359 protein-coding genes, 5 tRNA genes, 1 other RNA gene, 2 pseudogenes and 1 riboswitch (1 of these 368 only partly in view) are annotated in these 461,373 nt (G+C 57.9%); of the genes and pseudogenes, 179 read left to right on the top strand and 188 right to left on the bottom strand.

Features of this window, described 5'->3' with window-relative positions; genetic code table 11:
* Positions 1-257 precede the first annotated feature (257 nt).
* The 10 genes from BLU78_RS00005 to BLU78_RS00050 form a co-directional block, all read right to left on the bottom strand.
* Positions 258-2,123: a S41 family peptidase gene (locus BLU78_RS00005; RefSeq protein ID WP_010258466.1), complete on the bottom strand. Its 1,866-nt coding sequence runs from the start codon at positions 2,121-2,123 to the stop codon at positions 258-260.
* A 105-nt stretch (positions 2,124-2,228) separates the two neighbouring features.
* The gene (locus BLU78_RS00010) at positions 2,229-4,829 is read right to left on the bottom strand and encodes a PL29 family lyase N-terminal domain-containing protein (RefSeq protein ID WP_176791111.1); all 2,601 of its coding nucleotides are present in this window, start codon (positions 4,827-4,829) and stop codon (positions 2,229-2,231) included.
* Between the two features lie 68 nt (positions 4,830-4,897).
* On the bottom strand, positions 4,898-7,231 hold the full coding sequence (locus BLU78_RS00015) for a hypothetical protein (protein WP_010258472.1): 2,334 nt from the start codon (positions 7,229-7,231) through the stop codon (positions 4,898-4,900).
* Positions 7,232-7,261: 30 nt separating this feature from the next.
* Positions 7,262-8,341, bottom strand: a complete 1,080-nt coding sequence (locus BLU78_RS00020; RefSeq protein WP_010258475.1) for an Omp28-related outer membrane protein — start codon at positions 8,339-8,341, stop codon at positions 7,262-7,264.
* 6 nt (positions 8,342-8,347) lie between these two features.
* Positions 8,348-9,463: an Omp28-related outer membrane protein gene (locus BLU78_RS00025; RefSeq protein ID WP_010258477.1), complete on the bottom strand. Its 1,116-nt coding sequence runs from the start codon at positions 9,461-9,463 to the stop codon at positions 8,348-8,350.
* 4 nt (positions 9,464-9,467) lie between these two features.
* A complete protein-coding gene (locus BLU78_RS00030; RefSeq protein ID WP_010258479.1) occupies positions 9,468-10,571 on the bottom strand; it encodes a lipoprotein in 1,104 nt (367 codons plus the stop codon).
* Between the two features lie 16 nt (positions 10,572-10,587).
* Complete coding sequence (locus BLU78_RS00035; RefSeq protein WP_010258481.1) at positions 10,588-12,213, bottom strand: DUF6029 family protein; 1,626 nt, start codon at positions 12,211-12,213, stop codon at positions 10,588-10,590.
* A gap of 21 nt (positions 12,214-12,234) precedes the next feature.
* Positions 12,235-12,729, bottom strand: a complete 495-nt coding sequence (locus tag BLU78_RS00040; protein WP_010258483.1) for a peroxiredoxin family protein — start codon at positions 12,727-12,729, stop codon at positions 12,235-12,237.
* A gap of 101 nt (positions 12,730-12,830) precedes the next feature.
* On the bottom strand, positions 12,831-14,399 hold the full coding sequence (locus BLU78_RS00045) for a RagB/SusD family nutrient uptake outer membrane protein (protein ID WP_010258485.1): 1,569 nt from the start codon (positions 14,397-14,399) through the stop codon (positions 12,831-12,833).
* Between the two features lie 27 nt (positions 14,400-14,426).
* Positions 14,427-17,330, bottom strand: a complete 2,904-nt coding sequence (locus BLU78_RS00050) for a SusC/RagA family TonB-linked outer membrane protein (RefSeq protein WP_026020532.1) — start codon at positions 17,328-17,330, stop codon at positions 14,427-14,429.
* A gap of 392 nt (positions 17,331-17,722) precedes the next feature.
* Between BLU78_RS00050 and BLU78_RS00055 the strand changes: the two genes are divergently transcribed.
* The 6 genes from BLU78_RS00055 to BLU78_RS00080 all read left to right on the top strand — a co-directional run bounded on the left by BLU78_RS00055 (position 17,723) and on the right by BLU78_RS00080 (position 24,021).
* On the top strand, positions 17,723-19,042 hold the full coding sequence (locus BLU78_RS00055) for a hypothetical protein (RefSeq protein ID WP_010258489.1): 1,320 nt from the start codon (positions 17,723-17,725) through the stop codon (positions 19,040-19,042).
* Positions 19,043-19,047: 5 nt separating this feature from the next.
* Entirely contained in the window at positions 19,048-19,752 is a 705-nt protein-coding gene (gene rsmI / locus BLU78_RS00060) for a 16S rRNA (cytidine(1402)-2'-O)-methyltransferase (RefSeq protein ID WP_010258492.1), read from the top strand.
* Positions 19,753-19,773: 21 nt separating this feature from the next.
* Positions 19,774-21,159, top strand: a complete 1,386-nt coding sequence (locus BLU78_RS00065) for a TIGR00341 family protein (RefSeq protein ID WP_010258495.1) — start codon at positions 19,774-19,776, stop codon at positions 21,157-21,159.
* Positions 21,160-21,172: 13 nt separating this feature from the next.
* Positions 21,173-22,090 (top strand): lysophospholipid acyltransferase family protein, encoded by a 918-nt coding sequence (locus tag BLU78_RS00070; RefSeq protein WP_010258499.1) that lies wholly within the window; start codon positions 21,173-21,175, stop codon positions 22,088-22,090.
* Entirely contained in the window at positions 22,077-23,093 is a 1,017-nt protein-coding gene (locus BLU78_RS00075) for a glycosyltransferase family 2 protein (RefSeq protein WP_026020533.1), read from the top strand. Before BLU78_RS00070 ends, BLU78_RS00075 begins: the two co-directional genes overlap by 14 nt.
* Before the next feature lie 61 nt (positions 23,094-23,154).
* Positions 23,155-24,021 (top strand): AraC family transcriptional regulator, encoded by an 867-nt coding sequence (locus BLU78_RS00080; protein WP_010258506.1) that lies wholly within the window; start codon positions 23,155-23,157, stop codon positions 24,019-24,021.
* A gap of 93 nt (positions 24,022-24,114) precedes the next feature.
* Here the strand turns inward: BLU78_RS00080 and BLU78_RS00085 are convergent, their stop codons facing one another.
* Both BLU78_RS00085 and BLU78_RS00090 read right to left on the bottom strand, forming a co-directional pair.
* Positions 24,115-25,791, bottom strand: a complete 1,677-nt coding sequence (locus tag BLU78_RS00085; protein ID WP_010258509.1) for a glutamine--tRNA ligase/YqeY domain fusion protein — start codon at positions 25,789-25,791, stop codon at positions 24,115-24,117.
* Positions 25,792-25,799: 8 nt separating this feature from the next.
* Positions 25,800-26,897, bottom strand: coding sequence for a hypothetical protein (locus BLU78_RS00090; protein WP_026020534.1), 1,098 nt, complete (start codon positions 26,895-26,897; stop codon positions 25,800-25,802).
* Positions 26,898-26,987: 90 nt separating this feature from the next.
* Between BLU78_RS00090 and BLU78_RS00095 the strand changes: the two genes are divergently transcribed.
* Positions 26,988-27,524: an RNA methyltransferase gene (locus BLU78_RS00095; RefSeq protein WP_010258518.1), complete on the top strand. Its 537-nt coding sequence runs from the start codon at positions 26,988-26,990 to the stop codon at positions 27,522-27,524.
* Positions 27,525-27,896: 372 nt separating this feature from the next.
* Positions 27,897-28,712, top strand: a complete 816-nt coding sequence (gene panB, locus BLU78_RS00100; protein ID WP_026020535.1) for a 3-methyl-2-oxobutanoate hydroxymethyltransferase — start codon at positions 27,897-27,899, stop codon at positions 28,710-28,712.
* A gap of 69 nt (positions 28,713-28,781) precedes the next feature.
* Here panB and BLU78_RS00105 read toward each other — a convergent pair whose 3' ends face one another.
* The 6 genes from BLU78_RS00105 to BLU78_RS00130 all read right to left on the bottom strand — a co-directional run bounded on the left by BLU78_RS00105 (position 28,782) and on the right by BLU78_RS00130 (position 38,673).
* Entirely contained in the window at positions 28,782-29,183 is a 402-nt protein-coding gene (locus tag BLU78_RS00105) for an HmuY family protein (RefSeq protein WP_227901055.1), read from the bottom strand.
* Positions 29,184-29,197: 14 nt separating this feature from the next.
* Positions 29,198-30,739, bottom strand: coding sequence for a thiol protease (locus tag BLU78_RS00110; protein ID WP_010258529.1), 1,542 nt, complete (start codon positions 30,737-30,739; stop codon positions 29,198-29,200).
* Positions 30,739-32,919, bottom strand: coding sequence for a HEAT repeat domain-containing protein (locus BLU78_RS00115; RefSeq protein ID WP_010258533.1), 2,181 nt, complete (start codon positions 32,917-32,919; stop codon positions 30,739-30,741). The genes BLU78_RS00110 and BLU78_RS00115 overlap by 1 nt, the downstream gene beginning before the upstream one ends.
* 23 nt (positions 32,920-32,942) lie before the next feature.
* Complete coding sequence (locus BLU78_RS00120; RefSeq protein ID WP_229096482.1) at positions 32,943-34,505, bottom strand: DUF6850 family outer membrane beta-barrel protein; 1,563 nt, start codon at positions 34,503-34,505, stop codon at positions 32,943-32,945.
* Positions 34,506-34,598: 93 nt separating this feature from the next.
* Positions 34,599-35,795, bottom strand: coding sequence for a DUF4876 domain-containing protein (locus BLU78_RS00125; RefSeq protein ID WP_044106053.1), 1,197 nt, complete (start codon positions 35,793-35,795; stop codon positions 34,599-34,601).
* A 40-nt stretch (positions 35,796-35,835) separates the two neighbouring features.
* Entirely contained in the window at positions 35,836-38,673 is a 2,838-nt protein-coding gene (locus BLU78_RS00130) for a TonB-dependent receptor (protein WP_010258544.1), read from the bottom strand.
* A 276-nt stretch (positions 38,674-38,949) separates the two neighbouring features.
* On the opposite strand from BLU78_RS00130, the gene guaB reads away from it, so the two are divergent.
* From guaB to BLU78_RS00145, 3 genes are all read left to right on the top strand, one after another.
* Positions 38,950-40,428: an IMP dehydrogenase gene (gene guaB, locus BLU78_RS00135; RefSeq protein WP_010258547.1), complete on the top strand. Its 1,479-nt coding sequence runs from the start codon at positions 38,950-38,952 to the stop codon at positions 40,426-40,428.
* 13 nt (positions 40,429-40,441) lie between these two features.
* Entirely contained in the window at positions 40,442-41,971 is a 1,530-nt protein-coding gene (gene guaA / locus BLU78_RS00140; protein ID WP_010258550.1) for a glutamine-hydrolyzing GMP synthase, read from the top strand.
* Positions 41,972-42,233: 262 nt separating this feature from the next.
* Complete coding sequence (locus BLU78_RS00145; RefSeq protein WP_010258554.1) at positions 42,234-42,728, top strand: 3'-5' exonuclease; 495 nt, start codon at positions 42,234-42,236, stop codon at positions 42,726-42,728.
* Positions 42,729-42,769: 41 nt separating this feature from the next.
* Here the strand turns inward: BLU78_RS00145 and BLU78_RS00150 are convergent, their stop codons facing one another.
* Positions 42,770-44,029 (bottom strand): porin, encoded by a 1,260-nt coding sequence (locus BLU78_RS00150; protein WP_026020536.1) that lies wholly within the window; start codon positions 44,027-44,029, stop codon positions 42,770-42,772.
* 369 nt (positions 44,030-44,398) lie between these two features.
* Between BLU78_RS00150 and BLU78_RS00155 the strand changes: the two genes are divergently transcribed.
* From BLU78_RS00155 to BLU78_RS00170, 4 genes are all read left to right on the top strand, one after another.
* Complete coding sequence (locus BLU78_RS00155; protein ID WP_026020537.1) at positions 44,399-44,845, top strand: cold-shock protein; 447 nt, start codon at positions 44,399-44,401, stop codon at positions 44,843-44,845.
* 35 nt (positions 44,846-44,880) lie between these two features.
* Complete coding sequence (locus BLU78_RS00160; RefSeq protein WP_010258564.1) at positions 44,881-45,198, top strand: RNA recognition motif domain-containing protein; 318 nt, start codon at positions 44,881-44,883, stop codon at positions 45,196-45,198.
* Positions 45,199-45,369: 171 nt separating this feature from the next.
* A complete protein-coding gene (locus BLU78_RS00165) occupies positions 45,370-46,629 on the top strand; it encodes a putative DNA modification/repair radical SAM protein (RefSeq protein ID WP_026020538.1) in 1,260 nt (419 codons plus the stop codon).
* Between the two features lie 5 nt (positions 46,630-46,634).
* The gene (locus tag BLU78_RS00170; protein ID WP_020693625.1) at positions 46,635-47,396 is read left to right on the top strand and encodes a TIGR03915 family putative DNA repair protein; all 762 of its coding nucleotides are present in this window, start codon (positions 46,635-46,637) and stop codon (positions 47,394-47,396) included.
* Between the two features lie 16 nt (positions 47,397-47,412).
* Here the strand turns inward: BLU78_RS00170 and BLU78_RS00175 are convergent, their stop codons facing one another.
* Both BLU78_RS00175 and BLU78_RS00180 read right to left on the bottom strand, forming a co-directional pair.
* On the bottom strand, positions 47,413-47,976 hold the full coding sequence (locus tag BLU78_RS00175; RefSeq protein WP_052306677.1) for a hypothetical protein: 564 nt from the start codon (positions 47,974-47,976) through the stop codon (positions 47,413-47,415).
* A 51-nt stretch (positions 47,977-48,027) separates the two neighbouring features.
* Positions 48,028-48,119 (bottom strand) — tRNA-Ser (locus BLU78_RS00180).
* 230 nt (positions 48,120-48,349) lie between these two features.
* Here BLU78_RS00180 and BLU78_RS00185 point away from each other — a divergent pair.
* From BLU78_RS00185 to BLU78_RS00235, 11 genes are all read left to right on the top strand, one after another.
* A complete protein-coding gene (locus BLU78_RS00185) occupies positions 48,350-49,525 on the top strand; it encodes a DUF4861 family protein (protein ID WP_010258581.1) in 1,176 nt (391 codons plus the stop codon).
* A 187-nt stretch (positions 49,526-49,712) separates the two neighbouring features.
* Positions 49,713-51,158 (top strand): Fe-S cluster assembly protein SufB, encoded by a 1,446-nt coding sequence (sufB, locus tag BLU78_RS00190; protein ID WP_010258584.1) that lies wholly within the window; start codon positions 49,713-49,715, stop codon positions 51,156-51,158.
* Positions 51,159-51,165: 7 nt separating this feature from the next.
* Positions 51,166-51,738 (top strand): flavodoxin family protein, encoded by a 573-nt coding sequence (locus BLU78_RS00195; RefSeq protein WP_010258587.1) that lies wholly within the window; start codon positions 51,166-51,168, stop codon positions 51,736-51,738.
* Complete coding sequence (gene sufC / locus BLU78_RS00200; protein ID WP_010258590.1) at positions 51,732-52,484, top strand: Fe-S cluster assembly ATPase SufC; 753 nt, start codon at positions 51,732-51,734, stop codon at positions 52,482-52,484. Before BLU78_RS00195 ends, sufC begins: the two co-directional genes overlap by 7 nt.
* Positions 52,484-53,305 carry a SufD family Fe-S cluster assembly protein gene (locus BLU78_RS00205; RefSeq protein WP_010258595.1) on the top strand — a complete coding sequence of 274 codons (822 nt, stop codon included), beginning with the start codon at positions 52,484-52,486 and terminating at the stop codon, positions 53,303-53,305. The genes sufC and BLU78_RS00205 overlap by 1 nt, the downstream gene beginning before the upstream one ends.
* Before the next feature lie 2 nt (positions 53,306-53,307).
* Complete coding sequence (locus tag BLU78_RS00210) at positions 53,308-54,528, top strand: SufS family cysteine desulfurase (RefSeq protein WP_026020539.1); 1,221 nt, start codon at positions 53,308-53,310, stop codon at positions 54,526-54,528.
* A 166-nt stretch (positions 54,529-54,694) separates the two neighbouring features.
* Positions 54,695-55,381 carry a dTMP kinase gene (locus BLU78_RS00215; protein ID WP_010258603.1) on the top strand — a complete coding sequence of 229 codons (687 nt, stop codon included), beginning with the start codon at positions 54,695-54,697 and terminating at the stop codon, positions 55,379-55,381.
* A complete protein-coding gene (locus BLU78_RS00220) occupies positions 55,378-56,484 on the top strand; it encodes a BT_3928 family protein (RefSeq protein ID WP_010258606.1) in 1,107 nt (368 codons plus the stop codon). The genes BLU78_RS00215 and BLU78_RS00220 overlap by 4 nt, the downstream gene beginning before the upstream one ends.
* Positions 56,485-56,620: 136 nt before the next feature.
* Positions 56,621-57,649 (top strand): efflux RND transporter periplasmic adaptor subunit, encoded by a 1,029-nt coding sequence (locus BLU78_RS00225; protein WP_044106059.1) that lies wholly within the window; start codon positions 56,621-56,623, stop codon positions 57,647-57,649.
* A gap of 7 nt (positions 57,650-57,656) precedes the next feature.
* Positions 57,657-60,689, top strand: coding sequence for an efflux RND transporter permease subunit (locus BLU78_RS00230; protein ID WP_010258612.1), 3,033 nt, complete (start codon positions 57,657-57,659; stop codon positions 60,687-60,689).
* Positions 60,686-61,924: a TolC family protein gene (locus tag BLU78_RS00235; protein ID WP_010258613.1), complete on the top strand. Its 1,239-nt coding sequence runs from the start codon at positions 60,686-60,688 to the stop codon at positions 61,922-61,924. The genes BLU78_RS00230 and BLU78_RS00235 overlap by 4 nt, the downstream gene beginning before the upstream one ends.
* A gap of 48 nt (positions 61,925-61,972) precedes the next feature.
* On the opposite strand, the gene BLU78_RS00240 is transcribed toward BLU78_RS00235, so the two are convergent.
* The gene (locus BLU78_RS00240; RefSeq protein ID WP_026020540.1) at positions 61,973-62,380 is read right to left on the bottom strand and encodes an OsmC family protein; all 408 of its coding nucleotides are present in this window, start codon (positions 62,378-62,380) and stop codon (positions 61,973-61,975) included.
* 111 nt (positions 62,381-62,491) lie between these two features.
* Between BLU78_RS00240 and BLU78_RS00245 the strand changes: the two genes are divergently transcribed.
* From BLU78_RS00245 to BLU78_RS00255, 3 genes are all read left to right on the top strand, one after another.
* Positions 62,492-65,470, top strand: a complete 2,979-nt coding sequence (locus tag BLU78_RS00245) for a tetratricopeptide repeat protein (protein WP_026020541.1) — start codon at positions 62,492-62,494, stop codon at positions 65,468-65,470.
* Positions 65,471-65,472: 2 nt separating this feature from the next.
* Entirely contained in the window at positions 65,473-67,197 is a 1,725-nt protein-coding gene (locus BLU78_RS00250) for a hypothetical protein (RefSeq protein ID WP_010258629.1), read from the top strand.
* A 169-nt stretch (positions 67,198-67,366) separates the two neighbouring features.
* On the top strand, positions 67,367-68,104 hold the full coding sequence (locus BLU78_RS00255; protein ID WP_026020542.1) for a Fe-Mn family superoxide dismutase: 738 nt from the start codon (positions 67,367-67,369) through the stop codon (positions 68,102-68,104).
* Positions 68,105-68,162: 58 nt separating this feature from the next.
* On the opposite strand, the gene BLU78_RS00260 is transcribed toward BLU78_RS00255, so the two are convergent.
* Positions 68,163-68,438, bottom strand: coding sequence for a putative quinol monooxygenase (locus BLU78_RS00260; protein ID WP_010258636.1), 276 nt, complete (start codon positions 68,436-68,438; stop codon positions 68,163-68,165).
* A 77-nt stretch (positions 68,439-68,515) separates the two neighbouring features.
* Here BLU78_RS00260 and BLU78_RS00265 point away from each other — a divergent pair, with 77 nt between their 5' ends.
* The gene (locus BLU78_RS00265) at positions 68,516-69,337 is read left to right on the top strand and encodes an NYN domain-containing protein (RefSeq protein ID WP_010258638.1); all 822 of its coding nucleotides are present in this window, start codon (positions 68,516-68,518) and stop codon (positions 69,335-69,337) included.
* A gap of 17 nt (positions 69,338-69,354) precedes the next feature.
* On the opposite strand, the gene BLU78_RS00270 is transcribed toward BLU78_RS00265, so the two are convergent.
* Together BLU78_RS00270 and ffs are read right to left on the bottom strand one after the other, a co-directional pair.
* Positions 69,355-70,296, bottom strand: coding sequence for an NAD(P)H-dependent flavin oxidoreductase (locus BLU78_RS00270; protein WP_010258641.1), 942 nt, complete (start codon positions 70,294-70,296; stop codon positions 69,355-69,357).
* Between the two features lie 124 nt (positions 70,297-70,420).
* Positions 70,421-70,518, bottom strand: an RNA gene (gene ffs, locus BLU78_RS00275) — signal recognition particle sRNA small type.
* A gap of 49 nt (positions 70,519-70,567) precedes the next feature.
* On the opposite strand from ffs, the gene mltG reads away from it, so the two are divergent.
* From mltG to BLU78_RS00325, 10 genes are all read left to right on the top strand, one after another.
* Entirely contained in the window at positions 70,568-71,581 is a 1,014-nt protein-coding gene (gene mltG / locus BLU78_RS00280; RefSeq protein WP_026020543.1) for an endolytic transglycosylase MltG, read from the top strand.
* A gap of 40 nt (positions 71,582-71,621) precedes the next feature.
* Positions 71,622-72,224, top strand: a complete 603-nt coding sequence (locus BLU78_RS00285; RefSeq protein ID WP_010258647.1) for an L-threonylcarbamoyladenylate synthase — start codon at positions 71,622-71,624, stop codon at positions 72,222-72,224.
* An 18-nt stretch (positions 72,225-72,242) separates the two neighbouring features.
* A complete protein-coding gene (locus tag BLU78_RS00290; RefSeq protein WP_010258651.1) occupies positions 72,243-72,821 on the top strand; it encodes a DUF4199 domain-containing protein in 579 nt (192 codons plus the stop codon).
* 9 nt (positions 72,822-72,830) lie between these two features.
* Positions 72,831-73,787 carry a glycosyltransferase family 2 protein gene (locus BLU78_RS00295; protein ID WP_010258655.1) on the top strand — a complete coding sequence of 319 codons (957 nt, stop codon included), beginning with the start codon at positions 72,831-72,833 and terminating at the stop codon, positions 73,785-73,787.
* Positions 73,788-74,255, top strand: coding sequence for a DUF4293 domain-containing protein (locus BLU78_RS00300; protein WP_010258660.1), 468 nt, complete (start codon positions 73,788-73,790; stop codon positions 74,253-74,255).
* Between the two features lie 247 nt (positions 74,256-74,502).
* On the top strand, positions 74,503-76,944 hold the full coding sequence (locus BLU78_RS00305) for a DUF5689 domain-containing protein (protein WP_044106061.1): 2,442 nt from the start codon (positions 74,503-74,505) through the stop codon (positions 76,942-76,944).
* Between the two features lie 137 nt (positions 76,945-77,081).
* Positions 77,082-78,293 (top strand): DNA/RNA non-specific endonuclease, encoded by a 1,212-nt coding sequence (locus BLU78_RS00310; protein ID WP_020692660.1) that lies wholly within the window; start codon positions 77,082-77,084, stop codon positions 78,291-78,293.
* Positions 78,294-78,317: 24 nt separating this feature from the next.
* Positions 78,318-79,352 carry an endonuclease/exonuclease/phosphatase family protein gene (locus BLU78_RS00315; protein WP_010258669.1) on the top strand — a complete coding sequence of 345 codons (1,035 nt, stop codon included), beginning with the start codon at positions 78,318-78,320 and terminating at the stop codon, positions 79,350-79,352.
* An 18-nt stretch (positions 79,353-79,370) separates the two neighbouring features.
* Positions 79,371-82,217, top strand: a complete 2,847-nt coding sequence (locus tag BLU78_RS00320) for a TonB-dependent receptor (RefSeq protein ID WP_026020547.1) — start codon at positions 79,371-79,373, stop codon at positions 82,215-82,217.
* A gap of 18 nt (positions 82,218-82,235) precedes the next feature.
* Entirely contained in the window at positions 82,236-83,450 is a 1,215-nt protein-coding gene (locus BLU78_RS00325) for a DUF5689 domain-containing protein (RefSeq protein ID WP_010258677.1), read from the top strand.
* A gap of 76 nt (positions 83,451-83,526) precedes the next feature.
* On the opposite strand, the gene BLU78_RS00330 is transcribed toward BLU78_RS00325, so the two are convergent.
* From BLU78_RS00330 to BLU78_RS00345, 4 genes are all read right to left on the bottom strand, one after another.
* Complete coding sequence (locus BLU78_RS00330) at positions 83,527-85,590, bottom strand: LTA synthase family protein (RefSeq protein WP_010258681.1); 2,064 nt, start codon at positions 85,588-85,590, stop codon at positions 83,527-83,529.
* 108 nt (positions 85,591-85,698) lie between these two features.
* A complete protein-coding gene (locus BLU78_RS00335; protein WP_026020548.1) occupies positions 85,699-88,509 on the bottom strand; it encodes a M16 family metallopeptidase in 2,811 nt (936 codons plus the stop codon).
* A 41-nt stretch (positions 88,510-88,550) separates the two neighbouring features.
* On the bottom strand, positions 88,551-88,769 hold the full coding sequence (locus tag BLU78_RS00340; RefSeq protein WP_010258688.1) for a helix-turn-helix domain-containing protein: 219 nt from the start codon (positions 88,767-88,769) through the stop codon (positions 88,551-88,553).
* A 54-nt stretch (positions 88,770-88,823) separates the two neighbouring features.
* Positions 88,824-89,537: a DUF2975 domain-containing protein gene (locus tag BLU78_RS00345; protein WP_010258691.1), complete on the bottom strand. Its 714-nt coding sequence runs from the start codon at positions 89,535-89,537 to the stop codon at positions 88,824-88,826.
* A gap of 343 nt (positions 89,538-89,880) precedes the next feature.
* Between BLU78_RS00345 and BLU78_RS00350 the strand changes: the two genes are divergently transcribed.
* A complete protein-coding gene (locus BLU78_RS00350; protein ID WP_010258694.1) occupies positions 89,881-90,873 on the top strand; it encodes a fimbrillin family protein in 993 nt (330 codons plus the stop codon).
* Positions 90,874-90,945: 72 nt separating this feature from the next.
* Here BLU78_RS00350 and BLU78_RS00355 read toward each other — a convergent pair whose 3' ends face one another.
* Complete coding sequence (locus tag BLU78_RS00355; protein ID WP_010258697.1) at positions 90,946-91,557, bottom strand: hypothetical protein; 612 nt, start codon at positions 91,555-91,557, stop codon at positions 90,946-90,948.
* A gap of 87 nt (positions 91,558-91,644) precedes the next feature.
* Here BLU78_RS00355 and BLU78_RS00360 point away from each other — a divergent pair, with 87 nt between their 5' ends.
* The 3 genes from BLU78_RS00360 to BLU78_RS00370 all read left to right on the top strand — a co-directional run bounded on the left by BLU78_RS00360 (position 91,645) and on the right by BLU78_RS00370 (position 94,506).
* Positions 91,645-92,376, top strand: a complete 732-nt coding sequence (locus BLU78_RS00360; protein ID WP_010258701.1) for an acyl-[acyl-carrier-protein] thioesterase — start codon at positions 91,645-91,647, stop codon at positions 92,374-92,376.
* A gap of 72 nt (positions 92,377-92,448) precedes the next feature.
* A complete protein-coding gene (locus BLU78_RS00365; RefSeq protein WP_010258704.1) occupies positions 92,449-92,991 on the top strand; it encodes a ferritin-like domain-containing protein in 543 nt (180 codons plus the stop codon).
* 369 nt (positions 92,992-93,360) lie between these two features.
* Positions 93,361-94,506 carry a glycosyltransferase gene (locus tag BLU78_RS00370; protein ID WP_010258707.1) on the top strand — a complete coding sequence of 382 codons (1,146 nt, stop codon included), beginning with the start codon at positions 93,361-93,363 and terminating at the stop codon, positions 94,504-94,506.
* A 67-nt stretch (positions 94,507-94,573) separates the two neighbouring features.
* Here the strand turns inward: BLU78_RS00370 and BLU78_RS00375 are convergent, their stop codons facing one another.
* From BLU78_RS00375 to era, 3 genes are read right to left on the bottom strand one after another with little or no spacing between them, the layout of a single operon-like run.
* Positions 94,574-95,962, bottom strand: coding sequence for an MFS transporter (locus BLU78_RS00375; RefSeq protein WP_026020549.1), 1,389 nt, complete (start codon positions 95,960-95,962; stop codon positions 94,574-94,576).
* Between the two features lie 16 nt (positions 95,963-95,978).
* Complete coding sequence (locus tag BLU78_RS00380; RefSeq protein WP_010258712.1) at positions 95,979-97,967, bottom strand: tetratricopeptide repeat protein; 1,989 nt, start codon at positions 97,965-97,967, stop codon at positions 95,979-95,981.
* Positions 97,968-98,013: 46 nt separating this feature from the next.
* Complete coding sequence (era, locus tag BLU78_RS00385) at positions 98,014-98,895, bottom strand: GTPase Era (RefSeq protein WP_010258716.1); 882 nt, start codon at positions 98,893-98,895, stop codon at positions 98,014-98,016.
* Between the two features lie 351 nt (positions 98,896-99,246).
* Between era and BLU78_RS00390 the strand changes: the two genes are divergently transcribed.
* A complete protein-coding gene (locus BLU78_RS00390; protein WP_010258718.1) occupies positions 99,247-99,444 on the top strand; it encodes a hypothetical protein in 198 nt (65 codons plus the stop codon).
* A 73-nt stretch (positions 99,445-99,517) separates the two neighbouring features.
* On the opposite strand, the gene ffh is transcribed toward BLU78_RS00390, so the two are convergent.
* Together ffh and BLU78_RS00400 are read right to left on the bottom strand one after the other, a co-directional pair.
* Positions 99,518-100,849: a signal recognition particle protein gene (ffh, locus tag BLU78_RS00395; RefSeq protein ID WP_010258723.1), complete on the bottom strand. Its 1,332-nt coding sequence runs from the start codon at positions 100,847-100,849 to the stop codon at positions 99,518-99,520.
* Between the two features lie 73 nt (positions 100,850-100,922).
* Positions 100,923-101,501 (bottom strand): DUF4294 domain-containing protein, encoded by a 579-nt coding sequence (locus BLU78_RS00400; RefSeq protein ID WP_026020550.1) that lies wholly within the window; start codon positions 101,499-101,501, stop codon positions 100,923-100,925.
* A 71-nt stretch (positions 101,502-101,572) separates the two neighbouring features.
* On the opposite strand from BLU78_RS00400, the gene BLU78_RS00405 reads away from it, so the two are divergent.
* Positions 101,573-101,947: a thioesterase family protein gene (locus tag BLU78_RS00405; RefSeq protein ID WP_010258729.1), complete on the top strand. Its 375-nt coding sequence runs from the start codon at positions 101,573-101,575 to the stop codon at positions 101,945-101,947.
* Between the two features lie 2 nt (positions 101,948-101,949).
* Positions 101,950-102,777, top strand: coding sequence for a VanW family protein (locus BLU78_RS00410; protein WP_010258737.1), 828 nt, complete (start codon positions 101,950-101,952; stop codon positions 102,775-102,777).
* A 36-nt stretch (positions 102,778-102,813) separates the two neighbouring features.
* On the opposite strand, the gene nhaD is transcribed toward BLU78_RS00410, so the two are convergent.
* Positions 102,814-104,160: a sodium:proton antiporter NhaD gene (gene nhaD, locus BLU78_RS00415; protein WP_026020551.1), complete on the bottom strand. Its 1,347-nt coding sequence runs from the start codon at positions 104,158-104,160 to the stop codon at positions 102,814-102,816.
* A gap of 144 nt (positions 104,161-104,304) precedes the next feature.
* Here nhaD and BLU78_RS00420 point away from each other — a divergent pair.
* Positions 104,305-104,375, top strand: a tRNA-Gln gene (locus BLU78_RS00420).
* 47 nt (positions 104,376-104,422) lie between these two features.
* Here the strand turns inward: BLU78_RS00420 and BLU78_RS00425 are convergent.
* From BLU78_RS00425 to BLU78_RS00445, 5 genes are all read right to left on the bottom strand, one after another.
* Positions 104,423-104,674: a GlsB/YeaQ/YmgE family stress response membrane protein gene (locus tag BLU78_RS00425; RefSeq protein ID WP_010258742.1), complete on the bottom strand. Its 252-nt coding sequence runs from the start codon at positions 104,672-104,674 to the stop codon at positions 104,423-104,425.
* 52 nt (positions 104,675-104,726) lie between these two features.
* Positions 104,727-104,975, bottom strand: coding sequence for a TIGR03905 family TSCPD domain-containing protein (locus tag BLU78_RS00430; RefSeq protein ID WP_010258744.1), 249 nt, complete (start codon positions 104,973-104,975; stop codon positions 104,727-104,729).
* A gap of 72 nt (positions 104,976-105,047) precedes the next feature.
* Complete coding sequence (yajC, locus tag BLU78_RS00435; protein WP_010258748.1) at positions 105,048-105,368, bottom strand: preprotein translocase subunit YajC; 321 nt, start codon at positions 105,366-105,368, stop codon at positions 105,048-105,050.
* A 164-nt stretch (positions 105,369-105,532) separates the two neighbouring features.
* On the bottom strand, positions 105,533-105,946 hold the full coding sequence (locus BLU78_RS00440; RefSeq protein ID WP_010258751.1) for a DUF1573 domain-containing protein: 414 nt from the start codon (positions 105,944-105,946) through the stop codon (positions 105,533-105,535).
* A 13-nt stretch (positions 105,947-105,959) separates the two neighbouring features.
* Positions 105,960-106,898 carry a transcription antitermination protein NusB gene (locus BLU78_RS00445; RefSeq protein WP_010258754.1) on the bottom strand — a complete coding sequence of 313 codons (939 nt, stop codon included), beginning with the start codon at positions 106,896-106,898 and terminating at the stop codon, positions 105,960-105,962.
* A 92-nt stretch (positions 106,899-106,990) separates the two neighbouring features.
* Here BLU78_RS00445 and BLU78_RS00450 point away from each other — a divergent pair, with 92 nt between their 5' ends.
* The 4 genes from BLU78_RS00450 to BLU78_RS00465 all read left to right on the top strand — a co-directional run bounded on the left by BLU78_RS00450 (position 106,991) and on the right by BLU78_RS00465 (position 109,715).
* On the top strand, positions 106,991-108,262 hold the full coding sequence (locus tag BLU78_RS00450) for a BaiN/RdsA family NAD(P)/FAD-dependent oxidoreductase (protein ID WP_010258757.1): 1,272 nt from the start codon (positions 106,991-106,993) through the stop codon (positions 108,260-108,262).
* 5 nt (positions 108,263-108,267) lie between these two features.
* Entirely contained in the window at positions 108,268-108,780 is a 513-nt protein-coding gene (locus BLU78_RS00455) for a hypothetical protein (RefSeq protein WP_010258759.1), read from the top strand.
* The gene (locus BLU78_RS00460) at positions 108,777-109,331 is read left to right on the top strand and encodes a cob(I)yrinic acid a,c-diamide adenosyltransferase (RefSeq protein WP_010258761.1); all 555 of its coding nucleotides are present in this window, start codon (positions 108,777-108,779) and stop codon (positions 109,329-109,331) included. Before BLU78_RS00455 ends, BLU78_RS00460 begins: the two co-directional genes overlap by 4 nt.
* A gap of 162 nt (positions 109,332-109,493) precedes the next feature.
* Complete coding sequence (locus BLU78_RS00465; RefSeq protein ID WP_019150042.1) at positions 109,494-109,715, top strand: DUF2795 domain-containing protein; 222 nt, start codon at positions 109,494-109,496, stop codon at positions 109,713-109,715.
* A 285-nt stretch (positions 109,716-110,000) separates the two neighbouring features.
* Here the strand turns inward: BLU78_RS00465 and BLU78_RS13910 are convergent, their stop codons facing one another.
* Positions 110,001-110,813, bottom strand: coding sequence for a WD40/YVTN/BNR-like repeat-containing protein (locus BLU78_RS13910; protein ID WP_143029330.1), 813 nt, complete (start codon positions 110,811-110,813; stop codon positions 110,001-110,003).
* A gap of 417 nt (positions 110,814-111,230) precedes the next feature.
* Positions 111,231-112,151, bottom strand: a complete 921-nt coding sequence (locus tag BLU78_RS00470) for an IS1595 family transposase (protein WP_010258770.1) — start codon at positions 112,149-112,151, stop codon at positions 111,231-111,233.
* Between the two features lie 297 nt (positions 112,152-112,448).
* Between BLU78_RS00470 and BLU78_RS00475 the strand changes: the two genes are divergently transcribed.
* A complete protein-coding gene (locus tag BLU78_RS00475) occupies positions 112,449-115,649 on the top strand; it encodes a sacsin N-terminal ATP-binding-like domain-containing protein (protein ID WP_044106097.1) in 3,201 nt (1,066 codons plus the stop codon).
* Positions 115,650-115,889: 240 nt separating this feature from the next.
* On the opposite strand, the gene BLU78_RS00480 is transcribed toward BLU78_RS00475, so the two are convergent.
* Positions 115,890-116,654, bottom strand: a complete 765-nt coding sequence (locus tag BLU78_RS00480) for a class I SAM-dependent methyltransferase (protein WP_010258777.1) — start codon at positions 116,652-116,654, stop codon at positions 115,890-115,892.
* Entirely contained in the window at positions 116,641-117,489 is an 849-nt protein-coding gene (locus BLU78_RS00485) for a CvfB family protein (protein WP_010258780.1), read from the bottom strand. The genes BLU78_RS00480 and BLU78_RS00485 overlap by 14 nt, the downstream gene beginning before the upstream one ends.
* A 169-nt stretch (positions 117,490-117,658) precedes the next feature.
* On the opposite strand from BLU78_RS00485, the gene BLU78_RS00490 reads away from it, so the two are divergent.
* From BLU78_RS00490 to BLU78_RS00510, 5 genes are all read left to right on the top strand, one after another.
* Positions 117,659-119,440 (top strand): CocE/NonD family hydrolase, encoded by a 1,782-nt coding sequence (locus BLU78_RS00490; protein ID WP_010258783.1) that lies wholly within the window; start codon positions 117,659-117,661, stop codon positions 119,438-119,440.
* A gap of 5 nt (positions 119,441-119,445) precedes the next feature.
* Entirely contained in the window at positions 119,446-120,210 is a 765-nt protein-coding gene (locus BLU78_RS00495) for an amidohydrolase (protein ID WP_010258787.1), read from the top strand.
* A 110-nt stretch (positions 120,211-120,320) separates the two neighbouring features.
* Positions 120,321-123,137, top strand: coding sequence for an excinuclease ABC subunit UvrA (gene uvrA / locus BLU78_RS00500; protein WP_010258791.1), 2,817 nt, complete (start codon positions 120,321-120,323; stop codon positions 123,135-123,137).
* 52 nt (positions 123,138-123,189) lie between these two features.
* Positions 123,190-123,732 (top strand): DUF4251 domain-containing protein, encoded by a 543-nt coding sequence (locus BLU78_RS00505; protein ID WP_010258796.1) that lies wholly within the window; start codon positions 123,190-123,192, stop codon positions 123,730-123,732.
* A 2-nt stretch (positions 123,733-123,734) separates the two neighbouring features.
* A complete protein-coding gene (locus BLU78_RS00510) occupies positions 123,735-124,379 on the top strand; it encodes a hypothetical protein (RefSeq protein ID WP_010258800.1) in 645 nt (214 codons plus the stop codon).
* 49 nt (positions 124,380-124,428) lie between these two features.
* Here the strand turns inward: BLU78_RS00510 and ispF are convergent, their stop codons facing one another.
* On the bottom strand, positions 124,429-124,908 hold the full coding sequence (ispF, locus tag BLU78_RS00515) for a 2-C-methyl-D-erythritol 2,4-cyclodiphosphate synthase (protein WP_010258802.1): 480 nt from the start codon (positions 124,906-124,908) through the stop codon (positions 124,429-124,431).
* A gap of 66 nt (positions 124,909-124,974) precedes the next feature.
* Here ispF and BLU78_RS00520 point away from each other — a divergent pair, with 66 nt between their 5' ends.
* The 28 genes from BLU78_RS00520 (at position 124,975) to obgE (ending at position 173,560) form a co-directional block, all read left to right on the top strand.
* Positions 124,975-126,426, top strand: coding sequence for an aminoacyl-histidine dipeptidase (locus tag BLU78_RS00520; protein WP_010258805.1), 1,452 nt, complete (start codon positions 124,975-124,977; stop codon positions 126,424-126,426).
* 140 nt (positions 126,427-126,566) lie between these two features.
* Positions 126,567-130,538 carry a hybrid sensor histidine kinase/response regulator transcription factor gene (locus tag BLU78_RS00525; RefSeq protein WP_010258806.1) on the top strand — a complete coding sequence of 1,324 codons (3,972 nt, stop codon included), beginning with the start codon at positions 126,567-126,569 and terminating at the stop codon, positions 130,536-130,538.
* 327 nt (positions 130,539-130,865) lie between these two features.
* Positions 130,866-133,880 (top strand): SusC/RagA family TonB-linked outer membrane protein, encoded by a 3,015-nt coding sequence (locus tag BLU78_RS00530; protein WP_026020555.1) that lies wholly within the window; start codon positions 130,866-130,868, stop codon positions 133,878-133,880.
* 13 nt (positions 133,881-133,893) lie between these two features.
* Positions 133,894-135,588, top strand: coding sequence for a RagB/SusD family nutrient uptake outer membrane protein (locus BLU78_RS00535; RefSeq protein ID WP_044106066.1), 1,695 nt, complete (start codon positions 133,894-133,896; stop codon positions 135,586-135,588).
* A gap of 101 nt (positions 135,589-135,689) precedes the next feature.
* A complete protein-coding gene (locus tag BLU78_RS00540) occupies positions 135,690-136,949 on the top strand; it encodes a SusE domain-containing protein (RefSeq protein ID WP_010258811.1) in 1,260 nt (419 codons plus the stop codon).
* 111 nt (positions 136,950-137,060) lie between these two features.
* Positions 137,061-138,632, top strand: a complete 1,572-nt coding sequence (locus BLU78_RS00545; protein WP_010258813.1) for a hypothetical protein — start codon at positions 137,061-137,063, stop codon at positions 138,630-138,632.
* A 13-nt stretch (positions 138,633-138,645) separates the two neighbouring features.
* The gene (locus tag BLU78_RS00550) at positions 138,646-140,517 is read left to right on the top strand and encodes an FAD-dependent oxidoreductase (RefSeq protein WP_026020557.1); all 1,872 of its coding nucleotides are present in this window, start codon (positions 138,646-138,648) and stop codon (positions 140,515-140,517) included.
* A 31-nt stretch (positions 140,518-140,548) separates the two neighbouring features.
* The gene (locus BLU78_RS00555; protein ID WP_026020558.1) at positions 140,549-142,618 is read left to right on the top strand and encodes an alpha-galactosidase; all 2,070 of its coding nucleotides are present in this window, start codon (positions 140,549-140,551) and stop codon (positions 142,616-142,618) included.
* Between the two features lie 21 nt (positions 142,619-142,639).
* Positions 142,640-144,424, top strand: a complete 1,785-nt coding sequence (locus BLU78_RS00560; protein ID WP_026020559.1) for a glycoside hydrolase family 2 protein — start codon at positions 142,640-142,642, stop codon at positions 144,422-144,424.
* Positions 144,425-144,435: 11 nt separating this feature from the next.
* Positions 144,436-145,623, top strand: coding sequence for a glycoside hydrolase family 88 protein (locus BLU78_RS00565; RefSeq protein ID WP_026020560.1), 1,188 nt, complete (start codon positions 144,436-144,438; stop codon positions 145,621-145,623).
* Positions 145,620-146,882 (top strand): alpha/beta hydrolase, encoded by a 1,263-nt coding sequence (locus BLU78_RS00570; RefSeq protein WP_010258827.1) that lies wholly within the window; start codon positions 145,620-145,622, stop codon positions 146,880-146,882. Before BLU78_RS00565 ends, BLU78_RS00570 begins: the two co-directional genes overlap by 4 nt.
* A 21-nt stretch (positions 146,883-146,903) precedes the next feature.
* Positions 146,904-149,621 (top strand): sugar-binding domain-containing protein, encoded by a 2,718-nt coding sequence (locus BLU78_RS00575; protein WP_010258828.1) that lies wholly within the window; start codon positions 146,904-146,906, stop codon positions 149,619-149,621.
* A 12-nt stretch (positions 149,622-149,633) separates the two neighbouring features.
* Positions 149,634-150,407 carry a beta-galactosidase gene (locus tag BLU78_RS00580; RefSeq protein ID WP_010258832.1) on the top strand — a complete coding sequence of 258 codons (774 nt, stop codon included), beginning with the start codon at positions 149,634-149,636 and terminating at the stop codon, positions 150,405-150,407.
* Between the two features lie 26 nt (positions 150,408-150,433).
* The gene (locus BLU78_RS00585; RefSeq protein ID WP_010258834.1) at positions 150,434-152,638 is read left to right on the top strand and encodes a glycoside hydrolase family 3 N-terminal domain-containing protein; all 2,205 of its coding nucleotides are present in this window, start codon (positions 150,434-150,436) and stop codon (positions 152,636-152,638) included.
* 291 nt (positions 152,639-152,929) lie between these two features.
* Positions 152,930-155,353 carry a TonB-dependent receptor gene (locus BLU78_RS00590; protein WP_010258838.1) on the top strand — a complete coding sequence of 808 codons (2,424 nt, stop codon included), beginning with the start codon at positions 152,930-152,932 and terminating at the stop codon, positions 155,351-155,353.
* 90 nt (positions 155,354-155,443) lie between these two features.
* A complete protein-coding gene (ald, locus tag BLU78_RS00595; protein ID WP_010259158.1) occupies positions 155,444-156,550 on the top strand; it encodes an alanine dehydrogenase in 1,107 nt (368 codons plus the stop codon).
* A 384-nt stretch (positions 156,551-156,934) separates the two neighbouring features.
* Positions 156,935-157,072, top strand: coding sequence for a hypothetical protein (locus BLU78_RS14055; protein WP_020692623.1), 138 nt, complete (start codon positions 156,935-156,937; stop codon positions 157,070-157,072).
* Between the two features lie 239 nt (positions 157,073-157,311).
* A complete protein-coding gene (locus tag BLU78_RS00600) occupies positions 157,312-158,385 on the top strand; it encodes a hypothetical protein (RefSeq protein ID WP_010259161.1) in 1,074 nt (357 codons plus the stop codon).
* A gap of 33 nt (positions 158,386-158,418) precedes the next feature.
* A complete protein-coding gene (locus BLU78_RS00605; protein ID WP_010259164.1) occupies positions 158,419-160,194 on the top strand; it encodes a hypothetical protein in 1,776 nt (591 codons plus the stop codon).
* A gap of 97 nt (positions 160,195-160,291) precedes the next feature.
* Positions 160,292-163,411: a SusC/RagA family TonB-linked outer membrane protein gene (locus BLU78_RS00610; protein WP_026020561.1), complete on the top strand. Its 3,120-nt coding sequence runs from the start codon at positions 160,292-160,294 to the stop codon at positions 163,409-163,411.
* Between the two features lie 6 nt (positions 163,412-163,417).
* Positions 163,418-165,061: a RagB/SusD family nutrient uptake outer membrane protein gene (locus BLU78_RS00615; RefSeq protein ID WP_010259168.1), complete on the top strand. Its 1,644-nt coding sequence runs from the start codon at positions 163,418-163,420 to the stop codon at positions 165,059-165,061.
* 13 nt (positions 165,062-165,074) lie between these two features.
* On the top strand, positions 165,075-165,980 hold the full coding sequence (locus BLU78_RS00620; RefSeq protein ID WP_010259170.1) for a hypothetical protein: 906 nt from the start codon (positions 165,075-165,077) through the stop codon (positions 165,978-165,980).
* 168 nt (positions 165,981-166,148) lie between these two features.
* Positions 166,149-167,669: a 2-isopropylmalate synthase gene (locus tag BLU78_RS00625; RefSeq protein ID WP_026020562.1), complete on the top strand. Its 1,521-nt coding sequence runs from the start codon at positions 166,149-166,151 to the stop codon at positions 167,667-167,669.
* A 1-nt stretch (position 167,670) separates the two neighbouring features.
* The gene (gene leuC / locus BLU78_RS00630; protein ID WP_010259174.1) at positions 167,671-169,047 is read left to right on the top strand and encodes a 3-isopropylmalate dehydratase large subunit; all 1,377 of its coding nucleotides are present in this window, start codon (positions 167,671-167,673) and stop codon (positions 169,045-169,047) included.
* 12 nt (positions 169,048-169,059) lie between these two features.
* The gene (leuD, locus tag BLU78_RS00635) at positions 169,060-169,653 is read left to right on the top strand and encodes a 3-isopropylmalate dehydratase small subunit (protein WP_010259177.1); all 594 of its coding nucleotides are present in this window, start codon (positions 169,060-169,062) and stop codon (positions 169,651-169,653) included.
* Between the two features lie 9 nt (positions 169,654-169,662).
* Positions 169,663-171,204: an alpha-isopropylmalate synthase regulatory domain-containing protein gene (locus tag BLU78_RS00640; protein ID WP_010259180.1), complete on the top strand. Its 1,542-nt coding sequence runs from the start codon at positions 169,663-169,665 to the stop codon at positions 171,202-171,204.
* Positions 171,194-172,255, top strand: a complete 1,062-nt coding sequence (gene leuB, locus BLU78_RS00645; RefSeq protein WP_010259183.1) for a 3-isopropylmalate dehydrogenase — start codon at positions 171,194-171,196, stop codon at positions 172,253-172,255. Before BLU78_RS00640 ends, leuB begins: the two co-directional genes overlap by 11 nt.
* A gap of 291 nt (positions 172,256-172,546) precedes the next feature.
* A complete protein-coding gene (gene obgE / locus BLU78_RS00650; RefSeq protein WP_010259185.1) occupies positions 172,547-173,560 on the top strand; it encodes a GTPase ObgE in 1,014 nt (337 codons plus the stop codon).
* On the opposite strand, the gene BLU78_RS00655 is transcribed toward obgE, so the two are convergent.
* The 3 genes from BLU78_RS00655 to serB are packed head-to-tail and all read right to left on the bottom strand — an operon-like array spanning position 173,490 to position 176,367.
* The gene (locus BLU78_RS00655) at positions 173,490-174,389 is read right to left on the bottom strand and encodes a DUF5689 domain-containing protein (protein ID WP_026020563.1); all 900 of its coding nucleotides are present in this window, start codon (positions 174,387-174,389) and stop codon (positions 173,490-173,492) included. The two genes, obgE and BLU78_RS00655, sit on opposite strands and share 71 nt — an antisense overlap.
* The gene (locus BLU78_RS00660) at positions 174,367-175,137 is read right to left on the bottom strand and encodes a DUF5689 domain-containing protein (RefSeq protein WP_010259189.1); all 771 of its coding nucleotides are present in this window, start codon (positions 175,135-175,137) and stop codon (positions 174,367-174,369) included. The genes BLU78_RS00655 and BLU78_RS00660 overlap by 23 nt, the downstream gene beginning before the upstream one ends.
* 6 nt (positions 175,138-175,143) lie before the next feature.
* Complete coding sequence (gene serB, locus BLU78_RS00665; RefSeq protein WP_010259191.1) at positions 175,144-176,367, bottom strand: phosphoserine phosphatase SerB; 1,224 nt, start codon at positions 176,365-176,367, stop codon at positions 175,144-175,146.
* 110 nt (positions 176,368-176,477) lie between these two features.
* Between serB and BLU78_RS00670 the strand changes: the two genes are divergently transcribed.
* From BLU78_RS00670 to BLU78_RS00685, 4 genes are read left to right on the top strand one after another with little or no spacing between them, the layout of a single operon-like run.
* The gene (locus tag BLU78_RS00670; RefSeq protein WP_010259192.1) at positions 176,478-177,389 is read left to right on the top strand and encodes a mechanosensitive ion channel family protein; all 912 of its coding nucleotides are present in this window, start codon (positions 176,478-176,480) and stop codon (positions 177,387-177,389) included.
* Positions 177,390-177,392: 3 nt separating this feature from the next.
* Entirely contained in the window at positions 177,393-177,821 is a 429-nt protein-coding gene (locus tag BLU78_RS00675; RefSeq protein WP_010259194.1) for a hypothetical protein, read from the top strand.
* A 22-nt stretch (positions 177,822-177,843) separates the two neighbouring features.
* Positions 177,844-178,260: a DUF5606 family protein gene (locus BLU78_RS00680; protein ID WP_010259198.1), complete on the top strand. Its 417-nt coding sequence runs from the start codon at positions 177,844-177,846 to the stop codon at positions 178,258-178,260.
* A gap of 16 nt (positions 178,261-178,276) precedes the next feature.
* The gene (locus BLU78_RS00685; protein WP_020692613.1) at positions 178,277-178,765 is read left to right on the top strand and encodes a methylglyoxal synthase; all 489 of its coding nucleotides are present in this window, start codon (positions 178,277-178,279) and stop codon (positions 178,763-178,765) included.
* Positions 178,766-178,818: 53 nt separating this feature from the next.
* Here BLU78_RS00685 and BLU78_RS00690 read toward each other — a convergent pair whose 3' ends face one another.
* The 8 genes from BLU78_RS00690 to BLU78_RS00725 all read right to left on the bottom strand — a co-directional run bounded on the left by BLU78_RS00690 (position 178,819) and on the right by BLU78_RS00725 (position 190,655).
* Complete coding sequence (locus BLU78_RS00690; protein ID WP_010259205.1) at positions 178,819-180,327, bottom strand: calcineurin-like phosphoesterase C-terminal domain-containing protein; 1,509 nt, start codon at positions 180,325-180,327, stop codon at positions 178,819-178,821.
* Between the two features lie 60 nt (positions 180,328-180,387).
* The gene (locus BLU78_RS00695) at positions 180,388-181,410 is read right to left on the bottom strand and encodes an acyl carrier protein (protein ID WP_010259207.1); all 1,023 of its coding nucleotides are present in this window, start codon (positions 181,408-181,410) and stop codon (positions 180,388-180,390) included.
* 36 nt (positions 181,411-181,446) lie between these two features.
* Complete coding sequence (locus tag BLU78_RS00700; RefSeq protein ID WP_026020564.1) at positions 181,447-182,931, bottom strand: hypothetical protein; 1,485 nt, start codon at positions 182,929-182,931, stop codon at positions 181,447-181,449.
* Positions 182,932-182,958: 27 nt separating this feature from the next.
* Positions 182,959-183,432, bottom strand: a complete 474-nt coding sequence (locus BLU78_RS00705; protein WP_010259211.1) for a hypothetical protein — start codon at positions 183,430-183,432, stop codon at positions 182,959-182,961.
* Positions 183,433-183,457: 25 nt separating this feature from the next.
* Positions 183,458-184,948 (bottom strand): RagB/SusD family nutrient uptake outer membrane protein, encoded by a 1,491-nt coding sequence (locus BLU78_RS00710; RefSeq protein ID WP_026020566.1) that lies wholly within the window; start codon positions 184,946-184,948, stop codon positions 183,458-183,460.
* 11 nt (positions 184,949-184,959) lie between these two features.
* Entirely contained in the window at positions 184,960-188,043 is a 3,084-nt protein-coding gene (locus BLU78_RS00715) for a SusC/RagA family TonB-linked outer membrane protein (RefSeq protein ID WP_074711957.1), read from the bottom strand.
* A 315-nt stretch (positions 188,044-188,358) separates the two neighbouring features.
* The gene (gene dusB / locus BLU78_RS00720) at positions 188,359-189,381 is read right to left on the bottom strand and encodes a tRNA dihydrouridine synthase DusB (protein ID WP_020692605.1); all 1,023 of its coding nucleotides are present in this window, start codon (positions 189,379-189,381) and stop codon (positions 188,359-188,361) included.
* Complete coding sequence (locus BLU78_RS00725; RefSeq protein WP_010259223.1) at positions 189,378-190,655, bottom strand: hemolysin family protein; 1,278 nt, start codon at positions 190,653-190,655, stop codon at positions 189,378-189,380. Before BLU78_RS00725 ends, dusB begins: the two co-directional genes overlap by 4 nt.
* A 115-nt stretch (positions 190,656-190,770) precedes the next feature.
* Between BLU78_RS00725 and argS the strand changes: the two genes are divergently transcribed.
* From argS to BLU78_RS00785, 12 genes are all read left to right on the top strand, one after another.
* On the top strand, positions 190,771-192,552 hold the full coding sequence (argS, locus tag BLU78_RS00730; RefSeq protein WP_010259225.1) for an arginine--tRNA ligase: 1,782 nt from the start codon (positions 190,771-190,773) through the stop codon (positions 192,550-192,552).
* A gap of 399 nt (positions 192,553-192,951) precedes the next feature.
* Positions 192,952-194,505, top strand: coding sequence for a DUF4886 domain-containing protein (locus BLU78_RS00735; protein ID WP_020692603.1), 1,554 nt, complete (start codon positions 192,952-192,954; stop codon positions 194,503-194,505).
* A gap of 85 nt (positions 194,506-194,590) precedes the next feature.
* Positions 194,591-195,592 (top strand): hypothetical protein, encoded by a 1,002-nt coding sequence (locus BLU78_RS00740; RefSeq protein WP_231290701.1) that lies wholly within the window; start codon positions 194,591-194,593, stop codon positions 195,590-195,592.
* A 144-nt stretch (positions 195,593-195,736) separates the two neighbouring features.
* Positions 195,737-196,024, top strand: coding sequence for a hypothetical protein (locus tag BLU78_RS00745; RefSeq protein ID WP_010259231.1), 288 nt, complete (start codon positions 195,737-195,739; stop codon positions 196,022-196,024).
* A gap of 162 nt (positions 196,025-196,186) precedes the next feature.
* On the top strand, positions 196,187-197,839 hold the full coding sequence (locus BLU78_RS00750) for a DUF6377 domain-containing protein (RefSeq protein WP_010259233.1): 1,653 nt from the start codon (positions 196,187-196,189) through the stop codon (positions 197,837-197,839).
* 247 nt (positions 197,840-198,086) lie between these two features.
* Complete coding sequence (locus tag BLU78_RS00755; RefSeq protein WP_010259236.1) at positions 198,087-201,107, top strand: SusC/RagA family TonB-linked outer membrane protein; 3,021 nt, start codon at positions 198,087-198,089, stop codon at positions 201,105-201,107.
* 12 nt (positions 201,108-201,119) lie between these two features.
* Positions 201,120-202,985, top strand: coding sequence for a RagB/SusD family nutrient uptake outer membrane protein (locus tag BLU78_RS00760; protein ID WP_010259238.1), 1,866 nt, complete (start codon positions 201,120-201,122; stop codon positions 202,983-202,985).
* Positions 202,986-202,995: 10 nt separating this feature from the next.
* Entirely contained in the window at positions 202,996-204,111 is a 1,116-nt protein-coding gene (locus tag BLU78_RS00765) for a SusE domain-containing protein (protein WP_010259241.1), read from the top strand.
* Positions 204,112-204,129: 18 nt separating this feature from the next.
* Positions 204,130-206,343 carry a SusE domain-containing protein gene (locus BLU78_RS00770; RefSeq protein WP_044106074.1) on the top strand — a complete coding sequence of 738 codons (2,214 nt, stop codon included), beginning with the start codon at positions 204,130-204,132 and terminating at the stop codon, positions 206,341-206,343.
* 17 nt (positions 206,344-206,360) lie between these two features.
* Positions 206,361-208,109: an alpha-galactosidase gene (locus BLU78_RS00775; protein ID WP_176791112.1), complete on the top strand. Its 1,749-nt coding sequence runs from the start codon at positions 206,361-206,363 to the stop codon at positions 208,107-208,109.
* A gap of 5 nt (positions 208,110-208,114) precedes the next feature.
* Positions 208,115-210,136 (top strand): kojibiose hydrolase, encoded by a 2,022-nt coding sequence (locus BLU78_RS00780; RefSeq protein WP_010259247.1) that lies wholly within the window; start codon positions 208,115-208,117, stop codon positions 210,134-210,136.
* Between the two features lie 5 nt (positions 210,137-210,141).
* A complete protein-coding gene (locus BLU78_RS00785) occupies positions 210,142-212,307 on the top strand; it encodes a glycoside hydrolase family 97 protein (protein WP_010259249.1) in 2,166 nt (721 codons plus the stop codon).
* Between the two features lie 140 nt (positions 212,308-212,447).
* Here the strand turns inward: BLU78_RS00785 and BLU78_RS00790 are convergent, their stop codons facing one another.
* From BLU78_RS00790 to dnaA, 14 genes are all read right to left on the bottom strand, one after another.
* The gene (locus tag BLU78_RS00790) at positions 212,448-213,227 is read right to left on the bottom strand and encodes a metal ABC transporter ATP-binding protein (protein ID WP_010259251.1); all 780 of its coding nucleotides are present in this window, start codon (positions 213,225-213,227) and stop codon (positions 212,448-212,450) included.
* Positions 213,224-214,075, bottom strand: coding sequence for a metal ABC transporter solute-binding protein, Zn/Mn family (locus BLU78_RS00795; RefSeq protein ID WP_026020568.1), 852 nt, complete (start codon positions 214,073-214,075; stop codon positions 213,224-213,226). Before BLU78_RS00795 ends, BLU78_RS00790 begins: the two co-directional genes overlap by 4 nt.
* Positions 214,076-214,382: 307 nt before the next feature.
* On the bottom strand, positions 214,383-214,856 hold the full coding sequence (locus BLU78_RS00800; RefSeq protein ID WP_010259256.1) for a helix-turn-helix domain-containing protein: 474 nt from the start codon (positions 214,854-214,856) through the stop codon (positions 214,383-214,385).
* Between the two features lie 661 nt (positions 214,857-215,517).
* Positions 215,518-215,904 carry an HIT family protein gene (locus tag BLU78_RS00805; protein WP_010259258.1) on the bottom strand — a complete coding sequence of 129 codons (387 nt, stop codon included), beginning with the start codon at positions 215,902-215,904 and terminating at the stop codon, positions 215,518-215,520.
* A 106-nt stretch (positions 215,905-216,010) separates the two neighbouring features.
* Positions 216,011-216,463: a hypothetical protein gene (locus BLU78_RS00810; RefSeq protein WP_010259259.1), complete on the bottom strand. Its 453-nt coding sequence runs from the start codon at positions 216,461-216,463 to the stop codon at positions 216,011-216,013.
* 4 nt (positions 216,464-216,467) lie between these two features.
* A complete protein-coding gene (locus tag BLU78_RS00815) occupies positions 216,468-218,687 on the bottom strand; it encodes a RelA/SpoT family protein (RefSeq protein ID WP_010259261.1) in 2,220 nt (739 codons plus the stop codon).
* Positions 218,688-218,690: 3 nt separating this feature from the next.
* The gene (gene recA, locus BLU78_RS00820; protein ID WP_010259262.1) at positions 218,691-219,704 is read right to left on the bottom strand and encodes a recombinase RecA; all 1,014 of its coding nucleotides are present in this window, start codon (positions 219,702-219,704) and stop codon (positions 218,691-218,693) included.
* A gap of 16 nt (positions 219,705-219,720) precedes the next feature.
* Positions 219,721-220,185 carry a thioredoxin-dependent thiol peroxidase gene (gene bcp, locus BLU78_RS00825; RefSeq protein ID WP_010259264.1) on the bottom strand — a complete coding sequence of 155 codons (465 nt, stop codon included), beginning with the start codon at positions 220,183-220,185 and terminating at the stop codon, positions 219,721-219,723.
* An 84-nt stretch (positions 220,186-220,269) separates the two neighbouring features.
* Positions 220,270-220,482, bottom strand: a complete 213-nt coding sequence (locus tag BLU78_RS00830) for a hypothetical protein (RefSeq protein ID WP_010259265.1) — start codon at positions 220,480-220,482, stop codon at positions 220,270-220,272.
* Positions 220,483-220,595: 113 nt separating this feature from the next.
* Positions 220,596-221,447, bottom strand: coding sequence for a GNAT family N-acetyltransferase (locus BLU78_RS00835; protein WP_010259266.1), 852 nt, complete (start codon positions 221,445-221,447; stop codon positions 220,596-220,598).
* 10 nt (positions 221,448-221,457) lie between these two features.
* On the bottom strand, positions 221,458-221,982 hold the full coding sequence (locus BLU78_RS00840; RefSeq protein WP_010259267.1) for a cupin domain-containing protein: 525 nt from the start codon (positions 221,980-221,982) through the stop codon (positions 221,458-221,460).
* A gap of 40 nt (positions 221,983-222,022) precedes the next feature.
* Positions 222,023-222,925, bottom strand: coding sequence for a helix-turn-helix transcriptional regulator (locus tag BLU78_RS00845; protein ID WP_020692588.1), 903 nt, complete (start codon positions 222,923-222,925; stop codon positions 222,023-222,025).
* 1 nt (position 222,926) lies between these two features.
* On the bottom strand, positions 222,927-223,442 hold the full coding sequence (locus tag BLU78_RS00850; RefSeq protein WP_020692587.1) for an STM3941 family protein: 516 nt from the start codon (positions 223,440-223,442) through the stop codon (positions 222,927-222,929).
* Between the two features lie 122 nt (positions 223,443-223,564).
* Positions 223,565-224,977: a chromosomal replication initiator protein DnaA gene (gene dnaA / locus BLU78_RS00855; protein WP_010259270.1), complete on the bottom strand. Its 1,413-nt coding sequence runs from the start codon at positions 224,975-224,977 to the stop codon at positions 223,565-223,567.
* 227 nt (positions 224,978-225,204) lie between these two features.
* On the opposite strand from dnaA, the gene BLU78_RS00860 reads away from it, so the two are divergent.
* Positions 225,205-226,947, top strand: coding sequence for a phospho-sugar mutase (locus BLU78_RS00860; RefSeq protein WP_010259272.1), 1,743 nt, complete (start codon positions 225,205-225,207; stop codon positions 226,945-226,947).
* Positions 226,948-227,007: 60 nt separating this feature from the next.
* On the opposite strand, the gene BLU78_RS00865 is transcribed toward BLU78_RS00860, so the two are convergent.
* The 7 genes from BLU78_RS00865 to BLU78_RS00895 all read right to left on the bottom strand — a co-directional run bounded on the left by BLU78_RS00865 (position 227,008) and on the right by BLU78_RS00895 (position 239,642).
* Positions 227,008-229,227 carry a calcineurin-like phosphoesterase C-terminal domain-containing protein gene (locus BLU78_RS00865; RefSeq protein WP_010259273.1) on the bottom strand — a complete coding sequence of 740 codons (2,220 nt, stop codon included), beginning with the start codon at positions 229,225-229,227 and terminating at the stop codon, positions 227,008-227,010.
* A gap of 3 nt (positions 229,228-229,230) precedes the next feature.
* Complete coding sequence (locus BLU78_RS00870) at positions 229,231-231,762, bottom strand: alpha-N-acetylglucosaminidase (protein ID WP_026020569.1); 2,532 nt, start codon at positions 231,760-231,762, stop codon at positions 229,231-229,233.
* A complete protein-coding gene (locus BLU78_RS00875) occupies positions 231,759-232,868 on the bottom strand; it encodes an acyltransferase family protein (protein WP_010259277.1) in 1,110 nt (369 codons plus the stop codon). Before BLU78_RS00875 ends, BLU78_RS00870 begins: the two co-directional genes overlap by 4 nt.
* A 22-nt stretch (positions 232,869-232,890) precedes the next feature.
* Entirely contained in the window at positions 232,891-234,582 is a 1,692-nt protein-coding gene (locus BLU78_RS00880) for a RagB/SusD family nutrient uptake outer membrane protein (protein ID WP_010259280.1), read from the bottom strand.
* 19 nt (positions 234,583-234,601) lie between these two features.
* On the bottom strand, positions 234,602-237,778 hold the full coding sequence (locus tag BLU78_RS00885; RefSeq protein ID WP_010259282.1) for a SusC/RagA family TonB-linked outer membrane protein: 3,177 nt from the start codon (positions 237,776-237,778) through the stop codon (positions 234,602-234,604).
* A gap of 176 nt (positions 237,779-237,954) precedes the next feature.
* A complete protein-coding gene (locus tag BLU78_RS00890) occupies positions 237,955-238,953 on the bottom strand; it encodes a FecR family protein (RefSeq protein ID WP_020692578.1) in 999 nt (332 codons plus the stop codon).
* Between the two features lie 98 nt (positions 238,954-239,051).
* Positions 239,052-239,642, bottom strand: coding sequence for an RNA polymerase sigma factor (locus tag BLU78_RS00895; protein WP_010259286.1), 591 nt, complete (start codon positions 239,640-239,642; stop codon positions 239,052-239,054).
* A gap of 262 nt (positions 239,643-239,904) precedes the next feature.
* Here BLU78_RS00895 and BLU78_RS00900 point away from each other — a divergent pair, with 262 nt between their 5' ends.
* Complete coding sequence (locus BLU78_RS00900) at positions 239,905-242,646, top strand: hypothetical protein (RefSeq protein ID WP_010259288.1); 2,742 nt, start codon at positions 239,905-239,907, stop codon at positions 242,644-242,646.
* A 69-nt stretch (positions 242,647-242,715) separates the two neighbouring features.
* Here BLU78_RS00900 and BLU78_RS00905 read toward each other — a convergent pair whose 3' ends face one another.
* From BLU78_RS00905 to dapB, 8 genes are all read right to left on the bottom strand, one after another.
* A complete protein-coding gene (locus BLU78_RS00905) occupies positions 242,716-243,036 on the bottom strand; it encodes a nucleotide pyrophosphohydrolase (protein WP_010259290.1) in 321 nt (106 codons plus the stop codon).
* 1 nt (position 243,037) lies between these two features.
* Positions 243,038-243,685 carry an O-methyltransferase gene (locus tag BLU78_RS00910; RefSeq protein WP_010259292.1) on the bottom strand — a complete coding sequence of 216 codons (648 nt, stop codon included), beginning with the start codon at positions 243,683-243,685 and terminating at the stop codon, positions 243,038-243,040.
* Positions 243,685-244,284, bottom strand: a complete 600-nt coding sequence (locus BLU78_RS00915) for a DJ-1/PfpI family protein (RefSeq protein WP_010259295.1) — start codon at positions 244,282-244,284, stop codon at positions 243,685-243,687. Before BLU78_RS00915 ends, BLU78_RS00910 begins: the two co-directional genes overlap by 1 nt.
* A gap of 1 nt (position 244,285) precedes the next feature.
* Complete coding sequence (locus BLU78_RS00920) at positions 244,286-245,500, bottom strand: M16 family metallopeptidase (protein ID WP_010259298.1); 1,215 nt, start codon at positions 245,498-245,500, stop codon at positions 244,286-244,288.
* A gap of 9 nt (positions 245,501-245,509) precedes the next feature.
* Entirely contained in the window at positions 245,510-248,296 is a 2,787-nt protein-coding gene (gene uvrA, locus BLU78_RS00925) for an excinuclease ABC subunit UvrA (protein ID WP_010259300.1), read from the bottom strand.
* Between the two features lie 174 nt (positions 248,297-248,470).
* Positions 248,471-249,082 (bottom strand): IMPACT family protein, encoded by a 612-nt coding sequence (locus tag BLU78_RS00930; protein WP_010259302.1) that lies wholly within the window; start codon positions 249,080-249,082, stop codon positions 248,471-248,473.
* A 2-nt stretch (positions 249,083-249,084) separates the two neighbouring features.
* Positions 249,085-250,437 (bottom strand): signal peptidase I, encoded by a 1,353-nt coding sequence (gene lepB / locus BLU78_RS00935; protein ID WP_010259303.1) that lies wholly within the window; start codon positions 250,435-250,437, stop codon positions 249,085-249,087.
* 19 nt (positions 250,438-250,456) lie between these two features.
* Positions 250,457-251,212 (bottom strand): 4-hydroxy-tetrahydrodipicolinate reductase, encoded by a 756-nt coding sequence (gene dapB / locus BLU78_RS00940; RefSeq protein WP_010259305.1) that lies wholly within the window; start codon positions 251,210-251,212, stop codon positions 250,457-250,459.
* Positions 251,213-251,393: 181 nt separating this feature from the next.
* Between dapB and truA the strand changes: the two genes are divergently transcribed.
* Positions 251,394-252,173, top strand: coding sequence for a tRNA pseudouridine(38-40) synthase TruA (truA, locus tag BLU78_RS00945; RefSeq protein ID WP_010259307.1), 780 nt, complete (start codon positions 251,394-251,396; stop codon positions 252,171-252,173).
* The gene (locus BLU78_RS00950) at positions 252,170-252,358 is read left to right on the top strand and encodes a hypothetical protein (protein ID WP_026020571.1); all 189 of its coding nucleotides are present in this window, start codon (positions 252,170-252,172) and stop codon (positions 252,356-252,358) included. The genes truA and BLU78_RS00950 overlap by 4 nt, the downstream gene beginning before the upstream one ends.
* A 57-nt stretch (positions 252,359-252,415) precedes the next feature.
* On the opposite strand, the gene lpdA is transcribed toward BLU78_RS00950, so the two are convergent.
* Together lpdA and BLU78_RS00960 are read right to left on the bottom strand one after the other, a co-directional pair.
* Positions 252,416-253,792 carry a dihydrolipoyl dehydrogenase gene (gene lpdA, locus BLU78_RS00955; protein WP_010259312.1) on the bottom strand — a complete coding sequence of 459 codons (1,377 nt, stop codon included), beginning with the start codon at positions 253,790-253,792 and terminating at the stop codon, positions 252,416-252,418.
* Positions 253,792-255,486 carry a C69 family dipeptidase gene (locus BLU78_RS00960; RefSeq protein WP_010259315.1) on the bottom strand — a complete coding sequence of 565 codons (1,695 nt, stop codon included), beginning with the start codon at positions 255,484-255,486 and terminating at the stop codon, positions 253,792-253,794. The genes lpdA and BLU78_RS00960 overlap by 1 nt, the downstream gene beginning before the upstream one ends.
* 226 nt (positions 255,487-255,712) lie before the next feature.
* On the opposite strand from BLU78_RS00960, the gene BLU78_RS00965 reads away from it, so the two are divergent.
* The 3 genes from BLU78_RS00965 to proC all read left to right on the top strand — a co-directional run bounded on the left by BLU78_RS00965 (position 255,713) and on the right by proC (position 258,530).
* Entirely contained in the window at positions 255,713-256,936 is a 1,224-nt protein-coding gene (locus BLU78_RS00965; protein ID WP_010259316.1) for a WD40-like domain containing protein, read from the top strand.
* Between the two features lie 71 nt (positions 256,937-257,007).
* Complete coding sequence (locus BLU78_RS00970) at positions 257,008-257,685, top strand: YggS family pyridoxal phosphate-dependent enzyme (RefSeq protein ID WP_010259318.1); 678 nt, start codon at positions 257,008-257,010, stop codon at positions 257,683-257,685.
* A gap of 59 nt (positions 257,686-257,744) precedes the next feature.
* Positions 257,745-258,530 carry a pyrroline-5-carboxylate reductase gene (proC, locus tag BLU78_RS00975; protein WP_010259322.1) on the top strand — a complete coding sequence of 262 codons (786 nt, stop codon included), beginning with the start codon at positions 257,745-257,747 and terminating at the stop codon, positions 258,528-258,530.
* Between the two features lie 176 nt (positions 258,531-258,706).
* On the opposite strand, the gene BLU78_RS00980 is transcribed toward proC, so the two are convergent.
* The 7 genes from BLU78_RS00980 to BLU78_RS01010 are packed head-to-tail and all read right to left on the bottom strand — an operon-like array spanning position 258,707 to position 264,515.
* Positions 258,707-259,486 carry a glycosyltransferase family 32 protein gene (locus tag BLU78_RS00980; RefSeq protein ID WP_074711959.1) on the bottom strand — a complete coding sequence of 260 codons (780 nt, stop codon included), beginning with the start codon at positions 259,484-259,486 and terminating at the stop codon, positions 258,707-258,709.
* Between the two features lie 30 nt (positions 259,487-259,516).
* A complete protein-coding gene (locus BLU78_RS00985; RefSeq protein WP_010259324.1) occupies positions 259,517-260,719 on the bottom strand; it encodes a M23 family metallopeptidase in 1,203 nt (400 codons plus the stop codon).
* A gap of 6 nt (positions 260,720-260,725) precedes the next feature.
* Positions 260,726-261,298 (bottom strand): DUF3109 family protein, encoded by a 573-nt coding sequence (locus BLU78_RS00990; RefSeq protein ID WP_010259326.1) that lies wholly within the window; start codon positions 261,296-261,298, stop codon positions 260,726-260,728.
* Entirely contained in the window at positions 261,295-262,278 is a 984-nt protein-coding gene (locus tag BLU78_RS00995; RefSeq protein ID WP_010259328.1) for a D-alanine--D-alanine ligase, read from the bottom strand. Before BLU78_RS00995 ends, BLU78_RS00990 begins: the two co-directional genes overlap by 4 nt.
* Position 262,279: 1 nt before the next feature.
* Positions 262,280-263,089 (bottom strand): nicotinate-nicotinamide nucleotide adenylyltransferase, encoded by an 810-nt coding sequence (locus tag BLU78_RS01000; RefSeq protein WP_010259330.1) that lies wholly within the window; start codon positions 263,087-263,089, stop codon positions 262,280-262,282.
* 1 nt (position 263,090) lies between these two features.
* Positions 263,091-263,654 (bottom strand): guanylate kinase, encoded by a 564-nt coding sequence (gmk, locus tag BLU78_RS01005; protein WP_010259333.1) that lies wholly within the window; start codon positions 263,652-263,654, stop codon positions 263,091-263,093.
* A complete protein-coding gene (locus tag BLU78_RS01010; protein ID WP_010259334.1) occupies positions 263,655-264,515 on the bottom strand; it encodes a YicC/YloC family endoribonuclease in 861 nt (286 codons plus the stop codon).
* Between the two features lie 194 nt (positions 264,516-264,709).
* Between BLU78_RS01010 and serC the strand changes: the two genes are divergently transcribed.
* From serC to BLU78_RS01025, 3 genes are all read left to right on the top strand, one after another.
* Positions 264,710-265,783: a 3-phosphoserine/phosphohydroxythreonine transaminase gene (gene serC / locus BLU78_RS01015; RefSeq protein WP_010259336.1), complete on the top strand. Its 1,074-nt coding sequence runs from the start codon at positions 264,710-264,712 to the stop codon at positions 265,781-265,783.
* An 81-nt stretch (positions 265,784-265,864) separates the two neighbouring features.
* Positions 265,865-266,788: a 3-phosphoglycerate dehydrogenase gene (locus BLU78_RS01020; protein WP_010259338.1), complete on the top strand. Its 924-nt coding sequence runs from the start codon at positions 265,865-265,867 to the stop codon at positions 266,786-266,788.
* 66 nt (positions 266,789-266,854) lie between these two features.
* Positions 266,855-268,102 carry a DUF1015 domain-containing protein gene (locus BLU78_RS01025; RefSeq protein ID WP_010259340.1) on the top strand — a complete coding sequence of 416 codons (1,248 nt, stop codon included), beginning with the start codon at positions 266,855-266,857 and terminating at the stop codon, positions 268,100-268,102.
* Between the two features lie 51 nt (positions 268,103-268,153).
* Here BLU78_RS01025 and BLU78_RS14060 read toward each other — a convergent pair whose 3' ends face one another.
* The gene (locus BLU78_RS14060; protein ID WP_020692566.1) at positions 268,154-268,321 is read right to left on the bottom strand and encodes a hypothetical protein; all 168 of its coding nucleotides are present in this window, start codon (positions 268,319-268,321) and stop codon (positions 268,154-268,156) included.
* 192 nt (positions 268,322-268,513) lie between these two features.
* Between BLU78_RS14060 and BLU78_RS01030 the strand changes: the two genes are divergently transcribed.
* The 5 genes from BLU78_RS01030 to BLU78_RS01050 all read left to right on the top strand — a co-directional run bounded on the left by BLU78_RS01030 (position 268,514) and on the right by BLU78_RS01050 (position 272,085).
* Entirely contained in the window at positions 268,514-268,741 is a 228-nt protein-coding gene (locus BLU78_RS01030; protein ID WP_010259342.1) for a 4Fe-4S dicluster domain-containing protein, read from the top strand.
* Positions 268,742-268,744: 3 nt separating this feature from the next.
* On the top strand, positions 268,745-269,839 hold the full coding sequence (locus BLU78_RS01035; RefSeq protein ID WP_010259344.1) for a 3-methyl-2-oxobutanoate dehydrogenase subunit VorB: 1,095 nt from the start codon (positions 268,745-268,747) through the stop codon (positions 269,837-269,839).
* 6 nt (positions 269,840-269,845) lie between these two features.
* Positions 269,846-270,613 (top strand): thiamine pyrophosphate-dependent enzyme, encoded by a 768-nt coding sequence (locus BLU78_RS01040; RefSeq protein WP_010259345.1) that lies wholly within the window; start codon positions 269,846-269,848, stop codon positions 270,611-270,613.
* Between the two features lie 4 nt (positions 270,614-270,617).
* Positions 270,618-271,163 carry a 2-oxoacid:acceptor oxidoreductase family protein gene (locus BLU78_RS01045; protein WP_010259348.1) on the top strand — a complete coding sequence of 182 codons (546 nt, stop codon included), beginning with the start codon at positions 270,618-270,620 and terminating at the stop codon, positions 271,161-271,163.
* Positions 271,164-271,398: 235 nt separating this feature from the next.
* Positions 271,399-272,085: a peroxiredoxin gene (locus tag BLU78_RS01050; protein ID WP_010259350.1), complete on the top strand. Its 687-nt coding sequence runs from the start codon at positions 271,399-271,401 to the stop codon at positions 272,083-272,085.
* 58 nt (positions 272,086-272,143) lie between these two features.
* Here BLU78_RS01050 and BLU78_RS01055 read toward each other — a convergent pair whose 3' ends face one another.
* The 5 genes from BLU78_RS01055 to BLU78_RS01075 all read right to left on the bottom strand — a co-directional run bounded on the left by BLU78_RS01055 (position 272,144) and on the right by BLU78_RS01075 (position 278,472).
* Positions 272,144-273,838, bottom strand: a complete 1,695-nt coding sequence (locus BLU78_RS01055; RefSeq protein ID WP_010259352.1) for an LTA synthase family protein — start codon at positions 273,836-273,838, stop codon at positions 272,144-272,146.
* Between the two features lie 128 nt (positions 273,839-273,966).
* Positions 273,967-274,938: a methionyl-tRNA formyltransferase gene (gene fmt, locus BLU78_RS01060; RefSeq protein WP_010259354.1), complete on the bottom strand. Its 972-nt coding sequence runs from the start codon at positions 274,936-274,938 to the stop codon at positions 273,967-273,969.
* Between the two features lie 3 nt (positions 274,939-274,941).
* Positions 274,942-276,165 carry a bifunctional 3,4-dihydroxy-2-butanone-4-phosphate synthase/GTP cyclohydrolase II gene (locus BLU78_RS01065; protein WP_010259356.1) on the bottom strand — a complete coding sequence of 408 codons (1,224 nt, stop codon included), beginning with the start codon at positions 276,163-276,165 and terminating at the stop codon, positions 274,942-274,944.
* The gene (locus tag BLU78_RS01070; protein ID WP_010259358.1) at positions 276,140-277,642 is read right to left on the bottom strand and encodes an LptF/LptG family permease; all 1,503 of its coding nucleotides are present in this window, start codon (positions 277,640-277,642) and stop codon (positions 276,140-276,142) included. The genes BLU78_RS01065 and BLU78_RS01070 overlap by 26 nt, the downstream gene beginning before the upstream one ends.
* Positions 277,639-278,472, bottom strand: a complete 834-nt coding sequence (locus tag BLU78_RS01075; protein ID WP_010259360.1) for a metal ABC transporter permease — start codon at positions 278,470-278,472, stop codon at positions 277,639-277,641. Before BLU78_RS01075 ends, BLU78_RS01070 begins: the two co-directional genes overlap by 4 nt.
* Before the next feature lie 169 nt (positions 278,473-278,641).
* Here BLU78_RS01075 and mtaB point away from each other — a divergent pair, with 169 nt between their 5' ends.
* The 8 genes and pseudogenes from mtaB (at position 278,642) to BLU78_RS14175 (ending at position 286,957) form a co-directional block, all read left to right on the top strand.
* Positions 278,642-279,940, top strand: coding sequence for a tRNA (N(6)-L-threonylcarbamoyladenosine(37)-C(2))-methylthiotransferase MtaB (gene mtaB / locus BLU78_RS01080; RefSeq protein ID WP_026020574.1), 1,299 nt, complete (start codon positions 278,642-278,644; stop codon positions 279,938-279,940).
* 104 nt (positions 279,941-280,044) lie between these two features.
* A complete protein-coding gene (locus tag BLU78_RS01085) occupies positions 280,045-280,839 on the top strand; it encodes a hypothetical protein (RefSeq protein ID WP_010259366.1) in 795 nt (264 codons plus the stop codon).
* A gap of 4 nt (positions 280,840-280,843) precedes the next feature.
* Positions 280,844-282,289: a TrkH family potassium uptake protein gene (locus BLU78_RS01090; RefSeq protein ID WP_026020575.1), complete on the top strand. Its 1,446-nt coding sequence runs from the start codon at positions 280,844-280,846 to the stop codon at positions 282,287-282,289.
* Between the two features lie 8 nt (positions 282,290-282,297).
* Complete coding sequence (locus tag BLU78_RS01095) at positions 282,298-283,845, top strand: hypothetical protein (protein WP_010259371.1); 1,548 nt, start codon at positions 282,298-282,300, stop codon at positions 283,843-283,845.
* A gap of 42 nt (positions 283,846-283,887) precedes the next feature.
* A complete protein-coding gene (locus BLU78_RS01100; protein WP_010259374.1) occupies positions 283,888-284,358 on the top strand; it encodes an NfeD family protein in 471 nt (156 codons plus the stop codon).
* 9 nt (positions 284,359-284,367) lie between these two features.
* Positions 284,368-285,339 (top strand): flotillin-like protein FloA, encoded by a 972-nt coding sequence (gene floA, locus BLU78_RS01105; RefSeq protein WP_010259376.1) that lies wholly within the window; start codon positions 284,368-284,370, stop codon positions 285,337-285,339.
* 67 nt (positions 285,340-285,406) lie between these two features.
* A pseudogene (locus BLU78_RS14170) lies at positions 285,407-286,207 on the top strand (alpha/beta hydrolase); the annotation flags it as partial.
* A 42-nt stretch (positions 286,208-286,249) separates the two neighbouring features.
* Entirely contained in the window at positions 286,250-286,957 is a 708-nt protein-coding gene (locus BLU78_RS14175; RefSeq protein WP_231290717.1) for an SGNH/GDSL hydrolase family protein, read from the top strand.
* Positions 286,958-286,993: 36 nt separating this feature from the next.
* On the opposite strand, the gene BLU78_RS01120 is transcribed toward BLU78_RS14175, so the two are convergent.
* Positions 286,994-287,761, bottom strand: coding sequence for a CDGSH iron-sulfur domain-containing protein (locus BLU78_RS01120; RefSeq protein ID WP_010259380.1), 768 nt, complete (start codon positions 287,759-287,761; stop codon positions 286,994-286,996).
* 233 nt (positions 287,762-287,994) lie between these two features.
* Here BLU78_RS01120 and BLU78_RS01125 point away from each other — a divergent pair, with 233 nt between their 5' ends.
* From BLU78_RS01125 to BLU78_RS01135, 3 genes are all read left to right on the top strand, one after another.
* Positions 287,995-289,455 carry a hypothetical protein gene (locus BLU78_RS01125; RefSeq protein WP_044106115.1) on the top strand — a complete coding sequence of 487 codons (1,461 nt, stop codon included), beginning with the start codon at positions 287,995-287,997 and terminating at the stop codon, positions 289,453-289,455.
* A gap of 100 nt (positions 289,456-289,555) precedes the next feature.
* Entirely contained in the window at positions 289,556-290,758 is a 1,203-nt protein-coding gene (locus BLU78_RS01130) for an MFS transporter (RefSeq protein WP_010259385.1), read from the top strand.
* 72 nt (positions 290,759-290,830) lie between these two features.
* Positions 290,831-292,132, top strand: a complete 1,302-nt coding sequence (locus BLU78_RS01135) for a fimbrillin family protein (RefSeq protein ID WP_010259387.1) — start codon at positions 290,831-290,833, stop codon at positions 292,130-292,132.
* Between the two features lie 42 nt (positions 292,133-292,174).
* Here BLU78_RS01135 and BLU78_RS01140 read toward each other — a convergent pair whose 3' ends face one another.
* From BLU78_RS01140 to BLU78_RS01150, 3 genes are read right to left on the bottom strand one after another with little or no spacing between them, the layout of a single operon-like run.
* Positions 292,175-293,383 (bottom strand): homoserine dehydrogenase, encoded by a 1,209-nt coding sequence (locus BLU78_RS01140; protein WP_010259389.1) that lies wholly within the window; start codon positions 293,381-293,383, stop codon positions 292,175-292,177.
* Between the two features lie 13 nt (positions 293,384-293,396).
* Positions 293,397-294,410: a homoserine O-acetyltransferase family protein gene (locus BLU78_RS01145; protein ID WP_010259391.1), complete on the bottom strand. Its 1,014-nt coding sequence runs from the start codon at positions 294,408-294,410 to the stop codon at positions 293,397-293,399.
* Positions 294,410-295,696 (bottom strand): O-acetylhomoserine aminocarboxypropyltransferase/cysteine synthase family protein, encoded by a 1,287-nt coding sequence (locus tag BLU78_RS01150; protein WP_010259393.1) that lies wholly within the window; start codon positions 295,694-295,696, stop codon positions 294,410-294,412. Before BLU78_RS01150 ends, BLU78_RS01145 begins: the two co-directional genes overlap by 1 nt.
* Before the next feature lie 394 nt (positions 295,697-296,090).
* Here BLU78_RS01150 and BLU78_RS01155 point away from each other — a divergent pair, with 394 nt between their 5' ends.
* Positions 296,091-298,472 carry an LruC domain-containing protein gene (locus tag BLU78_RS01155; protein WP_010259395.1) on the top strand — a complete coding sequence of 794 codons (2,382 nt, stop codon included), beginning with the start codon at positions 296,091-296,093 and terminating at the stop codon, positions 298,470-298,472.
* 124 nt (positions 298,473-298,596) lie between these two features.
* On the opposite strand, the gene BLU78_RS01160 is transcribed toward BLU78_RS01155, so the two are convergent.
* The 4 genes from BLU78_RS01160 to BLU78_RS01175 are packed head-to-tail and all read right to left on the bottom strand — an operon-like array spanning position 298,597 to position 304,901.
* Positions 298,597-299,175 (bottom strand): TetR/AcrR family transcriptional regulator, encoded by a 579-nt coding sequence (locus BLU78_RS01160; RefSeq protein WP_010259398.1) that lies wholly within the window; start codon positions 299,173-299,175, stop codon positions 298,597-298,599.
* Positions 299,175-300,539 (bottom strand): TolC family protein, encoded by a 1,365-nt coding sequence (locus BLU78_RS01165; RefSeq protein ID WP_010259400.1) that lies wholly within the window; start codon positions 300,537-300,539, stop codon positions 299,175-299,177. Before BLU78_RS01165 ends, BLU78_RS01160 begins: the two co-directional genes overlap by 1 nt.
* 3 nt (positions 300,540-300,542) lie before the next feature.
* A complete protein-coding gene (locus tag BLU78_RS01170; RefSeq protein ID WP_010259403.1) occupies positions 300,543-303,725 on the bottom strand; it encodes an efflux RND transporter permease subunit in 3,183 nt (1,060 codons plus the stop codon).
* A 3-nt stretch (positions 303,726-303,728) separates the two neighbouring features.
* Positions 303,729-304,901 (bottom strand): efflux RND transporter periplasmic adaptor subunit, encoded by a 1,173-nt coding sequence (locus tag BLU78_RS01175; RefSeq protein ID WP_026020577.1) that lies wholly within the window; start codon positions 304,899-304,901, stop codon positions 303,729-303,731.
* Between the two features lie 169 nt (positions 304,902-305,070).
* Between BLU78_RS01175 and BLU78_RS01180 the strand changes: the two genes are divergently transcribed.
* The 12 genes from BLU78_RS01180 (at position 305,071) to BLU78_RS01235 (ending at position 318,457) form a co-directional block, all read left to right on the top strand.
* The gene (locus BLU78_RS01180; protein WP_010259407.1) at positions 305,071-305,919 is read left to right on the top strand and encodes an AraC family transcriptional regulator; all 849 of its coding nucleotides are present in this window, start codon (positions 305,071-305,073) and stop codon (positions 305,917-305,919) included.
* A gap of 92 nt (positions 305,920-306,011) precedes the next feature.
* Entirely contained in the window at positions 306,012-307,064 is a 1,053-nt protein-coding gene (locus tag BLU78_RS01185; RefSeq protein ID WP_010259410.1) for a class I fructose-bisphosphate aldolase, read from the top strand.
* A gap of 13 nt (positions 307,065-307,077) precedes the next feature.
* Positions 307,078-308,097, top strand: a complete 1,020-nt coding sequence (locus tag BLU78_RS01190) for a 2-hydroxyacid dehydrogenase (protein WP_010259412.1) — start codon at positions 307,078-307,080, stop codon at positions 308,095-308,097.
* Positions 308,098-308,099: 2 nt separating this feature from the next.
* A complete protein-coding gene (gene gpmA / locus BLU78_RS01195; RefSeq protein ID WP_010259415.1) occupies positions 308,100-308,846 on the top strand; it encodes a 2,3-diphosphoglycerate-dependent phosphoglycerate mutase in 747 nt (248 codons plus the stop codon).
* A gap of 234 nt (positions 308,847-309,080) precedes the next feature.
* The gene (locus BLU78_RS01200) at positions 309,081-310,838 is read left to right on the top strand and encodes a 1-deoxy-D-xylulose-5-phosphate synthase (protein ID WP_010259418.1); all 1,758 of its coding nucleotides are present in this window, start codon (positions 309,081-309,083) and stop codon (positions 310,836-310,838) included.
* A gap of 87 nt (positions 310,839-310,925) precedes the next feature.
* Positions 310,926-312,071, top strand: a complete 1,146-nt coding sequence (locus BLU78_RS01205; RefSeq protein WP_010259421.1) for a cupin domain-containing carboxymuconolactone decarboxylase family protein — start codon at positions 310,926-310,928, stop codon at positions 312,069-312,071.
* Positions 312,072-312,084: 13 nt separating this feature from the next.
* Positions 312,085-312,927 carry an aldo/keto reductase gene (locus BLU78_RS01210; RefSeq protein ID WP_010259423.1) on the top strand — a complete coding sequence of 281 codons (843 nt, stop codon included), beginning with the start codon at positions 312,085-312,087 and terminating at the stop codon, positions 312,925-312,927.
* A 5-nt stretch (positions 312,928-312,932) separates the two neighbouring features.
* The gene (locus BLU78_RS01215; RefSeq protein ID WP_026020579.1) at positions 312,933-313,472 is read left to right on the top strand and encodes a flavodoxin family protein; all 540 of its coding nucleotides are present in this window, start codon (positions 312,933-312,935) and stop codon (positions 313,470-313,472) included.
* A 27-nt stretch (positions 313,473-313,499) separates the two neighbouring features.
* Positions 313,500-314,981 (top strand): 4Fe-4S binding protein, encoded by a 1,482-nt coding sequence (locus BLU78_RS01220; RefSeq protein ID WP_010259428.1) that lies wholly within the window; start codon positions 313,500-313,502, stop codon positions 314,979-314,981.
* 12 nt (positions 314,982-314,993) lie between these two features.
* Positions 314,994-316,376: an aldo/keto reductase gene (locus tag BLU78_RS01225; RefSeq protein ID WP_010259430.1), complete on the top strand. Its 1,383-nt coding sequence runs from the start codon at positions 314,994-314,996 to the stop codon at positions 316,374-316,376.
* A 102-nt stretch (positions 316,377-316,478) separates the two neighbouring features.
* On the top strand, positions 316,479-317,843 hold the full coding sequence (locus BLU78_RS01230; protein ID WP_026020580.1) for an MATE family efflux transporter: 1,365 nt from the start codon (positions 316,479-316,481) through the stop codon (positions 317,841-317,843).
* Positions 317,844-317,878: 35 nt separating this feature from the next.
* Positions 317,879-318,457 (top strand): Crp/Fnr family transcriptional regulator, encoded by a 579-nt coding sequence (locus BLU78_RS01235; protein WP_010259433.1) that lies wholly within the window; start codon positions 317,879-317,881, stop codon positions 318,455-318,457.
* A gap of 8 nt (positions 318,458-318,465) precedes the next feature.
* Here BLU78_RS01235 and BLU78_RS01240 read toward each other — a convergent pair whose 3' ends face one another.
* From BLU78_RS01240 to BLU78_RS01250, 3 genes are read right to left on the bottom strand one after another with little or no spacing between them, the layout of a single operon-like run.
* On the bottom strand, positions 318,466-319,863 hold the full coding sequence (locus BLU78_RS01240; protein WP_010259435.1) for an efflux transporter outer membrane subunit: 1,398 nt from the start codon (positions 319,861-319,863) through the stop codon (positions 318,466-318,468).
* Positions 319,860-322,958, bottom strand: coding sequence for an efflux RND transporter permease subunit (locus tag BLU78_RS01245; protein WP_010259437.1), 3,099 nt, complete (start codon positions 322,956-322,958; stop codon positions 319,860-319,862). Before BLU78_RS01245 ends, BLU78_RS01240 begins: the two co-directional genes overlap by 4 nt.
* Positions 322,959-322,964: 6 nt before the next feature.
* A complete protein-coding gene (locus tag BLU78_RS01250; protein WP_010259440.1) occupies positions 322,965-324,230 on the bottom strand; it encodes an efflux RND transporter periplasmic adaptor subunit in 1,266 nt (421 codons plus the stop codon).
* Between the two features lie 243 nt (positions 324,231-324,473).
* On the opposite strand from BLU78_RS01250, the gene BLU78_RS01255 reads away from it, so the two are divergent.
* Positions 324,474-325,550 (top strand): MBL fold metallo-hydrolase, encoded by a 1,077-nt coding sequence (locus BLU78_RS01255; protein ID WP_026020581.1) that lies wholly within the window; start codon positions 324,474-324,476, stop codon positions 325,548-325,550.
* Positions 325,551-325,588: 38 nt separating this feature from the next.
* On the opposite strand, the gene BLU78_RS01260 is transcribed toward BLU78_RS01255, so the two are convergent.
* From BLU78_RS01260 to BLU78_RS01465, 42 genes are all read right to left on the bottom strand, one after another.
* Positions 325,589-327,295, bottom strand: coding sequence for a sensor histidine kinase (locus BLU78_RS01260; RefSeq protein WP_010259445.1), 1,707 nt, complete (start codon positions 327,293-327,295; stop codon positions 325,589-325,591).
* A 3-nt stretch (positions 327,296-327,298) separates the two neighbouring features.
* Positions 327,299-328,420, bottom strand: a complete 1,122-nt coding sequence (locus tag BLU78_RS01265; protein ID WP_010259447.1) for a histidine kinase — start codon at positions 328,418-328,420, stop codon at positions 327,299-327,301.
* Between the two features lie 2 nt (positions 328,421-328,422).
* Positions 328,423-329,160, bottom strand: coding sequence for a hypothetical protein (locus BLU78_RS01270; protein WP_231290707.1), 738 nt, complete (start codon positions 329,158-329,160; stop codon positions 328,423-328,425).
* A 22-nt stretch (positions 329,161-329,182) separates the two neighbouring features.
* A complete protein-coding gene (locus BLU78_RS01275; protein ID WP_026020582.1) occupies positions 329,183-329,752 on the bottom strand; it encodes a K(+)-transporting ATPase subunit C in 570 nt (189 codons plus the stop codon).
* 15 nt (positions 329,753-329,767) lie between these two features.
* The gene (gene kdpB / locus BLU78_RS01280) at positions 329,768-331,810 is read right to left on the bottom strand and encodes a potassium-transporting ATPase subunit KdpB (protein ID WP_010259453.1); all 2,043 of its coding nucleotides are present in this window, start codon (positions 331,808-331,810) and stop codon (positions 329,768-329,770) included.
* 13 nt (positions 331,811-331,823) lie between these two features.
* Complete coding sequence (gene kdpA, locus BLU78_RS01285) at positions 331,824-333,515, bottom strand: potassium-transporting ATPase subunit KdpA (RefSeq protein ID WP_010259455.1); 1,692 nt, start codon at positions 333,513-333,515, stop codon at positions 331,824-331,826.
* 4 nt (positions 333,516-333,519) lie between these two features.
* On the bottom strand, positions 333,520-333,633 hold the full coding sequence (locus BLU78_RS01290) for a potassium-transporting ATPase subunit F (RefSeq protein WP_081504080.1): 114 nt from the start codon (positions 333,631-333,633) through the stop codon (positions 333,520-333,522).
* A gap of 358 nt (positions 333,634-333,991) precedes the next feature.
* Complete coding sequence (locus BLU78_RS01295; RefSeq protein WP_010259456.1) at positions 333,992-335,326, bottom strand: sigma-54-dependent transcriptional regulator; 1,335 nt, start codon at positions 335,324-335,326, stop codon at positions 333,992-333,994.
* A 240-nt stretch (positions 335,327-335,566) separates the two neighbouring features.
* On the bottom strand, positions 335,567-337,789 hold the full coding sequence (locus BLU78_RS01300; RefSeq protein ID WP_010259459.1) for a glycoside hydrolase family 3 N-terminal domain-containing protein: 2,223 nt from the start codon (positions 337,787-337,789) through the stop codon (positions 335,567-335,569).
* A 357-nt stretch (positions 337,790-338,146) separates the two neighbouring features.
* A complete protein-coding gene (locus BLU78_RS01305) occupies positions 338,147-339,088 on the bottom strand; it encodes a GDP-L-fucose synthase family protein (protein ID WP_010259462.1) in 942 nt (313 codons plus the stop codon).
* 7 nt (positions 339,089-339,095) lie between these two features.
* A complete protein-coding gene (gene gmd, locus BLU78_RS01310; protein ID WP_044106092.1) occupies positions 339,096-340,184 on the bottom strand; it encodes a GDP-mannose 4,6-dehydratase in 1,089 nt (362 codons plus the stop codon).
* A 156-nt stretch (positions 340,185-340,340) separates the two neighbouring features.
* Positions 340,341-341,090 carry a WecB/TagA/CpsF family glycosyltransferase gene (locus tag BLU78_RS01315; RefSeq protein ID WP_010259466.1) on the bottom strand — a complete coding sequence of 250 codons (750 nt, stop codon included), beginning with the start codon at positions 341,088-341,090 and terminating at the stop codon, positions 340,341-340,343.
* Positions 341,091-341,112: 22 nt separating this feature from the next.
* Positions 341,113-342,288 (bottom strand): glycosyltransferase family 4 protein, encoded by a 1,176-nt coding sequence (locus BLU78_RS01320; RefSeq protein WP_010259468.1) that lies wholly within the window; start codon positions 342,286-342,288, stop codon positions 341,113-341,115.
* Between the two features lie 53 nt (positions 342,289-342,341).
* Positions 342,342-342,764, bottom strand: a complete 423-nt coding sequence (locus tag BLU78_RS01325) for an ATP-grasp fold amidoligase family protein (protein WP_083355380.1) — start codon at positions 342,762-342,764, stop codon at positions 342,342-342,344.
* Complete coding sequence (locus tag BLU78_RS01330; RefSeq protein WP_074711963.1) at positions 342,760-343,653, bottom strand: ATP-grasp fold amidoligase family protein; 894 nt, start codon at positions 343,651-343,653, stop codon at positions 342,760-342,762. The genes BLU78_RS01325 and BLU78_RS01330 overlap by 5 nt, the downstream gene beginning before the upstream one ends.
* Positions 343,637-344,839 carry a glycosyltransferase family 4 protein gene (locus BLU78_RS01335; protein WP_010259471.1) on the bottom strand — a complete coding sequence of 401 codons (1,203 nt, stop codon included), beginning with the start codon at positions 344,837-344,839 and terminating at the stop codon, positions 343,637-343,639. The genes BLU78_RS01330 and BLU78_RS01335 overlap by 17 nt, the downstream gene beginning before the upstream one ends.
* On the bottom strand, positions 344,826-345,755 hold the full coding sequence (locus tag BLU78_RS01340) for an O-antigen ligase family protein (protein WP_155836571.1): 930 nt from the start codon (positions 345,753-345,755) through the stop codon (positions 344,826-344,828). Before BLU78_RS01340 ends, BLU78_RS01335 begins: the two co-directional genes overlap by 14 nt.
* A 287-nt stretch (positions 345,756-346,042) precedes the next feature.
* Positions 346,043-346,939: an SGNH/GDSL hydrolase family protein gene (locus BLU78_RS01345; protein WP_010259475.1), complete on the bottom strand. Its 897-nt coding sequence runs from the start codon at positions 346,937-346,939 to the stop codon at positions 346,043-346,045.
* A 5-nt stretch (positions 346,940-346,944) separates the two neighbouring features.
* Positions 346,945-348,354: an MBOAT family O-acyltransferase gene (locus tag BLU78_RS01350; RefSeq protein ID WP_010259477.1), complete on the bottom strand. Its 1,410-nt coding sequence runs from the start codon at positions 348,352-348,354 to the stop codon at positions 346,945-346,947.
* A 10-nt stretch (positions 348,355-348,364) separates the two neighbouring features.
* Entirely contained in the window at positions 348,365-349,315 is a 951-nt protein-coding gene (locus tag BLU78_RS01355; RefSeq protein ID WP_074711965.1) for a glycosyltransferase family 2 protein, read from the bottom strand.
* Positions 349,312-349,902 carry a serine acetyltransferase gene (locus BLU78_RS14280; RefSeq protein WP_074711967.1) on the bottom strand — a complete coding sequence of 197 codons (591 nt, stop codon included), beginning with the start codon at positions 349,900-349,902 and terminating at the stop codon, positions 349,312-349,314. Before BLU78_RS14280 ends, BLU78_RS01355 begins: the two co-directional genes overlap by 4 nt.
* Before the next feature lie 19 nt (positions 349,903-349,921).
* Positions 349,922-351,043: a sugar-transfer associated ATP-grasp domain-containing protein gene (locus tag BLU78_RS01365; protein WP_244886490.1), complete on the bottom strand. Its 1,122-nt coding sequence runs from the start codon at positions 351,041-351,043 to the stop codon at positions 349,922-349,924.
* Between the two features lie 23 nt (positions 351,044-351,066).
* Positions 351,067-351,915 carry a glycosyltransferase family protein gene (locus BLU78_RS01370; protein ID WP_020692517.1) on the bottom strand — a complete coding sequence of 283 codons (849 nt, stop codon included), beginning with the start codon at positions 351,913-351,915 and terminating at the stop codon, positions 351,067-351,069.
* On the bottom strand, positions 351,803-352,954 hold the full coding sequence (locus BLU78_RS01375) for an acyltransferase family protein (protein ID WP_010259488.1): 1,152 nt from the start codon (positions 352,952-352,954) through the stop codon (positions 351,803-351,805). The genes BLU78_RS01370 and BLU78_RS01375 overlap by 113 nt, the downstream gene beginning before the upstream one ends.
* Entirely contained in the window at positions 352,951-353,934 is a 984-nt protein-coding gene (locus BLU78_RS01380) for a glycosyltransferase family 2 protein (protein ID WP_010259490.1), read from the bottom strand. Before BLU78_RS01380 ends, BLU78_RS01375 begins: the two co-directional genes overlap by 4 nt.
* The gene (locus BLU78_RS01385; protein WP_010259492.1) at positions 353,921-354,955 is read right to left on the bottom strand and encodes an acyltransferase family protein; all 1,035 of its coding nucleotides are present in this window, start codon (positions 354,953-354,955) and stop codon (positions 353,921-353,923) included. The genes BLU78_RS01380 and BLU78_RS01385 overlap by 14 nt, the downstream gene beginning before the upstream one ends.
* Positions 354,956-355,043: 88 nt before the next feature.
* Complete coding sequence (locus tag BLU78_RS01390; RefSeq protein WP_010259494.1) at positions 355,044-355,586, bottom strand: CatB-related O-acetyltransferase; 543 nt, start codon at positions 355,584-355,586, stop codon at positions 355,044-355,046.
* Positions 355,583-357,055: an oligosaccharide flippase family protein gene (locus BLU78_RS01395; RefSeq protein ID WP_010259497.1), complete on the bottom strand. Its 1,473-nt coding sequence runs from the start codon at positions 357,053-357,055 to the stop codon at positions 355,583-355,585. The genes BLU78_RS01390 and BLU78_RS01395 overlap by 4 nt, the downstream gene beginning before the upstream one ends.
* A gap of 20 nt (positions 357,056-357,075) precedes the next feature.
* Entirely contained in the window at positions 357,076-358,164 is a 1,089-nt protein-coding gene (locus BLU78_RS01400; protein WP_010259499.1) for an NAD-dependent epimerase/dehydratase family protein, read from the bottom strand.
* Between the two features lie 39 nt (positions 358,165-358,203).
* Complete coding sequence (locus BLU78_RS01405) at positions 358,204-359,460, bottom strand: nucleotide sugar dehydrogenase (RefSeq protein WP_010259501.1); 1,257 nt, start codon at positions 359,458-359,460, stop codon at positions 358,204-358,206.
* Positions 359,461-359,513: 53 nt separating this feature from the next.
* Positions 359,514-360,665, bottom strand: coding sequence for a dTDP-glucose 4,6-dehydratase (gene rfbB, locus BLU78_RS01410; protein ID WP_010259503.1), 1,152 nt, complete (start codon positions 360,663-360,665; stop codon positions 359,514-359,516).
* A gap of 1 nt (position 360,666) precedes the next feature.
* A complete protein-coding gene (gene rfbD / locus BLU78_RS01415; protein WP_010259505.1) occupies positions 360,667-361,578 on the bottom strand; it encodes a dTDP-4-dehydrorhamnose reductase in 912 nt (303 codons plus the stop codon).
* Complete coding sequence (rfbC, locus tag BLU78_RS01420; RefSeq protein WP_010259507.1) at positions 361,575-362,159, bottom strand: dTDP-4-dehydrorhamnose 3,5-epimerase; 585 nt, start codon at positions 362,157-362,159, stop codon at positions 361,575-361,577. Before rfbC ends, rfbD begins: the two co-directional genes overlap by 4 nt.
* Before the next feature lie 3 nt (positions 362,160-362,162).
* A complete protein-coding gene (gene rfbA / locus BLU78_RS01425) occupies positions 362,163-363,068 on the bottom strand; it encodes a glucose-1-phosphate thymidylyltransferase RfbA (RefSeq protein ID WP_010259510.1) in 906 nt (301 codons plus the stop codon).
* Entirely contained in the window at positions 363,065-363,784 is a 720-nt protein-coding gene (locus BLU78_RS01430) for a tyrosine-protein phosphatase (protein ID WP_010259513.1), read from the bottom strand. The genes rfbA and BLU78_RS01430 overlap by 4 nt, the downstream gene beginning before the upstream one ends.
* The gene (locus tag BLU78_RS01435; protein WP_026020584.1) at positions 363,785-366,211 is read right to left on the bottom strand and encodes a GumC family protein; all 2,427 of its coding nucleotides are present in this window, start codon (positions 366,209-366,211) and stop codon (positions 363,785-363,787) included. It abuts the gene before it with no gap.
* 13 nt (positions 366,212-366,224) lie between these two features.
* Complete coding sequence (locus BLU78_RS01440; RefSeq protein WP_026020585.1) at positions 366,225-367,022, bottom strand: polysaccharide biosynthesis/export family protein; 798 nt, start codon at positions 367,020-367,022, stop codon at positions 366,225-366,227.
* A gap of 38 nt (positions 367,023-367,060) precedes the next feature.
* Positions 367,061-368,227 (bottom strand): MraY family glycosyltransferase, encoded by a 1,167-nt coding sequence (locus tag BLU78_RS01445; RefSeq protein ID WP_010259519.1) that lies wholly within the window; start codon positions 368,225-368,227, stop codon positions 367,061-367,063.
* A gap of 47 nt (positions 368,228-368,274) precedes the next feature.
* Complete coding sequence (locus tag BLU78_RS01450) at positions 368,275-368,616, bottom strand: hypothetical protein (protein ID WP_231290711.1); 342 nt, start codon at positions 368,614-368,616, stop codon at positions 368,275-368,277.
* 103 nt (positions 368,617-368,719) lie between these two features.
* A complete protein-coding gene (gene nusG, locus BLU78_RS01455) occupies positions 368,720-369,820 on the bottom strand; it encodes a transcription termination/antitermination protein NusG (RefSeq protein WP_026020587.1) in 1,101 nt (366 codons plus the stop codon).
* A 949-nt stretch (positions 369,821-370,769) separates the two neighbouring features.
* Positions 370,770-370,842 (bottom strand) — tRNA-Gly (locus tag BLU78_RS01460).
* Positions 370,843-370,952: 110 nt separating this feature from the next.
* A complete protein-coding gene (locus BLU78_RS01465) occupies positions 370,953-371,555 on the bottom strand; it encodes a nitroreductase family protein (protein WP_010259549.1) in 603 nt (200 codons plus the stop codon).
* A 96-nt stretch (positions 371,556-371,651) separates the two neighbouring features.
* On the opposite strand from BLU78_RS01465, the gene BLU78_RS01470 reads away from it, so the two are divergent.
* From BLU78_RS01470 to BLU78_RS01485, 4 genes are all read left to right on the top strand, one after another.
* Entirely contained in the window at positions 371,652-372,638 is a 987-nt protein-coding gene (locus tag BLU78_RS01470) for an acyl-CoA reductase (protein WP_026020588.1), read from the top strand.
* A 46-nt stretch (positions 372,639-372,684) separates the two neighbouring features.
* Positions 372,685-373,197: an IS1096 element passenger TnpR family protein gene (locus BLU78_RS01475; RefSeq protein WP_010259553.1), complete on the top strand. Its 513-nt coding sequence runs from the start codon at positions 372,685-372,687 to the stop codon at positions 373,195-373,197.
* Positions 373,187-374,086 carry a tRNA (adenosine(37)-N6)-dimethylallyltransferase MiaA gene (gene miaA, locus BLU78_RS01480; RefSeq protein WP_020692505.1) on the top strand — a complete coding sequence of 300 codons (900 nt, stop codon included), beginning with the start codon at positions 373,187-373,189 and terminating at the stop codon, positions 374,084-374,086. The genes BLU78_RS01475 and miaA overlap by 11 nt, the downstream gene beginning before the upstream one ends.
* Before the next feature lie 103 nt (positions 374,087-374,189).
* A tRNA-Leu gene (locus BLU78_RS01485) sits at positions 374,190-374,275 on the top strand.
* A gap of 41 nt (positions 374,276-374,316) precedes the next feature.
* On the opposite strand, the gene BLU78_RS01490 is transcribed toward BLU78_RS01485, so the two are convergent.
* The 5 genes from BLU78_RS01490 to BLU78_RS01510 form a co-directional block, all read right to left on the bottom strand.
* Complete coding sequence (locus BLU78_RS01490; RefSeq protein ID WP_010259557.1) at positions 374,317-374,880, bottom strand: DapH/DapD/GlmU-related protein; 564 nt, start codon at positions 374,878-374,880, stop codon at positions 374,317-374,319.
* Between the two features lie 8 nt (positions 374,881-374,888).
* On the bottom strand, positions 374,889-375,860 hold the full coding sequence (locus BLU78_RS01495) for an alpha/beta hydrolase (protein ID WP_010259559.1): 972 nt from the start codon (positions 375,858-375,860) through the stop codon (positions 374,889-374,891).
* Between the two features lie 205 nt (positions 375,861-376,065).
* On the bottom strand, positions 376,066-378,147 hold the full coding sequence (locus BLU78_RS01500; RefSeq protein WP_010259562.1) for a TonB-dependent receptor: 2,082 nt from the start codon (positions 378,145-378,147) through the stop codon (positions 376,066-376,068).
* Positions 378,148-378,156: 9 nt separating this feature from the next.
* The gene (locus tag BLU78_RS01505; protein WP_026020590.1) at positions 378,157-379,224 is read right to left on the bottom strand and encodes a YncE family protein; all 1,068 of its coding nucleotides are present in this window, start codon (positions 379,222-379,224) and stop codon (positions 378,157-378,159) included.
* Positions 379,225-379,261: 37 nt separating this feature from the next.
* The gene (locus BLU78_RS01510; RefSeq protein ID WP_010259566.1) at positions 379,262-379,834 is read right to left on the bottom strand and encodes a DUF2284 domain-containing protein; all 573 of its coding nucleotides are present in this window, start codon (positions 379,832-379,834) and stop codon (positions 379,262-379,264) included.
* A gap of 181 nt (positions 379,835-380,015) precedes the next feature.
* On the opposite strand from BLU78_RS01510, the gene BLU78_RS01515 reads away from it, so the two are divergent.
* Entirely contained in the window at positions 380,016-380,381 is a 366-nt protein-coding gene (locus tag BLU78_RS01515) for a hypothetical protein (RefSeq protein WP_010259568.1), read from the top strand.
* 142 nt (positions 380,382-380,523) lie between these two features.
* On the opposite strand, the gene BLU78_RS01520 is transcribed toward BLU78_RS01515, so the two are convergent.
* From BLU78_RS01520 to BLU78_RS01540, 5 genes are all read right to left on the bottom strand, one after another.
* A complete protein-coding gene (locus tag BLU78_RS01520; RefSeq protein ID WP_010259570.1) occupies positions 380,524-380,994 on the bottom strand; it encodes a radical SAM family protein in 471 nt (156 codons plus the stop codon).
* 1 nt (position 380,995) lies between these two features.
* Positions 380,996-383,089: an anaerobic ribonucleoside-triphosphate reductase gene (gene nrdD, locus BLU78_RS01525; RefSeq protein ID WP_010259572.1), complete on the bottom strand. Its 2,094-nt coding sequence runs from the start codon at positions 383,087-383,089 to the stop codon at positions 380,996-380,998.
* A 143-nt stretch (positions 383,090-383,232) separates the two neighbouring features.
* A riboswitch (cobalamin riboswitch) is annotated at positions 383,233-383,429 on the bottom strand.
* 189 nt (positions 383,430-383,618) lie between these two features.
* A complete protein-coding gene (locus BLU78_RS01530; protein WP_010259574.1) occupies positions 383,619-384,389 on the bottom strand; it encodes a S1/P1 nuclease in 771 nt (256 codons plus the stop codon).
* Between the two features lie 26 nt (positions 384,390-384,415).
* On the bottom strand, positions 384,416-386,044 hold the full coding sequence (gene rho / locus BLU78_RS01535; protein ID WP_010259578.1) for a transcription termination factor Rho: 1,629 nt from the start codon (positions 386,042-386,044) through the stop codon (positions 384,416-384,418).
* A 313-nt stretch (positions 386,045-386,357) separates the two neighbouring features.
* Entirely contained in the window at positions 386,358-387,254 is an 897-nt protein-coding gene (locus tag BLU78_RS01540) for a helix-turn-helix domain-containing protein (RefSeq protein ID WP_010259581.1), read from the bottom strand.
* Positions 387,255-387,445: 191 nt separating this feature from the next.
* On the opposite strand from BLU78_RS01540, the gene BLU78_RS01545 reads away from it, so the two are divergent.
* Positions 387,446-387,982 (top strand): flavodoxin, encoded by a 537-nt coding sequence (locus tag BLU78_RS01545; RefSeq protein ID WP_010259584.1) that lies wholly within the window; start codon positions 387,446-387,448, stop codon positions 387,980-387,982.
* 82 nt (positions 387,983-388,064) lie between these two features.
* On the opposite strand, the gene BLU78_RS01550 is transcribed toward BLU78_RS01545, so the two are convergent.
* From BLU78_RS01550 to BLU78_RS01580, 7 genes are all read right to left on the bottom strand, one after another.
* Entirely contained in the window at positions 388,065-388,808 is a 744-nt protein-coding gene (locus BLU78_RS01550; RefSeq protein ID WP_010259587.1) for an MIP/aquaporin family protein, read from the bottom strand.
* Positions 388,809-388,811: 3 nt separating this feature from the next.
* Positions 388,812-390,305 carry a glycerol kinase GlpK gene (gene glpK / locus BLU78_RS01555; RefSeq protein WP_010259588.1) on the bottom strand — a complete coding sequence of 498 codons (1,494 nt, stop codon included), beginning with the start codon at positions 390,303-390,305 and terminating at the stop codon, positions 388,812-388,814.
* 289 nt (positions 390,306-390,594) lie between these two features.
* Entirely contained in the window at positions 390,595-393,204 is a 2,610-nt protein-coding gene (locus BLU78_RS01560; protein ID WP_010259590.1) for a hypothetical protein, read from the bottom strand.
* Positions 393,205-393,221: 17 nt separating this feature from the next.
* A complete protein-coding gene (locus tag BLU78_RS01565) occupies positions 393,222-394,832 on the bottom strand; it encodes a RagB/SusD family nutrient uptake outer membrane protein (RefSeq protein WP_010259592.1) in 1,611 nt (536 codons plus the stop codon).
* Between the two features lie 12 nt (positions 394,833-394,844).
* Positions 394,845-397,760: a SusC/RagA family TonB-linked outer membrane protein gene (locus BLU78_RS01570; protein WP_143029331.1), complete on the bottom strand. Its 2,916-nt coding sequence runs from the start codon at positions 397,758-397,760 to the stop codon at positions 394,845-394,847.
* Between the two features lie 113 nt (positions 397,761-397,873).
* Complete coding sequence (locus BLU78_RS01575; protein WP_026020592.1) at positions 397,874-401,872, bottom strand: hybrid sensor histidine kinase/response regulator transcription factor; 3,999 nt, start codon at positions 401,870-401,872, stop codon at positions 397,874-397,876.
* Positions 401,873-401,916: 44 nt separating this feature from the next.
* Positions 401,917-403,971, bottom strand: a complete 2,055-nt coding sequence (locus tag BLU78_RS01580; RefSeq protein WP_026020593.1) for a beta-L-arabinofuranosidase domain-containing protein — start codon at positions 403,969-403,971, stop codon at positions 401,917-401,919.
* A gap of 202 nt (positions 403,972-404,173) precedes the next feature.
* Here BLU78_RS01580 and fsa point away from each other — a divergent pair, with 202 nt between their 5' ends.
* Positions 404,174-404,830 carry a fructose-6-phosphate aldolase gene (gene fsa, locus BLU78_RS01585; RefSeq protein ID WP_010259599.1) on the top strand — a complete coding sequence of 219 codons (657 nt, stop codon included), beginning with the start codon at positions 404,174-404,176 and terminating at the stop codon, positions 404,828-404,830.
* Positions 404,830-405,870 carry an alcohol dehydrogenase gene (locus BLU78_RS01590; RefSeq protein ID WP_010259602.1) on the top strand — a complete coding sequence of 347 codons (1,041 nt, stop codon included), beginning with the start codon at positions 404,830-404,832 and terminating at the stop codon, positions 405,868-405,870. The genes fsa and BLU78_RS01590 overlap by 1 nt, the downstream gene beginning before the upstream one ends.
* A 34-nt stretch (positions 405,871-405,904) precedes the next feature.
* On the opposite strand, the gene BLU78_RS01595 is transcribed toward BLU78_RS01590, so the two are convergent.
* The 3 genes from BLU78_RS01595 to lepA form a co-directional block, all read right to left on the bottom strand.
* Positions 405,905-405,980: transfer RNA gene (locus BLU78_RS01595), tRNA-Gly, on the bottom strand.
* A 65-nt stretch (positions 405,981-406,045) separates the two neighbouring features.
* On the bottom strand, positions 406,046-407,953 hold the full coding sequence (locus BLU78_RS01600) for an AMP-dependent synthetase/ligase (protein WP_010259604.1): 1,908 nt from the start codon (positions 407,951-407,953) through the stop codon (positions 406,046-406,048).
* A gap of 4 nt (positions 407,954-407,957) precedes the next feature.
* Positions 407,958-409,748 carry a translation elongation factor 4 gene (gene lepA, locus BLU78_RS01605; protein ID WP_010259607.1) on the bottom strand — a complete coding sequence of 597 codons (1,791 nt, stop codon included), beginning with the start codon at positions 409,746-409,748 and terminating at the stop codon, positions 407,958-407,960.
* Between the two features lie 130 nt (positions 409,749-409,878).
* Between lepA and lysA the strand changes: the two genes are divergently transcribed.
* From lysA to BLU78_RS14380, 3 genes and pseudogenes are all read left to right on the top strand, one after another.
* Positions 409,879-411,045 (top strand): diaminopimelate decarboxylase, encoded by a 1,167-nt coding sequence (gene lysA, locus BLU78_RS01610; protein WP_026020594.1) that lies wholly within the window; start codon positions 409,879-409,881, stop codon positions 411,043-411,045.
* Positions 411,046-411,087: 42 nt separating this feature from the next.
* Positions 411,088-411,993, top strand: a complete 906-nt coding sequence (locus BLU78_RS01615) for a DMT family transporter (RefSeq protein WP_010259610.1) — start codon at positions 411,088-411,090, stop codon at positions 411,991-411,993.
* Positions 411,994-412,145: 152 nt separating this feature from the next.
* Positions 412,146-412,277: pseudogene (locus BLU78_RS14380) on the top strand (YdeI/OmpD-associated family protein); the annotation flags it as partial.
* Positions 412,278-412,323: 46 nt separating this feature from the next.
* Here BLU78_RS14380 and BLU78_RS01625 read toward each other — a convergent pair.
* Complete coding sequence (locus tag BLU78_RS01625) at positions 412,324-413,685, bottom strand: TrpB-like pyridoxal phosphate-dependent enzyme (protein ID WP_010259613.1); 1,362 nt, start codon at positions 413,683-413,685, stop codon at positions 412,324-412,326.
* A 335-nt stretch (positions 413,686-414,020) separates the two neighbouring features.
* On the opposite strand from BLU78_RS01625, the gene pheT reads away from it, so the two are divergent.
* Entirely contained in the window at positions 414,021-416,486 is a 2,466-nt protein-coding gene (gene pheT / locus BLU78_RS01630; protein ID WP_010259617.1) for a phenylalanine--tRNA ligase subunit beta, read from the top strand.
* A 69-nt stretch (positions 416,487-416,555) separates the two neighbouring features.
* Complete coding sequence (locus tag BLU78_RS01635; RefSeq protein ID WP_044106158.1) at positions 416,556-417,200, top strand: lysoplasmalogenase family protein; 645 nt, start codon at positions 416,556-416,558, stop codon at positions 417,198-417,200.
* On the opposite strand, the gene BLU78_RS01640 is transcribed toward BLU78_RS01635, so the two are convergent.
* Positions 417,163-419,322 (bottom strand): beta-N-acetylhexosaminidase, encoded by a 2,160-nt coding sequence (locus BLU78_RS01640; protein ID WP_010259620.1) that lies wholly within the window; start codon positions 419,320-419,322, stop codon positions 417,163-417,165. The two genes, BLU78_RS01635 and BLU78_RS01640, sit on opposite strands and share 38 nt — an antisense overlap.
* 72 nt (positions 419,323-419,394) lie before the next feature.
* Between BLU78_RS01640 and mazG the strand changes: the two genes are divergently transcribed.
* The 6 genes from mazG (at position 419,395) to BLU78_RS01670 (ending at position 426,580) form a co-directional block, all read left to right on the top strand.
* A complete protein-coding gene (gene mazG, locus BLU78_RS01645; protein WP_010259622.1) occupies positions 419,395-420,171 on the top strand; it encodes a nucleoside triphosphate pyrophosphohydrolase in 777 nt (258 codons plus the stop codon).
* A 16-nt stretch (positions 420,172-420,187) separates the two neighbouring features.
* A complete protein-coding gene (locus BLU78_RS01650; protein ID WP_010259624.1) occupies positions 420,188-420,721 on the top strand; it encodes a gamma carbonic anhydrase family protein in 534 nt (177 codons plus the stop codon).
* A 10-nt stretch (positions 420,722-420,731) separates the two neighbouring features.
* Complete coding sequence (locus BLU78_RS01655) at positions 420,732-422,039, top strand: histidine kinase (protein WP_010259626.1); 1,308 nt, start codon at positions 420,732-420,734, stop codon at positions 422,037-422,039.
* Complete coding sequence (locus BLU78_RS01660) at positions 422,036-422,797, top strand: LytR/AlgR family response regulator transcription factor (RefSeq protein WP_010259628.1); 762 nt, start codon at positions 422,036-422,038, stop codon at positions 422,795-422,797. The genes BLU78_RS01655 and BLU78_RS01660 overlap by 4 nt, the downstream gene beginning before the upstream one ends.
* Positions 422,798-422,938: 141 nt before the next feature.
* A complete protein-coding gene (locus BLU78_RS01665) occupies positions 422,939-423,397 on the top strand; it encodes a DUF4890 domain-containing protein (RefSeq protein ID WP_074711973.1) in 459 nt (152 codons plus the stop codon).
* Between the two features lie 204 nt (positions 423,398-423,601).
* On the top strand, positions 423,602-426,580 hold the full coding sequence (locus BLU78_RS01670; RefSeq protein WP_010259647.1) for an outer membrane beta-barrel protein: 2,979 nt from the start codon (positions 423,602-423,604) through the stop codon (positions 426,578-426,580).
* Positions 426,581-426,625: 45 nt separating this feature from the next.
* Here the strand turns inward: BLU78_RS01670 and BLU78_RS01675 are convergent, their stop codons facing one another.
* Positions 426,626-427,255: a nitroreductase family protein gene (locus tag BLU78_RS01675; RefSeq protein WP_010259649.1), complete on the bottom strand. Its 630-nt coding sequence runs from the start codon at positions 427,253-427,255 to the stop codon at positions 426,626-426,628.
* 116 nt (positions 427,256-427,371) lie between these two features.
* Here BLU78_RS01675 and BLU78_RS01680 point away from each other — a divergent pair, with 116 nt between their 5' ends.
* The gene (locus BLU78_RS01680; protein WP_010259651.1) at positions 427,372-428,268 is read left to right on the top strand and encodes a helix-turn-helix transcriptional regulator; all 897 of its coding nucleotides are present in this window, start codon (positions 427,372-427,374) and stop codon (positions 428,266-428,268) included.
* Here BLU78_RS01680 and BLU78_RS01685 read toward each other — a convergent pair whose 3' ends face one another.
* From BLU78_RS01685 to BLU78_RS01710, 6 genes are all read right to left on the bottom strand, one after another.
* Complete coding sequence (locus BLU78_RS01685) at positions 428,269-429,498, bottom strand: ABC transporter permease (RefSeq protein ID WP_010259654.1); 1,230 nt, start codon at positions 429,496-429,498, stop codon at positions 428,269-428,271. It lies immediately after the preceding gene.
* 1 nt (position 429,499) lies between these two features.
* Positions 429,500-430,678, bottom strand: a complete 1,179-nt coding sequence (locus BLU78_RS01690) for an ABC transporter permease (RefSeq protein ID WP_010259657.1) — start codon at positions 430,676-430,678, stop codon at positions 429,500-429,502.
* 3 nt (positions 430,679-430,681) lie between these two features.
* On the bottom strand, positions 430,682-431,671 hold the full coding sequence (locus tag BLU78_RS01695; RefSeq protein WP_010259660.1) for an HlyD family secretion protein: 990 nt from the start codon (positions 431,669-431,671) through the stop codon (positions 430,682-430,684).
* 84 nt (positions 431,672-431,755) lie between these two features.
* The gene (locus tag BLU78_RS01700) at positions 431,756-433,207 is read right to left on the bottom strand and encodes a TolC family protein (protein ID WP_229096408.1); all 1,452 of its coding nucleotides are present in this window, start codon (positions 433,205-433,207) and stop codon (positions 431,756-431,758) included.
* 110 nt (positions 433,208-433,317) lie between these two features.
* A complete protein-coding gene (locus BLU78_RS01705; protein WP_026020596.1) occupies positions 433,318-434,394 on the bottom strand; it encodes a dihydrofolate reductase family protein in 1,077 nt (358 codons plus the stop codon).
* Positions 434,385-435,542 carry a metallophosphoesterase gene (locus BLU78_RS01710; RefSeq protein WP_010259668.1) on the bottom strand — a complete coding sequence of 386 codons (1,158 nt, stop codon included), beginning with the start codon at positions 435,540-435,542 and terminating at the stop codon, positions 434,385-434,387. The genes BLU78_RS01705 and BLU78_RS01710 overlap by 10 nt, the downstream gene beginning before the upstream one ends.
* A gap of 294 nt (positions 435,543-435,836) precedes the next feature.
* Between BLU78_RS01710 and BLU78_RS01715 the strand changes: the two genes are divergently transcribed.
* The 3 genes from BLU78_RS01715 to BLU78_RS01725 all read left to right on the top strand — a co-directional run bounded on the left by BLU78_RS01715 (position 435,837) and on the right by BLU78_RS01725 (position 438,904).
* A complete protein-coding gene (locus tag BLU78_RS01715) occupies positions 435,837-437,192 on the top strand; it encodes a DcaP family trimeric outer membrane transporter (protein ID WP_026020597.1) in 1,356 nt (451 codons plus the stop codon).
* A 212-nt stretch (positions 437,193-437,404) separates the two neighbouring features.
* Entirely contained in the window at positions 437,405-438,583 is a 1,179-nt protein-coding gene (locus BLU78_RS01720) for a mechanosensitive ion channel family protein (protein ID WP_010259672.1), read from the top strand.
* Between the two features lie 15 nt (positions 438,584-438,598).
* Positions 438,599-438,904 (top strand): DUF4491 family protein, encoded by a 306-nt coding sequence (locus BLU78_RS01725; protein ID WP_010259676.1) that lies wholly within the window; start codon positions 438,599-438,601, stop codon positions 438,902-438,904.
* On the opposite strand, the gene BLU78_RS01730 is transcribed toward BLU78_RS01725, so the two are convergent.
* Positions 438,905-439,819 (bottom strand): DMT family transporter, encoded by a 915-nt coding sequence (locus BLU78_RS01730; RefSeq protein WP_010259678.1) that lies wholly within the window; start codon positions 439,817-439,819, stop codon positions 438,905-438,907.
* A gap of 37 nt (positions 439,820-439,856) precedes the next feature.
* Between BLU78_RS01730 and BLU78_RS01735 the strand changes: the two genes are divergently transcribed.
* From BLU78_RS01735 to BLU78_RS01780, 10 genes are all read left to right on the top strand, one after another.
* Positions 439,857-440,939, top strand: a complete 1,083-nt coding sequence (locus BLU78_RS01735; protein WP_218129490.1) for a CapA family protein — start codon at positions 439,857-439,859, stop codon at positions 440,937-440,939.
* Positions 440,940-441,050: 111 nt separating this feature from the next.
* The gene (gene rbr, locus BLU78_RS01740) at positions 441,051-441,629 is read left to right on the top strand and encodes a rubrerythrin (protein ID WP_010259681.1); all 579 of its coding nucleotides are present in this window, start codon (positions 441,051-441,053) and stop codon (positions 441,627-441,629) included.
* Between the two features lie 389 nt (positions 441,630-442,018).
* Positions 442,019-443,005, top strand: a complete 987-nt coding sequence (locus BLU78_RS01745; RefSeq protein ID WP_231290720.1) for a glycosyltransferase — start codon at positions 442,019-442,021, stop codon at positions 443,003-443,005.
* 147 nt (positions 443,006-443,152) lie between these two features.
* Positions 443,153-444,826: an energy-dependent translational throttle protein EttA gene (gene ettA / locus BLU78_RS01750; RefSeq protein WP_010259685.1), complete on the top strand. Its 1,674-nt coding sequence runs from the start codon at positions 443,153-443,155 to the stop codon at positions 444,824-444,826.
* Positions 444,827-444,831: 5 nt separating this feature from the next.
* Positions 444,832-446,175 carry a histidine--tRNA ligase gene (gene hisS / locus BLU78_RS01755; protein ID WP_010259687.1) on the top strand — a complete coding sequence of 448 codons (1,344 nt, stop codon included), beginning with the start codon at positions 444,832-444,834 and terminating at the stop codon, positions 446,173-446,175.
* A 36-nt stretch (positions 446,176-446,211) separates the two neighbouring features.
* Positions 446,212-447,783: a S41 family peptidase gene (locus BLU78_RS01760; RefSeq protein ID WP_010259689.1), complete on the top strand. Its 1,572-nt coding sequence runs from the start codon at positions 446,212-446,214 to the stop codon at positions 447,781-447,783.
* 101 nt (positions 447,784-447,884) lie between these two features.
* Complete coding sequence (locus BLU78_RS01765; protein WP_010259692.1) at positions 447,885-448,181, top strand: DUF3276 family protein; 297 nt, start codon at positions 447,885-447,887, stop codon at positions 448,179-448,181.
* A 190-nt stretch (positions 448,182-448,371) separates the two neighbouring features.
* Positions 448,372-449,313, top strand: coding sequence for a polyprenyl-phosphate transporter (locus tag BLU78_RS01770; protein WP_010259695.1), 942 nt, complete (start codon positions 448,372-448,374; stop codon positions 449,311-449,313).
* Positions 449,314-449,316: 3 nt separating this feature from the next.
* Entirely contained in the window at positions 449,317-450,054 is a 738-nt protein-coding gene (locus BLU78_RS01775) for a shikimate dehydrogenase family protein (RefSeq protein WP_010259697.1), read from the top strand.
* Positions 450,055-450,085: 31 nt separating this feature from the next.
* Positions 450,086-450,826: an energy transducer TonB gene (locus BLU78_RS01780; protein WP_231290722.1), complete on the top strand. Its 741-nt coding sequence runs from the start codon at positions 450,086-450,088 to the stop codon at positions 450,824-450,826.
* A gap of 86 nt (positions 450,827-450,912) precedes the next feature.
* Here BLU78_RS01780 and BLU78_RS01785 read toward each other — a convergent pair whose 3' ends face one another.
* Entirely contained in the window at positions 450,913-451,122 is a 210-nt protein-coding gene (locus BLU78_RS01785) for a putative signal transducing protein (protein ID WP_010259701.1), read from the bottom strand.
* 122 nt (positions 451,123-451,244) lie between these two features.
* Between BLU78_RS01785 and dnaE the strand changes: the two genes are divergently transcribed.
* The 3 genes from dnaE to BLU78_RS01800 are packed head-to-tail and all read left to right on the top strand — an operon-like array spanning position 451,245 to position 456,403.
* On the top strand, positions 451,245-455,054 hold the full coding sequence (gene dnaE / locus BLU78_RS01790; protein WP_010259702.1) for a DNA polymerase III subunit alpha: 3,810 nt from the start codon (positions 451,245-451,247) through the stop codon (positions 455,052-455,054).
* 39 nt (positions 455,055-455,093) lie between these two features.
* Positions 455,094-455,408, top strand: coding sequence for a thioredoxin (gene trxA, locus BLU78_RS01795; protein WP_010259704.1), 315 nt, complete (start codon positions 455,094-455,096; stop codon positions 455,406-455,408).
* A 2-nt stretch (positions 455,409-455,410) separates the two neighbouring features.
* Positions 455,411-456,403, top strand: coding sequence for an aldose 1-epimerase (locus BLU78_RS01800; RefSeq protein ID WP_010259706.1), 993 nt, complete (start codon positions 455,411-455,413; stop codon positions 456,401-456,403).
* A gap of 51 nt (positions 456,404-456,454) precedes the next feature.
* Here the strand turns inward: BLU78_RS01800 and BLU78_RS01805 are convergent, their stop codons facing one another.
* Positions 456,455-456,982: a nitroreductase family protein gene (locus BLU78_RS01805; protein ID WP_010259709.1), complete on the bottom strand. Its 528-nt coding sequence runs from the start codon at positions 456,980-456,982 to the stop codon at positions 456,455-456,457.
* 234 nt (positions 456,983-457,216) lie between these two features.
* Here BLU78_RS01805 and htpG point away from each other — a divergent pair, with 234 nt between their 5' ends.
* A complete protein-coding gene (gene htpG, locus BLU78_RS01810) occupies positions 457,217-459,277 on the top strand; it encodes a molecular chaperone HtpG (RefSeq protein ID WP_010259711.1) in 2,061 nt (686 codons plus the stop codon).
* A 116-nt stretch (positions 459,278-459,393) separates the two neighbouring features.
* Here the strand turns inward: htpG and BLU78_RS01815 are convergent, their stop codons facing one another.
* Together BLU78_RS01815 and BLU78_RS01820 are read right to left on the bottom strand one after the other, a co-directional pair.
* The gene (locus tag BLU78_RS01815; protein WP_010259714.1) at positions 459,394-461,034 is read right to left on the bottom strand and encodes an ABC-F family ATP-binding cassette domain-containing protein; all 1,641 of its coding nucleotides are present in this window, start codon (positions 461,032-461,034) and stop codon (positions 459,394-459,396) included.
* Between the two features lie 161 nt (positions 461,035-461,195).
* Positions 461,196-461,373: the 3' portion of an acyl-CoA thioesterase gene (locus BLU78_RS01820; protein ID WP_010259716.1), read on the bottom strand. It continues 233 nt past the right edge of the window; only the last 178 of its 411 coding nucleotides appear in the window; the start codon falls outside the window, past its right edge; it ends in the stop codon at positions 461,196-461,198.

The following is a 461,373-nucleotide window of genomic DNA, read 5'->3' on the forward strand; positions in this document are numbered from 1 at the left end:
TACATGTGATAGGGTTGTGGAATCGACGCTTCGAGCACGATGCGGTAGGCGTTGTCCCCGAGGGGCTCCACCGTGCTTTTCCAGGCGGCGTTCTGGGCCATGCTGCCGACAGCCGTGCCCAGCGAGACGACCGTCAGCAGTAAAATACGGGTTGCTTTGTTCATAGCGATTTGAATTTCTTCAATGATTTTAGAAAAAGAAGCCTGCTCGTTGCGGGCAGGCTTCTCCTTGCATGATCCGGAGAGTGAGAAGTCTGCTTACTTCTCCTCCGCCGTGGTGCCGTAGATGATGTTTCCGAAACGTCCCATCTTCAGTTTGATAGGGGCGTTCGGCAGTATCTCCATGCCGGGGGCGCCGCTCCGCGTTTTGCCGTAAGCGGCTGCCGATGCTGATACGTTGAAGTCGGGATCGGTTCCCTTGGTGATGTTCTCAATGGCCCAGATCAGGGCGGGATCGGCTCCGGTGAGGTTGCCCCATTCCGTCGGACCGTAAGGGAACATCGAGTCGATGTCGTCGTTCCAGTCCGCGTTCTGGTTGTTCACCATCTTGTCTGCTGCGAATCCGTCGGCGTAGTCGCCGAAATCCTTGGCGTTCTTCACGTAGAATGTGATGGGGGCGAATTCGAACCTGCGTCCGTCGTATACGAGCTGGCTGGTCACCATGCCGACGTTCTTGCCTTCCGTGCGGCTGCCGTAGGTGGTTACCGGGAAGTCGATGCCTTTCAGTGAGTTGATGACGATCTCGGAGGCCGATGCTGTGTTCTCGGAACCGATGACGTACAGCCGGTTGAGTCCCAGGTCGGCGCCCTGGCCCAGTCCGTCGGACTGCGCAGGATTGCCGTAACCGAACGACCAGGTTTCATGCGATCCGTCGACGAAGGTCATTTTGGCGAAGATGTCGTCGTAGTGCGCTTTTCCGACGATGGAACTCATCAGGTAGCGGCACTGGGCCACCGATCCGCCGGGATTGTAGCGCAGGTCGAGGATCAGGTCTTTGATTCCCATCGAGACGAAGCTTTTGAGCTGCTGTTCGAGAATCTCCTGACCCGAGATGTCGAAGCTTTCCAATACCAGATAGCCGATGTTGATGTCTCCCGCGTCGTTCAGGAATTGGCCGGCGAAGATGACCGGATTGTAGGTGTAGCTTCCGGCCGTCACGGTCGTATTGTATTCCACCAGCGTCACTCCGTCGTCCTTGTAGCGGGCGTAGGTGATTTTGTACGTGCCGCTCGTCGAGGTGTAGAGTTCCACCTGATACTTGTAGTAGTTGGAACTGTTCAGCCGGATTCCGTTGACGCCGACTATCATGTCTCCGCGGCGCAGTCCCGCTTTGGCGGCCGGCGATTCGAGGTAGACGTAACCCAGCGAGAGGCAGTTTTCTTTCGTCTGGCTGTTGTACACCATGGCGAGCGACGGTCCCATACCCAGACCGACGGTGGTCGTAGCCCGGGTGACGGGCTCCGAGGCGGCAACGGCGCGTGCGCCGCCGGTCTGCTGAATGTTGGAGTAGATGTAACGCTGACCCCGGAGGCTGGAGTAGTCGCGGTAGTAACCGCCGTCCTCGATGTTTGTTTCGCCCAGTTTGGTGAGGTTCTCGTAGAGGAAATTGTCGTAGGATGTCTTGTAGTTGATCTGTCCCTTGTCGACCAGTGCTTGGTAGGCGGTGTTCCACAGATACTCCTTTTTCAGGCGCTCGTCCATTTTTCCGATCAGGTATTCGTCGATTTTGGCGCCGCTGGACGATGCCTGCGTCATCGTGCAGAGCAGCGAGCGGGCGTGTCCCTTTACTGTGATGTAGAGGTCCACGGACCGGATCTCCTCGGAGGGGTTCTCTTGGAATACCAGCCGGATCGAGCTTTTGCCGCCCACTTCGGCGTTCGCCTTGTTTTTGATTTCCACCCAGTCGGCGGTCGGGGTTTCGGCATCCCATCCGGCATCGGCGGTGAACGACACGGTGATCGTTTCGCCGTAGCGGGATACTTCGCCGCCTTCGACGGGGTTGTTGACATCCCGGAAGCCTGCGCCTGCGGCGGGTTCGTCGTCGCTGTCCGAGCAGCCGGTCATCGGGGCCGCGCACAGCGCAAGGGCGCAACAGCCGAGAATACATTTAAAGATAGTTTTCATTTTTTGTTTTTTAGTCTGAAATTTCGGGTTTCGGAGGAGGAGGAACACCTCCTGCGCAGGGCGGGAGCGTGTTCCTCTTCGGCCATGGGATTGGATAATCCCGGATTATTCTGCAGGTTTGGGATCGGGCTCGACGTACTTCGCAACCTGTTCGTACTCGTAGTAGTTGCCGTCCGTATCCTGCCATACGACGAAGATGTTGTTGGAGGCGCTGCCCCATTCGCTCAGTAAGAGCGCTGTCTGATTGCCGTTGAAAGGTTTCGTGCTGCTGTTGCTGAGGATCGAAACGGTTTTGTTCAGGGCTCCGAGCTTGCCGATCGTGGGATCGTCAACTCCGGTGTAGATCCAGTATGCCGCACATTTTTCACCCACCGCAACATCGGCCGTTACCGTATGGAAACCGGTGCCGCTGCCTTTCGGGGTGGTGGTTATGTTCGTCACCTGCGGACGCTGGGCATAGTTGGCGGTCCAGAGTTCGGAGTCCTTCTTGGCGAATTTGTCGCTGGGGACGGTCGGCGTGTAGTCGACCCTCAGCAGCCGGGTCGGGAGACCCTCCTTGTCGACGCCCACGGCGAAGAAATGGTAGTCCGTGCCGCTTTTAAGGTTGTCGAAGGGGATTTCCACATTGCTGCCGTCGATGAACTTGTAGTTGTACGACTCTTCCGTCGCCAGGGCCAACTCATTCTCCGTGGCTTTTTCATCACCCTTCCAGAGGAATCCGTTTATCCATGAATCGTGCGTCTGGTTCATGTAACGGTACGACACGATGTTGTCGCTGCCCGTGAGTTTGATCTTCGCGCTTTTCAGGGTCACTTCCACGGCTTCGGCCCTGGGAGTTTCCGCGCTGAAAGCCAGCGCTTTCGTGTCGGCGTTCTTTTTGACCATCGGACCGGCTTTGCCCTCCTTGGTGACGGCTACCGAGAGGATGTAGCCCTTGGCTTCGGGTTTGAGCCCCGATTTGGCGACTGTGAACGTGTTGGGAGCCGCCGTGGCCGTGCCCGACGCGATCAGTTGCTTGGGCCACTCCTCATCCCGGGTTGCGAGGTATTCCGCTTCCGTCTTGTAGGCGGAATAGAACTTGTAGACGCCCGTTCCCGGAGTGACCGTGGCTGAAATATCCGTCGCCGAACTCGTCACCTCACCGATCTCCACGCTGGCGTCGCCGCCCATGGTGATGTCCGTGATGGTGACTTTCTGCGTGTAGATATTCTCCTCGGTGTAACTCGACGTGCGCTTTCCGGGGACGACGGGAAGCACCCATACGATGTACTCCCTGCCGGCCTGGAGTTTTATGCCTCCGGCATATCCCGAGAGCCATCCCGAATATTTGGCCGACACTTTGGCCGGAGCCCAGAAGCTATCCTGAATGTCCTCCAGGATTTGTGAGGGGTTGTAATCGGCGGCGGGAACCACTTGGGCCCAGCACTCCGATACACCCATGGCCTCGACCGAGAGTTTGGCGTTCTCATACGTCACGTCCGTGATCTCGATCTTGGTATAGATGCTCTGGGCAACCGTGTAGAGCATCTCTTCCGGACTGTCGAGCACCGCTGCCCCTACCGAATCGTCGTAGTTCGAGTCTACTGCATAGACCACGTAACTCACACCTTGTTCGGGTTTGGCACCCAGCATGGCTTCGAGGGTCGTCGTCGTCGTTTTCTTTATGGGGCGGGTACGGTCGTCGTTGCGGATGTACTCGAGCACCTGTTCGGGCGAGAACTCCGAGAGTTTTCGCACGCCGTAGTAGTAGCCTTCGTAAAGCCACTCCTGCGCCAGTTTGGAGTCGATGGTAATCGTGACGTTCAGGTCGGCGTCAATGGTGATTTCGTGCGGGGGCGTGCCGATTTTGACGCCCACTTCGGAGATCGAGCTCTGGCCGTTGGAGGCCACGGCTACGACGGCGACTTTACCGCCCGTTTCGGCGTAGCTGTTTTCGGCGGCCGGGGCCGTGATCTTCAGCTCGCTGTTCTCGATGACGGCTTTCCACCCGTCGGGCTTGGTGATGGTCGATTTTTTGACGTCGCTCATGTCGAGTTTGACCGTGCGGGTCTGTCCGGCGGTGAAATACTGCTTTCCGGCGAGCGGCGTGCAGCGGAAATCCGTCGAGCGGGCCACTTTCAGCCGGGTTCCGTCGCTCAGCGTGAAGTAGACGAACCCTTCGTCCTCCTCGACCTTGGCGAAGAGCGATGCACCCTCCTCGGCCGTGATGCCCGTTCCGAGCCACGTTTTGCCGCCGTCGGGCGAGACCTCCCATTCGTTGGTCGCCGTGTTCACGCGGATGCCGGGAGCCACCGCCACGGGGAGTTTGTTGCCTGCGGCATCCTTCAGGGGTTCGCCGTTGAGCGTCCAGTAGTAGGCGCCGTCCTCCTCGGCCACGCCGACGAGCGAAGCGCCTTCGCCGGCCGCGGCGGCAACGGTGAGGACATCTCCGTTGGAGAGCACGACCGTGTAGAGTCCCGTTGCCTTGTCGTAGGTGCAGGACGCGATGGTGAGTTTGCCGTCGAGCATCTGCTGCACGGCTTCGATCTGGGTTTTCATATCCTTTTCCAGCTCCGTGACACGCTTTTCCAGCTGGTCCATGCGGTTGTTGATGTCCGCATCGTCGTACTCGCAACCCGTGAACGCTGCCGACAGCGCCACTGCACACAAGGCGCAGAGCAGCTTGCCGGTCCGGTTCTTTCCGTCAGTCCATAAATTTGTTTTCATGATGCAGGGGTTTTGGGGATTATAACCGTCCGGCATCCGCAGGGGTGCCGGACGGTATTTGAATTTTGCTACCTCCGGAGTATCCGCGGGCGGCCGTTGGGCTGTACGGCGGGACCCGGAACGCTCTTTGTGAACGTGTTGACGCTCGAGAGGTTCGCCGCCACTTTGACGCCGAGGTATTCTTCGAGCGAAACGGCCTTTCCGTCGGTGAATACCACGGTCGCCAGCTTGCTGTATACCGGTGCGGCAGGGTTCGTGCCTCCGACGGCGATTCCCATGGCTACCGTGATGGCTCCTTCGGGGATAACCGTCTGCGATGAGGTCATGGCGGTGGTGGTGAGGCCGTTGGCCAGCACGTACTCCTCCCACGTCTGGATGTAGTCGGCATACGCGATGTCCGGATTCATGTCGCGCAGGTCGGGCAGGCCCAGCTCTTTTGCCCCCGCGTCGTTGATCGAGACGGAGAGATGGAGCAGTTGGCGCGAATCTTCGTTGGTGACGAACGAAACGTTATAGGAGCCGTCGTTCTGCCGCTGAGCCGTGGCCGAAATCGTGGGATTGTCACCGCCTTCGATGGTCGGCGTGACGCCGGTGCAGAACTTCACGGGGCTCAGCACGCCGTTCCAGTCTTCGGCCATATAGGCGAACTCATAGGTCGTGCCGGCATCGAAGCCGTTCCAACGGTAGGTCACGACCTGGTCGCCCTTGCCGTCGGCCTGCCACATATTCGGCCAGGGGGTCGAGTACGCGTCGGGGTTCCTGTAGTCGAGGAAATAGAAGAGCCAGCCGCCGGTTTGGTCTTTGCCTACTTTTTTGCCGGGCTTGTAACGGGCGTCGTCGCTGCCGTCCTTGATGTCGGGGAATATCATTGTACCTCCATCGAGGCCAACTGATGTGACCGGGCTGTAATATTGGAAGTAGTAGAGAGCGGTTTTTTCGGTGTTGTATTTGAACTCCATCGTTACCGAGGTGCGGTCGGTCTCGCTGATTCGCATTTCGATGTCCGACTCGCAGGTTTCCGGGGCGTCGCGGACGATGGGTTTGGTGCGGAACGCTTCGGTGGCTTTCAGGGTCGAAACCTCGTTGTAGTAGTTGACGCCGGTGTAGAGGATGACGTATTCGGTGTCGCCCGCGAGGTCCCACCAGTATTCGCGCTTGTCCAGGGCATCTCCCGTCGGCTTGTTGTTGTCGCGGTCGAAGGAGAAATTCGTGTTCGCCACATACCACGATGATTCGCTCTCGGTCTGTACGTCATAGATTCGCTGGGCGTAGGCCTGTCTCTCGGCCTCGTCGCGGGCCATGACCTCGTCGGCTACGGCTTTCGTGACGAACCGGAAACGGAGGTCCCGGCAGGTCTTCTCCATACGGAGGTCGAATTCGACGATCGAACCGCCGATTTTGTCGGGCGTGGAGATCGTATATTCGGCCGCATCGGTCTCGGCCGGAACCTTGGGCAGTTCGAAATCCTTGCGGAAAATCTTGTCCACGGCGGTTCCGTTGGCATCCAGGGCGACGGCCGTCGCCACGTATTTCAGCTCGTTGCTCTGGTCAGTGGCGGTGAACGAGAGGTCGTCCGTCGAGACGTCCAGGCGGGCGCCGTAGTGGCACATGAACTGACGGTACATGCTTTCGCCGTAGGCGTCGATGTACTGTTGAATCTCGTCGGTGACCGAACTGAGGTAGTAGTAATACTTGCAATCGTTGTTGGGGATATGTGTCACCTGATAGGCCGTGAAGGAGGTGACCACGTCGAAGGCGATCGTCGGATTGCCCACGAGCTCTTTCTTGGGCGTTTTTACGTGGCAGATGCAGAGGTCGCCCGGGCTTTGCAGACCCTCTTCGTCGAAGAAAGCCTGCACGGCGATCAGGTATTCGATGTCCGGCTGGATGTCGAAGACCTGCAGGTCGGAGTTCATGTAGTCGAACTCATACGACGCGAAATCCTCGCCGTAGCCCTTTTCGTTGAAGAGCTTGCCGCCCGAGACTGCGGACTCGGTGTTGAGGAGCATCAGGAAGAGGCAGTTGTCGGTCTCGGTGGTGGTCAGGCTCTCCTTTTTCTCCGAGTTCATGGCGTTGAGCATCGTGTTGTAGGCCGCGCCCATGGGGTAGAGCTGCACGCGGTAGCTGACTACGTCGGCTCCCGGCTGGCAGGTGAATTTGATGTTGTCGGAGGTAACTTCGGTAGCTTCGATCGTCACGCCGTTTTCGGAGCCGATGTATTTCGTCTCCACGTAACGGATGGGAGTGGGGCCTTCGGTCGTGATGTAGGTGTTTTCACCGGTAGGGGGGTCGGGCTCGGGTTTGGGGTCCTTGGTGTCATCGTCGGAGCACGATGCGGCGAGGGCTCCCAGGGACAGGATGATTCCCGTCGTCAGGAAAAATTTCAGAAAGTTCGTTTTCATAAAGTTAACGCATTTAAATTAAACAAAGAATCACTCGGCCACACGTTCGTAGTCGGCGTCGCCGTCCACGATCTTGCATAAGTTCATATTGTTCACATATCCGTCGGCGCCGATGGCAAGGGCGTAGACGGAGGTGTTGTCCAGGTTCCAGGCCGGATCGACGGCGATGTCGAATTCTTTCGACTTCTCCGTGTTCGCCGGGATTTCGCCCAGGCTTTCGCCTTTGTAGTTATTGGGGGCCGAGCCGGCCAACAGGCGGGCCACATGGCTGTGGGTATAATCTTGGTATTGTCCGCCGACGTTCTGCGTCCCGGAGAGCCCGTCTTCGATGATCCAGACGGCCACGCGGTAGGCTTCGGTCTTCTCGGAGTGGACGCGGACGGTGACTTTCGCCTTTTTGCCGGCGGCGTCATACATCGACTTCACGGCGACGCCGCAATGGGCGGGGTAGTCGTCCAGCGAAGCTTGCAGGCTCTTTTTGAAGGACTGGTCGGTGTCGGCGGTCAGCGGACGCAGGTCGCGCATGTCGACCAACGCCATGGGGTAGCCCGTCAGCCCGTAGTCCCGGGCAATGGTCTTCTGTACATCGATGGCAAATTCGTCGCTGCCCGATCCGTTGTCGTGCAAGGCGATCACATGGGCGGCGTCCGGGAAATTGCGGCTGATGATGAAGTTCATGTAGTTGAAGCCTGCCGGGCAGTTGGCGCACCATTGCCCGGTGAACTCCATGACGCAAATCTGGCGGACGAACTGCGACGGCCCCGAGGGGGTCTCATCGGCCTTGGCCGTGACCTTCACCGTTTTGGAGGTCCTGCCCCCGTAGGATGCCTGGAAGAGGTATTCATCGGCCACGGTCGTCGAGAACGAGGCGTTTTCGACAGCCGTGTTGTCGGTCGTGCAGCGGATTTCGGCCTCTGCAGTCACGTCGGACGCACCGTCGGTGACTTTGAAGGTGACGGCGTCGCTGCCATTTGCAGTAATGGCCGCGGCACTGGGTTTCAGCGTCAGCTCCGCAGCCGGGTCGTCGTCGGTGTTCCCCGAGCAGGAGAACCCCGCGGCGCCCAGGCCGAGGATGCACAGCAGTACCGTGAGCTGTTTGAAAGATTTCATAGCAGTCTATTCGTTATATTGGTAATTCGCATTTCCGCCCAATGCGCATTCGTTCGCGTTGCGGCAGGTGAAAGTCACGCCGCCGTCCTGCGAGGCGAGGGCGGCTGCGATTATGCGCATGTTCGCGGGATTCCAGCTCGCGCCGAGCGTCGTCGAGCGGCTGGCTTTGACTTCTACACCCGGTTGCAGGGCGTTGCCCTGATTCAGCCGTTCTCCGTAGACGTTCGACGAGAGGACGGCGCGAACCACGTTGTTGTGGGTATAGGTCGCTTCGTCCGCACCGAGTTGGAAATAGGAGATGCCGTCCTCGACCAGCAGGATCAGGTAGCGGTAGGTCTCCGCGGCATCGGACGTGACCTTCACTTCGACCTTCACCTCCCGGGAGCCGGCGTCGTAGGCGGTGGCGAGGGCCATTCCGCAGTCTGCGGAATTTTCCGTGAGCGCGGCGGCGATCGCTTTGTCGATGGCGGCCTTGTCGGACGACATCCGCACGTCGGGGCGCAGGTCGAGGAATCCGGTCGGCAGGCCCGTGACGTCGAACTTCTGTCCGTACATGTCGTTGGCTTTGATCCACATCGGATCGGGGTAATTCGGGTCGTACTGCAGGTGGAACGATGCCGCGGCGATACGTCCGGGACGTTCCTCCTGAACGGCTTTCAGCGAGGTGCTCATCGCCGGGCAGTTGACGCATCCGACCGAGGTGAACTGCATGAACAGCAGTTTTCGGTAATAGTTCCCGGAGCTGCTGCCGGCGGAGACTGTCACGACGACCGAGTTTTCGCTTTCCACGACTTTCTCCCCGTCGCGGTAGCGGGCTTTGAAGGTGTAGCTGCCCGGTGCCGGGGCGGCGAAGGTGTTGATGCCTCCGTCCAGCTCGGTCGCCTGTCCGCTGAATTCCTGCACGAGGTGCATCCGCTCCGAGCGGCTGACGTCGGACGATCCGTACATCACCCGGAAAGTGACGGCTTCCGGCCCTCCGGCGGTGATGGCGGTTCTGTCCGCCGAGATATGCAGCGTGCCCGCAGGCACGCCGGGATCGTCGTCCGACCCCGAGCATGCCGCAGAGCAGACGGCGGCCGTGAAGGCGGCTGCGGCCAGCAGGTATCGCAAAACGGTTTTCATCAGGCTATTCGTTTACTTTGTAGTCGACGCTGCCGCCCAGGCTGCACTCCGCTACGTTGTCGATGATGACCTTGCTTCCGTTGTTGCGCAGGGCGAACACCGCGACGCGGTAGTTGGACAGGTTGCCGGCGATGTCCTCTTTCAGCTCGAAAGTCGTCGCCCCCGTGTGCTCCTCGTTGGCCGCCACGGTGAAGGCGTTTTCGGACATGGCCATATAGTTGCCCGAAAGGCCCACTACGATATCATCGTACTTGTTGTCGGACGCTGTGCCTCCGACATACGTTCCGTTGTTCAGCAGCACTGCGTAACCGATGTCGTATTTGCCGCCCGTGCTGGAGGTGAGTCCGGCATTGATCGTGATGGTCTTGTCGGCATACGACGAGTTGATGCGGATGCCGCAGGTCGCGGGGTTCGTGCGCAGTTGGTCTTCGATAACGCCCGCGATGAATGCCGGTTTGGCGTCGCCGGCCCCGGTCATCGTGTAGTCGAGGTTGAAGATTGCGGAGGGGTAGGAACCGCTCCCGATATACTTGCTGAGCAGGTTGTTGGCCACGCTGCCGATGATGTACGGGTCTTGGAGGTCATATGGGCCGTGGATGGCGAATACGGTCATGTGCTGTTTCCACTCCGCAGCCGTGTTTTCGAGTGCCGAGGCCATCAGGGGACAATATCCGCAATTGACGTTGGTGATGTCGTAGGCGGCCACCTTCCGGAAATATTTTTCGTAGGCGGAGCGGTTTTTGGCTGTGACGGTCACCGTGTTTTCGCTCGGCTTGTTCTTGTAGAGCGCCTTGAAGGTGTAGGTGCCGTTCTTGACCGCTGTGAAAGCTGAGGTCTTCTTGTCCAGCTGGTTGCCGGTCGCCGTGTTTTCGAAGACGATGTAGTTGAGTTGTTCGTTCTCCGTGAGCACGTTCCCGTTGGCGTCGGTCAGGATGAAATTTGCGGCATCTTTGCCGTCGGCCTCGATCTCGTTTTTGTCGACGCTGATCGTGTAGGGAGCTTTGATTTCGCCGTTGGGGCCCGGTTTTTCACCGTCGTCGCTGCCTTCGCAGGCCGTGAATCCCGTCAGGAGCAGGCCTGCCAATAAAAATTTGAATGTCTTTTCCATGGTTTGTATTTTTCGTTTAAAATGAGGTGGTGATTTGCAGGTTCGCGCCCGTGTAGGCCCTGGTAAGACGGCATACGCCGCCCGAGCAGAGCAGTCCCTCGCGGTTGCGGCCGTAGCTCAGGGCGATGCGGGTGCGCGACCGGGCATAGCTGACGCCCGCATTGAAATAGTGGATTTTGCTGCCGCCGTTGTTGTACATGTCGCTGCCGTAGATGCTCCACGAGGGGGCGAAGTTTATCTCCAGCAGCGCCGCCATCCAATCCTTTTCGTCCTCGTGCGTGGTCAGGTATTGAAGCTCGAGGCGGGTGGAGAACTTCGGCGTGAATTTGTATTGCAGGTCGGCGACGAAGACGTTCTGCAGGCGTGTCGCGGATTTCCGGCCGTAACTGGGGTTCTCCTCCTGCATCGAGTAGAGCAGAACCGCCTTGAACTTGCGCGTGAATTGTTTTTCGATGTCGATGCTGATGTCGCGGTAGAGCAGTTTCCCGGCCTTGGCCGTACCCTCCTTGTGGAGCGTGTAATAGGTGGAGAAATTGGCGTGAATTTTCAGTCCGCGCTTGCCGCCCAGCGCGGAGCCGCGTTTGAAGTTGTAGAAGATGTCCGCTTGTCCGCCGATTTCGCCGCTGTTGTTGTAGACCGCATCGCCGATCTGTGCTGTGTAGGGGTGCAGGTTGGTCAGCATGTAGGTGTACTGGGTGCACATGGCGGGGATGTAATTGAGTAGGTTGGCCGACGATGATTTGAGGTTTCCGTTCGAGGTGATTTCCGAGCGCATCCACTCCAGTCGGCGTCCGGATAGACTGATGCCCAGTCCGTTGCGGTTGTAGCCGAGCTCGAGCAGTTGTGCGCTGCCGGTCTTTTGGAGGTAGATGTCGCCGTCTTGACTGACTTCCGGATCGATGGCGTATTTCTTTCCGGCATCCACGTACTCGGCCTTCAGCGAGAAGCCGCTGCGTTCGAAATAGATACGTCCTGAGTAACCTTCGCTGTTGGGTTTGCCGCCCTCGTCGATCAGGTCTTGCGGGATCTTTTCGTAGCGGCTCAGCACGGAGCCTTCCAGCGAGAGCGACGTGTTGTTCCATTTCAGCAGTTCTGCGAGTGAAAAGCTAAGGTCGGCGCCGCGCACCTGCGTCTCGGAGAACTCCATGCCCAGGCGAGGAAGTCCCCAGATGGCTTTGAAAGCGACGATGTTCTTGTAGTTGTAGATGAATCGCGCGCCCATCAGGGCGTTGTTCATGCCCAGCATCCGGTCCTCCCAACTCCGGAACAGCAGGCCGCTGCCGAACTGGTCGTAAAATGTGCCGGCCGTGACCGAGAAGGCATCGTCCTGCCACGTCACATAGTAGTTGGTCAGCTTCGTGCCGGCCAGTTCCGTGGGGAAACTCTGCAGCACCGGCAGGTAAGCTTCCATTTGCACGCCCACGGCCAACTTGCCGCGGTAATAGTCGAGTTTGAGAAAGTTGTTCGAGCCGAAATGGTCGTCAGGGGCCGTGGCATTCGTTTTCGCATCGTCCCTGTAATAGATCGTGTTGGTCTCGAAGCTTCCGGTGAGATAGCCCTTCTGGGGCTCCTGCGCCGCGGCTGTCCCTGCGACGAGCGTTGCGAGCGCCAGCGTCAGCAGTCGGGGATTCTTCCTGATCATGGTTTCAAACGGGGTACGGGGTTATTTTTTCAGTTCTTTGATCTTCTTCAGCAGTTCGTTCTCGCTGCCCGGGGAGTAACCCGTGTGCGAGTAGACGATCTTGCCGTCTTTGTCGACCACATAGACCTGCGGTGTGAGCGTTACGTTCATGGCACGCATAAACTCCTGGTTCTTGTCGAACAGGAGGGTGAAATCGCCCCATCCGCGGCCCTGGGCCAGCGAACGGGCCTTGGCCGTAAAGCGGGCGTCGTCCGTGGAGACGGCCACTACGCGGAATTCGGCCTCCTCGAGCCAGTCGGGCAGCGCCTCGTTGATGGCGTCCAATTCCTGAATGCAGGGTTTGCAGGTTGTGGCCCAGAATGAAATGATCATCGGTGTTTGGCCGTCGACGAGGCTGCCCGTGCTGACGGTCTCTCCCTTGGCGTTTTCCACCTTCACGGCGGGAATCTGGGCGCTTGCGTACATGGACGAAAGGAGGAGGGCAATGGTCAGGATGATTGCTCTTGCTGTTTTCATAAGTCTGTTTTTTTTGAAGAATTGTTGATGTCAGGATATACCTCCGGCAAGGCCCCATGTCCTCGGGGACATGAGACTGGCTGCCGGAGAGCATGTTACGGTTATCGCACCCAGCCGGGATTTTGCTGGCCGCCGAGCTGCTGGTTGGCGAAGATTTCGGATGCCGGGATCGGCCATACGAACATGTAGTCGCCCTTCGGTTTCGAGATGTCGGACCCTATTTCCGTGACGAAGTCGATATAGGACCAAGGATTTCCTCCGGTCTTCGAGGCTTCGCCCTCCTGCGCCTTGCCGCGGGTCATGCCCAGGCCCCAGCGTTTGAGGTCGGTCAGGCGGGTGCCCTCCATCATCATTTCGCGGTAACGCTCCTCCTGTACGTCGGCCAGCGTCACGGCGGGGAGTTTCGGGAGTCCGCGGTGCATGCGCAGTTCGTTGAGCGGAGTTTCGGCATCGCCGCCGCTCAGCACGGCGGCCTCGGCGGCGATCAGGTACATCTCGGCCAGCCGGAACGGTTTGAATGTGTTGTAGTAGTTCCAGGCCGATGTAGTTCGCAGGTCGGGGTTGCCGGGATATTTGCTGATGACCGTCAGGTTGCGTGCGAACATGCTTTGGCCTTTGATGATCGCGACGATGAAACGACCGTCTACCGGGGCATCGGTCGTGCAGTCCAGGAAATAGACCGTGCGGCGCCAGTCGGCCGCATCATACCTGTCCACGCATCCCTGTGCCGGAATGTAGTCGGGATACATCGTGTATTGTTTGTTGTCCGTGCCGTTGTTGTATTCGTTGTAGAAATAGTATCCCCATTGGTAGGCCGTCTCGGTCTTGCTGGCGTAGAACTGGAAGATCGTCTCCGGGCTTCTGTCGTAGGTCCACATTTCGCGCAGTTCCTCTTCGGAGTCGATAAGTGTGTAGGTCTGCTTGCCGATCAGGTCATTGGCCTTTTTCAGCGCTTCGGGATAATTGTCCGTCTGCAGCAGGACACGGGCCTCGAGAGCCAGGACGCAGTCGAGGTTCAGGGTCGTGGAGTTGGGCGAACCGTTCTGGTCTGCGAGCAGTTGTTTGGCCTGCTCGATGTCCTTCAGGATCTTGTCGTAAACGTCGTAGAGCGAGGCGCGGGCGGGTTTTTTGCTGGAGTCGTAGGTGGTGACCAACGGCACGCCGGAGTACTCGTTTTTCGCCGTGGCGGCATCGTAGTCGCCACAGAAACGCTCGGCCAGCAGGCTGTACGACAGTGCCCGCATCAGATACATACGTCCTTGTATGTTGTTCAGCGCCGTTCGTTCGCTGGCGGTCGGTTCGAAACCCAGTTTCGAGTCGATGCCTTCGATGATGAAATTGTAGAATGCGATGCCTCCGTAAAGGTCGTTCCAAACGGTGGCGATGTCCCCGTCGTCCTGGGAAAACGTCCATTGGTAGACGTTTCCGTAGGTGTTGGAGAATCCCGAGATTGCGTGCACGTAATCGGCCTGCAGGTCGGGGAGGATCATGCTGCTGATGCTGTATGCCGTGCGCAGGCGCGAATATGCGCCTCTTTCGAGTGCCTCGATGCTTCCCATGTCGGAGAACGCCTTGTCGAAAGGAATGCTGTCGGGCGACTCTTTGTCGAGGTTGCACGAGGCAAAACATACGACTGCTGCGAATAATATGGTGTAGATTTTGTTTTTCATGACAGAGTGACTCTTTGGATTTGACGGTCAGAAAGTGAGCTGGATGCCGCCCATGAATTCGCGGGTGTTGGGATAGTCGCCCAGCGAGATGTTCGTGTCGACCTCGGGATCGTAACCCGTGTATTTGGTCGCGGTGAGCAGGTTTCGGCCGACGAAATAGATTTTCACACCGCTCAGGAAACCGCTCTTTTGGATCAGTTTTTTGGGGAAATCATAGGAGATCGTCAGGTTTTTCAGACGCAGGAACGAGGCGTCCTCGAGGATGCTGGAGTCGAACTGCGTGGCGTAGTTCATATCCTGCCGGGGAATGTCGGTGATGTCGCCCGGCTCTTTCCAGGCGTGCAGCAGGCGTTTCGAGCGGTTGAAAGCCGGGGCCAGGCTGGGATTCTCGAGGAATGTCAGCATGTTGTTGACCAGGTATTTGCCGTAGTTCCACGAGAAATCGGCCGAGAAACTGATCCCTTTCCATCCGGCGTTGACGCCGAAACCTCCCGTGTAGGGGGCCATGTAGGTTTTGCCGAGCAGCTGCATGGTCGCCTTGTTGTAATCTTCGGTCAGGCCGCGTTCGCCGGTTTCGGGATCGATGATCTCCCATCGGGGAGCTCCGTTGTCGGGATTGACGCCCATGTATTTCTGCATGTAGAATTCGCTCGAATCGTGGCCGATCGTGTAGCAGATTCCCGCCCGGGAGAGGGCGTATTCCGTGAGCCCGTCGAACAGACGCGTAATTTTGTTGCGGTTATAGTTGAATGTGGCGTTGAATCCGACGTACCAGTCGCGTGTGCGGTAGATGTCGACATTCAGCGTCAGGTCGATGCCCCGGTTGACCATTGCGCCGACATTCTTGGGCTGCGACAGGTAACCCGACGTGGCGGGTACGGGCACGTCCATCAGCAGGTCGTCCGTCGCACGGTTGTAGAATTCGGCTTCGAAGCGGATGCGGTCGATGAATTCGACGTTGACGGCCACGGTGAAGAGTTTCTGCGTTTCCCAACCCAGGTCCGGATTTCCCTCCGAACCGTTGTAAAGGCCGACTTTATCGCCATAGGCCGTTGTCGACAGGTGGGAGATATGTGCATAGTTGGAGATTTCGGCATTGCCCTGCGTACCGTAGGAGACCTTCAGCTTCAGACCGCTGAGGACGCTGTTGCCGGTCAGGAACCGCTCTTTTCCGAGGTCCCACATGGCGCCGAACGCATAGAAAATACCCGAACGGTTGTTGCGTCCGAAGCGCGACGAGGCGTCGCGGCGGACGGAGGCGTCGAAGACGTATTTGTCGGCATAGCTGTATTCGGCGCGTCCGAACCAGGAGTTGAACACGTAACTCGACTTGTTGTCGGCTACGCCCGGGGTTCCGACACCGGCCGACAGCAGCATCAGTTCGTCGCGGATCTGTCCGCTGCGCTGGGCCGAGAAGGTGAGGGCGTCGGAGCGGATTCCTTCCTGACCGGCCAGCAGGTAGAGCTTATGGTCGGGATTGGAAAAGTCGAAATTGTAGTCTACGGTGTTCGTGGAGGTGAAGGTTCCGCCGTTCTGATGGGCCCGCGATACGGTTCCGTTGTTCAGTCCCTTAAAATAGGAGGCTAGCGCGTAGGAGTCGCTCCAGTAGGCATAGGCGTCCGTGCCGAACACCGATTTGATGTTCAGGTTTTTGACCGGCGTTATCTGAATGTAGGCATTGCCGTGCAGGGCGAGGTTCTTGCCGCCCGAGGGATGCGTCTTGCGCATGTAGTTGGGGTTGGGATACCCCGAGATGGTCTCTTTCTCCTTTCCGTTCTCGTCGTAGGGGCTCTCGTAGGGGAGCGACAGCTGGGACATGAAGGCGGCGTTGTAGACCGAGTTGATTTCCGTGTAGGCCAGTTGGCGCGAATCGAAGCTCATCGTGACGTTCGCCCCGAATTTGAGCCAGTCCCGGGCGTAGACGTTGATGTCGCTGCGGAAGGAGTAGCGTTCCAGCCCCGAGCCGGGGGCTGTTCCCTCCTTATTCATATAGGAGCCTGAAATGTAATAGGCTGTTTTCTCCGATCCGCCGGAGATGGAGAGGTCTACCTGATAGACCGGCGCATTCGATTTGTAATAGTAATCGCGCCAGTTGGTATTGACTCCCGAGGCCATGATTTCGTCGTATTTGGCCTGGTTAATGAGGTTGTATTCCAACTGATAGGCGGCGACTTCCGAGGAGGACATCACCTCGTATTTGCTCGTTGCGGGCTGCGAGATGCCGTACTGGGCGCGGACTACGATGTCGATGTCCTCGTTGCGGCGGCCGCGTTTGGTCACGATGTAGATCACGCCGTTGGCGGCACGCGATCCGTAGATCGAGGTCGCGGAAGCGTCTTTGAGGGTGTTGATCGACTCGATGTCGTTGGAATTGAGCGAGGTGAAGATGCTTGTCGATACCGGCACGCCGTCCAGTACGATCAGCGGGGCCACGCCTGCCGAGATCGATCCTGCGCCGTGCAGGCGGATCGAGGTGGCGGAGGAGGGTTCGCCCGAGTCGGTATAAACTGCCAGACCGGCGACCTTGCCCTGCAAAGCGTCCGCCACATTGGGCGTCGGTTTGTTTTCCAGCGCCTCGGCTTTGACCTTGGCCACGGAACCGATCGTCGTTCCGATCTTGCTGCCGGAACCGTAGCCGACGACCGTCACCTGTTCGATGTTCTGGGCGTCTTCCTGTAAAATTACGGAGAGATGGGTGGTTTTTCCCGCGACGGCTACTTTCTGGGTCTTGTAGCCGATGAATGAGACGACGAGCGTGGAACTCGCGGGCGCGGAAATGACGAATTTTCCGTCAGAATTGGTTGTCGTGCCTGTCGAAGAGCCTTCGACCAGGACCGTTGCACCGACTATCGGACCGTCCGGACCGGAGACTGTGCCCGTTATCGACTTAGTTTGGGCCAGGAGGGAAAAAATCCCCCCCCCGCTAAGCAGATCAACGAAAGGAGAATTTTCGTTTTCATGAAGCTATTTTAAGAATTATGTGGAATTAACGCAAAACAAATATATGGGTTTTTATTTGGAAAACAATAAAATAAGAGCATTTTCGGCGAAAAAATTTTGATTGTTAGCAAAATTGACTGATATGGTTCTAAACTGTAAGTTTTGGGTCCTCTATGTGGCGGCATTGTTATCCGCCGTCTGCCGCTTAGTTGCTGATTCAGAACCACTGCCACTGTGTTCGGACTGTCGGACCGGTCCGATCCGGTCGTATGCATCCCGTATTTCGGGTCTGGAAAGGCAGTCACAGGCGGCGTTAAATTTGGGGGATATTTCCACTTATGCCGATAAAATATTATCTTTGGAGGTCGAAATTGGATGGAACTATGGATTTGAAAACGATACAAGGCGAATTGCAGCAGCTTTCGGCGCTCGTCGAAGGGTGGGTGCAGGCGGACGGAGTTCCGGCCCTCGAACGCGATCTGGCGCTCGAAAAACTGCGGTCGATCTATGATAAGGTGCGCTTCGGCGCTGCGGGCGCTGTTGCGGAAAATGCTGTCGGGGAGGAGGTTGCGGCTGTTGCAGAGGTCATAGACCTGGGCGACGTGCTCTCGCTCGATCCTTTTGCCGGGCCGGAAGAACCGGTGTCGGAGCAGGAATCTGCGGCGCCGGTCGCCGAAGAGACGATCCCGGAGCCCGTTGCGGCACCGGAACTTGTGGCGGAGCCGGAACCCGTCGTGGAGCCGGAACCCATTGCGGAGCCTGCACCCGTTGTGGAGTCCGAGCCCGTTGCGGCACCGGAACTTGTGGCGGAGCCCGGGCCCGTCGTGGAGCCGGAACCCATTGCGGAGCCTGTACCCGTTGTGGAGTCCGAGCCCGTTGCAGAACCCGGGCTTGTCGCAGAGTCCGCACCTGCCGGACCGGAACCCGTTGCAGAGCCGGTTGCAGAACCCGTTGCGGAGCCTGTTTCCGTTGAACCGGAACCGCAGCCGGAACCGATTGAGGCCGCCGGACCGGGGGCGCAACCCGATAAGTCTCATTATGTGGCGCCTACGCTGTTCGGACTGGAGGACGAGACCATCCGTCACCGCAACAAACAGCGTGTCATCATGTCGCTCTACGATACGGCCGCCGAAACGCCCGCCCGTCCCGAACCGGCTCCGAAGCCCGTTGCGGCGCCTGCGGAAATCCCGGCTCCGGCTCCCGTGGAAACCCCGGTTCCGGAACCCGAGGCTGTGGTTGAAACGCCTGCGGCAGCTCCGGAAAAACCTGCCGAAATGCCTGAAATCCGGGAAACGCCCGTCGTGCCGCAGCCCGCAACTGAAGAGGACGATAACGAATCCGGTTTCGAGGAGATCACGCTGGAATCGGTCGCTCCCGCCGCAACCGTGTTGGGCGACGTCATCAACCACGACGTGCAGACGTTGGCCGACACGCTGGCCGCGCCGCGCGATCGGGCTTCGGAACTGCGCCGCAGCGAGCCCGTCACCGACTTGCGCAAAGCCATCGGCATCAACGATAAATTCCTGCTGATCCGCGACCTGTTCGGGGGCGACGGCGAGGCTTACGAGCAGGCGATCGGGACGCTCAACGACTGCGCCGATTTCGACGACTGCATGATTTACATTGCCGAAAACTATGCGTGGAACCCCAATTCCGACGGGGTGAAACTGCTGATGGAACTGCTCGAACGTAAATTTGCCTGACAGCGATGGCCAAACTCTATATCGTACCTACGCCGATCGGCAATCTGGACGACATCACGCTGCGCGCGGTAAATGTCCTGCGCAGTGTGGATTTCATTCTGGCGGAGGATACGCGTACGACCTCGTTCCTTTTGAAGCACCTCGGCATCGAGCAGAAGCTTCGTTCGCATCACAAGTTCAACGAACACGCCACGGTGCAGTTGGTCGCCGAGTCGATCGCTGCGGGACGCGATGCCGCCCTTGTGTCGGACGCCGGGACGCCGGGCATATCGGACCCGGGGTTTCTGCTCGTGCGCACGTGCGTCGAGGCGGGGATCGAGGTCGAGACGCTGCCCGGGGCCACAGCGCTGATCCCGGCGCTGGTGCAGAGCGGATTCCCCTGCGACCGCTTCTGCTTCGAGGGGTTCCTGCCCCAGAAGAAGGGCCGCAGCAAGCAGTTGCAGACGTTGGCCGACGAGGAGCGGACGATGGTCTTCTACGAATCGCCCTACCGCGTGGTGAAGTGTCTGGAGCAGTTCGCCGAGGTTTTCGGTCCCGAACGCCGGGTCTCGGTGTCGCGGGAGCTGACCAAGAAATTCGAACAGACCGTGCGCGGCACCGTCGCCGAGGTGCTGGACCATTTCCGCACGACCGAACCCAAAGGGGAGTTCGTGATCGTCGTGGCCGGAAAGCCCAAGGCCCGCCGTGCGCAGGAGTCGCAGGAGGAGTAATTTAAATGGAAAACACCGGTTATGGAAAATAATCGTACGGACAATACACAGCAGGTGCGGAGCTCGTTCTCGGCGTGGATCGGGGAGCTGCGCGAGTTTATGAAAGGACGCTTCAGCCTCGACGAAGATCAGGCGCAGCGCGACGAGGTCGTGGCCGCCATTTCGAAAGGCGTGGAGTTCCGCGGCGTCAACCTCTGGGTGCTGATCTTCGCCACGATGATCGCGTCGCTGGGCCTGAACGTCAATTCGGCCGCCGTAATCATCGGCGCGATGCTCATTTCGCCGATCATGGGCCCGATCATGGGCGTGGGCCTGTCGCTGGGCATCAGCGACTTCGATCTGCTGAAAAAGTCGCTGCGCAACCTGACGCTCATGTTCATCGTCGCGATCATCACCTCGACGATCTATTTCTTCATCTCGCCCCTTTCGTCGAACAGCAGCGAACTGCTGGCGCGCACCGTGCCGACGACCTACGACGTGCTGATCGCCCTCTTCGGCGGCCTGGCGGGCATCGTGGCGCAGACGCGGCAGGACCGCACCTCGACGGTGATTCCCGGCGTGGCCATCGCCACGGCGCTGATCCCGCCCCTTTGCACGGCGGGTTTCGGACTGGCCACGGGGCAGTTCAAATTCTTCTTCGGGGCGTTCTACCTCTTCTTCATCAACTCGGTCTTCATCGCCCTGGCGACCTACGCCATGGTGCGTTTCCTGAAATACGAGAAGAAAGCCTTCATCGACAAGGGCCGCGAACGCACGGTCAAACGGTTGATGATGGTCATCACGCTGGTGACTTTCATTCCGAGCGTCGTCATCGGTTTCCACATGGTCCGGGTCTCGGTGTTCGAGGCCGTGGCCGACAAATATGTGGCACAGGTCTTCAATTTTCCGCATACGCGCGTGATCGAGTGCAACAAGCACTACGCACAGGGCAAAAAACCGTCGCAGATCGAACTGCTGCTCGTGGGCGAACCGCTGGGCGGGGAGGTGATCGAGAACGCCCGGACGCAGATGCGCAGTTTCGGACTGGAGGAGACCGAACTGGTCGTCCGGCAGGCCAACACCGAGGACAAGATCGACGTGGCGTCGCTGCAGCAGAGCTATAAGGAGCTGCTGGAAGAGAAGAACCGCCGTATCGGGGAGATGGCCTCGCAGCTGAAACGCTACCGGGTGACCAACGTCGAGGTGGATGACATCTCGCGTGAGGTAGGAGCCATGATGGAGAACATCGGCGCCATTTCGCTGACGAAGGGCATCACCTTCGACGTGAAGGGCACGCCCGGCGATACGACGCTCGTGTGCGTGGTGACGCCCAGGGACCCTGCGGCGCCGATCGACCGGGAGACGCTCTCCCGCTGGCTGAAGGTTCGCACCAAGGTCGAGAACGTGAAACTTTTCGTAGAACCTTAACCGTGCGGCAGGCATGAAAACGACGAAGCTGACCCTTATACAACGAATCGGGCTGGAAACTCTCTGGCTGGGGGCGCGGGTGTTTGCTGTAATGCCCTATTGGTTCAAATATTATGTGGTCGAGAACCTGCTTTTCGTCCTGCTTTATTACTGCCTGCGCTACCGCATGAAGGTTGTGAAGACCAATCTCAGGAACTCTTTTCCCGAGAAGGACGAACGCGAACTGGCCGTTATCCGGAGGCGTTTTTACTACACGCTGGCGGAGATTTTCGTCGATACGATCAATTTGGCCGATTTGACGCCGGAGAAGGGCCGCTCCCTGCTGACCGTAAAAGGGCTGGAGGAGCAGAAAGAGCGGGTCGGAGGCCGTGACTGGATCGCCATGACGGCCCATTTCGGCTGCTGGGAATACTGTTCGTTCTGGGGGCTGTACGACCCGACGCAGATCGTCGTCGCAGTCTACCATCCGCTGCGGAGCAAGATCGTGGAGGCGTTGTACCAGCGGCTCCGCAACGGGGATTACGCCACGACAGTCTCGATGAAGGAGAGCCTGCGCTTCTACCTGCGCAACCGGGAAAAGGGCATCGACGGCAAGAACCTCGCCATGGGGCTCATCGCCGACCAGAATCCCCCGCGGCGTCCCGACAGCCGGTGGTTCCGCTTCCTCAATCAGGATACGATCTTTTTCGACGGAGGTGAGAAACTGGCCCTGCGCTGTCAGCTTCCGGTCTATTTCGTGAAGATGGAGCGTCTGCGGCGGGGACGCTACGAAATGTCTTTCGAACAGATCTACGACGGTAAAGAGGAGGTCGCCGAATATGAAATCACGGAGCGGTACGTTCGTATGCTGGAGGCGGAGATTCGCCGGCGTCCCGAACTTTGGATGTGGTCGCACCGCCGCTGGAAACACAAACGAAATGCCGGTAGCTAAAATCGTCATATTGAACTGGAACGGCGCCGAACACCTGCGTCGTTTTCTGCCGTCGGTCGTGGCTGCGGCTCCCGAAGGGGTCGGGGTCGTGGTGGCCGACAACGGATCGACGGACGACTCCGTGGCGATTCTCGCCGCGGAATTTCCCACGGTCTCGGTGCTGCGCATGGATGCCAATTACGGCTTTGCCGGAGGGTATAACCGGGCGCTGGAGCAGATCGAGGCCGACTATTACCTGCTGCTCAATTCCGATGTCGAGACGCCTCCGGGATGGCTCGGGCCGATCTTCGACTGCCTGGGTGCAAATCCCGACGTGGCGGTCGTCGCGCCGAAACTGATCTCCTATGCCGACCGGACGATGTTCGAATACGCCGGGGCCTCGGGCGGGTTCATCGACTTTCTGGGCTATCCTTTCTGCCGGGGCCGCATCCTGCGCTGCGTAGAGGAGGACCGGGGGCAGTACGACGACGCCCGTGACGTTTTCTGGGTGAGCGGCGCGGCTTTCTGCTGCCGGGCCGACGTGTTCCGGGCATTGGGCGGGTTCGACGCCGATTTCTTCGCCCACATGGAGGAGATCGACCTCTGCTGGCGGATGCAGCTGGCGGGGTACCGCGTGCGGGTCGTTCCCCAAAGCACGGTCTACCACCTCGGGGGCGGTACGCTCCAGACGGATTCCCCGACCAAAGTCTTTTACAACCACCGGAACAATCTGGCGATGCTCTATAAATGCACCTCCACCGGACAGCGGCTTTTTGTGGCCGTGGCACGCCCGGCGCTCGACCTGCTGGCGGCTTTCTCCTACCTGGTGCAGGGGCGCGGGGACAATTTCCGGGCGGTGTTCCGCGCCTACCGCGATTTCTTCCGCTGGCACAAGGACCTGTCCCGCAAGCGGCGCGCGATCCGCGAAAACCGCAAAGGTTCCGCCACGGAGCATATTTACCGCGGCTCGGTGGTCCTGCGCTACCTTCTCGGACGGCGCACGTTCGCCAAAATGACGCTTTGAACCTGAAATCCGCAAAAACGGAAAAGTCCGTTCGTTCCGCAGGCGGTACCTTTGTCCCGAGATGAAGAACAAACCAGCCACCACGAACGACTATCAGCAGCGCATCAACCGGGTCGTCGAGTATATCCGGATGCACCTCGACGAGGATATCGATTTGCGCGTCCTGGCCGAATTGTCGGCCTTTTCCCCGTACCATTTCCACCGCATCGTGTCGGCCCTGCTGGGCGAGCCGCTCGGCGAATTCATCGTCCGCACACGGATCGAAACGGCCGCCCGGCTGCTGCGCTATACGGATGTTCCCGTCGCGGAGATCGCCTACCGCGTGGGGTACGACACGCCCTCGTCGCTGAGCAAGGCGTTCCGGCGGTTTTTCGGCATCTCGCCCAAAGCGTATCGAATCACTAAAAACCGTCCGATGATGAACAGCAACATTCAATCCGACGCCGAAATCCGGCTGTCGAAACCCCGAATCAGCGAGATTCCCGTCAAAACCGTGGCCTACATCCGCGCGCAGGGAAATTACAGCCAGGTAGATTACGGCTCCTATTTCACCCGGCTGTGGGGTTATGTCAGGGAGCATAAGTTCTTCACTGCGGGGATCGAAAACCTCGTGATTTACCACAACGACCCCGACATTTCGCAGGCGGGCGATCTTCGCTGCGACGTCTGCCTCGCACTGCCCGGAGGAAGGGCGGTTGCCGACGGCGATATCGGCGTAAAGGAGATTGCCGGAGGCAAATACGCCGTGTTCCTCTATACGGGCCCCTATACCGGGATCGGGACCGCCTATAAGAAGATCTGCGGCGAATGGCTTCCGGAGAGCGGCTGCACCCTGCGCGACAGCCCTTGTTTCGAGAAATACGTCAATCATCCCGACCGGGTTCCGGCCGAAAAACTGAAAACCGAGATTTATATTCCGCTGATGTAATTCTCAGGCCGTGCCTGCACGATTCCGGGGCGGGCATGACGAAAAAGGCATCCGAATCACTTCGGATGCCTTTTTCGTGGACGTAAACTGCGTCTACTTGTTGATCTTAGCCCATGAATCCTTGAGCGTCACCGTGCGGTTGAACACCAGCTTTTCGGGGGTCGAATCGGTGTCGGGGCAGAAATATCCCACGCGTTCGAACTGCACGGCCTGTCCGACGGGAATTTCGCGCAGCGAGGGTTCCAGATAGCCCGTGACTTTGACCATCGATTCGGGATTGAGGTTGTCCTCCCACGTCTGTCCTTCCTCCACGTCGTCGGGGTCCTCTTTGGTGAAGAGCGGATTGAACAACCGGACTTCGGCCTCCACGGCGTCTTTGGCCGACACCCAATGGATGACACCCTTCACCCGGCGGCCGTCGCTCGACGAACCCCCGCCCGACATCGGATCGTAGGTGCAGTGCAGCTCCGTGACGTTGCCTTCGGCGTCCTTCACGACCTCCTCGCACTTGATGAGGTAGGAGTAGCGCAGGCGCACTTCGCCGCCCGGCGAAAGGCGGTAGAACTTCTTGGGAGGCTCCTCCATGAAATCGTCGCGTTCGATGTAAATAACCTTCGAGAACGGAACCTGACGTGTCCCGGCAGCTTCATCCTCGGGGTTGTTGATGGCTGTGAACAGCTCGGTCTTATCGTCGTCGTAGTTGGTGATGACCACTTTCAGCGGGTTGAGCACGGCCATGCGGCGCTCGGCGACCTTGTTCAGGTCCTCGCGCACGCAGTATTCCAATTTCCCGAGGTCGATCACGTTGTCGCGCTTGGCGACGCCCACCATCTCGGCGAAGTTGCGCACCGAAGCCGGGGTGTAACCCTTGCGGCGCAGGGCGCAGATGGTCGGCATGCGGGGGTCGTCCCAGCCCATCACGGCGCCTTCCTGCACGAGTTTCAGCAGCTTGCGCTTCGACATCATCGTGTAGGTGAGGTTCAGACGTGCGAATTCGTACTGGTGCGAGGGGAAAATCTCCAACGCCTGGATGAACCAGTCGTAAAGCGGACGGTGCACGTCGAATTCCAGCGTGCAGATCGAGTGGGTGATCTTCTCGATCGAGTCGCTCTGGCCGTGGGCATAGTCGTACATCGGGTAGATGCACCACTTGTCGCCCGTGCGGTGGTGGCTGGTGTGGATGATGCGGTACATCAGCGGGTCGCGGAACAGCATGTTCGGGTGTGCCATGTCGATCTTGGCGCGCAGCACCTTGGCACCGTCAGGGAATTCGCCGTTCTTCATGCGTTCGAACAGGTCGAGGTTCTCCTCGACCGTCCGGTCGCGCCACGGCGACGGGGTTCCCGGCACGGACACCGTGCCGCGGTTCTCACGAATCTGCTCCTGCGTCTGGTCATCGACGTAGGCCAGTCCCTTTTTGATAAGCTCCACGGCCCACTCGTAGAGCTGGTCGAAATAGTCCGACGCGTAACGCTCCAGCTCCCACTGGAAGCCGAGCCACTGGATGTCGCGCTTGATCGAGTCGACATACTCCACGTCCTCCTTCACGGGGTTCGTGTCGTCGAAGCGCAGGTTGCATTTGCCGCCGTATTTCTTGGCCAGGCCGAAGTTGATGCAGATGCTCTTGGCATGGCCGATATGGAGGTAGCCGTTCGGTTCGGGCGGGAAACGGGTCTGTATGTGCTTTTCGCCTTTGGCGATAGACTCTTCGATGATCTCTTCGAGGAAGTTCAGCGACTTCTCCCGGATTTCGGTTGTTTCGCTTGCCATATATTTGTCTATTTTTTGTGATTCTTGCTGTTGTAAACCGTTTTGAGCAGCTTCACGCCCACGACGAGCATCTGCTGGGTTCCCAGGGCCGTTCCGTCGTGATGGGCGGCGAACTCGGCGCGGACCGATACCGTGTCGTTGAAGAACGAGCGGCGGTAGGAGAGCGCCGTACGGCTGTATACCTTCTGGTCGGTGCGGAAGAAGCTCTCACCCGGGTAGAGCTCGCGGCCGTAACCGATATTTTCCTCCGGGTGTCCGTAGAAGAACGGATGGATGTTGTCGCCGACATAAAGTCTTTCGTCGAGCGAAAGTCCCCAACGGCTGATTTTGAAGGCGAACTCACCCATGCAGGGCATTTCCCACGAATGTCCGAAACTGCGGTCGCGCTGGGCCGTGAGCAGCGCCCCTAATTTGATGTCGAAATCGAAGAACGCATTGAATTTCACGCCTACGCAGGGGTTCAGCAGTTGCAGGTCGACGACGTTCTCCAGTTCCGCACCTTTCTGTCCGGCAAAGTGGAACATCGAGTAGTTGAAGCCGTAGTAAAAGCGGTTGAGATAGTGGCGTCCCGCGAGCAGGATGCGGAATTTTTCGCGCGAGAGTTCCGAATACATGCCTTCCCAGTCGCAGACGAACTCCACGTAAGAGCCCCCCCCCTGACCGTTATACTGCGCCAGCACGCCGTTCATACGGTTGTGGAAGAAACGGTATGATTCGGAGAAAAAGGCCGTCGAGTAATCGTCGTCGTGCATCATGTCGCGCGTGAAGATACCCGCCACGGCTGTGACCCGGGGCGTCTGGAACTGGTAGTAGAAGACGGGTTTCACCTCCGAGAGATAGGCCGATTCCGCCGAACCGAAATTCTTTACCATATCCGCCGCAATGAAAAGCGTATTCTTCTCATCCCACCGGATGCCGATGCGGGGCAGCAGGCGGGCGGCGAAATCCGTGCCCGATTCGATGTCCAGTCCGGGAACCGCGAACTTGTTGCTGCCGAACTCCTTGTTGTCGAAGTACATTTTGAAATCGGCGCCCAACAGGATTTCCTGGGCATGTCCCGCGGAAAAGCTTCCGCAGAGGATGAGTAACAGTAAAAGTCTTTTCATGCGATTCATCTGAATATAGTTGACAAAAGTAAGGAAAAGATTTTAATTTTATTTATTTTTGACCCCGAAATAAACCATTCCGAATCCATTATGCGCAAAATCACCAACGAAGAACTCGGCAGGCCCTCGGCGGCGGAGTTCGCCGCGATGGAGAAAATGCCCGTCACGGTGGTGCTGGACAACGTCCGTTCGGCCCAGAACGTCGGGGCTTTTTTTCGCACGTCCGACGCTTTCGCCGCGGAACGGATCGCCCTGTGCGGCATTACCGCCGTGCCGCCCTCCCGCGACATCCACAAAACGGCCTTGGGAGCCGAGTTGACCGTGCCCTGGAGCCGCCATGCGACGACCCCGGAGTGCATTGCGCAACTGCGCGCCGAGGGGTATGAGATATACGCCGTGGAGCAGGTCGAAGGAGCCGTGATGCTCGATGCGTTCCGTGTGCGTCCGGGGGTGAAATACGCGCTGGTCTTCGGCAACGAGGTCGACGGCGTGGGGCAGGAGGCGGTCGATATGTGCGACGGGGCCATCGAGATTCCGCAGTCCGGGACCAAGCATTCGATCAACGTCTCGGTCGCCGGGGGCGTCGTTTTATGGAGTTTCTTCGCCCGGCTAAGAGCCGGGTTTTAGGGGGCGCCGGTTGCTTCCGACCTCTCTCCGTCCGGTTCTGCGCCCGCCTAAGAGGCGGGTTTTAGGATGCGGCGGTTGCTTCGGGCCGCTTTCCGTCCGGCTTTGCGCCCGCCTAAGAGCCGGGTTTTAGGGGGCGCCGGCGTAAGACGCCGGTTTTAGAGGCGATGACAGGCCGTGGAGCTGCCGATTCGGATTTTGCGCATCCATCCCCGGCAAAGTCCAAATAAATTTGCCATTGCGCTCGTCTTGCGCACTTTACCGGGGATAAACCCCGGTTTAGATAGGCTGCGGCTCGGCAATGCTCAAATAAATTTGCCATTGCGCTCGCCTTGCGCTATCTTTGCCCCGATTTAAAAACTAAAATCCGAAGTAATGTCTGTTGAAAGTACAGTTCGCGCGGTAACGACTTACCGCCTTACGGAAATGAAGCAGCGGGGCGAAAAGATCGCCATGCTTACCTCTTACGACTATTCGATGGCGAAGATCGTCGATGCCGCCGGTGTCGACGTGATTCTCGTGGGCGACTCGGCGGCCAATGTCATGGCCGGGTACGAAACCACGCTCCCCATCACCCTCGATATGATGATTTACCACGCACGTTCGGTCGTGCGTGCCGTCGAGCGTGCGCTGGTCGTCGTCGACCTGCCGTTCGGCTCCTATCAGGGCAATTCGAAGGTGGCGCTCGATTCGGCCATCCGTATCATGAAGGAGACCGAGGCCGACGCCATTAAGATCGAAGGCGGCGAAGAGATTCTCGAATCGGTCCAGCGCATCCTTTCGGCCGGTATTCCCATCATGGGACACCTCGGCCTGACACCCCAGTCGATCCACAAGTTCGGCACCTATGCGGTCCGCGCCAAGGAGGAGGCTGAGGCCGAGAAACTGGTGCGCGACGCCCATCTGCTGAGCGACGCGGGATGCTTCGGCATCGTGCTGGAAAAGATTCCCGCAACGCTGGCGGCCCGGGTGACGAAGGAGATTTCGGCCCCGACGATCGGCATTGGCGCCGGCGGAGGCTGCGACGGCCAGGTGCTCGTGATCCACGACATGCTGGGTATCAACAAGGGCTTTTCGCCCCGTTTCCTGCGCCGCTATGCCGACCTGCATACGGTGATGACCGGCGCTGTGGAGCAGTATGTCCGTGACGTGAAGGAGTGCGATTTCCCCAACGAGACCGAGCAATACTGATCCGTCATCCCGCGAGACAAAAAAACTGCATCCTGTAAAGGGTGCAGTTTTTTTCGTGGTGTGAGGTGTTTACCGCCGGATGACTATGTCGTCCGTATCGGTCGTGTAACCGTCGGCAGGCGCCTGGTCGAGCGCATTGAAACTCTTGTTCTGGACCCGTTGAACGGCTCCCTGGCCGTTGCCCGACGTGCCGCCGTTGGTCCGGATCAACTCGCCGCAAAGGGCGATGTCCCAGTCCGTGCGGGCTTTCCAGGCGGCGTCCTGTGCGGCGTCGCCGAGCGGGCTCGTTCCGATCTTCCTGCCGGTTTCGAGCGAGATGTAAACCCACTGGTCGTCGCTGAGCCCCTCCACCGAGAGCGTTTTCACCTGCGCCGGTTCCGGAGCCGGACCTTTGTCGTCGGAGCCGTCCGAGGCACATCCCGCCAGTATTGCGCATCCCGCCAGGGCGAGCAGCAGCAGTCTATGTTTCATCGTTTTCATCGTCGTCAATCCGTTAAACTGTTAAGATTGCGGGTGCCGTCGCCCTGATAGAGATACTTGATCGTCACCCGGCCCGCTCCCCGGTCGTAGTTCGTGACTTCGAACTTGGCGTACTTGCCGCTTGCCGTGCGTATCACGTAAGGCGCCGTGTAGGGGGCCCAGAGGTTGTCGAGCCACTGTATGGCTGAGGCCGAGGTGGTTTTGAGGGCGGTCGTGGCGGCCGCAAAGAGATTCGCGCCCTTTTCCAGCACGATAGGTTGCGGAAGGTCGCAGACATACTCCTTCGGGCCGGCGGCATCCCGGTAGTCGATCACCGAAAAGGCGTTGACCACACCGCTGCCGACTTTGCCGATTTCCGAGCGGGTGATCGTCAGGAAGTATTTCGGTTCGGTGTAGGAGGCGTATTTGGGCACCGCTTCCGTGAAATCGAACGCGAGTTCGATGCTGTTGTCGTCGCTGTACTCTCCCTGCATGGGGTGGTCGCCGCCCTGATTGGCCGCGATGGCCGATTTGAGCGTGACGGTCGGCGTCGTGGCGTAGGGTTTGTCGGCCACGCCCATTGTGAAAGCGAGGTCGTTGCGCGAGTCGTAGGTCACTTTTACACGGAATACCACCTGCGGGGAATGTACCGTGCAGCTGCATCCCGTGACGTCGTGGCTCAGGGTTTGCGACGGGCGGTCCTGCAAAAAGAAATAGTAGGGCAGGTAGTAACGGCCGTCGTCGCCCCACCACGTTCCGTAGGAGTTCACGACGATGAAGGCTCCCTTGTGGGTCTGGCCGTCCTTGGAGAACTCCACCGTGTCGTCGTAGCCGACGATGGTCATGGCGTGTGCCCCGTCCGTGGCGAGTTTCGTCAGCATGTAGGTGTAGCCCGTTTCCGACGGCCCCGAATAATTCGTGTCGAAGGTCCATCCGGTGGCCAGCGCCGAATAGGAGAGGATGCCGCCGTGGGCGCTGCCGTCGCCGGCGTCGTAGAGGTAGCGGCGGGCGAGGTCGATGCCCTCCTGCGAGGTCACCTCGAACGAGATGATCTCCTTCACGCGGTTCTGCATCGCCCGGGTGTATTTGTCGTAGCCGCTCGCCCATTTGAACGAGAAATAGCTCGAAGGGTCGGGGAAGTCGGCCAGCGACATGGCCCCCTGCTGCCGGGCGATGTTGAGCCCCTGCTCGGCGAATCCGCCCTGATCGATGCCGTCGTTCAGGAAATTCCAGGTGTAGAAGTAGCTGAATGTATTGGCATCCGAGGCTTGGGCGTCGCGGTCCAGCAACCGGTTGATCTCGTAGGTGAACAGGTAGCGGATGCCCGACGACTGGGCGCAGGAGCCGCCTTTCTGATCGAATACCTTCGGGAAGTATTTGAGTTTCGAGTTGTCCACGCTCGCGGGCAGGGAGCCTTCGAGGGGTTTCGACGGCGCCCACGAGGCGGCCGCCGCGCGGATGGCCCGCACCTCGTCGGTCAGCTTCGGAACCTCGTAGGTCCGGGTGGGCTGTGCCGTCGCCAGATGTCCCGCCGCTGCGAACAGGAGCAGGGATAGGATACGTTTCATTATTTCAGTCGGTTATAGGTTTTCAGCGCCTCGTTGCGCACTGCGGGGGCGAGCGATTCGTCGCGGCTCATGTCGAGGGCCGTGCGGGCGATCTCGTCGCGGCGCACCGAGAGCGTGAACCAGCCGAAAGCCTCCAGCATGGCCTGCTGAACTTCCGGATCGTCGCTCTTGCGTAGGTAATCCAGCAGTTCGGGGACCATGAAATGCACGTAGTAGTTGCGCATCGAACGGATGTCCTGCATGCGGCTCTTTTTCGTCCGCTCGGGGTCCATGACCGACTTCATCGAGGCGGTCCAGCGCTTTGCATTGACTTCGATGGAGTGGCGGATCAGCCTGTGCACCGTTTCGGAGTCGATGTAGTTGGTCGCGGGGAACTGCCGTTCGAATTCGGCGATCAGTTTCTCGCCGTCGAACATCGGCATCGCCTGTTTGAGCGAGAACTCCACGCGTTCGGAGGTGTTGTTGCGGATCGCGGCGGCGATCATCGCCGGAATGAGCCGTTCGTCGCCGCTCTTGGCGAGCATGTTGGCGGCGAAGCGCTCGACCATTTCATAATTGTCGGACATGCCGAGTGCGATGGCTTCGATGAAGTTGTCGTCGCGGCACTCCGAGAGGTTGACGAACGCCTGCATGCGCAGCTGGTGGCTGTCGCTTTCGCGGAAGATACGCAGCAGGTCCGCCGACGACAGGTCGCCGCGACGGAAGAGCTTTTCGACGGCCAGCGCTTGCAGGGCGGGGTAGCGGTTGTCTGCAAGGAGCCGTTTCCACGCTGCGGGGCTGTCCTGCCGGAGCAGTTCGTCCACGTCGATCCGTTTGTCAGCCGACGCGAAGCGGAAGGTCGGGTCGCCGATCAGGTGTTGTTCCAGATAGGGGGCGTATTTGGCCAGGTTGCCGACGCTCATGCCCAGTCCCGTGAGGCCCACATAACGATCCACCCATTTGTCCTGCAATACGTTCACCGAGTTGGCCAGCACGGCGACGGTGCGTCCCGGGCTGAAAATGTAGGCGTTGGCGATGCTGCTGTCGCGGTGGAACGAGCCGTTGAAGCAGGCGTCGAGCGACACGACGCGGCATTCGGGCGTGTAACGGCCGAAATCCGAAAGGTAGAGGTCCAGGTCCCAGAGGTATAGGGAATCCGCGGCCCGGGTCTTCGGATCGTCGGCGCCTGCGAACCATGCGTCGGGAAACTCTCCGTAGCGGCGCGTGATGCGCGCCCGGGCGCTGTCGGCCGGGATGTCGTGCGAAATGGCGTGGCGCATCGACTCCCGCAGGTACATTTTGATCTGTGCAATCTGCTGCTTGGTGTCGTTGGTCATCGGCAGGTTGTTCAGGTACTCCGTGTCCCAGTCGCCGTGGTGGTGCAGGACGGCGAAGTCGAGGTCGCGGCGCTGCATCTCGTTCATCAGCCGCGGTTTGATGTGCGCGTCGCGCTTGTGGTCTATGTAGCTGATGCCGTTGCGCTGCCGTTCGAGCCACGGGAAGTGTTCGAACAGCGTTGCCTTTTCGTCGATGCGGGCCACCATCGACTCCGAGATGAAGCCGTTGCCGCTGAAAAAGAGAATCTGGTCGACCGGTTCGGGATTGCGTTTGGCCTCCACGACCTTCTCCAGATAGCTGCGCAGTTTCTCATAACGCGAGGTTCCGCTGCAATCGGTGGGGCGGATGCGGCCCGAATAGATGTCGGGACGGGTCTGCTGGGCCGATTCGGCGGTCAGCGAATAGTAAAAACATCCGGGGTGGATGCTGTCGCGTCCCAGCGGGGCGAATTCGAGGCTGAAATCGTCGTAGAAACGGTCGGTGGGAACCGACGACTGCCAGCGGTCGAACGCCACCTGGTCCATTTTGAAAGCGCTCGTGAGGTGCTGGGCGTCACGTACCATCACTACCGGAATGTCGCCGATGAGCACGGCTCCCTCGATCGGGGCTTTCGGCTGCTCCCAGAGCTGCCGGAGCACCTGCCGGAGCGAGTCGGGCTGTCCCGTGCGGTCGATGACGAAATGCACTTCCAGGCCGCTTTTCCCGATTTCGGCGGCGTAATCGTCGACCTGCCGGCGGGCTTCTTCATAGCTCCGGGCGTCGATCACCACGGCGAAGCCGCGGCGGGGCGAAGCCGCAAAAAGTTGTGCGGAAGCGATTGTCACCGCCGCTGCCGCGAGGAGTATTTTCTTGAATGTTTGCATGAATGAAAAGGCTGTTTTGTGTGTCAGAAAAGAATTTCCACGCCGAACGTGAACCGTCGGCTGTCGGTACCTTCGAGCAGGTCGGTGTAGTTACCCTCCCCGATGTAACGTTTCAGTGAAGCTTCGGCATAGAGTCCGGCCCACAGTTTTCCGAAAAGGCGGCGGTAGCGGACTGCCGCGTTGCCGCCGATCCAGGTTGCGGTGATGTATTCGAATGCCGGGTTGGTGTATGCCTGCTTGATGCGGTCCTGCACGTGCTGCGAGGAGGTGATCGGAGCGGCTCCCCGCACGCCGAGCGTCGCCGTGATCCGATTGCGGCCGAATGCGAAGAATTTCGATGCCTCGACCGACCCGATGATGCGGGTGTAGCTTCGGTTGTAGCCGTCCCCCTCGAAGTGGGTCGTTTCCGAATCCTCATACCGTCCTGCGGCGTGCAGTGCAAAGGTCGGAAGCCCGTCGCGGAGCTTGTCGAAACGGTATTCGGCCCGGAAGACCGAAACGGTCTCCTTGTTTTTCAGCCCCGAAGCCTGCACTTTGTAGGAGAGCTGGTTGTTCTTGTCGGGGTCTACGTAGGCGGTTTGTTCGTACCAGATACCTTCCACGCGCTTGTGGTCCCATCCGACGATGACGTTGTGCGTGCGCCGGGAGTTGCCGAAACGCAGGCGGTCGCTGACGCCGAAACTCGTGCGCGAATAGTCGCCGCCGAGGAACGTGAAAGCGGCGCCTCCGTCACGGGCCTCCTGTGTGCTCGACGCATAGGTAGCTTCGAGCAGGTTGGCGAAGCCCCGGCCGCCGTCCCAGGCGAATTGCAGGGCTCCGGTGTACTCCGTGCCGGTGTAGTTGCGCGGATAGGATAGCGACGTGCCGGTCGAGATCGTGCTGTAATCGCCCAGCCCGTTGAAACGGAAATAGACGTAGGATTCGCGCGGGTCGATGACCTCGTGCGAGATCGACTCGCTCATCAGGTCGAATCCGCCCGAGAGTCCCAGCGAAAATCCGCCGCCCATCAGATATTGGACACCGGGCGTGATGACGAAATGCATGCCGTCGGTCTTGGGGCGCGGGTCGGTCTGGTTGGCCGAACTGCCGGTGTTGTAGTCGAGCTTCAGAGCGAGTATCAGCCGTTCCAGCGGCTTGTAGGCCACCGTTCCGCTCAGGTTGAAGCGCTGGGTGTTGAAATCCGACGGGATCGAATCGCCGAGGATGAAAGGATTGTCGTCGGCGATCTGAAGCGTCGAGTTCCAGCGCCGGGCATACTCCTTGCCGTCGTTGTAGGCGATGCTTCCGGAGCAGATCACCTTGTTGAACCGCTGCTGTCCGGAGATTCCGACTCCGAAGGCGTTGATCTTCGAGGATTCGTCCACATCGTGCAGGTCGCCCCGGCGGATGTCGTAATCCGCATGGAAGTCGAGCAGGTTCCCGACGGGCGAGAACCACAGCGCCGAGGGGTTGTGGCTCCGGGAATAGAGGTTTCCGGAGCGCTCTATTTCCTGATAGACGGGAAGTTGCGCCTTCTGCTGGGCACGAAGCGTTCCGCCGCCGAAGAGCAGCAATGCGCACAATGCGGTACCCGGGTATCTTTTCATCGTAAGAAATGCGTTAGGTGTGGTGTCGTAAAACCGAAACGGCGCTTTTCGACGGCACCGTTTCGGTCGTGATTGCGGAATCGGATTCCGGACTTAGTCCGCCTGCGTGGGGTGTACGCCGGGGGTAAGCGGCTGCTCCGTCAGGAAATCGTTCGTCGTGTTGTTGGTGTCCTGATAGTAGGCGCGTCCTCCCTCGACTTTGGTAACCTTGCGGCGGATGCTCTTGCCCGAGAATCCCGAGACAGCGGCGAATCCGGCGTCGTCGCGAGCCAGCAATGTGTGATAATGGGTGCTTTCCGTAGCGTCGTACATTTCAACGGCGTCGAGCAGGTATTCGCTGGGAAGCATGAAATAGAGTTGCGTTGCGTCTACTTTGTTCGGTTCGGTCATGAAGTTGTCCGAGTTGGCGGCGAACTGCGAGGGAGTCATGCCTTCGGGCAGTTTGGCCAGAACCAGACCCCCGCCGAAGAAGCCCGGGCCCAGACGGCGCTGGTTTTCGAGGTTGTAAACGATTTCGAGGTTGGGAGCGTCGTAGTCGGCGTCTGCCTGGCCTGCGTCGGGAACGTAGCACTCCCAATCGGCATTGGCGAGGTTGGCGGCGCCGTCGGCCGACCAGTCTTTGGCATCGTTGGCGACGACCACGCTTTCGCCCGGTTGCAGCGGGTGCTCTTTACCCGTGCCGGGGAAGGCGGCTACGATGCCGTAAAGCGGGTATTTGTCGAGCTGTGTGCCGGAGGCGTCCACCCAGGGGTTCGGTTTGGCCAAAACGGTCATTGCGCCGATAATCACCTGGTCGAGATATTGTACCTCGTCCGAATTGTTGACGATTTCCATATAGGTATCGTTCAGTTTGTAATTGTATGAGGTCGAGTACACCTCTTTGAATACGAGCGGTGATTTGTTGACCTCGGTCAGGGTCACCGCAGCGCTCTTGTTGTCGAACACGTCGGCCGTCGCGGCGCCGGTGAAAGTGATGGTCGTCGAATAGCGGCCCGTCGCGGTGATCTGGTACTGTCCCGACGACACCTCGAACGTGACCGACGTTGCGCCGGCGGCAGTGGTTTCGGTATAGGTCAGCTCCTTGTCGGAGTTCACGGCCGTCACGGTCATGGCCGGCAGCTGTGATGCTTCATATCCCGTGGGAGCGGTCAGGTTGACCGTCAGTTGGAGTTTTTTCGATCCGTTGTCGCCTCCGTCGTCGTCGTTGCCGTTGTCGCAGCTTGCGAACAGCAGGGTGGCGCTTGCTGCGAAGAGCAGCCCGGCCTTTGCCAATAAGTTCGTCCTTTTCATCGTTTCCTGGTTTTTATGATACAAATGGTGATTTTTTGAGTTATCTGCTGCCGATACGCAGTTTCAGCTCGGCACCGAAATACATGTCGGGGTAAATCTGCTTGTAACCCGTGCGGGTGTCGTAATAGTGCCAGCGGGAGGTGCGCGTGAAATTGTTGGCCGTGAACGAAAGTTCGGCGACGCGCCCGATCTCCTTCGTCAGGCGGAAGTTGAACATCACCCACGGGCGGAACGTTTCCCGGTCGTAGGCGGTCGCGAGGGACTTGCCGACCATCTGGGAGTATTCCGGACGCCCCTCGAATCCCTTTTGCCAGGCTGTGTAGTTGCCCTGCTTGTCGTAGAACCCGACGGGCATGACCTGCATGAACTTCCCGTCTTCGGAAAGGCTGAACAGGTCGTTGCCGCTGCCGTCCTGCCAGACGTTCTGCTGGCTTTCGTACCAGACGACCTGCATGGTCGTCGAGAAGACCAGTTTCAGTTGCGGGATGTGGGTGATGAAGCGGAAATTGGTGTTCACGCGGTTTTGCAGCGTGCCGCTTCCGGCCGGCATAAGGCGGATGTAGTCGTAGGTCTCGTTGATCTTCGAATAGTATTCCTGCTCGTCGGTGCGCCTGATATGGAACCACGCTCCGTCGATGATCAGCGAAGTGCGCAGGGCGCGCCAGCTTCCGAGGTCGAAACTGTACTCGACGCCTTGTTTCTCGGTGCGCGAATTGTTGGTGGGGCGGTAATAGGTGGCGATGTAGTCCTCCTTTTTCGTTGCGGCCTCGACGGTGCGGCCTGACTCGTCGGTGTATGTCACCTTGCCGTTGTCGAACCGGAGATCGGTGGCCTCCGACGGTACGTCGTAGGTTTCGTAGTGCATGTAGTGGGGTGTCGTCGAGAAGCCGAATTCGTTGGTGTGCTTCTCGCGGAAATAGGTCACCATACCGCGCACGCGCCCCAGCCGGAACGAAAGTCCGGCCTCGTACTTGCGGCTGCGGGCGGGCTTGAGGTTGGGATTCGCCAGATCGGTCAGGATGTCGGTGGTCATGACACCCAGCGTTCCCGTCGGGTCCGTGTTGGAGATTTTGGCCAGGCTGACCCGGTCGAAATAGGCGTCGTCGGGGTAGAGGTAGAGCAGCGTGGGCATCTTGTAGGAGAGGCCCCAACCGCCCGTGACGGCGACGGCCGCCCTGGGCCCTTCGTACAGCGAATAGTTGAGGTTGACACGCGGCTCGGCGACGAAGATGTCGTCCTGCCTGGCCTGCGGATCGAGGAACATGTTCGTCAGGCGCACACCGGCCTGCAGGGCGAGCGACGTTCCCCCGATTTTGAGATTGAGCCTGTCTTCAAAGAAGAAGGCGAGGTTGTTCAGCGCCGGAACATCCCGGAACGACCGGGGACGCAGTGCTTGGCTGGATGTGTTCTGCGGCGGTTGCCGGATGTCGAAGATCAGCCCGCCGCCGTAATTGGCGTCATACCGCCAGTCGACTCCGGCCCGGAGATTGGTAAAATTCCCCCCCCCTCCGAGTTGGATGATCTTGTTGGCCTTTACTTGTAGATAAACGCTCAGCGGCTTACCTTCTATTTCATAGTCCGAATAGTACGACGACGGGAGGAACGTACCCAGTCCGACACCGGGTTTGAGCGTGTTGGTGACCACGCTGCTGGCCGAAGCGATGTAGTCGTGCAGCTGGTCGCTCTGGTAGGCCTGCGATACCATGAAGCCGTATTCGAGGGCCGTAAGCGCGGCTCCGTTGATTTTCCAACTGCCTTCGGCGTTCAGACGTGCGCCGATGCTCTTATTCTTAAAGGTGCTGCTCGTGACCTGCATCTGCGGGTCGGTCTTGCTGTTGTTGACGTTCGAGTAGAACGAGCCGTTGAGGCGCAGGAGCATGGGGCGTCCCGCTACGTCGAAACTTTTCGAGTAACCCAGCGTCGCGGTGATGCGGTCGTAACCCAGATAACGCTTGCGCGTATCGCCGAACGACTGCGTCCAGTCGATGCCCGCGTTGATCGCGCTGCCGTTTTTGAGCGTGAATCCCTTGCCGGCGTACACCATTTTCGAATAGGGGTCGGCCTTGAATTTGGCCTCCCAGGGCGTCGAGCCCGTTTTGGTCTTCACGATGACGACACCCGAGGTCAGGTTGCCGTATTCGACCGACGGAATGCCGCGGATCACCTCCATTGACTCCACGTTGTCGGGCGACACCGAACGCAGGTCGACGCCTTTGCCGGCCGTCGTCTGGTCGCTCATGCCGTTCTGCGACTGGTTCGAGGCGCTTCCCGCGAGCGAGGGCGAGAGGGCCTGCAAGTTGCCGTCGTTCGAGAGCGGGGCTCCGTCGACGATCACCGCGGCGCCCAAGGCGTTGTTGGCGTTGGAGCCGATCTCACGGATGGCGGCCTGTCCCACGCCGTTCAGGTTGGGGTTGACCGACAGGTTGCCCGGAAGCAACTGGAACATGTCGCCGATGCTCATGGGCTGGATGTGGCGGATGGCCTCTTCGCCGATTTTCGACGTGGAGCCCGCACCGGTGGGCTGGGCCGTCACCACGACCTCCTCCAATCCGAGGCTCAGCGGCGTGAGTGCGATTTGGAGGTCCTTGATGTCGGCCGAGAGGACCAGTTTCCGCTCGACGGGGCTGTACCCGAGGAACGAAACGTTGTAGGTGATGGGGCCGCCTTTGAGTTTGTCGAGCCGGAATGCACCCTTCTGGTCGGTCACTACGCCGATCGTATTGTTGACCACGAAAGAGGCCAGCGCCACGGGTTCTCCCGTTTCGGCATTCACAACCCGCCCCGAGATGGAGTAGAGGGGTGTGCTGCTTTTTTGGGCGTGGGCGTCGTATATGGCAAGGAGGAGCGTGATGCTCAGGAGTCGGAAGGCGCGTATCATCGTTTGGATAGCTTTGTTTGTTCGCAAATCTATGCAGATTTTAATTATTTTGCAAATTTACGGGCGTCAAACATAACGTGCAATCCCCATAAAAAGGTATTTTTTTGTCGTTGCCGGAGCCTCGGAACGGCTTTCGGGGCCTTTGCGGGGCGTTGTCGGTCCGTTTGGGCGCGGCGTTTACATTTTGTTGATAAAAAAATCGGCGGATAGGTTCGGAAATTAGGCCGTTTCGAAAAAAATGATTACTTTTGCGAGCAACAAAAATCCACGTTCATTATGTCTTTTATCAATGAAAGGGTTCAGCCCGAAGGACTTACCTTCGACGACGTGCTGCTTATACCCGCCTATTCGGAAGTGTTGCCGCGAGAGGTCAATGTTCAGACCCGTTTTTCGCGAAATATCAAGCTCAACATCCCCATCGTGTCCGCCGCCATGGACACCGTCACCGAGGCGCCGCTGGCCATTGCCCTGGCCCGCGAAGGAGGTATCGGCGTGATCCACAAGAACATGTCCATTGCCGAACAGGCCGCGCAGGTGCGCCGGGTGAAGCGTGCCGAGAACGGCATGATCTACGACCCGGTGACCATCTCCAAGGAGAACACCGTCGGCGATGCCCTGAATCTGATGAAGGAAAACAAGATCGGAGGTATTCCTGTGGTCGATTCGGACAGGATGCTTATCGGCATCGTCACCAACCGAGACCTGCGTTTCCAGCGCGACATGTCGCGCCGTATCGAGGAGGTGATGACTCCCGGCGACCGTCTGATCACGACCCGGAATCCCGAACTCGAGCATGCGTCGGAAATCCTGCTCAACAGCAAGATCGAGAAGCTCCCCGTGGTGGACGATGCGGGGCGTCTGGTGGGGCTTATTACTTATAAGGACATTACCAAGGTGCAGGACCATCCCAACGCCTGCAAGGACGCCAAGGGGCGTCTTCGCGTGGCTGCCGGCGTGGGCATTACGCCCGATGCGCTGGACCGCGTCCGTGCGCTGGTCGCCGAGGATGTCGATGCCGTGGTGCTCGACTCCGCACACGGCCATTCGATCGCCATGGTCCGCAAACTGCGTGAGATCAAAGCCGAGTTTCCGTCGCTCGATGTCGTCGCCGGCAACGTGGCTACGGCCGGTGCCGCGATGTTCCTGATCGAGAACGGCGCCGACGGCGTGAAGGTCGGCATCGGTCCGGGTTCGATCTGTACGACGCGCATCATCGCCGGAGTGGGCGTTCCCCAGCTTTCGGCCATCTTCGACGCCGCGTCGGCCGCTGCCGCCTCGGGTGTACCCATCATCGCCGACGGCGGTTTGCGCTATTCGGGCGACTTGGTGAAAGCGCTGGCTGCGGGCGGTGATTGCGTGATGATCGGTTCGATGTTCGCCGGTACGGAGGAGGCTCCGGGCGAGACGATCATCTACAACGGGCGTAAGTTCAAAAGCTACCGCGGCATGGGCTCGATCGACGCCATGAAGGCCGGTTCGGCCGACCGCTATTTCCAGAAGGGCTGCGAAAACAACTTCAGCAAGCTCGTCCCCGAGGGTATCGCTGCCCGCGTGCCGTTCAAGGGTTCCCTCTCCGAGACGGTCTACCAGCTGATCGGCGGCGTTCGTGCCGGCATGTTCTACTGCGGTGCGAAGGACATCCCGACGTTGCAGCAGGCGCGGTTCGTCCGCATCACGGCTTCGGGTATGCACGAGAGCCATCCGCACGATGTGGCCATTACGAGCGAGGCGCCCAACTATTCGAGCGAACGATAAACAACCTACGATAATGCAGGAAAAAATTCTCATTCTCGACTTCGGGTCGCAGTACACGCAGCTGATCGCACGGCGTGTCCGCGAACTGAGCGTCTATTGCGAAATCCACCCCTTCAACAAGATCCCGGCGCTCGACGCATCGGTGCGGGGTGTGATCCTTTCGGGCAGTCCCTACTCCGTGCGGGACGCCCAGGCACCGACTCCCGACCTTTCGGCCATCAAAGGCAAACTGCCGTTGCTGGGCGTCTGCTACGGAGCCCAGTTCCTCGCTTCGGCCTTCGGCGGCGAGGTGCAGCCCGCACCCAGCCGCGAATACGGCCGTGCGATGCTCACCGTCGGCGACCCGTCGGATGCGCTGATGTGCGGCCTGCCGGCTAAAACGCAGGTGTGGATGTCGCACGGCGACACCATCACGCGCGTACCCGATAATTATAAGCTGATCGCCGGCACCGGGGATGTGCGCGTCGCCGCCTATCACATTGCGGGTGAGCAGACCTGGGGCATTCAGTTCCATCCGGAGGTCTACCACTCGACCGACGGCACGCAACTGCTGAAAAACTTCGTCGTGGGTATCTGCGGCTGTGAACAGTCCTGGACCTCGGAGAGTTTCGTGGAGTCCACCGTGCGCGAACTGCGCGAAAAGCTGGGCGACGACAAGGTCGTGTTAGGGCTTTCGGGCGGAGTCGATTCGTCGGTGGCCGCCGTGCTGCTGCACAAGGCCATCGGCAAGAACCTCTACTGTATCTTCGTCGATTCGGGACTGCTGCGCAAGAACGAGTTCGAGGACGTATTGGAGTCGTATAAGAACATGGGCCTGAACGTCAAAGGCGTGAAAGCCGGAGCCAAGTTCCTGGGCGATCTGGCGGGCGTCGCCGACCCCGAGCGGAAACGCAAGATCATCGGCCGCGACTTCGTGGAGGTATTCAACGAGGAGGCCATTCAGATCGAGGATGTCAAATGGCTGGCCCAGGGTACGATCTATCCGGACGTGATCGAGTCGTGTTCGGTCAACGGCCCTTCGGCCACGATCAAGTCGCACCACAACGTAGGCGGACTTCCTGAAAAGATGAACCTGAAAATCGTCGAGCCGCTGCGTCTGCTGTTCAAAGACGAAGTGCGCCGCGTGGGACGTTCGCTGGGCATTTCCGAACAGCTGATCGGCCGCCATCCCTTCCCGGGACCGGGCCTTGCGATCCGCATTCTGGGCGACATCACCCCCGAGAAGGTCGAGATACTGCAAAACGTGGATAAGATTTATATCGACTCGCTGCGCGCCGCCGGGCTGTACGATAAGGTATGGCAGGCCGGAGCGGTCCTGCTCCCGGTAAAGAGCGTCGGTGTGATGGGTGACGAACGCACCTACGAGAGTTGCGTGGCCCTGCGCGCCGTGACTTCGACGGACGGCATGACAGCCGACTGGGTGCACCTTCCTTACGAGTTCCTGGCCAATGTCTCGAACGATATCATCAACAAGGTCAAAGGGGTCAACCGCGTTGTCTACGACATCTCCTCGAAACCGCCCGCAACGATCGAGTGGGAGTAGGGGTGTTCCCGCTGTATGACGAAAGAACCGCATCCGTTCGGATGCGGTTCTTTCGTCACAGGATTGTCGCCGGCCTGTCACGGCGGTGAAACGTCGGGCGGGTAATTTTGCGGTGTGATCGGATGAAACCTCGCACACCTGATAACCGTATCCCTGAAACTTCACCGGCCCCGCCTGTACCGAGCGGGGCTTTTTTTACGTTCGGAGTGTACGCCGATCCGCCGAATTGCGTATATTTGCAGGACGAACAGCTCCCGATCGAATGAAAGATTTTGCAGCCATAGATTTTGAAACGGCCAACGGAAAGCGCACGAGCGTCTGCTCGGTGGGTGTCGTCGTCGTGCGCGGCGGCGAGGTGACCGACACGTTCTACCGCCTGATCCGTCCCCGTCCCAATTATTACAGCCATTTCACCACGGCCATCCACGGCCTCCGTTACGAAGATACGGCCGAGGCCCCCGATTTCGCCTCCGTATGGCGCGAAATCGAGCCCCGCATCGAGGGACTTCCGCTCGTGGCGCACAATTCGCCTTTCGACGAAGGATGCCTGAAGGCGGTCTTCGATCTCTATGGCATGCCTTATCCCGGTTACACGTTCTATTGTACCTGCCGGGCGTCGCGGCGTATCTTCGGCAGCCGCCTGCCCAACCACCAGCTCCACACCGTTTCCGCCGCCTGCGGCTACGAACTGGAAAATCACCACCATGCGCTGGCCGATGCCGAAGCCTGCGCGCAGATCGCACTCAAACTCCTTTGAATAAAGAAATTCCGGAACTTCGAAGTTCCGGAATTTTTCGATTAAAGCCCCAGCTCCAGCTGGAAACGGATCTCCCAACGATTGTAATTCGGGTCTGCGGACCGGCTGCGGGTGTTGTACGACATGTCGGCCTGCACTTTCAGACTATGGCCGATGATGTAGCGCGTGACACCCAGCGTGGTCTGGTTCCAGTTCCGGTATCCGGCCAGCGGTTGCACTTTCTCCTCGGGGAATAGCGTCGAGTTGCGCAGGGCTACCTCCCATTTGTTCCGGAACAGGTAGCTGGCCTGGATGTTGAGGCCCTGCCCGCTGTACACGAAAGCATTCCGGTCGCCGTCGAACAACGGTTCGTCGCAGGTGCGTCCCATATAATCGGTGTAAAAGGCGAACCCGCGGTATTTGAGGATGAAGTCGGCGAAGTAGGAACCTATGTTGCGCGTGGCGTCGTCGGGCATGATTGCGCCCCGCTGGCCTTTCAGGCGCGAAGCCTTGTGGTTGTAGGAGTAGGCCCCGGCGATCAGGATGCGGGGACGTTCCTCGAAGTCGAAATCGCCTTCCAGCAGGTCGCCCTTGGCTGAGAAGCGCCCCAGCGGGTAGAGTTCCAGACGCCCCGTGTAGGCCATTCCTTCGTTCGACGAACTGCCCCAGTTGCGGCCTTCGCCGAGCGTCACGGAACCTTTGGCCGAGAGGTCGAAGCCGCTCTTGCGGTCGAGGTTGTACTCGCCGAAAAATCCGAAATCGCGGTCGAGGTTGAACTCGCTGTTGACGATGCTGCGGTCGACGAACTGCAGGGCGCTCGACGAGTTGATCCGCGCGCGGTTGGTCTTGATCTTGGTCTGTCCGAACCCGATGTTCCATTTGGCGCTCGGGACGTAGTAGACGATGGCGTCGCGCACGATGTTCATGTTCCCGTTGGGCAGCACCTCGGTGTCGTAACCGGTGAATCCCAGCTGGACCGAGTAGACCAGCTTGGGCGAGTAGATGTAACCGTCGAAGCGCAGCCGGAGGCGTTTGACGCGGGCGTCGGTCTTGGTGAGCGTGAAATCGTCGTCGAACGACAGCGCCAGGAGGTTCTGCATCCGGAAACGCATCGTCAGCTCGAACCAGTTGTTTTTAGGGCGGAACGTGATGCCCTTGCCGACCTCGATGTTGGGCATGTTGCGCAGTTGCTCGATCAGTTCGTAGGTCGAATCGGCCGTAATGATTTCGGCCCGGGGCTGGGCGGTTCGGGGCTGCGGCTCCCGGGCTGCGGCCAGCGACCAGCAGGCGGTGAGCAGGAGCAGGATCGGTAATTTTTTCATCATCGGAATCTCTGTTTGTTTTCTTTCGGGGACGTGCCGGGCAAAAATACAAAAAATGTGCACGTGTTGAAGTTTCCGCTGCAAAGTTGGGGCTGAAATCTGAAATAAACTTGAAATCACGGCTTTTGCAACTCCGGATATGTGAGAAAAAACGGAAAAAATAGGATTTGTGGAATAAAATGTGTATGTTTGTACCGAAAACAATCGAGTTTTGTTTTGAATCTTCTTTGGCAAGTGTCTGATACTGCATCTGTATAGCAGTTTCCCCAATTCTCAAAATCGACCTCATCCCTTACTCTTTTGTTCTGTGCGATGCGTTTGCGGCGTATTGCAGTTGTTTTCCGAATCCGCAAAAAACAAATAGATTGAATGGCCAAACGAATTACATCGGGAAAGCGAGAAAGAGAAAAACTAAAACAGACAAAGCGTCAGGACAAGCAGAAGAAAAAGGAGGAGCGCATGAGCGGCGGCAGCCGCAGCTTCGAGGATATGCTGGCTTATGTCGATGAGAACGGCGTGCTTCATACCTCACAGGAGGACGTAAAACCCCGGGAGGAGGTCGATATCTCCGAGATCGAGGTTTCGGTACCCCGTCAGTCGGAGATCGAGGACGAAGAGCCCATGAGCGGACGGGTGGAATATTTCACCGCTTCGAAGGGATACGGCTTCATCAAAGACGCCTCGGACGGCGAAAAATACTTTTTCCATATCACCAACGCCCCGGCGGGGATCGCCGAAGGCGACCGGGTGACTTTTGAACTCGAGCGCGGCACGCGCGGAATGAACGCAGTACGGATAGCTATTATCAACAAATAGGCATTTTTTAACTTTTATTTTAATTTTTTAGCAGAATGAACATTTATGTTTCGCATCTGAGCTGGGGCACGAGCAGTGAAGGCTTAGGAAATTTATTCGCACAGTTTGGCGAAGTCGCTTCGGCCAACGTCATCACTGACCGGGAAACGGGTCGTTCGCGCGGTTTCGGCTTTGTCGAAATGCCCGACGACGAGCAGGCTCGGAAGGCTATGGAACAGCTCAACGGCACCAACTTCGAGGGCCAGACGATCACCGTAAACGAGGCTCGTCCCCGTGAGGAGCGTCCTTCGGGTGGTTTCGGCGGCAACCGCGGCGGTGGCTACGGCGGCGGCAACCGCGGCCGGAGATTCTAAACGAGTCCGACAAGAACGATCTTCGGGGATTATCCCCTTAACCCATACGAACGAGGCGGTGCGAACCGCCTCGCTTTTTTATTTCCCACACGCACAGCGATATCGGGAGAGATGCGGAAAATAGCTGGCCGAAGCCCCGTGTTTTTCGAAAAAAAGCGATATCTTGCCGTCGTGAAAGCGACCGTGCTGGAAAAACTCAAAGTGCTGGCCGAATCGGCCAAATACGACGTCTCGTGCGCGTCGAGCGGCGTCACGCGCCGTAACCGCCCGGGCGATGTGGGCAGCACGGCGGGGTGGGGCATCTGCCACACCTTCACGGCCGACGGCCGCTGCGTCTCGCTGCTGAAGATCATGCTCACCAACGTCTGCATCTACGACTGCGCCTACTGCATCAACCGCCGCAGCAACGACATCCCGCGCGCCGCGTTCACCCCCGACGAACTGACCGAGCTGACGATCGAGTTTTTCCGCCGCAACTACATCGAGGGGCTGTTTCTCTCGTCGGGCGTCGTCCGCAATCCCGACTACACGATGGAGCGCATGGTCCGCGTGGTCCGCGACCTGCGCACGGTCCACCGCTTCAACGGCTACATCCACCTGAAAAGCATTCCCGGCGCCAGCCCCGAGTTGGTTGCCGAGGCGGGACGCTATGCCGACCGCATGAGCGTCAATATCGAAATCCCGACGGAGCGCAACCTGCTGCTGTTGGCTCCCGACAAGAACTACGAGAGCATCTACCGCCCGATGAGCTACATCCAGCAGGGGGTGCTGCAAAGTGCCGAGGAGCGTGCCCGCTTCCGCCATGCGCCCCGCTTTGTCCCTGCGGGGCAGAGTACGCAGATGATCGTCGGGGCCACCGACGAGAGCGACCGCGACATTCTGCTGCTTTCGTCGTCGCTCTATGACCGTCCCACGATGAAGCGCGTCTACTATTCGGGCTTCATCCCGGTTAATCCCTACGACAAGCGACTGCCGGCATTGGACAAGGCGCCCCTCGTGCGTGAGAACCGGCTCTACCAGGCCGACTGGCTGATGCGTTTCTATGGGTTCCGGGCTGACGAGATCGCCGACGAGCGTACGCCGCGTCTCGATTTGGAGATCGACCCCAAGCTGGCCTGGGCCCTGCGGCATCCCGAATATTTTCCGGTCGACGTCAACCGCGCCGATTACGAGATGTTGCTGCGCGTGCCGGGCATCGGGGTCAAATCGGCACGGCTGATCGTCACTTCGCGCCGCTACCGGACGCTGACGCAGCACTCTTTGAAGCAGATCGGCGTGGTGATGAAGAAAGCGCAGTATTTCATCCTCTGCCGCGAACTGGCCATGGGGCAGGGTGTCAACGAACTCCGCCCGGAGCAGGTGCGCCGCCTGCTCACCGCCCCGCAGCGGCGTAAATCCGATAAAAATGAGGGCCAGTTGACCCTGTTTTGACGCCCATGCTGGTATTTCGTTACGATAAAACTTTCGACGGGCTGCTGTCGGCCGTGTTCGACGCCTATTCGCTGCACGTGTTTCCCGAGGCGCTGATCGGTCCCGGGGAACCCGAGCCGCTCTTTACGGAGCGCGTCCACGATGTCGTGACCGACGAGGCGCATGCCTCCCGCGTGTGGCGGGGGCTCGAACGGCGGCTTATCACCCGCGCCCGTTCGATGTTCGTTTATGCCTGGCATGGGGAGCAGATCGGGGGCGACCTGCTGATGCTGCGCTGCCTGCGACGTGTTTTCGACGAGGGCGGAGGCGTCGTCGCCGATCAGGGCGATCCCGACATGAAGGCCCTGCACCGGCTGGCGCTTCAGGTCTCCCACGAGCGGGAACGCATGAAGCAGTTCGTGCGGCTCCAGAAAGCCGCAGACGGGACCTATTTTGCCGCTGTGACGCCCGAGCACAACGCCCTGCCGCTGGCGTTGGACTATTTCATCGACCGTTTCGCCGACCAGCGGTGGCTCATCTACGACCGCAAACGCGATTACGGATACTATTACGACGGCACTTCGGCGCGCCGCATCACGCTGGAGGACGACCGGGGGATGATCGCCGACAAACTCGCCGACGAGTGGCTTGCCGAGGACGAACGGCAGTTCCAGCTCTTGTGGAAAAACTATTTCCGGGCGCTGGCCATTCCCCAGCGGACGAACGAACGCCTTCAGCGCCGCATGATGCCGCGCCGTTACTGGAAACACCTGACCGAGATGGAGTGAATGCCGGAAGCGGGGTTTAACGCTGCTGTTTGTCCGGGGCGCCGAAACGCCCGATCACCGGAAAGCCGAAGAATCCGTGCCGCATGGTAACCGTTTTCGGGTGATTTTCCCGGCAGGAGTTGTAGACGGACGACGATACCTGCATCTTCCGGCGCATGCCGTCGGCGAACGCGATCCGCAGATAGAAGACCTCGTAAGTCCGGCCTTGCACCGAACGATGGCCGACCCGGTAACGCTGGCGGCGCACTTTGTGGATTTTCTCCGTGACGGTAATCTGCTCGCCGTACTCCGATGCCGGGTCCGCCAACAGGTAATTGCCGCCCATAAAGAGGAAATAGAGCGCAGTCCCGACTCCGAGCAGATGGCACAACCGGTTTATATCCCGGTCGTCGGACCCTGTCAGCCGATTCCACCGTCGGGAAAGGAGGGGTATCGTAGCCACGGCTCCGCCGACGGCCACGGCAACGGGCAACCACCAGACGATCCGGGTCTTTTCGTAACAGAGATAGCCGTATACCCCCGCCATCAGCAGAAGCGCCGTTGCGGAGATGCGTATGATATTCAACAGTCGGTTGCCCATGAAGACGGTCTGAAAATGAAAATCCCGCAAACATCTATTTGCAGGATTCCTTGGCGGAGAGGACGAGATTCGAACTCGTGGTACAGGTTGCCCCGTACGTCGGTTTAGCAAACCGGTGGTTTCAGCCACTCACCCACCTCTCCGGTCACGCCTCCCGGCTGTTAGCTCCGAAAGGGTGTGCAAATATAGAATCTTTTTGGGTAAATACAAAGAATTGCGGTCAAAATTTATATATTTGCCTCAAATCTCCGGGCTCGCTTTGAAACTCTTTCGCCGTATATTATATATGGTGTGCCGCTGTATCGCGGTATTTTTTGCTGTGCCGTGCGAAGTTGTGCCGGATTGGAACGAATCATTGAAAAACTGAAACAGCATGAAACGGATTTTAGTTCTTTTGCTGGCCCTCGGTGCCGTCTGCACCCTGGGCGCCAAGACGCAGAAATGCAATTATCGCGTAACGGTTACGGGTTTCCGCACCGAATGCCCGGTCGTCATCCGGGATGTGCCCGAATGGGCCCAGAGCGCCGTCGTGTCGCTCGGAGGCGTACATCAGATTCCCTCCCAACTGGATAAACGGCTGGGCGAACTGGTCTTCGTGGCCAACATCTCCGGGCAGCAGGATTTTCGGGTGGTTTACTCCTCGGAGCCCGACAAGCGGGTGTTCAAAAGCCGCGTGCATGCCCAGATGTGGCTGAAAAATCCGGACAAGAGCCTGCGGGCGGCGGATACGCTCTCCTCGACGCAGAACGACATGTACCAAAAACTCCACCACCACGGTCCGGCCTTCGAGTCGGAATACGCGGCCTACCGCATCTATTTCGACAACAAGCAAACCATCGACACCTATGGCAAGAAACGCCCCCGGCTGGAGTTGGCCGAGACGATGTGGTACCCCTCGGACGAACAGTTGGCCGCCGGTTACGGACACGACAACCTGCGGGTTTTCGGTTCGGTGGGCGTGGGGACGCTCAAAGGCTGGGACGCCGAAAAGAGGAAAATGGTCCACATCGCCGACTTCAAACGCCGCGAGGCCCGGATACTGGCCAAAGGACCCGTCCGCACGATCGTCGAGATGCGGGTCGAGGGGTGGAAATACGGCGGCCGTGAGATCGCCGTGACTTCGCGTTACATCCTCTATGCCGGGCACAGCGACGTGCAGGTCGAGAACCGCATCGAGGGCGATTACAAGGGGTTGGTCTTCACGACGGGCGTGATGAAGATGGCGGATAACAAGGTGTACAGGGATAATGACGTGATCGCCGCCTTCGGGTGCGATTACCCCGAGAACGACACCCTGAAATGGGAGAAGGAGAGCGTCGGACTGGCCGTCGCCGTACCGCAGAAACAGGTGGTCTCGCAGATCGACGATAAGACCAGCTACCTGTTCCAGCTCACGCCCGACGCCCGCGGGCGCATCGACTACGTATTCGAAATGATCTGGCGCAAGAGCGAATGGCTCAAAAAACGCAGCGATACGGAGTGTGTCCTGGGGTTGATGGAATCGGTCCGTTCGGCCCGCACGGCGGTCATTGTCTCGCGGATTCCGTAGTTTTGGGAAAAGTTTTCGCCGCTGCGAAGGACGATCGGGGCGTTGCGGAACCGGATTTGCAGGAGTCATGGTAAAAATGTAAACGTTGTATTATTGACCTCGTCTTAGATACTTTCGCTCGGCAAAATGCAAGTAAACTTGCTTTTGCACTCGCTTATTCGTATCTTTGTCCGATATCTCGCTTGTGATGGAAGAAAACGAAAAAGACATACTGGAAAATATCGGAGAACAGGAATACAAGTACGGCTTTACTTCCGACATCGAGACCGAAACCATCGGCAAGGGTCTCTCGGAGGATGTCGTGCGGCTGATCTCCGCCAAAAAGGGCGAGCCGGAGTGGATGACCGAGCGGCGCGTGGCGGCCTACCGCCACTGGCTGACGCTGGAGGCTCCGACGTGGGCCCACCTGACGATTCCTCCGATCGACTTTCAGGAGATCATCTACTATGCGGCTCCCAAGCCCAAAAAGCAACTGGGTTCGATGGACGAGGTCGATCCCGAGCTGAAGCGCACGTTCGACAAGCTGGGCATTCCGCTCGAGGAACAGATGGCGCTGGCGGGCGTTGCGGTCGACGCCGTGATGGACTCCGTGTCGGTCAAAACCACTTTCAAAGAGGTGCTGGCCGAGAAAGGGATCATCTTCTGTTCGATCTCCGAGGCGCTGCGCGACTTCCCCGAATTGGTGAAGAAGTACCTCGGGAGCGTCGTGCCCTATACCGACAATTTCTACGCTGCGCTGAACGCCGCGGTTTTTTCCGACGGATCGTTTTGTTACATCCCCAAGGGGGTGCGCTGCCCGATGGAGCTTTCGACCTATTTCCGCATCAACGCCGCCGGCACGGGGCAGTTCGAACGCACGCTGATCGTAGCCGACGAGGGCTCCTATGTGAGCTACCTCGAGGGGTGCACCGCGCCTCAGCGCGATGAAAATCAGTTGCATGCCGCCGTCGTGGAGATCATCGTCGAGCGGGACGCCGAGGTGAAATACTCCACCGTCCAGAACTGGTATCCCGGCGACCGGCAGGGCCGGGGCGGCGTCTACAACTTCGTGACCAAACGCGGCATCTGCCGCGAGAACGCCCGCCTGTCGTGGACGCAGGTCGAGACGGGTTCGGCGATCACGTGGAAATACCCGAGCTGCATCCTCGCGGGCGACAACGCTGTCGGGGAGTTCTACTCGGTGGCCATGACCAACAATTTCCAGCAGGCCGACACGGGTACGAAGATGATCCACATCGGCCGCAACACCCGCAGCCGCATCGTGTCGAAGGGCATTTCCGCAGGCCGGAGCGAGAACTCTTACCGCGGCATGGTCCGTGTGGCGAAGGGGGCTGAGAACGCCCGCAACTACTCGCAGTGCGATTCGCTGCTGATCGGCGACCGGTGCGGGGCGCATACCTTCCCGGTGATCGACGTGCGCAATCGTACGGGTGTGGTGGAACACGAGGCCACGACCTCGAAAATTTCCGACGACCAATTGTTCTACTGCAACCAGCGCGGGCTTTCGACCGAGGACGCCGTGGGATTGATCGTCAACGGCTATGCCCGCGAGGTGCTGTCGAAACTGCCGATGGAATTCGCCGTCGAGGCGCAAAAACTGCTGGCCTTGCAGTTGGAGGGATCGGTCGGATAGTTAGAAGATGAAAGTCGTCGTCATAAACGGAAGTCCCCGCCGCGACGGGCTGGTTTCGCAGATGCTCGGCCATGTGGCCGCCGGTCTGCCCGAGGGGTGCGAAGTCGAGATGCTGTTCGTTCGCGACATGCAGGTCCGGCCCTGCACCGGGTGTATGAAATGCCGTTCGCTGGGTCGTTGCATACTGCCCGGGGACGACGCTCACCGTGCGGCGGAGGCCATTCGCGGGGCCGATGCCCTGATCGTCGGGTCGCCCTGCTATTGGGGCAACATGAGCGGTGCGCTGAAGGTGCTGTTCGACCGGATGGTCTATGCGATGATGGGCGAGCGGGAGAACGGCATGCCGATCCCGCTGCACAAGGGCAAGCGGGCCGTGCTGGTCGCCACGTGCAATACGGTCTATCCGTTCAGCGTGTGGTTCCGCCAGACGACCGGCGTGTTCCGTGCCTTGCGCGAGATATTGAAATGGAGCGGTTTCCGGGTCGCCGGGACTTTGGGCCGGGGCGGATGCCGCAAACACGGGGAGCTGACGCCCCGGGAAATTGTGAAATGTAAAAAACTGGCAAAAAAGATATGTTAAAGGTAAAAAATCTGCACGCCTCGGTCGACGGCAAGGAGATTCTCCGGGGTATCGACCTCGAAGTGAAGGCTGGCGAGGTGCATGCCATTATGGGGCCTAACGGCTCGGGTAAGTCGACGCTGGCGTCGGTGCTGGCGGGCAATGAGAAATTCACCGTCACCGAAGGTTCGGCCGAGTTCCTGGGCCGTGATCTGCTGGCGATGCCCATCGAGGACCGCGCGCGTCTGGGCCTGTTCCTGGGCTTCCAGTATCCGGTGGAGATTCCGGGCGTCACGATGGCCAATTTCATGAAGCTGGCCGTCAACGAACAGCGTAAGTTCCGCGGCGAGGAGCCGCTGACGGCCGCCGAGTTTCTGAAGCTGATGCGCGAGAAGAGCGCCGTGGTGGAGCTTTCGTCGAAACTCACCTCGCGGGCCGTGAACGAAGGTTTCTCGGGCGGCGAGAAGAAGAAGAACGAGATTTTCCAGATGGCGATGCTCGACCCGAAGCTGGCGATTCTGGACGAGACCGACTCGGGGCTCGACATCGACGCCCTGCGGATCGTCGCCACGGGCGTCACCAAACTCCACCGGGCGGATAACGCCACGGTGGTCATCACGCACTACCAGCGCTTGCTGGACTACATCGTGCCCGACGTGGTGCACGTGCTCTACAAGGGCCGTATCATCCATTCGGGCGACAAGTCGCTGGCCCTTCGGCTCGAGAAGGAGGGGTACGATTGGCTCATCAACGAATACGACCGGTAATGGAGGCGATTCTCGACATCATCCGCAGGTTTCGTCCGGCGGACGGCGAGGTGCTCCGGATCGACGGGGCTGCGGCCGAACCCTTTGCGGCGGTCGATCCCCGGAAGCTCCGTATCGAGGCCGCTGCCGGCGCTTCGGCGCGAATCGTCGTGCTGCACACCGCGGCCGACACGTCGGTCGTGGAGGTGGAGTTGGGCGAGGAGGCGCAGTTGGAGCTGACCGAATTGTTTACGGCCGAGGCGTTTGCCGAGGTCTCGGTGAAGCAGGCTGCCCGCAGCCGTTGCCGCCTGACGACGGTGCAGTTGTCGAGCGCCAACGCCTCGTACCGCATCGACCTCGACGGCGCGGATGCCGAAAACGAACTGGGCGGGGTATTTCTCGCCGCGGGCAATGAGCACTGCGTGGTGAAACTTCGCACGGGACACAATGTCGCCGATTGTCGCAGCAATTCCTACATCAAAGGTGTTGCCGGCGGGCAGGCTGTCGGGGAGTTTTGCGGACTGATCTACGTCGCTCCCGACGCCCAGCGCACCGACGCCCGCCAGCAGAGCCGCAACATTCTGCTGAGCGAGACGGCCCGCATCACGACCCAGCCGCAGTTGGAGATTTACGCCGACGACGTGAAGTGTTCGCACGGCGCGACGGTGGGGCAGATGGATGCCGATGCGATTCTGTACATGCGTCAGCGGGGACTGAGCGAAGCGCAGGCCCGGCGGCTGCAGATCGAAGGGTTTGTCGGCGATGTCGTCGGCCGCTGCGGCATCGAGCCGCTGTGCGGGGCGATCATGGAGCTGGCCTCGGTGAAAATCGAAGAAATGTAATGATGTTTGATATCGAGAAAATACGGGAGGAGTTTCCGATCCTGCACCGCGAGGTCTACGGTAAGCCGCTGGTTTACCTCGACAGCGGAGCCACGGCGCAAAAGCCCCGGCAGGTGATCGATACGGTCGATTACCTCTACCGGGGCCTGAACTCGAACATCCACCGCGGCGTGCATTTCCTGTCGGAGCAGGCCACGGAGTTGTACGAGGAGGCGCGGGAGCGGATCGCCGCCTTTATCGGGGCGGCCGAAAAGGAGGAGATCGTCTTCACGGCGGGCGCCACGGCGTCGCTCAACACGGTGGCTTATGCCTGGGGCGACGCGTTCGTCGGTGCGGGGGATAACATCCTCGTCAGCGAGATGGAGCATCACTCCAACATCGTGCCGTGGCAATTGTTGGCCGAACGCCGGGGAGCCGGGATACGTGTGCTTCCGTTCGACGAGGCGGGAGCGCTGCGCATGGACCTGCTGCCGGAACTTGTGGACGAACGGACCCGCGTGGTGGCCGTGACGCAGGCGTCGAACACGCTCGGCACACGGCCCGACCTGCGGCCCGTGGTCGAAGCGGCGCATGCCGTCGGGGCCGTCGTCGTTGTCGACGGTTGTCAGGGTGTGGTGCACGGCGGCGTGAATGTCCGCGAGATGGACTGCGACTTCTACGCCTTTTCGGGCCACAAACTCTACGGTCCGACGGGTATAGGCGTGCTGTACGGCAAGCGGGATCTGTTGGAGAAGATGCCGCCGTTCCTCGGGGGCGGCGACATGGTCGACACGGTGACGTTCAAAAAGACCACCTATGCCCCCGTGCCGTTGAAATTCGAAGCCGGAACGGCCAATTTCGTGGGAGCCATCGGGTTGGGCGAGGCGGTGAAATTCGTGCAGCAGTTCGACGCGGCGGAGGTCGAGGCCCACGAGGAGGCCTTGCTGCGCCGGGCTACGGAGCGGCTGACGGCCATCGACGGACTGCGGATTTTCGGCACGGCGCCCGGCAAGTGCGCCATCGTGTCGTTCAACGTCGAGGGGGTGCATCCCTACGATATGGGAATGATCCTCGACAAACTGGGCATTGCGGTCCGTACGGGCCAGCACTGCGCCGAACCCGTGATGGACCACTATGCCACGACGGGCATGTGCCGGGCCTCGTTCGCGCTGTACAATACGCTCTCCGAGGCCGATGCGCTGGCCGCCGGGGTTGAACGGGCCGTGCGGATGCTTCGCAATTAAAGCTGAAAGTTTTGGCGGTATTCCGGTCGCGATGCGACTGAGCCCCCGCCAAGGCGGGGGTTGGGGGTGGGTCCAATTTGCAAACGCCGCCACGGGCGGCGATAACGACGATCGGGAGCGTCATTGCGTCCCGAAAATGATTAAGAGGTATTAAAAATTACTAACCATGTTCATCGTACTCGAAGGCTTGGACGGAGCGGGCAAATCGACCCAGATTCGTATGTTGCGCCGGTTGTTCTCCGAGCGTGGTGTGGAGAGCGAGTATGTGCATTTCCCGCGCTTCGACGCTCCGGTCTACGGCGAGCTGATCGCCCGTTTCCTCCGGGGGGAGTTCGGCGGCGTGAACGAGGTCGATCCCTACCTCGTGGCCCTGCTTTTTGCCGGCGACCGTGCCGCGGCGGGTCCGCAGATCCGGGAGTGGATCGCCGCGGGCAAAGCCGTGATCCTCGACCGTTATGTCTACTCGAATGTAGGCTTCCAGTGCGCGAAACTTCCCGCCGGGGAGTCGCGCGACCGCCTCGCACAGTGGATTCTCGACCTCGAATTCGGTTATAACGACCTGCCGCGTCCCGACATGTCGCTGTTCCTCGACGTGCCTTTCACTTTCACCGAGAGCAAGCTCACCGAGGCGCGTGAGGGCGACGACCGCACCTATCTGCAAGGCGGTCAGGACATTCACGAGGGAGCCCTCGACCTGCAGCGGCGTGTCCGCGAGGTTTATCTGGCCGCCGCGGCGAAGGATGCTTCGCTGCGCGTGGTCGATTGCTGCGATGCGAACGGGGCGATGGAGAGTCCCGAGCGGATTTTCGATAAGATACGGGCCGTGCTGGCCCCGATACTCGACGCACGATGAGGAGTACCCGGGCTTTCAAGATTCTGGCGAACGTCTGCCGGCTGATCCTTGCCTGCACGTTCATCCTTTCGGGCTTCTCGAAGGTGATCGACCCGTGGGGCACGGCGCTGAAGGTCAACGAGTATCTCTCGATCTACGGCGTGGAGTACCTGCAGCCTGCGGCGATGACCTTCTCGATCTGGCTGTGCGGCGCCGAGCTGATGATGGGGTGCATGCTGCTGTTCAAAGTCCGCATCCGCCTGATCTCGATCTTCGCGCTGGTTTCGATGATCTTCTTCACCCTGCTGACGCTGCTCAGCGCCACGTTGATTCCCGTCGAGGACTGCGGATGCTTCGGCGAGGCCCTGAAATTAACCCCCTGGGAGACCTTCGCCAAGAACGTCGCCCTGCTGCCGATGGCCTTCGTGGTGTGGTGGCGCTACCGTCCCGACAAGATCTTCGCCTTCAAACCGCTGGAGATCGTGCTCACCTGCACGTTCTTCTTCCTCTCGATGTACCTGGGCTACTACTGCTATATCCACCTGCCGCTGATCGACTTCCTGCCCTATAAGGTCGGGGTAAACATCCACGAGGCGATGCAGGAGCCTGCCGTCGAGTCCGGCGAATCGGAGACCGTGCTGGTCTACCGCGACCGGGAGACGGGGCGCGAGCGTGAGTTCTCGCTGGACGATACCGAGTGGCAGGATGCCGAAAAGTGGGAGTGGGTCGATACCCGCACCACGAGCGAACTGCCGTCGGTGCGGCCGCTGGTGAGCGAATTCGCCCTGCGCGACGCCGAGGGCGACGCCACGGAGGAGGTGCTGACCATGCCCGGACGGGTTTACATGCTCTGCGTCACGGAGTTCGACCGCCTGTCGCGTCCCTGCGCCCGGCGTATGGCCTCTCTGGTGGAGCGCGCCCGGGAGGAAGGGGCGCATGTGGTCTGCCTGACGCCCGATCCGCTGTACGGCGTGACGTGGCACGATTTCGGCTCGGGGGAGGTGCGCTGTTACAACATCGACGCCTCGACGATGAAAACCATGCTCCGGGCCTATAACGGTCTCGTGGTGCTGGACGACGGAACCATCACGGCTAAAAGGAATTGTCGCGATATTCGTCCGTAGGGGCGTTCGGCGGGATGTGGTATAAAAGTTGACACAGAGAAATCTGTGTCAACTTTTTCGTTTAGCGAGGGCAGAGCCGAAACTCGGTTTCGGACTATGCCGAGCGTAGAAAAAGAAGAGTATCAACTTTTTTCGTATGCGAACAATCCCTATTTTGCTGATAACCCTGCTTGCCGGGGCGTGCGGCCGCAGAACCCCGGCTCCCGAGGCGGTGCGTCCCGTGAAGGTCACGACGGCCGCGGGTGCCGGCCTCATCGACAAGGATTTTGCCGGCATGGCTACACCCGACGACGCCGTAAATCTCGCTTTCAAAGTCGCGGGGCAGGTCCTCGATGTCCCCGTTGCGCAGGGACAGAGCGTGAAGAAGGGAACTTTGCTCGCCGAGCTCGACCCCCGGGACATCGAACTGCAGGTGTCGGCGACCCGTTCGGCCTTCGAAGAGGCCCGTTCGCAGCAGCAGCGCATGCAGCGCCTTCTGGAACACGAAGCCGTGTCGCGGCAGGAGGCCGAGGCCGCCTCGACACGCTATGCGCAGGCCCGCTCCACCTATGAAAACACCCTCGACCTGCTGAAAGACACGCGTCTGAGGGCTCCGTTCGCCGGGGTCGTCGAGCGCAAGTATGTCGACAATTTCGAACGGGTGCAGGCCGGGCAGTCGATCCTCCGGCTGGTCAACCCCGTCACCACCACCGTCCAGTTCACGCTGCCCGAAACCGGGCTGTCGCTGCTGCGGGACAGTTCGACGCACTTCACCGTCGAGTTCGACAATTACCGGGGCGCGGCGATCCCGGCCCGCCTGAAGGAGTATGTCGAAACCTCGTCCGACGCTTCGGGATTCCCCGTGTCGCTGACCCTCGAAAATCCCGATCCGGCGCGTTACCGCATTTCGCCCGGCATGTCGTGTACGATCACCATGCAGAGCACCGACCCGGTCCCCGATGCCGTGTCGCTGCCCGTCTCGGCCATCTATGCCCCGGCCGAGGGCGGCACCTATGTCTGGATAGTCGGTGCGGGCGACCGCGTCACGCGCCGCGAGGTGAAGCCCGGGGAGCTGTTCGGACGCGACCGCGTGGTCATCGACAGCGGCGTCGCGCCGGGCGAGAAGGTCGTTACCGCGGGGGTCTACCAATTGCGCGAGGGGGAACAGGTCCGGATTTTAAAATGACGCTGCGATGAACCTGCCCGAATATTCCCTGCGAAGCGCCAAGGTAATCTATTTCTTCCTCTTCGTCCTGCTGGCCGGCGGGGCGCTGGGTTTCTCGACGCTGGGCAAGAAAGAGGACTCGGTCTTCGTCATCAAATCGGCGTCGCTCGTCTGCTCCTATCCGGGGGCCACGCCCCGGGAGGTCGAGCAGCTCGTCACCGAGCCGATCGAACGCGAGGTGCAGTCGATGCGCCTCGTGCACAAGATCACCTCCGAATCCTATTACGGGGTCTCGAAGATCCAGGTCGAACTGGACCCCGCCACGCCCGCTGCGGAAATTCCGCAGATGTGGGACGAACTGCGCCGCAAGGTGCTCAACGTCCAGCCCAAACTGCCCGCCGGGGCGTCGCAGATCACCGTTGCCGACGATTTCGGCGATGTTTACGGCATCTATTACGGTCTCTCCGTCGACGGGGGATTCTCGTGGTCGGAGCTGCGCGACTGGGCCCAGCGATTGAAAACGGCCCTCGTGACGGTCGACGGCGTGCAGAAGGTGACTCTTTACGGCGAGCAGACGCCCGTGGTCAACGTCTATGTCAGCCTCGCGGCGCTGGCCAACTTCTCCATCCGTCCCGAAACCATCGTTTCGACCATCGGCCAGCAGAACTCCATCGTCAACAGCGGGGAGAAACAGGCCGGGAAACTCCGCATACAGATACTCGAGGACGGAACCTACAAGACCCTCGACGACCTTTCGGACCAACTGCTGATCGCCTCCTCGGGCAAGCAGTACCGGCTGGGCGACATCGCCCGTGTCGAACGGGGCTATGCCGAACCGCCGCAGACGATGATGCGCGTCGACGGCCGCCGCGCCGTGGGCATCGGCATTTCGACCGAAGCGGGCGTCGACGTGGTGAAGGCCGGGGAGAAGATCGACGGCGTGCTGGCCTCGCTCACGCGCCAGATGCCCGTGGGCATGGAGCTGACGGTGCTCTATCCCGAAAACCGCATCGCCCGCGAGGCCAACTCCACGTTCATCCTCAATCTGGCCGAATCGGTTGCCATCGTCATCCTGATCATCATGCTCGTCATGGGGTTCCGCGCCGGGGTGCTGATCGGCAGTTCGCTGTTGTTCTCGATCGGCGGCACGCTGCTGCTGATGCAATTCCTGGGCGAAGGGCTGAACCGCACCTCACTGGCGGGATTCATCATCGCAATGGGCATGCTCGTCGACAACGCCATCGTCGTCACCGACAATGCGCAACAGGCCATGCTGCGGGGCGCGGCACGCCGCACGGCCGTCGTCGACGGAGCCAACGCCCCGCGGTGGAGCCTGCTGGGCGCCACGCTGATCGCCATATTCTCGTTCCTGCCGCTGTATCTGGCCCCTTCGTCGGTGGCCGAGATCGTGAAACCGCTGTTCGTCGTGCTGGCCCTTTCGCTGCTGCTGAGCTGGGTGCTGGCCCTGACGCAGACGCCGCTGTTCGGGAACTTCATGCTGCGGGTGAAACCCGTCGACCGTGATCCCTACGACACGAAATTTTACCATGCTTTCGACCGCTTTCTGGGCGCCCTGCTGCACCGGCGGTGGGCGGTCGTGGCCGTCGTCGTCGGGCTGTTCGTCCTTTCGCTCGCGGTCATGGGACTGATGCCCCAGAATTTCTTCCCGTCGCTCGACAAACCCTATTTCCGCGCCGACGTGCTCCTGCCCGAAGGGTACAATATCCGCGATACGGAGCGCAATCTGCTCACGATGGAGGCGTGGCTCCGCGAACAGCCCGAGGTGAAGACCGTTTCGATGACGTTGGGCTCCACGCCGCCGCGTTACTACCTGGCCAGCAGCAGCGTATCGATGCGTCCCAATTTCGGCAACATCCTCGTCGAACTCCACGACCGGCGGCAGACCGCGCCTGTCGAGGCGCGGTTCAACGCCTGGGTCACGGCGAATTTCCCCGACGTGTGGCTGCGCTCGTCGCTTTTCAAACTCTCGCCCGTGCCCGATGCGGCCATCGAGTTCGGCTTCATCGGCGAGAACGCCGACACGCTGCGCCGCCTGACGGCTGCTGCCGAAGAGGTGATGTGGCGCACGCCGGGAGCCGTGAACATCCGCAACGGCTGGGGCAACCGTGTGCCGATGTGGCAGCCGGTCTATTCGCAGATGAAGGGCCAGCGCATCGGCATCACCCGCAGCCAGATGGCCCGGGGCATCACCATCGCTACGCAGGGGTATGCGCTGGGCGAATACCGCGAGGGCGACCAGTTCATGCCGATCCTGCTCAAAGACGAGAATATCGGGACCTACAACCTCACCAACCTGCAGGCGCTCCCGATCTTCAACCCTTCGGGCAGGGTCTTCTCGATCGAGCAGGCCACCGACGGCTTCCGTTTCGACTTCCGTCCGGGCGTCATCAAACGGTTCAACCGCCAGCGGGTGATGAAGGCGCAGTGCGATCCCGCCCGCGGGGTCAACACCATGCAGCTGTTCGCCGCGCTGAAGGATTCGATGGACCGCGCCGTGGTGCTTCCCGAGGGCTATTCGATGAAGGTCTTCGGCGAGCAGGAGAGCCAGCAGGAGTCCAACGAGGCGCTGGCCAAATACATGCCGCTGACGCTGGTGCTGATCCTCATTGTCCTGCTGCTGCTGTTCCGCAACTACCGTGAACCGGTCGTCATCCTGCTGATGATACCGCTCATCTTCATCGGCGTGGTGCTTGGACTGGCCGTCACGGGCAAGGTGTTCAACTTCTTCTCGTTGCTGGGACTGCTGGGGCTGGTGGGCATGAACATCAAAAATGCCGTGGTGCTCGTCGAGCAGATCGGCGTGCTCCGGGCAGCGGGCAGGGACCCCTACGAGGCGTTGACATCGGCCACGCGCAGCCGCATCGTTCCCGTGGCGATGGCTTCGGGGACCACGATCCTCGGCATGCTGCCGCTGCTTTTCGACTCGATGTTCGGGGCCATGGCCGCCACGATCATGGGCGGACTGCTCGTGGCTACGCTGCTGACGGTCTGCGTGCTTCCGGTGGTCTACGCCCTGTTCTATAACATTCGCAAACCATGAAAAACGCAGTTTCGATAATCCTTTTGTGGCTCTCCCTGCCGGCGTTCGGACAGACTTCGCTCGCCGGCTACCGGGCGGCGGTCGCCGATTACAGCTGGCAGTTGAAGATCGCCGCCTCGCAGAGCGACGCTGCGGCTGAGACGATGGGGCAGGCCCGCACGGGCTATCTTCCGCGGCTGGCGATGGACGGCAGTTTCACCAAGACTTTCCACCGTTACGAAGGCATCGAGCCGTGGACCTTCGGCGTGCTGCCGCAGGTGGTCCAGACCGTCTACGGAGGCGGTGCGGTGCGGGCTTCGGCCAAGCAGGCCGAACTGGGCTACGACATCGCCCTGTGCGACGAGGAGTTTTCGCGCCTCGACGTGCGCTATGCCGCCGACTACGCCTACTGGAACCTCTCGGCCGTGGAGCTCTACGCCGCTTCGATGCGCCAGTACGTTTCGATCATCCGTTCGCTGAAAGAGGTCGTGGACCGCCGTTTCGCCGAGGGGTACATCGCCAAGGGCGACGTGCTGATGATCGAGACCCGGCTCAGCGAGGCCGAATATTCGCTCGTGAGCGCCGAACAGAGTTACGAGGTGGCCCTGCACAACTTCAACATCCTGCGGGGGACCGATGCCACGCTCGACGTGCAGTTGGGACAGGGCATCCGCGATTCGCTTCCGATGCCCGTGCGGGTCGTTACGGCCGAGGCCCTGGCGCGCCGTCCCGACTATACCGCCGCACGGCTGCGCGCAGAGCAGGCCGATTGGGGCATCCGCTTGGCCCGGGCGCCCTTCAATCCGCAGCTGAGCGTCGGGGTAGGGGGCTCGTGGCAGCCTTTCGTGCCCAACCGGACCGGTGCGACGACGGTCGACGGATCGGTTTTCGTGAAACTCTCGGTGCCGATCTTCCACTGGGGCGAACGCCGCCGGGCCGTCGGGGCCGCCCGCGCCGTGCAGCAACAGCAGGAGTGGACCGCCGCGCTGCGTCACGACGACATCGTGCGCGAGGAGATGAACGGCTGGACGGCGCTGGTGCAGAGCCGGGCGCAGGTCGACGCCTCGGAGGAGAGCCTCCGCATTGCCGGTGAGAACCTCTCGATCAGTACTTATTCCTATGGCGAGGGCCTTGCGACGATCCTCGACGTGTTGCAGGCCCAGCTGAGCTGGATTCAGCTCTACTCTAACGCCATCCGGGCGCACTACAATTATGCCGTGGCGGTTTCGGACTACCAGCGCATCACGGCGCAGTAAAAAACGGCGGAGAATATTCTCCGCCGTTTTTCATTACCGCCGGGTGTTTTACGCTTTCGCGGGTTCGGTACTCACCACCGCGACCTCGTGCGAAACGGGGGCGATCATGCGCAGCATCCGCACCATGCCGCAGTACTTTTCGTGCGTGAGGTCGATGGCGCGGCTTGCTTTCGCCTGGTCGTCCTCGGACCCGCACTCGACGTTGTAAACGACATGGAACGAGCTGTATACGCTCTCCGATTTGACCTCTTCGGCAGATAACTCTCCCGAGTAGCTGATTTCGAAGCGCTTGGGCGTGATACGCTCTTTCTGCATAATCATCAGCGCCGTCTGCGCGGAGCATTGCGCGGCTGCGTAGAGCAGCAGGGCTTTGGGGTTCAGCGATTCGCATCCGGTGCCGTTTTCGGTCCGGAATTTCCCGTTTTCGGACATCTGTAAAGTGACTTTTTCAATCATGGATTTCGGTTTTTTTGTTCAACAATAACCCGGGGGCAAATTCCGTTCCTTTGGTAGTGTGCGGATGGGCAAAAATTCGTATATTTGCCCGTATTTAGTGAAAATATGTGTATGCGAAAATTCCGGATATTGTTGCTGATCCTTGCCTTGGCGACGTGCACCTTCGGTGCGCAGGCCGCGAAGCCCGAAATAGAGACGCTCATGGAGCGTGCCCGCGATTTGTTCGACTACGGCCGCTGGAGCGACGCCCGGCATGAATTCCTGCGTGCGAAGGCCGTCCTGCCCCCTTCGGACCGCCTGCTGGTCCAGGAGGTAGAGTTTTACCTGGCCGCCTGCGCCGTGGAGCTGGGCAGCGCCGACGCCGAAGGAGCCCTGCGCGATTTCGGGGAGCGTTATCCCGAATCGGTCTATGCCAACGACGTGCGTTTCGCCCTCGGGTCGTTCTATTGTTCGGACGGGAATATGAAGAAGGCCCGCGAGGCTTTCGAAAAGACCGATTACAAGGCCCTGAGCGCACCGCGCCGCGAGCAGTACGACATCCGCATGGGATATGTCGAATTCGGGGACGGCAATTACGCCAAAGCCTACGACTATTTCGACCGTATCGGCAGCCGCAGTGAATATGTGGATCATGCCCGTTACTACAAAGCCTATATCGATTACGCCGAGGGGCGTTACGGCCGCGCGAAGCAGGGTTTCGAAACGCTCGCACGCAGCGACGCCTACCGCGATGTGGTGCCGTACTACCTCCTGCAGATCGAGTTCCGCGAGGGCAACTACCGTTATGTGGTTGAAAACGGCGAGGCGCTGGCCCGCCGGGCTGTTCCCGAGCGCCGCGCCGAATTGGAGCGCGTGATGGCCGAATCGTGGTTCCGGCTGGATGATTTCAACAAGACGCTGGAGCACTTGGCGGCTTTCCGGAACGCCGGGGGCGAAATGGACCGCGACGCCGCTTATCTCGAGGGCTTTTCGCTTTACCGTACGGCCCGCTATCCCGAGGCCGCGGAGTGGCTGCGCAAGGCGTGCGGCGCCGAAGACGCCCTGACGCAGAACGCCTCCTACCACCTGGCCGACTGCTACCTGCGTGCCGGGGACAAGGAGTCGGCGATGCAGGCCTTTGCGATGGCTTCGGACGAGTCGCTGGATGCCGCGATCGCCGAAGATGCGCTCTTCAACTATGCCAAGCTGCAATATGAACTGGGCGGCGGAGCCTTCAACGGGGCGATCAACGTGCTGACGCGCTATGTCGGGCGCTATCCCTCGTCGCCGCGCGTCGGGGAGGCCCGGACGCTGCTGATCGCCGCCTACTACAACTCCCGCGACTACGATGCCGCCTACCGCGCCATTAAGGCGATGCCTTCGGGCGATGCCGACATCCGCGCGGCGTTGCAGAAAATAGCCTATTTCCGCGGATTGGAGGCTTACGCGTCCGGCGACCTGAAAGCGGCGCAAAGTTACCTGGCGGAGTCCGCGGCGGTGAACGTCAGCCCGAAATATTCGGCCCTGACCTCTTTCTGGCAGGGTGAGATCGCCTTTGCACAGGGCGATTACGCCGTTGCTGCGGCCAAATACAACGCCTACCTGAAGCGTGCGCCGCGCACCGAGCGGGAGTATGCGCTGGCGTGGTACAACCTCGGTTACTGCGCTTTCGACCGCAACGATCTCCGGCAGGCGCAGGAGGCTTTCGGCAAGTTCCTCGCCGCATGGTCGCCGCGCGACAGCTACCGCGCCGACGCGCTGAACCGATTGGGCGACGCGGCCTATTCCGACCGGCGGTTCGAGGCGGCCGTGGGGGAGTACGACAAGGCCATCGCGCTGGGAACGCCCGAAAAGCAATATGCTCAGTACAAACGGGCCGTTACGCTCGGCATTCTGGGCCATACGGACCGGAAACAGCAGGCTTTGCGGCAGATCGCCGCTGCGGGCGGGGATTATGCCGATGAGGCTTCCTACGAGTTGGGGCGCAGTTATATCGCGCAGGAGAAATATGCCGAGGGCGCCGCGCAGCTCGAGAAGTTCGTTGCGGCTTATCCCGCGTCGCCGCGCTGTACGCAGGCCTATTCCGATCTGGGACTGGCTTACCTGAATCTCGGCGACAAGCAGAAGTCGCTGGCCTATTATGACCGCGTGGTCGGGGCGTCGCCCCAGTCGGCCGAGGCCAAGGGCGCGATGCAGTCGATCCGCGAGATTTATGTTTCGGAGGGTGATGTGGACGCCTATTTCGACTATGCCGCCAAGGCGGGTGTGGAGAGCGACCTGACAGCCCTGTCGCGTGACTCGCTGTCGTTCGCCGCTGCGCAGAAGCTCTACCTCGGCGGGCAGCGGGATGCCGCTGCCAAGTCGCTGCGCAGCTATGTGGCGAGCTATCCGAAAGGCTATTACCTGACCGATGCGCTCTACTACCTGAGTGATTGCTATCTGCTGGCGGGTGACCGCGAGAACGCCATCGTGACGCTGACCGAACTGGCCGGGCAGGGAACGAACCAATATACCGTGGCCGTGTTGGAAAAACTCTCGGAGATGACCTTCGCGGACAAGCGCTGGGACGAGGCCGCTTCGGCCTACCGGCGGCTTTACGACGTGGCGCCGACCAAGACGGGCCGCGAGGATGCCATGACGGGTTATGTGCGCGCCACCGTTGCCGGGGGCGACGGGGCGAAGATCGCCGAAATGGCCGCCGACGTGTGCGGCCGTGACGATGCGGGAGCCACGGCGCTGCGTGAGGCCAAATACGCCTGGGCCGGGCAGCTGCGGGCCGAGGGCCGCAGCGCCGAGGCGGTGAAACTCTACAAGGAGCTTTCGAAGGAGGTGCGCACGAAGGAGGGGGCCGAAGCCGCCTATTACGTGATCGAATCGACGTTCGAAAGCGGCGACATGGACAAGACCGAAGCCGCCGTATTCGCTTTCTCGGAGCGGGAACCGCAGGCCTACTGGCTGGCGCGGGCTTTCCTCCTGCTGGGTGAAGTTTATGTCCGCAAGGGAGACACGTTCCAGGCCCGGGCGACGTGGCAGAGTGTCGCCGACGGTTATTCGCCTGCCGACGACGGCATTGTGGAGGAGGCGAAGGCACGAATCGCAAAATTGAATTGACGATGAAGAGGATTCTGATGATAGCCGCCCTCGCGGCAGTTCTGCCGCAACTGGCTGCGGCGCAGGTCGAGAAACAGGTCGAGGTGACCAAGGCGTATGTTCCGAAGGTGGAGAGCGCCTCGAAACTGGCCGTCCGGCCCGATATGACCGACACGACGCGCTTGCGTCCCGAGATTGATTATACCATCACGCCGCTGTCGCTGCGCACGACGCTCTCGACGCGTCCGATCCGTCCGGCGACGGTGACCTACTGGGAGTTCAACCGCCCGCTGCCGTTCTACGTGAAGGCAGGCGCGGGGTATCCGCTCAATTCGGTGCTGGATTTCTACGCGTCGTCGCAGAATCCTTCGACGGGTTATGTCATCGGATATGTCAACCACGAGGGGCAGTATGCCAAGATCCGGAACGATTTCGGCGTGAAGAACCCGTCGACGCGGATGTTCAACCGTATCGGGGCTGCCGCGGGCAAATATTTCGGGAAGCATATCCTCGAGGGGGATCTTTCCTACGACAACCGGATGTACCACCGTTACGGGGTTTATGCCCCTGCCGGGTTCGAACGGGAGTTCGGGGCAGGCGACATGAATGACTACGGCGATGCGCATGTCGCCGTGCGCTTCGGGGACGATTTCCAGGACCTCAGCCGCACGAACTTCGAGATCGCGCTGAACGGCGGCATGTTTTTCGATCATTCCGACTGGTCCGGTTACAATGAGAAGGCCCGCCAGATGTCGCTCGGGGCCCGGGCGAAGATCGCCCGCGGATTCGGCCGCAGCAGTTTCTCGCTCGAAGCGGGCTATGAACGGCTGGCCGGGCAGAAATCCATTTCGGAAAACACCCAGCAGTTGATCCATGCCGCTCTGCGTTACGGTTTCCAGGGTGGGGTGGTGCGCCTCGATGTCGGGGCCGACTATTACCACGATAAGATCGAGGGGGCGGATGCCGGGAATTACGTCATTCCCTATGCCCGGCTCGATTTCAACCTCGGGACGCCGGGACTGCGGCCTTTCTTCGAAGCCGACGGCGCCGTGAAGCCCAATGATTTCCGGTCGCTGACGCTCCAAAATCCCTATGTGGCGGCTTCGACGTGGCTCGGCAAGAGCTCGGTCGATTACGATTTCCGCCTCGGGGTGGGCGGCAGCCTGTGGCGCAGCCGTTTCAACTACCGCCTCTATGCCGGCGTTTCGATCCGCGACAACCGGCTCTTCTGGACGGCCCGCTGGAACGACGATCCCGAAAGCATCGGGTTCTTCGGCGCCTTCGTCCCCGTGACGGCGCGCCAGACCGTGACGTCGTTCAACGGCGAGATCGAATACCGGCCTGTGAGCGTGCTGAAATTCGACCTGGGTGTGCACGGCTGTCTCTACAATGACGAGACGGACCTGAAAAACGGCCTGCCGTCGATTGCCGGAGACGTCGGTGTCGCCTACGAGGGCCGCAAGATCTCGTTCGGGGTGAAGGCGCTGATGCAGGGTGTCCGCCGCTGGTCGGCCTATGCGTATGATCCGGCAGACAGTCACGGCCTGTTCACGATGCTGCCCGTGGTGCAGAATCCCTTTAAGGCTCCTTTTGCCGTCGACCTGCGGGTGAATTTCGACTGGAAGGTTTCGGGCCGTGTGACGCTCTTCGCCGAGGGGCGCAACCTCATCAACCGCGACCTCTACGAGTATCCGTGGTATCCCGAGCTGGGGGCCAACTTCACGGTCGGTATCAAAGCAAATTTTTAGGGGCGTCGCTTTTTCTGCCGGGCGGGAACTTTTCGGAAGGTTCCCGCCCGTGCTGTTGTCCGGAAAGGCGGAAATTCGTTTTAATGATGATCATTTTCGGCTCGATGTGATGACCTGACGGAAATTTTTGCTAACTTCGGACAAGTTTAATTCATTAACACACACGACTATGAAACACACGATGCCTGAGCTTCCCTATGCATTGGAAGCGCTTGCTCCGAAGATGAGCAAGGAAACGCTCGATTACCATTACGGCAAGCACCTGCAAACCTATGTGGATAACCTGAACAAACTGATCCCCGGCACGCCCTATGAGGAGATGCCGCTCGACGAGATCGTCCGCAAGGCCGACGGCGGCATATTCAACAACGCCGCCCAGACCTGGAATCATACTTTCTTCTTCCAAATGCTGACCCCCGCGCAGAAGCCCGTGCCTGCGAAGCTGGCCGCGAAGCTCTCCGAGGCGTTCGGCTCGGTGGAGGCTTTCAAAGAGCAGTTCACCAAAGCCGCCGTGGGCCTTTTCGGTTCGGGATGGGCGTGGCTGGTGATGGACAAGGCAGGCAAGCTGTCGATCGTCGCCAAGTCGAACGCCGGCAACCCGATGACCGACGGACTGCGTCCGGTGATGACGGCCGACGTCTGGGAGCACGCCTATTATATCGATTACCGTAACCGCCGGGCCGAGTTCATGGCTGCTTTCTGGGAACTGATCGACTGGCAGAAGGTCGCCGACCGCTGCATCCCGAAGCGATACAAGTGTACGGCCTGCGACTATGTCTATGATCCCGCCAAGGGCGACCCCGAGACCGGCATTGCCCCCGGAACGCCGTTCGACGAGATTCCCGACGACTGGACCTGCCCGATCTGCGGACTTTACAAGTCGGAGTTCGAGGCGATCGAGGAGTAAACGAAAAACCCTCCGCAACATCGGTTGCGGAGGGTTTTTTGTGTCCGGATGGTGCGGATCAGAAGACGAATTTCTCGAGCTTCAGTTCGCCCAACTGCTGCATGCGCGGCACGAGGGTCGTGAAATGCGATGCCTGCTCGTGGGCCGCAAGGGCCTTGGCGTTGCTCCAGGTCTCGCAGATCATCAGAACGTCGCTGCGCGTGGAGCTTTCGAACAGGTCGTAGGCTACGCATCCTTCGTCTTTGAGCGAGGCGGCTACCAGCTCTTTGGCCGTGCGCACCAGCTCCTCGCGGTTGCTATCCGTCGTGCGGATAAATACATTGAGTCGTATCATTGCTTTTGTGTTTTTGATTTTGGCCGTCTACAAATATAGGAAATTTTTTCGTATCTTACACCATTAATTGAATCCTTATGGAACTGAACGATAAAAAATTCGCGGTGCTGATCGATGCCGACAACATCTCTCACCGCAAGATAAAGGATATCCTGGACGAGATCGCCAACTACGGCACGCCGACGATAAAGCGCATTTACGGAGATTTCACCAACCCGAAATTCGCCGCCTGGAAAGAGGTGCTGCTCGAGAACTCCATCACGCCCATTCAGCAGTATGCCTATACCACGGGCAAGAATGCGACGGATTCGGCGCTGATCATCGACGCCATGGACATTCTGCATAAGGAGGGCGTGAACGGGTTCTGCATCGTGTCGAGCGACAGCGACTACACGCGCCTCGCCAGCCGCATCCGCGAATCGGGCAAGGAGGTGCTGGGTTTCGGCGAGAAGAAGACGCCGAAACCGTTCATCAAATCGTGCGACAAATTCATCTACGTCGAGATCCTCGGGCAGACGCCTCCGCTTGAGAAGGCGGCCCCTGCGAAGAAGAAGGCAGAGACGAAGAAGCCCGCCGGAGCCGAGGTGCAGGCCGAACCCGTTGCCGAACCCGCCGGGGAGAAGAAGCAGGCGCAGGACGGGGGACATGCTTCGACGATTATCCGGCCGTTCGACGACGAATTCCGCACGTTGCTGGAGAACACGATCGACGATGCGGCCGACGACAGCGGTTGGGCCTCTTTGGGCGACGTGGGAAGCGTGCTGTCGAAGAAAATGCCCGATTTCGACCCCCGCAACTACGGATATAAGAAACTCTCGCTCCTGATCCGGGCGCTTTCCGACGCGGTGGACATGAAGACCGAGCAGCAGCGGGTATTTGTCCGCAACCGGCTGGGGTAGCGCCTGTTCCGGCAGGCTCAGAGCGGACGGAGAGCGGCGCGGGCTGCTTCGTATTCGGAGACGAGGCGGCGAAGGATGTCGCCGGCCGACGGCAGGTCGTCGATAAGCGCGGCGATCTGGCCGATCTCCAGTTCCCCGTCGTCGAGGTCTCCCTCGAAGATTCCCCGTTTGGGCCGTCCGCGGCCTATCAGTTCGAGCAGCTCCTCAGCTCCGGCGCCGCGTCCTTCGGCCTCCTCGACCGTGCGGCAGAAGCCGTTGCGGATGAGGCGTGTCGGGATGACCTTTTTGAGCGTCAGGATCGTGTCGCCCTCTTGTACTTCCACACACCGTTGTTTGAACGCCTCGCAGGCTGAACTCTCCTGCGACAGTGCGAAGCGCGTTCCCAGTTGGCACCCTTCGGCGCCCAGGGCGAACGCGGCCAGCATCCCGGCTCCCGTGGCAACACCTCCCGCGGCGATGAGCGGCAGGTCGACGGCCTGCCGTATCTGCGGGACGAGCGCCATTGTCGTCGTCTCCTCACGGCCGTTGTGGCCCCCGGCTTCGAAACCTTCGGCCACCACGGCATCCACACCCGCGTCGCGGCTTTTGAGTGCGAATTTCGAACTCGACACCACATGTGCCACACGGCAGCCCGCGTCGTGCAGGCGTCCGGTCCACGTTGCGGGGTTGCCCGCCGAGGTGAAGACCGCCGGCACACGTTCTTCCACGATGACGTCCATCAGCTGGGGCGTATAGCGGTAGGCCAGCGGTACGTTGACCCCGAATGGCCGGGATGTGGCTGCCCGGCATTTGCGGATGTGTTCGCGCAGCAGTTCGGGTGTCATCGATCCGGAGCCGATCAACCCCAGTCCGCCGGCCTCGCTGACGGCGGCGGCCAGCCGCCAGCCGCTACACCACACCATTCCGCCCGCAATGACGGGGTAGCGGATGCCGAAGAGGGTCGTGATTCTGTTTTCCATCGTTTTTCGGTTTTATGCGAGGTTAAGATACAATTATTTTTCCAAAACAGGCATGAACGGTTCGGGAAGCATTCGCAAAAAAAGCGGTGCCTCGACCCATCGGGTCAAAGCACCGTTATAGAAAAAGGGTGAGCTACTTACATCGCACCGCTACGACCACATACCCTTGCTCGATTCCTCGCCTGGGGGATTCTGTAGGAGCTGGTCGTATAAGACTCACCCGGGGACAAAAGTAGGAATTTTTTGTATCTTTGCAAAAAATAATTGCGGAATGTCTAAAAAAACTTTGCTCTGGAGCCTTGTGGGAGTGTTCGTCGTCGTGATTGCGGCCGGTGTGGCCGTGCGGCAGCAGTTTTATGGAAATGCCGTGGCTGAAGAGTACGACCTATATGTGAGCGGCCGCGCCGAATACGGGCAGGCGGTGGATTCGCTGATGCCCCATATCCGGCATAGGCGGGCTTTCGAGGCTTATGCCCGCCGGATAGATTTGGGTGCGACGTTCAAACCCGGTCACTATGTGCTGAAGCCCGGCATGAGTGTTATCGAGGTGGCGCGCATGCTCAAACTGGGAATGCAGACGCCCGTGCGGGTGACGATCAACAACGTGCGTATTCCCGCACAACTGGCGCAGAAACTCGCCCGGCAGATCGACGCCGATTCCGCGGCGATCATGCAGGCGTTGACCTCGAAGGAGCTGGCCGCGGAGGTCGGGTTCGACAGCGTGACGCTCTTTTCTATGTTCATTCCCGACAGCTATGAGTTTTACTGGACGGTGACGCCCGAAGAGTTCGTGAAGCGCATGAAGCGCGAATACGACCGGTTCTGGACCTCGGAGCGCGATGCCAAACGCAAGCGCAGCGGGTTGAGCCGGATGGAGGTGATGACGCTGGCGTCGATCGTCTACGAGGAGACCCGCAAGACCGACGAGATGCCCCGCATCGCCGGCGTATATGTCAACCGCCTGCGCAAAGGCATTCCCCTTCAGGCTGATCCTACGGTGAAATATGCCATGCAGGATTTCGCGTTGCGGCGCATCCTCTACAAACACCTGAAATATCCGTCGCCCTACAATACTTATATAAATAAGGGGCTTCCTCCCTCGCCCATCTGCATGCCCGGAAAGAACGCCATCGACGCCGTGCTCGATTTCGAGAAGCACGACTACATTTTCTTCTGTGCACGGCCCACGTTCGACGGCTATCACAACTTTGCGCGGACCCTGAGCGAGCACAATGCCAACGCCCGGGCGTATAGTGCCGAGCTGAATCGGCGCAAGATCAAATAAATTTGACATTGCGCTCGCTTATTCGTATCTTTGTCATCCTATGCTTGCCAAGATTTACGAACAGAATCCTTCGGAGAAGGAGTTGCGCCGGGTTGTAGACCTTTTGGAGCGGGATGAGATCATCATCTATCCCACCGACAGCGTCTATGCTTTCGGCTGTTCGCTGCGTTCGGCGAAGGCCATCGACAAGCTGCGCCGTATCAAAGGCAAAGGTTCGGCGGCATTCACCGTGGTCTTCGAGAACATCGCCCAGGTCGCGGAATACTGCCGGGTTGACAATGCCGTGTTCAAAATTCTGAAGCGGAATCTTCCCGGGCCGTTTACCTTTGTGCTGGCGGCTTCGGCACGCATTCCGGACAAGGCCCTCGAACGGCGCCGCACGATCGGCGTCCGCATTCCGGCCAACGCTGTGGCGCGTGCAGTGGTCGGGGCGCTGGGTTGTCCGATGGTTACGGCCTCGGTGAAAGACGACGACGAGGTTGTGGAATATACGACCGATCCCGAGCTGATCCACGAGCGTTACGGCAACGACGTGGCGTTGGTCATCGACGGGGGAATCGGCGACAACGTGCCCACGACGGTCGTGGATCTCACGGGTGATGAGCCCGAAATACTGCGCGAGGGCAAGGGCGAATTGGAATAGATTAAAAAAAACGATAGCATGGAGAAAAACAATTTCTGGAACGAGGCCGCGAAATGCGGAGCCGTCATCGGCGTCATCCTCGCCGTGTCGAATATGTTGGAAAACAGCGTGTTTTTCACAGAAGGCATGGGATTCATCTATCTGATGGTTCTCGAATTTTTCGCCGTCGCGGCGCTGCATTACTACCTGCTGCACCGCTATACGCGCCGCCGTTCGCAGCTTTATACCGCCGACGAGGGTTTCACCTTCGGGCAGGGCTACGGGTTTCTGCTGGCCGTGTCGGGGTTTGCGGGCATCATCGTGGGTGTCGTGCAGGCGGTCTACCTGCATCTGATCGTGGGCTATTCGGCTTATATCGACCGTTATGTTGCGTGGATGACCGGCCTTTTCGCGCAGATGGGCAGTGCTTCCAGCTCGGTCGAGGGGATTCTCTCGCAGGCCATCACCGAATTGCAGAATACTCCGGCGCCGTCGATCCTGAAGACGCTCTGGGGCGGTGTGTGGAGCAGTCTGCTCTTCGGCGCCATCTTCGGCCTCATCATTGCGGGAGTGATCGCACGGGCCCCGAAACCGTTCGATACGGAGGTCAACGAGTAGTCGCATAACATGGATAAACTGGATATATCGGTCGTAGTGCCGCTCTATAACGAGGCGGAATCCCTGCCCGAACTGGCGGCGTGGATCGACCGGGTGATGCGTGAAAACGGGTTTTCCTACGAGGTGATCCTGATCGACGACGGGTCGTCGGACGGCTCGTGGAATGTCGTCGAGGAGCTTAAAAAGCAGTATCCGGCCATCCGGGGCATCGGCTTCGCCCGCAACTACGGCAAGTCTGCGGCACTTTACTGCGGATTCGCGGCGGCGGAAGGCGAGGTGGTCATCACGATGGACGCCGACTTGCAGGATTCGCCCGACGAAATTCCCGAACTGAGGCGCATGATCCTCGAAGAGGGGTACGATCTGGTGTCGGGGTGGAAGAAACGGCGTCATGATCCCGTGGGCAAGCGCTGGCCCAGCAAATTCTTCAACTGGACGGCCCGGACCGTGTCGGGCATCAAACTCCACGATTTCAACTGCGGGCTGAAAGCTTACCGCCGTAAGGTGGTGAAGGCCATCGAGGTCTACGGCGAGATGCACCGCTTCATTCCGATCCTGGCCAAGCAGGCCGGGTTCCGCCGCATCGGCGAGAAGGTCGTCGACCATCATGCCCGCAAGTACGGGCATTCGAAATTCGGGATGGAACGCATGGTGAAAGGGTATCTCGACCTGATTTCAGTGCTGTTCATGTCGCATTTCGGACGTTCGCCGATGTATTTCTTCGGCAGTCTCGGAACGCTGATGTTTCTCGTGGGCGGCGGAACGACGGTGTGGATCATCGCCGAAAAACTATGGAAACAGTTCCACGACCTGCCTTTGCGCGCCGTGACGGACCAACCGCTGTTTTATCTGGCGATTCTGGCCGTTATTCTCGGTGTCCAGCTCTTTTTGGCGGGGTTTTTGGGAGAACTTATCAACAGAGGCTCCTCCGAGCGGAACAAATACCTGATCGACAAAACTTTATAAATGATGATACAACGAATCCAAACGCTTTATCTGCTGATTGTCACGGCGTTGATGGCCGTTACGCTCTTTGTGCCCCTGGCGTGGTTCGCGGGTGATGCCGGCGAGTTCGGGCTTTATGCCTTCGCGCTGAAGACCGCCGAAGGCGAGGCCGTACAGCCTGCGGTCTATATGGGGGTGGTATTGGCACTGGCCTGCGCGCTGCCGCTGGTTACGATTTTCCTGTTCCGCCGCCGCCTGCTGCAAATCCGCCTTTGCGTGGTCGAGATCGTGCTGTTGCTGGGCGGCGTGGTTATGGAGGGCGTTTATTACTTCCTGAGCTGGCGGGTCTTTTCCGACCTGGCGTTTCATACGCAGGGCTTCCGGCCCGCCATTGCATTGCCGTTGGTCTGCCTGCTGTTCGCATACCTGGCGGCCCGGGCCATTTTCCGCGATGAATTGCTGGTGCGCGCGGCTGACAGAATCCGCTGATCTGTTTGAATCTACTGGACCCGGAGTGTGCCGACAGGCACGTTCCGGGTCTTTTGCCCCCGGGAATTGAAGACTGCGAAAAGAAAGAAACGTTAAAAATGGACTGATCTGATTATTAAAAGAATGTTACAAACCTTTGCGGGTCCGGAAATAAATTTTATCTTTGAGACATAATATTGCTATTATGTAATGAATTGAAATTGATATTGGCTACATACAATTGTTTTTTTAATTAATACTAAACTCTATGAAAGCAGTAAATTTGTGGAAAACATTGTTCTGCGCGGCGTTGGCTGTCACGGCCTTCAGCGCGTGTTCGGACGATGACAAGGACGACGATGGTGGGATGCCGTCGATCACCGTCAACGGTGAGGCATCGGTAACCGTCGCCGTGAAACTCGACGGAGGGACTACCGACGCCATTGAGGTTGTTTCGAGCGGCAACTGGGCGTTGACTTTTGACGATGAGACGGCCACTTGGTGCCATCCCAGCAAGGAGACAGGCGGCAAGGGCAAGACGACGCTGACTTTTACGGTAGACAAGTGGGAGGGTGCCGCAAGCACCGACAGCCGGCAGGTTACTGCTAAACTGCTTACGACCGGAAATTTCGAGGGTATTCCCATTCCCAAGACAGCCACGGTTATTATCAAACAGAACGGTGACGGTTCGACGGCTGTTGTGACGAACGTGAAAGAAATTCGCACCTTGCTTAAAGCAATGAATCCCGGGCAGACCAAAGTAAATGTTACTGACGAGATTGCAGCGATGACGATTACCGGAGTTGTAGTTTCGGAATTCGACGGTCATAATTTTGGTAACGACTTCAACATTGCCGTACAGGATTCGAAGGTTGCCGAAGATTCGGGTCTTACGCTTAATGGCAATAAATTCCAGGACTTGAAACTCTCTGCTGGTACAATCGTTACGATTCCGTTGACGGGTGCGCAGGTAAATACTTACGGAGGTGTGATTCAGCTGGCCATTAACAACGATGTTGCAATAGAGACTTCGACCGGTACGGCTCCCGAGCCGGTCGTCGTATCGCCGGATCAGTTTTTGAGTTATGAATCCATGCTGGTTAAAATTGAGAATTGTATACCTGCGACGGGTACTCCCGGAACTGCCTGGAATAATTCTACGAACAAAGGCAATGCTAACTTTACCACGACCTCGGGTCAGGCCTTTGTAGTCCGTACCGGCAATAGTGCCGCATTTAAGAGTGAACTTATTCCGGATAAGAGTGGGTTCTTGATCGGTATTGCCGGTCAGTTTAACGGCGACAAGCAGGTTTCGCCTCGTACGAAGGCAGACTTGAACGGTCTGGACCAGCCGATACCTGAGCCTGAATACCAGGAAGTGACTATTAACAACCTCGGTGTAGGTAACTACGTTGTTAAAAATGCGACTATCGTAGGAGTTCACCAGAAAGGTGTCATGTTCGGGCAAGAGGTTTCTGGAACTGTGTATTATGTGCTTGGTTTCAATAATGCTTGGGAGACTCAGACTGCCAATCCTTATATTGCAGATGTCGATAAGTTGGCCGAAGTGAAGGGTGCCAGTGCTCTTCGTTACGGTATTTACCAGTTCTCCAATTTTGACGTTACCGTTGGTTCGGCATCGACGCTCCAATTGCCTGCACCGGCAGATTTCGACGCGGCGGCCATTGACGCTTACATTTCGGATCCCGTTTACAAATATGTCAAAGTTGTAGGTGTTCTTGATATCGATACTTCGAATCCGAACTATAAGACCTATACGATCACGATTGCCGGCGTTACGGGTAAAACCGTTGCATTCGCATACGGTCTCGATTCTTATTACAACGGTCTGGCTTCCGGCGATGTTGTTGAGGCTACCGGTTTTGCGTTGGGTTACGATACCTCTAATTCGAAGCTGAATATCATGCTTCGTGATATTAAGAAGAATACTTCGGTACCTGCGGTTACGATTACGACCGAACCTGAAACCTTTGCTGCGACTGATCCTCAGCAACAGACGCTTGCCTACACGTTCGCCAATACGACTGCCGCAGAGATATCGTTTGCTATCGAGGGAACGAATGCCGATAAGTTTACGGTTGTCAGCAAAACGGACGCCAATGTAGTTGTGAAGGCTAACGGTAACAATGAGAGCGATGCTGCCTATACAGCAAATCTCGTTGCCAAGGTTGCCGGTGCGACGCTGGCTTCGGTAGAGTTGAAGCAGGCTAAAAAAATAGCTACAGGAGGAGATGTCGTTGAATTGACTTTAGCGGATATTAAAGCTGCAAATATTACAGGTTCAGCTTATTTGGATAAAACCTTTAATGCTGCTGATGGTAGTGTTTGGAGTGGTTTTGTATTGGGTAATGCAGAGCGGCTTCAGTTAGGATGGAATACCGATCCGACCAAGGCGGCTGCTAAATCAAATTTGCTTTCCCCGGTGTTGCCCAAGGCTGCCGTTACTGTTACTATTACACCTGAGGCAAGTACGGCTGCTGGCCGGGTATTTGTCCTTCTACCGAAAGATTTTGAATATGCAGGACAGTCGGTGGATGAAATTAAAGCATTGGCATATGCCGTATCTTCGGCAACTGTTAAAGGTTCAGTGGAACCGATTCTTTTTGAAGCTGGTAATGCTGGCACACAGTTCCAAATTCGTGTTGTCGGTGGTGCCGGATATTTTACGAATGTAAAAATTGAATATTAGAACTTAGTTCAATAATTCTATGAAACCCACTCTTGGCGGGGATAATACCCCGTCAAGAGTTTGGTTTCTAAACAGGTCTGCGGACCGTGACCTTTTTTAGCTATTTTTGCATGCGGAAATTTATAAAACAAACAGGCTTGCTGTCCATCCTATTGTCGGCGATGCTTGTTCTTTTCACGGGATGCGGCGACGATGACGACGGGGGCGTAAATTCCCTTGCCCAGCTCGAAGCAAAGACCGTGAATTGTATAACCACAACGGACAGGCTCCTTACTCAGGGCCCGAAGGGGCAGAGCTTCCAGGCGAAGATTGTACTGGCGGCGGATGAGGAGTGGTGTTCGTTCGATCCGACGTCACAGCTTGCGACAACGGCGGGCGGGGCGGTAGGCGAGGCGCTGCCTCTCTACCTGCAGGAAAACCGCACCGACGAGTATCGCTCGGCGGAGATCACCGTCACGTATTCCGGCGGTTATTCCGTGACCCTGCGGCTGTGGCAGATGCCCGATTCCGCAACCCCGGAGTACGACCGGGCATGGGGCGAATTGCCCGAATACCGTGAGGATGCCAACTACATTTATAAGACCTACAATACGACACTGATTTCTACTAAATACAACGAAGGCGGATACCGACGTAATTTTACGGTCTGTTTCGACCGGGACCTGCGCGTGGCGCATTGGGTGGCCTATCCGCTGCATGGGTGCTATACGCAGCCGAACGTCGGACGCACCGATGACTGGGCCTATGATCCCAATACGCAGTCGCCGGCCATTGCCAGCAGCGAACAGTCGAGTATCGTGAAGGGTGCTTTCAGCAATCCGAGCGGCGTGCGCGGTCATCAGTGTCCTTCGGCTGACCGTTATAATACGACGGCAACCAATGCGATGACTTTCTATGCCACCAACATCATGCCCCAGAACTGGGATTTCAACGGTGGCAGTTGGGGGAAATTGGAGATTAAGATAAGGGAATGGGCCCCTTTGGTATCGACACGGATACGTTACGATACGCTTTTCGTTGTGACCGGAACCCATTTCGACGGCACGCTGTCCACAGATCGTGACGGCAAGAAAGTAGGGTATCCCGACAAATGCTGGAAAGTATTGCTTCAGCAAAAGAGTAACCAGAACAAGCAGATATGGGAGTGCGGGGCTGACGAACTGAAAGCCATCGGCTTTATTTTCCCCAACTCGGCTGCCGCAAAGGATATGAAGCTGTCGGCAGCGGCCTGTTCGGTGAAAGATATTGAGGATCAGACGGGTTTCAAGTTTTTCCAGAACCTCGATCCCGCCGTTGCCGACGCGGTCAAAAGTCAGAGAAAAACTTCCGACTGGTCGGGAATTTATTGATAAGGACCTTAATTGCACAATGTTATGAAGAAAATCCTTTTGACAGGACTGTTTGCCTCACTGATCGTGGTGGCATGCTTTGCGCAGAAGCCCTATAAAGTGGTCTTCTACAACTTCGAGAACCTGTTCGACACCATCAACGATCCGGGTGTGCTGGACGAGGAGTTTACGCCCGAAGGACCCAAGAAATGGAACACGGCCAAGTACACCAAGAAGCTCGGGAACCTCGAGCGGGTGCTGTTCGACATCGCCGCCGAGGATAAGGATTTTCCTGTCGTGATCGGCGTTTCGGAGATTGAGAACCGCTCGGTGATGGAGGATGTGATCGCCCAGCCGAAGCTCACGCACGGCAATTACCGCATCGTGCACTACGATTCGCCCGATGCCCGCGGCGTGGATGTCGGATTTTATTATCGTCCCGATGTCTTCAAGTTGGAGGGCAGCGCGGCTATTCCGTTCAAAATGCCCGGAATGCCGAATTTCAAAACGCGTGATTTCGTCACGATGTGGGGAACGATCGAGAACGAGCCGTTCTTCTTCCTCGTGAGCCACTGGCCCTCGCGTCTGGGCGGCAAGGAGGCTTCGGACCCCAAGCGTCTGGCTGCGGCCAGCCAGGTGAAGCACATCGTCGACTCGGTGACGGCGGCCAATCCGGCTACGAAAGTGGTCGTGATGGGTGACCTGAACGACGACGCCACGGACGCCAGCGTCGTGGAGGGGCTGAGCGCCAAGGGCAAGATCAAAGACGTGAAGGCGGGCGACATGTTCAACCCGTTCATCGCCCTGCTGAAAGCCGGTTACGGCACGCTGGCCTACCGCGATGCGTGGAACCTGTTCGACAACATCATCGTTTCGGAGAATCTGGCGACGGGTTCCACGGGCGAGCTGAAGATCCAGCCCGTCGGCAAGTCGAAGTTCTACGGAGGCATCTTCCGCCGTCCCTACATGATCCAGAAGGAGGGTCAGTACAAGGGCTATCCGCTGCGCACGTTCGTCGGCAACGACTTTCAGGGCGGTTTCAGCGACCACTTCCCGGTTTATATCTACATTGCCAAATAAACATTCTAAAATAGTTGTATGAAACTTAAAGTTCTACTTATTCTGATGCTCGCCGCCGTGACCTTCACGTCCTATGCGCAGGACGGAGGCATCCGCGGTAAGGTGGTCTCGCGCAACGGCCGCGTGGCACTGAGCAACGTACAGGTGAAGATCGAAAACCTGGGACTGACGGTCATGACCGACAAGGACGGTAATTTCGTTATCGAGAACCTCCCCAAGGGTGACTATACGCTGTCGTTCGCAACTCCCGAGTTCGAACCGCTCAACCTGATGGTCCGCGTGGACAACCAGAACGTGAAGGACCTCAGGCAGGTCATCATCGTTCCGACGGGCCCCGCCGGCGGTGTGCTGGACGACGCGATCTTCGCCGAGTTCGACAACGACTCCTCATCGTCGGACACGCAGGCGTTGCCTTCGTCGCTCTCGTCGTCGAAGGACCTGTTCAACAACATCGCGTCGTACCGCTTCAGCGAGATGCGTTTTAACGTCCGCGGCTACGATTCGCAGTATTCGGACATCTACCTGAACGGCATCCGTTTCAACGACGCCCTGACCGGTTACGGGCCCTGGTCGCTGTGGAGCGGCCTGAACGACGCTACGCGCAACCAGGAGAACTACACGGGTCTCGAGGCGTCGGATTTCGGCATCGGCGGCATCGGCGGCATGACCAATGTCAATGCCCGTGCCTCGCAGATGCGCAAGGGGCTCCGGGTCAGCTTGTCGAACGGCAACCAGATGTACCGCTTCCGGGCGATGGTCTCCTACGGTTCGGGACAGTTGGACAACGGTTGGTCGTATGCCTTCTCGGTGGGTACCCGCCAGGGCGGCAACGGCTATGTGGACGGCGTTTATTACAACTCCTATTCCTATTTCGCTTCGGCAGAGAAGCTCTTCGGCGACAACCACCGCCTGGGCCTGACGCTGATGGCGTCGCCTTCGGAGCGCGGAGCCCAGCAGGCGTCGACCGACGAGGCCTACCGCCTGTTCGGCAACAACTACTACAATCCCAACGTGGGTTATCAGGCCGGCAAGCTCCGCAACTCGCGCGTGCGCAACACCCACGAGCCGATCGTGATGCTGAACTACACGTGGGACATGTCGGAGAACACGCGCCTGAACGCCGCCACGGCGCTGCGTTTCGGTAAGAACGGCTATTCGGCGCTGACGTGGAACGGCGGTTCCGATCCCCGCGGTGATTACTACCGCTATATGCCGCTGTCGGACCAGACGCAGATCGTGCCGGGCATTACTACCGACCAGACGATCTATTTCTATTTGCAGGATGCCATCATGGCGGCCGGCGTGTGGGACGGTATGCTCGATTTCGATGATTTCTTCCACAAGAACCAATACATTGATACGGACCCGGTGCTGTCCAAACTGATGGGCAACCGATACCGGTCGAACTACATGATCGAGGAACGCCATACCGACCAGTTGGACTACAATCTGGCAGTCAACGTGCAGCATAACATGCGCCACAACATGCGCATCGTCGGCGGCGCCAACCTGCGCGTCAACCGCACGAATTACTACTCGGAGGTCAAAGACCTGCTGGGCGGCGACTACTGGTATGACATCGACAAGTTCGCCGAGCGCGACATGGCCAGCACCGAGGCTTACCAGAACGACCTGGATTACTATTGGGCTACGGGGCACGCCCGTGTTGCCCGCGTCGGTGACAAGTACGGCTACTACTACCGGGCGCACCTGCTCGAGAGCAACGCCTGGGCCAACTATACGTGGGGCATCGGCGGGTTCTCGCTGGGTGTCGCCGGATCGGTCGGCTATTCGCAGATGTACCGCGAGGGTATGTGGCGCAAGGGCCTGTTCCCCAACAACTCGAAGGGCGATTCGAAGAAGCTCGACTACCTGACCTACGAGGGCAAGCTCTCGCTGGGCTACAAATTCTCGGGCGCCCATTCGCTCGAGGCCAATGTGGCTTACCTGCAGCAGGCTCCCAAGTTCAATACGGCATTCGTGTCGCCCCGTACGCGCAATACGACCACTCCGGGCCTGAAGGCCGAGAAGGTGTTCGGCGCAGACCTCACCTACAACCTCAACCTGCCCTACATCAAAGCGCGTCTTTCGGGATACTACACGACGATCACCGACCAGTCGAAGGTCATCTCGTTCTACGACGATACCCGCAGTTCGTTCACCAACTTCGCCATGAGCGGCATCGACAAGGAGCACTACGGCGTGGAGCTGGGGCTTTCGGTTCCGGTATGGCAGGGCTTGTCGGTCGTCGGCGCGGTGAGCTGGGGCGAGTACACCTACACGTCGAACCCCAACTTCGTGCAGACGGTGGACAACATGGACCGGATCGTGCTGAAGGATAAGGTCAACTGGGACGGCTTCCATGTGGAGAGTTCGCCGCAGCTGGCCCTCAACATCGGTCTCGACTACCGCGGACCGCGCAACTGGTTCGCCGGCGTGAACTTCAACTACTACGACAACCTCTACCTCTCGATGAACCCGCTGTACCGCACGGCTACGGCCACGGAGTACTACACCAACCAGATCATCGCCGAGGTGTCGAAGCCCGAGCCGGATGTCGAAACGCTGGCACAGGCCATTGCATCGGTGAAGAAAATCCGCAATCAGGAGAAATTCGGCGGATACTACACCCTCAGCGCCAATGTGGGCAAGAACTGGTACATCCACCGCAACTATATGCTGGGCTTCAGCCTCGAGGTGAAGAACATCCTCAACGATCAGGACATCCGCACGGGCGGTTACGAGCAGATGCGTATGAGCAAGGTGCGCGGCGAGGGCGGCGACTATATCTACGGCCGCTTCCCGTCGAAGTATTTCTACCTGTTCGGTACGACCTATTACCTGAATGTCTATTTCCGTTTCTAACCGAGAAGAGAGTATATTATGAAAAGTCTTAAAATAGTATTTGCACTCCTTGTCGGCGTTCTGGCCGCAGGATGCTACAACGATTTCGACACCCCGGGACCGCGGAAGCTCTACACCGACGACGATATGACGCAGCTGGGGCTGCAACAGGTCTCGATCAAAACGGTCAAGGGCTGGTTTACGGATGCTTTCGGCGGTATTTCCGGTACGGGAACCAACAACAACGGCTGGGAGAACACCAAGACGCTGAAGTTCGGCGATCTCACGCCCGACGAGTCGCAGTTCATCAGCCTCAAGGGGCGTCCCGATGCTGCCGACAAGTATATCAAAGGCAAGGTCATCAGCAGCGACCGTCAGGGCAACATCTACAAGTCGCTCTACATCTACGACGGCACGGCCGCCATCGAGCTCAAGCTCTACAACGGCCTTTACCTCGATTACCTGCTCGATCTGGACAAGATGGAGAGCCAGTGGGTCTATGTGCGCCTCGACGGTCTCTATCTGGGCAACTACCGCATGATGCTTTCGATCGGCGGAGCGCCGTCGGACGGCATCAATACGGCCGGCACGCACAAGTACTACGCCAACTCGAACCTCGACAATCCGCGGGTCGCCAAACTGAACGTCTTCCCGGGCGAATATGTGAAACTGGAGGCTTCGGACATCCTGGAGGTGAACAGCAGCAATTACACGACCGCGCTGGGTGAGGATCAGCTGGGGCGTCTGGTGCGTTTCAATGGCGTGAAGATCCGCTATGCGGGCATTCCGAATCAGGATGACGTGACGAATCCCCCGATGCTGAACGGCACGTTCGAGAATCCCTATCCGACCTGGATCGTGACCGATTGGGGATCGCCCCGTTACGGCGCATGGTACCGCTGGGCTTACAACGTGAATAACGTGCGCTTATATGGTTCGGTGCTGATGTGCTACAACGAGACCGAGACGAATACGGCGAATCCGGGAGTCTACGGGATTCGTACGAGCGGTTATTCGCAGTTTGCCATGAAGCCCATTCCCAAGGACGGCGCGGTCGGTAACGTCCTCGGCATCTACGGCGTCTACGGTCAGAAATGGGATCAGGCTCAGTTCCAGATTTCGGCGAGCCGTATCGAGGACCTCGACTTTAAGCCGGAGGACCTGCTGACGGAGGCGCAGATCGAGCGAATGACGCCGGCATCCTCCTACGAGCCTCCCGTGAAGAACGGTGGCGACGACTATACCGGCGAATAATCCCGCCGGATGTCCAAAAAAACTGCGGTCCTCTCGAAAGGGGACCGCAGTTTTTTCATATCGCTGTGGAAACGTCTCAGCGCTTGTTCCATTTGCAGGAGGTCTGATAGTAGTAGACGGCCCGGTCGACCAGCGTCGTGTCGGTCTCTTCGGCGGGTTCGAGGTGATGGGGATTCGCTTCGGTGGGGACCACGCGGTATTGCTCGTAGCGGCGCACGGGCGACAGGATGGTGAACGTATCGCCCTCGAGGTAGCCCAAGTCCTGATAAGTGGCGATGAAAGCCCGGTTGATATAGCCGGGATCGAAAATGCTGCGGCCGTAGAAATGCGAATCGTAGTCCATGTTGAGCAGCGAAAGCAGGGTAGGCATCAGGTCGATCTGCGAGACGATACCCCCGACCTCGTGCGGGGCCACGAATCCCGGGGCGAAAATCAGCGCCGGAATGTGGTATTTGTGCAGCGGAATCTCGGTACGGCCCGCGCTCGAGGCGCAGTGGTCGGCGGTGATGAGGAAGATCGTATTGTCGAACCACGGCTGTTTCGACGCCTCGGCCAGGAATTGTCCCAGGGCGTAGTCGGTGTAGAGTACGCCGCCCGCACGGGTTTTCGAGTCGTTGGGGATGCGGATTTTCCCGGCGGGATAGGTGAAGGGGCGGTGATTGCTGACGGTCATGACATGGGCGAAGAAGGGTTTTCCCTCCCCGGACTGTTCGTTGAGCGTGCGGATCACTTTGCGGTAGGCGTCCTCATCGCAGACGCCCCAGATGTTGGCGAAGGTGATCTCTTCGGGCGAGTAGCTTTTCTGGTCCACGATGTCGTATCCGTTGCCCGAGAAGAAGGTCTCCATGTTGTCGAAATAGCTGTTGCCGCCGTAGAAATAGGTCACGTTGTAGCCTTTTTCACGCAGCAGGGCTCCCGTGGAGTGCATTCCGGCGTTGTTCGGGCGTTTGATGATGCTCTGCCCGGGACAGGGCGGAAGCGACAGCGTCACGGCCTCCAGTCCGCGCACCGTGCGGTTGCCCGTGGCGTAGACGCGGTCGAAGGCCATTCCCAGCCGGTAGAGCGAGTCGAGGACCGGCGTGATCGACTCCGTGTTGCCGAAGCGCTCCATGTACGAGGCGCTCATGCTCTCGATGGTGACGAGCACGATGTTGCGGCGAATCTCCGCTCCCTCTCCGGACTGTACGGTGCGGAGGTTGTCGCCCGTGCTGCCGTACACTTCGTGGACGAAGGCTTCGGCATCGGCATCGGGGCGTGTGATGTAGAATTGTTCGTAGTCGAGGGAGTTTTTGACGAAGGCGTCGTAGAACTTGTAGAGCCCGTTGGCCTGCAGTTCGTTGACGTAGACGTTTCCGCTGTCCTGGAAGCGGGTGTTGAAATTCAGCAGGCCGACCGCCGCCAGCAGCGCCACAATGTAGCCCGGGCCGACGACCGCTTTCCACTGCCATCCTTTGAGCTCTTCGGTGCGGACGAGATCGTGGCGGAAGAGGTACCACGTGATGAGCAGCGTGACGACGATGATGCCGAGCGTCATCGGGACGACGGGGTAGGACTCCATGATGTTGCCCACCACCTCGTTGGTGTAAACCAGGTAATCGACGGCGATGAAGTTGTAGCGGACGCCGAATTCGTTCCAGAAAAAGAATTCGCTGATGCCGTTGAAGACGATGGCGCCCACGTAAAGGACGACGAAGAGCGCGAACCACACGGTAGTCCAGTGGTTGCGGAATCCTTCGGGCAGGAAAAGCCGCAGGGCGAAACTGCCGGCCCAGTATCCCAGGACATACATGGCGATCCGGGGCGCGACGCTTCCGTATTCGTCGAAGATCGTGTTGAAAAACGCGACGTAGCAGAATGCCGCGGTGAGCAGCCCGAGGATGATCCATCCCCACGGCTTCGTGTACTTGGTGCGCGAGACGCTCAGCATGAAGAGCCACAGGAAGACGAAACCCACGGTCGCGGCGCAGAAGTCGTTCACGGCGCCGAGCAGGAATATTTCACACCATTCGCCGAACGAGAAGCTCAGAGAGGTCGTCTGGGCGTTGAAAAGAAGTACGATACGCAGCGCGAAACCTACGGCCACCGTCAGCAGGGCGAGCTTGAGGTAGAGGCCGGAGACCAGCCGAATGCTTTTTTGCATGATAGATTGTCTGTTAGTGCCGCAAAGTTAACCATTTTCGGCTATTTCAGGCAAAAAAGAAGGCAGCCTTTTCGGGACTGCCTTCTCGATTTGGTTTGAAAAATTGGTCTATTTTTCCTCTGTCTTTGCTGGACGCATGACGACTTTCACGAGGTTGCCGTCGGCGAGTATCTTTTTGGCGAGGGCCTGCACGTCGGCATTGGTCAGGTCGCGGACGGCCTGCTCGTATTCGCCGACATAGTTGAGCCCCGATCCGTATTTGGCCTGAATATAGTTCATCCAGCCCTGATTCAGCTCGAGGCTGTTTTTCCAGTTTTTGAGCATGAACTCGCGGTTCTTCTCGATATCCTCGGTCTTGGGGCCGTTTTCGGCGATCTCCTGAATCTCCTTCAGCACGATTTCGCACAACTCGTCGGCCATCTCCTCGTTGGTGTCGAACGAGATGGTCATGTCGTAGGTCTGGTGGGGGATATATTCCGTCGAACCCTTGACACGCACGCCGTAGGTGCCGCCCTTCTCCTCGCGGATCGAGATCAGGTAGCGCGAATTGAGCGCCTGAGCCAGGAACGACAGGGCCATTCTGTCCTTGAACGTGTAGGGCATCTTGCCCGAGTAGTAGTAGAGCACCGATACCTTCGGCTGCTGCATCGGGGCCGTGAACTCCTCGGTGACCTCTCCTTTGACCGGAGCGACCTTGTCGTCGATGTAATTCAGGGGTTTCTTCGCGGCGGGGATAGATCCGATGTACTTCTCCACGAGGGGCTTCAGCGTCTCGGGATCAATGTTGCCCACGAACGTGAATACGAATCCGTTGGCGCCGGGGTAGAGCTTCGCGTAGATGGCGGGCAGTTGCTCGAAGTCGAACTTGTCGACGATCTCGTTCGAGATCATCTGCCGGCGGGGATTGTCGCCGTAGGTCACGTCGATCACCTTCTCCTGCATCAGGAAGTCGGGGTTCGTCCGGGCATTCTCCAGTTGCGAGCGAACCATTTTGATCAGGTTGTCGTAATCCGCACGGTCGAAGCGCGGCTGCGTGAAGTTCAGGTAGAGCAGTTGAAGCATCGTCTCGATGTCCTTGGGCGAGCAGACGCCCTTCATGGCGCTGCTGTAATTCTCCACCGCGGGCTGTACCGAAGCCGATTTGCCCGAGAGCTGCTTTTTGAGTTCCGTGGCTGAAAACTTGCCGACGCCCGACATCGAGTTCACGGCAGGCATCATCTCGCCCATGTAGAATTCCCCGTCTGAGAGCACCGAAAGGCCACCCTTGGCGACGGCGCTCATGCGTACCTCGTCGGCTTTGAAGTCCGTGTGTTTCACGACGACCTTCGCGCCGTTGGCCAGCGTCCATTCCGTTGTGCCGAGTTTGGCATCTTCGGCCGTTTTCTTCACGGGCGAACCCTTCAGAACGGTGCCTTCGGGAATCAGCGGTTCTTTGACCACATTGTCCTCGTAGGCGGTGACTTCACCGGCGGCCACTTTGTCGCGGATGGCGAGCAGCTCCTCGGCAGTCGGCGTCGTAAGACCCTCCTTCTCGGGGGCGTTGACGATGATGACCTGATTGGCCGGGGTGATGGTCTGCGCGGCGAAAGCGTTGACGGCATCGACGTTGAGCATTTTGATCAGCATGCTGTCGAGCTGCCATTCGGTCTCGGCGTCGGGTATGGGGGAGTTCTTGCTGTAATTGTTCAGGTAGCTCTGCACGAACTCGCCGTTGCGACGGTCGTTGCGGTTGGCGTAGGTGCGTTCGGCCTGGCGCATCAGGTTCTCCTGGGCGCGTTCGAACTCGCCCTGCGTGAAGCCGTAGCGGCGGACCTTTTCCAACTCGGTGTAGAGCGCCTCGAAGCCGCGGGCCAGTTTGCCGTCCTGCGTCATCGCAACGAATACCGTGGCGTTGAGCGTCGGGATGATGCCGATCACGTCGCCCGTGCCCATGCCGGCGCCGAGGAACGGCGCATCGGGCTGCATGGCGATTTCCTGCAGACGGGCATTCTCCATGGTCGTCATATAGGCCTCGATCACGTTGTTGGCCTCGGCGACGATCGTATTGCCCATCTGTTTGGGGAGCGCCGGGCGCTTGATGAAGAGCTGTACCTTCGTGCCCTGCATTTCGGGGTCGGTGAAGATGCTCACGATCGGCTCCTCGTTGTCGGGAACCACAATGGTCTCCTTATGTGAAGCGTCGGCGGCGGGTGCCGGGATGTCGGCCATCAGCGCTTTGATCTTGCTCTCCACGGCGTCCACGTCGATATCGCCCACGACGACGACGGCCTGATAGTCCGGACGGTACCACTGGGCGTAGAAATCCTCCAGTTCCTTATGCTGGAAATTCTTCAGCCCGTCGAGGTAGCCGATCAGGTTGCGGTGCTCGTATTTCGTGCCTTTGCCCAGTGCTTGCAGCAGTTTCATCGTCGAGCGCCACGATGCGCCGTCGCGTGTGCGGAGCTCCTCCATAATCACGCCGCGCTCGGAGTCGATCTCCTTGGGCTCCAGGGCGATGAAGTGCGACCAGTCGTGCAGGATCAGCAGCGCCGAGTCGATGATGCCTTCGCGCGAGGTCGGGACGTCCGAAATGTTGTAAATCGTCTGGTCCCAGCTGGTTCCGGCGTTGAGGTTGGCGCCGAATTTCACGCCTACGGTTTCCAGATACTCCGTGAGCTGCTTGCCCGGGAGGTTCTTGGTGCCGTTGAAGGCCATGTGCTCGAGAAAGTGGGCGAGCCCCTGCTGGGAGTCGTTCTCCTGGATGGCTCCCACGTCGTGCAGGATGTAGAAGTCGGCCTGTCCCTTCGGCTTGTCGTTGTGACGGATGTAATAGGTCATTCCGTTTTCCAGTTTACCGGTGCGGAGTTCGGGGTCCGCGGGGATCGGCTGGTTCATCTGTGCCATGGCGCCGGCAGCGGCGAACGCCGCAACGGCCAGCATCATCAATTTTTTCATGGGCATTTGTTGTTGGTTTGAAATTCTTATTCCCGGGTCTCTTCCGGGCGGTATTCGATAATGTCTCCCGGCTGGCAGTCCAGTTCGCGGCAGATCGCTTCGAGCGTCGAAAAGCGGATGGCCTTGGCCTTCCCGTTTTTCAGGATCGAGAGGTTGGCGGGCGTGATGTCGACCCGTTCGGCCAGTTCGCCGAGCGACATCTTGCGTTTGGCCATCATTACGTCTATGTTGATGATTATCGCCATAAATTCCTCCCCCTCATTTTGTGTGTTCGTATCGTTTGCATGTCGTCCCTTATATTAAATGGTGTATTTCTGCTCCTCGCTCAGGTTTTGGCCGATGGCAAAGACCTCGGCGGCGAAAAGGATCAGAATACCCATGATAATCATGGCGTAAGAGATGTGAAATCCCGTATTCACGCTGTAACCGCTTCCGGCCAGCAACTCGGCTGCGCGGCTGTTCATGGCCCAGTTCACGGTGTCGCTGATGAGCTCGGCGAGGATGGTCAGCAGGCCGATGGTGCGCAGGTACCAGACGTTCCGTTTGTCGAGCGTGCGCTCCTCGCGGATCGAACGGCGCAGCGAGTGGATGATGACGAACATCAGCACGATGATGCCCAGGTAGAGCAGCGGTACGAGCATAACCAATGCGTAAAGCCATGCGCTGCCGCCCACCGAGCGGAATGCCAGTGCCAGCACCGAACTGCCGGGGGCGTCCTGCTCGACGACCATCCCCAGCCGTTTGATGCTTGCGCTGATCTTCATGCCGGGCGCAGCCTCGACCTCGACGGTGTTTTCGGGCTGTCCCGTGATCTGAATGTCGCTCAGCATGTAGATCATGCGGGGAATCCCCGATTTCCAGTTTTCGGCGATGTCGTTACCCATCTCGACGCCTTCGGCCGCACCCCGTGTGAAATTGGGCAGGATGCCGTGTGCGATGCTTGCCACGAGCACGATGAAGAACGTGATGTAGATGACCAGCAGGCGTTGCAGGAGCGATTTCTTATTTTGCATCTCTCTTTCTTTTGGTTTTTACTGATGCAAATATACCATTTATTTTCGAAAAACAAATAATATTTATCGTTTTTCGATAATTATTTTCGTTTTTCATCTTTTCGGATTTTCGCACGGATGGTTTTTTCGTTATACAATTCCGTATATATATGCCAAAAGCGTCCAACGGCTCCTCCTAACCGTTTTCGTATAGCCAAGGGGCTCAAATGACCACGAAACGGGTGCGAGAGCGGGGATAACGGTAGTCCGAATGTGTTAACTTTGTTCTGCCGATATGATCGAAACGGACCGGAATCGGCAACAACTCCGAGAAATCTTCATTAATCCTTAAAAAACTTACAAAATGAAAAATCTGTTTTTGGCCGCGGCTGTTGCCGTATTGGCCTGCACGGGCTGCACAACCGGGGACGAGGGCGCCATTCCGATCCCTCCCCAAGAGAATCCGGTGAACTTCTCCACCGAGATAGCTGCCGTCACGCGTACCGCGCCTAATGAAAAGGCGAATTTTGCAAACGGAGATAAATTCAGCGTCACGGCCACGCAGGCTTTGGGAGCTGCCGCTGCAACGTCCTGGATGGATAACCTCGTCCTGACAAAAAGCGTGGAGGGCACATGGAGCGCCGGGGACTCCTATTTCTTCATGAAAGGCTACAAATACAGCTTTGCGGCCTATTCGCCCACGGAGACCGTGCTCACGATGACTGATCCCGGTGCGGTGCCCTATACCGTAGTCGAAACCCTCGCCGACCAGAAAGACCTGCTGTATGCCGTTGCATCCAAGGATTTCACGACGGAGGCGGTGACTGCGACCGTGGCGTTTACGTTCAACCATGCCCTCACGCAGGTAAGGTTCTCGGCCAAAACCGCGAAAGACTATTCGGCCTTTTACACCGTGACGATGAAGAATATCGCCCTCAAAGGTGTCAATTCGCAGGGAACTCTGAATTTCAGCGATGGCAGTTGGACATTGGCATCGCCTGCCGCTCCGCTGGATTACTCGGTCGATTATGACAAGGTCCTGAGCTCGGCGGAGGCAGAGATGACCACTGCGGGGAATGATGTGCTGATGCTGATTCCGCAGGACCCTACGGGGGCTGAAAAACTGGTGGTGACGTTCGATGTTGCCGCTGTCTCCGGTAAGGGCGATCCGACGCTGGCAGGAACCGGGAAGACGCTCAAACTCGATATACCGTCAAAGGTCTGGACGAGCGGTTATGCTTATACGTATCAGATTACGCTGAATCTGGACGGAACCTTCGGATGGACCGCTTCCGATATCGCCGACCCTACGATCAGTCCGTGGAAGGACGGCGATAAGATTCCGGTGAATAATTAAGACGGACCGGTTCCGGAATAACAAGGGCCGCATCCATCGGATGCGGCCCTTTGCTTTTGCACGGCGGGGAAATTACGCCACGTTGTCCTTCAGCTGCTTCCAGTACGAAGCGCTGATGGCCATGCCGACCGACATGACGATCACGATCAGAGCGAACATCACGACGAAGGTGATGAAGCCGACGTTGATCATGCCGCAGATTGCGCTGAAGATCAGCATGACGATGGCGGCGGCGACGCCGAATACGAGTGCCACGGCGAACATCGTCCATTTGCTGCCGTAGGTGGCGTCGTTCGATGCGCGGATGGCCTCGATCGGGTTCTTGCCCTTCTCGATCAGGAAGTAGTAGGCCAGCGACCAGGCGAGCGAAAGCACGATGCCGGGGACGAACATGAAGAGGAAGGCGATGTAGGTCGGAATGACCATCAGGCCCATGGTGATGAGAAATTCACCCATGTAACGGCGGTACTTGCTGTCGAAGATGCCCAGCGGGTTGATCACTTCGCCTTTGGCCAGCTGCGTCGGCAGCAGGGTGATGGCGATAAAGGTGCCGATGTTGATGTAGGGAATCCAGATCGTGACCAAAAACAGGGCGACGGCCGCAATGACCGAAGGTGCGTTTTTCACGCCGATCGTGATGGCGTCTTTGAAAGTTTCCGAGAAATCGAGTTTCTTCATTTCCATAATAAATAATTTTTAAGGATTAGCGTCGTCTACAAAAGTAGGAAAAAATTCGTATATTTGCCTGCATAAACGCTAAAATACAGGCGAATGGCAGAAAAATCACGCTATAATTACCGGGTCGAACCCCAGGATGTGGATTTCACACTGCGGGCGACGATTCCTTCGCTGGGAGGTGCGATCCTCAACACGGCGGGCATCGACGCCCACGGCAAAGGTTTCGGCGTCGATGCGCTGAATGCCGACAACCACTCGTGGGTGCTTTCGCGCATGGCCGTGGAGTTCGATTACCAGCCCGTGCAGTACACCGATTATGAAGTTGCGACGTGGATCAGCGACTACGGGCGTGTGCTTTCGACGCGTAATTTCACGCTGACCGACACGGCTTCGGGACGCGAATTCGGCCGCGCCGTGACGCAGTGGGCTATGATCGACCTGCAAAGCCGTTCGGCGATGGACCTTTCGTGGGTGGGCGACGCCCATGCCGACGCCGTCGTTGACGCCGCGCCCCCGACGGACAAGCCGCGTAAGATTCGCGAGGTCAATCCCTCGGAGACCGTCGAGCACCGCGTAGTATACAGCGACATCGATTTCAACCGCCATGTCAACACCATGCGCTATATCGAAATGATGCTCGACATGCTTCCCGTCGAGACGCTGACCCGGGAGTCCCCCGTGCGGCTGGACATTCATTTCCTGAAGGAGTGCCGTTTCGGGCAGACGTTGACGGTGGGGTGTGAGCAGCGGGAGCATTCGGCGTTGTTCGAGATTTCGGCCGACGGCGGACCGGCGGCCGTGCGTGCCTCTATCGAATGGAAATAGGTCCGGGCGGCGTGTTGCGCCGGGGGCTTGTGGAACGGGTTTTGCAGCTATGGCGGCAAAACCTTTTTCATTATGGAAAGCGCGACTAAAACACAAACACAGAACAAGTATCAGGTGAGCATCGACCTGCTGAACGATGCCGTGGGCAAGGAGATCGCAACCTCGCTGCAATACATGTATTTCCACACTCATTTCGAGGATGACCGCTATCAGTACCTCTCGAAGATCATGCGCGAGATATCGATCGCCGAGATGCGCCATATCGAGGAGTTCTCCGACCGCATTCTGTTCTTGCAGGGCGACGTGGACATGAACGCTTCGTTCCGCACCAAGCAGGTCACCGAAGCCAAGGAGATGCTGCGTATGGCCATGCAACTGGAGCAGAGTACGATCGACAGTTACAACGAGGCTTCGCGCATGGCCGCCGAGCACAAGGACGCCGTGACGCACAAGATGTTTCAGGACATCATCGCCGAGGAGGAGCAGCACCTCGATACGTTCCGCACCGAGTTGCAAAACCTGCTGGATTACGGCGAGGAGTATCTGGCCTTGCAGTCGGCCGCCGGCAGCAAACACACGTCGAAGAGCTTCGGCCATCCGGGCGGCGGCGAATAGCCGGTGCCGTAACGGCACTTTTAGGAAGCCGGACCGTTTTACAGGGACGGATGCAATTCAGTTTTGCATCCGTCCCGGCATTTTCATATCTTTGGCGTCGTTACGACGCTTTTAGGAGGCCGGAAGGTTTTGCCGGACCGGATGCGGTTCGGTTTTGGCGCAGGCCGACTTTTTACTATCTTTGGCGTCGTTACGACGCTTTTAGGAGGCTGGAAGGTATTGCCGGACCGGATGCGGTTCGGTTTTGGCGCAGGCCGACTTTTTACTATCTTTGGCGTCGTTACGACGCTTTTAGGAGGCTGGAAGGTATTGCCGGACCGGATGCGGTTCGGTTTTGGCGCAGGCCGACTTTTTACTATCTTTGTATATATGAAAATAACGATTTTAGGACCTGCGCATCCCTACCGGGGCGGCCTGGCGTCGATCATGGAGATCATGGCCCGCACCTTCCAGCAGCGGGGCAGCGAGGTCGATATCAAAACCTTTACGTTGCAATACCCCTCGCTGCTGTTTCCCGGCGAGAGTCAGACGGTCGATACGCCGCCGCCCGCCGACCTGCGCATCTGCCGGTGCGTCAACACAATGAATCCCCTGAACTGGGTGCGCGTCGGCCGCCGGATCCGGCGCGAGCGTCCCGATTTCGTGCTGATGAAATACTGGACGCCCTTCATGGCGCCCTGCTTCGGCACCATCGCCCGGCTGGCCCGCGGCAACGGCCACACGAAAGTGCTGTGCCAGATCGACAATGTCGAACCCCACGAGCATCACCTGACCGACAAACTCTTCAACCGTTATTACCTGCATTCGGTGGATGGTTTCGTCTATATGTCCGAACAGGTCCGCAGCGAGTTGAAGACCTATACCGACGCTCCGGCGCTGTTCTCCCCGCACCCGCTGTTCGAGAATTTCGGCGAACGGGTCGCTCGCTCCGAGGCGTGCGTGCGACTGGGACTGGACCCAGCGAACCGCTATGTGCTCTTTTTCGGGCTGATCCGCGACTACAAGGGGCTGGATCTGCTGCTCGAGGCATGGGCGCGGCTCAAACGTGCCGGGCAGACCGAAGGACGCCGGCTGATCGTGGCGGGAGAGTTCTACACGGCGCGGGAGCCTTACTTGAAACAGATTGCCGACAACGGCCTGCAGGACGAGGTGCTGCTGCATGACCGCTTCATTCCCGACGACGAGGTGAAATATTACTTTTCGGCGGCCGATTTCGTCGTCCAGCCCTATAAAACAGCCACACAGAGCGGTGTGACGCAGATCGCCTATCAGTTCTGCGTGCCGATGGTCGTCACGAAGGTCGGGGGACTGGCCGAGATCGTGCCCGACGGCCGGGTGGGATATGTCTGCAAACCCACGGCGGAAGGAGTCGCCGATGCGATCGAACGGATGTACGCGGGCGACACCCTGCTGCGCTTTCGGGAAAACTGCGTCGGGGAGCGTCGCCGCTTCTCGTGGGAGGAGATGTGCAACCGCATTGCGGAGCTCTACGAAAAAGTCGCTGCCGGACGGTGATAAAACCGGGAGCAGCCCGGCATTGCCGGGCTGCTCCTCTTCTTCATTTATTCGGGTGTAGCTTGGGCTACTTCTTAATATTGGGCAGTTCCAGCCCGTATTTCTTTTTCCGGTCCTCGGCTTTGAGCCAGATTCCCAGCAGCATGGCCAGCACGCCGCATGCGACGAAGATCAGCATCGGGCGCGTGTAGTCATAGGGTGTTCCTGCGGCCCGGTTGGCATTGAAATATTTGAGTGCGAATCCGAAGAGCATCGGGAAGAGGCACAGGCCGATGTTCTGAATCCAGAAGATCAGCGAATAGGCCGAACCCAGATAGCGTGTCTCGACGATCTTGGGGACCGAAGGCCAGAGTGCCGCCGGAACCAGCGAGAAAGAGATGCCGAGCAGGACGATCGAACCGTAGGCGATGGGTTTGCTCGGGAATTCCGGGAGCACGAACGCGAAGGTCAGGTGGCAGACGATCATCAGCACCGCGCCGAGAATGAGCATCGTGGCGCCCTTGCCCTTATGGTCGAGGTAACGGCCCAGGAACGGGGTGATGGCCGCCGCACCCATCGGGAACCAGCGGAAGATGTCGGCGGCGGTCTGCGCCGAGACTCCGAGGTTGCTCTCCAGCATGTTCGTGGCGAAGCGCTGGAAGGGGAAGATGGCCGAATAGTAGAGTACGCAGAGGAACGCGATGATCCAGAACACCTTGCTGCTCAGGATGAATTTCAGGTCGCTGATTTTGAACTCCTCCTCGCTGCCGCCTCCGCCCCGGCTGTTGAGGCCCAGTTGTTTGTCCAGCTTGCGGTCCATGACCGAGAAGATCACGAAGGTCAGCAGGCCGATCAGCAGCAGCACGGTGCAGAACGCCACGGGGCGCACGACCGTTGCGGGAGCCATGTCGGCCAGCCAGGGCGAGATCGAGAAGATCGCGAAGACGCCGACGCGCGCAATGGCCATTTCGAGTCCCATGGCCAGGGCCATCTCCTTGCCTTCGAACCATTTGGCGATGGCTTTCGAGACGGTGATGCCGGCCATTTCCATACCGCAGCCGAAGATCATGAAGCCCAGCGACGCCAGTTTGGCCGATGCGGGGAACGAGGTCCACCACGAGCCGAGCCACATTTCGATACCCGAACCCGCGAACGAGTCGCTCACGGCGTAGTATTTCAGACAGGCTCCGACGAACATCAGCGATGCCGACAGCTGGCCGGTGAACCGCACGCCCATCTTGTCGAGGATGATGCCCGCGAGAATGAGGAATCCGAAGACGTTGAGGATGAATTCCGAACTGCCGTACATGCCGAACACGTCGGGGGTCCACCCGCGCTGCGCCTCGATCATGCTCTGGAGCGGCGACATGAGATCGACGAACATGTAGCCGAAAAACATCGTGGATGCGATGAGCAACAACGCCGTCCATCGAGCTACGGGCGAGTCGTTGAGTTTGCGTTGGATAGTTTCTACCATTATTTGTTTGTTTGAGTTAGTTCTCCAGTTGTGCGTAACGCTTCAGCACCTCGTAGGCTTCGAGGATTCCCAGTTCTCCGGCCTTTGAGATATCGAGACAGCCCTTGCGGGTGTCCTTCATGAATATCTGGATGATACCGCGGTTGTAGTACGCCTCGGCGAATGCGGGGTTCAGCTCGATGGCTTTCGAATAGTCCTCGTAAGCCTCCGGCAGACTGCCCGAAAGGGCCAGCAGGTTGGCGCGGTTGTAGTAGGCGTAGGCGAAGTCGGGGAAGAGTTTGACGGCCTTGTTCAGGTCGGCCACGGCCTCGTCGTAGCTGTACGTGCGTTTCGAATTGTTGTTCAGCCGGTTGGCGGGGTCCGAGTCGATCGTGATCCGCTGGTACGAGTTGTCGATCGACGAGATGAAGTCGATCATCTCGGCGCGTGTCGTCGAGCGGTTCAGATAGAGGAACGGATTCGACGGATTGAGCTCGATGGCCGACGAATAGGTGTTCACCGAGTTGGTGTACTGTTTGATGAGCGACTGCGTGATGCCGCGCTCGAAGAGCACCGTCCACGAGGGGTTGCTGGCATTGAGTTCCTGCACATACTGCTTGTCGAGCATCACGAGCGAGTCGGCCGGGATGTTGCTTTCGCGGCACGAGAGGGTGAGATACTCGTTGTCGATACGCTTGCGGAAATCCTCCACACGCTGCAAATGATAGCGTGTGACGGCCGGCACCGTATCGGCGTGCATCAGCGTGAATTTGAACAGCGGCAGGAGGCGCATCTCCTCACGGCCGCCGTTGTGGCCCGTGATGCGGTCGAAGCTGCCGCCCGCGAACTTGCTGTCGAACGACAGCAGGCGGTCGAAGCGCTGGGTGGTGTCGGCGTAGATCGAATAGGTGCTGTCGCTCAGGCGCGAACGGTACTCGGCGATCTTCTTCTGGGCGATCGCGCGGTCGGACTTGGCCCCCTGCGGGTCGTTCAGGTATTCGCGCAGGCGTCCGCGGTAGATGTAGGCGTTGGCGAAATCGGGGTAGAGTTTGATGGCCGCCGAGTAGTCCGCCACGGCCTGCTCGATTTCACCCAGCTGGGCATAGACGCCCGCCCGGTTGTAGTAAACCAGCACGTTGTTGGGCGAGTAGAGCGCCACCTTGTCGTAATCCTCCAAAGCGCGGTTGTAGTCGCCGATCTGCGTGCGCAGCATGGCGCGGTTGAAATAGGTCAGCGAATTGGTCGAATCCAGCTGGATCACCTTGTCGAAATCCGCGAGCGCCTGCATCGGGCGGTTGGTGGCGTTGTAGACCAGCGCGCGGTTGAAATAGGAGAGCACATAGGTGGAATCGCACGAGATGGCCTTGTTGAAATCCGCTTCGGCCTCCTTGTACTGTTCCTGCTGCAGATGCAGTCCTCCGCGGCGGTTGTAGCCGTTGGGGTTCTCGCGGTTGGTGCGGATCGCGGTGTTGAAATTCTCGTAGGCCCGGGTGGTGTCTTTCAGGTGCAGGTAGCTGAGGCCCCGGCAGATGAATGCGTCGGCGACCTTGTTCTCCTGGCGGATGAACTTGTCGAAATCCTCGATCGCCTCTTTGAACTGCTGGTTCAGCAGGCGCGTCACGCCGCGGCTGTAATAGGGTCCCGGCAGGTCGGGACGCAGCTCGATCGCCTCGCGGAAGTCCTGCAGGGCGTCGTCGTAGTTGCCCAGCCGCGAACGGGTGATGGCCCGGTAGGTGTAGGCCTGCGTGTAGACGGGATTCAGCCGGATGGCGGTCGAGAAATCGGCCTCGGCGCCCAGCAAATCGTCGAGGTTGTATTTGGCGATGCCGCGCAGGAAATAGCCTTCGAAGGCGTCCTCGTCGAAGCGCAGCAGGGTGTTCAGGGTGCGGATGGCCTCCTGGTAGTCGTTGTTCATCATCGACGAACGGCCCATCCAGAAGAAATACTCCCGGTTGTACTGTGCGCGCGCCTTCATGCCGCACAGCAGGGCGGCTCCCAGTATGATTCCGAAGATGAATTTCCGCATGTCCGAATTTTCGTTTACGCTTTAAACGGCCTTTTTGTTCGATTTATTATTCCTGCTCGTATCCGAATCGGCGCAGCTGGCGCTCGTTGTTGCGCCAGTCGTCGCTGACTTTGACGAAAAGCTGCAGGAAGACCTTCTTGCCGAGGAACTGTTCCATGTCCTCCCGGGCCGTCTGGCCAACTCGTTTCAGTTTTTCGCCCTTGTGGCCGATCAGGATTCCCTTCTGCGAGTCGCGGGCCACGTAGATCGTCGCCGCGATGCGGTCGATGGCCGGTTCTTCCTTGTAGCTGTCGATTTCGATCTCACAGCAGTAGGGGATCTCCTTGTCGTAGAATTTGAGGATCTTTTCGCGGATGATCTCCGAAGCGAAGAAACGCAGTGTTTTGTCCGTGAGCGTGTCCTTGGGGTAGAACGCCGGGCCTTCGGGCAGCAGTTCGAGGATGATTTTGAACACCCCTTCGACGTTGAAATTCTCCTTGGCCGACACCGGGACGATCCGTGCCCCGGGAATCTCGGCCTGCCATTTGTCGACCAGCGCGTCCAGCGCTTCGGGCGTCGAGAGGTCGATTTTGTTGATGACCACGATCGTCGGGATGCCGCTCTGGTTGATGCGCTCGACGATTTCGGCCGAACGGTCGCTCCGTTCGACGGTGTCCGTCACATAGAGGATCACGTCGGCGTCGGTCACGGCTCCGGTCACGAACTTCATCATCGACTCCTGCAACTTGTACGAGGGCTTCAGTATGCCCGGCGTGTCGGAGTAGACGATCTGGAAATCCTCGCCCGAGACGATGCCCATGATGCGGTGGCGCGTGGTCTGCGCCTTGGAGGTGATGATCGAAAGCCGTTCGCCGACCAGTGCGTTCATCAGCGTCGATTTGCCCACATTGGGGTTGCCGATGATATTTACGAAGCCCGATTTATGCATTGGAATATGCTGTTTTGAGCAACAAAGATAGGTTTTTTATCGAATTTATCCTATATTTGCTCAACAATATACCAAAATCGAGCTGCCTATGGAACGATAGAAACTTTTGATTTTTAATGCCGCCACGGCGGCAACGACATATATAAGCGCATCGGCTTTTCTTCTTGCCTTCGAAACTTGGACACTTTCGGCAATAGTAAGGAATTAAAGTTGATGCTCGTGCTGTTTTACGGCGCGGGCATTTCTTTCATCTTACTATTAGGTAGTCCAAGACCTCGAAGGCGGATGAACGATTTTGTCCGCGTTTTTTATGTTCTTATATGAAGAATAGGTTCAAATAAAAAAATGAAAATGAAAGAAACATTTATTGTCGCTATTCTCGTTGTTACTGTCATTGCCACTATTGCATTGATTGTAAATGCCACCAATACAATATCTTATACTTTATTCGGACGCATAGACGGCATTGTATCTGTTGTTCCTGTTGTCGGAGTGATGTTTGCCATCCTATTGGCCGTTATTCCGGATAAAGAAAATAGAGGGGACTGAACGGTTTAAAGAAGACATGAAAAAAGGAGTACTTTCGGGGTACTCCTTTTTTGGGATTCGATGTAATTCGGATTTACCGCCTCATCATGCCGCCCGGCATCTTGGGCATCTTCAGGTTGCCGCCGGCGACGGTCTTCATCATCTTGCGCGTGTCCTCGAACTGCTTCATCAGGCGGTTCACGTCGGCCATCGTCGTGCCCGAACCCTTGGCGATGCGTTCGCGGCGGCGGGCGTTGATGATCTCGGGACGCTCGCGCTCCGCCGGGGTCATCGACGAAATGATCGCCTCGGTCTGCTTGAACACGTCGTCCGGAATATCCACGTTTTTGAGCATCTTGCCCATGCCCGGAAGCATCGACGCCAGGTCCTTGAGGTTGCCCATCTTCTTGATCTGCTGAATCTGGGAGATGAAGTCGTTGAAGTTGAACTGATTCTTAACCAGCTTCTTTTTCAGTTTGCGGGCCTCCTCCTCGTCGAACTGCTCCTGCGCACGCTCCACGAGCGACACGACGTCGCCCATGCCCAGGATACGGTCGGCCATACGTTCGGGATGGAATACCTGCAGGGCGTCCATCTTCTCGCCGCTCGAAATGAATTTGAGGGGCTTGTTGACCACCGAACGGATCGAAATGGCGGCACCGCCGCGGGTGTCGCCGTCGAGTTTCGTGAGGACCACGCCGTCGAAATCCAACCGTTCGTTGAACTCCTTGGCGGTGTTCACGGCGTCCTGACCCGTCATGGCGTCCACGACGAAGAGGGTTTCGGACGGTTTCACGGCGGCTTTGATGGCGGTGATCTCCTGCATCATCGCCTCGTCCACGGCCAGACGTCCCGCCGTATCGACGATCACCACATTGCAGTTGTTCTGACGGGCGTATTTGATACCGTTCTCGGCGATCTGCACCGGGTTCTTGTTGCCCTCCTCGGTGTAGACCTCCACACCGATCTGTCCGCCGAGCACTTTCAGCTGGTCGATGGCCGCGGGACGGTAAACGTCGCCGGCCACCAGCAACACCTGACGGCCCTTCTTGCTTTTGAGCATCGCGGCCAGCTTGCCCGAGAAGGTGGTCTTACCCGAACCCTGCAGACCCGCGATCAGGATCACGGCCGGCGTGCCTTCCAGTTTGATGTCCGTGGCCGTGCCGCCCATGAGCTCCGCCAGCTCGTCGCGCACGATCTTGGTCATCATCTGCCCCGGTTTGACGGCTTTGAGCACGTCCTGACCCAACGCTTTCTGCTTCACCTCGTCGGTGAAAGACTTGGCTACCTTGTAGTTGACGTCGGCGTCGATCAGCGCGCGGCGAATCTCTTTGAGCGTCTCCGCGATGTTGATCTCGGTGATGCGGCCCTCGCCCTTGAGGATTTTAAACGACCGTTCGAGTTTATCTGTTAAGTTTTCAAACATGGTTGTTATGGCTTGTTTCGGGGAACAAAGGTAATAAAAAACGGGAAAATGCCGCAAATTTGCGGCGTAACTTTCAACGGAGCAGACCGGCTTCGTAATAAATGACGATTTGCTCGATCATTTTGTCCTCGCCGTCCTTGTCGTACTGCGATTTGAGGTCCTGGCCGAAGATTTTCGAGATGCCCTGCCAGAATCCCGCCACGAAGCCGCCCCGGAACTCTTTCAGCACCTCGTAGGCGGTGTATTCCGTTTCGCGGTCGATGAGTTTCAGCAATACCCGGCCCTGGGTGCGGGTCATGCGCTTCAGCACGGGGGTGTATTCGTCTTTTATCTCGTGGTAAATCTGTTTGATATACTCCTTCTGGGCCTTCTTGGTCGGCAGACGGGTCAGTTCCGCCTCCATCGTAGCCATCTTGGCGCGGGCGATCTTGGCAATGGGGTAGACCTTCTTCACGGCGTCCACCAGCCGGCGATAACGCCGCAGGTCCACCGGACGGCTGAAGACATAGACCGGCAGCACGTGGACCAGCGGGATCGAATCGCCCTTTTCAACCGCCCATTCCTGATGCCAGAAGCCGTGTCCGCCTTGCGCCTGCGCTTCGGAAAGCGCGGCGAACAGGGCAAGGAACAGCAGGAAGGCCCATTTTTTCATGATCGGCGAATTTTGCTTATCTTTGGCAAAGATAATCATATTCCGTAAACGAAATTCAGACGCAGGATATTATGCTTGAGAAAGGACTTTCCGCCCGCAGCGCCGCGACCGTGGTTCCGGGCAATACGGCCGCCGCGATGGGTTCGGGCGACCTCGATGTTTTCGCCACGCCCGCGATGGTGGCGCTGATGGAGAACGCCGCGATGACGGCCGTGGCTTCCGAACTGCCCGAAGGTTCGACCACCGTCGGCGCCGAGATGAACGTCACGCACATCAAACCCTCGGGACTCGGGGCGGAGATCACCGCCACGGCCGTGCTGACCGAGGTCGAGGGCCGTAAGCTGACCTTCAACGTCGGTGCCCGCGACGCCGGGGGGATGATCGGCGAGGGTGTCCACATCCGTTACGTCGTGGACCGCGCGAAGTTCATGGCCAAACTCGGCTGACCGTGGAACAGTCCGCGCCCCGACCGCTGAAACGTTCGCGGCTGCGCCTCTGGTGCGGCCGTCTTTGGTACACGTTCCTGCGCTATGGAATGTGGTACTTCGGCGGACTGCGCTTCGCCCGGAAAGCCTCGGCTCCGGGGTGTCCCCACCTGCATTTTCGCCACCGCACGCCGCTCCTGCGCAAGCTGAAAGACGTGGACATGCAATACCAGTACAACAAGATCACCAACCTCCGCCTGGCCGCCGCACACCTCGACGGCGTGGTCCTGCGCCCCGGCGAAACGTTCAGCTATTGGCGGCTGATTGGGCATCCGACACGCCGCAAGGGGTATCTCGACGGGATCGTTCTTTTCTGCGGGACTTTCCGTCCGGGAGTCGGAGGCGGGTTGTGCCAGTTGTCGAACCTGATCTTCTGGATGACGCTCCACACGCCCCTGACCGTCGTGGAACGCTACCGCCACTCCTATGACGTATTTCCCGACAGCGGCCGCACGCAGCCTTTCGGCAGCGGAGCCACGTGTGTCTATCCCTACCGCGACCTGATGATCCGCAACGACACGCAGACCACTTTCCGGCTCCACGTCACCGTGGGTGAGGAGTTCCTCGAAGGGGAGTGGCGGGCCGACCGGCGTCCGGAGTTCGCCTACCGCGTCGTCGAGCGCGACCACTGCATGAAGAGCGAATGGTGGGGCGGTTACAGCCGCCATAACAAACTTTTCCGCGAAGTCTACGATACCGAGGGACGTTGTGTCGACGTACAGTATATTACCAGCAACGACGCGCTGATGATGTACTCGCCGTTCCTCTCCGAAACGACCGGAAAGCCGTAACACAAAGAAGCGGGGCTGCAGCCCCGCTTCTTTGTGTTAAAGCCCGACGATCAGGTGTTCGAGCCAGATCACCGCGATTCCCGCCAGATAACCCGCCAGGGCCAGCAGCGAGATGCGTTTCAGATACCACCCGAAGTTGATCTTTTCGAGCCCCATCGCCACGACGCCCGCCGCCGAGCCGATAATCAGCAGGCTTCCGCCCACGCCGGCGCAGTAGGTCAGCAGGTGCCAGAACAAGCCGTCCTGCACGAAATTCTGCGCAAAGGCCGGATCGGCGCTCGCAGCCACCGCAGCGGCGTCGGCTACGGGGTACATGCCCATGCAGGCGGCTACCAGCGGTACGTTGTCCACCACCGACGAGAGCAGGCCGATGGCCCCTGCGATGGTGAATACCTCGTGTACGGTCTTGTCCAGCCAGTCGGCCATGTCGGTCAGCACGCCTCCGGTTTGCAGGGCTCCTACGGCCATCAGGATACCGAGGAAGAAGAGGATCGTCGGCATGTCGATGTGTTTCAGCACTTTCGATACGCGCGGCTGGATCGACTCCTCCATGTTGCGGATGCTGCGTTTGCGGTCGTAGATGATTTCGGTCAGTATCCACATGAATCCCAGCGAGACCATCATGCCCATATAGGGCGGCAGTCCGGTGAGGCTTTTGAAAACCGGCACGAACAGCAGGCTCAGTACGCCCACGATGAGGATGAACTTGCGCAGGCGCGGCCCGATACACTCGGGACATCCCGTTGCGAGGGCCCTGGCGCTGACCTGTGCCGCGGGTCTGTCGGCGACATAGCGGCTGGCGATGGCCGTGGGGATGATTATCGACACCAGACACGGCAGGAAGAGGTTGACGACGAGGTTTGCGGCCGTGACGTTGCCGCGCATCCACAGCATGATGGTCGTCACGTCGCCGATGGGCGACCAGGCGCCGCCGCTGTTGGCGGCGATGACGATCACGCTGGCGAATATCCACCGCTCCTTTTTGTTGGCGATAAGCCGCCGCAGCAGCATGACCATGATGATCGTGGTGGTCATATTATCCAGCGCCGCCGACATGAAGAAGGTGATTACGGAGAGCAGCCACATCAGCTTGCGCTTGTTGCGCGTGGTGATGTGGTCGGTGATGACGCCGAATCCTCCGTAACTGTCGATCAGGTCCACGATGGTCATGGCGCCGATCAGGAAGACCAGTATCTCGCAGGTGTCGCCTAACTGATCGACCAGTTCGTGCTGGATTTTGGGGTCGTTGCCCAGGAGGCTGAAGACGGTCCAGATGGCTCCGGCCATGAGCAGCGCGACGGCCGATTTGTCGATTTTCGTTTTGTGCTCGAGCGCGATGAACAGGTAGCCCACCACGAAAAGCAGAATCATTGTCGTTATCATTCTGTGCGCATCATTAAAAGTACGATGGTTGCAAAGTTAATCAATTGCCCGGTGTTCCGGTTGTCTAATTGGGCATTTTTTGAGGTCCGGATTGGATTTTGGGATTTTTTTATATATCTTTGCCGTCGCTTTCGAGCGAATGTTTGAGCTGTGGTGTAATGGTAACACAGCAGATTTTGGTTCTGTCGTTCTGGGTTCGAGTCCCGGCAGCTCAACGCAAAAGGATGGTCAATGACCATCCTTTTGCGTTGAACCGGCTGTGTCAGCGTATCTTGCGATGCGAGACGAGCGCCGCGATCCACAGCAGTACGACCGAGCCGATGACGGCCGTGGCCAGGCTGCCCAGCGTGCCCACGGGCACCCATCCGAAAAACGAGAATATCCAGCCTCCCAGCACGCCGCCGATAAGTCCGACGATCAGGTTGACGAAGAGTCCCGAACTGCCTCCCTTGACGATCAGGTTGGCGATCCATCCGGCCGCCAGGCCGAGGAGCAGATACCATAGAAAATACATAGTCGTGCGTTTTAGAACGCACGACTTGTTGCAAAATCCGTTCCCGAACCGCTTACAGCGCCTTTTTCAGCGCTTTTGCCAACTGATCGGGACACGAGGTGCCCCGGCCCCGGCAGTCGATGCCTTCGAGCCGCGCCACGGCCTCCGCGGCCTTCATTCCCCGCACGAGCGCCGCAACGCCCTGCTGGTTGCCGTGGCAGCCGCCCGTGAATGCGACGCTGCGGACGATGCCGTCCTCCACTTCGATCTCGATCTGCCGCGAGCAGGTTCCCTCGCAGGCGTGGGTTATTTTCCGTATCATAAGCTATCGTGTGACGAAAGAAACAAAAAGAGCCGCAAATGATTGCAGCTCTTTGTGATATGTCGGTTGCCTCTACTGACGCTGGAGGTCCGAGTTGTCGGCTACGACCATGTTCTTGTCGATGCGCAGCGTGACGTTGCCGTCGACCTCGATCAGCAGGGTGGTCTCCTTGATCTCCTTCACTACGCCGTAGATACCTCCGGCGGTGATGATCTTGTCACCCTTTTTCAGGCTGTTGCGGAACTCCTGCATCTGCTTGCGGCGCTTGGACTCGGGACGCCACATGAAGAGCCAGAGAACCAGTACCATGAGGCCGATCATAATGATGAAACTGTACTGCTGCATGAAACCCGGCTGGGGTTCTATGGGTGCTGCCTGAAGAAAATTAATCATACTGTTATTCTGTTTTAAGTGTTTATTTCTGTGAACGAAGCAAAGATACGAAAAAGAACGAACAATGCCAAAACCGGATTGGACCCGGTTCGGGCAAACGGCCCGACTCCTAAAAGGGTCGTTACGACCCCAAAGATACGAAATATTGCGGAATAAACAAGTATTTATTCCACATCGGCTTCGATGAAAAGCCGCAGGGGGTGCGAAGCGCCCGCCAGCGAGATGTCCATGGTTTTGAGTTGCCAGCCCCATTCGCCGCGCGAATCGAACGTGAGCGTCACCTGCTGTGCATCTCCAGGTGCAACGGGCTGGGAATCAAATTCGAGGGTCGTGCATCCGCAGCTGCGCCGGTAGGAGGTGACCGCCACCGGACGGCTCGCGTCGTTGGCCAGCCACAGCCGCAGCTGGGCGATTTCGCCCGAGCCGAGGCGTCCGAAACGCACGGTGTCGGTGCCTCCTGTGGTGAGAATCGAATCCGTAAGCGTGATAATCCGGCCTTTGCGTTCGGTCGCCTGCGGCCGTGTACCGCAGGCCGCCGTCAGGACGGCCGGGACGAGGATCACAAGCGCACGGAACATCTCTGGGAGGGGGTTATTCGATCAGACCGCGGCCTGCCTTTTTGATGCTCCCCTCGGCGGTCAGCGACTCGACGATCTTGTCCAGCACGCCGTTGATGAAGGTGCTGCTGCCCGGGGTGGAGTAGTATTTCGAAATTTCGATCCACTCGTCGAGCGTCACTTTCACGGGGATCGACGGGAACGAGGTCAGCTCGGCCATGGCCGTGCCGATGATGAGGTTGTCCATAAAGACGATTCGCTCGACATCCCAGTTCGAGGTGAACTTTTCGATGTAGTCCTGATAGGTCGAGTAGTTGACCAGCGACTTTTCGAACAGTGTTTTGACGAACGCCGGGTCCTCGTCGCTCTTGAATTTCGGGGGAACCCGCACTTCGGTGTGCGACACGCGCAGTCCCGACAGCGTGCGCAGGATCATCATGATAATATAGGGGAGGTCGTCGCTCCAGAGGATCGACATCTCTTCGAGCACGTCGTCCAGCGCCTCGCAGTTCTGGAGTTCTTTGAAAAACTCTTCCAGCAGTTTTTTGTCCTCGTCGAACGGACGCTCCTCGCGCTGCATGTACTCCTTGTAATAGTCGCTCTCGGTGAGCTGCGTGTAGAGCGTACGGATCAGCTCGGGATATCTCGCCCAGCCCAGTTTGCGGGCGGCGATATGATCGTTCACCGCGTCGCTGTTGGCGATGGTGCGGATCACGGCGTTGTCCACGAATTTGGTGTTGGGATTGAGGTCCTCGAATGTCGGCAGTTTCTTCTGTTTGGCCAACTCCTGACGCTGCTCGGCGTAACGCGCGATCTCCACGGGGAGAATTAGTATCTGGAAATAGAGGTCGTAGGCCTTGTCGACGGACGCCATGAGCGTCTTTTCCGACGCGATCATATTGTCGGCACCCGACTTGAGGTGGGCGAACAGCGCCTTGACGACCTTTACACGGAGTAATCTTCTGCTCAACATATCTTTTAGAACGATTGGAACGGTTTTGACGGCGGCAAAGATAGGAAAATTTTTCCGGAATGAAAGAAATAAATCCCTATCTTTGCACCCGTATGGAACAAATGGAAGAAAAACAACCGTATGACGTAATCGTCGTCGGGGCGGGCGCCGCGGGCATGATGGCCGCGGGAACCGCGGCGCGCAACGGGCTTCGCGTGCTGCTGATCGAAAAGATGGAGAAGTCGGGCCGCAAGGTCCGCATCACGGGCAAAGGCCGCTGCAACGTCACCAACGCCCGGCCTGCCGAGGAATTTGCGGAGCAGGTGCGTACCAACGCCGACTTTTTCGCGCAGGCGTTCGCCGAGTTCAACAACCGCGCGGCGATCAAATTTTTCGAGCGCGCGGGCGTGAAACTCGAGATCGAGCGCGGCGAGCGGGTCTTTCCCAAGAGCGGCAAGGCGTGGGACATCGCCAATGCCCTGCTGGAATACTGCTTCGAAAACGGCGTCAAACTTATCTACGATACGCGCGTCACGGAGATCATGACCCTCGGGAACAAGGTCTTCGGCGTGAAATATATCAACAAGCGGGGCTTCGAACGCAAGGAGGAGTGCTCGCAGGTGATCCTTGCCACGGGCGGTGTGTCGTATCCCGCCACCGGATCGACGGGCGACGGCTATGCCTTTGCCGCCGACCTGGGCCACACGATCGAGCCGCTGCGCCCGTCGCTGACGCCGCTCGTCTCGTCGCACGCCCAGATTCGCCATCTCGACAAGGTGCTGCTGCGCAACGTGCGCGCTACCTTATATATAGATAATGAACCCGTGCGCGAGGAGTTCGGCGAGATCGGGTTCTCCGACCGCGGCATCGAGGGCGCCGTGGCGCTGCGTATGAGCCGCGACGCGGTGGACGCTCTGATCGACGGCAAACGGGTGAAGCTGACGCTCGACCTGAAGCCTGCGCTCACGGAGGAGGTCCTGCGCGACCGCATCGCCCGTGAACTGGCCGAGTTGGCGCCCACGGAGTTCTTCGGCGAATTGCTGCGCAAGCTGGTTCCCAAGCCGTTGGTGATGCCGTTGGCGCAGGAGATTGACGTCCGGGCGAATTGCTATGTCAGCAAACTCACCGAGGAGCAGATCACGCGCCTCGTGCGGACGCTCAAAGGGCTGACTTTCCCGATCACAGACTATGCGCCATTTGAATATGCCGTCACGACGGCCGGCGGCGTGCGGTGCGAGGAGGTGAATCCTTATACGATGGAGTCGCTGAAAATCAAAGGATTGTATTTTGCCGGCGAGGTGCTCGACCTCGACGCCAACACGGGCGGTTACAACCTCCAGATCGCCTTTTCGACGGGACGTCTGGCCGGGATGCTCAAAAAATAGCGACCATGAGATTCGGCGGATATCCTCTTTCATTTCGGTTGCCCGGGCGGGTTGCGGAACTGCGCAACCGCCTCTCCCGCGCACGCTATTTCCGCGGACACGGGGTGCATTCGCCGTTTGTTTACGATATCGTGCGCGAGGTATTCATGCGCGACGGACTGCTTCCGGGCGACCGGACGGTCTACGAGGCCCTGACGGCTGCGGGGATCTCCCGGCGGCGTGCCGTGCAACTGCAAAATCTGGCGATCCACTGCGGTTACGGTTCGTTTGGCCTGAATCGTGCGGATGCGGAGTTGTGCGTGGCGACGCGCGACCTGTCGCGGGCGAAGACGCTGGCGCTGGTGCGCGCGGCGGCCGAAGCGGGGCATACCCTGGCAGTGATGTCGCCCTACGACGGGCATGTGCGGCAGGCGTTGTGCGCCCAGATCGTTGCGCAGCACCGTTCGACGACGGTCGATAATCGCGGATACCTGCTGATCTTCAACAACCATTTGCCAAAACAACACTTCCGGATATGAGTAAGGTATATACCAAGACAGGTGACAAAGGGACCACTTCGCTGATCGGCGGCGAACGGGTCTTCAAAACCGACGAGCGGGTCGAGGCTTACGGCTCGGTGGATGAACTGGCGGCCTTCACGGCCCTGCTGGCCGACAACCTCCGCCCGGACGACGCATTGGCGGCTTATGTCGATGACCTGAACCGCATTCTTTCGCGGCTGATGAGCGTCGAGGCGCTGTTGGCGACGGGCGAGTCGGGGAGCGACAAGGTCGCTCCGCTGGACCCTGCCGTGGTTACGTGGCTCGAAGGGCGTATCGACGCCATGCAGGAGGCGTTGCAGCCCATAGACAAGTTCACGATCCCCGGCGGACATGCCGCCGTGTCGCTGTGCCACGTCTGCCGTACGGTCTGCCGGCGCTCGGAACGTGCGGCGCTCCGGGCCGATGCGAAATACGGCGTCGAGCCGTCGGTATTGGTCTGGCTGAACCGTCTTTCGGACTATTTTTACCTGCTCGGACGCACGCTGACGGCTCATTATGAGGTGAAAGAGGTTTTGTGGATTCCTTAAATCATTGATTTGCAGAGTTATGTGTATGTAATAACGATGTTTTATCGTTTTTTCTTTGTTTTTCTCAATTTTTTTATACTTTTGCAAATCAGTCATAGTGGATCAATAGCCTTGCGGGGTTTATAATCCATTGATATTTGGGAATTTAAAAACTTTGTGACTATGTATTGGACACTTGAATTGGCTTCTAAGCTCGAAGACGCCCCTTGGCCCGCAACCAAAGAGGAGTTAATTGACTATGCGGTACGTTCGGGAGCGCCGCTCGAGGTACTCGAAAACCTGCAGGAAATAGAAGACGAGGGTGAGATCTACGAATCGATCGAGGACATCTGGCCCGACTATCCTTCGAAGGACGATTTTTTCTTCAACGAGGAGGAGTATTAATGCGTTTTTAAGCGTAAAATAATTGTTAAAACCCTGTTAATCAGACAGATTAGCAGGGTTTTTATTTGTTTGGACAATGGCGTTTGACCGCCTCAAATGGCGCGGTTTGTTTGGACAAAATACATTTTTTGGAGGAGAAATCGGGATGACATCTATATACTTTAATGTACCAACCTAAGCATAGGATATCCTATATGCAAAGATAAGAATTTTAAGTATTTATACAATAAATGCAGCCTAAATATTTAGGCTGCTTTATTATGTTGCAAAAGATATAAAACGCTTTTATGGCATTGCCACCATTCCATATGCGTATGTTACTGCCGTTCCAGACTCATCTTTGAGTGGCTCTTTTGTTGTCCATGTCACTCCATCCGTAGAAGTTGTCATATAATAGACATATTTGCTATTTTCATACAAACTGCCAATTGCTACGAATGTACCATTATTGCCTTTACTATATACTATACACTTAAAGTCTAAATTCTGAATATATTGAGTTCCAGTCCACGTTATAGCATCTTCCGATGCACTTAATCTGCCCTTGCCACCAACGATTACGAATTTACCGTTGCCATATGCGATATCTACGGGCGGATAATAGCTATTTATGGCAGAAATCCGGTTTTCCCAAGTTTCACCATCTACAGAAGAAATTGCATAACCGTTGGTGCTTACTGCGACAAATTTTCCATTTGCATAGGTTACTATTTTCCATGTATCTGAACTATAATGATACGTATTGTTACAAGTTTGACCATTATCAGTAGATGTCCATAAGTTACCACTATAGCAAGCTAAAACCAGTTTACCCTCTCCATAAGCAATACTGTTGGCGCTTCCACTTACATTTGCTTTCTGAGGAGTTGTCCATGTAATACCATTTACCGAGGAGGCTAAATAACTTGTATTGGTCATCGCAAAGAATAACCCATTGCCAAACACAACCTTGCTCCAACGGGTTGTTCCGACTTGCTTCGGCGTTGTCCACGTTTTTCCATCGGTTGACGTTGTTACATATCCATTTTCACCAACCGCTACATATATTCCGTTGCCATATGCAATATCAAACCAGTCATTCGTTCCAACTACTGCCATAATCTCATCGTTAATTTTGATTGTAAATAAATCTTCGGTCGACGGCGGAGTAGTCGGTTCTTCCGGCTTTTCAATAGGTGGTTCTACCGGTTCAAATACCCCCCCCCGTCATTTTTCTCGCAGGATGCACACATCCAAGCACATACCGCAATGCAAATCATCTTTTTAATCATAACTGTTTTTTAAGGTTTGTATAAATCGACATTAAAAGTAGTCATTTCAGATGATATTGCAAAATCGGAATTTCAGCAATCATTTCGGTTGCACGGTCGTTTTTACAATCGTACCGCTTGCTCCGACAATAATTACATCCACAGCCTTTTTAGTCTTGGCTGCATTCTGTGCCCAATACCAAAGTGTCGTTACATTCATATCATTCTATGTTTTTGTTTGGTATATGTATATGCACATTGACAATTACAATATCAACATCCGGTATTTTAATCGTTTTTTTGCAATGGACAGGAATTGGCTGAATCTTTCCCCATCCGTCAAATTCCTCGTGTTATATCGGTATGCAAATTCATCGCAGTACAATTCCAAATGCTTTCGAGTGACCAAATGATAAACGCCTATTATGCCACGTTTCAATTGACTCCAAAAACCTTCAATCGAGTTTGTATGATAACCACCTTTGACATATTCGCCTCTATGATGGTCTACTACCTTATGCACATAGTTTTCCGACAAGCCCTTATAGCCATACCAGCCATCGGTAACAACCGTAGTTCCTTTCGGCACAAGTGAATTTATCACATGATGCAATACCCATTTGCTAGCACTTGGAATAGGCTCTACATAGACTTTTCCATCGGATAATAGTCCCATTACAGGAGCTTTCAATTTAAGACTACGGCCTCTTGTGTTCTTCAACCGTTTGCCTGCATTCCGATTTTTGTTCTTACCTCCGATATATGTTTCATCGACCTGCGTAATATCTCCGAAGTCAATATCCGCATTATATCTGATGTTATAACGTATCCGGCTCAACATAAACCAAGCAGTCTTTTGCGTAACTGCAATATCTTTATGCAATTGTGTACTGCTTATGCCTTTCTTATGGGCCAAGAATACGTATATCGCTATAAACCATTTTTGCAAAGGAATATGCGAACCCTCGAACATGGTTCCTACCGTTACGGTAAACCGTTCCCGACAATCTTTGCATTTGTATAGCCCTCGGAATACACCACCATTGGTCAGTTTGTAATGTTCTTCCGACTTACTGCCGCAATGAGGACAAACCGGGACTCCGTGCCACCTGATATTTTCCAAGAAAAGCCTACAATCCTCCTCGGATTGCAAGTTTCTCAGTAAATCTATCAGTGACCTTATCATTGTGGCATTTGGTAAATCGAATCCAATTCCGGTTTGGATTAAATGAATCCCAATGAATTTGGATTATATGTAGATATATTACTACACCCGATCCCGATTTTGCACTATTTTCGGAAAAATTTTCAAAGAAAATGAAAAAAGCCAACCATAATGATTGACTTTTAATGACTTGTATTTTACCTTGAATATGGATTTTCGAAGAAAAATCCTATATTTGCATTAAGACATCCTATGTTTTGGTTGGTACATTAAAGTATATAGATGTCATTTCAATATATAATTATAAAACGCGGCAACATGAATAAGACAAAAGAAGAATTATGGCAAGAGTCCGAAGATAGACGTTTAGAGTATGAAGGCTATTGTAGAAAGATAATACAAGGGTTGGAAAGTCAAAGCGAAACGAGTGGAATTCGTGCCATCTGGGAATTGGTGCAGAATGCACGCGATGTGTCGGACAATGCAGTCATTAGAATAGAGTTAACTCATAACAATCTTATCTTTTCGCATCATGGAACGCCATTTGATTATACCTCATTTAGAGCTCTTGTAAAACAAGATAGCTCAAAAGACAGGGCTGATGCTGAGACTGTGGGCCAATATGGGACTGGCTTTATGACTACACACACATTTAATAGGCTTGTATATGTTTCTGCTCCATATGCTGTGAAACGTGGTAAAGATGAAATAACAGGGTATGTGCAGATAAAAGACTTTGAATTAGACCGAAGAAAAGTGGATTCAGACGAGGGGCCTGCCTTGATGGAGAAACAATTAGACGAGGTAAAAGAATTTTGGAAAAGGCCTCAACAAACAAAGATAATAGATGACCTAACATCGTTCAGGTATGAATTGAATAAAGATCAGATTGAGAAGGTTTCTTCCTATTTAGACAACGTTGTTAGGTTACTCCCTTTTGTCTTGGTCCTCAATGCTACTATTCATAAAGTAGAGGTTGAGAATAAGTATAGCAATGAACATTATACTATTAATAAGAGTAAATCGAGTACGACAAAGAATTTTGGTCTAGCAAATTGGACACTGAACACGGAATTTATCCGTATATATAACCACAACACAGGAGAAGACAATACATTGGAATGTAGTAGCTTAAAATCAAACAAAGGTGATGTAGTGATTATACCACCATATCCGACTTCATGTGGTAATGTAAAGCATATTCCTAGTTTGTTTTTGTGGTTCCCTTTACTCGGTACTGAGGAGTTTGGGGTAAACTTTATTTTTCACTCCGAACGTTTCTATCCAGTTGAGAAGCGTAATAACATAATGCTTCCAGGGGCTTCTATGAATAGTGTAGAAAAAGGCAGAGAGAATGTGCAGATTCTAGAGGAGATGATGAAGGCGATCTTTGAATATTATAGGGATGAGGTACATTCAAAGAGCCTAAGTCTCGATATGTGTCATGTGGAATTCCCTGAGGTGTGTGAGACCGATGAAACTGAGCTTCTGTACAAAGAAATGCAAGAATTATGGAAAAATCAAGTTGTCAATTGGAAGGTTCTACCTATCGGTAATTCAAAGCATAGTATAAATGAAGAAAATGTTAAATTGTTGCATCCTGATTTTTATAGTAAACTCAATAATGATCAAAGAGTAAAATATGAACCAGTGATTGCAAGCTATGTTTCAATGGTAAAAGGAGCAGATGGCAATGGTATCCTTATTCCAGATAAGGATTTGATTGAATGGTCCGAGGTTGTAAACAGATGGGGTTGTGATAAAGATGAAGAGTTCTTTATCACTGTGGCAGATGTTTGTCAAGCCATACAACAAAATTCCGAAAAATTGTTTTCATTCTTGATGTTCTTGAAAGATAGCGGGAATAGTAAGATGATGGAGGATTATCCACTGTTGCCTAATAGAAATGGCCAACTTAGAAAACGTGGAGAACTCTATTATGGAGCATTCATGGATGAAACAGTATATAACCTTGTGTGTACTGTAATGGGTGAGGATGCCGATAAAATGTATGATCCTAAATTCTTGGAGATATGCGAAGTAAATAACTATTCAACTAAAGATTTGCAAAAAGCTATTACGTTAACCATCACTTCTTGGCGAAATAAAATACTGAACAGCCGTGATAAGCTAAGTGATGAACAGTTGTATGCACTAATTCGTTTTTGTTCTGCATCGGCATTGGATGATTTTAAGAATCAACGTGGAAAGATAATGAGAGTTTTGCCAACATTTTATGGAAAAGTCTTTAGTCAAGAAGCTACTATAAAATATCGGGAAGAAGATGAAGAAGACTTCTATAGTCCAGCTTTTAATTTGCTGTTAGATTACACTTTGTCAAGAATATGCTGCAAAGATACAATATGGGTCGACAAGCACAAAGATTGGTTGTTGAGGTTTTTAGAGGAGTATGCTCCCAACGGCAATGATGATAGGAAAAAGAAACTGGATACATATGGAGTTCTGCCAAATCAGAATTCTGTGTTATGTATGATGAGTTCTTTAAAATCTAATCGAGGGGTTCCGGATGAGATGATGGAAATATACCAAGATGTGTTTGATAAAGATTTGAAGAATGAGTGGGTTGATCCAGCATTTGAGACTCTAGTAGAATTTCCGAATGTAACGCCTAACGCTATTGCACAGGAAATAGAAGCAGCAATTGTAGCGGATATGAAACAAGATATACATCAATATGAGAAAGTCGTTCGCAGAATAATACTAAAGATTGGAGAATCAGCTGAGTGGCAAGGTTGGTTTGGGCAGATTGATGACAAAAAGGCTCTCTATACATTTAATATGAAAACAGGAGATGCTCAAAAAAGTTTATTTTCGTTGATGGATAATTTAAATGATAAAAACCTGCATAGGCTCGCTAAACTGAGCGAAATTGCCAATATTGAGAATCTTATTGATCAACTAGAATGCATTCAAAAAAATGAAATTGCAAATAAAGCTAGATTTTATCATCTGCATACAATAGGTAAACGTATAGAAGACGTATTACGCGAGCATATAGGAAGTGATATTGTATCGATTGTTATTCCTAAAGAAAACGAAGATAAAGTTGGAGTGGATGATATTCAGGATGGGCAGGATATTGTAGTGAGTGTGAAGAAGGATGGTGCATGGCATAACATTTTTTTTGTGGAAGTTAAAAGTAAATGGGATTTTAATGAAGCAGCCCACATGAGTATGAGGCAGATACATATGGCCTGTTTGCATCCTGACGAGTATGCGTTATGTTGTGTTGATTTGCGGCCATATAAAAATCAAGATTTGACTAAACTGCCGGAATCATTAATTATAGGAGCAACTAATGTGAAAATGGATATTGGTAATACGCTCTTTCCCATAATGAAAGGAATTCTTGATACTGATAATCAATCAGATGAAACTCATATAAAGATCGCGGAATATAGGGGTAACATACCAGCTAAGGTTTTTGAAATTGGAGTCCCGTTTGATAAGTTAATAGAAAAGATTGAGAAAAAGGTAAACGAAAAACTACTACTATAAAAGCATACGATGACGTAAACTTCACGAGATTAACTAAACTATTCCATGAAACAACGCCCTATTGTATCAAAAGGATTGCCTCAGACCGTCTCAGACAGTACGGTTTGTTTGCGCAAATTTCATTATCTATCACATAATACATTAATAATCAACGTGTATAAATTTCTTCAACGAGGAAGAATATTAATGAAAATGCGGAGTTTGAACTCCGCATTTTTTATTGACAGGCTGTGCTGTCCGCTATTTCGTGGCGACGTAGAACAGGTCGAAACAATCCGCCCCGACCGGGTCGATGCGGTAGTCGTCCATTCGGATCGAGGTCGTCAGGTCGGTGTTCTGCTTCAGGAGTTTGCGGCGGTTGAGCCGGTTCAGCAGGTCGTAGGGCAGTTGCAACAGGCGGCGCGGCAGGCGGTGCTGGAGGTCCAGGATGTCGAACCGCGTGATGCGGCGGACGCTGCGGCGGTTTTCTTCGTAATAATCCATCACTTTCTCATCCCCGAACACCCCGAGGGTCTCGACCGTGGAAAAACTTCCGGCGAGGAGCTTCCGGAGTCCTTCGGCTGTGTATTCGCGCACGTGCCACGGATTGCGCGTCAGCGACATCGGCGCGTTGGGCGTCGTCACGATAAAACGTCCGCCCGGACGCAGCACGCGGGCGATTTCGCGCACGAAATCACCGTCGCGCCGGATGTGTTCGATCACCTGAAACGAGATCACGCAGTCGAAACTCTGCTTGGGGAAATCCAGCGGCGGCACCTCGGCCTGCCGGAATTCGACGTTGGGCAGTTCGAGCAGCTCCGGCGCCGGGACGTGCTTGTCCACGGTGACGAACCGCCGGGCGTGGGGCGCCACGACTTCGATGCCGTAACCGCTTCCCGTGCCTATTTCGAGTACGTCGCCCGCAATGCGTTCTGCCGCAGCGTGGTAGGCCAGCAGCGAACGTTGGAAAACGAAATTGTCGGAAGCCTCTGCCGACACCCGCTCTGCAGTGTTAATCTTCGCCATGGGTCTTGCAGTTTATTCCCTTTTCGCCGACCTCGACTTCGCCGCGTTTCAGGAGCATTCCCAGCGAGCGTTTGAAGACCTTCTTGCTCATCTGTGTCATCCGCGCCACCTCCTCCGGGGCGCTGTCGTCGTTCAGGGGGAGGAATCCGCCGTTGTCGCGGACCAGTTGGAGCAACGTCTGCGCCGAGTCCTTCACCTGTGCGAATCCGGACTGCTGGAGGCTTACGTCGATGCGGTTGTCCTCGGTGATGCGGCGGACGTAACCCGTCAGGCGGTCGCCGACGGCCACCGGACGGAATATCTGGTTGCGGTAGATCATGCCCCAGTGGCGGTTGTTGACGATCACGCGGTAGCCGATCTCGCTCTCCGAGGCGACGAGCAGCGAAACTTCGTCGCGGGGTTTCACCGAGATCAGGTCGTTGTTGATAAAGCCTTTGAGTTTGGTCGTGGCCACACAACGGCCCGTGATGTTGTCTTCGTAGAGGTAGACGACATAGCTGTGCCCGGCCAGGATGCCGCCCTGCTGGTTGCGGTTGGGGAGGAAAAGATCCTTGCCGTGGAGCCCCCAGTCGAGAAACGCCCCGTGGGCCGTCTTGTCCACCACGCGCAGGTAGCCCGCTTCGTCGGCGCGCAGCAGCGGCGTTTCGGTCGTCGCCACCAGCCGGTCTTCGGAGTCGTGGTAGAGGAATACCTCTTTTTGGTCGCCGACCTTGTCTGTCAGCGAGGTATAGCGGTTGGGCAGCAGAACTTCGTTCTGCTCCTCATCTACGAGGTATAGGCCGTATTCCGATACGCGGCTTACGGTGAGGGTTTGTGTGCGTCCTGCTCTGAGCATTGTCGTTTATTGAAAAATACGCTACAAAAGTACGTTTATTTTCGGCCGAATCCAAACGCCGCGCTCCTGCCAGTCGGAAGAAATGGTGCTTTTGTCGGGGCTTTGGGGAATCTTTTTGCGTTTTGGCCGGAAAAAGCTATCTTTACGGGAAGCTAAAACCAATCCTGCCATGAGACTCCGCCGATTCCTGTCGCTGCTCTGGGGCGCCCTGCTGGCTGCCGCCACCGTGTGCGCCCAGCCTGTCAGTTCGCTCTATGACAAGGCCGAATACCGTATCGCCATGCGCGACAGCGTGCACCTCCATACCTCGGTCTATACCCCCAAGGCCCCGGGCCGCGCACCGATCATCATTTTCCGTACGCCCTACGGCACGGGCCCCTACGGCGCCGGCAAATTTCCCGCCGCATTCGATAAAGGCTATCTGCGCAGCTATGTCGACCGGGGCTATATCATCGTCCGGCAGGATGTCCGGGGCCGCAATCGGAGCGAGGGCGAGTTCATGCACATCCGTCCGGTGGGTTTCGGCGACGTGGACGAGGCTACGGACAGTTACGATACCGTAGATTGGCTGGTGAAACACATTCCCGGCAACAACGGCCGCGTCGGGTTTGCGGGCTGTTCCTATCCGGGATTCTACGCCCTGATGGGGGCCCTGAGCGGCCACCCGGCGGTGAAGGCCGTCTCGCCGCAGGCTCCCGTGACCGACTGGTATATGGGCGACGACGTGCACCACAACGGTATCCTGATGCTGAGCGACGCCGTGCGGTTCCTCCATTCGATGAACACCCCGCCGGAGGGGACGCCCCGGCGGGAACTGACCCTCTCTCCCGACGAACGCACGTTCTTTCTGGAACATCCCACGCGGGCCGACCTGACGAAGCTGCTGGCCCCCAACGCCTTCTGGGAGGAGATGTCCGGACATCCCGACTACGACGAGTGGTGGCGGGCGCGCGACACGCGCCGGGCGTGCTATAATATCCGTCCCGCGATGCTCGTCGTGGGCGGGACCTATGATGCCGAGGACTGTTACGGGGCGTGGAACCTCTATCGCGCCGTGGTGCGGCAGAGTTCTCCGACGCCGGCGCATCTGGTCGTGGGGCCGTGGGCGCACGGGGCGTGGTGCGGTGACGGCCGTAAACTCGGAGGCTGCGATTTCGGCGAGGAGGCCTCCGGAAGCTATTACATGGAAAATTTCGAAGCGCCGTTCTTCGACTGCTACCTTTGGGCCCGCGATACCGTCGACCGCCTGCCGCCCGTGTCGGTCTTCTCGTCGGGCGACAACCGCTGGCACACGTTCGATCGCTGGACTCCCGCCGGGGCCCGCCGGATGACCCTTTACCTGGCCGACGGCGGACGCCTTACGGAAGAACGCCCCACGGCCAAAAACTCCTCGACGGGTTACCTTTCCGATCCCGCCGACCCCGTGCCCTATGTCGAAACTTCCGGCATGCGGCGTCCCAAGGAGTATATGGTTGCCGACCAGCGGTTCCTTGCAGGGCGCAGGGACGTGCTGACCTTCGTCACCGAACCGCTCACGGAGGATGTGACCCTCGTGGGACCTGTCGAGGCGGCGCTCGAAACGGCGCTCTCGACCTCGGACGCCGATTTCGTCGTGAAATTGATCGACTGCTTTCCCGACGGGGGCGAACAGCGGCTCGTGCGGGGCGATGCCGTGCGGGGACGTTACCGCGACGGATTCACCCGTCCGAAAGCTTTCGTTCCGGGCAAGCCCGAGTGCGTGCGGCTGCGCACGACGGACATTGCCCACACGTTCCGCGCCGGACACCGGATCATGGTGCAGGTGCAGAGTTCGTGGTTCCCGCTCATGGAGCGCAATCCCCAGCAATTCATGGATTTGTGGAGTTGTACGGCATCGGATTTCGGTCCCTGCCGGGTGACGCTTTTCCACCAGCGTGACCGCGCTTCGTCCGTTACCGTCCATAAACTCTGATTCCGATGCAGCTGCGTATCGCCCTTTGCCAGCACGATATCGCGTGGGAACAGCCTGCGCGGAACCTCGCCCGGCTGGAGCCGCTGGTGGCCGCCGCCGCTGCCGACGTGGTGGTGCTGCCCGAACTGTTCGCCACGGGCTTCACCCTCGATCCCGCCGCTGTCGCCGACGGTCCCGGCGGGGAGGTTGTCACGACCCTGCACCGCTGGTCCGTGCAGTACGGCAAGGCCGTCGCAGGCAGCGTCGCCGTCGCTGAAGCGGGACGCTTCTTCAACCGGATGTATTTCGTGACGCCCGACGGCGGGTGCGCCTTCTATGACAAACGCCACCTGTTCACGCCCGGCGGCGAAGCCCGGAACTACACCCCCGGCAGCGACCGCGTGGTGGTCGAATATCGGGGTTTCCGGTTCCTGCTGCTCGTCTGCTACGACCTGCGGTTCCCGGTCTGGAGCCGCTGCCGCGGGGATTACGACGCCATCCTGTGCTGTGCCTCGTGGCCCGCGTCGCGGTGCGAGGTGTGGCGGACGCTGCTGCGCGCCCGGGCCATCGAGAACCAATGCTATGTCGCAGGGGTGAACCGGGTGGGGGACGACCCCTCGGGGCATTACGCCGGGGATTCGGCCTTTGTCGATTTCAAAGGCCGCACGATGGCCGAGGCCGGCGACCGCGAACAGACGCTCTCCGCGGCGTTCGATTCCGATGCGCTGGAGGCTTTCCGCTGTAAATTCCCCGCTTGGAGGGATGCCGACGATTTCCGGATTCAAATGTGATTCACCCGGCTTGTTTTTCAGGCGCAAATGTCGTATCTTTACGCACTTTTCGCGCCGGATTTCCCATGCACTCAATAAAAGGGGCCTCCGGTACGTTTTTCTCAACGAAAATGGAAGATACGATCAAAATACTCGGCGCCCGGGTCCATAACCTCCGGAATGTGGACCTCGAAATCCCGCGCCGCAAACTGGTAGTCGTCACCGGGCTCTCGGGCTCGGGCAAATCGTCGCTGGCCTTCGACACGATCTATGCTGAGGGACAGCGCCGCTATATGGAGACCCTTTCGACCTACGCGCGGCAGTTCGTGGGGACGATGGAGCGTCCCGACGTGGACAAGATCACGGGTCTGAGCCCCGTGGTGGCCATCGAGCAGAAGACGACCAACAAGAATCCCCGTTCGACGGTCGGCACCGTCACCGAAATCAACGACTTCCTGCGCCTCCTCTATGCGCGGGCGTCGCGGGCCTATTCGCCCGTCACGGGCGAGGAGATGGTCCACTACACCGACGACCAGATCGCCGACCTGATCCTCGGGGGTTTCGCCGGGCGCAAGATCGCCCTGATGGCCCCCGTCGTGAAAGGCCGCAAAGGACACTACCGCGAACTGTTCGAATCGCTGGCCAAGAAAGGTTACATCTATGCCCGCATCGACGGCGAAATCCGCGAAATATCGTCCGGCATGCGCCTCGACCGTTATAAGATTCACACGATCGACTTGGTGGTCGACCGGCTGACGGTGAACGAGGAGTCCCGCGACCGGCTGATGACCTCGCTGAAGGAGTCGATGCGGCAGGGCAAGGGCACGATGGCCGTCTATGATTACGGCACCGAGCAGCAGCGCTTCTATTCGCGCCACCTGATGTGCCCCTCGACGGGCATGGCCTTCGAGGACCCCGCGCCCCACACCTTTTCGTTCAACTCCCCGAAGGGCGCCTGCCCCCATTGCAACGGACTGGGCGAGGAGGCCGTGTTCGACATCGGAAAGATCATCCCCGACACCCGGCTTTCGCTGCGCGACGGGGCCGTCGAGCCGCTGGGCAAGTACCGCAACAACATGCTCTTCGCCATCCTCGAGATGCTGGGCCGCCGCTACGATTTCACGCTGGACGACCCCGTCGAGAGCTTTTCCCAGGAGGCGCTGAACGCCGTGCTGTACGGCGATTCCGAACCGCTGACGGTCGACCTCTCGGAGTTCAGCTCCCCGGGCGGACGGCAGTTTCTCTCGTGGGAGGGCGTCGCCGAATACATCGGCCGCACCGAGGACGACGATTCGAAGCGCGGCCAGAAATGGCGCGACCAGTTCCTCGTCTACCGCAAATGTTCGGTCTGCGGCGGCACGCGTCTCAAAAAGGAGGCTTTGCAGTTCCGTGTCGCCGGCAAAAATATCGCCGAGGTTTCGGCCATGGCCATTTCGGAGTTTTCGGAGTGGGTGCCCGCGATTCAGGCGCAGATGTCCGAAAAGGAGTGGAAGATCGCCCAGGAGATCGTTAAGGAGATTCGTGAGCGCCTGCGTTTCCTGATGGACGTGGGGTTGGGGTATCTTTCGCTGGCGCGTTCGTCGCGCTCGCTGTCGGGCGGCGAGAGCCAGCGCATCCGCCTCGCCACGCAGATCGGGTCGAAACTCGTCAACGTGCTTTACATTCTCGACGAACCCTCGATCGGCCTTCACCAGCGCGACAACCAGCGGTTGATCCGCAGTCTCGAGGAGCTGCGCGACGCGGGCAACTCGGTGATCGTCGTCGAGCACGACGAGGACATGATGCGCGCCGCCGATTTTATCGTCGACGTGGGTCCCCGCGCGGGCCGCAAGGGCGGCAACATCGTCGCCGCCGGGACTTTCGACGACATTTTGAAATCCGATACCATCACCGCCGACTACCTCACGGGACGCCGGCGGATCGAGATCCCCGAAACGCTGCGCAAGGGCACGGGCGAGAGCATCGTGATCCGCGGGGCCCGGGGCAACAACCTCAAAAACGTCACGGCGGAGTTCCCGCTGGGCAAATTCATCTGCGTGACGGGCGTCAGCGGTTCGGGCAAGTCGACGCTGGTCAACGAGACCCTGCGTCCGATCCTGTCGAAAGCCCTTTACCGCTCCTTCGACCAACCGCTGGAATACGATGCGGCCGAGGGCATCGACCGGATCGACAAACTGGTGGTCGTGGACCAGTCGCCCATCGGGCGCACCCCGCGGTCGAATCCCGCGACCTATTCGAACGTCTTCGCCGACATCCGCAAGCTGTTCGAAATGACCCCCGACGCCCAGATTCGAGGTTTCAAAGCGGGGCGTTTCTCGTTCAACGTCAAAGGCGGCCGCTGCGAGGAGTGCCGGGGTGCGGGCGTGCAGACCATCGAGATGAATTTCCTGCCCGACGTCTATGTGCGCTGCAAGGCGTGCGGCGGTCACCGCTACAACCGCGAGACGCTCGAGGTGAAGTACAAGGGCAAGAACATCGACGACGTGCTGAACATGACGGTCAATATGGCCGTGGAGTTCTTCGAGAACATTCCCAATATCCATCAGAAGCTCAAAGCGATTCAGGAGGTGGGCCTCGGCTACCTGACGCTCGGCCAGCCCTGCACGACGCTGTCGGGCGGCGAGAGCCAGCGCATCAAACTCTCCTCGGAGCTGTCGAAGCGCGACACGGGGCGCACGCTCTACATCCTCGACGAGCCCACGACGGGACTCCATTTCGAGGATATCCGCCTGCTGCTGGAGGTGCTGAACAAACTCGTCGACCGCGGCAATACGGTCATCGTCATCGAGCACAACCTCGATGTCGTGAAGGTCGCCGACCACATTATAGATATAGGTCCCGAGGGCGGGGCCGCCGGCGGTGAGATCATCGCCGCGGGTACGCCGCACGAAATCGCGCAGTGCGAACGCAGCTATACGGGGCAGTTTCTCGCAAAATTAGGCATTTAGCGCTTTCGGCATAAAAATTGTTCAGTCATAGCCGTAACAAACCTTATGTGCTATGAAAAAAACAGTCATTATCGTCTTGGGGCTGCTGCTTACCGCAACGGCCGTCACCGTGATCGGGCAGAAGAAAATCCTGTCGCCCAAAGAGGAACGCCGCGAGGTGCGCGAGAAACGCCGTGCGGAACGCATCGCCAACTACGAGAAGTTCATGGACTCGCTCGTGCTGTCGCGCAATTTCCAGTTCAATCCCTCGACCATGCAGCGTCAGCCCGCGGGTCCCATGCGCCAGATCATGAACCCCGCGTTCAACGTCGGCGTCTGGGACGGCACGATCGACATCTGCCTGCCCTATATCAAGGGATACGTGCCGCCTTACTACGTGACGGTTCTCAACTACACGGTCTCCGACGTGCAGGGCTACACCACCGAACAGACCCATGAGGGGTGGATGGTGACCTTCTCGACGTCGTTGTTCTCGGCTTCGACCTACACCTTCACCTTCGAGATATTCTCCCGGACGGGCGGCGCCAACCTCACGATCACTAATCCGTGGTACAGCCCCGTGCAGTATTCGGGTTCGATTTCGCAATTGTATTGATTATGAAACGTTTTTTTGCGGCCGGGACAGCCTTTTTGCTGGCCTGCCCGGTCGTCGCCCAGTCCCCGCAGTTTTCTGTGGGGACTTCGGGCGCTGACAGCATTCCCCAGACCACGATCGTCCCCGTGCAGCAGCCTCCGGTCCGGGTCGTGGAGCGCACGACCGTCTACGAGGAGCCGGAGAGGGGCATGGACCGTGCCCAGCGGCGGGCCTATCGGGCGAAGGTCTACGCCGCGAAGATCGATTCGCTGGTCCAGTCGCGCAACTATATGTTCTTCCCCAACTCGATGCAGGAGATTCCCGGCGGGATGATTCGCTCGATCTATGCCGACTATTTCTTTTTCGGGATGTTCGTCGACCATGTCGAGGTGCATTTGCCCACCGAGCGGGGCGTCACGCAGTATGTCGAGATGCTGAATTTCGACTCGATGTCGATCCGCGACTACCGGGCGGCACGCACGCAGTGGGGGTGGTCGGTCACGTTCAACATTGCCGACGGCGATGCCCTGTACCACGCCGATTTCGCCGTCTCGACCGTCACGGGCGAAACGGTGCTGACGCTTCTGACGCCCGCCGTCACGATGCGTTATGTCGGATGGCTGTGGAACAAACGGGTCAATGACCCGCGTTATCACCGGATGGATTGACAAAAGGCTGCCCGAGGGCAGCCTTTTCGTTCGTGTGAGGCCCCTTAGCCTATTTCTTGCAGATCAATGCCACGGCGGAGACGGAAATGCCTTCCTCCCGTCCCTCGAAGCCCAGATGCTCTGTGGTTGTAGCTTTGACCGACACCCGGTCATCGTCTACACCCATTGCGTCGGCCATCGCGGTGCGCATGGCGTCGATGTGCGGCCGCAGTTTGGGCCGCTGTGCGCGGATCGTGCAGTCCACGTTTCCGATCTCGTAGCCTTTCTCACGCAGCAGCGCCGCGACTTTCCGCAGCAGTATCTTCGAGTCGATGCCCCTGAACTCGTCCGACGTGTCGGGGAAATGCAGTCCGATGTCGCCCAGCGCCGCAGCGCCCAGCAGGGCGTCGCACAAGGCGTGGATCACCACATCGCCGTCCGAATGGGCGACGCATCCTTTCGTGTGCGCGATCTCTATGCCGCCGAGCACCAGCGGCAGGCCGTCGGCCAGGGCATGTACGTCGTATCCGTGTCCTATTCTGAAATCCATCGGTTTCCGTATTTTATATTGTCAAAGTTACGGATTTTTCCTAACTTTGCAAAAATGCAAATGCCTATGTCAGAAATTACCTCGCTGGAGCCCCGCCTCGTGTGGGAACAGTTCGACGCCATCACGCGCGTTCCGCGTCCTTCGAAAAAGGAGGGCAAGATCATCGACTTCTTGGTCGACTTCGCAAAAAAACACCATATCGAGTACAAGAAGGACGCCATCGGCAACGTCGTGATGCGCAAACCTGCCACGCCGGGCTTCGAGGAGCGTCCCGCGGTGATTCTCCAGTCGCACATGGACATGGTCTGCGAAAAGAACTCCGACGTGGAGTTCGATTTCGACAACGACCCCATCCGCACGCGCATCGACGGCGGGTGGGTCAGGGCCGAGGGTACGACGCTGGGCGCCGATTGCGGCATCGGCATGGCCGCTGCGCTGGCCGTGCTGCTCGACGAGTCGGTGGAGCACGGACCCCTCGAAGCGCTGTTCACCGTTGACGAGGAGACGGGCCTCACGGGTGCGTTCGAGCTGGGCGAGGGGATGCTCACTGGCAAATATCTCGTCAATCTCGATTCGGAGGACGAGGGCGAGATCTTCATCGGCTGTGCGGGCGGCATCGACACCATCGCCACGTTCCACTACACGATGGAGCCTGCGCCGAAGAATTACGCCTTCTTCCGCGTCGATGTCTCAGACCTGCAGGGCGGACACTCGGGCGACGACATCGACAAGGGCCGCGTCAACTCGAACAAGACCGTGGCGCGCCTGCTGTGGGACGGCATGCAGTCGTGCGAGCTGAAACTGAGCTACTTCAACGGCGGAAACCTCCGCAATGCCATTCCCCGCGAGGCTTACGCCATTTTCGGCGTCCCCGCCAGACTTAAAGGGGAGTTCGTGAAACGTTATAACCTGTTTGCCGCGGACCTCGAAGCCGAGTTCCGCTTCCGCGAACCCAATTTCCGGATCACCCTCAACGAGATGCCGCAGGTGGAGGAGGTCCTCGACGCGCGGACGCAGTTCGCGCTGGTCTATTCGATCGTGGGCGTGCCCAACGGCGTCATCGCCATGTCGTTCGCCGTTCCGGGACTGGTCGAGACCTCCACGAACCTCGCGTCGGTGAAATTCGCCGACGGCGACCGCATCGTCGTCACCTCGTCGCAGCGGTCGTCGGTCGAGAGCGCCAAGACCTATGTGATGCAGATGGTCGAGTCGGTCTTCGCGCTGGCGGGTGCCGACGTGGCCCATTCCGACGGCTATCCCGGCTGGGCTCCCAATCCGCAGTCGCGGCTGCTGGAGGTCACGGTCGAAGCCTACAAACGGCTGTTTCACACCGAGCCCAAGGTCCGCGCGATCCACGCCGGACTGGAATGCGGACTGTTCCTCGAAAAATACCCCGACCTGGAGATGGTTTCCTTCGGCCCGACGCTCCGCGGCGTACATTCGCCCGACGAGCGGCTGGAGATCGCCACGGTTCCCAAGTTCTGGGACCTGCTTTGCGAGACGCTGAAAAGTCTGTAACCACCGCTCAATTTTGTGCAATGGGGTCTTTCCCGACACGGATCAGATGGCTGTTGACTGCGTTTTTCAGCGTGGTCGCATCGTTCATTTCCCCCCCCCTCCACGCCGCGCTGAATAACCTGGATTACCGCTTTCACGCCATGCCGGAAACCTCCTATTACGGGGGTATCCACAGCATCGCCAAAGACAGCGTGGGACGAATCTGGTTCAGCGGATACGATGCGCTGTTCATGTATAACGGCAGTGCGTTCGTTCGGATGGACGATTTGGTCACGAGCCTCTCGCCGAGTTCCTACTGGAATTACGGACAGGTGGTCACGGACCACCGCGGCGGGTTGTACGTCGGAACCAACCACGGACTGCTGCGCTTCGACTACGGTTCCCGGAGTTTCGAATCGGTACTGGACGGGAATATCGGCTCGGTCATGGTCAACGGCGACGGTACGGTATGGCTGATCCGCAACAACGACATCGAGTCGTTCGATCCGGAACGCCTGCCCGAATTGGTGCGTTACGAACGGCCTCCGGACTGCTCGGTTTCGTCTTTGGCGCTGATATGCACCCGCGAATACGTTTATGCCGCGACGAAGGGGAACCTCTACCGGCTCAACCGCGAGACCGGACAGTACACGCTTTTCACGACTGTGGGCGGCGACGGCTGTGTGATCCGCGATGTCGTGGAGTACGGCGGGTCGGTCTATGTCCTTACGCTCATGGACGGCCTGTACGAATGCGACGGGGACGGCCGTGTCACGCAGTATTTCAGGCTGCCGGTCGAATACGAGAAGTCGGCCGGAGCCAAAGAGCTGTTTCTCGACACGTCGGGCATCATCTGGGTGGCCACGCAGTCGGGTCTCCTTCTTCTGGACCCTGCGACCGGCAGTACGCACCTTCTGCGTTCGAATCTCCATTATCCCTATTCGCTGCCCAACAATTCGGTGTGGTCGATATTTCCCGATCCCGACGGCGGGGTATGGGTCGGCACCTACGGGGGCAAACTGGCCTACATGACGCTGGCGGACAACGGCGTGAACTATTTCAAGGCCACGCCGGGCGGGCTGAACCATCCCATCGTCAGCTGTTTCGAGGAGGATGACGCGGGCAATCTGTGGATCGGTACGGAGGGCGGAGGCCTGAACTACTGGGACCGGAAAAACGACCGCTTCGTCTACTATACGCAGGAGAGCCGCAGCGGCATTACGTCGAACATGATTAAGCGGCTGCGCTACGACAGGGACGGGAGGCTGCTGATTTCGGCTTTCAACGGCGGCATCAAATTATTCGACGCGCGGCGGGGGCGTTTTACCGACCTGCGCATGTATTGTTCGGCCTCGCCGCAGCCGTTGAGCATTTACGATTTCGTGCAGGAGGGCGATTCGGGAATCTGGCTGACGAATCCCGACGCCGAGCTGATGTACGGAGATGCCGGGAGCGGCACCGTCGAAACCGTGTACCTGACGGACGACCGGGGAAATGAGGTCAGGCCGCACGTCGAAACGCTCTTCCACGACGGCCAGGGCCGTCTGTGGCTGGTGACGCACGACGGAGCGTATGTCGTGGATGCCGCTTCGCGGCGGATTTTGGCGCATTATTACCTCGAAGACGCTCCCTATTCGGAGAACAACCTCTGTTCGTATTGCGTCACGTCCGGTTCCGAAATCTGGTTCGGGACGCGCGGCGGGGGAGTCAATCTGTTGAGCCGCGACGGGGAGTATGCGAATTTCAAGGACCGGACCGGCGAAGGGCTGTCGGGGAAAACGGTTTTCGGCATTTTGGAAGATACGGTTTCGAAAAACGTCTGGTTCAGCACCAACAGCGGACTCTATTATTACGACTATGTGAGCCGGATGATCCGCAAGTCCCAGATCGACAGTCCGAACCTTTGCGGGGCTTACTACGTGCGGGCCTGCTATAAGACTTCGCGCGGGGAGATGCTCTTCGGGGGAACCGACGGCTTCATCCTGTTCAATCCGGGAAAGATCGGGCACAACGAGCAGAAACCGAAGGTTTTTTTCACCGACCTGCTGATTAACAGCGAACCCGTGAAGCCCGGTGTCAAAGACTCACCTCTGAGGCGGTCTATAACCACGATGGCCTGCGACGGGGACGACGGCAGCGCCATTGAGCTGTCGCACCGGCAGTCGAATCTCGAAATCTGCTTTTCGGCGAACAGCTACCTGGACGTCGGAAAAAATCAGTATGCCTACCGGATGCTGGGACTTTCCGAACGCTGGTCCCTGCTCCCGCGGGGCCAGAAGGCGGTGCAGTTCTTCAATCTGCCCGCCGGAAGCTATGTCTTCGAGGTCAAGGCCGCTAATAACGACGGATTGTGGGGCGACGAGGTTTCCTCCCTGCGCTTCGAAGTGAGCCCTTCGCCCTTTCTTTCCCGCTGGGCCTATGCCGTTTACGCCATGCTCCTGCTGGCTGTCGCCAGCTTTATCTGGCGCTATTTCACCGACAGGAAGATCTTCGAACAGCGGCTCGAGCTGGAACGGATCAAGGAGCAGAACATGAAGGAATTGACCCAGGCCCGGATCAATTTCTTCACGAATATCTCCCACGACCTCAAAACGCCGCTTACGCTGGTTGTCGATCCGCTGAAACAGTTGAAACAGCATTTGCCCGTGGACGCCCCGTGCAGCGACTATGTCCGCCTGATTGAAAAGAACGTGGGACGTATCCAGCGAATGATAAGCCAGTTGCTTCAATTCCGGGAGATCGAGAGCCAGAAGATGACCCTGAACCGGCAGCCGGGCGATCTGATCCGGTTTATCGACAGCATTTTTTCGTTGTTTGAGTTCTATGCCAGCAAAAAGGGTATCGAAACCGATTTCAGTTCCCGTTACGAGAGTTTCTACACCAGTTTCGACCACGACGTGATCGAGAAGATCTTCACCAACCTGTTCTCCAACGCGATCAAATACACCTCGGAAAACGGCTACGTAGGGGTGAAGATCGGCCGGGCTCCGCAGGAGCGGTGGCCGAAAGGGGCGGTGCCGGCCGCCGATACCGAATACCTTTCGTTTACGGTCACCAACACCGGGGCGGAGATTCCCGAGGACAAGAAGGATATTATTTTCGAATCGTTCAACCGCCTCTCCGCGCGCCGTCCCGAGTTCGAGAGCAGCACCGGCCTGGGCCTCGCCATCGTCCGGGAACTGGTCGGCAACCTGGCGGGGAGCATAACCCTGCATTCGGGAAATTCGAAGGTCGCCTTCACGGTGGTGCTTCCCTTCTCGCAGAGTGCCGAAAAGACCAGCAGTGCCGCCGAGTCGTACGACTACACGGTTTCCGAGATCGACAACCTGCTGAAAGAGTCCGATGCGGCTGACCGGAACGACCGGCGTGTCCGCAAGGCGTACGACATCGTGGTCATCGAGGATGATCCGGACCTGAGAAGCTACTTGGAACGGCGGTTGTCGGAATATTATAATGTATATACGGCGGACGACGGCCGGGAAGGCATTGCCAAGGTGGAGAAGATCTATCCCCAGATGGTTATCACCGACCTGATGATGCCGGAAGCCGACGGTTTCGATGTCTGCCGTTCCCTGCGGTCGAACATTAAAACCAGCCATATCCCGGTCATCATGCTGTCGGGGCAGGGAAAAGACGCCGACAACAAGATCAAGGCGCTGGAATGCGGAGCCAGCGTGTTCATCGACAAGCCGTTCGACATGGATTACCTGCTCGGACAGGTGGCCAACCTCATCAAGACCCAGAACGAGCTGAAACAGCGTTACAGCCGGAAATACATCGCCGAACCTTCGAAGATCACGATCTCCTCCATGGACGAGGAGTTGCTGAGAAAGGCGATGAACTACATCGAGCGTAACATCGACAACAACGACTACGACGTGGAATCGTTCGTGTCGGACATGGCCATCGGACGTACGCTCCTCTACCAGAAGTTGAACGACATTACGGGCATGTCGATCAAGGAGTTCATCATGGATATACGGCTGAAACGCGCCGCCCAGCTGCTCCGGGAGTCCGACCTGACGATCTCCGAGATCTCGATAATGACGGGCTTCGCCAATCCGAAATATTTTAGCATCTGCTTCAAGCGCCACTTCGAGCTTACGCCTTCCGAATTCAAGAAAAAGGCGTAAGCCCTGCCGTCCGGCCGCATCGTTTCCGCCCTGCCGCGCAGGGCAGGGGCATTGTTCGGACGGGAATGGTTTCATTTTGTGCGATACGTACAAAATGGAACCATTTCTGAATAAATGGCTACCATGCTATGGGCTCATTTTCAGCATATTTGCATCACCGGGAACTGAAACGGGTTCCCCGGAGGAACTAACCGAAAATGCAAATTTAAACCGAATGCTTATGGGAAAATGACCTGAAAACCGCTCAGGGACGACCGGGTTCTCCTGCCGTCCGCACAATCTTTTGAAGATGCAATTTTAACCCAAACGGAACCTTTTATGATAAGAATGTACAAAATGCTTAAAGGCACTCTGGCGATGACCGTTTTACTGCTGTTGTCGGCCGGGCCTTTGTTTGCACAGAATGCGATTAACGTGACCGGAAAGGTCACCGATGAAAACGGAGCGCCCCTGGCGGGTGTCGTCGTACTCGTAAAGGACGGCGGGAACAACAAGGCCACCGTCACCAATACGCAGGGTGTTTATGAGATCAAGGCCCCCGCGGCCTCGACGCTGGTTTTCTCGTGCCTGGGCTATTCCAGCCAGGAGATCAGGATCGGTGCGTCCAACGTTGTGGACGTGAAAATGGCGCAGGATGCGCAGTCCCTCGACGAAGTGGTCGTCGTGGGTTACGGTACGCAGAAGAAGAAGGACCTCACGGGAGGTCTTGCCGTGGTCAGCAAGCAGACGTTGGAGATGGTTTCGACCAACAACCTGATGGACCGTCTGGTCGGACAGGTCGCCGGTCTGAACATCACCACCGGCAACGAGGCTCCGGGCAGCAATCAGACGTTGCTGATCCGCGGCCAGAACTCGCTGACGGCCAGCAATGACCCGCTGATTATCCTGGACGGCATTCCCTATTCGGGCGGCCTGGCCGACCTCGATCCGAACATCATCGAGAGCCTGTCGGTGCTGAAAGACGCTTCGGCGGTCGCGATCTACGGTTCACGCGGATCGAACGGCGTCATCCTGATCCAGACCAAACGCGGATCGAAGGGCAGTTTCCATGTGACCTACAAGACGAAACTCTCCGTCGCCGAGCCGATGCAGCGCATCGAGACGATGGGTCCCAACGAGTTCATCCGTTTCAAACAGGATATGGGCCGGCTCAAAAACAATTACAGCGGCGAGCAGCTCGATCCGCTGGTGGGTTCGATCATCAGCGCCAGCGAGAAGGTCAACTACGCCAAAGGCGTCACCAACGATTGGCAGGACTATGTTTTCCGCACGGTCTTCACGATGGACCACCAGCTGAGCTTCCAGGGCGGCAATGAAAAGACGACCTACATGGCCGCCGTTTCCTACCTGGACAATCCCGGCGTCGTCTACAACTCGAATTACCAGCGTACGACCGTTTATGCCAGCATCAACCAGACGATGAACGACTGGCTGTCGGTGGGTCTCACCACGCAGTTCATCAACCGCGAGAGCGGCGGCGCGACGCCGAACCTCGAACACGCCATCAAGCAGAGCCCGTGGGGCATCTACAAGGACGAGACGGGCGCCTACTACGAGGAGCCGATGGACTATTCGAACCTGCCCAACCCGATGAAGGATGTCAATGCCGATCAGAAACGCACGGGCCGCAACTTCATGGCCAACGGTTTCCTCGACATCAAACTTCCCGTCAAGGGTCTTTCGTTCCGCTCGCAGTTCGGTTATAACTACCGCAGCCAGTTGAACGGCACCTACTACGGCCGCAATACCGTGACGGGTAAGAAGGTCGACGGCCGTGCCGAACTGGAAAACAACCACACGACGGACTGGACGTGGGAGAACGTGCTGAAATTCGACCGGACTTTCGACAAACACCACATCGACTTCACGGGACTCTTCTCCATGCAGGAGACCCAGTATACGAAGGCTTCGCAGAGCGGCGAGGGCTTCGTGAACGACGATTCGAGCTTCTACCGGATGGACGGCGCCGAGAACAAGATCGCCATCGGTTCGGAATACTGGAAACAGAACATGGTTTCGGGCATGTTCCGTGTGAATTACAGCTTCAACAGCAAATACCTGCTGACGGTGACGGGCCGCGCCGACTCGTTCTCGGCCTTCGCCGAAAACCACAAGTGGGCCTTCTTCCCCTCGGCTGCCGTCGCCTGGCATCTCGGCGAGGAGAATTTCATCAAGGACAACGCTTCGTGGGTCGACATGCTGAAAATCCGCTTCTCCTACGGCGCCAACGGTAACAACGCCATTTCGCGCTACATGTCGCTCGACCGGCTCTATTCGACCAACGGCGTCAAGTACATCTGGGGCGACGGCGGCAGCGCCTCCAACTCGGCCTATCTGCCGAGCGACGGTATCGGCAACCCCGACCTGCGCTGGGAGACCACCTATACGGCCAACCTCGGTATCGACTTCCAGTTCTTCAACGGACGTTTGGGCGGTACGGTAGACATGTACCTTTCCAATACGCATGACCTGCTGATGTCGCGTTCGATTCCCATTATGAACGGTTACAGCAAGGTGCTCTACAACGTCGGTCAGACCCGCAACAAGGGTATCGAGCTGACGCTCCATTCGCAGAACATCCGCAAGAAGAATTTCCTGTGGGAGACTGATTTCGCCTTCTCGCTCAACCGCGACGAGATCGTCGAACTGCGCGGCGACGGCAACGACGACATCAACAACAAATGGTTCATCGGCCAGCCGTTGTCGGTATACTACGACTGGAACATGATCGGCATCTGGCAGCAGGGCGACGAGTTCACGTTCATCGATAAGGAGGGTAAGGAGGTGGCCCACCAGACCGGAGCTACGCCCGGCGCCGCCAAATTGGAGGATGTCGACGGCAACGGCGTCATCGACTCCAAGGACCGCAAGGTGATCGGCAGCAAGCAGCCGAGTTTCACGATGTCGATGGGTAACCGTTTTACCTACAAGGATTTCTACTTCTCGTTCCTGCTCAACGGCGTCTTCGGCAAATGGATGACCGACAACGTGGCCAACATCGGTTCGTATACGTTCGGTGCGGGCAACTACATCCACGGCGTGAAATACTGGACGCCGGAGACTCCCGATGCGGAGGTCGTTTCGCCGGGCTACCAGGCTTCCTTCGACCACGGCTACTACAAGAAGCTCAACTACGTGCAGCTGCGCAACATCACGCTGGGCTACCGTGTCAACCAGAAATTCGTCCGCAAGATCGGCCTGAGCGCCGTCGATGTCAATTTCAGCGTGAACAACGTGTGCGCCTTCTCCAACATGCGGCAGATGCTAAACTACGACAATACCTGGTTCGCATCGTTCCCGACCGCCCGTTCCTATGTGTTGGGATTATCCTTAACCTTTTAAGTAAGACCTGACTATGAAAACGATGAATTATATCAAACTCAGCGCCGTATGTTCGGTTCTGGCAATCGCTGCGGGCTGTACCTCCTTCCTGGAAGAGGATTTGAAGAGCAAACTGGCTCCCGACAACACCTATACCAGCTCGCTGGGATTCGAGGTCGGCGCCACGGGACTCTATGCCATCGCCCGCTCGGAGTACAACACCTGGGGTGAGAACGGCGCTTTCATGCATAACGGCGCCTGCGCTTATGAGGTATTGCAGATTTCGACCGATCTCTGCCGGATGGGCACCGTCCGCGACGGTTCGCTCGTTCCGTTTGCCGAGCTGACGCTCAATCCCTCGACGCTTTTCGTCGGATCGTACTGGAACTGGGCCTATAACCTGATCGGTTCGGCCAACGAACTGCTGATCTATTCCGAGAAGAACGACAACTGGGATTATCCGACCGACAAACAGCTCTATCAGGCCGAGGCGCGTTTCTTCCGTGCATACGCCTATCGCACGCTGGTCTATCTCTACGGCGACGTGCCCTGGGTCGAGACCATCCAGAAACCGTTCCTGCTTTCGTTCTCGCGGGACCCCAAGATCGAGGTGCTGGGACACATCATCGACGACCTGAAATTCGCCAAGGAACATCTTCCCGAAGATCCCGATGCGGTGAAGGAGGGCAAGCTCACGACGTGGGCCGCACGCCATCTGCTGAGCGAAATGTATTTGCTGCGCGGCGCTGAGGGCGATTACAAACTGGCCGAGGAGAATGCCTTGGAGGTGATCGACAGCAAGCATTACAGCCTGGTGAAGAGCCGTTACGGGGCCGACAAGAACAAGCCCGGCGACTATTTCAGCGACATGTTCCTCGAAAACAACCAGAACCGTTCGGCCGGCAATACCGAGAGCATCTGGGTCATGCAGTTCCAGTACAACACCGTCGGCGGCGGCGTGAATTCCGACGACTGGACCCGTCGCGCCTGGAATCCCCAGTACCATGCCATCGACGGATTCGCGCTGGCCGATTCGCTCGGCGGCCGCGGTCTGGCGCAGATCTATCCGCTGAAATGGTGGATCGGCGTCAAGGGCACGAACGCCACGACCGCCGGTGAAAAGGAAGGTTTTCCCGGAATTCAGGAAAACGGCATCTTCGACGACGGCGACATCCGCAATTCGGAGTACAACATCAAACGCAACTGGTACTACAACAACCCGCTGACGCCCAACAAACTCGGCCAGAAATGTCCCATCGACGACAAATCGTGGTCGCAGGCCCAGCTTTTCCCTGCGCTGAAAAAGTTCTTTTTCGGAAAAGAGGAGAATTTGCAGCTCACCGGTTCGTACAAGGACCGCACGAAATTCCGCCTGGCTGAAACCTATCTGCTGCTGGCCGAGGCCTACCTGCGTCAGAACATGCCCGACAAGGCTGCCGATGCCGTGAACGAGGTGCGCCGCCGTGCCAAGGCGGCCGACGTTTCCGACGACGAGATGACGATGGACTACCTGCTCGACGAGCGTATCCGCGAATTGTACGGCGAGGAGAGCCGCCGCTTTACGCTGGTGCGCACGGGTAAACTGATCGAGCGTGTGAAGAAGTACAATCCCGAGGCGCGCGACCTCATCCAGGATTTTCATGTGCTGTGGCCCATTCCGCAGGCTGTCCGCGACGCCAACACCGGAGAATTCCCGCAGAACCCCGGTTACGAAGGCTACGAGGGCTGATGACCGGTCCGACCGGTTTTCGGCCCCGCCTCCGGGCGAACAAGAAAAGCAATGTGTCCGGACGGTTCCGGACCCTATCAGCAAACACGAAAAAAACAGCTATGAAAAAGATAAAATTTGCATGTAACGTATCGCTGCTGACCCTTGTGGCACTCGGCCAGTGGGCTTGTGCGTGGGACCCGTACGAGCATGACAGCGACCCGGTCAGGGAGACCCTCGAACTGACCGCCTCCTCCTCCCAGATCGCTTTGGACGAAAACAACCTTACGGCTACGGTCCTCACTTTCGACTGGACGCCGGCGCGTTCGATGTCCGACGAATATCTGGTCTCCTACACGACCAAACTGGACCTGCTGACCAACAACTTCGGTTCGTCCACGACCATCGAGACGAGCGAGGACGACGGCATATTCAGCCGGAGCTACACCTCCGAGCAGCTCAACAACTGGGCCAACGAGCGCTGGAAAGTGCCCGTGAACAAGACCTTTACGCTGGCGTTCCGCGTCATCGCGGAGTATGCGGGCGGTCCCACTTATGAAATGCCCGAGGTGCGGACCGTCGAGGTGACCGTAACCCCGATCAAGGTCGATGTTTTCGACGCCGACAAGGTGTCGCTTTCCGGTACGGCCGTCAGCAGCGTCACGGAGATCGGAAAGACGGTCGAGAACGCGAACCTCTATGCGTGGTACGGCGCGCTGAGCATCGGCGAGCTGCAAATCCCCGTCGAGTTGGAGGGCCAGACCTATTATATCGTACCGAGCGACGGCAACGGAATGCTCCGCGACGGCGAACTCGTCGACGTGAAGATGCAGGACGATCCCGTATCGTGGACCATCCCGACCGCCGGCAACTACCGTCTGCTGATCGACATGGAGAACAAGCAGGTGCGCATCTACTCGCCCGAGACCGACCTGAAACCGCTCTCCGTGACGTTCCGCCCGAACGGAGCCGAGGCCAATCCCGAGACGACGATCGAGGTGCTCGACCTTTGGGCTTATGGAGCCGGTACGGGCTGGGGCGTTCGCAAGCTCAACCTGAAACAGAGTCTTGCTGATCCCCAGGTGTTGATCTACGATGCCGCGGAGCATAACGGCACGAAATTGTCCAGCGGCTTGAAGTTCTGCGTGGCCCAGAGTTTCTCGGTGGACGGCGTGGATTACAGCCAGAACAATGCCTATTGCTTCACCTGTCCGCTGACGGCTGACGGCAAGCGGCAGAACCTCACGCTGGTGCTCGATAAGGAGGGCGAACTGCACGGAGGAGCCGACGGCGAGACGCGTAACTCGTATTACACGATCCCCGCTTCCGACCTGCTGATCTTCGACCTGCGGCACAATACGGTCCTTGCGCGGAACAAGTAAGGCCCCAACCATCTGAAACAGCGCCGTATCGGACTGGGTTCCGGCTGACAGGACGATACGGCACTGTTTTTCCAAGATGTTGTTCACCAATTCAAAAACGATATGACTGTTATGAAAAATCTGATGACGGCCTGCCTTCTGGCTGCGTTTCTGTGCTCCGCCTCCTGCGGATGTTCGAAAGACAGCGGCGGTGGGGAGGATGACGGCGGCAAGGTCGCAGGTGTGACCGTGAAACCCGCATACAACAAATCGCAGGTGTTGCACAATCCGCTGAACGGCTGGGTGATGTATGTGAGTGCGGACTACGATCCTTCGTATTTCGACAAGGAGATCTACGTACCCCTGCTGGGCAAGAACGTGAAGGTGGCGGACTATGCCTCCGCCTGCTATATCCGCACGAAATGGTCCGTGCTGAATCCCGCCGACGGCGAGTATGCCTGGAAGAATCCCGATTCGAAGGTCTACAAACTGGTTCAGGCAGCCCGCGAACGGAAACTTCCCATTGCGTTCCGCGTCGTGGTGGACGGCCGCGACCAGGGTGCGAACACGCCCCAGTTCGTTTACGACGCCGGGGCCGAATATGCGGTTTCGGAGCCGAAGTTCCCCGACCGCAAAACTCCCATGCCGCAGGACCCGGTATTCCAGCGCTACTACGAGAAGTTCGTCGAGGCTTTCGCCGCGGAATTCAACGATCCGGAGAACACCTCGTTCATCGACGGTTACGGTCTCGGAAAATGGGGCGAGGGTCACAGCGTGGCCTACAACAAGGACGACGTGTCGGCCGTTGACGCGAATACGGAGACGGTCAAGCGCGAGGTGCTCGACTGGATCACGAAGCTCTATGCCAAGTATTTCACGCAGGTTCCCCTCGTTATCAATTACCACCGCGTGCTGGGGCATCCCACGAGCCAGGGCACGGCCAATCCGAACAGCGAGAGCCTGGTCGCCCTGGCTGTCAGCAACGGGTACTGCATCCGTTCCGACGCCTTCGGCATGAACAACCAAAGCTGGGGTTACAGCACTTGGGAGAAGGCCATCGCCGCGCAGTGGCGCTATAAGGTTCCCATCATCATGGAGGGCGGTTACATCGTCAGCAGCCACAGCTATTGGAACGATCCCGCGGGCTATCGCCAGGGCCATCCCGAAGATGTCCGCCAGGGTGAATTCGACTCTTCGGCCGAGGCGCACGTCAATATGATGGACTTCCGCGTGGGGCAGGAGACCGAGTCGTGGTTCGGCGACGCTTTCAACCTCGTGCAGCGTTTTGTTTCCGAGGGCGGTTACCGTCTCTATCCCGACCAGGTGACCCTTCCCGACCAGGTGAACGCCGGCAGCCGCGTCAAGGTCGCTTCACGCTGGCGCAACATGGGCTGGGGGTATTTCCCGAACAACCTTCCGCAGTGGAACTACAAATACAAGGTGGCTTATGCCCTGCTCGACGCTTCGGGCAAGGCGCAGCGGGTTTTCGTCGACGGGGATTGCGAGCCTTCGACGTGGGTCGAGAGCAAACCTTTCTCCTATACGTTCGAGACGCCTGCCATCGATCTCCCCGCCGGAAAATATACGTGGGGCATCGCCATCGTCGATACGACGAAGGAGAACGTTCCGGCCATCGAACTGGCGGTGAACGACGAAAAGACCGCCGAGGGTTGGGTCAAACTGCTCGACGTTCAGATCCATTAGTGCCGGGTAAGCTATGAAACGGGTTGTTTTGCTTGCCGCCGCATTGCTGCTGTCCGCGACGACGGCTTTCGGGACCGGCGTTCTGGTCGAGGCCGAGAGTTTCCGCGACAAGGGCGGCTGGTCCGTCGATCAGCAGTTCATGGACCTGATGGGATCGCCGTATCTCATCGCACACGGCATGGGCAAACCCGTGGCGGATGCCGTTACGACCGTCGAATTCCCCGAATCCGGGACTTATCATGCCTATGTGCGGACGTTCAACTGGGTCGCTCCCTGGTACGACGGCGAGGGACCCGGGAAGTTCTCCCTCCGGGTGGGGAAACGGACGCTGCCCGAGGTGCTGGGAAACCGGGGCCGGGAGTGGATGTGGCAGTATGCCGGACGGGTCGCTGTCCGGAAAGGTCCGGTCGAAGTGTCGCTGACCGACCTTTCCGGCTTCGACGGCCGCTGCGATGCCGTCTATTTCACCCCGGAGCAGGGGGATGTGCCTCCTGCCGATTCCGGGGAGCTGGCGGCTTTCCGCCGCAGGATGCTGCATATTCCCGAAACGCCGCAGCGCGTGGAGTCGTTCGATTTCGTCGTGGTAGGCGGAGGCATCGCCGGGATGTGTGCCGCGGTGTCGGCCTCGCGGCTGGGATGCCGGGTCGCGCTGGTCAACGACCGTCCGGTGCTGGGCGGCAACAACAGTTCCGAAATCCGCGTACACCTGGGCGGTGTCATCGAGACAGGCCCGAACAAGGGGCTCGGGCGCATGATCCGCGAATTCGGCCACTCGCGCGGGGGTAATGCCCAGCCGGCCGGGAACTACGAGGATGCGAAAAAGGAGGAGTTCATCGCCGCCGAAAAGAACGTCACCCTGTTCGCCGGCTGTCGGGCCGTCGCCGTGAACACGACCGGCGGCCGGATCGCTTCGGTGGTCGTTCGCCACATCGAAACCGGGGAGGAAACGCTTCTCGAAGCGCCGCTTTTCGCCGACTGTACGGGCGACGGCACGGTCGGGTTCCTGGCTGGAGCCGATTTCCGGATGGGCCGCGAGAGCCGGGACGAATTCGGCGAGGAACTGGCCCCTGCGGCCGCCGACAGGATGACGATGGGTTCGTCGGTGCAGTGGTACTCGGTCGATGCGGGTAAAAAGACGGATTTTCCGGTGTTCAGCTATGGTCTGAGGTTCGACGAAACGAACTGCGAGCAGGTGACGATGGGCGAGTGGAAATGGGAAACCGGCATGAATCTCGACCAGATCGCCGATTTCGAACGCATTCGCGACTACGGTCTGCTTGTGGTCTATTCGAATTGGAGTTTTCTGAAAAACGGACTTCGTGACAACGGCAAATTCCGCAACCGCGAATTGGGCTGGGTGGCCTACGTCGCCGGCAAACGCGAATCGCGCAGGCTACTGGGCGACTACGTGCTGAAACAGGACGACATCGACAAGCACGTCTTCCACGAAGACGCCTCTTTCGCCACGACCTGGGACCTCGACCTGCATTTCCCCGATTCGCTCAATTCCGTGCGTTTCCCGGGCCGGGAGTTCAAGGCTGCCACGAAGCACGTCCATATCTATCCCTATGCCGTGCCTTACCGGTGCCTCTATTCCCGCAACGTGGACAATCTGTTCATGGCCGGGAGAAACATCAGCGTGACGCATGTGGCTTTGGGCTCTGTGCGCGTGATGCGCACGACGGGCATGATGGGCGAAGTGGTCGGCATGGCGGCATCGCTGTGCCGGAAATACGGAACCTCGCCCCGCGGGGTCTATCAGCGGCATCTGGACGAACTGCGGTCGCTGATGCGCGAGGGCGTCGGAAAAAAGAATGTCCCCGACAACCAGCGATTCAACCGGGGATCTTCGCTGAAAGCGCCCCGTGCATTGCGCAACGATTGAAAACGACGACGAAACAGATTTTTCAGAAGCGATGAGACATACACTTCCGATACTTGCCGTGGGGCTGTTGTGCGGCGCCTGTGCATTTGCGCAGGATGATTGTTACAGCCGTCTGCGAAACGACACCCTGACGATCGGCAACTCCCGGATCGAGCGGAAATTCGTTTGGAACGGCGGAAACCTCGTGACGTACAGCCTGACCGACAAGTCGTCGGGGCAGGTGTGGCTGAACCGCACTCCGGCGCCCGATTTCGAGATTCCCGGCAATGCTGAGGCCACTGCCGGAAAGTATTCGTCGGTACGGATCGGCGAAACCGGAATCCATTCGGAATACCTGGAAACAACCGTGGAATTTTCGCTGGGGGCACTTGCCGTCCGGCGGGTCTACCGGGTTTACGGGGATACTCCGGCCATTGCCTGCGACACCTACCTGAAAGGACGCGCCGTGGTGCTTGCCGGCGAACGTGCTGCGAACCTCGGCGACCGGAAGAACATCGAGTCGAAAGAGGATATGCATGCGCTCGGGAGTTCGAGCGTGCTCGACCGGTTCAATCCCGGCGGGTTTCATTGGCGGACGCGGATCGTCGAGTTTCAGGATGTCACGGACTGGAACAACAACCTGGTCTTCGAGACCGACGTGATCCCTTACCGGAAGAACCACTACCGGGGCAATCTGCTGTTCGCCTGCAGCGGGGAGAACGACCGGGGCTTCTTTTTCCTGAAAGAGGCTCCCTGTTCGAACGTGCAGCCGGCCTATCAGGGTTACGACTTCACGGCCGAATTCGGAAATTTCACGGTCTCGGGGCTCGGCCTTACGGAGAGGGACCTCGACGACGGGGAGTGGATGAGGACCTACGGATGCGTCGTCGGCGTCTGGTCGGGCGGGGAGCTGGAACAACTGACCGCTCTGCGGAGCTATCAGAAACAGTTGCGGAAACAGCTTCCGGGGCGCGACGAGATGGTGATGATGAACACGTGGGGCGACCGCAGCCAGGATACGAAGGTCAACGAACGTTTTTGTATGGATGAGGTACGGCGGGCCGCACGCCTCGGCATCACGCATTTCCAGATCGACGACGGTTGGCAGGTCGGCAAAAGCCCCAATTCGGCGGTGGCGAAAGGCTCGTTTCGAAACATCTGGGACAATCCCGACTATTGGAAACCCGATCCGGAGAAGTATCCGAACGGTCTGCGTCCCGTCGTTGAACTGGGCCGGGAGCTGGGGGTGGAGATCTGCCTCTGGTTCAATCCGAGCGTACAGGACGGCTATGCCGACTGGGAGAAGGATGCCCGGGCGATGATCGCCCTGCATGACGAATACGGCATCCGCACCTTCAAAATCGACGGGCTCGCGATTCCCGACAAACGTGCCGAGGCCAACCTGCGGAAGCTGTTCGACCGGGTGCTGGCCGAAACGGACGGCAGGGTGGTGTTCAACCTCGACGCCACGGCCGGCCGCCGCGGAGGTTACCATATGTTCAACGAGTACGGCAACGTTTTCCTCGAAAACCGCTATACCGACTGGCAGAACTATTACCCTTACTGGACGCTGCGCAACCTGTGGATGCTGTCGAAATACGTTCCTGCCGAGCGGTTGCAGATCGAGTTCCTGAACAAGTGGCGCAATGCCGGAAAATATGCCGGCGACCGTTTCGCTCCGGCGAACTACGCTTTCGGATACCTCTTCGCCGTGACGATGGCCGGGCAACCGCTGGCTTGGATGGAGGCGGGAGGGCTTCCCGACGAAGCGCTGGCCCTCGGCCGGGAGATCGGACGTTACAGGGAGGTGCAGCACGATTTCCACAGCGGGGTGATCCTGCCCGTGGGCGACGAACCGTCGGGACGGTCGTGGACCGGATTCCAGTCGTTGAACGGCGACCGGGGCTATTTCATCTTCTTCCGCGAGCAGCATCCCGACCGGCGGACCCGTATCGGGACGTGGCTGCCGGAGGGGGCGACGGTGCGGCTGACGCCCGTGCTGGGCAGCGGGAAAGCCGCCGTGCGGAAGGCCGGCCGCCGCGGTGAGCTGGACGTGGAACTGCCGTCGCCCGACGACTACGCGATGTACCGCTATGAAATAATCCGTAAACCGAAACCCTGAATTTACGAACATGAAATGAACATGAAAACGCTGACAAAATTTACAATAACGCTCGCCCTGTCGTTCCTCGCGGTGACGGGAGTTCGGGCGCAGGACCTTATCGCCAACGTTTACGGACGCGAGATGCAGTCGTTGAACGGCAAATGGGACGCCGTCGTCGATCTCTACGATCAGGGACGTAAGAACAGAATTTACCTGAACCGCAAACCCGAGGGAAAAACCGATTTTTACGAATATGCGTTCGAAAACGGGTTGCGGCTGGATGTTCCCTCGGACTGGAACTCTCAGACGCCCGAATTGAAATACTACGAAGGGACGGTCTGGTACGCCCGGCGGTTCGACGCTCCGCGGCGGGATGGCCGGCGGCTGTTCCTCCATTTCGGGGCTGTCAGCTACCGCTGCCGGGTTTATCTCAACGGCGAGGAGATCGGGAGCCACGAGGGCGGTTTCACGCCGTTCCAGATCGAGGTGACCGGCAAACTGAAACCGGCGGACAATTTCCTCGCCGTGGAGGTGAACAACACGCGTACGCCCGACGCCATTCCGGCGATGGCTTTCGACTGGTGGAATTACGGCGGCATCACGCGCGACGTGTCGCTCGTCAGCGTTCCCGAAGTCTTCGTCGAGGATTATTTCATCCGCCTTGACAAGGATTCCGCCGACCGGATCAGCGCCGATATCCGCCTGTCGGGGGCTCCTGCCGGAACGTCCGTGCAGGTCGAGATTCCTGAACTGAAGGTCCGTGAAACGGCTTCCGCCGACGAACGGGGCGCGGCGGCGCTTTCGTTCCGGGTGAAGAACCTGAAACGCTGGTCGCCCGGGGACCCGAAACTCTACCGGGTGATCGTCACCGCGGGCCGCGACCGGGTCGAGGAGATGATCGGTTTCCGCAACGTGCGGGTCGAGGGTGAGGAGATTTACCTCAACGGCGAACCCGTGTTCCTCAAATCGGTCAGCTTCCACGAGGAGATACCTCAGCGCATGGGCCGCGCGTTCTCCGAGTCGGACGCCGTGATGCTGTTGTCCGAGGCCCGGGCGCTGGGCTGCAACATGATTCGCCTGGCCCACTATCCCCAGAACGAATACATCGTCCGCCTGGCCGAGAAGATGGGCTTCATGCTCTGGGAGGAGATTCCGATCTGGCAGGGCATCGACTTCGCCAACGACGCCACCCGGCAGAAGGCGGGCCGCATGATCCGCGAGATGGTCGGACGCGACAGAAACCGCTGTGCGCTGACCTTCTGGGGCGTTGCCAACGAGACGCAGCCTTCGGAACCCCGCAACGAATTTCTCCGCTACCTGATCTCCTGCTGCCGGGAGCTGGACGACACGCGGCTGATCGTCGCGGCTTTCGATCTGGTGCGGTTCGACCGCGACCGACAGTTGTTCGTGATGGACGATCCGTTCATCGAGGCGCTGGATGTCGTCGCCGTCAACAAATACATGGGCTGGTACCATCCGTGGCCCGTCACTCCCGACAAGGCGGTGTGGGACGTTGCGCGGGGAAAACCGCTCATCATCTCCGAATTCGGCGGCGAGGCGCTCTACGGGCAGCACGGTGCGGCCGATGTGGCGAGTTCGTGGAGCGAGGAGTACCAGGAGGCCCTTTACCGGGACAACCTCCGCATGTTCGAAAACATTCCCAACCTGCGGGGCGTGTCGCCGTGGATTCTCTTCGACTTCCGTTCGCCGTTCCGGTTCCATCCCACGAATCAGGAGGGCTGGAACCGCAAGGGGCTGGTTTCGGACCGGGGATACCGCAAGAAAGCGTGGTATCTGATGAAAGCCTATTACGATAAACGCTAAAACACAAGACGATGAAGAAGATATTGCTATGTATGGGGCTGTCCGCACTGCTTGCGGGCTGCGGCGGCCGGGAGAAACCGCTGGCGGAGGTCGTGGACGAGGCGCTGGCCCGGGCCGAGCGGCAGGTGTTGCTGATGGCCGAAAAGTACGGCGACCGCGAAGGCCGCCTGCCGCGCACGTGGGAGAACGGCGAGGACGTTTCGTCGGATTCGCGTTGGTGGTGCAGCGGATTTTTTCCGGGGACGCTGTGGTACGTGTATGAAAACAGCCGCGATCCGAGGGTTTTGGAATACGCCCGGATGTACACCGCGCGCGTCGAACGCGAGAAATATACGACCGACAATCACGACGTGGGATTCATGCTGTATTGCAGTTTCGGAAACGGACTGCGCCTCACCGGCGACAAGTCCTACGAGGAGGTGCTGCTCACCGGAGCCCGGTCGCTGGCGACGCGTTTCAGACCGGAGGTGGGCCTGATCCGCTCGTGGGACCACAACCGCGACAGGTGGCAGTACCCGGTTATCATCGACAACATGATGAACCTCGAACTCCTGCTGTGGGCGGCCGGTTATTCGGGCGACGAATCCTTCCGGGAGATGGCGGTTTCGCACGCCGACAAGACGATGGAATATCATTACCGCCCCGATTTCAGTTCGTGGCACGTGGTCTCCTACGACACAGTTTCGGGCAAACCCCATATCCGGCAGACCCATCAGGGCTTCTCCGACGATTCGGCGTGGAGTCGCGGGCAGGCGTGGGGGCTCTACGGCTACACCTGCATGTTCCGGCTGACGGGGGAGGAGCGTTACCTGCAACAGGCCCGCCGCATTGCGGCATTCCTTCTGAACCACCCGAATATGCCGGAAGACGGGGTTCCCTACTGGGATTTCGATTCTCCGGAGATTCCCGACACGCCCCGCGACGCTTCGGCCGCGGCGATCATGGCTTCGGCGCTGATCGAACTGAGCGGTTTCGCGGAGGGCGCCGAAGCGGACGAATACATGGCCTTCGCCGAGAAGCAGATCCGCAGTCTGGCTTCGCCGGAATATACCGCACCGGAGGGGACCAACGGGGATTTCATTCTCATGCACTCCACGGGGGCCTATCCGTTCTCGTCCGAGGTGGACGTGCCGCTGACCTATGCGGACTATTATTACCTGGAGGCTCTCACCCGCCTCAAACGCAGTTTGCAGTCATGACGCTCCTTCGCACATACGCGCTGCTGCTGTGCTGTCTGGGCATGTCGGGCGTCCGGGCGCAGGAACCGGCGATGAATTACGACGAATCGCGGGTTCCGGCCTATACGCTGCCCGATCCGCTGACGATGTCCGACGGCCGGAAGGTCGCCGACGCCGAAAGCTGGATGTCCGAACGCCGTCCCGAGCTCCTCGCCCTGTTCGAGTCGCAGGTCTACGGAAAAGCGCCCGGGCGCCCCGATGGGGTGCATTTCGAGGTGCTGAGCGAAGACCGTTACGCCCTGAGCAACATGGCCACCCGGAAGGAGATCGCCGTCTATTTCACCGACGATGAGGAACACTTCATGACCCTCCTGCTGTACGTGCCCAACAAACGCACGGATGCCGTGCCGGTGTTCCTCGGGCTGAATTTCAAGGGTAACCATACGATTTGCGACGATCCGCTCGTCACGCCCTCGACGCTTCGGACAGAGCCGGGGAAAGGCCCCGCCGAGGGGTTTCCGCGGGCCTCGGCGGCTTCGCGCTGGCCGGTCGAGATGCTGATTGCCAACGGTTACGGGCTGGCCACCGTCTACCGCGGTGATATCGATCCCGATTACGACGACGGATTTCAAAACGGCGTCCATCCGTTGTTCTACCGCGACGGACAGAGCCGTCCCGCTCCCGACGAATGGGGGACGATCGCCGCATGGGCCTGGGGGCTCAGCCGCGCGATGGACTACCTCGAAACGGACGAGGATGTGGACCCCGACCGCGTGGCGGTCATCGGCCATTCGCGCCTCGGGAAGGCCGCGCTGTGGGCGGGGGCCGTCGACACGCGTTTCGCCCTGATCGTTTCCAACGATTCGGGGTGCGGAGGCGCGGCATTGGCCCGGCGCCGGTATGCGGAGACGGTGGCCCGGATAAACCGGCTTTTCCCGCACTGGTTCTGCGACAATTACAAACGCTACGCCGGCAGCGAGGACGCGCTGCCCGTGGACCAGCACGAACTCATCGCGCTGATAGCTCCCCGCCCGGTTTACATCGCGAGTGCGGCCGAAGACAAGTGGGCCGACGTGAAAGGCGAGTTTCTCGCGGGAGTGCATGCCACCCCCGTCTACGAGCTGTTCGGATCGGAGGGGCTTTACGGTACGGAACTGCCGCCGGCGGACGAACCCTGCATGTCGGGCCGGATCGGTTACCACGTCCGTTCGGGCGGCCACGACATCACGCTTTACGACTGGCGGCAATTCGTGAAGTTTGCCGACAATTATTTGAAATAACCCTAAAACAAACGACGATACATGAAAAACCGGTTTCTAAAACTGTTCCTTGCCATCGTGTTCCTGGAAACTTTCCCTTCGGCGTCCGCACAGACCTGTGAGGTGGACCTTTCGGGAGAGTGGCGGTTCCAGACGGACGTGATGGATTTCCGCCGAGGATCGCTTTCGCCCAGGTACAACCACAAACTCCAGGAGACGATCACGCTTCCCGGCATCACCGACGACTACAAGATCGGGTATGAATCTCCCTACCGGCATGTCGACCGCCTGACGCGTGTCTACGAATATATGGGTCCGGCGTGGTACCAGCGCGACATCGAGTTTCCCGCCGACTGGAAAGGCAAGCGCATCTTCCTCTATTTCGAACGTACGCACTGGCTCAGTTCGGTGTGGGTGGACACCAAGGAGGTGAGCCGCATCGACTATATCAGCGTTCCGCACAACCACGACCTGACCGATTTCGTCACTCCGGGAAAGACGCACCGTATCACGGTGTGCATCGACAACCGCTTCCAGTATAATACCCACAAGTGGAACCATGCCCATACGGAGTTCACGCAGATCAACTGGAACGGTATTCTCGGCGAGATGAAACTGGTGGCCGTGGACCCGGTCTTCGTCGAGGACATGCAGCTTTACCCGCGCATTTCGGACCGGAGCGTCGAGGTGCGGATGACAATTGCCAACCATACCCGGAAGCCGTTCGAAGGCAAGGCGCTGTTCACCGTCTCGGGGAACGGGCTCGAACTGACCCGCGAAGTGCCCGTGAACGGCGACGGGGAGACGGTCGCCCTGACGGAACGCATTCCGCTGGGCCGGGACGCGAAACTGTGGGACGAATTCGATCCGAACCTCTATACGATGACATGCCGGCTGGTGACGACCGCCGGCGGAAGCGCCTGCGAGCATGAAAAATCGGCTGTGTTCGGCCTGCGCGAGGTGGCTCAGGGCCGCAACCATGTGCTGCTGAACGGCCGTCCGGTCCACCTGCGGGGTACGGTCGAGAACGCCGTTTTCCCGAAAACGGGACACGCTCCGCTCGAAGATGCCGAGTGGGAACGGATCATGCGGATCGTCAAGGAATACGGCCTGAACCATATCCGCTTCCATTCGTGGTGTCCCCCGGCCGCCGCTTTCCGCATGGCCGACAAGTACGGCATCTATTTCGAGGTCGAAATGCCCATGTGGGGCAAGGATGCCGAGCCCGATGAGGCGCGCTACGACTTTTTCCGGCGTGAAATGCGGGCGATTCTCCGGGAATACGGCAACCATCCGTCGTTCGTGCTCTACTGCAACGGCAACGAGATCACCGGCAATTTCGATTTCATCGAGGAGCTGACCTCCGACGGGCGCAAACTCGACACGCGCCATCTTTACAGCGGTTCGACCGCCCGCACACGGGTGCCTTCCGACCAGTACTATGTTTCGCAGCAGACCAACAAGGGTCCCGTGAAGGTGTACGAAGGCCGTCCTTCGACGGACTGGGACCGCAGCGTCGAATCGGACGTGGACGTGCCCGTCATTTCCCACGAATCGGGACAGCGGTGCGTATATCCCGATTTCCGGGAGATCGAAAAGTTCACGGGGCCGGTGCAAGCCCGGAATTTCGAGTTGTGGCGCGAAATGCTCACCGCCAACGGCATGGGCGATCAGGCCCACGACTTCTTCCGGGCATCGGGTGCGCTGACCGTCGTGGAGTACAAAGCCGTGATCGAGGCGCTGCTCCGTTCCTCCAAATCTGCTGGATTCCAGTTGCTCTCGCTTAACGACTTCCCAGGCCAGGGTTATGCCCCGGTGGGTGTGCTCGACCCCTTCTGGGACTCCAAAGGGCTGGTGACGCCCGAGGCCTGGCGGGAGTTCTGCGCCCCGACGGTGGCTCTGCTGCGCTATCCGAAAAGTGCGTGGTTCGGCGATGAGACCTTCACGGCGAAAGCCGAGGTATACAATTTCAGCGGCTCGGCCCTCCGGAATGCGAAGATCCGCTGGTCGATGACCGACAGTGCGGGAAAGACCGTCGCCCGGGGATCGCTGAAAACACAGACCGTCGGCGTCGACGGCGTTTTCCCGGTCGGGGAGTTCTCGATCCCCCTGAACAAGGTGGAGGGAGCGCAGAAAATGACCGTGCATCTGAACGTCGGCGGGGAGATCGGCAACAGCTGGGACATCTGGGTCTTTCCGCGCAATCCGTCGCTGATGCGGTCGGACGACGACGTGCTCTATACGACGGTGTTCGACGACCGGGCGAAATCGTATCTGGCCGCCGGGAAAAAGGTGGTCTTCACCCCTGCGCCGGGCAAGGTCAAGGGGCGCAGATCGACTTTCCACAACCATTTCTGGAACCCGATCATGTTCGCCTGGGCGCCTATGACCATCGGCTGCCTGATCCATGCCGACGAGCCGGTGTTCGCCGATTTCCCGACATCGTACCACACCGACTGGCAGTGGTGGGACATTCTGGAAAACGCCAAGGTGATCGAGATGCAGCAGACGCCGCGCGAACTCCGTCCGTTTATCCAGGTGATCGACAGTTTCGACAACAACGAAAAGCTGGGCATCGGCTTCGAAGCCCGCGTCGGCGGCGGCCGGCTGCTCGTGCTGGCCGTCGATACCCGGAAGAAACTCGATGAGCGTCCCGCGACACGCCAGCTGCTCGAAAGCATCGACAAATACGTCCGGAGCGATCGTTTCGATCCTCAGGTCGAGCTGGACGAAGCGTTCATCCGTTCCTTTGTCCGATAAACCGTGAATTGCATGAACAGGAAGACGATACTGCTCTGCGGCTTTTTGCTGACGGCTCTCGTCGGAGGGGCGCAGGAGTTGAAAATGACCGGAAGCGCTCCGCTGACGCAGGTTTTCGGCGAATCCGTCGAATCCGACGAACCGCTTCCGATGAACGATCTCGGGATGGAGTTCGGCTATGTGCTCTATGAAGCGGAGGTGACGCTTCCCGGCGGTGATGCGGAATTGGAGCTGGCGAACGTGCGGGACTATGCTGCGGTGTATCTCGACGGGGAGTTCCGGGGGACGATGACGGACAGCCGGAAAACGCTGACGCTGCATGCCGAAGCGGGCTCTCATGCTCTGCAACTCTATGTGGAAAACATCGGCCGCATCACCTACGGTCCGGAGATCCTCGACAATTCGAAGGGGTTGTTCGGCAGCGTCCGTCTCGGCGGCGAAGAGGTTGCCGGCTGGAGGATCACGCCGCTCGAAGTCCGCGAAGCCGACACGGAGTCGCTCGATTTCGGCCCTTTGGGGCCCTGCAACGTTCCCTGTTTCCGCCGCGGGTATTTCGACTGTGCGGCCGGAAACGGCGTCTATCTCGACGTGTCGGGATGGGGGATGGGCGAGGTGTGGATCAACGGCCGTTACCTGGGCGCCTTCTGGGACGAGGAGAAACAGCAGTCGATCCGGATTCCGGACGATGTTCTGGAAACGAAAGGGAACCGGATCGTCGTTTTCGACATCCGGAACAACGATCCGGATGCGGCGATGCGTCTTTCGGACAAACCCGTGTTCAAATAATCAGTACGAATAATTAATACGACCGAATGAAAAAGATCCTTATCCTCTGCCTGGCGGCAGTCTCCGTAGCCGGAGCCCGGGCACAGAAAACACACGGACGCATACCCGTTTACAAGGATGCGTCCCGTCCCGTCGAGGAGCGCGTCGGGGACCTGCTGTCGAGAATGACCCTCGAAGAGAAGGTCATGCAGCTCAACCAGTATACGCTCGGCCGGAACGACAACGCCAATAACATGGCCGATCCGGTGAACGACATTCCGGCCGAAACCGGCTCGCTCATCTATTACGGCAGTTCCCCCGAACTGAGGAACCGGGTGCAGCGCAAAGCCGTGGAGGAGTCGCGGCTCGGCATTCCGATCCTCTTCGGCCACGACGTGATACACGGCTTTCGCACGACTTATCCGATCTCGCTGGCGCAGGCCTGTTCGTGGAATCCCGCTCTGGTGGAAAAGGCCGCCGGGGTCGCCGCGCAGGAGGCCCGGATGTCGGGAGTAGACTGGACTTTCTCCCCGATGATCGACGTGGCGCGCGATCCCCGCTGGGGGCGTGTGGCCGAAGGTTACGGCGAAGACCCCTACGCCAATGCGGTCTTCGGTGCGGCCACGGTGAAAGGCTATCAGGGCGACGATCTGTCGGACGACCGCCATGTGGCTGCCTGCCTCAAACATTTCGCGGGTTACGGCGCTTCGGAGGCGGGCCGCGACTACGTGTACACGGAGATCTCGCGGCAGACGCTCTGGGATACCTACCTGCCGCCCTACGAGGCGGGTATAAAGGCCGGAGCCGCAACGGTGATGAGCAGTTTCAACGACATCAGCGGAACTCCCGGATCGGCCAACCGCTATCTCATGACCGAGGTGCTCAAAGAGCGGTGGGGACACGACGGGTTCGTCGTGTCTGACTGGGGCGCCATCCAGCAGTTGAGGTCCCAGGGCGTTGCCGCCGACAAGAAAGAGGCGGCTGAAAAGGCGTTTGCCGCAGGGCTCGAAATGGATATGATGAACCGCTGTTACGACGCCCATCTGGCCGAACTGGTCCGTGAGGGCCGGGTTTCGCAGGCGCAGCTCGACGATGCCGTCCGGCGGGTGCTTCGGGTGAAATTCCGGCTGGGACTGTTCGAAAAGCCCTACACCCCGGAGTCGACCGAGAAGGAGCGTTTCCTGCTGCCCGAGAGCCTCCGGATCGCCGAAGAGCTGGCCGCGGAGTCGATGGTGCTGTTGAAGAACGAGAACGACGTGCTGCCGCTGAAAGGCCTCCGCCGGATCGCGGTCGTCGGTCCCATTGCCAAGAGCCGTTACCACCTGCTGGGATCGTGGTCCTCGAAGGGCGATGCGGAGGACGTGGTGAGCGTCTTTGCGGGACTGGAAGCGGAATACGGGGACAAAGCGGAACTGCTCTATGCCCAGGGATGCAACTTCGACGGGGAGGACGCTTCCGGCTTCGGGGAGGCCGTCGCCGCGGCGTCCGCCGCCGACATAGTGGTGCTTTGTCTGGGCGAGAAGCGGGATTGGAGCGGTGAGAACGCTTCGAGGTCCTCGATCGCGCTGCCCGAAATCCAGGAACGGCTGGCGCGTGAACTGGCGAAGACCGGCAAGCCGATCGTGCTGGTGCTTTCGAGCGGCCGCCCGTTGGAGCTGTGCCGGCTCGAACCGCTGAGCGCGGCCATCGTCCAGATGTGGCAGCCCGGTCTGAGGGGCGGCGGTCCGCTTGCGGGAATCCTCGCGGGACGGATCAATCCGTCTGGCCGCCTGGCAATGACCTTTCCCTATTCGACCGGCCAGATACCTATTTATTATAACCACCGCCAGAGCGCACGCACGCATCAGGGCAAGTATCAGGACATTCCCAGTACGCCGCTGTACGGGTTCGGCCACGGGCTCAGCTATACCACGTTCGAATACGGCGATCTGAAACCGTCTGCCGTGACGTTCCGGCGCGGCGACAAGGTGTCGGTCGAGATCGCCGTGACCAACACCGGAAAGATGGACGGAGCCGAAACGGTCCATTGGTTCGTGTCGGACCCGGTGTGCACGATCTCGCGTCCGGTCCGGGAACTGAAGCATTTCGAGAAACAGCCGATCCGGTGCGGCGAAACGCATCTCTTCCGGTTCGAGATTGACCCCGAGCGGGATTTGAGCTTCACGGACGGTGACGGACGGCGGTTCCTCGAACCGGGCGATTACTATGTGATCGTCAAGGACCGCAAGGTGAAACTGACGCTGACGGAGTAGCGTCCGGCAGAGGTTCACGGCGAAACTCCCCGTGCGAAACGAATTTCGCACGGGGAGTTTGTGTTCGGATGTTTTCCCGGCCGGGTTTTGGCGTCGTAACGACGCTTTTAGGGGGCGGAAGATTTTGCCGAACCGGGCGCCGTTCGGTTTTGGCTCCGGGCGACTTTTTGCTATCTTTGGCGTCGTAACGACGCTTTTAGGGGGTCGGAAGATTTTGTCGAACCGGGCGCCGTTCGGTTTTGGCTCCGGGCGACTTTTTGCTATCTTTGTGTTTTAAAAGGTTGCAAAAGTATGTTGAAAAGCCGCTGTTGCCTGCTGTTCCTTCTGCTGTCGAGCCTGCAGGCTGCGGCGCAGCATCCCGACGACGAATACTATCCCTATGCCGAACGCGAGGAGCGGCGCGAGGTGCTCACGACCGATTCCGCGATCTTCTACCGTGCCGTGCAGGGCGTCTCGGACCTCTACGGCGATCATACCGATTTCAATTTGCCGCAGGTGGCGCGGAAGCGCCGTGGGCTGGACTATCGCGCCATGCGCACATCGCTTTCGGGTGTGGACCTGCCGTATCGTTACCTTTCGCTCCTGCGCCTGTTGGGGGCCGAAGAGGAACGTTATGCGGGGCTTGCTGCTGCGCCCGGGGAGTGGGGCTCCGCCGGCGGGGTGAGGCTGTTCCGGTTTCCGGAGGGAGAGCCGCTGCAACCTTATTTCGCTTCGGTGCGCTTCACTGACCGCAACTACCTTGTCGGGGCCAAAGTCGCCGCTGCAAGGACTTTCGGCGGAGGATGGAGCCTTTCGGCCGCCGCCGATGCCCGCACGGGCCGTGACATGCATGTCGAAGGGGTCTTCACAAACGCCCTGACCGCCGGACTGCGCCTCGCCCGGCGCTTTGGCCCGGGACATGAATTCGCCCTTCTCTGCATCGTGCCGCCCTCGATGCGGGGTACGCGCCTCTCCTCCTCCGAGGAGGCCTTTTCGCTGACGGGCGACCGGCTCTATAACCCTGCGTGGGGATTTCAGGACGGCCGGGTCCGCAACTCGCGCGTGCGGCGCGAGACGATCCCGCTGGCAGTCGCCGCTTATGAAGTTCCGCTGTCGCCTGCTACCTCGCTCACGGCGGCGTTCGGCGCCGAGGCGGGCGTTTCGAAATACAGCATGCTCGACTGGTACGACGCCCGGACGCCGATGCCCGACAACTACCGCTACCTGCCGAGTTATGCCGGCGACCGGGAGACCGAACTGGCGTGGCGTTCGAACGACACGCGCTACACGCAGGTCGATTGGGACGAGCTGGTCCGCCGCAACCGCATGGCCGCCGGACACGCAGTCTATGCGCTGGAGGACCGTGCCGAGCGGCTTTGCAACCTCTCGCTGAACGCCCTTTTCACCACCGATGCCGACGCCCGGCTGACGTTCCGTTACGGGATTGCCTTCCGCCGTGAAAACACACGCTCCTATAAACAAATGCGAGACCTGCTGGGTGCGGAGTACGTCACCGATATCGACCGCTTCCTTGTCGATGACGACACGTACAGCAACCTCTTGCAGAACGACCTGCGGCATCCCGACCGCACCATCCGCGAGGGCGATCGCTTCGGCTACGACTATACGCTCACCGTCCGCACGGCCTTGGTTCGCGTGCAAGCCGACTACCGAGCCGATCGTTTCCGGGCCGACCTTTCCGCCGAGCTGGGCAGCGGGGCGGTCAGCCGCCGGGGCCATTACGAGAAAGAACTCTTTCCCGGGGCGCAGTCCTACGGACGCTCGCGGGTGATGCGTTTCACGCCTTATGCGTTTCGGGTTGTTGCCGGCTGGGCCTTCTCGCCGCGCTGCTACCTCGAAGCCGCCGTGCAGGCTGATGCACGGATGCCCGCGGCGGAGGACCTCTTCTACCAGCCCCTCTACAACAACCGTACGGTCGACGATCCCGTGTCCGGACGTACCTATGCCGCCGAACTCGGCTGGCGCCTCACGGGACCCGTCCTGGACCTGCAGGCGACGGCTTTCGCGGTGCTGACGCTCGACGGCACCGAGACGCGCCGCTATTACGACGATATGGCTTCGGTCTACTGCGATATGGCCGTCACCGGGATCGGACGCCTCTCCTACGGTGTCGAAGCCGCCGCCGACATCCGGTTGTCCTACCGCTGGCGGCTGTCGCTGGCCGCTTCGGCGGGGCGTTACAAATACGCCCGCGATCCGGTCGTCACGGTGCTCTCCGACGTGGACAATTCGGTCGTGGACCTGCGCGCCGTCAGCCGCATGGGCGGCTGCGAGACGGGCGGGGCTCCGCAGCTGACTGCCGCCGCCGAATTGGCGTGGTTCGGGACGAAAGGGTGGGGATGCCGCGCTTCGGCGGGCTATGCCGGACGCCGCTATGTCGAGCCGATGCCCCTGCGCCGCACCGACCGCATTGCCGGTCAGGGCGGCATCACGCGCGAGGCTTTCGAAGCCTTCACCCGGCAGGAGCGGCTGGCGGATGCCTTCACGCTCGATGCTTCGCTGTTCAAAAGCTTCTATTTCGACCGTTCGCGGCTGACCGCGGCGCTGATGCTCCGCAACCTGCTGGGCGATGCCGATACACCTTACGGCGGTTACGAATCGTTACGTGTGCGCCGCATCCGGCCGGGGGACGATACCCTTTACACGCCCCATGCCACGCGCTACACCTATGCGTGGCCTCGTTCGTTCTATCTTACAGTCTCTTACCGATTCTGACCCGTTGGTAAAAAAATGTCCGATTTTTTTGGATTTTACGGTGAAATTCGTATTTTGTAAGGGCGAAAGAACCCTAAAACTTCCAAAACCATGATTATCGGTATTCCAAAAGAGATCAAGAACAATGAGAATCGCATTGCTCTTACCCCTGCGGGCGCTCAGGAGCTCGTAAAGCGGGGCCACCAGGTTTATGTGCAGGCTTCGGCCGGTGTAAACAGCGGTTTTACCGATGATGATTATATAGGTGTGGGGGCCGAGATGCTCCCCACCATCGAGGATGTTTATGCCCGGGCGGAGATGATCGTCAAGGTCAAAGAGCCCATCGCTCCCGAGTACAAGCTCATCCGCCGGGACCAGTTGGTCTTCACCTACTTTCATTTCGCCAGCAGCGAACCCCTCACGCGGGCCATGGTCGACAGCGGGGCGGTCTGCTGCGCCTATGAGACCGTCGAACGCGCCGACCGTTCGCTGCCGCTGCTGATTCCGATGTCGGAGGTCGCGGGCCGCATGGCGGCGCAGGAGGGACGTTATTTCCTCGAAAAACCCCGCGGCGGCAAAGGCGTCCTGCTGGGCGGCGTTCCGGGGGTGAAACCCGCCAAGGTCTTTGTGATCGGCGCCGGGGTGGTCGGCACGGCCGCTGCGCGCACGGCCGCCGGGACGGGGGCCGACGTCACGATCTGCGACATCTCGCTGCAACGCCTGACCTATCTGGCCGACGTGATGCCCAAGAACGTCAAAACACTGATGTCCTCCGAATACAATATCCGGCAGGAGTTGAAACACGCCGATCTGGTGATCGGCTCGGTGCTGATTCCGGGCGCCAAAGCCCCGAAACTCGTCACGCGCGACATGCTGAAGGATATGGAACCCGGCACGGTGATGGTCGACGTGGCCATCGACCAGGGCGGGTGTTTCGAAACTTCGCGTCCCACCACCCACGAAGATCCCGTCTACTATGTCGACGGGATGCTCCACTACTGCGTGGCCAATATTCCGGGCGCCGTGCCCCGCACCTCGACTCTCGCGCTCACCAACGCTACGCTTCCCTATGCCATTCAACTGGCCGACAAGGGCTGGCGGCGCGCCGCGAAGGAGAATCCCGAGCTGGCTCTGGGGCTGAACATCATCGGCGGCAAGGTGGTTTACAAACCCGTTGCCGACGCCTGGGGGCTGCCTTACGAACCGCTGGAACTCTGACGCTTCCGGTTCCGCGGCGGCCTTCCGAATCCCGGAACGGTCCGAAAGGCCGCCGCGATGCCGTAAAAAGGCGGATTGTAGTCCGAAAATTCGTCCCTATTATTTTTGAAATTCTTGAATAATTTGTATATTTGCAAGTAAACGAATAGGTTACGATGTCCGTCTGTGTTTCGAACCGTGCAAAAAACAGGGCGAAATATTACACGATCCTTAGGAGGACGGCGGATTTTCATTACAGATCGTAATTAAATGGTCCCGAAATTTAGGTGCGAGGTTCGGCGGCGTGCGGATGTTCCGGACGCCGGGTGCCGGACGACGGTTTCCCGTACCGACTGAATATAGTGCGCCGTCTCAGAAACCGGACGGCAATAAAAAACAAGAGTCATGAAACAAATCGCCAAGAATCTTTCCTTCGCAGGGATGTTGCTGCTCGCCGGCTTCTTTGCGTCGTGTAAGGACGACGAAGATCCTATCAGGGATCTGACCGTCAAAATTCCCCCCCCCACGCGGGCGAATATGTAATTGAACAGGGGCAGAATTTAGAAATACCCTTTACGGTAGGTGAGGCGAAGAACGCCGAACTGACCGCTTCAGCTTCGGCTGACAAGACCGAATACACGGTCGCAGCGACTCTTTCCGCATCCGATCCCGGATCGGGAGTCATCACGGTAACGGCACCCGATCTCATCCTTTCTCCCGTTACCGTCACCATCACCCTCAAGGTCGACGATTCCAAAACACAGCGTTCCGCAACCGGGACGGTGACCGTATCCTCGAAACTCATCGACGGATTCACCGAAATCACCGCTCCCGCCAACTGCTACATAGCAGCTCCCGGAGCCCTCGTGAAATTCCCCGCAAATATCGGCAACACGACCGAAAAGGCCGCTTTCCAGACGGCGGATCTCCTGTGGCAGGACGCCGCCGGAATGGTCGAACAGCTCATTGCCGCTCCCGAAGAGAATTGCGTCTATGCGATCCTCAAATCCGGTGTGAGCGGCAACGCCGTCGTCGCCGTCAGGAACGCCGACGGAGTCATCGTGTGGAGCTACCACCTCTGGGTGGCCGATTTCGACCCCGATGCGAACATCATGACCTGGACCGACACCGAGAGCGGCACCTCTTATAAAATAATGGACCGCTACGTGGGCGCCGTCAGCAACCAGCCTGGTAGTGATCTCTCCAACGGCCTGTTCTACCAGTGGGGCCGCAAGGACCCGTTCGGGACCTCGAACTACGAGGGCAAGCTGAAAGCCATGTACGACATGGCCGGCGAAGAGGTGACGCGCACCGTCGAGGCCTGTGCCGCCGAGGACAATATTCCCAATTCGATCGCCAATCCGCTGACCCACTATTCGGGTGTGAGCGGCGGCAATTACAGTTGGCTCACGACCGTCAAGGCCAATATCGCCACCGACGCCATCAAGGACCTCTGGGGGGCCGAGTCGGGCACGCAGACCAAATACGATCCGTGTCCGGCAGGCTGGCGCGTGGCTCCGCAGGCCGCCTGGAAATTCTACAACGACGCCGCTGTGACCAAGGAGATCGTCTTTGCCGCAGGTGTCGAATCTCCGGCGAACAAGGACCAGTTGGGACGTTATATCTCGACCGACGGCGCGACGAAGTTCTATTTCCCGTCGCAGGGCGAGATTGCCCACGGCGGCGGTTATTCGAACGGCATCGGTACGAACTGGCCCTGCGGAAAAGCCTGGTCGTCGACGGTGGACGCGACCTATTTCCGTTCGTTCGGAACGACGGTCTCGCCGACCTCGGCCGGCTACACGGGCGGGTACACCCAGGGGTACGAACTTCCCGTGCGCTGTGTGAAGCTCTGATCGGATTTCAAGAACTTTTAAACCCTAATAGACATGAATTTAATCAACAAACTCGGCAAGAACCTGCTTGCCGCATTGCTGCTGACGGGGGCCGCGACCATCGTGTCGTGCGGCTCGGACGATTCGGACGACGGTCCGAAGCTCGGGGAACTGAAAGCGATCTTTTCGTCGGATAATTTCTCGGTCGAGGCCGGCGGAACCGTTTCGCTGCCCTTTACCGTGACCGGGGTCGAGGGCGCCACGCTCGCCCTGAGTGCTTCGGCTTCCAATACGGCTGCCACGACAAGCGTCACCAGCGACGCCAACTACTCGGGGTCAGTCGAATTCACTGCCCCTGCGATCACCGACGGTGAGAAGATCACCGTGACGCTGACCGTTACCGACAGCAAGAACAATCGCTCGACGACGGCCCAGACCTTGGTGACCGTGGACGCTTCGGAGAAACTCGCCGTTGCGCTGAGTGCCGACATCAAGTCGATGGCCACAAAACCCGGCGGCTCGTTCGAACTGCCTTTCACGGTGACGGGCATCGGCACGGCCACGGTCGCTTCTGACGTGACCCTGACCGCTACGTCGGGCTGGAACGCTACATGCGAGTGGGGTTCGGACAAGAGCTCGGGCAAGATCAAGGTGACGGCTCCGGCCGCGCTCACCCCGACGCTCGCGTTGTCGATGACCATTTCCGACAACCACAACCGCACCGCGAAACTCGAGGCGACGCTGACGATCGTCGAGATTTCGACTGCCGCCAATGCCGCCAACTGCTACATTGTGGCTCCGGGCAGCACGCTGACCATCAAGGCTGTCGAGGGTAACTCGACGACCGAACTCAATTTCAACAATGCCGCGCTCGTATGGCAGGACGCTCAGGGCATGGTGAAGTCCGTTTCGGCGAACAGCTCCGAGAAGGTGGTGGTCGTCCAGCTCAACGCCGGGATCGTGGGTAATGCCGTCGTTGCTGCCAAACTCGACGATGTGATTGTCTGGAGCTGGCATGTCTGGGTTTCTGATTACGATCCGATGAGCGATCCGTTCGTCTGGACCGATAAGTCGACGGGTACGAGCTATACCTTCATGGACCGGAATCTCGGTGCCAAAAATGCCAAGAAATACGATGCAGGTGCGCTCGGCCTGCTCTACCAGTGGGGCCGCAAGGACCCGTTCGTAGGCGCCGACGGCACGGAATCTTCGGTTTATGTGCTCAAATACGACATCGACGGCAACCGCGTGCGTGAGGTCAGCGAGGAGCGTCCGACCTATCCGTCGAGCGATTACGAGAGCACCAACCTCACGGTGTCGATCCAGAATCCCAATACGTTCTATTTCGCACCCAGTTCGTCGTATCCCGTTGTGGATTGGCTGACCGACGACGCACAGCGTCAGAACCACGACCTGTGGGGCGGCGTATCGGGTTACAAGACTAAGTACGACCCGTGTCCCGAGGGTTGGAAGGTTCCCGCAGCGGGTGCCGCATGGGGATTCCGCAAGGAGTACAAAAAGGCCGGTGCACTCAACGATGCGCAGCCCTATGATTCGTCCTATCCCTGGTTCATCGAGTACGATGATGCTTATTGTATCGGCTTCCGTTACAAGCAGGCCGATTCGGGCAAGGAGTACTGGTTCCCCTTTGCAGGTCGGAAAGAGGTGGGCACGGGTGTATTGAACGGTGTGGCCGGCGGGGCTACTTTCCACACCGCGACCTGTCAGAACACGTACGCCATCATGGAGATGCTCGCATGGGGCAATCCGGCGAGCGAGACGGGTCTCAACCGTCCGTACGGTTCTTCGGTTCGTTGCATCAAGGAGTGATGACCGCCCCGGGAGCGTAGAAATCAGAGGGGTTGCCGGCCTGACAGGCGGGCAACCCCTTTTATCAGCAATTCAAACCCGCTTAAAACAGCATGAAATGAAGAGATTTCTGGCAACAGTCATAGCCTGTGTGGCGATCTGCGCCGTGCAGGCCCAGTCCCGCACCGTGCGGGGCACCGTGACCGATGCCGCCGACGGAGCGCCCGTAGTGGGCGTCGCCGTCACGGTGGAGAACGGGACCGCGGCGGCGGTCACCGGGCTCAAGGGCGACTATACGATTAAGGCCTCTCAGGGGCAGACGCTCGTTTTCTCGTTCCTGGGCATGACCACCCAGCGGCACAAGGTCGGCGCGGCCGACGTGATCGACGTGAAGATGGCCGCCGACAACAAAGTGCTCGACGAGGTGATCGTCGTGGCTTACGGAACGACCAAAAAGGAGACGTTCACCGGTTCGGCCGAGATCGTCACGGCCGAGAAGCTCAAGGACCGTCCCGTGACCGATGTCACCAAGATGCTCGACGGACAGGTCGCGGGCGTCATGTCCACCTCGGGCGGCGGACAGCCGGGCAGCGGAGCCGAACTGCGCATCCGCGGTTTCGGGTCGATCAACGCCTCGAACTCCCCGTTGTTAGTGGTCGACGGCGTACCGTTCGACGGCGACCTGAATTCGATCAACAGCAGCGATATCGAATCCATGTCGGTGCTCAAGGATGCTTCGGCAGGAGCCTTGTACGGGGCCCGCGGCGCCAACGGCGTGATCCTTATCACGACCAAACAGAACGCCGGACGGGGCGAAGCGTTCAGCGTGCGCCTGAGCGCCAAGGTGGGCGTCAGTTCGCGGGCCATCCCCTCCTACAACACGATGTCGGCCCGCGAATATATGGAACACATGTACCTGGCGTGTTACAACGATCTGGTCTATACGGAGGGTTACCTTCCGTCCGTGGCCGCGGGGATGACCACCGGCCGGCTTGCACGCCAGATACTCGGCACGGACAATATCTATAATATCTATGACAAGGAGATCGGGCAGCTTTTCGACGCCAACGGCAAGATCGTGAAAGATGCCCGCCCGAAATACAACGAGAGCTGGCTCGACGAGGCCGAAGCGAAATGCCCGGTCCGTCAGGAGTATCAGGTCTCGGTCAACGGCTCGGGTAAGAACAGTCGCTATCTCGCTTCGCTGAGCTATCTCAACGAGGAGGGGACGCTCAAGACCACCGGTTTCGAACGTTATACGGTGCGTGTCGGGGCGGATTTTTCGCCCAAGAAATGGTTCGATTTCGGCGCAAACGTCAACTATGCGCACACCGACAGCCAGTTCCTCGGTTCGGAAGGCACGGCCAACAACACCAATGTCTGGTATTCGGCCATGCTGATGGCCCCGATCTACCCGGTCTACAAGAAGAATCCCGACGGCAGCACCGTGTACGAGGATGACAAAAAGGTCTTCGACTACGGCTCCTCGCGGCCGGCCGGGGCGCAGAACAACCGCAACTCGGTGGCGACGCTTTTCGACGACGACTATTATACGTTGACCGACAACGTCAGCACCCGCGCCTATGTGGGTTTCAACTGGAAAGGACTGAAATTCACCTCCAATATCGGCGTGGACAACGTCAACGCCTACGAGACGACCAATTACAACCCCTTTTCGGGTAACGCCGCCGGTACGGGCCGCCTCACCAAGGAGAGCAGCCGCATGATGAGCTATACGTGGAACCAGTTGTTGTCCTACAAGACGCGGATCGGCCGGCACAACATCGACGCCATGGCGGGCCACGAGTTCTACAATTACAATATGCGTTACATCATTGCCGAGCGCACCGGATTTCCTTTCGCCGACTACGACGACCTGGGCATGGGTTCGACGCTTGCCGAGGCCAATTCGGCGTCCGACAACTATTCGATCAATTCCTACCTGTGCCGCGTCAACTACGACTTCTCCGACCGTTATTATTTCTCGGCAAGCTTCCGCATGGACGCCTCCTCGCGTTTCAAAAAGGAGAACCGCTGGGGAGCTTTCTGGTCGGTGGGCGCTTCGTGGCGCATCTCGCAGGAAAAGTTCCTGAGCGACGTGAGCTGGATCGACAACGTCACGCTCAAAGCCAGCTATGGTGTGCAGGGCAACGACAACCTCGGTTCCTACTACGCCTGGCAGTCGCTCTACGACATGAACTATCCGAACGCCAACCAGTCGGGAGCGGTCATCAACTCGATCGAGAATCAGGACGTGACGTGGGAGAAGAACGGCAATCTCAACGTCGGCGTCGAGTTCCGCCTGTTCGACCGGCTCACGGGTACCGTCGAGTGGTATAACCGCAAGACCACCGACCTGCTGCTGGAGTACCCGATGGCCATTTCGCTCGGTTTCCCGGGCTATTACGCCAATGTGGGCAGCATTGTCAACCGCGGTTTCGACATCACGCTGGGGGCCGACATCGTCACGACGCGCGACTGGCGCTGGAACGTCTCGGTGATGGGCTCCACGCTGAAGAACAAGGTTCTGAAGCTCACCGACAACGGCGAGGACATCATCAACGGCGTCTACATCATCCGCGAGGGACAGGAGATCAACACTTTCTATATGTCCAAGAGCGCGGGAGTCGATCCGACCACCGGCGAACAGCTCTACTGGGCCTATGAGAAGAACGCCGACGGCAGCATGAAGCCCGGTTCGGAGTACGTGACCAACGACGCCACGGTGGCTGCCGGCTGCAAATACCTGCAGGGCAGCCGCATTCCCGACATCTACGGATCGATCTCCTCGTCGCTGAAATTCCGCGGTTTCGATCTGGGATTGCTGTTCACCTATTCGCTCGGGGGCAAGATCTACGACTCGATCTACAACGCCATGATGGAGCCGTCGTTCGTCGGACAGACCTACCACCGCAACGCCCTGCGCACATGGACTGCCCCGGGACAGCGGACCGACGTGCCGCGCACGACGACCACCGCCTCGACACAGATCACCGATCGCTACCTGGTCGACGCCTCGTATTTCGCCGTGAAGAATATCTCGCTGGGTTACAGCCTGCCGAAGCGGCTGCTGGGTAAAGTCGGCATCGAGTCGCTGCGCGTCTACCTGGCTGCCGACAGTCCGTGGACTTTCACCCACCTGAAGGGTATGAATCCGCAGGCCAGCTTCACGGGGTCGACCTCCTATTCCTATACGCCCAACCGTACGTTCACGCTGGGTGTGGACTTAAAATTCTAAACTGCGATGAAAAAATTCAGATACATACTCCTTTGCCTTGCGGCCTGCGCCGGTCTGTCCGGCTGCGGCGACCTGATGGAGACCGCTCCGTCGAACGAGGTGGACAAAAGTTTGATCCTCAAGGATGTCAATGCCGTCAAGGTGGCCATGAACGGAGTCTATTCGACGATGTACAACCGCATCGACTTCGTGACGGCCAACGCCCACCAATGCTTTGGCAACATGGCCGTGACGCTGTGCGCCGAAGTGATGGGCGACGACATGATCCAGACGGCCCAGGGACCCGGATGGTTCTGGAAGGACTACAACTACGAGGCCCGTGTGCGCTATACCAGCAAGATTTGGCGCAGCTATTTCACGTGGAAATACTTTTACGAGATCGTCAGCAACGTCAACTACATTCTTTCAGTCGAGCACACCGCCACGGGGGATGAGAACGAACTGAAATGCGTCATGGCGCAGGCTTATGCCGCCCGGGCGTTCGCCTATTTCATGCTGATCCAGTCGTTCCAGCAGACCTACAAGAAACACGAGACGTGGCCCGGGGTGCCGGTGTACACCGAACCCACGACCAGCGCGTCGAAGGGCAAGGGACGCGGGACGGTGGAGCAGGTCTACACGCAGATCAACGACGACCTGACGGCTGCCCTGACGCGTTTCGAGGAGTGCGGCATCGCGCAGGAGCACATTTCCAACCTCGACTACTATGCCACGAGCCTGCTCAAAGCCCGCGTCGCGCTGGTGCAGAACGACTGGCCGGCGGCTGCCGAAGCGGCTGCCGAGGCGATGAAGAAACCGGGCCGTTCGCTGCTCAGCAGGACCGACGCCACGGTCGTGAAGGGCACGTTCGACGATGCGACGAAGAACTGGACCACGGGCAAGACGCCGTTCAACTCCGTGGCCTCGAGCTCGGTGCTGTGGGGTGCGGAGATGCTCTCGGAACAGTCTACCGTCTATGCGTCGTTCTTCTCCAACATGGATGCCTGCACCGATGTCTACTATGCGGCCGAGACGCCCAAGTGCATCAGCAATTGGCTCTATGCCCAGATTCCCGACACCGATGTTCGCAAAGGGTGGTGGAACGGCAATATCGGCATTCCGGCCGAGGACTGGAGCTACGGGGCCAACATCAACTACAACCAGCATAAGTTTCAGTGGGCCGATCAGAAGGCGCATAAAGGCGATTATATCTTCATGCGGCTGGAAGAGGCTTACCTCATCCGCGCTGAAGCGCTGTGCCGTATGGGTGCCGAATACGAGGACGAGGCCCGCAGCACGCTTCTCGAACTGGGTTCGCGCCGCGACACGGAGTACGCCAGGCGCATCGAATCGCTGACGGGCGGCACCCAGACCTTCGCCACGACGGGCGTTGTGAAGACCCTGCTCGACGAAATCATCCTCCAGCGCCGTATCGAGCTGTGGGGTGAGGCCGGGCGCATTTTCGACATCCTGCGCCTGGCGAAAGGGTGGACGCGCTATTGGGAGGTGAACGGTGAGAAGAGCAACCACACCAACTACCTGAGCAAATATTCCGAGTACCTCAGTTTCCCGAGCGACTACCTCGAGTGCATCATGATGATTCCGCAGGCTGAGATCGATAACAACCCCAACATCACGGCCGCCGATCAGAATCCCTATGTTCAATCCTAAATGCGTATAAACGATGAAATCATTCCATATAGCCGCGCTGGCCGCTGTTGCTGTGTTTGCCGCAGCATCCGGATGCAGTGACGACGTGCAGAAAACCACCTATTCGGGCAGCTCGGGCTTTGGTTTCGCGGCTTCGGTGCTCAATGTGGAGGTCGGTTCGGCGAATGCCAACCAGATTCTCGTGCCGATCTACCGCGGCACCGAGGACGCCCAGATCGCCGAACTGAAATTCGAGTACGACATCTCCAAGGCAGGAGCTTCCGAGCCGTACTGGGCCGATGCCGATCCTGCGGGCATCTTTTCGCTGACCACTCAGCGGGTGATCTTCGCCGATGGGGCGAAGGTGGCCTATGCGCAGGTGCGTTTCACGAATCTCGACCTGCTGGGCATCACCACCAAATATAAGATGCGTCTGACGATCAAGGATTCTCTGAGCCCTTCGAAACGCGATCAGGTGACGATGTCCGTGAGTCGCCAACTGACGTTCGATTACCTGGGCAAGTGCGATTACCACGACGCCTGCGTCTTCGACGGCACCTATAAGGCCGACATCTACCGGGCGCAGGAGGCGGAGATCTACCGCGTGATGGACCCCTATACCGAGGGGCTTATCAAGGAGGAGTACGCTGAGAACGGCTGGATGGGAACCCCGTCGGCCTACGTGCAGTTCGCCGTCGACGCCAAGGGGCAGATCACTTACGAGCCGTTCTGTACGGGCATGATGGTCAATGCGAAATATACGGCCTATGCCTATTATCCGGGCGAGTATGTCTGGGGAAAGGATTTTTCGGATTATAACAAAGAGAATAAGAAGCTGTCGGATAAAGTGTTACAGCTTTATCCGGTCTACTGCCTGCCCGAATATCAGTATGGATTTCTCAACGACGGAGCCTATCCGCTGACCGTTACGTTGCCATAAAAGAGCGCTAAATAAGCAATTTAGGGTATTATTTAAGAATTTTTATTTATATTTGCGAAAACAGGTTTTCGCTTGGATAGGCGGCGCCCGACAGAGCCGACAAGGATCGGCTTTGTCTATGGCCCGCACTGTCTTTGTCTGAGTTTACAGGTTAAAAACAGGTTAGTTATGAGTGAGAGATTGTACATTTTCGACACCACGCTCCGCGATGGTGAGCAGGTTCCCGGCTGTCAGCTGAACACCACCGAAAAAATCGAGGTAGCCAAACTGCTCGAGAATCTCGGCGTGGACGTGATCGAGGCCGGTTTCCCGATTTCCAGCCCCGGGGATTTCAATTCCGTGCTGGAAATTTCCAAAGCCGTTTCCGAACCGACGATCTGTGCGCTGACGCGTGCCGTGGAGAAGGACATCGACGTGGCGGCCGACGCTCTGCGTCTTGCCAAGCACAAGCGTATCCATACGGGTATCGGCGTGTCGCCGCAGCATATTTACGACAAACTGCGCTCTACGCCTGAAAAGATTCTCGAACGGGCCGTTGCGGCGGTGAAATATGCCAAACGCTATGTCGAGGATGTGGAGTTCTACGCCGAGGACGCAGGCCGGGCCGACGTCGAGTATCTGGCGCGCGTCGTCGAGGCGGCCATTGCCGCCGGCGCCACCGTGGTCAACATCCCCGACACGACGGGCTACTGCCTTCCGAACGAATACGGCGCCAAGATCAAATACCTCGTCGATCATGTCTCGAACATCGACCGGGCGATCATCTCCACCCATTGCCACAACGACCTGGGCATGGCTACGGCCAATACGTTGAGCGGTGTCCTGAACGGCGCCCGGCAGGCCGAGGTGACGATCAACGGCATCGGCGAACGCGCCGGCAACACTTCGCTCGAAGAGGTGGTGATGACCCTGCGCTGCCACAAAGACGTCAATATCGACACGAATATCAATTCACAACTGATTACCAAGGCTTCGCACCTGGTGTCGAGCCTGATGAACATGCCCGTGCAGCCGAACAAGGCTATCGTGGGCCGCAACGCTTTCGCCCATTCGTCGGGCATCCACCAGGACGGGGTGCTGAAGCAGCGCCAGACTTATGAGATCATCGACCCGCAGGACATCGGCCTGAACGAGTCGGTCATCGCCCTCACGGCCCGCAGCGGCCGCGCGGCCCTCGTGCACCGGCTCGAACTGCTGGGTTACGACCTCACGCCGGAGGAGCTGGACGCCACCTACGAGAAATTCCTCGTGCTGGCCGACAAGAAGAAGGAGATTCACGATTACGACCTGATCTATCTCGTGGGCGACATCGACCGCATGAAACAGCAGTCCGTGGCGTTGAAATTCCTGCAGGTGACCACCGGAACGCTGGTTCCGACGGCTACCGTGGTGCTGAAATTCGGCGATCACGAGCGTATGGCCATCGCCACGGGCAACGGCCCGGTCGACGCCGCGGTTTCGGCCATCAAAAAGCTCATCAACGAGAAAGTCGTGCTTTCGGAGTTCCTCATGCAGGCCATCACGCGGGGATCGAACGACGTGGGCCGCGTACACGTGCAGGTCGAGTGCGGCAGCCGCACGGTCCACGGATTCGCTGCGCACACCGACACTACGCGGGCTTCGATCGAGGCGTTCCTCGACGCCCTGCGGGCACTCAACGTAACTGAAAAGATCGAGGAGGAAAATTGATATGGGACGAACGCTTTTGGACAAGATTTGGGACGCACACACCGTGCGCGTCGAGGATGGCGGTCGCTGTGTGCTCTACATCGACCGGCAGTATATTCACGAGGTGACTTCGCCCGTGGCTTTCGGGGGCATCGAGCGTCGGGGTTTCGGCGTGGCGCGGCCGTCGCAGATCACCGCCACGGCCGACCATAACATCCCGACCGTCGACCAGCACCTCCCGATCGAGGAGCCCGAGTCGCGGCGGCAGGTCGAGGCCCTGGCCGAGAACTGCGCCCGGCACGGCATCGAGCATTTCGGGGTGGGGCACCCCAAGCAGGGCATCGTGCATATCATCGGCCCCGAGCTGGGCTTCACACAGCCGGGCATGACGATCGTCTGCGGAGACAGCCACACCTCGACGCACGGAGCGTTGGGAGCCGTGGCGTTCGGCGTGGGCACCTCGGAGGTCGAGATGGTCTTCGCCAGCCAGTGCATTCTCCAGACCAAACCCCGGACCATGCGCATCACCGTCAACGGCGACCTGCGCCCGGGCGTGGAGGCCAAGGATGTCATTCTCTATATCATTTCGCAGATCACCGCTTCGGGCGGCACGGGCTATTTCATCGAGTTTGCCGGCAGCACGATCCGGTCGCTTTCGATGGAGGGCCGCATGACGGTCTGCAACATGAGCATCGAGTGCGGTGCCCGCGGCGGCATGATCGCCCCCGACGAAAAGACTTTCGAGTACCTCCGGGGCCGTGAACGGGCTCCTCAGGGGGCCGATTTCGACCGGGCCGTGGCCCGCTGGCGGGAGCTTTACAGCGATGCGGACGCGGTTTTCGATAAGGAGTACCGCTTCGATGCCGCCGACATCGCCCCGATGATTACTTACGGCACCAATCCCGGGATGGGCATGGCCGTCGATGCGTCGATTCCCGCCGATGCCGACCCCAAGGCGTTGGAGTACATGGGTTTCAAAGCCGGCGAGAAACTGCTGGGCAAGCCGGTCGACTACGTTTTCGTCGGCAGTTGCACCAACGGACGTATCGAGGACCTGCGGCGCTTCGCCCGTCTGGTCGAAGGACGCCGCAAGGCCGACAATATCACGGCGTGGATCGTCCCCGGTTCGAAGGGCGTCGAGGCTGCCGCCAAGGCCGAGGGGCTGGATAAGATACTCGCCGCTGCGGGTTTCGAACTCCGCCAGCCGGGCTGTTCGGCGTGCCTTGCGATGAACGCCGACAAAATCCCTGCGGGCAAATACAGCGTTTCGACTTCGAACCGCAATTTCGAGGGGCGTCAGGGCCCCGGCGCCCGCACGATGCTCTCGGGCGTGGCCGTAGCGGCCGCCGCCGCGGTGACAGGGCGGATCGCCGATCCCCGTGAAGTGTTTGATTTGTAAAAACGGAATACGATGTCAATACCCAAATTCGTAACCTTCACCTCGGGGGCGGTGCCCGTCGAGGTGGAAAACATAGATACCGACCAGATCATTCCGGCGCGCTTCCTGAAAGCCACCGAGCGCAAGGGATTCGGCGACAACCTTTTCCGCGACTGGCGTTACGACGCTTCGGGCGCGAAGATCGCGTCGTTCCCGCTGAACGACGCCCGTTACGGGGGACAGATTCTCGTCGCCGGGCGCAACTTCGGGTGCGGCAGTTCGCGCGAGCACGCCGCCTGGGCCATCGCCGACTACGGTTTCCGGGTCGTGGTGTCGAGCTTCTTCGCCGACATCTTCCGCAACAACGCCCTGAACAACGGCCTGCTGCCGATCCGTGTCAGCGAGGAGTTTCTGAAAGCTGTGTTCGACGAGATCCGACACGACCCGAAAGCGCAGTTCACGGTCGATCTGGACAACCAGACTTTGACCGTCGTGTCGAGCGGCCGCAGCGAGGGTTTCGAGATCGACGCCTACAAGAAACGCTGCCTTCAGAACGGCTACGACGACGTGGATTACCTGCACAGTATCGCCGACCGGATCGCGGCTTTCGAGGCCGCCCGCAAATAGACCGTGCCGATGCTTCGTCCGGTCGAAATAATGGACACGACGCTGCGCGACGGCGAGCAGACGTCGGGCGTTTCGTTCAACGCCCGCGAGAAGCTCACCATCGCCCGGCTCCTGCTGGAGGAACTGCGCGTGAGCCGCATCGAGATCGCCTCGGCGCGGGTTTCGCAGGGCGAACAGCAGGCCGTGCGCGCCGTCGCCGAGTGGGCCGCAGCCAAGGGGTATGCCGACCGTGTCGAAGCCCTCGGGTTCATCGACGGCGGGTTGTCGCTCGACTGGCTGGGCGCGGCCGGATGCCGCGTGGTGAACCTGCTGGCCAAAGGCTCCCGCAAGCATTGCGAGGGGCAACTGCGCCGCACGCCCGAACAACACCTGGCGGATGTGCGCGCCGAGATACTTGCCGCCGTCGACCGGGATATGCGCGTGAACCTCTACCTCGAAGACTGGTCCAACGGCATGCGCCATTCGCCCGACTATGTCTATGCCATGCTCGACGGACTGGCCGACGCCCCCGTGCAGCGTTTCCTGTGTCCCGACACGCTGGGTGTGCTCGATCCCTACGATACCGAACGTTTCTGCCGCGATCTGGTGACACGCTATCCGCATCTGCACTTCGATTTCCACGCCCATAACGACTACGACCTGGCCGTGGCAAATACCGCCGCCGCCGTGCGGGCGGGTTTCCACGGGGTTCATGTCACCGTCAACGGGCTGGGCGAACGCGCCGGCAATGCGCCTTTGTCGAGCACCGTGGCGGTGCTCCACGACCGGCTGGGCTGTACGACCGGCATCGACGAGACGAAGATCAACCGTGTCAGCCGCACGGTCGAGTCGCACACCGGCATCCGCATTCCCGCCAACCGTCCGATCGTGGGCGAGAGCGTCTTCACGCAATGTGCGGGCATTCATGCCGACGGCGACAACAAGAACAATCTCTATTTCAACGAGTTGTTGCCCGAGCGCTTCGGCCGCGTCCGCGAATACGCGCTGGGCAAGACTTCGGGCAAAGCCAACATCCTCAAAAATCTCGAAGTGCTGGGCATCGACCTCGACGAGGCCGCGATGCGCAAGGTGACCGAACGGGTGGTGGAGCTGAGCGACAAGAAGGAGCTGGTGACGGTCGAGGACCTGCCCTATATCGTCGCCGACGTGCTGCGCTACGACCTCTCGGACAATCCGGTGAGGATACTCAATTACAGCCTTTCGCTGGCGCAGGGACTGCGCCCCGTGGCGACGCTCAAAATCGAGATTCACGACCGTCCCTACGAACAGACCTCGGCCGGCGACGGCCAGTACGACGCCTTTATGCGGGCCCTGCGGCAAATCTACCGCGAACAGCTCGGGCGCGAGTTTCCGATGCTGCGCGACTATGCCGTGTCGATCCCGCCCGGAGGCCGCACCGACGCCTTCGTGCAGACGATCATCACGTGGGAGATGGAGGGCCGTGTGTTCAAAACCCGCGGGCTGGACGCCGACCAGACCGAAGCCGCCATTAAGGCAACGGTCAAAATGTTGAATATCATCGAAATAAACTATAACGACAATGGATGTTAACATCGCTCTTTTAGCCGGCGACGGCATCGGTCCCGAGATCGTCGCCGAAGCCGCCAAGGTGCTGGACCGCGTGGCGGAAAAGTTCGGACACAAGATCACCTATACCCCTGCGCTGGTGGGCGCCGCGGCCATCGACGCCACGGGCGACCCCTATCCCGACGAGACGCACCGTGTCTGCCTTGCCGCCGACGCCGTGCTGTTCGGGGCCATCGGCGACCCGAAGTACGACAACGACCCCACGGCCAAGGTGCGCCCCGAGCAGGGGCTTCTGCGGATGCGCAAGTCGCTGGGGCTGTTCGCCAACCTGCGCCCCGTGGCGCTGTTCGACGCGCTGGCCGACCGTTCGCCGCTCCGCGCAGAGGTCGTGCGCGGGACGGATTTCATCTGCGTGCGCGAACTCACGGGCGGCATCTATTTCGGCCGTCCTCAGGGACGGGATGACGACGGAAAACGCGCTTTCGACACCTGTACCTATACGGTCGGAGAGATCGAGCGGGTCCTGCACGTGGCATTCCGGCTGGCCGTGTCGCGCCGCCGCAAACTCACGGTCGTCGACAAGGCCAACGTGCTCGAAACCTCGCGTCTGTGGCGCGAAACAGCCCAGCGCATCTCCAAAGAGTATCCCGAGGTGGCGGTGGACTACATGTTCGTGGACAACGCCGCGATGCAGATCATCCGCCAGCCGGCTTATTTTGACGTCATCGTGACGGAGAACATGTTCGGCGACATCCTCACCGACGAGGCCAGCGTCATCAGCGGTTCGCTGGGCATGCTCTCCTCGGCGAGCGTCGGTGCCGAGGTGGCCCTTTTCGAGCCCATTCACGGCTCCTATCCGCAGGCCGCGGGCAAAAATATCGCCAATCCGATGGCCACGATCCTCTCGGCCGCCATGCTCCTGGAGCACCTGGGACTCGACGCCGAGGGCAAAGCCGTGCGCCGGGCCGTGGACAAGGCCCTTGCCGACGGCATCGTCACCGAGGACCTCGTGGCCGCCGGCGGGCGGGCGTATTCGACCTCCGAGGTGGGGGATTACGTTGCGAAGAATGTATGAACGGTCCTCTGAAATAACGGGTTGTTTGCAGACTGCGTTTCGCAGTCTGCTTTTTTTGTAGTATCTTTGCAATCCTAATCAGAGTGCTGCATTCCGGTCGCATGCGAAAAGCCCCTCCCGAGGGCCGTTTAAGAAACGGCTTTTAAAATGTGGAGCGGAGTGTTGGACCCGATGTTTAACATCCGGGGATCGCCCCTAAAGCCCGGCTTTTAGCCGGGGTGGGGCAGACTTGTAAACGAATATCGGAGGCGGCGGCAAGGACGATTGACAGCACAAAAACGATGAACAAATATGGCAGGATCGAACTTCGTAGATTACGTAAAGATATTCGCCCGTTCGGGACACGGCGGCGGCGGCTCGACGCATTTCCGGCGCGAGAAATTCGTGGCTTTCGGCGGCCCCGACGGCGGTGACGGCGGCAAGGGCGGGAGCATCATCCTGCAGGGGGACAAGCAGTACTGGACGCTCATCCACCTCAAATACCAGCGCCATCAGTTCGCCGAGGACGGCGAACACGGCTCCGGAGCCCGTTCGTCGGGCAAGGATGCCAAGGACATCATCATCCCCGTACCGCTGGGCACGGTCGCCAACCGCATCTATGAGAACGAGGACGGCACGACCGAGACCGAAACGGTGGGGGAGGTGACGGCCGACGGCGAACAACTCGTGCTGCTCAAAGGCGGCCGGGGCGGTCTGGGCAACTGGCATTTCAAAAGCGCCACGAACCAGACGCCGCGCTATGCCCAGCCGGGTGAGGACGGCGAGGAGGGTACGTTCATTCTCGAACTGAAGGTGCTGGCCGACGTGGGGCTGGTGGGTTTTCCCAATGCGGGCAAGTCGACGCTGCTGTCGGTGGTTTCGGCCGCGAAGCCCAAGATCGCCAACTACGCCTTCACGACGCTGGAGCCTAACCTCGGCATTGTCGAGGTCCGCGACCATAAGTCGTTCGTCATGGCCGACATTCCGGGCATCATCGAGGGCGCCCACGAGGGCCGCGGTCTCGGAACCCGCTTCCTGCGCCATATCGAGCGCAATTCGGTGCTGCTGTTCATGATTCCCGCCGACAGCGACGACATCCGCCGCGATTACGAGGTCTTGCTGGGCGAACTGACGCAGTACAACCCCGAACTGCTGGACAAGGAGCGTCTGCTGGCCATCACCAAATGCGACATGCTCGACGACGAACTGATTGCCGAGATGCGCGGCCACCTGCCCGAAGGCGTTCCGTCGGTCTTTATTTCGTCGGTCTCGGGGCTGAACATCCAACAACTGAAAGATATGCTCTGGGAAGCGTTGCAACGGTAACGTGCCGTTCCGGGACGCCGGGATCGGGCGTCTGATATGCAGAATGTGCCGTGTACAGCGTTGCGGTCCTGGAAAAGACGACCTCACGGTTGGTGACGCGGAGCGTGTACTTTCCCGCGAAATAGTCGATGATTCCATACAGGGAGCCCGTGCCGGAAGGCAGGGGCTCTTTTGCGTAAGCGCATGTCGCGGCGCTCCGTACGGTGAATTCGTTGCCCCCGGCATCGACGATCGTCCGCTCAGTGGCGACGGTACGTCCCGTTTCGGGGTCGGTGTCGCACCAGGTTTTTCCCGCATCGGCGAACCGCACGCCGTCGAACCGGACCCGGGTGTCGATGTGGCGTGCCGAAACCTCCCCGAAAGTGAGCGGGGCGGCCCGGTGTCTTTCGCCCTCCTCCGGCAGCGTGACGCGGATATAGCGGGACAGCTCCTCGCGCGGAATTGCTTCGGCCCCGTAATCCCCGGGTTCGGAACCCAGTTCGATCTTTCCGCCGTAATTGCAGAGCGTCAGCCCGTTGCACCGCACGGTGGCGACCGCGCCGAACGGATAGTCGTCGGCCAGCGAGGGATGCCCGGCGGCGATGGCGATGCCGCCGCTCGGGTCCTCGACGACGATCGTCCTGTCGAACTCTCCGTAAAGGTCGTTGGCGGTGATGAATCCCCGGATGGTGATGTCCTGCGTGACGGCGGCGCTGCTGCGGCCGTCGCAGAGCGATTTCAGGTAGGCGACGGTGTGCCGCGACACCTCGGGCGCCTCTGCAAATCCGGGCTCCGTGGCTTTGTCGCACCCGGCCAACAGCAACAGACTAAGGCCGGCAATCGCTCTCATCGCGCAGTTTGAGGATGTAACGCCCGTCGCCCGCAGCGTCGTATTGGAGAATGCCTGTCAGCGATACCGTTCCGACGGGGACGTCGGTGTCGGCAAACCGGGCATAGGTGCGGACATAGGTGTAGACGGTGTTGTCGTCGCTGTCGGTGAAGCGTTTGTATCCGGACCACGTTGACGCCGAGAGGTCCTCGGGCGTGTAGCGGAGGCCGTCGATGCGGACCAGCGTGCCGCAAAGGGCCGGAGTGAGTTCGGATATCCGGCGCAGGGCGGGTGTGGGGGAGTGCAGGTTCTCGCCGTTGCGGGCGAGTACGGCGGCCAGCGCCGGCTGGGAGCCGATGTAATCGGTTGCATAGCCGCTTCCCACGGCGGGAGGACGTCCGATCTGCAATACGCCGCGGCTCTCGGCCACGGTCAGCCCTTTCAGCCGCAGTGTCACATGACATCCGGTCGGAAAGTCGTTGTGCAGGTGGTCGATACCCGCCATCACTTCAACTGCCGCTTCATCTGCCTCGATGCAGAGCGTGCGGTAGAAATTCTCCGCCCGGTCGCTGGTCGTGACCGTCCCTGCGACCACGATGTCGCCCGTGACCGTGAACGGGGTTCCGGCATAGCGTGCCCGCAGTGCGGCGATGGTCTCTGTCGCGGGTTCTCCAGGCGCATTGCCGTCCGGCTCCCCGAACCGGGAGTCGTAACACCCGGCTGTCAGAAGCGCGGCGAAGGCGAAGGCGATGCGGCGGAAGCGGGGCATACCGGATCAGGCTTCGATGCGCGAATCTTTCAGCCCGAGGAAATAGAGGATGCCGTCCAGTCCGATCGTCGAAATCGACTGACGGGCCGTGGCCTTCACCTTGGGTTTGGCGTGGAATGCAATGCCCAGACCCGCGAGGTTGAGCATCGGCAGGTCGTTGGCGCCGTCGCCGACGGCCACCGACTGGGCAATGTTGATCTCTTCGAACTGGCACAGCAGCCGCAGCAACTCGGCCTTGCGGCGTCCGTCGACCACTTCGCCGACGTAACGTCCCGTCAGACGTCCGTCCTCGATCTCCAGTTCGTTGGCATAAACGTAGTCGAAGCCGTATTTCTGACGCAGGTAGTTGCCGAAATAGGTGAATCCGCCGGAGAGGATCGCCGTCTTGTAGCCCACGCGTTTGAGGATGGTCATCATGCGTTCCAGCCCCTCGGTGATGGGCAGGTTGCGGGCAATTTCGTCCATGACCGAAACGTCGAGCCCTTTGAGCAGCGCCACCCGCCGCGAAAAACTTTCGCGGAAGTCGATCTCGCCGCGCATGGCGCTGGCGGTGATTGCGCGCACCTCGTCGCCCACGCCGGCCCGTTCGGCCAGTTCGTCGATCACCTCGGTCTCGATCAGCGTCGAATCCATGTCGAAGCAGATCAGGCGGCGGCTGCGGCGGTAGATGTCGTCCTTCTGGAACGAGACGTCGAGGCCGATGTCCGAGAGGTTCATGAATCCCGCCTGCATGGTGCTGCGCTCCTCGTCGGAGAGCGACCCGCGCACCGAGAGCTCGATGCACGATTTGGCCGCGCGGTCGTCCTCGCAGAGCGGCATGCGGCCCGTAAGGCGTTTGATGGCGTCGATGTTGAGTCCGTGTTCGGCCACGACTTTCGTCACCTCGGCGATGTGTCGCGCCGTGACGGTGCGGCCCAGCAAGGTGATGATATAGCGGTTCTTGCCCTGACGGCCCACCCAATCGTCGTAACGCTCCTCGGTGATGGGCGTGAAGCGGATCATGACGCCCAGCTCCGAGGCTTTGAAAAGCAGCTCTTTCATGATGCTTCCCGACTTGTCGGCGGTGGTCTTTATCAGAATCCCCAGTGTCAGCGATTGGTGGATGTTGGCCTGGCCGATGTCGAGGATGAAGGCGTCGTAACGCGCGAGAATCTCGGTGAGCGAAGAGGTCATGCCCGGCTTGTCCTCGCCCGAAATGTTTATCTGGATAATTTCAACGTTGTTCTGCATTGTGTTAATGTATGGTGTTTTCTGTCGCTTTCTGCAAAAAGCGTAGACAAAGTTAATAAAGTTCTCCTTTTTTTGGCTATTTTTGCGTGACAAACTAAAAAAACGGAATTATGTGGACATTTTTAGCAGCCGAGGACCCGGCGTCCCTGATCGTGCCGGACAGTGTGCAGAAAGCCCATTTCGCAGAGGCGGTCGAGAAGATCGCCAACATCGATTATCACGCCCTGCTGCAATCGTTGCTTTCGGAGTCAGTCTGGATACTGATAAAGATCCTTATCGCGCTGGCCATCTATTTCATCGGCCGGTGGGTCGTGCGGCGCATCCTGAAACTGGTCGATGTCGCCATGCAGCACCGCAACGTCGACATCTCGCTGCGGTCGTTCACGCGTAATACCATAAGCACCGTATTCACGCTCCTGCTGGTGCTGATCGTCGTTTCGACGCTGGGTGTCAACGTCACGTCGCTCATCGCCGTCGCTTCGGCCGCCACGCTGGCTATCGGTATGGCTTTGAGCGGTACGGCGCAGAACTTCGCCGGCGGGGTGATGATCCTGCTGATGAAGCCCTACCGCGTCGGCGACTACATCTCGGCCCAGGGGCAGTCGGGCACCGTGCGCGACATCAAACTCTTTTCGACGGTGATTACCACGGCCGACAACCAGACGATCTATATTCCCAACAACTCGATCGCCACGGCCATCATCGACAACTATTCCACGGCCGATCTGCGCCGCGTGGACTGGACCGTGGGCATCTCCTACGGCGACGACGTGGACGTGGCCCGCAAGGCCGTGCTGGCGATGCTGGACGCCGATTCCCGCGTCCTGAAGGACCCCGCGCCGGTGGTGTGGGTCGCTGCGCTGGCCGACAGCTCGGTGAACCTCACGATCCGGGCCTGGGTGAAGAACGGCGACTACTGGAACGTCTTTTTCGAGCATAACGAGGAGTTCTACAAGGAGCTGCCCAAGCACGGTCTCAGCTTCCCGTTCCCGCAGATGGACGTACACATGAAAAAAGAGTAGACGATGAGACGAACGTTTTTCGCCGCTGCCGCAGCGCTGTGCCTTTCAGCCTGCAATTCCGAATCCGGGCCGGAAAGAACGACCTCTGCGGAGTTCGGCGAAGTGACGTTCTCCCCGGCCGAAGTCGCTCCCGATACGGACGTTACAGTGGAGGCGTTCGTGACGAGCCAATACGGATTCCATCGGATAGACATCGTTTATATCCTCGACGACGACGATTCCGACGTGCGGTTTGCGTCGCTCCTGCGCTCATTCGAAGCCGAAGCTACGTCGCTGACCTACAAAGGGACCATTCCCCGGCAGAAGGCGGGCCGGAAAGTGACTTTCTGGGTCCGTGCCATCACGGCTTACGATGTCGTGACCCTCTCCGATCCCCGGTCGTATACGATCTCCAAAGAAGATGAGGATGAAAAACCCGAACAACCCAATTAACAGAAAGAAATAACGAATCATTATGGAACTGAAAGAGATTCTGGCCATTTCGGGCCAGCCCGGACTTTATAAATACGTGGCGCAGTCGAAGAACGGCGTGATCGTCGAATCGCTGCTCGACGGACGGCGCATGAACGCCGCGGCGAATGCCAAGGTGAGCGCTCTGACGGAGATTTCGATGTTCACCGAAGGCGACGACATCGCCCTGGCCGACGTTTTCACCCGGATTTACGCCCATACCGGGGGCAAGGAGGCGATCAGCCCCAAGGAGGCTCCCGAGAAGCTGAAGGCCGCGTTTGCCGAGGTGCTTCCCGAATACGACCGCGACCGGGTGCACGTTTCGGACATGAAGAAGTGCTTTGCGTGGTACAACACGCTTTTGCAGGCCGGGTTTACGGAGTTCAAGCTTCCCGCCGAGGCCGGAGAAGAGGAGAAATAGTTCTTATTTGAAGATTATGGGAAAACAGACGAAAGTGCTGGCTCTGGTGGCCCACGACAATATGAAGCGTGACCTGGCGGAGTGGGTCGACTGGAACAGCCGCAAGTTGAGCCGTCACCATCTGGTGTGCACCGGAACGACGGGTAAGATGGTCGAGCAGACGTTGCGCGACCACAAGGAGGAGCATGAAGCGGAAGACGAGCCGAAGCCCGAACTGCGGATCACGTTGCTGAAATCGGGTCCGTTGGGCGGTGATCAGCAGTTGGGGTCGCTGATCGCCGACGGCAAGATCCATGCGCTGATCTTCTTCTGGGACCCGATGTCGGCCCAGCCGCACGATGTCGACGTGAAGGCATTGCTGCGTCTGGCGACGCTTTATAACGTGCCGACGGCGATCAACCGCTCCTCGGCCGATTGTCTGATCTCCTCGCCGTTGTTCGAGGACGACGAATATAAGCCCGTCGTGAAGGACTACAAAGCCTACGTCGAGCGGGTGCTGAAATAGTCGCGGGGTAGTGCTGTGAAAAATCCGGAACCAAAGTTCCGGATTTTTCGTTTTCAGGGGGCGAGTATCACTCGTATGTCTGTCAGTTTTAGGGCGCTGTCTGCCGTTGTGTCTCGGGCTTCGAGACATATCCGGTGGGGGCCCGGCGGCGTACCCTCGGGCAGATGTCCTGTCCAGATATGCGGTGAGGGTGCATTGCGGTGGGGTGAGCGGCGTGCATATTTCGACTGCAAATATCCCTGCTGGTTGCGCAGTCTCGACCGCAGGACCGTCGGCGCGGCCATGGCCGTGTGCGCCAGCGATTGCCATGCGCCGTCGTCGATCCGCATCCGGACCAGCGTCTCCGGGCCTCCGGCGAAGAGATTCACCACGATACTCCCCATTGGCAGGGAGGCCAGCTCTTCGATCTCCCGGTCCTGCGGATTGCCGTCGGCAATCCACACATCGGCCTGATGCCCTTCATCGAGGCCGATGCCTTTGAAGCGGAATGTGTAATCCGCCTTGTCGAAATCGATACGGAAGTAGTTGCGCGGGGTTCCGCAGGGCTGCAGGGAGCGCGGTACGAGATCCAAGTCCTGCTCCCCGGTCCAGAGCAGTCCGCAGACCGCCCCGGCAACCAACTCTTGCACATTGGCCGCCAGCCGTTTCCGGAAGACCGAATGGGTGTGTCCGGAAAGCATCAGGCAGCGGCGTCCGTCCAGCAGTGCAAGTACTTCGTCCTTGTTTTTGGTGGCAGCCATCGGAATGTGCTGGGCGATGACCACGAGCGTCTCCCGCGGTACCCGTGCCAGATCGTTGCGCAGGAATCGCAGCTGCTTTTCAGTCAGTTTGCCGACATAGCTGCGGCGTCCTTCCGTGAAGACGTTGTTGAAGACGATGAAATGGACCGGTCCGTAGTCGAAAGCGTAGGTGTCGGCTCCGAAAGCCTCGTTGTAGCGGACAACGGTCCGGACGCTGTCCATATCCCGGTCGTGGTTGCCCGAAAGCGTCCAAGAGGGTATCGGCAGTTCGTCGGCCAGCTCCTTGAAGAGCGGGAACAGCGTGCAGTCGTCGTTTACCAGATCGCCCAGGAAAAGCGAAAAGGCCAGGTCGCGGCGCTCCGCCAGTTCCGAGAAGAAAGTGCGTGCGGCATATCCCGCTTCGGTCGTGTCGCCGAACTGCACGTCGCCCACGGCGGCGATGCTGAAACGGTCGGGTTGTCTGCGGCGCACCAGCCCGAAATCGGCATTGCCGCCTGCCGTACTGTCGGGGAAGTATCGGAACCGGGTGTTGGCGATCCCGCCGCCCGGAAATTCGTAGCCGGACGGAAGAATGGGAAATACGCTGCCGGGCTCCGTTGCCGGAAGGTTGTAGCGGCCTTTCCGGTCGGTAAGAACGACCGTATCCCCGTCGGACACGGGAATGCCTTTCAGGGCGGGTTCGCCTTTGTCCCGGATGCCGTTACCGTTGCGGTCGAGGAAGAGTGTTCCCGAACGCACGGGCTGTGCGACGGCCTGCGGCGGCGCTGCGATCATCTCTTGTGCCAGAAACGCCAGCGTCAGAAAGATGGAAATCGGTTTCATAAATGAATTTGTTGATCGGATATTCGGGTAAAATAATGCGAGCCTTGCGGCCCGCATTATTTATTGGAGAACGGTGCTGAGAGGACGGCCAGGTGCTCGGCTTTCGATGTACGTAATCCAATCTCCGATGGTTAACAGCATTGCTGCTCTGTCATCAAAAATCAAAATTCCGAAGTGTGATTCAACCGCTAACTTGAAGTCGAGAATATCTACCTCATCCATTTCTAAATCGTCTATTAGGCGGGTTGACCGAGTTAACATGAATGTAGGAGTGCCTGTTTTCATAGAGAGCGTTTCTTTGAGCCAATTCTCGATATCGGTCGGATCTGCAGGTAGATCGGGATCGGTAATTGGAGGGTCGACCGGTGGAACAGGATCAATAATCGGCGGATCGACTGGCGGATCGACCGGCGGATCGACCGGCGGTTGCTGCTGCTCTATTTGTGCGGCTATGTAAACGACCAGATTCTCAGCCGTTACAATATTTTTGAGGTCTTCATCTGGAATCTGAATATCATACTCTTCTTCGACAGCTATTATTAATTCAAAGAAATCCAAACTGTCCATTCCCAAATCTGTATTCAGGTTGGAATAAGTGTCTACCTGACCTTTGGAAATATTTATTTGTTCTTCGAGTATCAGTAAAAGTTTTGTGAAAATTGCTGGATGTGATGAAAGATTTGTGTTTATGAAAACCACTAAATCTTCTATTGTTATCAAGCTATCTATGGCCTCGTCTGGGATGGAAATCCCGAATTCCTCCTCGACAGACATGATTATTTCAATAAAATCCAAGCTGTCGAATCCTAAATCGTTTCTGATAATCGAACCCAACTGGATCTGACCAGGCGAGATGTTTACATGATCACAAATAATCGCTTGGACTTTTTTAAAGACTGTCCTTGTAGCAGTTATATTGGATCGCGTGGCCTTAACTCTGCTGTTGTCTTGTATATATTCTTGTCCATTATTTAACGTTAAATCGGTTGAATAATCCTGTGTCTGGCATGACGTCATTGAGATCGTTGCCGCAAGGGCAAGGGCCATTGCGTAGGCCCTTGCTGTGCGAATCTTCCTTTTCATGGATTATAAGGTTAGTTGCGATAGGTTGATTTAAGATTATTCCGTAGTAGCCAATTTGTAGAGACATATTTTGGCGGGGGTAGTTACTACGCCGTCAGTTTTTTCTTCCTGAACATAGTAGGCCAGATAAGCTGTTCCTTCTTTCGTAAATTTGCATTCGAACTCATCGAAAACAGGTTCTGAACTGATCTGTATCGGAGCAGTCCAATCTTTTGTCTTCTCGTCGAGAGAAACAACTTGTAGTAGTTTGGCGTCGTTCGAATTTCTGTAGGCCATATATAACTTACCCAGAGGGCTTAATGCGATACGGCAGGTCCGTCCTGATGTATTTCCAGGGGACGGAATTACTGAGCCTATGCGATTGATCTCTTTCGTATTGGCATCGATTTTGAGGACCTGGGGGCTGTAATCATAGCAAATTCCGAGGTATATGTTACCGTCATCATCGATTACCATATCCGGGCAATAGAGAGAGAAAGAATGATATGTGGCTGGTTCTGCGCCGGGTTCGGAAGACGGATATGCATATTCTTCGATAAAGGTGCTCCACGTTCCGTTCTTATATGTATAAATAGAGAATGAATTCGGTGAGACGGGGTTCAATACGAACAGATACATTGTACCGTTTTTAGTTCGTGCGACGGGCCAATATCCTCTGGCTATACTGCGTCCGGGGATATCGCCGCTTGTTGTCCAAGAGCTACCGTCATAAGTGGCTACATCGATCTGTCTTCTTCTTGTACTCGGGCTTCTGTTGTCATTTACCGTGAATACAAATACTTTCCCGTCAATTGTGGTAATGGTAGGACCAGCCTGATTGGCTGTTCTTTCGATTGAATTGCAGATTTCAGTCCAGGCCCCGCCTGTTTTGGTGGCTACTGTCCCGTTCAGCGTCTCGCTTTCATAGAAGAATATATACGGTTGTCCGGCACTGCTGATGCCTAATCCGGGATATTGACCTTTCCGATTTGCCACGGTTTCGCTCGTGAACGTATTTCCATTCAATTTAGCGAATGTCACCGCATTTTCATTTGTCACGACAAGGCAAGGAAGATTGTCTGTTTGATCTATCTCCAGCCGAATGGAACTCGCATCCTGTTCCCACTCCGTGACCTTGGTCCATACGGCCTCCGGCAGTTCGCTGACCGTGACGGTGTAGAGGGCGTTCTTCTTGCCGAGGCTTACCAGATAGTCTACCGGGTCGGAGAAGTCGTTGGCCGTCGTGCCGCTGACCTGGGGCGTGCCGTTTACCGTCACCTTCGATTCGCCGTCGGCCGTTTCGAACGTCGCGACGAGCGCTGAGAGATCAGTGTCGGCCGGCACCTTCACGCTGATCGCCGTTCCGGAGATCGTGCCGGTGTAATCCTTCACCAGATAGTCGGGGTTATTTTCGGCTTTGAAACTGAATGCCGTGAGTTTGGCCTCGCCCGTCGGGCCTTCCTCTTCTCCGGTCTTGTCGTCGCCGCATCCTGCGGTGAACAACACCCCGAGGCAGCAAAGCATGGATAGGTACTTTTTCATAATGATATTGAATTAAAAGGTGGATAATTACATGTTGACTTTACGGATCGTATGCTGTCTCGACAGCTGGTCGGGACCCGGGAATCCGATCGTGAATCCGAGACTGGTGTTTTCGATGCGGATCGTGACCGAGTTGTCCTTCGAAGCATCGACCGCGTTGGGCAGCCAGCGGATGCGGATCGGCATGGAGTAAACGCCCGGCACGAAAACGATCTGGTTGCCGGTGGTCACACGCTCGAAATCGACGCCGGCCTTCAGCCCGTCGCCGACAGTGAACGAGTAGTCCACGACGAGGTTTTCGGTCAGCTCTTTCGAACTGAGACAGATGTTATACGTGCGTACGACGGTCGCCTGCGTCGATACGGTCGATGTGGCGGCATAAGCGGCGTCATCGGCTTGTATGACATAGACGAATGGGTGGTCGTAGGGCTCGTCCTTTTTGCAGGAGGAGAGCAGCAGGGCAGTTGCAACGGTCAGTATGAAACCTATTTTCTGAATCATAGTACTTGTTTTATGGGATGTTTGTCTATTCTGCACCTTCGTATCCGGGATTCTGCTTCATTGCGGAGTTGGAATCCATTTCCAACTGGCAGATCGGCAGCACGAAACGGTAGTCGGGATAAACGAGCGCCTTGGTCGTTGCCGGGGACGAATCGTCGCGCACCAGGTTTTGGTGGCGCCGTGCGATGTCCAGCAGGCGATGGCCCTCGAAGCAGAGTTCGCGCATGCGCTCCCGCTCGATCAGGGCGTTCAGCTCATTCTGCCCGGAGTATTCCAGCACGATATCGTCTGCCGACTTGTTCGTTGCGCGGGCGATCAGTGCCTTCAGGTCGGCGGCGGCCCCGTCGAGATCGGGGTTTTCGCGGTTGCAGAGCGCTTCGGCGCGGATCAGGTACATCTCCGAGCAACGCAGTACAAAGGGATCGCTGTGGCCGTTGAGGCCTTTGTTGTCCTTTTTGTATTTGTCGTTGACGTAGTATTTTACGCAGGCGTCCATTTCGTATCCGTGCGTGCCGTCATCATAGCCTTCATAAATCGGGTCGTAGTGCAACAGCCGCAGGCGCCGGATATCGTTGGGATCGTCGAACTGTGCCAGCAGTTTGGCCGATGGTACGGCCTTCGGCGAATTCGAAGGATTGTAGAGATTGCTTATCGACGACGATTTGTCGTAACCGCTCATCCGGAGTATCGTCTCTTTGCCTTTGTTCTCGTGCGGGTAGCGGAACATCATTTCGTAGTCGGCATAGGGCGTCAGCGGCACCTTCGCGATGACTTCCGAGGCATATTGTTCGGCCAGGCCGTAGTTGCCCATGTAGAGGTAGACACGGGCCAGCAATGCCCGGCATGCCGTTGCCGAAGCGTAATAGACGTCGGAGTCTCCCGTCTTGCCGAGTGTGGTCAATGCCGTAGTGATATCCTCGATAATCCGGGCGTATGCCTGCTGCAGGGTACTGCGGTAGATTGTGTCGTTGAAACTCATCGGGCGCAGGGGCAGGGGAATGCCCAGGTGCGAAGCGTCCGCCGTGTAGGTGTAAGTCTGGCAATAGGCATTGCAAAGGTTCAGGAACATCAGCGCACGGATGAAGTAGGCATGTGCGATGATCCGGTCGATCTCGGCCGTATCGTCCGGATAGTCGTCCTTCAGGTTGGGGCCGTAATGGATGATGTTGTTGGCGTTGGTGACCACGTTGTAAGCTCCTCGCCAGACCAGCCGCGGATAACCGGCATTGTCTTCGGGCAGTGCCAGGAAGTTGTAGATGTCCGTTTGGGCTTCTCCGGCATTGGGGGTTGTATCCGCCAGGTCGCTCGCCAGGTCGGGGTAATTGACCGCGTAGTCGTCGTAAAACGAGTAGGTGGCGCTGTACATGCCGTAGTATGCACTCTGCAGTCCCGTAAGTTCCGCGAAAAAGGACGATATGGTGCTTTTGCCGATGTCCTCGACTTCGAGGAAGCTGCTGCAGCCGGCCGAGCCGGCCAGCAGGCCCGTAGCCAAAATGTAAGTCGTTATTCGTTTCATATGCTCGGGTGTCAGAAGGTTATGGAAAGATTTGCCGAATAGGTCGAGGTCATCGGGTATCCGGAATTCATGATCGTCTTGTAGCTGTTTTCTCCGTGCTTTTGATCGGGGGTCCAGAGGTAAACGTTATCGCCGACCAACGAGACGCTCATAGCCTCCATCCGCAGTTTTTTGCACAACTGCTTCGGAAAATGGTAAGTCAGCGCAATGTTCTGCAGGCGGATATTGGTCATACGGTGCAGGAAACGGTCGGTATAGGAGGTCGATTTCATATCGTTCTTGTAGGCAACCCGGGGATTGATGGCCAGTTCACCCGGCTTTTTCCAGTGGTTCAACGCTTCGACCGGTGCGTTCGCCTCTATGATCTCATAGCCTGAATTCAGGGTATAGCGGTCCAGGGAGGTGTATTGCCAGCCGCCTATCGTGTAATTCAGCATGAAGCGCAGAGACAGTCCTTTCCACCGCAGGATGTTGGTCATACTGCCGTATAGGGCCGGGTTGGGAGTCCGTCCGTCCGAGACACGGTTGTCGTAGGAGTATACTTTGGTGATGTTGCCGCGTTTGTCATACCACATGGGCTGTCCGTCGGCCGGGTCGATACCGGCCCAGCGTATCAGGCACCATTCGTTTTTGGCGCGGCCCTCTTCCCAGACGCGCTCTCCGAAACTTCGGGTGATGCCTTCGTACAGGGACAGGATCTTGTTCTGGTTGTGGGCGATGTTCAGTTCGGTCTGCCAGGAGAAATCCTTGTGGACGATGTTCGCCGAGGTGATGACGATTTCGTAACCCCGGTTGCGCATTTTGCCGACGTTGCGCATTACGGCGTCCTCGGAGATGATCGACGACACGCGGCTCTGGGTCAGCATATCGGTCGTGAGGTTGTTGTAGAACTCGACGTCGACCATTACGCGCTTGTAAAGTCCGATGCTGAGTCCCACATTCGTCATGTAGGTTCTCTCCCACGTAAGTCCCGGATTGGGTACGGCGCTCTGCATGGCGCCGACATTGCCCTGGTAGGAGTAGCTTGCCGTAAGGCTGTAAGTGCCGTGCGCCGACGAGGTATCTACGCGCGAATTGCCGCTGGTACCATACGAAGCCTTAATTTTCAGCGTATCGAAGATGTCGTTCTGGAAAAATTTCTCGTTGTGGATGCTCCAGCCTGCGCCTATGGATGCGTAGGTCGCCCAGCGGGAGTATTCGCCGAACGCGGAGAATCCCTGGCGCCGGATGTTTACCGTTGCGTAATAACGGTTGTCGTAGGAGTAGGAGGCCTGTCCCAGATAGGAGAGCGAACGGGAATAATTCGTGTTGCTCGATCCGCTGACATTGGCCGAGGGAACGTAGGCCACTTCCTTGATCTGGTCGTTGATGAAGTCGTAACCGGAGACGTTGAGATTCCGGTGCTCCTCGTGCTTGAACTCGATACCTGCCAGCGCGCCTACGCGGTGTTTGCCGAAACTCCGGTCGAAATTGATGCGGCTGACGCTCGCCCAGTTCAGGTTGAAAACGCCGCTTCGCCGTGAAATTCCGGCCGGTTCATTGGCATAGTATCCCGACAGGTTGGTACGGGCATAGTACAGCGCTTCGTAGGTTCCGATATAGTTGGTAACGAACTGCGTGGTGGCCGAAAGGCCTTTGATGGGCTCCCATTTGAGCGAGGCGTTCATGCTGGCGTTCAGCGTCCGCTGGCGGTTGTCGTTCTGGTCGCGTTCGGGAAGGTCGTTGTCGTAGAATTTTACCAGAGAGGGCTTGTATTCGTAAAAGTTGTCCCGGCTGTAATAGTTGTACAGCCGGTAGGTGTGGCCGTCGTTCTCATAAGGCGAAAAGATCGGCAGCGTTTCATAATAGGTGCGCGTCGACGGGAACGTGTCGTTGATGTTGTAGGTTCCGTTGAGGTTCAGCGAGGCCTCGAGGCCCGGAAAGAACGTATAACTCGAATTGGAACGCAGGGATATGCGCTGTTGCTTGTTGCCTTTCAGGATCATGTCTTCGGTGTAATAACCTGCCGAGACATAGTTCGTCATCCGTTTGGTGCCGCCGCTGGCGCTCAGGTCCACCTGGAACGTCTGGCCCGTATCGAGGTAGTATTTGTGCCATTGGGTATCGGTCGTGGAGTAGCTGTTGTACTCGTTGTCCTGATAGGGAAAGGCGGAGATCGGGTAACCGGCATTGGTCCACGCTTCCCGGGCATATTCCATATACTGCGAAGCGTTGAGCATCTTGTAACGGGTGCTTTCGTTTGCGAACGCGATGCCGTATTTGAAGCTGACGTTGATGTTGGTCTTCTCCGCCCGGCCTTTCTTGGTGGTGATGAGGATTACGCCGTTAGCGCCGTCGGCGCCGTAAAGGGCCGTAGTCGAAGCGTCTTTGAGCACCGTGATGGATTCGATGTCGTTGGGGTTCATGAACGAGAGGGGACTGATGGTGTACTCGGTCCCGATGCTCAGTCCGGTGATCCCTCCCGTGTAAATGGGTGCTCCGTCGACGACCCATAAGGGTTCGTTCGAGGCGCTGAGCGACGCATCGCCGCGGATGCGCACGGTCAGGCGTGCGCGCATGCTTTCGTCGCTGTTGTTGAATCCCTTCGACACCTGCATGCCCGGCACCATGCCGTCGAGCAGGTTGTCGACGCGGCTTACGGGCATCAGTTCCAGTTTTTTGGCATTTACCTGATAGGCGCTGCCGACCAGATTTTCACGGCGCTGGACGACGCCGTAGCCCGTCACGACGACCTCGCCGATCTCCGTGTCTGGTTCGAGTTTGATTTTGAGCGAATTTTGGGTGGTGATCCCGATCTCGCGGCTCTTCATGCCTACATAGGAGACCGCGAGGATGACAACCTTGCCCGTATTGGGGATCGTCAGCGTGAATTTTCCGTCTGTGCCGGTGTGAATGCCTCTCGAAGTGCCTTTGATCATGACCGTTGCACCGATCAAAGGGACGCCTTGCGCGTCGAAGATTTGTCCGCTGATGTTGCGGGTCGCACTTTGGGATGTCTGTGCCTCGTTCGACCCTGTCGCGGTGTTACCTAATGCGGAGGATGAATTTTCCCCCCCCCCCTTGCCGGGGTTGCGACAGAAACCGTCAGGGCACACACAAGAAACAGGAGATGCCGCATGCTGCAACTATACCCTGTGTTGGTCGCCGTAAAAGTTTCCTTCATAGTTTAATAAATAAAGGTATTGATTCTGTTTGCCGCCCTGAATCCGGTCGTTTCCGGGGCGTCTGTTTCTACAAAAATAGGCAAAAAAGCGTGAACTAAAGTCCTGAGAGAGATAAAAAAACACGCGTTGTAACAATAAATACGAACATAATACGTTATGGTTTCCGTTTGTGCGAAAAAATGGCTCCCGGTCTTACGGATTGTAAGCGCCGGGAGCCGTTGTGTCGGAACTCGAAGCGGAGTCCCTTTACAGGTTGTGCGACAGCGGGGCAGGGACCGTGCCGCTCAGGTCGTAGCCGCCCCAGCGGGCGGCGATTTCGTCGAGCGTCGTGAACAACTCGTCGGTGTCGAGCGATGTCACCAGTTTCAGTCGCGTGGGTTTGAAGTCGGGCAGACCTTTGAAATAGTTCGTCAGGTGGCGTCGCATTTCGAGGATGCCGATATGGTCGCCTTTGATCTCCAACGACTTCTGCAAATGCTCCTTGGCGATGGCGACCCGTTCCGTGACCGACGGCTGGGGCATTACCTCGCCCGTTGCGAGATAGTGCTTCACTTCGCGGAATATCCACGGCCGGCCGTAGGTCGCGCGGCCGATCATCACGCCGTCCACGCCGTAGCGGTCGAACATCTCTTTGGCTTTCGGGCCCGAATCGACGTCGCCGTTGCCGATGATCGGAATGTGTATCCGCGGGTTGTTCTTCACCCGTCCGATCAGCGTCCAATCCGCCTCACCGCGGTACATCTGGGCCCGCGTGCGGCCGTGGATCGTAAGCGCCGCAATGCCCACGTCCTGTAACCGCAGGGCTATCTCTTCGATGTTTTTTGATTCGTCGTCCCATCCCAGGCGGGTTTTCACCGTCACGGGCGTCTTCACCGCCGCGACGATCTGCCGCGTCATTTCGACCATCAGCGGTACGTCGCGCATCATGCCCGATCCGGCGCCGCGCCCGGCGATCTTCTTCACCGGACAACCGAAATTGATGTCGATAATGTCGGGCCGGGCGGCCTCGGCCATCCGCGCCGCCTCGACCATCGGTTCGATCAGATGGCCGTAAATCTGGATGCCCACGGGGCGTTCCGCGTCGTCGATTTCGAGTTTTTTGAGCGACTTGGCCGCGTCGCGGATCAGCCCGTCCGAGGAGATGAACTCCGTGTAGACCACGTCGGCCCCGAACCGCTTGCACATGTAGCGGAACGACGGATCGGTCACGTCCTCCATCGGCGCCAGCAGCAGGGGGCGTTCACCCAACTCTATGTCTGCGATTTTCATAACTGTTCCTGTTGATCGAATGTAACCAGAACTTTGTCGATGCGCGCCCCGTCCATATCCACGATCTCGAATGTGAAGCCGTTCCACGACAACTTTTCGCCCGTGGCCGGGATATGCGCCAACTGCTCGAGGATCAGGCCGCTGACGGTGTTGTAGGCATTGTGCTGGAATACCTCCTCGAGCCCGAACCAGGCGAGAAAGTCGTAGTAGGGACACTGCCCGTCCACGAGACAGCTGCCGTCGTCGCGCCGCACGATGTCGGGTTCCTCGCGCGGGTCGGGGAGTTCGCCGACGAGCGCTTCGAAGATGTCTTTCAGGGTGATGATGCCGCGCGTGACGCCGAATTCGTCACAGATGATGCCGTATCCCAACTGCTCGCTGCGCAGTTGCTCGAGGGCGTTGTAGACCTCGAATCCCTCGTGGAAGAATTTTCCGGGAGTCAGCAGCGTGCGCAGGTCGAACGTGGGGGTATTGAGGTGCAGAAAGAGGTCTTTGAGGTAGACCACGCCCAACAGTTTGTCCAGATTGCCGTCGCCGACGGGGTAGCGGTTGTGCGGCGCGCGGGCGACGACTTCGCGGATTTCGTCGGCCGTCATCGACACGTCGATCCACACCAGGTCGCTGCGGTGGGTCATGATCGATTCCACCGTGCGGTCGCCCAGCGAGAAGACGCGCCCCATGATTTTCTGTTCGACCTCCTGCACTTCGCCGTCTTCGGCGCCCTCCTGGATGATCGAGCGTATCTCGGCCTCGGTGACCTTGCTCTCGGCCTTGTGCAGGCCCAGCAGGCGGGTGACGCCCGCCGTGCTCTTGGAGAGCAGCCATACGAAAGGCGACGTCACGACCGAAAGCGCCCGCATGGGGCGTGCGACGATCTTGGCGGCCTTTTCCGCAGCGTTCATGCCGATGCGCTTGGGCACCAGTTCGCCGAAGATGATCGTGAGGTAGGTGACCACGATGATGATCGTGACCTGCGCCGTGACGGTCGCTGCGCGCAGCGGAATGCCGAGTTCGGCCAGTTCCTTGCCGAATTTGGCGGCCAGCGTGTCCCCCGAATAGATACCCGTGAGGATACCGATGAGCGTGATGCCGATCTGTACGGTCGAAAGGAAACGGTCGGGGTCTTTGGCCAGCTTCAAAGCCTGGCGGGCCCCTGCGCTGCCCTGACGGGCCTGCATTTCCAGATTCGAACGGCGGGCCGAGATCAGCGCGATCTCCGACATGGCGAAAAGCCCGTTGAGCAGGATCAGCAGCAGAATGACGAGTATTTCCATGGAATGTCTGGTCGGTTTACCCGGCAAATATACGGATTGTTTCAGAATATATAGGGGCCGGGAATTGATTATTCGGCGAAAAACCTTAAATTTGCAGGCAAAAATCAATTCGGACATGAATATCGAGACCTTTATTTCGGATGCGGTCCGCCGTTCGGTGGAGGCGCTTTACGGAGAGCTCGGCGACGAGCAGCTGCAGATTCAGAAGACCCGCAAGGAGTTCGAGGGCGACTATACCCTCGTGACGTTTCCGCTGCTGCGACGAAGCCGCAAGTCGCCTGAGGCCACCGCGACCGAGATCGGAGAATATATGACGGCCAACATCGCGGAGATCAGTGCGTTCAACGTGATCAAAGGCTTCCTGAACCTCTCGCTCGACAGCCGGTTCTGGGCAGCCCGCTTTGCCGAGATCGTTGCCGACGAAGCCTTCGGGCAGGCTCCTGCGACGGGGCGCACGGTGATGGTCGAATACTCGTCGCCCAACACCAACAAGCCGCTGCACCTGGGGCATATCCGCAACAACCTGCTGGGTTATTCCGTGGCGCAGATTCTTAAAGCCAACGGCCATACGGTCCTCAAAGCCAATTTGGTGAACGACCGCGGCATCCATATCTGCAAGTCGATGCTGGCGTGGAAACTCTACGGCAACGGCGAGACGCCCGCTTCGACGGGCATGAAGGGCGACCACCTCGTGGGCAAGTACTACGTGGAGTTCGACAAACATTACAAGGCTCAGATCAAAGAGCTCATGGCGCAGGGACAGTCGGAGGAGGACGCCAAGAAGAACGCCCCGATCATGCGCGAGGCGCAGGAGATGCTGCGCAAGTGGGAGGCCAAAGACCCTGAGGTCTATTCGCTGTGGGAAACGATGAACGGCTGGGTATACGAAGGCTTCGACGTGACCTACAAGGCGCTGGGCGTCGATTTCGATAAGGTTTACTATGAATCGCAGACCTATCTGCTGGGCAAGGCGCTGGTGGACGAGGGGCTTGAAAAGGGTGTTTTCTACCGCCGCCCCGACAACTCGGTGTGGATCGACCTTACGGCCGACGGACTCGACGAAAAATTGCTGCTGCGCGGCGACGGCACGTCGGTCTATATGACGCAGGACCTCGGCACGGCTTTCCGCCGCTTCGAGGACAACAAGCTCGACGACATGATCTACGTCGTGGGTAACGAACAGAACTACCATTTCCAGGTGTTGAAGCTGGTGCTCAAAAAATTGGGCTATGCCGACTGGAGCGACCATATCACCCACTTGTCCTACGGCATGGTGGAGCTTCCCGAAGGTAAGATGAAGTCGCGCGAGGGTACGGTGGTCGATGCCGACGACCTGATCGAAGGCATGGTCTCGACGGCCCGCGAGATGTCTGCCGAGCTGGGTAAACTGGACGGATGTACGGAGGAGGAGGCGAACGCCGTCTCGACGATGGTCGGATTGGGCGCCCTCAAATACTTCATCCTTAAAGTAGACCCCAAGAAGACGATGCTGTTCGATCCCCGCGAGTCGATCGACTTCAACGGCAATACGGGGCCTTTCATCCAATACACCCACGCGCGTATCCGCTCGATCCTGCGCAAGGCCGCCGAGGCGGGTATCGACTTCGGGGGAGTTGCTGCCGCCGACTACCTGCCCGAGGAGATCGACCTGGTGAAGACGCTGACCGAATATCCTTCGGTCGTAGCCGCCGCGGGCGAGAATTTTGCGCCGTCGATCATCGGGGCCTACGTCTACGAGCTGGCCAAGCAGTTCAACGGCTACTACCACGACCACTCGATCCTCAAAGAGGAGAACGCCGACGTGCGGCGAATGCGCCTCCAGTTGGTCCGGCAGGTCGCCCGCGTCATCCGCAGCGGCATGAAGCTGCTGGGCATCGATGTTCCCGAGCGGATGTAAACCGGTTGAAAGGTATCCGTTATGCCTAAGGGCCGCATCGTCAGATGCGGCCTTTTTTGTCGGCTCTCGTTCGGCGGGGACGGAGGGTGTTATACGATTTTTCCAAAAAATGCGACTAAATTGTCATTGTTCGGAACGGAGGCTGAAAGTTGTTCGATAATCGTTTTATTTGTGAAACCTAAAACGTTATCGCTATGCAAATCAAACAATTTCAATGGCTAATTTGGGCAGCAGCAATTTCTGTTGCCGTTTCATGTGCTAAATCGTCCGCTTCGGGCGAGGATAACCCGGGCGTGCCGGTTCCCCCCCCCCCTCCGGGTTTTCGACCTCGGGAGGGTCGATTCGCTCAATAATGTAAGTAATTATGCGTCGGGCGTAGTTTCCCGGGAGGACGGGTCCATGACGATAACCCTCCTGCGGGACGGTGAATTCATAGAGGTTTCCCCGGAGGATTTGAAATCCGGGCTGAAAGTCGAAGACAAGGGCCGCTATTTCCTGTTTTCCATGCCGGGAAAGGATGATGTCGTGCTCGGCAGCGACATCACGATGCCGTATAATCCGCCGTTGCGCAGGATTGAAGCGGGCGGAACGCTCGATATTCTCTGTATCGGCAACAGCCTTACGGCCGATGCCGTGGAGCATCTTCCGAGGATGTTGAAGGGAATGGGTATCGGCAATGTCAATATCGACGTGATCTATCACGGGGGATGGTCGCTCCTGAACCACTGGAATAATTTCCGGAACACGAAGTGTTCCCGTTATGTCTACGAAGCGGGCAACGACGACTGGACGGAATTCAATCCGAATCTGCTGGATGACTGCGGTGCGGATGTTCTCGCATTGCGGGAATACGATGTCGTGACTTTGCAGGACGACACGAGGACCAATTGCAGCGGATGGTCCGAAGAGGGCCGGACCGCTTTTCTCGAAATGGTCGACTGCATACAGCATGCACGGCCGGCGCATCGTCCGAGTATCGTCTATTTCGCCCCTCATTGTCCCGCCGCCAAGCTGTATACCACCCATAACACGATCCTGTGGGAGCTGTTCGACGGAGATCAGGGCAAATGTTTCGAAGCGTTTCTCGCCCAGATGCGGGAAGTGACCTCCCGGACGCCTGTCGATCTGTTTTTCTCGAATGCGACTGCCGTGCAGAATCTTCGCACTTCGGAACTCAATGAGAATCATCCGCTCGATCTCAGCCGCGACGGCACCCATTCCGATTACGGCGTCACGCGCTTCTGCGAATCGGCCCTGTTTTTCCAGTATGTCCTGAAACCGTTTCTCGGAGCGGACATCTCGGAGTGCCGTTATGCTTTCGGCAAGAGTGACGACACTCCGGGCAAATGTTCGACCCCGGTCGATGACCGGACCCGGCCGATAGCGGTCGAAGCGGCCCTGAACGCTCTTAAAACGCCCTTCGAGGTCACGAGGATGTCCGAAGAGAAGCCTCCGGTCGAGGGGCTGGTGAATTATGTCCTGAAACTTTGCGATTATCCCATTTCCCTGGAAGATGCGCCCGGAGGTGTCTGTACGATCAAAAAAGCCGGTGCTCCCGCGGGGATTGACTGGGAGGTTTCGGGCGAGGCCCATGACAAGTTCGTAATTCTCAACGGCAGCGCCAACGGGCGCTATAAGATCGGAGCCAATGCCGACTATGTGGACCCGTTTGTCATGAAGACGAGCGGACTTGCCGGAAAGAAGATCTCAAAGGTTTCCGTTTGGATGTCGAGCGGAGTGAAGGAGAAACCCTCGCGCGTGTCCGTCAGCGTTGGAGGGCGGGAGTATCTTCCTCCTACGGAGGCCGCCGTCAGCACGACGGCCGTGAAGAATACGGGCTTTGAGTATTCAGCCGACTGCGGCTCATCCACGGAAGGGGAGGTCGAGATAACGATCCGTTCGACTGCTGCTTTCTACATCTACAAAATTTACATCGATTACGAGCAGGAGTAGGGAGTTTTCGCCGCAGACTGGCGTCGTCGGCCGTGGTACGAATCTTGCGAGGGTGACGGCAGAAATAACCAACACCATTTTTAGCGTGAAAACAATCGTATCTACATTCGCTCTTTCTCTCGCGTTGTGCGCCGCTGCCGGGGCGACGGCCCAGACCAAAAGTGCGGTGGCGGCGCCTGCGGCCGATACCGTATTGCTGTCGGAGACTACCGACGGAGACTACATCGTCCGCAGATTTCTGGTCAAAAGCCGGAACGACACCGATTATTCGGTCCGTTACCGGATCAACCTGGCGACGCTCAACGCTGCGCTCAGCGGCAATTCGAAGGAGCTTGACGAGCTCAATGCCTTCGTCGGCGACCTGACCAAAGACACATTGAAGCAGGTCGGCGCGGTGACCATCACGGGCTATTCGTCGCCCGACGGACCCGTGAAGTTCAACGAGGCGCTGGCCGCCCGTCGTGCCAACGATTTCAAAGCCTATCTCGACCGGAAGTACGGCTTTTCGAAGAAGTACAAAGTGACGGTGAACTCCGTCGCCGAGGATTGGGAGATGTGCCGCACGCTGGTCGCCCAGTCGTCCGTACCCGATAAGCAAGCCGTGCTGGGCATTCTCGACGGTCGGCAGTCCCCGGACCAAAAGGAGCTGTCACTGAAGAAGATGACCGCCGCATGGGACTATATGAAGGAGCATATCCTGCCGCCGTTGCGCCGCGTCGAGTTGACGATCGACTATAAGGTCAACAGCATCGTCGAACAGCGCACGCTGATCCCCAAACCGAAACCGGCCCCGCAGCCTGCGCAGCCCGCAGAGCCCTATGTGGTCGTCGACGAGCAGGTGAACGGCATTATCGTCGAGATGCCCAACGAGCATGAGTATAAGAAAGAGGTGCGCGAGGAGTCCCGTGAGGCCCGCAAGGAGGCCCGTGCCGCTGAGAAAATCGCCAGACACGAAGCCCGTGAAGCCCAGAAGATAGTCCGCGCACAGGAAAAGGCCGCCAAGAAGATTGCCAAAAAGGAGGCCAAGGCCGCCAAGAAGGCCGAGAAAGCCGCCAGAAAGACTTATAAGGACCTCGAAAAAATGTAGCGAAAAAAGATCCCGAATTTTCGGGATCTTTTTTTGTCCGTCCCTCGTCCGGGATTATTTCCCGGAGCCGCAGCCTGAAAATGTTTGATAATCCGAAAGGTTTTACTACCTTTGCCGAAGCAAAAATTCTAAAATCTACCGAATATGGCAAATTTACGCGTTCTGAAAAAGGAGATTGATTACCGCCTCGAAGAGGTTGTTTTCGACTGCGATATGGCTATCTGTTTCCAGCCTTCGAAAGAGAAGGAGATCTTCGAGGTGATGCAGGAGGCCGTTGCCGTGCGCAATGACTTGTTCGCCAAGGCGATGAATCCTGCCGAACCGCACAATCCGTCGCTCGTCCGCAAGCACTATGCTGCACTGCGCGCCGAGATGGACGATGTTTTCGGCAAGCTCTTCGAGAAGCTGAGCAAGATCAACGGCCAGAAATAATTTTTCTGCCCGCCCTGAACGGCGAGGGGCAATGTTCAAGCGGGGTAACGATCCGGAAATCGTGGCCCCGCTTTTTTCGTATCCGCGAAATCGATTTTGCATTCCGGGAATTTATGCCTATTTTTACCCGTTATTCCGCCTGAAATTCCACTGAATCCGATTATGAAAATCCGTTTGCCGCTTTTTCTGACGCTCCTGCTGTTTGCGATCCTTCCGGTCGGGGCGCAGCCGGAGGGGAATCTCGGAAAACAACTCCGCGAACTCGACCGGGTCATTGCCAACCGGGAGGTCTATGCGGCGCGGCGCGAGGGGCAGTTCGAAGAGATCAAACGCCGCCTTGCCCACGGCAGCCTCTCTCCGGAGGAGCGGTTTGCCGATTATGGCCGGCTGTTCAACGAATACCTTTCGTTCCAGATAGACACGGCTATCCATTATGCCCTGCTGAAGAAGGAGCTGGCGCTCGGGACCGGCGACAGCCTGAAGATACTCGAAACGGACCTTAACCTCGCGCAGATTTATTCCATTGCCGGATTGAACCAGGATGCGTTCGAGATACTCAATGCCATGTCGACCCGGCATTTTACCCCTTTCCTGCGCAGTTATTACCACAACATATACAGTATCCTCTACGAGAACGTCTACCAGTCGATCGACAATCCCGAACTCAAGCGGCACCACTACGAACTCCTGCACGACGCCTATACGAACCTGCTCGGATCGCAGTCGCCCGATGAGGATGGCAGCAGCTACTACTACACGAAAGCCAACCTGCTGAATCTCGAAAACCGTCATTCCGAGGCGCGTGAATGGCTGGAGACGAATGCCGAACGCATGAATACAGATATGCGCGAGGAGGCCATCTATTACTACCTGCTGGCCGAAACCTGCATTCACGGCGGTGGGACGCGCGAAGAGGCAGAACGCTTCTATGTCCGCTCGGCTATCATCGACCTGGAGACCGGTATCAAGGAGTACGTTTCACTCCACCGGCTGGCGCAGATGCTCTATGCCGACGGCGAGATCAACCGGGCTTACCGCTATCTGAAGGTGGCCCTCGAGGATGCCAACTACTGCAATTCGCAGAAACGGCTGGTCAAGGTGTCGCAGCTGCTGCCGATCATCGACAACGACTATCAGATACGCCGTAACCGCCAGCAGCGCAATCTTTACATCAGCCTTTCCTTCCTGGCCCTGCTGGTGGTGTTGCTCATTGCGGCACTTACCTATATTAATAAGCTTTACCGGAACAACCGCCGGGTGGGGCTTCGGCTGGTGGCCCTGAATAACGAACTGAAAGAGCTGAATAGTCATCTTAGCGAGTCGAACCTCATCAAGCAGACCTATATCGTACGGTATATGGATTTCTGCCTGAGTTATATCGACCAGATGGATTCGCGCCTCAAGCGCATCGCGCGTCTGCTCGACGGCAACAACCGTGACGCGCTGCGCAAGGCGCTGGACCCGGCGGCGTTTGCCCGTGAGAACCTCGAACTGTTCTACAACAATTTCGACATCACCTTTCTGAAACTCTTTCCGTCGTTTGTGGAGGAATACAATAAACTGCTGAAGCCCTCCGAACGCATCGTGCTGAAGGCTCCCGACGCACTCACCACCGAACTGCGCATCTATGCGCTCGTCCGGCTGGGTATCACCGATAGCGTGCAGATCGCGCAGTTCCTACATTGTTCGCTCTCGACGGTTTACAACAACCGGACCTCGGCCCGCAACAAGGCTTGTGTGGACCGCAGCCGCTTCGAACATTTCGTCGCCCGCATCGGCATTGCCGAGGAGATCGGCATCGATGGGCTGAAATAGTCCGGGGACGGTTTTTGCCGCTACCGGGAACGCTACCGATATGAATCGGTTGTGTTTATTCATATTGTTGATTATCAGTCGAATTCTTCGAAAAAATCACTACTTTTTAGCTCCCTGCTCTTGCAGGAGGCCCGGCGGCGGTATAAATTTGTCTTCAGAGCGGCAGGTTCGTTTGCCGCCGGCTAATCTAACAATAACCTAAACCAACCGGAGTATGCGAAAAACTCTACCTTGTTGTATACGCGCAATGCTGTCCGTCCTCGTCCTTTTTCTGTCCGCGGCGGCGGCTTCGGCGGCAACAATCCCGATTAACGGCCTGGTCGTTAATAAGGAAAAAGAGCCGATGGTCGGCGTTACGGTCCTGCTCAAAGGCACCTCGCAGGGCGTTACGACCGATGCTGAAGGCCGTTTCTTCATCGATGTCCCCGACAAGAAAAGCGTTTTGAGCTTCGGCTTCGTTGGCTACCAGACGCAGGAAATCGTGGTCGGCAGCCGGATCAACCTCCATGTCATCCTCGAAGAGCAGGTTTCGGAACTCGACGAGGTGGTCGTTGTGGGCTATGGTACGCAGCGGAAGCTGAGCGTCGTGGGGGCCGTTGAGGGCCTCGCCCCGAAGGACCTGCAGATCGGTACCAACCGCTCGCTGAGCAACAACCTTGCGGGGCAGCTTTCGGGCGTGATCGCCGTGCAGCGCACGGGCGAGCCGGGCAAGGATAATTCAGACTTTTGGATTCGCGGCATCAGCACCTTCGCCGGAGGCTCCACGCCGCTGGTGCTGGTCGACGGCGTCGAGCGTTCGCTCAACGACATGGACCCGGCCGAGATCGAGTCGTTCTCGATCCTGAAGGATGCCGCTGCGAGTGCCGTCTACGGCGTGCGGGGTGCCAACGGTGTGATCCTGATCAACACCAAACGCGGCGAGGTGGGACCTCCGAAAGTCTCGCTGCGTTACGAGGTCGCCATGAGCGAGCCGACGAAGCTCCCGGAATTCGTCGATGCAACCACCTATATGGAGGTTATGAACGCCATCGCGTCGGACAGCCGCATCACGCTGCCGTTCTCTCAAAAGCAGATCGGCCTCACGAAATCCCGGTACGATACGGACCTCTATCCCGATGTCGACTGGATCGACGCCATCACGAAGAAACATGCCTGGAACCAGCGCGTGAACGTCAATGTCAACGGCGGTTCACCCGTGCTGCGTTACAATGTCACGGCCTCGGTCTACAACGAGCGGGGCATCATGGAGCGCGACGACAGCCAGTCGTGGGATGGTTCGACCAAGCTGACCCGTTACAATGTCCGTTCGAACGTCGATGTGGACATCACCAAAACCACGCTGCTGAAAATCAACATCGGCGGCTACCTGCAGCGGCAGAACAAGGTCAACCACGACATCGAGGACCTGTTCAACGTAGCCTTCAACACGCCGCCGTTCGTCCATCCGACCATCTATTCCAACGGAAAGGTCGCCCGCAAGGACGGCAACCAGAATCCCTGGGCGCTGGCCACGCAGACCGGCTACCAGCGTCTTTCCAATTCCAAGATCGAGAGCCAGGCTTCGCTCGAGCAGAACCTGAAATTCATCACCTCGGGTCTGCGGGCCCGTGTGACCTTTGCTTTCGACAGTTCGAACGCCAGTCTCGTGCGGCGCGGCAAGACGCCCGATTACTACAATCCGGCCACGGGGCGCGACGACGACGGCAACCTGATTATGAATATCGCCAGCTACGGGCAGGAGTTCCTCGACCACGTCTCTTCGGGCGAATTCGGCGAACAGACGACCTATCTCGAAGGCGCCGTGAGCTATTCGCGCGAGTTCGGCAAACACTATGTCGATGCCATGCTGCTCTACAACCAGCGCAGTTACGACACCGGCGAGAAACTGCCTTACCGCAACCAGGGCTTCGCGGGACGTTTCTCCTACTCCTATGACCGCCGCTATGTTGCCGAGTTTAATTTCGGGTACAACGGTTCGGAGAATTTCGCCCGCGACCACCGCTTCGGCTTCTTTCCTTCGGTGGCCGTTGGCTGGCTGATCTCCGAGGAGCACTTTATGGAGCCGGCCCGCGACGTGCTGTCGAAGCTCAAGCTGCGCGGTTCCTACGGCATCGTCGGCAACGACCGTATCAACGGACTGCGCTTCGCCTATATCACCACGCTGGGGACCAACAACGGCTATTCGTGGGGTACGGACGGCAGCGGCGGCCACACGACCCAGGGCAATGTCTCCCATACGGGCCGCTGGGAGGGGCACCAGGGAGTCGCTAACCTCACCTGGGAGGAGTCCGCGAAATTCGACGTCGGCCTGGAGCTGGGACTCTGGAACGCCCTGAACCTGCAGGCGGACTATTTCTTCGAGCGTCGCAGCAACATCTTCATGCAGCGCACCAACCTTCCCGGTTCAGCGGGCTTCATCGACGCCCCGTGGGCCAACTACGGCATCGTCGAAAACCGGGGTGTCGATCTGGCGCTGGAATTCAACAAGCAGTTCGGCCGCGACTGGTTCCTTTCGCTCAAGGGCACATTCACCTTCGCCCGCAACAAGATCATCGAGAAGGACGAGGCCCCGACCGTCGTCGGCACCTACCGCTCCTATACCGGACAGTCGGTCTCGACGCTCTACGGCCTGACGGCGCTCGGGCTCTTCACCGAGGCCGATTTCGCCGACGTAGAAAAAGGCATTCTGCGCGAGGGGCTTCCCGCGCAGTCGTACAGTTCGGTCCGTCCGGGCGACATCCGCTACAAAGACCTGAACGGCGACGGGGTGATCGACGATCAGGACATGGGACCCATCGGCGGCACCGAGACCCCGGAGATCGTTTATGGATTCGGGGCCAGCGCCCGCTGGAAGAACCTCGATGTCAGTGTCTTCCTGCAAGGTACGGCCAATACGTGGCGTATCGTCGGCAGTGATGTCTTCATTCCCGGCAGCGGTTCGGGCGTGCTGGGCAACATCCTGACCAACTATGCCGACAGCTGGAGTCCCGACAGTCCGCGTCAGGATGTCTTCTACCCGCGTTTTTCCTACGGTTCGAGTCTCAACAACCGGCAGCCGTCGACCTGGTGGAAGAAGAGCATGAGCTTCCTGCGCGTGAAGACTGTCGAAATCGGCTATACCTACAAGAAATGCCGGTTCTTCGTGAGCGGCAACAACCTCTTCTGTTTTGCGAATTTCAAACTCTGGGACCCCGAGGTCGGAGCCAACGACGGACTGATCTATCCGACGATGCGCAGCTACTCGCTGGGAGCTTCCGTAACCTTTTAAAACCGTTCTGCCATGAAAATACGCATATATCTGATCCTCGCGCTGGCTGGCTTCTCGCTGTCCGCATCGTGTTCCTACCTCGACCAGGTGCCCGAGGACGAGCTGACGCTCGAAATGGTCTTCAACGACAAGACCCGCACCGAAGACTGGCTGGCCGGCATCTACGCGGGCATCGCCGATCCCTATTGGGACTATATGAACAAGGCCGGTTACGACACGCTGGGCGACGACATGACGCTGCCTGCGGCTTGGACGACCTTCGACTGGACGGTGCTCCATATGGTGGCCGGTAACTGGTCGCCCGCCACCGAATGGAAGATGTACTACTGGTCGGAACTACCCAAGTATATCCGTTCGGCCTATATCTTCCTCGATCATGTGAAACCCCTTCCGCAGGACGGAGTGACCGCCTCGGAGGTGGCCCTGATGAAGAACGAGGCCCGGTTTATGATCGCTTATTACTACTGGCTGCTGATCGAGACCTACGGCCCGATTCCGTTCTCGCCGGGGCTGGTCGATGCCGGGGCGAGTAACGAGGAGCTGCTGATCGGCCAGACGCCGTTCGACACGATCGTCGACTGGATCGACAAGGAGCTGACCGAAGCGGCCAAGGGGCTGCCGGCCTACTATACCAACAACAACAAGTTCGGCCGCGCCACGTCGGTCATGTGCCATGCCGTCCGGGCCCGCATGTTGCTCTTTGCCGCCAGCGACCTCGTGAACGGCAATCCGGACTATGCCGGACACGTGAACAAAAAGGGCGAGGCGCTTTTCAGCACGCAACACGACCCCTCGAAATGGACGAAAGCCGCCGAAGCCTGCCGGGAACTGATCGAGCTGGCCGAAGGCAACGGCTACAGGCTTTACACCGAACTAACGGCTGACGGCAAGATTGATCCTTTCCTGTCGTACCAGAACATGATGTTCACCCGCTGGACCGACGGCAACAAGGAGATCCTTTTCGCACGCCCCGGAGGGTGCAACATCTGGGATTACGAGAAACACGCCACGCCGCGCGGCAGCGGCGGCAACGGCGGTCTGGGCGTAAGCCAGTCGCTGGTCGACGCCTTCTTCATGAAAAACGGCCTGCCGATCGACGACCCCGCCTCGGGCTATTCCGACGTCGGTTATTCGACGGCCTCCGACCGCCGCAACACGGAGTGGATCGAGGGAAGCCCCACGGAGACCCCCGGTGAAATCACCACCGCAGGAACCTATAATATGTACTGCAACCGCGAGGCGCGTTTCTATGTCACGGTGCTCTACAACGATGCGTGGTTCCGCGAATCGAACCGCCGCACGGAGTTCCACAACCCCGACATGGACGGCGGCGGCTACAACTCCCCGCAGGCGGGCTACCTGCTGCGCAAGAAGGTGCATCCCGACCACAACGAGCTGAACGACAATTATATCTACCGCCCGGGAATCCTCTACCGGCTGGGCGAGGCTTACCTCAACTACGCCGAGGCGCTGAACGAGTGCGATCCGGGCAATGCGGACATCCTCTTCTACCTGAACAAGATTCGCGAACGCGCCGGCATTCCGACCTACGGGCCCGGTCCCGACCAGATTGCGGTCGACGCTTCGGACCAGATCGCCATGCGCAAACTGATCCGCATGGAACGCCGCGTCGAACTCTGCGTCGAGGGCGTCCGCTACAACGACCTGCGCCGCTGGAAGGAGGCCGGGAACGTGCTCAACGGGCCGGTTTACGGCATGAACGTCAATGCCACGACCAAAGACGGCTATTTCCGCCGCACGCTGCTCGACTACAAGCACGTCTACCGCAAGGCGTTCTATTTCATGCCTGTGCCGAGCTGGGAGATGGACAAGAATCCCAACCTCGTGCAGAATCCCTATTGGTCAACCCAGGAATAACACGCAACCGATGAAAAAACAGCATTTTATCTGGATACTGGCTTCGCTCCTTGCATTCGCCGGATGCGACGAGGACAAAAGCCCTTACGCTCCGACCGGCGGCGAAGCGCTCCGCATCGACGCCTCCGTGGAGGAGATTGTGCTCGACCCCGCGAACAACGCCCAAACGGCTGTCACGTTCACCTGGAACCGGGGTTATACCTACGGCAGTGCCGTTTCGGTGGAGTATTGCTTCAAAATGGACATTGCCGACAACAATTTTGCCACGGCGACCGACCTCGAGGTGTTGGGACCGGATGTCTTCGAGCGCAGCTTCACGGTCGAGGAACTCAACGACCTTTGCCTCGAACGGTGGGGGATCACCCCAGGCGAATCCGCCCGGCTCGAGGGCAAGGTGATCGCCCGCCTCACGGCCGACAAATTCCTCATGCCCGGGGTCGCCACGACGGCTTTCGACGTGCAGACCTACGAACTGCCCTCCGCGCCGCTCTACCTGCTGGGCGATGCCGTCGAGGTCGACGGCGCCGCGCTGGGTTGGGAGCCTTCGAAAGCCGTGGCCATGACCGAGGAGGTCCTCTCGCGCCAGTACAGCTACAAAGGCCGTTTCCGTGCCGGCGAATATGTCCTGCCGCGTCAGCGCACGAGCCTGCTTCCGGCCTTCTTCCGCGGGGCGGACGCCTCCTCGATGGAGCTCTGCACCGATGCGGAGGGTACGCGCCTGCGGATCGACCGTTCGGCCACCTACCGGCTGGTCGTGAACACCAAGCGCCTGACCCATACGCTGGTATATTATCCGGAATACGAGTCCGTCTATATGGTCGGGGGCGCCACTCCGGGCGATTGGACCATCGAAAAAGCCACTCCGATGACCTGGGTCGAGGGTACCGCGCAGTTTGTTTACGAGGGCCCCTTAGTGGTCGGAGAACTGAAATTCCCGGCCGGAAAGGCCAGCTGGGACGCTCCCTTCTTCATGCCCGTCGTCGAGGACTGCACCGACCTGACGATGACGGGTGTGCAGTTGGTGCAGCCCGGCGGTGTGGACTACAAATGGCGCGTTACCGAGGCCGGAAACTACCGGATCACGCTCGACATCGACGCGCTGACGATCAGTTTTGAAAAACGCTAACCCTTAAAATTTCTGAAAATGAACCGTATAAAAAATCTATTCATCCTTTTGTCGGGGCTGCTTCTCTGGACGGGATGCAGCGACGACAAGGAGGTCGGCGGTGCGGACATCCGTCCCATCACGCTCACCCCGGAGCAGGACGCCGTGACCATCACGCGTGAAAATGCCGCACAAACGGCCCTGACCCTCACGTGGAACGACGAAAGCCGCTATGCCGGCAAAACGGCCTATACGCTTGAACTCACTCTCAAGGACGCTCCCGTTGCGAAGGTGCATAAAGTCGGGGAAATCGCCGCGAACAGCCATTCGTTCACCGGAGCCGAACTGCAGGAGCTGATCGTCGGCGAGTGGGGTGCTGAGGCGGGCGACCCGGTGATCCTCACGGCTCGTGTCGCGGCAGTCACCGGCTCCGAATCGGTCAACCTTTCGGCGGTCGTGCAGGTCGGTGTGACGACCTATGCGACGCTGTTGCCGCTGACGCTGTCGGCCGATCCGCAGACCCTCATTCTCGACGAGGCGCAGGCTGCTGAAACGGCTGTGGCTTTCGCGTGGAGCGATGCGAACGACTATGCCGCTGACGCTATCTATCGTTTCTCGCTCGGAATTTCGGGCGACGAAACGGCCGTGGAGACCGCCGATGCCGCCGGTATGGGAAAAACCTATACGGTGGGTGCGCTCAATGAGCTGCTCACCGAGACCTGGCGGCAGGAACCCGGCCGCCGCATCACGCTCGAAGCGCGTGTCGCCGCTTATGTCGGCGGGGAACAGCAGGCGGTGTCGGCCATCTCCTATGTCGATGTGACGCCCTACGGAGCGACGCCGGTCTTCGCGTCGCTCGCGCTCTTCGGTGATGCGACTCCCGGCGGTACGGACCCGGTGCAGGCCGTGGCCATGACCCGTTCCGGGAACGACAGCCCGGAATTCACGTGGAAGGGTGCGCTGGAGGCCGGAAACCTGCGTGTGCTATGCAATCCCGACGGTACGCTCGGTGTCGATCAGTTCATCGCCTCCGAGGCCGACAGGGAGATCGTTTCGGGACGCAGCGAGACCATGACCCTCACCCGGGCCTCCGATCCTGCCCGGAATGCGTATATGTGGAAAATCGCGCAGGCGGGCGAATACACCGTCACTGTGGATACCGAGCAACGCACGATTCTCTTCACGCTCGAACGGCGCTTCTACACCTCCCTCGCGATGGTAGGTCCCGCGACTCCCGGCGATTGGGCGATCACGGAGGCGACGCCGCTGACGCGCAGCGGACGTGTCTTTACGTGGGAAGGCGACCTGAAGGTCGGTACGCTGCGCTTTGCGTGCGATCCCGACGGCACCTGGGAGACCGACCAGTATATCGCTTCGGAGCGGGACAAACCCGTGGTCCCGGGTGTCAGCGAGGAGCTGGTGCTGGCGGCCGTGTCGGAGCCGAACCGCGGCGACTTCATGTGGAAGATCGGCGTCCCGGGAACCTGGGCCGTCTCGGTCGATACGGGGGCGGGAACGGTCGTGTTCACCCTCAAACGGAGCCTGCTGGAGAACTGCACGGCGATGCACATGGTGGGTGATGCCGCACCCAACGGCTGGGATGCCGGGAACATGACTCCGCTTGCGTCCGAAGGCACGACGTGGAAATGGTCGGGACACCTGAACCGCGGCGAACTGAAATTCGTCTGCAACCGGACTGCGGGTAACGACTGGGGAGAGTACCAGTTGCTTGCGACCGTCGTAAACGACCCGGTCACTCCGGATGCTGCGGTCAAACCTTTTGCCTGCACCCCCGCCGCCGACAACAAGTGGGACATCCGCACGCCCGGCAATTATGAAATAGCGGTCGATATGCAGGCTCAGACCGTCACCTTCCGCCTGGTGCGGAGCGATGCCGAGGAGATAGCCTATCCGTCGCTCGGGCTGATCGGAGGCGCGGCGCCCCAGGGCTGGGGATTCGATTACAGCCAATCGACGCTCCTTCCGGAAGACGGCAACCGCTATTACACCTGGACCGGACACCTGAACGAGGGCAGTCTCAATATCATGTGCGACATCTCCGATACGGCGTGGGGGAGTCCCCGGCTGACGGCGCTCGAGCCGGACACGCAGGTCGTGCCGGGTGAAGCTTGCGGCATGCACTACAAACAGGACGACAATGCCTGGCTCATCGCCACGCCCGGACGTTACACGATACGCGTGGACATACACGCTATGCAGGTGATCTTTACGCTCGAACAAGCTGACGAATAAAATAAACTGTTATGAAAATGATCGGATATTTATATGCAATAAGCCTCATGGGGTCGCTGTGCGTTTCGTCGTGTGAAAGCGACGATGCGCGGTCGGATGCCGGTCCCCTTTCGGATTTCTACCTCACGGTGTCGGCCGGTGCCGTGCAGCTTTCGCAGCAGAACGCCGCGCGTCAGGCACTGGAGATCGCTTGGAGCGGCGGTGCCGACGACAGATCGACCCGCTATACGCTCGAAATCGGCATCGACGGCGAGGCACCGGCTGATGCCGGAAGCTGGTCGAAGAGCTTCGTCCGGGGCGAGCGTGTCTGTGTGCTGACGCAGGAGGAACTGAACCGGATCGTCATCGACGAATGCAACGTCCGCAAATCGGCCTCCGTGCGGCTGAAAGTGAAACTGACGATGAACACCTCGGTCCACTGGAAACTTTACAGCGTCGCCGACAGCGCCTATGTGAATTGTAGTCTCTACACGCCCGTCTATCCCGAGCAGCGCCACAAGGCCCCGATGTACTGGAGTCCTTATGAGTACAACTACGAGAAGAACAGTTATATGCCCGAGGACGAGTGGCAGGCCAACATCGACTGGGTGGCCGCCAACCTGAAGAATTACGGCTATACGCTGGTCTCGACTGACGGCTGGATGACCGAACACGACCTGCGTGTCTGCAACGAGTACGGCTATGTCTCTCGGGCGTCGATCAACTGGCAGCACGACTATGCCTACTGGGCCGATTACTGCCGTTCGAAGGGGCTGCAACTGGGTATCTACGGCAATCCGCTCTGGGTTCCCCGCGAGGTGGCCCAGTCGGGCCTCAAAATCAAGGGTACGGACATCCCGGTCGCCAACATCGTTGACCTGAACGAATACCGCAACGGGCACCAGTACAACTGGGTGCAGCTGGACCGGGAGGGTGCCGAAGCGTGGGTGAGGGGCTATGTCGACCACTACGCCGAGATGGGTGCCGTCTTCCTGCGTGTCGATTTCCTCTCGTTCTACGAGGACGGCAAGGATCGCTTTCGTCCCGAGGGTGTGGGGCCCGACCGGCCGGACTGGATGTATGAAACCGCTCTGCGGTGGATGCGCGAGCAGTGCGACAAGCACGATATGTTCCTTTCGGTGGCCATGAACCATGCCTATGGCGACGCCGCCGTCGAACGCAACTATGCGCACTCGATCCGCGTCAGCGTTGATACCGAGGCCGGGGGCTGGGAACGCTTTTCCGCGCTGGAACGGGGCGTGCACTATCCGATGTGGATGCAGTGGATGAACCCGTTCGACGGCCTCGTCTATTTCTCCCGCATTTCGGGCCGGGGCCGCGTGATGCTCGACGGCGATTTCATCCGTCTGAACACGATGGCTTCGGACGGCGAATGTCGCTCGGTCGTTTCGCTCAACGTGATAGCCGGAGGGCTCGTGGCCGTTGCCGACTGTCACGACACGGCGGGCGACCGGCTCCGGTTCTACCAGAACCGCGAACTGACGGCCCTCGTGCAGGACGGTTTCACGGGCAAACCCCTCTCGGACGACCCGAACGATCCGCAGAGCTCCGTCTGGACGGGCGAGCTGACCGACGGCAGCCGGATCGTGGCGGTGTTCAACCGCGAGTCCCAGCCCTTGGAGTATACACTCACGCCCTCCGAACTGGGCTTCACGAGTGGGGTAGTGCGCGACCTCTGGGAGCACCGGAACCTGCCGCAGCAATCCTCCTACGAATTCGACATTCCGGCGCACGACTGCGTCGTCTTGAAAATATCCAAGCCCTAATCGCCATGAGAACACGCCTGATCCGCTTCGTCGGAACTGCCGTCCTGCTGTGGGGAGCCTCGTTCCCTGCGGCGGCCGACGGCTGGAAGCTCGAAGCTGACGACTATACCGCCGATTATACCGGAGCCTCGACGGCCAACGGCATGCTGGGCATCCTGCCGTGGAAAGAACCTTTCTCCATTCGTCATGTGGTGCTGAATCACGTCTTCGAACTGAACGACCGCACGGGTGTCAACTGTGCCGTCCGGGGTATCGATCCCTTTTCGATGACGATGCGCATCGACGGCCGCGAGATCGACGGAGACGCGATTTCCGGATGGCGGCAGACGATCGACATGCGCCGGGCCGAGCATACGACGACGTTCGTCGCCGACGGCAAGCTTCGCGTCGCCTATTCGGTCATCGCCCTGCGCAATATGCCCTATGCAGCGCTGATTGATGTCGAAGTGACGGCCCTGCAGGATGCCGAGGCCGATTTCCGCACCGCGATGCAGGTTCCCGAGGGTGAATACCGCACATCCCGCCGCACGCATAGGTCGTTCCTTGTAGACGGCCATCCGACGAATATTCTCCGGACCGATGCTCGGACCGCGCACGGCCGTTACGATGTTTCGGCTTCGTCGATGTTCATTCCTGCGGGCGAAGGGTTCGGATACGAGGGACGGGATGATGCCGCGACGCTCCGCCTGCGCCTGAAAGCGGGCGAAACAAAGCGTTTCACGCTTGCCGGGGCCGTCTGCACGACCCGCGATTTCAGCGATCCTTACAGCGAATCGGAACGTCAGGTCATCTACATCGCCCATGAGTCGGTCGACCGAGTCCTGGCCGGTCACCGTAGGCTCTGGGATGAGATGTGGCAGGGCGACATCGAGATAGAGGGCGACGACGAGGCCCAGCGCGTCGTGCGTTTCGCGCTCTACAACCTTTACGCTTCGTGCCGTGCCGGTTCGCGGTTGAGCATTCCGCCGATGGGACTTTCGTCGCAGGGGTACAACGGCCATATTTTCTGGGACGCGGAGCTGTGGATGTACCCGCCCATGCTGCTGCTGAACGAGGGTATTGCCCGTTCGATGGTCGACTACCGCACCGACCGTCTCGACGCCGCCCGCCGCCGTGCCTCGGCCTACGGATACCGGGGCGTGATGTTTCCCTGGGAGTCGGACTGGTTCGGCGAGGAGTCTACTCCGACGTGGGCCATCACGGGCCCGATGGAGCACCATATCACGGCCGACGTGGGCATCGCCGCCTGGAACTACTACTGCGTGACCCGCGACCGGGAGTGGCTTCGCACCACGGGATGGCCGCTGCTGAAAGAGATCGCCGCATTCTGGGTGAGCCGTGTCGTGCGCAACGACGACGGCAGCTATTCGATCGCGGGGGTGGTCGGCGCCGACGAATACGCCATGAATGTCACTGACAATGCCTTCACCAATGGCGCCGCGAAGGTCGTTCTGCGCAATGCCGTGGAGGCTGCCCGGGCGTGCGGGGAGAAAGCTCCCGCCCTTTGGAGCGACATTGCCGACGGACTGCGCATCCTTCGGGACGACGCCGGCGTGACGCTCGAATACGCCGGTTATGCAGGCCAGCAGATCAAGCAGGCCGATGTCAACCTGCTGGGCTATCCGCTCGGTGTAGTCACCGACCGCGGGCTGCTGCTGCGCGATCTGGCCTACTACGATGCGAAGATCGACCGCGTGAACGGTCCCGCCATGGCATTCAGCGTCTTCTGCGTGCAGTATGCCCGGCTGGGCGACGCCGCGAAGGCCGAGGAGATGTTCCGCCGCTGTTACCGGCCCAACCTGCGGCCCCCGTTCGGGGTGCTGGCCGAGACTCCGACCTCGCACAACCCCTATTTCACCACCTGCGCCGGAGGAATGCTCCAGGCCGTTATGAACGGCTTCGGCGGACTGGAGATCACCGACAAGGGGATCGTGTGCCGGGAAACGGCCCTGCCTGCCTCCTGGAAGCGGTTGACCATCAAAGGAGTAGGCCCCGAACGCCGTACTTATGTCATAAATAACCGATAGAAACGATGATGAAACGAATTTTCCTGTTTTACGCCCTTTTGACGGGCTCCGTCGCTGCGGCGCAGACCTTGACCTCTCCCGACGGGAACCTGACGATGACCTTTGGGCTGTCCGATGGGGGAGTGCCGCAATACGCTCTGACCTATAAGGGGCACGAGGTGATCCGGCCCAGCCGCTTGGGCTTCGAACTGAAGGGCGGGGGAACGAAGGCCGATTTCTCGATGGACGTCACGCAGGTTCCCGCCGATCCCGGGACCTCGCTTTACAATGGCTTTGAGGTGGCCGACACGGAGCGCTCGTCCTTCGACGAGATATGGCGTCCCGTGTGGGGCGAGGAGTCCGAGATCCGCAACCGCTACAACGAACTCGCCGTGACGCTCCGCCAGCCCTCCACCGATCGGGCGATGATCGTGCGGTTCCGTCTTTACGACGACGGGCTGGGCTTCCGCTACGAATTTCCCCGGCAGCGGAACCTGATTTATTTCGTGATCCGCGAGGAGCGCACGCAGTTCGCCATGCCGGGCGACATGACGGCGTGGTGGATTCCCGGCGACTACGATACGCAGGAGTACGACTACACCCGCTCACGGCTGTCGGAGATTCGCTCCCGGATGAAGGATGCCATCACGGGCAACCTCTCGCAGACCTCGTTTTCGCCGACAGGCGTGCAGACAGCCCTGCAGCTGAAAACCGACGACGGTCTCTACATCAACCTCCACGAAGCGGCACTGGTGGACTATCCCTGCATGCATCTGAACCTCGACGACAAAAATTTCGTTTTCGAGTCGTGGCTGACGCCCGATTCGCAGGGTGACAAGGGCTATATGCAGGCGCCCTGCACGACGCCGTGGCGCACGGTGATCGTCTCCGACGATGCCCTCGGCATTTTGGCTTCGCGCCTGACGCTCAACCTGAACGAACCCTGCAAAATCGCCGATACGTCGTGGATCAAACCTTGCAAGTACGTCGGGGTGTGGTGGGAGATGATCACCGGTAAAAGCGCCTGGTCTTATACCGACGACGTGCCCTCGGTCCAGCTGGGTGTTACCGATTACACGAAACTCCGTCCCCACGGACGCCACGGTGCCACGACCGCCAACGTCCGGCGCTATATCGACTTTGCAGCCGACAACGGACTCGATGCCGTGCTGGTCGAAGGCTGGAATACTGGCTGGGAGGATTGGTTCGGCAACTCGAAAGACTATGTTTTCGATTTCGTGACCCCTTATCCCGATTTCGATGTCGAGGGACTCCGCGACTATGCGAAAGAGCGGGGCGTGAAACTCATCATGCACCACGAAACCTCGGCTTCGGTGCGCAACTACGAACGCCATATCGACCGTGCCTACCGCTTCATGCAGGAGAACGGCTACGACGCCGTGAAATCGGGCTATGTGGGCAACATCATTCCCCGCGGTGAGAACCATTACAGTCAGTGGATGGTCAACCACTACCAGTATGCGCTGGAGAAGGCCGCCGACTACCGTATTATGGTCAACGCCCACGAGGCTGTGCGTCCGACGGGTCTGTGCCGCACATGGCCTAACCTTATCGGCAATGAATCGGCCCGCGGCACGGAGTATCAGGCCGGCAGCGGATCGAAATCCTCCCACGTCTGCGTGCTTCCGTTCACGCGGCTCATCGGCGGTCCGATGGACTATACGCCCGGTATTTTCGAAATGGATATTTCCAAAGTCAATCCGGATAACCATGCCCGCGGCAACTTTACGCTGGCCAATCAGTTGGCACTCTATGTCACGATGTCCTCGCCGCTGCAGATGGCCGCCGATCTTCCGGAGAACTACGAGCGTTTCCCCGACGCATTCCGGTTTATCCGCGACGTGGCCCTCGACTGGTCCGAAAGCCGCTATCTGGAAGCCGAACCGGGCGAATATGTCACCGTGGCCCGCCGGGCGAAGCATACCGGCGAATGGTTTGTCGGTTCGACGGCAGGGGAGGAGGGACATCTGTCGAAGATTGCGTTCGATTTTCTGGAGCCCGGCAAAAAGTACGTCGCTACGATCTACGCCGATGCGCCCGATGCCCACTACCGGACCAATCCGCAGGCTTACACCATCCGGCAGACGGTCGTGACCTCCCGGTCGAAGCTCACGCAGCGGGTGGCTCCCGGCGGCGGCTATGCCGTCAGCATCCGCGAGGCTTCGCGGTAGAGCCCTACAGCGTATTAACTGCACTGACTTATTTGCCCCGGACTGGAAAATTCCCGTCTGGGGCAAACTGTGTCAGGAGGTCGCGGTGCAGATTTGGCTCCGGGACGCCTTGTGCCGGGGGCACCCGTAAAGCCCGCTTCTTAAGCGGGTTCGTGATCGCAGCAGCATCCGTCGCCCGGATGGTGCTCCAGCACGGTATGGGGAATATGGCCGTGTGAGACGAGCTGGATGGGGCAGTCGTAGTTGCGCAGCTGCTCCTCCGTCAGCACGTTCGATCGGTGACGGTGTACATGGCGGTTTACGCAGACGATCTCCTTCACGACGCTGGTGATCGTACCGATGTCGTGCGACACCATGACGATCGCCATGCGCGTATTCAGCTCGTGCAGCGTGCGGTAGAGTTCCTTCTCGAACTTGTTGTCCACGAAATTCGCGGGTTCGTCCAGAATCAGCAGCTTCGGGTCCGAAATCACGGCCCGGGCCAACAGCGCCCGCTGCATCTGGCCGCCCGACACTTCGCCGATCGGGTTCCGGGCCGTTTCGGCAATCCCCGATGATGCCAGCAGTTCCATCGCCTTCTCCCGGTCCTCCCGGGTGTAAGGGGAGCGGAACCCGCGGCGTCCCTGCAACCCCGACAGCACCACCTCGAGCACTGAGATCGGAAATGTGCGGTCGAAATCCGACAGTTGCGGCATGTAACCGATCAGTCGCTCCTTGCCTCGAAACAGCTCCGGCGCGAGACGAATCTCGCCCGTGTGGGGCACAGTTCCGAGTATGGCCTTTACGAGTGTTGTCTTTCCGCCTCCGTTGGGCCCTATGACCCCCAGGAAATCGTTGTCGCCGATCTCCAGGTCGACGTGCTGAAGGGCTTCGTATCCGTCGTATGCGACACTCACGTCGCGCATCGTTACCAGATTCATTTTGCGGTGATTAAGTCGGTTATCGTGTCGATATTGACAATGGCATCCCTGCCCAGCGGGTCGATCGCCACATATTCGGCATCGATGTCTCGTGCAATGACCTCCACGATCGATGCCGGAAACTGGTTTTGGTAGAATATCCGTCGGATACCGTCCTCGCGGGCCTGCCGAATGATTGCTGTCAGCTGTTTGGCCGAAGGCTCCTTACCGTCGGCCTCGATGGCCACCTGCCGCAGTCCGTAATCACGGGCATAGTAGGTGAGGGCAGGGTGGTAGACAATGAAATATTTGATGCCGCTCTGCGCAATCTTCTCTGCTGTGCGTACGTCCAATGCCTGCAGCTTCTCCTGCAGCCGTTTGTAATTGGTTTCGTATTTCACCGAATCGGGATAGGCTTTGTGAATTGCCTCGTAGGCATTTGCCGCCATGATCTGCAAGGCTTTCGGCGAGGTCCAGACGTGGGGATCGCCCCCGTGTGCATGGTTGTGTTTGTGATTGTTGTGCGAGCAGGAGCCTTCGATCAGGTCGATTCCTCGACTCAGGTCGATGAGCTTTTCCCGCTTTTCCATCTTACCCAAAAGCGAGGTTTCGAAATCGATAAGTCCCACATTGAAAACAAGTTGCGCTTTGTTGAGCCCCACGAATTGCCGGGGTGTCGGTTCGAATGTCTCGGGACTGGCTCCGGCCGGAACGAGCACTTCGACCTTGAAATCCCCGCCGACGATGCTTTCCACAAGGCTCTGCAACGGCTGTATGGACACATATAATGTATTGTCATTCTGGTGTTTGCCTGTTTTGCAGGCCGCCATTATCAGGATCGCTGACAGGTATGTCGCAATTTTACGCATGATTGATAATTTCTGCTGATTTGTAAATTGAACAAAGGTAATAAAATTATGTATAGACCTTGCATTTGTGCCCAGATTTATCGAAGGCTAGTAGTCCTTATTATCTGTATATCATTTTACTACATATATAATTTAACATAATAGCAATATTAATTCATTCTTATGAGGAGGCGGGCAGCATGTTGCGTGCCAATTCCGGGACATAAAAAAAGCACACCTAAAGAAAGGCGTGCTTTTGATTATTTGGTGTCCGGATTTTAGCTCTCCGTAGGTGAGATATTCCGGGGAATTTTTTCGACGAAAAATTTTAGCGCTTTGTCGGCGTGAAACTTTCGAAGGTCTGGTCGTCGTAAAACAGTACGACACGCTGAACGTTGGCTCCGGTTCGGCTGACCGGAAACTGATCGGTGACCGATTGATCTGCTGCTGCGAAAGCCTCCGGCTCCCGACGGTTGGTTTTCGCAGCGGGGACCTCGGTGTCATCGGTGCCAGCCGACCCGAATAAATCGCTGTCGATCGGAAGTTGCATCGCTGACGTCGGTGCGGATGCCTGCGGTATTCCGGTATGCTCGTCGCGATACATCTGCGTCGAGTCGAGTAACAGCCAATCGGGATTGATCTGCGGAAACCTCCTGAGAATCTTCTGAAGCAAATCGAAGCTCGGCTTGTTGCGATCCTTGAGAATATGGGAGATTCCGGCCGGGTTGATTCCGAGCATCTCGGCGAGCTGGCTCGGCTTCAAACCTTCGCGTTTCATCAAATCGAGCAATTTTTCCTTCATTCGCACAATTTTTTACAAATATAAACATTTGTTTTTTGTAAAACAAGAAAATTCTACATGTGTAAAATGTTAATAGGTGTTGACAAAGTTTACAATTGTAAATAAGAGAATATGGTTAAATCGACCCTATGGGATAATTGTAAAGTATTACTTTATGTATTTGCTATTAAATAGCTGATGTATAAGCATTATTGCTGTTGATATCGACCGAATGAAACATGTTGTCACTTATACTCTCTGTGTCTCTTTACATGTGCGTACTATCGCTTTAGGTAAATGTTGTAAATAATTGATTTCTAGCATTCATATTATTATTTGTTTAAAGTTTTAACACGCACGGGTTCTACTCTAAATGACCGATTACAGTGCAATCAGATGGTTTTTACAAATGGATACTAATGCAATGTTATTAACAGATGATATGATTACAAATGTAACCAATATCGATAATATCGACCATTCGGATTATTTACATTTGTAAACAACCTACCCTGCTCTACTATTTTTGTGCTGTTTTTGAGTTATTTCTAATGATGATCCGATAAAATCTGTCGCATTTCAGGATTTCGCATATATTATGTTAAATAAAAAGAGGGCGGATAGTGTTTATAACCCACTACCCGCCTTAAATACAGCGAATTATATATTTGTTAACAATCTCCTATCGAGATAATTTATCGGCGATTTCGCAGAACTCTTCCGGCGTCAATTTGAGCTTTTCGCGGTGAAAATCGACGTCATTTTCGCTCTGAATGGGGATTAAATGGATGTGCGCATGAGGTACTTCGAGCCCTAAAACGACCACGGCGACCCTCGTGCACGCTATTTCGCGCTGAATTTTGGCAGCTACCTTCTTGGCGAAGAGCATCATGCCGGCCAGACTTTGATCGTCGAGGTCGAAAATATAGTCGACCTCCTGTTTCGGCACGACCAGCGTATGGCCTTTGGTCAACGGATTGATGTCGAGAAATGCGTAATAGTTCTCATCCTCGGCTACTTTGTAGGAGGGAATCTCTCCCGCAATGATGCGTGAAAAAATGGTTGCCATCTTCTTATGCTGTTTAAAAGTGTTTACAGGATGTTATTTTGCCCAAAAACAGCCGGATACCCAAGACTCCCGGTAACGAAACCGGGGCTTTACAGGGCCTAAGAACCTATTCCTCGTCGAAGCGGGGCTTCAGTATCTCCGAATAGATCACGGCCTGCCGGAGGTTGAACTCTCCGGCGATGGATGATGAGGACTCTTCCGGCGCATCGGAAATGGCGTGGGCCGCGATTTCGTCGGTTTCATGCGCTGTTTTGAGTCGGTCGGTTGTCTGGTGCCGGAGCGCCTCCGTTTCGGTCGTTTTAAGCGCTGCATATTCCGGTTCGTACTCCTGAATTTCCTCGAGGCTCTGGCATTCGTCCGGAAAAACGGTTGTAATAGGCTTCGGGTGTGCCGGGGCTGTCGAAGGCGTCGGCATGTCGGGTGCGGGCGAGGGCCATGCCTCGCTGTGGGGAATTTGCTTTGCGCCCTTTCCACGGGCTTTGCGGGATTGCGATACGACGTTGAAGACCATCGCCCCGACGATGATTATTACCCATATGACAGATGCAAAATCCTCCATAATCTCAGCTTAATGTTCGTTTAACACTCTCGATGCCTTTTATCTTGCGCAGTTTGTCCATGACGGCATTGAGGCTTTCGGCGTCCTTCACATAGAGGCTGACGCTGCCCTCGAAGATGCCGTCGTGGCTGTGGATGTTCACTTCGCGGATATTGATGTTGAAATCGGCGCTCACGACCTTTGCCAGATCGAGCAGGATGCCCTGCCGGTCGATGCCGCGCAGCTCCGTGGTCACGAGATAGGACATGGCCTTGTGCTGTGACCATTTGATCTCCTCTTTGACGATGTTTCGCCCGAACTGCGAGGCCAGGCGGTTCAATTCGTCGCACGTAGCCTTGTGGACAATGATTTTTCCAGTCGTGGGGTCGTGATACCCTACCACCTTGTCGCCCGGAATCGGTTTGCAGCACTCGGCGATCTCGAACTGCGGTTCCGTAGCCGGCGTATCCGCCGCCGGGGTGATCTCGCCCGGAGCCTGGGGATCGTCGGCATCCTCCTCCTCCTTTTTGGGGATGAAGAGGGTCCAGAATTTAAGTATCTTGCTCTTGGAGTTGACTTTCAGGGCCTTGTCCAGACTGTCGAGCGAGACGATTCCCGCGCCGATCTTACTGTAAAGTTCCTCCTTGTTGTTGCAGTCGTAGATGGGGACGATCTTGCGCAGTACGCGGCCGCTGAGTTTGACGTTCAGCGACTTCATCTTCTCGTCGAGCATCTGCATACCCCGCTCGATGTTGTTCTGTCGTTCGCGTTTGAGGAAGCTTTTGATCGATTGTTTGGCTTTGGCCGTGGTCGCTATTTCGAGCCATTCGGGTTTGGGCCGGGCGTTGTCGGCGGTGATGATTTCGATCTGGTCGCCGCTGTTGATCTGCGTGGTGATCGGTTCGAGTTTGTGGTTGATCTTGGCGCTGATGGCACTGTTGCCGATCTTCGAGTGGATGTCGTAGGCGAAATCGAGGGCTGTGGCGCCGAACGGCATTTTCCGGGCCTCCCCTTTCGGTGTAAATACCACTATCTCCGATGTATACAGCGATAACTTAAAGTTGTCCAGGAAGTCTACGGCATTCTCCGTCGGACTGTTCAGCGCCGCACGTATCTGCTTCAGCCAGCGGTCGAATTCGTCCTCGTCCTGCGAGATGGTGGCGTGCTTGTATTTCCAATGCGCGGCGAATCCGCGCTCAGCGATGTCCTCCATGCGCTGGGTGCGAATCTGCACTTCGACCCAAACCCCGTCGGGGCCCATCACCGTCGAATGCAGCGCCTCGTAGCCGTTGGCCTTGGGCATCGAAATCCAATCCCTCAGCCGGTCGGGCTTGGGGGTGTAGATGTCGGTGATCGTGGAGTATATCTGCCAGCACTGGGTCTTTTCCGAGGGAAACGGCAGCGGTTTGAAGACGATGCGGATGGCGAACAGGTCGTAAATCTCCTCGAAAGGAATCTGCTTGCGCTGCATCTTGCTCCAGATCGAGTAGACGCTCTTTACGCGGCCCGATATCTCGTAGTTGATGTTGTCGCGGTTGAGCGACGCGATGATCGGCGCGTTGAACTTGTCGATGAACTCCCGGCGCGAAGCCTCGCTCTCCTGCAACTTTTGGGTGATTTCAGCGAATTGCTGCGGGAACCGGTACTTCATGCAGAGGTCCTCCAGCTCGCTTTTGATCGAGTAGAGGCCCAGCCGGTAAGCCAGCGGCGCGAAGAGGTAGATGGTTTCTCCGGTGATCTTTATCTGCTTGTTCATCGGCATCGCCCCCAGCGTGCGCATGTTGTGCAGCCGGTCCGCGATCTTTATCAGGATGACCCTCACGTCGTCCGAAAGGGTGAGCAGGACTTTCCGGAAATATTCGGCCTGCTCCGAGGTGTCAGCGTTGAATACGCCCGACATCTTCGTCAGTCCGTCGACCATCGAGGCGATCTTGGGACCGAAGATGCGTTCCATGTCCTCCACGGAATACTCTGTGTCCTCCACGACGTCGTGCAGCAACGCTGCGACGACCGATTTCACACCCAGCCCGATCTCCTCGATGACTATTTTGGCTACTGCAATAGGATGCAGGAGGTAGGGCTCGCCGGAGCGGCGCCTTACCCCCTCGTGTGCCTCCTTGGCCAGGAAAAATGCCCTTTTGATGAAATTCCAGTCCTCGTCGTTCTTGCATATCTTGGTGCAGGACAACAGGAGGTCATCCCATTTTTCCTTTATAAGTACCTCATCCTCGGCAGTATATCCCATATATTACTCCTTTTTGGTCTTCATGGCCTCGCGGACGTTGGCCTCGATCTCGTTGCGCAGCTCCTCGTCGTTTTTCAGGAGCTCTTTGACCGCGTCGCGTCCCTGGCCGATCTTCTTCTCGCCATAGGAGAACCACGAACCGGCTTTTTTGATTACGCCGTAGTCGACGCCCAGGTCGATGATCTCGCCGATCTTCGAAATGCCCTCGCCGAACATGATGTCGAACTCTGCGCGTTTGAACGGAGGCGCCACCTTGTTTTTCACGACTTTGACTTTCGTGCGGGTTCCCAACTGCTCGTCGCCGTCCTTGATGACCGAGACGCGCCGGATGTCGATGCGCACCGAAGCGTAGAATTTCAGCGCGTTGCCGCCCGTCGTGGTCTCGGGGTTGCCGTAAACCACGCCGATCTTGTCGCGCAACTGGTTGATGAAGATGCAGACGGTCTTGGTTTTCGAGATGCTCGACGTGAGCTTGCGCAATGCCTGCGACATCAGCCGTGCCTGAAGGCCCATCTTCGACTCGCCCATCTCGCCTTCGATCTCGGCCTTGGGCGTCAGGGCCGCCACGGAGTCGATGACGATGATGTCGATGGCGCTCGAACGGATCAGCGAATCGGCGATTTCGAGGGCCTGCTCGCCGTTGTCGGGCTGCGAGATCAGCAGGTTGTCGACATCCACGCCGAGTTTCTGGGCGTAGAAACTGTCGAAAGCATGCTCGGCGTCGATGAAAGCCGCGATGCCGCCGGCTTTCTGGGCCTCGGCGATGGCGTGGATGGCCAGCGTGGTTTTACCCGACGACTCGGGGCCGTAGATCTCCACGACGCGGCCTTTGGGATAGCCCCCGACGCCGAGCGCCATGTCGAGCGTGATCGATCCCGTAGGGATCACCGGCACGTCGTTCACTTCGGAGCTGTTCATGCGCATGATCGAGCCTTTGCCGAAATCCTTCTCTATTTTCAGCATTACGGCGTCCAAGACTTTGAGCTTGTCCGCGTTTACCTGTACTTTTTCTGCCATATCGGGTTTGTGTTTTTTACTGTTTGTAGGAATCAATGATCTGTTGGTAATGGTTCTTGGTGTCCACCTTGGTGAAAATCTTTTCGATGCGCCCTTCGGCGTCGATCACGAACGTCGTGCGCAGGACACCCATGTATTTGCGCCCGTACATCGACTTCTCGGCCCACACGCCGTAAGCCTCGCAGACCGAATGGTCGGTGTCGGCGAGCAGCGTGAAATTAAGCTCGTGCTTGTCGCAGAAATTCCGGTGCGACTTCTCGCTGTCGGGGCTTACGCCGACGATGCGGAATCCCATCCGTGTCAACTCGGCCTTGCCGTCGCGCAGGCTCTTGGCTTCGAGCGTACAACCCGAGGTGTTGTCCTTGGGATAGAAATAGAGTATCGTGCGCTGTCCGCGGAGGTCGGCGAGCGTCAGTTGTTCGCCGTCTTGGGTCGTGGACTTGAAATCGGGGGCCATATCCCCCACCTGCAGCTGTGTCATCGCGTTTTTGAAAAAGGTAATTATTTTTCAAAGATAGGAAAATTTCCGGTGATTTCCGCGTTTCCCGGGTGACTTTTTTGCGGTCTAATCCCAGAGATAAGTCACCTCGACCTGTTCGTTGAACTCCTCCTGCGTGGTGTTGAGCCGCCGCCGGCAGGCCGGACACCGGATGGCCGTTTCGGTTTCGACGTATTCGCCGCAGCCGACGCACATCGGCATCAGTCCGAAACCCGGCTGCGTGGAGTGCTCGAACTGCGCTCCGCAGTGCTTGCACCTGATCTTGTAAGCTGTTCCCATTGTCTTGTTGTTTTTGGTTCACGCTGCAAAGGAACGGCGTCGGTGTGACAGGTTGTGACACAATTGTAAAATGGCGAAAAAATATACCCGCCGTTTGAACGGCGGGTATGGGATCAGAGCGTTATCTGCATTTCGAACTGCCGGCCCCGGACGGGAATGTTTCGTCGTTCCAGAAACCGGGTGACCGTTTCGCAGGCGATGTCGGTATTGACGATTTTGACTGTCCCCGCTTCGTTCAGCCGCAGCATCTCCGCGAGCAGCCGGGAGCCGACTCCCCTGCCCCGGAAACCCTTGTCCACAGCCAGTTGGGTGATATCCCCGGAGGCGGGTTCGAACACGCAGTACCCGATTAACCACTCCCCGGAAAAGGCCCCGAGCGACACGAAATCTTCGGGAGATCGGGCGATGGATTCGGGGCTGTTCTGCCACGAGGGCCGGAAATCCCAAAATCCGGAAACCTCTTCACAATCCCGGGTATCGATCCGCCGGATCGTATAAGGGCTTTGGAACGCCTTTGCAGGGACATCGACCGCCTCCCGCTCCTGCGAGAAATAGTTGAACTCCCGGGTGACATCGAACCCGAGTTTCCGGTAGACCGAAATGGCTTTGGTGTTGTGCTGGAGGACCTCCAGCAGGTATCGGCCGATGCCGGCCTCCTTCAGATACGGGATGGAATGTTCGAAAATCCGGGTGGCGAGACCCTGCCCCCGGTAGGCTTCGAGCGTTCCGGTCCCCGTGTCGTAAGCCGTCGGGAGGCCGTCGTAATTCCCGATGCCGTTCAGCGTGAAGGCGGCGATTCGGTCGCCGTCGAACGCCGCGAACGACAGCCGGGCGTCGAACCCCCGCCGTTTCAGCATCCTGCGGAGCTGCGCCCCGTTTATCTGCACCTCATAGTCGGCGAAAGCCTGCGAAAAGGCTTCGTACAGGGTGTCGAAATCGGTGTCGGCCAGGGATCGTATCTCCATCGGTGCGCGTTTAATGGTGGTGTTCGGCCTCCATCGCCTCCTGCCGGGTCTTGTGGACCGTGCCGTGAGGATGTTCCGCCGGGGCGTATATCGAATATATTTTCAGCGGTTTATCGCCCGTATTGACGATGTTGTGCCACTTTCCGGCCGGGACCAGAATGGCATAGTCGTCCGAGACCTCCCGCACGAAGTCGAGCCGGTCCTCGCTGTCGCCCATCATCACACGGGCCGTACCCTCCTCGATGCGCAGGAATTGATCGATGTCGTGATGCAGTTCGAGCCCTACGTCGCCGCCTGCGGGGATCGACATGAGCGTCACCTGCAGGTTATTACCGGTCCACAGCGTGGTGCGGAAATTTTCGTTCGTCAGCGTGTAGCTTTCGATATTGAGTGTGGTCGGCTCGGCGCCGTAGTCTTTCAGTACGACGGTTTCCGTGTCGGTCTTTTCCTGCATGGGCGGGGTTTGCCGGCAGCAGGATGCGGCGGCGAGCGCCAGGCTCATGGCGCCGGCTGTGAGGAGGATGTTGTATTTCATCGTGTTTCGTTTTTGGTGAGTATGCCAATATACGAAAAAATCAGATATGCGACGCATTCGCCGCGAGGTATTCCCGGATATATTCCGTCAGCTCGGGCGAATCGACGATGCGGATGTCGTCCAGCAGCCCCACGACGAAGCGTCCTACCCCGGCCATACCGGCGACTTCGGTGTCCAGCGTCCAGCGGCCCCGGCTCAGCGGTTTCAGGTCGCGTTCGGCCAGCGGATACTCCTCGCACAGCAGGTTGTAAGCCAGCATTCCCAGCTCCAGCCGGATGCGGCGACGCGTTCCGCCGTGCATGCGGAAGGCGTCGATGAATCCCTCGTCGTGCCCGGTTTCGTGCTCCCACCCCGTGTCGGAGAGTTCCACGGAGCCGATGCGCGAGGTTTTGAAGAGCTTGTTCGAGTGGCTTTCGAGGTCGTAGCACCACACCTGTACATAGTTGGTCGTGAAGGCGAAAGGCTCCACCCGGCGGTCGCGGACCTCGCCGCCGTGCGCCGACTGGTAACCGCGCAGCGTGGCCTGCCGCCGCTCCTCGATGGCCTCGATCAGCCGCCGGATGTTCGGGGCGTTTTTGCCCCGAACGACGGTGTCGGCCAGCGTCTTGTTGTCGTAGACGGAGTAGAGTTTGCGTTTGAGGTTCTGCTTCAGCAGGTTGGTGTCGTCGATATTCTCGATGGCGCTCTTCAGGATCACGGCCTCCTCCTCGGTGAAATGCACCAACTGCGAGATGTCGCGGAAATGCGGCGACTCCTTGTCGAGACGGATGCAGTCGCCCGATTTTTTAATGACGAACCCCGCGTCGCGGAACGTGTCGATATAGCGGTAAACCGTGCGGCGCGACATCTGGAGCCGTTCGGCCAGCTGGTCGATGTTGTAGGTGGTGTTTGCCGTCAGCAGTTTCATCAGCCGCAGCAGGCGTTCGAGCTTGGGTTGGTCCATTTTAACGGTATTTGAGATGATAGGTTTCGAGCGTCGGCAGCAACCGTTTTTTCGGATAGTCGAGTGTCGAGGGCAGGATGCTGTATGGAGTTCCGCAGCAGCGGATGCTGAACTCCGCCAATTTTTGGCGCGTAAGGTTCTTTTCCGCTTCGGCAGCCGCCTCCGCATCGTGCAGAAGCACGGTGATGAACCGCTGCTGCGCGATCCTGCACTCTCCGAATCCCTCGATCCGGTGCCATTCTACGGTCGTTTGTCGCCCGCGGACGTTGAAAAAGGTGATTCCTTTTCCGTCGAGACGGAGCATCGGCCGGCGTTGTGTGTAGTGCAGGACAATCCGGATTCCGAGGCCCAGCGCCGCACCTCCGCCGAAAAGAACTCCCAGCCATCCTGCAGCGGCGTGTTTGAAGCTCAGATCGCCGTGCGAAAGCATCCACAGGCCGCCCGCCAGAAAGACGAGGCTTCCGGCGAATGCGCCGATCAGGTTGCGGCCGGAAGGATAGATGTCGAGTGTGTCCATGCGGCAAAGATACAAAAAAGCCGTGACATAAATTGTCGCGGCTCCCTGTTTGTATCGACGGTATGTGCACCCGGTCCGGGCGTTTGTCTTTTCGGGATTCGGCCCTCGCCCCGGCCCTCCCGCTATTGGGTGAGCACTATCTTTTCGATCTCCTCGACCTGGCGGCGGAACGCCTTGTCGGTCTCGATGAGGTTCGACACGGCCTTGCACGAATGGAGCACCGTGGCGTGGTTGCGGCCTCCGATGGCCGATCCGATCGTTGTGAGCGGCGCCTTGGTATGCTGCTTGGCCAGATACATGGCGATCTGCCGGGCCTGGGCGATTTCGCGCGTACGTTCCGTGGAGTTGAAGCGTGCGAAATCGAGATTGAGGTATTCGCACACGACTTCGATGATGTGGTCGATGGTCACCTCTTTCTGGTAGAGTTTCACGTAGACCTTCAGGATCTCCTTGGCCAGCGACGTGGTGATCTTGCGTCCGAGGAACGAGGCGTTGGCCACCAGCGACGACAGGGCGCCTTCGATCTCCCGCACGTTGGCCGAGATATTGTCCGCGAGGTAGGCCACCACGTCGTCCGTGATCTGGGCCCCCAACTTCTGCGCCTTGGCGCGGATGATTTTGAGCTTCGTCTCGTAGTCCGGGGTGTTCAACTGGGCCGACAACCCCCATTTGAAACGCGTCAGCAGTCGTTGCTCGATGTCTTTCAGCTCCACGGGCGGTTTGTCCGACGTGAGGATCAACTGCTTGCCCGCCAACTGCAGGTGGTTGAAGATGTTGAAGAACGCGTTCTGCGTACCGGTCTTTCCCGTCAACTCCTGGATGTCGTCGATGATGAGCACGTCGATCATCTGGTAGAAATGGATGAAATCGGGAATCTCGCCGTTCTTGTAGGCCGTCTGGAACTGGGCCTGGAACTTGTTCATCGAGACATACAATACCTGCAGCTCCGGATGGCGCTGGCGCACCTCGTGGCCGATCGACTGCACGATGTGTGTCTTGCCCAACCCCGAATCACCATATATATATAGGGGGTTGAAGGGGTTGTTGCCCGGGTTTACCGCCACGGACATGCCCGCCGAGCGGGCCAGTCGGTTGCATTCGCCCTCGATGAACGTCGCGAACGTGAGATTCGGGTTCAGCTGCGGGTCGATAATTATTTTTTTGAGTCCCGGAATTACGAAGGGATTCTTTATATTTGCAGTATTGGTCTGCGTGTTGAAACGCGAGATAGCCGTCGTGTCGGCGTCGGCCGCCACGGGGACCGCCGGGGCCGTGGCGCGGGGCACGGCGTAGTGCAGCCTCGTCTGCTGTCCGTAGAGCTGGGAAATGATCGGTTTGAGGAACGGAATGTAGTTCTTCTCGATCTGACGGACGTAGCTTTCGTTGGGAACCTTCAACCGCAGCGTCGTCCCGTCGAATTCGAGCGGGATGATGGGCTGAAACCACTTTTCGAACTCCTCGGCGGAGGTCCGGGCCTTGATTTGGTCCAAGCAGGTCTGCCACATATCGCTATATGTCTGCGTGTTGTTTAACATGATTCAGGGTTGCACCATTTTTGATGACACAAAGTTGTGAATAATTTTGCGAAAAGATTTTCATTTTGGGGTTGTAATTCTCCTTTTTTTATATATAGAAAACCAACGGTTTCCGAACGCTGTATTTTAACTCCCTGATATTGAATAATCGATTTTTAATTCGTATATTTGCATATAAATTTTTTGGGACTCCCGAAATGTAAATTATAAATAAAACCAATAGAATTATGGCAAACGAATTGGAACAACTGGTTCTCCGAAAAGCACAGGCCTGGCTCGACGGCCACTATGACGAAGCGACGAAAAAGCAGGTCAAATATCTGATGGACAACGATATGAAGGAGCTTGTCGAGAGCTTCTACAAGGACCTTGAGTTCGGTACGGGCGGCCTGCGCGGCATTATGGGCGTGGGTTCCAACCGCATGAACGTCTACACGGTAGGCGCTGCTACGCAGGGGCTTTCGAACTACCTGAAGAAGAACTTCGCGGGCGAGCAGGTACGTGTCGCCGTGGCCCACGACAGCCGCAACAATTCGCGGATGTTCGCCGAGCGCGTGGCCGATATTTTCGCCTCGAACGGGTTTCAGGTTTATCTGTTCGACACGCTCCGGCCGACTCCTGAATTGAGCTTCGCCATCCGCGAGTTGAAATGTCATTCGGGCGTGGTCGTCACGGCCTCGCACAACCCCAAGGAGTACAACGGCTACAAGGCCTACTGGACCGACGGCGCGCAGGTGACCGAGCCGCACGACAAGAACATTATCGCCGAGGTGGCGAAGATCACCGACGTGAATATGATCCAGACGGGCAAGAATCCTGAAAACATCACCATCCTGGACGAGAAGTTCGACGAGACCTATTTAAATAAGGTACACGAGCTGTCGCTTTCGCCCGAGAGCGTGAAGAAGCACCACGACATGAAGATCGTCTACTCGCCGATGCACGGCGCGGGCGTGCGGCTGGTTCCGGAGTCGCTGAAGAAGTTCGGCTTCACGAACGTCATCCTGGTGAAGGAGCAGGCTGTCATCGACGGCAACTTCCCCACCGTCGAGTCCCCCAATCCCGAGGAGCGCAAGACGATGTCCATGGCCATCGACCTCGCCGCGAAGGAGGGCGCTGACCTGGTGCTGGCCACCGACCCCGATTCGGACCGCATCGGCGTTGCGCTGCGCAACAAGAAAGGCGAATACGTACTGCTGAACGGCAATCAGACCCTCGTGCTGCTGCTGAGTTACCAGCTGACCCGCTGGGCCGAGCGCGGCGAACTGGACGGTAACCAGTATGTCGTGAAGACCATCGTCACGTCGCAGATGGCCAATGCCGTGGCAGACCATTTTAAAGTGAAGTGCTACGACTGCCTCACGGGCTTCAAATACATCGCCAAGATCATCCGTGAGAACGAGGGCAAAGCCAAGTACATCGGCGGCGGCGAAGAGTCGTTCGGTTACCTCGCCGGCGACTACGTGCGCGACAAGGACGCCGTTTCGGCCTGCTCGCTGGCTGCCGAGGCCGCCGCATGGGCGATGGATACGATGGGCCTGACGCTTTACGAGTGGTTGCAGGAGCTCTATGTGAAATACGGTTTCTACCGTGAGGGCCTCGTTTCGGTGGTCCGCAAGGGCAAGGAGGGCGCTGACCAGATCCAGAAGATGATGGTCGATTTTCGTCAGAATCCGCCCAAGGCGATCCTCGGGTCGCCCGTGGTGAAGATCAACGATTTCCAGTCGCTCGAAACGCTCGACGTGAAGACGGGCTGCAAATCGCCCATCCATCAGGACCGCAGCAACGTGCTGCAATGGTTCACGGCCGACGGAACGACCGTTTCGGTGCGTCCTTCGGGCACGGAACCCAAGATTAAGTTCTACTTCGGCGTGAAAGCGCCGCTGGCTTCGGTCGCCGATTTCGACACGACGCTGGCCGAACTCGACGCCAAGATCGACGGAATCAAGCGGGAGCTTAAACTGGAGTAGTTCCCGCCTACCCTATTTATTGACAACGTCCCGGCTGGAAAGCCGGGACGTTGTTTGTTGTTACTCCATGTGGGTCGTGAAGGCCTTGGGGCGCGTCATCGACTCGGTGTAAGGCACTCCGAAGCGGTCTTTGACCTCGATCTCCAGGGTCGAGGTCGCCGAGGCGGCTTCCACTGAGAAGATATGCGTGGTGTTGTAGGTGGCGAACGATGAGGTGAGGCTGCCGTTCGACGCCGTGCGCGGAATGTCGTACGAGAGGTTGTGCAGCGGGTCTTCGGCCCGAATCTGGGTGACCGTCAGGGGTTGTCCGTTTTCTTTAACCGAGATTTGCCAGCCCGAATCCCAGTTCCAGACGTTGATGTAGACCGTGTTCGCTTTGCAGGCGGCATACCTCGAGCGCAGCGGATATTTCTGGAGGAAGGCTTTGACGCTGGCGTCCGTGTCGTAGTGGTTCTTCACGACGTTCATGTCGTAGCTCCGGAACTGTTTGCCGGCATCGACTTTCATCCCTTTCCAGCGCCATTTCACGTCGCTGCCGTTGTTGGTGAAGACCATATAGCCTCCTTCGCTGCCGTCCTTGCATATGCTGTTCTGCGAGATGTAGCCCGTCCACCACCACGAGGCGCAGACGGCGCCCATGTTGTGCTCGAAGATGTTGCCGTAACCCGCGGGCATGTCCTCGTTGGCCACCGCACGGTTGATGTGTGTGTCGCCCGTCAGGTAGTGCACGCTGGCGAAACCTTTGAAGCAGTCGCCCAGTGCGGCGGTTCCTGAGTTTTTGAAATTCGGGGTTACGTTGACTTTGTTGTTCGACACGCCGGTGATGGCGTAGGCCGAGCAGTGCATGCAGACGAAGACAGGCTTCGACTTGTCGACGTGTTCGAGGTCCTTTTTGAGCCATGCCAACTGTTCGTCGTCGACGTAGGTGTCGTGGCTGCGGTCCTCGTTCTTGTTAATGTAATACATGTTGTCGAGCACGACGTAGTGGACATCGCCCAGGTTGAACGAGTAGTACGTGGGGCCGATGATCCTGCGGAACGCTCCTGCGGCCTCGAAATCGTCGGTGAACTTCATGTCGTAGTCGTGGTTGCCCATGACCTGGAAATAAGGCACCGGGAAATTCTCGATCTCCTTGCGGTAGTTTTCGAGCGTGTAGAGCGTGCCCTTGTCGTACCAGTAGATGTCCCACGTGAGGTCGCCGAGGCAGATGGCGTAGACGTTCTTCGTGCCGTGCTCCCTGACGAAAGCGTCGATGTCGCCGCGGAAATCGTTGCGATACTGCGGCGTGTCGGTGTAGGTCTTGTTGTAGTTGTAGCGGTTGGCCATGTGCGGGTCGGTCGTGGCCAGCAGAATGTGCTGCGTGTTGGGCTCGCGGCGCAGGCTGAACGAGTGCTCCTCGACAACGTTCGGCGCGGCGGTCGTCGCCTGCCAGAACGACGGGATGCTGCCGTCGGTGTCGACCATGTAGCCGCCCGGGATGGAGATGAACACCGAGCCGTTTTTCTTCTTCGAGGCGAGCCAGTAGCAGCCGTCCTTGTCGGTGGTGGTCACCTCGAAACCGTCGGAGACGACTACGCCTTCCATCGGTATGCTTTCACAGGTCACTTCGCCTTTGATCGTGGCGCCCTCCTTGTCGGGGATGAGTTTGACGCCCTCCTGTGTGACGGTCACCTCGGTCGAGGCGGTTCCGGCCTTACCCGTGAAGGTGATCCGGGTGCTGCGGCCGCGGCCCTCGTTGGCCGGGACCGTGAAGGTATAGGCGGCGATCTGCGGCGAGATTGCCCTGACGGGTTCCGTGGTGATCCAGTCGCAGTTGGTGTCCACCTCATACTCGTTGTAGCTGGCCACCGTGAAGTGCAGGGTCGTGCCCTCCTTCGTGACGGTCGGAACGGCGTCGGGCGAGACCACCAGGTCGTCCTGCGCCATCTGGAAGACCGGGACGGAGAATTGCACGACGCTGTTCCCCGACGAGAAGAACAGGCCCGAGCCGCGGGGATCGTCGCTGGCCGCGGGGTCCACCGTCAGGGCGACGGTCGTCGTGCCGTTGTTGCCGCTTTGGGGCGTGATGTGCACCCAGCTGTCCTGGGCTTTGACCGTCCAGCTCGTGTTGGAGGTGACGGCGAAGTATTTGGTGAGCCCTTCCCGGGTGGTGATGACCGCCTGCTCGGCGGTTTCGAGGGTCGTGAAGGACCGCGGGTTTTCAGTGCTTTCGTCGGCACTGCAACCCCAATATCCCATGCAGAGCAGGGAAATGCACAGTATGTTCAGGATTCTTTTCATGGTCTAATATGCTAATTCAACGGCTGCGTAGTTATCGGCCGCAGCCTTGCCTTCGATGCGAATGTAAACCGTCACCTCTTTCGACAGCGGATCGGGCGCCTGGAGTTTGTGGAGGGGTATCTCCACCACTCCGCCGGCGGGGCCCACCTCGAGCGACACCTCCTCGCGGGCGCGGTCGTAGCGGTTGGCCGAGCAACGTATGGCGGTGACCTTCACGGGTTCGTGCCCGCGTATGGGAACGATGCGCAGGGCCCGGGCCTTTTCGAACTGGTCCCAGCCGATGGTGAAGCTGAGGTTGACCGAGGGTTTCGTCAGTTCGAACGGCGACCAGAAAGCCACGGCGTCGGCCGGCCGGCGGTTCTGCGCCGGAGTGATGCCACGCGCCTCCCCCACCAGCCTGCAGGCTGCGGCCAGCGGGTCGGCGAACGGCTCCACACGGCTCACCATGTGCGAGGCGTGCCACTGTTCGTCCCACGTGCGAAAGTCGAAGACGGTGCCGTCGGTCTTGGCCTCCAGGTATTTGTTCAGCCGGGGCACGTAGTAGTCGCGGATGACTCCCGACCACACGCGGGCCGAGTAGTCGCTCAGCGAAGGGCCTCCCCAGACTGAGATCAGGCGGCGCGACTCCCCGACGAAACGTTCCTTCTCCTCCTCCGTGCATCCGGCTTTGCGGGCCATGCCGCTCCAGCGGTCGAGTCGCAGCAGCGGATGCGACGCCAGCAGGCGGTCGGCGTCGAGCAGCAGCTCTTCGATGCGCATGGCGCAGTCGTAAGCCTCCTCCCGGGCGCCGTAGAGGTCGGCCCAGTTGGCCGCTTCGAGCAGCATGTCGGCCTTCGACGCGAGGTAGAGGGCGGCGTACTGGATGGCATCGGTGCGGTAAAGTTCGTTGCCGCCCAACTCGCCGGCGCATGCGAGGAATTGTTCGATGGCCGTGTAATAATTCTCGTTGATGCCCATTGTCGGCATGCGGTGGGAGTACGGACGCAGCTGCCAGCGGTAGCGGGCGTTGTTCGTACACTCGTTGTACGACGATTGCAGCATCCCTGACCAGAAGCGGTCGATTCCTTCCGGGCAGCCTCCGTAACGTGCTGCGGAGTAGTCGTGCAGGAACTTTTTCAGGTCGATCCGGTCGTCGCTCCACCCTGCCGCCGCGATGATCTCGTAGACGATCTCGTTGCTCTCGACGCCCTCGGGCGAAGTGCCGTAACCGGTCAGGCGGCCCCTGTTCGGCGACGAAAGCGCTTCGAGGTGACCATTGGCGTAAAATTCCAGGTTGCCGATCAGCGCCGTGCGGCCGCCGAAGTTGGGCACCGTCGAGTAGATCCATTCCCGTCCGAAAAACCCTTGCAGGTGGTTCCAGCTCTTTTCGCTGCGCCAGATGAAGTTGTTGAAATCCACCGCGAGGTCGAGGATCATCATTCGTCCGTCGGGTGCGCCTTCCAACAGGGCCCGGACGCTCTCCGGGTCCCAGCTGTTGCGCTGGTAGCCGAACATCCACCCCTGCATCACCCATACGGCGTCGGGATTGGCTTCGGCGAGCGAACGGTAGATGGTCTCGCCGTAATGGCGGAGCGTCGCGGCGCGTTCGGGCGATCCCTTGGGGCCGAACGGCACGTCCATCTCGTTGAAGCTGTCGATGAGGTAGTATTTGCCCTTGCCGAACTCCTCCTCCCAGGCGCGGACGAAAGCCGTGCCGATCTCCGAAAAGAGCGGATCGAGGGGCGAGAGCATCCAGTTTTTGAAGCCGCTCCATTTGGTTTCGGTGAGCGTCGTCTCCGGGTGGATGCGCTTCATGGCCGGGGGAACGAAGCCTGCGAATCCCTGGTAAACCGGGGTCATGCCGAGGGCCTCCATGCGGTCGATGATGCGGTGTTGGAGGGCGATCTGCGCCTCGTGCCATTGGGGGGTCGGTGCGCCGTCGAGCCCGCTCATGTTGCCCATTCGCATCCACGGCAGGTGGGCGGGGCCGGTGAAGAGCACGCCGATCTCCTCGTCGGTGAGCCCCATCCGACGCCATACGCGGGCGAGGATGGCCTCGCCGGCGATCGGTGCCAGCGGCATGTCGAAGCCGTGGAGGGCCATCCAGTCGATCTCGCGCTCCCATTCGTCCCAGCCCCAGAAAGGCGAGGTGTAGCCGAAGGTGCAGACGTTCATGTAGAGCCGCCGTTCGAAGGGCGACGTGACCTCCCGCCGCGGCGTGTCGGGGAAGCGCTCCGGGAGGTCGAAGCGGCTGCCCGACCATGTGCAGACGCCGTAGCCGTGTGACGAAACGTAGTCGTAGAAACCCCGGCAGAGGGCCACGGTGCTGCTGCCTTCGATGCGGAGACACCCCTTGCGGGCCTCCACGGCGAAGCGGTCGCAGCCCGACGGGGCCTTGTCCACCAGTTTCAGCTCCACGTTTGCGGGCCAGCCGCCCGCTGCGCGGGCGATCACGCCCCGGGCTTCGTCGACGGGTGCCGATGCCGCGGCGGGCAGAGCCGTCGCAAGCATTGCCAGCGCAGGCAGGAGCCGTTTTATGATTGATCGTATGTTCATACTTTGAGGAATGTGTTTTTCTTGTAAAGGAAATAGAGGAATAACCAGCAGGCGGCGACGTATCCGGCATTGTTCACGACCGCGGCTACGGTCTCGGGGCATTTCGATGCCGCACCGCCGAAGAAGAAGTCGGAAATCCGGCCGAAGGGAATGATTCGCTGTGCGAGGTAGATGGTGATGGAGTTAAGTCCGATGACGCGGAAAAAGAGCGTCCACCGTTTCCAGCCGCGCACGTCGATCAGGTAGTAGAACAGCGCGAACATCCCCAGCGAATAGCCTGTCACCACACAGGTGAACGAACTGCTCCACAGCTTTTTGTTGATCGGCATGACGCCGCTCCATGCAATTCCGACAAGCGTGATCGCCGCCGCCGCGAGGGCCATGTACAGCGCTTTGCGGTCTCCCGTGAGTCCCGGCCGTTCGCGGCGCAGGAACTCTCCGGTGAACATGCCGAACATGGCCGAGACGATGGCCGGAACGGTGCTCAGCAGCCCTTCGGGGTCGAACGTCTTGTAGAGGATGCGTCCCGGGAGCCATTGCCGGTCGACCCACCCCGCCAGGTTGCCCTGGATTGAGAGCGGGTCGGCGCCGGCCGGCGCATCGGGCGCGGCGACGAGACAGAGCAGCAGCGAGTAGCCGATCAGCACGGCTGCGGCCACGATGCCCCGCGTCTTCACGCCGCAATATATATAAAGTATTGCGGCGAACATCCACGCCAGTCCGATGCGGCCCAGTACGCTCGCCACGCGCAGCGACGCGAAGTCGAGTTTGAACAGTCCGTTGTAGACCAGTCCCAGGACCACGAGCGTCACGCCCCGGCGGATGACCTTGCCCAGTATCGCCCGTTCGCCGAGGCCGTTGGCGCGTTGTTTGGCCAGCGAGAAGGGGAACGAAACGCCCGCGATGAAGAGGAACAGCGGGAAGATCGTGTCGTGATGGGTCAGCCCGTCCCAGGCGGCGTGCCCCATCGACCCGGCGACGGCGTCGGTGAAGGGGTTGGGCCACAGGGCGCAGAGCGATGCCACGAGACCCGAGAAGCCCATGATGAAGAGCATGTCGAATCCTCGCAGGGCGTCCAGCGAAAGGAGTCTTTGGTTTGGTTTCATGCGAAACGTCGTCCGGATCGGTTTATATCGGCTCGTCGGCCAGTTTGTTGTTGCCGGCGATGGCGGTGGTCGGCACGGGGAATACCAGCCGCGAAGGGTCGTTCGAAGCCTTGTGGTCCCACCACTCCTCGGTGAGGAACAGCCCCCAGCGGATCAGGTCCGTCCGGCGACGGCCTTCGCCCAGGAACTCGATGCCCCACTCGTCGACCATGCGGTACTTGTCGAGGTTGTCCTTGGTGACGGGATCGGGATCGGCCTTGTTCTCGAAGGCCCGCGAACGCACCTCGTTGATCAGGTCGGCGGCCTCTTTTTTCAGTCCGGCGCGCATCCGGCACTCAGCCAGCATGTAGTAAACTTCCTCGAGACGGATCATCGGGAAGAAAGCCGCCCAGCAGTTCTCGTCCTCCTTCGGGGCCACGGGGAACTTGGCAAGCCGGTAGAGACTCGGCTCCTCGCCGTCGAGCATCGACGAACGCAGCGTCGAGGGGGACTGTCCGGGCTGGAGCGTCGACATCAGCGCCACGTAGTCCACCAGCACGAGCGGCTTGCCGCTGTATCCGGCGCGGATGCACGTGACGGGCGTACCGTCGGGTTTGAGCTGTGCGTCACGCATCAGCATTCCCACGTATTTGCCGCCGCCCTGGTAGACGTACTGCTTTTTGCGCAGGTCGTTGTCGTTGAATTTAGAGAACGGACCGTTGAGCTTGTAGGTGTAGGAACTTCCGTCGGGTGCATGCGAGGGGGTCAGGCCGAAGCCGTTGTAAGGCTGGAAAAGACCTTCGTAAACCAGTTTTTTGTTGTAGTGGAACCCGTAGCGGTAGAACATGTCGAACATCTCCTGATCGGTGTTGCGCGAAGGCAGCGCCCAGATCAGCGCTTGAGACTGGCGGTTGTTGAAGGAGAAGGGGCCGTACCAGTTTTCGTCCAGCTCGTATTTGCCGTATTCGCCGCCGATGATCTCTTCGCAGAGCTTGGCGCACTCGGCGTAATGCTCCTCGCCGATATACGACTCGGCATTGAAATAGAGCCGTGCCAGCAGCGTCGCGGCGGCTCCGCGGCTGATGACGCTCGACGCCTCCGATCCGGCCTCCTTGGGATAGAGGTTCTCGAGGGCGTTTTTGAGCAGCCCTTCGGTGTGTGCATAGACCTTTTCGGCTTTGCTGCGGCCCTCGGCGGGCTTCGTCAGGTCGGTGAAGATCGGGAATGCCCCGAAGAAGTCGAGTCCGCGCAGGTAGAAATAGCCGATCAGCGCGTTGAGCTGGTTGACGTGGTCGGCCTTGTCCTTTTCGGTGAGGCCCAGCGAGGGATAGTCGAGCCGTTCGAGGTCCGTGCGGCACTCGATGGTCAGGGCGATGCCCATGGCCGTACCGCGCCACGTGTCGCTGATCGACGATTCGTCGGGTGTCCAGTTGTGGCTGTGCAGCCGGACGAAGTGTCCGCCGTCGTACCAGTCCTCGCCGCGTGTGGGCATCGACATCTGGTCGGCAGTCATCTCCTGCAGGTACCAGCGGCGCGGCGGACGCTGGCCGACGTCGTACCAGAACAGGTGGGTGAAGGGCCGGTTGAGCACTTTGTAGACGTCCTCCTTGGTTCGGAAGAATGTTCCGGGAGTCGTTTCGCTGTACCACTCGTCTTCGAGCGCGCATCCCGAAAAAAGCAGGCAGACGGCTGCCGCAAGGATGCCTATTTGGGTTTTTATGGAATATGATTTCATCGGTTGATCCTCCTTGATGTTATAAATTGAGCGTGATGCCGAACGTGAATACGCGGGTCGAGGGCCATACTTCCAGTCCTTCGAATCCGGGGGTCAGTCCGTTGGTGTTGACTTCGGGGTCGATGCCGCGGTACTTCGTGAGGCAGAATACGTTGCGTGCCGTGAAGGTGAAGCGGATGCTCCTGATGTAGCTCTTGATCGACGGGATGCGGAGCGTGTAGCCCAGCGTCGCGGCGTCGAGTTTGAGGAACGAACCGTCCTCGAGGAAATAGTCGCACAGTTCTTTTTCGCCGGTGATGTTGGCGTTGCGCCCGAATGCCGTTTTGAGACGGTTGCGGGTGTTCTGTCCCGATGCGGACTGCAGGCCGTGGTACATCTCGGTCATGTTGAAGACGTCGTTGCCGATCCAGCTGCGGAAGAAGAGCGAGAGGTCGAAGTTCTTCCACGAGATGTTGTTGTCCCACGACAGGATCACGTCGGGCATGGCCTGGCCGATGAAGCGTTTGTCTTCGGGGGTCTTCTGTGCGGCCGGAATGATGTTGTTGTCCTTGTCGTAGAGCAGCCAGCTGCCGTCGTCGGCGATTCCGGCGTATTTCCAGATGTAGAACCTGCCGATATCTTCGCCCGGGGCGAGCCGCACGGCCTTGCCGGGGCTGCCCGGCGTCGGGAAGTCGTAATCGTCGAAGACGGTCTGACTGCCCCACAGCGTGATCAGGCGGGTTCTGTTGCGCGAGATTTGCAGCGAGGTCGTGTAGTTCCAGTCTTTCGTGCTGACGGGTACGCCCGTCAGTTCGATCTCGAAACCGTTGTTCTCCATCGAACCCACGTTCATCGTCGTCTTGTCGTAGACGGCGGGCGGCTGCGAAACGCTGATGTCGTAGATCATGTTGTCGACCTTGCGCTTATAGACGTCGAGCTTGCCGCTCAGGCGGCCTTTCAGGACTTGGAAGTCCACGCCGAAGTTATACTCGTCCTTGGTCTCCCACTGCAGGTCGGGGTTGACGTTGCGCGCCAGTCCGTAGACCGACGACCAGGCGCCGTTGAAATACCATGTGCGGACGACGCTGCTGCTGGTGTCGTACTTGTACATGCGGGTCGTGACGCCGGGCGAGAACCACCCGTTGCCCGTGCGGCCGTAGCCGAAGCGGACGCGCAGGTCGTCGATCCATTTCACGTCCTTCATGAAACTTTCGTTCGAGATGCGCCATGCGGCCGACACGGCGGGGAACCAGCCGTAGCGGTTGTTTGCGCCGAATTTCGACGAACCTTCATAGCGTGCGCTGACCGAGAGGAGGTAACGGTCGGCATAGGAGTAGTTGATACGGGCGAAATAGGCTACCAGTGTTTCCAACGGGTCTTTGTGCGAGTAGATCGACGATCTGCCCTCTTTCAGCCACGTACCTTCGCCCATGTTGTACCACTTGGTGCCGTCGACCGAAAAATTGGCGTTGTCGCCTTCGAACCTCTCCTTGCGGCCCAAACGCTGGTAGGAGTATCCGGCCACGGCCTTAATGGAATGTGCTCCGAAGAGCTTGTTGTAGTTGAAGATCCATTCCAGCGACTCGGTATTCTGCGTGCTCCATTTCTGCTCGGCATAGCCGTTGCGGGCCATTTCACGGCTGCGGCGATGGAGGGCCGATTCCCAGTAGGCCTTGTTGGCCGATGTTCCTACCGTACCCACGGTCAGCGTGGTGCTCAATCCGTCGTAGATATTCAGCTTGGCGCTGATGTCGGCCTGGAGACGTGCCGTATGATCCGCATTTTCGCTCAGGGCCAGCACGGCTACCGGGTTCCATTCACCCTCGCCTTCGAGAATCTTGTAACCCGAGGGATCGTCGGGGTTGTAGACCGGGATGGTCGGGTTGAGGTTCATGGCGTCGCGGAAGATGCTGCTCGGTGCGATGTTCGCTTTGGAATCGACGTAGTTGAGGCGCCCGCTCAGTTCGAGCCGGTCGTTCAGGGTCAGGAATTTGAAGTTGAAGCGTCCGCCGATCTCGCGTTTGTCCGAACGGATGGTCATGCCCTGCGCGTTCTTGTAGAAGAGCGAAGCGTAGGCCGAGAAATTCTTCGTACCGCCGCTCATCGTCACGATGTGGCGCTGCGTGAAGGGAGTCCGGGTGATGGCGTCGAACCAGTCGGTGCGTCCGCCGCGGTCGGCCTGACCGTGGGCTATCCACTCGTCGGCCGAGAGCACTTCGGCCTTGCGGCGCACGGTTTCGGTGGTAAATTCGCCCGTGTAGCTCACCGCGGGGGCTCCGATCTGCCCCATGCGGGTCGTTACGAGGATCACGCCGCCCGAGGCGCGCGTTCCGTAGATGGCGCCGGCCGAAGCATCCTTCAGCACATCGATCGACACGATGTCCTCTTTTTGCAGGATGTTCATGTTGCCGCCGGGGATGCCGTCCACCACGATCAGCGGGCCCTGCTCCGATTTGATCGAGTTGGCGCCGCGCAGCTGGATCGAGATGCTGCTGTTGGGGTCGGTGCCCGATGCCGAGACGATGTTCAGCCCCGGGACCTTGCCGGCAATGGCCTGCAGCGGCGAGGCGGTGTTGCCCGCGAGCAGGTCGCTGTTTTTGAGCGAGGTGACCGACGAGGTCAGTTCGCGCTTGTCCAGCGTGCCGTAACCGATCACCACGACGTCGTCCAATTGCAGCGACTCTTCGCGCAGGACGATATCGACTGAGGTGCGTCCCTGCACGGGAACCTCCTGGGTCTTGTAGCCGATCGACTGCACGATCAGCGTGGCGTTCGGGAGCGGTTCGCCGAAAGCGAATTGTCCCTCGACGTTCGTGGCGCAGGCTTTTCCGGTACCTTTGACGATGACCGTCACGCCGACGAGCTTCTCGCCCTGTTCGCCGGTGACGACGCCCGAAAGGTTGCGGGGAGCCTCTTCTTTCTTGGCCGCGAGCGAGATCTGGTAGTTCGAGACGGTATAGGCGATGGCCGTTCCGCCGAAGAGTTTGTCGAGCGTCGCGCCGATGGTTGCGTCCTTCACCTCGATATCCACTTTGCGGTCGAGGTCCGGCAGCGACGAGTTGTAGAAAAAGCGGTATTCGCTTGTGCGCTCTATCTGCTGGATCACCGAGCGTATGGCCGTCTTGCGGGCCGACACGGTGATCTGGGCGAACGTACATAGCGGCATGCACACCGCGAGGGCGAGCAGTGCCAGGCACGTTTTGCGTATTGAACTCATTGTATTCGTGTTTTAAGGTATGTTTTACTGGAGTGGTTATGGAGCATTCCGCAAAATACCTTAAAGGCCGGCGGCCGTTCCCGAAGGGAAGCCGGAGCGGCGGGAGAAGTGTCGTTCTATGCCATAGGCAGTGAGGTTTTCAGGTTCATTATTCGGGTTCAGTCGGTGTCGTGCGGTTATCGTTTTTCGTCGAGGACCACGGTGTTGTCCTCGATCGTATAGCTCACCTCTCCGGACAATCCGATGAGTTGGAGCACGTTCTGCAGGTTGTTGTTTTTGATGATACCCTCGAAGCGCAACTGTTTGATGCGCTCCGAGCGGAATACGAAACGGATGTTGTACTCGCGGTCGAGCAGTTCGGTCAGCTTTTCGAGCGTCGTGCCGCTTTCGACGATCAGCTCGTTGTTGCGCCACAGTCCGGCGAACTGGGTGCGTCCCGAGCCGCTTTTGGTGAATCCGCCGTCGACGGTGTCGTAGGCTACGGCCTCCATCGGGTCCAGCGTCGTCGTGAAGCCGTCGCCGTCGTCGATGCGCACCTTTCCTTCGAAGAGCGTCGTCACCGAGGTCCGGTCCCCGGGGTAGGATTTGACGTTGAACGCCGTGCCCAGCGCTTCGACGGTGTAGTTCCCGGTGTTGACCCGGAACTGCCGTTCGGGGTCCTTGGCCACTTCGAAATACCCTTCGCCCACGAGGTTCACCTCGCGGCTGCGGAGGTTGTAGCGGCTGTCGTAACTGAGTTTCGAGGCGGAGTTGAGCCATACGTGCGTGCCGTCGGGCAGCGTGATGTTGGTCTTCTGTCCCTTTTCGGTGTAGATTTCGAACAGGTGTCCCTGGCGGGCCGAGATTTGCGCGTAGTTGTACCATCCGACGAAACCCGCTACGGCGATGCAGGCCGCTGCGGCCCACGGAAGCAGGCGCCCGAGGAGCCTGCGGCGCGGTGCCGGAGCTTCGGGGGCGCTGCCGTCGATCGTTTCGCGGATACGCGCGTGGATGCGGGCTTTGGTCTGGCTGTCCATCGTACCGTTGGTTGCAGCCCATTTGCTCCGGTAATACTCGGCCAGTTCGGGATCGGATTCCGACTTGTCCCGCAGCCACTCCGTCAGTGTGCGTTCTTCCTCGGCGGAGGTGGCGCCGTTGAAAAACCGTTCCAACAGGTTTATAGGATCGTTATTCATATAATGCAGTCTTGTTCGCGGTAAAGCCGCTTTCCATTAAATATGCATAACGCCTCCGAATCCCTTATCCGGAGGCCGTTTTTTTCAAAAAATCGGATTCAGCTGTTTGCGGCCAGAAAGAGGAGGGCGCAGAAGAGGTGGATATTGCGAAACCGCGACCGCATGAAGATATTGGCGTGGTAGAGTTGGGTTTCGATGGTCTTTTCCGAGAGGTTGAGGCGTCGGGCGATCTCCTTCACCGAAAGTCCCTCCTGTTTGTTGAGGATATAGATGCGCTTACGCGCAGGGGGCATCTCTTCGACCAGTTTGGCGATATATTCGCTTGTGAACGAGAGGTTCACCATGTTGTCGGTCGTGTTCTCCCCCCCCCTCCGGGAGCCCTCCTGCTGCACGACGTCGATAAACGCCGAATTGAGCAGCATACGGCGTCCTTCGCGGTAAACCAGGTTGCGGGCGACGGTGAAGACCCAGGCCTGGAAATTGCGCTCCTCGTCGATCGTCGCGCGGTATTCCCACAGCCGCAGAAAGAGTTCCTGGGTGATGTCCTCGGCCAGCGACTTGTTGAACAGCGTCTTGCAGGTGAAGTTGTAGACATACCCGCCCCACCGTTCGTAAATGGCGTCGAAAGCCTCGCGGTCGCCTTGTTTCAGACGCCGTAACAACTCTTTTTCCGTCTCTTTCGTTTTCATTTCCGTGCTGTCAGGGACGCCTTTTCCGGCGGCGCCAATGCAACAAAGTTAAAACTATTTTTATCGTTTGAAACACTTCCGGGGCTTTTTTCACGATTTTGTTACGATACCTAATTATAAAAGAGAACGGCGTTTAGACGAAAAAAATCGCACGGCGGATAAGGGTTTTTGCCGCGTCGTGCATATTTATGAATAGTGATTATGGAGCACTGAAAATACCTTTTAAATTTTTTTTCGAAAAATTTTAAAAGTCAACCAAAAAATGAAACCCAAGAATCTGTTCAAGGGAATCCTGGCGTTATTTCTGTTGCTTTTTGCGGCCGTCGGCTGCGAGCGGGATCTAACCGTGGATTGCAGCGATGCGGAGTTTTCCGTGCTCAACGGGGACGACACGCCCGTAACCACCCGGCAAACCCTCAATTTCAATACCTCCGCCAGCCTGAAACTTCAGGCCCGGAACATTGCCTCCACCGAGGCCTCCGTGCCCGAGGGCTGGGGCTGCGAAGTGGATATTCCCAAACGTGCGGTCACCGTCACCGCGCCCGACGGCGCCTATAAGGATGCCGCCCTCGACGGCGACATTGTCATCACGGCCAAGGGTGTCAACGGCTCCCTCGTCCGGGTCACGGTCCCTGTCGAGGCGGTCGACGCCGAGGTCGTGTTGAAATGCACCGACGACCTCGCCGAACCCGTGTCGCTGGCTTACGGCGAATCCGCCGAGCTGACTTTCGACGCCCGGAATGTCGAAAGAATCGACATGTCCGACCTTCCCGCCGGTTGGAAAGCCGTGCGTGACGGCTTCGTGCTGACCATCACCGCTCCCGCTGCCGATGACGACACCGCCGCCGAAGAGGGTGAGATCGAACTCACGCCTTACAGCCGCCGCGGTTCGAAGGGCGCCTCCGTTATCATCAAAGTCGCCGTGGCCGAAGCGCCTATTGTGCTGACCTGCAATGAGGATATCGGCGATGTGATCCCCTTCCGCCTGAGCGACAAGAAGGTCTTTACCTTCACGGCCTCCCAGAACGTCGTGGATGTGAACGTGTCGGATGCCCCGAAGGGCTGGACGCTGAAGCCCGATCTGGAGAAGCTGTCGCTGGAAATTTCCGTTCCCGACCAGGCTCCTGCCGATCTGGCCGCTGAGGGCAGTATCGTCCTCACACCCATCAGTAACCGCGGTACCGAGGGCGATCCCGTGACGATCCGCGTGCAGGTGAGCATTACGGCTCCTGTGTTGGAATTCGACGTGACTTCGCAGTATTTCGGCCTCGGAGAGATGGTGACCATTCACGTGGCAAAAGCTATCAATGTAGCGGACGTAGGGCTTAAATCGGCCCCCGAGGGATGGACCGCAGTGCCCGACTTCGGCTCTCAGACCTGCGCTCTGACCGCTCCTGCAACGGTTTCCGGAGCAGCTTCATCCGGTAAGTTCGTCTTTACGGCAACCTCCGCATCGCAGGAGACCCAGGAGGTGGAAGTGGAGGTTAAATTCAACGGACTCCACGATGCCGGCGACTTTGTGAAATTCGGCGACGCCGTGGCGGCGGGTGCGTCGATCGACGATTTCCTCCTCGGCGGCGAGGTGAATCTCTTTGCCGATGCCGATCTTTCGCAGGCGGGACGCGACGTGATCGTTGGAGCAGCCGGGAAGCCTTTCTCGGGAATCTTCAATGGCAACGGCCATACGATCACCCTGCGCATTGCCGCTTCGGGTGCCGATGCCGGTCTGTTCCATACGCTGGGTGCCGGAGCCGTGGTTAGGGAGCTGAAACTGGCCGGAACGATCACCTCGTCGGCTTCGGATGCCAATGTTGGCGGCGTGGCCGTCTACAACGACGGCGCCGAACTCAACGGCATCGCTTCGTCGGTGGCCTTTACCTATAATGCCTCCGTAAACGGCGGCTATTACGGCGGTTTGGTCGCCTATACCCGCCAGTCGGGAGCGAAGTACATCGACTGCCATACGACGGGCGCCGTTGTGACCAAGGGTATCAAATACCTCGGCGGGCTTCTCGGCGCCGTGGCGCCCGATACCGAAGGCACGATGACCGACTGTTCGAATGCGGGCAGCATCGTCCTCAATTACGGTGCGCTGGGCATGGGCGGAGGTCATGCCGCCGGTTGCGTAGGCAATACGGAAAAGAGCAAATGGACCTTTACGCGGGTCTCCAACTCCGGTAATATCGACTACAATTTCGGTAAGACCAACGGTGCCATTTATTCCATCGGCGGGGCATTCGGCATGGCCTGCGGCAAATTCGAGGAGTGTTTCAACACGGGTAACGTTGTCGATACCGACGGCGCCGACGCCGTGGCGGGTACACGCCGTATCGGCGGTTTCGCAGGCGCGAGCGCGTCGGGCGGCTATCCGATCAGGGCCTTCAGTTGCTACAACACGGGCAAGGTGGTCGGCATCAGCAACTATGTCGGCGGATTCATGGGGATTGCCGAGGGTTCGAAACCCGCGCTGAACGCTCCCAATGAGTTTACCGACTGCTACAATGCAGGCGATGTGCTTGTGGTCAGCAACACGACTATCTCGGGTATGTTCGGCGGTTTCCTTGCCGTGTCGTACCAGTGCTCCAACCTGACCCGTTGCAGCAACCGTGGAAAAGTCCTCGGATTCACGAACCGCAGTGCCGGCGGCCTGATCGGGGCCGGGGCCGACCAACTCGTGATCGACCAGTGCGAGAATACGGGCATGGTCTATATCGGCTGTACCGTCGCTTCCAATCCCAAGGCCGGACGTCCGTTCGTCGCAGGTCTCGTGGCGATCCGCGGCACGAATCCCGTCACGATCCGCAATTCCAAAAATACGGGAGCCGTTACGGCAATGGTTCAGGCGGCTGCCGATGTGGCAAGCGCCTATGTTTCGGAGATCGTCACCGTCGACGGCAAACCCGATGTGACCGTCTGCGACGATGCAACCAAGACGGCGTCGGCCGGGGCGACCGTCACGGCGATTCTGAAAGATAATTGGAACTCGAACATCCCCGGGTTGTAATTTCCCGGTCATAAAGTAAGGAGGGAGGGCTCTTAGATGGCCTTCCCTCCTTATTTGTAATGTGTTGTGTTACAGTTTCGGGTTGTTCCGGTGCCGCTCCTTGTCGCGGGCGGTCTTCTTGGCGAAGTTGGCCTCGACGGCGGCTGTGAGGTCCACGCCTGTCTGATTGGCCAGGCATACCAATACCCATAGCACGTCGGCCATTTCGTCGGCGAGGTTTTCCGTCTCGCCTTTTTTGAACGATTGGTCGCCGTACCTGCGGGCCATTACGCGGGCCAACTCCCCCACCTCCTCGGTCAGCACGGCCATGTTGGTCAGCTCCGAGAAATAACGCACGCCGTACGCTTTGATCCAGGCGTCGACGCGTTCCTGTAATTCTTTGATCTCCATATTACTTTACCCTTATCAGATTCAGTCCGTCGCGCAGCGGGACGATGACGTTTTCCACGCGCGGGTCTTCGACGACCGTGCGGTTGAACTCCACGAGTGCCTGCGTGTGATGGTCGTTGCGGGCAATGGGCTGCACGACTTTTCCCGACCAGAGGATGTTGTCGGCGATGAGCACCGAGCCGCCGTGTACCAGCGGCCGTCCGCCGTCGTCGCCCATCAGCATCCGGTAATAAGCGGGATATTCGCGTTTGTCGCCGTCGATGAACACCAGGTCGAACTCCTCGCCCAGTTTCGGAGCGATTTCGAGTGCCGAGCCGATGTGCAGTCTGATTTTATGGCCGTGGGGACTGCGCGCAAAATACGAGCGGATGAACTCCTCTTGTTCGTCGTCCACCTCGATAGTGTGCAGTTCGGCCCCTTCGCCGAGCCCCGCGGCCATCGAGAGCGCTGAATAACCTGTGAAAGTCCCGATCTCGAGCATTCGTTGCGGCCGCACCATCCGCACCAGCATCTCCAGCAGTCGGCCCTGAATGTGTCCCGAGAGCATGCGCGGCGCCACGGCCCGCAGGTTGGTCTCGCGGTCGAGTTCGTGGAGCAGCTCTTCTTCGGGTGCTGAAAAGTCGTGCACGTATCGTTCGAGAGCGTCCATTATTCCCGGTAAAACCCGTGTTTGTTGAATTCGTACGATGCGGCAATGACCTCCGGGGTGTCGGCTTCGAGCCACAGCAGGCATTCGCGCGTGAATTCGAGGTAGCCCATGCCGTTGGCCGTCACGATGTTGCCGTCGTGTACCGCTTGCCGCTCTTCGTAGAGGGATTCTGCCGTGTAACGGTCGCCGCCCCATTTTTTGAGCATTTTGACCGTGTTACCCGTGTGACGCACGCCGTTCAGGAACCCGTGCGCCGCGAGGAACGATGCCGCGTTGCAGATCGCACCGACGAGTACGCCGCGTGCAAGTGCCGCTTCGACGATCGGAACGACCCGCTGCGCCTCCTCCGACTGCCATGCCATGCCTCCTACGAGGATCAGGGCCGCATAATCTTCAGGCATGGTTGCGGCCGTGTAATCGACCGTGACGACCAGCCCGCCTATCGAGCGCACCTGTTTTTTCGTGGGCGTCAGCGTGCGTGACGTATAGGGCGTTCCGCCGCCCGCCATTGTCAGGCCGGTGTTGAGTCCCGTGGCGAGAAACGCGCCCTCCCAGTCGGCAAAATCATCGAGCAACAGGAATAAAACTTCTTTTTTCATCTTATTTATAGATCAGACGTGACATATTCGAGAATACGGTTTCGGCAACTTCGGTCAACTGTGCGGCCGTCAGGTCGCGGACTTTGGCGTAGACCTGCTCCATGGTGTCCACATCGTCGTGGATCAGCAGGCTCTTGCCCGCGCCGAGCATGTAACTCTCGTTACTTTCGCTCGAGATGGCCAGTTGTGCGATGAACTGCTTTTTGGCCATCGACAACTGCCGGGCCGTGAGCGGTGCGGTGCGGAGTTTTTGCAACTGACTTTCGATCAGGCCGATGCACTGATCCGCATTGCTGTGGTCCGAACTGAAATAGATGGCCACGATACCCGTGTCGCCGTAAGGCGTGTAGTTGGCTTCGATGTTGTACGACAGCCCGTTCTTCTCGCGCAGGACCACGTTCAGCAGCGAGTTGGCGCTCGGACCCCCGAGGATGTTCGTGAGCAGCGCCAGCGGTAGCCGCTGCTCTTCGCCGATGCCGCAGGCGCGGTTGCCGATGATGCAGTGGGTCTGGTGGGTGTGCTTCACGACGGTCTTTTCGAACGGCGCATAGGTCGAGGGTGCGGCCCGCTCGAATCCGCGCACCGTCGCCGGGCGGTCGGCGAAATAACGGGCCGCCACCCCTTCGGCAGCCTTGGCCGAGAAATTGCCGATCGACGAGAAGACCATCTGATCCGTGGTGTGCGTGCGCGCCGTGAAGGCGCGGATCGCGTCGCCGTCATAGCGCATCAGCGATGCCTTGCGGCCCAGAATGTTGTGCCCCAACTCCGAATCCGCGAAAAGCAGGTCCTCGAAGGTGTCGTAGATCATGTCGGCGGGCGAATCCTTGTAGGTGTTGATCTCGTCCGCGATCACCTCCTTTTCGCGCTCCAGTTCCCGGTCGGGAAACGTCGAGTGGAAGGCGATGTCGGCGATCAGTTCCGCGGCCTTGGCGAAATCGCCCCGCAGCGTCGTGGCGTGTATGGTCGTATCTTCCTTGGTGGTGAATGCGTTCAGCTCCCCGCCGAGGTTCTCCAGCCGGCAGTTGACCTGCCAGGCGCGGCGGTGCTCGGTGCCCTTGAAAAAGGCATGTTCCGTGAAGTGCGCCAGTCCGTACTGGTCGGGATGCTCGTCGCGGCTTCCGGCGCCGATCACCAGCGCGCAGTGCGCCACCGATCCTTTCACTTGGCGGTGGATGCCCCGGATGCCGTTGGGCAGTCTGTATGTGAAAAATTCCATTTCGGTCGCTTAAAGTTTGGTCCTGAGGCGCAGAAACTCGCCCGTATGGCTTTCGGGGCATTTCTCCAGATCGCGGGGCGTTCCTTCGAACACCACGCGGCCGCCCTGCGTACCCGCTTCGGGCCCGAGGTCCACGACCCAGTCGGCGCATTTGATGATGTCCATGTTGTGCTCGACGATCACGATCGTGTGGCCGCGCTCGATCAGGGCGTTGAAGGCCGCCAGCAATTTCGAGATGTCGTGGAAATGCAGTCCCGTCGTGGGTTCGTCGAAGATGAACATCACGCCGCCCTGCGCCGAATCCTTTGTCAGGAACGACGCCAGTTTCACGCGCTGGCTCTCGCCGCCCGAGAGCGTCGACGACGACTGCCCGAGTTTGATATATCCCAATCCCACGTCTTGCAACGGTTTCAACCGTTCGACGATGCGCTTGCAGGTCGAATTCTTGCACTCCTCGCCGAAGAACGCGATGGCGTCGTCTACGGTCATTTCCAGCACGTCGTAGATCGACTTTCCGCGGTATTTGACCTCCAGCACTTCATCGCGGAAACGCCGACCGCCGCACGCCTCGCAAATCAGCTCCACGTCGGCCATGAACTGCATCGAGACTTTGATGACGCCCTCGCCCTGGCACTCCTCGCAGCGTCCTCCCGCGATGTTGAACGAGAATGCCGAGGCTCCCAGTCCGTTGTGCTGGGCATAGGGCTGGTCCGAGTAGAGTTTCCGGATTTCGTCGTAGGCTTTGATGTAGGTCACGGGGTTGGAGCGCGACGACTTGCCGATGGGATTCTGGTCGACCATTTCAACCGATTTGAGCAGCTGCACGTCGCCGGCCAGTCCGTCGAAATCGCCGGGTTTGACCCCCGTGTCGTACAACATGCGTCGCAGCGCCGGGTAGAGAATACCCTTTGCCAGCGACGATTTTCCCGAACCGCTGACGCCCGTGATGCAGGTCATCACGCCCAGCGGAATCCTTACGTCGATGTTGCGCAGGTTGTTTTCCCGTGCGCCTTTGACGGTTATCGAGTTGCTCCATCCGCGTTCGGTCGTCGGAACGGCTATCTCGCGCCGTCCCGTGAGGTAGTCGGCCGTGAGGCTCTTCCTGCTTTTCAAAAGTTGGGGCAGCGTGCCGCTGAAAACCACTTCGCCGCCGTTGTAACCCGCTTTGGGGCCGATATCGACGATCCAGTCCGCCGCGCGGATCACCTCCTCTTCGTGCTCCACGACGATCACCGTGTTGCCCAGGTCGCGCAGCTGCTTCAGCACGGCGATCAGGCGGTTGGTGTCGCGCGGATGCAGTCCGATCGAGGGTTCGTCGAGGATGTAGAGCGATCCCGTGAGGTTGCTGCCCAGCGATGTCGAGAGGTTGATGCGCTGGCTCTCGCCGCCCGAGAGGGTCGACGACAGCCGGTCGAGCGTCAGATAGCCCAGTCCCACGTCGGCGAGGTATTGCAGGCGGCTGCGTATTTCGACGAGGATGCGCGACGCCGTTTTGGCGTCGTGTTCGTCGAGCTCGATTCCTTCGAAGAATACCGTCAGCTCGTTCACGGGCATCGTCACCAAATCGGCGATCGTCTTCCCGCCGACGCGCACGTACAGCGCCTCTTTGCGCAGGCGCGAACCTCCGCAGTCGGGACACGTCGTCTTGCCCGTGTAGCGGGCCTTCATCACCCGGAACTGGATTTTGCGCCGCTCCGAGTCGATGTATTCGAAAAATTCGTCGAGTCCGTGGAAATATTCGTTGCCGCGCCACAGCAGGCGTTTCTGCCCGGGCGTCAGTTCGTGGAACGGCGTATGGATCGGAAAGTCGAATTTCGAGGCGTTCTCCACGAGTTTCTGTTTCCATTTGCGCATCGTCTCGCCGCGCCAGCAGGCTATGGCGTCCTCATAGATGGTCTTGCTCTTGTCGGGGATAACGAGATCCTCGTCGATGCCGATCACTTTGCCGTAACCTTCGCACCGGGGGCAGGCCCCCAGCGGGTTGTTGAAGCTGAACAGGTGCTCCGAGGGGTGCTCGAACTCGATGCCGTCGGCCTCGAAGCGCGAGGAAAATTCGTGGACACCCTCGTCTGTGACGATTTCGCAGATGCCCTCGCCGTAGGAGAACGCGCGGGCCACCGAGTCGCGGATGCGGGTTTGCGTGTCCTCGTCCGTCGTGACGCGCATGCGGTCCACCACCATCCGGATATCGTCGGCCTTCGTGTCGGGGCCGATGCCGGGGAGGATGTCCTCGATGAGCTTCACCCCGCCGTCCGTGTAGACCCTCATCAGGCCCTCCGAGAGCAGCAGCGTCAGCTTTTCGATAATCCCCTGCCCTTCGGCGAGCGCCAGCGGCGCGCCGATCACCACGCGCTGATCCTCGTGCGCGAGAATCCATGCCGCCACGTCGTCCACGCTGAAACAGCGTACCTCCTGCCCCGAGACCGGCGAAAAGGTGTGTCCGATGCGGGCGAACAGGAGTTTGAGGTAGTCGTATATCTCGGTCGTCGTGCCCACCGTCGAACGGGGGTTGCGCGTGTTGACCTTTTGTTCGATGGCGATGGCCGGCGCAATGCCCGAGATGATGTCCACATCGGGTTTGTTGATCTTGCCGAGGAACTGGCGCGCATAGGCCGAGAGGCTCTCGACATAGCGGCGCTGCCCTTCGGCGAAGATCGTGTCGAAGGCCAGCGTCGATTTTCCCGAACCCGAGAGGCCCGTGATGACGACCAGTTTGTCGTGCGGGATTTCAACCTCGATATTGCGGAGGTTGTGAACCCGCGCTCCTTTAATATAGATTGCGTTTTCGTGTGCCATTATGTGTAATTAAAAATTAGAGAATCGTCATTGCGAGGCATCGAAGATGCCGTGGCAATCTGATTGAAACTTTCAGCGTCGCAATTTCGGCGCAGATTGCCGCGCTCTCTTGCGTTCGCTCGCAATGACAGAAATAAAACAGCGCAAAACTCCCAATTTTTAATTCTTATTTTTTCATTTTTCATTGTCTCCATCTGCAATGCTTCCTCCGGCCTTTTTCAGCTTTTCGACGAGTGCTTCCGCACGGCTTTCGCGGATGGTGAGCCGCATGGAACAGAGGTTGTCGAAGGTCTGAGACACCACCTTCGGCTGCTCCTCCTTTACTACCCGCATCACGTCGTTCATCGCCACGTAGGGAAAATCCACCTCCACCGTGCGGTCTACCGTAAGTTCTACGATTTCCGCTGCGGCGATGGCCTCCGCCGCAGACTCCTTGTAGGCGGCTATCAGCCCCGGAACCCCCAGTTTCGTGCCTCCGAAATAGCGGACCACAACCACCAGACAGTCGGTGATGTCGTTCGAAAGCAACTGTCCGAGGATCGGCTTTCCGGCGGTTCCCGACGGCTCCCCGTCGTCGTTCGCGCGGAACGTCTCGCCGTGCGGCCCCAGCCGCCAGGCGTAGCAGTGGTGCGTGGCGTCGTAATATTTCTTGCGCAGGGCGTCGAGCCGTTCGCGGATCTCCTCTTCCGAACGCACGGGGTATATCCAGGAGAGGAACTTGCTGCTCCGCTCCCGGCAGGCGGCTTCGGCTGTGGCCGCGACGGTTCGGTAACTGTCGCCGGCCACCGTTATTTCACTTTTCGGAAAAGGCGCTCCCAGCGGATGTTGGCCGGGAAACGCTTGTTAGCATCGAGCGACAGCCAGACGAACGACGCCTTGCCGACGATGTGGTCCTCGGGTACGAAGCCCCAGAAACGCGAGTCGGCCGAGTTGTGGCGGTTGTCGCCCATCATCCAATAATAGTCCATGGCGAACGTATATTCCGTAGCTTCCGCACCGTCGATGTATATTTTGCCGTTGCGCTCCTCGAGCTTGTGGCCCTCGTAGGCTTCGATGATGCGGCGGTAGAGCGGCAGGTTCTCAGCCGTGAGCTGCACGGTGGCACCTTTCTGTGGAATCCAGATCGGACCGTAGTTGTCCTGGCTCCAGCGGGCTTCGTCCCACTGCGGGAATACGCCGTTGTTGGGGGTGTAGATGTAGCGGCGGACCGAGATGACGTTGCTGAGCTCCTTGACCTTTTCGGCGATTTCGTCCGTGAGCGTCATGAAATACCCCGAGCCGTTGCCGGTATACTCCCGGATGCCGAGGTTGTCGATGGCGTACTGCGTGAAAGGCGACGAGGTCTGCACGACGTAACTGTACTGCAATCCCGGCACCTCCTCCTGAGGCCGGCCGTTGATGAAAGCCTGTCCGTCACGCACCTCGAGCGAGTCGCCCGGGATGGCGATGCAGCGTTTGATGTAGTTCTCGCGCTTGTCTACGGGACGGCTGATGATCGTATACTCCTGGTTGAGACGCTTGCGCCCCTCCTCCTTGCCGAACGAACGTTCGAAATCACGCACCACGTCGTAATAGGTCGAGGCCGGGTCTTCGAGCAGTACCGTGTCCCCAGCCGGGAAATTGAAGACCACCACGTCGTTGCGGCGGATGGGTTTGAGTCCCTTCAGACGGTGGTACGGCCATTTGATCGCCTCGGAGAACGATTTCTTGGTCTGCGAGAACGGCATCGTGTGGTGCACGAACGGGAACGACAGCGGCGTGTTGGGCATCTGGGGCCCGTAGGTCACCTTGCTCACATAAAGATAGTCGCCCACCAGCAGCGACCTCTCCATCGACGAGGTGGGAATGACGTACATCTGGAAGAAGAAAATGTGGACCAGCGTGGCGACGACCGTGGCGAAGATGATGGCGTTGACCCACTCGTAGACGGTCTTGTAGACCTTGCTCCGATGGCACATGTTCACGTTGTGGCTCCACACGTAGCGGTAGAAGAACTTCGTGATGTAGAGGTCGAAGATGACCGGCAGTCCCAACAGCATCCAGAGGTTGCCCGTCCAGACCACGAACCATAGCGTATAGAGCAGTGCGGCGAGCGTGAACCCGACCCATTTGTTGCGTAATAAGTCTCTGATTTTTCCCATTTTGTATCGGTTGTTTCAACTATTTCAGCAGGTCGTCCATCCCGAAGACGCCCTGTTTGCCGCAGAGGAATTCGGCGGCCACGACGGCCCCCATTGCCAGCGTGCGGCGGTTTTTGATCGTGTGTTTCAGTTCCAGCATGTCGTCAGCCGACTCGTAGGTCACGGTGTGAATGCCCGGAACCGCGCCTTCGCGCACCGAGCGTATCTCGATCCGGTCGGCCGGCGTATCTTCGCTGCGCTCCACGCGGTTCGTGGCGTGTGCGATGCCCGGGGCGTAGTTGACCCAGCCCTGCTTGTCGGCGAGGTTGTCGAGAATGCCTTCGGCCAGCGTGATGGCCGTACCGCTCGGGGCGTCGAGTTTCTGGGTGTGGTGCACCTCTTCGATACGCACCCCGTAGCCGCCTACGCGGCCGATCATCGCCGCCAGCTGGCGGTTGATGCGGAACATCAGGTTTACGCCCAGGCAGTAGTTCGAGGCGTAGAACAGCGCCCCGCCCCGCTCGCGGCACAACTCCTGCAACTCCGCCAGGCGGTCGGTCCAGCCTGTCGTGCCGCTCACCACCGCCGCGCCGTTTTCGAGGCACGTGCGGATGTTGGCATAGGCTGTCGCGGGCGTGGTGAATTCCAGCGCCACGTCGATCCCCGCCAAATGTTCCGCGTCGAGCTCGCCGGCATTGTCGGTGTCGATGACAAGGGCCACTTCGTGGCCCCTTTCGGTGAGTATGCGTTCGATTTCACGGCCCATTTTGCCGTATCCGATGATTGCAGCTTTCATTTTATTCCATTTCCCGCAAAGATACGAATAAGCGAGGGCAAAAGCAAGTTTACTTGCATTTTGCCGAGCGGCAGTATCTTCGGCGCAGCCAAAGATACGAATTTATTTCAAAACTAAACGTAGCGGCAGGGTTTATAGTATTCCGGAATTTTGTATATTTGTCGAACAAACCTTTCCCGGTATGCGTTATTTCCTCGAACTTCGGTACAACGGAGCCGCCTATTGCGGCTGGCAGCGGCAGCCCGACATGCCCACGGTTCAGCAGACCCTCGAACGGGCGCTGACCACCCTGCTGCGCGAACCGGTCGAGGTGACGGGCGCCGGACGCACCGACACGGGGGTCAACGCCGCTTATTACGTGGCGCATTTCGACTGCACGACACCCGTCGAAGACCCGGCGCAGCTGGTCTATAAGCTCAATTTCCTATTGCCGGGAGATATCGCTGTCGGGAGCATGACGCCCGTGGCGGAGGATGCCCACGCGCGTTTTCACGCCCGCGAACGGGAATACCGCTATTTCATCGGTCCCTCGAAGAATCCCTTCACGCGTCACCTGACGTGGCAGTACTATGTGCCGCTCGATGTCGGGCGGATGAACGAGGCGGCGGCCATGCTGACGGAATACGACGATTTCACCTCTTTCGCCAAGCTCAATTCGAACAACAAGACCAATATCTGCTGTGTGCGGCAGGCCGTGTGGACCATCGACGGGCATGGTACGATGTGCTTCACGATCCGCGCGGACCGTTTTTTGCGCAATATGGTGCGGTCGATCGTCGGCACGCTGGTCGACGTGGGACGCGGGCGCTATACGCCCGAAGAGTTCCGAGCTATCGTCGAAAGCCGCGACCTGTCGCGTTCGAGTGCGGGAGCTCCGGCACAGGGATTGTTCCTGAGCGACGTACGCTACCCTCCGGAAATTTTCGAACCTCAATGTTATACTAAATTCAAATTACTATGATTGGAACAGTTGTTTGGTTGATCGGCCTCGTATGCGCAATCTGGTGCGTGATGGACATTTTCAAAAAGAACATCTCCACGGCCGGAAAGGTGATCGCATCGATCATCGTGCTGCTCACCAGTTGGCTGGGACTTGCGGTCTATTATTTTTACGGCCGCGACCATCTGGAAGAGTGGTTCCGGTAGCATGAAAAAGAGGAGGTCTGTGGAAGACCTCCTCTTTTTTTTGCGACTGTCCGCGGGTTACAGGTGGATCGCCGCCCCCATTGCCGCCTCGGCGGCCTCCATGACGCCCTCGTTCATCGTCGGATGGGCGTGGATCGTGCGGGCGATCTGGTGGGCCGTGGCCCCGAGCGTGCGCGCAAGCGTCGGCTCGGCCAGCATTTCGGTCACCGAAGCCCCGATCATGTGGGCCCCCAGCAGGCGGTCTTCTTCGTCGAAGAGCAGTTTGACGAATCCGTCGCGATCGCCCGCCGCCGTGGCCTTGCCCGATGCGGTGAACGGGAAGCGTCCGACTTTATAGGCGATGCCGCGCTCCTGCGCCTGCTGCTCGGTCATGCCGACCGATGCCACTTCGGGCGAGGTGAAAATGCACGACGGGATGGTCGTGTAGTCCACCGGCGCGGGGCTCAGTCCGCAGATGGCCTCCACGCAGCAGACGGCTTCGGCCGAAGCCACGTGCGCCAGCGCCGGGCCCGGCACGATATCGCCGATGGCGTAGACGCCCGGGACATTGGTGCGGTAGAACTCGTCCACGACGATCTTGTCGCGCTCGACGGCGACGCCCAACTCTTCGAGGCCGATGTTTTCGATATTGGATTTGATGCCCACGGCCGACAGCACGACTTCGGCAGTCAGCGTTTCCGAGCCTTTCTTACCCTCGATCTCCACTTCGCAAAGCTCTTCGGCGTTGACCTTCACGGCTTTCACCGTGGTCGATGCCAACACCGTCGCACGCAGTTTGCGGAATGAGCGCTCCATGGTCTTCGACACCTCCTCGTCCTCGAGGGGCATCATGCGGGGCATGTACTCGATGACGGTGACTTTGACGCCCAGCGCGGCGTAGAACCATGCGAACTCGCTGCCGATGGCCCCCGAGCCCACGACGATCATCGACTCGGGCAGGCGGCTGAGCGTCAGCGCTTGCCGCGACGAGATCACGTGTTCGCCGTCGACGGGCATGAACGCCATTTCGCGGGGACGTGCTCCCGTGGCGAGGATGATGTGATCGGCCTCGTATTCCGTACCGTCCACGTCGAGCCGTCCCGGGGCCGTGAGGCGTCCGAATCCGGGAATGAGGTCGATGCCGTTCTTGTTCAGCAGGAACAGCACCCCTTTCGACATGGTTTCAGCCACGCCGCGCGAACGGGCTACGATTTTTTCGAGGTCCGGACGCACCTCGCCCGCGAGTTCCAGTCCGTAATGCCCTGCGTTTTTGCAGTAGCCGTAGACCTGTGCGCTTTTCAGCAGCGCCTTGGTCGGGATGCAGCCCCAGTTGAGGCATACGCCGCCCGGTTCGGCGCGCTCCACGAGCGCCACTTTTTTGCCTAATTGTGCAGCGCGTATTGCCGCTACATAACCTCCGGGGCCGCTGCCCACGATGATGATGTCGTATTTCATTATTTTACCACTTTCAATATTTCTCCGTTATCAGCCGCTACGGCGCGTTTCCACTTCTCGTTGTAACCCGGGAACTGGATCTTGCCGGGAATTTGCCGGCCATTGCCGTTGTCCACGAAATGTGCCGCGCTGCCGTCGCCGTCGAGGAACGTCAGCACATCGCCGTGCTCGCTTTTCACGTTGCCGTCCATATATTTCACCAGCAGGTAGTTGTTGAGTTTCTGCCAGCGGTCGAAAAGCTCCTGCGCCGTTGAAACGCTCAACTCCGTAAGGTAGTTGCGGCGTGCCGCGGGCGACATCCGGCCTATCCGGGCGCTGACCAGCTCCACGTTGGCCAGCATGTCGTTCTCCCACTTGTCCGTGACTTTGCGGATGTCGGCCGAGATCATGTCGTAACGCATGTAGGCGAAATTGGTCGTGCGGTTGAAGAGCCAGAACGCTGACGTGGGCGAATATTCCAGCATCGAGCCGTTGCCCTCGCGGAAACACTCGGGAACCTCCTGCGCCGAACAGAAAATCGGTGTCAGGCATGAGGTCGCCGCGTCGTCGACGCCGAACCAGAGGATGCCCATGTCGCGCGTCACGTTGGGCCGGGCCTGCGCCACGAACCAGAATCCGGTCTGCTGGGTGGCCGTGGCGCGTTCGTTGACGTAGCTCACGCCGTCGACTTCGAACTCCATCGGACGCCAGCGGTAGGGACAGTTGTGGCCTCCGGCGCCGATGTCGGTGGTCATGTCCATCGGGGTTCCCTCATAGTGGTCGCGCATGCAGTCGAAGACCGTTTTGGGTGACACCTTTGTACGAGGCTTTACCCACAGCGGCATGCGATTCTCCTTGTTGTGGCCCATTGCATAGTCCACATACCGGTCCATGTCGTCGGCCACGGTGCGGAAGAAGGCCCACACGCGGGCTTCGCAGGCGCGCAGGGCGCCGAAGTCGAGGGGTGCATAGGCGTCGCAGAAACTAAAATCGGCATCCGGGCCGTCGTAATACCCCATCTCCCGGGCGAACGAAATCACGTCGGATGCGTAGAGGCAGTTCTCGGGATCGTTCTTCGGGAAGGTGGTGATGCGGGCCTGGTTGGCATGGGCCGAAACATAGCCGTCGGGAATGCGGCGGGCTACCCAGACGATACCCTTACGGGCGTTGCCGCCCTTGCCGTCGTCCTGAAAACCCTTGCCGATCAGCTCCATGATCCACGCCTCGTCGGGATCGGCGATCGAGAACGATTCGCCGCCCGACGCATAGCCGTAGGTGTTGGCCAGGTCGACGATCACGCCGATCGCCTCGCGGGCGGTCTTGGCGCGCTGCAACGTGATGTAGATCAGCGATCCGTAGTCCATGCGTCCCGTCGAGTCCTCCAACTCGCGGCGGCCTCCGTAGGTCGTCTCGCCGATGATGAGCGAGTGCTCGTTCATATTGCCGATGGTCGAATAGGTTTCGCGCACCTGCGGGATGTCCCGCAGGTAGCGGCCCGTGTCCCATTCGTAGACGGGCAGCATCGCCCCGTCTTTGAATTTGCCGCCGGGGGTGTGGTACAGTGCGCCGTAGAGCGCATGGGAGTCCGCCGCGTAGGTGACCATCACCGACCCGTCGGTCGAAGCTCCTTTGGTGACGATGAAATTGGTGCAGGCCGACGCCGCACTGTATGCGACTGCGGCGGTCGCTGCAAGAATCAATCGGAGTTTTTTCATTGTTTTTCAGGTTTTGACACCAAAGATACTAAAAAGAACGGACGGTTCCAAACCCGAATTGCGTATGGTTCAACAAAACTGTCCAATCCCCTAAAAGTGCCGTTACGGCACAAAACTGTTCGGAACCGGTAAAATTTCGCTATATTTGTATCGGATGTAGTGTCTGGTCATCCCGGAAATACCCCCCCCCGGTGTGGAGGTAATAAACTGTAATTCAATAGTATCAATGAAGAAGTTTCTGCTGTTGCTTCTCTCCGGGGCGATCTTCGGGGCCTGTTCCGACAAGAAAGCGCACCCTGCTTTGGTGACCGATGTCGTCATGCCTCCCGAATCGTGGGTCTTCGCACCCGGCGACGGGGTGACCGTTTCGGCCGAGGGATTCGAGCCCGATGACGAAATCATGCTCGAAATCTATTGGGAGGAGGGCGCCGAGGGGTTCGCTCCGAACGGTTTCGCCAAGGGAGTGCGGGGGATCGTCACGTTGCGCACCGCCGTGAGCGTCACCTTTCTGGCTCCGGGGCACTACCCTGCTTCGACGACACGGGTGCTGCTGTTTCGCCGGGGGCATCTGATGCCTCTGGGTAAGATCCGCGTTGCCGACGGGGTTCCGAAAGCCGCGGCGCTTTACGGCATTTCGGATTCCGACACGGACAAAACCGTGATCGACCGCATCGACCTTTCGACAGGCGGTGTCACGCCGATTGAAACGCTCGGCGCCGGCTGGGGAATCACCTGCGCCGTGGGACTTCCCGGTTCGGGCTGGATCTGCGGCGTTTATTCCGGTTCGATGGTCGGTTTCGACCTTACGATGAATTATTATAACGATTTCGGATACCGGAATTGTCTCTTGGCCGGGCAGATCACCGACTCCTCCGTCGGACTCATTTCCCACGATGCGGGGCGGCTGAGGCTGACCACACAAACCATGACCCGCACTCCCTCCCCGGCTCCGGTCTCCTGGCCGGTGCCCGACGAGGTCGTGCATACGCTGGCCGTGCAGCCGTTCGTGCGGGTCGGTTCCGATCTGCTGCTCGCACAGCGCAATGCCGACGGCACCTGCGCTCCGGTGGTGCTGCGGGTTTCCGGTGGTGCCGGGTCGGGCGAGGCCGTGGAGGCCGATGCGATGGTCCCGTTCTGGACGGCGGTCCCTTCGGCGGCCGATCCGGACAAGATGGTTCAGGCCGGCGGCTATGCCGTGTCGAAGGAGGGCATAACGCAACTGCGGCTGTTCAACACCGCCGGGGACGGTACTTTCGGGGAGACGCTGGCCGAGGTCCCGGGCACGGTGCTGTCGGTTACGGAATATGCGCCGGATAAAAATACGCTGGAGATTTACCTGCTGTGCGAAGCGCTTGGCGGGCGGCACATACACGTCTACGATGCACTGAAAAAGACGCAGCGGACACTTCCCGGGGAGTTCGGCTGTTCGCGGATCGTGGCGGCAAAATAACGGCTTTTTGGCCGACGGTTTCGTGTTTGTATGAATTTTGCGTATTTTTACCGGATAAAATCGAAAAACCAATGTCGGATATAGCTTGTCAACTGTCGTTCGTGCGTTCGACGCTTCCCGCGGAGGTCACGCTGGTTGCCGTGTCGAAGACACATCCTGCGGAGATGATCCGCGAAGCCTACGATGCCGGGCACCGCATCTTCGGCGAGAGCCGTCCGCAGGAATTGCGTGAAAAATACGAGGCTCTGCCCAAGGATATCGAGTGGCACATGATCGGCCACCTGCAGACCAACAAGATCAAATATATCGCACCGTTCGTGGCGTTGATCCATTCGGTCGACAGCGCCCGTTTGGCCGAGGCCATCCAGCGCGAAGCGGCCAAATGCGGACGCACGATCGAGATACTTTTGGAGATACACGTCGCCGAGGAGGATACCAAGACGGGCTGGAATATCGGCGAATTGAAGAATTACGTCGGGACCGCTCCTTTTGCCCGGATGCCGAACATCTGCGTGCGCGGCGTCATGGGTATCGCCACCAATACCGACGACGGTGCGGTGATCCGCCGTGATTTCGACGAGCTTCGCCGCTGCTTCGAACTGCTGCAACCCTACTTCGGACCGCGGTTCAACACGTTGTCGATGGGCATGTCGCACGACTATCCGCTGGCCGTCGAATGCGGTTCGACGATGGTGCGCGTCGGCTCCCTGATCTTCGGCCGGCGCGGGCTTAAGAAGCCCGTTTTATGAGTGGTTGCCGCATTGTTTGTCAGCGAAATAACGATTAAGTATACTAAACCAGACAGACTATGAAAATCGGATTTATCGGATTCGGGAATATGGCGCAGGCCCTCGCGCACGGCCTGGTTCGCGGGAAAGCCGTCGAGGCCGGGAATATCGGCGCGTGTGCGCGCGACCGTGCGAAACTGCTGCGCAACACGGAGCCCCACGGGTTCCGGGCGTTCGACGATGCCGCGGCTGTCGCGGAGTTTGCCGACATCGTGGTTGTCGCCGTGAAACCCTACCAGGTCGAGGCGGTCGTGACACCCGTCCGGGAACTGCTGGCTAAGAAGATCGTCGTTTCGGTGGCCGCAGGCGTCACGTTCGACGATTACGAGCGGATGCTCGCACCCGGTACGGCCCACCTGTCGACCATTCCCAATACGCCCGTCTCGGTCTGCGAAGGAATCGTCGTCTGCGAACGCCGCCATTCGCTCTCGGATGTGCAGTGGACATGCGTCGAAGGGCTGTTTTCGAAACTCGGAATCGTGATCCGGATGGATACTGCCCTGCTCGGGATTTCGAGCACCGTCTGCGGCTGCGGTCCGGCGTTCGTCGCCATGTTCATGGAGGCGCTGGCCGACGGTGCGGTCAAACACGGCATTCCGCGCGCCGATGCCTACCGGATGGTGAGCCAGATGGTCGCCGGAACCGGGAAGCTGCAACTCGTGACGGGACAGCACCCCGGTGTGATGAAAGACGCTGTCTGCTCGCCCGGCGGCACGACCATAGTGGGTGTCGCCGAGCTGGAACATAAGGGGTTGCGCGGTGCGGTCATCGCCGCCGTCGATGCCGTGCAGAACAAGCCCGCCTGAGAGGCGGGCTTTAGGGGCGGCGGGCAGTTTCCCGGCGTCCTGCCCGGTTCTGCGCCCGCTTAAGAGGCGGGTTTTAAGGGGCGACTTATCGTTACCTCGCTTTCCTGCCGGTTCTGCGCCCGGATGTGATAATCGTTTTAGGGAAGGGTTTCGGGGTATGTCCCGAGGCCCTTTTCTTATTTGTGCAGTCCGAGTCCGCGCATCAGGCTTTTCCACCAGCGCGAATACCACTTCTTTTTTCGGCAGGGAGCCGCCGGTCGCCAGCTGCCGAGACAATGGTGTATGGCGTAGCTTTCGGGAACGGCTTTCGCGGCATACGCGGCTATGGTCGGCGAGGGATGGATGCGGATGCCTTCGTCCAACTCCTGCGCAACATCCTTGTATTTCAGCCCGGCCGGGCGTGCATGGTATGCCATGATGTCGGGCGCGATGATTCGGTCGTAGAGCGTGCCGTCTTCGCGTATGAAACGGTGGCTTTCGTACCAGTCGAGGCAGCGCCGGGTGAACGGATGCCTTGCCGTGACGCCGAATGCCCCTGACTGCAAACCCAGCCCCACGTCCGCAAATAACTCGTCTGTCAGTACCTCTCCCGCTTCTGAAATACGGTCTTGGGCGATGTTGCGGGCCAGCACCGACTCTTCGGTCTCTATGACGGCGAACATCTCGGCGTCGAGCAGGTCATCGAACGGTTTGAGCACTTCGACATCGGTGTCGAGGTAGATGCCGCCCTCGTGATAGAGTGCATAGTGGCGGATGTAGTCGGCGGCGAAAGCGTATTTCTTTCGCTCGATCGCCTCGCGGACCCAGGGTACGGAGTTTACGTCGAAACGGCTCTCGTCCCAGCGGACGATTTCGTAACCGGGCAGTGCCCTGCGCCACGATTCCATGCACTGCCGGACCCGTTCGGGATATTTACCCCCCCCCAGCCAGCAAAAGTGGATTTTTTTGGGTATCATTCAGATGGAGTCAGTAAGTTTCGGACCGTATTACCGTACCCGCAGCGAACGCCCGATGCGCAGGATGGTGGTCGATTTGATGCCGTTCAGCCGGCAGATGTTCGCAACCGTCGTACCGTGGCGGCGTGCGATGGCGCCCAGCGTGTCGCCCGAACGGATCTTATAGTATTTCATGGCCGCTTTTTCGGCGGCTTCCTGCTTGTCCTGCTCTTCGTTGGCGATCTCGTCGTCGAAATCCTGCCCGGCGTTGGAGTAGATGCTGAAGAACGATTTTTTCAGCAGGAACGTCTCGCGGCTGAGCGTTCCGTTTTTGAAGTCGATCAGACGCTCGGGATCGAACGACTGCCCGTAATAGCGGGTTTCAAAATGGAGGTGAGGCCCTGTCGAACGGCCCGTCGAGCCGCCCAGACCGATAATCTGCCCGGCCTCGACCCATTGCCCGGGTTCCACCATGCGCTCCGAGAGGTGTCCGTAGTAGGTTTCCAGGCCGTTGTCGTGGCGGATGATGACGAGGTTGCCGTAGCCGCCCTTGTTATACTGCGAGATGCGCACACGGCCGCAGAAGGTGGCATAGACCGGATCGCCCATTTTGAGCGGCAGGTCCACGCCCTGATGCTGGCGCCGGCGCCGCGGGCCGTATTTTCCGCGCGGATGCACCGAGCCCTGATAGGGGCAATGGTAGCTGGTCAGCGAATCCACGAGGTCGATGACCACCGATTTGGGCATGCCCGACATATCGACTTCGCGGTAAGGGAAAAGCGTCGTCGTGTCCCAGTATTTTTCGAAAATGGTGCTGTCCTTGGCGATCTCCCGGTTGCGGATGTATTTCCACGAATTGTCGCTGTAAAGGATCACCTGCACGGCATCGTTGTCCGTCGTGAGGGTGTCGATCACGGTCAGCCCGTTGGTGTCGAAGATGGATTCGATCTTCGTGGGGCGAAGTCGCAGCTGCAACGCGGCAATGGAGTCTGCGGCGGCCTGTTCCGGGTCGATGACCGGGGCCGGTGCGGATTTTTGTTCCGGACGGCTTTCGGCGATACGTCCGGCGGTGTAAATCATGTTTTTCAATGAATCGATCAGGTCGGCCTGCCGTAATGCTACTGCCCGGAGCGAATCTGCTGCTGCAGTTTCCCGGGTTTCGGCAACAGCCTGCGCCCGTGCGTTCCTGGGTTTGCGAGCCGTCGATGTGAAGACCATCGAGAGGGCCGCGAGTGTCAACAGGTATTTTTTCATAGTCTTTTATGGTTGTCTGATTAGTTCCTCGGCCGCTTCCAGCGCCTTGTAGAATTCTTCGCCGAAGCGGCGGACGATCGGTTCCCGGAGGGCTTTGTAGACCGGGATGCCCAGCTTCGCACCGCACCGGCGGGCCGGGGCGCACACCGACCAGCGGTGGTAGTTGAGCCCCACGGTACCGTTCGAGAAGCGCATTATGCGGATCGGGTACAAGTGGCACGAAATCGGCTTGCGGAACGGGGTTTTGCCCTCCATCCACGCCTTTTCGATGGCGCAGAGCGTCACGCCGTTCTCCTCGTAGGTATAGGCGCACTCGGCGTCGTTGACCAGCGGCGTGGTTAGGTCGCCGTCTTCGTCCACGACCATGAAACCCTGCCGTTCGACGGCTTCGATGCCTTCGGGCGTCATGCAGGGCTTGTAATTGGGGTATTCGCGTTCGAGGATTTCCACCTCTTCCGCTTCGAGCGGCGCTCCGGCGTTGCCCTCGACGCAGCAGATGCCTTTGCACTGCGCGATGTCGCAGGCGAAGCACTCGCGCAGCAGGTCGGCGCTCACGATTTTGTCGTCGATCTCGATCATTTGCGGCACGTGTCGGCGATGATGATGTCATAGAGTTCCCCGAGCGACATGTCCATCTCGCGGGCCTGCTTGGGGACGATGCTTCCGGCGCTCATGCCGGGAATCGAGTTCAGCTCGATGAAATAGGGTTTTCCGGAGGGGGTTACGATAAAATCGACCCTTACGACCCCTGCACAGCGGCAGGTTTTGTAAGCCTCGCGGGTCATGCGGTTCAGTTCGGCCTTTACCTCGGGGGTGATGTCCGCCGGGGTGATCTCGTCGGAATAGCCGGCGGTGTATTTGGCCTGGTAGTCGAAGAAGTCCTTTTTGGAAATGATCTCCGTGATGGGGAAAATATACTCCTTCCCGCCGGCGATCATTATTCCGCAGCCCATTTCACGCCCCGCGATGCACTCCTCGATCAGGATTTCGTCGCCCTGGGCGAAGGCCGCGTCGATGGCCGCGGGCAGCTCCTCCGGGCTGTGGACTTTCGTCACGCCGAACGACGAACCGCTGGCATTGGGTTTTACGAACAGCGGCATGCCGAAGTCGGCGGCGATTTTCGCTGCGTCGAACGCCTCGCCACGGCGCAGGAAGACCTCGCGGGCGAGGTTGACACGTCCCGCGAGCGTGCGTTTGGTGGTGATCTTGTCGAAGGTGACGACCGACGAGGTCATTGAACACGACGAATAGGGAATGCCCATCATGTCGAGGTATCCCTGCAGTCTGCCGTCCTCGCCGGGAGTGCCGTGGATGATGATGAGGGCATAGTCGAACACCTTGTGAACGCCGTTGACGGTGATCGAAAAGTCGTTCTTGTCCACCTGCCATTGGCGGCCGTCGGGGGCCGTGTAGTGCCAGTCGCGGTGGTGGAGGTCTACGACCGTGATGTCGTATTTCGAGTGGTCGAGAGCCGCTTCGATTTGTGCGGCGCTCTGGAGGGCGATCTCCCGCTCGGGCGAATCTCCGCCGGCCAGGAGGGCTATCTTCAAACGTGTCATTTCAGGGATTGTATATGTCTTTGTATCGGAATTCCAATATTTCCTGCACCATCCGGGCGAACTGCCGGGCCTCGACATGTTCCGCGTCGATGCGCAGCACGGCATTGAAATCATTGAGCGCCGGGCCCCACTCGCCCATCCGGTAATGGAGCCTGCCGCGCTCGATGTAAAGCGCCGTATCGTCCGGGGTCTCCGCAATTCGTGCCGTGAGGGCCGCGATGCGTGCCGCGGGACTCCACAGCCCTTTGCGGCAGATGTAGGCGGCGACGCCCTCGTCGAGCATCTCCGAGGTGTCCTCGCCCTGTCCGATGCGGTCACGCACGTCCGTCGAGGCGAAATCCTGCAAAGGGGCGTCCGCCAGCAGCGTGATGCGCCCCTCGAACCCTTCGGCGGGCTCGCCCCGGCGGGGATAGACGTAGACGGGGTATTCGAGGATTTTTTCGTATTCCTTCCAGCCGTCGAGCCGGGCGATCTGGTCGCTGCCCATCAGGATCGAGAACTCCATTTCAGACCCGAAGTTTTCCTTCAGGTAACGCAGAGTATCTATTGTGTATGAGGGTTTCGGGAGCAGAAACTCCACGACCGAAGGTTTGATCCGGTCCGGATATTCCGAAGCCGCGCAGGCGATCTCGGCCATTTCGAAACGGTCCATCTCGGGAGCCAGTTCATCGGCCGCCTTATAGGGGCTTTGCGGTGAGACGACCAGCACGGCTTCGTCGCAAAGCCCCTGTTCGACGGCGTATTCCGCCAGCGCGATGTGGCCTTTGTGCACGGGGTTGAACGACCCGAAATAAAGCATCACCCGTTTCATCCTACCGCATGATGAATTGGTCGAGGACGCTGCATGTGCCGCATACGGCGTCGTCGAGGCAGTCGTTGACGATCACGTGGTCGAATTCCGGGGCTTTCGTCAGTTCGAATTCGGCCTTGGCCACGCGGCGCTCGATCACCTCCGGAGCGTCCGTGCCGCGGGCAACGAGTCTGCGGCGCAGCTCTTCGACCGAGGGCGGCATGACGAACACCGAGCAGGCGTCGTCGCCGAAGATGCGTTTGAGGTTGATGCCGCCGATCACGTCGACGTCGAAGACGATCACATGGCCTTTGGCCCAGATGCGCTCGACCTCGCTGCGCAGCGTGCCGTAGCAGGTGCCTTTGTAGACCTCCTCCCACTCCACGAAGCGGTTTTCCGCCACGGCTTTCATGAACTCCTCCTGCGAGAGGAAATAGTAATCCACCCCGTCGCGCTCCTGTCCGCGGGGTGCGCGGCTGGTCGCCGAAATGGAAAATTCCAACTGGGGATAGCGTTCCAGCAGATGTCGGACGATCGTGGTCTTGCCCGAGCCGCTCGGGGCCGAGAATATGATGACTTTTCCCATTTATAAAATGTTCAGTACTTGCTCTTTGATCTTCTCCAGTTCGTCCTTCATTTTGACTACGAGGATCTGGATGTTCGATTCGTTGGCTTTCGAACCCATCGTATTGATCTCACGGCCCATCTCCTGGGCGATGAAGCCCAGTTTGCGGCCTGCGCTCTCCTCCCCTGCGGCTACCTCGCGGAAGTATTTGCAGTGGTTGGTGAGGCGGACTTTCTCCTCGGTGATGTCCAGTTTTTCGAGGTAGAAGATCATCTCCTGCTCCAGCCGGTTACGGTCCACGTCGACGGGGAGTTTCGTGAGGTTGTCCAGGATGCGGTTGCGGACCGTCTCCGTGCGGGCTTTCTCGAAGGGAACCACCTCGTCGCGGTATTGCTTGATCAGCTCCACGCGGCGCAGCAGGTCGGCGATCAGGATCGCTCCCTCCTGTGCGCGGAAGGCATCCAGCTGTGCGGCGGCAGCTTCCGCAGCGGCGATCAGCGCGGTGTGCTCCTCCTCCGAAATGGTTTCGGACTCGGTGGCCACGACCTCGGGCAGGCGCATGATGACCGGCAGGATGGCGTCGTAGCCGGCGTCGATGCCGGCGAACGTGAGCGTGTCGTTCATCTGCCGCAGGTATTCGCGGAAGACCTCGCGGTTGATACGGGCCGGGGTCTCGACGGCCTGCGACTCGACCGAGACGAAAACGTCGACCTTGCCCCGCTGGATCGTGCGGGCGATGACGTTGCGGAGTTCGTACTCCGACTGACGGTAGACGGCCGGAAGCCGCAGCGAGAGGTCCAACTGCTTGGAGTTGAGCGAACGTATCTCGACCGTGATCTTTTTATTTTGAAGTGTGGCTTCGCCTTTGCCGAAGCCGGTCATTGATTTTACCATGCTGGTGTGGGAACTTGATATTTTCTGCAAAATTAATAAAAACTATCCAAAAAGAGGCGCGTCCCGCTTATGAAATGAAATTTATTTGGCTATCTTTGCGTTTATAAAATTTTTTTCTTTATATTTGTGTTAGCAAACTAACAGCTAAGCATCAGACCATTCAAATCACATACGAAATCATTATGAAAAAGCACAATTTCAATGCGGGACCTTCCATTCTGGCGGATGAGGTCATCGAAAATGCAGCCAAGGCAATTCTCGACTTCAACGGATCGGGGCTTTCGCTGCTTTCGATCTCCCACCGGACGAAGGATTTCGACGCCGTGATGGAGGAAGCCGACCAGCTTTTCCGGGAGTTGCTCCATATTCCGGACAACTACAAGATCATCTATCTGGGCGGCGGTGCGAGTACCTATTTTTATGAAATTCCCGCGAACTTCCTGGGCAAAAAAGCCGGCTATGTGAATACGGGTGTGTGGGCGAAGAAGGCTATCAAAGAGGCCAAGCGTTACGGTGAGGTCGAGGTGCTGGCGTCGTCCGAGGACAAAAATTTCACCTATATCCCGAAGGGCTTCGCCATTCCGGCCGACCTGGACTATGTGCATATTACCTCTAATAATACGATCTACGGTACGGAGTACCACGAGGACCTCTCGTCGCCCGTGCCCCTGATCGCCGACATGTCGTCGGACATCCTCTCCCGCCCGGTCGATGTTTCGAAATACGCCATGATCTACGGCGGAGCACAGAAAAACCTGGCTCCCGCGGGTGTGGCTTTCGCCATCATCCGCGAGGACATGCTGGACAAGATCGTCCGTGATCTGCCGTCGATGGTGTCGTTCCGCACCCATGTCGAGAACAACTCGATGTTCAACACGCCGCCCGTCTTCCCGATCTATGTGCTGAAAGAGACCCTCCGGTGGCTCAAGTCGATCGGCGGCGTCCCCGAGATCTACCGCCGCAATCAGGAGAAGGCCGCCCTGCTCTACGACGAGATCGACCGCAACCCGCTGTTCCGCGGTACGGTCGTGAAGGAGGACCGCTCGCTGATGAATATCTGCTTCGTGATGGCCGAGGGGTATGAAGACCTCGCCGACGAGTTCATGGCTTTCGCCAAGGAGCGCGGCATGGTCGGCATCAAGGGCCACCGGCTGGTGGGCGGTTTCCGCGCATCGTGCTACAACGCCCTGCCCAAGTCGAGCGTCGAGGCGTTGGTGGCCTGCATGCAGGAGTTCGCCGAAAAACATGCGAAATAGGCCATGTGCCCGACCATCGTCCCGCTGATGCGGGAGACGAAGAAAGAACAGGATATTTATTTTACGTCATTGATCGATACTATGAAAATACTGGTTGCAACGGAGAAGCCTTTTGCCAAGAAGGCCGTTGACGGAATCCGCGGGATCGTGGAGAATGCCGGCTATGAACTGGCGCTGCTCGAAAAATATACCGACAAGAGTCAGTTGTTGGAGGCTGTGGCCGATGTGGATGCGCTGATTATCCGCAGCGACAAGGTGACCGCCGAGGTCATCGCTGCGGCGAAAAACCTGAAAATCGTGGTCCGCGCCGGTGCGGGTTACGACAATGTGGACCTCGAAGCGGCTTCGGCGCGGGGCATCGTGGTGATGAACACTCCGGGCCAGAATTCCAACGCCGTGGCCGAGCTGGCGCTGGCCATGATGATCTACATGTCGCGAAACCGCTTTACCCCGGGTACGGGCACGGAAATCCAGGGCAAGACCCTCGGCATCCACGCTTACGGCAATGTCGGCAAGCTGGTCGGCCGCAAGGGAAAGGCGTTAGGCATGAATGTTGTCGCATACGATCCGTTCATCACCGACGAGGCGGTCTTTGCGGCTGACGGCGTGAAGAAGGTGGCGTCGGTCGAGGAGCTTTACAAGGTGTCCGACTTCCTCTCGCTGCACATTCCCGCTACGGAGCAGACCAAGGGTTCGATCGGTTACGACCTGCTGATGTCGATGCCCAAGGGTGCGACGCTGGTCAACACCGCCCGCAAGGAGGTGATCGACGAGGCGGGTGTGGTGCGTGCCCTGACCGAGCGCGAGGACCTGAAATACATCACCGACATCGCCGCCGGCAATCAGGCCGAGCTGGACGAGAAGTTCTGCAAGCGGGTTTTCGCCACGGCGAAGAAGATGGGCGCCGAGACCGCCGAGGCCAACATCAATGCCGGTTTGGCGGCAGCCAGCCAGATTGTGGATTTCCTGAAGAACGGCAATACCCGTTTCCAGGTCAATAAATAGACGATAAATGTATCGAAAGAGGCGGGTGCGAAAACGCCCGCCTTTTTCGCCTAAAACAAGAACTTTATGGTACGAATAAAACCTTTCCGTGCGGTCCGTCCGCCGAAGGAGCATGCCGCCGAGGTGGCGTCGCGTCCCTACGACGTGTTGAATTCCGCCGAGGCGAAAACCGAGGCTACGGAGCGTTCGCTGCTGCACATCATCAAACCTGAAATCGATTTCGAACCCATCGCCGACGAGCATTCCGATCCGGTTTACGACAAGGCGGTGGAGAATTTCCGCAAGTGGCAGTCCGAGGGATGGCTCCGGCAGGACCCCGAGGAGTACTACTATATTTATGCGCAGACGATGGAGGGCCGCACGCAGTACGGACTGGCGATGTGCTGCCATTTCGAGGATTACCTCTCGGGAGCTATCAAAAAGCATGAGCTGACGCGCCCCGACAAGGAGGAGGACCGCATGATTCATGTCCGCAACCAGAAAGCCAATATCGAGCCGGTGTTTTTCGCCTATCCCGACAATGCCGAGATCGACGCCATCGTCGCCGACGTGGTGAAGAACAACGCTCCGGAGTACGATTTCACGGCCGCCGACGGCTTCGGACACCAACTGTGGGTGATCCGCGACCGGAAGACCAACGACCGCATCACGGAGATTTTCGCCGGCATCCCGGCGCTGTATGTCGCCGACGGACACCACCGCACGGCTGCCGCCGCCCGCGTAGGCCAGGAGTGCCGCGGCAAGAATCCGAACCATTCGGGCTGCGAGGAGTACTGCTATTTCCTGGCTGTGACGTTCCCGGCCAACCAACTGCGCATCATCGACTACAACCGTGTGGTGAAGGACCTGAACGGCCTGACGCCCGCCGAACTCCTCGAAAAACTGAAGGAGTCGTTTACGGTCGAGGACAAGGGAACGGAGGAGTACCGCCCCACGGCCCTGCACAACTTTGCGATGTACCTCGACGGTCGCTGGTACAGCCTGACGGCCAAGCCGGGCACTTACGATGACAACGATCCGATCGGGGTGCTGGACGTTACGGTGCTGTCGAATCTGGTGCTGGACAAGATTCTGGACATCAAGGACCTGCGCACGTCGAAACGAATTGATTTCGTGGGCGGCATCCGCGGCCTGGGCGAGCTGAAGCGGCGCGTGGACAGCGGGGAGATGAAGGCGGCGTTCGCCCTCTACCCCGTTTCGATGCAACAGCTCATCAATATCGCCGACACGGGTAACATCATGCCTCCGAAGACCACGTGGTTCGAACCGAAACTGCGCTCGGGAGTCGTAATCCACTCGTTCGAAGAAAAATAATTGAAAAAGAGCTGCCAAAAAGGCAGCTCTTTTTTTGCAGGGTGTTCCGGGCTATTTCCGGGTGTTGTTGGCGATCGACGACCTGCGACAGGACGAATCCGCCGCCGCCGACGACGTACATGCCAGCCACTCGCCGCATCCCGCGTTGAAAACGCGGTTGTCGATGGCCGCTACAAGCACCCCGATGGGAACCAGCAGGTTGAGTGCCGTCAGGAGCATGTAGAGCCAGCGGAACGGGTTCTTCGGGCTCTAAATTTTCTGAAACAGGGACAGTTGACCCCTTTCGGCCGGAGAGGGATTTTTTCCGGAGGCGTTGTTTTATCACGGATCGGCGTTTTTTTATAACGAAAAACAAGCTGAGGCATGGAATTTTTACTATATTTGTAAGCAACTTAACAATACTACGGCGTTATGGCTAAAATCAAAGGAACAATCGTTGTCGACAAGGAGCGTTGCAAAGGGTGCGGGGTTTGCGCCTCGGCCTGCCCGTGCGACGTGCTCGCCCTGTCGGCTGAGGTAAACAGCAAGGGCTACCCGGTGGCGTGGATGGCGAATCCCGATGCCTGTACGGGTTGTGCTTCGTGTGCGGTGATCTGTCCCGACAGCGTCATCACGGTTTATCGTCAAAAATTCGAATAGGCTATGGCAGAGAAAGAAGTAAAACTGATGAAAGGCAACGAGGTGATCGCCCATGCGGCGATCCGCTACGGTTGCGATGGATATTTCGGATACCCCATTACCCCGCAGTCGGAGGTGATGGAGACATTGATGGAGCTCAAACCGTGGGAGACTACGGGCATGGTGGTACTGCAGGCCGAGTCGGAGATCTCTTCGATCAACATGGTCTACGGCGGCGCCTCGACCGGCAAGCGGGTCATGACCTCGTCGTCGAGCCCCGGCATCAGCCTGATGTCCGAGGGGCTGAGCTACCTGGCCGGCGCCGAACTCCCCTGCCTGATAATCAACTGCCAGCGCGGCGGTCCGGGGCTGGGTACGATCCAGCCCTCGCAGGGCGACTATTTCCAGGCCTGCAAAGGCGGCGGCCACGGCGATTTCCACCTGATCGTGCTGGCTCCGAACTCCGTGCAGGAGATGCACGACCATGTGGCCGAGGCTTTTGACCTGGCATTCAAATACCGCAATCCGGCGCTGATCCTCGCCGACGGCGCCATCGGTCAGATGATGGAGAAAGTCGTGCTGGCGCCCCAGCGTCCGCGCAAGACCGACGAGGAACTGAAGGCCGAGTGCGGTTCGTGGGCTACGCAGGGAAAACCCGCCTCCCGGCCGCGCAATATCGTGACTTCGCTCGAATTGCAGTCCGAGAAGATGGAGGTCATCAACAAGCGTCTGCAGGAGAAATACAAGGCCCTCGAGGAGAACGAGGTGCGCTACGAAGCCATCGAGTGCGACGATGCCGACTACGTCATCGTGGCGTTCGGATCATCGGCCCGTATCTGTTCGGCGACGGTCGAAATGGCCCGCGCCGAGGGTTTGAAGGTCGGCCTGCTGCGTCCTATTACACTTTACCCGTTCCCCAAGAAGCAAATCGCCGATTTGGCTGCGCGTGGTGTCAAAGGATTCCTCTCGGCTGAGCTGAATGCCGGACAGATGGTCGAGGACGTGCGGCTGGCTGTGAACGGCAAGGCCCCCGTCGAACATTACGGGCGTCAGGGAGGTATGATGTTCAATCCCGGCGAGGTGCTCGACGCGCTCAAGGAAAAACTGATTAAAAAGTAAAAGACGATGGCAGAGGTTGAAATCAAAAAGGAGAATCTGGTTTATACGAAACCGGCGCTCATCACTGATAATGTCATGCACTACTGCCCCGGCTGCAGTCACGGTACGGTGCATAAGCTCGTCGCCGAGGTCATCGAGGAGATGGGCCTCGCGGAGAAGACCGTGGGCGTTTCGCCCGTGGGCTGCTCGGTGTTCGCCTACAACTATATCGACATCGACTGGATCGAGGCGGCGCACGGACGCGCTCTGGCCGTTGCGACGGCCGTGAAGCGGCTCTATCCGCAGAACATGGTCTTCACCTATCAGGGCGACGGCGACCTGTCGGCTATCGGTACGGCGGAGTCGATCCATGCGGCGGCGCGCGGCGAGAACGTCGTGGCGATCTATATTAACAATGCGATTTACGGCATGACCGGCGGTCAGATGGCTCCGACCACCCTCTTGGGCATGAAGACCGCGACGACCCCTTACGGGCGCGATCCGCGGCTGAACGGTTATCCCTACAAGATCGCGGAGATGATGGCCCATCTGGACGGCGCCACCTACATTACGCGCCAGAGCGTGCATACGGCCGCTAACGTGCGCAAGTGCAAGAAGGCGATCCGCAAGGCGTTCGAGAATTCGATGGCCGGCAACGGCTTCTCGATGGTCGAGGTCGTTTCGACTTGTAACAGCGGTTGGAAACTCTCGCCCGTGGCTTCGAATCAGTGGATGGCGGAGAACATGCTGCCCTTCTATCCGCTGGGCGATATCAAAGACGTTAAAAAAGAGTAAGGCTATGAAAGAGACGTTGATAATTGCAGGATTCGGAGGACAGGGCGTCCTCTCGATGGGTAAGATTCTGGCTTACTCGGGTGTGATGCAGGATTTCGAGGTGACGTGGATGCCTTCCTACGGTCCCGAGATGCGCGGCGGCACGGCCAATGTGACGGTGATCCTTTCGGATCGGAAGATCTCCTCGCCCATCGCCCATGAATTCGACACGGCGATCATTCTGAACCAGCAGTCGATGGAGAAATTCGAGCCGATGGTCAAGCCCGGCGGCGTGCTGATCTACGATACGAACGGCATCACGCGCCATCCGGTGCGCAAGGACATCGAGGTCTACGCGATCGACGCCACGGCTGAGTGTGCGAAGATGGGCCAGGCCAAGCTGTTCAACACGATGATTCTGGGCGGGTATCTGAAAGTGCGCCCCGTGGTCGAGATGGAAAATGTGATGGTGGGTCTGAAAAAATCGCTTCCCGAGCGTGCTTGGAAGATGCTTCCGGCCAACGAGGAGGCCATCAAACACGGCGGCGAGATCATCCGCAAGGTCCGCTGATTCCAGTTGTACGAGATAATGAGGCGCTCTGTGAGGGGCGCCTTTTTGTTTTATGGCTCCGACTGAACGTGCTGCCGGTCCTGATCGAAAACGTCGTTTGTGTAGACCGATCCGCGCAAGAGCGCAAATCGGTGAATAACATGTCGTTAAATGTATTATCTTGGGGGATGAAAGAATAAATCATGTTGAAGGGCATCGATTTTGCGTGTCCGGCATTAACTTTAAATTTCAGACTATGGAAAAGAACGAACTGCAGATGCCGCGCCTGGGCGAACCCGTTCCGGCATTCGAGGCGATGACCACGCGGGGCAAGATCAGCTTCCCGGACGATTACAAGGGTAAATGGGTGATTCTGTTCAGCCACCCTGCCGACTTTACTCCGATCTGCACCACCGAGATACTTACGTTCGGAGCCCGCACGGCAGAGTTCCGGGCGCTGAATTGCGAATTGGTGGGCTTGTCCATCGATAGCCGCAACAGTCATATCGCGTGGTTGAAAACCATCCGTGAGAAGATCGAGTACAAGGGCATGAAGGATGTAAAGGTCGAGTTTCCGATCATCGATGACGTTTCGATGAAGGTGGCGTCGCTTTACGGTATGATCCAGCCCGGCGAGAGCCAGACGGCTGCCGTGCGGGCTGTCTTCTTCGTCGATCCGAAGGGCGTGCTGCGGGCGATGATCTACTATCCGCTGGCGCTGGGCCGCAATTTCGACGAGATCAAACGGGTCCTGATCGGCCTGCAGACCATCGACGCCTTCGGTATCGCATTGCCTGCCGACTGGCGTCCGGGCGACGAGGTGATTGTGCCGATGAAGGGTGATGACCAGGAGACGGTTCCCGAAGGGGCCAAGTGCTACGACTGGTTCTTCTGCACCAAGCCGCTCCCGAAGGAGGAGATCGAGAAGAAGATCGGCAAGTAGGCTCCGGCCAGAGTCCGATGAAAAAGCGAGGCGTCCCGTTCGGGGCGCCTCGCTTCTGTTACAGCCGGGATTTGAAATAGTCGGTTCGCAGCAGAATGTCCGAAACCCGCCACAACTCTTTCCGGTACTGCCGGACCGAATCGCTCCGGTTATCGCCGACCCAGCCTTCGGTGTGGTCGGCGGCGCAGTCGCTCTGGCGGCGGAAGAAGCTCTCGCCCAACCCGTGAAAATCGTAATCCTGCGCGTGCATCAGGTCCAGCAGGCTGGGATAGATGTCGATCTGCGCAATGACCTTCCCCGTTTCGGCTTTCAGCGGTGCATTGAGGATGAAAAGCGGGATGTAGCGGTCGCTAAGCTCCCGTTTTTTGCGCCCTTCGTACTGATTGCGGGTGACGGAGTCGTGGTCGCCCATGATGACGATGATGCTCTTGTCGTAAAGCCCGCACACTTTGAGCGAGTCGATGAACCCGCCGAGGCAGCGGTCCACATACTGCGTGGCGACCAGGTAGTATTTGGCCTCCTCATCGGGGATGTCGGCATTGTTCAGCGGACTTTCGAGATCCGACTTCGAGTACGGTCCGTGTCCCGACATCGTGACTAACTGGGCATAGAACGGCTGCGGCAGGTCCTTCAGAATTTCGAGACTGTTTTCGTAGAGCTCCTCATCGGCGCGGCGCATCGGTCCGCGGCTCAGTTCGTAATGATATCTGTCGAATCCGTAACTCTTCGTGGTGGCCTCCTGGTTCCAGTAGTGGCGGGAGTCGCAGATCAGCGATGCGGAGGTATACCCTCTCCGGGCCAGCGCCTTGGGTAGCGAAGGATAGGTGTTCCGGCAGCCGTAGAGACTGGCTGCGGCCCCGCTTTCGAGGGGCAGCAGTCCGGTGTTGAGCATCAGTTGGGCATCGGACGACCGTCCGTCCTTCACCTGCGGCAGCACCCGCGGGAAATAGATCACGCTCGTATCCCGGGCCAGCGAGTTCATGAACGGGGTTGCTTCCGTTCCGCCGATTTCCAGGCCGATGGGCCAGCTGCCCAACGATTCGGCCAGCACGACGATCAGGTTTTTGCGGTGCTCTTCCGTGAGCGGTTCCCGGGAAGCGCGTCGTTCTGCGGCTTCGACGAACTGTGCGGCGTATTCGGCCTCCTCGGGCGGGCATCCGTGCAGGTAGGCGATCTGGTAGGACCAGTAGCCGATCAGTCCGTATTTGTGGAAAGCCTGCATGATTTCATTCCGGTACCAGGGCCAGGGATGTGTGAACTCATTGGGGTCATTGAAATACGGCGGGATGACGGTGACGAAGATCAGCAGCAGGCTGACGGCGAAGCCTGCGGCGCGGAGGCCTATCCCGGACTTCCACCGGCCGAAGAGGGAGTATCCTGCGGCAAAACAAATCGAAGGGAGCACGATCCAAAAGTCTGAGGCACGCATCGAGGCGTAGATGCTCGGACCGAGTCCCCGGAGGTTGTTCACCATCAGGTAGGAGTTCAGCGGCATCACGCTGTAATAAATGCGGTAATACCAGACGTTCGACAGCAGGTAGAGGTTGACCAGCACGATCCAGGGAAACAGCCATCGTTTCCGGTGCAGGAACCAGACGGGAAGCGCCAGCAGCATGGCGTCGGCGGCACGCTGGGCCCAGATGGCGAAATAATGGTGATGGCGAATGTTCCATACCTCGTCTACGATCGTCAGGGTGATGTAGAACGTCAGCGTCAGCAGCAGATAGGTCGCTACCCTTCCATAACGGCCCATCCGACCGGTGGGTAAGTCCGGTCGTTCGGGGTTTTGAATACGAAGATTCATTTGACTATAAAATTTTTATTCCCGGAGACCGTGATGGGCGGTTTCCGGGAAAAACGGTTCTGCAACGGAGAATCGGGTTATTTCCTGAATTTGTATTGGCTCACGTCGCGCCAGCCCAGCAGCAGGTCGCGCACCGGGAGCCGTTTCTTGCCGGCTATCTGCAACTCCCCGGGAACGATCCATCCGTCGGCGCACGCCACGCGGATGAAAGTCCGGCCGTCGCTCTCGACCGTGCCGCACGGCTGGCCGTGGGCCGCGGCTTCGAATGCCGCCGAGAACAGTTTGGCGCTCTGCGACTCCTCGTCGCCTTCACGGAACATCTCGGTCCAGGCTGCCGGGTACGGCGACAGACCGCGGATGAAATCCGCGATGCGTCGGCCCGGGAGCGTCCAGTCGATCCGGCAGTCCTCTTTGAATATCTTGGGGGCGGGCCGCAGCGTCGACTCGTCGATGTGCTGCTGCTCGACGGGCCGGATGTCCCCCGCGGCAATGCGGTCCACGGTCGAGGTGACCAGCGCAGTTCCGGTAGTCATCAGCTTGTCGTAGAGCGTGCCTACGTTGTCTTCCGGGAGGATCGGCACGCGGATCTGGTCGATGATGCCGCCTTTGTCGATCTCGTGGTTCAGGAGGAATGTGGTGACCCCCGTTTCGGTCTCGCCGTTGATGATCGCCCAGTTGATCGGCGCCGCCCCGCGGTACTGGGGCAGCAGTGAGGCGTGGAGGTTGAAGGTCCCCAGCCGCGGCATGGCCCAAATTACCTCGGGAAGCATCCGGAAAGCGATCACAATGCCCAGGTCGGGCCGCAACGCCTGCATCGCTTCCACAAACTCCGGGGCTTTCAGTTTCTCGGGCTGCAGGACCGGCAACCCCAGCTCCAATGCGGCGATTTTGACCTCGCTCTGGTGGAGTTTCTGTCCCCGTCCTGCGGGTTTGTCGGGCGTGGTCACAACGCCCACGACGTTGTAGCCGCCGGCGACGAGCGCCCGCAGCGAAGGCACGGCGAATTCGGGCGTGCCCATGAATACGATGCGGATTTCCTTCGGATTCATCTTCTATTTTTTCTCCAGGCCCAGCGTGTGGTGCATGCGCTCCTGCTTGGTTTCCAGATAGTGTTCGTTGTAGGGGTTCGGGGCGATCACGATGGGCACGATCTCGTCGATGCAGAGTCCGTAACCCTCCAATCCGGCCCGTTTGAGCGGGTTGTTTGTCATCAGGCGCATGTGGCGGATGCCCAGCTCGCGGATGATGCTCGCGCCCACGCCGTAGTCGCGCTCGTCGGCTTTGAAGCCCAGTTTGAGGTTGGCGTCGACGGTGTCGAGCCCCTCGTCCTGCAACTTGTAGGCGTGGATCTTGTTGCAGAGTCCGATGCCGCGTCCCTCCTGATTGAGATAGATGACGGCGCCTTTGCCCTCTTTTTCGATCATCTGCATCGCACGGTGCAACTGCTCGCCGCAGTCGCAGCGATACGAACCGAAGATGTCGCCCGTGACGCACGACGAGTGTACGCGCACCAGTACGGGCTCGTCCTCCGTCCACTCACCTTTCGTCAGGGCCGCATGCTCCACGCCGTTCGATTTCTGGCGGAACGGCGTAATGCGGAATTCGCCCCACTCCGTCGGCAGGGGCACCGTCACACCCTTCTCGATAATCGACTCCTCTTTGAGGCGGTAAGCGATCAGCGCAGCGATCGAGATGATTTTCAGGTCGAATTTTTTGGCGATCTCCACCAACTGCGGCAGGCGGGCCATCGTGCCGTCCTCGTTCATGATCTCGATCAGTGCGCCTGCAGGCTGCAATCCGGCCAGACGGGCCAGGTCGATGGCCGCCTCGGTATGTCCCGGACGGCGCAGCACGCCTTTGTCGCGGGCCCGAAGGGGATTGATGTGTCCCGGACGGCCCAGGTCGGTGGGTTTCGTCTCGGGATCGGCCAGCGCGCGGATCGTTGCGGCGCGGTCGTGAATCGAGACGCCTGTGGTGCAGTCGTTGCCCAGCAGGTCGACCGTAACGGTGAAGGGCGTGCCCAGCAGCGAGGTGTTGTTCTCCTCCATCATATTGAGCCCCAGTTCGGCGCAGCGCTTTTCCGACAGCGGGGCGCACAGTACGCCGCGGCCCTCTTTGAGCATGAAATTCACGATCTCGGGGGTGATCTTCTCCGCGGCGACAATGAAATCGCCCTCGTTTTCGCGGTCCTCGTCGTCGACGACGATCACCGGTTTGCCGTTGCGGAAGTCTTCGATAACCTCCTCTACACTATTCAGAATCGTATTTTTTCCCATTTCGTTTGAATTTTATCGCGTTTGTCATTTTTTTGATTCCCGGGGCCAGCCGATCCCTCAGCGCTTTGAATTTTCCGGCATACCAGTCCGTGTCGAGCAGTGCCGAGTCGTTGGTGGCCTTGTATGTAAGGTATACGGCGATCGGCGTGAGGATGAATGTCGAGAGCCACATGCCGTAAACGGCGTTCCAGTTGCCCTCTTTGGCCAGTTTCTCGCCCGAGAGGCTGATGATGTAATAGATCACGAAGAAGATCACCGACACCACCACCGGAAGTCCCAGTCCGCCGCGGCGGATGATGGCGCCCAGCGGCGCACCGATCAGGAAGAAGATCAGGATCGACACCGGGAGCGATATTTTCTTGTGCCACTCGACTTTCGAGCGGTAGAGCTGGTTGAGCGCCTCCTTGGCGGCCGATTCGTCGAATGCGAACATGTTGCGCGAATTCTTGGCCAGCGTCCGGGCCTGGTCCCAGATGCGCTCCTTGTCGCGCGTCGGGAGCCCGACGATCGAGTCCTGCGCCAGCATGTCTCGGAAGTGGCGCTTGTCGACCTGCAGGCTGTCGGGCAGCGGCAGCACGGTGTTGTCGCGTACGAAGATCTGCTCTTTCAGCAGCGGCTCGTAGGAACTCGTCGTAGCGGCGTTGACTTTGATTTCCAGCGAGTCGATGTCGTGTTGCAACTCCTGGATATTTTTGGTCTGGCTGTTCGAGAAGAGGTCGGCGTCGGTGCGTCCCTGGGCGAATCCGTCCATCGGGATCACCTGTTTTTGCAGGTCGAAGGTGTGGTGGCGCAGGGAGCTCTTGGTGAACCACTGGCTGTTGCGCGTCTGTTCGTAGGTCTCGCCGTGGAAGAGCGTCACCAGCAGGTATCTCTTATCGTCCGAAAGGCGGATGTAACCCGAGTCGGCGACGATGGTGTTCATATTGCCGTTGGCGGCGCGGTTGTCGTAAATCAGCACGTCGTGCAGCAGGTGCGTGTCGGGTTCCTGATGACTTACGCGAATCGACATGTTTTCGATGCCGTTGAAGAAGAGCCCGTCCTGGAATTCGAGGGCCTGTTTCTGTTGTCGGATGTCGTAAAGTGTGCTGTATAGCTTCTTGTTGGCGTTCGGAACGAGGTTGTTGCCGATGAAGAAACTGCCGACGGAGACGAACGCCACCAGTATGATGAGCGGTTTGGTGATCTGGACCAGCGACATGCCGGCCGATTTCATGGCCAGCAGTTCGTAATTTTCACCCAGGTTGCCCATGGTCATGATCGCCGCCAGCAGCATCGACAACGGCAGGCCCATCGGGATCATGTTGGCCATGAAATAGGTCATCAGCTCGATGATGATTCCGGCGCTCAGGCCCTTGCCCACCAGTTCGTCGATATAACGCCACACGATGTTCATCATCAGTACGAACATGACGATGAAGAACGTGAGGACCATCGGCCCCAGGTAGGATTTCAGAACGAGTTTATGGATGGTCTTCATGCGGCGGCTCGCTGTTTTTTGCTACGCAAAGATACAAGTTTTACCAGTATAAGCGTAAGTGTGAGGGTAAATATTATGGCAGCGCCGGGCGGAACCTCGAAATTGTAGCTGGCGACGAGCCCCGCGATGTTGCCCGCGACGGCCACGAGGGGCGCCGTGAGGGCGATGGTGCGGTACGACCGTGAGAGTGTGTTGACGATCACCACGGGCATCGTCACGAGCGAGATCAGCAGCACGATGCCCATGATGCGGATCGAGAGCACGATCGTCACGGCGACCAGTGCGGCCATCAGGCAGGAGATTACGCGCGTCGGGATGCCCCGGCTGCGGGCGAAGTCGCGGTCGAAGGCGACGTACATCACGGGCCGCAGCCACAGGAGGGCTCCGGCGATGATGACGGCCGTCAGCACGGCCAGCGCCGCGACGTCGCTGTCGGTGACGGTCACGATGCTCCCGAAGAGATAGGCCGACAGGTCGCCCGAGGTGTAGCCCGGGCGCAGGCTCATGAACAGCGCCCCGACGGCCATGCCGACGGACCAGATGATGCCGATGGCCGAATCCTCGCGGATGCGCCCCCGGTTGCCGGCCCATTCGATGCCCAGCGCCGAGAGGACGGCGAAGATCAGCGCCCCGGCAATGGGGTTCGCTCCCAGGTAGAAAGCGATGCCCAGTCCGCCGAACGAGGCGTGGGTGATGCCCCCGGCGAGGAAGACCATGCGGCGGCAGACGACATAGGTTCCTATGACTCCGCACGTTATGCCCGAAAGCACACACGCCGTGAGTGCGTTCGAGAGATAGCCGTATTGGATCAGGTCGCTGAAAAATTCCATATCTTTCCAAGGGCGAAGTTGTCGGTTGTATATCAACGATATACCGTGGACAAATGTTGCCGTGCTTCTTTTGCGTTGTTTAATTGCGCGCAAATTTACGCTTTTTTATCGGAAAAGCCTCCTCCTTTCGCACAGTTTTCGTAATTTCGTGCCGGAAAAACACGAATCTATGCAACCTCGCAGAGTCAACTTTCATACCTTGGGCTGCAAGCTCAATTTTTCGGAGTCCTCTACCCTCGCCCGCGAGTTCGAGCGCGGCGGCTTCGTCCGCGTGGCCCCCACGGCCGAGGCGGACATTTGCGTCATCAACAGTTGCTCGGTCACCGAGCACGCCGACAAGAAATGCCGCAACCTGATCCGCAAGCTCCACCGGCGCAACCCTGCGGCGATCATTGCCGTGACGGGGTGTTACGCGCAGCTGAAACCGCAGGAGATAGCTGCGATAGAAGGCGTGGATATCGTTTTGAGCAACAATGATAAGGGAGCGTTATTTAAACGGGTGGTTGAACTGGGCGGCAAGGGCCGTGCGCAGGTGTACAGCTGCGACACCGATTCGCTTACGTCGTTTTTCGCAGCCTTTTCGAGCGGGGACCGTACGCGCGCCTTTCTGAAGGTGCAGGACGGGTGCGACTACTGCTGCTCCTACTGCACGATCCATTACGCCCGCGGTTCGAGCCGCAACCTCCCGATCGCCGACCTCGTGGCCGAGGCGCGCCAGATTGCGGCGGCGGGCCAGAAAGAGATCGTTCTGACGGGCGTCAACACGGGGGATTTTGGCCGCACGACGGGTGAGAAATTCATCGACCTGCTGCGGGCGCTCGATGAGGTCGAGGGGATCGAACGTTACCGCATTTCGTCGATCGAGCCGAACCTCCTGACCGATGAGATCATCGCCTTTTGCGCTGCGTCGCCCAAATTCATGCATCATTTCCACATTCCGCTCCAGAGCGGTTCGGACCGGATACTCGGGCTGATGCGCCGCCGCTACACCACGGCGCGTTTCGCCGAGCGCATCGCGGCTGTCCGGCGGCTGATGCCCGACGCTTTCATCGGCATCGACGTGATCGTCGGGTTTCCGGGCGAGACCGATGCCGATTTCCGTACGACCTACGATTTTCTGGCGGAGTTGAAGCCCGCTTTCCTGCATATCTTTCCCTTCTCGGAACGTCCCGGGACTCCGGCCGTCGACTTGCCCGGCAAGGTGCAGTCGTCGGTGGCTACGGCCCGCGTGGCCGAGTTGGAGGGCCTCTGCGACCGCCTGCACGGCGATTTTTGCGCCCGGGCTGTCGGGACGGAGGATACGGTGCTTTTCGAAAGCACGCGCCGCGGGGGCATGATGTTCGGTTTTACAGGCAACTACCGGCGGGTGAAAGCCCCCTACGACGCCGCGAAGGTCAACACCCTCTGCCGCGTGAAACTCGGCGCAATGGACGAATCTCACGATCTGATGGGAGAAATCCGGGATTAATCACTATATTTGCAGAATATAGGATGCGGTTCGGCAAAGTCCAAACTCGTTTGGCTTTGCGTTCACCTTTCACTATATTTGCAGGAACGTTAAATAATGGAGTTATGACGGGTATGCGCAAACGGGTGACGGTCGGGTTTCTGAGCATCGTCTGCCTGCTGTTTTTTTCGGGTATGGTCTCGTTTCTCGAGCTGAGCCACCTGAGCCGCGATACGGGCGAGATTCTCAAAGCCAACAAACGCAACATCGAGCTGGCCAAGGAGATGCTCGACGCGGCCCACGAGCAGAACATTGCGCTCATCAAACTTTCGGTCTTCGGCGACCGGTCGTGCGACAGCCTTTGCCGCGCCAGTATGGAACGGCTCGAAAATACGCTGCTGGTGGCCCAGAACGAGGCCCTCGAGAAATCGTTTCTCGATTCGCTGGCTTTCGCCACGACCGAGCTGCGTCTGCTGACGGACAACTACCTCGCTTTCGGAGGCGTCGGAAATCCGGTGGCCGCTCCGGCGGCTCCGAACCGGGCCGACTCGCTCGGCAGCCGGTGGTACAGCGACGAATACCAGGTGCTCTACGGCCGTCTGACCGCCGCCATTAAGAGTTACATGACCTCGACGCAGAGTTCGTTGGTGCCGCGTGCCGAACAGATGAAGAAGAACGCCTATCGGGCCGTTACACCGGTGCTGATCTCGCTGGCGGTGATGATTGCCATCGTGCTGATGCTCTTCTATTTCATGTCGATCTACTGCGTGACGCCCATCGAACGGATGAACAAGGGACTGGGCGACTGGATCGCGTTCCGCGTGCCGTTTGCCGTCAAAGGCGACTTCAAAGACGAGGTGCTGGACCTCAAAGAAAAGATAGAGACGCTTATAAACCTTTCCAAGCAGAACAAAGCCTGATGCCATGCGGGTAGATGTGGTTTTACGATATGTAGGAGTCGTGATGCTCTTCATTGCGATGTTCATGCTGCTCTCGGCGGGAATTTCCTACCTCAGCGGTATGGATTCGGCATTCTATCCCCTGTTGCTCTCCTCGCTGCTCACGGCCCTGCTGGGGGCTTTCCCGCTGATCTTCGTCGAAAAACGCGAGCAGATCACCAACAAGGAGGGATTCTGCATCGTCGTGGGGGCGTGGCTCGTGGCCTGCGTAGTGTCGATGTTCCCCTATCTGATCTGGGGCGGGGAGTTCTCGCTGGTCAACGCCTGGTTCGAAAGCGTCTCGGGGCTCACGACCACCGGATCGACGATCCTGAACGACGTCGAGGCCCTGCCGCGCGGATTGCAGTTCTGGCGCATGTCGTCGACCTGGATCGGCGGTATGGGTGTGGTGATGTTCGCGCTGGTGGTCCTGCCGTCGATGGGCCGCAGCAAGATGATGCTCTCCAACGTGGAGCTCTCGACGATGGCCAAGGACAACTACCGCTACCGTTCGCAGATCATCGTGCAGATATTGTTGGTGGTCTACGTGGGGCTGACGATCCTTTCGACCGTGATGCTCAAAATGGCGGGTATGAACTGGTTCGATTCGCTGTGCCACGCCATGTCGGCCTGCGCCACGAGCGGATTCTCGACCAAGAATGCCAGCGTGGCCTATTTCAACAGCCCGATGATCGATACGATCCTGATCTTCACGATGGCCACGGCCGGTATTCATTTCGGGCTGATTTACGCCACGGTGACCGGCAAGCGCAACAACATTTTCCGTTCGGAGGTGACGCGCTGGTATCTGGGAATGTTGCTGGCCGGGGGTGTGCTGATCGCCGTAAGCCTCTATGCCGCGGACCTCTACCCCACGCTGACGGCCTCGTTCCGCTATGCGATGTTTCAGTTCGTATCGGTGGTGACCACCACGGGATTCGCCACGGCCGATTCCAATACGTGGACCTCGTTCGCGGTCATTCTGCTGATTTTCGGATCGATCGTCTGCGCCTGTGCGGGCTCTACGGCGGGCGGTATCAAAATCAACCGGCTGGTGCTGGCCGGAAAGATGATGCGTACGCGTCTGCGCCAGCAGCAGCACCCCAACGCCATCATCCGCATCAAACTCGACGGCGTGATCCAGGAGAACGAGGCGTTGCATGCGGTGATGATCTTCATCGTCACCTACCTGATGTTCATTCTTGCCGGCACGGTCTTCGGTACGGTGCTGGGCGTTGACCTGACGACCAGCTTCACGGGCTCCGTGGCCTCGATGGGCAATGTCGGGCCCGGATTCGGGGAGGTCGGCTCGATGGATAATTTCTCGGCGATGCCCACGGCATTCAAGTTTTCCAACTCGCTGCTGATGCTGTTGGGGCGTCTGGAGATTTTCGGACTGATACAGATTTTTTTCATTAAATGGTGGAAATGACCCAAGCTATGTTTCGCAAGGTTTTCATATATGCGCTGGGGGCGGCTTTTCTGGCTGTCGGCACGCTGCACGCCCAGCAGCCGAAGGTCGAGGCCCGCATCGCCGGGCTGGAAGGCAATGCAGAGTACATGTCGTTGCTGAAGGAGGATGCCCGGTTGCAGATACGCGAGGATTCGATCGTGAACGCCGTGGAGCGCATGCGCCGGCGGTTGCGCGAGGACCCCTCGCGGCGTCAGGAGTTTTCGCAGGAGATATTGCAGCTGGAGAGCCGGATTTTCGAGATCCGCAATGCCAAGGGGCGTCTGATCGACCGCATCAACACCATCGAGCAGGAGTGGGTTCTGGCCAACCTGGACGGTGCGGCACAGCGGCCGGTAGGGCCTGTTGGGAGCGATCCCGCAGCGGCGGTGCCCGATTCGCTGAAGGTTCGCAACCTGGTGGACAATCTCTATTTCCGCGAACACCTCTCGCCCGAGGACTATGCGGCCCTGCGCAATGCCCAGAAATTGGAGATGCGGGCCGTGGATTATATCAACCGCTATTTCGCCAACTACGGAACGCTCTCCGAGCTGGCCGAATCCTACGCCGCGGTGCAGGCCGAAGCCGAGGCGGTGGAGATTTACGAACGTTACCGGGCATTGGAGGGGATGAATCGCGTGCTGGCCGACTCGCTGGCCGCGACGTGGAATTATATCTTCGACAATAAGAATTACGCCTACGGCTACCTGCTCGACAAGATGGGCAAGGAGGATATTCTCGCCCGTGAGGAGGAGGCGCTTTCGGAGGCCGCGCGGCAGTTGTCGGCACTGCATGGCGAGACGGCTTCGGACGCCGTGGCGGACTACCTGCTGCGCAAGCGGGTAATCGTCGATTATGAGGCTTCGGTGGCCGGGGTGCTGGCGCTGGACGCCGCGCGCGACTCGCTGAGAGGCGTGGCGGCGCAGTTGGAGGCGATCGATTACCGCCTGCCGCGGGTCGATGTTGCCGAACGCTATTTCCTCGACTATGACAGCGTGGCGTTCTCGTCGACGCCGAAATATTCCTATCAGCATCCGATTCCCGAATGCAAGGTCTACGCCAACGGCACGATTTACCGCATCCTGCTGGGGACCTACAACACCAAGCGCGCCGCGGCGACGTTCCGGGGGGCCTATCCGCTCTTCTATCTGGTGAACGACGCCGGCAAGTGGTGCTACTATACGGGCGGCTTCGCCACGCTGGACGAGGCCGAAGCGGCGCAGGCATTGCTGAAAAAGCGCGGCTTCGTGCGGCCCGAGATTGTGGTGTGGACCGACGGTGCGTACCGTAACCTGTCGCTCGAACCCGATTCGCAGAAGCTCCTCTATCGGGTTGAAATCACCGGGACCGACGCCCTGTCGGACGAAGTGAAGCAGCTGATCGCCGCCACGGCCGAGGGCTATGAGCTGTCGCGCGTGGGCCAGCAGCTCTTTATCATCGGGTCGTTCGACGACAAGGCCGTTGCCGACCGTTTGGCCGACGCCATACGGCAAACGGACGCCGCATTGGAAATAAAAGTCGCGGAGATAGCGGAATAACCGAAAAATTTCCCTATCTTTATTGCAATATTATACAGCCTTATGGAGATATTCTATATCGTACTGCTCATTTTCTTCGGCCTGCTGTTCTTGGTGGCCGAACTCGTCCTGCTGCCCGGCGTGTCGATCGGCGCCCTGCTGGCGCTGGTCTGCTACGGAAGTTCGGTCTACCTCGCTTTCCGCGATTTCGGGACCGGGGCGGGAATCCTGGTCATCGTCATTATTCTGGTGCTGTCGCTCGTCGCCACGGTCATTTCCCTGCGGGCGAAGACGTGGCAGCGGTTCTCGCTCAAACAGGAAATCCGTTCGTCGAGCACGCCCGTCATGCCCGCCGAGGAGTTGCAGGTCGGCGACCGCGGCGTGACCCTCTCGCGCCTCTCGCCCATGGGCAAGGTCGAGATCGGCGGACGCACCTACGAGGCCAAGTCGCTCGGGGCCTATGTCGACCCGCAGCGCGATATCGAGGTCGTGGGCTTCGAGAATTTCAGCGTTATCGTAAAAACTATCAAATAACACTACACTATGGATTTACAGGCAGGAATGATCGTATTGATCGTCTTTGTGAGCCTTTTTGCGATCTGGCTCCTCTTCTACTTCATCCCGGTGGGACTGTGGTTCTCGGCTTTGGTGTCGGGGGTACGCATCAGCCTGCTGCAACTCGTCCTGATGCGTTGGCGCAAGGTGCCGCCCTCGGTGATCGTCTCCTCGATGATCGAGAGCACGAAGGCAGGTCTTTCGCTCAATCCCAACGAACTGGAGGCCCACTATCTCGCCGGCGGTAACGTTACGAGCGTGGTGCATGCCCTCGTTTCGGCGCAGAAGGCCAATATCCTGCTGGACTTCAAAATGGCGACGGCCATCGACCTGGCGGGCCGCGACGTGTTCGAGGCCGTGCAGATGTCCGTGAATCCGAAAGTCATCAATACGCCTCCCGTAGCCGCCGTGGCCAAGGACGGTATTCAGTTGATCGCCAAGGCCCGCGTTACGGTGCGTGCCAACATCAAACAGCTGGTCGGCGGAGCCGGTGAGGAGACCGTGCTGGCGCGTGTCGGCGAGGGCATCGTTTCGTCGATCGGTTCGGCGGCGTCGCACAAGATCGTGCTCGAGAATCCCGATTCGATCTCGCGCGTAGTGCTCGAAAAGGGCCTCGATGCAGGAACGGCTTTCGAGATACTCTCGATCGACATCGCCGATATCGACGTGGGCAAGAACATCGGGGCGCAGCTGCAGATGGATCAGGCGCAGGCCGACAAGAACATCGCTCAGGCGAAAGCCGAGGAGCGTCGTGCAATGGCCGTGGCTCTCGAGCAGGAGAACAAGGCCAAGGCGCAGGACGCCCGCGCCAAGGTGATCCTCGCCGAAGCCGAGGTGCCGCTGGCCATGGCCGAAGCCTTTCGCAACGGCAACCTGGGTATCATGGACTACTACAAGATGAAGAATATCATGGCCGATACGCAGATGCGCGAGACCATTGCGAAACCGGAGAAGAAATAACTCCGAGGGATTTGTTATCAGGGGTGCGCGTCGTGCGCGCCCTTTTTTGTGAAATATTCCGAACGCTATGAAAAGATACTTTTTGATTCTCTGCTTCCTCCTTGCCGCGGCGACCGTCTCTGCGGCCCGGATCGACACCGTGGCGGTTTTCAGTGCGAAGATGCAGCGCGACATTCCGGCGCTGGTCGTGGTGCCCGATGCCGGTATCGGGCAGCGTATGCCCGTCCTTTACCTGTTGCACGGTTACAGCGGCTCGCACATGACCTGGCAGCGAGATGTCACGGACCTGCGCCCGCTGGCCGACGCTTACGGCATGATCATCGCCTGCCCCGACGGCGAGAACAGCTGGTATTGGGACAGCCCCCTCGATCCCGCGTCGCAGTTCGAAACCTTCGTGTCGCAGGAGTTCCCCGACTGGATCGATGCGCACTACCTGACGATCCCCTCGCGCGAGGGACGTGCCATCACGGGCCTCAGCATGGGTGGTCACGGCGCTTTGTGGACGGCTTTGCGCCATAAGGACCGCTTCGGGGCCGCAGGTTCGACCTCGGGAGGCGTGGACATCCGCCCTTTCCCCGATTCGTGGGAGATGAAAAAACAGTTGGGTGAACTGAAAGAGAATCCCGAACGCTGGGATGCACATACGATCATCAATCAGGCGGACGGGCTTCGCGACGGCGAACTGGCCCTCGTGATCGACTGCGGCTATCAGGATTTCTTCTATCAGGTGAATGTGAACCTGCACGAGAAGCTGATGCGGCGCGGCGTGAGCCACGATTTCCTGACGCGTCCCGGGGAGCACAACTCGGCCTACTGGTCCAACTCGCTCCCCTATCAGGTGCTCTTTTTCCACCGCTATTTCCAGCGGCAGATTCCTCCGGAAGCGGTGGCTGTCGCAACGGGACGGCGGGTGGTCTTCATCGGTGATTCGATCACCGACGGCAACTGGGGCAAAGGCGACGGCAAACGCTCGTCCGACCGGAATCTCTGGGACCGTAACCACCTCTACGGCAGCGGTTATATGTATTTGTGCGCCACCTATTATCAAGGTTATTTCCCGGAACGCGGTTATCTGTTCTTCAACCGCGGTGTGGGCGGCAATACGCTCGGTGAACTCGCGGACCGCTGGCAGGAGGATGTCGTGGATCTGCGTCCCGACGTGCTGTCGGTGCTGGTCGGCACGAACGACGTATGGCGTTATCTGCACGGGCTGATGACCGGCGGTGCGGCGAAACCGGAGTTCGATTTCGCAGGCTGGGAGAAAACCTACCGCCGCCTGCTCGACGAGGCCCGGCGGGCGAATCCCGACCTGAAAATCCTGCTCTGCACGCCGTTCGCCGCACCTTCCGGGGCGGTTGTCGAGGGGATTCAAGGCGAATATTATCCCCTGCGGCAACAACTGCTGGCACAGTGCTGTGCGGTGATCGAACGGATTGCCGCCGATTACGGCGCGGCCCTCGTGCCGTTCCACCGGCTGGTTGCCGGCCTCGAAACGGCGCTGCCGAACGGCGACGCGACCTACTGGGTGTGGGACGGCATCCACCCCACGCCCGCCTGCCACCGCCGGATGGCCGACTGCTGGATCGAAGCCGCCGCCTGGAGCGGGGCGATGGAGTAAACGAAAACGAGAGCCTTTGCGGGCTCTCGTTTCCGTTTAATAAACCTCCTCGGGAAGCGTTTCGCCGACAGGTTCCCCTTCGAGGTTGTCGCGCCATTTGATCGCGGCGTGCGTGCCGTCGCAGTAGGGCTTGTTCGCCGACTGCCCGCAGCGGCAGACGACCACGCGGTTGCGGATTTCGTAGGTTTTGCCCGTCTCGCGCCGCAGGGCGATGCCGCCGCGAATCCACAGCCCGCCGCTGCTGCCGATGGTGACATCCTCGATCAGTCCGAGACTGGGTTCGAAGCGGAATTCGAAGGGTTTTCCCGAACTTTTGTCCCACGCCGTGAGCCGGCCGCCGGGGCACATCGACGCCTCGCGGATCGCCATCCGGCGCGCTTCGGGGGCGGACGATTGCTCGGTGAGCGACCATGCATCGCCCTCCGGGTGGCAGAAGCGCGCGAAGACGCAGTATTTGGGGTTGTCGGTCATGTCGAGCGTGCCCCCTTCGATCACCTCGGCCTTGTCGAGCAGCGGCTCGGAATGCGCCGTGAGAGTCGGGTCCCACATGGCCTTTTCGTGGCTCCCGTCGCAGTAGGGCTTGCGCTGAGACGCCCCGCAGCGGCAGAGCGCCGTGGGTTCGGCCTCGGTCGAGAAGTGGCGGCCCTCCTGGAAATACCAGCTCTCGTTGTTCTCGTTGGGCATGATGAACTGCTCGGCCAGCGGCGGGCGTCCGTAGACCAGATAGGGCCCTTTTTCGGTCACGGTGATACTGAAACGTTCTCCGGCGGGGGAACTTCCCGTCTCGATTTTCAATTTCGACATACTATATGCGTTTCTGATTCGTTAGTGAACCGGTGGCAATAATTGTTCCCAAATGCAATTATTTGGAACGGGCTTGTAGGAATTATCCCGCTTTTTGGTATCTTTGGTGCCGTAACGGCACTTTTAGAGGGCGGAAAGTTTTGCCGGACCGTGCGCGATTCGGTTTTGCAGCCGTCCGATTTTTATTATCTTTGCAACTGATTTTGAAACTGAAATAAGATAAAATGAGCTATATGAAAAGATTCGCAGGGTTGGTTTGCGCTGTCGCGGCCATCGTATTTTTCGCTTCGTGCAGCAAGGACAAGGAGTCGGGCAGTCTCTCGTTCAACTCCCCGGCCGTATTCCTGTCGGCGGGCCAGACCGTAACGGTGGGCTTCAAGTCCGTCAACCTCCAGAATCTCTCGGTGACCAACAAACCTACGGGCTGGGCCGAACCGACGATCGACGTTGCGGCGCAAACCCTGACGATCACGGCCCCCGCTACGTTCGACGACGACGAGGTAAGGACCGGTTCGCTGGTGCTGGCCGGGACTCCCAAGGGCGGTTCGTCGGTCTCGGCGACGCTCTTCGTGGGAGTGGTCGAGAGCAAGGACCTGAGCGGTAAGCCCGCTAACAGCTATATTGTCAGCAAGCCGGATCATAACTACCTGATCAGCGCCATGCACCGGGGCGACATTATGGCGGTGCTTCCGGCATCGGTGGATGTGGTGTGGCAGAGCAAGTCGGGGCTGATCCAGTATACGGAACTCCGGGAGGACGGCAAGGTGTCGTTCTATGTGGGGGCCGACAGCGACGACGAGAAGAAGATCAAAGAGGGCAACGCCGTGATCGGCGCCTACGACGCCGGCGGCACGCTGATCTGGAGCTGGCACATCTGGGCCGTGAACTACGACCCTGAAAAAACGGAAAATCAGGTTGTTTTCAACGGCTATGCGATGATGAACCGCAATCTTGGTGCGCTGGCCAATGACAATTCGACGGCCGAGAAGATTCTCGCCTCCTACGGACTTTACTACCAGTGGGGCCGCAAGGACCCGTTCATCGGCCCGAGTTCGTATAACGCCGCCAACGGCGCGTCGGCCAGCATGTACAACGGGGGCGGTAGCCGCGTCTACATGAAGACCGAGGTTTCGAGTGCCGAAGCCGGAACGATGGACTACGCCGTGCGGAATCCGCTGACGTTTATCGTAGGTGTCTCCGGTTCGGAGTACGACTGGCTGTGGAGCGCCCATTCCGACGACCTCTGGGGCGATACGAAGACCGTCAACGACCCCTGCCCCTACGGCTGGCGCGTGGCTCCCGCGGCGGCTTTCAACGATTTGTCGATTGTCGGAGCTCCCGCGGCGGGCGATGCGGACAAGTTCGGCTGGACGCTGGGTGAGAACGGTAACGAGTCGCTGTTTATCGGTGCAGGACGCCGCATCTACCGGCATACGCAGGAGAACGACACGCAGGGCGGCGGAAGCATCCAGAATTTCTATCCGACGCCCATTGATAAGCAGGTCCGCAGTTCGGCCCTCTACAACCAGCCCTGGGTCGGGTATTATTGGACGACCGGGACGGTTGCCGGAACCCAATCCTCGGCCTTCTATTTCTGGTTCGACAAGGCTGACCCGGCAAACAGCGGGGTTCAGAACAATACGCCGCAGCGTCGCGCCAACGGTATGCAGGTGCGCTGCGTAAAAGTGGAGTAACGCAAACTTACGAAGAAACCCAACCGTCGGGCCGGCCATGTCGCCGGCCCGTTTTGTTTGGTATAACTGTTGCGGGGCGGGATACTAAAAATCCCCGGCCATGAAAATCAATACAGGAAAAGGTTCCATATCGCTTGTCGTCCTGCTGGCCATCTGGTCCGTGTCGGCCATCGCTTCGCTGCCCGGACTGGCCATATCCCCCATTTTGGGCGACCTGAACAAGGTGTTTCCCAAGGTCACCGACCTCGAGATACAGATGCTCACGTCGCTGCCCTCGCTGCTGATAATCCCCTTCGTGCTGCTCTCGGGAAAGCTCTCCGAAGGCCGCGACAAACTCACGATCCTGATCGTCGGGCTCTCGATCTTCTTCCTGAGCGGCGTGGCGTGCCTCTTTGCCCGTAGCATGACGTGGCTGATCGTCATCAGCTGTATCCTCGGCATCGGGGCCGGGATGGTCATTCCCTTTTCGACGGGTCTCGTTGTCGATTATTTTACGGGCGATTACCGCGTCCGGCAGCTGGGTTACAGCTCGGCGATCAACAACCTGACGCTCGTGATAGCCACCGTGGTCACGGGCTACCTGGCCGATGTCGATTGGCACCTCCCCTTTCTGGTCTACACCCTGCCGGGCATCTCGCTGGCGCTCTCGTTCTTCCTCAAACGGCGGCGTTCGGACCCCGAACCCGAGCAGAGCATTCAGCTGCGCCACAAGCGCATCGACCGCGGCAAGCTGGCAGGGCTGATGCTGTTCTACTTCTTCGTCACCTACGCCGTGCTGGCCGTGGCGTTCTACGCCTCGTTTCTGATCGACGACTACAAGATCGACAGCTCTTTCTCGGGGGTGCTGATCTCGCTGTTCTTCCTGGCGATCATGCTGCCGGGGCTCTTCATCGACCGGATCATCGGCCTGCTGAAACGGAATGTCAACCTCGTGTCGCTGGGGCTGGTCTGCGCGGGACTGCTGTGCGTCGGGATTTTCCGCGGCAAGGCGATGCTCGTCGTCGGGGCCCTGCTCACGGGATTCGGCTACGGGGTGATGCAGCCCGTCGTTTACGACAAGGCCGCTACCATCGCTCCGCCCCGCTCGGCGACCCTTGCGCTGTCGTTTGTCATGGCGATGAACTACCTGGCCGTGATGGTTTGCCCCTTTATCGTGGATTTGTTCCGGCACTTGTTCCACACCCACAGCGACCGGTTTCCGTTCTTTTTCAACGCCGCACTGGTGCTTGTCGTGGCTCTCGTCACGTGGCGCCGCCGCGGGAATTTCACGCTCGGACTCGACGAGTCGTATTACAAAAGCTGACTATAAGTTTTGAAATGATGTAAAAAGTTTTATTTTTGTGCTAAAAGGTTGCAAGCAAATAAAACTTTTTATATGATGAACAGAATTTTACTCGCGGCTGTCCTGGCCGTAAGCGCCGCTATGTCCGGCTGTGCCGAAAAACAGAATGCGCATCCGTCCGTAAAAATTACGCCGACGATCAAAACCCGTGTGACGGGGCTTCATTTCGACTCCGGGGATCAGGTTGGACTAAGCATTCTCAAAGGGGCCGACGCCTATGTCACGAACCATCCGATGACCTACGAGGGTTCGGCTTTTTCGGGTTCGGGGCTGCTGTGGTATAACAACCTGAACGAGACGTCGACGCTCACGGCTTATCATCCCTACTCCTCTGCGGGAGTGCCTGCGGAGTTTTCCGTGGCGGCGGATCAGACCGGCGGATATGCATCCTCCGACCTGCTGGGAGCCGTGAAACGCGATGTGACGCCCGGGAGCGCCCCGGTGGGCATGGTTTTCTACCACCTGATGTCGCAACTTACCATTGTCATTACGAACAATTCCGAAGCGGCGGTCGCGTCCGTCTCCGTGGGCGGGCTCGTGCCGACGGCGACCGTGGACCTGACCGTTCCGACGGCCGCGGCCAAGGCGGGTGCTGCTGTGGAGGAAGTCAGGGCTTTCGAGATGACGCCCGGCAAATCCTACCGCGTAATCTTGGTTCCCCAGCAGGCGGCGCTGACCGTCACGGTCGGAACATCCGATGGTAAGAGTCACAGCAAGACCATTGCCGCGGCGTTGCTCGAGAGCGGCAAACAATACGATATGTCGGTCACGGTGACCAATGTCGATATCTCCGTTTCGCTGAGCGGCGATGTCAGCGATTGGGGCGACGGCGGGTCGCTCGGTGACGGTGGCGGCGACGATACCGGGGAGTTGACTTACGGGGATGACACCTACCCCACGGCGAAGATCGGCGGGCGGGTGTGGATGGCTGAAAACCTGCGCTATAAGCCAGCGGGAGCGGTGGAGGGAACGGATATGTGGCCTTCCCAGTCGGGGCTCTCCGCGGGGATGCTCTACAACTATGCCACGGCAACGGGCGGCGTTTCGACGACCGGAGGTGCGCCCGTGCAGGGCATCTGTCCCGCCGGGTGGCATCTTCCCACCGCTGCGGAATTCGAGTCGCTGATCGCGGCCGAGCGGCCCGACGGTTTTCTCGACTACGCCGGATTCCGGAATGAAAACGGTTACGGCGATAGTTCCAGAGGATATCTGCTCGGCGGCGATCCCTCCGGTGCGGACCGGGTCCGGTGTCTCTCCTACTCGGAAGATTCGGCGCCTGCCATCAAAGATATGCTGACCGGGTACTTTTTCCCGCTTCGCTGCGTGAAGGATTGAAAACAGAAGGTCCCGCCGTTTGGCGGGACCTTCTGTTTGCGCTTAGTCGCGGTTCAGGAAGAAGATCGGGATGTTGGCCAGGAAGACATCCTTGCCCGAGAGCTGCGACCGCTTTTCGAGCAGCTCGCTCAGCAGAATGTCGCCGATCACGTAGTTGCTCTCCTCGCTGGTGAACTGCTCGTGTATCTTCGAGAAGTTCAGGATCTTCTGCACTTCGGTCTCCTTGTAGCGGGCATAGATTTTCAGCGTGATGTCGGTCGTGTAGTCGGGTTTTTCGATGTAATTCATCTTCTTGTACTCGTAGCGGTAGTTGTTCAGCCGCGCCATGATGTCGCTCAGGATCGACGAGGCCGTGGGCAGGCTTCCCGCACCTTTGCCGAACATGAACTGACGGTCGTAGCATTCTCCGCGGATCACCACGCCGTTGTACTCGTCGTCGACGCTGTAAATGTATTTCGCGGGCGTCACGAACTCCGGCATGACGAACATCGTGAAGTGCCGGTCGCTGACTTTCACCACCTGGGCTACCAGTTTGATTTTCACGTTTTTCTCACGGGCGTACTGAATATCCGAATCGTGGATCGTCGAGATGCCGTAGGTGAAGATGCGGTCCGGGGCGACGTAGGTTCCCAGGGCGTGTACCGTGATGATGACCAGTTTGAACAGCGAGTCGTAGCCCTCGATGTCGAACGAGGGATCGCTCTCGGCGAAGCCCAGCGCTTGCGCCTGCGCCAGTGCGCTGGCATAGGAGTCCTTGTGGTCGAAGACCCGCGAAAGTATATAGTTCGACGAGCCGTTCAGGATGCCTTTCACCTCCAGCAGCAGGTCGTTGTCGTAATACTCCTCGAGGTTGCGGATCACGGGAATAGAACCGCAGGACGAAGCGTCGTAGAGCAGCGCCACGTTGCGGGTTTTCTGGATCTCGATCAGCTCCGGGAGGTTTCGGGCCAGCATCGTCTTGCTGCCCGACACGACCGGAATGCCCCGCAGCAGGGCCCGTTTCACGATGTCGTAGGCTGCCCGGGCGTCGTCGATGACCTCGACGACCAGATTGATGCTGGGGTTATCGAGGATTTCGTCTACCGAGGTGGTGAAAAGCGACGGGTCCACGGCGATCTTTCGCGGCTTTTTAGGGTCGCGGACGCAGATTTTCACGATCTCCGCGTGGGCGTTTTTCGATTTGCGCACCACTTCGTAGATGCCCTGTCCGACGACGCCGAAGCCGAACAGTCCGATTTTGATTTTGCTCATAAGGTATCTGGTTTTAGTTTTTCATGAACGGGAGCAGGATGTCGTTCAGCTGTTCGTACTCCACGAGGAATCCGTCGTGGCCGAACGGCGAGTCGATCTCGTGGTAGACGCTGCCGGGGATCATCGTGTGCAGGCGCCGCATCTCGGCCGGGGTGAAGATGATGTCGGTGGTGATGCCGACGACCAGCGTGCGGGCTTTGATACCCGCCAGGGCTTGCTCCAGCCCGCCGCGTCCGCGTCCTGCATCGTGGGTGTCGAATGCGTTGAGAATCGTGTAGTAGGAATAGGCATTGTAACGGCGGCAGAGCTTTTCGCCCTGATACTGCTGGTAGGTGCAGGCCCGGTGCACCGCGGGAGTCTCCCCGCGGTCCTGCTGGGTGAGGTTGTAGCCTTCGGGACCGCGGTAGCTCAGCAGGCCGATGGCCCGGGCCGCCGCAAGCCCCTTCATTCCGGCGTCGTCGCGCGCCTCCCCGAAGGTCGTGTCGGCCTCGATGGCCATGCGCTGCGTTTCGTCGATGGCGATGGCCCAGGGCGACGCCTTGGCGTCGGTGGCGATCAACACCAGCCGTTCGATCCGTTCGGGCTCCGAGACGGCCCATTCCACGGCCTGGAATCCCCCGACCGAACTGCCCACCAGCGTTGCGATATGTCCGATGCCGAGGGCGTCGGCCAGCAGCCTGTGCGCCCGGACGATGTCGCGGATGGTGAAGGGCGGAAAGTCTTTGTACCAGGGCTTTCCCGTCGTGGGATTGACGTGCAGCGGGCCCGTCGAGCCGTAGTGCGAACCGATGATGTTGGCGCAGACGACGAAGTGCCGCGCGGGATCGAGGAAACGCCCTGTCTCGACCGTATGGGGCCACCAGTCGGCGACGTCCGAATTGGCCGTCAGCGCGTGGCAGACCCACACCACGTTGTCTTTCGCGGCGTTCAACGTGCCGTAAGTGTGGTAGGCGATCCGCAGTTCCGGCAGCGTGTGGCCCGTTTCCAGTTCAAAAGGTCCGGGGGCTATGTATATCTGCGGTTCCATCAGCCTATTTGGGAAAAAGCCTGTTCGAAATCCTCGATGATGTCGTCGGCATTCTCCAGTCCGAGCGAGATGCGCAGCAGCGTGGGCGTCACGCCTGCCGCCGCGAGGTCGGCGTCGCTGAGTTGCCGGTGGGTCGTCGATGCCGGGTGGGTCACGACGGTGATCGAGTCGCCGATCATAACCATATTGGCCGCCAGCCGGAGCGATTCGACGAAGCGCACGGTGCTTTCCAGCGTGCCTTTCAGTTCAACGTTGAAGACCGCCGAAGAACCGAATCGGTAGTATTTGCGGGCGTTCTCGTGGCTCGGATGGGTGTCGAATCCCACGAAGCTCACGCGCTCTACCTTGGGGTGGCAGCGGCAGTATTCGGCCAGTTTCCGCGCCGATTCCACCTCGTGCCTCACGCGCAGCGAGAGGGTTTCGAGGCCGATCATCATCAGGTAGGAGTCGAACGGCGAAGGGGCGCAGCCCATGTCGCGCAGCCCGTCCACGCGGCATTTGACGATGAACGCCGCCGGGCCGAACGCCTCGTGGAAGTTCAGCCCGTGATACCCCTCCGAGGGGCCGTCGATCTGCGGGAACTTGCCGTTCGCCCAGTTGTAGTTGCCGCCGTCGACGATGATGCCGCCCAGCCCCGTGCCGTGACCGTTGATCCACTTGGTCGCGGAGTCCACGACGATGTTCGCACCCCACTCGAACGGATTGCAGAGATAGCCGGCGGCGCCGAACGTGTTGTCGATGACCAGCGGCACATCGCGCCGCCGGGCCAGATTGCCCAGCCCTTCCAGGTCGGGCACGGCGCAGGTCGGGTTGCCCATGCTTTCGGCGTAGAGCGCCTTGGTGCGGTCGTCGATCAGCGCTTCGAAATCCTCGGGACGTTCGCCGGAAGCTATGCGGCAGTCGATGCCGAGTTTGCGCAGCGTGATGCGGAACTGGTTGTAGGTGCCTCCGTAAAGGAACGGCGAGGCGACGATGTTGTCACCTTCGGCGGCCAGCGAGAGCACGGTGACCAGGATAGCCGACATGCCCGACGATACGGCCAGCGCTCCCACCGCGCCATACAGTGCGGCTATGCGCTGTTCGTAAGCTGTGGTAGTGGGGTTTTGCAGCCGGGTGTAGATGTTGCCCGCCTCGCTCAGTTCGAAGAGTTTGGCTGCCTGGTCGCAGCTTTTGAACCGGTAGGCCGCTGTGGGATAGATCGCCACGCCCCGGGCGCCGGTCGCTTCGTCGGGCTGCAGTCCCGCGTGAATCTGGAGGGTTTCGAATCGGTAATTTTTCGTTTCCATACAGTATGCTGTTTGTTTGAAATCCGTTCATAAAAAAATCCGACCTCAGAGAAGCCGGATTGTGTCAGTTCAGTGCATGATCGAGCTACACCCGGCGAGAACGGTTGCACATCATGGTATCCATCATCATACCGCGATATATTTCGCGGTCCCGCTGGACGTATGTTTTCAGTGCATTCATTTCGCTTGTATAACTCTTACGGTGCAAATATATAAAAAATTTTCGAAACGGGCATTTTTCGGCCGGAATTTTGTCTTTTTGACGATTGTGGACTTTTTTGTGGTGTAAAATGAGCGGAATTTTGTAGTTCTCAAATAATTGCGTATATTTGCATTGAAGAAAGTGCCCCTTATGGGATATATAGGGGTGTAATAGGGATATAAATAAGTGACTATGAGAAAGATCTATTTGCTGCTGGCGGCTGTGGCCCTGGCTGTATCTTCCTGTCAGAAAGATGCTGACGGCGGAGGAAAATCGCCGACCGAACCTCCCGGAACCATTCCGGCGGATTTCGATTGGAAAACAATTCAGGACGTATCAGTGACGGTTGCGGCTCCGGTTGCGGAAGGCGGGACTCCTGCCTACTCCGTAATCAGGGTATATGCTTCGCCGATTTTATCGGAGGAGAATGTCGTAGCCAGGGGCGTCGCCACTGCTGCGGCTCCTTTCAGCACGGCGGTTTCGATACCTGCCGGCGCCCGGAATCTGTATGTGCAGACTACCCTGCCCGACGGGCGCAAGGCCGTGAAGATGGTCGCTGCCGGAGCGTCGGTCAACGTGCCCGGAGCTGCGATGGCAGCCGCCGCGTCGCCGAAAGCCCGCGTTGCGGCAAAGGCGTCGTCCGTGAGCTCGATGCCGGATTATCCGACGATGACCGAGCCCGATGCCGGTTCGTTCGCTCCGCAGGCCGTGATCTCCACCACCCCGTCGAAGAATTTCAACCTCGGGGCCAAGGAGTCGGAGTATGCGGCTGCCGCGTATTACATTCCCGCGGGCGCCGTGATCGACGGCAACATTAACCTGAACGGCAATTACGATCCCAACAAACAGCCCGTGCTGTATGTGAAGGGTAAACTCAACCTCGCATCGCCCAATATCGGCTATGCGACGCTGGCCATCCTGCCGGGCGGCGAAGTGTCTATTTCGGGCAAGCTGACCGCGCAGAATGTCGCCAAGGACCTTCCGGCGCTGTATGTCTTCCCGGGCGGCAAACTCACGGTTGCCGAGGTGAGCTTCTCCGGCAGGGAGGCCGTGAACCTGGGGACGGTGGAGGTTACCGGGAAACTGGACCTGAACAATGCCCTGAAATTCTACAACGGTGCGGGCTCCGTGCTTACGGCCGCCACTTTTAAGTATTCCAATACGGGAGGCCTTTTCAACGACGGTAAGATCGCTGCCGGGGAGTTGGAATTCAATTCGACCGCGGCGTTCGAAAACTGCGAGAACGGTGAGCTGACGGCCGATTATGTGAAGTTCGCCAACCGGACGACGAAATTCTACCAGAAAGGCGCCGCCGACATCGAAGAGATGTACGTGATCGGCGAGGTGTATGTGAATTGCTACACCTATGTAAATACGCTGAAAGTCGAGGGCGGAAGCATCTATATCGCTTCGGGCGCGGCTTTGGTGACCGAGACGGCCGATTTCAACAATGTCAAGGCCGAGTTCGCCGCAGGTTCGCTCTTCATCGCACAGGATTTCGGTCCTGCTCAGGGCGGTAAGAATACCTTTACCTCCAAGGCCGGAGAGTCGGACGTGACGCCGGTGCTGCGTTTCGAGCAGTCGTCGTTCTACTCCAAGGGCGACCAGTACTGGAGCCAGGCTTACACGGCGTTTACCGGGCGGATGGAGGTCGTCGACCCGCATGCCGAGAACAAGTTTTACGTGGCCAAGTGCTTCACCGACGGGGCTTATCTGTCGCTTTCACAACTGACGAACATTCCCGAGAGCGATTGCAACGGCGGCAAGGGGCAGATTACACCCGATCCGGAACCGGAACCCGATCCGTTCGAACTCGTCGAGGGACAGGTCTACACCTACTGCTTCGAGGACAACTGGCCGTGGTTCGGCGACTACGATATGAATGACATCGTTGTCGTGAGCCGTATCGACCGCATGCTTTCGAAGGATGGCGGCAAGGTTTCCGAACTGACGTTCAACTGGGAGCTGAGGGCTGCCGGAACCACCTACGACATCGCCTACGGCGTGCAGATGGATCGGGTGCAGAGTACGAACATTGCATCGGCCGAGTCTTCGCACAAGGGCTTCGGCAGCGGTATGTTCGTCTCGCAGAATCCCGAGTCGGGCAAGAATGCCGTAATCCCGTTCTTCAACGACACGAAGGAGCTGCTGAGTACGTCGAACACCTGGAAGGGTCATACCGCATCGCCGACCGTGAAGCATACGACGAAAGTGACCTTCTCGCAGCCGGTGGACGCCGCTGCCGTGAAGGATTCGGAGATGAACTTCTTCATCGCCGTGAAGTCGCGTTCGAACGAGGTGCACATGCCGGGTTATGCGCCGACAGAGTCGGGTGTTATCGGCAAGGGTTCCTTCCTGCCGTCGGACCCCTACAAGTTCTACATTGCGGAGGGAGATCAGGCCAAGCACAACTACATGATGTGGGCGTTGATGATCCCCGGGGAGTTCAGCTACCCTGCCGAGACCAAGGATATTCGGGTTGCCTACAAGTACTTCATGGACTGGGCGTCGTCGAACGGCACGCAGCACACCGAGTGGTATCTCGAAGAGACCGATGCTGACAAGATCTATTGATCTTTCGGCAGAGTGATAAAAGCCGCGGTACAAACCGCGGCTTTTTCGTGCCCTTCCCCGGTGCACATAAAAGAACGATCCGCAGGAAACCCTGCGGATCGTCTCTTATCGGAATTGTTCCGGACTATCTGCGGTCGATCAGTTCGATGCCCTTCCGGGTCGCCGCGCCGCGGAGGATGGTGCGGCAGAAGAGGTAGAGTTCCTCCCGGACCGTGCCCGTCAGGCGCAGTTCGTTGAGCGTGTTCATCAGCCGTTCCGCGAACGCCGGAGCGTCGATCTCCGGAAGCAGCAACTCTTCGTCGCGGCAGGCTTCGAGACAGCGTGTGATCTCCCGGTGCCAGAATTCCCGTTGTTCGTCGTAATGTTCGGCAAAGACGACCTTGCGGCGGAGGTCCGACAGAAACCGGGAGTCCACCATGTACAGGTTGTCCATATACTCGTTGGTCAGTTTGAGCGCCTTCTGCAGCGAATTGCCGCCGCGCCGTTTGCTGCAGGCGACGATGCGTTCCCGCTGCTGGTGGCTCATCTCGTCGAGGCAGGCGCCTACCAGGTCGTTCTTGTCGGCGAACATTTCGTAGAGGGTGCGTTTCGAGATTCCCAGCGTTTGCGCGATCTCATCGACCCGGACGGCACGAATGCCGTTCCGGGCGATGAGTTCCCGCGTGGCGCGGATGATCTCCTCCTTGGTCGCTCCCCTTTTCATTATTTTTCCTCCGTGATGTCACGGCCGCCGCCGAGAGCCTGGTAAAGATTTACGACACCCTGGATTTCGTCGAACCGATCGGAAATCTGCGACAGCTGTGCCGAAAGCAGCGATTGTTGTGCGGTCAGCACCTCGAGGTAGGTGGTCGAGCCGTGCTGCATCAGCAGTTCCGTCGACTCCACGGCGCGCTGCATGGCTGCGATCTGGCGGGCCCGGAGGTCCGTCTTGGCGCGGGCTGACTGGCATTGCACGAGGGCGTTGTTTACCTCGGCACCGGCGTTGAGCAATGCCTGCTGGAACGCGAGCTTCGACTCCTCCTGCTGTGCTTTGGCGATCTTCACGCGGGCACGGTTGGCGTTGGCGTTGAAGATCGGTTGAAGCAGCGATCCGGCGGCATTCCAGATCAGTTTGCCTGCATCGGTGATGGGGACGTTGTTGCCCCAGCCCAGCGTACCGCTCAGCGTGATCGACGGATAGAGGGCCGAACGGGCGCTTGCCGTGGCGTAGTACGACTGCATGAGCGTGTACTCGGCCGAACGGATGTCGGGCCGGTTCGAAAGCATTTGCAGGGGCACGCCGACCGTCAGGTCGTCGGGCAGCTGTTGGTTGTCGAGACTGCCGCGGCCGATCGCGTGCGGGGCTTCGCCCAGCAGCGAGCAGAGCGAGTTTTCGATCTGCGTGCGCTGGTATGCGATGTCGTGCAGCGATGCCTCGATTGCATACGTGTTGCCTTCGTACTGGGCCACGCCGGCTTCGTTGGTCATGCCGGCTTCCTTCATGGCGCGCATCGTCTCGACGCTCTGACGCCATTTGGCGGCCGTCTCCTCCGTCACCGCATACTGGCTGTCGAGCATCAGCAGCGTGTAGTAGAGGTTGGCCACGCTCGAAATGAGCTGGGTCTTTACGGCCTGCTCATACTCCTTGCTTTGGAGATAGAGCGCTTTGGCTTTGCGCTTGGCATTCGTCAGGCCGTTGAAGATGTCGATCTGCCAGCTGGCCGTCACGGGAATCGAGAAGCTTTTCGACGGCGCAGAACCGTCGAAGCTGCTCAGGCTGCCCTGCGGGGCGAAGTTGAACGACGGCAGGTAAGCCAGGCGCGCCGATTTCAGCGTCGCCTCGGCCTCCTTCACGCGCCAGCCTGCTGATTGCAGGTCGGTGTTGTTCTCCAGCGCCAGTGCGATCAGCGCTTGCAACTGGGGATCGGTGAACATCTCCTGCCAGCGGATGTCGCCCAGGGTCGTTGAGTCGGCGGTCTCCGCCGTGCCGTAGAGCCCTGCGGTGGTCACCTCGGGACGGGTATAGGGTTTATAGATGCCGCAGCCGGTCAGCGCCGCTGCCGCGCATATTATCAGGATCTTTTTCATGTGTTACTCCTCTTTCTCATTTTTACACTCTTCGAGTTCGGCGCGCACGGCCCACTGGGGATCGGGGTCGAATTCCAGGGGTTTTATCTTCTCCTGCAGCGTTTGGAAGATGATGAACAGCGTCGGCACGAGGAACAGCAGCGCCAGCGTTCCGACGATCATACCGCCGATGACACCTGCACCGAGGGTCGAGTTACCGTTGGCGCCTACGCCGTGCGAGAGCACCAGCGGGATCATACCGAACACGCAGGTGAGGACGGTCATCAGGATAGGACGCAGACGGGCTTTGGCGGCCGACACGGCGGCTTGCGTGAGGCTCATGCCTGCGGCGCGGCGGTCGGCGGCGTACTCGGTGATCAGAATGGCCGTCTTCGACAGCAGGCCGATCAGCATGATGATACCGGTCTGGAGATAGATGTTGTTTTCCATACCCATCATCTTGGCCAGCAGGAACGAGCCCATCAGGCCGCACGGTACCGACAGAATGACGGCGAACGGAATGAGGAAACTCTCGTAAAGGGCGCTCAGAATGAGGTAGATCAGCAGGATACAGATACCGAAGATGATAACCGTGTTGCTGCCCGTCTGCGCCTCCTCACGCGTGATGCCGTCGAACTCGTAGCCGTAGCCCTTGGGCAGGACTTGTGCGGCGACCTCCTCGATGGCTTTGATGGCGTCTCCCGACGAATAGCCGTCGGCGGCCGTACCGTTCACGGCGATCGAGCTGTACATGTTGAAGCGGTTCAACACCTCGGAGCTGTAAACGCGCGTCAGGTTCACGAACTGGCTCAGGGGAGCCATCTCGCCGCTGTTCGAGCGCACGAAGACGTTGTTCAGCGACTCGGTGTCGAGACGGTATTTCGGGTCGGCCTGCATCGTCACGTAGTACATCTTCGAGAAACGGTTGATGTTCGAGACATACTGGCCGCCGTAGTAGCCCGCCAGCGTCGAGAGGATCGAGGTCGGCGATACGCCGGCACGCTTGGCCTTCGCAGCGTCGATGTCCACCATGTACTGCGGGAAGTTGATGTTGAAGGTCGAGTATGCGCGGGCGATCTCCGGGCGCTGGTTCAGCGCACCGATGAACTGCAGATAGACGTTGTAGAAATCGGTAAGCTCACCGCCGGCCTTGTCCTGCAGGTTCATGGAGAAACCGGTCGAGGTACCGTAACCCGAGATCATCGGCGGCGCCACGGCAAAAATCTGTGCGTCTTTGATGTCGGCGGTACGTCCGTAAATCTGACCGATAACGGCGTTCACGTCGTCCTCCTTCTTCGGACGTTCGTCCCAGTCCTTGAGTTTGATGATGGCCATACCGTACGACGAACCCTGTCCGGCGATCATACCGTAGCCGGCTACCTGCATGTAGTCGCGAATCTGGGGAATGCCGTCGATGCGCTGCGAAACCTGCTCCATGACCTTGTGGGTCTCTGCGAGCGAGGAACCCGGGGCTGTGGTGACGTTGACCATGATCGTTCCCTGGTCCTCGTCGGGCACCAGACCCGTCTTGGTGGTGTTCATCAGCAGGACCAGCGCCGCCATGGCGAGTCCGAGCGTCGACCACATCAGCCATTTGTGTTTGATGAAGAGCAGTACGCCGTGCTTGTATTTGTTGACCAGCGCGCTGAACGACGTGTTGAAGGCCTTGCGGAAGCGGGCCGCGAAGTTGTCGCGCATCTCGCCGTTTTCGTCGAGGTACGGCTTCAGGATTATGGCGCAGAGGGCCGGCGACAGCGTAAGTGCGTTGACGGCCGAAATACCCACGGCCACGGCCATCGTGATACCGAACTGCGTGTAGAACACACCCGATGTTCCGCCCATCATGGCGACGGGAATGAACACGGCCATGAAGACCAGCGTAGAGGTCACGATAGCCGACGTAATGCCAGACATGGCATCGACGGTGGCCATGAAAGAGGACTTATATCCCACGTCGAAACGTGCCTGGACAGCCTCCACCACGATAATGGCGTCGTCGACGACCGTTCCGATCGCAAGCACCAGCGCGAAGAGGGTCAGCAGGTTGATCGAGAATCCGGCGAATGCGAGGAATCCGAACGTACCGACCAGCGACACGAGAATCGAGGCCGTCGGGATGAGCGTCGAACGGATGTCCTGCAGGAAGACGTATACCACCAGGATCACGAGGAGAATGGCCTCGAACAGGGTTTTGACCACCTCTTTCATCGAAGCGTAGAGGAAGTCGTTCACACTCTGGAGGTGTGCGACGGCGACGCCTTTCGGCAGTTCGGACTGTACTTCGTCCAACAGCGCGTTGACGTCGTTCACGACCTGCGTGGCGTTCGAACCGGCGGTCTGGAAGATCATCGTGCTGACGCCCGGGTGGCCGTTGGTGTAGCCTTTGTAAGCGTAGGATTCGCTGCCCAGTTCGATGTCGGCGATGTCCTTCAGTTGCAGGATCGTGCCGTCGGGCTTCGCCAGGATCACAATCTCTCCGAACTCTTCGGGCGTCTGGTGGCGTCCGCGGTATTTCATCGTGTACTGGAATGTGTTCTGCGAGTTTTCACCCAGCGTACCGGTTGCCGATTCGATGTTCTGTTCGGCCAGCGCAGCCGTCACGTCCGATGGGATGAGTTTGTACTGAGCCATGATGTCGGGCTTCAGCCAGACTCGCATCGAGTAGTCGGCTCCGAGGGTGAATACCTCGCCGACGCCGTGGATACGCTGGATACGCGGCTCGATGTTGATCTTCGAGTAGTTCGACAGGAAAGTTTCGTCGTAGGTGTCGTCGGGGCTGTAGAGCGAGAAAATCTTCACCATGGAGGTCTGGCGCTTCATGGTCATGATACCGATCTGCGTAACCTCGGAGGGCAGCTGGCCGGTGGCGCGCGACACTTTGTTCTGCACGTTGACGGCCGCCATGTCGGCGTTGATGCCCTGGCGGAAATAGACCGTTACGGAGGCGCTGCCGACGGCTGCGCTCGAAGTCATGTAAGTCATGTCCTCCACGCCGTTGATGGCCTGCTCGAGCGGTACGATGACCGACTTCTGGATCGTCTCGGCGCTGGCGCCCGGATACGAGGCGCGCACCATAACCGTCGGAGGCGCAATGTCCGGATACTGCTCGACGGGCAGTGTCGCAAGACCGATCAGACCGGCGATTACGATTACGATTGATATGACCGACGCCAATACGGGTCGTTCGATAAAATGTTTGAGTGTCATAGGTTATTCCTCTTTTTCGGTTTGGGACTGGGCGGCAGCCTCATCGGTTGCAGGAGCGGCAGTTTCGGCTGCGGCCTGACCTTTGATACGGATGGGCGTACCCTCGCGCAGCAGGCCGACGCCTTCGGCTACGATCACGTCGCCCGGAACGAGACCCGTGCGAACGATGTACTCGCGGCCGTTGGAGATTTTCTCGACGTCGATGATCGACGAAACGGCTTTGCCGTCCATCACTTTATATACGTAAACTTTGTCCTGAAGTTCGAACGTTGCGGCCTGCGGAACGGCGATGCAGTCCTTGTAGATGCTCGGCAGGATGACGTTGCCGGTTCCGCCGCTGTGCAGCAGTCCGTTCGGGTTGGGGAACGCCGCGCGCAGCGACACGCTGCCCGTCGAGGGGTCGATGACTCCGCTGATCGACTCCACGCGGCCCGCCTGGTCGTAGATCGAGCCGTCGCTGAGCTGCAGCTGTACGGCCGGCATGCTTTTGAGCGTCTCGGCGATCGAGCCGTAGCGGCGCGTGAGGTTCAACAACTGGTTTTCGTTCATCGAGAAGTAAACGTACATCTCCGAGTTGTCCGATACGGTGGTCAGCGGTTGCGGGATCGAAGCGCTCACCAGTGCGCCGACACGGTACGGCAGCGTGCCGACCACGCCGTTGGCCGGAGCCTTCACGACCGTGTAGGAGAGGTTGTTGGCGGCGTTCACGCGCTGTGCATCGGCCTGCGCAAGCTGTGCCTTGGCCGTCAGCAGGGTGTTGTTGGCCGTCGACAGGTCGTACTGCGAAACGACGTTCTTGGCGAAGAGCTCCTTCTTGCTGTCATAAGTGAGCTGTGCGGTGGCTACGCCGGCCTTGGCGGATTCGACGTTGGCTTCGGCGGTTTTCAGGGCTGCTTTGTAGGGCACCTGGTCGATGATGAAGAGCGTCTGGCCTTTCGATACCTGCTGGCCCTCGTTGACACAGAGTTCCGAGATCGTGCCCGAAACCTGCGGATAGATTGCGATGTCCTGACGTCCGCGGATGGTCGCCGAATAGTTGCTCGGAATCTCGCGGTCGGTAGTGGCGACGGTCATCACGGCGTATTCGCCGGGTCCCATTGCCGTAGGCGCCTGCCCACAGGCGACGGCTGCCATGCAGTAGGCCACTAAGGCAGCCTTCACAAATGTTTGCTTCATAACTAAACTTTTCCTTAACTTTATGTACTAAAAAACTTTTTCAGGTGCAAAAGTATTCTAAAAACGGTACCGATGTGCCTTTTATTGCGAACGAAGTTGGTACTTTTCGGAACAAAAGTGAGCAATTTATCGAATAATTCATTATTTTTGTTCGAAAAAAGAAATAATTATGACTCAGGTAAATCCGATAATCACCACCCCGGAAGAACAGTTCGTCGTCGGAGAGTCCGATCTCGCCTTTTTCAGCGGCTATGCATGCCGTATCGACGGCGGGGCGATCCTGTTCTGCCGCAGCGGTGCGGCGGAAGTCTCCGTCAACCAGTATCAGGGGCATGTGTGCCGCAATACGCTGGTGTTGCTGCTGCCCGGCTCGATCCTGATGCTCACCGATCGGACGGAGGATTTTCGGGTGACTTTCTGCGCCTTTTCACGGGATCTTTTTGCCGAGGCGGCGTTCCGTCTCGAACCCTCGTTTTTCCATGCGCTGCGCGAGCGTCCGATCACCTCGCCGCCCCACCGTATCGTCGAGGGGGCGTCGATCTGGTTCCAGATGGCCGCCTACACCTACCGCGACCGGAACAACGTGTTCCGCAATACGATCATCAAAAACCGTCTGCAAAACCTGCTGTTGGAGAGTTTCGACAAGATGCAGCGTTTTGCCGCGCGGCGTCCGCGGACACCCGAGACCACCACGCGGCAGACCGAGTTGTTCCACCGTTTCGTCACGCTCGTTCAGGCGCACAGTTCCCAGGAACGCGAAGTGTCGTTCTATGCCGACAAACTCTGTATTTCGACCCGCTACCTCTCGACCATCGTGCGGACCGTAGCGCGCAGCTCGGCCAAGGAGTTCATCGACCGCTCGGTGGTGCTCGAGATCAAGATGATGCTCCAATCGACGGACCTTTCGGTGCAGGAGATCGCCTACCGGCTCCGGTTCCCCGACCAGTCGTATCTGGGGCGCTTTTTCAAGAAGCACACCGGGGAGTCGCCGACGGAGTACCGGAACATGCGGAAATAGTGCGCCGGGGATGAAACTTGCGGCGGTACGGAACGTATTGTATTTGGAACCGGATTTGCAAGGAAAATATAAATCTTTAAAACGCGCCTATTATGAGCAAGACTGTTCAAATTCTCGGGGAGCAGGCCGGCTATTACCTCTCCCATGTATGCCGTACCATCGACAAGAAGTCGTTGTACCTGCCGGGGCCCGACACCGTGGACCGCATCTGGACCGATTCCGACCGCAATATCCGTACGCTGGGCAGCCTCCAGTGGATTCTCTCGAACGGCCGTTTGGGCGGCACGGGCTATGTCTCGATCCTGCCCGTGGATCAGGGTATCGAACACTCCGCGGGAGCCTCGTTCGCACCGAATCCTGCCTATTTCGATCCGGAGAACATCGTGAAACTGGCCGTCGAGGGAGGTTGCAACGCCGTGGCCTCGACTTTCGGGGTGCTCGGGTCCGTGGCGCGGAGATACGCACACAAGATACCGTTCATCGTTAAGCTCAACCACAACGAACTGCTCTCCTACCCCAATACTTACGATCAGATTTTGTTCGGGTCGGTGCGCGACGCCTGGAACATGGGCGCTGCCGCCGTCGGGGCGACGATCTATTTCGGCTCGGAGCAGAGTCGCCGGCAGCTGGTCGAGATCGCCCGCGCTTTCGACGAGGCGCACGAACTGGGCATGGCGACGATCCTGTGGTGTTACCTGCGTAATGAGGGCTTCAAAAAGGAGGGCGTCGATTACCACGCTTCGGCCGATCTCACGGGGCAGGCCGATCATCTGGGCGTGACGATCAAAGCCGACATCGTGAAGCAGAAACTTCCGGCGAACAACGGCGGTTTCCGGGCCGTCGGATTTGGCAAGACCAGCGACAAGGTCTACACCGAGTTGACCTCCGACCACCCTATCGACCTCTGCCGCTATCAGGTGGCCAACGGGTACATGGGGCGTGTGGGGCTTATCAACTCGGGCGGCGAGTCGCACGGGGAGTCCGATCTGAAGGAGGCCGTCACGACGGCCGTCATCAACAAGCGCGCCGGCGGCATGGGCCTCATCAGCGGCCGCAAGGCTTTCCAGCGCCCGATGAAGGAGGGCGTCGAACTGCTGCATGCCATTCAGGACGTTTATCTCGACGACGAGGTGACGATCGCATAATAATTTTAAACGCATGAAAATAACGCTTTTCGGAACACAGCCTTACGACAAGGAGTCTTTCGAGCGCATCCGCGACGCTTACGGATTCGATATATGCTACCACCGCAGCCACCTGAACGCCAATAATGTGGCTCTTGCCAAGGGTTCCGACGCGGTCTGCATCTTTGTCAACGATACGGCCGATGCCGAGACCATTCGCCAACTGGCCGATCTGGACGTGAAGCTGATCGCGCTGCGCTGTGCGGGCTTCAACAACGTCGACCTGAAGGCTGCCGCCCGTTATGGGATTCCGGTGGTCCGGGTTCCGGCCTACTCGCCGCATGCCGTGGCCGAACATGCCGTGGCGCTGATGCTGTCGCTCAACCGCAAGGTCCACCGCGCTTACTGGCGCACGCGCGACGGCAATTTCTCGCTCCACGGTCTGCTGGGATTCGACATGTACGGCAAGACCGCCGGCATCGTCGGCACGGGCAAGATCGCCCGAGAACTGATCCGCATCCTCAAAGGCTTCGGCATGGAGGTTCTGGCCAACGACCTCTATCCCGACCAAGAGTACGCTGCCGAAGCGGGCATCGCCTATGTGTCGCTCGATGAACTTTACAGCCGTTCGGACATCATTTCGCTGCATTGTCCCCTGACCGACCAGACGCGCTATATGATCGGCGACGTGGCCATTTCGCACATGAAGCCGGGGGTGATTCTCATTAACACGGGCCGCGGCCAGCTGATTCACACCGAGGCGCTGATCGACGGTCTCAAAGAGAAGAAGATCGGGGCCGCGGGGCTGGATGTCTACGAGGAGGAGGCCGCCTATTTCTACGAGGACACTTCGGACCGCATCATGGACGACGACGTGCTGGCGCGCCTGTTGTCGTTCAACAACGTGATCGTCACCTCGCATCAGGGATTTTTCACACGTGAAGCATTGGATAATATAGCGCACACGACGATGCAAAATATCAGCGATTTTGCGGATCACCGCAAGTTGGTCAATGAGGTGCGCGCCGAACCTGAAAACGCAGTTGCAGAATAGCCATGAAAAAGATCGTTTTGCTCCGCCACGGCGAGAGCGTATGGAACAGGGAGAACCGGTTCACGGGGTGGACCGATGTGGATTTGAGCGAGAAGGGCGTCGCCGAGGCCGTGAAAGCCGGAGAGACGCTGCGTAAAGAGGGCTTCCGCTTCGGATGCGCCTATACCTCTTATCTGAAACGGGCCGTGAAGACCCTCGACGTCGTACTCGACAAGATGGATCAGGACTGGATTCCGGTGACGAAGACGTGGCGGCTCAACGAGAAGCACTACGGTATGCTCCAGGGGTTGAACAAGCGCGAGACGGCCGAGAAATACGGTGACGAGCAGGTGCATGTCTGGCGCCGCAGTTACGATGTGGCCCCTGCGCCCCTGGCCGAGGACGATCCGCGCAATCCGCGCCTCGATCCCCGTTACGCCGGGATTCCCGATGCCGAGCTGCCCCGCACCGAGTCGCTCCGCGATACAGTGGCCCGCACGATGCCCTACTGGGTGTGCGAGATACTGCCGGCACTGGCCCGTTACGATCAGGTGTTGGTCGTGGCTCACGGCAACAGCCTGCGCGGCATCATCAAAAGCCTGAAAGGCATTTCCGACGAGGCCATTTCGGAGTTCAACCTTCCGACAGCCGTGCCTTATGTCTTCGAATTCGACGAGGGGCTGGGCTATGTGAAGGACTATTTCCTGGGCGATCCCGCCGAGATCGCCTCCCTGATGGAGGCCGTTGCCAACCAGGGCAAGCGGGGCTAAGAGTTCCGTTATACAGGCAATTGCGGACGGGTTCACTCCCGGTCCCATTCCCCTGCTTCCGGCCGATTGGTTTACGGGCCGGCTTCACGTGTCAGGCGTGAGGCCGGCCCGAATGTGTAAAATTGGTATGCCGAACCGTAATTCGGGTACGGATTCATTGCACGAACCGTCCTAATTTTGCATCGTGAAATCCGCCGGCAGACGGACAGTACGAACCTGATAAAACAAAGAAATATGTATTTGGAGAAAATCGACTCCCCGGCAGACGTGAAACGGCTTTCCGTCGGGGAACTTACCGAACTGAGCGATGAGATTCGTGAGGCGCTGCTGCATAAGGTCAGCGCGCACGGCGGGCATTTTGGGCCCAATCTGGGCATGGTCGAGGCGACCGTGGCCCTGCACTATGTTTTCGATTCGCCGAAAGACAAGCTCGTTTTCGACGTCTCGCACCAGAGTTACGTGCACAAGATGCTGACCGGGCGTCGCCGGGCGTTTATCGATCCTGCGGAATACGACGCCGTTTCGGGCTATTCCGAGCCGACGGAGAGCGCACACGATCACTTCGTCATCGGGCATACCTCCACTTCGGTCAGTCTGGCGAGCGGACTGGCCAAGGCCCGTGACCTGCAGGGCGGTGAGGGGAATGTCGTGGCCATTATCGGCGACGGATCGCTGAGCGGCGGCGAAGCGTTCGAGGGGCTGGACTATGCCGCTGAGCTGGGTACGAACTTCATCGTCGTTGTGAACGACAACCAGATGTCCATTGCCGAGAATCACGGCGGGCTTTACCGCAATTTGCAGGAGTTGCGCGAGAGCCGCGGAAACTGCGCCTGCAACTTCTTCCGGGCGATGGGCTTCGACTACCGCTATGTCGCCGACGGCAATGACGTGGAGGCCCTGATCGGGGTATTCTCCGCCGTGAAGGATGTGGCACATCCCGTCGTCGTGCATATCAATACGCTGAAAGGCAAGGGATACGCCCGCGCCGAGCAGGACAAGGAGACCTATCATTGGCGGTTGCCGTTCGACCTGACGACGGGCGAACCGGCGGCTCCGGCCGGGACAGAAGGATATGACGCGTTGACGGCGCGCTACCTGCTCGAACGGATGAAGGAGGACCCGCGCGTGGTGGCCATTACATCGGGAACTCCGGCCGTGATGGGCTTCACGCCGGAGCGCCGCCGGGAGGCCGGAAGTCAGTTCGTGGACGTCGGCATCGCCGAGGAGCATGCCGTGGCTTTGGCCTCCGGAATCGCCAAAGGCGGCGGCAAGCCTGTCTACGGCGTTTACAGCACTTTTATCCAGCGGGCTTACGACCAGCTTTCGCAGGACCTTTGCATCAACGGCAATCCGGCCGTACTGCTGGTCTTCTGGGGTTCGCTGACGGCCATGAATGACGCCACGCACCTCTGTTTCTTCGACATTCCGCTGCTCGGGAACATTCCGAATCTGGTCTATCTGGCTCCGACCTGCCGGGAGGAGTATTTCGCCATGCTGGATTGGAGCATGCGCCAGACGGAGCATCCCGTAGCCATCCGCGTTCCGGCCGTGGAGGTCGCCTCGCGCGAGGGATTCGTCGCGCCGGATTACGGCGAGCTGAACCGCTACGAGGTCGTCCGCCGGGGACGCGAAGTGGCCGTTGTGGCGCTGGGGGCCTTTTTCGGGCTCGGCGAGGAGGTTGTGAAACTGCTGAAAGAGCGGACGGGGATCGAGGCCACGCTGGTCAATCCGCGCTATATTACGGGTGTCGACGGGGCGTTGCTGACCGATTTGAAAGCCGGGCACCGGCTGGTGGTGACGCTGGAGGACGGCGTACTCGACGGCGGGTTCGGCGAGAAGATCGCACGCTTCTACGGCACATCGGAGATGAAAGTGCTCAACTGCGGGGCCCGGAAGGAGTTTGCCGACCGGTTCGATCCCGGGGAGTTCCTGCGCGAAAACCGGCTCACCGCCGGTCAGATCGTGGAAGATATCGTGGCTGTTATCGATTGAATTATGAAACGGAAATTATGGATTTTAACTGTGTTCGGAGTCGTGTCTGTCCTGGCGGCGGACACGCTGCCGGCGCAAGAGAGGCGTATGGAAAACGAAAAGACTTTTCAGCAGATGTTTCCGCTGGGCGAACCGCTCCCGGAGCAGTTCTCGAAATACTTTATCGGGCAGGCCTGGCGGGCCCCGCTGACGACGAACAGGGTGCTGAACGTGCCCGTGTCGAACATCACTTTTTCGCCCGGGTGTCGCAACAACTGGCACAGCCACACGGGCGGCCAACTCCTGATCGCCGTCGGCGGCCGGGGCTACTATCAGGAAAAAGGGCAGCCGGCCCGGGAACTGCTGCCGGGCGATGTGGTGGAGATCGCTCCCGATGTGGTGCACTGGCACGGGGCGGCCCCCGACAATTGGTTTTCGCACTTGGCCGTCGAGTGCAACCCCGCAATCAACGTCAACACGTGGCTGGAACCCGTTGACGATGCGCAGTATAGCGCTGCGACGGCTTCCCGGCAGGCCTTTTGGGAAGGAATTCCGGTGGATAAGGCGAAAGACCCCGAATTATTTGAAATTTTTGATATCTTTGCACTCGGCGAAGTGTCCGGCCACGGCGGACTCGATGCCCGGACACGGCTGATATGCGTGCTGGCATCGAACGTCGCTTCTCAGGGCCACGCCGCATTTCGGGCGACACTCGATGCGGCACTCGGGGCGGGCGTCACACCCGTTGAGGTGAAAGAGGTTGTTTATCAGGCTGTTCCTTATATCGGTATGGCGAAAGCCGCCGATTTTGTCGGGATAGCCAACGAGGTATTGGAGGCCCGTGGTACGACGCTGCCGCTCGAAGGGCAGTCGACAACGACGCCTGCGGACCGGTTCGACAAGGGACTGGCCGTACAGCGGTCGATCTTCGGCGCGGAACATATCGACGCGATGCGTGCGTCGGCTCCCGAAAACCAGAAGCATATCCAGCAATGCCTCTCGGACAACTGCTTCGGGGATTTCCTGACCCGTAAGGGGTTGGATGTGAAGATGCGCGAATTGGTGACCTTTTCGCTGCTCGTGTCGCTCGGCGGCTGCGAGCCGCAGGTGAAGGGGCATATCGCGGGCAACGTGAATGTCGGCAATGACAAAGCTGTCCTGCTGGCTGTCGTGACGCAACTGTTGCCCTGGATAGGCTATCCGCGGACGCTGAACGCCATCGGATGCCTGAATGAAGTATTACCTGAAAACTGAAAAACGAAAAATTATGAAATACGTAAAATTGAATAACGGTGTCGAAATGCCGCTCCTCGGCTTCGGCGTCTATCAGATTTCGGACCCCGAGGTCTGCGAGCAGGCGGTTTACGACGCTCTGATGGCGGGCTACCGCTCGATCGACACCGCGGCGGCCTATGAAAACGAGGAGGCTGTGGGGCGGGCTGTCCGCCGCAGCGGCATCCCCCGCGAGGAGTTGTTCATCACCACGAAACTGTGGATCACCGATGCGGGCTATGAACCTGCCAAAAAGGCGTTTGAGGAGTCTTTGTTAAAGCTGGGCCTGAACTATCTCGACCTTTACCTGATTCACCAGCCGTTCGGCGATGTCTACGGTTCATGGCGTGCGATGGAGGAGCTCTACAAGGAGGGACGTATCCGTGCTATCGGGGTGTCGAATTTCTATCCCGACCGGCTTGCGGACCTGATCCTGCACAACGAGGTGACGCCGGCGGTCAACCAGGTCGAGACGCATCCTTTCCACCAGCAGACCGCCGCTGCGGAGTTCATGCGTGCGAAAGGCGTGCAGATCGAGTCGTGGGCCCCGTTCGCCGAGGGCAAGAACGGATTGTTCTCGAATGAATTGTTGCTGAAAATAGCGGCCAAATACGGCAAGACGGTGGCGCAGGTCGTCCTGCGCTGGCTGATCCAGCGCGATGTGGTCTGCATCCCCAAGTCGGTGCACAAGGAGCGTATCGCCGAGAATTTCGACGTTTTCGGCTTCGAACTGAGCGACGGCGACATGGCGGCGATTGCCACGCTGGACCGTCCCGAGAGCAGTTTCCTGGATCACCGCGATCCCGAAATCGTTGAATGGCTGAGTAATCTGCATTAGAAATTATGGCTAAGAAAGTTTTGATACTCTCCTCCAGCCCGCGTCGCGGCGGAAATTCCGACCTGCTGTGCGACCGTTTCATGGAGGGTGCCCGCGAGGCGGGCCTCGAGGTCGAGAAAGTGTTTCTCAAAGACCTGAAAATCAACTATTGCACGGGATGCAACCGTTGTTACAACGGTGAGCATCCCTGTCCGCAGCAGGATGATGCCGCCGGGGTGCTGGCGAAAATGGTTGCCGCGGATGTGATCGTGATGGCTTCGCCGGTCTATTTTTATACGGTGTGCGGCCAGATGAAGACGCTGATCGACCGCTGCTGCGCCCGCTATACCGAGATGACCGACAAGGAGTTCTATTTCATCCTGACGGCCGCCGAGGAGAGTATTCCGATGATGGAGCGCACGGTGGAGTGTTTCCGCGGTTTCCTCGACTGCCTCGAGGGGCCCACGGAACGGGGTGTCGTCTATGGTGTCGGGGCCTGGCACGCCGGGGAGATCAAATCTTCGCCTGCGATGCAGGAGGCTTACGAATTGGGTCTGAGAGCGTAAAATGCTGTATAACAAACTTAAATAAAGATGCTGCGAAAAATCCGGATCGTTGCGGCGGTCCTCTTCTTCGTGCTGATCACGCTGTTGTTTCTCGACTTTACAGGGACCCTTCATGCGTGGTTCGGATGGATGGCGAAAATCCAGTTCCTACCCGCCCTGCTGGCTGTGAACGTCGGCGTGGTGTTGGCGCTCGTGGCGCTGACCCTGCTTTTCGGACGGGTCTATTGTTCGGTCATCTGCCCGCTGGGGGTGATGCAGGACATTGCATCGTGGTTCGCGGGGCGGCGTAAAAAGCACCGCTACCGCTTCAGCTACTCCCCCGCGCTCACGTGGCTGCGCTGGACGATGCTGGCGGTGTTCGTCGCGGCGATGCTGGCGGGCGTCGGCTGGCTGATCGCCCCGTACAGCGCCTACGGCCGTATCGCTTCGAATCTTTTCGCGCCGATTTATGCGTGGGGCAACAACGGACTGGCCTGGGTCGCCGAACGGATGGACAGTTATGCTTTTTACCCGGTGGACGTGTGGATAAAGAGCCTCGGGGTGTTTCTTATCGCAGTCGTGACGTTTGTGGGACTGGCGGTCCTCGCCTGGCGCAGCGGACGTACGTGGTGCAACACGGTTTGCCCGGTGGGAACGCTGCTGGGCGTGTTATCCCGCCGGTCGCTGTTCAAACCGCGCTTCGACGTTTCGAAATGCAACGGCTGCAAACTCTGCGCCCGCAGTTGCAAGGCGTCGTGTATCGACCCGGCGAACCACACGATTGATTACAGCCGTTGCGTGGCCTGCATGGACTGTCTCGAATCCTGCCGTCAGGGAGCCATTACCTATACCCGGCGGCAGCCGGAACGGGCATCGGCTTCCCGGGCTGAGAGTCCTCGGACCGACGCTTCGCGGCGCCGGTTTTTCGGCGTGGTGGGGCTTTTCGCCTACACCGCCCTGCGTGCGCAGGAGAAGAAGGTCGACGGCGGGCTGGCCGTGATCGAGGAGAAGAAGGTCCCGAACCGTGCTGTGCCGATCCTGCCGCCGGGAGCGCAGAATACGCGCCATTTCACGGCGCACTGCACTTCGTGTCAGTTGTGCGTGTCGGTCTGTCCGAATCAGGTGTTGCGTCCTTCGGGGCGGTTGTCGATGCTGATGAAGCCCGAGATGTCGTATGAACGCGGCTACTGCCGTCCGGAGTGCGCCCGGTGTGCCGAGGTGTGCCCCACGGATGCCATCCGTCTTACGGACTTCGCGGAGAAATCGGCGACGCAGGTAGGACATGCGGTGTGGATAGCCGATAACTGCGTGGTCAACACCGACGGCGTGAACTGCGACAACTGCTTCCGTCATTGTCCTGCGGGGGCGATCCGGATGGTGCCCCGCGATCCCGACGATCCGAAATCGCCGCGCATTCCGGCGGTGAACGAGGAGCGTTGTATCGGCTGCGGAGCCTGCGAGAACCTCTGCCCGTCGCGTCCGTTCAGTGCAATTTATGTCGAAGGCCACCAACGTCAGCGAATCATCTGAAAAACTGAAGAAATGGAGAAGAAAAAGATAGACCGCCGTGAGTTTCTGAAGGTCCTCGGAGTCGGGGCCGCTGCGACGACCGCTGCGTTTTACGGCTGTGGAAAGCGGGGACAGGGAGCGGCGACCGCCGCTGTCGGCGAGGTTCCGACGGATAAGATGACGTTCCGTACGACGCCGGCGACCGGCGACCGGGTGTCGTTGCTGGGCTACGGCTGCATGCGCTGGCCCCTGCTCGAAACGCCCGCGGCCGACGGCAATCCGATCGACCAGGAGGCCGTCAACGAGTTGGTCGATTACGCCATTGCCCACGGGGTCAACTATTTCGATACGGCGCCCGTCTACATACAGGGCTTTTCCGAAAAATCCACGGGCATCGCCCTCAAACGGCATCCGCGCGACAAGTTTTTCGTAGCGACGAAGATGTCCAATTTCTCGAATTTCACGCGCGAGAATTCGCTGGCCATGTACCGTCAGTCGTTGGCCGACCTGCAGGTCGATTACCTCGACTACTACCTGCTGCACTCGGTGGGCGGCGGCAAGGGCGTCGAGACGTTCAACGAACGCTTCATCGACAACGGTGTGCTCGACTTCCTGCTCCGTGAACGCGAGGCGGGGCGCATCCGCAACCTCGGATGGTCGTTCCACGGCGACCAAAAGGTCTTCGATCACCTGCTGGCGATGCACGACCGGGGCGAGGCCGTGTGGGATTTCGTGCAGATACAGATGAACTACGTCGACTGGAAGCACGCTTCGGGCCGCAACGTCGATGCCGAATATCTTTACGGCGAACTGGAGAAGCGCGGCATCCCGGCCGTGATTATGGAGCCGCTGCTGGGCGGCCGCCTGTCGCGGCTGAACGACCATCTGGTCGGGCGGTTCAAAGAGCAGCGGCCGACGCAGAGCGCTGCCTCGTGGGCGTTCCGCTTTGCGGGTTCCTACCCCGGGGTGCTGACCGTGCTGAGCGGCATGACCTACATGGAGCACCTGCAGGATAACATTCGCACTTATTCGCCGCTCGAGGAGCTGGCGCCTGCGGAATACGAACTGCTGGAGGATACGGCGCAGGTGATGCTGAAATACCCCACCGTGCCCTGCACCGAGTGTCAGTATTGCATGCCCTGCCCTTATGGACTGGACATTCCGGCGATTTTCGCCCACTACAACCGCTGTGTGAACGAGGGCAATGTGCCGAAGGACCAGCAGGACCCGGCTTACCGGGAGGCCCGTCGGGCTTTCCTCGTCGGTTACGACCGCTCGGTTCCGAAACTCCGGCAGGCAAGTCGTTGCATCGGTTGCGATCAGTGTGTATCGCATTGCCCGCAGTCGATCAAAATTCCCCGGCAGTTGCGCCGCATCGACCGTTTCGTCGAACAGCTCAAACAGGGAACTCTCTGACGCCGCACGCAAGGCCTCTCCGAACGGAGGGGCCTTTTTTATCATATGTTAACTATTGTCGGATTGGAAGCCGCTATCTTTGTAGTCCCAAAAATACAAGTTATGAAAGATAGTAGAGACAGCATTGATTTCGGCAGCATGGATATTCCGAAATTGTTCCGAAAATTGCTGATCCCCACGGTGATGGGGATGGTTTTCTCGGCCGCGTTCGTCATTACGGACGGAATTTTCGTGGGCCGCGGCATCGGCAGCGACGCCCTGGCCGCAGTTAACATCACCGCCCCGCTGTTCCTCATCAGTACGGGCGTCGGACTGATGTTCGGCGTCGGGGCTTCGGTCGTGGCCTCGATCCACCTTTCGCAGGGGAAGGCCAAGGCCGCACGGATCAACGTGACGCAGGCCGTGGTGGTCTCGTCGCTGCTGCTGGCGGCTTATAGCTTTTTCATCACCTGGTATGCTCTCGGGGTGGCTCGTTTGCTGGGCAGTTCGGAGCGTCTGCTGCCGCTGGCCGTGGAGTATATGCACTGGTTCGCGCCGTTCCTGCCGTTCAGCGCCCTGCTCAGCTCGGGGATGTTTTTCATCCGCCTCGACGGGTCGCCCAACTACGCTATGCTCTGCAATGCCATTCCGGCGGTCATCAACATCGTGCTGGACTACGTGTTCATCTTCGTCTTCGGCTGGGGGATGACGGGCGCCGCGCTGGCCACGAGTCTGGGCTATATCGTGGGTGCCGCGATGATTCTCGTATACCTCAGCGACCGCCGGCGTGCCGTGCGCTTCTGCCGTGTGAAACTGAGCCGCAAAAGCATGCGCCTGACCCTGCGCAACGTAGGATATATGTGCCGCCTGGGCCTTTCGACCTTCCTGTGCGAAGGGGCCATTGCGACGATGATGTTTGCCGGAAACTACGTCTTTATCCGCCATCTGGGCGAGGACGGCGTGGCGGCGTTCAGCATCGCCTGCTACTTTTTCCCGATCATCTTCATGGTCTATAACGCCATCGGACAGTCGGCCCAGCCCATTTTGAGCTACAATTTCGGCGCGGGTAACGGCGTGCGCGTGCGCAGGACGTTCCGCTTGGCGCTGATGACGGCTGTGGTGTTGGGGCTGGCTTTCTTTGGCATGACGGCTCTTTTCAGCCATCAGGTCGTGGCGATGTTCATCGACAGCGCCTACCCTGCTTACGACATTGCCGTCCGGGGGCTTCCGCTGTTCGCGTCGGGATTCGTATTCTTTGCCGTGAATATCGTGGCGATCAGCTATTTCCAGAGCGTCGAGCGGGCGCGCCCGGCCATGCTGGTCACCGTCCTGCGCGGGTTCGTGTTCATGGTAGCCTGCTTTTTCGGACTGCCCCTGCTGCTGGGTGTCGAGGGCATCTGGCTGGCCGTGCCGCTGACCGAGGTGCTTACCTTCGGAGTTGTTATGGCGATCTATGGCTGCGGACGGCATCTTGCGCTGGCTCGATAAATTTCACTATCTTTACGGCCTCAAACCTGCAAGGCATGGAGGCATTTATCGAAAAATTCAGCCGGAAATACAACCTTCCCGCGGAGGACTGTCAGCGGCTCGTGGGCAAAATGGAGCGTTATGCATTCCGCAAGGGCGAATGCGTGGTTCGTGAGGGCGAACGCAACCCCGATTTCTATATCGTGAGCCGCGGCATCTGGCTGGGACACTACTGCAACGATGGCGTGGATGTTTCGGTGTGGTTCGTGGGCGAGGGCGAAGCGCTCTTTTCGACTTGGGGATATGTCGGCAACGCCCCTTCGCAGATCACCATCGAGGCCATGTGCGACGCGGAACTCTACGGCATTTCCAAAGCCGATCTGGAGGAGTTCTTCGCTTCTTCGGTCGGGGCTGCCAATTTCGGACGGCGGATTTTCGAGGAGCAGTTTTTGGGCCTCGAGAACTGGATTCTTTCGGGCGGGGCCCCGCGGGCCGAGGAGCGTTACCGGGCGCTGATGGCCGAGAGTCCCGAACTGCTGCAGGTCGTTCCGCTGAAGCATATCGCCTCTTACCTTTGGATCACCCCACAATCGCTGAGCCGCATCAGGGCCAAACTGGGAAAGAAAAAAGGCTGACCTTCAGGTCAGCCTTTCTTTTCGCGCTCCGGGGTGTCCCATCCGCCGCCGAGGGCCTTGTAAAGCCCGACCAGCGCCAGATGCTCGTTGCGCACGGCCTTGCTCTCCTCGACCTGTGCGTCGAAAAATTTCCGCTGGGCGTCGAGTACGTCGATGTAGCGGATCACCCCGTTGATATACTGCAGTTTGGCCAGCACGACATATTGCCGGGCCGCCTCTTTGAGGTTGAATTTCAGCTCTGCGGTCCGGCGCATGTTGCGGTAGGCTACTACGGCGTCGTTGACCTCCCGGAAGACCTCCAGCACCTTCTGCTCGTAGGCCAGACGGGCCTGCTCGTAGCCCGCCAGCGCCGCGCGGTATTTCGCCCGCTTTGAACCGAAGGCGAAGAGCGGCGCCGTAAGGTTGCCGACGGCATAGGAGAACGGAGATTCGATGAGCCCTTTGAGGGCGTCGTTCTCGAGTCCGCCCGTCAGCGAGATCGTCAGTCGCGGGAACCGGTCGGCATAGGCCATCCCGGCCGCGGCCATTGCGGCTTTCAGGTTTTGCTCGGACTGCCGCACGTCGGGACGGCGCTGCAACAGCGTCGAGGGCAGCCCCACGGCCAGCGAGTCGGGCATCGTGACGTTCATATTCATTTTGCTGCGCGTCACGCGGGCGGGATAGCCTCCTGCGAGCACCGATATCTGGTTCTCCTTTTGGGCGATCTTCAGTTCGAGGTCGGGAATCAGTGCCGAGGCGCTCGCCAGCTCGACTTTAGCCTGCTGGTAGGCCGTTTCGGAGGTAAGGCCGCCTTCGAAACGCAGCCGGGCCTGCCGCATGCTCTCCTGGCGGGTCTCCACCGTGCGGCGCACCACGTCCAGCTCGTGATCGAGGGCCGTCAGTTCGAAATAGGCCGTGGCGACTTCGGCGATGAGCGTCATCTGCAGGGCCCGCGCCGCTTCGACCGAGGCGAGGTACTCCGCCGCTCCTTTTCGTTTGGCCCACCGCAGGCTGCCCCACAGGTCGGCCTCCCAGCTCAGGGTCGCCTTAACGCTGAATTCGGCGTCGCTCTTGTGTGCCTCGCCGTAATAGTCGTTGGTCTCGTTGTCGGCGAGAACCAGTCCGCCGAGCGACGGCAGACGGGCCGCTTTGCTCACGCGGTAGAGCTCTTCCAGTTGACGGATGCGCGCCTCGGCGGACTGCATGTTGCGGTTGCGGTCGAGCGTGCGGCCGATCAGCCGGCAGAGTGTCGTGTCGGTATAGACTTCCCACCACGCCAGGTCGCCGATGGTCAGCGAATCGGTGCGTCCGGCAACGATCTGGGCCGGAAGGTTCAGTTCGGGGGCCGGGCATTTTTTCTGCACGGAGCAACCTCCCGCCGCCGTCAGCAGCAGGATCCCGAAAATATATAATGTGCTTCGTTTCATCGTGTAGTCCATTTTTCTTTCAGTTTATACACCCAGACGAAGAACAGCGGCACGAAGACGATGCCGATGGTGATGGCCACCAGCATACCGAAGAAGACGCCCGTGCCGATACCCTGCCGGCTGGCCGATCCGGGACCGCTGGCGAAGACCAGCGGCAGCATGCCGAGGATGAAGGCCAGCGAGGTCATGACGATAGGACGGAACCGCAGGTGCGCGGCCATGATGACGGCCGTGAGGATGTCGCGGCCTTTTTCGACTTCGTCCTTGGCGAACTCGACGATCAGGATGGCGTTCTTGGCCACCAGACCCACAAGCATCACCAGTCCGATCTGGAAGTAGATGTTGTTCTCCAGCCCGCAGGCCCAGTTGCCCAGGTAGGCGCCGATGCCGGCGATCGGCAGCGAGAGAATCACCGCCACGGGGATCAGCCAGCTTTCGTACTGCGCCGCGAGGAACAGGAAGACGAAGAGGAAGGCCAGTGCCAGCACATAACCCGTCTGGCCGCTGACGTGCTTCTCCTGATAGGAAAGGCCGCTCCACTCGACGCCGATCGACTGCGGCAGGTGGCGGCGGGCGATCTGTTCGAGGATGGCCATGGCCTGTCCCGAGCTGTACCCCTGGGCCGCCTCGCCCGAGATGGTCGCCGAGTTGAACATGTTGAAGCGCCGGATGGTGCCCGGCCCCGTGGTGTAGGAGGTCGTGCCGAGGGCCGTGATGGGGATCATCGCCTTGTCGGCGCCCCGCACGAAGAAGAGCCCCAGGTTCTCCCGCTGGGCCCGGTACGGGGCTTCGGCCTGGATGTAGACACGGTAGATACGGTTGAACAGGTTGAAATCGTTGACATAGACCGACCCGGTGAAAGTCTTCATCGTCGAGAAGATGTCGGCCATCGGCACGCCCAGCATTTGGGCTTTGTCGCGGTCCACGTCGAAATAGAGCTGCGGGATGTCGGTCTGCATCGACGCCGAAAGGCCCGTCAGCTCCTTACGCTTCGAAGCGTAGTGCAGCAGCGTGTCGACGGCGTGTTGCAGATCGCTGTACGAGGCGTTTCCGCGGGCTTCGAGCACCATTTCAAAACCGCCCGAAGCGCCCAGTCCCGGAATGACGGGCGGTGTCGAGAGAAAGACCTTGCTTTCGGGATAACGGCGCATCTCTTCGCGGATGTCGTTCATCAGCTCGCGGATGTTCGAGGTTTTGCGCTCGTCCCACGGTTTGAGGATCACCGTCAGCTGGCTGCGCGACTGGTTCGTGCCCACGCGGGGGCTCGATCCGGTGACGTTGAGCACGTACTCTACATCCTCCAGCGACATCAGGTACTCCATGGCACGGTCCGTCACGCGGCGCGTGCGTTCGAGCGTGGCTCCTTCGGGAAGCTCCAGCTCGACGGTGAAATAGCCTTGGTCCTCCTGCGGCATGAAGCTCTGGGGAACGACTTTGTTGAGCGCCCACAGTGCTATGAGCGTCAGTCCGAACAGCGTCAGCATGCGCTTCGAATGGCGCACGCCGCCGCGGATCATCCGTTCGTAGAACTTGTTGCCGTTGGCCAGCCAGATGTTGATGCGGCGGAACAGGCGGTTTTTCTTCCGGCCCGAATCAGGGCGCAGGATCAGGGCGCAGAGGGCCGGCGAGAGCGTCAGGGCCACGAACGTCGAGATCAGCACCGAGACGGCGATGGTGATGGTGAACTGGCGGTAGAGCTGGCCGGTGATGCCCGAGAGGAAGCTCACGGGGACGAACACGGCGCACAGCACCAGCGACGTGGCGATGATGGCGCTTCCCAGCCCGCTCATGGCCTTCTTGGTGGCTTCGTAAGGCGAGAGCCCCTCCTCTTCCATCGTGCGCTCCACGGCCTCGACGACCACGATGGCGTCGTCCACGACGATACCGATGGCGAGGATCAGTCCCAGCAGGGTCATCATGTTGAGCGAGAAGCCGAAAGCCAGCATCACGCCGAACGTTCCGATGAGCGAGATCGGCACGGCGATGGTCGGGATCAGCGTCGCGCGCCAGTTCTGCAGCGAGAGGAAAACCACGAGGATCACCAGAAGCAGCGCTTCGAACAGCGTGTGGTAGACCTCTTTGATCGACTGCGAGATGTAGGAGGTCATGTCGAACGGTATCTTATAGGAGATGCCCTCGGGGAAACTGCGGCTGATCTCCTCCATCGTTTCGCGTACCGAGCGCGCCACCTCCATGGCGTTGGCGCCCGGCAGCATGTTGATGTTCATCACGGCCGCGTTGCCGCCGTTGATGCCGCTCTCGGTGCTGTACGACGAGGCTTCGAGCGAGATGCGGGCCACGTCGCGCAGGCGGATGAGCGATCCGTCGGGATTGGCGCGGACGACGATCTCCTCGAACTCGCTGACCGACGAAAGGCGTCCGCGGGCGGTGATCGGGATCGTGATGTCGAGGTTCGTGATGGGCTGCTGGCCCAATACGCCCGCCGCCGATTCGCGGTTCTGGTCTTTGAGGGCTTTCTGTAAGTCCTGGACCGTCAGTCCGAGGTTGGCCAGCCGGTCGGGCTGTACCCAGACCTGCATGGCGTAGTAGCGGCTGCCGACGTTCGAGACGCTGCCGACGCCCTTCACGCGGCGCAGCATGTCCAGCACGTTGAGCGTGGCGTAGTTAGAGAGGTAGATTTCGTCGAACTTGGGGTCGTTCGACAGCAGCGTGATGGTCATCAGGCGGCTCGAAGCCTGTTTCTGGACCGAAATGCCGTTCTGTATGACTTCGGCCGGAAGGCGCGCTTCGGCCTGTTTCACGCGGTTCTGGATCTCGACGGCTGCCAGGTCGGCGTCCGTGTCGATGTCGAAGGTGATGGTGGCGGAGAAACCGCCCGAATTGCTGCTCGTCGACTCCATGTAGAGCATGCCGGGCGTTCCGTTGAGTTCCTGCTCGATGGGGGTGGCGACGGCCTGCGTCACGGTCTGGGCGCTGGCGCCGGGATACGACGCCGAGACTTTCACCACCGGGGGCACGATCTGAGGATACTGGTCCACGGGCAGCAGCACCAGTCCCAGCAGGCCGACGATGACAATGACGATGGAGAGAACGGTCGAGAAGACGGGCCGGTCGATAAAGAAATCCGATTTCATGGCTCGCTATTTTTCAGACGTCTCCGTCTCGGTTACAGGGCCTTTTTCCGGAGCAGGTACGGGGTCTACTTTGTCTCCGTGGGTGAGCTTGTGGAAACCCTCCACGACGATCTTCTCGCCGGGAACGACGCCCCGTTCGACGATCACGCGGTTGTTGACCTCGGGGCCGAGCTCGATCATGCGGCGCTCGGCGATGCTGTCGGGCCGGATGACGAAGACATAGGCGCCACCCTTCTCGATGACGATGGACTTGGTCGGGACGACCGTGGCGTTCTCGCGCACGTCTAACAGCAGGCGTACCTTGGTGATCTGTCCCGGCAGCAGGATGCGGTCGGGGTTGGCCATTTCAGCCCGCACGGAGAAGGTTCCCGTTTCGGGGTCGACCTGCGGGTCGGCGAAATCCACGAGCCCGCGCAGCGGATACTGCGTGTTGTCGGCCAGTGTGATGGTGATGTAGGGGTCCCACTTGCGGCTCGAATCCCGCTGGCCGAGGTTGACGTTACGGGCTTTGCTTTTGAGGTAGTCGAGGCCCGTCATGCTGAAGTCCACACGCACGGTGTCGCTTTTGACCACTGTCGCCAGCAGCGATTTGCCGTTGGGGCCCACGAGCGTACCGATATCGACGCTGCGCTCGGAGATATATCCCGACAACGGCGAGCTGACGGTGGTGTAGCTCAGGGCCGTTTCGGTCTGCGTGAGGTCGGCCTCGCTCATCGCGACGGCTGCCGTGGCGCTCTCGTAGGAGGCGATGGCATTGTCGAGGTCCAGCTGGCTCGCGGCATTCTGCTCGTAAAGCGGACGGATGCGTTTCAGGTCGCGTTCGGCCTTGAGGGCCATGGCCTTGTCCTTGTTCAGCTGGGCCCTGGCCTTATTGGCGCGTGCCTGATAGAGCTTGGGGTCGATGATGAACAAGGGCTGCCCTTTGCGGACATAGGTACCCTCTTCGAACATCATCTTTTCGAGGAAGCCCTCGACCCGGGCTCGGATCTCGACGAACTGCTGGGCGCGGATGCGTCCGACGTATTCGCCGTAGAGTTCGATATCGTCGGTCTGGACGGGCTCGACTTCGACCACGGGCCAGACGGGTTTTGCGGGTTCGGGACGCAGCCACCACCACAGCCCTCCGGCCGCCACTACGGCGACTGCGGCGATGGTGATCCAGGTGCGTTTGGAAAAACGGCGGACCTTGCCGCCGGCCTCTTTGCCCAGTTTCAGCGCGCGGCGTCCTGACAGGACCGCTTGCTGTCGGATTGTATCACGGGATATTTTCATTGCTTGACATCTATGTATTGATTGCCTGGTATGGATGTCCGGTATTGAGATGCAAAATTAGGATTTTTTTGTCAATCTGCTTTCCGTTCGAACATAAATCGGGCGAATATGGTGCCGAAATGCCTGTTTTTGTTGTATAAAAGATGGCCCGAACGGTAATTCCGGTAACAAAATCCGTAATTTGCATACCAAAAGGCCGAAAAAACGGGTTTATATTTGTATACTGATTAAACGTTTTTACGGATGTCCTATCGAAAAACAAGACGTGTCATGCTCATACTTCTCGGAATCGTCTGCCTGCTGGCCGCTGCGGTCGCGCTGTTCATCAACCAGCCCTCGTTCGGACGGCTGCCCCGCGGTGAGCGGCTGGCGCGGATCGAACGTTCGCCCAATTACCGCGACGGGCAGTTCCGCAACCGCGAGCGCACCCCGCAGATCACTTCCGGCCGAGGCCGCATGCGGACCATGCTGGGATTCCTGTTCCGCTCGACGGAGGGCCTGCGCCCCGCGGAGCCCGTTCCGGCTGTCAGGACCGATCTGCGGGGGCTCGATCCCGCACAGGACCGGCTGGTTTGGTTCGGCCACTCCTCCTACCTGATCCTTTCGGGCGGACGGCGGATACTCGTGGACCCTGTTTTCCGGAGCGCAGCTCCGCTGGGTTTTCTGAACAGGGCTTTTCCGGGCAGCGACCTCTATCGTCCGGAGGATATGCCCGCGGTTGACCTGCTCGTCATCAGCCACGACCATTGGGACCATCTCGACTACCGTACGGTCCGCGAATTGAAGGACCGCATCGGGAAGGTCGTCTGTCCGCTGGGTGTCGGCGAGCATTTCGAACGCTGGGGATTTGCCCCGGAGCAGATCGCCGAGCTGGATTGGGACGAGGATGCCACTCCCGTGGAGGGTTTCCGCGTCTTCTGCCTGACGTCGCGCCATTTTTCGGGCCGGGGGCTGACCCCCAACCGTACGCTGTGGGCCTCCTATTTATTGGAAACACCCACGCGAAAGATTTACATTGGCGGCGACGGTGGTTACGGAAATCATTTCGCGCAGATCGGGGAGCGGTTTCCGGAGATCGACCTGGCGATTCTCGAAAACGGGCAGTACAATGTCGACTGGCGTTACATCCATACGCTGCCCGATCAGCTTCCGCAGGCCGCCGCGGACCTGGGCGCCCGGAAGGTGCTGACGGTCCACCACTCCAAATACGCCTTGGCGCGGCATCCGTGGGATGAGCCGCTGAAAACCGCCGTGGCGATGGCTGGCCATGAGCCGCCCGCGGTCTTGCGGCCTGTCATCGGAGAGGTCGTCGAACTTTGAATGAAGCCGCCGCCGGAAATTCCAGCGGCGGCTTCGTGTCATGCCGGGAGGAGGATCGAGAAGCGGCTGCCCTTGCCGATTTCGCTCTCGACCGAGATCGTGCCGCCGTGGGCCTCGACAAACTCCTTCGAGATGGCCAGCCCCAGGCCGCTGCCCTGCACCTTGGTCCCGGGAACGCGGAAATAGCGTTCGAAAATGCTCGTGTGGTAACGCGGGTCGATGCCGCGGCCGAAGTCGCGCACATAGATTTCTATGGCCTTTTCGCGCTGCACGGCGCCGATGATGATGCGCGATTTCTCGGGCGAATGGTGGATGGCGTTCGACAGCAGGTTGGTGATGACCCATGCGATCTTCTCGTTGTCGACGAAGAGTTTCGATATCTTTTCGGGATAGTCCACTTCGACGAAGCAGCAGAATCGGTCGGCCAGTACTTGCGTCGCCTTTACGGCGTAGTTTATCAGCTCGATAGGTTTGGTTATCTTAGGCATCAGTTTAAGTTTGCCGGTTTCGATCTGGGTCATGTTCAGCAACTCGCCGGTGATCGACAACAAGCGGTCGCTGCTCTCTTTGATGCTTCCCACGAGCTGTTTCTGTTCGGTGTTGAGCTCTCCCAGGCGGGTGTCGCCCAGCAATTGCAGGCTCATCAGGATCGAGGAGATCGGGGTTTTCATCTCGTGCGAGACGGTCGAGATGAAGTTGGTCTTGGCGGAATCCAACTCTTTGAAACGGGTGATGTTGTTCAGCACGATCAGGTTGCCCACGAACTGCCGTTCACTGCCGCCGACGGGCGTGATGTAGAGGGGCGTGTTCTCCACCTGGAAATAGCTCTCTTTGTTGTCGGCATAGATTTTCAGCGGTTCGGGGTCTTTCTTTTCGCAGAGTCCGCGGATCAGCCGCCGCAGCAGGTCGTTCGAGAGGGCTACCTCGGTGGCGTTGCGTCCCACGACCTCCTGCGGGAGATTCAGTACCGAGAGTGCTTCGCGGTTCATGAAGAGGATGCGGCGGTCGGGGTCCAACCCTACGATCGGCTCATGGAGCGTGTCGACGATCGCTTCGATCCGTTTTTTGGCCGCCATCAGGTCGTCGAGCGAACTGCGGCGGTATTCGTCTAATTTGGCGGCCATGTCGTTGAACGACTCGGCGACGGATTCGAACTCGCGGTTGCCCGGAAATTCGAGCCGCTGCTCGTAGTTGTGGTTGGCGATCTCGGTGATACCCCGTTTCAGGACGTCGATCGGCCGCAGCACCGACCGAGGGAACCAGACGAGAATGGCTCCCGCGATCACGGCGCATAACGCCGCTACGACGATCAGCCACCACATGACGTAGTCGGCGCGCTCTTCGACGGCCAAGCTCTTGGCGCGGATGGCCGCCATGTTGAGCTCCATGATACGGAACAGGTCTTGCCGTACGGTCCGTATCTCGGCCTCGGTCACGGGATCGCTCAGCGAGGCGATGTGGCGTTCGAGCGTCGAGGTGCTCTCCCGTTCGTTGATTTCGGTGATGTTCTGCCGTTGCAGGGCGAGGTTTTCGCGCAGGATGTGCCGTGAGACGGAATCTTCGCCGATGTCGTTCAACGACTGCAACATGCCGCCCGCGTATTGCAGGGAGTTGTAGTTGTCGGCGAGGATGGTGCCTGTCGCCTGCGACAGCTGCCGCACATAGCTGACGGACTGGATGCCCAGCAGCAGGATCATGGCGAAGAGGATGCCGATGCCCAGCGTGATTCTCCGTTGTATTTTCATGGTCTACGAAAAGATAAAAAGATCAATGTTCATGCGCGACAGTTTTCCGGTCAGCCGTCGCAGACCGAATGCGCCTTTCAGCAGCGAAATTAGCGAAAATTCGGGACGCCCGACGCAGACGATGTTGATTTTTTGTTCGCGGCAGAATTCGACGATGGTCTCCACCGGGGCGTTGGAGTGTTTGCGGCGGATTTCGCCCCCGAGTTCTGCGGCGAGGTTCAGGTTGTTCATCAGGTAGCGCTGGCGGGCCAGCGGGATGCGGTCGGCGGCTTCGCGGTCGCTTTGGATGTAAAGTACCGTGAACGAAGTGTTCAGATGCGTGGCCATGCGGGCTGTCTTGCGGATGACGCGGCGGGCGCGTTTCTCGCTGCTGTCGATTACGGCCAGCAGTTTGTCGTGGCGGACCTTGTCCCCTTCGGCCATCTGGTTCTCGACCTTCTTTTCGACGCGCAGCGCCACTTCCTTCAGCGCCAGTTCGCGCAGTTGTAGCAGGTTGTCCTGGGTGAAGAAGTTGCCGAGTGCCGCGGCGATCTTGTCGGGACGGTAGATCTTTCCGGCCTTCAGGCGGCCGATCAGCTCGTCGGCCGTGAGGTCGATGTTCACCACTTCGTCGGCCATGGCCAGCACGCTGTCGGGGACCCGTTCGCGGACCTCGATCCCGGTGATCTTCTCCACGGCCTCGTTCAGCCCCTCGATGTGCTGGATGTTGACGGCCGAGATGACGCTGATTCCCGCGTCGAGAATCTGCATCACGTCCTGCCACCGCTTGGGATTTCCGCTGCCCTCAATGTTGGTGTGGGCCAACTCGTCCACGACGACGATTTCGGGATGCAGGTTGATGATCCCCAGCGTGTCCATCTCTTCGAGCTCCTTGCCCTTGTAGAAGAGCCTGCGGCGCGGCACGAGCGGAAGCCCCTCGACGAGGGCTTCCGTTTCGGTGCGGCCGTGCGTTTCGATGTAGCCGATACTGACGTCCACGCCCGCGTCGAGCAGTTGGCGGGCTTCCTGCAGCATACGGTAAGTCTTGCCCACGCCGGCGCTCATGCCGATGTAGACTTTGAACTTGCCGCGGTGCGAACGCCGGATCAGTTCCAGAAAGCGCTGAACGCTGTCCTGCTTCTCCATCGTTACATCCGGAATGAGAATCCGCCCACGAAATTCACGTCTTCCGCCGCGGGATTCCAGCCCAGCGACGTGAAGATGCCGAGTTGGAGCGATCCGAGTACCGTCCAGCTCTTCCCGGCATTCAGGAAGATGTTCTGAATGTAGAAATCGCGGTCGATGCCGTAGGTTCCGACGGCGTTCCACGGCACGATCCCTATTCCGGCCTTCATCTCCACGCCCTTTACGGCGAAGGGATACGAGGCTTCGGCATAGGTGGCGTAGGCGCGCTCCCCTCGGGCGTTCACGTCGGCGGCGCCGAACAGCACCGTGTTCCACGCCAGTGTGAGGGGCACCCGTTCGCTGATGCGCCATGTGATGCCCGCCTCGACGCGGTGGGGTGAATCGGCCCCGAAACGGAAGTAACTGCGGCTGACCGTGCCGCGGTCGCCGGCGCCGCCCTCCCAGTAGAGGTCGGCCAGCGAGAAGGTCACGGGGCCGAGGGCATAGGCCAGCGTGAGGTCCATTTCTTTGTAGGAGGTGGCGGCGAAGTCCACCGATCCCCAGGCTGTGGCCGAGAAGTTCCCGGCAACCATCGTCAGCGTGGGCTGCAGGCTGGCGCCTGCTTCCCAGACGCCGCGCCAGATGTAGCCGCTCACCACGTCCGTACCGCCCGAGAATTTCACGCCGCGCTCCCGGGCGCAGAGATCGGCGGCCAGGAAGACCGCCAGTGCGGTCATCAGGATGACTATCCAACGTTTCATGGTCTTATCGATTTTCATGGGTTTAGTTTTTACACATTTCTTCCAGTGCGACATTCAGGCGCAGGACATTGACTTTCTCCGTGCCGAAGAGTCCCAGCCACGGTTTTTGCGTAAGCGAGTCCACGATCCGCTGCACGGCGGCGGGGTTCAGTCCGCGGGCTTCGGCCACGCGCCGCACCTGTACCCGTGCACCGCGGGGCGAGATGTCGGGGTCGAGGCCCGAGCCGCTGGCCGTGACCATTTCAGCCGGAACTTCCGCGCGCGAGAGATAGGGATGCGCCGCGAGGAAATCCTGCACGCGCTGTTCCACCTCGGCGAGGTATTCGGGGTTGGTCGTGGCCTTATTGCTGCCGCCGGAGCCGCCGCCGTTGTAGTTCACAGCCGAGGGGCGGCCCCAGAAATGGGTGCTGTCCGTGAAGGACTGCCCTACGTTCGCCGCGCCGACGATCTGTCCGTCGAGCGTCACTACGTCGGCTTCCCCGCCGTTGGGACCTGCGACGGCCGATACGCCGCGCAGTACGAGCACATAACCCACGCCGAGCACGATGCACATGGCCAGTGTTATTTTGAGTGAAATCCAGAGGTTTTTCATAATTGAATCAATGCTTTAAAAGAATACACTTATCAATGTGTCGATCAGTTTGATGCCTATGAACGGTGCGACTACGCCGCCCAGGCCGTAGATGAAGAGGTTGCGGCGCAGCAGGGCCGAGGCGCCGATCGGTTTGTAGGTCACGCCGCGCAGCGCCAGCGGGATCAGCAGCGGGATGATGAGGGCGTTGAAGATCACCGCCGAGAGGATGGCGCTTTCGGGCGAATGGAGGTGCATGATGTTCAGGGCGCCGAGCGACGGGATCGAGGCGATGAACAGTGCCGGGACGATGGCGAAGTATTTCGCCACGTCGTTGGCGATCGAAAAGGTCGTGAGCGTGCCGCGTGTCATGAGAAGCTGCTTGCCGATCTCTACGATCTCGATCAGTTTCGTGGGGTCGTTGTCCAGGTCGACCATGTTGCCCGCCTCTTTGGCGGCCTGCGTGCCGCTGTTCATCGCCACGCCCACGTCGGCCTGCGCCAGCGCCGGGGCGTCGTTCGTGCCGTCGCCCATCATGGCCACCAGTTTGCCAGACTGCTGTTCACGGCGGATGTATTCGAGCTTGTCTTCGGGTTTGGCTTCGGCGATGAAGTCGTCGACGCCCGCTTTCTCGGCGATGTATTTCGCCGTCAGCGGATTGTCGCCCGTGACCATCACGGTCTTCACGCCCATCCGGCGCAGGCGCTCGAAGCGTTCGCGGATGCCGGTTTTGATGATGTCCTGCAGTTCGATGACGCCCATGATCCGCTCGTTTTCGCAGACCACGAGGGGCGTGCCGCCGTTTTCGGAGATACGGCGCGTCGTGGCGGCGATCTCCGCCGGGCAGGCACAGCCCTGTTCGGCCGCAAGGCGGAGGATCGCTTCGGCGGCCCCTTTACGGATGCGGCGTCCGTCGGGCATGTCCACGCCCGAGCACTTGGTTTCGGCGGTGAATTTCACCATGCGGACGCCGACCATCGACACCGGGTCGATGCGGACCCCTTCGGCGGCGCCCAGTTCGACGACGGATTTGCCTTCGGGGGTCGGGTCGGCGACGGACGAGAGGACGCAGAGGCGGATGAACGCCTTTTTGTCGACCCCGTCGACCGGGTAGAAATTCGTAGCCTTGCGGTTGCCGATGGTGATTGTGCCGGTTTTGTCCAAAAGCAGCGTGTCGATGTCGCCGGCGGTTTCGACGGCCTTGCCCGACTTGGTGATGACGTTGGCCTGCAAGGCGCGGTCCATGCCCGCGATGCCGATGGCCGAGAGCAGGCCGCCGATGGTGGTCGGGATCAGGCAGACGAAGAGCGAGATGAACGCCGCGACGGTGATGTTCGCACCCACATAGTCCGCAAAAGGTTTCAGCGTGGCGCAGACGATTACGAAGACAAGCGTGAAGCCTGCCAGCAGGATGGTCAGCGCGATCTCGTTGGGCGTCTTCTGGCGCGAGGAGCCTTCGACCAGGGCGATCATCTTATCGAGGAAGCTTTCGCCGGGACGGGCGGTGACTTTCACGAGGATGCGGTCCGAGAGAACCTTCGTGCCGCCCGTGACAGAACTCTTGTCGCCGCCCGCCTCGCGGATCACCGGGGCCGATTCGCCTGTGATGGCGCTTTCGTCGATCGAGGCGAGGCCCTCGACGATTTCGCCGTCGGCGGCGACGGTGTCCCCGGCGACGCATTCGAAGAGGTCGCCCTGCTTCAATGCCGAACTGCTGACGATGTGCGACTGGCCGTCGGGTTCGATGCGTTTGGCGGGCGTTTCCTCGCGGGTTTTGCGCAGCGAGTCGGCCTGCGCCTTGCCGCGGGCCTCGGCGATGGCTTCGGCGAAGTTGGCGAAAAGCACGGTGAGCAGCAGCACGAGGAAGACGATGCTGTTGTAGAGCAGCGTGCCCTGCGACGTGTCGCCCGTCACGGCGATCCAGACCAGCAGCAACAGCATGGCGAAGGTGACGACCTCGACGGTGAACATGATGGGATTTTTGACCATCTGCCGCGGGTCGAGCTTCGTGAACGAAGCGCGGAGGCTCCGGCGCAGCAGCGTGCGGTCGAAGAGGAAGTTATTTTGATTTTGTTTCATGGCGGTAGCTTGTTTAGAAAGTCAGGTAATCGGCGATCGGGCCCAGGGCCAGTGCGGGGAAGAACGAGAGGGCCGCGACGATGATGATGACGGCGAAGGTCATCAGCGAGAAGGTGCCCGTGTCGGTGCGGAGCGTTCCGGCGCTCTCGGGGATGCATTTTTTCGAGGCCAGCAGTCCGGCGATGGCGACCTGCCCCACGATCGGGAAATAGCGGCCCATGATAAGGGCGATGCCCGTCGAGATGTTCCAGAACGGCGTGTTGTCGCCGAGTCCCTCGAAGCCGGAGCCGTTGTTGGCGGCCGAGGAGGTGTATTCATAGAGCATTTCGCTCAGTCCGTGGAACGAGGGGTTGTTCAACCACCCTATTTCGGGATTGGCGGCGGCAATGGCTGCCGAGATGCCCGTGCCGACGAGGATCAGGAAGGGGTGCATCAGCACGACCAGCGTGGCGATCTTCATCTCGCGCGCTTCGACCTTCCGGCCGAGGAACTCGGGGGTGCGGCCCACCATCAGCCCGCTGATGAAGACGGCGATGATAAGGAAGGCGAAGTAGTTCATCCACCCCACTCCGACACCGCCGAACCAGCAGTTTATCTGCATGTTGAGCATCTGAAGCATCCCGCTCAGCGGGGTCTGCGAGTCGTGCATCGAGTTTACCGAGCCGTTCGAGGTTACGGTCGTCGTCATGCCCCACATGGCCGATGCTGCGGAGCCGATGCGGATCTCCTTGCCCTCCATCGAGCCGAGTTCCTGCGCGATGCCCATTCGGTCGATCTGCGGGCTGCCGGCCGTCTCCTGCCAGACGGAGACGATGACGCCCGCGGTGTAGGCGAAAAGCATCACGCCGAAAATCCATGCCGCGAGCCTGCGGCGGCGGGTGTAGAATCCGAAGGCGAAGACCATGGCCATCGGCAGGATCAGGATCGACCAGCATTCGAGGATGTTGGTGAAGGCGTTGGGGTTTTCGAGCGGATGCGCCGAGTTGGTGCCGAAGTAGCCGCCGCCGTTGGTGCCGAGTTGTTTGATGGGCACGATGGCCGCTGTGGGACCCTGTGAGATGACCTGTTCGGCTCCTTCGAGCGTCGTGAGCGTCTGTTTGCCGTCGAAGGACATCGGCGTGCCGTTGACGACGAGCAGAATGCCGACCACGAGCGACAGCGGCATCAGGATGCGCGTGACGCTTCGGGTGAGGAAGACCCAGAAGTTGCCGATGGTCTTCGTCGTCTTGCCGGCCAGCGCCTTCATGACGCCGGCCATGGCCGCCATGCCGCAGGCGGCGGTGACGAACTGGAAGAGCATGATGACGAACAGCTGGGTGAAATAACTCAGGCCCGTCTCGCCGCTGTAATGCTGAAGGTTGCAGTTGACCATGAACGAGATGCAGGTGTTAAACGCCAGGTCGGGCGATTGTCCCGGGTTGCCGTCGGGGTTGAGCGGCAGCCAGCCCTGAAGGACGAGCAGCAGCATGCCCCAGAAGAACCAGAAGAGGTTGACCGTCAGGAGCGCTTTGAGGAACTGTTTCCAGTTCATCTCCTGCGCGGGGTCGATGCCGCAGAACTTGTAGATGCCGCGCTCGACGGGAGCCATGCAATCGAGCCACGTGCGTTCGCCGCGGTAGACTTTGGCAATGTAACGCCCCAGCGGATAGCACAACACCACCAGAAGGGTCCATTGCAGGATAACGCCTAAGATTTCGGTATTCATCGATTCAGAATTTTTCGGGTTTTACGAGCACGTACATCAGGTAGACGAACCCGGCGATGCTCAGAATAAGTAATCCGGTAAACATTTTCTTCAGATTTTTTCGAACCAATCCACACATTTGAAATAGAATCCGTAGCACAGTACGCCGAGGGCGCAGAGCAGCAGGAACAGTACGATTTCATTCATTTTCGCTTCTTTTTTGAGTTAGACATCAATTTTACATAACCGCACAGCATCCGGTCCAACAGCAATAGGGCGCTGCAAAACAGCACGATCAGCAGTATGATTACCAAGGTTGCCATGTTGAATCTTCTGTTTGGTTTCGCTCCATAGCATACGAAGGGAATGCCAGACCCGGAGTTTGTGGCGCAAGCGATTGGCGGATAGTTTATTGCGCTTTTGGCAGATGTGCCGAAAAAGAGGGCCGCCCTATCAAAATGATAAGGCGGCCCTCTCGGAATGAGAATCCGGGGCGGTTATTTCACCCCGTAGCTTTCGAGTTTGCGGTAGAGTGTGGCGATGCCGATGCCCAGCAGGCGGGCGGCTTCGGCCTTGTTGCCCGCGGTGTGTTCCAGCACCCGGAGGATGTGGCGGCGTTCGAGGTCTTCGAGCGCCAGCGAATCGGGAGCGGCGGTGCCGGCCGCTGCGTGGAACTCGGGGGCGAGGCAGTCGGTCGTGAGGCTGTTGCCGTCGGCCATAATCATGCTGCGCTCCACGGCGTTGCGCAGTTCGCGGACATTGCCCGGCCAGGGATGGCGTTCGAGTGCCGCGATGTACCGGTCGTCGATCGTGTCGATGCGCTTGCCCATCCTGGCGGCGAACTGCGCCGCGAAGTGACGGACGTATTCGGGAATGTCGCCCCGCCGTTCGCTCAGCGGCGGCAGCTGGATGCGGAAGACCGAGAGCCGGAAGAAAAGATCCTCGCGGAAATTGCCCGCGGCTATTTCCCGTTCGAGGTTGCGGTTCGTGGCGGCGATCAGGCGCACGTCAACCCGTGTGGAGCGTGTTTCGCCGATTTTGATGAATTCCCCGCTTTCGAGCACGCGCAGAAGTTTGGCCTGCAATTCGGCGGGCATCTCCCCTATTTCGTCGAGGAACAGCGTGCCTTTGTCGGCCTCCTCGAAAAGTCCTTTTTTGTCCTTGGAGGCTCCCGTGAAACTGCCTGCGCGGTGGCCGAACAACTCGCTTTCGAGCAGTTCCTTCGAAAAGGCCGAGCAGTTGACTGCGACGAAAGCCTCCTTGGCCCGCGGGCTGGCGTGGTGGATGGCCTGGGCGAAAACCTCCTTGCCGGTGCCCGTTTCGCCCGTGAGCAGCACCGAGGTGTCGGTGACGGCGACCTTGCGGGCCAGTTCCACAGCCCGGCGCAGGGATTCCGAACGGCCGATGATCCGCTCGAACGAGTGCTGTTCGGACAGGGTGTCGTCGATGCGGGCCAGCCGTCGCTGCATCCGGGCCTTTTCGACCGCACGGCTCAGCAGAGGCAGGATCTTGTTGTTGTCGTCGCCTTTGGTGATGTAGTCGAAAGCGCCGTTTTTGATGGCCTGCACCCCGTCGGGGATGTTGCCGTAGGCTGTCAGCAGGATCACTTCAGCCGATGGCGCAGCTTCCTTGATTTTCGCCACCATGTCGACGCCGTTGCCGTCGGGCAGCTTCACGTCGCACAGCACCACGTCGGGATCGCAGCGGCGGAGCGCTTTCAGTCCCGAGGTGCAGTCCGCGGCCTCGGTCACGTCGTATCCTTCGAGCGAGATGATCCGGGCCAGCAGTCCGCGGAGTTGCTGTTCGTCGTCGATAATCAGAATTTTTGCCATAGTTTTCACAAGTCGTTCCCGGCACAAAGATATATCATTTTGGCGGTACCCGCTATCGGCCGGGCTGAAAAACGAAAAGAAAAACGGCCGCCTGCAGGAGTTGTATCCGCTGCAGGCGGCCGTTGAGAGTATGTTGGGCAGCTTTATCGGGCCGGGGTGGGCACGGCAGCGACCCCGCCGCCGGGGGTGAGATGCGCCGTCAGGGATCCGGAGGTCTCTCGCGTCATCTCGGCCGGTTGTCTAAAGCGCACTGAATCGGACGGGTTGGAGCCCGGCGGAGCTGCCGCCGATGAAGAGCTCAAATTCTCCGGGGTCGGAGACGACCGAGCCGTCGGCCAGCACGTATTCCAATTCGGCGCGCGTGATGTCAAATGTCACGTCGGCCGACTCGCCTTTTTTGAGGAAAATCTTCCGGAAGCCTTTCAGTTCTTTCACCGGGCGGGTGATCTGCGCTTTGAGGTCGCGGATATAGAGCTGTACGACCTCCTCGCCGTCGTAATCACCCGCGTTGGTGACCTTCACCGTTGCCGTGATGGTGTCGCCGGCGGCCATCCGGTCGCTGCTGAGCGTCGGTTCGCCGTATTCGAAGCGTGTGTAGCTGAGTCCGTAGCCGAACGGGTAGAGCGCGTCGACCGGGGCGTCGATGTAGTGCATTACGTAACGCTGGTTGGGTTCGAACGGGCGTCCCGTATGCTTGTGGTTGTAGTAAACCGGGATTTGGCCGACGTTGTAGGGGAACGACATGACCAGTTTGCCTGAGGGGTTGTATTTGCCGAACAGCACGTCGGCGACGGCGTTTCCGGCCTCGGTGCCCAGAAACCAGGTCTCGACGATCGTCTCGATGTTCTCCTTCTCCCACGCCAGCGTCAGCGGGCGGCCGTTGCTCAACAGCAGGACGATGGGTTTCCCGGTCTTTTTAAGTTCTTTCAGTAGTTCCTGCTGGACACCCGGCAGTCCCAGTTCCGAGCGGCAGTAGCCCTCGCCGCTCATGTCGGCGCTCTCGCCCAGGCAGGCAATCACCACATCGGCGCTGCGCGCTGCGCGGACAGCCTCCGCAAAGCCGCTCCGGTCGCTGCCCGTCACGTCGCAGCCCTTGGCATGGGTGACGCGTGTGCCGGCCCCGGCGGTCTTTTCGATACCCCGAAGGATCGTCACGACCTCCTTCGGATCGCCTTTGGCCCTCCATTCGCCCAGCATGTCCACCGGACTGTCGGCCAGCGGTCCGACGACGGCGATGGAGCGGGGTTTGCCGAGGGGCAGCACCGACTTGCGGTTTTCCAGCAGCACGATCGACTTGCGGGCCATGTCGCGCGCCGCTTCGCGGTGCGCCGCCGAGAGGGTCACCTCTTTTTCCCGCTGTTCGTCACAGTAGCGGTAGGGATCGTCGAAGAGCCCCAGCTCGTATTTCAGCCGGAGGATACGGCGAACTGAGCGGTCGATCTCCTTTTCGGAAACCTTGCCTTCCTTCACCAACTCTTCGAGCGAACTCGGATAGCAGTTGCCCTCCATGTCGATGTCGCACTCGTTTTTCACGGCCAGCAGCGCGGCCTGTTTTTTGTCCTCGGCGATGCCGTGGGGAATCATTTCGGCCACGGAGCCCCAGTCGGAGACGATGACGCCGTCCCAACCCCACTCGTTGCGTAGGATCTGCTTCACGAGGAATCGGTTGCCGGTCGCCGGAACGCCCGAAAGTTCGTTGAACGAGTTCATGAAGGTCGCGGCGCCTGCATCTGCGGCGGCTTTGAACGGCGGCAGGTAGAGTTCGCGTAGCCGTTGGTCGGAGATGTCCACCGTGTTATAGTCGCGGCCACCCTCAGAGGCTCCGTAACCCGCGAAATGCTTTGCACAGGCGAGGATGGTGTTCGGAGCCGAAAGATCATCGCCCTGGAATCCCCGGACACGGGCCCGGGCGATGTGCGAACCGAGGTAGGGGTCCTCCCCCGCTCCCTCCATGACGCGGCCCCAGCGCGGGTCGCGGGCGATGTCGACCATCGGGGCGAAAGTCCATTGCAGACCCGCTGCCGAGGCTTCGACGGCAGCCATCCGGGCCGAGGCTTCGATGGTCTCCATGTCCCACGAACAACTCTCGGCGAGGGGTACGGGCGAAATGGTCTTGTAGCCGTGGATCACATCCAGCGCGAAGATCAGGGGAATGCCCAGCCGGGTCTCTTCGACTGCGATCCGCTGAAGTTCCCGTGTAGTGGCGGCTCCCGTGACGTTGAGCACGGTCCCGATCTTGCCCTCGCGGACACGTCCTTCGATCGATGAATATTGTTTCAGGACGCCGGTGGGATTGCTCTTGCCCGATACCTGATTCATTTGGCCGATTTTCTCGGCGAGCGTCATGCGGTCCATGAGCTGGTCGATCTCCTTGTCGTAATTCCGAGCGGAGGACTTGTCACCGCCGCAGCCCGCGACTGCCAGACAGCAGCCGAGCCATAAAATTTTGTGAGGTTTCATCATTCGGTATGTGTTGTATTTCGTGTTCCGGGGCAGGCCCGGCGGATAAAGATACGAATTTTTGCCGGAATTTGCTGTCCGGTCCGGTTTTCCAAGGGTGTTCCTATGGCAAACGTCGTTTCGATCATGCCGGCGGACGGGTCGTGGGACTGCCAGACGAATTTCAACCTCGAACGGCGTGCGGACGGATTCCATAAGCGTCGGGCTCCTGCCAGAGGCATGTGCTGGCTGATCGCGACGCGATCCGGGTTTCGATGCCCGATACCTCAAAATACCCGGCACGGACTTTCAAGGTCCGTGCCGGGTTATTATCAGAAGTCCAGAGGCGGCTGCCGGCACCGCCCGCCATAATAACAAGTGTTACCGTTCAGCCCGGATGGGGGTTTTCAGAAAATCCTGATATGAGAACCGGATTCCCTCCTCCAATTCCGTTTTATAGCTCCAGCCAAGCGCCGCAGCTTTCGACACATCGAGCAATTTGCGGGGTGTGCCGTTGGGTTTAGAGGGGTCCCAGCGGATTTCACCCGTATAACCGATCACTTTCGCCACAAGTTCCGTCAGTTCCTTGATCGAAAGTTCCTTGCCCGTACCGGCATTGACCGTCTCGTTGCCCGAATAGTTGTTTATCAGAAAAACGCACAAATTCGCCAAGTCATCGACATACAGAAATTCGCGCAGCGGACTGCCGTCACCCCAGCAAGTTACGAAGGGCAAGTGCTGTTCTTTCGCTTCGTGGAAGCGGCGGATCAGCGCAGGCAGCACGTGGCTGTGGGTTGGATGGTAGTTATCGTTCGGACCGTAGAGATTCGTAGGCATTACGCTGATATAATCCGTGCCGTACTGACGGTTCAGGTATTCGCAGTATTTCAATCCGGAAATCTTCGCCAGGGCGTAGGCTTCATTGGTCTTTTCCAGTTCGGATGTCAACAGACAGTTTTCTTTCATGGGCTGGGGTGCCATACGCGGGTAGATACATGACGAACCCAGAAATTCCAGCTTCTTGCACCCGTTCTGCCATGCAGAATGGATCACATTCATCTCGAGAATCATATTCTCGTACATAAAATCCGCTAGGGCGCTCTGGTTGGCTTCGATGCCCCCGACCTTCGCAGCGGCCAAAAAAACATATTCCGGTCGTTCCTCGGCAAAGAAACGCTCGACAGCCTCCTGGCGCGTAAGATCCAGTTCCCGGTGCGTGCGGGTGACGATATTTACATATCCCTGACGCCGCAATTCACGCACAATGGCAGATCCGACCATACCCCGGTGCCCAGCCACATATATTTTTGCACTCTTTTCCATCCCGCCGCTATTTTACAATCCCTTTTTCGAGATATTCGGCCAGGTTCGTCCGAATCTCTTCACCGGCCCGCTCAACGGCCACTTTTGCCATGTCGGCATCGACCATGATCCGGACCAGCTGCTCAAAACTCGTCCGGGTAGGATTCCACCCCAATTCGGTCTTTGCCTTGGTCGGGTCTCCCAAAAGATTCACCACATCCGTCGGACGGTAGAAATCCGGAGAAACCGCGACCAGCACCTTGCCTGTCGCCTTGTCGACACCTTTCTCGTTCTGGCCGTCTCCGACAAACTCCAGTTCAATGCCGACGTATTTGAATGCAAGATAGCAAAATTCACGCACAGAATGCTGTTCGCCCGTGGCGATGACGAAATCTTCCGGCTTGTCGTTTTGGAGAATCAGCCACATACATTCTACGTAGTCTTTGGCATAGCCCCAGTCGCGGAGCGACGACAAGTTGCCTAAATACAATTTATCCTGTTTCCCTTGTGCGATGCGTGCTGCGGCGAGGGTGATCTTGCGGGTAACGAACGTTTCACCCCGGCGTTCCGATTCATGGTTGAACAGAATGCCCGAGCAGCAAAACATATTGTAAGCTTCGCGGTACTCCTTGACGATCCAATAGCCATAGAGTTTCGCTACGGCATAAGGCGAATAAGGATGGAACGGCGTCTTTTCATTCTGAGGGACTTCCTCCACCTTGCCGTAGAGTTCCGAGGTCGAGGCCTGGTAGATACGGCAGGTTTCAGCGAGACCACACTGGCGCACAGCCTCAAGGATACGCAGTACGCCGGTCGCATCGACATCGGCGGTAAACTCCGGAGCGTCGAATGATACCTGGACATGGCTTTGGGCTGCGAGGTTGTATATTTCGTTCGGTTTGATTTTCCTGACAACTTGCAGGATGCTCATCGAGTCGCCGAGGTCTGCATAATGGAGGTGGAAATGAGGATGACCTTCCAAATGAGCGATGCGCTCGCGGTAGTCTACCGATGAACGACGGATAGTACCATGTACGTCATATCCTTTTTGCAAAAGGAGTTCAGCCAAGAACGAACCGTCCTGGCCTGTAATCCCGGTGATTAAGGCTTTTTTCATTTTTTAAGAAATAGATGTTATGAAATATTGCTGATGATGCAATGGGTAGAGCACAATGCTTTCGAAATTGACATGACGCATTATAGCTCAGGAATGGGAATAGAAAGATGCGCCAGGACTATTTTCCAAACGTCCGCGCCAAATGAAAATTTCTGATTAACACGTATGGACACTGTGCCGCTTACGTCGCCATTCCTGCCACAGAAGGCGAGGCAGCGAACCAAGAATACCTATGCATCGGGACAGTTGTTTACGCGGTTCCTTAAAGATACGGTGCACAAATTCAAGGTGACAACGGATCATCCATTGAGGAGCACGTGAAACCTCTGTCCCGCTGAAGAATTTGAACGCGGCCCCTACGGCAATCATGACACCATGATGCAAATAGGGTTTCAACCGGCTCATGAAGATCTCCTGTTTGGGAGCTCCCAACGCGATCCAAATAATATCAGCGCCATCGGTCTCAATTATTCGGGCAATTCCCGGATAATCGAACTCCTCTACTTGGCGGAACGGCAGTTCGACGAACTGCATATTTACGACATCGGTATTTTCCTTTTGCAAGTTGGCTTTCAGACCATCCAGGATGGCCTGTGAGGTTCCCATGAAAATCATCCGATACTTATGACTGCGGATAATATCCATGAAAATCTGACTGCCGCAATATTGCTCATACCGCTTTCCATAAATCCAGCGGATATAGAGGGGTACATAGCTACTATCGCAAATGGAGAACATCCCGCCATTCACCACCTTCAGATACTCAGGATTTCGATTAGCAGTATTCAATATGACACCATCTGCCACGCAAATGTAATTAGGCGCATTTCTATCCAGTTGATCGTCAATGTGGTTAGCCACCGCTTGTTTGTCAAATTCGTAATTTAGGTTGAAATAGTTGTTCATGGTTGGTGGATTCTTTACCTTATTATTCACCTATTTTGATAGCTTTGTTTATTATGGATTGTAACGATAAATAAATCTGTTCACGAGAATATAGACTGCTTGCCTTTTCATACCCCTTTAATCCATATTTAATAGATTTATTTTCATCTTTAGATAACTCTTCAATGGCTTTTTTCAATGCCCCGGCATCTCCGGGAGGAATAGTAATGCCATTCATTCCATTGTCTATAATGGTTTGCATGGCACCGATGTTGGTCGTAATGATAGGTCTTTTCAGGAGCATTCCTCTAACTATGACATTGGGAAATCCTTCATACCATTTACTTGGCACCACAATAGCCCTTGATTTCCGGTACAAGTCATCTAACTCACGCCCCTTCAAAAAACCGGTAAACTCTACATTCAATGGCATATCCATAGGCTTTTTGAAATTCCCGTCTAAATTCCCCGCTACCTTGAAGGTAAGATACGGGAAATGTTTGGCTGCTTCTATAAATTCATAAATACCTTTTTCCTCACTTACTCTGCCCACGAATGTAAACCAGCTGCCCATCGGGACCTCCCCTTCTTCACATTCAGTAATCATCGGAGCAATACCGGGTAATATCCCAATGTGCTGACTTGGTATGCCTTGTAAAATAAATTTCTCTTTTTGGAATGCAGATTGCACAATAAATATATCCACACCGTCTAAAATGGCTCTGCTTTTTCTTGCAGTGGCATTTCTCACGGCATAGCCTATACTCTTGAAAATACTCGTCTCACAATTTTTCCAAATACACCACCATTCCTTTCCTTTCCCGAAGCATTTCTCACAGATGTGCCCGTTATTATCTAGACACAATCCACCCGGACAAAACAATCGGTAGTTAGGGCAACGCATCACGACCGGCACATGGTTGTCTTTAAGTGGCTTGAATATACTTGGCGATAATAAAGGATATAGATTTTGAACAATCGCTACATCCGGTTTGAAGTGCATCAAATAAGCCCGGAGGCGCTTAGCCTCAAACGGATTCGATATACCGGCGAAAAATGATTTTATTTTTCCAAAAACACTGTCAGCGATTTCCGCAGAACTGCGCGAGTATTTTTCCACCACATGTCCATGCTCTTTCAGTAATTGGATTAGTTCACCGGAGGCATGCTCTTCGCCGCTCGGCTTGGCATAGTCATTGTGAATGTAAAGAATTCTCATTTCAAATGATGTTGTATAAACTATAAAGGCAGTATTTGTGCCGTTTGTTGCTATTACGATTCTTCTTTAGGAAGATGTATTAATTCTCCTAAAACCGAGTTCCACCTATTTGGAGTAAACGTGCCCATCCCGCTCATAGGGTAGAAAGTGACTTCTCCGAAATAGACCTTCCCGCTTACTTCATACAGATCAATGCGGACAAAAGGCTTCCCTTTTGCCAGCTTCCTGCATATTTGGCGCATCATTTCCAGTGTGGCGGGGCGAGCGACGGGTGTCAGCCCGTTGCGAGTGACGGGATTGAGGCCGCAGAACTCCTGATGCTCCCAATTCATGTCATAAAAGTCGATTGTTTCTGTGCTGCGTCGGTCGCGAATCACTTGGCAATACACAGGTTCACCGCCAAAACAGAAGAACTTGTAGTCTGATAAATCTGGCTGGATAGGTTTGAGTAGTAGCTTATGTTGTTTATAATCAATTAAATACCCCCCCCCACCGGTTGAGCTTTATTAACTTACCCAGACGTTCGTCCCAGCCCTCGGGAATGAACGGCCCGAAACCCGAACTGGGGTAAAATGTAATCTCGCCGAAATAGATATCATTGTTGAGATAGTAGAAATCAGTTCTCGCAAACCGCAAAGACTTTGAAAGTTCCTCCGCCAATCCAATCATTTCAGCCAATCCATCGGGTCGTTGCATTATTACCTTTGGATCAGGCGGACAAACCTTTTCTCCAAATTCCAGCAAGTTCCAGTCTTTATCGAAATAGTTGGCGCGGTGCTGTATGAACCGGTTGAAATCGACTTTGAGGAACTTAACATTTCCATCAAAGCAGAAAAGCTTGTAATCTTTTATATCATCCGTCCCGGTTTCATCAACCAAGAGTTGTTCCGCAATGATTCGGCGAGGAACGTTCTTGTAAGGCCATTCTCGTGTCACAGAGTAGAAATCACGTTTCAAAGATTGTTTCATCTCCTCAATGGCCAAGTTGCGGTCTAATGTTGACTTGTCTCTGCAAATGATGACCCGCCCACTATCGTGAGTGGCCTTTAGCACAAATTGGTCGGGCAAAGCGTCAAAATCAATGTCCTCCGCCTTATCCCATACTCCGAGAGTAGGAATAATGTATTCCTCCCCGATGATATCGGCTACATATTTTTTTGCTTCATACTTGTCTACCATGGTCGTATATAGCGGATTGCGGTCGTGAAGTTTCAGCCACTGAATTTTTTCGCTGAATGTGATGGGACTTTTGAGATTCGGAAAACGGCCGAAATTCTTATAGAATTTCAGCATAATATACCACTTGTCCGGCAGGAGGAGCATCAGTTTATAGAATAGTGCCTTCAGTTTACTGTCTGTCTTCATTGTCTGTCGTTTTTGCGTCTTGCTTATTTAAATAATAGTCCACCGCTTTCATCACATTTTTGGCGGTGTTCTCGGGATTGAAGTTATGCTCTATTTCCCGTGAACGCTGCCCAAAACGCTTTATGTCAACATGATGGAAATAGTCGAGGGCTTCCACAACGCTCTTTGGGTTGAGCGGGTCGAATGTAATGCCGTTTTCGTCTTTATGCACAAGCTCGGGATGACACCCGTTATATATAGAGCAGGCGACAGGCAGACCGCATGCCATTGCTTCGGGAACTACCAAGCTCCAATTGTCTTCAAGTGTGGCGATTACAAACACGTCGCATGCCGCATAATACTTGTATATTTGAGAATAGTCGATACCTCCCACAAATACGACTGCCGGATTATTGCCATATTTCTCTTTTAAATCCGGCAGTTCCGGGCCATCGCCCACCAGTACGATACGGTCGTCGGGGTGTGCTTTTAGGTGCTCTAAAAAAGCCTCAAGGAGGTGAAACACCCCTTTGAGAGGTATCATACGTCCTACAAGGACATATGATACCCCGCAAGGTTTTCTGCCGAGGATTTGCTTGCGGAACGCCGAAAGGTCATCTTCGGAAAGGTTGGCGACCTGCCGGGCAAGCCCTTCGCTGTCGGCACACATTCCGCCGGTAAAGATGTTTTTCTCCTTCACTCCCTGCGACATCAGATACTCTTTCGTTAGCCGACCGTTTGCAATGTAGCCATTGGTGAATACATTTATGAACCGGCGGTACAGCCGTCTCCAGAGCGGACAGTTCCGTTCCGTGTGCTTTGTACGCTCATAAGCTATGACAACGGGAATCCTGTGGATTGTCGCATAGAGTATCGGCCAAGGTGAGAACTGAGAATAACCTTCCGTAAGGATGATGTCGGGATTCACCTCTTTTATCGCCCGGTACAGGCCGTGGGGCCAGGTCAGTGAAATCCCGGAGTTGGCGAAGTCCGTTTTTCTTTTTAGAAACAGCCTGTCCTCGGTAACGCTTACTGCGTTGTCGCCTAACGTCTTTTTGATGGCCTCATCACAGCGTGAGGGTATCCGCCGTCTACTATAAATCAAGTAAAAATATCCGTTGCAAATCGAATTAAGTTCCTTGTATAGCGGTATCCTATAGTCAAGGAAAGAAGGATTAACCCATAAAACTTTTTTATTCTTCATCATTGGTCTCGCTTATTTCATCATAATACTTTCCATAAACATAGAAACCGCATATCAGGACCGTTGCGAACATGGTCGGCATCCACCCTCCGAACACGCGCGACCCGATACCGGGATTTCCCATACTTTGGAGAAACGACACGCAGAAACACCCGATGAGGGATGCGCGGTATTCCGGCGATATGTGCCGGCTGAACACGGTTTTCATCATTGTTAAAAAGAATATGAGCATTAACAGAATGCCCGGTACGCCAAGGCTGATGGCTGCACTAAACAGCGAATTGTGCCCATTGATGGCTCCGAGGTTCTTGCTGTAAAGCAGATAGGGCTCGCCGGAAAAGAATCCATATCCGCCAGGTTTCTCCTCCAGTGCCTCCAATGCCACTTCCATAATCTTGTCTCGTCCTGTGGTTTCATGGATGGAGATGGACTGCTTGTCGAAAAACACGGTGCCTTTGATAAAATTGTAGGGACCTATCATCGCGATGACAGTCCCCAATATCAGGGAGACAAGAATCACCGCCACCTTGTATTTCTTATGCCCGAAAAATGTGCTGACGCTTCCTAAAGCCATGCCGATGTAGGCTACTGTCGACATGGAAAAAATGGACATGATGACAATCAGATAGTTCCACCACCTTTTTGGACTTTGAAACAACGCCACATAAAAGAAAGTTGTGGCCATCATCTGTGAAGTCTGTAGCAGCGTCATGACATTCGTTGTATACGACAAGGCGCGCGTCATCGAGAATATTATGTCCACAGTGACATACAACATTGTCCACTGGATGACCGCTTTGCAGTCTCCACGATAAAAGAGGTTCTGGACAACAGCCGCCATAAGCATCGTCATGCTCATGCATTCAAATGCCCGGAAACCCGTCAATTGCAGGTTGACGCTCCAAATCATGCTCACCATTCCCAGAGCAGTATACAATGAGATCCACAAGAGGGGACTGTGAATGAATAGGTCGCGCCCGAATATTTTTTCCTTACGGTTCAATTCCCTTGCGGCAAGAAAAAAACAAATAACGGCATAGAGTATGAATATAGCGGCTGAGGTGTCGACCGATGAATAAGCATTCAGGTCTCGCCGGCGCGCAAAAATTGTATATATCAACGGTCTGACAAGCAGCAGAATTCCGCAGCCTCCGCCCATTGCGGCCAACTCATATAAGGACTGTATCTTTCTCCGACTGATCATATTTAAAGTTCGCTCTGCAATTTGTCGATTATTTCCGTCGTTATCACCTGCTGTCCTTTGGCGTTTAAGTGCAGACGGTCGTGAAACAGTTCATGTCGAGAGGAGTACTCTGGGTTGAAATCCCAGTATTCCACGTTCTCATGGTTGGAAGCGAACTGTGTGAACCAGTCTACCACCATCTCGTATTTCTTCGGCTCATATTCGTTGAGCAAATCCAGGGTCGGCGTGTTTACGAGAACTACCTTGACTCCTCTGTCTGTCAGCATTTTTATGGTTTTCGTAAATTCGGCGATCAGTTCCGGTTCCACTTCTATATGGCGTTCATCGCCGTTCAGCAGCTTTTTTTTGTATGTAGGAATGTCAACGACTCCATTTTTACGGTTACTCCAGTCTTTTCTCCATCCTCTGGCAGCCGCTCCTTTTATGCCGTCATCATTATACCGCGACACCCGGAGCAGTTTATGAAGCCAGTAGTCAGTCGCGGGTGAGCATCCTTTGATATAATCATCAATGACGGCGTTGTCCATAAACGGATAAAACAGCATATAAGAATTTTGACTGAGCTCTTTGCCTGTAAAGGTGCAGAGATCCACTCCATACAGGCAAATTTTCAACGAGTCTGAATACGCTGAGGACAGATATTGATGAACCATTACCTTTCTGTCGTACACGTTCACACCTTCACGGGTATATTTCGACACAGTGGTATTCAGTTCTTTCTCCATGCGCTCCTTATCTGTTGCAAGCATCAGATGCGAGTGTCCCACAAGCAGTATTTTGCTGTGCTGGTCAAGGCCATAAAACGCATTCACGCCATGCAGCATCACCCTGTCGGACAGATAATCAACAAGCAGCGCGGCTATCGAAACTATTAAAAGACTGGCTATTGTCTTTCTCATATCCCTTAGAATTGAAAATACACAAAACTGTTGTTTGAGCATCCGAACAAGGCTGTCATCAGCAAGAGCGAACAGATCCATCCGTACAAAGCGGTCGTGTCACGCGACATCACGGCGTCGCCATCTTCCCTGTTTCTGTACATAATGATTTCACAGCCTCCGAACAGTATTAGGAGCAGGAGATTGATGGCAAATGTCATGGTCGACGCTCCGGGCATGACATCAAACAAACTGGCTGAAGCTATTTTGGAAAAGACCATGAATATCGTAGAAATATCATCTATTCTAAAAAACACCCAGGCAAAACTTACCAGCAAAAACACGCAACATCCGGCTATGGATTTCTGCAACAGGTTCATGTAGCGATGTTCTTTCTTATGCAGTCCGACGGCGTACTCGCTCAAATACAGCATGGCATGAATCACTCCCCATAACAAGAAATTCCATGCAGCTCCGTGCCATATTCCACTTAACAGGAATACCATGGAGATGTTGAATATCCATCTTGCCTTCATTTTCACCCGGTTGCCGCCCAAGGAGAAATAGACATACTCCGTGAACCACGATGTCAGGGATATGTGCCATTTGCGCCAGAAATCCTTTATTTTTGTACTGAAATAGGGAAAGTTGAAATTGTTTGAAAGCCTTATACCAATACAGCGGGCTGTGCCGATGGCCATATCCGAATAGCCGCTGAAATCACAATATATTTGTATACTATAAAAAACAACCGCCAGCGCCAGCGTGCCGCCCGACACATATTCTGCCGACGAATATGCCCAATCGACATATTGCGACAGTCTGTCGGCGATAACGGTTTTCTTGAATAATCCCCATGCGAAGAAACCGACACCGGTCATCACGTCATTGAGGCTGACGCTTTGCGGCTTTTTGAGCTGCGGCATCAGGTTGCGCGCTTTTTCTATCGGGCCGGAAAGGACTGTCGGGAAGAAAGACACGAACAGACTGTAGTCGATAATGTTTTTGCAACATTCTATCTTGCCCCGGTATAGGTCAATCGTGTATGTAAGGGCCTGAAATGTGAAGAAAGATATTCCGACCGGCAATATCAAACCGGCGGTCCAATCCGGTGCAAGCGGCAGGCGCAGCGCCTCATAGAGCAAGAAGTAGGAATATTTGAAAGTGAACAAAGGTAGGAGTGAAAGTATCACAACAAAGCCTGTCAACAGTTTTTTGTTTGACACTTTGTTCAGACACAGCCCGCCGATGTAGGTAACAATCGTGATAAAGAGCAGTATGGATAAAAAACAAATATTGAACGAGCCATAGAATATGTAGCTCGACAAAAGCAAAAACGCATTTCGCACCTGAACCTTGCGCATACGGTTCAGCAGCAGGGTGATGCACCCTACTATAAGAAAGAAAAATACGAAATCAAAACTGTTGAATAGCATTGCGTTGTTTTTATCTGTGATATTCGCGATATATGAGCAAGCCTGACACTATCTTCCACATAATCCGGTTGACAGCACCCATTCTGAAAATCGTTGTCATTAAGCCCTTGGGAAAATCATTCTGATACTTTCTAATTTGGCTGAACGCCAAATCCGTGCGCTTTGACAGCATCATGGAGTAGCACAGGTTTCGCGCTATTTTCCCTCGTGCCTTGACATAATGAGGCGAAAAAGCCGCGCCTCGGACCGCTATCCTTTTTTCCCAGTTCTCCACTGTAGGTGCCGACGCCCATCTTTTTTTGTTCTTCTCCACCCAGCCTATTTTTTGGGTCACTTTCAGCCCGTCACTAACAAACAGCACCTCCGGGATGAAACCCACTGTGCCGTATGTGGCGAGCAATGCCCAATACTCCAGATCCTCGCATATCCGCAGGTCTTCACGCTGTCCTCCCGCCCTACAGGCCGCTTCCGTGCGGATGACGATGCTGCCGGTGCAGATGTGATTGTACTTCGCCCAAAACTCAAAAAAGTCGCCGAGCACCATCGGTCCGTCGAAGTTCTCTATTCCGTCGGGCTTGACCGATTCCCCGCTCATGGTGATGTGCCGCTGGCCTACGCTCACTGCAATGCATTCCCGATGGGCGTGGAGGAATCCCAGCGTCCGTTCCACAAAGTCCGGCATCCAATAGTCATCGGCATCAAGAAACGCGATGCAGCGCCCTTCGGCGGCAAAAATGCCTTTATTGCGGGCACTGGCCGGGCCGCTGTTCTGCTGGGTTATCAAACGGATGGACGTCTCCTGACGACGCTGTATCCGCTCAACGGAATCGTCGGTGCTGCCGTCGTTCACGCAAATCACCTCAATCTGATACTCTCCCCGTTGCGAAAAGATGGAATCCAGACATCGGTCGATCAGCAATGCTGCATTGTAGACCGGTATAATGACTGTCAAATCTTTCATGCTTCGATATGCTTGATTATTTTTGCGGGAACACCCCCTACCACCACATTTGGCGGCACATCTTTTACTACCACTGCATTGGCGGCTATGACAGAATTGTCGCCCACGGTGACATTGCCCAGAACCTTTGCGCCGCAGTAGATGGTCACATTGTTGCCTATCGTCGGACAGTCGGTGGCATTGGTGTATCCTATCGTCACTCCTTGATTCACCCAACAATTCTTACCGATTGAACGCGGGGCGATAATTGTACCGTAGCCATGCTGAATGAAGAGCCCCCCCCCAATATGCTGACTATCAATATCCAGCAAAGGAAGCGGCGATGCGAATATTCCGCAAACCTTGGCTGCATAGGTCCGCTCTGTTTTCAGCCGCGAATATACCAGACTGCGGAAATGAGGGAAAAACAGCAGTAGGTCGACGAAATCATACAGGGTGATGGCAGCTCCGTCTTTCTGCCTTAGAATCTTCATCCAGCGGACGAAATCCTGTTTTATCAGAGACTGCAATTCTGCCGACAGAAGCCTAAAAAAGCACCAGCAGGGCAAAAATCTGACATAATTCACATAAACAAACAGTCGTTTCATTTTTCAAAACATTTTACAATTACGATCGCCTCTCTCTTGTTCTGCAGAACTCTATGATTTCATCAGTGTAGTTCCCCAGAGGGTTCTGGCCGGTGAACATGAAAAGCCAATAAGAGAATGAATTCAGATTATATTCTATCAGCATAGGCTTTGCATCTGCGTTCAGGCAGATATCAAAGGCGAATAACCTATGGTGTATTATCTTTTTCGAGGCGTTGCACACAAATTCCTTGATTTCTTCCCAATGTGGAATGTAGAAATCATTTCCGGCATAGTCCAGCCCATTCCACGACGATGTCGTCATTCCGTATTGATCGAAAAGTTTTTCTCCGACTTTTCCGTTTTCGGCATTGATGCCCACAAACACACCGCCGGCGTGTGCGTTGTCGACAAATGCACCTGTCTTGCCAACTCTCATGATGCTCGCCAGCACATGGGGTTTCTCGTCCTTCCACGACCGGTAGACGGCGATGCGCAAGGTGTTGACCGATGTCGGATTATACCGTGCGATGTCCTTATGCTGCTCTACGGCTTTCTGCAGGACAAAGTTTGCGTTATAGCTCATCAGAAATTCTTTTGTAAGCCGGGAATTGTCTTTTTGAGAGATATATGCGCCTTCTTTTTCCGACCAGGTGAACAAGTGAATGCCCTGACCACTTGAGCTTCCCACAGAGGGTTTGATTATCAGCGGTGTACGGTTGTCAAAATACGCCTTGATGTCGTTTGTTGCCGGCTGAAAGTTACCGTCCAGCAAGGGGCCGCCGTTCATTCGGCACAGAATGGTGGCAGGGACAACGTCCCTGCCGATGAAATAGGGGAACATGTTCTTGTCCTCATACACGGGACGCATCGCTACCGGGTTCAGCTTAGTTTCCAGAAAGCACCGGCCAATGTTCTCTGGGACGATATTGGCACTATCCGTATACCGCGTGAACAGGCGATATGAATAAGGCTCAATTTTTGCATAAAAAGCCCCCCCCCACTTTGATAAATATTTCTTTTCGCCCTTCTGCGAGACGTTGGGAATATGATGCATCTGCAGATACCGCTTAAACTGCCGTCTGTAAAACGAATACACCTGTAAATTATACAGCGGGGGAACATTGACAACAATGCCCATCAATATTTTTTTTAGTTCCATAATTTATATGTGTTGAAATTCCATTAACAAATCACTTTATAAAGCCACACTATGACCGGGTTACTGTGCAAGTAATTACGGTAGTAGATGCAGTTGCTCTGCTTCAGATAGCGGCGGAGCGTCCGGTTGTTCACTTGTTGGGTGGAGCAGCCTCCCAGATGCACAACGTTAGTGTTGGCCGTGAAATAGGAGCGTTTGCCGATGCGTTTCATGCGCTCCGACAATATCACCTCTTCGGAATACAGGAATGTTCGCGGGTCGAAGCCGCCGACAGCGCTGAAATCAGACTGCCTGACTAGAAAGAAGCAGCCGGACACCCAATAGCAATAGCTTGACTGCGGCGGCTCAATTGCCGGGCGTACTGCTACCCTGTTCCGCCGAAACTGGCGGAACAGTTTCCAGCCGATCTGTCTTAATGGGGTAATGATATGGTAGTGTGGCGACTGGTCGCGGTTGTCTTTGCCGACAATGCGCGGCCCCACAATCGCCACGTCCTGCTGCTTGCCAAACTGCAGGAGCATTTTTTCCATCACCCGGCTGTCGCTGATGATGATGTCGTCGTTACTGAACAGAAGATAGTCTACAGCAAAATTACGGGCGAGTATATCTGCTCCAAGATTGTTGCCGCGCGCAAAACCGAGATTCTTCAGGGTCGAAAAGACATATACCCGGCTCTGCTCCTCAATCGCTTCGTCGGGATGCCGGAGCAGGACTCCGCCGCACCTTTCTGCTATTGCTTTTCCCACATTTTCCTGAGGGCTATTGTCGACAACGACGGCTTTCCACGGAACGCCGATCTTCGGCAGCTGCTCGTTGATAAACGCTACAGTGCCGTCTTGATTCTTGTACGATACGATTACGATTCCTATCATTACGGTAAAATGATGATTTTACTTTATCCATGAGGCGGCCTGCCGCTATCGGGACGGCGCACCCCACAAGCACATACAGCGGTGTCCACCACGCCAGATTCTCACCGTAGACAGGGAAATCGGAAAGATGGGCAAATCCGCCTCCTTCAATGAAGACGTGGACTACGGCTACGAGCTTGAAACTGATTAAGTGAAGTGCCATTATCTCAAACGATCGGTCGCCGCAACGGGCGATGGCGCTGGCAATCCGCGTCCGGCTAATCCACTTCGACACGCCGTATACCATAGCGACCCCTACAATAGGGACGACAAAAAAGAGCAACGGGTTATTCGAAATCATCTCCGATGGCTGCAGGCGCACAATGCCACCCAACATATAGAGGCCGACAGTGAGTATTATGCAAGTGAGAGTAACACCCGAGTTGACGTAGCGCTGCAGCAGTTGGTATTTCTTAAAAACTGCACCTAAATGGTAAATCATCACAACGATTATTGCATTCCATATGCAAAGAGGATTCTTGACGTGCAGTTTTATACATAGAAAACCTATAAGGGTGCATAAAATCACCCCCCCCCATGCGGTTTTCAGACCATGCGGTCCGCTGATTTTTCGCACCGCAACGTAGACAACGGACACCGTCAGCAGTGAGGACGCAAACCACATGGCACCCATAAATGGCTCGAACGATACCAGTTGAAAGAGCAGACGCAGCCCGTTGCGAAAGAAATCCCCAGTAGAATAGACAGCATCGGTGCGATAAAGCCCCAGCGAGCAGAATACGTTGTGGAGGAGCAAAAACGCCAGTCCGTAACACACAAAAGGAAGGTAGAGCCGTTTTATTCGTTTCACTACAAAAGATTTCGCATCATCAATGTAGTGAGGGCTGAAAAAATAACCCGCCACGAAATAGAATGTCGCAAGGTGGTATTGGTTGACAAACCCCTCTACAATCGGCACACCGCAATGGCCTGCTACCACCGAGATGATGGCCAGGCCTTTCATGATATCGAAAACGTTGTCACGCTGTTGTGCTGTCATTTCATCAGGCCTATTGTCTTCAAAATATGTTTTACAGTAAATTTCAACCCCAGACGGCTGCAGCCATACAGGCCGAAAAGAATGCGGTGGCCGTTGAAAAGTTTGATAACCCGGTGGGTGTCAGGGTGAACCGTCATGTCGGCCGTCAATTCCAGTTTGGTGCCTTTCGGCATTCTGAGCAGATTTCTTATCAGCACCTTCTGCGAAGCGAGCCGGTACACTTCCGCCTTCTGCGTTAGGCCATGCTGCTTATAGACCTCTATCACGTCATTTGCCCTTGCTATCGACTGGCTGATTTTCGCCGCCGACATCGTTGCCGTAGCTGAATCCGGATTTACATAGTAGAAATACATCACCTCATGTATAAACACGGCTTTCTTGCAGAGAAGGCTGTACGCCCGGGTAAATGCGGTGTCTTCGAACGAACGGTAGATCATTTTCAGCCCATGTTTCCTTATGATGTCAGTCAAATACAGCTTCGCGCAGCTAATATGATCGCTACAATCTTCGATATGCAAACCCTCCACGATTTCGCACTGTGGCTGCGCAATGAGCCGGAAGTCGGCTGTAAAAGCCGAGGTACGCACATAATCGACCTGCGCCATCTGGCAATTGCCACTTTCCATGGCGTTGACGCAGGTCTCCACTATTTGAGGGTGAACATAGTCGTCGGAGTCTACAAACATCACATATTTCCCCGAAGCCATTCCCACGCCTATGTCTCGCACGCTGCCAAGTCCGACATTTTTCTTTAAAATGATGACATTCAGCAGTTTCCCCCCCCCTCCCACCACACTCGTTACGTTGCAGGCCACTTCTGCAGCCATTTCATTCGCTATGACGGCCGACTTGTCGGGGGATGCGTCGCTGATGGCGATGATTTCAACAAGGGGATATGTCTGTGTCAGAAGGGATTCCAGACAACGTCTGATATACTTTTCCACGTTGTACATTGGCACGATTATACTAACCTTTTCCATTATTGAACACTTTGTTGCTTATGATTTTGAATGAATAAATACGCAAGCGGTCCACCGCACAGCAGAACGCAAAGATGGCAATGAACGAGACTACTGCCACTGGGATGGCGAGATAAGGGCCGCAAGCCTCATTGATTCTTGTCCATCCTTGGCTTATCCAACCTCCTATTGCAGGGTGGCAGTGGAACAGATAGACGGAAAAGGCTGAAGCGGCCACTCCGTTGATAAGCGACCGGCTACCGATGTCCATTCTGGTGAAAGTCAGGAACAGATATATAGCCATTACAATTACCACCGGATTCAGATATCCGTATGGGCTACTGTTTATGCCTGTCAGCAACAGTAGTACATTTACAACGAGCAGTGCGAGACCAAGTATAAGATATATGGCAAAGTTGACTTTTGAAGTATGTTGAAACGGCTTAAACTCACATCTGCGCAAATATGCTCCTATCAGATAAAGCCCCACTAAACTCAGTCCACTCATACCGGAAAAGAAGTCTCTACAGCCCATCAGGTATCCGCCTATCGTGCTGAGAAGATAAAATACTATAATGTATCTGCCTAACCCATGCATTCCGCATTTCTCAATAAATGCGTTTATCATCGGAGAGAGTATCATCAGTATAATATATGCCCAAGGAAACCACCCCCACACGATGCCTTTCAGAAACAGGCCGACGGAAACCGGCAGTCCTATCGCAGCGGCTGTCAGCACGCTCGCCCCGCTCCAGAAAAGCATCTGATATAACAGGTTGGCGAACGACTTCCACGAGAGTCGAATGCCGAAGTAGCCGGAAATCAGCACAAAGCAATGTGTGCATACTATAGACAGCGAATGGAGTTCGAGCGTGCACAGTGTTGCGGCTGTACTCTGAAGGAACGTGTCCGCCGACACGCCATCCCGTGTAGGCACATAGTGCGTAAGAACTACCAGAAACATGGAAGCAATTCGCAGAAGTTCGAAGTTGCTCTTTCTCCCAGTACCCCCCCCCATTTTGTTATTAAGCTGCTGATACATATTTACCCCCCCCCACACACATTTCAATGAACGACTCAATGTCCTCGCTGCAAATCAAATGAAGATTTTCATTGATTTTCTCATACGGCTAATTCCACCACGCAATAGCTTCTAACGACTGGATTTGACTTTCCGTGAACCGGCTTTTTACCACCTTGCACGGATTGCCGACAGCGATGCTGTACGGGGAAATGGTTCCGGCCACGACGCTGCCCGCACCTATCACGGATCCGTCGCCGATATGGCTGCCCGGCAAAATCAACACATTTCTGCCTATCCACACATCATTGCCGATGACAATGTCACCGCGCCGCACGCTGTTTCCCTTTCCAAGTGCGGAAAAAGAGGGAAACTTGTCCAACTCTTGATAAAAAGCATAAGTTGAAATCCATTTCGTGTGATGATTTCCTCCTAATACAATCTGACAGCCTGCGGCAATGCTGCAATATCTACCAATATGCAATGTACACTCGTTGTCATATTGATGTATGATGGGAACTCCATGTGTTTCTACACCATCTACAAAAACAGTCTGACCGTCGTCAATGTGGTAGAAGGTACTGTTGCCATATTTTCGCCAGGTTCTTATCTTTTTGTATTTCGCCCACAAGCGATGAATTAGGAAGTTCATATCTTCTTGCGTAAATAGTTTATAATTCCCAGTTTTGAGTTTAAATCCATAAAGGCAATCAGCGAGGTGACAACAACAATAGCGCTGCCTACCGTATACCGGATGATTGATGACGCGTAAAGCGATACAAGACTCGCAGCAATCAGCAAGATCATATACAAGCCGACTTTTATGAGTATTTGTTTGTCGAAATTGAATAGGTAGCAACGGCGGCAGGCAAAATAGGTTTGAAGCAAATAAATTAGATAGGCGGCAAGAAACGAAATGCCAAGACCTGACAATTCGCCATAATGAAACCCTATCATGTTTAGCACCAAGGTATATGTCACGAATGTCAACTGATTGATAAAATAACCTTTGGAGTCGCCTTTTGCAAGAAAAGCTATGCTTATTGTTTTGGCGGGGACGTAAAAGTACATCGACAATGCCGCAAGTACCATAAAACTGCTTGCCAACTGAAATCTCTCCGAATAAAAGACATAAATCACCGCTGGCGCGAAAATGACGAAAACCGCGATAATGGGGGATAGCAGCAACACCAGCATTTCGATTTGCTGATTGATGGTTCTGTTGAAATTGTCCGTATCGCTTTCCATCGAGCATAAGCGTGGATAGTAGTCCTTGTCAATGGCCGAGACAATCATGCCGAGATAGGTATTGACCAATGAGAACGAAGCAGTAAACAGACCTACGATGAAAACACTCGATATCTGTGAAATGAATATACGGATAGTATATCCTGCCAGCGACGACAAGGCACCGCCGAGTGAAATAAGCATCCCCATTTTAAACATTCGTTTCCCCCTCTGCCAGATTTCTCTTACGGAAAGGGCAACCTTGGGAAGGGATATCAACTTTGCATAATAGCAGGAGAACAGCAGGTTTAGCATTGCAGTAGATATAATCACCGGCACAATGGCCTTTACACCCCACAACCAATAGAGCACAACGGTGACAACCAACCCCAAGGTATTCGACCAAATGTTCAGTCGCACCATGAATTTGTACTTTCTCAACCCTGTCAATAATGCACCCTGTCCTGTTATAAGTTGGTTGACAAGTAATGAAAAGCCGGCAAAAACAAACGCAATAGTATAATCTGGATTCCCAAATGCAGAAATGCTCAAGTATTTTGCGCCACATACACATAACACAGTCGCTACAAGTCCTGTGATCCAAACAAAACGATTCAGCGCGCGATATACTTTCGCCACTTCTGTCATGTCGTCCTGGACATGGGCAATATCTTTGACAGAACTTGTGCCGAGTCCGCAGTTTGTCACCATTTCAAGAGACGTAAGGGTGGAGGTAATCAAACTGTATATACCAAAACCGCTTGGACCCAGAAACAGGGCACTGCATTTTGTGCGAATGACACTCAGCAGAATTTTATATATCTGTAATCCGCCAAAAAGTGCAATGCCTTTTGCCGAAGTCTTGTATCCCTTATTCTTATCGACACTATTCATCTTGAACCCGTTATCTGCTTTCAGCGGGGCTCCCGACAGTCAACCCACATATTTTTGTACCATTCCGCAAACTTCCTCAAGCCGACTCTTAGAGGTGTTGCAGGCTTGAAGCCGAAATCTTCTTCCAAAGGGGTGATGTCGGCATATGTTACCGGGACATCTCCGGGCTGCATGGGCACAAACTCTTTGTGCGCCTCAAAATCATAGCCGACAGGCAAAACTCCAGCGCGCACTAACTCTTCTTGCAATATGGTAACGAAGTCCAGTAAATTTTCGGGGCGGTTGTTGCCTATATTATAGACCTTGTAAGGCGGGACAGGCAGGCCGTCTTCGCCGTTGCTCTGTTCGGGTGCGTGCTGCATCACACGCACAATCCCTTCCACAATGTCGTCGATATAGGTGAAATCGCGCTGGCAATTGCCGTAATTGAATATCTTGATGGCTTCTCCTGTCACTAATTTCTCCGTGAAGCCGAAGTAGGCCATATCCGGCCTCCCTGCCGGGCCATATACGGTGAAGAAGCGCAAACCCGTAGAGCGGATGTTGTAGAGCTTGCTGTATGCATGTGCCATCAGTTCGTTGCTCTTCTTAGTGGCGGCATAAAGGCTTACGGGGTTGTCCACCTTGTCGTCGGTGGAGTAAGGCACTTTCCTGTTACTGCCATACACGCTGCTGGAACTGGCATACACCAAGTGTTCCACTCCCGTTCGGCCATTGTCGTAAGAATGACGGCAAGCCTCCAGGATATTGTAGAAACCTGTCAGATTCGACGCGACGTAGGCATCCGGATTAATGATACTGTAGCGAACTCCTGCTTGTGCGGCGAGATTGACAACCACGGACGGACGGTATTCTGCGAAGAGGCTGTCTATTGTGGATTTATTTGCTATATCTCCTTTTACAAACGAAAACGATGGATGGGACGAGAGGTCTTTCAGCCGTTCCTCTTTCAGGCGGACGTCGTAGTAGTCGTTCATATTGTCGATGCCTACCACCCTGACGCCCGCAATATCGCGCAGCAACCTTTTGGATAGGTTAGCACCGATAAAGCCGACCGCACCCGTAACCAGTATGGTTCTGCCTTCCAGTGTTATGTTTTTTGTGAGCATGTTCTTGTTCTTTGTCTGTTTCCGGTGTTCAAAGAGATTTCAGTCTCTTCTGAATATGTCACGGGTATATACCTTTTCCTGCACATCGTCCAAATAGGCATCATAGCGGTTGGCGATAATGGCCTGGCTTTGTGCCTTGAATGCTTGCAGGTCATTTATCACACGGCTGCCGAAGAAGGTGCTGTCATCCTCCAATGTCGGCTCATAAATGATTATTTCAGCTCCTTTTGCCTTGATGCGTTTCATTACCCCTTGGATGGATGATTGGCGAAAGTTGTCGCTGTTTGACTTCATGGTCAGGCGATAGACTCCGATAACGCATTTCTTTTCCTCTTTGGAATTGAAATCGCCCCGATTGTAATAGTCGTAATAGCCGACTTTGTTCAGCACACGGTCGGCAATGAAATCCTTGCGGGTACAGTTGCTCTCTACAATGGCCTGTATCAGATTCTCTGGAACATTCGCATAGTTGGCAAGCAGTTGTTTCGTGTCTTTGGGCAGGCAGTAACCTCCGTAACCAAATGACGGGTTATTGTAATGTGTGCCGATACGAGGGTCGAGACTCACGCCATTGATGATAGCCTGCGTGTCCAATCCTTTCATTTCGGCGTAGGTATCCAACTCATTGAAATAGCTCACACGCAAGGCTAAATAGGTGTTGGCAAACAATTTTACGGCTTCAGCCTCGGTCAGTCCCATGAAAAGAGTATCAATATTATCCTTAATAGCTCCTTCCTGTAACAAGGCGGCGAAAGTATGCGCCGCTTCGTCCAGACAGGCATTGCCCTCCGGCCTCCCCACAATGATACGGCTGGGATAGAGGTTATCATATAAAGCCTTGCTCTCACGCAGGAACTCCGGTGAAAAGATGACGTTTTCCGTATCAAATTTCTTTCGTACACTCTCGGTATAACCAACCGGAATGGTACTCTTAATGACCATAATGGCATTAGAGTTGACGCTCTTTACCAACTCGATGACTTCTTCCACATGAGAGGTATCGAAATAGTTCTTTACCGGATCGTAGTTGGTGGGGGCGGCAATGACGACAAAGTCCGCGTCGCGATAGGCTGTCGCACCATCGAGAGTCGCTGTCAGGCTCAGTGGTCTTTCCGCCAAGTATTTCTCTATATATTCATCCTGTACAGGAGACTTGCGCTGGTTAATCAACTCTACCTTTGCGGGAATGACATCCACGGCCGTCACTTGATGGTGTTGTGCCAGCAGCGTAGCAATGCTCATCCCGACATAGCCTGTTCCTGCTACGGCTATTTTGAGGTCTTTGTCATTGTTCATTGTAATTTATTATTGAATATATGACTGTGAAATATTGAATTGGTAAAGAATTGTTAATTTGGTATATCTTTATCTTCATACATCTCCTTATAGTATTTTTCATATTCACCGGAAGTGATGTTGTCCATCCATTCTTGATTCTCCAGATACCACCGTACCGTTTTCTCAATTCCTTCTTCAAACTGCAAGGAAGGTTCCCATTGCAATTCTTTTTGGAGTTTGGTGGAGTCAATCGCATAGCGGACATCGTGTCCCAAACGGTCGGGCACATAGGTTATCAGGGCCAGGTCTTCGCCTTCTTTACGGTCTAACAGGCGATCAACAGTCTTTATCACTACCTTGATAATGTCGATATTCTTCCACTCGTTGAAGCCTCCGATATTGTAGGTCTCTGCCACCTTGCCTTCATGGAAAATTACGTCGATGGCACGGGCATGGTCTTCCACAAAAAGCCAGTCGCGTACGTTCTCGCCTTTGCCATAAACGGGGAGTGGCTTGCGATGACGGATATTGTTGATGAAAAGCGGTATTAGCTTTTCCGGAAACTGATAAGGCCCGTAGTTGTTGGAGCAGTTGGTGATGATCGTTGGCATTCCGTAGGTATCGTGGTAAGCATGGACAAAATGGTCGCTGCTTGCTTTCGAGGCGGAATAAGGGCTGTGCGGATTGTATTTCGTTTCTTCGTAAAAGAAATCGTCTCCGTATGCCAAATGATGTTCAGTAGAAGATGCTGTGGTGGTAAACGGAGGTTTGATACCTTCGGGATGATTCATCGCCAATGCCCCGTACACTTCATCGGTAGAGATATGGTAGAAACGTTTGCCCTCATACTTTTCCGGTAAGGACTCCCAGTATAATTTGGCGGCTTGCAACAAAGAGAGAGTTCCCATTACATTGGTGCGGGCAAAGGTGAAAGGGTCTTTGATACTGCGGTCCACATGGCTTTCGGCTGCCAGATGGATAATGCCGTTTATGTGTTCCTCCTGCATCAGTTTGTAGAAAGCCTCGAAGTCGCAAATATCCATCTTTACGAACTTGTAGTTGGGCTTATCCTCGATGTCTTTCAGATTAGCCAAGTTTCCGGCGTATGTCAACTTATCCAAGTTAATGATGTTATACTCCGGATATTTGTTAACGAACAGACGCACTACGTGACTACCAATAAATCCGGCACCTCCGGTGATTGCGATATTTCTCTTTGCCATATTAGTTTTCGTTTTTAAGGTTCGTGATGCATTTTTTCAGCGAATCCGTCCAATAAGGAATCCGGATGCCGAAAGTCTTTTTAATTTTTGTCTTATCCAAAACCGAATAAGAGGGGCGTATGACAGGACTGGGAAATTCGCCGCTGTGGCAGGGATGTATATCACAGGCGGTTGTGCCGTTATATCCGGCAATCATTTTGGCGAAATCATACCACGAGCAAACTCCTTCGTTGGAATAGTGGTAGATCCCCGTCTTGCTATACCGTTCATGTGCCATTTCTTGGCTGTAATCAGTCAATATACATTTAATGGCTTTTGCCAGATCGAGTGCATAGGTCGGTGTACCGGTCTGGTCGAACACTACTTTCAACTGCGGCTTAGTAGCTGTCAAGTTCATCATCGTCTTGCAGAAGTTCTTGCCGAACTCACTGTACAGCCATGCTGTACGGATGATGATATACTTGCATCCTGTGGCAATGACCTTTTGTTCTCCGTGCCGTTTTGTCAGACCGTACACGCCCGTAGGAGTACCTTGCTGCTCTTCATTGCAAGGAATATTATAAGGTTCCTTGCCAAACACATAGTCGGTGGAAATCTGGATCAGCAGTCCGTCAACTTCTTTCATTGCTTTGGCAAGGTTCTCCGGAGCCTCTGCGTTAAGTTTTTCAGCTAATGCTTTATTATTTTCGGCGGCATCCACATTGGTATAGGCGGCACAATTCACAACGGCATCTATCCGGTAATCCGTCACCATTTTCCTAATGGCCTCCCGATCCGTTATATCCAGATAGAGGGTTTCTACGCCTTCCGCCTGATTAACATCGGTGAAGAAATACCGATCGTTACTGCTTTGGGCCACTAATCGCATTTCGTTGCCGAGTTGTCCGTTGGCTCCTGTTACAAGTATATTCATCGTTCAAATTCGGGATAAAGATCGATATTGTAATCGAAAGGAGAATCAAAATCCTCCAAGCATATGTGCTTGATATCTTTTTCGGATAGAATGGCATTCTCCATTGGAATTTGCCAATCGATACCCAAACTTTCATCCTTGATATTGATGCCTCCATCCGCTTTTGGGGTATAGAAATTGTCACACTTGTATTGGAAAATAGCAGTTTCGCTTAATACGGAAAAACCATGTGCAAAGCCGCGCGGCACGAAAAACTGGCGGTGATTATCTTCGGTCAGTTCCACTGCCACATGTTGTCCATAGGTGGGACTGCCCTTACGAATATCCACTGCCACATCCAATACACGCCCTTTTACGCAACGTACTAATTTGCTCTGGGTAAAAGGCGGCCGCTGGAAATGCAATCCACGCATCACCCCATAGGAGGACATGCTTTCGTTATCCTGCACGAAGTTGATCTTTCGTACTTTTTCTTCAAATTCTCGTTGCGAGAACGATTCGAAGAAATAGCCTCTTTCGTCCTTAAAGATGCGCGGCTCGATAATCACCACACCCTCTATATCAGTCTTAGTTATATCCATAAGTCAGTCCAGATTTTCCTTGACCGTGTGTGTCACTTCATCGATTACTTTCAATAGATATCGGCCGTATTGGTTCTTCTGCATCGGTCGGGCCAGTTCAGCCATTTTTTCTTTGTCGATCCACCCTTTGCGGTAGGCTATTCCTTCCAGACACGCTATTTTCAATCCCTGTCTTTTCTCAATTACTTCAATGAAAATGGATGCCTCCGCCAGTGAATCGTGCGTGCCCGTATCCAGCCACGCGAAGCCTCGTCCCAAAGTCTGTACTTGCAACCTTTTTTCTTGCAGAAATGCTTGGTTGACTGCAGTGATTTCCAACTCACCCCGTGCAGAGGGGGTGATATGCTTGGCGACATCGACGACTTTGTTTGGATAGAAATAGAGCCCTACGACTGCATAGTTTGATTTCGGGAGTGCAGGTTTCTCTTCGATCGACAGGCAGTTGCCGTCCGCATCGAATTGCGCTACACCATAACGCTCCGGATCGTTGACCCAATAACCGAATACTGTTGCCTGGGCTGCCTCTTCCGCATTCCTCACGGCTTCTTTCAGCAGTTTGGAAAATCCCGTTCCATGAAAAATGTTGTCACCTAACACAAGACATACGGAATCATTTCCGATGAACTTTTCTCCGATCAGAAAAGCCTGCGCCAAACCATCGGGCGAAGGTTGTTCGGCATATTCGAAATGCACGCCGTAGTCAGAGCCATCGCCTAAAAGTCGTCTGAAGCCGGGAAGGTCGTGAGGAGTGGAAATGATAAGTATCTCCCGTATTCCAGCCAGCATCAACACGGAAATGGGATAGTAAATCATCGGTTTGTCATAAATTGGTAGCAACTGCTTGCTGACTCCCTTGGTTATGGGATAAAGACGGGTGCCGGAACCTCCAGCCAAAACGATTCCTTTCATATCGTTAAAATACTTTTTCGGATTTTGTTTTTCATTAGCGTTTGGGAATAAACTGTGCTTGATTTTTCCGAGTGTAAATCACTCCCGATTAAATCATACATCCCGAATTTCAGAAGTTGTTCGGCTTTTTCTTGGATATGTTTTCCATATGTGCCGACTATTGAGAAGAGATTGAGCTGCAACTTCACCCCCATGTCTTTTACCCGTTGGTATTCTTTTTTCTCCATATAGACATACCGTTCCGGATGTGCGAGGACCGGATAGTAGCCTTTTGCTTTGATTCGCTCCAATATGCCGTACAAGTCCATCGGCGGATTGAAATAACTGGTTTCTACCAGTAAATGGTCACCATTCTTGCCCAATGGCAATAGGTCATTCTTTTCCAGCCGTTCCTCGAAGAGGTTATCGAGCATGTTTTCCGCGGCGAGGTGTAGTTCAACGGTTCCCGAATAAGAGGCTTGCAGTTTGGTGAAACGTTTCCGCAGATGAGCGGTGGTATTGGGAATGTCCTCCATGATGTGCGGCGTGAGCCATACAGATTTTATTCCCAGCTTTTCGTATAGATGCAGAATTTCCAAAGACTCTCCCATTGTCCGCACACCGTCGTCCACATCCGGCAGAATGTGGCAGTGCCAATCGGTGAACCCGTTGAAAATGCCGCTGTCCTGCAATGAAACGCGCTTTCTGAACGGCCAGAGATTCATGGTTTCAATCATTTAACGACCAGCCATTTCCCCCCCCCTCCGCTTCTCGTCGGAGCCATAGTGGTATCCTGAGCCGTAACCGTAGTGATAACCGTAACGGTAGCCGTATCTGTATCCGTAACGGCCTCCGCTCTCTTCGGTGCCGTTCAGGATCATGGACATATTCTTGTACTTTTTCTCGTCGTAGATCTTTTCCAGCTCAACGAGCATGCTCCGTTCGAGCAGTCCGGCGCGGATCACGAAGATAGTCCGGTCTGCCAGTTTTTCGATGATCTGCGTATCAGCGACCAGCTCGATCGGCGGACAGTCAATTAGCACGTAGTCGTATTGCTCCCTTACGGTATCGATCGTTTGTTTCAACCGATCATCGAACAACAGTTCGGTCGGATTGGGCGGTATGGTTCCCACGGGCAGGATATTCAGATGCTTGTGGTTCGTGTCGGTTACGATGACGTCGGCAAGACGCACCACGCGCCCGCCCAGATAGTCGCTCAATCCCAGTTTAGGCGAATTGACGTAGGCGGAACTGGACGCGTGGCGCAGGTCGCCGTCGATAACCAGCACTTTCTTTTCCTTGATGGCAAGACTTACGGCGATGTTCATAGTCAGGAAGGATTTGCCGCTGCCCGGGTTGAACGAGGTTATAACGATGACATTCGATTTCCTATCTTTGCCGATCATGAACTCCAAATTGGTGCGTAGCACCCGGAAAGCCTCGTTGATGATGTCGCGGCACCCTTCCCGAACCACGATGGCTTTCACATCGGCCGCTTTGTTCCTGAACAATCCCTTTTTTCGGTGTGTAAAGAGCGGGATCTCGCCGATGAACGGTACGGTAATGCCTTCCAGGTCTTTGCGTCCCCGGATTCTCGTGTTCATATTCTCCCTCAGGAAGATGATGACTACCGGGATAAGCAGTCCCAATGCGATTGCTACCAGCAGGATGTTTTTCCGGACCGGTGCCGTCGGCTGCATACTGCCGCTTGGCGGGGTGACGATGCGGGTGTTGTAAGCCGTGAATGCCTGCGACAGCTCGTTTTCCTCGCGTTTTTGAAGCAGGAACAGATACAGTGCTTCCTTTACTTTCTGCTGACGTTCCACCGAAAGCAGGTATTTTGCCTGGGTGGGATTGGCCGCGATACGGGATGTCGTCTGCTGTTCGCTTCGCTGTAAACTCTCGATCTGTGCATTCAACGTCACGATCTGATTGTCGATGGACTGGACTATGGCATGTCGCATGGCGGTCAAAGCCTGATCCATATCCACGACCAGCGGGTTTTGCGTACTGCTGTTGGCAACCAGACTGTTGCGCTGCAACAACTGTCTGTTGTATTCTGCGATCTGCGATTCTATGTTGGCGCTTTCTATGCCCGAGTTGGCCGGAAGCAGTTGGTTTTTATTGGCGTCGTTAGTTAGATAGTTTCGGATGTAACGCGTCATGTAGAGCTGGTTGTTCAGCGTGAGTATCAGGGCGTTCGTCTGATTGCTCTGCGCCATGTACATACTGGAAGCCGCCTGCACGTCCGGTAGCAGATGTTCGCTCTTGTACGACGATATGTCCTCGTCCACGTTTCCGAGCTCCCGCTCGATCACCCTCAAACGTTCGTTGATAAACATCGAGGTGCTGACCGCGATTTGGTTTTTATCCTTTACCCAGTTCTCGTTGTAAACGGAGATCAGCGTATTGAGGATATCTTCGGCACGCTGGATGGAATGATCTCTGAATGTAAGGTTGACGATCGATGTCTTTTCGCTGCTCAGGGCTACGGACAGGTTTGAGGAGTACTGCCCCACTGTTCCGTGCAGGCTGCTGCGAAAGACATACAACGTATACGGTTCTTTGCTTTTATAGTAAGGTGTGGTCTCTATTTTCAGGATTCCCAGAGGAGTGGTTATCGTGTCGGACAATCTTCCGGAGATCTCGTCGTCGAACTCATTGCCGTTGCGGGTGAAATCGGAAAGCCGGACGGTGCTGTCTGGCTGTACCTGTAAGGTGAAACCGACGGATTCGTTTTCGGACAGACCATTTATCGAGACGTTGACCGGGAGGGTCGGACCATAGGCGACCTGTCGGTGGAATCGGCCGGGAACGGTGTAGTTCATATCCAGGTGCAGGCGTCTCACGACCTCGGTCATCACGGCCGGAGATTGGAGTGCGACCAGTTCATTGTTTACGTTGGTGCTTGACTGGAACAATCCGAATTCTGAGAAAGATTCCAGGTCCGAAGAGACCGATTTGCCTTTCGAATCGTCTTTGATCAATACCGATGCCGTCTGGGTATAAACCGGAGGGGTTCGTAGCAGGTAGAAGACGGCGATGCCGACTGTCACAGCCAGTGACAAAACAAACCATTTCCATTTGGACAGGCACAGATACAATAAATCCTGTACCCGGATGAAATCATCTGTCTGTGTCGGTCTTTTTTGATTGATGGACATATTTTAATCTCTCTTATTTCACGATTAATACGGTGATGGTTGTCAGCAGCGAGGCGAGCGACATCCAGAAAGACGCGGAACGGATGTTGTTTCCATTCACGGTAGCCTGTCGTGCCCGAACGGAATTGGGCTCCACATATACGATGTCGTTCTGTTGCAGGTAATAGACCGGGGATGAGTAGAGGTCGTGTCCCGAATTCAGGTTGACTTTGTAAAGCACCTTTTTCCCGTTCTCGTCGCGCTGGACCAGCACGTTGTCCCGTTTGCCGTAGACCGTGAGGTCCCCGGCCATGCTGATGGCATCCAGCAGTGTCAACCGGTCCTTGTCGATATTGAAACGTCCGGGATGGACGACCTCGCCTAAAACGGAGACGGTTAGGTTCATGAACTCGACCGTTACGACCGGGTCTTTGACCAGGTCTTGCGAGATCAACTCGTTCTTTATATGAGCGGCGATCTCTTCGCGGGTCATTCCGGCCACATGGACTGGTCCCAATACCGGAAAGTCAATGTTGCCGTCCTTATTTACTGTATATCCGGAGATGCCCTGACTATTTGAAGAAGAGGCGGACGAGGTTGTCCCGATCTGTCTGGATACGATGGGAAGATTGAACAGATTGGCCAATAGCGGATCTTTGCTGTTGACCAATATGGAGATCTTGTCTTCCGGACGCACGCGAATTTCCGTGGTGTTCAATACTTCCTTCGCCGTCCCCGGCTGCATATCTTGGAGATAGGCGATTTTCGGAGTGGCGCATGAACTGAACAGCACAGTTGTGGCTGATACCCATAGGATGTTTTTGATTCTCATATTTTTTGTTGAATGATTTATTTTTAATAAGGGAGACATTAAATTCTGTCGATTACTTTCTGTAACCAAATGAAGCTTCTGGTGCGGCTGATGTGGATTCCGTACCCTATCCGACGGATTTTACGCAGCAATTTCGTATTGTGATCCAGATGCCATTGCATGAAATGATACAGCCCGAATGTGGCCAGCAGGCTCATTCCTGCGACAGCATACAACTGTACGTCGATCGTGGCGCCCAACCCTTCCATTAACCACCAGCACAGGACTACCGATACGTTCAGGAACAGAATAGCCAGTGTTGTTGCCATGTGCGAGGCCCCCAATCCGATAAACATGTGATGCAGGTGCGTTTTGTCGGGATGGAACGGCGATGTCCCTTTCAGAATACGTGTTGACATGACGCGCAGCGTATCGAAAACGGGAATGCACAGTACGGCGAGCGTGAAAGGGATCAGCCCCACATTCGCCCCTATGAAAGCCACGCAGGGGGAATCCGTCCGCAGAATCTCGATCACGAAGACCGACATGACGGTTCCCATTACCAATGTACCGCCGTCACCGATGAACATCCGCGATGTTTTCCCGAAGACATTGTGGAAAAAGAACGGGATCAATGCCCCGACCGACACCACGGCCAGAAGCGTCATTTTCATACACCCCGACAGGTAGAACAACGTGCCGAACATTATACAGGCCAGGATGCAGAATCCCGAAGAGAGTCCGTTCACGCCGTCGATCAGATTGATGGCGTTGATGATCCCCACGGAAGCGATGACGGTCAGCGGAACGGCTATCCATCGGGGAATTTGGCCGATGCCCCATAATCCATGGAAATCGTCGATGCAGTAACCTCCTACATGGATCAATAACAGTACGACGAGTATTTCGATCAGAAATCGCAGGGCCGGGGAAAGGTTCAGGATATCGTCCATCGTTCCGGTGTAGAGCATCGCCATCATGGCCATGATGACGATCAGCAACCCCGAGCTGTTTACGACTCCTCCGACGCTTCCGATGCCGATCACAATGCCGAAGAAGATGGCGACACCGCCCAGAACAGGGACCGGAGTACGTTGCAATTTACGAGCGTCCGGATTGTCCACGATGTTTTTCAGTATGGCGATCTTAACCAGGCGGGGATGTATCCAGCCGACCAGAAACAGGGAGATGAAGAATGGAATGAAAATGCTGTAAAGAGGCGACATATATTTAATCTTTATGGGATAGCGGTCAGTTTATGTGCTGCGGCTTTCTATGCCAGTTCTTCCACCTCTACCCTATGCCATTCCCGATAACGCTCGACCGGGAGCTTTTCGGTCATCAGCACCCGGCGGTCCGGTGCAGTGACCCGCAGGATATGACGACGGGAATAAGCGTACAGTTCGGCATCCGAAACTGCGGCCATCACGACGGGGAATGGATAGGTGACGAAACGGATGATCGACGTTTCGCTTTGGGGAAACAACCGGCGCAACTGGTAGGCCGAGTGTTCGAAAGCCATCCAATAGCTTCCGACCCCATAGAGATAGGCGTATCGTTCATTGTCTTTTTCCCGGGCCATGATTTCAGTCTGATGGGTTGACAGAAAGTTCATCAGGCGTAATCCCGGCGCTTCTGCGTCCCGAACAGACTGCTGTCTGTCCGGAATCCCGGCGATTTCGGTGCTTTTCATAAATTGGATGTCGTTGCGGAAGGTATCAGTGTCCCAGCCAGCGGTCATAGTCGTCCAGGCGCCGGATGAGTTGTTGTTTGCTCTTTTTGGGATTCTCTTCCTGCCGCCATTTGTCGATGATCTCGTGCGCCTGGGTGTGGTAAAGGCAATTGTTCGTGCATCCATAGAGCGTCGTGAGAAGAAGTGCGCGGGATTGTTCCGCCTTGATGAGGGGAAGCATCGCCTGAAGAGTCCCGATCAATTTTTTGGATTCCTGACGGTTTCCCGTTATTGTGTAGGCCGGAAGCAGCAATGCGTAGAGTTTACTGCGCATGATGTCGGAATCCATGCGCAGGTTACCGTATTGTTGCACGGTTTCGGCGGCCAGCTGGCGGTCGGCTTCGGTTACTCCGTCTTCCTGACGGCAGAAACGCCCTAATGCCTCGTGCAGTTTTGAGAGCAGACGATCGTTTTCCAGACGGGTATAGATGTGTTTGCCGTCGTCGTTCAGGGCGATGACCTCATATTGCCCGGGTTGTACGCGCAGCAACGGGACCCACATGTAGTTCTCCACGCAGACCATGACATCCCGCTTTCCGGCGCCGGGCTGGATGATGACGCTGGCCTCGGCGCCTTTGAACCGCCCTTCGGTGATGCGTATTCGGTCGCCTTTGATAAGTTGCTCCGGTTTAGGTGTGTAGACGGGGATCACGTTGGAATACGAATCGGCCACCCATTGCAGGTTCGTCATCGCTTCCTCGGAGAGATAGGGATGATATTCGTGTTTTCCGTCTTTGATACGGGGCAGGAAATTGTATTGGGGCAGCCATTGTTTCATCCGGTAGATCTCGTGCTCCGAGGCATGGATGAATACATAGTTATACAACAACGGGCGACGGGTTTCGACAAACCCGCCGTCTCTCTTTTTCATCTCCACATACGAAGGTGCGAAATACTCGAACAATGGCTCTCCGTTTCTGTGGCGGCGTTCGAGTTCCTCTCGCAACCCATTTGCCGGACCTTTGTGGCATGAGGGGAGCACCAGCACATACCATCTGACGACATATGTGTCCCTCATGCGCTCCGGATATGCCGGAGCGGCAGAAACGGATTTGGATTTTTCGAAGGAGCGAGAATCGATTTTCACCGGCTGCACTGGTGAGCCACCCTTTCTCATAAACAATTCAAAGCCATATCGGCGCTGTCGTTAAATGCGCTGATATACAATAGATTAGACGCCCTGTGCGAGAGAATTCTGAAAATATCATCTATTCTCTTCTTTTTTCTAAAAGAAACAAGGTCAAATCCGTGTTCCCATCATTTGACCCTGTCTCGCAACTTAAAGTTATCTCCTTGATTTTAAGGAGAAATACGCAACTTCACTATATGGTTTCTATATAAGAAACCTTTGTTTGAATTAAGTGGTTGATAAATACCAAGATAAGCCTTGCAAATATTTAGATGTGATGCATTTTGTAAACAAAGTGGCTAATTTTCGTACAAAGCACCTGCAGTCTAATGAAGGAATTGGATGCTGAATAGAAAAAACTTATGGAAATTATTTGAAATGGTATCTGGTTGATTTTCAGTGAAATTTCACGAGGGGGGGGGGATTTTTCGAAGAAGATTTAACCAGAATTATTTGGCTGTTTAAGTAAATAAACCTACTTTTGTTGAGTAAAATATGGTCTCTTATATAGAGTCGGTTTTATTCAAAACGGAGCAATTTTGCAATTGGTTTCTGTTTTTTCAAGCATTCTATCGTTCGTTTTGCCGATTCAATCTCAATACTGAGAGCTTTCTGGTATTCACGGGGTACTGACACACCCAAATCGACCGATTTTTACGCCCATCATGGAAAAACAGCAGACATAAGGGCTGGTGTTGTTCTTGTAGATTACGTCCTTGCGGAGTATTACTCTGAAAGTCATTGTTTTGCATCATTAGATGCAGGAGGAAAAACACATTTCCAATGGAGAGTTTTATGGAGAGTCTATGGAGAGTCAGGGCCGTGAAAAGGCTGTTTCAGCCCTCTTTTTCCACCCTATGCAAACAAAAAATCAGCAACCTCATTTCTGTAAGTTGCTGATTGTCAGAGCGGAAAACGGGACTCGGACCCGCGACCTCAACCTTGGCAAGGTTGCGCTCTACCAACTGAGCTATTTCCGCATGGCATGTTTCGTAATTGCGAATGCAAAGGTAGTTAAAAAATCTGAATCTCCAAATTTTTCAATTCTATTTTGCAAATTCTTTACGATCTGCCCTTTCTCCTTTTGCCGTTATTTGAAGACGCGCAGGCGTTCGTCCAGCGGTTCGAAGCTCTTCTCCTGGGGTTCGCCGGCCGGAAGCCCGAATGGCATTTGGGCGATAAGCCGCCATTGTCCGGGCAGTCCCCAGTGTTCACGAACCTCATTGTCGATCAGTGGATTGTAATGTTGAAGCGAAGCCCCGAACCCGGCGTCTTCGAGCATGGTCCATACTGCCAGTTGATGCATTGCCGAGGTGTGCTCGGACCAGACGGGGAAGTTGTCGGCGTAACGCGGGAACTGTTCCTGAAGTCCTTTCACGATCTCCGTGTCTTCGAAATAGAGCACCGTGCCGTAGCCCGATGCAAAACTGCCGTCGATCTTTTTCTCCGTGGCGGCGAACGCCTTTTCTGGGACAATGGCTTGCAGCGTTCGTTTCACCAATTCCCAGAATGCTTTGTGATGTTCGTGCAGCAGCAGCACGAGCCGTGCAGATTGCGAGTTGAATGCCGAAGGGATGTGTTTTACGGCGAAACGCACGATCTCCTCGATCTGCACGTCGTCGATCGGGGATTGGGGCGCCAGTTCGTAATAGCTGCGGCGGTGGCGCAGGGCCTCTTTCAGATTTCTCTCCATAGTCGTATTGTATTAATGTCGAATGCTTTCTTACAAAAATAGCACAACTTCGGGAAAAACGTGCAGAATTCAGGGTGAAATAGTATCTTTGTGTTCGTGAAAAACGCAATTGATCTCTTTTCCGAACTGGGGGTGCGTCTGCGCGGATTCGGCGACGACAGTGCGACGCGGGGCGTTGTGAATGCCGCGTGCCGTGCCAACGGTTGGTTTACGCCTGCCGAGGTTCGTCGTGCTGTCGGGGCGATTGCCCGGGATATGCTGAGCCGCGAAAAACTCGAAGCTTGGTTGGCGAACTACCCTGCCGTGCCGGTCGCCACGCCGCGTCGCGTGCTGGTGGTCATGGCCGGAAATATCCCGCTCGTCGGCTTTTTCGACCTGCTGTGCACGGTCGTCAGCGGCCACTGGTGCCTGATAAAGCCCTCGACCAAGGATACCGTGCTGATGGAGTATATCGTCGGCCTGCTCCGGGATATTGACGATTCGGCGCCTGTGGAATTCTACGACGGAGCGTCATCAGTCGATGCGGTGATTGCCACCGGCAGCGACAATGCCAACCGTTATTTCCGCGCCCGTTATGCCGGGATTCCCTCGTTGCTGCGGGGAAGCCGCCAGTCGGCCGCTGTGCTTTCGGGCAATGAAACGCCGGAGCAGTTGACCGGATTGGCCGATGACATTTGGGCTTACTCCGGACTGGGTTGCCGCAGCGTGTCGCTGTTATTTTTGCCTGAAGGATATGAACCGATGCTTCAGATGCCGGCCGTAAACGGCAAATACAAAAATAATTACCGCCAGGAAAGGGCGGTGCTGGCGATGCAGGGGCATCCGTTCCTCGACCTGGGTGCGGCCGTGGCTGTCGAGCAGCGGAATTTCCCGACAGCCCTGAGCCGGATTTCCTATACGCATTACAAAACGTTGGACGAGGTTGCCGGATGGCTGGCGATGCACGACGAGGAGCTTCAGTGCGTCGTCACCGAATGTCTCCCCCACAGCCGCCGCGCCTCATTCGGGGGCGCTCAGTCTCCCGCGTTGACTGATTATCCCGACGACCGGGATGTAATTGCATGGCTTGCGGGGCTGCATTAAGAAAAAGTATTATATTTGCTATACGGACAAAAAATACATTACTACGATGTCGATGGTTTTCCGATTCCGAATGTTGAGCGACGAGAACGACAACTTCGTGCGTGATTACGAGGTGTTGTACGATATGACGTTGCTCGATTTCCATAATTTCATCCTGCAGTCGCTCGAATACGAGGAGTGCATGGCTTCGTTCTTCACGGCTGACGATCACTGGGAAAAACAACGTGAATTTACCTTCATGGATATGGACGACGGCAGCGAGAATGCCCCCATGGCTATGGAGAAGGTGACGCTGGGGCAAATTATCCACGATCGTCGCGACCGCCTGATCTACCTCTTCGACCTGTTTGGCGACCGGGCTTATTTCCTCGAGTTGACCGGAACCTATGAAGCTGACAAGGATGGCGCTTATCCGCGCGAAATCTACGCACAGGCCGATGCTCCGGACCAGTACGATCCTTCGAAGAACCGCGTGGAGGGTGAAGGTTCGATCTTCAGCGAGGTGATGAGCGATTTCAACGATTTCGAGGGCGACGATAATTACGACGATGCCTACTAAACGGCTGTTGGTCGTCGTCGGTCCGACGGGTTCGGGCAAGACGGATCTGAGCATCCGTCTGGCTCTTCACTATGCCGCGCCGATCCTTTCGACCGACTCGCGTCAGGTTTATCGGGGTATGCCGATCGGTACGGCGCAACCTTCTGTGGAACAACTTCAAACGGTTGAACATCATTTTATTGCTTCGCATGACCTCAAAGACAGGTTGAGCTGCGGCGAATACGAGGTGCAAGCTCTTGGGCGGCTCGAAGAACTCTTTGCCGCGTGCGATTACGTCGTTGCCGTCGGCGGATCGGGACTTTATGTCCGGGCGTTGTGCGAGGGTATGGACGACCTGCCGCAGGCCGACGAAGCCCTGCGGGAAGAGATGAATCGTTGGCTGGCGGAGGAGGGCCTCGGAGCGCTTGCCGAGAAGCTCCGGGAGCTGGATCCGGAGTATTACCAGATCGTCGACCTCAATAATCCGGCGCGTGTGGTGCGTGCGTTGGAGGTTTGCCTCCAAACCGGTATGCCCTATTCCCGGCAGCGCACCGGCGAACGGCGTGAGCGACCGTTCGAAATCATCAAAATAGGCATCGACCTGCCGCGTGAAGTGCTCTACGACCGTATCAACCGCCGGGTGGACCAAATGTTGGCTGACGGACTGGAAGCCGAAGTCCGGGCATTGTACCCTTATAGGGAGTTGAATGCACTCCAGACGGTTGGCTACCGCGAGTTCTTTGACTATTTTGACGGTCGCATCGGCTATGACGAGGCTGTGGAACTGATTAAGCGCAATTCGCGGCGTTATGCCAAGCGGCAGCTCACGTGGTTTCGCCGCGATCCGGAAATCCGTTGGTTTGCACCCGATGACGATGCGGCGATAATCGCCTATGTCGATTCGAAATAGGTAAAACGGCGGATTTTGGATTGCCGCAGCGTTATGTTGCGGATGTTTTGGCAAATCGCAAATATTTTCGTACTTTTGCGTTCGTCTTTCGCCGAAAGACTGCGCCCGGATGGTGGAATCGGTAGACACGCCGGACTTAAAATCCTGTGGCCAGTAATGGCCGTGCCGGTTCGATCCCGGCTCCGGGTACAGAAATCCCGCTTAGTTACTTACTAAGCGGGGTTTTATTATTAAAGGATTCTTTTGATCGGTTTGGCCGGGACTCCGCCGACGATGGTGTCGGGCGGAACGTCCTGCGTGACAACCGCCCCTGCCGCGACGACGGCGTTGTCGCCGATGGTTACGCCTTGCAGGATCGTTGCGTTCGAACCGATCCAGACGTTCCGTCCGAGCGTGATCGGCGCCGGGTAGGTCGTCTTGCGGTCTTCGGGAGCAAGACCGTGGTTGAGTGTGGCGAAGACGACGTTATGCCCGATCTGGCAGTCGTCGCCGATGGTTATGCCGCCGTGATCCTGAAAGTGGCAGCAGGCATTGATGAATACCCTGCTGCCGATATGGATGTTCTTGCCGAAATCGGTGTAGAACGGCGGGAAGACGCGCAGCGTGGGATCGACCTCCCGCCCGAACAGCCGCGAGAGCAGGGCCCGCACTTCGTCGGGCGAGTGGTAAGCGTTGTTCAGCTCGAAGGTGATACGTCGGGCTTGGTCGCTCATTTCGTCCATGAAACGGTGTATGTCGGGCGTGTCGAGCGGGCTGCGCGTCTTCACGTATTCCAGAAAATCGGAGAGTCTCATTCTGTCGCTTATTTCAGATATTCCCGGAAGAAGCCTTCGATCTTGTCGAACGGTATCACCGCCAGGTTGTCGTACAGGTCCACGTGGCTGGCGCCGGGGATAATCAGCAGCTCCTTGTTGTCTCCTTTCAGTTTTTTGAAGGCATCCTCACTGAAATAGCGCGAGTGGGCCTTTTCGCCGTGGATCACCAGCACCGCACTGCGAATCTCGTCGCTGTATGCCAGGATGGGCGTGTTGATGTACGACAGGGCCGAGGTCTTGTTCCAGCCGTTGTTCGAGTTGAGCGAACGGGGATGGTAGCCGCGCGGGGTCTTGTAGTAAGCGTGATAATCCTTCACAAACCACGGAGCATCCTCGGGCAGCGGGTCCACTACCCCGCCGGCAAGCGCATGCGAGCCGTTCTTGGCATCTTCCGTGCGCTGGGCGTTGAGTTGCCGGCGAAGCTCATAACGCGCGTCGGCATCCATCGAATCGAAGTAGCCGTCGGCATTGACGCGGTGCATGTCGTACATCGTCGCCGTTACCGTCGCTTTGATGCGGGTGTCGATGGCTGCGGCGTTGATCGCCAGTCCTCCCCAGCCGCAGATGCCGAGGATGCCGATGCGTTCGGAGTCCACGTCGTCGCGTGTCGAGAGAAAATCGACGGCTGCGCTGAAATCCTCGGTGTTGATGTCCGGCGAAGCGACGTAACGGGGTTCGCCGCCGCTCTCACCGGTGTAGGACGGGTCGAATGCGATGGCGAGGAAGCCCCGCTCGGCCAGCGTTTGGGCGTAGAGGCCCGACGCCTGCTCCTTCACGGCGCCGAACGGGCCGCTGACGGCGACAGCAGGCAGTTTTCCGACGGCGTCTTTGGGCGTGTAGAGGTCGGCAGCGAGCAGAATGCCGTAGCGGTTGCGGAAAGTCACTTTCGAGTGGTTCACTCGGTCGCTTTGCGGGAACACTTTGTCCCACTCACGGGTCAGATTCGGGTTTTCTTTCATGGTCGTATCGGAATGATTGTTTTTGCCATAGCCTGAAAGCGGGTATGCCGCAATCAGGGCCGTTGCCAAGATTAGGATTCGTCTCATGTCGCATTCGTATTGGTTTACGATGCAAAAATACGGAACGATTTCCAATCGTTCTTTACCAAAATTAAAGGTATGCCTACCAAGATTACTGATCCTGTCCGTAACGGCTGTGCCGCGTTTATTTCCGTTTACCCCACTTGGGTTTTATGCCGATGAAGAACTCGACATTCATGCGCGGCATGGGCCGCGAAAGCACCGAGAGGTACTCCTCGTTGAAGAGATTGTTGATCGTTCCTTTGAGCGAAAGGTCGGCCCACCGGAATGCAAACCCTTTTTCGAGCGAGAGATTGTTCATCAGGTAGGGAGTCAGGGAGCCCGTGAGCGTGATATCGTTGCTCGACATGGTATAGCGTTCGCTGTAATAGCAGAACTGGTACAACAGCCCCCAGCTTCGGTATGTCAGCCGCCCGGTCACAGTGGCCGAATACTCCGGCTCATAAGGCAACTGTTTGCCGACGGACTGGTCTGCCGGGGACATCGGTTCGCCCTCGTTGATCGACGGCGACCATGAAAAGGTCCCGTTCAGACCCAATTTCAGCTCCTTCGCCAGTGCCACGGCCAGGTCGGCCTGTGCCTCCACGCCGTAGGCATGGACCTTTTTGATATTCACGGGCGAGAAGAATCCCTTTGCCGTCGGAAGCCACAGAATCCAGTCGTCGATGTGCTGGTCGTACCACGATGCCGAGCCCGACAGCGTATAGGTCTCCTCTTTCCCCACGGCGAACGACAGCCCGGCCTCGTACTGGAAGCCGCTTTCGTTTTTCAGGCCGGGGTTGCCGCCCGGGAGAAAATAGAGGTCGTTGAGTGTCGGGAAACGATAGTTGCGCGACACGGAGGCCTTGGCCACGACATGGCCGCGCTTCGACAGCAGGTAATCGGCGAAGAATGCGGGAATCGTCGCCCACTTCGTGCCGTACATCTGTTCCCGCAGGACCGCCGACAAACCCAGCCGCTCCGTGGGCCGCCATTTGGCCGACACGGAGCCGTCGAGCTCGATGCGGCCTTTGTCGTAGCCGACGATGCCTTTGCCGCCCTCCTGGAGGATGATATTCTTGTCCGTGCTTTTTACGAAATGCTGGTGCAGGGAGACATTGGCTGTAAAGAGCCATTTGTCTCCGACGGAATATTCCCCTTCGGCCTGCCCGTAGAACGTATCTACGTTGCTCCGCGAACGGGTCATCGAGGTCATGACGCCGTTGCCCGGGTCCCGGCGGTAATCGTAGGCCATCCAGGTATGGATATACCCGGCTTTGGCCGCGATTTTCCAATCGTTTCGGTAGTGGTCCCACGACAGGACGCTGCGCAGGGTGTGTTCCCGCTGGCGGTTCTCGACCTGCATGTCGTCGGCATAGTCGGTCGTCAGCAACGGCAGCTCGCGGTTCGAATTGATATACCAGGCGTTCAGTCCGAAGCGGTCGCCGCGCCCGGTGTTGTAATAGACCTCCTGCAAGACATGCACGTCGTCGAACGCGCCGCTCTTGTTGCGTTCCACCGGGTAGTACGATCCGATGATATTCATATCCTCGTCGTAGATATTTTCCTTTTTGTCGCGGTTGCGGTATTTGTAATCGTTGGCCGAAGACTGGTAGACGGCGCGTGTCGATACCTGCCAGCGCTCGTCGCCCCATGTCAGGCGCAGGAACTCGTCGAAAGTCCTGTACATGCCGATACCCTGGATGTATTGCAGCCCGAAGCCGTCGGCCGCCGCCGGTGCGGTCGATAGCTTCACCAGTCCGCCCAATCCGCCGCCGGCCTCGTTCACCGACGAGGTGCCGTGCAGCAGCGAAGCGTCGTCGATGAAGTACGAGGGGATCATCGAGAAGTCGGTCATGCCCAGCATCGGGTTGTTGATGCGCATGCCGTTCCACGTCACCTGCGTGTGCGAGGGGCCCGTGCCGCGGAACGACACGGTCGAAAGCGTTGCGCGTCCGTACTGTTTGACGAAGATCGACGAGTTGAAGGTCAGCACGTCGGCGATCGACAGGGCGATGTTTTCTTTCAGGACGACGGAATCGAATTTCGTTTCCTGCACGCCGATGCTTTTCATCGGACGCTGGCCCCATACCGGAACCTCGCGGATGGCGACGACCCCCTTTTCGCGCCACGCCGCCGCCCCGGTATCCTTGGCGGATTGGTCTGACTGCGCCCGCAGCAGCACCGGAAGCAACAGAAATGCGAACAATATGACTTTGTTTTTCATCTCGTTCCGTTATTTCCAGCAGAATGCGCCGGGGGTCACGCCCACGTAAAATTCATCGACCGGTTCGCCGTCGGCCGTATAGCGGTAGATGACGCCCTGTTGCTGATAGTCGATGGCGTCTGCGACGTAGACATCCCCGTTGCGGGGATTGACCGTCAGTCCATAGTATTTCGTGTCGCGGTATTTCAGGAACGGACGCACCGGAACCCGGTCGGCTTCGACATCCATCGACCAGATGTCGTTGTTGATCCAGAAAAGTTTGTCGCCCTCGCCGTTGATCTGCACCTCCGAAGGGCTGTCGCCCGGTTTGAATCTGAACTGCTTTTCGATCTCGAACCTTGCCGCGTCGATGCGGTATAATGACGGGGTTTCGTAACCGTAGGGACTCTTCTCGTAACCGCCGTCGGTGATGGTCCACAGTTTGTAATTCTTGTCCATCACCAGCGACGTGGGCTGGATGCCCACGACCAGTTCATCGACCACCCGGTCGGTTTCGGTGTCGATTTTCAGGATGCGGTTCTGATACGACCAGCAGTTCACGAAGACGTATTTGCCGTATTGCACCATCTGTTCCGTGGAGCCCGATTCCATCGCCATATTCGGGCACTCGATATATCCCGTTATTTCATAGCGCTTAGGATTGACGATGAAGATGCGGTTGTCCCAGATTTGCGTGACGTAGGCTTTTTCGTCGGAGACGAAATGGATATAGCGCGGTGAGGCGAGGTTGGTGATGCGCCCCACCTCTTTGAACGTATTGATGTCGATGGCGAAAATGACGTGTGAGTTGTTCACCACGATCCAGCCCACGCCGTCGCGGATGGTCATCGACTGCGCCACGTCACCCAGCTTCATGGCATTGGCCCGGTAGAAAACCTCGTTCTCGACGCTTTTCGTTTCGGGATCGTAGTACGACAGCGTTGCATTCCCGTACTGGAACATGCCTTCGTTGGTGATGAACAGTCCCGTGCCCGATGCAGAGAACTCCTCCGTCGTGCCGTAGTCCCATTTCATACAGCCCCCGAGAGCGGTCAGGCATAGTGTTGCAGGCAGTATATAACGTAAAATCCGTTTCATGCGACAAAGATAATGTAAGCCGGAGGCCGCGCCAAATTTATTTGTCCCAGACGACGCTTTCCGCATTGTGGAAAAAGCCGCAGACGAGGAGCAGGTACTCGGGGATACGGCCGTCGGTGCCCCACTTCAGGTCCATGCCGAACAGTTCGGTGGTCGTGCGGCCGATGTCGAACCCGCACGCCTCGAGCGAGGGCCGGACCTTGTCGGGATGGCGGCAGGGCTCTCCCGTGGGGCGTGTGCAGCTTCCTTCGGGGCAGTAGAGGCACGTCCCGACATAGGCGAACGAGCGGCCGCCGTAGAGCCGTTCCATTTCGAGCAGTCGTTCTTCGAGACGCAGCCGCTCGGGAAGGATCAGCCGCTTCGACTCCGAAAGAGGAATGCCGCGCTCCTCGGGAACGATTTTTGTCGCGATGAGCAGTGCCGAGGCATATCCCGAGAGGTATTCCCCTACGTCGAATCCGAAAGGCGGGCATCCCCAGCTGTTTCCGTAATTGGGGCAGGCGCGGCAGTAGCCGCCGATCCGCCCGGCGTCGCGGAACCGGGCTGTGTATTCGCTTGCCGGGAGTTCGGCGGTAAAGTCCCGGGCGGTGTATCGGAGTGAAAATTCCATACGGCAAAAATAGTCGTTTAATCGCTTTGTGGCCCCGTTTCCGGAAAATAACGCGGATTTCCGGACAATTTTTCGGAATAAACCGCTATATTTGTCTTTGAAGCCACTCCCCGTCCGCAGGGATGGGCGGAGTCGGCAGGAGGCTTTTGACGATGACGGACCGAACCAAAACGCAGTGCTTATGAATATTGTATTATATGGAGTTCCGGCGGAAACCGCCCGGCAGATTGCAAGGAAATACGACCTGAACCTGGTCAACACCCCCGATAAATTCAACCCGGCCGGATCGTTGGTCGTCGTTCCCCCGATGACCGTCCCGCGCCAACTGCTGACCTTCTACAATGCCATGCTGCACCACGAAGATGCGGTCGATGCCGTGATCATCTGCGGTTTGGAGACCTGCGATGCAGCCAGCACCGTTCAGTACTGTACGCCTCCGGGTAAATTCTTCTCCCTGAGCGGCGAACTCGAAGCCGAAGAGCTGGAATCGGAACTCATCCTGATCCTCGACTCGCTGTTTGCCGAAGGCAACCGGATCAATCTTTGAGACTATACGCAGGTCGTCGGGCCTTCTGTTGCTGCTTCCGGACGCAAAATTTGCGGACCCGGAGGTAAATCGTTGTATGGCAGACAACTCTTTTACTAATCTCTAATTCTCCGGGTTCCGCAAATCGTGTGTGCCGGCATGGCTACGGCTTGTGCCGGAACCGTTCCGTGATGTCCTCCGTTCCGCCGTCCGGGCCGACCTTGTAGAGCCGCTGGTTGGTCGTCGGCGCCGTCAGCGGACCCAGCTCCTCGACCCAGCCGCCCAGTTTGATGTAGTCGAACGTTGAGATGTCGACGCCCTCCGGCAATTCGTCCCGCCCCGAGTACCATCCCGTGTGCAGCACCGGGTAGGTTTTCCGCACCATCCCGGCCAGCGCCGCGATTTCGTGCGGGGCGGCGTCGCCGCCCATGAAGCAGACACAGGTCACCGAGCGGCCGTAGCGGTCGAGCAGGCTGCGCATTTCCGCCTCGGAGAGTTCGCGTCCGGTGTCGGTGGTCAGATGCGGGCTGTGGCATCCCGGGCAGCGGTTCGGACAGTTGGTGATGTTGATCGCCAGCGTCGTTTCGCCCGGGATCTCCGCGAATACGATGTCGAAATTGTGATACCGGATCATCCTATTCCGCGTTGGCATAAAAGCGCCGCGACGCCTCCTGCTGGCGTGCCGCCGAAAAGTTCGAGATCCGTTTCATATATCCGATCACGCGCGTCAGGTAGTCCAGGTTGTCGCTGTGACATTCGGGACACTCTTTCAGGTAGCGTTTGTCGATGTGCCCGCACTTGTTGCAGACCGTATTGGGGATGTTGAACGTGAAGTAGTTGCACCCCTCGGTCGCAGCCACGCGCAGCAGGTGGCGGTACTGCTCCTGCGAGAGGTGGTCTTCGAGGTTCATGTGCAGCGCCGAGCCGCCCGTGAGGTGGTCGATGTACTTGCGGCCGTGGAGCCGGAACTTGTCGATGACGTTCAGCGACTCGTCCTCCACGACGTAGAAATAGGAGTTGTAGCAGTCGCGCGGCACGGCATAGCCATCCTCGCGGTCCCATTTGGCATGCTTCACGCCGACATTCTCCGCCGGGATCATCTCGCAGTTGAACATCAGCTCCTTCGACCGGTATTTCTTGTTGTAGCGCTCGATCAGTCCCAGCAAATCCTGCACGAACGTAGCGTAGTCGTCGTTGTCGTTGATCGGGATGCCCAGGAATTCCGCGGCTTCGACCAGTCCGTTGACGCCGATGGTCAGATATTGGCGCGAAAGGTTGATGTATCCCGCATCGAACAGCGGCAGCATGCCTTTGGCCTGCAACTCTTTGAGGTTCTCGTTGTAGGCCGTCTGCACCTTATGCACCAGGTCTACGACCTCCTCCAGGTATTTCAGGTAGTGCATGCCGTTCTTCACGGCGTATTGGATGCAGCGGTTCAGGTTGATCGTCAGCACGCTCTTCGAACCGGTCGAGACGCCGCCGGCGCCCAGCGTGTAGCTGAAGCCGTTGTCCTGAATCTCGTTCCGCAGGCGGCAGCACGACGACAGCGAGTCGGCGTTGTCGCTGATATAGGTGAAGAACGAGTGACCTGCGGCATACATTTCGGCGGTGATGTCGCCCCACTCCTTGTCCATCACGTCGCCGTCTTTGGTGAGCAGCGCCATCGTCTCCACGGGGAAAGTCAGCACGGTCTTTGTCCGCTCCTTGTTGAACCACGTCATGAAGCGCTTCTGCAACCACGACAGCGACTCCCAGTGGGGTTTCGAACCGTCCGGGAAGACGAACTCTCCGAAGAGCGACTCGAAATAGTAGCGGTCGTAGTAGGCGACGTTCCAGAATACGGCCTGAAAGTTTCGCGCACCGGTCGGCTGGTTGATCGAGTAGACGATCTGCTCGAAGCAGTCGGTAATCATCTTGTCGATTGTGCGGTGCTTGTTCGAGAGGTCGACGACCTTGTCGGCGTGCTTGTAGTAATCCTCGCCGTACTCCTGTTCGATGAAATAGTTCATGTACATCAGAAACTCCGGTGTGGCGCAGGCGCCCGACAGCATCGACGACACGATGAAGACCATGTTGACGAATCCGCCGCAGAACGATTTGAGGTTCGTCGGGCGCGTCGAGTTGCCGCCGACCGACAGCGTGCCGTTCAGCAGCCACGGATACATCGTGATCGAGGCGCAGTAGTTGGCCATCGAGGTCTCGTCGTTCTTGTAAATGAAGTGGTCTTTCAGCAGGCGCAGATACTTGTCCGACAGCTCTTTGCCATACATCTCCTTGATCCGGTCGGTCAGCAGGCGGCGGTTCAGGCGGATGAAGTTCTGCTTCGGCAGCTCGCCGATCAGCGTGGCGATGTTTTTGTTCTCGACGTTGGCGTTGGCGTCGTACTTCGAACCCGTGGCGGGGTTCTTGGCGTCGCAGTAGTTAATCAGGAATTCGAGTTTCTCGCGGTCTTCGCGGTCCTCGGTGTGTTTCTGCCGGTAGAGCATGTAGCTTTTGGCCACGGCGAAATAACGCTCGGCCATCAGGGCCACCTCCACCTGGTTCTGAATCTCTTCGACCGACATGCCGTCGGCTACATGTACGCGGCTCAGTACCGACGTGAGGTCGTCGTCCGTGGCGTATCCGCCGACCGAAAGAAACGCCTTGCTGATGGCGCGTTTGATCTTCTCGAGCGAGAAAGGCGCACGTTTACCGTCGCGCTTGATGATGTAAAGTTCTGAAATACCCATATTCTTCTGAAATCTGTTATGTGTTCTGCATGTATGCGGAAAGGTGTTCCGGTCCTCTCCGCGTGTGCGGACAAGCCCGTTCGGTCTCTCTCGATATTGCTTAGTAATAATCTGTTCGGGTATCGCCCTATATCCCGAAGGCTGGTACCTATCCCGGCAAGGCAGGTCTTCTGACTCGCTCCGTCCGCACGCCTTCCCGTCCTCACGGACAGTGGCCTAAAGAGTGTGCGGACCGTTATGGAGCTTACAGCTACGGGAATAGTCCCTGATTTTCACAGGAGTTCCCTTTTGATCCCATGCCGGCTGCGACCGGCGGAGAACCTTGCACGGAAACAAAAGTAGACATAGTTCTCCGACGGGCAAGCGGGGTTCCCTTATTTTCTTCAACAAATTGTGAACAAAAACTGCGAACCTGCGCAGCAACCGCTTCCGGACGGGATTCGGGGTGCGCCCGGCTGACGGATGCCGCCGAAAACGAAAACCGCCCGCAGACCTTGCGATCCGCGGGCGGTTCCGTGTCGGGACTCCCCTATTGGTAAATCTCGTTCAGCAGGCGTGCCAGGCGGTGACCGCCGCGCAAGAACTGCTTCTCGATAACGGGTGTGTATTTGAAAATGTAGTCGTACTCGATTTTTGTACCTTCGGGGCTCGAGGCGTAGATTTCTTTGCAGATGTCGTGCGTCTCCTTCACCCAATCGGCGGGCTCTCCGGCCGTGATCTCGGCGGCCTCGTCGTCGCTCAGCCGGTCGATCTGCTCCTTCCATTCGGTGTAACTCCAGTTGTGAACCGCTTCGGGCAGGTTGGTGTCCCAAACCGAGTGCAGGCTGGTCTCGCGGTTGAAGAACCGCACCGGACGCCGGTTGCCGCCCAGATCGCTCAGGCGTCCCAGGTGCATCGGGCAGTGCATATCCCCTACCAAGTGGATCAGCATTTTGAGGTTCAGCGTCTCTTCATCGGGAGTGAGTTTTCCCGATTTGAGTTTTTCGGTGATCTCGGTCACGGCCTTCAGCACGTCGCCTTTGGGGTTCTTGGGCATGGTTTCGGTCGTCTCGCCTTCGTCCACATTGAGGTAGTGCCAGGTCTTCGTGTAAGCGTATTCGGGCCAATGGCTGGCGAAATCGAGCCAGTTCGCGAAATAGACGGGCGAGTAACCTCCCAATGCTTTGTGAACCTTCTCGGCCGCTTCGGGTGTCAGGTGACGTTCGGCGATGTAGGCCGTTACGTCGTGCCCTTTCTGTCCCCACGCAAACGCACCGCGGGCGAAGAGCAGACATAAGCCTAAGAGCAGGTAGTTTTTCATGGATTTGACGGGGTTTGCTATTCCTTTTAGTGGTTCATCGTGGCGAGGAATTCCTCGTTGGAATCCGTGAGGCTCATCTGCTTCTGCAGGAACTCCATGGCCTCTACGGGGGTCATGTCCGAGAGGTATTTGCGCAGCACCCACGTGCGGTTCATCACGTCGCGCGGCAGCAGCAGGTCTTCGCGGCGGGTGCCCGAGGCGATGACATCTACGGCCGGGTAAACGCGTTTGTTGGCTAACTTGCGGTCGAGCTGCAACTCCATGTTGCCCGTACCTTTGAATTCCTCGAAAATAACTTCGTCCATCTTCGAACCGGTGTCGATCAGCGCCGTGGCGATGATCGTCAACGAACCTTTCTCCTCCGTGTTGCGGGCCGCGCCGAAGAAGCGCTTGGGCTTGTGCAGGGCATTGGCGTCGACACCGCCCGAGAGCACCTTGCCCGAGGCCGGCTGCACCGAGTTGTAGGCGCGTGCCAGACGGGTGATCGAGTCGAGGAAGATCACCACGTCGTGTCCGCTCTCGACCATGCGCTTGGCCTTGTCGAGCACCATCTCGGCCACTTTCACGTGGCGCGAAGCCTGTTCGTCGAACGTCGAGGCCACGACCTCCGCTTTCGAGTTGCGGGCCATTTCGGTCACCTCCTCCGGGCGTTCGTCGATCAGCAGGACGATGATGTAGACCTCCGGATGGTTGTCGGCAATGGCGTTGATGATCGACTGCATGAGCACCGTCTTACCCGTTTTGGGCTGGGCGACGATCAGCGCGCGCTGGCCTTTGCCGATGGGTGAAAAGAGGTCCACGACGCGGGTGGACATGTTGTTGTGGCCGTTGCCCGTGAGGCAGAATTTCTCGCTGGGAAACAGCGGCGTCATGTATTCGAACTGGACGCGGTCGCGGATGTACTCGGGTTTGAGGCCGTTGATCTCGTTCACGCGCACCAGCGGGAAATATTTCTCACCCTCTTTCGGGGGGCGGATCGCGCCGTTGACCGTGTCGCCGGGTTTGAGTCCGAAAAGTTTGATCTGCGACGGGGAGACGTAAATGTCGTCGGGGGAATTGAGGTAGTTGTAGTCGGCCGAGCGGAGGAATCCGTAGCCGTCGGGCATGACTTCCAGCACGCCTTCTCCCTCGATTTCACCCGCAAAATCGTCCTTGGTAATGACCTCTTCGACGATGTGGGGAGCCGGTTCTTCGGCCTGCGCTTCGGCTGTCGGCTGGGGAGCCGCCTCCTGCGTCTTGGCCTTGCGGCCGCGGCGCTTGGGTTCGCTGGCTGCGGGCTGTGCTTTCTGCGCCGTCTGCGGAGTCTGTTCTTCGGTCGGGGATGCCGTCTCGGGCTCCTCTGCGGAGACTATCTCTATCGGGAGTTCCGGCTCCGTTTCAACCTCGGGCAGCGGCGCCGGAGCGGCCGTTTCGGTTTTCGTCAGCCGCGGACGTCGTCCGCGCGGAGCTTTCTCCCGGACCTCTGCGCGGGGAGCCTCTGCTGTCGCCTTTTCCTGTTGCTGTTCTGCGGGAGCAGCCTCCTCTGAAGGGGCGTTTCCGGCTATTTTCGCTATCAGTTCGCGCTTCTTGATCATGATATTCTTGAGGCCCAGCGCCTTAGCGATTTCACGCAATTCGGCAAGGCTTTTTCCTTCCAGCGCTTTCAGATCTTGCATATTATTGTGTTGTTCAATGTGATTTTCAAAAACCGGACGGTCGCCCGGTTCGTTCGAATTCGCTTGCAAAGATAGTGCATAATTTTGAAATTCAAAATAAAAAAGCGCATCCCGGTATATCAGGCAGGCGAAACTGCCTCTATGCGGGGTGAAACGCCCGTCGAAATACCTATTAATAGCGATTGTACGGTGCTGGATTTTGCACGACCTTTGTTCCGGAAACAATGAGAACCGGATTTCAGCCATTGCATTGTTTGTATTGTTAATGTTTGTGTGTGAAAAACCCTTCCGCCTGGCGGAAGGGTTTTTAGTGTCAGTTGGCCGTCCGGTATTCGTTGGGCGAACACCCCACGACCTTTTTAAACAGGCGCGTGAAATGCTGCGGGTAGCGGAACCCCAGTGAATAGGCCACCTCGCTGATCGAGCGCGTAGTGTCGAAAATACGCTCTTTGGCGATGTCGATTACTTTCAGTTGAATGTACTCCTGAGCCGATTTCCCGGTCTCCTTTTTCACCAGGTCGCCGAAATAGTTGGCCGAAAGGTGCAGTTGTTCGGCGCACCAGCGAACCGTAGGCACCCCTTCCTGTTCGGGCCGGTCTCCCTGGAAATAATCCCCTAACAGGCGTTCGAATCCCGTCAGTACGTCGCGGTTGACGTCGACGCGCGTGATGAACTGCCGCTCGTAGAAGCGTGTGCAGTAGTTGAGCAGCAGCTCGATGTTCGAAACGATCAGCGTGCGGCTGTGTTTGTCGATCGAGTGGTTCAGCTCCGACTGGATGTTGTGCAGGCAGTCCACCACTACGTTCCGCTCCTGCTCCGAGAGGTGCAGGGCCTCGCTCACTTCGTAGGAGAAGAACGAGTAGCTGCCGATGTTGCGTCCGAGCGACGTCCCGCGCAGCAGATCGGGGTGGAACAGCAGGGCCCAGCCCTTGGGCTGGTAGGTTTGGCCGTTGTCTTCATAGCCGATAACCTGCCCCGGAGCCAGGAAGACGAGCGTTCCCTCCTGATAGTCGTAGTAGTTGCGTCCGTAGCGCAGGTCGCCGCACTTCACTTCTTTGAGGAATACGGTGTAAAAGCCGTAGACCTGTCGTTCGTAGTGTGCAGGACCGCATTTCGAGAAGTCGATCACGCTCACCAGCGGATGCAGCGTCTCGACGCCGCGCGATTCGTTGTATTGGAAGATGTTGTCGTATTTTACCGGGCTGTTCATATCCGTTCGTATTGTTTGACACAAAGATAACACATTTTTCGGAGCCAGATTCGGTATGTTTGCCGAATCGGTAATTATGGTACGACGACCCGTAATCCGGGTAGGCACGGCGGTCGTTTCATACCCTACCTTTGCATTGTGGAAAACCCAAAATTCCGAGAACGATGAAAACAAAACTGATTTTAGCAACAATGGCAACGATCCTCACATCGGGTGCCGGTGCGCAAACGCAGCCCGCTCCCGCCAAAAAAGTGCTGGTGGCTTACTACTCCCACAGCGGCAATACCCGCGAGGTGGCCCGCCAGATTGCCGGGGCTTCGGGCGGCGAACTCTTCGAGATCATTCCCGTCACGCCCTACCCTTCGGATTACCAAACGGTGGTCGACCAGGCGAAAAAGGAGATCGCCGCCGGGGTGCGTCCTGCGCTGAAAAGCCGGGTCGAAGACATGTCGCAGTACGATGTGATTTTCATCGGTTCGCCCTGCTGGTGGGCTACCGTGGCTCCTCCCGTAGCGACGTTCCTCGCCTCGTATGACCTTGCCGGCAAGACCGTCGTGCCGTTTATGACCCACGAAGGCAGCCGCATGGGCCACAGCGAAGCGGATATCCGCAAACTATGTCCGCAGTCCACCGTTCCCGACGGACTCCCCGTTCGCGGCAGTGCGGCAGGCAGTTCGAAGGATGCCGTCGAAAAGTGGGTTCGTTCCCGCTTAAAAAGCGGGCTTTAGGAGGCGCCCGATTTGCTTCGGAACGCCCTCCCTCCCGTTCTGCGCCCGGATAACCTGAACGATTCAGGGGGTCGGGCGTTTTTTATCCGCAGATGTAGATGCACCCGTAGATCAGTCCGGCTGCGAGCGCTCCCGCGAGGGGGCCTGCGACGGGCACCCAACTGTAATCCCAGCCGCTCGGGCCTTTGCCCCGGATCGGCAGGACGGCATGGGCCAGCCGCGGCGGCAGGTCGCGGGCGGGGTTGATGGCATAGCCTGTCGTGCCGCCCAGCGACATGCCGATGGCCATGATGAGCATTGTCACCGGGAAACTCCCCAGGCTGCCCATCCCGATCTCGGGGGTGTTCAGTTCGTTGCCGATCGCGAGGATGACGAACACCAGCAGAAACGTGCCCACCGCCTCGCAGAAGAAATTGCGGGGCTTGTTCATGATCGCTGGCATCGTACAGAAGACTCCCAGTTTCGTTTCGGGCTCGTCCGTGGCGTCGAAATGGTCCTTATAATAGAGGTAGACCAGCACGGCGCCGCAGAATCCGCCCAGCAGTTGAGCGATGATGTATCCCGGGACATATGCCCACGGAAACGATCCCGCGACGGCCAGTCCGACCGAGACCGCAGGATTGAGGTGGGCGCCCGACCAGGGCCCGGCAATCAGCACGCCGCACATCACGGCGAATCCCCAGGCCATCGTGATTACGACCCAGCCGCCGCCGTAACCTTTCGAACGTTTGAGGACGGTCGAGGCCACTACCCCGTCGCCCAGCAGTACGAGCACCAGTGTTCCGATAAACTCGAACAGGCATTTGGTCATCAGTGTCGTTTCCATCACTTAGTCGTTTTCAGTGTGTAACACCCGCCGCACGGCGTCTTCCCAACCTGTGATGGCCTTGTCGATCTGCGTGCGCTCCTCCGTGGGTTCGAAGATGTGCTCTGCCTGCCATTGCTCCTCGATCTCGGCGATGCTGCCCCAGTACCCCACGGCCAGTCCGGCCAGGTAGGCGGCTCCCAGCGCCGTGGTTTCCGTCACGCGCGGGCGGATGACCTTCGTACCGAGCAGGTCCGACTGGAACTGCATCAGCAGGTTGTTGCGCGCGGCACCGCCGTCGACTTTCAGCTCCAGCAGCGTGATGCCTGCGTCGCGCTGCATGGCACCCACGATGTCGAGCGTCTGGTAAGCGATCCCTTCCAATGCCGCACGGGCGATGTGCGCCGCCGTCGTGCCGCGGCTGATGCCGCTGATGGTGCCCCGGGCGTACTGGTCCCAATGCGGGGCCGCGAGTCCCGTGAGCGCCGGAACGAAATAGACGCCGTTGGTGTCGGGCACTGAGGCGGCCAGCGCCTCGACCTCCGATGAGGAGCGGATGATGCCCAGCCCGTCGCGGAGCCACTGCACCACCGAACCTCCGACGAAGATGCTCCCTTCGAGGGCGTAGTTGACTTTGTCGCCGATCTTCCATGCCACGGTCGTCAGCAGGTTGTTCTTCGAGGCGATGGGCTTTTCGCCGCTGTTCATCAGCAGGAAACACCCCGTGCCGTAGGTGTTTTTGACCGATCCCGGCTCGACGCACATCTGTCCGAACAGCGCCGCCTGCTGGTCGCCGGCGATGCCCGCGATAGGCACCTTGTGGGCGAAGATCGTGGTTTTTGTCGCCCCGTAGACCTCGCTCGACGATTTCACCTCGGGCATCATCGACGCCGGGATGTCGAAGAGTTTCAGCAGGTCTTCGTCCCATTGCAGCGTGTGGATGTTGAAGAGCATCGTGCGCGAGGCGTTGCTCACGTCCGTCACGTGCACCTCGCCGCGCGTCAGCCGCCAGGTCAGCCACGAATCGACCGTCCCGAACATCAGCTTGCCCTGCTCGGCGCGCTTGCGTGCTCCCGGGACGTTGTCCAGAATCCATTTGATCTTCGTGGCGCTGAAATAGGCGTCGATGATGAGTCCGGTCCGTTCGCGGATGTACTCCGTCTGTCCGTCGGCTTTCAGGCGGTCACAGTATTCCGAGGTGCGACGGTCCTGCCAGACGATGGCGTTGTAGACCGGCTCTTCGGTCTCGCGGTCCCATACGATCGTGGTTTCACGCTGGTTGGTGATACCTATTCCGGCGATGTTCAGTCCGTTGATGTCGATGGCCGAGATCGCCTCGGCGATCACCGAGGCCTGCGACGACCAGATTTCGTGGGGATTGTGCTCTACCCACCCCGGTTTGGGGAAGTACTGGGGAAATTCCCGCTGGGCCATCGAGCAGATTTGTCCTTTGCGGTCGAAGACGATCGCCCGCGAACTGCTCGTTCCCTGGTCCAATGACAAAATGTACTGTTCCATATCTTTCGGTTTTTGTGATTGCCGCAAAATTCCTGCCCGGTGAGTCCCGGCAGTCCATCAATCACAAATCTACCAAAAAAATGTTAATTTCGATTCAAAACTGAAAAGTTTTTTTTCGAAACTTTACACAAAACGCCCGGAACGACCTTTGTCGCTCCGGGCGTTTACGGCCCGTTTGTTACAGCATCACCGACTGCAGTTCGGTCAGAGCAAGTTTGTAATCCCGTTCGGCGGTCTGCGCTTCTCTATCGTCGTGTAGTAAAGTCCTCTGTTCGGACGATTTTACCGCCTATTCGAGCCTGCACCATTTCAGGAAGGCCGTCTTGTCGGCCGAGGCGCAGCCCGTCGAGGAGTGCCCTCCGGCGAAATAGGGCTCGTCGCGGTCGGGCACGCTGCCCTCGCAGCCCCAGCCTTCGTAATACATGTAGAGCGTACCGTCGAGTTCGAAGACCTCGCCGAACCAGATGCCGCCCTGGTCCCAGCGTCCGGCGTCGCCGCGCTCGAAGAACGGACGGGGGTTCTGCACTTTCGTCCAGGTGAGCAGGTCGTCGGAGTAAGCGACGTGGAAACGGTCCGGGAAATCGAAGTGGCGGTCGCTGCCCTGGTAGACCATAAACCATTTGTCAACGCCGTCGAGGCGGAATATCCGCGATCCGTTGACCGACTTGAGGTCGAAATCCCCGGGGCCTCCGCCCGGCAGCAGGACCGTGCGTATGTCCGCTCCGGCCAGCGTTTCGGGATTGCTCGTTACGGCACAGTCGATTTTCAGTTGGCCGTCGCCATAGCCGTACCCGTAATAGATATAATACTTTCCGTCGTGGTAGACGGCGTCGCTGCACCCTACCCCGTCGCGGAGCATTTTGCCGGCCGAGAAGCCGAAGCCACCGTCCGTGGATTTGCGGCAGGCCAGCGAACCCTGTTTGTTATCGAGTGTCCCGCGCACGGCTTGGTAAAAGAACCACACTTCGCCGTTCGCTCCCACGCAGGGTGCACAGTCGAGCAGGTGCAGTTCGTCGCAGGTGCCGGCCTCGCCGTGAGCGATCACCGGATTGGCAGGATACTCGGTCCACGGTCCGGCCGGTTTGAAATCGTTCATCTCCTGCGTGAACAAGCCGATTTGGTCGTGGTAGAATCCGTAGGGGTTGTAGCCGCTGCCGCGGATGTACATGCGCCATTTGCCGTCCGGAGACTCTGCAGGGGTCAGGATGGCTGCGTTGGCGATATGTTCGCGGCGCCAATCGGGCATATCGGCCCCATAAGTCAGGACGGGGCCGTCGCCGACGCGCTGCATCAGCGTTCCGGACTTGTTGTCCGGGCCCTTGATGTCGTCGAAGTACCAGTCTTCGCCCGATCCGGTCTCCCCGGCATCGAACAGCAGGATGATCTGGGTATATTTGCCGTCGGGAAGGTTGCGTGTCGAGAAATCGAACGTCAGTTCGGTCCACTCGTTGGCGTTTGGCACCACGACGTTGGTGATCTCCTGCGGGGTGGCGCCGTTGCCTTCCAGTTTGAAATAGACTTTGCCGTTGGCCTTGGGCGACCGGACTTTCATCGTGAAAACCGCGCTGCTGCTGAACACCATCGGATCGGAGATCGGGTCGCTCCACAACAGCTCCCACTGATGGCCTCCGGAGACCACATGTCCCACATGGTCGCTCGTGTTGATGCCCGTCTTATAAGGATTTTCGATTACCTCGAAACTCATCGGGCGATCCGAATCGTTGATGTTGAACCGCATGCTCACGTCCTCGAAGTTGCAAAAGTCGATCATCTGCGCCGGCTGGGGTTCGGGTTTCTTCTCGCCTTTCGGACCCGTCACATCGTCGAAATACCACGTCTCGCCCGGGACTGCGACCCCGGCGTCGAACAACAGCAGGATACGGTCGTAGGTGTAGTCGGGCAGGTTCATCGAAGCGAAATCATAGGTGTAGGTCACCCATTTCCCGGTTTCGGTCGAGGTGACCGAGGTGATCTCTTTGGCCTCGGCTCCCGCCGAGCTTTCGAGTTTGAGGTAGATCGACGCCCCGGCTTTCGGCGCATGAACCTTCACCGAGAATTCCGCGCCGTATTTGCTGAATGCAAAGGGCTTTTCCAGCGTCTTGCTGTAAAGCAGTTCCCATTGTGCGCTGCCCGTGACGACGTGCCCCACGTGGTCGCTGTCGTTGCCGTCGGTCACCGGATTGGGGATGACCTCGTATTTCATGTCTTCGCTGCCGGCGATCTGGAATTCGAGATCCGAGGTTTCGAAATCACAGTAATTCTCCTGTCCTTCGCCGGGTGTCGGGCCGGGACCGGGATCGGCGCCCTCGCCTTTCATTTGGAAGATGTCGTCGAACAGCCATTTCTCGCCCGATCCGGTCTCTCCGGCATCGAACAGCAGCACGATCTTGTTGTACTTGCCGTCGGGCAGGCTGCGGTCGGTGAAATCGTAGGTCAGCGTCTCCCAGCGGTTGGCCGAGACCGAGGCCACGTCGGTGATCTCCTGCGCATTGACGCCGCTGCCTTCCAGTTTGAAATAGATTTTACCGCCGATCTTGGGTGAGCAGACTTTCATCGTGAATTTGGCACCGTCTTTCGTGAAGTCGAACGGTGCGGTCAGTTCCTCGCTGTAAATGAGTTCCCACTGGCCGCCGCCGGAGATCACCTGGCCGTAGTGGTCGCTCGTGTTGCCGCCCTGTTTGTCGGGATTCTCCACGACGCTGTATTCGAGTGCGTCGTTGGTCTTGAATCCGAGGTCCGTGGTCTCGAAGTCGCATACGACGATATATTCGTCGCCGGGGTCGGGACCCGGTCCGGGCTCTGAGGGTTCATACCGCACCAGCGGTTCGTCGTTGCCGCAGGCGCTCATGGCCAGCGTCACGGACGAGAGGAGCATAAAACTGTATTTAAGAATGTTCATGGCTGTTGAATTTTAGGTTACAATCTCGGATATCCTTCGTTCTGTTGGAGTTTTTCGTTGGCGAGCAGTTCGTCGCGCGGAATCGGGAAGACGTTCAGATGGGCATCTTCACTTGTGCCCTCGTGCTGGAACCACTTTTTGGTCGTAAAGACCCCGAAGCGGATCAACTGCTGGCGGCGGTGTCCCTCCTGGCAGAACTCCCAGGCATATTCCTGCAGGAACCGTTCGTCGTCCAACTGCGACACTTGCAGCATTTTGGACGACGTGAAATCCGCAAAAGCGCGGCGGCGCACGTCGTTTATCAGCCCCACGATGGTCCCGTCGGCCGTCTTGCCGTTCTGACGCCACAGGGCTTCGGCCTTCATGAAGAGCACGTCGGCATAGCGGAAGATGACGAAATCGTTGCTCAGCAGGTTCTTGGCCTTCTTCTTGATCTCGTATTTGTTCATCCGCACACCGGCTCCCTCGCCCGTCATCGATTCGGGTTTGCCGGGGTTGTAGATCGGAATGTTGCGCGTGTAGACCAGCGGCAACCCTTGGTCCTTCGGGTCCTTCGGGTCGCATAGGATCGGAGAGCCCGGCACGCCGGTCAGCTCGCCCGTGTTGTCGTAGAGCGGACCTTCGGCCCACGAATCCTCGAAACGGGTGTCGGCGGGGTCGTAGCTGTTCGCCAGGTCGGGCGTGGCGCAGCAACCGCCCCAAAAGAAGGTTTCGGTGTCGTGGTGGTAGCGGTAATTCCAGTGATGGGTCCAGAGGTGGATGCGGAACGGCAATGCCGAGTCGTAGATTTCATCGTTGCATCCTGCGAGGATGATCTCGGGCGAATTCTGGTTCTCGGTGACGAATATTTGCTTGTAATCGCTGTCGAGCGAATACTTCTTTGAATCGATAATCTCGTCGCAGAGGTCCACGACCTCCTGCCAGTAGCTCTCCCCCACCCATACCTCGGCATTGAGGTAGACCTTGGCCAGCAGCATCGTCGCGGCATAGTAATCCCAGCGTCCGTAACCCTTTTCGGTCAGCAGGCTGCGGTTGTCCCGGATCTCCTTCACCACGAATTCGAAGATTTCCTTGCGCGGAGCGGTCTCTGGCAGCCAGCCCTTCGGAACGTCGTATTTGGTCACCAAGGGCACATTGCCGTACATATCGCAGAGCACATAGTACCAGAAGGCGCGCGCCACGTGCAGCTCGGCCATTAGTTTCTCCTTGCTTTCGGCTTTGATGTCGGCGTTTCCGAACTCGTACATCAGGCGGTTGCAGGTGTTGATGGCCGCATAGGCCTTGCGCCAGTTGCCCAGGATGTGGGCGTCGTCGATGTTCCACGTGTGGTTGTTCAAGCGCTGGTAGATGCCGCCGTCGTACCACGAACCACCGCGGCTCGGGGTCACCCAGCCGTCACCGGTCTCTTCGTTGGTGTAGAGCCAGCAGCCCTCGGTGTGGACGTTGTCGCCGGCATAGAGCGTCCGCAGGTCGGAGTAGACCGAGCCCAACGCCGCGGGAATGTCCTCTTCGGTAAAGTTGTCGAAGTAATCGTCGGCGGTGAGCTGGTCGTAGACCCGCTCGTCGAGATTGGTACAGGCTGCCTGCACGAGAGCTGCCGCCGTCAGTATGTAGATCAGTTTTTTCATCGTTGCTGCAATTTAAAATCCCAGTTTGACACCGAAAGTAAAGGTCCGCGTGGTCGGATATCCCGCGACGTAATCGACGCCCGGCGTCAGGCCGTTGAAGTTGATCTCGGGATCGACGCCCTGATAGCGGGTGAAGGTGTAGAGGTTCAGCCCCGAGGCGTAGAGACGCAGCGTGCGGATCGGATTTTTGGGGTTTTTGAACCGGAACGTGTAGCCGAGGGTGATGTTGTCGATCTTCACGAAATCGCCGTCCTCGACGTAATAGCTCACATAGGCCGGGGCCGTGGCCACATAGTGGTTGTACTTGTTGCGTAGGATCGACCGCGGGAAATTGTGGTCGGCGCCGCGGGCGAAGTTCTCCCACAGCATCCGGTACTGGTTGAGAATCTGGAAGTCGAACGAACCGCGCAGGGTGACCGAGAGGTCGAAGTTCTTCACCTGCAGGTTGGCCGTCAGCGCCGCATGCATCGTCGGGATGCCGTTGCCGATCACCTGCCGGCTGGCGTTATCGCCGTATTCGCCGCCCTCGACGATCCACGAACCGTTCTCGTTCATGCCGATACTCTTCCAGCCGTAGAAATCGCCGATGCGGCCGCCTTCGCGCACGATGTGCGTGCTCTTCTGTACGGGAGCTCCCGTGGAGCCCAGTTCGAGGAAGTCACGCTGGTACATTTCGTTCGAGAGACGTTTCATCTTGTTGGTGTTGTACGAGAAGTTGCCCGTCATGTCGAAACGTACATGCTTCGTGCGGACGATGCCGCCGTTGAGCATCACCTCGACGCCCGTATTGCTCACCTTGCCGACGTTGGCCAGCGTGGTCGACGCGAGATTGGGCGGTACGGGAACGTTGTATTCATAGAGCAGTCCGTCGGTGGTGCGGTTGTAGAAATCGACCGAACCCGACAGGCGGTAGTTGAACAGCGCGAAGTCGAGTCCGGCGCTCAGTTCGCGCTTCTCCTCCCATTTCAGGTCGGGATTGGCGTTCATGTGCGGGGCTATCGTGTAGACGTACTTGCCGTCGATCAGCACGGGCGATCCGAACGCATATTTCAGGTGCGAGAGATAGGGCGACGAGGGTTCGCTGCCCGTCACGCCGTAGCCGACGCGGAGTTTCAGCTCGTCGACCCAGCGCACGTCCTTCATGAATTTCTCCTTTGAGATGCGCCATGCGCCCGACGCGGCGTAGAAGAGTCCCCACTTATGGTTGGCGCCGAATTTCGAGGAGCCCTCGTAGCGGAGGCTTGCCGAGAAGAGATAGCGGTCGTCGTAGCCGTAGTTGGCGCGTCCGAAGAACGAAATCAGGCGGCTCATGTTCTTGAACCCTCCCATCGAGGCGAAGCCGTCTTTGAGGGCCATACCCGTTCCGATGATGTTCTCGCCGAGAATGTCGGTCGGGAAGTCGTAATTGTACATGTTGAATCCGTCGGTCAGGTAGTCGTTGTAGCTGTAACCGGCGAGCACCGAGAAATCGTGCTTGTTCCAGCGTTCGGCATACTGGCCGTACAGTTCGAGGGTCTTGGTCTGGTTCATGCTGCTCTGGCGCCACGCTTGTCCTTTGTAATTGGTGTCGAACTTGCGGGAGGCGTAGCTGCCGTCGATGTTGCCGAAATAGCGGTAGCCGCCGATCATCGTGAATGTCAGAGGCTCGATCGGCGTGTAGGTCACCTTGCCCGAAGCCTGTATCTCGTTCCAGCGGGTGGTGTTATTGTACTCGTTGATGAGTTTTACCGGATTGGTCGAATCGACGAAGATCGAGTAATCGCCCGTCGGACCGTAGATCGGCTCGGTGGGATTGGTGACCAGCGTGGCGAACAGCACCTCGTCGGTCGATACCGTGTGACCCACGGTGAATACGTCGTTGATGTTGGCGCTGAGAGTCATCTTGTCGTTGAAGAGGGAGCGGTTGAAACCGAATTTGAGGTTGGTTCGCTCCTGCTCCGTGTTGCGGATGATGCCGTCGCGCGAACGATAGTCGACGCTGGCGTAATAGTTCGACTTGGCGTTGCCGCTTTTGAGCGCCAGGTGGTGCGTGTGCGAGAACGCCGCCCGGAACACCTCGTCCGACCAATCGGTCGAAGCGCCCTTGTCGGTCGGCGTGAAGAATCCGTTGGTCGTCTTGCCGAGGTTGCGGTATTCGTCGGCCGAGAAGACGTCGATCTGGTTGGAGATGGTCTCTACCGAAGCGTATCCGTGGTAGTCGACCGAGAACTTGTCCCCGGCTTCGGCTCCCTTCTTGGTCGTGATCAGGATCACGCCGTTCGTGCCGCGCGTACCGTATATGGCAGCGGCGGAACCGTCCTTGAGGATGTCGATCGACTCGATATCGTCGACCGAGATGTTCGACAGACTGCCGCCCGAGATGCCGTCGATGACGATCAGCGGCTCCTGGCTTCCTGTCAGCGTCGAGACGCCGCGCAGCATCACCTGCACCCCGCTGTTGTTGGGGTCGCCCGAGGTCGTATTGACTGCCAGACCGGCTACGCGGCCTTGCAGCAGTTGCAGCGGGGAGGTCACGGCGCCCTGCACGAACTCGTCGCTTTTGACCGAAGCTACGGAGCTGGTCAGCGTGCTCCGCTTGACGGTGCCGTAGCCGACCACCACCACGTCGTCCATGGCGATCTCGGCGTTGTTCAGCGTGACGGACAACTGGGTCAGTCCGGCCGGCACGCTGCGTTCTGCGGACTCGTATCCGATGTAGGAGAAGACCAGCACCGCGGGGCTTTTCTGCAAACGAAGCGAATAACTTCCGTCGGCGGCGGTAGACACGCCGTTCGTCGTGCCTTTCTCGATGACGGTGACACCCGGCAACGGTTGCCCGTCGGTCCCCGACACGATGCCCGCAACGGTTTGCCCCTGGGCCGCTGCCGAAAGCGCGAAGCCTGCGAACAAGGTGCACAGGAACATCCTGAAAGCTGTAAAGTTGTTCATATACAAAATAGGTTAAAGTTTCAACACAAAATTAAGGATTAGCATCTCTGCGGAACAGCACTATTCCGTCAAAAACATGGACAAAACATGGATTCAGCCTTACGAGAGGGCGATTATTCCTTTTCGGGGGCTTCCTGTTCGCGCCATTGCTTGGGCGAGATGCCAAAGCATTTGCGGAAAGCGCGGCTGAAATAAGAGGAGTCGGAAAATCCGACATCGAACGTGATCTCGGAGACGGTCCGCGAGGTCTCGCGCAGCAGCCGCGCGGCGTATTTGAGGCGGATGTTCTGGATAAACTCGTTGGCCGACTGCCCGGCGGTGACTTTCAGCTTGCGGTAGAGCGTCGACTGGCTCATGTTCAGCCCGGCGCACAGGTCGTCGACACTGAATTCCGGGTCGGACAGCCGGTCGAACACCAGCGCCACAGCCCGTTTGAGCCATTGCTCGTCGGAATCGGAGTGCGTGATGTCGACGTTCGAGAGGTCGATGTCTATCTTGTAGGCTTCGCGCGCCTTCCAAGCATTGTATATCAGGTTGCGGATTCGCAGCGTCAGCAGCGAAAACTCGAACGGTTTGACCACATAGGCGTCGGCTCCGGCCTTGTAACCGCGTTCCCGGTAGTTGTTCTCCGACAGCACGGTAGTCAGGATGACGCGGATATGACTGGTCTCGATGTTGTTTTTCACGGCCTTGCATAGTTCGAAGCCGTTCATGCCGTCGCCCAGCATGACGTCTGTGACGAGGATGTCGACCCGCCTCGATCCGATCGTCTCCAAAGCCTGCTCTGCATTGGCGACGCCCTCCATGCGGAACTTTCCGCGGAGCGACTCGACGACCATGTTGCGCATGTCAGCGGCATCGTCGACGACCAACACGACGGTCTGGCGCTCCATTTCGAGATAGGCCGGGTCTTCGATCTCGGTTTCGATCTCAGGCGTCAGCCGCGATTCGTCGAATATCTCGGGATTGTAGCGGGCGATGTCGACGGGGTGCACTTCGCTGACCCCGGCGCGCACGGGCAGCCAGAAGGTGAAGCGCGTGTATTCGTTCTCGCAGGACTCGATCTCGATAGCTCCGTCGTGCAGTTCGACGAGCGATTTCACATACGAAAGCCCCACGCCTGAAGAGTAGCGGTCGTAGGTGTGACCTGTGAAGAATCGTTCGAAAATATGCGGCAGTTTGTCAGCAGCGATGCCTGGTCCCGAATTGGTGACCGTGGTGTATACCCTGCCGTCGCGTTCCGCCGCGGCGATCTCGACATGTCCGCCGACGGGCGTGTATTTACAGGCGTTCGACAGCAGGTTGCTGAGCATCTTCTCCAGTTTGTCGATGTCGGCCCACATGATCAGCCCTGCGTCGAACTCTTGCAGTTCGACGCGGATGTTCTTGCTCTCGAAAAGCCACGTGTAACGTCCGAGCGCCGACTCGACGAACGGCCGGTAGTAGAAGGGCTGGATGCGCAGTTTGAGGTGCTCCAGTTCACGGAAAGCCAGCAGTTCGTTGATCAGCCCCAGCAGTTTGTCGGCGTTGCGCTTGATGATGTTGAAATACTTTTCGCGCAGCGCGGCCGGGACGTTGCCTTCGAGGAAGCTGGTGATGGGGCCGATGATCAGCGAAAGCGGCGTCTTGAACTCATGCGAGATATTGACGAAGAAACGCAGTTTCAGTTCGTTCATCTCCCTGTCCTTTTCGCGGGCGAGACGTTCCAGCTCGAAGGCGTGCCGCGTGCGGGCATTGTTCATCAACAACCAGAGCAGATAGCCTGCGACCGACAGAGCCAGCACCAGGTAAGCGAGCCGGGCCGCGAGGCTCCGCCACCAAGGCGGACGGATGAAAATGGCCAGCGAACGGCTGTTGTCCGAGGGCGTCCCGTCGGGTGCAAGCGTGCAGACCGTCAGCCGGTAACGTCCGAATCCCAGACCCGTGAAATCGATGCGGTGCTGTGTTCCGAGCCGGTGCCAGCCGTCGTCCATGCCCTCCAGCCGGTAGGCGTAGTTCAGGGCGTTGTTGTCGAAGACGTTGCACGTGAAATCGACGCCCCACGAAAGCCGGTTGCTGCGCAGCACCAGCTCTCCGATCGTATTGAGGTCCTCGGGCAGCGCACTCCCCTTCTGCGTGCTTACATACTGTTTTTCGTTGTAGATATAGAGGCTGCCGAACCGGATCGGATGCTCCCCGACGGGCGTTCCTTCGCGGGCCGGGTCGATGACCACGATTCCGTCGGTGCTGCCGAACCAGAGTTTGCCGCCGATGCGTGCGCAGGCGTTGTAGTTGAACCGGTTGACCGGCAGCCCGTCGGCGATGGTGTAGTTGGTGAAGCGCGTCAGCCCGGGGTCGCATTTGTAGATGCCCGAGTTGGACGAGAACCAGACGTTGCCGAACCCGTCCTGCAGGATGCCGTAGACCGTGTTGTCGGGCAGTCCTTCGGCCCCGGTCCAGCGGCGGACGGCCAGATCGTCGATTCCGATGGCCGTCAGCCCTTCCTTTTCGGTGCCTGCGAGGATGCGTCCGTCGGCCAGTTCGCACAGCGTGACGTATTTGCGGGCTTTGGTCTCGATGTGCACGGGCTCGTAATTGCGCGAACGGTCGAGTTTGAAGATTCCTTCGCCGTAGCAGGCCAGCCATATGTTGCCTTTGTAATCTTCGAGGATGTCCCACACGAAGACCCACGATGGCACCGGCTCAAAGCGTTCGAAACGCTCCGAAGCATAGTCGTAACGGAACAGGCCGTCGTAGAAGGTCCCCGCCCAGAGATTGCCAGCGCCGTCCTGCAACAGGCTGTAAACGCTGTTTGAGGGAGTTACGGTGCTCGTTCCGCTTCGGTTGAACGCGCTGTCGCCCGGACGCATGCGGTTCAGTCCGCCGTAAAAATTCCCGACCCAGAGGTTTTTACGGTCGTCGATGCAGACGGCGTGCACGTTGTCGTTGTTCAGTCCGCTGTTGCGGCTGTTGTAGTTTCGGAAATGCGCCGTGGCGGTGTCGTAGACGAACAATCCCCGGTTCTCGGTGCCGATATAGATACGGTCGCCGACCGAGGTGACGGAGCTGACGGCACATCCTTTCAGTTCGTTGCGGCCCGTCGCCGATACCAGGTCGGCGAACATGCCGTAACGGTCGTTCATTACATTGACACCCCCGAAGAACGTTCCAACCCACATCGTGCCGTCGCGGTCGCGGCACAGGCTGTACACTGCGTTGTCATTCAGTCCCCACATGTCGTTCTCGCGGCTGTATAGAAACTCCGTTCCCCGGTCCGAGAAGACCGTGATGCCCTTTTCAGTCCCGGCCCACATCTTCCCGTCGCGGTCCGTTTCCAGGGTGCGGACGATGTCGTTGCTCAGCGTGCCCTGCCGTTCGCTGAAACGTTCCGCCGTGCCGGCCGCATCCACCCGGAAAAGCCCGGAACCTTCGGTCGCGGCCCACAACCGTCGTGCATCATCCTCGGCCAGCGCCTTGACGGCGTGGTGCGACCCGGGGAGCGGAATGCGTACACATTCGCCGCCGTCGCCTGTGCGCCACAAGCTGCCGCCGTTGTCGCCGAACCAGACCGTGCCGTCTGCGCGGCAGATAACGGCCGTGATCGCCGGAAATCCCTCCGACGGGGGCGCGACGACCGTGCAGGTGTTTTGTGACGGGTCGATCCGGTTCAGTCCGTTGCCCGTACCCACCCACAGCGCGCCGTCCGCCGTTTCATCCATGCAGAGCACGTCATCGGACGAAAGACGGCAGGGGCCTTCGTCGCTGGCGGCATAACACGCGTAGGTGTTGTAACGGCGGTCGTGACGGTAAAGGCCGTCGTCGGTCCCGAACCAGAGGTAGCCGGCGGCATCTTCCCTGACGAAGGTTACATTGGCGGCCGTGCCGTTGCGGCGGTTGCTGAAAGCGTACTCCTCGAATTCATAGCCGTCATAACGATAGGTTCCGTACATGGTCGAGAACCAGAGGTAGCCGCGGCTGTCCTGGTCGATGTTCCAGATCCAGGTGTATTTCAGTCCGTTCTGGTTCGTGATATGCCGAAACCGGTAGCGGGAATCCGTTCCGTCCGCTGAGGCACGGGTCGCAGAAAGGCCGAATCCTGCCGGCATCAGCAAGGATGCCAGCAGGAGTGCCATGAACCGGTATGACGAACGAAGTTGCATGGGGCGTTTTTGGGTCGTTATTCGGCCGAGTGCTGCCCCGCCATCGGGAACTCGGTCACGCGGAGGGTCGTGCAGCCGTAGGGGATCAATTCGATCTCGGTCTCTTCCGCTGTGCCAAGACCGTACATGATGCTGTAAGGCAGCGGTCCCGCCATCTGGTTGTATTCTTTCCACGAGGGAACGCGCACGGCACGGGTCCGTATCGTGACCGGTGCGGCCTCCTCGTTCCACGGGTGTGCCGCTGCGGCCTTGGCCGTATCGAGGCTTGCCGTGTAGTGTTCCTCCAATTTATCGTCGGGGCACTGGATCAGGGCGTAATTCCAGGGTGTGGGTGACGTATGTTCGTAATGCCACTTCCCCTGATAGACCGGATCGCTGTCGTTGAGCACTTTCCGGCACTCGGTCTCCATCTTCAAGGCGTACACCAGTGGTCCCCGCTCGACGGTCCGGGCATTCTCCTTCCAGGTCGTCAGCCGTACGCGCGGCGAGAATCTCAGTTCGAACTCGTCGCCTGCGGTCCATTCGCGTTCGACGGTCGCCAGGCGGTCCTTGCCTGTCGAGAACGCCACGGCCTCGCCATTGAGCCGAATCTCCGTGTCCGCGCTCCATGAGGGAATGCGCACCGTGAAGGGGAACCGTGCCGGACGCGTCAGCTTTTCGATCCGGAATGCCACCGTTTCGCCGAACGGATAATTCGTCTGTTCGACGATGTGGACATCGACGCCTTCTGCCACCTTCATCCGCACCTCCGAGGGGGCGTACTGCGTGACGGCCACCCCGTTTGCGGGTGTCGCATACCAGAGGTTCTGCGTGAATTTGGGCCATCCCTGATGCATGTTCGACGTACAGCAGGGGTAACCGGTCAGGATGCCGAAACAGCAGTCGAGGCCGTCGTGATTGACATCGAAATTCCGTATTCCGGCTGTCAGCTTCACCTGATTGACCTGCTGGAAATACTGACGCGTGACGAATTCGTCGTCCACCTGCGCCGGCAGTGCGTTGTAGGCGATCTTTTCCAGCAGCTCGGCGAATTTCGGGTCGCCCGTGATGCGGTACATCGTCTCCAGCGAGAACATATACTCTACGATCGTGCATAGCTCGACGCCTTGTGTCGGGTCGGTGCCGTGGATCGCTTCGTCGCCGCTGAACATGCCCGTCGGATAGCCGTGGTAACGGCGCAGGTCGTCCAGCGCGCGGTCCAGCGCATCGAGGTACTTCTGCTGCGGATCGGCCTGCCAGTAGACGATCGGGGTTTTGATGCCCTGGGCGAGGTTCACGGCGTGGATCGTTCCCACACGCGTCAGCTTGTCGCTTGCGAGGAACATCTCCGTATAAGGTTCCGTCTGCGTATAGAGTTTGTGCCCCAACTCCAATAACGTTTTATCGCCCGTAATATTATAGAGCCAGTATACGGCCATCATGTTGTCGCCGCCGCGGAAACGCGCCCAGAAGCTCCAGTTGTCCAGAGGATACTGGTCGAGATGGGCCAGCTGATAATGGAAATAACGGGTCATGAAATCGATCACACGTTTGTCGCCTGTCGCTGAATGGTACTGCATCAGCACTTTGAGCATCACCATCTTGGGCCACCAGTCGCGGCAGTTGTCGCGTTGCAGGCCGGGTTCGGAGCCGTAATCGGTCACCGGGCCGAAATAACCGTCTTCCTGTTGGCTGGCGAGCGTCCATTCGATCCACGGACGCGCTTTGGCGATCAGCGTCGAATCTTGCAGGATATAGGCCAGCGGCACCAGTCCGTCCATCCAGTACGGACCGCGCTCCCATTGGTCGCCGTCACCGCCCAGCCAGCCGTTGCGGGGCCCCATCACCAATGGATAGAGTTCGTCGAGATGTCCTGTCGCTCCGTCGCGCTGGGACGTCAGCATCTCACGCAGCCATCCCGACGGTGAGATGCTGCCGAGCGGCAGTTCCACGAAAGCCTGCGGTTGCAGGGGTGCGCGTGCGCTCCCGTAATTGACATTCTGTGGAATTTCGGCACCGCTGCCGCATGCGACGAGCGCTGCGGTCAGCATCCCGGCTGCCGTCCATGATCCGATAGTTCGTTTTAATTCCATGAGCAGTTTTGTTGCAAATTTAATTCGAAACAAAAATAATTCATCCCGGGAGATTCTATCGGAACCATCCGGTCAAAACACCGGACAAATCGTTCATCGGCGCGTTCAGTGCATACACGGCAGGTATAAATACCCGAAGATGCGGAAATATACGATAATTTTTCCTATCTTTATTCTGTCGAACAACCTAAAAAATGTGCTTATGAAATTCTTTATCGACACAGCCAACCTGGAACAGATCCGGCGTGCCCATTCACTGGGCGTTCTCGACGGTGTGACGACCAACCCTTCGCTGATGGCCAAGGAGAACATTCGAGGCGAGGAGGCCTGCTGCCGCCATTACATCGAAATATGCAATATCGTGGACGGCGACGTCAGCGCCGAGGTGATCTCGACGGATTTCGGCGGCATGGTCCGCGAGGGCGAACGCCTTGCCGGGCTGCATCCCAATATTGTTGTGAAACTCCCCTGCACGGCCGACGGAATTCGTGCTGTGAATTATTTCTCCGGGAAAGGCATCCGCACCAACTGTACGCTGGTCTTCTCCGTTGGACAGGCCTTGCTGGCTGCAAAAGCCGGAGCTACCTATGTTTCGCCCTTCGTCGGGCGTCTGGACGATATTTCGGAGGACGGCGTGGCGCTCGTGGCTCATATCGTGCGTGTCTATCGCTATTACGGCTACCCGACGCAGGTGTTGGCCGCGTCGATCCGCCATACGCAGCATATTATCCAGTGCCTCGACGCCGGGGCTGATGTGGCGACCTGCCCCCTGGCGGCTATCGAAGGACTGCTCAACCATCCGCTGACGGATCAGGGATTGGCGAAATTCCTTGCCGATCACGCCAAAGTAAACCGATAATGCGAGCCTATACCTACGTTAAACACGGACGATTCGAACTCCGCGAAAAACGGAAGCCCGAGTTGCTCGACCCGCGCGATGCCGTCGTGCGGGTTACGCTCGGTAGCATCTGTACCAGCGATCTGCACATCAAACACGGCAGCGTGCCGCGCGCCGTGCCGGGAATTACCGTCGGGCACGAAATGGTCGGCGTCGTGGAGCAGGTCGGGGCGGATGTCGCCACAGTCAGACCCGGCGACCGCGTTACGGTCAACGTCGAGACTTTCTGTGGCGAATGTTTCTTTTGTCGGCACGGATATGTGAACAACTGCTCCGATCCCGATGGTGGCTGGGCATTGGGCTGCCGCATCGACGGCGGGCAGGCGGAGTATGTCCGGGTCCCCTATGCCGATCAGGGGCTCGACCGTATTCCCGATACGGTGAGCGACGAACAGGCCTTGTTTGTGGGCGATGTTCTGGCCACGGGTTTCTGGGCCGCCCGCATTTCGGAGATCGGCGCGGAGGATACGGTACTTATTATCGGGGCCGGGCCCACGGGCATTTGTACCCTGCTCTGCGTGATGTTGAAACGGCCGAAACGAATCATCGTTTGTGAAAAATCCCCTGAACGCATTCGCTTCGTTCGGGAGCATTATTCCGACGTACTGGTTTGTGAGCCGGCGGAGTGCCGGGATTTTGTGCTTCGCAACAGCGATCACGGGGGCGCCGATGTGGTGATGGAGGTGGCCGGTGCGGCGGATACGTTTCGGTTGGCGTGGGAGTGCGCCCGTCCCAATGCCGTCGTTACGGTCGTGGCGCTCTATGATGAACCGCAGATGCTTCCTTTGCCCGATATGTACGGCAAGAACCTGACATTCAGGACCGGAGGCGTGGACGGCTGCGACTGCACCGAAATTCTGCAACTGATCGAAGCGGGCCGGATAGACACTACCCCGCTTATCACGCACCGCTTTCCGCTGAGCCGCATCGACGAAGCCTACCGGCTCTTCGAAAGCAAATCGGACGGCGTGATTAAGATCGCTGTCGAGTGCGGGAAATGATATCTCACAAAAAAAGAGGTCATTTTGACCTCTTTGGAGCGGAAAACGGGATTCGAACCCGCGACCCTCAGCTTGGGAAGCTGATGCTCTACCGACTGAGCTATTTCCGCATTACGGAGTACAAAGTTACTCCGTTTTTTTTATTTGTCAAGTTTTCGGCGGCTGAAAAATGGGGTCAACCTACGATTTTTTTCAGCGATGCGAGGTTTTCGGGATTTTTCAGCCCGCGGCCTTCGGGGGTGTAGAGGTAGTCGATACGGTTGCGGAAATGCTCCTCGACCTTGCCGCGAACGACCTTCATCGTGCTGTTCACCAGTCCGTTCTGTTCCGTGAATGCTTCGTCGACAATCGCTAATCCTGCGGGCAGCCACCGTTCGGGAAACTCCCCGGCGAAGACGCCTCCGGCCCGGTAACGGTCGATCTCGGCCCCGAGGATTTCAGCAGCCACGGCGGCATGCTCCCCTTCCGGAATTTTGCGGGCTTCCAGCTCACGCAGCAACGCTTCGCGGTTAGGCACTACGATCGCTCCCGTGAAAGGGTCCTGATTGTTGTGGATGATGATCTGGTCGATGTAGGGCGATTTGTCCACGATTGCCTCCTCCATGCCTTCGGGGCTGTACTTTTCGCCGTCCGAGGCGATCAGCAGGCTTTTGAAACGCCCCAGCACATAGAGGAAATCATCCTCCGAAACGTAGCCCATATCCCCCGTGTGCAGCCATCCGTCGCGTACCGTGTCGGCCGTAGCGTCGGGGTTTTTCCAGTATCCGGCCATGACGTTCTCTCCGCGGATGACGATCTCGCCTTTTTGTCCGCGGGGAACCTCCCTGCCCTCTTCGTCGAGAATTTTCAGGTCGAGCGGAATGAGTATCTTGCCCGACGAACCGAAGCGGTGCCAGTGGTAGTTGGGCGAGTTGGTCGAGATGACGGGAGTGGCTTCCGAAAGCCCGTACCCTTGGAACATCGGGATGCCGATGGCGTAGTAGAAACGCTGCAACTCCGCATCGAGCAACGCCCCGCCCCCGACGAAGAATTTCAGACTGCCGCCGAACGCCTCGCGGACCTTGCGGAACAATACGGCGTCGAACAGCGCCACGAAAGGCTTCAGCACGATGCGCCAACCGCTGCCCTTGCTGTATCCGTCGCGGTTGTAGGCGTATGCCGTGCGGAGTGCGAGATGGAAAAGGCCCTCGGTGAATTTACCCTTGGCCCGGATGGAACTCTCGATTCCCTTGCGGAAATTCTTGGCCAGCGCGGGCACCGACAGCAGGAAATGCGGCTTCACCTCGCGGATGTTCTGCGGGATGTTTTTGAGCGTCTCCATCGGAGTCGCCCCGATCTGTACCGTGGCCACCGAGGCGCCGCAGGCGATCATGATGTAGAAGCCCACGACGTGCGCGAAACAATGGTCCAGCGGCAGGATGATGAGTGTACGGTAATGCGGCGGGATGTCGACGCGCGACAGCGCTTGCTCGACGTTGGCCGTGTAGTTACGGTGGGTCAGGATGACGCCCTTCGGGTCGGACGTGGTGCCCGACGTATAGGTGATCGTGGCGTAGTCATCATTCTGAATGGCCTGCCCTATTTTCAAAAATTCCTCCCGGTTCTTGGCCAGGTAGTCGCGTCCCAGCCGTTTCAGCGTCCCGTAAGCCGTCTCTCCGGATTCCAGCGGAATGTGCCCCAGGACGATCACCTGCTCCAGTTGCGGCAGCTCGGCACGGATGCGGCGAATCTTCGGCAACTGGTATTTCGACACGAATACGGCTTTGACCTCGGCATGCTGCAGGCGGAACAACAGGTCGTTCGACTCTTCGAGTTTCACCGACAGCGGCACGCTGATCGCTCCGGCGTAGAACAGTCCCAGTTCGGAGATGATCCAGGCGTTGCTGCCTTCGGCCAGAATAGCCACCTTGTCTCCGGGGCGGATACCCGTCGAGGCGAGCCCCGCTCCGACCTCCAATGCCTGCTCCTTGGTTTCGGCATAGGTCGTGGGTTCAAATTTGCGGTGGCGCTTTTCGAGCAGGAAGGTCTTGGCCCCGTACTGCTCGACGGAGGTTTCGAAGAGGTCGATGATGGTCTTTTTCATGGCTCTAATCCATTTTTAGCACGGCGAGGAATGCCGACTGAGGAACTTCGACGTTACCGATCTGGCGCATGCGCTTCTTACCCTTTTTCTGCTTCTCGAGCAGCTTGCGCTTACGCGAAATATCACCGCCGTAACACTTCGCCGTCACGTCCTTGCGCACGGCTTTGACCGTCTCGCGGGCAATGATTTTGGCGCCGATGGCGGCCTGTATGGCGATGTCGAACTGCTGGCGGGGGATCAGCTCTTTGAGCTTCTCGCACATCTTGCGACCGAAGTCGTAGGCATGGTCCGTGTAGGTCAGCGACGAAAGGGCGTCGACCGGCTCGCCGTTGAGCAGGATGTCCAGTTTCACGAGCTTCGACGGCTGGAATCCCGTGCGGTGGTAGTCGAACGAGGCGTAGCCTTTCGAGATGCTTTTGAGTTTGTCGTAGAAATCGAAGACGATCTCCGACAGCGGCATGTCGAAATTGACCTCCACGCGGTCTTGCGTGAGGAACGTCTGGTTTTTCATCACCCCGCGCTTGTCGATGCACAGTTTGATGACATTGCCCAGGAATTCCGACTTGGTGATGATCTGGGCCTGAATGTAAGGCTCCTCAATCTTGTCGATCTTCGTCACTTCGGGCAGTCCCGAGGGGTTGTGTACCTCCACCACGTCGCCCTGCGTCGTGGTGATGCGGTATGACACGTTGGGCACGGTCGTGATGACATCCATGTCGAATTCGCGGTACAGACGCTCCTGAATGATCTCCATGTGCAGCAGACCGAGAAATCCGCAGCGGAATCCGAATCCCAGCGCCAGCGAGCTCTCGGGTTCGAACGTCAGCGAAGCGTCGTTCAACTGCAGCTTCTCGAGCGATGCGCGCAGGTCTTCGTACTGGTCGGCCTCCACCGGGTATAAGCCCGCGAAGACCATCGGCTTCACGTCTTCGAATCCGGCAATGGCCTCTTTGGCGGGATTCGTCACCGAGGTGATCGTGTCGCCGACCTTCACATCAGCCGAGGTTTTGATGCCCGAGCAGATATATCCCACGTCTCCGGCTTTGATCTCCTGCCGGGGCTGCATTTTGAGCTTCAGCACACCTATCTCGTCGGCGTCGTACTGGCTGCCCGTGTTGAAGAATTTCACGTGATCGCCTTTGCGCAGCGTGCCGTTGAAGACGCGGTAATAGGCGATGATGCCGCGGAAGGGGTTGAACACCGAGTCGAAGATCAGCGCTTGCAACGGCGCGTTCTCGTCGCCCTCGGGGCCCGGAATGCGGTGCACGATGGCTTCCAGCACCTCCTCGACACCCAGTCCCGTCTTTCCCGAAGCCAACAGAATGTCCTCGTCCTTGCATCCTATGAGGTCGATCACCTGATCCTTTACCTCGTCGATCATCGCCGCATCCATGTCGATCTTGTTCAGCACGGGGATGATCTCCAGGTCGTGTCCCACGGCCAGATAGAGGTTCGAAATGGTCTGTGCCTGGATGCCTTGCGTCGCGTCGACCACCAGCAGCGCCCCTTCGCATGAGGCGATGGCGCGGGACACCTCGTACGAGAAGTCGACGTGCCCCGGGGTGTCGATCAGGTTAAGCGTGTACTGCTGACCGTCGCGGGCTGTGTATTCCATCTGGATAGCGTGGCTTTTGATGGTGATGCCCTTTTCGCGCTCGAGGTCCATGTCGTCGAGCACCTGCGACTGCATTTCGCGCTGGTTCAGCGTGTTGGTTTTCTCCAGCAACCGGTCGGCAAGCGTCGACTTGCCGTGGTCGATATGGGCTATGATGCAGAAATTGCGGATGTTTTTCATATATATTTTAAGGGACCGGATTCATTTGGTTGCAAATATACGAAAAAATTTGAATATATCAGGTGCCGGTGACTTGTCGGAATGGTACAAATTACTTATATTTGCGACTTCAATCAAGCAGTTAGGTCACATGTTAAGCAGACAAATCGCATCCAAGCTCCGGGGCTATGAAACCCCGTTCTACCTTTATGACATGGCGCTGTTGCGCCAGACCCTCGAAAGCGTCGTCTACGAGTCGAAGAAATACGGTTATAAGGTACATTACGCCATCAAAGCCAACTATGACGACCACCTGCTCGCAGTCATCCGCGAATACGGACTGGGCATCGACTGCGCCTCGGGCAACGAGCTGCGCAAGGCTGTCGAGGCGGGTTTCGACCCCAAGGGCATCGTCTATGCCGGCGTGGGGAAACGCGATAAGGAGCTGAAATATGCCATCGAGCAGGAGATTCTGGCCATCAACTGCGAGTCGATTCAGGAGTTGGAACTGGTCGATGCCTTCTCGGCCGAAATGGGCAAGGTGACCGACATTGCACTGCGTATCAATCCCGACATCGACCCCAAGACCAACCACTGTATCGATACCGGACAGGCCGACAGTAAGTTCGGCATCTCCTATGAGGAGGTCCTCGAGCACGCCAAGGAGATCCGGTCGCTCAAAAACATCAACATCATCGGCCTTCACCTGCACATCGGGTCGCAGATCCGCGAACTGCACGTCTTCGAAAATATGTGCAACAAAGTCAACGTCATTGTCGAGAACCTCGAGAAACTGGGCTGCAAGTTTCGTTTCGTCGATGTGGGCGGCGGTCTGGGCGTCAACTACGACGTTCCGGAAAACGAGCCGATCCCCAATTTCGCCTCGCTGTTCTCGATCGTCCACAACCACCTGCGCATCGGCGACCGCGAGGTGCATTTCGAGTTCGGCCGTTCGATCGTCGCCGAATGCGGCGAGTTGATTACCACCGTACTGTTCAACAAGACCACCGCCACGGGCCGCAAACTGGTGATTGTCGACGCTTCGATGACCGAACTGGTTCGCCCGGCGATGTACGGATCGTACCATAACATCGAGAATATCACGGCCAAAGAGGAGGAGGCTCCCAGCGAAAAATATACGGTCGTGGGCACGGCCTGCGAATCGACTGACGTTTTCGACGAGAACGTCAGCCTGCGCAAAACGCACCGCGGCGACCTGCTGACGATTAAATCCGCCGGGGCCTACGGGATGTCGATGGCCTCGCGCTATAACCTCCACGATCTTCCCGGAGCCGTTTACAGCGACGAAATCGAATAATTGAAGGCGGCTCCGGCCGCCTTTCCTTTTCCGCAACAAGTTATGTGGCTCACTTTAGCATTTACGTCGGCAGCGCTGCTCGGCTTCTATGATGCGGCCAAGAAAAAGGCTCTCACCGGAAATGCCGTGCTTCCCGTTTTGCTGCTCAATACGCTCTTCTCGACGCTGATCTTCCTGCCTGCAATCTTCTCGGCGGAGTTCGGCCTCGGATGGTTCGACCGTACCGTGCTGGCCTCGGCTCCCGGGACGTTGGAAGCCCATGGAATGGTTATTCTGAAATCGTTCATCGTCCTCACCTCGTGGGTTTTCGGCTATTTCGGCATGAAGCACCTGCCTATCACCATTGTCGGACCGATCAACGCCACGCGTCCTGTGATGGTGCTCGTCGGGGCGCTGCTGATTTTCGGCGAGCGGCTCAATGCCTACCAATGGACCGGCGTTGCGCTGGCCCTCGTGTCGCTTTTCCTGCTGAGCCGATCGAGCCGCCGCGAAGGAGTCGTATTCTCGCATAACATCTGGATTCTCTGCGTCGCTCTTTCGGCCGTTACGGGTGCTGTCAGCGGGCTTTACGACAAATACATCATGACGCGTCTCGATCCGGTCTTCGTGCAGAGCTGGTACAACCTCTACCAATTGCTGATGATGGCCGTGGTGGTCGGCGTCATCTGGTGGCCCCGGCGCAACCGCACTACTCCGTTCCATTGGAGCTGGGCCATTCCATTGATCTCTATCTTTCTTTCGATGGCCGATTTCGCCTATCTCTATGCTCTGCGCGATTCGGACGCGATGATCTCCGTGGTCTCGATGATCCGCCGCGGCTCGGTCGTGGTGTCGTTCCTTTGCGGAGCGTTGCTGTTCCGCGAACGCAACCTGCGTTCGAAAGCCGTCGACCTGGCCTTTATCCTCGTCGGAATGATCTTCCTCTGGTTAGGTTCTCGGCCCGCTTAAGAAGCGGGTCTTAAGTGGGATGGCTGCATCGGGGTGGGCTTTACCGTCATTGCGAGGCATCGCAGATGCCGTGGCAATCTGGTTGAAGGTCGTGACCTTATATCGTTTCCATCGGATTTCCGCGCTCACTCGCGTTCGCTCGGAATGACGCACTTGCGTACATCGAAGCCGCGAGGATGCGTTCCGAAGAGTTCGGAAAGCGGTTGAACCACTTCATCGCCAAAACAAGGGAGAACAGAAAGATAACCGGATTCGGCGGAATTGAAAAATACTACTCGAAATAAAAAAGACGGGCTTTCATGCCCGTCTTTTTCCGTTTAAAGCGCCACCTTAGATAAGGTGCTCCAACTGGTTGACTGTCTTTTTGATTTCCTCGTCACTCGGCGAGAAGTCTTTCAACGCTCCGGCCAAATACTGCTCGTAGGCGTAGAGGTCGATCACGCCGTTGCCCGAGAGGTTGAACAGGATGGTCTTCGACACACCTTCCTCCTTGGCTTTCAGTGCCTCGCGGATCGTTGCGGCGATGGCGTGCGTCGATTCCGGAGCCGGGATGATGCCTTCGGTCTGGGCGAACAGAATGCCCGCTGCGAGGGTCTCGACCTGCGGCATCGACTGTGCCTCGATCAGCCCGTCCTTCATCAGTTGGCTGACGATCGACCCCGCTCCGTGGTAGCGCAGACCTCCGGCGTGAATGTCCGAGGGCTGGAAGTCGTGGCCCAGCGTGTACATCGGGAGCAGGGGCGTGAATCCGGCCACGTCGCCGAAGTCGTACTGAAATTCGCCGCGCGTGAGTTTCGGACAGCCTTCAGGCTCTACGGCGATTACGCGGATATGCTTCCCTTCGGTGAGGTTCTTTTGCAGGAACGGGAATCCGATGCCGGCGAAATTGCTGCCGCCGCCGAAGCATCCGATCACCATGTCGGGCTCCGCATCGGCCATCTCCATCTGCGTCACGGCCTCCTGTCCGATGACCGTCTGGTGCAGTACTACGTGGTTCAGGACGCTGCCCAGGCAGTAGCGCGTGTCCTCCGGACGGCGCAGAGCTACCTCGATGGCCTCTGAGATCGCCAGCCCGAGGCTTCCCGAGCAGTGCGGATCACGCTCCAGCGCCGCGCGGCCCGAGTTGGTCAGCGTCGAGGGCGACGCCACGCATTCCGCACCCCAGGTGTTCATCATCAGGCGGCGGTAGGGTTTCTGGTCGTAGCTGACTTTGACCATGAATACCTGCAGGTCGATGCCGAAATGTTTCGCGGCGAAGGCGATCGAAGCGCCCCACTGCCCGGCGCCGGTCTCGGTGGTCAGGTGTTTGATGCCCTGCTTGTAGTTGTAATAAGCCTGCGGTACGGCGGTGTTGGGTTTGTGCGAACCCGCGGGCGACACGCTCTCGTTTTTGAAATAGATCTTAGCGGGCGTTCCGAGGGCCTTCTCCAGCCCGGTTGCACGCACGAGCGGCGTCGGTCGCCATATCTTGTAGATTTCCTGCACCTCTTCGGGGATGTCGATGTAGCGCTCGGTGGACATCTCCTGGTCGATCAGTTCCTCGGCGAAAATTGCTGACATTTGCTCTTTGGTGACGGGCTGCTTCGTCCCGGGATGCAGCGGCGGCAGCGGTTTGGTGGGCATGTCGGCCACGATGTTGTACCATTGCGTGGGCATCTGATTTTCGGAGAGGCAGAATTTCTTGGTTTTCATTGTCGTTATTGTTTTTTTTGAATTTGATGTGCTAAAGAAAAAGCCCGCTGCTTACTTTTCGTAAACAACGGGCTTGTGTATTTTTCAGTTTCAACTTATACACGCGCGGAACCGCACTCATTGTTCACGAGAGTCTGCGGGCGCCACCACCATGCCTGTATATTGAAATTGTGAATCATTTTTCGGTTTTATGTTTGCAAATATAGACGGTCGGTCCGTAAAAAGCAAATTTTTTACGAATTATTTTCGATACCTATATATGTAAAAAAATTACCGTACTTTGCGGAAAAATTTGTATTTTTGCATGATTATCCGCAAATTCAAAATTCAACGATATGAATATTTCGTATAACTGGCTCAAACGTTATATCGACACTGATCTCCCGGCCGAGAAAGTGGCCGAAGTGCTGACCGACATCGGTCTCGAGGTCGAGGGTTTCGAGAAGATCGAGACCGTGAAAGGCGGCCTTCAGGGCGTCGTCGTCGGCGAGGTCGTGACCTGCACGGACCATCCCGACTCAGACCATCTCCACCTGACCACGGTCGATGTCGGCGCCGTCGAGCCGCTGCAGATCGTCTGCGGCGCCCCTAACTGCCGTGCGGGACTGAAGGTCCTCTGTGCACAGGTCGGTGCGGTGCTCTATCCCGACGGCGGCGACGAGGAGTTTAAAATCAAACGTTCGAAAATCCGCGGTGTGGAGTCGCTGGGCATGCTCTGCGCAGAGGACGAACTGGGTATCGGAGCGTCGCACGATGGTATCATGGAGCTTCCGGCCGACGCCCCCGTGGGCATGACGGCCAAGGAGTACCTGCATATCGAGGACGACTACCTGATCGAGATCGGTCTCACGCCCAACCGCGTCGACGCCGCGTCGCACGTCGGCGTGGCCCGCGACCTGGCCGCTTATCTGCAAAGCCGCGGCGAGCATGTGCAGGTGAAGATGCCCGACGTTTCGGCCTTCGCCCCCGACAACCATGACCTGAATGTGAAAATCCGCGTCGAGAATCCCGAGGCCGCGCCCCGCTATGCCGGCGTCACGGTCACGGGCTGCAAGATCGGCCCCTCGCCCGAATGGATGCAGAACTGCTTGCGCGCCGCGGGCATCAACCCCAAGAACAACCTTGTCGACATCACCAATTTCGTGCTGTTCGAACTGGGCCAGCCCTTGCACGCTTTCGACGCCGCGAAGATCGAGGGCCGCGAAGTCGTGGTCCGCACCTGTGCCGAGGGCACGCCTTTCGTGACGCTGGACGGCGTGGAGCGCAAGCTCACGGACAAGGACCTGATGATCTGCTCCGCCGAACGCCCGATGTGCATTGCCGGTGTCTTCGGCGGACTGGATTCGGGCGTGAGCGATACCACGACCGACGTCTTTATCGAGAGTGCCTATTTCAATCCCGTGTGGGTGCGCAAGACGGCCAAGCGTTTCGGCCTGAATACCGACTCCTCGTTCCGGTTCGAACGCGGCGTCGATCCCAACATGCAGGTCTACGCCGCCAAGCGTGCCGCCCTGCTGATGAAGGAGCTGGCCGGCGGTACGATCTCGAGCGACATCACGGACATCTACCCCGCTCCGATCGCCGATTTCGTCTTCGACGTCTCGTTGGCGCGCGTCAATGCGCTGATCGGCAAGGAGATTCCCGAAAATGTCGTCCGTACGATCATTGCGGCGCTGGAGGTGAAGATCCTCTCCGAAAAGGACGGCGTGCTGACGGTCGCCGTTCCGCCCTACCGGGTGGACGTGCAGCGTGAGGCCGATCTGATCGAGGACATCCTCCGCATCTACGGCTACAACAATGTCGAAATTCCCCAGCAGGTCCGCTCGACGCTCTCCTATGCGCCGAAACCCGACCGCAACAAGCTGATGAACCTCGCCGCCGATTTCCTGACGGCCAACGGATTCACCGAGATCATGTCCAACTCGCTGACCAAGGCGTCGTATTACGAGGGGCTGACTTCCTGCCCCGCCGACCGCTGCGTCCGCATCCTCAATCCGCTGAGCGCCGACCTCAGTGTCATGCGCCAGACGTTGCTGTTCAATATGCTGGAAGCCATCGAACTGAACGCCAACCGCCGCAACGGCGATCTGTGCCTTTACGAGTTCGGCAACTGCTATTTCTACGACGAGTCGAAACGCTCGGAGGAGAACCGCCTTGCGGCCTATTCCGAGGAGTACCGGCTCTCCATCGCTGTTACGGGCGTCGCCACCCCGCAGTCGTGGGACTCCAAGCCCGTGAAGGCCTCGTTCTTCACCCTGCGCGCCGTTGCCGAGAAGCTTCTGCGCCGTTTCGGCATCGACATTTATGCGCTGAAAACCGAGCCGCTCGAAAGCGATCTTTTCAGCGAAGGACTCTCGATGTCGCTCAATGGCAAGGAGCTGTTGCAGATCGGCTCCGTTGCCGCGAAAATCCGCCGCGTGACCGATGTTAAACAGGAGGTGTACTATCTGGAGATGAATTTCGAAGCCCTTGCCAAATCCACGAAGAAGCTGAAGATCGTGGCCGAGGAACTTTCGAAGTTCCCCGAGGTGAAGCGCGACCTGGCGCTTCTGGTGGACAAGCAGGTTACCTTTGCGGCCCTGCGCGACGCTGCCTTCGCTGCCGAGCGCAAATTGCTGAAGAGTGTTTCGCTGTTCGACGTTTACGAGGGCGACAAACTCCCCGAGGGAAAGAAATCCTATGCCCTGAGCTTCATTCTCGAGGACAAGACCCGCACGCTCGACGACAAGACCATCGAACGCGTGATGTCGAACCTCACCCGCCAGTTCGAACAGCGCTGCGGCGCTCAGGTCCGGGCTTAAACTATTTTTTAACTATCGAACCGCCGCCTGACCCCGCAATGAGTCAGGCGGTTTTTATTCAGACCGACGATGCGACGATTTTCCGGAATATTCGTTTTGACGACGCTGCTGTTTGCGGCGGGCGCCGTTGTGTTCTTCACGAAAGCCGCTGCGCTGCCCTATAAAGTCGCCTACCCCGTTCTGCTGTTGGGTTTGTCGACGTTTCTGCTTCGGCGCAAAGAACTCTATTTGATCGGATTGGCATTCCTGCTGTCGGCCGCCGGCGATGTGATGGGCGCCCGGCATTGGTTTATCCCCCAGATGGCGTTTTTTGCACTGGCGCATGTCGCCTATATTCGCTGGTTTCTGCCCCGGGCGCGCCGCACTCCCCGCATCGGGTCGTTGGCTGTCGTCATTCCGCTGCTTGTGTTCTTGTTCGTCGTCATCGTCCCCCGGGCTCCGTTTCCGGCCGAATGTATCGGCGTAGCTGTTTATGGGCTGGTTATTGCGGGGATGCTCTATTCGGTGCTCCAATACGACGGGGCTTGCGCCGTCGGGTTCCGCTGCGCGGCCTTGTTGTTCGTCTTTTCCGACGCGGCGATCGCTTGGAACCGCTTCGTCGGTCCTGTTCCGGCCCATACATGGGTCGTGATGATTACCTACTACCTGGCTCAATATCTGTTTTTCCGGTTCGCCCTCACAACAGCGGCTTCACCTGCGGAGGCTGAATCGTGACGTAGGGCGTACCGTTGTCGTCGCACGTCGAGACGATCCGCACGGCCTTTACCGGGCGGTCGGGATGCAGCATGATGCTGCCCATCAGAAGCTCCCCAGCGGGTTCGAACCGCACTCCGTCGTAGGAGACTTCGGCGTAACCCGTCGTCACGATGGTCTTCGGCAGCTGGCGGTTTCCCGTCTGCAAGTATATTTCGCGGCACCTCACCGGCTGTTCGAACGTGTAGAGTATCCAGTCCTGCTGGCGGCAGGCGCGGCGCGTCCGCGACAGCCCGCGGTAACCCGAGGCGTTCGAATAGGGGAATTTTTCGCTTTCGCCCATAGAGGTCGTGATCGCCACGGGCGGCGTGACGGTCCGCCAGTAGGATTTGTCGGTCACATAGGGGCTTCGGGCCGTCTTGTAACGTGTGAAAAAGCGATACCGATGCGGTTTTCCGGTGCGAACCGGACCCGTATAGCGATGCTCCTCCGCGGAGCCGTCCACAAGGTAGAAGATTTCCGACCCGTCGTCCGCCGAGGCCGTGAACGCCCCCTCCTTGTAGCTCAGGCGCGGCGGGAAGAGCCGGAAGCGAATGTCCATCGCCGCCATGCGGTCGTAATGCTCCCCTTTCAGCCCCTTGTAATAGGCGTCCCAGCCCTCGCCGTTGCCGCTCCACGCGATGAGCGCGAGAGCGCAGACACGCGGGAAAAGCATGTAGTCGAGGTAGTCGGGCTTCTCGGGTTCGTGCGAAATGTAGGCTTCGCTGAAAAACGCCCCCTGCAATCCCGCTACATTGTGCATCTGCTCGGGTGTGAATCCGCTGAAATCGAACCCGTAAACCTTTTTGGCGTCGAAGATCGCCGCCCAGTCGTGCCCGTCTTCGCGGGGCGTCTGGCGCATGTCGAAATAGAAATATTCGCCCGGCATCACCACCGTCCGGTAACCCTTTGCCGTGGCGTCCAGACAGGCTTTCACGCTCTCCCAGCCGTGCACACGGCACTCCTTGGTGAAAGCCCCCGTGCGTACCGCTTCGTTCCACACCGCGGGCCGTTTGCCGTGAGCCGCGAGTATTCCGGCCATCCGCTCCATGAAAAGGTCTTGCAACCGACGCGGATCGTCCGTCCCGAGACGCGCCATCAGCGCCCGGCAGTCGGGACAGCGCGTCCATTGGGTCATTTCGACCTCGTCGCCGCCTACATGGATATACTCCGAGGGGAACAGCTCGCACAACTCGCCCAGGATGTCCTCCAACAGCGCGTAATTCGCCTCGCGGGCCACGCACCACGCTGAACGGTAATCGTATCCGTTGGTCGACACCGTGTCGGGCGGGTAGTTGCAGCGGATTTCGGGATGCACCGAGGCGATGTTGCGGCTGTGGCCCGGGAGGTCGATTTCGGGAATGATCTCGATATTGCGTTCGGCGGCGTAGCGGATCAGTCCGCGCATCTCCTCCTGCGTGAAGTAACCGCCGTATTTCTCTGACCATTTGCCGTATACGGGCCTTACGGGCGAGTCTCCGCCGCGGAATCCGCCGATCTCCGTCAGCTCGGGGTGCGATTTGATTTCGATGCGCCATCCTTCATCATCCGAAAGATGCAGGTGCAATTTATTGATATTATGGTATGAAAACAGGTCTATATAACGTTTTACTTTAGCTTCGTCGATCCACGTCCGCGCCACATCGAGCATCATTCCGCGGTAGGCGAAACGCGGTGCATCCTCGATCTCCGCGCAGGCGACCTGCGTCCCCGCTGCAACGCCTTTCCGGGCATAGACCTCGGGCGGCAGGAGCCGGAACAACTGTTGAAGTCCGTTGAAAACCCCGCCGTAGGCCGAGCCGCCGATGCGGATGTGGTCGGGCGTGATGTCGAGGACATACCCTTCCGACGCCTCCCCGTCTGCCGCGTCGAGCGTCAGCACGACGGCCCCGTCCCCCGCTACGCCGTTGCAGACCTCGCAGCCGAGGTATTCGGCGGCATAACGGGCTAACGGCAACAGTTCGCTGTCGGCGGCGATGGTCGTGCGGGGACCGAAGGTGAAGTGTCCGGCACGGGGCGTCGTCTTTTTCGGTGCAGGCTGTGCCGAAGCGGAAAGGAGTCCCCAGAGAAGTGCCGTGAGGAGCAGCGGAAATCGTAGTTTCATGGCGAATCGCGAAATTTGTATGCAACAAAGTTACTTTTTTGTTACCTTTGTTCCAATAATTGAACGACATTAATGGAAAAAGACAAACGTTTGGCGGCTACGGCCCGTCTTTTGGAGGTGATGAACACCCTGCGCCGCGAGTGTCCCTGGGACCGCGAGCAGACCTTCGATTCGCTGCGGAGCAACACCATTGAGGAGACCTACGAGCTGGCCGACGCCATCACCGATCATAATATGGAGGGCATCAAAGAGGAGCTGGGCGACCTGCTGCTGCACGTGGTGTTCTATTCGAAACTGGGTGAGGAAGAGGGCGCATTCGATTTCGGCGACGTGGCCAACGCCCTCTGCGACAAGCTGGTCTACCGTCATCCGCACGTCTACGGCGACATTCATGCCAACACGCCCGACGAGGTGCTCGAGAACTGGGAAGCGCTGAAACTCCGCAAAAAGAACCGCAAGAGCGGTACGCTGGGCGGTGTCCCGCGGTCGCTCCCGGCGATGGTCAAAGCCTACCGCATGGGCGAAAAGGCCGCAGGAGCGGGCTTCGACTGGGAGAAGAAGGAGGATGTCTGGGACAAGGTCCGCGAGGAACTGGGCGAGGTCGAGGCCGAGATGAAATCAGGCAGCAAGACCGATCTCGAAGGCGAATTCGGCGACCTGTTGTTCGCGCTCATCAACGCCTGCCGGCTCTACGGCGTGGACCCCGAGTCTGCGTTGGAACGTACGAACAAGAAGTTCATGCATCGCTTCAATTACATGGAGGAACAGGCTGCCGCAAAGGGGTATACACTGCACGAAATGTCGCTCGACGCCATGGAGGAACTGTGGCAAAAGGCTAAAAGTAATTAAGAATTAAAAATTAATAATGGCACTTATACGAAAAGTCCGCGGGCATGAGCCCGTGATCGGGGACAACACCTTTCTGGCCGAAACGGCAGTCATTCTGGGCGATGTGACCATCGGCCGCGACTGCTCGATCTGGTACAACGCCGTACTGCGCGGGGACGTGAACCGAATCGTCATCGGCGACCGCACGAACATTCAGGACGGCGTGGTGCTCCACACCATTTACGACAAGGCGAAGCACCCTTCTCAGACGATCATCGGCAGCGACGTTTCGGTGGGCCACAACGCCATCATCCACGGCGCGGTCATCGAGGACAACTGCCTGATCGGTATGGGCGCCACCCTGCTGGACAATGCCCACATCCCTTCGGGCTGTATCATCGCCGCCAATGCGCTGGTCCTTTCGAACGCGAAGCTGGAACCCAATTCGGTCTACGCGGGCGTTCCGGCCAAAAAGGTCAAGGAGGTGACCGAGGAGCAACGCGAGGAGATCATCCGCCGCACGGCCCGCGACTACATGCTGTACGCGTCGTGGTATAAGGAGGACGAATAACGGCCATCCCATGAAACTGCAGCCCAAATACGCCGATCTGATCCTGAACCTGCTGGTTGCCGTGGCGATCAGCCTGGTGGTCAATTTCTCCTACGTGCTGTTGATGCTCGTGGACCTGAACAGCGACAGCCAGTCCCGCTCTGCCGACGAGCGGATCGTGGAGCGGTCTGACGAAGGCGTGCTCGCAGTGCATCCCGACGGGTACGGCTACCTGATTTATGAGAACGGCGACAGCGTCTATGTTCCTGCGCGGCGCATGCGCTGGCTGGGCATTGCCCCCGGTGACCGCATCGTGGCCGACCTGATGCCGCCGCGCTCCGAGAAGGCGCATCCGATGCTGGCGGAAGTTCGCAGCCACAACGGCGAGGAGTTCGATTACGGCAAACTCTACAACGGCCCTTCGAAGAGCATGGAACTGCTGCTGCAACTGCTCTACTACCTTGTCATGTCGTTCGTCATGCTCTCGATCCTCACGTCCGTGCGCCGCGACTACTCGATGGCGCGCTTCGTGCGGCGCTGCTTGTGGTGTTGCGTGGCCGCCGTGGCGCTCTACTGCGTGGCCCCGGTCACCGAGTGGCACACGGGTCGTATCCAGATGAATTTTATGGGCGGACGGATGTTCGACTACATGCTGTTGCTGAAATGTTCGTTCGCCGTGGTGGTGTCGATGCTTTACGGACGTATCTATGTGCTGATCTCGCAGCGGCAAGCCGTCGTCGTGGAGAACGAACGCCTCAAAAACGAGAACCTTACCACGCGCTACAACATGCTCGTCGGGCAGATCAACCCCCATTTCTTCTTCAACTCGCTCAACTCGCTGGCGATGCTCGTGCGCGAAAAGCACGACGAGAAGGCGCTGACCTACATCGACCAGCTCTCGTACACGTTCCGCTACATCATCCAGAACGGCCAGAGCATGCTGATGACGCTCGACGAGGAGCTGAAATTCCTCGAGGCGTACAGTTATCTCTTCAAAATACGCTATGCCGACAAGCTCTTTTTCGACGTCGATGTCGACGGGAAATACCTCGGATGGAAACTCCCGGCCTTCTCGCTGCAACCGCTGATCGACAACGCCGTCAAACACAATTCGATCACCCGCAGCAAGCCGTTCCACATCTCGGTCCGCACCGAAGGCGACCGGCTCGTCGTCTCGAATCCCAAGGTCCCGAAACTCGAACCCGAACCCTCGACCGGCATCGGACTGGAGAACCTGCGTAACCGCTGGCATTTGATTACGGGCAGCGACATCGAGATCGACGACGACGGCGAAACGTTCACCGTACGTATGCCGCTGCAAAACCCCACCGCCGGATGAAAACCCTGATTATCGAAGACGAAACCGCCGCTGCGCGCAACCTCGCGGCGATACTCCGTCAGGAAGAGCCCTCGATGGAGATCGTGGCGACGCTGGAAAGCGTTGCCGAGAGCGTCGAGTGGCTGCGGGCGAACCCCCAGCCCGACCTGCTGTTCATGGACATCCACCTGGCCGACGGCGATTCGTTCCGCATCTTCGACGCCGTGGAGATCACCGCTCCGGTCATCTTCACCACGGCCTACGACCAGTATGCCCTCGAGGCTTTCAAAGTCAACAGCATCGACTATCTCCTCAAACCGCTCAATGCGGACGATGTCCGGCGCGCCCTCGCCAAACTGCGCCGCCTGACCTCCACCGAGCGCAGCGACTATGGCTCGCGCGTTCGCACGATGGCCGTCCGCCGCCGCGAGGATGTCTTTCTGGTGCATGTGCGCGACCGGATCATCCCCCTGCAGCGTGAACAGATCGCTTTTTGTTATACGTTCAACGAGAAGGTCACGGCCTACGGCTACGACGGCACGGCCTACCCGCTGGACAAAACTCTCGAGGCGTTGCAGGCTTTGCTGCCCGAGGCTGAGTTTTTCCGCGCCAACCGCCAGTTCATCATTGCGCGCCGCGCCGTGAAGGAGATTGCCGTGTGGTTCGGGAGCCGCCTTACGCTGCACCTTACGGTCGAAACCCCCGAGCGGATCGTCGTTTCCAAGGCCCGCGCCCCCGAATTCAAAGAGTGGCTGAAATCGGTTCACCCCGTCGAATAGGCGGTTGACCTCGCTGTTCTGTCGTTTCACCCGGAGCCCCGCTCCGGGTTTTTCATTTTGGCTTTACCTTTGTACCAGACCCCGGAAAAATGGATTTCCGGAAACGGGATTACAGTGATGCACAATCTAATTATGAAAGTTATGAAAAGGAAGATTTTTGCGGCCGCCATGGCCCTCTGCCTGATGGCAGGAACGAGTGCTTTCGCACAGCAGAATAAACCCGACGCCCCGAAGGAGCGTCCGACGGCCGAGCAGATGGCTCAGCGCAAGACCGACCGAATGACCGAGCGGCTGAAGCTCAACGAGTCGCAGGCCAAGCAGGTCTATGCAATCAATCTCGCGCAGATCAAAGAGATGATCGCCCAGCGTGAGAAGATGGAGGCCGCCCGCAAGGCCGAGGCCGAGAAGATGAAGTCGATCCTGACGACCGAGCAGTTCATGCAGTGGTCGCAGATGCAGCAACAGCATATGCGCATGCCCGGCCAGCGCGGCCACGGTCCGCAGGCGATGCACAAGGGAAAGGACGGCAAGAAACAGGGCGAATGCAAGGCTAACTGCGACAAGCCGTGTCCGGTAAGGGACAAGAAGGGAAAGGAGTGAGGTTAGGATTCTCTGGCTTGTAGCAGTCGAGGGTGCCGGTCCGGTCGACTGGCACCCTTTTTTTGTCGGTTCACCCGTGCGGCAGGCGCAACTTTGCCGCAAAAAGATTATCTTCGCGCGGGCTTAAAAGCCCGATTCAGGAGCGGCCGGACGATGCTTCGGTTCTGCACCCTGTCAAAACAAGAAACACACATACAGGCAAACATGAAAAAAATACTACTGACTACCCTGCTGACGTTATTTGCAGCGGCGGTTTTTGCCCAGCGAGGCAGCGTGACGGCCACGGTCGTCAATGCCGACACCGGGGAGAGCGTCGCCGGAGCGGTGCTGATCGTGGCGCCGGCCAAAACTCCGGAAAAACAACAGGGCTTCACCTCGGCTTTTAAAGGAGCCGTTTCCATTCCGTCGCTCGCCTACGGCGAATACAAACTTACGGTGTCGTTCATCGGTTACAACAACCTCGACACGACGTTCCGGGTTTCTGCACCGAAGCTCAACCTCGGTGTGCTGAAACTCAAGCCGGGCGTGCAGATCGAGACGGTCGTCAAGGAGGTCAAGGCGCTGCGCACCTCGCAGAAGGGCGATACGGTGAGCTATAACGCCGGAGCGTTCAAGGTCGTGGCCGACGCCGATGTCGAAGGGCTGCTGAAGAAGATGCCCGGCATCACCGTCACCGACGGTACGGTCGAGGCGCAGGGCGAGACGGTCAAAAAGGTCTTCGTCGACGGCAAAGAGTTCTTCGGCGACGACGTTACTACGGCCATCAAGTCGCTTCCGGCCGAGGCCGTCGACCGCGTGGAGGTCTACAACAAACTCTCCGACGCTGCCGAGTTCTCGGGCATGGACGACGGCGAGGGCTACAAGGCGCTCAACATCGTCACCCGTCCGGGCATGCGGCAGGGGCAGTTCGGTAAGCTCTACGCCGGATTCGGCTACGATGCCGACACCAAGACCGAGGACAAGTTCAAATACATCGCCGGCGGTAATGCCAACGTATTCAGCGGAGACAGCCGCATTTCGTTCATCGGGCTGTTCAACAACGTCAATCAGCAGAATTTCTCGTTCGAGGACATTCTGGGCGTTTCGGGCGGCGGAGGCGGACGCCGCGGTGGCGTGGGCCAGTACATGATGCGTCCGCAGAGCGGCGTGGCATCGGTCAACGCCATCGGTGTCAACTACTCCGACTCGTGGGGCAAGCGCGATCAGGTGACGTTTCAGGGCAGCTATTTCTTCAACAACACCAATACCGAGAACCGTTCGACGGTGGAGAAATGGTACGAGGCCCCGATGATTCCCGATACGTTGTCTACCAACGGTTATTCCGACACAAAGGGCTACAACCACCGGTTCAACGCTCGTTTGGAATGGAAGATTTCCGAAAACCAAAATCTGATGATCCGTCCGCGTTTCAGCTACCAGTCCAACGACCCTTGGAGCCGCACGACGGGTTGGCAGTTCGGCGCCCCGGCCGACGGCGGCAGCGGTTATAGTTATACGGATAATTTCAGCGATGCCCTGCGCCACGGCTACAATGTCGGGACGAGCGCCGTCTACCGGGCCAAACTGGGCAAGAACGGCCGCACGATCACCCTCGACGGGTCGTTCAGCTATTCGGACAACACGAACAATTCGAATTCGTGGTCGAATGTCCTGGCAACCCAGCCCGACCGACCGGCGATCGATCCGGAGACCGGAGCCTGGGACCCGACGAATTACACCGAACTGCGCTACCTGCGCAATCTGGCGCCTTCGTCGTCGTACAGCCTGCGGGGCAGTTTCACTTATACCGAACCCGTGGCCAAATATGCGCAGGTGAGCTTCCAGTACCGTGTGTCGTACAATTCGCAGGAGCGCGACAAGCGTTCCTACATCACGGGCGACGACTTCTCGACCGCCGGGCTTACCCCCGACCGATCGCTGTCGAACTCCTACGAGAGCGGCTACCTGACGCAGAGCGTGGGTCCCGGATTCCGCTTTTCGAAGGAGCGCAATACGTTCGTGGCTAACGTCTACTACCAGCGTTCGGCCCTCGACGGACAGATCGTCCGCGACGATGCCGAGAAGATCAAACACGCCTACAACAACGTGACCTATTTCATGATGGGCCAGCTGAACATCAACCGCGAGAATTCGCTGCGGCTCTTCGTCTCGTCCTACACCGACAGCCCGTCGATCACCGACCTGCAGAGCGTTTACGACGTTTCCGACGCCCAGAACATCAGCCACGGTAATCCGAACCTGAAACCGACCTACTCGCACCGGGTGAATTTCCACTACACCAACTCCAACGTCGAGAAGGGCCGGACCTTCATGTGGATGTTCTCGATGAACACGACGCTGGATTACACGGCTTCACATCTGGTGCAGCGGCCCGGTGACATCACCATCGACGGACAGCTCTATACGCCTAATTTCTATTCGACGACCACCAACCTCGACGGTTACTGGCAGTTGCGGACCCACCTGAGCTACGGTCTGCCGATCGGGTTCCTCAAATCGAATTTCAATGTCATGGCGGGCGTCGTCTACACCAAGACCCCCAGCATGCTGGGCGGCACGGTGGACGCTGCGACCGGCATGATTTCGGGCGGCGATCGCAACGACACCAAGAATATGGGATATGATTTCCGGGCCGTGCTGGGCAGCAACATTTCGGAGAACGTCGACTTCACCCTCTCGTGGAACGGCACCTACAACGAGGCGACCAACTCGCTGAATACGGACAAGTCGAAGAACCGCTATTTCAACCACACGGCGCAGGGCAACCTGAAAGTGGTCTTCCCGCTGGGCTTCACCTTTACGGCGAGCGCGGCCTACTCGCAGTATATTGGTTTCACGAACGATTACTCGGAGGACTACCTGCTCTGCAATGCATGGCTGGGCAAAAAGGTCTTCAAAAACAAACGCGGCGAGGTGATGATCGGCGTCAACGACCTTCTCAACCAGAACCGGGCTTTTTCGCGCTCGACGGGCTCGGGCTATACGCAGAACTCCACCAACAGCGTCATCGGACGTTATTATATGGTGCAGTTCACCTACAACCTGCGCCGCTTCGGCAAGAAAGGCTCGCGTAACCTCAAAGATTACGGTATGGAGCAGTCCGGCAGCACTCGCCGCATGGGTCCCGGCGGTCCGGGTGGACCTCCTCCCGGAGGTTTCCGCGGAGGCCCCGGAGGATTTTAAAGAACAAAAAGACGTCAGGTTTTCGCCTGACGTCTTTTTGGTTGATTACCAGACGTTCCTGTGTATTCGGTCCGCCGTGCGGATTTCTTTCTGGTTGCAAATATGCGCATTCTCCGCGGCATAGCCGACGGCGAGGAAACAAGTAAACTCGTATTCGGCTGGAGCGCCGACGATTTGTTTTACATACTCGGACTCGTTACCGATGGGAATTCGGAAAGCACATGCCAGCCCCTCCGCCGTCGCTGCCAGCAGGATGTTTTCCACAGCGGCCCAGGCCGATGCGAAATAGTTGAGCGAACTTTGGTCGGCGGGACGGCACAGCGGACAGTCCTTTTGCCGGAAGAACGGCAGGACGAGGCAGTTGCTTTGCATGAGCATCCGTTGCTGTTTGGGCAGCGCGTCGACGAACATGGCGTGTTCGTCTTTGTCCATCGTTTCTGCGGCGGCTTTCAGCCCGGTTTGCTGAATGGCTTCGGTGTTTTCCGCTACGGGCGATACGAGCCGGGCGATATTTTCCGGTCCTCTCACGACCACGAACTCGAATTGGCGCAAATGGTCGTTGGTCGGGGCTTTGAATGCGGCCGACAGGATCTTTTCCAATACTTCGTCTGTGACTTCCCTGCCGGAAAAGTCGCGGATGGTTCTCCGTTTCTCCAATACCTGATAGAAATCCATAACAATTCGTTTTTAAGTGATACCGCAAAGTTACGCTGTTGTATTGTTGTATATTTGTTAAATTATTTCGAATATTTGTCGCATATTTGCAATTCTATCCATTCAAACCTGCCAACATGGAAGACACCCCCATCCCCTACGAGCTGCCCGAAACGGAGAATCACTCGTTTTTCTTCATCGACCAGCGGGTCGAGACAAGCTTCGAAGCCAAACTGCACCGCCACGATGCATGGGAACTGTATTACGTCGTCCACGGGTACGGGACCCGGATAGCGGGAGATACGTTACAGCCTTTTTCGGCGGGCGATGTGGTACTGATCCCGCCCGGCATGTTTCACCGCTGGATCTACGAGCCGGATTCGGCAGACGACGATGGGCATGTCCGTTATCTGATGTCGGCTTTCAGCCATTCGTTCGTGGAGCGGTGCGTGGAGCTGTTTCCCGAACTGCGCAACCGGCTGTCGGGAGTCGTCTACCCGACCGGAGCATTGAGATTCGGGGCCGAAAGTTCCCGGATTATTCGTAAGATGCTTGCAGAAATGAACGCTCTGGACGAATTGGGCCGCCTTTGCGAAATGTTGCGGTTGCTGCCTGTCGTTTTCACCTCGACCGACCATACTCCGGTCGGCAGCCCCATGCGCATCGAGCGGGACGTGCGGCGGATGCAGCATATCTGCTCCTATGTGATGGCGCATTACATGCACGCCATCCCGCTGGACGAGATCGCCGCGGAAATGGGCATGAACCGTTCGGCGTTCTGTTCCTACTTCAAGCGGTGCAAGGGAATGACCTTCTCGCAGTTTGTCACCCGATACCGGCTCAATACGGCCTGTGAACTGCTGAAACACTCGCAGAAACAGGTGTCGGAGATTTGCTTTATGGTCGGATTCAATGATCTGCCCCACTTCATCCGGGTTTTCAAAAAAGCCACGGGAATGTCGCCCACCTTGTACCGGAAAACAACGATTCCCGGCAGGGCCAATCCTACCGGGAATCGGGATATGAAAGGTTGACTATTTTTCGTTCTCCAAAGTCCGATTTCTAAGCTGGCGTTGTTCGCGCCGGATCACCTGATGGATACCGATGCAGGCAAGCCCGCCGTAAACGACCGTAAGGATCACGAGCCATTTGATCTCGGCAAATACCTCGGGGATCGAGGCCCCCATGCTCTGAATGCGGATGAACCCGTTGACGCCGTGGCTGCTCGGGAACAGCTGTCCGAGATTGAAGAGCCAGTCGGGAATGCCCTCGCGGGGATAGGACACACCGCTGAGCATCAGCACCGGGATCGAGGTCCACAGCAATAGCAACAGCGAATTTTCACGGTAGCGGAACAGCGTCGAAACGGCGATTCCCATGGCGATGCAGGCCGCCAGGTAAGCTGCCATGAAGAGCGTAACGGCCCCTGTCGCGCCGTTCATCGGGAAATGGAACAGCTTGTAATGAAGTCCGAGAATATAGGTGCAGGTCACGGCGTAGATCAGTGCATAGACCAACCCGCGTCCCAGAACGATCGGCAGCGTCGACATCCGTCGCCGTCCCGCGGGACAGAGCTTGTGGTAAAGCCCGAATTCGCGCCACGTGCCGCCGATCATGCCGATACCAATGAGCATCGTCTGCTGGATGATGACCATGATGATCGCCGGCATGACGAACGTTCCGTAACCCAGATAGGGGTTGAAGAGGTTGTGCGACTGGTAGATCACGGGCTGGGTCGTGGCCTGTGCCTGCGGGATGTTGGCCCCTTTGGCGATCAGGCGTTGGAATTCGACCATCGCTCCCGTCTTGCCGATCGAAGTCACGACCTCCTGGAACACCTGGCGGTACATCAGGAAATAGCTGGCGTCGCAGTAGATCGCCACATTGGCCTGCTCGCCGCCGTAGAGCTTCTCCTCGTAGTTGGCGGGAATGTAGACCACTCCGTAAATCTTGCGGCTGTAAAAAAGTTCCTTGGCCTCCTCCATCGAGGGAGGCGTGTAAGCGACATAGGTGTTGGGGCCGGCATTGAAGGTGTCGATCAGGCTGCGGCTGGTCGGTGTACGGCACTCGTCCACCACGCCGATCGGCACGTTGCGCAGCACTTGCGCACCGTAGGCCAGCGAGTAGACCGTGGCGTAGATGATAAGCGCAAAGACCAGGATCAGCATCGCACCGCCGTCTTTGAAGATCGTCAGAAACTCGTTGCGGATGACCGCTCCTAACTGCTTCCAATAGGAGGCTATCTGGTGTGTGAATCGACTCATACTACAACCTCCCCCAGAATTTTTCCTCCGTGCATACCCGTTTCAGACGCGGCAGGCAGAGGAGCGGTAAGACAATGAAGAGCATCATATACCCCAGATCGGGCAGCGAGTAGACCCACGGTGTGCCGCGGAGCATCTGATCGACGAAAATGTCGGTGTAGAACGTGAACGGGAAGATCTTGCTCACCCACTGCATCGGCTCCCACATGGCCATAATCGGGAATGTCAGTCCCGAGAACGTGAAGGCCAGCACCGAATACCCGCCGCCGATCGAGAGCGACAGGCGCAGGTTGGCCAGCAGCGAGACGATCAGCACCGAAATCGACTGGTAGCTGAGGATGAACAGCAGCGTGCCGACCAGGATGACCGTGAGACTGCCGTTCAGGGGTGTTCCCACGATTTTGAAGTTGATGAGGAGCATCACCAGCGAGATCAGGAACATCACCGCCGTGATCGGCAGTACTTTGCCCACAAGGGCCGCTACGACGGAATCGTTGCCTGCGGCCATCCATTCGCGCGAGGTCGCGTGTTTGAGTTCGGTGCCGATGGAGAAGACGGTCACCATCACCACGAAGATCATCAGCATCATGGGCATAAAGCTCGGTGAGAGGTAATACCCGTAGTTGATATGGGGGTTGAACAGCACGTGACGGTCGAAGCGCACGGGCATCAGCTGGGCCATGGCCTGCCGCTGGGTAAGTCCCTGCTTCATCAACACCTGAAGCTGAATGCCGCCGGTGAAGGTTGTCACTGCGGTCTGGATGTCTTTCGACAGCAGTCCGTTGACCGTGATGTTGGTTCCCGAAACGTAGCTTTCCAGATGGGTCTGGCTGTTGCTCAGGATGTTCTTCTCGAAGAAAGCCGGAATCTGCACGACGGCCATGATCTTGCCCTCGCGGATCAGCCGCTCGCCCTCGGCCATCGACTGAATGTCACGGGCGACCAGCGCCGTCGGCGTATCGTCGATCATCTGTGCGACCTTGCGCGAGAGCGTCGTGTTGTCCTCGTCCAGCACGGCGATCGGGATGTTGCGTATGGCGCCCTGATTGAACAGCAGGGCGAAAAACGCGAACGACACCACGGGCAGCACGATCATCAGCACGAAATACATCGGCTGATGGGTCAGCCGGTGCATTTCGCGCCGCATGACGGCTCCGGTATGGCTCAGGAATCCGGGCATCGCCTATTTCTCGATTTTGTCCCAGTCCACGAGTACGCTCATTCCCGGACGCATGTGCGAGACCGGCGAAACGGGCTTGGCTTTCACGGCGAAGGTGCGGATGTCGAAGCCGCCCTGTGTGCGGGTCGCAGCCCACGTGGCGAAATCGGCCTGCGGGGAGATGTAGGTCACCTCGAACTCCACGTCGGCGTCCAGCGCCGGAACATAGCCGCTCATGTGCATCCCCATCCGGATGCCGGGCATCAGCGTCTCTTTGATATTGAAAGTCACCCACATATCGCTCATGTCGAGGATCGCCACCACCGGGTATCCGCTGCCGACCAATTCGCCCTGCTCGGCGATGATCGTCGAGATCTCTCCCGTCACGGGCGAGTAGACCATTGCGTCGCTGAGATACGATTCGACCTCGCTGACGGCTCCTTCGGCCTGACGAACACGGGCCGCAGCGGCCTCCTTGTCCTCCTTGCGGGCCCCGTCCGCCGCCATGTCGTACTGCGCCTTGGCGGCCAGCGCCGTCGCCTCCATAGCCTTGTAGTTGGCCGAGGCTTCGTCGAGCTTCTGGGCGGGCACTACCCCGTCGTTATAAAGGTTCTGCACACGTTCGAAGGTCTTGCGGGCCAGTTCCAGCCCTGCCTGCGCCTTCTCCCACATGTTCAGCGCGGCCTCGATCTGCTGGATGCGCGCACCGGCTACGGCGGCAGCGTCCAGGGCTGCGGCGGCGCTCTTCACGGCCTCGGCCTGCTGGAGTTTGGCGTCCAGTTCGGGCGTAGAGAGCGTGTAGAGCAACTGCCCTTTCTCCACGCGGTCGCCCTCGGCGACTTTCATGTCGTCGATGCGTCCCGGGACCTTCGACGAGGCTTTGTAGGTGGTACATTCCACCGTGCCCTGAATCAGCATCGGGGTCCGTTTGGTGAGGTACCAGCTGATCAGTACGACCGAGAGGACGATGACCGCGGCGGCCGCTAAGATTCCGATTACGTTGCTTCGTTTCATATCGTTTGCTTGTTATCTGTATTTGTATTGTTTGCGGGGGGCTGGCGCAGACCGTAAAGCGATCCTCCCCGTTTATCGCGCTTTCTAACGGGCAAAGTGGATTGCTTGTGCATCGTTGCGGCGCGCGTAAGCCGGGAATTCGTCGCTGATACCCGCGGCTTCGAGCAACTGGGCCAGCAGCAGGTCGTAGTTGTAGGCCGCCTGCAGGCGCTCGGTGCGGATGCCCGCGAGGTTCAGCTCGGCGTCGATCAAATCCGACGAGGAGCTCATGCCCTCGAGGAACGCGGCGTTCTTCATCCGCAGGTACTCCTCGGCAAAGGCGATCGAGGCGTCGATCGAGGTCATCTGGTTGCGGTAATTCATCAGTTGGTTGTAGAGCTTCTCCACCAACACTGCGATATCCTTTCCGGCTTTGTTCTGCAGTTCGCCCACACGGCGCGCCGTCTGCTTGGCTGCCGAGTATTTGTATTCGCGGTTCAGACCGTCGAAAATCTTAATGTTGACTCCCACGCCCACTGCCCAGCGGGGTACGAGACCTGCGACCTGATAGTTGTAGAACGACCCTCCGCCGATGGCCGCCACCTGCGGCAGGAAGTCGGCCCGCTGGACGCGGATGCCCTCCTCGGCCAACTGGCGTTTGAGCGACACCTGACTCAGCAGCGGGTTGCGTATCTGCGCAAGGTCCTGGTAATAGTCCAGTTCCTCGACTTTCGAAAGAATGAACATCGACGTTACGGGCTGCCACTGGTTCTCACGGCCCAGCGTGTTGGAAAGGGCGCTGGCGATGGTTTCGGCCTGCAGTTTGGCGTTGGCCAGCTCACGCTCGGCCTCGGCCATCTTAAACGCGACATAGAGGCGTTCGCTCTGGGCGATCATGCCGTTCTTTTCGAGCGCAACGGCATCCTGCAGGTGCTTGCGGACTCCCTCGACCACCTGCTGGCGAACCTCCACGACCTGCGTGGCGAGAGCCAGTCCGAAATAACGCTCCACCAGTTCCGATATCAATGCGTTGCGGGTCTGGTTGCCCTGCTCCGCGGCGGTCTTTTCGTTGATCTTCGCGGCCCGGTTCGCGGCGTTGATCTTGCCGCCCATCCAGATCGGGAGCGTTACCTCACCGCCCACGAAGCCCAGGCTCCGGTCCTGGACTTTGAGGAACCAGTCGGCGTTCATCATCGGGTTCAGCAACCCCTGAATGCCCTGGATGATCGTCGGGTCGGTAATCATGCCGCTGCCGAGTATCTTGCCCGCGAGGTCCTTGGCCGGGCCTTTCATGTCGTTGAAATCGAACCCGATGTCCTTGGCCATGTAGGCGTATGCGCCCGTGACGTTTATCTGCGGCATGCGGAGACCGATGGCCGCGCGGCGTTCCTGCTGGGCGGCACGCTCTTCATAGGCGGCGGCCTTCATCGCGGGGTTTTCCGTGAGGGTGACGGCGATCGCCTCGTCGAGCGAGATCATCTGACGATCCTCCTGTGCCAGTGCGAGCGCCGGAACCATCGCCGCCGCCACAAAGGCGATCATGACTGCTTTTCTCATAACTTTATTCGTTTATGGGGCAAATATATAAGTTCTTCTGAAATATTCGTCAGCGCATACGTCGTTTAGGACATTTATAGGCCTTTATGGACACAAAATGAGCCGATTTGTCATTGCAGGTGGGCGTTGGCTTCGCGAACCCCGCCCGCCAGCGAAGGATAGACCCGCACCTCGACCCCCGCTTCGCGCAGGGTTCGGGCCCCGCGGCAGCGGACGAAACGGTCGGGTTCGTACAGCGCGAAAACCACCCGCGAAAAACCGTGGCGCAGAATCAACTGCGTACAGCTCTCGGGTTCGCTGCTGCGTTGCGAACACGGCTCCATCGAGGAGTAGATCGCCGCACCGCGCAAATCGGCTCCGGCATCCAACGCCTTGCGGATGGCCTCCTGCTCGGCGTGGTGCGTGGGCGAAGTTTCGTGGGTGTGGCCCGTGAACGTGCGTCCGTCGGGCAGTACGACCACCGCTCCTACACAATAAGAGGTTGCGCTCGGCGTGCAGAGCCGTCCCGCGGCGACCGCCTGAGCCAGATAGCCGAGGTCTTCGGCCGAGGTGTCGGGCCGCAGCGTGCAGGTCGTGACCTCCATGCCGTCCACCTCCTCGTGCCGGCATTCGGCGCCCGGCGGAGGTGTGAACACGAACCGCGCACCTCCCCTTTCGGGCCCGAGCGTCAGCCGCGGATTGACCGCCCGGCGCACCTCGTCGGCCATTCCTTCGGCGAGGAACATCGCGAGTATCCGTGCGCCCCCTTCGACCAGCAGGCTGTCGATGCCGCGCTTCTCCAGTTCGGTGACGATTCCGGCGGCCGTAATTGAACCGTCAGTCGAAATAACCTCCGCAACATCTTTTAGCTCCGTGATTTCTGTTTGTGAAAAGACGTAGCGGTCTGCATCCCCCTCGGTGAAGAACCGCATTGCCGGAGAAAGCCCTCCCGAACGGGTGACGGTGACTTTCGCCAGGTCGGGACGCACTCCCCGCGCCCGTCGCAGTTCGCGGACGGCGGGATCTCGCAACAGCAGTGCGGGATTGTCGCGCCGCAGCGTTTCGGCTCCGACGAGGATGGCGTCGTGCGCGGCGCGCAGCCGCAGCACAGCCTCCCAGTCTCCGGGAGTCGAAATCATAAGCCGTTCGGGACCGTTGTCGTCCAGATAACCGTCGGCTGTCGTGGCAAAGGATAATGTTACTCGCATCGCTTCAAGGTAAAGAGGGTGACTTCGGGCCATGCGCCCAGTCGCATGGGGTATGCAACATATCCCGTGCCGTCGTTAATATAAAGTGTATGGCGGCCCGCGTCGTAGCGGCCGCTCCAATGCGTGTATATCCACGATGCGGGCGACCATCCGCGTCCCCACGGGCGGATTTTGAACTGCATCGAGTGGACGTGCCCCGCCAGCGTCAGGTCGCCGTACCCCATTGCGGTAATCTGCTCCCAGAGCTGCGGGAGGTGGACCAGCGTGATGTTGTAGAGCGAGTCGGGAACCCCGGCGAAGGCTTTGGCGATGCCCGGAGCCGGGAGGTCGCGGTCGTGACGGCGGTCACGCAGCGCAGGGTCGAACGAAATTCCCGTGAGCGAGATACTGTCCGTACCGCGCCGCAGATAGACAGTCGTGTCCTCCAGTACGCGCCACCCGATCGACCGCTGGCGGGCGATCACTTCGCGGGCCTCGGCTGCGGCCGGGAAACTCACCGAATCTTTGATATACGTGCCGATGTCGTGGTTGCCGGTTACGGACCAAACGGGGCCTTCGATCTGCCGCAGGAGCGTCAGGGCGTCTTTGTCGAGCTCCTCGGCGCGGATGTTCACCAAATCGCCCGTGAAAAACACGGCATCGGGCCGCAGGGCGTTGATGCACTCGGCGAGGCGGGAGAGTTCGCGCCCGGGCCGGACGATCGTACCTACGTGGGTGTCGGTGATCTGCACGAAACGGTAGCCGTCGAACGCCTCGGGAATGCGGTCGGAGACGATCTCCACCTCATTCACCCGGATCGACGTGCGCCCCCACGTCGTACCCCATAGGAAGAAGAGCGTGAACCCTGCCGCAACGACATAGCCCGTGCGGCGCAGGTGCACGAAGTTGAAGACGTAGAACGCCAGCCGCGGCAGCACGGTGACGATCCATCCCCAGAACAGCCACATATAGAGGTGCATCAGCCCCGTGCCGTTGTCGGGGCTGATGGCGCTGATCACCGACGAGATGACCGGCAGGGCGTCCGTTGCGGCGGCCCATGCAATCAGGGCTTTGCGCCGCGGAACGTGCCGGCGCCGGTTGCGCCAGAAATGAATGAAATCCGCTGCAATGGCTATCAGGGAGAGAAAAAACGTCATCAGAAAAAGCATACACCTTATATTAATCAGGGACAAAGATAATAAAAAAAGTTGTGCGGCCCCGCTTTTAAGCGGGCGGCCCTTAGCCGGGGCGGAAATGAGGCTTTGGACTGCAATATGATTCAGCAGCTCCTAAATCCCGGCTCTTAGCCGGGGCGGAAATGAGGCTCTGGACTGCAATATGTTTCAGCAGCCCCTAAATCCCGGCTCTTAGCCGGGCGGGTGGCATGTAAGTTGCAGAGATGGCGACTGGGTATTACTCTCTGAATACGAGCAAGAACATTAAAAACCAAATTTATTCAGCTTATGAAAACTTTTCGACTATTGATTGTAGCGCTGCTGCTTGCGGGCACGGCATCGGCTCAGCGTTTCGAACGCAGGGCCATGCGCGGTGACTATTCGCCGACAGTCTACCTGATCTCCGTACGCGAGACGGACACCCTCTACAACTACAATCCCGCCGCTGCGCGGCAGGCTGCGGCGCTCAACCGAATGGCCATGGACAATGCCACGCAGGATTATATCGACACCCACCGTCCCGGCTTCCAGCAGGTCGAGAAACCTCAGTTCGTCTTCGCCTCGAAGAACAACCGCTTCTCCTTCTCGCTGGGCGGCTTCGTCAGCCTCCGTGCGGGATACGACTTCGACGGTATCGTCGACAATATCGATTTCGTGACCTACGACATTCCGGTTCACGGTAATTACAATACCAAGCAGAAGTTGATGATGGATGCTTCGACCTCGCGGATTTTCATGAAGGCCATCACCAACACCCGGGCATTGGGCCGCGTGGTGATCTTTATGGACGCCGACTTCCGCGGAGGCGCCGAGGGCAGCTACACGCCCCGCGTGCGTTCGGCCTACGTGTCGTTCCTGGGCTTCACGCTGGGACGTGATGTGACGACCTTCTGCGACCTCTCGGCAGCCCCCACGACCATCGATTTCCAGGGCCCCAACGCCTATAATTTCAACTTTGCGACGCTGATCCGCTACGAACATGCCTTTGCGGACAACCATTTGAAGTTCGGTATCGCAGCCGAAATGCCCGTGGTGAGCGCTACTTACGGCGACAATTTCAAACCCATGCACCAACGTGTACCCGACGTTCCGATGTATTTTCAGTATGCGTGGGGCGCCAACCGCGACAGCCACATCCGTGCTTCGGGCGTACTGCGCAATCCCTATATGTTCAAAGTTTCGAAAGATTCCAACACCTCGCTGCTGGGCTGGGGCGTGCAGCTGAGCGGCACGATTAAGGTCTGCAAGCCCGTGCGCCTCTTTATGAACGGCGTCTACGGTGAGGGCATCACTCCTTATATTCAGGACCTAACGGGTTCGGGGCTCGACTTCACGCCCAATCCCGAAGACCCTTCGCTCGTGCGCATGATGCCGATGTGGGGATGGCAGGCCGCCGCACAGATCAACCTGACCCGCCGTCTGTTCGTCTCGGGAGGCTACTCCACGGTCCGCGTGCAGCGCAGCCACGGCTACTATACCGACGACCAGTACAAGCAGGGGCAGTACATCTTCGGCAACATTTTCTACTCGCTCACCCCGCGCTGCAAAGTGGCCGGCGAGTATCTCTACGGTTCGCGCAAGGACATGAACAACGACAAGGGACACGCCAACCGCGTGAACGTGATGCTGCAATATAACTTTTAGCTCACCTGAGAGGGCTCTGTAAGACTTTGCACTTCAGATTCTTATTTTCGCCGATTACACCATTATAGGGGCTGCCTTGTAATGGTGTAATTTTTCTTATCTTTGCCGGAGACAAACTCCGGCCTGGATAGGCGGCGCCTCGGCAAACCCGGGACAAGTTCCGGTCCGCACTCGGCTTGCACTATCTTTGTTCCCGGACTAATTGACGAAAGATGGAAGACCTGAACACCCCGATGGCTCAATGGCTGGCTGAAGCCGGATGGAACGAGTCGTATATCACGCTGACCTCCAAAGCGATCATCATTCTAGGCATCCTGCTCGTCGCCTCCGTGGTGACGGTCGTGTTCCGGCGGCTGGTCGTCCCGGCTCTGCAGCGGATCAGCGCCCGGACCAAAGCCACCTGGGACGATCATCTTTTCAGCGACAAGGTGATGCGCCGCGCCGCACGGCTGCTTCCGCCCGTCGTTTGGTACATGCTGCTCGGAGCCGCCTTCTACGACATGCCCGTGCTGCTCGGTATTCTCCACAAGGGATGCCAGATCTACTTGATTGTCGTCTTCCTGCAACTCGTCAGTACGTTCCTCGATACGCTCAACGACATCTCCAGCCAGCATGAAACGCTGCGCAACCGCCCGTTGAAAGGAGTTTACCAGATGATTAACCTGCTGACGATCTGCGTCGGGGTGATCCTCATCGTCAGCATCCTCATCGGTCAGAACGCCACAACCATCCTGGCCGGGCTGGGTGCCTCGGCGGCTATCATCATGCTGATCTTCCGCGACAGCATCCTCGGACTGGTTGCGGGCGTACAGCTGTCGGCCAACGACATGCTGCGTCCCGGCGACTGGATCACGATGGCCAAATACGGTGCCGACGGTTATGTGACCGAGGTGACGCTCACGACGGTCAAAGTCCAGAATTTCGACAAGACTATCACCACCATCCCGCCCTATGCGCTGGTCAGCGACTCGTTCCAAAACTGGCGGGGCATGTGGGAGAGCGGCGGACGGCGCATCAAACGTTCGCTGCTGATCGACGCTAACACGGTGCGTCCCCTGACGGCCGGGGAGCTGGCCGGGCTATGCCGCAAGGGATTGGCGGAAGCCGGCGATCCGGCAGAACCCGTCGTCAACCTCTATGCCTTGCGGGAATATGCGGCACGTTACATCAAACATCATCCGGACATCCACCCCGACCTGATGCAGATGGTCCGGGCGTTGCAGCCCACCTCGGAGGGTATTCCCATTGAGGTCTACTGCTTCACGCGCGACACCAACTGGGTAGCCTACGAGGCCGTTCAGGGGGCTGTTTTCGACCATCTGCTGTCCGTCCTGCCCGAATTCGGCCTGCGCAGCTATCAGCGTTCCTCGGACCGCGATCCGCAGGCGTAATCTATTGAGTGAATTATGGAATTTTTAGCGCAATACAATCTGACAGGCATCGTCATCGGCGTTGCCACGTTTCTGATTATCGGCATCTTTCATCCGATGGTCACCAAGGGAGAATACTATTTCGGCGTGAAAATCTGGTGGCTGTTCCTCCTCATGGGCATTGCCGCCATCGTCGGGTCGATCGCCGTGCGGCATATCCTTTGGTCGACGTTGCTGGCCGTGTGGGGCGCTTCGTCGCTCTGGTCGATCGGCGAGCTGTTCGAACAGCGAGAGCGCGTGGCCAAGGGGTGGTTTCCCCGGAATCCCAACCGGAAAAATTAGCTATTCCTGCGGCTGTGTCGGGATGTCGGCCGGAGGTGCGGAAGGCGTGTGCTGCGTCTGCAGGATGACGATGATGACGGCCGTGACTACGAGTATCAGTCCTGCCGCCGCGTCGAGGTTGAATCGTTCGCCGAAGTGCACCACTCCGACCAACACGGCCGTCAACGGCTCCATCGACCCCAGGATCGAGGTCATCGTGGGCCCGATATGCTGGATGGCCTGTACCAGGGTGTAGTTCGACAATACCGTGGGCAGGAGCGCCAGCAACAGCAGGTTGCGCCACGTCGGCCACGTGTGAACCACCCCGAGGCCCGAGGAGGCGAGGGCGTAGACAAGGAAGATTGCCGCCGAGAAGGTCAGTACATAGAAAGCCACGACCAGCGAGTCGAGCATCGAAGCACGGCTTTTCATCACCCCGATAATATAGACGGCATAGGTTACGACGGTCATTCCGGCGAATGCCAGTCCGCGTGCGGGATCCTTGTGCCCGGCATCGCCCCACGCCAGCAGGGCCACACCCACGAGCGAGATAAAGATGGCGACGACGATCCACACCGAGCTGCGTTCGTGGAAAAAGAGCGTCATGACGATGGCCACCACCAGCGGATAGAGAAAATTGACGGTCGTGGCCACCCCGCTGGGGATATAGTCGTAGGAGCGCAGCAGGCCCAGCGACGTGGCGGCATACATCGCCGCCAGCAGTCCCAGCACCGCGGCGTCGCGGCCCGAAATGCGGAGGTTGCGGTGCGTGAGGAGCGCCATGAGACCCATCATGGCCGCCGAAAGCAGCATCCGGTAGAAGAGTATCGCCGGGGATGCCATGCCCGCCTGCAGCAGCGGAATCGAAAACAGCGGGATGAGTCCGAAGGTCGCCGAAGAGACGACGGCGTAAATTATGCCTTTGAAATTGCGCATGGACATTTTTTTAGCGTAACTTTGCACCGCAATTATCATGCGAATACGTCGAATACATATTTTGGCCGCCGTGGTCTTCGCCGCGGTCTGCTGTACGCCAGCGGGAGGACCCGCGCGGCGCACACCGTCGCAGACTGCGGGCTGGACGGGGCCCGGACAGGTTCCGCCACCCCAGCGGATGAACCTGTGGTTCGGCGGCGACGTGATGCAGCACATGCCGCAGGTCGAGGCGGCGCGCAGCGGCGAGCGGTTCGATTACCAGCCTGTCTTTGCGGCCCTCGCGCCCCGGATGCGGGCGGCCGACCTCACGGTCGTGAATCTCGAAACAACCCTCACCCGCAGGGGACGCTATACGGGCTACCCGCTGTTCCGGTCGCCGACGGCATTGGCCGATGCCCTGCGCGACGCCGGTGTGGACGTTGCCGTGCTGGCCAACAACCATTGCTGCGACGGCGGCGGCGAGGGCATCCGCACGACGATCGCCGAATTGGACCGCTGCGGCATACGCCATACGGGAGTGTTTGCAGATAGCGTTGACTACAAAAACAATAACCCGCTTTACTTAAACTATTGCGGCATGAGGTTGGCCCTGATCAACTACACCTACGGGACCAACGGCATGCCTGTTCCCGCGGGTACGGTCGTCAACCTTATCGACACCGTGCGCATGGCTTCCGACATGGCCGGGGCCCGGGCCGCCGGGGTCGATTTCATCGTCGCCTGCCTCCACTGGGGCAACGAATACGAACGGCGGGAAAATGCCGGGCAGCGGACTTTGGCCGCATTTTTGCGCCGCCACGGAGTCGACGTGGTGGTCGGAAGCCATCCGCACGTCGTACAGCCGTGGCAGGCCGATTCGTCGCACGTGGTGCTCTATTCGCTGGGCAACCTGGTTTCGAACCAACGGCGGCGCTACACCGACGGCGGGTTAGTGGCCGCGGTCGAGGCCGTCCGCCATCCCGACGGACGCATGAGCTACTCGCTCAAAACCACGCCCGTGTGGGTCGCGCTGCCCGGCTACCGCATCCTGCCGCCCGAAGCCGCCGACACGATGGCGCTGCCCGCGGCCTATGATTTGTTCCGTACCGACGTCGGGACGTTGACGGGAAACGGCCTATAAGTAAACCGAATAGCCCTATCGAAAGAAACGATGGCTATTTCTTGGCGATTGTTTCGGGAAATCGTTATCTTTGTAACAGTAAAAACGCACACACTTAAAACATTATAGATTATGGAAAAGAGCATTAAAGGTACCCGTACCGAGCAGAATTTGCTGAAAGCCTTCGCAGGCGAAAGTCAGGCCCGCAGCCGTTACGTATTTTTCGCCAGCAAGGCCAAGAAAGAGGGCTACGAACAGATCGCAGGCGTCTTTGCCGAGACCGCCGAGCAGGAGAAGGAGCACGCTGAGCGTTTCTTCAAGTTCCTCGAGGGCGGCGACGTGGAGATCACGGCCAGCTACCCCACCGGCCCCATCGGCACTACGGCCGAGAACCTGCTGGCAGCTGCCAAGGGCGAAAATGAAGAGTGGGATGTCCTCTACCGCGAATTCGGTCGCGTAGCCGAGGAGGAGGGCTTCACGGAGATTGCGACTGCATTCAAGATGATTTCCACGGTAGAGGCCGAGCACGAACGCCGCTATCTGAAGCTGCTGAGCCGCCTGACGGACGGCGACTTCTTCAAGCGCGACGGCAAGATCTGGTGGCAGTGCCGCAACTGCGGTTTCATCATCGAGGCCGAGGAAGCTCCGAAGCTCTGCCCCGCATGCAAGCACCCGCAGGCATATTTCGAGCCCAAGAAGGAGAACTATTAATCGGTCTCCGACCGATACGGCGAGGGCGGAACCCGGTTGGGGTTCCGCCTTTTTCGTTCCCGAACGGGAGGGTTTGCGCCTATCCGACCGAATGGATTGTATCGGAAAGCGAACCTGCGGAGGGGTGTTTTTTCATTTTCCGAAACGAAGCGGCCGTTTTTTTCTTATCTTTGTCGAACCATGAAAAAAATAGCCTTTATCCATGAAAACTACCCCTTGGGCGGAGCCGAGAAGGTTACTTCGGACCTGTGCGCCTATTTTGCGGGGGGGGGAAATACAAGCCCTGCATTTTTGTAAAGAATTTCCATAAGGAAATCCTGAGCGACCGGGACCGCGCGTCGCTGGAGATCATTGAACTTCCCCGGGAACCCCAATTTCAATCCATGGCGATGGCCAGCCTGATCGCCGGCCTTATTCGGGAGATGTCGATCGACGTCATGGTGATTCCAGTCCATCCGATGAAATACCTGGATATCATCCGCCGGGAGAGCGGCAACAGCTGCAAATTCATTTTTCACCACCACAGCTGCCCGTTATGGGAAGTGGAAAACCGCATTTCGGTTAAACTCCACGCCGCCAGGACAAGCGGTTCGTGGCTGAAGACCCTGGAGTGCTATTTGCTCAGCATCCCCAAGGAACGGCTGTTCAAATCCTACACACGGCGATTCTCGCGCATATACCGTCGGACTTATGCCGCTGCGGACCGCTATCTCGTGTTGTGCGAAGAGTACCGCGGGCAAATCGAACGGATCGTGAAAGCCTCCCCGGCCGACTCGAAGGTCCGGGCGCTGACCAATCCGTATATCAACCGGAGCGCTCCCGAGCTGCACAAGCGCAAAGAGGTGCTCTATGTCGGACGCCTGAGCTATGCCGACAAGCGTGTCGACCGTCTGCTGCGCATCTGGAGTCTGGTCGAGGCGAATTTTCCGGATTGGGAGCTGAAAGTGGTCGGCGACGGACGCGAGCGACGGAATCTCGAAAAGGAGGCTGCCGGCCTGGGATTGCACAGGGTGCGTTTCTGCGGCCATTCGACCCGGGTCGAGGAACATTACGCTACGGCGGCCATCCTGTGCCTGACCTCGTCGTTCGAGGGATGGGGACTCGTGCTGGTCGAAGCGCAGGCTGCAGGCGTGGTACCGATTGCATTCGCGTGTTCCGGAGGTGTCCGTCGTATCGTGGGCAGCGACCGCAGCACGGGTATTCTGATCGAGCCCTTCGACGAGAAGGGCTATGCCGAAGAACTGGCAGCCCTGATGCGTGATGAGGGACTGCGCAGTGCGATGCAGCCCGCAATGATCGCCAAAACGTCTGAGTATTCGCTCGAGAACACGGGCCGGATGTGGGACCGCATGCTCGGTGAACTGACAGGCGAATAGAACACCGAACCCAAGGAAGAAACCCGGAAAAGGAGTGTGCTCCCCTTCCGGGTTTCTTCCGTTAAATATCCGGTGCCGGAGACCCGAAAATCCGGATTTTCGTTGTATCTTTGTCGACATCCTTTTTCGAACAACACAAATACAGATATGGCAGACGAAAAAATCATCTTTTCGATGGTCGGCGTAAGCAAGACCTTCACCAACCAGAAACGGGTGCTCAACAACATCTACCTCTCGTTTTTCTACGGGGCCAAGATCGGCATCATCGGCCTGAACGGCTCGGGTAAATCAACCCTGATGAAGATCATCGCCGGACTGGACAAGAATTTCGACGGCGAAGTGGTCTTTTCGCCCGGTTACACGGTGGGTTACCTCGAGCAGGAGCCCAAGCTCGACGACTCGAAGACGGTCCGCGAGATCGTCGAGGAGGGCTGTGCGGCTACCGTGGCGCTGCTCAAAGAGTATGAGGAGATCAATATGAAGATGTGCGAGCCGATGGACGACGACGCGATGGCCAAGCTGATCGACCGTCAGGGCGAGTTGTACGAGAAGATCGACCAGTGCAACGGCTGGGAGCTGGACAGCGTGCTGGAACGCGCGATGGACGCTCTGCGGTGTCCCGATCCCGACGAGCCGGTGCAGCACCTCTCGGGCGGTGAACGCCGCCGTGTGGCCCTGTGCCGCCTGCTGTTGCAGCAACCCGACGTGCTGCTGCTGGACGAGCCGACCAACCACCTCGACGCCGAGTCGATCGACTGGCTGGAACAGCACCTTCAGCAATACAAGGGTACGGTGATCGCCGTAACCCACGACCGCTATTTCCTCGACAACGTCGCCGGATGGATTCTCGAGCTCGACCGCGGCGAAGGCATTCCCTGGAAGGGTAACTATTCGGGCTGGCTCGACCAGAAGACCACCCGCATGGCCATGGAGGAGAAGCAGGAGTCGAAACGCCGCAAGACCCTCGAGCGCGAGCTGGAGTGGGTGCGCATGTCCCCTTCGGGCCGCCATGCCAAGTCCAAGGCGCGTCTGTCGGCTTACGACAAGATGATGAACGAGGATACGAAACAGAAAGAGGAGAAACTCGAGATATTCATTCCCAACGGTCCGCGCCTGGGCGACGTGGTGATCGAGGCGCACGATGTTTCGAAAGCCTTCGGCGACCGCGTGCTGTACGAGGGGTTGGAATTTTCGCTGCCTCCTGCCGGCATCGTGGGCGTCATCGGCCCCAACGGTACGGGTAAGACCACCCTTTTCCGGATGATTATGGGGCTCGACGAACCTACGAGCGGTTCGTTTCGCGTGGGCCCGACGGTGAAACTGGCCTATGTGGACCAGCAGCACAAGTCGATCGACCCCGAAAAGACGGTCTTCGAGGTGATCTCGGGCGGTCTGGATCTGATGACGCTGGGCAACCGGCAGGTCAATGCCCGCGCCTATGTGGCCCGTTTCAACTTCTCGGGCGCCGACCAGGAGAAGAAGTGCGGCATGCTCTCGGGCGGCGAACGCAACCGTCTCCACCTGGCCCTCGCCCTGAAAGAGGAGGGCAACGTACTGCTGCTGGACGAGCCGACCAACGACATCGACGTCAACACGCTGCGCGCGTTGGAGGAAGGTCTCGAGAATTTCGCCGGATGCGCCGTCGTCATTTCGCACGACCGCTGGTTCCTCGACCGTATCGCCACGCACATCCTCTCGTTCGAGGGCGACTCGAAGGTGGTCTTCTACGAGGGTTCCTATTCGGAATACGAGGCCTGGAAGAAGGCCCAGGGCGGCGACACGCAGCCCCACCGCGTACGTTACAAAAAATTAATGGCATAAATACAATGGCACAGAAACCTTCCATACCCAAGGGCACGCGCGATTTCTCCCCCGCGGAGATGATGCGCCGCCAGTATATTTTCGATACGATCCGCCGCGTCTTCCGTTCCTACGGATTCGCGCCGCTCGAAACCCCTTCGATGGAGAACCTCTCGACCCTGCTGGGCAAGTATGGCGACGAGGGCGACAAGCTCCTGTTCAAAATCCTCAATTCAGGCGACTACGCCGCCGGATTGTCGGACGAGGAGATTCGCTCCGCGTCGAAGATTTGCGAAAAGGGCCTGCGCTACGACCTCACGGTGCCTTTCGCCCGCTACGTCGTCCAGCATCAGGGCGAACTGACGTTCCCCTTCAAACGCTACCAGATTCAGCCCGTGTGGCGTGCCGACCGTCCCCAAAAGGGCCGTTACCGCGAATTCTACCAGTGCGACGTCGATGTGATCGGCACACGCTCGTTGCTGTGCGAGGTCGAGCTGGTGGAGATCGTCGAACGGGTCTTCAAAGCGCTGGGCATCCGCGTCGCATTGAAGATGAACAACCGCAAGATTCTTTTCGGTATCGCCGAGGCCATCGGCCATGCCGACAAGATGATGGATATCACCATCGCCATCGACAAACTCGAAAAGATCGGACTGGACAACGTAAAAGCCGAACTGATGGAGCGCGGATTGGAACAGGAGGCGGTCGAAAAACTTCAGCCGATACTCGAATTGAGCGGCGACAATGCGCAGAAACTCAATCAGCTGAAAGAGGTGCTTTCCGTATCGGAAACGGGCATGAAGGGCATTGAGGAAATGGAGACCGTTTTCGGCTACGTGGAGCGGCTGGGCATCGACCTGACGGTCGAACTGGACCTTTCGCTGGCACGCGGTTTGAACTACTACACCGGCGCGATCTTCGAGGTCAAGGCCCTCGATTTCGCCATCGGCTCGATCTGCGGCGGAGGTCGTTACGACGACCTGACAGGCATTTTCGGCATGCCCAACACCTCGGGCGTGGGCATCTCGTTCGGCGCGGACCGTATCTACGACGTGATGACGGGACTGAACCTCTTTCCCGAGGAGGTCAACTGCTCGACCCGCGTGTTGTTCGTGAACCTCGGAGCCGAGGAGGAAGCCGCCGTGCTGCCCATTCTGCGCACGCTGCGCGGAGAGGAGATCGCGTCGGAGATCTACCCCGAGGCGGGCAAGATGAAAAAGCAGATGGAGTATGCCAACCGCCGCGGCATTCCCTATGTGGTGATCGTGGGCTCGCAGGAGCTCGAAGCCCGGGCTGCAACCGTCAAAGACATGCGTACGGGCGAACAGCAGCAGGTGCCTTTCGATCAGGTAGCCGATTTTGTAAAATAAACCCGGTCCCCTTCGGACCGACAAACGAATTGCAGCATGCGCCGATTATTCGTCATCCTCGCCACCATTTGCGTCCTGCCCCTCGCGGCACAGAACGCGGACGACGCGCAGCAGTTTCAAAAACTGGCGCAGGTTTTCCGTTATCTCTCGGGACTTTACGTCGATGACGTGGACATGAAGCCCGTCGTCGAGGGAGCCATTACGGGCATGCTCGAAGAGCTGGACCCCCACTCGGCCTACATCGGCGCCGAGGAGATGAAGGGCGTGCAGGAGAGTTTCGACGGGGAGTTCAGCGGCATCGGCGTCGAGTTCAACGTGCTGCGCGACTCGGTCATCGTCGTGAACACCATCGCCGGAGGGCCCGCCGAGCGGGTCGGCGTACGTGCCAACGACCGTATCGTGCGCATCGATACGCTCGAAGCCGTGGGCATGGGGCGCGCCGATGTGCCGAAATACCTGCGCGGTAAGCGCGGCACGAAGGTCGAGATCGATGTCGTGCGCCACGGGACGCCGGGGCGGCTGCATTTCGTGATCGTGCGCGACAAAATCCCCCTGAACACCGTCGATGCCGCCTACATGGCCGGCGACGGTATCGGATATATCAAAGCCAACCGCTTCGGCCGTACCACGATGAGCGAGTTTGCGGACGCCTACCGCAAGCTGGGCAAGCCGCGGAGCCTGATTCTCGACCTGCGGGGCAATGGCGGCGGACTGTTGGAACAGGCCGTCGAGATGGCGGGATTCTTCCTGCCGCGCGGCGCCGCGATCGTTTCCACCGAGGGACGCGCCGTGCCGGCGATGACGTTCCGCGCCCAGAGTGACGGCGAGGACCTCAAAGGACGCCTCGCAGTGCTGATCGACGAGGCTTCGGCTTCAGCTTCGGAGATCGTCGCAGGGGCCGTGCAGGACTGGGATCGGGGTATAGTCGTGGGGCGTCCAAGCTTCGGAAAGGGATTGGTGCAGCGGCAGATAGGGCTGCCCGACGGCTCGGCCGTTCGTGTCACCGTAGCCCGTTATCACACCCCTTCGGGGCGCGTCATCCAGCGTCCTTACGAGAAAGGCAAACGCCGCGAATACTACCTCGACCACCTGCGCCGCTACGACGACGCCACGCGTGATTCGCTCGACGCCGGGGCTCCGGCCTATCGCACGCTGCGCACGGGCCGCACGGTTTACGGCGGTGGCGGCATCCGCCCGGACGTGCTCGTCGAGGCCGACACGACCGGATTTTCGGATTATTACGCCGAGCTGATCCGCCGGGGTATCGTGGCCGATTTTGTCGGCGACTGGCTCGACCGTTCACGCGACAGTCTGTCGCGTCTCTACCCCGCTTTCGAAGCCTTCGACGCAGGGTATACCCCCTCGGATGCCGTTCTCGACGGTCTCGCACGGCTCGGCAGCGAGCGCGGCGTGAAGTTCGATGCCGCGGGGTTCGCCGTCTCGGAGCCCGTCATGCGGGCTCAGCTCAAAGCCCTCGCCGCACAGCGGTTGTTCGGGACCGGAGCCTATTTCCAGGTCGTCAATCCCGCCCTGAGTCCGGCCTATGCCCGTGCGCTGGCTATTCTGGAGGCGTGGGACGAGCAGGGGGCTCCCATGTTGGAACCCTGAAAATAGTCCTGTAAGTATTTGGAGATTTGCGTTTTTTTGTGTAAATTCGTTATACAACCATGAATTTACATAGCTAAGACTAACCCTCAAAAACCGACTCCATGCTACCCCAAGTCCAGGTTCGTCGCGAAGGCGAGGACCACGCCGACCAGATTCTCTCCAAAGCCGTGAAAGCGGGCCGGAGGACCTATTTTTTCGATGTCAGGGCCACGCGCGGCGACGATTACTTCCTGACCATCACCGAAAGCCGCAAGATCACGGGCCCCGACGGTTCGGCGATCTTCGACCGGCACAAGATATTCCTGTACAAGGAGGATTTCTCGAAATTCGCCGAGGGTTTCAACGAGGTCGTCGAATTCATCCGCCGCACCAAAGGAACGCCCGAACCGGAGAGATAATCCCGCAGCCGGGTTACCAAATTGTGAAATCCCTGACCGCCGTATCGGCGTTCGGGGATTTTTCGTATCTTTGGTGTCGTAACGACACTTTTATTTGCCGGAAAGTTTTGCCGGACCGTATGCAATTCGGCTTTGAACCCATTCGGCTTTTTTGTATCTTTGTCCAAATCAAAAATACGCAGACAGATTTATGAAATTTTCCCGGTACATCATACTTGCACTCAAAGGGTGCGCCATGGGTATGGCCGATGTCGTCCCCGGTGTTTCGGGCGGCACGATCGCTTTCATTTCAGGCATTTACGAGGAACTGCTCGACTCGATCCGCAGCGTCAACGCCACGGCGTTAAAACTGCTGCTCCGCTTCCGTTTCGCCGAGTTCTGGCGCCATATCAACGGACGCTTCCTGCTGCCCGTACTGCTGGGCATCGCCGTTGCCATCTTCTCGCTGGCGCGGTTGATGACCTACCTGCTCGTGAACCACCCCATTGCCATCTGGTCGTTTTTCTTCGGACTGATCGTGGCCTCGGCGCTGCTCGTCGCCAGGCAGATCGGTCGCTGGGACTGGCGAACCTTGCTGGCTTTCGTCGTCGGTGCCGTCGCGGCATGGTGGATTACGGTTGCAACGCCTGCCGAAACTCCTAACGACTGGTGGTTCGTGATGCTCTCGGGCGCCATCGCCATCTGCGCCATGATCCTCCCAGGCATCTCGGGGGCCTTCATCCTGTTGTTACTCGGCAAATATCAGTATATCATGCATGCCGTTGGGGAGTTCAACATCCCCGTCATCGTTGTCTTCGTCATCGGCGCGGCGGCGGGTATCATCTCGTTCTCGCACCTGTTGTCGTGGCTGCTCAAACATTTGCACGACGTGACGGTGGCTGTGCTGATGGGTTTCATGGTCGGGTCGCTCAACAAGGTGTGGCCGTGGAAAGAGACCGTGGAGACCTATCTCGACAGCCACGGCGTCGCACAGCCCCTCGTGCAGACCAACATCGCCCCCGGAACTTTCGAACAGCTCACGGGGCAGCCCTCGCTGCTCATGCAGGCCATCCTGCTCGGCATCGTGGGATTTATGGCCATCTATGGCATCGAACTTGCCGCCCGCATCATCGTTAAAAAACAGGAGGAATAGACCATGCGGCGTTTCGGATTGATCGGCAGGCCGTTGGGCCATTCGGCTTCGGCTGCCTACTTCACGGATAAATTTATGTCAGAAGGGATAACCGACTGTGAATATTCGCTTTACGAACTGCCGTCGATCGAGGCCCTGCCCGCCTTGTTGGAGCGTCTGCCCGAGCTTTGCGGACTGAACGTCACCATTCCCTACAAACGCGAGGTGATGGCTTTTCTGGATGAAGTGTCGCCCGAGGCGCAGGCCATCGGGGCCGTCAACTGCATTCGCCGCGCGGCAAACGGGAGCCTCACGGGCTACAATACCGATATCATCGGCCTCCGGGCCGCGTTGGACGAGCTGCTGGGCGGCGAACAACCCTCGGCTGCATTGATCCTCGGTACGGGAGGCGCTTCACAGGCCGTGCAATATGCCCTTGCCGAACGCGACATTCCCTTTGCGCTGGTTTCACGCGATGTCTCGAAAGGCAATTACACCTATGATAACCTGCCATGCGAAGTCGTGGAGGAGAGCCGGCTGATCGTCAACGCCTCGCCCGTAGGGACCTATCCCCGTGTCGACGACGCTCCCCGCATCCCCTACGGCTACGTGACACCGGAACACTATTTGTTGGATTTGGTGTATAACCCGCCCCTGACGCAGTTCCTCGCCTACGGGCAACAGCGCGGAGCGCATGTCCTGAACGGCCGGACGATGTTTGTCGGGCAAGCCGAGGGGGCATGGCGAATATGGAATGCTTAAAGCGACACTTTAACAGACTATCTATAAAGCTATGAAAAATAAATTATTGACGTTGTGCTTATTCGTAGCTTTCTGGGGCGCGGCGTCGGCCCAACAGGAGTTGACGCCGCCTAAATTCAACGGCGCGGACGTGGAGTATTTCATGCGCCGTCTGGTGGGCGAATTCGAAAAGGTCGCCGTAGAGCGGCAGATTCCCGCCGCAGAGATCTCGCCGCGCGTAGCGGTGGCTTTCAAAGTGGACAGCACGGGAGGCGTCAGCGAATGGCGGTTCCGCGACAATGCCTCCGAAGGGCGTGACCGCACGGACCTTCCGGCGGCCAGCGACGCGACGCGCGAGGCCATGACAGAGGCGTTCTCACGCCTCAAAGGTTGGATGCCTGCGGTGGACGCCGAAGGATGCAAGACCGACTACACACTGCGGCTGACACTGCGTCTGCCGGTCGAGAAAATCGTCCGTAAGCAGGACCCCGATCCCCTGCTCTTTCTGGGCGAGGACCCCGGCAAGAGTTTCTATGCGTGGGCGTACGACCGGCTGCGCTATGACGAGCGGTTTAAAAATGCAGGCGGCGTGGTTCATGTCCGCTTCTACGTCGAACCTGACGGCAAAATCACCATCGGCGATGTCGCGAAATCGCCCGACGAGCGTCTTACGAAAGAGGTGATTCGCGTAATCCGCAACAGCCGGGGCAAATGGACGCCCCGCAAAGTTCGCGGCGTTCCCCAGCGTACGGCTTATGAGCTGCGGATGAACTTCATTCCCGAGGGGCATTGACCCTCGCCGGCTTAATAAGCTCTTGCTGCTCTGCTTTTGGATGGGTGATAAGGGCCGGAACTTCCGCTCCGGCCCGGCAAGGTTTTTTAACGGTGACGCAGCATTGCGCGGGCCTTTTCGTAGTCTTCCTCACGGACGACGACCTGGGCGGGCATGGTGCCGATAGGATAGATGGCCGACATATATTCGTTGCGGATCGTCGACCAGATGCCGGCGCTGTCGAGCATGGATTTGCTGATCTCGGCTTCCGTGATGGTGTTGTACTCCGCCAGTACAACCAAAGTGTCGTCTTGCATAATTTTCCGGTTTTGGTTGGATATCTAAAGTTAAGCATTTTGTTGATAAAATGCAAGACTCCTGCCATAGAAATTACCGGAAAATAGGTTATCTTTGCATGTATATAAATAGTGACGCAATCATGCCGCAATTCGTACATCTTCACGTACACACCCAATATTCGATTCTCGACGGACAAGCCAGCATCCAGCGGCTCGTCGACAAGGCCATGGACGACGGACAGCCGGGCATAGCCGTGACGGATCACGGCGACATGTTCGGTATCAAAGAGTTCTACAACTACGTCCAGAAAGTCAAAGGCAAGCTTAAGGGCAAAGCCGCCGAATGCGAGGCGCGGATCGCCGCCCTGCGCGACGGCACGGAGGCTGCGGCCGACCCCGCTGGGGAGATCGCCAAGTGCGAAAAGCAGTTGGAGGACCTCCGACGCAAACTGGCTTTCAAACCCATCATCGGCTGCGAGGTCTACGTGGCGCGCCGCCGCCTGCACGACAAGGAGGGCAAGCCCGACCAGAGCGGTTATCACCTGATCCTGCTGGCCAAGAACCTCAAGGGGTATCATAATCTCATAAAGATCGTCTCAAAAGCATGGACCGAAGGTTTCTACATGCGTCCGCGAACGGACCGCGTGGAGCTGGAGAAGTACCACGAGGGGCTGATCTGCTGCTCAGCCTGTCTGGCCGGCGAGGTGCCGCGTTCGATCACGGCGAACGACCTCGAACGGGCCGACGAGTCGATCCGATGGCACAAGAAGGTTTTCGGAGACGATTATTACCTCGAGCTGCAGTTGCACAAGGCGACTGTCGAACGGGCCAACCACGAGGCCTACCCCATGCAGCTGCATGTGAACAAACACCTGCGCGAACTGGCCGCGAAGCACAACGTGCGGATGGTCTGCACCAACGACGTGCATTTCGTGGATGAGGACAACGCCGAGGCGCACGACCGTCTGATCTGTCTCTCGACAGGCAAGGACCTCGATGACCCGAAGCGTATGCTCTACTCCAAGCAGGAGTGGCTGAAAACGACGGCCGAAATGGCCGCGATATTCGGCGAGACCGACCCCGAGGCGATGGCGACGACCGTCGATATCTGCAATCAGGTCGAATGTTATTCGATCGACCATGCGCCGATCATGCCCGAGTTCGAGATTCCCGAGGAGTTCGGCACCGAGGCGGAGTACCGCGCCCGGCTCACGGAGCAAGACCTGTTCGACGAATTTACACGCGACGAGAACGGTAATGTGGTGATGTCGGAGGAAGCGGCCCGCAAGAAAATCGAGAGCCTGGGCGGTTACGACAAGTTGTACCGCATCAAATTCGAGGCCGACTACCTCGCCAAGCTGACGTTCGAAGGTGCCCACAGGCGCTACGGCGAGCAACTGACCGAAGAGCAGGAGGAGCGGCTGCGGTTCGAGCTGCACATCATGAAGACGATGGGTTTCCCGGGTTACTTCCTTATCGTGCAGGACTTTATCCGTGCCGCCCGCGAGGAACTGGATGTCTCGGTGGGTCCCGGCCGTGGTTCGGCCGCCGGATCGGCCGTGGCTTACTGTCTCGGGATCACGCAGATCGACCCCATCGCCTATGACCTGCTGTTCGAGCGTTTCCTGAACCCCGACCGCATCTCGTTGCCCGATATCGACGTGGATTTCGATGACGACGGCCGCGGGCGCGTGCTGAACTGGGTGACGCAGAAATACGGCAAGGAGAAGGTGGCGCACATCATCACCTACGGTACGATGGCCACCAAGCTGGCCATCAAAGACGTGGCACGTGTGCAGAAACTCCTGCTCTCGGAGTCGGACCGACTCTGCAAACTGGTGCCCGACAAAATTCCGGACAAAAAACTCAACCTGCAGAACGCCATCGACTACGTGCCCGAGCTGAAAGCCGCCGAGCAATCGAGCGACCCCGTGCTGAGGGACACGATTCGCTATGCCAAGATGCTGGAGGGCAACGTCCGCAATACGGGCGTCCATGCCTGCGGTACGATCATCTGCCGCGACGACATCACCGACTGGGTGCCCGTCTCGACGGCCGACGACAAGGAGACCGGCGAGAAGATGCTCGTCACGCAGTATGAAGGTTCGGTGATCGAGGACACGGGACTTATCAAGATGGACTTCCTGGGTCTGAAAACCCTCTCGATCATCAAGGACGCCGTGGAGAACGTCCGTCTGACCAAGGGCGTGAAGATCGACATCGACGACTTCACGATCATCAACGACCCGGCGACCTACAAGCTCTACGGCGAGGGCCGCACCGTCGGAACGTTCCAATTCGAGTCCGCGGGCATGCAGAAGTACCTGCGCGAACTGCAGCCCTCGACCTTCGAGGACCTGATCGCGATGAACGCACTCTACCGTCCGGGCCCGATGGACTACATTCCGGATTTCATTGCCCGCAAACACGGCCGCAGTCCCATCGAGTACGATATCCCCGTGATGGAGAAGTACCTGAAGGATACGTACGGCATCACGGTCTACCAGGAGCAGGTCATGCTCTTGTCGCGTCTGTTGGCCAACTTCACCCGCGGCGAGTCGGACACGCTGCGCAAGGCCATGGGTAAGAAGCTCAAGGACAAGCTGGACCATCTCAAGCCCAAGTTCATCGAAGGCGGCAAGAAGAACGGCCACGATCCGAAGGTGCTCGAAAAAATCTGGGGCGACTGGGAGAAATTCGCCTCTTACGCGTTCAATAAATCGCACGCCACGTGTTATTCGTGGGTGGCTTACCAGACTGCCTACCTCAAAGCCAACTACCCTTCGGAGTACATGGCCGCCGTGCTGAGCCGAAACCTGACGAACATCGAGCAGCTGACGCTCTACATGAACGAGTGCAAGCGAATGGGCATCAGCGTACTGGGTCCCGACATCAACGAGTCGATGCGGCAGTTCTCGGCCAACCTCGCCGGCGATGTCCGTTTCGGACTGGCCGCCGTGAAGGGCGTCGGGGAGGCCGCCGTGGAGAGCATCATCGCCGAGCGCAAGGCCAACGGTCCGTTCAAGGACGTTTACGACTTTATCGAGCGGGTGAACTACTCGCTGGTCAACCGCAAATGCCTCGAAAACCTCGCCTACGCCGGAGCTTTCGACTCGATTGCGGATTTCTCGCGCTGCAAGTTTTTCGGCGTGGATGCCCGTGACGCCAACGGCATCACTTTCATCGAGCAGTTGATGCGCTACGGACAGCGGTTCCAGACCGAGCAGAACAATGCTCAGCAAAGCCTGTTCGGCGGTGAGGGCCATGTGGATATCCAGCGTCCGGTGCTTCCGGCGTGTGCCGAGTGGAGCCAGCTGGAGAAACTCACGAAGGAGCGCGAAATGGTGGGGCTTTACCTCTCGGCACACCCGCTGGACGATTATAAAATCATCATCGACCACATGTGCAAGACCCAGCTTTCGGAGTTGGAGAACCTCGACGCCATCAAAGGGCAGGAGGTCGCCGTGGCGGGAATGGTCGTGAGCGTGCAAAACCTGATGACCAAGACCGGAAAACCGTGGGGCAAATTCAAGCTGGAGGACTATAACGGCGCACACGAGTTCGCCCTCTTCGGCAAGGATTATGAGAATTTCCGGAAATACCTCTTCGCGGACTACTTCCTGTTCGTCCGCGGCAAGGTGCAGCCCAAACCTTATAACGACAAGGAGTTGGAGTTCAAGATCATCTCGATGGTCCAGCTGCAGGAGATGCGCGAAACGATCAAGACGATGGTCGTGCAGCTGCCGATCGGGGACGTGACCGAAACGCTGATCCGCGACCTGACAGAGAAGGTCCGGGAGTCGAAGGGCGACACGCTGCTGCGCCTGAGCGTCTACGACCGCGAGGCTCAGGTCTCGCTGAGCCTCTTCTCGAAGAGTCACAGGGTGAGCCTCACGCAATCCCTGGTCGGATATTTGGAGGAGAACCAGATACGCTATTCGATCGCATAATCGTACATACATCAATAATCAACAAAAAAACACAAAGCAATGGCATTGGCAATCAACAAAGACAATTTCGAAGGGCTGCTCGCAGGCGACCAGCCGGTAGTCATCGACTTCTGGGCCGAATGGTGCGGTCCCTGCCGCACGATGTCGCCCATCGTGGACGAACTGGCGACCGAATACGAAGGCAAGGCGGTCATCGGTAAGTGCGACGTCGAGGAGAACGACGACATTACGATGAAATACGGCGTAAGAAACATCCCGACGATCATCTTCCTCAAAGGCGGTGAAGTTGTGGACAAGCAGGTGGGCGCCTGCTCGAAGGATGCGCTGAGAGAGAAGATCGAAAAACTGTTCTGAGGATGCTGCGTACCGTCGACTTCCACGGCCTGAAAGCCGTCGAATTTTCCAAGGGAGATTACACGGCGCTGCTGGTGCCGGAAATGGGTGCGAACCTCGTGCGGCTGGCCAATACGCGGCTGGGTGCGGAGATTCTGCGCACACCCGGGGCCGACGAGATCGAGGTCTTCAAAAGCCGTCCGCAGGTATTCGGACTGCCGATCCTCTTCCCGCCCAACCGCATCGCCGACGGCCGTTACACCTTCGAAGGCCGCACCTACCAATACCCGATCACCATCGAAAAGGAGCAAAACTACCACCACGGGGTGCTCAAAAGCGAGGCTTTCATTGTTTCGAAAGCCCGCGAGACAGCCGAGGAGGTGATGGTCGAGTGCCGTTACTACGCCAATGCGGGTAACGACGCCGTGTTCCGCGACTTTCCGCACGAATTCAAATGCAAGATCACCTACTGGCTCTCGGCCGACGGGCTGGAGCAGGAGGTGATGTTTTCGAACCGCAGCAAGATGCGGATGCCCATAGGCGTGGGATTCCATACCCCGCTGTGCATTCCTTTTGCCGGGGGCGACGCCGCGGATTACGTGATGCGCGTGGCCGTCGGCGAGCAGGTCGAGCTCAGCGAACGCAACCTCCCGACAGGTCGCAAGCTGCCTTTGTCGGAGCAATTTTCCAAATTGCGTCACGAAGGGCTGCAAGTTACCGACTGTGAACCGATCGAGGCGGGCTTCACACTGAAAGAGATCGACGTGGACGGCAAATCGTTCCGCGGGGCGCTGGTCGAGAACCGGCGCACGGGTGCGCGGATTTTCTACGAAGTGGATTCCCAAACGACCTATTGGACGATCTGGAATAACGGAGGCCAGGTCCCCTACTGCTGTCCCGAGCCGCAGTCGTGGACCACGAACGCCCCCAACCTGCCGAACCCCTCGGCCGAAGGCTTCCGGGCCGTCGCCCCGGGAGAGTCATGGCGCATGGTGTTTCACCTTTACGCGCGATAGGTTTTGCAGGGCAATGAAAAAGGGAATCGGTTATCGATTCCCTTTTTTGTTTCAAAATGTTTCGTAGAAAACTGTTTTGTCGAGCGGCTTGCGCAGCGTGTCGTGGCGGTCGGGATCGGCCGGGATGCCGTCGCCGTAGCCGATCAAAAGGATGTTCACGGGCTCCACGTGCGGAGGCAACGAAAACTCCTCGCGCACGGCCTCGGGTTTGAACATGCAGATCCACAGCGTGTCGAGGCCCAGCGACGTAGCGGCAAGCATCATGTGGTCGGTGACGATCGAAGCGTCGATGTCGCCGATCATCTTGTCGTCGTATTTGCGGGTCCACGCCTCGGAGGTGTCGGCGCAGACGATGACGGCCAGCGGAGCCCCGAAATCGCGCGTGCAGCGCGCAAGGCGTTCCATTCCCTCTTTCGACTGTACGACCACCAACCGTTGGGGCTGCCGGTTGGCGCCCGTGGGGGCTATGCGCCCCGCTTCGAGGATTCGGGCCAGTTTTTCCGGCTCCACTTGTTTGTCAAAATATTTGCGGCAGGCGTACCGCTTCTTCGCCAGTTTCAGAAAATCGAATGTTTCCATTGCCGATAAATTTATATTTACGCCGGATGCGCGGATCGGGTCCCGAATCCCGGAATTGTCCCGCGCCCTGAAACCGGCGTCTTACGCCGGCAAAGATACTAAAAAATCGTGCCGTTGTGCAAGAGACCGCCCGGTTTTGGCAGTCCCGGCTGACAGAATGGCAGAAAAAAATCACTGGCACACCGTTTGTTGACTATCCCGATGGAAAATCAATAAAACAACAACGATAAGACAATGAAAAACGGAAAAATCGGAGTTACGACGGAGAACATCTTCCCCGTCATCAAAAAATTCCTTTATTCGGAGCATGAAATCTTCCTGCGCGAGCTGATCTCGAACGCCGTGGATGCTACCCAAAAGTTGAAGACCCTCTCGTCGATCGGTGAAATGAAGGGCGATTTGGGTGACCTGACGATTCATGTGGCCGTGGACAAGGAGAAGAAAACACTGACGGTCACGGACCGCGGTGTGGGCATGACGGCCGAGGAGGTGGACAAGTACATCAACCAGATTGCGTTCTCGGGTGCCGAGGAGTTCATGGAGAAGTACAAGAACCAGGCGATCATCGGCCACTTCGGACTGGGATTCTACTCGGCGTTCATGGTCTCGGACAAAGTCGAAATCTTTACGAAATCCTTCCGCGAGGGGGCGAAGGCCGTGCATTGGAGCTGCACCGGAACTCCCGAGTTCGAAATGGAGGAGACCGACGAGGCCCGCGACCGTGGCACGACCATCGTGCTGCACATCTCGGAGGATGCACTGGAGTATGCCGAGGAGTCGAAGATCGAAGGACTGCTGAAGAAATACTGCCGCTTCCTGCCCATTCCGATCGCTTTCGGCAAGGTCAAAGAGTGGAAAGACGGCAAGTATGTCGACACGGACAAGGACAACATCATCAACAACATCGAGCCGCTGTGGACCCGCAAGCCGGCGGATATCACCGAAGAGCAGTACAAGGAGTTCTACCACGAATTGTACCCGATGGGCGACGAGCCGCTGTTCTCGATTCATCTGAACATCGACTACCCGTTCCACCTGACGGGTATCCTCTACTTCCCGAAAATCCGCAACAATTTCGAAATCCAGAAGAACAAGATACAGCTCTATTCGAACCAGGTTTACGTGACGGACCAGGTCGAGGGCATCGTGCCGGAGTACCTGACGCTGCTGCATGGCGTGATCGACTCACCGGACATTCCGCTGAACGTCTCGCGCAGCTACCTGCAGAGCGATTCCAACGTGAAGAAGATTTCGAGCTACATCACCCGCAAAGTCGCAGACCGGCTGCAGGAGTTGTTCACGACGATGCGTGCGGACTATGAGTCGAAATGGGACGATCTGAAGGTATTTATCCAGTACGGCATTCTCACCGACGAGAAATTCGCCGAAAAAGCCACCGGTTTCATGCTCTGGAAGAACACCGAGGGCCAGTATTTCACCCCGAAGGAGTACACCGAGAAGGTAAAGGAGAACCAGACCGACAAGAACAAGACCGTGGTGTTCCTCTACGTGGACGACCCCGTGGCGAAATACACCTCGCTGGAGGCCGCCAAGGGCAAAGGCTACGACGTGTTGGTGATGGACGGCCAGTTGGACAACCACTACATCAACTGGTACGAGTCGAAAGAGAAGGAGACGTGCTTCGTGCGTGTGGACAGCGATGTCGTCGACAAACTCATCCAGAAGGAGGAGAACGTCAAAATGTCGCTTTCCGAAGCGCAGCAGGAGGTGCTGGAGCCCGTTTTCGAGAGCCAGATGCCCAAGGATGACAAGATTCACTACAACATCTCGTTCGAAGCCATGTCGCCCGACGAAGCGCCGGTAGTCATCACTCAGAACGAATTCATGCGTCGTATGAAAGAGATGGCTGCGATGGGCGGCGGGGGCATGAGCCAGTTCTACGGCCAGATGCCCGACAACTTCACCATCGCAGTAAACGGCAACCACCCCATCGTCATCGATATCCTGGCTGACGTGGAGAAAGCTTACGGCGACAAACTGCGGACCGTCACCAAGAAGATCGACGCCGCGGTAGCTGAGGAGAAGCGCTTCGACGAGGTTGTGAAGGGTAAGAAAGAGGAGGAACTGACACCCGAGGAGAAATCCACCCGCGAGGAGCTGTCGAAGAAGATCGTCACCCTGCGCGACGAGCGCAACGAGCGCCTGCGCGAGATCGGCGGCGAGAACCGCCTCGTCAAGCAGATCATCGACCTGGCGCTGCTCACCAACGGCATGCTGAAAGGCAAGAATCTCACGGATTTCATCCAGCGGTCGATCTCGCTGATCGAGAAATAAGTTTCCAGCAGTTTTATAGAGAGGAGAGCCGCACCCGAAAGTGCGGCTCTTTTTCAATCGGATAACGACGACGACCGCCCCGAAAGAGGCGGTCGTCGGTTGTCGGGAACGGCCGTTTATGCCTTGCGCCGCTCTATCTCGCTGATATTGTCGATCTTCTTTTTCCGGAGGAAGCCGTAGACGCCGTCGAGGTGCTCGGTGACGCGACCGTGGGAAAATTCGTAAATCTTGTGCGTCAGCCCGTCCAGGAAATCGCGGTCGTGGGAGACGACAATCAACGTTCCGTCGAAAGCGATCAGCGCCTCTTTGAGAATCTCCTTGGTTTTCAGGTCGAGGTGGTTCGTCGGCTCGTCGAGGATCAGCAGGTTGACCGGTTCCAACAATAGTTTAATCATCGCCAGACGCGTTCGTTCGCCGCCCGAGAGCACTTTGACCAGTTTTTCGCTGGCCTCCTTGCCGAACATGAACGCTCCGAGGATATCGCGGATGCGGGTCCGGATATCCCCCACGGCGATGTCGTCGATGGTTTTGAAGACGGTGATCGTCTCGTCGAGCCCTGATGCCTCGTTCTGCGCGAAGTAGCCGATTTTGACGTTGTGCCCGATCTGTACCGACCCTTCGAAATCAATCTGTCCCATGATGGCTTTGACCATCGTCGATTTGCCTTCGCCGTTACGCCCCACAAAAGCCACTTTGTCGCCACGCTCGACGGTTATCGAGACGTCGCTGAAAACCCGGTGATCGCCGTAGGCCTTGCCCAGCTCCGAAGTGATGACCGGATAGGCTCCCGAGCGCGGCGCGGGTGGAAAACGGAGGTTCAGGGCCGATGTATCCTCTTCATCCACCTCGATAATATCCAGTTTTTCGAGCATCCGCACGCGCGACTGCACCTGGTTGGTCTTCGAATAGGTGCCTTTGAACCGCTCGATAAACTCCCGGTTCTCGGCGATCATCTTCTGCTGGTTTTCATAGGCCGCCTGCTGCTGCTCGCGGCGCTCCTTACGCAGTTCCAGATAGTGCGAGTAGTTGACTTTGTAATCGTAGATGCGTCCGCGCATGATCTCGATCGTGCGCGTGGTGATGTGGTCGACGAAGGCTTTGTCATGGGAAATGACCATCACGGCCTTGGCGTTGTTCATCAGAAAATCCTCCAGCCATTCGATCGATTCGATGTCGAGGTGGTTCGTCGGCTCGTCCAACAGCAGCAGGTCGGGTTTCTGCAACAGCAGTTTGGCCAGCTCGATGCGCATACGCCATCCGCCCGAGAACTCGGAGGTCTGCCGCGTAAAGTCCGAGCGCTCGAAGCCCAGTCCTAGGAGGATGCGCTCTACATCTTCCTGGTAATTGGTGAGGTCCACGGCATAGAATTTCTCGGAAATGGCCGTCACCTCCTCGATCAGGCGCATGTACGACTCGCTTTCGTAGTCGGTGCGGGTCGTGAGCTGTTCGTTGAGCGATGCAATCCGCCGTTCGATCTCGAACAGGTGTTCGAAAGCCCGTGATGCCTCCTCGACGAGTGTCCGACCATCCTCCACGGTGAGATGCTGAGGCAGGTAACCCACTTTACCGCCCTCGCCGATAGTCACACGGCCGCGTGTGGCCGAACGCACCCCGGCGATAATCTTCAGCAGGGTCGACTTGCCGGCTCCGTTCTTTCCCATCAGGGCGATCCGGTCCTTGTCACCGATGGTGAAAGAGATGTCTTTGAAAAGTGTCGTGCCGCTGAACTCTACGGTCAGGGAGTCTATTGAAATCATAAATTATTGCAGATTGAGCGGCAAAGATACGAAAAGTCGAGAGCAGAAGCAAACGCCTGTTCGATTATGCCGAGCGGGAGTATCTAAGGCGAAGCCAAAGATACGAAAAAGCCGCTTCGCTCTCCGAAGCGGCATGAAAAACAGACCCGAAACAGACCGTCTTATTCGGCCCAGTCCTTTCGGATCAGGTCGAGGAACCATTCGGGACAGCGGCAGGGACGGCGCGAATCGCTGTGAATGAATCCCAACTGGGTCATCCCCGTATTCAGCAGGTCGCCCTGCTCGTTGAAAATCTCGTAGTAGAAATTGATGCGCGTCGAAGGAATTTCCCGCAATGAG

It is taken from the genome of Alistipes timonensis JC136 (assembly GCF_900107675.1).
In the GTDB taxonomy this organism is placed as follows: Bacteria; Bacteroidota; Bacteroidia; order Bacteroidales; family Rikenellaceae; genus Alistipes; species Alistipes timonensis.

Bases quoted from the DNA above. Each gene is read 5' to 3' on its own strand.
- panB (WP_026020535.1), top strand. From the start codon at position 27,897: ATGTCTGTTGAAAGTACAGTTCGCGCGGTAACGACTTACCGCCTTACG.
- BLU78_RS01330 (WP_074711963.1), bottom strand. From the start codon at position 343,653: ATGAAGACAGACAGTAAACTGAAGGCACTATTCTATAAACTGATGCTC.
- BLU78_RS01140 (WP_010259389.1), bottom strand. From the start codon at position 293,383: ATGAGCAAAATCAAAATCGGACTGTTCGGCTTCGGCGTCGTCGGACAG.
- uvrA (WP_010259300.1), bottom strand. From the start codon at position 248,296: ATGGCACACGAAAACGCAATCTATATTAAAGGAGCGCGGGTTCACAAC.
- BLU78_RS00085 (WP_010258509.1), bottom strand. From the start codon at position 25,791: ATGGCAAGCGAAACAACCGAAATCCGGGAGAAGTCGCTGAACTTCCTC.
- BLU78_RS01200 (WP_010259418.1), top strand. From the start codon at position 309,081: ATGTATTTGGAGAAAATCGACTCCCCGGCAGACGTGAAACGGCTTTCC.
- BLU78_RS00470 (WP_010258770.1), bottom strand. From the start codon at position 112,151: ATGATAAGGTCACTGATAGATTTACTGAGAAACTTGCAATCCGAGGAG.
- BLU78_RS01710 (WP_010259668.1), bottom strand. From the start codon at position 435,542: ATGCTTTTTCTGATGACGTTTTTTCTCTCCCTGATAGCCATTGCAGCG.
- BLU78_RS01045 (WP_010259348.1), top strand. From the start codon at position 270,618: ATGAAAGAGACGTTGATAATTGCAGGATTCGGAGGACAGGGCGTCCTC.
- BLU78_RS01365 (WP_244886490.1), bottom strand. From the start codon at position 351,043: ATGGAACTAAAAAAAATATTGATGGGCATTGTTGTCAATGTTCCCCCG.
- BLU78_RS00350 (WP_010258694.1), top strand. From the start codon at position 89,881: ATGAAAAATCTGTTTTTGGCCGCGGCTGTTGCCGTATTGGCCTGCACG.
- BLU78_RS00505 (WP_010258796.1), top strand. From the start codon at position 123,190: ATGAAAAAAACAGTCATTATCGTCTTGGGGCTGCTGCTTACCGCAACG.
- dusB (WP_020692605.1), bottom strand. From the start codon at position 189,381: ATGAAAATCGCAGACATAGAGTTGGGTGAACGCCCCCTGCTGCTGGCG.
- BLU78_RS01355 (WP_074711965.1), bottom strand. From the start codon at position 349,315: ATGAAAGATTTGACAGTCATTATACCGGTCTACAATGCAGCATTGCTG.
- BLU78_RS00145 (WP_010258554.1), top strand. From the start codon at position 42,234: ATGAAAGATTTTGCAGCCATAGATTTTGAAACGGCCAACGGAAAGCGC.
- BLU78_RS00605 (WP_010259164.1), top strand. From the start codon at position 158,419: ATGAATTTAATCAACAAACTCGGCAAGAACCTGCTTGCCGCATTGCTG.
- recA (WP_010259262.1), bottom strand. From the start codon at position 219,704: ATGGCAGAAAAAGTACAGGTAAACGCGGACAAGCTCAAAGTCTTGGAC.
- BLU78_RS00090 (WP_026020534.1), bottom strand. From the start codon at position 26,897: ATGAAAAGACTTTTACTGTTACTCATCCTCTGCGGAAGCTTTTCCGCG.
- BLU78_RS00355 (WP_010258697.1), bottom strand. From the start codon at position 91,557: ATGGAAATGAAGAAACTCGATTTCTCGGAAACTTTCAAAGACGCCATC.
- BLU78_RS01805 (WP_010259709.1), bottom strand. From the start codon at position 456,982: ATGGAAACATTCGATTTTCTGAAACTGGCGAAGAAGCGGTACGCCTGC.
- BLU78_RS01155 (WP_010259395.1), top strand. From the start codon at position 296,091: ATGAGAAAGATCTATTTGCTGCTGGCGGCTGTGGCCCTGGCTGTATCT.
- BLU78_RS01775 (WP_010259697.1), top strand. From the start codon at position 449,317: ATGCGGCGTTTCGGATTGATCGGCAGGCCGTTGGGCCATTCGGCTTCG.
- BLU78_RS01120 (WP_010259380.1), bottom strand. From the start codon at position 287,761: ATGTCGAAATTGAAAATCGAGACGGGAAGTTCCCCCGCCGGAGAACGT.
- BLU78_RS00065 (WP_010258495.1), top strand. From the start codon at position 19,774: ATGGAAAATAATCGTACGGACAATACACAGCAGGTGCGGAGCTCGTTC.
- BLU78_RS01300 (WP_010259459.1), bottom strand. From the start codon at position 337,789: ATGATGAAACCTCACAAAATTTTATGGCTCGGCTGCTGTCTGGCAGTC.
- BLU78_RS01165 (WP_010259400.1), bottom strand. From the start codon at position 300,539: ATGAAAAAGATCCTGATAATATGCGCGGCAGCGGCGCTGACCGGCTGC.
- BLU78_RS00895 (WP_010259286.1), bottom strand. From the start codon at position 239,642: ATGAAAACGAAAGAGACGGAAAAAGAGTTGTTACGGCGTCTGAAACAA.
- BLU78_RS00010 (WP_176791111.1), bottom strand. From the start codon at position 4,829: ATGAAAACAAATTTATGGACTGACGGAAAGAACCGGACCGGCAAGCTG.
- BLU78_RS01530 (WP_010259574.1), bottom strand. From the start codon at position 384,389: ATGAAAAACTACCTGCTCTTAGGCTTATGTCTGCTCTTCGCCCGCGGT.
- argS (WP_010259225.1), top strand. From the start codon at position 190,771: ATGAATATCGAGACCTTTATTTCGGATGCGGTCCGCCGTTCGGTGGAG.
- BLU78_RS00750 (WP_010259233.1), top strand. From the start codon at position 196,187: ATGAAAATCCGTTTGCCGCTTTTTCTGACGCTCCTGCTGTTTGCGATC.
- ald (WP_010259158.1), top strand. From the start codon at position 155,444: ATGATTATCGGTATTCCAAAAGAGATCAAGAACAATGAGAATCGCATT.
- BLU78_RS00510 (WP_010258800.1), top strand. From the start codon at position 123,735: ATGAAACGTTTTTTTGCGGCCGGGACAGCCTTTTTGCTGGCCTGCCCG.
- BLU78_RS01625 (WP_010259613.1), bottom strand. From the start codon at position 413,685: ATGAAAACCAAGAAATTCTGCCTCTCCGAAAATCAGATGCCCACGCAA.
- BLU78_RS01215 (WP_026020579.1), top strand. From the start codon at position 312,933: ATGGCTAAGAAAGTTTTGATACTCTCCTCCAGCCCGCGTCGCGGCGGA.
- BLU78_RS00255 (WP_026020542.1), top strand. From the start codon at position 67,367: ATGAAACACACGATGCCTGAGCTTCCCTATGCATTGGAAGCGCTTGCT.
- BLU78_RS00465 (WP_019150042.1), top strand. From the start codon at position 109,494: ATGTATTGGACACTTGAATTGGCTTCTAAGCTCGAAGACGCCCCTTGG.
- BLU78_RS00970 (WP_010259318.1), top strand. From the start codon at position 257,008: ATGTCGGATATAGCTTGTCAACTGTCGTTCGTGCGTTCGACGCTTCCC.
- BLU78_RS00840 (WP_010259267.1), bottom strand. From the start codon at position 221,982: ATGAAATACAACATCCTCCTCACAGCCGGCGCCATGAGCCTGGCGCTC.
- BLU78_RS00040 (WP_010258483.1), bottom strand. From the start codon at position 12,729: ATGAAAACAGCAAGAGCAATCATCCTGACCATTGCCCTCCTCCTTTCG.
- BLU78_RS01070 (WP_010259358.1), bottom strand. From the start codon at position 277,642: ATGAAGACCATCCATAAACTCGTTCTGAAATCCTACCTGGGGCCGATG.
- BLU78_RS01075 (WP_010259360.1), bottom strand. From the start codon at position 278,472: ATGGAATTTTTCAGCGACCTGATCCAATACGGCTATCTCTCGAACGCA.
- BLU78_RS01730 (WP_010259678.1), bottom strand. From the start codon at position 439,819: ATGCGCAATTTCAAAGGCATAATTTACGCCGTCGTCTCTTCGGCGACC.
- BLU78_RS00030 (WP_010258479.1), bottom strand. From the start codon at position 10,571: ATGGAAAAGACATTCAAATTTTTATTGGCAGGCCTGCTCCTGACGGGA.
- BLU78_RS00725 (WP_010259223.1), bottom strand. From the start codon at position 190,655: ATGGAAATACTCGTCATTCTGCTGCTGATCCTGCTCAACGGGCTTTTC.
- BLU78_RS00535 (WP_044106066.1), top strand. From the start codon at position 133,894: ATGAAAACGATGAATTATATCAAACTCAGCGCCGTATGTTCGGTTCTG.
- gmk (WP_010259333.1), bottom strand. From the start codon at position 263,654: ATGGGAAAAGTCATCATATTCTCGGCCCCGAGCGGCTCGGGCAAGACC.
- fmt (WP_010259354.1), bottom strand. From the start codon at position 274,938: ATGAATCCGAAGGAAATCCGCATCGTATTCATGGGCACGCCCGAATTC.
- BLU78_RS01025 (WP_010259340.1), top strand. From the start codon at position 266,855: ATGGTACGAATAAAACCTTTCCGTGCGGTCCGTCCGCCGAAGGAGCAT.
- BLU78_RS01100 (WP_010259374.1), top strand. From the start codon at position 283,888: ATGGAGATATTCTATATCGTACTGCTCATTTTCTTCGGCCTGCTGTTC.
- gpmA (WP_010259415.1), top strand. From the start codon at position 308,100: ATGAAAAAGATCGTTTTGCTCCGCCACGGCGAGAGCGTATGGAACAGG.
- BLU78_RS01770 (WP_010259695.1), top strand. From the start codon at position 448,372: ATGAAATTTTCCCGGTACATCATACTTGCACTCAAAGGGTGCGCCATG.
- BLU78_RS01305 (WP_010259462.1), bottom strand. From the start codon at position 339,088: ATGGAAAAGAGTGCAAAAATATATGTGGCTGGGCACCGGGGTATGGTC.
- BLU78_RS01255 (WP_026020581.1), top strand. From the start codon at position 324,474: ATGTCCTATCGAAAAACAAGACGTGTCATGCTCATACTTCTCGGAATC.
- BLU78_RS00655 (WP_026020563.1), bottom strand. From the start codon at position 174,389: ATGAGAGCGATTGCCGGCCTTAGTCTGTTGCTGTTGGCCGGGTGCGAC.
- BLU78_RS01260 (WP_010259445.1), bottom strand. From the start codon at position 327,295: ATGAAAATACAACGGAGAATCACGCTGGGCATCGGCATCCTCTTCGCC.
- BLU78_RS14280 (WP_074711967.1), bottom strand. From the start codon at position 349,902: ATGAAACGACTGTTTGTTTATGTGAATTATGTCAGATTTTTGCCCTGC.
- guaB (WP_010258547.1), top strand. From the start codon at position 38,950: ATGTCTTTTATCAATGAAAGGGTTCAGCCCGAAGGACTTACCTTCGAC.
- BLU78_RS14055 (WP_020692623.1), top strand. From the start codon at position 156,935: ATGAAACAAATCGCCAAGAATCTTTCCTTCGCAGGGATGTTGCTGCTC.
- BLU78_RS00660 (WP_010259189.1), bottom strand. From the start codon at position 175,137: ATGCCCCGCTTCCGCCGCATCGCCTTCGCCTTCGCCGCGCTTCTGACA.
- BLU78_RS01375 (WP_010259488.1), bottom strand. From the start codon at position 352,954: ATGACAGCACAACAGCGTGACAACGTTTTCGATATCATGAAAGGCCTG.
- BLU78_RS00830 (WP_010259265.1), bottom strand. From the start codon at position 220,482: ATGGGAACAGCTTACAAGATCAGGTGCAAGCACTGCGGAGCGCAGTTC.
- BLU78_RS01270 (WP_231290707.1), bottom strand. From the start codon at position 329,160: ATGAAACGTTGGATAGTCATCCTGATGACCGCACTGGCGGTCTTCCTG.
- BLU78_RS00525 (WP_010258806.1), top strand. From the start codon at position 126,567: ATGCCGGAAACCTCCTATTACGGGGGTATCCACAGCATCGCCAAAGAC.
- BLU78_RS01275 (WP_026020582.1), bottom strand. From the start codon at position 329,752: ATGAAAAACCTCTGGATTTCACTCAAAATAACACTGGCCATGTGCATC.
- BLU78_RS01815 (WP_010259714.1), bottom strand. From the start codon at position 461,034: ATGATTTCAATAGACTCCCTGACCGTAGAGTTCAGCGGCACGACACTT.
- BLU78_RS00130 (WP_010258544.1), bottom strand. From the start codon at position 38,673: ATGATACGCGCCTTCCGACTCCTGAGCATCACGCTCCTCCTTGCCATA.
- BLU78_RS01590 (WP_010259602.1), top strand. From the start codon at position 404,830: ATGCGAGCCTATACCTACGTTAAACACGGACGATTCGAACTCCGCGAA.
- BLU78_RS00485 (WP_010258780.1), bottom strand. From the start codon at position 117,489: ATGCTCAGAGCAGGACGCACACAAACCCTCACCGTAAGCCGCGTATCG.
- BLU78_RS00450 (WP_010258757.1), top strand. From the start codon at position 106,991: ATGGAACAAATGGAAGAAAAACAACCGTATGACGTAATCGTCGTCGGG.
- BLU78_RS01680 (WP_010259651.1), top strand. From the start codon at position 427,372: ATGGAAGACACCCCCATCCCCTACGAGCTGCCCGAAACGGAGAATCAC.
- kdpA (WP_010259455.1), bottom strand. From the start codon at position 333,515: ATGAATACCGAAATCTTAGGCGTTATCCTGCAATGGACCCTTCTGGTG.
- leuD (WP_010259177.1), top strand. From the start codon at position 169,060: ATGTCAATACCCAAATTCGTAACCTTCACCTCGGGGGCGGTGCCCGTC.
- BLU78_RS01720 (WP_010259672.1), top strand. From the start codon at position 437,405: ATGGAAGACCTGAACACCCCGATGGCTCAATGGCTGGCTGAAGCCGGA.
- BLU78_RS00315 (WP_010258669.1), top strand. From the start codon at position 78,318: ATGAAGAAAATCCTTTTGACAGGACTGTTTGCCTCACTGATCGTGGTG.
- mltG (WP_026020543.1), top strand. From the start codon at position 70,568: ATGTCTAAAAAAACTTTGCTCTGGAGCCTTGTGGGAGTGTTCGTCGTC.
- BLU78_RS01190 (WP_010259412.1), top strand. From the start codon at position 307,078: ATGAAAATAACGCTTTTCGGAACACAGCCTTACGACAAGGAGTCTTTC.
- BLU78_RS01220 (WP_010259428.1), top strand. From the start codon at position 313,500: ATGCTGCGAAAAATCCGGATCGTTGCGGCGGTCCTCTTCTTCGTGCTG.
- BLU78_RS01090 (WP_026020575.1), top strand. From the start codon at position 280,844: ATGCGGGTAGATGTGGTTTTACGATATGTAGGAGTCGTGATGCTCTTC.
- BLU78_RS00045 (WP_010258485.1), bottom strand. From the start codon at position 14,399: ATGAAAAACAAAATCTACACCATATTATTCGCAGCAGTCGTATGTTTT.
- BLU78_RS01085 (WP_010259366.1), top strand. From the start codon at position 280,045: ATGACGGGTATGCGCAAACGGGTGACGGTCGGGTTTCTGAGCATCGTC.
- BLU78_RS01130 (WP_010259385.1), top strand. From the start codon at position 289,556: ATGAAAATCAATACAGGAAAAGGTTCCATATCGCTTGTCGTCCTGCTG.
- BLU78_RS00150 (WP_026020536.1), bottom strand. From the start codon at position 44,029: ATGAAAAAATTACCGATCCTGCTCCTGCTCACCGCCTGCTGGTCGCTG.
- BLU78_RS00495 (WP_010258787.1), top strand. From the start codon at position 119,446: ATGCAGCTGCGTATCGCCCTTTGCCAGCACGATATCGCGTGGGAACAG.
- BLU78_RS00735 (WP_020692603.1), top strand. From the start codon at position 192,952: ATGACGATAACCCTCCTGCGGGACGGTGAATTCATAGAGGTTTCCCCG.
- BLU78_RS01695 (WP_010259660.1), bottom strand. From the start codon at position 431,671: ATGAAACGAAGCAACGTAATCGGAATCTTAGCGGCCGCCGCGGTCATC.
- BLU78_RS00155 (WP_026020537.1), top strand. From the start codon at position 44,399: ATGGCCAAACGAATTACATCGGGAAAGCGAGAAAGAGAAAAACTAAAA.
- BLU78_RS01390 (WP_010259494.1), bottom strand. From the start codon at position 355,586: ATGAACTTCCTAATTCATCGCTTGTGGGCGAAATACAAAAAGATAAGA.
- BLU78_RS01230 (WP_026020580.1), top strand. From the start codon at position 316,479: ATGAAAGATAGTAGAGACAGCATTGATTTCGGCAGCATGGATATTCCG.
- BLU78_RS00695 (WP_010259207.1), bottom strand. From the start codon at position 181,410: ATGAAAAGGAAGATTCGCACAGCAAGGGCCTACGCAATGGCCCTTGCC.
- lepA (WP_010259607.1), bottom strand. From the start codon at position 409,748: ATGAAAAACATCCGCAATTTCTGCATCATAGCCCATATCGACCACGGC.
- BLU78_RS00815 (WP_010259261.1), bottom strand. From the start codon at position 218,687: ATGGGATATACTGCCGAGGATGAGGTACTTATAAAGGAAAAATGGGAT.
- BLU78_RS00555 (WP_026020558.1), top strand. From the start codon at position 140,549: ATGAGACATACACTTCCGATACTTGCCGTGGGGCTGTTGTGCGGCGCC.
- BLU78_RS00320 (WP_026020547.1), top strand. From the start codon at position 79,371: ATGAAACTTAAAGTTCTACTTATTCTGATGCTCGCCGCCGTGACCTTC.
- BLU78_RS00810 (WP_010259259.1), bottom strand. From the start codon at position 216,463: ATGGAGGATTTTGCATCTGTCATATGGGTAATAATCATCGTCGGGGCG.
- BLU78_RS01540 (WP_010259581.1), bottom strand. From the start codon at position 387,254: ATGAACAGCCCGGTAAAATACGACAACATCTTCCAATACAACGAATCG.
- obgE (WP_010259185.1), top strand. From the start codon at position 172,547: ATGGCAGGATCGAACTTCGTAGATTACGTAAAGATATTCGCCCGTTCG.
- BLU78_RS01030 (WP_010259342.1), top strand. From the start codon at position 268,514: ATGGCTAAAATCAAAGGAACAATCGTTGTCGACAAGGAGCGTTGCAAA.
- BLU78_RS00845 (WP_020692588.1), bottom strand. From the start codon at position 222,925: ATGGACCAACCCAAGCTCGAACGCCTGCTGCGGCTGATGAAACTGCTG.
- BLU78_RS00295 (WP_010258655.1), top strand. From the start codon at position 72,831: ATGGATAAACTGGATATATCGGTCGTAGTGCCGCTCTATAACGAGGCG.
- BLU78_RS00425 (WP_010258742.1), bottom strand. From the start codon at position 104,674: ATGTATTTTCTATGGTATCTGCTCCTCGGCCTGGCGGCCGGATGGATC.
- miaA (WP_020692505.1), top strand. From the start codon at position 373,187: ATGCCTACTAAACGGCTGTTGGTCGTCGTCGGTCCGACGGGTTCGGGC.
- BLU78_RS00775 (WP_176791112.1), top strand. From the start codon at position 206,361: ATGATCGGATATTTATATGCAATAAGCCTCATGGGGTCGCTGTGCGTT.
- BLU78_RS01065 (WP_010259356.1), bottom strand. From the start codon at position 276,165: ATGGGAAAAAATACGATTCTGAATAGTGTAGAGGAGGTTATCGAAGAC.
- BLU78_RS00035 (WP_010258481.1), bottom strand. From the start codon at position 12,213: ATGATCAGGAAGAATCCCCGACTGCTGACGCTGGCGCTCGCAACGCTC.
- BLU78_RS00390 (WP_010258718.1), top strand. From the start codon at position 99,247: ATGAAAGAAACATTTATTGTCGCTATTCTCGTTGTTACTGTCATTGCC.
- BLU78_RS00305 (WP_044106061.1), top strand. From the start codon at position 74,503: ATGAAAGCAGTAAATTTGTGGAAAACATTGTTCTGCGCGGCGTTGGCT.
- BLU78_RS01440 (WP_026020585.1), bottom strand. From the start codon at position 367,022: ATGAGAATCAAAAACATCCTATGGGTATCAGCCACAACTGTGCTGTTC.
- BLU78_RS01350 (WP_010259477.1), bottom strand. From the start codon at position 348,354: ATGCTATTCAACAGTTTTGATTTCGTATTTTTCTTTCTTATAGTAGGG.
- BLU78_RS01670 (WP_010259647.1), top strand. From the start codon at position 423,602: ATGAAAAAAATACTACTGACTACCCTGCTGACGTTATTTGCAGCGGCG.
- BLU78_RS01635 (WP_044106158.1), top strand. From the start codon at position 416,556: ATGCGACGATTTTCCGGAATATTCGTTTTGACGACGCTGCTGTTTGCG.
- BLU78_RS00055 (WP_010258489.1), top strand. From the start codon at position 17,723: ATGGATTTGAAAACGATACAAGGCGAATTGCAGCAGCTTTCGGCGCTC.
- BLU78_RS00905 (WP_010259290.1), bottom strand. From the start codon at position 243,036: ATGGAGATCAAAGAATTACAGGAACGCGTCGACGCCTGGATCAAAGCG.
- proC (WP_010259322.1), top strand. From the start codon at position 257,745: ATGAAAATCGGATTTATCGGATTCGGGAATATGGCGCAGGCCCTCGCG.
- BLU78_RS00980 (WP_074711959.1), bottom strand. From the start codon at position 259,486: ATGATACCCAAAAAAATCCACTTTTGCTGGCTGGGGGGGGGTAAATAT.
- BLU78_RS01405 (WP_010259501.1), bottom strand. From the start codon at position 359,460: ATGAACAATGACAAAGACCTCAAAATAGCCGTAGCAGGAACAGGCTAT.
- BLU78_RS00835 (WP_010259266.1), bottom strand. From the start codon at position 221,447: ATGGAGATACGATCCCTGGCCGACACCGATTTCGACACCCTGTACGAA.
- leuB (WP_010259183.1), top strand. From the start codon at position 171,194: ATGGATGTTAACATCGCTCTTTTAGCCGGCGACGGCATCGGTCCCGAG.
- BLU78_RS01760 (WP_010259689.1), top strand. From the start codon at position 446,212: ATGCGCCGATTATTCGTCATCCTCGCCACCATTTGCGTCCTGCCCCTC.
- BLU78_RS01430 (WP_010259513.1), bottom strand. From the start codon at position 363,784: ATGATTGAAACCATGAATCTCTGGCCGTTCAGAAAGCGCGTTTCATTG.
- BLU78_RS00475 (WP_044106097.1), top strand. From the start codon at position 112,449: ATGAATAAGACAAAAGAAGAATTATGGCAAGAGTCCGAAGATAGACGT.
- BLU78_RS00920 (WP_010259298.1), bottom strand. From the start codon at position 245,500: ATGGAATTTTTCACATACAGACTGCCCAACGGCATCCGGGGCATCCAC.
- BLU78_RS00110 (WP_010258529.1), bottom strand. From the start codon at position 30,739: ATGAAACGTATCCTATCCCTGCTCCTGTTCGCAGCGGCGGGACATCTG.
- BLU78_RS00440 (WP_010258751.1), bottom strand. From the start codon at position 105,946: ATGTTCCGTGCGCTTGTGATCCTCGTCCCGGCCGTCCTGACGGCGGCC.
- BLU78_RS01145 (WP_010259391.1), bottom strand. From the start codon at position 294,410: ATGGAACCGCAGATATACATAGCCCCCGGACCTTTTGAACTGGAAACG.
- BLU78_RS00120 (WP_229096482.1), bottom strand. From the start codon at position 34,505: ATGAAAAGATACCCGGGTACCGCATTGTGCGCATTGCTGCTCTTCGGC.
- BLU78_RS00490 (WP_010258783.1), top strand. From the start codon at position 117,659: ATGAGACTCCGCCGATTCCTGTCGCTGCTCTGGGGCGCCCTGCTGGCT.
- BLU78_RS01175 (WP_026020577.1), bottom strand. From the start codon at position 304,901: ATGAAGCAAACATTTGTGAAGGCTGCCTTAGTGGCCTACTGCATGGCA.
- yajC (WP_010258748.1), bottom strand. From the start codon at position 105,368: ATGATTAATTTTCTTCAGGCAGCACCCATAGAACCCCAGCCGGGTTTC.
- BLU78_RS00985 (WP_010259324.1), bottom strand. From the start codon at position 260,719: ATGAAAAAATACCTGTTGACACTCGCGGCCCTCTCGATGGTCTTCACA.
- BLU78_RS01225 (WP_010259430.1), top strand. From the start codon at position 314,994: ATGGAGAAGAAAAAGATAGACCGCCGTGAGTTTCTGAAGGTCCTCGGA.
- BLU78_RS00270 (WP_010258641.1), bottom strand. From the start codon at position 70,296: ATGGAAAACAGAATCACGACCCTCTTCGGCATCCGCTACCCCGTCATT.
- BLU78_RS01185 (WP_010259410.1), top strand. From the start codon at position 306,012: ATGAGCAAGACTGTTCAAATTCTCGGGGAGCAGGCCGGCTATTACCTC.
- BLU78_RS00225 (WP_044106059.1), top strand. From the start codon at position 56,621: ATGCGAACAATCCCTATTTTGCTGATAACCCTGCTTGCCGGGGCGTGC.
- BLU78_RS00540 (WP_010258811.1), top strand. From the start codon at position 135,690: ATGAAAAAGATAAAATTTGCATGTAACGTATCGCTGCTGACCCTTGTG.
- ffh (WP_010258723.1), bottom strand. From the start codon at position 100,849: ATGTTTGAAAACTTAACAGATAAACTCGAACGGTCGTTTAAAATCCTC.
- BLU78_RS01295 (WP_010259456.1), bottom strand. From the start codon at position 335,326: ATGGCAAAAATTCTGATTATCGACGACGAACAGCAACTCCGCGGACTG.
- bcp (WP_010259264.1), bottom strand. From the start codon at position 220,185: ATGACACAGCTGCAGGTGGGGGATATGGCCCCCGATTTCAAGTCCACG.
- sufB (WP_010258584.1), top strand. From the start codon at position 49,713: ATGGAAGAAAACGAAAAAGACATACTGGAAAATATCGGAGAACAGGAA.
- rfbA (WP_010259510.1), bottom strand. From the start codon at position 363,068: ATGAAAGGAATCGTTTTGGCTGGAGGTTCCGGCACCCGTCTTTATCCC.
- BLU78_RS01125 (WP_044106115.1), top strand. From the start codon at position 287,995: ATGAAAAGATTCGCAGGGTTGGTTTGCGCTGTCGCGGCCATCGTATTT.
- BLU78_RS01450 (WP_231290711.1), bottom strand. From the start codon at position 368,616: ATGAACTTTCTGTCAACCCATCAGACTGAAATCATGGCCCGGGAAAAA.
- BLU78_RS00015 (WP_010258472.1), bottom strand. From the start codon at position 7,231: ATGAAAACGAACTTTCTGAAATTTTTCCTGACGACGGGAATCATCCTG.
- BLU78_RS00670 (WP_010259192.1), top strand. From the start codon at position 176,478: ATGTGGACATTTTTAGCAGCCGAGGACCCGGCGTCCCTGATCGTGCCG.
- BLU78_RS01040 (WP_010259345.1), top strand. From the start codon at position 269,846: ATGGCAGAGGTTGAAATCAAAAAGGAGAATCTGGTTTATACGAAACCG.
- BLU78_RS00020 (WP_010258475.1), bottom strand. From the start codon at position 8,341: ATGAAATCTTTCAAACAGCTCACGGTACTGCTGTGCATCCTCGGCCTG.
- rfbD (WP_010259505.1), bottom strand. From the start codon at position 361,578: ATGAATATACTTGTAACAGGAGCCAACGGACAACTCGGCAACGAAATG.
- ettA (WP_010259685.1), top strand. From the start codon at position 443,153: ATGGCAGACGAAAAAATCATCTTTTCGATGGTCGGCGTAAGCAAGACC.
- BLU78_RS01660 (WP_010259628.1), top strand. From the start codon at position 422,036: ATGAAAACCCTGATTATCGAAGACGAAACCGCCGCTGCGCGCAACCTC.
- BLU78_RS01495 (WP_010259559.1), bottom strand. From the start codon at position 375,860: ATGAAAGAAAACCCGAATCTGACCCGTGAGTGGGACAAAGTGTTCCCG.
- BLU78_RS00965 (WP_010259316.1), top strand. From the start codon at position 255,713: ATGAAGAAGTTTCTGCTGTTGCTTCTCTCCGGGGCGATCTTCGGGGCC.
- BLU78_RS01265 (WP_010259447.1), bottom strand. From the start codon at position 328,420: ATGGAGAAGCAGGACAGCGTTCAGCGCTTTCTGGAACTGATCCGGCGT.
- BLU78_RS00890 (WP_020692578.1), bottom strand. From the start codon at position 238,953: ATGAATAACGATCCTATAAACCTGTTGGAACGGTTTTTCAACGGCGCC.
- gmd (WP_044106092.1), bottom strand. From the start codon at position 340,184: ATGAAAAAAGCCTTAATCACCGGGATTACAGGCCAGGACGGTTCGTTC.
- BLU78_RS01050 (WP_010259350.1), top strand. From the start codon at position 271,399: ATGGAAAAGAACGAACTGCAGATGCCGCGCCTGGGCGAACCCGTTCCG.
- mazG (WP_010259622.1), top strand. From the start codon at position 419,395: ATGGAAAAAGACAAACGTTTGGCGGCTACGGCCCGTCTTTTGGAGGTG.
- BLU78_RS01385 (WP_010259492.1), bottom strand. From the start codon at position 354,955: ATGTATCAGCAGCTTAATAACAAAATGGGGGGGGGTACTGGGAGAAAG.
- BLU78_RS01565 (WP_010259592.1), bottom strand. From the start codon at position 394,832: ATGAAAAAACTGATCTACATACTGACGGCGGCAGCTCTCGTGCAGGCA.
- serC (WP_010259336.1), top strand. From the start codon at position 264,710: ATGAAAAAGCACAATTTCAATGCGGGACCTTCCATTCTGGCGGATGAG.
- dapB (WP_010259305.1), bottom strand. From the start codon at position 251,212: ATGAAAGCTGCAATCATCGGATACGGCAAAATGGGCCGTGAAATCGAA.
- BLU78_RS01180 (WP_010259407.1), top strand. From the start codon at position 305,071: ATGACTCAGGTAAATCCGATAATCACCACCCCGGAAGAACAGTTCGTC.
- BLU78_RS00370 (WP_010258707.1), top strand. From the start codon at position 93,361: ATGAAAATAACGATTTTAGGACCTGCGCATCCCTACCGGGGCGGCCTG.
- mtaB (WP_026020574.1), top strand. From the start codon at position 278,642: ATGCAACCTCGCAGAGTCAACTTTCATACCTTGGGCTGCAAGCTCAAT.
- pheT (WP_010259617.1), top strand. From the start codon at position 414,021: ATGAATATTTCGTATAACTGGCTCAAACGTTATATCGACACTGATCTC.
- BLU78_RS01020 (WP_010259338.1), top strand. From the start codon at position 265,865: ATGAAAATACTGGTTGCAACGGAGAAGCCTTTTGCCAAGAAGGCCGTT.
- BLU78_RS01210 (WP_010259423.1), top strand. From the start codon at position 312,085: ATGAAATACGTAAAATTGAATAACGGTGTCGAAATGCCGCTCCTCGGC.
- BLU78_RS01205 (WP_010259421.1), top strand. From the start codon at position 310,926: ATGGAAAACGAAAAGACTTTTCAGCAGATGTTTCCGCTGGGCGAACCG.
- BLU78_RS01400 (WP_010259499.1), bottom strand. From the start codon at position 358,164: ATGCTCACAAAAAACATAACACTGGAAGGCAGAACCATACTGGTTACG.
- BLU78_RS00215 (WP_010258603.1), top strand. From the start codon at position 54,695: ATGTTCATCGTACTCGAAGGCTTGGACGGAGCGGGCAAATCGACCCAG.
- BLU78_RS00095 (WP_010258518.1), top strand. From the start codon at position 26,988: ATGCGCAAAATCACCAACGAAGAACTCGGCAGGCCCTCGGCGGCGGAG.
- BLU78_RS00575 (WP_010258828.1), top strand. From the start codon at position 146,904: ATGAAAAACCGGTTTCTAAAACTGTTCCTTGCCATCGTGTTCCTGGAA.
- BLU78_RS01250 (WP_010259440.1), bottom strand. From the start codon at position 324,230: ATGAAAATATCCCGTGATACAATCCGACAGCAAGCGGTCCTGTCAGGA.
- BLU78_RS01545 (WP_010259584.1), top strand. From the start codon at position 387,446: ATGGCAACGATCCTCACATCGGGTGCCGGTGCGCAAACGCAGCCCGCT.
- BLU78_RS00290 (WP_010258651.1), top strand. From the start codon at position 72,243: ATGGAGAAAAACAATTTCTGGAACGAGGCCGCGAAATGCGGAGCCGTC.
- BLU78_RS01000 (WP_010259330.1), bottom strand. From the start codon at position 263,089: ATGAAACGGGTGATGCTTTATTTCGGGTCGTTCAACCCCGTGCACAAA.
- BLU78_RS01700 (WP_229096408.1), bottom strand. From the start codon at position 433,207: ATGAGAAAAGCAGTCATGATCGCCTTTGTGGCGGCGGCGATGGTTCCG.
- BLU78_RS00345 (WP_010258691.1), bottom strand. From the start codon at position 89,537: ATGCAAAATAAGAAATCGCTCCTGCAACGCCTGCTGGTCATCTACATC.
- BLU78_RS00800 (WP_010259256.1), bottom strand. From the start codon at position 214,856: ATGAAGGAAAAATTGCTCGATTTGATGAAACGCGAAGGTTTGAAGCCG.
- BLU78_RS00765 (WP_010259241.1), top strand. From the start codon at position 202,996: ATGAAAAAACAGCATTTTATCTGGATACTGGCTTCGCTCCTTGCATTC.
- BLU78_RS00460 (WP_010258761.1), top strand. From the start codon at position 108,777: ATGAGTAAGGTATATACCAAGACAGGTGACAAAGGGACCACTTCGCTG.
- uvrA (WP_010258791.1), top strand. From the start codon at position 120,321: ATGGAAGATACGATCAAAATACTCGGCGCCCGGGTCCATAACCTCCGG.
- BLU78_RS00675 (WP_010259194.1), top strand. From the start codon at position 177,393: ATGAGACGAACGTTTTTCGCCGCTGCCGCAGCGCTGTGCCTTTCAGCC.
- BLU78_RS00590 (WP_010258838.1), top strand. From the start codon at position 152,930: ATGTTGAAAAGCCGCTGTTGCCTGCTGTTCCTTCTGCTGTCGAGCCTG.
- BLU78_RS00545 (WP_010258813.1), top strand. From the start codon at position 137,061: ATGAAAAATCTGATGACGGCCTGCCTTCTGGCTGCGTTTCTGTGCTCC.
- BLU78_RS01315 (WP_010259466.1), bottom strand. From the start codon at position 341,090: ATGAACAACTATTTCAACCTAAATTACGAATTTGACAAACAAGCGGTG.
- BLU78_RS00360 (WP_010258701.1), top strand. From the start codon at position 91,645: ATGGCAGAAAAATCACGCTATAATTACCGGGTCGAACCCCAGGATGTG.
- lepB (WP_010259303.1), bottom strand. From the start codon at position 250,437: ATGGGAAAAATCAGAGACTTATTACGCAACAAATGGGTCGGGTTCACG.
- BLU78_RS00025 (WP_010258477.1), bottom strand. From the start codon at position 9,463: ATGAAAACCGTTTTGCGATACCTGCTGGCCGCAGCCGCCTTCACGGCC.
- BLU78_RS01170 (WP_010259403.1), bottom strand. From the start codon at position 303,725: ATGACACTCAAACATTTTATCGAACGACCCGTATTGGCGTCGGTCATA.
- BLU78_RS01010 (WP_010259334.1), bottom strand. From the start codon at position 264,515: ATGACCGGCTTCGGCAAAGGCGAAGCCACACTTCAAAATAAAAAGATC.
- BLU78_RS00160 (WP_010258564.1), top strand. From the start codon at position 44,881: ATGAACATTTATGTTTCGCATCTGAGCTGGGGCACGAGCAGTGAAGGC.
- BLU78_RS01035 (WP_010259344.1), top strand. From the start codon at position 268,745: ATGGCAGAGAAAGAAGTAAAACTGATGAAAGGCAACGAGGTGATCGCC.
- trxA (WP_010259704.1), top strand. From the start codon at position 455,094: ATGGCATTGGCAATCAACAAAGACAATTTCGAAGGGCTGCTCGCAGGC.
- BLU78_RS00400 (WP_026020550.1), bottom strand. From the start codon at position 101,501: ATGAAAAAATGGGCCTTCCTGCTGTTCCTTGCCCTGTTCGCCGCGCTT.
- BLU78_RS00570 (WP_010258827.1), top strand. From the start codon at position 145,620: ATGACGCTCCTTCGCACATACGCGCTGCTGCTGTGCTGTCTGGGCATG.
- BLU78_RS01235 (WP_010259433.1), top strand. From the start codon at position 317,879: ATGGAGGCATTTATCGAAAAATTCAGCCGGAAATACAACCTTCCCGCG.
- lysA (WP_026020594.1), top strand. From the start codon at position 409,879: ATGTTAAGCAGACAAATCGCATCCAAGCTCCGGGGCTATGAAACCCCG.
- BLU78_RS01135 (WP_010259387.1), top strand. From the start codon at position 290,831: ATGATGAACAGAATTTTACTCGCGGCTGTCCTGGCCGTAAGCGCCGCT.
- BLU78_RS00375 (WP_026020549.1), bottom strand. From the start codon at position 95,962: ATGGTAGAAACTATCCAACGCAAACTCAACGACTCGCCCGTAGCTCGA.
- BLU78_RS00300 (WP_010258660.1), top strand. From the start codon at position 73,788: ATGATGATACAACGAATCCAAACGCTTTATCTGCTGATTGTCACGGCG.
- BLU78_RS00455 (WP_010258759.1), top strand. From the start codon at position 108,268: ATGAGATTCGGCGGATATCCTCTTTCATTTCGGTTGCCCGGGCGGGTT.
- dnaE (WP_010259702.1), top strand. From the start codon at position 451,245: ATGCCGCAATTCGTACATCTTCACGTACACACCCAATATTCGATTCTC.
- glpK (WP_010259588.1), bottom strand. From the start codon at position 390,305: ATGGAACAGTACATTTTGTCATTGGACCAGGGAACGAGCAGTTCGCGG.
- BLU78_RS00445 (WP_010258754.1), bottom strand. From the start codon at position 106,898: ATGTTGAGCAGAAGATTACTCCGTGTAAAGGTCGTCAAGGCGCTGTTC.
- BLU78_RS01685 (WP_010259654.1), bottom strand. From the start codon at position 429,498: ATGAGTCGATTCACACACCAGATAGCCTCCTATTGGAAGCAGTTAGGA.
- BLU78_RS00680 (WP_010259198.1), top strand. From the start codon at position 177,844: ATGGAACTGAAAGAGATTCTGGCCATTTCGGGCCAGCCCGGACTTTAT.
- BLU78_RS00430 (WP_010258744.1), bottom strand. From the start codon at position 104,975: ATGATACGGAAAATAACCCACGCCTGCGAGGGAACCTGCTCGCGGCAG.
- leuC (WP_010259174.1), top strand. From the start codon at position 167,671: ATGGGACGAACGCTTTTGGACAAGATTTGGGACGCACACACCGTGCGC.
- BLU78_RS01655 (WP_010259626.1), top strand. From the start codon at position 420,732: ATGAAACTGCAGCCCAAATACGCCGATCTGATCCTGAACCTGCTGGTT.
- rfbC (WP_010259507.1), bottom strand. From the start codon at position 362,159: ATGGATATAACTAAGACTGATATAGAGGGTGTGGTGATTATCGAGCCG.
- nrdD (WP_010259572.1), bottom strand. From the start codon at position 383,089: ATGGGTATTTCAGAACTTTACATCATCAAGCGCGACGGTAAACGTGCG.
- BLU78_RS01705 (WP_026020596.1), bottom strand. From the start codon at position 434,394: ATGCGAGTAACATTATCCTTTGCCACGACAGCCGACGGTTATCTGGAC.
- BLU78_RS00070 (WP_010258499.1), top strand. From the start codon at position 21,173: ATGAAAACGACGAAGCTGACCCTTATACAACGAATCGGGCTGGAAACT.
- dnaA (WP_010259270.1), bottom strand. From the start codon at position 224,977: ATGTTAAACAACACGCAGACATATAGCGATATGTGGCAGACCTGCTTG.
- BLU78_RS00690 (WP_010259205.1), bottom strand. From the start codon at position 180,327: ATGAAACCGATTTCCATCTTTCTGACGCTGGCGTTTCTGGCACAAGAG.
- BLU78_RS01095 (WP_010259371.1), top strand. From the start codon at position 282,298: ATGTTTCGCAAGGTTTTCATATATGCGCTGGGGGCGGCTTTTCTGGCT.
- BLU78_RS00785 (WP_010259249.1), top strand. From the start codon at position 210,142: ATGATGAAACGAATTTTCCTGTTTTACGCCCTTTTGACGGGCTCCGTC.
- rho (WP_010259578.1), bottom strand. From the start codon at position 386,044: ATGCAAGATCTGAAAGCGCTGGAAGGAAAAAGCCTTGCCGAATTGCGT.
- BLU78_RS01550 (WP_010259587.1), bottom strand. From the start codon at position 388,808: ATGGAAACGACACTGATGACCAAATGCCTGTTCGAGTTTATCGGAACA.
- BLU78_RS00860 (WP_010259272.1), top strand. From the start codon at position 225,205: ATGGCAAACGAATTGGAACAACTGGTTCTCCGAAAAGCACAGGCCTGG.
- BLU78_RS00565 (WP_026020560.1), top strand. From the start codon at position 144,436: ATGAAGAAGATATTGCTATGTATGGGGCTGTCCGCACTGCTTGCGGGC.
- nhaD (WP_026020551.1), bottom strand. From the start codon at position 104,160: ATGATAACGACAATGATTCTGCTTTTCGTGGTGGGCTACCTGTTCATC.
- BLU78_RS00380 (WP_010258712.1), bottom strand. From the start codon at position 97,967: ATGCGGAAATTCATCTTCGGAATCATACTGGGAGCCGCCCTGCTGTGC.
- BLU78_RS01505 (WP_026020590.1), bottom strand. From the start codon at position 379,224: ATGAAACGGATTTTACGTTATATACTGCCTGCAACACTATGCCTGACC.
- BLU78_RS00705 (WP_010259211.1), bottom strand. From the start codon at position 183,432: ATGATTCAGAAAATAGGTTTCATACTGACCGTTGCAACTGCCCTGCTG.
- BLU78_RS00795 (WP_026020568.1), bottom strand. From the start codon at position 214,075: ATGCGTAAAATTGCGACATACCTGTCAGCGATCCTGATAATGGCGGCC.
- sufC (WP_010258590.1), top strand. From the start codon at position 51,732: ATGTTAAAGGTAAAAAATCTGCACGCCTCGGTCGACGGCAAGGAGATT.
- BLU78_RS01650 (WP_010259624.1), top strand. From the start codon at position 420,188: ATGGCACTTATACGAAAAGTCCGCGGGCATGAGCCCGTGATCGGGGAC.
- BLU78_RS00850 (WP_020692587.1), bottom strand. From the start codon at position 223,442: ATGGACACACTCGACATCTATCCTTCCGGCCGCAACCTGATCGGCGCA.
- BLU78_RS00185 (WP_010258581.1), top strand. From the start codon at position 48,350: ATGAAACGGATTTTAGTTCTTTTGCTGGCCCTCGGTGCCGTCTGCACC.
- BLU78_RS01800 (WP_010259706.1), top strand. From the start codon at position 455,411: ATGCTGCGTACCGTCGACTTCCACGGCCTGAAAGCCGTCGAATTTTCC.
- BLU78_RS00125 (WP_044106053.1), bottom strand. From the start codon at position 35,795: ATGAAAAGGACGAACTTATTGGCAAAGGCCGGGCTGCTCTTCGCAGCA.
- BLU78_RS01725 (WP_010259676.1), top strand. From the start codon at position 438,599: ATGGAATTTTTAGCGCAATACAATCTGACAGGCATCGTCATCGGCGTT.
- BLU78_RS00710 (WP_026020566.1), bottom strand. From the start codon at position 184,948: ATGAAACGAATAACGACTTACATTTTGGCTACGGGCCTGCTGGCCGGC.
- htpG (WP_010259711.1), top strand. From the start codon at position 457,217: ATGAAAAACGGAAAAATCGGAGTTACGACGGAGAACATCTTCCCCGTC.
- BLU78_RS00745 (WP_010259231.1), top strand. From the start codon at position 195,737: ATGGCAAATTTACGCGTTCTGAAAAAGGAGATTGATTACCGCCTCGAA.
- BLU78_RS00700 (WP_026020564.1), bottom strand. From the start codon at position 182,931: ATGAAAAAGTACCTATCCATGCTTTGCTGCCTCGGGGTGTTGTTCACC.
- guaA (WP_010258550.1), top strand. From the start codon at position 40,442: ATGCAGGAAAAAATTCTCATTCTCGACTTCGGGTCGCAGTACACGCAG.
- BLU78_RS00325 (WP_010258677.1), top strand. From the start codon at position 82,236: ATGAAAAGTCTTAAAATAGTATTTGCACTCCTTGTCGGCGTTCTGGCC.
- BLU78_RS01345 (WP_010259475.1), bottom strand. From the start codon at position 346,939: ATGAGAAAGACAATAGCCAGTCTTTTAATAGTTTCGATAGCCGCGCTG.
- BLU78_RS00625 (WP_026020562.1), top strand. From the start codon at position 166,149: ATGAGTGAGAGATTGTACATTTTCGACACCACGCTCCGCGATGGTGAG.
- BLU78_RS00250 (WP_010258629.1), top strand. From the start codon at position 65,473: ATGAAGAGGATTCTGATGATAGCCGCCCTCGCGGCAGTTCTGCCGCAA.
- BLU78_RS01690 (WP_010259657.1), bottom strand. From the start codon at position 430,678: ATGCCCGGATTCCTGAGCCATACCGGAGCCGTCATGCGGCGCGAAATG.
- BLU78_RS00230 (WP_010258612.1), top strand. From the start codon at position 57,657: ATGAACCTGCCCGAATATTCCCTGCGAAGCGCCAAGGTAATCTATTTC.
- BLU78_RS00805 (WP_010259258.1), bottom strand. From the start codon at position 215,904: ATGGCAACCATTTTTTCACGCATCATTGCGGGAGAGATTCCCTCCTAC.
- BLU78_RS00080 (WP_010258506.1), top strand. From the start codon at position 23,155: ATGAAGAACAAACCAGCCACCACGAACGACTATCAGCAGCGCATCAAC.
- ispF (WP_010258802.1), bottom strand. From the start codon at position 124,908: ATGGATTTCAGAATAGGACACGGATACGACGTACATGCCCTGGCCGAC.
- BLU78_RS00220 (WP_010258606.1), top strand. From the start codon at position 55,378: ATGAGGAGTACCCGGGCTTTCAAGATTCTGGCGAACGTCTGCCGGCTG.
- BLU78_RS00205 (WP_010258595.1), top strand. From the start codon at position 52,484: ATGGAGGCGATTCTCGACATCATCCGCAGGTTTCGTCCGGCGGACGGC.
- BLU78_RS01500 (WP_010259562.1), bottom strand. From the start codon at position 378,147: ATGAAAAACAAAGTCATATTGTTCGCATTTCTGTTGCTTCCGGTGCTG.
- BLU78_RS00005 (WP_010258466.1), bottom strand. From the start codon at position 2,123: ATGAAAACTATCTTTAAATGTATTCTCGGCTGTTGCGCCCTTGCGCTG.
- BLU78_RS00755 (WP_010259236.1), top strand. From the start codon at position 198,087: ATGCTGTCCGTCCTCGTCCTTTTTCTGTCCGCGGCGGCGGCTTCGGCG.
- BLU78_RS00880 (WP_010259280.1), bottom strand. From the start codon at position 234,582: ATGAAATCATATTCCATAAAAACCCAAATAGGCATCCTTGCGGCAGCC.
- BLU78_RS00195 (WP_010258587.1), top strand. From the start codon at position 51,166: ATGAAAGTCGTCGTCATAAACGGAAGTCCCCGCCGCGACGGGCTGGTT.
- BLU78_RS01640 (WP_010259620.1), bottom strand. From the start codon at position 419,322: ATGAAACTACGATTTCCGCTGCTCCTCACGGCACTTCTCTGGGGACTC.
- BLU78_RS01160 (WP_010259398.1), bottom strand. From the start codon at position 299,175: ATGAAAAGGGGAGCGACCAAGGAGGAGATCATCCGCGCCACGCGGGAA.
- floA (WP_010259376.1), top strand. From the start codon at position 284,368: ATGGATTTACAGGCAGGAATGATCGTATTGATCGTCTTTGTGAGCCTT.
- BLU78_RS01615 (WP_010259610.1), top strand. From the start codon at position 411,088: ATGTGGCTCACTTTAGCATTTACGTCGGCAGCGCTGCTCGGCTTCTAT.
- BLU78_RS00790 (WP_010259251.1), bottom strand. From the start codon at position 213,227: ATGAATCTGGTAACGATGCGCGACGTGAGTGTCGCATACGACGGATAC.
- BLU78_RS00285 (WP_010258647.1), top strand. From the start codon at position 71,622: ATGCTTGCCAAGATTTACGAACAGAATCCTTCGGAGAAGGAGTTGCGC.
- BLU78_RS01570 (WP_143029331.1), bottom strand. From the start codon at position 397,760: ATGAACAACTTTACAGCTTTCAGGATGTTCCTGTGCACCTTGTTCGCA.
- fsa (WP_010259599.1), top strand. From the start codon at position 404,174: ATGAAATTCTTTATCGACACAGCCAACCTGGAACAGATCCGGCGTGCC.
- BLU78_RS00950 (WP_026020571.1), top strand. From the start codon at position 252,170: ATGATTGGAACAGTTGTTTGGTTGATCGGCCTCGTATGCGCAATCTGG.
- BLU78_RS00910 (WP_010259292.1), bottom strand. From the start codon at position 243,685: ATGGACGCTCTCGAACGATACGTGCACGACTTTTCAGCACCCGAAGAA.
- BLU78_RS01575 (WP_026020592.1), bottom strand. From the start codon at position 401,872: ATGGCACTCCTGCTGGCATCCTTGCTGATGCCGGCAGGATTCGGCCTT.
- rfbB (WP_010259503.1), bottom strand. From the start codon at position 360,665: ATGGCAAAGAGAAATATCGCAATCACCGGAGGTGCCGGATTTATTGGT.
- BLU78_RS01515 (WP_010259568.1), top strand. From the start codon at position 380,016: ATGAATATTGTATTATATGGAGTTCCGGCGGAAACCGCCCGGCAGATT.
- kdpB (WP_010259453.1), bottom strand. From the start codon at position 331,810: ATGAAACAAAATCAAAATAACTTCCTCTTCGACCGCACGCTGCTGCGC.
- BLU78_RS00685 (WP_020692613.1), top strand. From the start codon at position 178,277: ATGGGAAAACAGACGAAAGTGCTGGCTCTGGTGGCCCACGACAATATG.
- BLU78_RS00875 (WP_010259277.1), bottom strand. From the start codon at position 232,868: ATGAAACCAAACCAAAGACTCCTTTCGCTGGACGCCCTGCGAGGATTC.
- BLU78_RS00560 (WP_026020559.1), top strand. From the start codon at position 142,640: ATGAAAACGCTGACAAAATTTACAATAACGCTCGCCCTGTCGTTCCTC.
- BLU78_RS00240 (WP_026020540.1), bottom strand. From the start codon at position 62,380: ATGATTGAAAAAGTCACTTTACAGATGTCCGAAAACGGGAAATTCCGG.
- BLU78_RS01395 (WP_010259497.1), bottom strand. From the start codon at position 357,055: ATGAATAGTGTCGATAAGAATAAGGGATACAAGACTTCGGCAAAAGGC.
- BLU78_RS00330 (WP_010258681.1), bottom strand. From the start codon at position 85,590: ATGCAAAAAAGCATTCGGCTGGTCTCCGGCCTCTACCTCAAGCTCGCC.
- BLU78_RS00105 (WP_227901055.1), bottom strand. From the start codon at position 29,183: ATGAAACATAGACTGCTGCTGCTCGCCCTGGCGGGATGCGCAATACTG.
- BLU78_RS01510 (WP_010259566.1), bottom strand. From the start codon at position 379,834: ATGGAATTTTCACTCCGATACACCGCCCGGGACTTTACCGCCGAACTC.
- BLU78_RS01665 (WP_074711973.1), top strand. From the start codon at position 422,939: ATGAAAAGGAAGATTTTTGCGGCCGCCATGGCCCTCTGCCTGATGGCA.
- BLU78_RS00265 (WP_010258638.1), top strand. From the start codon at position 68,516: ATGGAACTGAACGATAAAAAATTCGCGGTGCTGATCGATGCCGACAAC.
- BLU78_RS00760 (WP_010259238.1), top strand. From the start codon at position 201,120: ATGAAAATACGCATATATCTGATCCTCGCGCTGGCTGGCTTCTCGCTG.
- BLU78_RS01715 (WP_026020597.1), top strand. From the start codon at position 435,837: ATGAAAACTTTTCGACTATTGATTGTAGCGCTGCTGCTTGCGGGCACG.
- serB (WP_010259191.1), bottom strand. From the start codon at position 176,367: ATGCAGAACAACGTTGAAATTATCCAGATAAACATTTCGGGCGAGGAC.
- BLU78_RS01735 (WP_218129490.1), top strand. From the start codon at position 439,857: ATGCGAATACGTCGAATACATATTTTGGCCGCCGTGGTCTTCGCCGCG.
- BLU78_RS00870 (WP_026020569.1), bottom strand. From the start codon at position 231,762: ATGAACATACGATCAATCATAAAACGGCTCCTGCCTGCGCTGGCAATG.
- BLU78_RS00210 (WP_026020539.1), top strand. From the start codon at position 53,308: ATGTTTGATATCGAGAAAATACGGGAGGAGTTTCCGATCCTGCACCGC.
- BLU78_RS01600 (WP_010259604.1), bottom strand. From the start codon at position 407,953: ATGAAAAAGACCATCATCGACCTCTTCGAAACCTCCGTCGAGCAGTAC.
- rsmI (WP_010258492.1), top strand. From the start codon at position 19,048: ATGGCCAAACTCTATATCGTACCTACGCCGATCGGCAATCTGGACGAC.
- BLU78_RS01465 (WP_010259549.1), bottom strand. From the start codon at position 371,555: ATGGAGAGAAATCTGAAAGAGGCCCTGCGCCACCGCCGCAGCTATTAC.
- BLU78_RS13910 (WP_143029330.1), bottom strand. From the start codon at position 110,813: ATGGCAGTAGTTGGAACGAATGACTGGTTTGATATTGCATATGGCAAC.
- BLU78_RS01380 (WP_010259490.1), bottom strand. From the start codon at position 353,934: ATGGAAAAGGTTAGTATAATCGTGCCAATGTACAACGTGGAAAAGTAT.
- BLU78_RS00365 (WP_010258704.1), top strand. From the start codon at position 92,449: ATGGAAAGCGCGACTAAAACACAAACACAGAACAAGTATCAGGTGAGC.
- BLU78_RS00405 (WP_010258729.1), top strand. From the start codon at position 101,573: ATGCTTGAGAAAGGACTTTCCGCCCGCAGCGCCGCGACCGTGGTTCCG.
- BLU78_RS00260 (WP_010258636.1), bottom strand. From the start codon at position 68,438: ATGATACGACTCAATGTATTTATCCGCACGACGGATAGCAACCGCGAG.
- BLU78_RS00885 (WP_010259282.1), bottom strand. From the start codon at position 237,778: ATGAGTTCAATACGCAAAACGTGCCTGGCACTGCTCGCCCTCGCGGTG.
- BLU78_RS00245 (WP_026020541.1), top strand. From the start codon at position 62,492: ATGCGAAAATTCCGGATATTGTTGCTGATCCTTGCCTTGGCGACGTGC.
- BLU78_RS01785 (WP_010259701.1), bottom strand. From the start codon at position 451,122: ATGCAAGACGACACTTTGGTTGTACTGGCGGAGTACAACACCATCACG.
- BLU78_RS01765 (WP_010259692.1), top strand. From the start codon at position 447,885: ATGCTACCCCAAGTCCAGGTTCGTCGCGAAGGCGAGGACCACGCCGAC.
- BLU78_RS01055 (WP_010259352.1), bottom strand. From the start codon at position 273,838: ATGGGCCGTTATGGAAGGGTAGCGACCTATCTGCTGCTGACGCTGACG.
- truA (WP_010259307.1), top strand. From the start codon at position 251,394: ATGCGTTATTTCCTCGAACTTCGGTACAACGGAGCCGCCTATTGCGGC.
- BLU78_RS00900 (WP_010259288.1), top strand. From the start codon at position 239,905: ATGAAACCCAAGAATCTGTTCAAGGGAATCCTGGCGTTATTTCTGTTG.
- BLU78_RS01780 (WP_231290722.1), top strand. From the start codon at position 450,086: ATGAAAAATAAATTATTGACGTTGTGCTTATTCGTAGCTTTCTGGGGC.
- BLU78_RS01370 (WP_020692517.1), bottom strand. From the start codon at position 351,915: ATGATAGGAATCGTAATCGTATCGTACAAGAATCAAGACGGCACTGTA.
- BLU78_RS01320 (WP_010259468.1), bottom strand. From the start codon at position 342,288: ATGAGAATTCTTTACATTCACAATGACTATGCCAAGCCGAGCGGCGAA.
- BLU78_RS00335 (WP_026020548.1), bottom strand. From the start codon at position 88,509: ATGCTGGCCGTTGCGGCGTTCGCCGCTGCCGGCGCCATGGCACAGATG.
- BLU78_RS01435 (WP_026020584.1), bottom strand. From the start codon at position 366,211: ATGTCCATCAATCAAAAAAGACCGACACAGACAGATGATTTCATCCGG.
- BLU78_RS01745 (WP_231290720.1), top strand. From the start codon at position 442,019: ATGGCCAGCCTGATCGCCGGCCTTATTCGGGAGATGTCGATCGACGTC.
- BLU78_RS01520 (WP_010259570.1), bottom strand. From the start codon at position 380,994: ATGATCCGGTATCACAATTTCGACATCGTATTCGCGGAGATCCCGGGC.
- lpdA (WP_010259312.1), bottom strand. From the start codon at position 253,792: ATGAAATACGACATCATCATCGTGGGCAGCGGCCCCGGAGGTTATGTA.
- BLU78_RS00340 (WP_010258688.1), bottom strand. From the start codon at position 88,769: ATGGCGATAATCATCAACATAGACGTAATGATGGCCAAACGCAAGATG.
- BLU78_RS01445 (WP_010259519.1), bottom strand. From the start codon at position 368,227: ATGTCGCCTCTTTACAGCATTTTCATTCCATTCTTCATCTCCCTGTTT.
- BLU78_RS01490 (WP_010259557.1), bottom strand. From the start codon at position 374,880: ATGAGACTCTCCGATTTTCTGGAATACGTGAAGACGCGCAGCCCGCTC.
- BLU78_RS01580 (WP_026020593.1), bottom strand. From the start codon at position 403,971: ATGGAATTAAAACGAACTATCGGATCATGGACGGCAGCCGGGATGCTG.
- BLU78_RS00175 (WP_052306677.1), bottom strand. From the start codon at position 47,976: ATGGGCAACCGACTGTTGAATATCATACGCATCTCCGCAACGGCGCTT.
- BLU78_RS14060 (WP_020692566.1), bottom strand. From the start codon at position 268,321: ATGCTCCTGACGGCACTCAACCTGCTGGTTCCCATCGGGGTGCTTGTA.
- hisS (WP_010259687.1), top strand. From the start codon at position 444,832: ATGGCACAGAAACCTTCCATACCCAAGGGCACGCGCGATTTCTCCCCC.
- BLU78_RS00520 (WP_010258805.1), top strand. From the start codon at position 124,975: ATGTCAGAAATTACCTCGCTGGAGCCCCGCCTCGTGTGGGAACAGTTC.
- BLU78_RS00620 (WP_010259170.1), top strand. From the start codon at position 165,075: ATGAAATCATTCCATATAGCCGCGCTGGCCGCTGTTGCTGTGTTTGCC.
- BLU78_RS00585 (WP_010258834.1), top strand. From the start codon at position 150,434: ATGAAAAAGATCCTTATCCTCTGCCTGGCGGCAGTCTCCGTAGCCGGA.
- BLU78_RS00075 (WP_026020533.1), top strand. From the start codon at position 22,077: ATGCCGGTAGCTAAAATCGTCATATTGAACTGGAACGGCGCCGAACAC.
- BLU78_RS01675 (WP_010259649.1), bottom strand. From the start codon at position 427,255: ATGGATTTCTATCAGGTATTGGAGAAACGGAGAACCATCCGCGACTTT.
- BLU78_RS01290 (WP_081504080.1), bottom strand. From the start codon at position 333,633: ATGTGTGGATTGGTTCGAAAAAATCTGAAGAAAATGTTTACCGGATTA.
- BLU78_RS00610 (WP_026020561.1), top strand. From the start codon at position 160,292: ATGAAGAGATTTCTGGCAACAGTCATAGCCTGTGTGGCGATCTGCGCC.
- BLU78_RS01245 (WP_010259437.1), bottom strand. From the start codon at position 322,958: ATGAAATCGGATTTCTTTATCGACCGGCCCGTCTTCTCGACCGTTCTC.
- BLU78_RS01335 (WP_010259471.1), bottom strand. From the start codon at position 344,839: ATGATGAAGAATAAAAAAGTTTTATGGGTTAATCCTTCTTTCCTTGAC.
- BLU78_RS01150 (WP_010259393.1), bottom strand. From the start codon at position 295,696: ATGGAAACGAAAAATTACCGATTCGAAACCCTCCAGATTCACGCGGGA.
- BLU78_RS00915 (WP_010259295.1), bottom strand. From the start codon at position 244,284: ATGAAAAAAGAAGTTTTATTCCTGTTGCTCGATGATTTTGCCGACTGG.
- BLU78_RS00770 (WP_044106074.1), top strand. From the start codon at position 204,130: ATGAACCGTATAAAAAATCTATTCATCCTTTTGTCGGGGCTGCTTCTC.
- BLU78_RS00990 (WP_010259326.1), bottom strand. From the start codon at position 261,298: ATGATCGAGATCGACGACAAAATCGTGAGCGCCGACCTGCTGCGCGAG.
- era (WP_010258716.1), bottom strand. From the start codon at position 98,895: ATGCATAAATCGGGCTTCGTAAATATCATCGGCAACCCCAATGTGGGC.
- BLU78_RS01560 (WP_010259590.1), bottom strand. From the start codon at position 393,204: ATGAACATTCTTAAATACAGTTTTATGCTCCTCTCGTCCGTGACGCTG.
- BLU78_RS00865 (WP_010259273.1), bottom strand. From the start codon at position 229,227: ATGAAAAGAATCCTGAACATACTGTGCATTTCCCTGCTCTGCATGGGA.
- BLU78_RS00615 (WP_010259168.1), top strand. From the start codon at position 163,418: ATGAAAAAATTCAGATACATACTCCTTTGCCTTGCGGCCTGCGCCGGT.
- BLU78_RS00530 (WP_026020555.1), top strand. From the start codon at position 130,866: ATGTACAAAATGCTTAAAGGCACTCTGGCGATGACCGTTTTACTGCTG.
- BLU78_RS01340 (WP_155836571.1), bottom strand. From the start codon at position 345,755: ATGGTGAGCATGATTTGGAGCGTCAACCTGCAATTGACGGGTTTCCGG.
- BLU78_RS01240 (WP_010259435.1), bottom strand. From the start codon at position 319,863: ATGAAACGAAGCACATTATATATTTTCGGGATCCTGCTGCTGACGGCG.
- BLU78_RS00640 (WP_010259180.1), top strand. From the start codon at position 169,663: ATGCTTCGTCCGGTCGAAATAATGGACACGACGCTGCGCGACGGCGAG.
- BLU78_RS00115 (WP_010258533.1), bottom strand. From the start codon at position 32,919: ATGCAAACATTCAAGAAAATACTCCTCGCGGCAGCGGCGGTGACAATC.
- BLU78_RS00580 (WP_010258832.1), top strand. From the start codon at position 149,634: ATGAACAGGAAGACGATACTGCTCTGCGGCTTTTTGCTGACGGCTCTC.
- BLU78_RS00960 (WP_010259315.1), bottom strand. From the start codon at position 255,486: ATGAAAAAACTCCGATTGATTCTTGCAGCGACCGCCGCAGTCGCATAC.
- BLU78_RS00550 (WP_026020557.1), top strand. From the start codon at position 138,646: ATGAAACGGGTTGTTTTGCTTGCCGCCGCATTGCTGCTGTCCGCGACG.
- BLU78_RS00995 (WP_010259328.1), bottom strand. From the start codon at position 262,278: ATGACACGTTTGAAGATAGCCCTCCTGGCCGGCGGAGATTCGCCCGAG.
- BLU78_RS00780 (WP_010259247.1), top strand. From the start codon at position 208,115: ATGAGAACACGCCTGATCCGCTTCGTCGGAACTGCCGTCCTGCTGTGG.
- BLU78_RS00480 (WP_010258777.1), bottom strand. From the start codon at position 116,654: ATGGCGAAGATTAACACTGCAGAGCGGGTGTCGGCAGAGGCTTCCGAC.
- rbr (WP_010259681.1), top strand. From the start codon at position 441,051: ATGGAAAAGAGCATTAAAGGTACCCGTACCGAGCAGAATTTGCTGAAA.
- BLU78_RS00170 (WP_020693625.1), top strand. From the start codon at position 46,635: ATGCTGGTATTTCGTTACGATAAAACTTTCGACGGGCTGCTGTCGGCC.
- BLU78_RS01475 (WP_010259553.1), top strand. From the start codon at position 372,685: ATGTCGATGGTTTTCCGATTCCGAATGTTGAGCGACGAGAACGACAAC.
- BLU78_RS00235 (WP_010258613.1), top strand. From the start codon at position 60,686: ATGAAAAACGCAGTTTCGATAATCCTTTTGTGGCTCTCCCTGCCGGCG.